The sequence below is a fragment of the Kineosporia succinea genome, assembly GCF_030811555.1.
Lineage (GTDB): Bacteria > Actinomycetota > Actinomycetes > Actinomycetales > Kineosporiaceae > Kineosporia > Kineosporia succinea.
In genome coordinates this window covers 3,212,781-3,674,153 of the sequence record NZ_JAUSQZ010000001.1, presented here as the reverse complement: position 1 = coordinate 3,674,153, position 461,373 = coordinate 3,212,781, and the positions used below count along the sequence as shown (strand labels likewise).

General features: G+C 70.3%; 409 protein-coding genes, 8 tRNA genes, 2 pseudogenes and 2 riboswitches (2 of these 421 running past the window's edge). Of the genes and pseudogenes, 137 read left to right on the top strand and 282 right to left on the bottom strand.

All coding sequences use genetic code 11. From position 1 onward, the window contains the following. The 5 genes from J2S57_RS16140 to J2S57_RS16120 all read left to right on the top strand — a co-directional run. Positions 1-786: the 3' portion of an alpha/beta fold hydrolase gene (locus J2S57_RS16140; RefSeq protein WP_307243543.1), read on the top strand. Its footprint begins 90 nt before the window's first position; 786 of the gene's 876 nt are visible here — the last part of the coding sequence; its start codon lies off the left edge, out of view; it ends in the stop codon at positions 784-786. A 252-nt stretch (positions 787-1,038) separates the two neighbouring features. After that, a complete protein-coding gene (locus J2S57_RS16135) occupies positions 1,039-3,459 on the top strand; it encodes a phosphoketolase family protein (RefSeq protein ID WP_307243541.1) in 2,421 nt (806 codons plus the stop codon). Positions 3,460-3,464: 5 nt separating this feature from the next. Continuing rightward, entirely contained in the window at positions 3,465-4,556 is a 1,092-nt protein-coding gene (locus tag J2S57_RS16130; protein ID WP_307243539.1) for an acetate/propionate family kinase, read from the top strand. A 184-nt stretch (positions 4,557-4,740) separates the two neighbouring features. After that, positions 4,741-6,765 carry a hypothetical protein gene (locus J2S57_RS16125; RefSeq protein ID WP_307243537.1) on the top strand — a complete coding sequence of 675 codons (2,025 nt, stop codon included), beginning with the start codon at positions 4,741-4,743 and terminating at the stop codon, positions 6,763-6,765. A gap of 116 nt (positions 6,766-6,881) precedes the next feature. Further along, complete coding sequence (locus J2S57_RS16120) at positions 6,882-7,646, top strand: cold-shock protein (RefSeq protein WP_307243535.1); 765 nt, start codon at positions 6,882-6,884, stop codon at positions 7,644-7,646. Between the two features lie 2 nt (positions 7,647-7,648). Here the strand turns inward: J2S57_RS16120 and J2S57_RS16115 are convergent, their stop codons facing one another. Beyond that, complete coding sequence (locus tag J2S57_RS16115; RefSeq protein WP_307243532.1) at positions 7,649-9,754, bottom strand: acyltransferase family protein; 2,106 nt, start codon at positions 9,752-9,754, stop codon at positions 7,649-7,651. A 94-nt stretch (positions 9,755-9,848) separates the two neighbouring features. Further along, entirely contained in the window at positions 9,849-10,439 is a 591-nt protein-coding gene (locus J2S57_RS16110; protein WP_307243530.1) for a hypothetical protein, read from the bottom strand. Positions 10,440-11,228: 789 nt separating this feature from the next. Between J2S57_RS16110 and J2S57_RS16105 the strand changes: the two genes are divergently transcribed. Next, on the top strand, positions 11,229-12,224 hold the full coding sequence (locus J2S57_RS16105; RefSeq protein ID WP_370882660.1) for a polyprenyl synthetase family protein: 996 nt from the start codon (positions 11,229-11,231) through the stop codon (positions 12,222-12,224). An 89-nt stretch (positions 12,225-12,313) separates the two neighbouring features. Here the strand turns inward: J2S57_RS16105 and J2S57_RS16100 are convergent, their stop codons facing one another. Further along, entirely contained in the window at positions 12,314-13,000 is a 687-nt protein-coding gene (locus J2S57_RS16100) for a GNAT family N-acetyltransferase (RefSeq protein ID WP_307243527.1), read from the bottom strand. An 84-nt stretch (positions 13,001-13,084) separates the two neighbouring features. Between J2S57_RS16100 and J2S57_RS16095 the strand changes: the two genes are divergently transcribed. The 3 genes from J2S57_RS16095 to J2S57_RS16085 all read left to right on the top strand — a co-directional run bounded on the left by J2S57_RS16095 (position 13,085) and on the right by J2S57_RS16085 (position 15,777). Continuing rightward, positions 13,085-13,669: an RNA polymerase sigma factor gene (locus J2S57_RS16095; protein WP_307243525.1), complete on the top strand. Its 585-nt coding sequence runs from the start codon at positions 13,085-13,087 to the stop codon at positions 13,667-13,669. A gap of 158 nt (positions 13,670-13,827) precedes the next feature. After that, positions 13,828-14,442 carry a methylated-DNA--[protein]-cysteine S-methyltransferase gene (locus J2S57_RS16090; protein WP_370882659.1) on the top strand — a complete coding sequence of 205 codons (615 nt, stop codon included), beginning with the start codon at positions 13,828-13,830 and terminating at the stop codon, positions 14,440-14,442. Positions 14,443-14,451: 9 nt separating this feature from the next. Next, positions 14,452-15,777, top strand: coding sequence for an NAD(P)/FAD-dependent oxidoreductase (locus tag J2S57_RS16085; RefSeq protein ID WP_307243521.1), 1,326 nt, complete (start codon positions 14,452-14,454; stop codon positions 15,775-15,777). A 317-nt stretch (positions 15,778-16,094) separates the two neighbouring features. Here J2S57_RS16085 and J2S57_RS35345 read toward each other — a convergent pair. After that, positions 16,095-16,295, bottom strand: a pseudogene (locus tag J2S57_RS35345) (pentapeptide repeat-containing protein); the annotation flags it as partial. A 112-nt stretch (positions 16,296-16,407) separates the two neighbouring features. Between J2S57_RS35345 and J2S57_RS16080 the strand changes: the two are divergent. Both J2S57_RS16080 and J2S57_RS16075 read left to right on the top strand, forming a co-directional pair. Then, a complete protein-coding gene (locus J2S57_RS16080) occupies positions 16,408-17,331 on the top strand; it encodes an alpha/beta fold hydrolase (RefSeq protein WP_307243519.1) in 924 nt (307 codons plus the stop codon). Between the two features lie 607 nt (positions 17,332-17,938). After that, a complete protein-coding gene (locus tag J2S57_RS16075; protein ID WP_307243517.1) occupies positions 17,939-18,265 on the top strand; it encodes a WhiB family transcriptional regulator in 327 nt (108 codons plus the stop codon). Positions 18,266-18,974: 709 nt separating this feature from the next. Here J2S57_RS16075 and J2S57_RS16070 read toward each other — a convergent pair. The 3 genes from J2S57_RS16070 to J2S57_RS16060 form a co-directional block, all read right to left on the bottom strand. Beyond that, complete coding sequence (locus J2S57_RS16070; RefSeq protein WP_307243514.1) at positions 18,975-19,832, bottom strand: M15 family metallopeptidase; 858 nt, start codon at positions 19,830-19,832, stop codon at positions 18,975-18,977. A gap of 456 nt (positions 19,833-20,288) precedes the next feature. Beyond that, the gene (locus J2S57_RS16065; protein ID WP_307243511.1) at positions 20,289-21,338 is read right to left on the bottom strand and encodes a hemolysin family protein; all 1,050 of its coding nucleotides are present in this window, start codon (positions 21,336-21,338) and stop codon (positions 20,289-20,291) included. Beyond that, positions 21,335-22,729 (bottom strand): hemolysin family protein, encoded by a 1,395-nt coding sequence (locus J2S57_RS16060; protein ID WP_307243509.1) that lies wholly within the window; start codon positions 22,727-22,729, stop codon positions 21,335-21,337. Before J2S57_RS16060 ends, J2S57_RS16065 begins: the two co-directional genes overlap by 4 nt. Before the next feature lie 339 nt (positions 22,730-23,068). On the opposite strand from J2S57_RS16060, the gene J2S57_RS16055 reads away from it, so the two are divergent. The 3 genes from J2S57_RS16055 to J2S57_RS16045 all read left to right on the top strand — a co-directional run bounded on the left by J2S57_RS16055 (position 23,069) and on the right by J2S57_RS16045 (position 27,860). Next, on the top strand, positions 23,069-26,905 hold the full coding sequence (locus J2S57_RS16055; protein WP_307243507.1) for a multifunctional oxoglutarate decarboxylase/oxoglutarate dehydrogenase thiamine pyrophosphate-binding subunit/dihydrolipoyllysine-residue succinyltransferase subunit: 3,837 nt from the start codon (positions 23,069-23,071) through the stop codon (positions 26,903-26,905). A 137-nt stretch (positions 26,906-27,042) separates the two neighbouring features. After that, positions 27,043-27,228, top strand: coding sequence for a DUF6104 family protein (locus J2S57_RS16050; protein WP_307243505.1), 186 nt, complete (start codon positions 27,043-27,045; stop codon positions 27,226-27,228). After that, positions 27,225-27,860: a GDSL-type esterase/lipase family protein gene (locus tag J2S57_RS16045; RefSeq protein ID WP_307243503.1), complete on the top strand. Its 636-nt coding sequence runs from the start codon at positions 27,225-27,227 to the stop codon at positions 27,858-27,860. The genes J2S57_RS16050 and J2S57_RS16045 overlap by 4 nt, the downstream gene beginning before the upstream one ends. Positions 27,861-27,926: 66 nt before the next feature. Here the strand turns inward: J2S57_RS16045 and J2S57_RS16040 are convergent, their stop codons facing one another. From J2S57_RS16040 to J2S57_RS16030, 3 genes are all read right to left on the bottom strand, one after another. Next, a complete protein-coding gene (locus J2S57_RS16040) occupies positions 27,927-28,895 on the bottom strand; it encodes a zinc-binding dehydrogenase (RefSeq protein ID WP_307243501.1) in 969 nt (322 codons plus the stop codon). Positions 28,896-28,905: 10 nt separating this feature from the next. After that, positions 28,906-29,925, bottom strand: coding sequence for a F0F1 ATP synthase subunit B (locus J2S57_RS16035; protein WP_307243499.1), 1,020 nt, complete (start codon positions 29,923-29,925; stop codon positions 28,906-28,908). A gap of 148 nt (positions 29,926-30,073) precedes the next feature. Continuing rightward, positions 30,074-31,294, bottom strand: coding sequence for an NAD(P)-dependent malic enzyme (locus J2S57_RS16030; protein WP_370882658.1), 1,221 nt, complete (start codon positions 31,292-31,294; stop codon positions 30,074-30,076). A gap of 260 nt (positions 31,295-31,554) precedes the next feature. On the opposite strand from J2S57_RS16030, the gene J2S57_RS16025 reads away from it, so the two are divergent. Together J2S57_RS16025 and sodN are read left to right on the top strand one after the other, a co-directional pair. Beyond that, positions 31,555-31,905, top strand: a complete 351-nt coding sequence (locus J2S57_RS16025; RefSeq protein WP_307243493.1) for a S24 family peptidase — start codon at positions 31,555-31,557, stop codon at positions 31,903-31,905. A 57-nt stretch (positions 31,906-31,962) separates the two neighbouring features. Then, positions 31,963-32,367, top strand: coding sequence for a superoxide dismutase, Ni (gene sodN / locus J2S57_RS16020; RefSeq protein WP_307243490.1), 405 nt, complete (start codon positions 31,963-31,965; stop codon positions 32,365-32,367). A gap of 328 nt (positions 32,368-32,695) precedes the next feature. Here the strand turns inward: sodN and J2S57_RS16015 are convergent, their stop codons facing one another. Further along, the gene (locus J2S57_RS16015; RefSeq protein WP_307243487.1) at positions 32,696-33,784 is read right to left on the bottom strand and encodes a type IV pilus twitching motility protein PilT; all 1,089 of its coding nucleotides are present in this window, start codon (positions 33,782-33,784) and stop codon (positions 32,696-32,698) included. 128 nt (positions 33,785-33,912) lie between these two features. Between J2S57_RS16015 and J2S57_RS35340 the strand changes: the two genes are divergently transcribed. Continuing rightward, entirely contained in the window at positions 33,913-33,987 is a 75-nt protein-coding gene (locus J2S57_RS35340; RefSeq protein ID WP_370449906.1) for a 50S ribosomal protein bL37, read from the top strand. 70 nt (positions 33,988-34,057) lie between these two features. Here J2S57_RS35340 and rsrA read toward each other — a convergent pair whose 3' ends face one another. From rsrA to J2S57_RS15995, 4 genes are all read right to left on the bottom strand, one after another. Next, positions 34,058-34,315: a mycothiol system anti-sigma-R factor gene (gene rsrA / locus J2S57_RS16010; protein WP_307243485.1), complete on the bottom strand. Its 258-nt coding sequence runs from the start codon at positions 34,313-34,315 to the stop codon at positions 34,058-34,060. Further along, the gene (locus J2S57_RS16005) at positions 34,312-35,064 is read right to left on the bottom strand and encodes a sigma-70 family RNA polymerase sigma factor (protein ID WP_370882481.1); all 753 of its coding nucleotides are present in this window, start codon (positions 35,062-35,064) and stop codon (positions 34,312-34,314) included. Before J2S57_RS16005 ends, rsrA begins: the two co-directional genes overlap by 4 nt. 177 nt (positions 35,065-35,241) lie before the next feature. Then, entirely contained in the window at positions 35,242-35,922 is a 681-nt protein-coding gene (locus J2S57_RS16000; RefSeq protein ID WP_307243481.1) for an alpha/beta hydrolase family protein, read from the bottom strand. A 12-nt stretch (positions 35,923-35,934) separates the two neighbouring features. Next, positions 35,935-36,885: an SOS response-associated peptidase gene (locus J2S57_RS15995; RefSeq protein ID WP_307243479.1), complete on the bottom strand. Its 951-nt coding sequence runs from the start codon at positions 36,883-36,885 to the stop codon at positions 35,935-35,937. Positions 36,886-37,005: 120 nt separating this feature from the next. On the opposite strand from J2S57_RS15995, the gene J2S57_RS15990 reads away from it, so the two are divergent. From J2S57_RS15990 to rsgA, 3 genes are all read left to right on the top strand, one after another. Next, positions 37,006-37,701 (top strand): DoxX family protein, encoded by a 696-nt coding sequence (locus J2S57_RS15990; RefSeq protein ID WP_307243476.1) that lies wholly within the window; start codon positions 37,006-37,008, stop codon positions 37,699-37,701. Positions 37,702-37,843: 142 nt separating this feature from the next. Further along, a complete protein-coding gene (gene aroA / locus J2S57_RS15985) occupies positions 37,844-39,172 on the top strand; it encodes a 3-phosphoshikimate 1-carboxyvinyltransferase (RefSeq protein ID WP_370882480.1) in 1,329 nt (442 codons plus the stop codon). After that, complete coding sequence (gene rsgA, locus J2S57_RS15980; protein WP_370882657.1) at positions 39,148-40,203, top strand: ribosome small subunit-dependent GTPase A; 1,056 nt, start codon at positions 39,148-39,150, stop codon at positions 40,201-40,203. The genes aroA and rsgA overlap by 25 nt, the downstream gene beginning before the upstream one ends. Positions 40,204-40,232: 29 nt before the next feature. Here the strand turns inward: rsgA and J2S57_RS15975 are convergent, their stop codons facing one another. Continuing rightward, positions 40,233-40,715: a DUF2231 domain-containing protein gene (locus J2S57_RS15975; RefSeq protein WP_307243468.1), complete on the bottom strand. Its 483-nt coding sequence runs from the start codon at positions 40,713-40,715 to the stop codon at positions 40,233-40,235. Positions 40,716-40,864: 149 nt separating this feature from the next. On the opposite strand from J2S57_RS15975, the gene hisN reads away from it, so the two are divergent. The 3 genes from hisN to J2S57_RS15960 all read left to right on the top strand — a co-directional run bounded on the left by hisN (position 40,865) and on the right by J2S57_RS15960 (position 43,958). Then, on the top strand, positions 40,865-41,662 hold the full coding sequence (gene hisN / locus J2S57_RS15970) for a histidinol-phosphatase (protein WP_370882656.1): 798 nt from the start codon (positions 40,865-40,867) through the stop codon (positions 41,660-41,662). A gap of 815 nt (positions 41,663-42,477) precedes the next feature. Continuing rightward, entirely contained in the window at positions 42,478-43,467 is a 990-nt protein-coding gene (locus J2S57_RS15965; protein ID WP_307243465.1) for a TerC/Alx family metal homeostasis membrane protein, read from the top strand. 29 nt (positions 43,468-43,496) lie between these two features. Further along, positions 43,497-43,958, top strand: coding sequence for an RrF2 family transcriptional regulator (locus J2S57_RS15960; RefSeq protein ID WP_307243463.1), 462 nt, complete (start codon positions 43,497-43,499; stop codon positions 43,956-43,958). Here J2S57_RS15960 and J2S57_RS15955 read toward each other — a convergent pair. Together J2S57_RS15955 and J2S57_RS15950 are read right to left on the bottom strand one after the other, a co-directional pair. Further along, positions 43,955-44,719 carry a TetR family transcriptional regulator gene (locus J2S57_RS15955; RefSeq protein ID WP_307243460.1) on the bottom strand — a complete coding sequence of 255 codons (765 nt, stop codon included), beginning with the start codon at positions 44,717-44,719 and terminating at the stop codon, positions 43,955-43,957. The genes J2S57_RS15960 and J2S57_RS15955 overlap by 4 nt on opposite strands. Positions 44,720-44,881: 162 nt before the next feature. After that, positions 44,882-45,193 carry a hypothetical protein gene (locus tag J2S57_RS15950; RefSeq protein WP_307243457.1) on the bottom strand — a complete coding sequence of 104 codons (312 nt, stop codon included), beginning with the start codon at positions 45,191-45,193 and terminating at the stop codon, positions 44,882-44,884. 243 nt (positions 45,194-45,436) lie between these two features. On the opposite strand from J2S57_RS15950, the gene J2S57_RS15945 reads away from it, so the two are divergent. From J2S57_RS15945 to J2S57_RS15935, 3 genes are all read left to right on the top strand, one after another. Beyond that, complete coding sequence (locus tag J2S57_RS15945; RefSeq protein WP_307243455.1) at positions 45,437-46,570, top strand: methyl-accepting chemotaxis protein; 1,134 nt, start codon at positions 45,437-45,439, stop codon at positions 46,568-46,570. A 72-nt stretch (positions 46,571-46,642) separates the two neighbouring features. Further along, positions 46,643-48,109, top strand: a complete 1,467-nt coding sequence (locus J2S57_RS15940; protein WP_307243453.1) for a 3' terminal RNA ribose 2'-O-methyltransferase Hen1 — start codon at positions 46,643-46,645, stop codon at positions 48,107-48,109. After that, a complete protein-coding gene (locus J2S57_RS15935) occupies positions 48,106-50,670 on the top strand; it encodes a polynucleotide kinase-phosphatase (protein ID WP_307243450.1) in 2,565 nt (854 codons plus the stop codon). Before J2S57_RS15940 ends, J2S57_RS15935 begins: the two co-directional genes overlap by 4 nt. A gap of 628 nt (positions 50,671-51,298) precedes the next feature. Here J2S57_RS15935 and hisG read toward each other — a convergent pair. The 5 genes from hisG to J2S57_RS15910 form a co-directional block, all read right to left on the bottom strand. Next, positions 51,299-52,309: an ATP phosphoribosyltransferase gene (gene hisG / locus J2S57_RS15930; protein WP_307243448.1), complete on the bottom strand. Its 1,011-nt coding sequence runs from the start codon at positions 52,307-52,309 to the stop codon at positions 51,299-51,301. Then, positions 52,306-53,808 carry a histidine--tRNA ligase gene (gene hisS, locus J2S57_RS15925; RefSeq protein WP_307243445.1) on the bottom strand — a complete coding sequence of 501 codons (1,503 nt, stop codon included), beginning with the start codon at positions 53,806-53,808 and terminating at the stop codon, positions 52,306-52,308. Before hisS ends, hisG begins: the two co-directional genes overlap by 4 nt. A 71-nt stretch (positions 53,809-53,879) precedes the next feature. Then, a tRNA-His gene (locus J2S57_RS15920) sits at positions 53,880-53,950 on the bottom strand. An 80-nt stretch (positions 53,951-54,030) separates the two neighbouring features. Further along, positions 54,031-54,753, bottom strand: coding sequence for a M15 family metallopeptidase (locus J2S57_RS15915; protein ID WP_307243443.1), 723 nt, complete (start codon positions 54,751-54,753; stop codon positions 54,031-54,033). A gap of 446 nt (positions 54,754-55,199) precedes the next feature. Then, the gene (locus tag J2S57_RS15910) at positions 55,200-56,225 is read right to left on the bottom strand and encodes an LLM class flavin-dependent oxidoreductase (protein ID WP_307243440.1); all 1,026 of its coding nucleotides are present in this window, start codon (positions 56,223-56,225) and stop codon (positions 55,200-55,202) included. Positions 56,226-56,385: 160 nt separating this feature from the next. Between J2S57_RS15910 and J2S57_RS15905 the strand changes: the two genes are divergently transcribed. Next, positions 56,386-57,186: a hypothetical protein gene (locus J2S57_RS15905; RefSeq protein ID WP_307243438.1), complete on the top strand. Its 801-nt coding sequence runs from the start codon at positions 56,386-56,388 to the stop codon at positions 57,184-57,186. A gap of 107 nt (positions 57,187-57,293) precedes the next feature. On the opposite strand, the gene J2S57_RS15900 is transcribed toward J2S57_RS15905, so the two are convergent. Next, complete coding sequence (locus tag J2S57_RS15900; RefSeq protein WP_307243435.1) at positions 57,294-58,769, bottom strand: MFS transporter; 1,476 nt, start codon at positions 58,767-58,769, stop codon at positions 57,294-57,296. A 118-nt stretch (positions 58,770-58,887) separates the two neighbouring features. Between J2S57_RS15900 and J2S57_RS15895 the strand changes: the two genes are divergently transcribed. Beyond that, positions 58,888-59,601, top strand: a complete 714-nt coding sequence (locus J2S57_RS15895; RefSeq protein WP_307243433.1) for an AIM24 family protein — start codon at positions 58,888-58,890, stop codon at positions 59,599-59,601. Between the two features lie 52 nt (positions 59,602-59,653). Here the strand turns inward: J2S57_RS15895 and J2S57_RS15890 are convergent, their stop codons facing one another. Beyond that, a complete protein-coding gene (locus J2S57_RS15890) occupies positions 59,654-60,295 on the bottom strand; it encodes an alpha/beta hydrolase (protein WP_307243432.1) in 642 nt (213 codons plus the stop codon). Positions 60,296-60,475: 180 nt separating this feature from the next. Here J2S57_RS15890 and J2S57_RS15885 point away from each other — a divergent pair, with 180 nt between their 5' ends. Further along, a complete protein-coding gene (locus J2S57_RS15885; protein ID WP_307243429.1) occupies positions 60,476-61,123 on the top strand; it encodes a hypothetical protein in 648 nt (215 codons plus the stop codon). 4 nt (positions 61,124-61,127) lie between these two features. Here J2S57_RS15885 and J2S57_RS15880 read toward each other — a convergent pair whose 3' ends face one another. Then, complete coding sequence (locus tag J2S57_RS15880) at positions 61,128-62,114, bottom strand: acyl-CoA thioesterase (protein WP_307243426.1); 987 nt, start codon at positions 62,112-62,114, stop codon at positions 61,128-61,130. On the opposite strand from J2S57_RS15880, the gene J2S57_RS15875 reads away from it, so the two are divergent. Further along, positions 62,055-62,750, top strand: a complete 696-nt coding sequence (locus J2S57_RS15875; RefSeq protein ID WP_307243423.1) for a nucleoside/nucleotide kinase family protein — start codon at positions 62,055-62,057, stop codon at positions 62,748-62,750. The two genes, J2S57_RS15880 and J2S57_RS15875, sit on opposite strands and share 60 nt — an antisense overlap. A 73-nt stretch (positions 62,751-62,823) precedes the next feature. Then, a complete protein-coding gene (locus tag J2S57_RS15870) occupies positions 62,824-63,558 on the top strand; it encodes an SDR family oxidoreductase (protein WP_307243420.1) in 735 nt (244 codons plus the stop codon). Here J2S57_RS15870 and J2S57_RS15865 read toward each other — a convergent pair. Then, the gene (locus J2S57_RS15865) at positions 63,539-64,714 is read right to left on the bottom strand and encodes an aminotransferase class I/II-fold pyridoxal phosphate-dependent enzyme (protein WP_307243417.1); all 1,176 of its coding nucleotides are present in this window, start codon (positions 64,712-64,714) and stop codon (positions 63,539-63,541) included. The genes J2S57_RS15870 and J2S57_RS15865 overlap by 20 nt on opposite strands. Positions 64,715-64,774: 60 nt before the next feature. Between J2S57_RS15865 and J2S57_RS15860 the strand changes: the two genes are divergently transcribed. The 4 genes from J2S57_RS15860 to J2S57_RS15845 all read left to right on the top strand — a co-directional run bounded on the left by J2S57_RS15860 (position 64,775) and on the right by J2S57_RS15845 (position 68,226). Continuing rightward, positions 64,775-65,458, top strand: coding sequence for an ABC transporter ATP-binding protein (locus J2S57_RS15860; protein WP_307243415.1), 684 nt, complete (start codon positions 64,775-64,777; stop codon positions 65,456-65,458). Beyond that, complete coding sequence (locus J2S57_RS15855; RefSeq protein WP_307243413.1) at positions 65,455-66,993, top strand: DUF6297 family protein; 1,539 nt, start codon at positions 65,455-65,457, stop codon at positions 66,991-66,993. The genes J2S57_RS15860 and J2S57_RS15855 overlap by 4 nt, the downstream gene beginning before the upstream one ends. Further along, a complete protein-coding gene (locus J2S57_RS15850) occupies positions 66,990-67,664 on the top strand; it encodes an SMI1/KNR4 family protein (RefSeq protein ID WP_307243411.1) in 675 nt (224 codons plus the stop codon). The genes J2S57_RS15855 and J2S57_RS15850 overlap by 4 nt, the downstream gene beginning before the upstream one ends. A 67-nt stretch (positions 67,665-67,731) precedes the next feature. Then, on the top strand, positions 67,732-68,226 hold the full coding sequence (locus J2S57_RS15845; protein ID WP_307243409.1) for a (2Fe-2S) ferredoxin domain-containing protein: 495 nt from the start codon (positions 67,732-67,734) through the stop codon (positions 68,224-68,226). 10 nt (positions 68,227-68,236) lie between these two features. Here J2S57_RS15845 and J2S57_RS15840 read toward each other — a convergent pair whose 3' ends face one another. The 5 genes from J2S57_RS15840 to gabT all read right to left on the bottom strand — a co-directional run bounded on the left by J2S57_RS15840 (position 68,237) and on the right by gabT (position 73,900). Further along, entirely contained in the window at positions 68,237-69,418 is a 1,182-nt protein-coding gene (locus J2S57_RS15840; protein WP_307251056.1) for a serine hydrolase domain-containing protein, read from the bottom strand. A 44-nt stretch (positions 69,419-69,462) separates the two neighbouring features. Then, positions 69,463-70,500: an IS481 family transposase gene (locus tag J2S57_RS15835; protein WP_307241196.1), complete on the bottom strand. Its 1,038-nt coding sequence runs from the start codon at positions 70,498-70,500 to the stop codon at positions 69,463-69,465. Positions 70,501-70,670: 170 nt separating this feature from the next. After that, positions 70,671-71,021, bottom strand: a complete 351-nt coding sequence (locus J2S57_RS15830; RefSeq protein ID WP_307243407.1) for a hypothetical protein — start codon at positions 71,019-71,021, stop codon at positions 70,671-70,673. Positions 71,022-71,160: 139 nt separating this feature from the next. Beyond that, positions 71,161-72,588: an NAD-dependent succinate-semialdehyde dehydrogenase gene (locus J2S57_RS15825; protein ID WP_307243405.1), complete on the bottom strand. Its 1,428-nt coding sequence runs from the start codon at positions 72,586-72,588 to the stop codon at positions 71,161-71,163. 1 nt (position 72,589) lies between these two features. Further along, positions 72,590-73,900: a 4-aminobutyrate--2-oxoglutarate transaminase gene (gabT, locus tag J2S57_RS15820; RefSeq protein ID WP_307243403.1), complete on the bottom strand. Its 1,311-nt coding sequence runs from the start codon at positions 73,898-73,900 to the stop codon at positions 72,590-72,592. Positions 73,901-73,970: 70 nt separating this feature from the next. Between gabT and J2S57_RS15815 the strand changes: the two genes are divergently transcribed. The 10 genes from J2S57_RS15815 to J2S57_RS15770 all read left to right on the top strand — a co-directional run bounded on the left by J2S57_RS15815 (position 73,971) and on the right by J2S57_RS15770 (position 83,452). Continuing rightward, a complete protein-coding gene (locus tag J2S57_RS15815) occupies positions 73,971-74,885 on the top strand; it encodes a LysR family transcriptional regulator (RefSeq protein ID WP_307251053.1) in 915 nt (304 codons plus the stop codon). A 60-nt stretch (positions 74,886-74,945) separates the two neighbouring features. Further along, positions 74,946-76,298 (top strand): flavin monoamine oxidase family protein, encoded by a 1,353-nt coding sequence (locus J2S57_RS15810; protein ID WP_370882655.1) that lies wholly within the window; start codon positions 74,946-74,948, stop codon positions 76,296-76,298. Positions 76,299-76,674: 376 nt separating this feature from the next. After that, on the top strand, positions 76,675-77,601 hold the full coding sequence (locus J2S57_RS15805; protein ID WP_307243399.1) for an ABC transporter permease: 927 nt from the start codon (positions 76,675-76,677) through the stop codon (positions 77,599-77,601). Then, entirely contained in the window at positions 77,601-78,392 is a 792-nt protein-coding gene (locus J2S57_RS15800; protein WP_307243396.1) for an ABC transporter permease, read from the top strand. Before J2S57_RS15805 ends, J2S57_RS15800 begins: the two co-directional genes overlap by 1 nt. Before the next feature lie 43 nt (positions 78,393-78,435). Next, positions 78,436-79,515 (top strand): ABC transporter substrate-binding protein, encoded by a 1,080-nt coding sequence (locus J2S57_RS15795; RefSeq protein WP_307243393.1) that lies wholly within the window; start codon positions 78,436-78,438, stop codon positions 79,513-79,515. Between the two features lie 29 nt (positions 79,516-79,544). Beyond that, positions 79,545-80,663, top strand: a complete 1,119-nt coding sequence (locus tag J2S57_RS15790; RefSeq protein WP_307243391.1) for an ABC transporter ATP-binding protein — start codon at positions 79,545-79,547, stop codon at positions 80,661-80,663. After that, the gene (locus J2S57_RS15785) at positions 80,660-81,478 is read left to right on the top strand and encodes a carbon-nitrogen hydrolase family protein (RefSeq protein WP_307243390.1); all 819 of its coding nucleotides are present in this window, start codon (positions 80,660-80,662) and stop codon (positions 81,476-81,478) included. Before J2S57_RS15790 ends, J2S57_RS15785 begins: the two co-directional genes overlap by 4 nt. A 33-nt stretch (positions 81,479-81,511) precedes the next feature. Continuing rightward, positions 81,512-82,189 (top strand): RraA family protein, encoded by a 678-nt coding sequence (locus tag J2S57_RS15780; RefSeq protein ID WP_307243387.1) that lies wholly within the window; start codon positions 81,512-81,514, stop codon positions 82,187-82,189. Continuing rightward, positions 82,186-82,923: a 3-keto-5-aminohexanoate cleavage protein gene (locus tag J2S57_RS15775; RefSeq protein ID WP_307243385.1), complete on the top strand. Its 738-nt coding sequence runs from the start codon at positions 82,186-82,188 to the stop codon at positions 82,921-82,923. The genes J2S57_RS15780 and J2S57_RS15775 overlap by 4 nt, the downstream gene beginning before the upstream one ends. Before the next feature lie 13 nt (positions 82,924-82,936). Next, a complete protein-coding gene (locus J2S57_RS15770) occupies positions 82,937-83,452 on the top strand; it encodes an Lrp/AsnC family transcriptional regulator (RefSeq protein WP_307243383.1) in 516 nt (171 codons plus the stop codon). 56 nt (positions 83,453-83,508) lie between these two features. Here the strand turns inward: J2S57_RS15770 and J2S57_RS15765 are convergent, their stop codons facing one another. From J2S57_RS15765 to J2S57_RS15745, 5 genes are all read right to left on the bottom strand, one after another. Further along, a complete protein-coding gene (locus tag J2S57_RS15765; protein ID WP_307243381.1) occupies positions 83,509-84,012 on the bottom strand; it encodes an Lrp/AsnC family transcriptional regulator in 504 nt (167 codons plus the stop codon). 10 nt (positions 84,013-84,022) lie between these two features. Next, a complete protein-coding gene (locus tag J2S57_RS15760; protein ID WP_307243379.1) occupies positions 84,023-84,961 on the bottom strand; it encodes a nucleoside hydrolase in 939 nt (312 codons plus the stop codon). A 189-nt stretch (positions 84,962-85,150) separates the two neighbouring features. Then, a tRNA-Met gene (locus J2S57_RS15755) sits at positions 85,151-85,227 on the bottom strand. A gap of 191 nt (positions 85,228-85,418) precedes the next feature. Continuing rightward, a tRNA-Met gene (locus J2S57_RS15750) sits at positions 85,419-85,492 on the bottom strand. A 76-nt stretch (positions 85,493-85,568) separates the two neighbouring features. After that, the gene (locus tag J2S57_RS15745) at positions 85,569-86,747 is read right to left on the bottom strand and encodes a GH12 family glycosyl hydrolase domain-containing protein (RefSeq protein WP_307243378.1); all 1,179 of its coding nucleotides are present in this window, start codon (positions 86,745-86,747) and stop codon (positions 85,569-85,571) included. A gap of 284 nt (positions 86,748-87,031) precedes the next feature. Between J2S57_RS15745 and J2S57_RS15740 the strand changes: the two genes are divergently transcribed. Further along, positions 87,032-87,718 (top strand): GNAT family N-acetyltransferase, encoded by a 687-nt coding sequence (locus tag J2S57_RS15740; protein WP_307243376.1) that lies wholly within the window; start codon positions 87,032-87,034, stop codon positions 87,716-87,718. Positions 87,719-87,756: 38 nt separating this feature from the next. Continuing rightward, complete coding sequence (locus J2S57_RS15735) at positions 87,757-88,089, top strand: rhodanese-like domain-containing protein (protein ID WP_307243373.1); 333 nt, start codon at positions 87,757-87,759, stop codon at positions 88,087-88,089. A gap of 107 nt (positions 88,090-88,196) precedes the next feature. Here J2S57_RS15735 and J2S57_RS15730 read toward each other — a convergent pair. Both J2S57_RS15730 and J2S57_RS15725 read right to left on the bottom strand, forming a co-directional pair. Continuing rightward, positions 88,197-88,270 (bottom strand) — tRNA-Met (locus J2S57_RS15730). 67 nt (positions 88,271-88,337) lie between these two features. Further along, the gene (locus J2S57_RS15725; RefSeq protein WP_307243370.1) at positions 88,338-91,367 is read right to left on the bottom strand and encodes a UPF0182 family membrane protein; all 3,030 of its coding nucleotides are present in this window, start codon (positions 91,365-91,367) and stop codon (positions 88,338-88,340) included. Between the two features lie 111 nt (positions 91,368-91,478). Here J2S57_RS15725 and J2S57_RS15720 point away from each other — a divergent pair, with 111 nt between their 5' ends. After that, a complete protein-coding gene (locus tag J2S57_RS15720; RefSeq protein WP_307243368.1) occupies positions 91,479-92,030 on the top strand; it encodes a PPA1309 family protein in 552 nt (183 codons plus the stop codon). An 83-nt stretch (positions 92,031-92,113) separates the two neighbouring features. On the opposite strand, the gene J2S57_RS15715 is transcribed toward J2S57_RS15720, so the two are convergent. Together J2S57_RS15715 and J2S57_RS15710 are read right to left on the bottom strand one after the other, a co-directional pair. Beyond that, positions 92,114-93,223, bottom strand: a complete 1,110-nt coding sequence (locus tag J2S57_RS15715; protein ID WP_307243366.1) for a YlbL family protein — start codon at positions 93,221-93,223, stop codon at positions 92,114-92,116. Beyond that, positions 93,220-94,662 carry an NAD-dependent epimerase/dehydratase family protein gene (locus J2S57_RS15710; RefSeq protein ID WP_307243364.1) on the bottom strand — a complete coding sequence of 481 codons (1,443 nt, stop codon included), beginning with the start codon at positions 94,660-94,662 and terminating at the stop codon, positions 93,220-93,222. The genes J2S57_RS15715 and J2S57_RS15710 overlap by 4 nt, the downstream gene beginning before the upstream one ends. 462 nt (positions 94,663-95,124) lie before the next feature. Between J2S57_RS15710 and J2S57_RS15705 the strand changes: the two genes are divergently transcribed. Further along, positions 95,125-96,675 carry a zinc-dependent metalloprotease gene (locus tag J2S57_RS15705; RefSeq protein WP_307243360.1) on the top strand — a complete coding sequence of 517 codons (1,551 nt, stop codon included), beginning with the start codon at positions 95,125-95,127 and terminating at the stop codon, positions 96,673-96,675. Further along, positions 96,672-97,232, top strand: coding sequence for an NUDIX hydrolase (locus J2S57_RS15700; protein ID WP_307243357.1), 561 nt, complete (start codon positions 96,672-96,674; stop codon positions 97,230-97,232). Before J2S57_RS15705 ends, J2S57_RS15700 begins: the two co-directional genes overlap by 4 nt. 190 nt (positions 97,233-97,422) lie before the next feature. Here J2S57_RS15700 and J2S57_RS15695 read toward each other — a convergent pair whose 3' ends face one another. Then, entirely contained in the window at positions 97,423-98,109 is a 687-nt protein-coding gene (locus J2S57_RS15695) for a M48 metallopeptidase family protein (protein ID WP_307243354.1), read from the bottom strand. Between the two features lie 567 nt (positions 98,110-98,676). Between J2S57_RS15695 and J2S57_RS15690 the strand changes: the two genes are divergently transcribed. From J2S57_RS15690 to J2S57_RS15680, 3 genes are all read left to right on the top strand, one after another. Then, a complete protein-coding gene (locus J2S57_RS15690; protein ID WP_231482420.1) occupies positions 98,677-98,832 on the top strand; it encodes a DUF5679 domain-containing protein in 156 nt (51 codons plus the stop codon). 241 nt (positions 98,833-99,073) lie between these two features. Further along, positions 99,074-100,180 (top strand): hypothetical protein, encoded by a 1,107-nt coding sequence (locus J2S57_RS15685; RefSeq protein WP_307243352.1) that lies wholly within the window; start codon positions 99,074-99,076, stop codon positions 100,178-100,180. A gap of 49 nt (positions 100,181-100,229) precedes the next feature. Beyond that, positions 100,230-101,579 carry an ABC1 kinase family protein gene (locus J2S57_RS15680; RefSeq protein WP_307243350.1) on the top strand — a complete coding sequence of 450 codons (1,350 nt, stop codon included), beginning with the start codon at positions 100,230-100,232 and terminating at the stop codon, positions 101,577-101,579. A gap of 1,033 nt (positions 101,580-102,612) precedes the next feature. Here J2S57_RS15680 and J2S57_RS15675 read toward each other — a convergent pair. From J2S57_RS15675 to J2S57_RS15645, 7 genes are all read right to left on the bottom strand, one after another. Further along, positions 102,613-104,280 (bottom strand): alkaline phosphatase family protein, encoded by a 1,668-nt coding sequence (locus J2S57_RS15675; RefSeq protein WP_307243347.1) that lies wholly within the window; start codon positions 104,278-104,280, stop codon positions 102,613-102,615. Positions 104,281-104,413: 133 nt separating this feature from the next. Then, positions 104,414-104,578, bottom strand: coding sequence for a hypothetical protein (locus tag J2S57_RS15670; RefSeq protein ID WP_307243345.1), 165 nt, complete (start codon positions 104,576-104,578; stop codon positions 104,414-104,416). Between the two features lie 88 nt (positions 104,579-104,666). Beyond that, a complete protein-coding gene (locus J2S57_RS15665) occupies positions 104,667-105,047 on the bottom strand; it encodes a WhiB family transcriptional regulator (protein ID WP_370882479.1) in 381 nt (126 codons plus the stop codon). A gap of 92 nt (positions 105,048-105,139) precedes the next feature. Beyond that, positions 105,140-105,418 (bottom strand): hypothetical protein, encoded by a 279-nt coding sequence (locus tag J2S57_RS15660; protein ID WP_307243340.1) that lies wholly within the window; start codon positions 105,416-105,418, stop codon positions 105,140-105,142. 230 nt (positions 105,419-105,648) lie between these two features. After that, the gene (locus J2S57_RS15655; protein ID WP_307243337.1) at positions 105,649-106,284 is read right to left on the bottom strand and encodes a hypothetical protein; all 636 of its coding nucleotides are present in this window, start codon (positions 106,282-106,284) and stop codon (positions 105,649-105,651) included. After that, positions 106,284-108,902 (bottom strand): FtsK/SpoIIIE domain-containing protein, encoded by a 2,619-nt coding sequence (locus J2S57_RS15650; protein ID WP_307243334.1) that lies wholly within the window; start codon positions 108,900-108,902, stop codon positions 106,284-106,286. The genes J2S57_RS15655 and J2S57_RS15650 overlap by 1 nt, the downstream gene beginning before the upstream one ends. Before the next feature lie 70 nt (positions 108,903-108,972). Next, on the bottom strand, positions 108,973-111,096 hold the full coding sequence (locus tag J2S57_RS15645; protein WP_307243332.1) for an ATP-dependent DNA helicase UvrD2: 2,124 nt from the start codon (positions 111,094-111,096) through the stop codon (positions 108,973-108,975). Positions 111,097-111,214: 118 nt separating this feature from the next. On the opposite strand from J2S57_RS15645, the gene J2S57_RS15640 reads away from it, so the two are divergent. Together J2S57_RS15640 and J2S57_RS15635 are read left to right on the top strand one after the other, a co-directional pair. Further along, positions 111,215-111,481 (top strand): mycoredoxin, encoded by a 267-nt coding sequence (locus J2S57_RS15640; RefSeq protein WP_307243330.1) that lies wholly within the window; start codon positions 111,215-111,217, stop codon positions 111,479-111,481. 71 nt (positions 111,482-111,552) lie between these two features. Then, a complete protein-coding gene (locus J2S57_RS15635; protein WP_307243328.1) occupies positions 111,553-112,125 on the top strand; it encodes a nucleoside/nucleotide kinase family protein in 573 nt (190 codons plus the stop codon). Between the two features lie 49 nt (positions 112,126-112,174). On the opposite strand, the gene nudC is transcribed toward J2S57_RS15635, so the two are convergent. Further along, positions 112,175-113,089: an NAD(+) diphosphatase gene (nudC, locus tag J2S57_RS15630; protein WP_307243326.1), complete on the bottom strand. Its 915-nt coding sequence runs from the start codon at positions 113,087-113,089 to the stop codon at positions 112,175-112,177. Positions 113,090-113,128: 39 nt separating this feature from the next. Here nudC and J2S57_RS15625 point away from each other — a divergent pair, with 39 nt between their 5' ends. From J2S57_RS15625 to J2S57_RS15605, 5 genes are all read left to right on the top strand, one after another. Further along, positions 113,129-114,040, top strand: coding sequence for a phosphotransferase (locus tag J2S57_RS15625; RefSeq protein ID WP_307243324.1), 912 nt, complete (start codon positions 113,129-113,131; stop codon positions 114,038-114,040). Between the two features lie 4 nt (positions 114,041-114,044). Next, positions 114,045-114,821, top strand: a complete 777-nt coding sequence (locus J2S57_RS15620) for an endonuclease/exonuclease/phosphatase family protein (RefSeq protein ID WP_370882654.1) — start codon at positions 114,045-114,047, stop codon at positions 114,819-114,821. Positions 114,822-114,893: 72 nt separating this feature from the next. Next, the gene (gene galE, locus J2S57_RS15615) at positions 114,894-115,874 is read left to right on the top strand and encodes a UDP-glucose 4-epimerase GalE (protein WP_307243320.1); all 981 of its coding nucleotides are present in this window, start codon (positions 114,894-114,896) and stop codon (positions 115,872-115,874) included. A 124-nt stretch (positions 115,875-115,998) separates the two neighbouring features. Further along, the gene (locus J2S57_RS15610; RefSeq protein ID WP_307243317.1) at positions 115,999-116,442 is read left to right on the top strand and encodes a CoA-binding protein; all 444 of its coding nucleotides are present in this window, start codon (positions 115,999-116,001) and stop codon (positions 116,440-116,442) included. Beyond that, positions 116,439-117,869, top strand: coding sequence for an LCP family protein (locus J2S57_RS15605; protein ID WP_307243315.1), 1,431 nt, complete (start codon positions 116,439-116,441; stop codon positions 117,867-117,869). The genes J2S57_RS15610 and J2S57_RS15605 overlap by 4 nt, the downstream gene beginning before the upstream one ends. Positions 117,870-118,296: 427 nt before the next feature. Here J2S57_RS15605 and purE read toward each other — a convergent pair whose 3' ends face one another. Beyond that, positions 118,297-118,866, bottom strand: a complete 570-nt coding sequence (purE, locus tag J2S57_RS15600) for a 5-(carboxyamino)imidazole ribonucleotide mutase (protein WP_307243312.1) — start codon at positions 118,864-118,866, stop codon at positions 118,297-118,299. 14 nt (positions 118,867-118,880) lie between these two features. After that, positions 118,881-120,044, bottom strand: coding sequence for a 5-(carboxyamino)imidazole ribonucleotide synthase (locus J2S57_RS15595; RefSeq protein WP_370882653.1), 1,164 nt, complete (start codon positions 120,042-120,044; stop codon positions 118,881-118,883). A gap of 191 nt (positions 120,045-120,235) precedes the next feature. Here J2S57_RS15595 and J2S57_RS15590 point away from each other — a divergent pair, with 191 nt between their 5' ends. Next, the gene (locus J2S57_RS15590) at positions 120,236-120,838 is read left to right on the top strand and encodes a GtrA family protein (RefSeq protein ID WP_307243307.1); all 603 of its coding nucleotides are present in this window, start codon (positions 120,236-120,238) and stop codon (positions 120,836-120,838) included. Between the two features lie 198 nt (positions 120,839-121,036). Here the strand turns inward: J2S57_RS15590 and J2S57_RS15585 are convergent, their stop codons facing one another. Genes J2S57_RS15585 through J2S57_RS15575 form a run of 3 tightly spaced genes read right to left on the bottom strand, consistent with a single transcriptional unit; the run spans position 121,037 to position 123,488 of the window. Then, positions 121,037-122,014 (bottom strand): adenylate/guanylate cyclase domain-containing protein, encoded by a 978-nt coding sequence (locus J2S57_RS15585; protein WP_307243305.1) that lies wholly within the window; start codon positions 122,012-122,014, stop codon positions 121,037-121,039. Then, complete coding sequence (locus J2S57_RS15580) at positions 122,015-122,602, bottom strand: PH domain-containing protein (protein WP_307243303.1); 588 nt, start codon at positions 122,600-122,602, stop codon at positions 122,015-122,017. A gap of 7 nt (positions 122,603-122,609) precedes the next feature. Next, the gene (locus tag J2S57_RS15575; protein ID WP_307243301.1) at positions 122,610-123,488 is read right to left on the bottom strand and encodes a biotin--[acetyl-CoA-carboxylase] ligase; all 879 of its coding nucleotides are present in this window, start codon (positions 123,486-123,488) and stop codon (positions 122,610-122,612) included. A 106-nt stretch (positions 123,489-123,594) separates the two neighbouring features. On the opposite strand from J2S57_RS15575, the gene J2S57_RS15570 reads away from it, so the two are divergent. The 5 genes from J2S57_RS15570 (at position 123,595) to J2S57_RS15550 (ending at position 131,023) form a co-directional block, all read left to right on the top strand. Continuing rightward, positions 123,595-125,196: an acyl-CoA carboxylase subunit beta gene (locus tag J2S57_RS15570; protein WP_307243299.1), complete on the top strand. Its 1,602-nt coding sequence runs from the start codon at positions 123,595-123,597 to the stop codon at positions 125,194-125,196. A 12-nt stretch (positions 125,197-125,208) separates the two neighbouring features. Beyond that, positions 125,209-125,490, top strand: coding sequence for an acyl-CoA carboxylase epsilon subunit (locus J2S57_RS15565; RefSeq protein WP_307243297.1), 282 nt, complete (start codon positions 125,209-125,211; stop codon positions 125,488-125,490). A 139-nt stretch (positions 125,491-125,629) separates the two neighbouring features. After that, positions 125,630-126,310 carry a Maf family protein gene (locus J2S57_RS15560; RefSeq protein ID WP_307243295.1) on the top strand — a complete coding sequence of 227 codons (681 nt, stop codon included), beginning with the start codon at positions 125,630-125,632 and terminating at the stop codon, positions 126,308-126,310. 119 nt (positions 126,311-126,429) lie between these two features. Beyond that, on the top strand, positions 126,430-129,111 hold the full coding sequence (locus J2S57_RS15555) for an EAL domain-containing protein (RefSeq protein WP_307243292.1): 2,682 nt from the start codon (positions 126,430-126,432) through the stop codon (positions 129,109-129,111). Between the two features lie 115 nt (positions 129,112-129,226). After that, positions 129,227-131,023 carry an endonuclease/exonuclease/phosphatase family protein gene (locus tag J2S57_RS15550; RefSeq protein ID WP_307243290.1) on the top strand — a complete coding sequence of 599 codons (1,797 nt, stop codon included), beginning with the start codon at positions 129,227-129,229 and terminating at the stop codon, positions 131,021-131,023. 54 nt (positions 131,024-131,077) lie between these two features. On the opposite strand, the gene trxA is transcribed toward J2S57_RS15550, so the two are convergent. Beyond that, positions 131,078-131,452, bottom strand: coding sequence for a thioredoxin (trxA, locus tag J2S57_RS15545; RefSeq protein WP_370882478.1), 375 nt, complete (start codon positions 131,450-131,452; stop codon positions 131,078-131,080). Between the two features lie 146 nt (positions 131,453-131,598). Here trxA and J2S57_RS15540 point away from each other — a divergent pair, with 146 nt between their 5' ends. After that, entirely contained in the window at positions 131,599-133,377 is a 1,779-nt protein-coding gene (locus J2S57_RS15540; RefSeq protein ID WP_307243285.1) for an acetyl/propionyl/methylcrotonyl-CoA carboxylase subunit alpha, read from the top strand. A gap of 82 nt (positions 133,378-133,459) precedes the next feature. Here the strand turns inward: J2S57_RS15540 and J2S57_RS15535 are convergent, their stop codons facing one another. Further along, on the bottom strand, positions 133,460-134,818 hold the full coding sequence (locus tag J2S57_RS15535; protein WP_307243283.1) for an NAD(P)H-quinone dehydrogenase: 1,359 nt from the start codon (positions 134,816-134,818) through the stop codon (positions 133,460-133,462). Positions 134,819-134,931: 113 nt separating this feature from the next. Here J2S57_RS15535 and J2S57_RS15530 point away from each other — a divergent pair, with 113 nt between their 5' ends. The 3 genes from J2S57_RS15530 to J2S57_RS15520 all read left to right on the top strand — a co-directional run bounded on the left by J2S57_RS15530 (position 134,932) and on the right by J2S57_RS15520 (position 138,119). Next, positions 134,932-135,411: a gamma-glutamylcyclotransferase family protein gene (locus J2S57_RS15530; RefSeq protein WP_307243281.1), complete on the top strand. Its 480-nt coding sequence runs from the start codon at positions 134,932-134,934 to the stop codon at positions 135,409-135,411. Positions 135,412-135,416: 5 nt separating this feature from the next. Further along, positions 135,417-136,223, top strand: coding sequence for a purine-nucleoside phosphorylase (locus J2S57_RS15525; RefSeq protein WP_307243278.1), 807 nt, complete (start codon positions 135,417-135,419; stop codon positions 136,221-136,223). A 180-nt stretch (positions 136,224-136,403) separates the two neighbouring features. Continuing rightward, positions 136,404-138,119 (top strand): phospho-sugar mutase, encoded by a 1,716-nt coding sequence (locus tag J2S57_RS15520; RefSeq protein ID WP_307243276.1) that lies wholly within the window; start codon positions 136,404-136,406, stop codon positions 138,117-138,119. Positions 138,120-138,139: 20 nt separating this feature from the next. Here the strand turns inward: J2S57_RS15520 and J2S57_RS15515 are convergent, their stop codons facing one another. The 4 genes from J2S57_RS15515 to J2S57_RS15500 all read right to left on the bottom strand — a co-directional run bounded on the left by J2S57_RS15515 (position 138,140) and on the right by J2S57_RS15500 (position 143,778). Continuing rightward, positions 138,140-140,248 (bottom strand): tetratricopeptide repeat protein, encoded by a 2,109-nt coding sequence (locus tag J2S57_RS15515; RefSeq protein WP_307243273.1) that lies wholly within the window; start codon positions 140,246-140,248, stop codon positions 138,140-138,142. Positions 140,249-140,277: 29 nt separating this feature from the next. Further along, on the bottom strand, positions 140,278-141,381 hold the full coding sequence (locus J2S57_RS15510; protein WP_307243271.1) for an adenosine deaminase: 1,104 nt from the start codon (positions 141,379-141,381) through the stop codon (positions 140,278-140,280). Positions 141,382-141,461: 80 nt separating this feature from the next. After that, positions 141,462-142,568 (bottom strand): non-homologous end-joining DNA ligase, encoded by a 1,107-nt coding sequence (gene ligD, locus J2S57_RS15505; protein ID WP_307243269.1) that lies wholly within the window; start codon positions 142,566-142,568, stop codon positions 141,462-141,464. Positions 142,569-142,677: 109 nt separating this feature from the next. After that, positions 142,678-143,778 carry an ATP-dependent DNA ligase gene (locus tag J2S57_RS15500; RefSeq protein ID WP_307243266.1) on the bottom strand — a complete coding sequence of 367 codons (1,101 nt, stop codon included), beginning with the start codon at positions 143,776-143,778 and terminating at the stop codon, positions 142,678-142,680. A gap of 112 nt (positions 143,779-143,890) precedes the next feature. On the opposite strand from J2S57_RS15500, the gene J2S57_RS15495 reads away from it, so the two are divergent. Continuing rightward, positions 143,891-144,667, top strand: coding sequence for a beta-phosphoglucomutase family hydrolase (locus J2S57_RS15495; protein ID WP_307243264.1), 777 nt, complete (start codon positions 143,891-143,893; stop codon positions 144,665-144,667). Continuing rightward, positions 144,664-147,033 (top strand): glycoside hydrolase family 65 protein, encoded by a 2,370-nt coding sequence (locus tag J2S57_RS15490; protein ID WP_307243262.1) that lies wholly within the window; start codon positions 144,664-144,666, stop codon positions 147,031-147,033. Before J2S57_RS15495 ends, J2S57_RS15490 begins: the two co-directional genes overlap by 4 nt. A gap of 82 nt (positions 147,034-147,115) precedes the next feature. Here the strand turns inward: J2S57_RS15490 and J2S57_RS15485 are convergent, their stop codons facing one another. The 10 genes from J2S57_RS15485 to J2S57_RS15440 all read right to left on the bottom strand — a co-directional run bounded on the left by J2S57_RS15485 (position 147,116) and on the right by J2S57_RS15440 (position 158,915). Further along, the gene (locus J2S57_RS15485; protein ID WP_307243260.1) at positions 147,116-148,405 is read right to left on the bottom strand and encodes a thymidine phosphorylase; all 1,290 of its coding nucleotides are present in this window, start codon (positions 148,403-148,405) and stop codon (positions 147,116-147,118) included. Between the two features lie 374 nt (positions 148,406-148,779). Continuing rightward, positions 148,780-149,226 (bottom strand): cytidine deaminase, encoded by a 447-nt coding sequence (locus J2S57_RS15480; RefSeq protein WP_370882652.1) that lies wholly within the window; start codon positions 149,224-149,226, stop codon positions 148,780-148,782. A gap of 74 nt (positions 149,227-149,300) precedes the next feature. Next, on the bottom strand, positions 149,301-150,548 hold the full coding sequence (locus J2S57_RS15475; protein ID WP_307243255.1) for an ABC transporter permease: 1,248 nt from the start codon (positions 150,546-150,548) through the stop codon (positions 149,301-149,303). Next, positions 150,545-151,672, bottom strand: a complete 1,128-nt coding sequence (locus J2S57_RS15470; RefSeq protein WP_307243253.1) for an ABC transporter permease — start codon at positions 151,670-151,672, stop codon at positions 150,545-150,547. Before J2S57_RS15470 ends, J2S57_RS15475 begins: the two co-directional genes overlap by 4 nt. Beyond that, entirely contained in the window at positions 151,669-153,234 is a 1,566-nt protein-coding gene (locus J2S57_RS15465; protein ID WP_307243251.1) for an ABC transporter ATP-binding protein, read from the bottom strand. Before J2S57_RS15465 ends, J2S57_RS15470 begins: the two co-directional genes overlap by 4 nt. A 124-nt stretch (positions 153,235-153,358) precedes the next feature. Then, positions 153,359-154,411 carry a BMP family lipoprotein gene (locus J2S57_RS15460; RefSeq protein ID WP_307243248.1) on the bottom strand — a complete coding sequence of 351 codons (1,053 nt, stop codon included), beginning with the start codon at positions 154,409-154,411 and terminating at the stop codon, positions 153,359-153,361. Between the two features lie 284 nt (positions 154,412-154,695). Beyond that, on the bottom strand, positions 154,696-155,874 hold the full coding sequence (locus J2S57_RS15455) for an amidohydrolase (RefSeq protein ID WP_307243246.1): 1,179 nt from the start codon (positions 155,872-155,874) through the stop codon (positions 154,696-154,698). Positions 155,875-155,938: 64 nt separating this feature from the next. Next, positions 155,939-157,015, bottom strand: a complete 1,077-nt coding sequence (locus tag J2S57_RS15450) for a type III polyketide synthase (RefSeq protein ID WP_307243243.1) — start codon at positions 157,013-157,015, stop codon at positions 155,939-155,941. After that, positions 157,012-157,734 carry a methyltransferase domain-containing protein gene (locus tag J2S57_RS15445; RefSeq protein WP_307243241.1) on the bottom strand — a complete coding sequence of 241 codons (723 nt, stop codon included), beginning with the start codon at positions 157,732-157,734 and terminating at the stop codon, positions 157,012-157,014. The genes J2S57_RS15450 and J2S57_RS15445 overlap by 4 nt, the downstream gene beginning before the upstream one ends. Positions 157,735-157,787: 53 nt before the next feature. After that, complete coding sequence (locus tag J2S57_RS15440; protein WP_307243237.1) at positions 157,788-158,915, bottom strand: mannose-1-phosphate guanylyltransferase; 1,128 nt, start codon at positions 158,913-158,915, stop codon at positions 157,788-157,790. Positions 158,916-159,124: 209 nt separating this feature from the next. Between J2S57_RS15440 and J2S57_RS15435 the strand changes: the two genes are divergently transcribed. Further along, complete coding sequence (locus J2S57_RS15435) at positions 159,125-160,354, top strand: glycosyltransferase family 4 protein (RefSeq protein ID WP_307243235.1); 1,230 nt, start codon at positions 159,125-159,127, stop codon at positions 160,352-160,354. A gap of 73 nt (positions 160,355-160,427) precedes the next feature. Continuing rightward, complete coding sequence (locus tag J2S57_RS15430; protein WP_307243233.1) at positions 160,428-161,711, top strand: D-alanyl-D-alanine carboxypeptidase family protein; 1,284 nt, start codon at positions 160,428-160,430, stop codon at positions 161,709-161,711. A gap of 71 nt (positions 161,712-161,782) precedes the next feature. Here the strand turns inward: J2S57_RS15430 and J2S57_RS15425 are convergent, their stop codons facing one another. From J2S57_RS15425 to trpS, 3 genes are all read right to left on the bottom strand, one after another. Further along, the gene (locus J2S57_RS15425) at positions 161,783-162,979 is read right to left on the bottom strand and encodes a YihY/virulence factor BrkB family protein (RefSeq protein WP_307243231.1); all 1,197 of its coding nucleotides are present in this window, start codon (positions 162,977-162,979) and stop codon (positions 161,783-161,785) included. Positions 162,980-163,035: 56 nt separating this feature from the next. Next, the gene (locus J2S57_RS15420) at positions 163,036-163,653 is read right to left on the bottom strand and encodes a 2'-5' RNA ligase family protein (protein WP_307243229.1); all 618 of its coding nucleotides are present in this window, start codon (positions 163,651-163,653) and stop codon (positions 163,036-163,038) included. Positions 163,654-163,714: 61 nt separating this feature from the next. Further along, entirely contained in the window at positions 163,715-164,734 is a 1,020-nt protein-coding gene (gene trpS, locus J2S57_RS15415) for a tryptophan--tRNA ligase (protein WP_307243227.1), read from the bottom strand. A 263-nt stretch (positions 164,735-164,997) separates the two neighbouring features. Between trpS and J2S57_RS15410 the strand changes: the two genes are divergently transcribed. Together J2S57_RS15410 and manA are read left to right on the top strand one after the other, a co-directional pair. Beyond that, complete coding sequence (locus J2S57_RS15410) at positions 164,998-165,786, top strand: alpha/beta fold hydrolase (protein WP_307243225.1); 789 nt, start codon at positions 164,998-165,000, stop codon at positions 165,784-165,786. A gap of 604 nt (positions 165,787-166,390) precedes the next feature. Next, a complete protein-coding gene (gene manA, locus J2S57_RS15405; protein WP_307243223.1) occupies positions 166,391-167,635 on the top strand; it encodes a mannose-6-phosphate isomerase, class I in 1,245 nt (414 codons plus the stop codon). A 97-nt stretch (positions 167,636-167,732) separates the two neighbouring features. Here the strand turns inward: manA and J2S57_RS15400 are convergent, their stop codons facing one another. From J2S57_RS15400 to J2S57_RS15390, 3 genes are all read right to left on the bottom strand, one after another. Continuing rightward, entirely contained in the window at positions 167,733-168,656 is a 924-nt protein-coding gene (locus tag J2S57_RS15400) for a hypothetical protein (protein WP_307243220.1), read from the bottom strand. A gap of 91 nt (positions 168,657-168,747) precedes the next feature. Further along, positions 168,748-169,602, bottom strand: coding sequence for a DUF72 domain-containing protein (locus J2S57_RS15395; RefSeq protein WP_307243217.1), 855 nt, complete (start codon positions 169,600-169,602; stop codon positions 168,748-168,750). Positions 169,603-169,651: 49 nt separating this feature from the next. After that, positions 169,652-169,804 (bottom strand): hypothetical protein, encoded by a 153-nt coding sequence (locus J2S57_RS15390; RefSeq protein ID WP_307243216.1) that lies wholly within the window; start codon positions 169,802-169,804, stop codon positions 169,652-169,654. 53 nt (positions 169,805-169,857) lie between these two features. Here J2S57_RS15390 and J2S57_RS15385 point away from each other — a divergent pair, with 53 nt between their 5' ends. Beyond that, positions 169,858-171,531 carry a recombinase family protein gene (locus J2S57_RS15385; RefSeq protein WP_307243214.1) on the top strand — a complete coding sequence of 558 codons (1,674 nt, stop codon included), beginning with the start codon at positions 169,858-169,860 and terminating at the stop codon, positions 171,529-171,531. 406 nt (positions 171,532-171,937) lie between these two features. Further along, positions 171,938-173,362, top strand: coding sequence for an SNIPE associated domain-containing protein (locus J2S57_RS15380; RefSeq protein WP_307243212.1), 1,425 nt, complete (start codon positions 171,938-171,940; stop codon positions 173,360-173,362). A 173-nt stretch (positions 173,363-173,535) separates the two neighbouring features. Here J2S57_RS15380 and J2S57_RS15375 read toward each other — a convergent pair whose 3' ends face one another. From J2S57_RS15375 to J2S57_RS35530, 4 genes are all read right to left on the bottom strand, one after another. Continuing rightward, entirely contained in the window at positions 173,536-174,993 is a 1,458-nt protein-coding gene (locus J2S57_RS15375) for a replication initiator (protein ID WP_307243209.1), read from the bottom strand. 309 nt (positions 174,994-175,302) lie between these two features. Continuing rightward, positions 175,303-175,500, bottom strand: coding sequence for a hypothetical protein (locus J2S57_RS15370; protein WP_307243207.1), 198 nt, complete (start codon positions 175,498-175,500; stop codon positions 175,303-175,305). Beyond that, positions 175,500-177,017 carry an FtsK/SpoIIIE domain-containing protein gene (locus tag J2S57_RS15365; RefSeq protein WP_307243204.1) on the bottom strand — a complete coding sequence of 506 codons (1,518 nt, stop codon included), beginning with the start codon at positions 177,015-177,017 and terminating at the stop codon, positions 175,500-175,502. The genes J2S57_RS15370 and J2S57_RS15365 overlap by 1 nt, the downstream gene beginning before the upstream one ends. Then, positions 177,014-177,391: an SCO3933 family regulatory protein gene (locus tag J2S57_RS35530; RefSeq protein WP_442358340.1), complete on the bottom strand. Its 378-nt coding sequence runs from the start codon at positions 177,389-177,391 to the stop codon at positions 177,014-177,016. Before J2S57_RS35530 ends, J2S57_RS15365 begins: the two co-directional genes overlap by 4 nt. Positions 177,392-177,620: 229 nt before the next feature. Between J2S57_RS35530 and J2S57_RS15360 the strand changes: the two genes are divergently transcribed. Next, positions 177,621-178,466, top strand: a complete 846-nt coding sequence (locus J2S57_RS15360; RefSeq protein WP_307243202.1) for a GntR family transcriptional regulator — start codon at positions 177,621-177,623, stop codon at positions 178,464-178,466. 47 nt (positions 178,467-178,513) lie between these two features. Here the strand turns inward: J2S57_RS15360 and J2S57_RS15355 are convergent, their stop codons facing one another. Further along, complete coding sequence (locus J2S57_RS15355) at positions 178,514-178,963, bottom strand: hypothetical protein (protein WP_307243200.1); 450 nt, start codon at positions 178,961-178,963, stop codon at positions 178,514-178,516. Positions 178,964-179,213: 250 nt separating this feature from the next. Between J2S57_RS15355 and J2S57_RS15350 the strand changes: the two genes are divergently transcribed. Next, a complete protein-coding gene (locus J2S57_RS15350; RefSeq protein ID WP_307243198.1) occupies positions 179,214-179,465 on the top strand; it encodes a hypothetical protein in 252 nt (83 codons plus the stop codon). 291 nt (positions 179,466-179,756) lie between these two features. Here the strand turns inward: J2S57_RS15350 and J2S57_RS15345 are convergent, their stop codons facing one another. From J2S57_RS15345 to J2S57_RS15335, 3 genes are all read right to left on the bottom strand, one after another. Next, the gene (locus J2S57_RS15345) at positions 179,757-180,161 is read right to left on the bottom strand and encodes a hypothetical protein (protein ID WP_307243196.1); all 405 of its coding nucleotides are present in this window, start codon (positions 180,159-180,161) and stop codon (positions 179,757-179,759) included. A gap of 194 nt (positions 180,162-180,355) precedes the next feature. After that, entirely contained in the window at positions 180,356-180,685 is a 330-nt protein-coding gene (locus J2S57_RS15340; protein WP_307243194.1) for a hypothetical protein, read from the bottom strand. A gap of 4 nt (positions 180,686-180,689) precedes the next feature. Continuing rightward, positions 180,690-181,490: a hypothetical protein gene (locus J2S57_RS15335; protein WP_307243192.1), complete on the bottom strand. Its 801-nt coding sequence runs from the start codon at positions 181,488-181,490 to the stop codon at positions 180,690-180,692. A gap of 153 nt (positions 181,491-181,643) precedes the next feature. Between J2S57_RS15335 and J2S57_RS15330 the strand changes: the two genes are divergently transcribed. Continuing rightward, positions 181,644-183,041 carry a helix-turn-helix domain-containing protein gene (locus J2S57_RS15330; RefSeq protein ID WP_487247774.1) on the top strand — a complete coding sequence of 466 codons (1,398 nt, stop codon included), beginning with the start codon at positions 181,644-181,646 and terminating at the stop codon, positions 183,039-183,041. Positions 183,042-183,590: 549 nt separating this feature from the next. Beyond that, positions 183,591-184,835 (top strand): MFS transporter, encoded by a 1,245-nt coding sequence (locus J2S57_RS15325; RefSeq protein WP_307243188.1) that lies wholly within the window; start codon positions 183,591-183,593, stop codon positions 184,833-184,835. Positions 184,836-184,844: 9 nt separating this feature from the next. Here J2S57_RS15325 and J2S57_RS15320 read toward each other — a convergent pair whose 3' ends face one another. Further along, entirely contained in the window at positions 184,845-185,285 is a 441-nt protein-coding gene (locus J2S57_RS15320) for a hypothetical protein (protein WP_307243186.1), read from the bottom strand. A 49-nt stretch (positions 185,286-185,334) separates the two neighbouring features. Continuing rightward, on the bottom strand, positions 185,335-186,012 hold the full coding sequence (locus J2S57_RS15315) for a phytanoyl-CoA dioxygenase family protein (protein ID WP_307243184.1): 678 nt from the start codon (positions 186,010-186,012) through the stop codon (positions 185,335-185,337). A 166-nt stretch (positions 186,013-186,178) separates the two neighbouring features. On the opposite strand from J2S57_RS15315, the gene J2S57_RS15310 reads away from it, so the two are divergent. Continuing rightward, positions 186,179-187,516: an NsdA family TPR-like regulatory protein gene (locus J2S57_RS15310; RefSeq protein WP_307243181.1), complete on the top strand. Its 1,338-nt coding sequence runs from the start codon at positions 186,179-186,181 to the stop codon at positions 187,514-187,516. A gap of 4 nt (positions 187,517-187,520) precedes the next feature. On the opposite strand, the gene J2S57_RS15305 is transcribed toward J2S57_RS15310, so the two are convergent. After that, positions 187,521-188,189: an HAD family hydrolase gene (locus tag J2S57_RS15305; RefSeq protein WP_307243179.1), complete on the bottom strand. Its 669-nt coding sequence runs from the start codon at positions 188,187-188,189 to the stop codon at positions 187,521-187,523. A 262-nt stretch (positions 188,190-188,451) separates the two neighbouring features. Here J2S57_RS15305 and J2S57_RS15300 point away from each other — a divergent pair, with 262 nt between their 5' ends. Beyond that, positions 188,452-190,518: a hypothetical protein gene (locus tag J2S57_RS15300; protein ID WP_307243177.1), complete on the top strand. Its 2,067-nt coding sequence runs from the start codon at positions 188,452-188,454 to the stop codon at positions 190,516-190,518. A 79-nt stretch (positions 190,519-190,597) separates the two neighbouring features. Here the strand turns inward: J2S57_RS15300 and J2S57_RS15295 are convergent, their stop codons facing one another. The 3 genes from J2S57_RS15295 to J2S57_RS15285 all read right to left on the bottom strand — a co-directional run bounded on the left by J2S57_RS15295 (position 190,598) and on the right by J2S57_RS15285 (position 193,479). After that, on the bottom strand, positions 190,598-191,884 hold the full coding sequence (locus J2S57_RS15295) for a hypothetical protein (protein WP_307243175.1): 1,287 nt from the start codon (positions 191,882-191,884) through the stop codon (positions 190,598-190,600). Positions 191,885-191,956: 72 nt separating this feature from the next. After that, on the bottom strand, positions 191,957-192,769 hold the full coding sequence (locus tag J2S57_RS15290) for an exodeoxyribonuclease III (protein WP_307243173.1): 813 nt from the start codon (positions 192,767-192,769) through the stop codon (positions 191,957-191,959). Then, on the bottom strand, positions 192,763-193,479 hold the full coding sequence (locus tag J2S57_RS15285; protein ID WP_307243171.1) for an exodeoxyribonuclease III: 717 nt from the start codon (positions 193,477-193,479) through the stop codon (positions 192,763-192,765). The genes J2S57_RS15290 and J2S57_RS15285 overlap by 7 nt, the downstream gene beginning before the upstream one ends. Before the next feature lie 39 nt (positions 193,480-193,518). On the opposite strand from J2S57_RS15285, the gene J2S57_RS15280 reads away from it, so the two are divergent. Further along, positions 193,519-194,181: an alpha/beta fold hydrolase gene (locus J2S57_RS15280; protein ID WP_307243169.1), complete on the top strand. Its 663-nt coding sequence runs from the start codon at positions 193,519-193,521 to the stop codon at positions 194,179-194,181. A gap of 41 nt (positions 194,182-194,222) precedes the next feature. Next, positions 194,223-195,425: a M20 metallopeptidase family protein gene (locus tag J2S57_RS15275; RefSeq protein ID WP_307243167.1), complete on the top strand. Its 1,203-nt coding sequence runs from the start codon at positions 194,223-194,225 to the stop codon at positions 195,423-195,425. A 53-nt stretch (positions 195,426-195,478) separates the two neighbouring features. Here the strand turns inward: J2S57_RS15275 and J2S57_RS15270 are convergent, their stop codons facing one another. The 4 genes from J2S57_RS15270 to J2S57_RS15255 all read right to left on the bottom strand — a co-directional run bounded on the left by J2S57_RS15270 (position 195,479) and on the right by J2S57_RS15255 (position 199,710). After that, positions 195,479-196,357, bottom strand: a complete 879-nt coding sequence (locus J2S57_RS15270; protein ID WP_307243165.1) for a bifunctional methylenetetrahydrofolate dehydrogenase/methenyltetrahydrofolate cyclohydrolase — start codon at positions 196,355-196,357, stop codon at positions 195,479-195,481. Then, positions 196,354-197,652 carry a serine hydroxymethyltransferase gene (glyA, locus tag J2S57_RS15265; RefSeq protein WP_307243163.1) on the bottom strand — a complete coding sequence of 433 codons (1,299 nt, stop codon included), beginning with the start codon at positions 197,650-197,652 and terminating at the stop codon, positions 196,354-196,356. The genes J2S57_RS15270 and glyA overlap by 4 nt, the downstream gene beginning before the upstream one ends. Positions 197,653-197,700: 48 nt before the next feature. After that, positions 197,701-197,789: riboswitch (ZMP/ZTP riboswitch) on the bottom strand. Positions 197,790-197,809: 20 nt separating this feature from the next. Further along, positions 197,810-199,132, bottom strand: a complete 1,323-nt coding sequence (locus J2S57_RS15260; RefSeq protein ID WP_307243161.1) for a DUF2207 family protein — start codon at positions 199,130-199,132, stop codon at positions 197,810-197,812. Between the two features lie 14 nt (positions 199,133-199,146). After that, on the bottom strand, positions 199,147-199,710 hold the full coding sequence (locus J2S57_RS15255; protein ID WP_307243159.1) for a LemA family protein: 564 nt from the start codon (positions 199,708-199,710) through the stop codon (positions 199,147-199,149). Between the two features lie 116 nt (positions 199,711-199,826). Between J2S57_RS15255 and J2S57_RS15250 the strand changes: the two genes are divergently transcribed. After that, positions 199,827-200,201, top strand: a complete 375-nt coding sequence (locus tag J2S57_RS15250; protein WP_307243157.1) for a hypothetical protein — start codon at positions 199,827-199,829, stop codon at positions 200,199-200,201. Positions 200,202-200,312: 111 nt separating this feature from the next. Here the strand turns inward: J2S57_RS15250 and J2S57_RS15245 are convergent, their stop codons facing one another. Further along, the gene (locus J2S57_RS15245) at positions 200,313-202,358 is read right to left on the bottom strand and encodes a glycoside hydrolase family 26 protein (RefSeq protein ID WP_307243153.1); all 2,046 of its coding nucleotides are present in this window, start codon (positions 202,356-202,358) and stop codon (positions 200,313-200,315) included. A 545-nt stretch (positions 202,359-202,903) separates the two neighbouring features. On the opposite strand from J2S57_RS15245, the gene purU reads away from it, so the two are divergent. The 3 genes from purU (at position 202,904) to J2S57_RS15230 (ending at position 205,574) form a co-directional block, all read left to right on the top strand. Then, positions 202,904-203,848 carry a formyltetrahydrofolate deformylase gene (gene purU / locus J2S57_RS15240; RefSeq protein ID WP_307243150.1) on the top strand — a complete coding sequence of 315 codons (945 nt, stop codon included), beginning with the start codon at positions 202,904-202,906 and terminating at the stop codon, positions 203,846-203,848. 473 nt (positions 203,849-204,321) lie between these two features. Continuing rightward, on the top strand, positions 204,322-204,741 hold the full coding sequence (locus tag J2S57_RS15235) for a DUF6318 family protein (protein WP_307243148.1): 420 nt from the start codon (positions 204,322-204,324) through the stop codon (positions 204,739-204,741). Continuing rightward, positions 204,741-205,574 (top strand): hypothetical protein, encoded by an 834-nt coding sequence (locus J2S57_RS15230; protein WP_307243146.1) that lies wholly within the window; start codon positions 204,741-204,743, stop codon positions 205,572-205,574. The genes J2S57_RS15235 and J2S57_RS15230 overlap by 1 nt, the downstream gene beginning before the upstream one ends. Positions 205,575-205,910: 336 nt before the next feature. On the opposite strand, the gene J2S57_RS15225 is transcribed toward J2S57_RS15230, so the two are convergent. The 13 genes from J2S57_RS15225 to purN form a co-directional block, all read right to left on the bottom strand. Further along, positions 205,911-206,414: an FHA domain-containing protein gene (locus tag J2S57_RS15225; RefSeq protein WP_307243144.1), complete on the bottom strand. Its 504-nt coding sequence runs from the start codon at positions 206,412-206,414 to the stop codon at positions 205,911-205,913. A gap of 800 nt (positions 206,415-207,214) precedes the next feature. After that, positions 207,215-208,498: a vWA domain-containing protein gene (locus tag J2S57_RS15220; RefSeq protein WP_307243142.1), complete on the bottom strand. Its 1,284-nt coding sequence runs from the start codon at positions 208,496-208,498 to the stop codon at positions 207,215-207,217. Between the two features lie 64 nt (positions 208,499-208,562). Next, the gene (locus tag J2S57_RS15215) at positions 208,563-209,780 is read right to left on the bottom strand and encodes a protein phosphatase 2C domain-containing protein (protein WP_307243141.1); all 1,218 of its coding nucleotides are present in this window, start codon (positions 209,778-209,780) and stop codon (positions 208,563-208,565) included. 32 nt (positions 209,781-209,812) lie between these two features. Beyond that, positions 209,813-212,056, bottom strand: coding sequence for a serine/threonine-protein kinase (locus tag J2S57_RS15210; RefSeq protein ID WP_307243139.1), 2,244 nt, complete (start codon positions 212,054-212,056; stop codon positions 209,813-209,815). A 1-nt stretch (position 212,057) separates the two neighbouring features. Continuing rightward, positions 212,058-213,176: a hypothetical protein gene (locus J2S57_RS15205; protein ID WP_307243136.1), complete on the bottom strand. Its 1,119-nt coding sequence runs from the start codon at positions 213,174-213,176 to the stop codon at positions 212,058-212,060. A 58-nt stretch (positions 213,177-213,234) separates the two neighbouring features. Continuing rightward, positions 213,235-214,233 carry a glutamate ABC transporter substrate-binding protein gene (locus J2S57_RS15200; RefSeq protein ID WP_307243132.1) on the bottom strand — a complete coding sequence of 333 codons (999 nt, stop codon included), beginning with the start codon at positions 214,231-214,233 and terminating at the stop codon, positions 213,235-213,237. 11 nt (positions 214,234-214,244) lie between these two features. Then, entirely contained in the window at positions 214,245-215,531 is a 1,287-nt protein-coding gene (locus J2S57_RS15195) for a GlnX family signal transduction membrane protein (protein WP_307243130.1), read from the bottom strand. Then, positions 215,528-217,069, bottom strand: a complete 1,542-nt coding sequence (locus J2S57_RS15190; protein WP_307243128.1) for an AAA family ATPase — start codon at positions 217,067-217,069, stop codon at positions 215,528-215,530. Before J2S57_RS15190 ends, J2S57_RS15195 begins: the two co-directional genes overlap by 4 nt. Then, the gene (locus J2S57_RS15185) at positions 217,066-217,722 is read right to left on the bottom strand and encodes a hypothetical protein (RefSeq protein ID WP_307243127.1); all 657 of its coding nucleotides are present in this window, start codon (positions 217,720-217,722) and stop codon (positions 217,066-217,068) included. Before J2S57_RS15185 ends, J2S57_RS15190 begins: the two co-directional genes overlap by 4 nt. An 83-nt stretch (positions 217,723-217,805) precedes the next feature. Further along, a complete protein-coding gene (locus J2S57_RS15180) occupies positions 217,806-219,074 on the bottom strand; it encodes a toxic anion resistance protein (protein WP_307243124.1) in 1,269 nt (422 codons plus the stop codon). Between the two features lie 168 nt (positions 219,075-219,242). Then, positions 219,243-219,515 carry a DUF3017 domain-containing protein gene (locus J2S57_RS15175; protein WP_307243122.1) on the bottom strand — a complete coding sequence of 91 codons (273 nt, stop codon included), beginning with the start codon at positions 219,513-219,515 and terminating at the stop codon, positions 219,243-219,245. Between the two features lie 41 nt (positions 219,516-219,556). Beyond that, positions 219,557-221,161, bottom strand: a complete 1,605-nt coding sequence (gene purH, locus J2S57_RS15170) for a bifunctional phosphoribosylaminoimidazolecarboxamide formyltransferase/IMP cyclohydrolase (protein ID WP_307243120.1) — start codon at positions 221,159-221,161, stop codon at positions 219,557-219,559. Between the two features lie 54 nt (positions 221,162-221,215). Beyond that, positions 221,216-221,302, bottom strand: a riboswitch (ZMP/ZTP riboswitch). Positions 221,303-221,437: 135 nt separating this feature from the next. Beyond that, positions 221,438-222,085: a phosphoribosylglycinamide formyltransferase gene (gene purN / locus J2S57_RS15165; RefSeq protein WP_307243118.1), complete on the bottom strand. Its 648-nt coding sequence runs from the start codon at positions 222,083-222,085 to the stop codon at positions 221,438-221,440. 162 nt (positions 222,086-222,247) lie between these two features. Here purN and J2S57_RS15160 point away from each other — a divergent pair, with 162 nt between their 5' ends. After that, on the top strand, positions 222,248-223,279 hold the full coding sequence (locus J2S57_RS15160; protein WP_307243116.1) for a hypothetical protein: 1,032 nt from the start codon (positions 222,248-222,250) through the stop codon (positions 223,277-223,279). Between the two features lie 48 nt (positions 223,280-223,327). On the opposite strand, the gene J2S57_RS15155 is transcribed toward J2S57_RS15160, so the two are convergent. From J2S57_RS15155 to sucC, 3 genes are all read right to left on the bottom strand, one after another. Continuing rightward, the gene (locus J2S57_RS15155; RefSeq protein ID WP_307243114.1) at positions 223,328-225,388 is read right to left on the bottom strand and encodes a cell division protein PerM; all 2,061 of its coding nucleotides are present in this window, start codon (positions 225,386-225,388) and stop codon (positions 223,328-223,330) included. A gap of 200 nt (positions 225,389-225,588) precedes the next feature. Then, positions 225,589-226,476, bottom strand: coding sequence for a succinate--CoA ligase subunit alpha (sucD, locus tag J2S57_RS15150; protein WP_307243112.1), 888 nt, complete (start codon positions 226,474-226,476; stop codon positions 225,589-225,591). A gap of 2 nt (positions 226,477-226,478) precedes the next feature. Next, on the bottom strand, positions 226,479-227,660 hold the full coding sequence (sucC, locus tag J2S57_RS15145; RefSeq protein ID WP_307243110.1) for an ADP-forming succinate--CoA ligase subunit beta: 1,182 nt from the start codon (positions 227,658-227,660) through the stop codon (positions 226,479-226,481). A 283-nt stretch (positions 227,661-227,943) separates the two neighbouring features. On the opposite strand from sucC, the gene J2S57_RS15140 reads away from it, so the two are divergent. Next, positions 227,944-229,143, top strand: a complete 1,200-nt coding sequence (locus J2S57_RS15140; protein WP_307243108.1) for a glycoside hydrolase family 3 N-terminal domain-containing protein — start codon at positions 227,944-227,946, stop codon at positions 229,141-229,143. A 208-nt stretch (positions 229,144-229,351) separates the two neighbouring features. On the opposite strand, the gene J2S57_RS15135 is transcribed toward J2S57_RS15140, so the two are convergent. The 4 genes from J2S57_RS15135 to J2S57_RS15120 are packed head-to-tail and all read right to left on the bottom strand — an operon-like array spanning position 229,352 to position 235,205. Next, positions 229,352-229,864, bottom strand: a complete 513-nt coding sequence (locus J2S57_RS15135; RefSeq protein ID WP_307243105.1) for a transglutaminase-like domain-containing protein — start codon at positions 229,862-229,864, stop codon at positions 229,352-229,354. A gap of 50 nt (positions 229,865-229,914) precedes the next feature. Next, positions 229,915-232,704 (bottom strand): DNA helicase PcrA, encoded by a 2,790-nt coding sequence (gene pcrA / locus J2S57_RS15130; protein ID WP_307243103.1) that lies wholly within the window; start codon positions 232,702-232,704, stop codon positions 229,915-229,917. A 54-nt stretch (positions 232,705-232,758) separates the two neighbouring features. Beyond that, positions 232,759-233,478 (bottom strand): LuxR C-terminal-related transcriptional regulator, encoded by a 720-nt coding sequence (locus tag J2S57_RS15125; protein ID WP_307243101.1) that lies wholly within the window; start codon positions 233,476-233,478, stop codon positions 232,759-232,761. Beyond that, positions 233,475-235,205 (bottom strand): PspC domain-containing protein, encoded by a 1,731-nt coding sequence (locus J2S57_RS15120; RefSeq protein WP_307243099.1) that lies wholly within the window; start codon positions 235,203-235,205, stop codon positions 233,475-233,477. The genes J2S57_RS15125 and J2S57_RS15120 overlap by 4 nt, the downstream gene beginning before the upstream one ends. 208 nt (positions 235,206-235,413) lie before the next feature. Here J2S57_RS15120 and J2S57_RS15115 point away from each other — a divergent pair, with 208 nt between their 5' ends. Continuing rightward, complete coding sequence (locus J2S57_RS15115; RefSeq protein WP_307243096.1) at positions 235,414-237,015, top strand: PspC domain-containing protein; 1,602 nt, start codon at positions 235,414-235,416, stop codon at positions 237,013-237,015. After that, a complete protein-coding gene (locus tag J2S57_RS15110) occupies positions 237,015-237,491 on the top strand; it encodes a hypothetical protein (RefSeq protein WP_307243093.1) in 477 nt (158 codons plus the stop codon). The genes J2S57_RS15115 and J2S57_RS15110 overlap by 1 nt, the downstream gene beginning before the upstream one ends. Before the next feature lie 49 nt (positions 237,492-237,540). Here J2S57_RS15110 and J2S57_RS15105 read toward each other — a convergent pair whose 3' ends face one another. From J2S57_RS15105 to J2S57_RS15095, 3 genes are all read right to left on the bottom strand, one after another. Then, positions 237,541-238,650 (bottom strand): glycerophosphodiester phosphodiesterase, encoded by a 1,110-nt coding sequence (locus J2S57_RS15105; RefSeq protein WP_307243090.1) that lies wholly within the window; start codon positions 238,648-238,650, stop codon positions 237,541-237,543. Positions 238,651-238,815: 165 nt separating this feature from the next. Further along, on the bottom strand, positions 238,816-240,924 hold the full coding sequence (locus tag J2S57_RS15100; protein ID WP_307243086.1) for an Eco57I restriction-modification methylase domain-containing protein: 2,109 nt from the start codon (positions 240,922-240,924) through the stop codon (positions 238,816-238,818). A gap of 36 nt (positions 240,925-240,960) precedes the next feature. Then, entirely contained in the window at positions 240,961-242,217 is a 1,257-nt protein-coding gene (locus J2S57_RS15095) for an NUDIX domain-containing protein (RefSeq protein WP_307243084.1), read from the bottom strand. A gap of 128 nt (positions 242,218-242,345) precedes the next feature. Here J2S57_RS15095 and J2S57_RS15090 point away from each other — a divergent pair, with 128 nt between their 5' ends. The 3 genes from J2S57_RS15090 (at position 242,346) to J2S57_RS15080 (ending at position 244,581) form a co-directional block, all read left to right on the top strand. Then, on the top strand, positions 242,346-242,864 hold the full coding sequence (locus J2S57_RS15090) for an NUDIX domain-containing protein (protein ID WP_307243082.1): 519 nt from the start codon (positions 242,346-242,348) through the stop codon (positions 242,862-242,864). After that, entirely contained in the window at positions 242,857-243,633 is a 777-nt protein-coding gene (locus J2S57_RS15085; protein WP_307243080.1) for a nucleotidyltransferase family protein, read from the top strand. The genes J2S57_RS15090 and J2S57_RS15085 overlap by 8 nt, the downstream gene beginning before the upstream one ends. 84 nt (positions 243,634-243,717) lie before the next feature. Continuing rightward, positions 243,718-244,581: an NAD-dependent epimerase/dehydratase family protein gene (locus J2S57_RS15080; RefSeq protein ID WP_307243078.1), complete on the top strand. Its 864-nt coding sequence runs from the start codon at positions 243,718-243,720 to the stop codon at positions 244,579-244,581. A gap of 66 nt (positions 244,582-244,647) precedes the next feature. On the opposite strand, the gene guaA is transcribed toward J2S57_RS15080, so the two are convergent. The 3 genes from guaA to J2S57_RS15065 form a co-directional block, all read right to left on the bottom strand. Further along, positions 244,648-246,243 (bottom strand): glutamine-hydrolyzing GMP synthase, encoded by a 1,596-nt coding sequence (gene guaA, locus J2S57_RS15075; RefSeq protein WP_370882651.1) that lies wholly within the window; start codon positions 246,241-246,243, stop codon positions 244,648-244,650. Positions 246,244-246,324: 81 nt separating this feature from the next. Next, positions 246,325-246,729 carry a DUF3817 domain-containing protein gene (locus J2S57_RS15070; protein ID WP_307243074.1) on the bottom strand — a complete coding sequence of 135 codons (405 nt, stop codon included), beginning with the start codon at positions 246,727-246,729 and terminating at the stop codon, positions 246,325-246,327. Between the two features lie 13 nt (positions 246,730-246,742). Then, positions 246,743-247,567 (bottom strand): SURF1 family protein, encoded by an 825-nt coding sequence (locus J2S57_RS15065; RefSeq protein ID WP_307243072.1) that lies wholly within the window; start codon positions 247,565-247,567, stop codon positions 246,743-246,745. Positions 247,568-247,797: 230 nt separating this feature from the next. Here J2S57_RS15065 and J2S57_RS15060 point away from each other — a divergent pair, with 230 nt between their 5' ends. Then, positions 247,798-249,567, top strand: coding sequence for an ABC transporter transmembrane domain-containing protein (locus tag J2S57_RS15060; RefSeq protein WP_307243069.1), 1,770 nt, complete (start codon positions 247,798-247,800; stop codon positions 249,565-249,567). Further along, entirely contained in the window at positions 249,564-251,504 is a 1,941-nt protein-coding gene (locus J2S57_RS15055; protein WP_307243067.1) for an ABC transporter ATP-binding protein, read from the top strand. The genes J2S57_RS15060 and J2S57_RS15055 overlap by 4 nt, the downstream gene beginning before the upstream one ends. 43 nt (positions 251,505-251,547) lie before the next feature. Here the strand turns inward: J2S57_RS15055 and J2S57_RS15050 are convergent, their stop codons facing one another. The 16 genes from J2S57_RS15050 to J2S57_RS35525 form a co-directional block, all read right to left on the bottom strand. Next, on the bottom strand, positions 251,548-251,919 hold the full coding sequence (locus J2S57_RS15050; protein WP_307251050.1) for an ArsR/SmtB family transcription factor: 372 nt from the start codon (positions 251,917-251,919) through the stop codon (positions 251,548-251,550). Between the two features lie 22 nt (positions 251,920-251,941). Further along, positions 251,942-252,586 carry an SRPBCC domain-containing protein gene (locus J2S57_RS15045; RefSeq protein ID WP_307243063.1) on the bottom strand — a complete coding sequence of 215 codons (645 nt, stop codon included), beginning with the start codon at positions 252,584-252,586 and terminating at the stop codon, positions 251,942-251,944. A 360-nt stretch (positions 252,587-252,946) separates the two neighbouring features. Then, positions 252,947-253,372, bottom strand: a complete 426-nt coding sequence (locus J2S57_RS15040; protein ID WP_307243061.1) for a hypothetical protein — start codon at positions 253,370-253,372, stop codon at positions 252,947-252,949. A 117-nt stretch (positions 253,373-253,489) separates the two neighbouring features. Next, entirely contained in the window at positions 253,490-254,827 is a 1,338-nt protein-coding gene (locus tag J2S57_RS15035) for a DUF2786 domain-containing protein (RefSeq protein ID WP_307243059.1), read from the bottom strand. A 150-nt stretch (positions 254,828-254,977) separates the two neighbouring features. Next, positions 254,978-255,799: a DUF1295 domain-containing protein gene (locus J2S57_RS15030; RefSeq protein WP_307243057.1), complete on the bottom strand. Its 822-nt coding sequence runs from the start codon at positions 255,797-255,799 to the stop codon at positions 254,978-254,980. Between the two features lie 2 nt (positions 255,800-255,801). Beyond that, positions 255,802-257,079 carry a class I SAM-dependent methyltransferase gene (locus J2S57_RS15025; RefSeq protein WP_307243055.1) on the bottom strand — a complete coding sequence of 426 codons (1,278 nt, stop codon included), beginning with the start codon at positions 257,077-257,079 and terminating at the stop codon, positions 255,802-255,804. Continuing rightward, a complete protein-coding gene (locus tag J2S57_RS15020) occupies positions 257,076-258,464 on the bottom strand; it encodes a class I SAM-dependent methyltransferase (RefSeq protein WP_370882650.1) in 1,389 nt (462 codons plus the stop codon). The genes J2S57_RS15025 and J2S57_RS15020 overlap by 4 nt, the downstream gene beginning before the upstream one ends. 29 nt (positions 258,465-258,493) lie before the next feature. Further along, positions 258,494-259,228: a DUF1365 domain-containing protein gene (locus J2S57_RS15015; protein ID WP_307251049.1), complete on the bottom strand. Its 735-nt coding sequence runs from the start codon at positions 259,226-259,228 to the stop codon at positions 258,494-258,496. A gap of 20 nt (positions 259,229-259,248) precedes the next feature. After that, positions 259,249-260,526: an NAD(P)/FAD-dependent oxidoreductase gene (locus J2S57_RS15010; RefSeq protein WP_307243051.1), complete on the bottom strand. Its 1,278-nt coding sequence runs from the start codon at positions 260,524-260,526 to the stop codon at positions 259,249-259,251. A gap of 155 nt (positions 260,527-260,681) precedes the next feature. Further along, complete coding sequence (locus tag J2S57_RS15005) at positions 260,682-261,263, bottom strand: alpha/beta hydrolase (RefSeq protein ID WP_307243048.1); 582 nt, start codon at positions 261,261-261,263, stop codon at positions 260,682-260,684. Between the two features lie 510 nt (positions 261,264-261,773). Then, positions 261,774-262,895 (bottom strand): GuaB3 family IMP dehydrogenase-related protein, encoded by a 1,122-nt coding sequence (locus tag J2S57_RS15000; protein WP_307243047.1) that lies wholly within the window; start codon positions 262,893-262,895, stop codon positions 261,774-261,776. Between the two features lie 66 nt (positions 262,896-262,961). After that, positions 262,962-264,434 carry an IMP dehydrogenase gene (gene guaB / locus J2S57_RS14995; RefSeq protein ID WP_307251047.1) on the bottom strand — a complete coding sequence of 491 codons (1,473 nt, stop codon included), beginning with the start codon at positions 264,432-264,434 and terminating at the stop codon, positions 262,962-262,964. A gap of 420 nt (positions 264,435-264,854) precedes the next feature. Beyond that, positions 264,855-265,925: a hypothetical protein gene (locus J2S57_RS14990; RefSeq protein ID WP_307243045.1), complete on the bottom strand. Its 1,071-nt coding sequence runs from the start codon at positions 265,923-265,925 to the stop codon at positions 264,855-264,857. After that, on the bottom strand, positions 265,922-266,563 hold the full coding sequence (gene shbA, locus J2S57_RS14985; protein ID WP_370882477.1) for an RNA polymerase sigma factor ShbA: 642 nt from the start codon (positions 266,561-266,563) through the stop codon (positions 265,922-265,924). Before shbA ends, J2S57_RS14990 begins: the two co-directional genes overlap by 4 nt. 4 nt (positions 266,564-266,567) lie before the next feature. Further along, positions 266,568-267,182: a response regulator transcription factor gene (locus J2S57_RS14980; RefSeq protein ID WP_052530831.1), complete on the bottom strand. Its 615-nt coding sequence runs from the start codon at positions 267,180-267,182 to the stop codon at positions 266,568-266,570. Positions 267,183-267,465: 283 nt separating this feature from the next. Further along, the gene (locus tag J2S57_RS35525) at positions 267,466-268,782 is read right to left on the bottom strand and encodes a MerR family transcriptional regulator (RefSeq protein ID WP_307243043.1); all 1,317 of its coding nucleotides are present in this window, start codon (positions 268,780-268,782) and stop codon (positions 267,466-267,468) included. A gap of 363 nt (positions 268,783-269,145) precedes the next feature. On the opposite strand from J2S57_RS35525, the gene J2S57_RS14970 reads away from it, so the two are divergent. Next, on the top strand, positions 269,146-269,445 hold the full coding sequence (locus J2S57_RS14970) for a WhiB family transcriptional regulator (RefSeq protein WP_307243041.1): 300 nt from the start codon (positions 269,146-269,148) through the stop codon (positions 269,443-269,445). A 51-nt stretch (positions 269,446-269,496) separates the two neighbouring features. Here J2S57_RS14970 and groL read toward each other — a convergent pair whose 3' ends face one another. After that, complete coding sequence (gene groL / locus J2S57_RS14965; RefSeq protein WP_307243039.1) at positions 269,497-271,116, bottom strand: chaperonin GroEL; 1,620 nt, start codon at positions 271,114-271,116, stop codon at positions 269,497-269,499. A gap of 122 nt (positions 271,117-271,238) precedes the next feature. Further along, positions 271,239-271,538: a co-chaperone GroES gene (gene groES / locus J2S57_RS14960; RefSeq protein ID WP_231482716.1), complete on the bottom strand. Its 300-nt coding sequence runs from the start codon at positions 271,536-271,538 to the stop codon at positions 271,239-271,241. A 244-nt stretch (positions 271,539-271,782) separates the two neighbouring features. On the opposite strand from groES, the gene J2S57_RS14955 reads away from it, so the two are divergent. Beyond that, a complete protein-coding gene (locus tag J2S57_RS14955; protein WP_307243037.1) occupies positions 271,783-272,979 on the top strand; it encodes a THUMP-like domain-containing protein in 1,197 nt (398 codons plus the stop codon). A 76-nt stretch (positions 272,980-273,055) separates the two neighbouring features. Here the strand turns inward: J2S57_RS14955 and tsaD are convergent, their stop codons facing one another. From tsaD to glmS, 8 genes are all read right to left on the bottom strand, one after another. Beyond that, positions 273,056-274,102 carry a tRNA (adenosine(37)-N6)-threonylcarbamoyltransferase complex transferase subunit TsaD gene (gene tsaD, locus J2S57_RS14950; RefSeq protein WP_307243035.1) on the bottom strand — a complete coding sequence of 349 codons (1,047 nt, stop codon included), beginning with the start codon at positions 274,100-274,102 and terminating at the stop codon, positions 273,056-273,058. Further along, on the bottom strand, positions 274,099-274,563 hold the full coding sequence (gene rimI, locus J2S57_RS14945) for a ribosomal protein S18-alanine N-acetyltransferase (RefSeq protein ID WP_307243033.1): 465 nt from the start codon (positions 274,561-274,563) through the stop codon (positions 274,099-274,101). The genes tsaD and rimI overlap by 4 nt, the downstream gene beginning before the upstream one ends. Continuing rightward, positions 274,563-275,240 (bottom strand): tRNA (adenosine(37)-N6)-threonylcarbamoyltransferase complex dimerization subunit type 1 TsaB, encoded by a 678-nt coding sequence (gene tsaB, locus J2S57_RS14940; RefSeq protein ID WP_307243031.1) that lies wholly within the window; start codon positions 275,238-275,240, stop codon positions 274,563-274,565. The genes rimI and tsaB overlap by 1 nt, the downstream gene beginning before the upstream one ends. Before the next feature lie 15 nt (positions 275,241-275,255). Further along, positions 275,256-275,804: a tRNA (adenosine(37)-N6)-threonylcarbamoyltransferase complex ATPase subunit type 1 TsaE gene (gene tsaE / locus J2S57_RS14935; protein WP_307243029.1), complete on the bottom strand. Its 549-nt coding sequence runs from the start codon at positions 275,802-275,804 to the stop codon at positions 275,256-275,258. After that, a complete protein-coding gene (locus J2S57_RS14930) occupies positions 275,801-277,495 on the bottom strand; it encodes an alpha/beta fold hydrolase (protein WP_307243026.1) in 1,695 nt (564 codons plus the stop codon). Before J2S57_RS14930 ends, tsaE begins: the two co-directional genes overlap by 4 nt. Before the next feature lie 11 nt (positions 277,496-277,506). Beyond that, positions 277,507-278,718 (bottom strand): alanine racemase, encoded by a 1,212-nt coding sequence (gene alr / locus J2S57_RS14925; RefSeq protein WP_307243024.1) that lies wholly within the window; start codon positions 278,716-278,718, stop codon positions 277,507-277,509. Between the two features lie 258 nt (positions 278,719-278,976). Further along, positions 278,977-280,461 (bottom strand): NAD(P)H-hydrate epimerase, encoded by a 1,485-nt coding sequence (locus J2S57_RS14920; protein ID WP_307243022.1) that lies wholly within the window; start codon positions 280,459-280,461, stop codon positions 278,977-278,979. Between the two features lie 151 nt (positions 280,462-280,612). Further along, the gene (gene glmS / locus J2S57_RS14915; protein WP_307243020.1) at positions 280,613-282,475 is read right to left on the bottom strand and encodes a glutamine--fructose-6-phosphate transaminase (isomerizing); all 1,863 of its coding nucleotides are present in this window, start codon (positions 282,473-282,475) and stop codon (positions 280,613-280,615) included. A 155-nt stretch (positions 282,476-282,630) separates the two neighbouring features. On the opposite strand from glmS, the gene coaA reads away from it, so the two are divergent. The 3 genes from coaA to J2S57_RS14900 all read left to right on the top strand — a co-directional run bounded on the left by coaA (position 282,631) and on the right by J2S57_RS14900 (position 285,871). Continuing rightward, positions 282,631-283,596 (top strand): type I pantothenate kinase, encoded by a 966-nt coding sequence (coaA, locus tag J2S57_RS14910; RefSeq protein ID WP_370882476.1) that lies wholly within the window; start codon positions 282,631-282,633, stop codon positions 283,594-283,596. Between the two features lie 113 nt (positions 283,597-283,709). Further along, positions 283,710-284,372, top strand: a complete 663-nt coding sequence (locus J2S57_RS14905; RefSeq protein WP_307243016.1) for a SigE family RNA polymerase sigma factor — start codon at positions 283,710-283,712, stop codon at positions 284,370-284,372. Then, on the top strand, positions 284,372-285,871 hold the full coding sequence (locus J2S57_RS14900; RefSeq protein ID WP_307243013.1) for a hypothetical protein: 1,500 nt from the start codon (positions 284,372-284,374) through the stop codon (positions 285,869-285,871). The genes J2S57_RS14905 and J2S57_RS14900 overlap by 1 nt, the downstream gene beginning before the upstream one ends. A 95-nt stretch (positions 285,872-285,966) precedes the next feature. Here the strand turns inward: J2S57_RS14900 and glmM are convergent, their stop codons facing one another. The 3 genes from glmM to rplM form a co-directional block, all read right to left on the bottom strand. Continuing rightward, the gene (glmM, locus tag J2S57_RS14895; protein ID WP_307243011.1) at positions 285,967-287,313 is read right to left on the bottom strand and encodes a phosphoglucosamine mutase; all 1,347 of its coding nucleotides are present in this window, start codon (positions 287,311-287,313) and stop codon (positions 285,967-285,969) included. Positions 287,314-287,636: 323 nt separating this feature from the next. Beyond that, a complete protein-coding gene (rpsI, locus tag J2S57_RS14890) occupies positions 287,637-288,143 on the bottom strand; it encodes a 30S ribosomal protein S9 (protein ID WP_370882475.1) in 507 nt (168 codons plus the stop codon). 37 nt (positions 288,144-288,180) lie between these two features. Then, positions 288,181-288,624, bottom strand: coding sequence for a 50S ribosomal protein L13 (gene rplM, locus J2S57_RS14885; RefSeq protein WP_307243009.1), 444 nt, complete (start codon positions 288,622-288,624; stop codon positions 288,181-288,183). 296 nt (positions 288,625-288,920) lie between these two features. On the opposite strand from rplM, the gene sthA reads away from it, so the two are divergent. After that, positions 288,921-290,336 (top strand): Si-specific NAD(P)(+) transhydrogenase, encoded by a 1,416-nt coding sequence (gene sthA, locus J2S57_RS14880; protein ID WP_307243007.1) that lies wholly within the window; start codon positions 288,921-288,923, stop codon positions 290,334-290,336. Positions 290,337-290,400: 64 nt separating this feature from the next. On the opposite strand, the gene J2S57_RS14875 is transcribed toward sthA, so the two are convergent. The 52 genes and pseudogenes from J2S57_RS14875 to J2S57_RS14620 all read right to left on the bottom strand — a co-directional run bounded on the left by J2S57_RS14875 (position 290,401) and on the right by J2S57_RS14620 (position 334,127). Next, on the bottom strand, positions 290,401-291,345 hold the full coding sequence (locus tag J2S57_RS14875; RefSeq protein WP_307243005.1) for a lipid kinase: 945 nt from the start codon (positions 291,343-291,345) through the stop codon (positions 290,401-290,403). 63 nt (positions 291,346-291,408) lie between these two features. Continuing rightward, a complete protein-coding gene (locus tag J2S57_RS14870; RefSeq protein WP_307243003.1) occupies positions 291,409-293,100 on the bottom strand; it encodes an ABC-F family ATP-binding cassette domain-containing protein in 1,692 nt (563 codons plus the stop codon). A gap of 48 nt (positions 293,101-293,148) precedes the next feature. Further along, complete coding sequence (locus J2S57_RS14865; protein WP_307243001.1) at positions 293,149-293,634, bottom strand: DUF5709 domain-containing protein; 486 nt, start codon at positions 293,632-293,634, stop codon at positions 293,149-293,151. A 129-nt stretch (positions 293,635-293,763) separates the two neighbouring features. Then, positions 293,764-295,653 carry an ExeM/NucH family extracellular endonuclease gene (locus tag J2S57_RS14860; RefSeq protein WP_307242998.1) on the bottom strand — a complete coding sequence of 630 codons (1,890 nt, stop codon included), beginning with the start codon at positions 295,651-295,653 and terminating at the stop codon, positions 293,764-293,766. A 172-nt stretch (positions 295,654-295,825) separates the two neighbouring features. Next, positions 295,826-296,677 (bottom strand): tRNA pseudouridine(38-40) synthase TruA, encoded by an 852-nt coding sequence (gene truA / locus J2S57_RS14855; protein WP_307242995.1) that lies wholly within the window; start codon positions 296,675-296,677, stop codon positions 295,826-295,828. Between the two features lie 230 nt (positions 296,678-296,907). Continuing rightward, positions 296,908-297,510 (bottom strand): 50S ribosomal protein L17, encoded by a 603-nt coding sequence (gene rplQ, locus J2S57_RS14850; RefSeq protein ID WP_307242993.1) that lies wholly within the window; start codon positions 297,508-297,510, stop codon positions 296,908-296,910. 66 nt (positions 297,511-297,576) lie between these two features. Then, a complete protein-coding gene (locus tag J2S57_RS14845; protein ID WP_307242991.1) occupies positions 297,577-298,593 on the bottom strand; it encodes a DNA-directed RNA polymerase subunit alpha in 1,017 nt (338 codons plus the stop codon). Positions 298,594-298,712: 119 nt separating this feature from the next. Continuing rightward, positions 298,713-299,120 carry a 30S ribosomal protein S11 gene (rpsK, locus tag J2S57_RS14840; RefSeq protein WP_307242990.1) on the bottom strand — a complete coding sequence of 136 codons (408 nt, stop codon included), beginning with the start codon at positions 299,118-299,120 and terminating at the stop codon, positions 298,713-298,715. Positions 299,121-299,186: 66 nt separating this feature from the next. Beyond that, positions 299,187-299,567, bottom strand: coding sequence for a 30S ribosomal protein S13 (gene rpsM, locus J2S57_RS14835; protein ID WP_307242988.1), 381 nt, complete (start codon positions 299,565-299,567; stop codon positions 299,187-299,189). A 194-nt stretch (positions 299,568-299,761) separates the two neighbouring features. Beyond that, on the bottom strand, positions 299,762-299,875 hold the full coding sequence (gene rpmJ / locus J2S57_RS14830; RefSeq protein ID WP_307242986.1) for a 50S ribosomal protein L36: 114 nt from the start codon (positions 299,873-299,875) through the stop codon (positions 299,762-299,764). Between the two features lie 49 nt (positions 299,876-299,924). Then, the gene (gene infA, locus J2S57_RS14825; protein WP_166605559.1) at positions 299,925-300,146 is read right to left on the bottom strand and encodes a translation initiation factor IF-1; all 222 of its coding nucleotides are present in this window, start codon (positions 300,144-300,146) and stop codon (positions 299,925-299,927) included. A 217-nt stretch (positions 300,147-300,363) separates the two neighbouring features. Beyond that, the gene (gene map, locus J2S57_RS14820; protein WP_307242983.1) at positions 300,364-301,206 is read right to left on the bottom strand and encodes a type I methionyl aminopeptidase; all 843 of its coding nucleotides are present in this window, start codon (positions 301,204-301,206) and stop codon (positions 300,364-300,366) included. Positions 301,207-301,224: 18 nt separating this feature from the next. Beyond that, positions 301,225-301,797 carry an adenylate kinase gene (locus J2S57_RS14815; RefSeq protein WP_307242980.1) on the bottom strand — a complete coding sequence of 191 codons (573 nt, stop codon included), beginning with the start codon at positions 301,795-301,797 and terminating at the stop codon, positions 301,225-301,227. 13 nt (positions 301,798-301,810) lie between these two features. Then, positions 301,811-303,121 carry a preprotein translocase subunit SecY gene (gene secY / locus J2S57_RS14810; protein WP_307242978.1) on the bottom strand — a complete coding sequence of 437 codons (1,311 nt, stop codon included), beginning with the start codon at positions 303,119-303,121 and terminating at the stop codon, positions 301,811-301,813. A gap of 193 nt (positions 303,122-303,314) precedes the next feature. Then, the gene (gene rplO, locus J2S57_RS14805) at positions 303,315-303,776 is read right to left on the bottom strand and encodes a 50S ribosomal protein L15 (protein ID WP_370882474.1); all 462 of its coding nucleotides are present in this window, start codon (positions 303,774-303,776) and stop codon (positions 303,315-303,317) included. A 1-nt stretch (position 303,777) separates the two neighbouring features. Next, positions 303,778-303,960: a 50S ribosomal protein L30 gene (gene rpmD / locus J2S57_RS14800; protein WP_307242975.1), complete on the bottom strand. Its 183-nt coding sequence runs from the start codon at positions 303,958-303,960 to the stop codon at positions 303,778-303,780. Next, entirely contained in the window at positions 303,960-304,619 is a 660-nt protein-coding gene (gene rpsE, locus J2S57_RS14795; RefSeq protein WP_307242973.1) for a 30S ribosomal protein S5, read from the bottom strand. Before rpsE ends, rpmD begins: the two co-directional genes overlap by 1 nt. A 47-nt stretch (positions 304,620-304,666) precedes the next feature. Then, positions 304,667-305,056, bottom strand: a complete 390-nt coding sequence (gene rplR / locus J2S57_RS14790) for a 50S ribosomal protein L18 (protein ID WP_307242971.1) — start codon at positions 305,054-305,056, stop codon at positions 304,667-304,669. After that, entirely contained in the window at positions 305,056-305,598 is a 543-nt protein-coding gene (gene rplF, locus J2S57_RS14785) for a 50S ribosomal protein L6 (RefSeq protein ID WP_307242969.1), read from the bottom strand. The genes rplR and rplF overlap by 1 nt, the downstream gene beginning before the upstream one ends. Before the next feature lie 18 nt (positions 305,599-305,616). Continuing rightward, on the bottom strand, positions 305,617-306,015 hold the full coding sequence (gene rpsH, locus J2S57_RS14780) for a 30S ribosomal protein S8 (protein ID WP_307242967.1): 399 nt from the start codon (positions 306,013-306,015) through the stop codon (positions 305,617-305,619). Then, on the bottom strand, positions 306,009-306,275 hold the full coding sequence (locus J2S57_RS14775; protein WP_307242965.1) for a hypothetical protein: 267 nt from the start codon (positions 306,273-306,275) through the stop codon (positions 306,009-306,011). The genes rpsH and J2S57_RS14775 overlap by 7 nt, the downstream gene beginning before the upstream one ends. A 7-nt stretch (positions 306,276-306,282) precedes the next feature. After that, the gene (locus tag J2S57_RS14770; protein ID WP_231443866.1) at positions 306,283-306,468 is read right to left on the bottom strand and encodes a type Z 30S ribosomal protein S14; all 186 of its coding nucleotides are present in this window, start codon (positions 306,466-306,468) and stop codon (positions 306,283-306,285) included. 1 nt (position 306,469) lies between these two features. Then, positions 306,470-307,042: a 50S ribosomal protein L5 gene (rplE, locus tag J2S57_RS14765; protein ID WP_307242961.1), complete on the bottom strand. Its 573-nt coding sequence runs from the start codon at positions 307,040-307,042 to the stop codon at positions 306,470-306,472. Next, on the bottom strand, positions 307,042-307,407 hold the full coding sequence (rplX, locus tag J2S57_RS14760) for a 50S ribosomal protein L24 (RefSeq protein WP_307242959.1): 366 nt from the start codon (positions 307,405-307,407) through the stop codon (positions 307,042-307,044). The genes rplE and rplX overlap by 1 nt, the downstream gene beginning before the upstream one ends. Position 307,408: 1 nt before the next feature. Beyond that, a complete protein-coding gene (rplN, locus tag J2S57_RS14755; RefSeq protein WP_214154112.1) occupies positions 307,409-307,777 on the bottom strand; it encodes a 50S ribosomal protein L14 in 369 nt (122 codons plus the stop codon). Further along, entirely contained in the window at positions 307,774-308,055 is a 282-nt protein-coding gene (rpsQ, locus tag J2S57_RS14750; protein ID WP_307242957.1) for a 30S ribosomal protein S17, read from the bottom strand. Before rpsQ ends, rplN begins: the two co-directional genes overlap by 4 nt. A gap of 22 nt (positions 308,056-308,077) precedes the next feature. Next, positions 308,078-308,290 (bottom strand): annotated as a pseudogene (gene rpmC, locus J2S57_RS14745) (50S ribosomal protein L29); the annotation flags it as partial. After that, a complete protein-coding gene (gene rplP / locus J2S57_RS14740; protein WP_231443879.1) occupies positions 308,290-308,709 on the bottom strand; it encodes a 50S ribosomal protein L16 in 420 nt (139 codons plus the stop codon). The pseudogene rpmC and the gene rplP, both read right to left, overlap by 1 nt. 5 nt (positions 308,710-308,714) lie before the next feature. Then, positions 308,715-309,554 carry a 30S ribosomal protein S3 gene (rpsC, locus tag J2S57_RS14735; RefSeq protein WP_307242951.1) on the bottom strand — a complete coding sequence of 280 codons (840 nt, stop codon included), beginning with the start codon at positions 309,552-309,554 and terminating at the stop codon, positions 308,715-308,717. Then, complete coding sequence (rplV, locus tag J2S57_RS14730) at positions 309,554-309,949, bottom strand: 50S ribosomal protein L22 (protein WP_307242948.1); 396 nt, start codon at positions 309,947-309,949, stop codon at positions 309,554-309,556. The genes rpsC and rplV overlap by 1 nt, the downstream gene beginning before the upstream one ends. A 47-nt stretch (positions 309,950-309,996) precedes the next feature. Next, a complete protein-coding gene (gene rpsS / locus J2S57_RS14725) occupies positions 309,997-310,278 on the bottom strand; it encodes a 30S ribosomal protein S19 (protein ID WP_307242945.1) in 282 nt (93 codons plus the stop codon). Positions 310,279-310,294: 16 nt separating this feature from the next. Further along, positions 310,295-311,131 (bottom strand): 50S ribosomal protein L2, encoded by an 837-nt coding sequence (gene rplB / locus J2S57_RS14720; protein ID WP_307242943.1) that lies wholly within the window; start codon positions 311,129-311,131, stop codon positions 310,295-310,297. An 89-nt stretch (positions 311,132-311,220) separates the two neighbouring features. Continuing rightward, the gene (gene rplW / locus J2S57_RS14715) at positions 311,221-311,523 is read right to left on the bottom strand and encodes a 50S ribosomal protein L23 (protein ID WP_307251040.1); all 303 of its coding nucleotides are present in this window, start codon (positions 311,521-311,523) and stop codon (positions 311,221-311,223) included. A 5-nt stretch (positions 311,524-311,528) separates the two neighbouring features. Then, the gene (rplD, locus tag J2S57_RS14710) at positions 311,529-312,209 is read right to left on the bottom strand and encodes a 50S ribosomal protein L4 (protein WP_307242941.1); all 681 of its coding nucleotides are present in this window, start codon (positions 312,207-312,209) and stop codon (positions 311,529-311,531) included. A 4-nt stretch (positions 312,210-312,213) separates the two neighbouring features. Further along, a complete protein-coding gene (gene rplC, locus J2S57_RS14705) occupies positions 312,214-312,885 on the bottom strand; it encodes a 50S ribosomal protein L3 (RefSeq protein WP_307242939.1) in 672 nt (223 codons plus the stop codon). A 14-nt stretch (positions 312,886-312,899) separates the two neighbouring features. Continuing rightward, positions 312,900-313,208 (bottom strand): 30S ribosomal protein S10, encoded by a 309-nt coding sequence (gene rpsJ, locus J2S57_RS14700; RefSeq protein ID WP_052530780.1) that lies wholly within the window; start codon positions 313,206-313,208, stop codon positions 312,900-312,902. A gap of 590 nt (positions 313,209-313,798) precedes the next feature. Then, positions 313,799-314,995, bottom strand: coding sequence for an elongation factor Tu (gene tuf / locus J2S57_RS14695; protein WP_307242935.1), 1,197 nt, complete (start codon positions 314,993-314,995; stop codon positions 313,799-313,801). A 63-nt stretch (positions 314,996-315,058) separates the two neighbouring features. Further along, on the bottom strand, positions 315,059-317,161 hold the full coding sequence (fusA, locus tag J2S57_RS14690; protein ID WP_307251038.1) for an elongation factor G: 2,103 nt from the start codon (positions 317,159-317,161) through the stop codon (positions 315,059-315,061). Between the two features lie 136 nt (positions 317,162-317,297). Next, a complete protein-coding gene (gene rpsG, locus J2S57_RS14685) occupies positions 317,298-317,768 on the bottom strand; it encodes a 30S ribosomal protein S7 (RefSeq protein WP_307242933.1) in 471 nt (156 codons plus the stop codon). Further along, complete coding sequence (gene rpsL / locus J2S57_RS14680) at positions 317,768-318,142, bottom strand: 30S ribosomal protein S12 (RefSeq protein ID WP_052530777.1); 375 nt, start codon at positions 318,140-318,142, stop codon at positions 317,768-317,770. Before rpsL ends, rpsG begins: the two co-directional genes overlap by 1 nt. 458 nt (positions 318,143-318,600) lie before the next feature. Next, positions 318,601-322,476: a DNA-directed RNA polymerase subunit beta' gene (locus tag J2S57_RS14675; protein WP_307242930.1), complete on the bottom strand. Its 3,876-nt coding sequence runs from the start codon at positions 322,474-322,476 to the stop codon at positions 318,601-318,603. A 128-nt stretch (positions 322,477-322,604) separates the two neighbouring features. Then, the gene (gene rpoB, locus J2S57_RS14670) at positions 322,605-326,081 is read right to left on the bottom strand and encodes a DNA-directed RNA polymerase subunit beta (protein WP_370882473.1); all 3,477 of its coding nucleotides are present in this window, start codon (positions 326,079-326,081) and stop codon (positions 322,605-322,607) included. A gap of 573 nt (positions 326,082-326,654) precedes the next feature. Further along, the gene (rplL, locus tag J2S57_RS14665; protein WP_307242925.1) at positions 326,655-327,038 is read right to left on the bottom strand and encodes a 50S ribosomal protein L7/L12; all 384 of its coding nucleotides are present in this window, start codon (positions 327,036-327,038) and stop codon (positions 326,655-326,657) included. Positions 327,039-327,153: 115 nt separating this feature from the next. Further along, positions 327,154-327,720, bottom strand: coding sequence for a 50S ribosomal protein L10 (rplJ, locus tag J2S57_RS14660; protein ID WP_307242923.1), 567 nt, complete (start codon positions 327,718-327,720; stop codon positions 327,154-327,156). Positions 327,721-327,955: 235 nt separating this feature from the next. Next, a complete protein-coding gene (locus J2S57_RS14655) occupies positions 327,956-328,378 on the bottom strand; it encodes a response regulator (RefSeq protein WP_370882472.1) in 423 nt (140 codons plus the stop codon). Continuing rightward, positions 328,375-330,105 (bottom strand): CHASE3 domain-containing sensor histidine kinase, encoded by a 1,731-nt coding sequence (locus J2S57_RS14650; protein ID WP_307242921.1) that lies wholly within the window; start codon positions 330,103-330,105, stop codon positions 328,375-328,377. Before J2S57_RS14650 ends, J2S57_RS14655 begins: the two co-directional genes overlap by 4 nt. After that, positions 330,102-331,298 (bottom strand): PP2C family protein-serine/threonine phosphatase, encoded by a 1,197-nt coding sequence (locus J2S57_RS14645; RefSeq protein WP_307242919.1) that lies wholly within the window; start codon positions 331,296-331,298, stop codon positions 330,102-330,104. The genes J2S57_RS14650 and J2S57_RS14645 overlap by 4 nt, the downstream gene beginning before the upstream one ends. A gap of 241 nt (positions 331,299-331,539) precedes the next feature. Next, on the bottom strand, positions 331,540-332,247 hold the full coding sequence (rplA, locus tag J2S57_RS14640) for a 50S ribosomal protein L1 (protein WP_370882471.1): 708 nt from the start codon (positions 332,245-332,247) through the stop codon (positions 331,540-331,542). A gap of 83 nt (positions 332,248-332,330) precedes the next feature. After that, positions 332,331-332,762: a 50S ribosomal protein L11 gene (gene rplK, locus J2S57_RS14635; RefSeq protein ID WP_307242917.1), complete on the bottom strand. Its 432-nt coding sequence runs from the start codon at positions 332,760-332,762 to the stop codon at positions 332,331-332,333. A gap of 34 nt (positions 332,763-332,796) precedes the next feature. After that, a complete protein-coding gene (gene nusG / locus J2S57_RS14630; protein ID WP_307242915.1) occupies positions 332,797-333,570 on the bottom strand; it encodes a transcription termination/antitermination protein NusG in 774 nt (257 codons plus the stop codon). Positions 333,571-333,670: 100 nt separating this feature from the next. Beyond that, complete coding sequence (gene secE, locus J2S57_RS14625) at positions 333,671-333,892, bottom strand: preprotein translocase subunit SecE (RefSeq protein WP_307242912.1); 222 nt, start codon at positions 333,890-333,892, stop codon at positions 333,671-333,673. A 162-nt stretch (positions 333,893-334,054) separates the two neighbouring features. Continuing rightward, positions 334,055-334,127 (bottom strand) — tRNA-Trp (locus J2S57_RS14620). Positions 334,128-334,337: 210 nt separating this feature from the next. Here J2S57_RS14620 and J2S57_RS14615 point away from each other — a divergent pair. From J2S57_RS14615 to J2S57_RS14600, 4 genes are all read left to right on the top strand, one after another. After that, positions 334,338-335,171 (top strand): ABC transporter ATP-binding protein, encoded by an 834-nt coding sequence (locus J2S57_RS14615; RefSeq protein ID WP_307242910.1) that lies wholly within the window; start codon positions 334,338-334,340, stop codon positions 335,169-335,171. Further along, complete coding sequence (locus tag J2S57_RS14610) at positions 335,164-335,970, top strand: ABC transporter permease (protein ID WP_307242908.1); 807 nt, start codon at positions 335,164-335,166, stop codon at positions 335,968-335,970. The genes J2S57_RS14615 and J2S57_RS14610 overlap by 8 nt, the downstream gene beginning before the upstream one ends. After that, a complete protein-coding gene (locus tag J2S57_RS14605) occupies positions 335,904-337,172 on the top strand; it encodes a sensor histidine kinase (RefSeq protein WP_307242906.1) in 1,269 nt (422 codons plus the stop codon). The genes J2S57_RS14610 and J2S57_RS14605 overlap by 67 nt, the downstream gene beginning before the upstream one ends. Before the next feature lie 114 nt (positions 337,173-337,286). Continuing rightward, a complete protein-coding gene (locus J2S57_RS14600; protein WP_307242904.1) occupies positions 337,287-337,922 on the top strand; it encodes a response regulator in 636 nt (211 codons plus the stop codon). On the opposite strand, the gene J2S57_RS14595 is transcribed toward J2S57_RS14600, so the two are convergent. From J2S57_RS14595 to J2S57_RS14585, 3 genes are all read right to left on the bottom strand, one after another. Then, positions 337,915-339,189 carry a hypothetical protein gene (locus tag J2S57_RS14595; protein WP_307242901.1) on the bottom strand — a complete coding sequence of 425 codons (1,275 nt, stop codon included), beginning with the start codon at positions 339,187-339,189 and terminating at the stop codon, positions 337,915-337,917. The two genes, J2S57_RS14600 and J2S57_RS14595, sit on opposite strands and share 8 nt — an antisense overlap. A 179-nt stretch (positions 339,190-339,368) precedes the next feature. Beyond that, complete coding sequence (locus J2S57_RS14590) at positions 339,369-340,904, bottom strand: hypothetical protein (RefSeq protein WP_307242899.1); 1,536 nt, start codon at positions 340,902-340,904, stop codon at positions 339,369-339,371. Between the two features lie 61 nt (positions 340,905-340,965). After that, positions 340,966-342,165: a helix-turn-helix domain-containing protein gene (locus tag J2S57_RS14585; RefSeq protein WP_307242897.1), complete on the bottom strand. Its 1,200-nt coding sequence runs from the start codon at positions 342,163-342,165 to the stop codon at positions 340,966-340,968. Positions 342,166-342,735: 570 nt separating this feature from the next. Between J2S57_RS14585 and J2S57_RS14580 the strand changes: the two genes are divergently transcribed. Continuing rightward, entirely contained in the window at positions 342,736-343,017 is a 282-nt protein-coding gene (locus J2S57_RS14580; RefSeq protein ID WP_307242895.1) for a hypothetical protein, read from the top strand. Positions 343,018-343,238: 221 nt separating this feature from the next. Here the strand turns inward: J2S57_RS14580 and J2S57_RS14575 are convergent, their stop codons facing one another. From J2S57_RS14575 to J2S57_RS14535, 9 genes are all read right to left on the bottom strand, one after another. Continuing rightward, complete coding sequence (locus tag J2S57_RS14575) at positions 343,239-344,264, bottom strand: adenosine deaminase (RefSeq protein ID WP_307242893.1); 1,026 nt, start codon at positions 344,262-344,264, stop codon at positions 343,239-343,241. Positions 344,265-344,349: 85 nt separating this feature from the next. Beyond that, a complete protein-coding gene (locus tag J2S57_RS14570) occupies positions 344,350-345,390 on the bottom strand; it encodes a UDP-N-acetylmuramate dehydrogenase (protein ID WP_307242891.1) in 1,041 nt (346 codons plus the stop codon). A gap of 30 nt (positions 345,391-345,420) precedes the next feature. After that, positions 345,421-346,632 carry an MFS transporter gene (locus J2S57_RS14565; protein ID WP_307242888.1) on the bottom strand — a complete coding sequence of 404 codons (1,212 nt, stop codon included), beginning with the start codon at positions 346,630-346,632 and terminating at the stop codon, positions 345,421-345,423. A gap of 2 nt (positions 346,633-346,634) precedes the next feature. Next, on the bottom strand, positions 346,635-347,054 hold the full coding sequence (locus J2S57_RS14560) for a MaoC/PaaZ C-terminal domain-containing protein (protein WP_307242886.1): 420 nt from the start codon (positions 347,052-347,054) through the stop codon (positions 346,635-346,637). After that, the gene (locus J2S57_RS14555; RefSeq protein ID WP_307242884.1) at positions 347,051-347,503 is read right to left on the bottom strand and encodes a MaoC family dehydratase N-terminal domain-containing protein; all 453 of its coding nucleotides are present in this window, start codon (positions 347,501-347,503) and stop codon (positions 347,051-347,053) included. Before J2S57_RS14555 ends, J2S57_RS14560 begins: the two co-directional genes overlap by 4 nt. Positions 347,504-347,614: 111 nt before the next feature. Continuing rightward, the gene (gene rpmG, locus J2S57_RS14550) at positions 347,615-347,785 is read right to left on the bottom strand and encodes a 50S ribosomal protein L33 (RefSeq protein WP_285616343.1); all 171 of its coding nucleotides are present in this window, start codon (positions 347,783-347,785) and stop codon (positions 347,615-347,617) included. Positions 347,786-347,854: 69 nt separating this feature from the next. After that, positions 347,855-347,927, bottom strand: a tRNA-Met gene (locus J2S57_RS14545). 33 nt (positions 347,928-347,960) lie between these two features. Further along, positions 347,961-348,033, bottom strand: a tRNA-Thr gene (locus J2S57_RS14540). A gap of 198 nt (positions 348,034-348,231) precedes the next feature. Next, the gene (locus J2S57_RS14535; RefSeq protein ID WP_307242879.1) at positions 348,232-348,726 is read right to left on the bottom strand and encodes a YajQ family cyclic di-GMP-binding protein; all 495 of its coding nucleotides are present in this window, start codon (positions 348,724-348,726) and stop codon (positions 348,232-348,234) included. 162 nt (positions 348,727-348,888) lie between these two features. Between J2S57_RS14535 and J2S57_RS14530 the strand changes: the two genes are divergently transcribed. After that, a tRNA-Tyr gene (locus J2S57_RS14530) sits at positions 348,889-348,970 on the top strand. A gap of 202 nt (positions 348,971-349,172) precedes the next feature. Further along, positions 349,173-349,727 (top strand): NUDIX domain-containing protein, encoded by a 555-nt coding sequence (locus tag J2S57_RS14525; RefSeq protein ID WP_307242876.1) that lies wholly within the window; start codon positions 349,173-349,175, stop codon positions 349,725-349,727. A 37-nt stretch (positions 349,728-349,764) separates the two neighbouring features. On the opposite strand, the gene J2S57_RS14520 is transcribed toward J2S57_RS14525, so the two are convergent. Further along, positions 349,765-350,634, bottom strand: a complete 870-nt coding sequence (locus J2S57_RS14520; protein WP_307242874.1) for a dioxygenase family protein — start codon at positions 350,632-350,634, stop codon at positions 349,765-349,767. A 234-nt stretch (positions 350,635-350,868) separates the two neighbouring features. Here J2S57_RS14520 and J2S57_RS14515 point away from each other — a divergent pair, with 234 nt between their 5' ends. After that, positions 350,869-352,197: a glycosyl hydrolase gene (locus J2S57_RS14515; RefSeq protein ID WP_307242872.1), complete on the top strand. Its 1,329-nt coding sequence runs from the start codon at positions 350,869-350,871 to the stop codon at positions 352,195-352,197. A 137-nt stretch (positions 352,198-352,334) separates the two neighbouring features. Next, positions 352,335-352,751 (top strand): hypothetical protein, encoded by a 417-nt coding sequence (locus J2S57_RS14510; RefSeq protein ID WP_307242870.1) that lies wholly within the window; start codon positions 352,335-352,337, stop codon positions 352,749-352,751. Positions 352,752-352,862: 111 nt separating this feature from the next. Here J2S57_RS14510 and htpX read toward each other — a convergent pair whose 3' ends face one another. From htpX to J2S57_RS14470, 8 genes are all read right to left on the bottom strand, one after another. Beyond that, the gene (gene htpX / locus J2S57_RS14505; protein ID WP_307242868.1) at positions 352,863-353,720 is read right to left on the bottom strand and encodes a zinc metalloprotease HtpX; all 858 of its coding nucleotides are present in this window, start codon (positions 353,718-353,720) and stop codon (positions 352,863-352,865) included. Between the two features lie 88 nt (positions 353,721-353,808). Continuing rightward, positions 353,809-355,368, bottom strand: coding sequence for an NADH-quinone oxidoreductase subunit N (locus tag J2S57_RS14500; protein WP_307242866.1), 1,560 nt, complete (start codon positions 355,366-355,368; stop codon positions 353,809-353,811). Continuing rightward, complete coding sequence (locus tag J2S57_RS14495; RefSeq protein ID WP_307242864.1) at positions 355,368-356,897, bottom strand: complex I subunit 4 family protein; 1,530 nt, start codon at positions 356,895-356,897, stop codon at positions 355,368-355,370. Before J2S57_RS14495 ends, J2S57_RS14500 begins: the two co-directional genes overlap by 1 nt. Beyond that, complete coding sequence (locus J2S57_RS14490; RefSeq protein ID WP_307242862.1) at positions 356,894-358,810, bottom strand: NADH-quinone oxidoreductase subunit 5 family protein; 1,917 nt, start codon at positions 358,808-358,810, stop codon at positions 356,894-356,896. The genes J2S57_RS14495 and J2S57_RS14490 overlap by 4 nt, the downstream gene beginning before the upstream one ends. Continuing rightward, entirely contained in the window at positions 358,807-359,196 is a 390-nt protein-coding gene (gene nuoK, locus J2S57_RS14485) for an NADH-quinone oxidoreductase subunit NuoK (RefSeq protein WP_307242859.1), read from the bottom strand. The genes J2S57_RS14490 and nuoK (J2S57_RS14485) overlap by 4 nt, the downstream gene beginning before the upstream one ends. Continuing rightward, complete coding sequence (locus tag J2S57_RS14480; protein WP_307242857.1) at positions 359,193-359,723, bottom strand: NADH-quinone oxidoreductase subunit J family protein; 531 nt, start codon at positions 359,721-359,723, stop codon at positions 359,193-359,195. Before J2S57_RS14480 ends, nuoK (J2S57_RS14485) begins: the two co-directional genes overlap by 4 nt. Continuing rightward, positions 359,720-361,447: a 4Fe-4S binding protein gene (locus J2S57_RS14475; RefSeq protein WP_307242856.1), complete on the bottom strand. Its 1,728-nt coding sequence runs from the start codon at positions 361,445-361,447 to the stop codon at positions 359,720-359,722. The genes J2S57_RS14480 and J2S57_RS14475 overlap by 4 nt, the downstream gene beginning before the upstream one ends. Before the next feature lie 460 nt (positions 361,448-361,907). Further along, positions 361,908-362,534 carry a TetR/AcrR family transcriptional regulator gene (locus J2S57_RS14470; protein WP_307242854.1) on the bottom strand — a complete coding sequence of 209 codons (627 nt, stop codon included), beginning with the start codon at positions 362,532-362,534 and terminating at the stop codon, positions 361,908-361,910. 600 nt (positions 362,535-363,134) lie between these two features. Here J2S57_RS14470 and J2S57_RS14465 point away from each other — a divergent pair. Both J2S57_RS14465 and J2S57_RS14460 read left to right on the top strand, forming a co-directional pair. Further along, a complete protein-coding gene (locus tag J2S57_RS14465) occupies positions 363,135-363,602 on the top strand; it encodes a VOC family protein (protein ID WP_307242852.1) in 468 nt (155 codons plus the stop codon). Then, positions 363,599-364,087, top strand: a complete 489-nt coding sequence (locus tag J2S57_RS14460; protein WP_307242850.1) for a GNAT family N-acetyltransferase — start codon at positions 363,599-363,601, stop codon at positions 364,085-364,087. The genes J2S57_RS14465 and J2S57_RS14460 overlap by 4 nt, the downstream gene beginning before the upstream one ends. A gap of 8 nt (positions 364,088-364,095) precedes the next feature. Here the strand turns inward: J2S57_RS14460 and nuoH (J2S57_RS14455) are convergent, their stop codons facing one another. The 5 genes from nuoH (J2S57_RS14455) to J2S57_RS14435 all read right to left on the bottom strand — a co-directional run bounded on the left by nuoH (J2S57_RS14455) (position 364,096) and on the right by J2S57_RS14435 (position 367,595). Next, positions 364,096-365,058: an NADH-quinone oxidoreductase subunit NuoH gene (nuoH, locus tag J2S57_RS14455; protein ID WP_307242848.1), complete on the bottom strand. Its 963-nt coding sequence runs from the start codon at positions 365,056-365,058 to the stop codon at positions 364,096-364,098. Then, entirely contained in the window at positions 365,055-366,104 is a 1,050-nt protein-coding gene (locus J2S57_RS14450; RefSeq protein ID WP_307242846.1) for an NADH-quinone oxidoreductase subunit C, read from the bottom strand. Before J2S57_RS14450 ends, nuoH (J2S57_RS14455) begins: the two co-directional genes overlap by 4 nt. 106 nt (positions 366,105-366,210) lie before the next feature. Continuing rightward, positions 366,211-366,849, bottom strand: coding sequence for an NADH-quinone oxidoreductase subunit B (locus tag J2S57_RS14445; RefSeq protein ID WP_370882649.1), 639 nt, complete (start codon positions 366,847-366,849; stop codon positions 366,211-366,213). A gap of 50 nt (positions 366,850-366,899) precedes the next feature. Then, entirely contained in the window at positions 366,900-367,253 is a 354-nt protein-coding gene (locus J2S57_RS14440) for an NADH-quinone oxidoreductase subunit A (protein ID WP_307242843.1), read from the bottom strand. Positions 367,254-367,286: 33 nt separating this feature from the next. After that, entirely contained in the window at positions 367,287-367,595 is a 309-nt protein-coding gene (locus J2S57_RS14435; RefSeq protein ID WP_307242841.1) for a GNAT family N-acetyltransferase, read from the bottom strand. Positions 367,596-367,754: 159 nt separating this feature from the next. Between J2S57_RS14435 and J2S57_RS14430 the strand changes: the two genes are divergently transcribed. From J2S57_RS14430 to J2S57_RS14420, 3 genes are read left to right on the top strand one after another with little or no spacing between them, the layout of a single operon-like run. Then, positions 367,755-368,621, top strand: a complete 867-nt coding sequence (locus tag J2S57_RS14430; RefSeq protein WP_307242839.1) for an ABC transporter substrate-binding protein — start codon at positions 367,755-367,757, stop codon at positions 368,619-368,621. Next, positions 368,618-369,481 carry an amino acid ABC transporter permease gene (locus tag J2S57_RS14425; protein WP_307242837.1) on the top strand — a complete coding sequence of 288 codons (864 nt, stop codon included), beginning with the start codon at positions 368,618-368,620 and terminating at the stop codon, positions 369,479-369,481. Before J2S57_RS14430 ends, J2S57_RS14425 begins: the two co-directional genes overlap by 4 nt. Continuing rightward, positions 369,478-370,224 carry an amino acid ABC transporter ATP-binding protein gene (locus tag J2S57_RS14420; protein ID WP_307242835.1) on the top strand — a complete coding sequence of 249 codons (747 nt, stop codon included), beginning with the start codon at positions 369,478-369,480 and terminating at the stop codon, positions 370,222-370,224. The genes J2S57_RS14425 and J2S57_RS14420 overlap by 4 nt, the downstream gene beginning before the upstream one ends. A gap of 104 nt (positions 370,225-370,328) precedes the next feature. Here J2S57_RS14420 and J2S57_RS14415 read toward each other — a convergent pair whose 3' ends face one another. Then, the gene (locus J2S57_RS14415) at positions 370,329-371,258 is read right to left on the bottom strand and encodes a LysR family transcriptional regulator (RefSeq protein WP_307242833.1); all 930 of its coding nucleotides are present in this window, start codon (positions 371,256-371,258) and stop codon (positions 370,329-370,331) included. Between the two features lie 250 nt (positions 371,259-371,508). Between J2S57_RS14415 and J2S57_RS14410 the strand changes: the two genes are divergently transcribed. From J2S57_RS14410 to rarD, 3 genes are all read left to right on the top strand, one after another. Further along, positions 371,509-373,389 carry a 2-oxoacid:acceptor oxidoreductase subunit alpha gene (locus tag J2S57_RS14410; RefSeq protein ID WP_307242831.1) on the top strand — a complete coding sequence of 627 codons (1,881 nt, stop codon included), beginning with the start codon at positions 371,509-371,511 and terminating at the stop codon, positions 373,387-373,389. Position 373,390: 1 nt separating this feature from the next. Beyond that, a complete protein-coding gene (locus J2S57_RS14405; protein WP_307242828.1) occupies positions 373,391-374,482 on the top strand; it encodes a 2-oxoacid:ferredoxin oxidoreductase subunit beta in 1,092 nt (363 codons plus the stop codon). 320 nt (positions 374,483-374,802) lie between these two features. Further along, the gene (rarD, locus tag J2S57_RS14400; protein WP_307242825.1) at positions 374,803-375,720 is read left to right on the top strand and encodes an EamA family transporter RarD; all 918 of its coding nucleotides are present in this window, start codon (positions 374,803-374,805) and stop codon (positions 375,718-375,720) included. A 96-nt stretch (positions 375,721-375,816) separates the two neighbouring features. Here rarD and J2S57_RS14395 read toward each other — a convergent pair whose 3' ends face one another. From J2S57_RS14395 to J2S57_RS14310, 18 genes are all read right to left on the bottom strand, one after another. Continuing rightward, positions 375,817-378,096 carry an FdhF/YdeP family oxidoreductase gene (locus tag J2S57_RS14395; RefSeq protein WP_307242823.1) on the bottom strand — a complete coding sequence of 760 codons (2,280 nt, stop codon included), beginning with the start codon at positions 378,094-378,096 and terminating at the stop codon, positions 375,817-375,819. A gap of 160 nt (positions 378,097-378,256) precedes the next feature. Next, complete coding sequence (locus J2S57_RS14390) at positions 378,257-378,883, bottom strand: Uma2 family endonuclease (protein WP_307242821.1); 627 nt, start codon at positions 378,881-378,883, stop codon at positions 378,257-378,259. A gap of 108 nt (positions 378,884-378,991) precedes the next feature. Beyond that, a complete protein-coding gene (locus J2S57_RS14385) occupies positions 378,992-379,993 on the bottom strand; it encodes a polyprenyl synthetase family protein (protein WP_307242820.1) in 1,002 nt (333 codons plus the stop codon). Positions 379,994-379,998: 5 nt separating this feature from the next. Beyond that, complete coding sequence (nuoN, locus tag J2S57_RS14380; RefSeq protein WP_307242818.1) at positions 379,999-381,579, bottom strand: NADH-quinone oxidoreductase subunit NuoN; 1,581 nt, start codon at positions 381,577-381,579, stop codon at positions 379,999-380,001. Then, a complete protein-coding gene (locus J2S57_RS14375; protein WP_307242816.1) occupies positions 381,576-383,105 on the bottom strand; it encodes an NADH-quinone oxidoreductase subunit M in 1,530 nt (509 codons plus the stop codon). Before J2S57_RS14375 ends, nuoN begins: the two co-directional genes overlap by 4 nt. Before the next feature lie 18 nt (positions 383,106-383,123). Beyond that, complete coding sequence (nuoL, locus tag J2S57_RS14370) at positions 383,124-385,058, bottom strand: NADH-quinone oxidoreductase subunit L (RefSeq protein ID WP_307242814.1); 1,935 nt, start codon at positions 385,056-385,058, stop codon at positions 383,124-383,126. A 9-nt stretch (positions 385,059-385,067) separates the two neighbouring features. After that, positions 385,068-385,358, bottom strand: a complete 291-nt coding sequence (nuoK, locus tag J2S57_RS14365) for an NADH-quinone oxidoreductase subunit NuoK (protein ID WP_370882648.1) — start codon at positions 385,356-385,358, stop codon at positions 385,068-385,070. Between the two features lie 5 nt (positions 385,359-385,363). After that, entirely contained in the window at positions 385,364-386,317 is a 954-nt protein-coding gene (locus J2S57_RS14360; protein WP_307242810.1) for an NADH-quinone oxidoreductase subunit J, read from the bottom strand. Next, the gene (nuoI, locus tag J2S57_RS14355; protein WP_370882647.1) at positions 386,314-386,850 is read right to left on the bottom strand and encodes an NADH-quinone oxidoreductase subunit NuoI; all 537 of its coding nucleotides are present in this window, start codon (positions 386,848-386,850) and stop codon (positions 386,314-386,316) included. Before nuoI ends, J2S57_RS14360 begins: the two co-directional genes overlap by 4 nt. Before the next feature lie 79 nt (positions 386,851-386,929). Then, positions 386,930-388,252, bottom strand: a complete 1,323-nt coding sequence (gene nuoH, locus J2S57_RS14350) for an NADH-quinone oxidoreductase subunit NuoH (protein WP_307242806.1) — start codon at positions 388,250-388,252, stop codon at positions 386,930-386,932. A gap of 1 nt (position 388,253) precedes the next feature. Beyond that, positions 388,254-390,890 carry an NADH-quinone oxidoreductase subunit G gene (locus J2S57_RS14345; protein ID WP_307242803.1) on the bottom strand — a complete coding sequence of 879 codons (2,637 nt, stop codon included), beginning with the start codon at positions 390,888-390,890 and terminating at the stop codon, positions 388,254-388,256. Then, on the bottom strand, positions 390,890-392,212 hold the full coding sequence (gene nuoF, locus J2S57_RS14340; protein ID WP_307242801.1) for an NADH-quinone oxidoreductase subunit NuoF: 1,323 nt from the start codon (positions 392,210-392,212) through the stop codon (positions 390,890-390,892). Before nuoF ends, J2S57_RS14345 begins: the two co-directional genes overlap by 1 nt. A gap of 6 nt (positions 392,213-392,218) precedes the next feature. After that, positions 392,219-393,124 carry an NADH-quinone oxidoreductase subunit NuoE gene (gene nuoE / locus J2S57_RS14335; protein WP_307242799.1) on the bottom strand — a complete coding sequence of 302 codons (906 nt, stop codon included), beginning with the start codon at positions 393,122-393,124 and terminating at the stop codon, positions 392,219-392,221. Beyond that, complete coding sequence (locus J2S57_RS14330) at positions 393,124-394,458, bottom strand: NADH-quinone oxidoreductase subunit D (RefSeq protein WP_307242797.1); 1,335 nt, start codon at positions 394,456-394,458, stop codon at positions 393,124-393,126. The genes nuoE and J2S57_RS14330 overlap by 1 nt, the downstream gene beginning before the upstream one ends. Then, the gene (locus J2S57_RS14325) at positions 394,458-395,168 is read right to left on the bottom strand and encodes an NADH-quinone oxidoreductase subunit C (RefSeq protein WP_307242795.1); all 711 of its coding nucleotides are present in this window, start codon (positions 395,166-395,168) and stop codon (positions 394,458-394,460) included. The genes J2S57_RS14330 and J2S57_RS14325 overlap by 1 nt, the downstream gene beginning before the upstream one ends. After that, positions 395,165-395,719 carry a NuoB/complex I 20 kDa subunit family protein gene (locus J2S57_RS14320; RefSeq protein ID WP_307242793.1) on the bottom strand — a complete coding sequence of 185 codons (555 nt, stop codon included), beginning with the start codon at positions 395,717-395,719 and terminating at the stop codon, positions 395,165-395,167. Before J2S57_RS14320 ends, J2S57_RS14325 begins: the two co-directional genes overlap by 4 nt. Before the next feature lie 78 nt (positions 395,720-395,797). Continuing rightward, positions 395,798-396,157, bottom strand: a complete 360-nt coding sequence (locus J2S57_RS14315; RefSeq protein WP_307242791.1) for an NADH-quinone oxidoreductase subunit A — start codon at positions 396,155-396,157, stop codon at positions 395,798-395,800. Positions 396,158-398,024: 1,867 nt separating this feature from the next. Beyond that, positions 398,025-398,714 carry a demethylmenaquinone methyltransferase gene (locus tag J2S57_RS14310; RefSeq protein WP_307242789.1) on the bottom strand — a complete coding sequence of 230 codons (690 nt, stop codon included), beginning with the start codon at positions 398,712-398,714 and terminating at the stop codon, positions 398,025-398,027. Positions 398,715-398,929: 215 nt separating this feature from the next. On the opposite strand from J2S57_RS14310, the gene J2S57_RS14305 reads away from it, so the two are divergent. Continuing rightward, positions 398,930-400,186, top strand: coding sequence for an isochorismate synthase (locus J2S57_RS14305; RefSeq protein ID WP_307242786.1), 1,257 nt, complete (start codon positions 398,930-398,932; stop codon positions 400,184-400,186). On the opposite strand, the gene menD is transcribed toward J2S57_RS14305, so the two are convergent. Then, positions 400,176-401,861, bottom strand: a complete 1,686-nt coding sequence (gene menD / locus J2S57_RS14300) for a 2-succinyl-5-enolpyruvyl-6-hydroxy-3-cyclohexene-1-carboxylic-acid synthase (RefSeq protein WP_307242784.1) — start codon at positions 401,859-401,861, stop codon at positions 400,176-400,178. The two genes, J2S57_RS14305 and menD, sit on opposite strands and share 11 nt — an antisense overlap. 81 nt (positions 401,862-401,942) lie before the next feature. Next, positions 401,943-405,944, bottom strand: coding sequence for a GAP1-M domain-containing protein (locus tag J2S57_RS14295; RefSeq protein ID WP_307242781.1), 4,002 nt, complete (start codon positions 405,942-405,944; stop codon positions 401,943-401,945). Between the two features lie 98 nt (positions 405,945-406,042). On the opposite strand from J2S57_RS14295, the gene J2S57_RS14290 reads away from it, so the two are divergent. Next, positions 406,043-406,993, top strand: coding sequence for a 1,4-dihydroxy-2-naphthoyl-CoA synthase (locus J2S57_RS14290; RefSeq protein ID WP_307242779.1), 951 nt, complete (start codon positions 406,043-406,045; stop codon positions 406,991-406,993). Positions 406,994-407,152: 159 nt separating this feature from the next. After that, positions 407,153-407,542: a PLD nuclease N-terminal domain-containing protein gene (locus J2S57_RS14285; protein WP_307242777.1), complete on the top strand. Its 390-nt coding sequence runs from the start codon at positions 407,153-407,155 to the stop codon at positions 407,540-407,542. 42 nt (positions 407,543-407,584) lie between these two features. Here the strand turns inward: J2S57_RS14285 and J2S57_RS14280 are convergent, their stop codons facing one another. After that, positions 407,585-408,463: an LLM class F420-dependent oxidoreductase gene (locus J2S57_RS14280; RefSeq protein WP_307242774.1), complete on the bottom strand. Its 879-nt coding sequence runs from the start codon at positions 408,461-408,463 to the stop codon at positions 407,585-407,587. A gap of 116 nt (positions 408,464-408,579) precedes the next feature. Here J2S57_RS14280 and J2S57_RS14275 point away from each other — a divergent pair, with 116 nt between their 5' ends. Continuing rightward, positions 408,580-414,654, top strand: a complete 6,075-nt coding sequence (locus J2S57_RS14275) for an EAL domain-containing protein (RefSeq protein WP_307242772.1) — start codon at positions 408,580-408,582, stop codon at positions 414,652-414,654. A gap of 49 nt (positions 414,655-414,703) precedes the next feature. Here the strand turns inward: J2S57_RS14275 and J2S57_RS14270 are convergent, their stop codons facing one another. Then, positions 414,704-416,029: a hypothetical protein gene (locus tag J2S57_RS14270; RefSeq protein WP_307242769.1), complete on the bottom strand. Its 1,326-nt coding sequence runs from the start codon at positions 416,027-416,029 to the stop codon at positions 414,704-414,706. 270 nt (positions 416,030-416,299) lie between these two features. Here J2S57_RS14270 and menE point away from each other — a divergent pair, with 270 nt between their 5' ends. Further along, positions 416,300-417,286, top strand: coding sequence for an o-succinylbenzoate--CoA ligase (gene menE, locus J2S57_RS14265; protein ID WP_307242767.1), 987 nt, complete (start codon positions 416,300-416,302; stop codon positions 417,284-417,286). 3 nt (positions 417,287-417,289) lie between these two features. Next, positions 417,290-418,171 carry a 1,4-dihydroxy-2-naphthoate polyprenyltransferase gene (locus J2S57_RS14260; protein WP_307242765.1) on the top strand — a complete coding sequence of 294 codons (882 nt, stop codon included), beginning with the start codon at positions 417,290-417,292 and terminating at the stop codon, positions 418,169-418,171. Here J2S57_RS14260 and J2S57_RS14255 read toward each other — a convergent pair. Next, entirely contained in the window at positions 418,168-418,464 is a 297-nt protein-coding gene (locus tag J2S57_RS14255; RefSeq protein WP_307242762.1) for a DUF4229 domain-containing protein, read from the bottom strand. The two genes, J2S57_RS14260 and J2S57_RS14255, sit on opposite strands and share 4 nt — an antisense overlap. Before the next feature lie 139 nt (positions 418,465-418,603). On the opposite strand from J2S57_RS14255, the gene J2S57_RS14250 reads away from it, so the two are divergent. Continuing rightward, positions 418,604-421,210 carry an EAL domain-containing protein gene (locus J2S57_RS14250; protein ID WP_307242759.1) on the top strand — a complete coding sequence of 869 codons (2,607 nt, stop codon included), beginning with the start codon at positions 418,604-418,606 and terminating at the stop codon, positions 421,208-421,210. A gap of 6 nt (positions 421,211-421,216) precedes the next feature. On the opposite strand, the gene J2S57_RS14245 is transcribed toward J2S57_RS14250, so the two are convergent. The 14 genes from J2S57_RS14245 to J2S57_RS14180 all read right to left on the bottom strand — a co-directional run bounded on the left by J2S57_RS14245 (position 421,217) and on the right by J2S57_RS14180 (position 434,432). Further along, entirely contained in the window at positions 421,217-421,507 is a 291-nt protein-coding gene (locus tag J2S57_RS14245) for a PLDc N-terminal domain-containing protein (protein WP_307242756.1), read from the bottom strand. Between the two features lie 113 nt (positions 421,508-421,620). After that, positions 421,621-422,622 carry a c-type cytochrome biogenesis protein CcsB gene (ccsB, locus tag J2S57_RS14240; RefSeq protein ID WP_307242755.1) on the bottom strand — a complete coding sequence of 334 codons (1,002 nt, stop codon included), beginning with the start codon at positions 422,620-422,622 and terminating at the stop codon, positions 421,621-421,623. Position 422,623: 1 nt separating this feature from the next. Beyond that, complete coding sequence (gene resB, locus J2S57_RS14235; RefSeq protein ID WP_307242753.1) at positions 422,624-424,411, bottom strand: cytochrome c biogenesis protein ResB; 1,788 nt, start codon at positions 424,409-424,411, stop codon at positions 422,624-422,626. 2 nt (positions 424,412-424,413) lie between these two features. Further along, positions 424,414-425,148, bottom strand: a complete 735-nt coding sequence (locus J2S57_RS14230) for a cytochrome c biogenesis CcdA family protein (protein ID WP_307242750.1) — start codon at positions 425,146-425,148, stop codon at positions 424,414-424,416. Next, positions 425,145-425,711, bottom strand: coding sequence for a TlpA family protein disulfide reductase (locus J2S57_RS14225; protein ID WP_307242748.1), 567 nt, complete (start codon positions 425,709-425,711; stop codon positions 425,145-425,147). Before J2S57_RS14225 ends, J2S57_RS14230 begins: the two co-directional genes overlap by 4 nt. Before the next feature lie 5 nt (positions 425,712-425,716). Then, positions 425,717-426,373 carry a histidine phosphatase family protein gene (locus tag J2S57_RS14220; protein ID WP_370882646.1) on the bottom strand — a complete coding sequence of 219 codons (657 nt, stop codon included), beginning with the start codon at positions 426,371-426,373 and terminating at the stop codon, positions 425,717-425,719. A gap of 110 nt (positions 426,374-426,483) precedes the next feature. Continuing rightward, positions 426,484-427,821 (bottom strand): glutamate-1-semialdehyde 2,1-aminomutase, encoded by a 1,338-nt coding sequence (gene hemL, locus J2S57_RS14215; protein WP_307242744.1) that lies wholly within the window; start codon positions 427,819-427,821, stop codon positions 426,484-426,486. A 59-nt stretch (positions 427,822-427,880) separates the two neighbouring features. Beyond that, the gene (locus tag J2S57_RS14210) at positions 427,881-428,081 is read right to left on the bottom strand and encodes a hypothetical protein (RefSeq protein WP_307242742.1); all 201 of its coding nucleotides are present in this window, start codon (positions 428,079-428,081) and stop codon (positions 427,881-427,883) included. 134 nt (positions 428,082-428,215) lie between these two features. Further along, entirely contained in the window at positions 428,216-429,196 is a 981-nt protein-coding gene (gene hemB / locus J2S57_RS14205; protein ID WP_307242740.1) for a porphobilinogen synthase, read from the bottom strand. Then, positions 429,193-430,809, bottom strand: a complete 1,617-nt coding sequence (locus J2S57_RS14200) for a bifunctional uroporphyrinogen-III C-methyltransferase/uroporphyrinogen-III synthase (protein ID WP_307242737.1) — start codon at positions 430,807-430,809, stop codon at positions 429,193-429,195. Before J2S57_RS14200 ends, hemB begins: the two co-directional genes overlap by 4 nt. After that, entirely contained in the window at positions 430,806-431,807 is a 1,002-nt protein-coding gene (gene hemC / locus J2S57_RS14195; protein ID WP_370882645.1) for a hydroxymethylbilane synthase, read from the bottom strand. The genes J2S57_RS14200 and hemC overlap by 4 nt, the downstream gene beginning before the upstream one ends. 56 nt (positions 431,808-431,863) lie before the next feature. Then, a complete protein-coding gene (locus J2S57_RS14190; RefSeq protein WP_307242732.1) occupies positions 431,864-433,228 on the bottom strand; it encodes a glutamyl-tRNA reductase in 1,365 nt (454 codons plus the stop codon). Continuing rightward, complete coding sequence (locus J2S57_RS14185; RefSeq protein WP_370882470.1) at positions 433,225-434,013, bottom strand: redox-sensing transcriptional repressor Rex; 789 nt, start codon at positions 434,011-434,013, stop codon at positions 433,225-433,227. Before J2S57_RS14185 ends, J2S57_RS14190 begins: the two co-directional genes overlap by 4 nt. A gap of 131 nt (positions 434,014-434,144) precedes the next feature. After that, the gene (locus tag J2S57_RS14180) at positions 434,145-434,432 is read right to left on the bottom strand and encodes a glutaredoxin family protein (protein ID WP_307242729.1); all 288 of its coding nucleotides are present in this window, start codon (positions 434,430-434,432) and stop codon (positions 434,145-434,147) included. Between the two features lie 127 nt (positions 434,433-434,559). Between J2S57_RS14180 and J2S57_RS14175 the strand changes: the two genes are divergently transcribed. Then, the gene (locus tag J2S57_RS14175) at positions 434,560-435,468 is read left to right on the top strand and encodes an HAD family hydrolase (protein ID WP_307242727.1); all 909 of its coding nucleotides are present in this window, start codon (positions 434,560-434,562) and stop codon (positions 435,466-435,468) included. Here the strand turns inward: J2S57_RS14175 and J2S57_RS14170 are convergent. The 7 genes from J2S57_RS14170 to J2S57_RS14140 all read right to left on the bottom strand — a co-directional run bounded on the left by J2S57_RS14170 (position 435,444) and on the right by J2S57_RS14140 (position 442,618). Continuing rightward, positions 435,444-436,601 carry a lysophospholipid acyltransferase family protein gene (locus J2S57_RS14170; protein ID WP_307242724.1) on the bottom strand — a complete coding sequence of 386 codons (1,158 nt, stop codon included), beginning with the start codon at positions 436,599-436,601 and terminating at the stop codon, positions 435,444-435,446. The genes J2S57_RS14175 and J2S57_RS14170 overlap by 25 nt on opposite strands. Positions 436,602-436,651: 50 nt before the next feature. Beyond that, positions 436,652-437,719: an NAD-dependent epimerase/dehydratase family protein gene (locus J2S57_RS14165; RefSeq protein ID WP_307242721.1), complete on the bottom strand. Its 1,068-nt coding sequence runs from the start codon at positions 437,717-437,719 to the stop codon at positions 436,652-436,654. Positions 437,720-438,266: 547 nt separating this feature from the next. Further along, positions 438,267-438,365, bottom strand: a complete 99-nt coding sequence (locus J2S57_RS14160) for a 30S ribosomal protein bS22 (RefSeq protein WP_003792170.1) — start codon at positions 438,363-438,365, stop codon at positions 438,267-438,269. Positions 438,366-438,543: 178 nt separating this feature from the next. After that, positions 438,544-438,768, bottom strand: coding sequence for a helix-turn-helix domain-containing protein (locus J2S57_RS14155; RefSeq protein ID WP_307242719.1), 225 nt, complete (start codon positions 438,766-438,768; stop codon positions 438,544-438,546). Between the two features lie 349 nt (positions 438,769-439,117). Continuing rightward, on the bottom strand, positions 439,118-440,233 hold the full coding sequence (locus J2S57_RS14150) for an acetoin utilization protein AcuC (protein WP_370882644.1): 1,116 nt from the start codon (positions 440,231-440,233) through the stop codon (positions 439,118-439,120). Between the two features lie 111 nt (positions 440,234-440,344). After that, positions 440,345-441,184 carry a pyrroline-5-carboxylate reductase gene (proC, locus tag J2S57_RS14145; protein ID WP_307242715.1) on the bottom strand — a complete coding sequence of 280 codons (840 nt, stop codon included), beginning with the start codon at positions 441,182-441,184 and terminating at the stop codon, positions 440,345-440,347. A 195-nt stretch (positions 441,185-441,379) separates the two neighbouring features. Further along, positions 441,380-442,618: a PucR family transcriptional regulator gene (locus tag J2S57_RS14140; protein ID WP_307242713.1), complete on the bottom strand. Its 1,239-nt coding sequence runs from the start codon at positions 442,616-442,618 to the stop codon at positions 441,380-441,382. A 77-nt stretch (positions 442,619-442,695) separates the two neighbouring features. On the opposite strand from J2S57_RS14140, the gene J2S57_RS14135 reads away from it, so the two are divergent. Further along, positions 442,696-443,616 (top strand): proline dehydrogenase family protein, encoded by a 921-nt coding sequence (locus J2S57_RS14135; protein ID WP_307242711.1) that lies wholly within the window; start codon positions 442,696-442,698, stop codon positions 443,614-443,616. 29 nt (positions 443,617-443,645) lie between these two features. After that, positions 443,646-445,274 carry an L-glutamate gamma-semialdehyde dehydrogenase gene (gene pruA / locus J2S57_RS14130; protein ID WP_307242708.1) on the top strand — a complete coding sequence of 543 codons (1,629 nt, stop codon included), beginning with the start codon at positions 443,646-443,648 and terminating at the stop codon, positions 445,272-445,274. A gap of 72 nt (positions 445,275-445,346) precedes the next feature. On the opposite strand, the gene J2S57_RS14125 is transcribed toward pruA, so the two are convergent. Both J2S57_RS14125 and J2S57_RS14120 read right to left on the bottom strand, forming a co-directional pair. Beyond that, positions 445,347-446,204: a sugar phosphate isomerase/epimerase family protein gene (locus J2S57_RS14125; RefSeq protein WP_307242706.1), complete on the bottom strand. Its 858-nt coding sequence runs from the start codon at positions 446,202-446,204 to the stop codon at positions 445,347-445,349. 130 nt (positions 446,205-446,334) lie between these two features. Continuing rightward, entirely contained in the window at positions 446,335-447,261 is a 927-nt protein-coding gene (locus tag J2S57_RS14120; RefSeq protein WP_307242705.1) for a Ppx/GppA family phosphatase, read from the bottom strand. A gap of 91 nt (positions 447,262-447,352) precedes the next feature. On the opposite strand from J2S57_RS14120, the gene J2S57_RS14115 reads away from it, so the two are divergent. Further along, a complete protein-coding gene (locus J2S57_RS14115; protein WP_307242702.1) occupies positions 447,353-448,258 on the top strand; it encodes a DUF3109 family protein in 906 nt (301 codons plus the stop codon). Between the two features lies 1 nt (position 448,259). Beyond that, the gene (locus tag J2S57_RS14110) at positions 448,260-448,982 is read left to right on the top strand and encodes a class I SAM-dependent methyltransferase (RefSeq protein ID WP_307242700.1); all 723 of its coding nucleotides are present in this window, start codon (positions 448,260-448,262) and stop codon (positions 448,980-448,982) included. 1,051 nt (positions 448,983-450,033) lie between these two features. On the opposite strand, the gene radA is transcribed toward J2S57_RS14110, so the two are convergent. Continuing rightward, positions 450,034-451,503: a DNA repair protein RadA gene (radA, locus tag J2S57_RS14105; RefSeq protein ID WP_307242585.1), complete on the bottom strand. Its 1,470-nt coding sequence runs from the start codon at positions 451,501-451,503 to the stop codon at positions 450,034-450,036. A 99-nt stretch (positions 451,504-451,602) separates the two neighbouring features. On the opposite strand from radA, the gene disA reads away from it, so the two are divergent. The 3 genes from disA (at position 451,603) to J2S57_RS14090 (ending at position 454,883) form a co-directional block, all read left to right on the top strand. Further along, positions 451,603-452,685: a DNA integrity scanning diadenylate cyclase DisA gene (gene disA, locus J2S57_RS14100; RefSeq protein ID WP_307242582.1), complete on the top strand. Its 1,083-nt coding sequence runs from the start codon at positions 451,603-451,605 to the stop codon at positions 452,683-452,685. A 106-nt stretch (positions 452,686-452,791) separates the two neighbouring features. Next, positions 452,792-453,871, top strand: coding sequence for an iron-sulfur binding domain-containing protein (locus tag J2S57_RS14095; RefSeq protein WP_307242580.1), 1,080 nt, complete (start codon positions 452,792-452,794; stop codon positions 453,869-453,871). A 73-nt stretch (positions 453,872-453,944) separates the two neighbouring features. Continuing rightward, positions 453,945-454,883, top strand: coding sequence for an ATP-binding cassette domain-containing protein (locus tag J2S57_RS14090; protein ID WP_307242577.1), 939 nt, complete (start codon positions 453,945-453,947; stop codon positions 454,881-454,883). A gap of 6 nt (positions 454,884-454,889) precedes the next feature. On the opposite strand, the gene J2S57_RS14085 is transcribed toward J2S57_RS14090, so the two are convergent. From J2S57_RS14085 to lysS, 5 genes are all read right to left on the bottom strand, one after another. After that, a complete protein-coding gene (locus tag J2S57_RS14085; protein WP_307242575.1) occupies positions 454,890-455,393 on the bottom strand; it encodes an amino-acid N-acetyltransferase in 504 nt (167 codons plus the stop codon). A 182-nt stretch (positions 455,394-455,575) separates the two neighbouring features. Then, complete coding sequence (locus tag J2S57_RS14080) at positions 455,576-458,107, bottom strand: ATP-dependent Clp protease ATP-binding subunit (RefSeq protein ID WP_307242573.1); 2,532 nt, start codon at positions 458,105-458,107, stop codon at positions 455,576-455,578. A gap of 1,059 nt (positions 458,108-459,166) precedes the next feature. After that, a complete protein-coding gene (locus J2S57_RS14075; RefSeq protein WP_307242571.1) occupies positions 459,167-459,508 on the bottom strand; it encodes a histone-like nucleoid-structuring protein Lsr2 in 342 nt (113 codons plus the stop codon). A gap of 240 nt (positions 459,509-459,748) precedes the next feature. Further along, complete coding sequence (locus J2S57_RS14070; RefSeq protein WP_307242569.1) at positions 459,749-459,955, bottom strand: hypothetical protein; 207 nt, start codon at positions 459,953-459,955, stop codon at positions 459,749-459,751. A 44-nt stretch (positions 459,956-459,999) separates the two neighbouring features. Then, positions 460,000-461,373 carry the 3' portion of a lysine--tRNA ligase gene (gene lysS / locus J2S57_RS14065; protein ID WP_307242567.1) on the bottom strand. Its footprint extends 150 nt past the window's final position, so only the last 1,374 of its 1,524 coding nucleotides appear in the window; its start codon lies beyond the right edge, outside the window; its stop codon occupies positions 460,000-460,002.

The following is a 461,373-nucleotide window of genomic DNA, read 5'->3' as shown; positions in this document are numbered from 1 at the left end:
ACCGTCGCGGTCTTCGAGTCCGGCCTGGGCGGCACCCGCAGCTACTGGGCCGCCACCCAGCAACTCCTGGCGGGCGAACTCACCACCGTCGCCTACGACCGCGCCGGCCTGGGCCGCAGCTCCCCCACTCAGCACTACTCGCTCCCGCATCGCGCCGCCGATCTCACCGCCCTCCTCGACCACGTGCTGCGTCCGGGCCAGAAGGCGATCCTCGTCGGGCACAGCTGGGGCGGCCCGATCATCCGCGTCGCCGCGGCCGCGCGGCCCGCACGCATCGCCGGCCTGATCCTGGTCGACCCCACCGACGAGGCCTGCGACCTCTACTTCAGCAAGGCCGCCCGGCGCCTCGAACGGCTCGGCCTGCTGCTCAGCGTGCCGATGGCGATCACCGGCCTGAACCGTCTCGGCGCCCGGACGTTCCTCAGCCGGTTCCCCGACGAGGCCGCCGCGGACATGCGCGCCGAGGCCTTCACGGTCGCCGCCGCCCGCGCCTACCGAGGTGAGCTGCGCACCCTGAGCCGCGACCTCGCGTCCCTCAAGCAGACCCGGCCAGACCCCGAAGGCTTCGTCACCACCATCATCTCCGCCGCCCAGCCCTCACCCGGCATCAACGAGAGCCGAGTCGCCGCGCTGCAGGCCGCCCACCGGGTCCGCGCCGAGGCGACCGGCGCGCGACATGTGCTCGCCCACCGGTCGGGCCACCTCGTCCCTCTGCTCGAACCTCAGGTCATCGTCGACGAGATCCGGCGCACGGCCGAAACCCAGCCGACTCACGGCACTTTCTGAAAGGACCAGAGTCCCGGGCCGGCCGCCCGCAAGTGCGCAGTTGTCATCGAACGCCTGACCAGAACACCGGATGTCCGGACACGAAAATCCCCGGAAACCGCTGTTTCACGAGGGCAGACCCGCACAGGACCCTCGGCGCCGGAGATGAGGACCGTCGGAGACCCGCAGCCGGACGTAAGTCCTGTTGGCACCACCGTGAAGTCACGGGAGGATCGAACCGGATCAAACGATTCGAGAGGAGCGGTCCAGGCGATGACCGAAGCCATGACCGACACAAGGCTCACGAACGAGAACCCCCTCACTCCCGAGGAACTCGCGGGCCTCGACGCCTACTGGCGCGCGGCGAACTACTTGTCCGTCGGCCAGATCTACCTGCTCGACAATCCCTTGCTGCACGAGCCTCTGGTGGCCGGGCACATCAAGCCACGACTGCTGGGCCACTGGGGCACCACGCCGGGCCTGAACCTGATCTACGCGCACATGAACCGGCTCATCAAGCAGCGCGATCTCAACGCCATCTACATCACCGGCCCCGGTCACGGCGGTCCCGGCCTGGTGGCGAACGCGTACCTCGAGGGCACCTACAGCGAGGTCTACTCGCACATCACGCCCGACGAGACCGGTCTGCGTAAGCTGTTCCGCCAGTTCAGCTTCCCCGGCGGAGTCCCGAGCCACGTGGCTCCCGAGACGCCCGGTTCGATCCACGAGGGCGGCGAGCTCGGCTACGCCCTGGTGCACGGCTACGGCGCGATCTTCGACAACCCCGACCTGATCGCCCTCACGGTGGTCGGCGACGGTGAGGCCGAGACCGGCCCGCTGGCGGCGAGCTGGCACTCCAACAAGTTCGTCGACCCACGGCGTGACGGTGCGGTGCTGCCCGTGCTGCACCTGAACGGCTACAAGATCGCCAACCCCACGCTGCTGGCCCGCATCCCCGAGAAGCAGCTGGTCGCGCTGATGGAGGGCTACGGCCACAAGCCGTACCTGGTCACCGGCGACGACCCGGAGCAGGTGCACCAGGCCTTCGCCGCCGCGCTGGAGTCGGCACTCGACGACATCGAGACCATCCAGAGGCAGGCCCGCACCGGGAACCCGCAGAGCGAACCGGCCTGGCCGATGATCGTCCTGCGCACCCCCAAGGGCTGGACCGGGCCGAAAACGGTTGACGGCCATCAGGTCGAGGGCTCGTGGCGTTCGCACCAGGTGCCGCTGTCGGGCACCCGCAACGACGATGCCCACCGCGCCCAGCTCGAGGAGTGGCTGCGCAGCTACCGCCCGGAGGAGCTGTTCGCCCCCGACGGTTCCCTCAAGCCCGAGCTCGCCGCCCTGGCCCCCGAGGGCGACCGGCGTATGAGCGCCAACCCGCACACCAACGGTGGCCTTCTCACCAAGGCCCTGCGGCTGCCCGACTTCCGCGACTACGCCGTCGACGTGAAGGAACCGGGGGTCACCTCCAGCGAGGCCACCCGCCAGATGGGCATCTGGCTGCGCGACGTGATGCAGGCGAACCCGACCAACTTCCGGCTGATGGGCCCGGACGAGGTCGCCTCCAACCGGCTCTCCCCGGTCTTCGAGATCACCGACCGGGCCTGGGACACCGGCACCGTGGAGGGTGACGACCACCTCGCCCCGAGCGGCCAGGTGATGGAGGTCCTGTCCGAGCACCTCTGCCAGGGCTGGCTCGAGGGCTACAACCTGACCGGCCGGCACGGCCTGTTCACCTGCTACGAAGCCTTCATCCACATCATCGACGCGATGTTCAACCAGCACGCGAAGTGGCTGAAGACGACGTCGGAGATTCCCTGGCGCCGGCCCATCCCGTCGCTGAACTACCTGCTGACGAGCCACGTGTGGCGTCAGGACCACAACGGGTTCTCGCACCAGGACCCGGGTTTCATCGACCACGTGGTGAACAAGAAGGCCGAGGTCGTCCGGGTCTACCTGCCGCCGGACGCGAACACCCTGCTGTCGGTCACCGACCACGCGCTGCGCAGCACCAACTACGTGAACGTCATCGTCGCGGGCAAGCAGCCGGCCCTGAACTACCTGACGATGGACGAGGCGATCGCGCACTGCACCCGGGGCCTGGGCATCTGGCCGTGGGCGTCGAACTGCGACGGCGAGCCGGACGTGGTGCTGGCCTGCGCCGGTGACATCCCGACCCTGGAGACGCTGGCCGCGGTCGACCTGCTGCGCCAGCACCTGCCGGAGCTGAAGGTCCGCGTGATCAACGTGGTCGACCTGATGCGCCTGCAGTCCGAGTCCGAGCACCCGCACGGGCTTTCCGACAGCGAGTTCGACGCGCTGTTCACCGCCGACAAGCCGGTCGTGTTCGCCTACCACGGCTACCCGACCCTCATCCACCGCCTCACCTACCGGCGGCGCAACCACAGCAACATCCACGTCCGCGGGTACAAGGAGGAGGGCACCACCACGACACCGTTCGACATGGTGATGCTCAACGACCTCGACCGCTACCGGCTGGCCATGGACGTCATCGACCGGGTGCCCTCTCTCGGCAGCAGCAAGGCCGTGCTGAGGCAGAAGCTCGACGACGCCCGGATCACGGCCCGCGCGTACACGCGGGAACACGGCGAGGACGCCCCCGAGATCGCCAACTGGTCCTGGCCCTACAGTGACACCGACGCAAGCGGTAGCAGCGAGCAGGAGTAATAACGATGCACGTACTGGTGGTCAACGCGGGCTCGTCGAGCCTCAAGGTGCGGCTTCTCGGCGACGCCGACGAGGTCATCGGCACCGTCGACCTACCGGCGGACACCTCGGGATTCGACATCGCCGAGCTGTCGCGGGCCCTCAAGGAATGGCCGGCGCCCCAGGCCGTTGGCCACCGGTTCGTGCACGGCGGAACGCTGTTCAGCGGGCCCGCCCTGATCGACGACGGGGTGATGGAGCAACTGCGCACCCTCACCCCGCTCGCTCCTCTGCACCAGCCGAAGTCGCTCGCGGGTCTCGAGGCGGTGCGTCAGCTGCTGCCCGACGTGCCGCACGTGGCCAGCTTCGACACGGCCTTCCACAGCACCCTCGACGCCGGGGCGTACACCTACGCGATCCCGGTCGAGTGGCGGGAGAAGTACAGCATCCGCCGCTACGGGTTCCACGGCCTCTCGCACGCCTACGCCTCGGCCCGGGCCGCCGCCCTGGCCGGTCGCCCGGTGTCCGAGATGCGCACGATCGTCTGCCACCTGGGCGCCGGGGCCTCGCTCTGCGCGGTCCGGCACGGCGAGAGTGCCGACACCACGATGGGTTTCACGCCGCTCGAGGGTCTGGTCATGGCCACCCGCTCGGGCACGGTCGACCCGAACATCGTGCTCTGGCTGCAGCAGCAGGCGGGTCTGTCGGCCGAGGATGTCGCCCAGGGCCTGGAGCGTGAGGGCGGCCTGACCGCCCTGGCCGGCAGCAATGACATGCGTGACGTCGAGGCCGGGTACGAGAAGGGCGAAGAGCGTGCCGTTCTCGCGCTCGACACCTACGTGCACCGGCTGATCAGCAGCATCGGCTCGATGATCGCGTCGGCCGGTGGCATCGACGCCCTGGTCTTCACCGGTGGGGTCGGCGAGCACTCGGCACTCATCCGCGGCAAGGTGGCCACCGCCTTCGGCTGGGCCGGTGTGCTCGTCGACGGCGCACTCAACCACCAGGCCCACAGCGACCTGGAAATCAGCGCCGAGAAGGCGCCGGTGCGCACCTTCGTGGTGACGGCCCGCGAAGACCTGCAGATCTCCGGAGAGGTCCGCGGCCTGCTGGCCTGAGCCCCCTCGTGATCATGCGGAACCTCCGCCGGGAGGTTTCGCATGATCACGTTCTGTTTGTGCACCCAATTCTCTTCAGTCACAGGAGTTAGGGCGTGTCGCACTCTCGATGGTCACGCAGCGTCGAGAGAATGGGGCCTCCTGATTGCTGGGAGTAGTTGAAGAGCCTGAGGGGGCCACCGCCGTGATCGACGTGGACGTGCTGTCGACCGCGGCAGACCTGCAGGAGTTCGACGCCGCGACGCTGGCCGCCTACTGCCACACCGACGAGTCCCGCGTGATGGTCGTGCTCGACCAGCACGGCGACCTCTTCGCGAAGCGCAACCCTCGTCACCAGGCCGCTCCCAGTTCACCGCGTTACCGCGTGCTTCATCCCGACGCTCTGGCCCGCCGGATCTCCTCGTTCGCCAGCGCCTCCGCCTTCGCCCCCTCGCCCTGGTTCGGTGGCCCCTCGGCTCCCCTCCCGCACGGGGTCACCTCCCCCATGGCGGACGCGCCGGTCACCGGCCCCTCCGGGCCCACCTTCCACACGGCGAACCTTCAGCCGGACCTCCCTCCCGCGTCGTCCGGTTTCTCCAGGGACGACTACTTCACGGCCCCGTCCTTCCCCGACCCGACGCTCGACGACGTGCCCTTCGCCGGCCGGCCCTCCGCCGGTCAGCCCCCGGCGGTGGCCGATCTGCGCGACCACCCGGCTCCCCCGCGCGCCACCGACTCCCGTGACGTGCCCCCCTGGAACCCGCCGACGGTGGACACCCACACCACCGACCTCCGCGGCTTCGACACCCCACCCACGAGTTCCGGCAACGGCCCCACGGTGCGTCCGTGGACCCCGGCCACCGCCGACCTGCGCGACCTCGACGCCCGTGGCCACGAACTCCACCGCGCCGCCTCGTCGCCGAACACCCACGACGCGTCCGCCGCGGCCGCTGACCTCCGCGCCCCCGACCCCCAGGGTCTTGCCCCGGGTACGTATACGACGAGCGCGCGCGACGTCCGGCCCCAGAACCGGGCGAGCGCTGCGGATCCACGCGGGTCGGCCGAGGACGCCCCCCGTTCTCACGCCCCGCAGGGGCGAGGGGGGCCGGGAGGTGACCGCGACGTCCGCCGTTCGGCCGCGACCACCGACGCGCCGCGGGACGCCGACGCCAGCCGCACCCGCCCCCGGCCACCGCGCCCGACGCCCCGGCCGCGCCGCCCCGAGCGCGGCGACCAGACCGCATCCCGTTTCGCCGCAGGCGGTTTCACCAGTGGCGGGTACACCAGCGGGGGCTACACGACGTCCGGTGCGAGCACCCCGCGCACCGTCCTGGGCGGAAACTCCCCGGCCGGAAACACCGCGCCCACCAGCGTGTCCCCGCGCGCACCCCACCAGCCGCGCAATCCCACCGCGCGCAACCAGACTCCTCGTGACCAGGCCGCCCGCAACGCCGGTCCCCGCAACCCTGCCCCCTGGAACCGGCCCGCGCCCCACCTGGAACAGCACCCGCCCCGCGACGACAGGGGCGCCACACACCCCTTCCCGGCCGCCCCGAACCCGGCCCGCCCGGACGCCGCGCATTCAGACATCGCACGACCGGACACCGCGCGACCACGACCGCCCCACGCAACCCGGCCACCGCGTCCTGCGGCATCCCCCGAGACGCAACCGGCGCGTCCGCCGTCGCCGGCCCCGCGCAGCCCGAGACAACCGCCGCGCGCGCCGCTCCCGCAACTGGGCGCCCCCAGCGTCCGCAGCAGCAACAGCCTCGGCGGCAGTCCGGGCAACAACTCGGGCAGCAACGTGGGCGACGAGACCCCCGACCGGCTCGAGGTCATCCACACCCGGGCCCCCGAACCACCCACCGATCCCCGCATCACCAACGCCGAGAACAGCCTGCTCGCCTGTGCCCGGGAGACCGATCCGGAGGCGCGGCACGCCCTGGCGTCGGCCGCGATGGGCGCCCTCAGTGAGTGCGTGCCCAATCTGCCGCGGGACGGGGCCCTGCACACCGCGGAACTTCCGCCCCGTCTGAGATTCGCTCTCACTCTGGCGACACTCACATTGATCGAGAGCACCGGGCAGCCCATCGCCCGGAAACTCCTGATCTCCGCCTACGACGACGCGGCGGCCGTGGCACAGGAGTTTCTCCCGGCCCGGCAGTCCGACCTGATAGCCCGTTTCCGGGCCCTGGCCTCGGGCCGTTCGGCGGATTATCCGACCGCCTGAACGGAACCGAAACTCACCTGACATCGTTATACCTGGTGATACTCGCGAGTCATTTCCCGCCTCCCGACGGCAAGTTCTCGCAACCCGCCTGACCAGGCATTCTGATATCTGGAAGAGTGTCCGGCAGAAGGAATCCGCGAGGACGGACCCGCTATTATCGGCCACCTCGCGCACCTGACGACGAGAAGGATGCGACTGCTGTGGCGACAGGAAAGATACTGCGGTTCGACGAAATTCGTGGATACGGCTTCATTGCCCCGGACGCCGGTGGTGAAGACGTCTTTCTTCACGCGAACGCACTGCTTGCAGAAAAGCATCAGTACCACCCGGGAGTTCCGGTGGAGTTCGACGTGATCGAGGGCGAGCGCGGCCTCAAGGCCACGGCCGTGAGGGTGATCAAGGGCCGTCCGGTGGTACCGCCGGTGAGCACCGCGCCCGCGAAACCGGCCGGTCCCGTGCCCTCGCCGGCCGTGCAGGCCCCCTCCACCCACGGGCCCACCGCGCAGCCGCATCCCACGCCGAGCCCGGCCGCCCAGCCGCACACCAGCGTGGCCAACGGCTCCGTGGCCACAGCCGCCCCGCCGGTGCCCACACCCGCCTCGGTGCCCTCTCCGGCCACCCTGGCCGCCGCGTCCCAAGGAGCGGCCGTGCCCACCCCGGGCTCCGCCACGATCGCTCCGCAGCGCACGGCGGCGAGCGCCGCTCCGGTGGCCAACGGGGCCGTCCGGCCGGCCGCCCGCGAGGTACTCACGGCCGACACGCTGAACGCCGAACTGGCCGAGGTGTGCCTGGAATCGGTGCCGAGCATGACCGGCGAGCAGATCACCCAGCTGCGCCGCGCGGTGGTCACGCTGGCCCGGCGGCACGGCTGGGTGGAGTAGCCCTACTTGAGCTGCCTGAGCCGTAGCTTCTCGCCCAGGATGGGCCCGAGGAACTTCGCGTAGACCTGTGTCACGTGGCTGTCGTCCTGGTACACGAGCATGTTGCCGACCACCGTCGGGCAGCCCTTCGGGGCGCAGAACCACGGCATCGGGTCCACCACGGTGCCACCGATGTCCTCGATCATCTCCTCGATCAGCTTGCGCCGGTCGGGGGCCGTGGTGGCCTGGCGCTCGCTGGCGGCGCAGTCGGAGATCTCGGTGGGCTTGGTCGACAGGCACTCCGGCACGTTCACCTTGGGCCAGGCGCTGTCCTCGAGGTAGACGACCTGGGCGCCGGTGGCCTGCATGGCCTCGGCGTTGCGGCGCCAGCCCTCCACCCAGCGGTCGTCCTGCGAGCCCTCACCGTTCAGGGCCTCGCCGCCGTCCGCGTTCGCCGACATCACCACCACGGCGGGCTTCATCGCCTGCACCCGCTTGAGGATGTCGCGGCGCCACTGGATGCACTCGGTGTAGTCGCGCTTGGTCAGCTCCAGGTAGATCCGCACGTCGGCGGCGGTGCAGGCGCTCTTGGTGAAGCTGGCGAAGCGCCACTTCTTCTGCTTGGCGACCTGGTTGAGCGCGGGCCACCACTGGGCCGCGTGCGAGTCCCCGAACAGCACCACGGTGCGCTTGCCCCGGGGATCGCCGAAGTTCTCGCAGCTCTTCGGCACGTCCTTGATCTCGAGCTCCTGGTGGCAGCCGTCGTAGTAGACCGGCGGCAGGTCCCGGGCCGCACCCTTGAGGCTCGGCGTCAGGTTCTTCGGCAGGTCGTCGACCTTCAGCGACGCGCTGAGCTTCTGCTCGAGCTGCTTCTCGCGGGCGCTGGTGCTGCCGGTCAGCTCGACCCGCCCGGCGTTCACCGTGCCCTCCGGGGTGCGGTCGGGCAGCACCGGCACCAGCAGGGACACCACCGCGGCCACCACCATGAGTCCCAGCCCGGTGAGCGCGTTCACGCCCCACCCGGGACGCTCGCGGCCGAGCTCGTGCAGGGGGCGCTCGACCATCGCGTAGCTGATCACGGCCATCAGGTAGGCGCAGCCGGCGGCGGCCAGTTTCTTGCCGGTGCCGAAGTCCTCGTCCAGCGCGTAGGGGGCGATGAGCAGCACCGGCCAGTGCCAGAGGTACCAGGAGTACGAGCGGGCGCCGATCGCGCGCATCACGCCGTGGCTGAGCAGGCGCCCGCTGACGGCCCGGCCCGCGGCGATCACCAGGAACGCGCCGAGCACCGGCAGACCCGCGTGGTACCCCGGGAACGGGGTGCGGTCGTCGAAGTTCATCGCGGCGACGACGATCAGGCCGAGGCCGATCAGCCGTACCAGCGAGGCCAGGGCGTCGGGCAGCCGCGGCGTGTAGGGCAGGGCGAGCGCCAGCAGGGCTCCCGCGCCGAGTTCCCAGGCCCGGGTCGGGGCCCCGAAGTAGGCCCAGTTCGCGAGCTCGTCGGTGGACAGCACCGACCAGGCGAACGACCCGGCGGTGACCAGCGCGATCACCGCGACGAAGGCGGCCCGGCGCTTCAGCAGCACCGCGGTGAGCACCAGCAGCAGCGGGATCACCAGGTAGAACTGTTCCTCCACGCCGAGCGACCAGAAGTGCTGCAGCGGTGAGGGCAGGTCCCCCTCGCCGCGGTACTCGGTGCCGGTCGCGGCGAGCCGGTAGTTCAGCACGTAGCCGGTCGCGGCCAGCCCGTCGGTGGCGATGTCCTTCAGCCGGACCGAGGGCAGCCACCACCAGGCGGCCAGCAAGGTGGCGACGATCGTCAGCGTGGCCGCGGGCAGCAGCCGCATGCCGCGGCGGGCGTAGAACCGGCCGATGTGCAGCCGTCCCGTCGTCTCCACCTCGCGGGCCAGGTGCCCGGTGATGAGGAAGCCGGAGATGACGAAGAAGACGTCCACGCCCACGTAACCGCCGCTGAACGCGCTGACGCCGCAGTGGTAGAGCACCACCAGGATGATCGCGACCGCACGCAGACCCTCGATGTCCGGCCGGAACTCCGGTTTCGCGGGGTGGGGTTGCGGGTCGATCTTCTCGGGTGAGAGCGTGGTTCCGAGAACAGTCGATGCGTGAGGCACCCACCGGTTATCGACAGACCTGCCCCCGGCCTGAGCCTCAGCCGAGGGTGGTTCTCTGATCCGTCCGGGTGATCCGGGTCCTCAACTGTTCAAGTTAGGGAGCCACGGCCAGAGTGCGTTTGCTGACCTCGATGTGGGCCCGCTGCACCGCCAGCGTGCGGGAACCCTCGGCCCGGTCGACGCCGACCCGGGCCGCGAACGACGCGCTGTGCTCGACGATCCGGCCGCTGAACGTGACCGAGTCACCGGCCCGTACCCGGTAGGGCGACTCCGGCGGCGGGCCGACGAGCTGCACCCAGAGACGCTCGCCCGGGCTGCCGATCCAGAACCCCTCGTCGGCGTCCACCGACAGCACCGGCACGGCCTGGGCCGTGACCTCGTCCCCCTCGTAGGCCGACAGCACCATGGTGTCGCCGGACACCGGGAGCAGCTGGGCCCGGCCGGCGAACAGCGTGCCCTCGCCCTGCCGCGGGAAGCGGGCCGGGAGTTCCCGGTCGTCGTCCGACCCGTCCGACCCGTCCGGCCCCTCGGCCGTGCCGGCGTAGGGAATCCCGGGGTTGGTCGTCTCGCTCTCGACCGACCCCGTGATGTCGCCGGCCCCGCCGAATCCGCGCGCGGCGAGGAGCAGAACGGCCGCACCGCCGAACAGGATGATGAACAGCCAGCCCCGACTGATGGAGTTCACATCGGCATCGAATCATGTCGGGAGGTCGGGTGCACAGACGACGTGCACCGGCAGTCCCCGGCGTTCTGCGACCAGGCCTCACTCCGGCTGCCTGTCCGATCGATTTCCCCTCGTCCCCCGGCGCATCGTCTTTTCTGTTTCGGCGGCTCAGTACTCTGCTCGCTACCGCTGGCCGGCGCCTGTACTCGCTACCGCTAGCCGGTGCCCGTGGCCGTTACCTCTAGCCGGTGCCTGTACCCGGTACCGCTGGCCAGCGCCCGCAACCGCTGCCTCTAGCCAATGCTCGTAACCACTACCTCTAGCCGGCGCCCGCAACCGCTACCTCTAGCCAGCGCCCGCGATCGCTACCTCTGGCCAGCGCCCCGCAACCGCTACCTCTGGCCGGCGCCCGCAACCGTTGCCTCTAGCCAGTGCCCGTAACCGCTACCTCTGGCCGACGCCCCGTAACCGCTACCACTGGCCGGAGCACGTGCTCGCTACCACTGGCCGGGCCGGATCACGGAAGCCCGTGCTTTCGATTATCGATAATCGAAAGCACCACACTTTCCTTTCCGGCCATCTATCTGCGGAACCGTCCCCCGCCGACGGGCGCGAACGCCCGATCTGGGGAAGACTGGAACGGGTTCGGGGTGGAACTGCTGACGGTCCGTGGTCGTTGGGGGCATGACGGCCGCCGGGGGTCGCCGGTTCGGCGGCAGACCGACCGGGCACGACGAAAAGCGCTGTTCCCAGCGGGAACCCGACGGTTTCCGCGTCCTGGACCGTTCGGAGGCTGCGGGTATGACGACGATGGCGATGTCTGGACCACCTGTTCTCACCCGCGCCCGTTCCCTGGTCGAGCCGGCGCTGCGCCACACCGTGCGGCAGCTCGACCCGGTCAACCGGTCCATCGCCGAATACCACCTGGGCTGGACCGAGTCGGACGGCACGCCCCGAGAGAGTTCCGGGGGCAAGGCGGTTCGCCCGGCCCTGGCGCTGCTGGCGGCCGAGGCCTGCGGGGCGCCCGCCGAGCAGGCGGTGCCGGCCGGGGTCGCGGTCGAGCTGGTGCACAACTTCTCGCTCATCCACGACGACGTGATGGACGGCGACACCGAACGCCGCCATCGGCCCACGGTGTGGGCGGTGTGGGGCGTGCCGTCAGCGATCCTGACCGGAGACGCCCTGCTCAACCTCGCGCAGGATCAGCTGGCGTTGCACCCGCAGGCCGTGCGCGCGCTCGGGTCCGCGGTGCGTGAGCTGGTGCGGGGGCAGACCGAAGACCTCGCCTTCGAGCGGCGCTCGTGGGTCGAGCTCGACGAGTGCAAGGCGATGGCCGCCGGCAAGACCGGTGCGCTCCTGGCGGCAAGTGGGCGCCTGGGGGCACTTCTGGCGGGTGGTTCGGTGCCGATGGTCGACGCGCTGGGCACCTACGGCGCGCACGTCGGCATGGCTTTCCAATGGGTGGACGACGTGCTCGGCATCTGGGGCGACCCGGCGGTCACAGGCAAACCGGTGCTGTCCGACCTGCGGGCCCGCAAGAAATCCCTGCCCGTCACCTCGGTGCTGAGCGGTGGTGGAGCCGCGGCGCAGGAGGTCGGCCGCTGGCTCGCCGGTGACGACCCGGAGCCCGACCTGCTGCGCATCGCCGGCATCCTCGAAGACGCCGGTGCCCGCGACCGGGCGCTGGCCGAGGCCGCGCACGAGGTCGACCTGGCCAACCGGGCGCTCGAGGGCCACGACCTGTCGGTGACCGCTCTCGACGAGCTGGCGGAACTCACGCGATTCCTGACCCATCGGGAAGCCTGAACATCACATCTGGGTGAAACCACCCACAGGCCCCGAACAGGTCCTCTACGTTGGCGAGCGTGTTCACGTCCCGCCGATCCGCCGCCACCTCACTGACCGTGCTCACCGCCGTCGTCCTGATCACCGGCTGCCGTCCGGCTCCGGCCGAAGACGGCACTGCGCCGAAGATTTCCGGGTCGTCCGTTCCCGGCTCCGACGTGACCATGGCGCCGATCGTGACCGCGCCGCCCCGCGCGTCCACCATCGTTGGCCCCTGAGCTCTTTGGCCTGCTCTCGGACGAAACCGCTTCGGCCGGAGCCCGGTACAGCCTGATCGGCAGATACTGCCCCTCGGGAGTGGCCCAGTCGGCGACGTCCGTGCCGGTCAGCCGCCAGCCCAGGCGCTCGTAGAGGGCGGGCGCGGGGCCGCCGTCGTCCACCACGTCGAGCACCAGGTGCTCGCCTCGATCACGAGCCCAGCGCACGGCCTCTCCGAGCAGGCGTTCGCCCAGGCCCAGGCCGCGTCCACGGGCGGCGGGGGTGGTGAAGAGGCGGGAGACGCTGGTGTCGTGCGCGCCCTTCACCACACAGAGGTGCCCGAGAATGGTGGACGTGGCGGTCACGTCGGTCTCGACCGCCACCCACGCGGCGGTCGTCCCGGGCGGGTCGAGCCAGGCCGCGGGATCGTCCGGCCAGATCATCGGGTACCGGTCCTGTTCGTGTACCCCTCTCAGCGCCCCGGCCACGAACGGCAGGTCGGCGGGGGTGCGGGGGCGTACGGTGACGGGTTCGCGCATGCGGCTTCCTCGGTGCGGATTCGGGGTCGGAAAAATTGTCGGGGTGGGACCTCACATCCGGGGAGTGGGGGGCGTTTACCCATTGTGAAGCGAGAACCTTTCGAGCGTGTGGTCGAGCGCCACGGTCCCACCGTTCTGCGGGTGTGCCGTGCGGTCGTCGGCCCGGTCGCCGCCGACGATGCCTGGTCAGAAACGTTCCTGGCGGCAATGCGGGCCTATCCGGCCCTCGCGCCCGACAGTGATGTCGAGGCCTGGCTGGTCACCATCGCCCACCGCAAGGCGATCGACCAGATCCGGCTCATGTCCCGCAATCCCACGCCGGTGCCCGAGCTGCCCGACGGCAGCGACCCTCCCGACGGCGCTCCCGATCGAGACGACGTCGAGCTCGGGCACACCATCGCGCACGGGCACGCGGCCGGGTTCAGCGGCGCCGACGAGGTCGGGCTGGGGCCGAACGCCGATCACATGCTCGACCCGTGGCCGGCGGTGCTGGCCCTGCCGTTGCGGCAGCGTCAGGCGGTGGCCTACCACCACGTGGCCGGGCTGCCTTACACCGAGGTCGCCGCGATCCTCGGCTGCTCGGTGGTGGCGGCCCGGCGCGCGGCGTCCGACGGCATCACCACTCTGCGCCGCATCTTCCAGCCGATCCCCACCCAGGAGCTGTCGTGAGCGCGATCCCCGCCCAGAAACCCTGGAACCCCAGCATCCTCAATCTTTTTCCCGACCTCGCCGAGCTCTCGGCCCAGGAGGAGGCAGCCGCCATGGCCCCCGACACCGACGACCAGTTCCCCGGCCAGCAGGCCGAGCTGAGCGCCGTCGAGCAGGCGCTGATCGAGCTGCTCGACGGCGACGGCACCGACCACCACACCGGGCTGCGGGCACGACTGGCCCGCGAGGCCGGTGAGAGCGGCCTGCTCGACGTCGCCTACCGCACCATCGACACCCGGTTGGGGCCGCTGCTGCTGGCGGCCACGTCGCTGGGGCTGGTCCGGGTGGCGTTCGCGGTCGAGGGGCACGAAGAGGTGCTCACCGATCTGGCCGCCCGCATCAGCCCGCGCCTGATGCACGCCCCGGCCCGGCTCGACGGAGCCGCCCAGCAGATCGACGAGTACCTGCACGGCGACCGTCAGCGGTTCGACCTCGGGCTCGACTTCCGGCTGGCCAGCGGCGCTTTCCGACACAATGTGCTGGCCCACCTGCAGACCATCGCCTACGGCAGCACGGCCAGCTACGCCGCCGTGGCGCTGGCGGCGGGCAGCCCGAAGGCGGTGCGGGCGGTCGGCACGGCCTGCGCCCGCAACCCGCTGCCGGTGGTGGTGCCGTGTCATCGGGTCGTCCGCAGCGACGGTTCGTCCGGGCAGTACGTCGGTGGTCCCACGGCGAAGCAGACCCTGCTCCGCCTGGAGTCCTCCGGCGTGGCGGCCCAGGCAACGTCGACCTAGGGTCGGTGCATGGTGACGGATGCTGCCTTCAGAGATCGTCAGCGCGCCAGAATCATCGTCGTCGGGGCGGGCTTCGCGGGGTTCGAGGCCGCCCGAGGTCTGAGTCGCACCGCCGGTGACGCTGCCGAGATCGTGCTGATCAACCCGACCAACTACTTCCTCTACCTGCCGCTGCTGCCCGACGTGGCGGCCGGCACGCTCGATCCTCGCCGCATCGCCGTGTCGCTGGCCCAGACGCTGCCGAAGGTGAGGCTGGTGCTCGGCTCGGTCGAGGGCATCGACCTGCCGGGCCGGGCCGTGACCTATCTCGACGCCGAGGGCAACAGCGGCACCCTGGGCTACGACCGGCTGGTGCTGGCGGCAGGCAGTGTGAACAAGCTGCTGCCAGTCCCCGGAATCGACGAGTTCGCCCACGGTTTCCGGGGTATCCCCGAGGCGGTGTACCTGCGAGACCACATCACGTGCCAGGTGGCACTGGCCGACACCACCGACGACCAGGCCGAGCGCGATCAGCGCTGCACCTTTGTGGTGGTCGGGGCCGGATACACGGGCACCGAGGTGGCGGCCCAGGGTCCCCTCATCACCGATGCCCTGCTGAGGCACCGGCCGAGGCTGGCCGGGCAGAAGGCGCGGTGGCTGCTGCTCGACACGGCCAAGAGGGTACTTCCCACTCTGGATGAACGTCTTTCGCGCTCCTCCGACCGGGTGCTGCGGCGACGAGGGGTTGAGGTGATGATGGGCGTCTCGGTGAAAGAGGCCACGCGCGAGGGCGTTCTGCTCACCGACGGCGAGTTCGTGCGAACCCGCAGCCTGATCTGGTGCGTGGGTGTGCACCCCGACCCTCTGGTGTCCGGCCTCGATCTGCCGTTGCAGCAGGGCCGTCTGGTGGTCGACGAGTTCCTCGGCGTGCCAGACCATCCCGAGCTCTTCGCCTGCGGTGACATAGCGGCCGTGCCCGACCTCACCCGCCCGGGCGAGGTCACCGCGATGACTGCCCAGCACGCCACCCGGCAGGGCAAGCGGGCGGCCGCGAATGTCGCGGCGTCGTTCGGGGTCGGCGAGCGCCGGGCGTACAAGCATCACGACCTGGGCTTCGTCGTAGATCTGGGCGGGGCACAGGCGGCGGCAAACCCGTTGCGGGTGCCGCTGTCCGGGCTGCCGGCCAAGGCCGTGACCCGCGGCTACCACCTGCTCGCGATGCCGGGCAACCGGGTGCGCACGGCCGCCGACTGGGCCCTGAACACGGTGCTGCCCCGGGAGTCGGCCGAGCTGGACCTGGTCCGAGGCGCCGCGGTCCCCCTCGATTCCCCCGCCCCCGAACTCCCCCACCGCTGAACGCTGTCGACGCGGCTGTCTGATCCCACCGAACGGCCGTCTACGGGCGCGAGACTGCCACACGCCGCCGGTCGTCGCTCGGCCGCGCGACGACCGGCCAGGCCGCGCGGCCGCCCGCTGGGCTGCGCCTCGGCCGCGGTGACGGCCGGCGGAGGACAGACGGCGCGCGCCCAGAGGCCCACAGCGAGACCGGCGCCCGCCTCGCATGGCCAGGCCCAACGCAGAGCGGGCCACTTCTCCTCAGCCGGGAGGCCGCGCAGCTGAGGCGCGCCGCGCAGCTGAGGCGCGCCGCGCAGCTGAGGCGCGCCGCGCAGCTGGGCACCGCGCAGCTGGGCACCGCGCAGCTGGGCACCGCGCAGCTGGGCACCGCGCAGCTGGGCACCGCGCAGCTGGGCACCGCGCAGCTGGGCACCGCGCAGCGAGGCACCCAGTAGTTGGCGCGCGCCACAGCGGGCCGCCCAGTAGTTGTAGTTGGGGCGACGCGCAGCGGGAGCGACGCGCAGCGGGAGCGGCCACACCAAGGGGCCCGGCGTGTAGCTATCGGCACCCACCACACGTAGTCGCGCGGCCGTGCGGCGCCGGGTAGCCCGCTACCGGGTGCCCCGGGCGCAGGTCAGTACCGTCAGTCCCGTGGATTCCGTGAACAGCCCGGTCGACGGCACGCGCATCGTCTACCGCACCTTCCCCTGCGTCTCGGGCGACGAGGGAGCGCCCACCGTGCTGATGTCCCACGGCACAGCGCTCTCGCAGGCGATCTGGCGCGGCTTCGGATACGTGCGCGCGCTCACGACGACACATCGGGTGATCACCGTCGACCTCCGTGGCCACGGGCGCAGCGACGGCCCTCACCACGAAACCGCCTACGGCATGGACGCATTCGTCGCCGACATCATCGCCGTCCTCGACGAGGTGATCGGGAGCACGGCCACCACCGGCCGAGCCCCCGGCGACAACCGCATCTCGGGGCCCGGCCAGGCCCCGAACGCCGGCCCCACCGCGAGCGCCCAGCCCATCGCCGGCCCCGGGGCAGAGGGCCCTGCCACCGTCGACTACGTCGGGTACTCGCTCGGCGGGCGCATCGGTTTCTCCCTGGCCGCGACCCACCCGGAACGCCTGAATCGGTTCGTCTCCATCGCTGGGGCGCCAGGCACGGACAAGGGGGCGTTCGACCGCGTCTTCTTCCCCGGCTGCATCACCGCCCTGAGAGAAGGAGGCATGGACGGCTTCCTCACCGGCTGGCAACACCACACCGGCACCCAGCTCGACGCCGCCACCCGCCACGCCTTCGCCGCCAACGACGCCCAGGCCCTGGCCGCCTACATGTCTCGCTCCGAAGACGACCCGGGTGTGGACGACGACACCCTCGAACGCTTCACCGTGCCCACCCAGATGATCGTCGGCGCACTCGACCGGGAACGGGTCAGCGCTGCTCAGCACGTGCGGGAAGTCCTGCCCTCGGCCCAGCTCCTCGTGGTGGACGGCGCCACCCACGGATCGATCCTTCGCGAACCGGCAACCCTCCAGGCCGTCACCGCGTTCCTCGCTCCCGCCTGACCAAGCAGCCCGGTCAACCGCGTCAGGCCATCCCGCCCGGACCGACAGAGCAGGACTGGCAGAGCAGGACTGGCAGGCCAGGACTGGCAGGCCAGGACCACCGAGCCGCCCCCCGGGCAGAACCGGACAACCGATTCACGGTCACGAACCCCCCACAAGACCGCGAACCGCTTCAGATCATCCTGCCCGAATCGCTTCAGCCCTCGCCCGAAGCGGCTTGTGAAGCGTTGCACGAGCGCGACACGCCGCTGAATCGCTTCGCCGCGAAGCGCTTCGTGCACCGATTCGCGCGAAGCGATGCACCCGCATCACCCCCGTGAACAACCTTGTCCACTCGGTGAACAACCCCTGTCCGGTCCTGGTCACTTCCTGATCGTTTCTGACATAAGAGCAGGTCAGAGGCATGAACAGGCCGCCGCCAGACTCCTCCGAACAACCTCGGGCACCCACCCCTGCCACGAATCGGGCCATCCCGCATCCCTGAACCTTGAAGTACTCGTGAACAAGTTTCGGAGCGAAGGGCTTGAACAATGGCTGACTCGGTTAGTAAGGTTCTAAGCACCCGATCAGCCGAGGGGCTGGTCAACGCAACACCGCGGAGGATCCCATGGCCGAGCTTTCCCGACTCCCCGTTCCCGTCGCCGACGTCTGGGAGTGGCAGTACCAGGGTTCATGCCGCGAGGCCGACCCCCAGCTCTTCTTCCACCCCGAGGGCGAGCGCGGTCCGGCCCGGCACAAGCGAGACGCCGCAGCGGTTGCCGTGTGCGCCGGCTGCCCGGTGATGCAGCAGTGCCGTGAGCACGGCCTGTCGGTCCGCGAGCCGTACGGCGTGTGGGGCGGCCTCACCGAGGAAGACCGCGAGGCCATTTACGTGGCCGAGCGCAAGGAGCGTCGCGAGGCTCGCAAGGCCACGCAGCTCCGCGAAGCCAGCTGACCTTCAGCTCGCTCAGATCCTCCGCAACGCAAGGCATTACGGCAACACCAGCACCACGCGAACCAGAGCACTACCAGCGCCGGTACGTGACAGCCGAGTCGAGCCTCTAGTTACAGGGCCGCACCAGGGTCGCGTGAACGGACACCGCACCACCTGAAAAATTGCATCATCACCGAGGCCGGCGTCCTGAAGGCGGCGTAGGCCACGGCAAGAAACCAGTGGGAACTCGATGAGGGCCGATCAGCCCGAACCGAAGTCCCCCGCAACGGGAGCCGAGCACGGAAGTCCGTGCGGCGCACGGGAGTCGTGCGGCCCCGAGAACTAACAAGAATACGCAGGACGAGCCTCCCGGACCGGCGCTCAGCCGTCGGCTCCGGTAGACCATCAGCAGGCAACGAGGGTGAGCCCGCCCCTGAAGCGGGACCCTCCCCTCGAGACAAGCCCCTGACGAGACTCCAGAGAGCACCCTGCCAAGAGCCCGAGCCAACGGGCCCACAAAAATTCAAGAGCTACCCGCGGTCGTGATTCGGCCGCCCCGGGGACGGTCATCCGCAGCGAATCGGCAGCCCGCACCGTGGCACTCTCCGCACGGTACGGGAGGAGAACTGCCGGGACGCGCGAGTCGGGCCGCCGCCGGAGTCGCCGAAACACGGCCGCGGGTTCACCACCCAGGACGACCAGGAAAAGCGAAAAATCCAGAGCGACGAGCTCACTCGCCGGCGGTGTACTCCCAGTGCCACGGCTCGTACTGACCGTTGCCGGGCTTGGCCCACTCCGGGTTCTCCCAGCCGTAGTCCGACGCGTTGTCGACCAGCCACTGGAACCGCGAACCGCTACCGGTCTCGACACCGTCGCACAGGTCGACCGCCAGACCCCAGCCGTGCTCGCTGGTGCCGGGCACTGCAGCCAGCGTGGGCTTGCGCGCCCGCACCGAGTACTGCGCGCTGAGCGAGCGGTACGAGTCGGTCATGCAGATGTCGTCGCCGAACGTCTGCTTGTAGGCGATGTTCAGCTTCGCGAGGGCGACGGCCGCGTCGGCACGCAGGCGGTGACCGGAGTCCCACAGCGTGCAGAGCGAGCTGTCGGGGATCTGGCCGTTGGCCGCGCCGGTGACCGCCACACCGCTGCAACCCGGGAGCACCGAGCGCTCACCGGACCGCGAGGCGCGGTCGACGACGATCGTCTTGGGAGCAGCGAGCAGATCCGGCGTGGAGCTCTCGACGGTCTCGGTGGTGACGACCTTGAGGGTCTTCACCCCGATGCCGGCGGCGTCGGCCGCAGCCGGGAAGTTCACCGCGCTGACGCTGGCGACCGTGCTGCTGATCTGGTTGACCTTCGCCTGGGGCATCGGGTCGGCCATCGCGCCGCTGATCGGGGCGGCGATGGTGGCGATGCCCAGGGCGCCGGCGATACCGACCTGGGGGGCACTCAGCGATGAGCCGGGCCTGCGGATGGGACGACGGGCAGAGCTGGAACCTGAGCGACGCTGCGTTCCGCCGGACCGGTTGCTCCGGTTCGGGCGGGGTCGCAGCTGCGGGGCAGCTGTGTCGGCGCGATGCGACGGCACCGGTGATCCTCCTGGAGGGCTGAAGGGAGGTGGAGGGGGTTCCTACCTACCGCACTCTGGGTGATGAGTCACGGAACTATAAAGGCCCCGGGGTGGGGTAAATCAAGTCGAGACGCGCTGCGGGACCTAACCCGTTCGGACGACGTCCAATATCCCGCACTTGGCGCATGAGTTCCTCAACCCAGTGTTATTACTTCCGTGACACCGAGCACGGATCCAACACGGGTCATGACACTCCGTTAAAACCTTGAGGTGACACAGAACTCAGTGGCACGTATCGCTGGCATTTGCAGTCAGGGCCTCGAGTGAGGCTACTGAAACCTGCAGGGTGGGGCGGCGCCCACTCTGACATCGCTCTGTGCAATCAGAGCGTTACTTCTGGCAAAGGTGAAGAGGCTCACGCCCCTGAACAACCTGAACAAGGGAGTGAGCCTCGCAGAAGCGGTCGTGAAGCGATCAGGCTCGCGCGGGAGCCCTCCGAGTGGCGTCCCGGACCTCGCCGACCAGCTCCTCCAGAACGTCTTCCAGGAAGAGCACACCGAGCGTGCGGCCGTCGTGGTCGACGACCCGGGCCAGGTGGCTGCCGGCTCGCTGCATCGTCGCCAGGGCCTCCTCCACCTCGTCCTGCGTGCTGACCGACACCAGCGACCGCACCCGCTTCTCCGGGATCGGCTGGGCGTGGCGCTCGTCGTCGGCGTAGAGCAGGTCTTTCAGGTGCAGGTACCCGAGCACCTCGATCTCCGGCGCGCCGGACGACCGCACCACCGGGAAGCGGCTGAACCCGGTGCGGGTCACCAGCCGTTCCACCTCGGCCGGGGTGCTCCCGGCCGGCACCGTGACCAGCCGGCCCACCGGGATCATCAGGTCGCCGGCACTGAGCTCGCTGAACTCCAGCGCACCGGTGAGCAGCCCGTGGTCGTCGAGCAGGCCCTCGCGGGTCGACTCGGAGACGATCGAGGCCACCTCGTCGGCGGTGAAGGTGGAGGCGACCTCGTCCTTCGGCTCGACCCGGAGAAGCCGCACGGCGTGGTTGGCGAACCAGTTGAGCAGCCGGATCACCGGGGACGTGGCCCGGGCGACCGCCATCAGCGGGGGCGCCAGGAGCAGCACGGCCCGGTCGGGGCCGGCCAGCGCCAGGTTCTTCGGCACCATCTCGCCCAGCACCACGTGCAGGTAACTGACGACCGCCAGGGCGATCGCGAAGGCCAGCGGGTGGATGAGGCCCTCGGGCAGGTGGGCCGCCTCGGCCGGCGCCTCGATCAGGTGGGCGATCGCCGGCTCGGCCACCAGCCCCAGGCCCAGCGAGGCGATCGTGATGCCGAGCTGGCAGCAGGCCAGCATCAGCGAGACCTGTTCCATGGCGCGCATGGCGGTCTTGGCGGCCCGGCTGCCGGCGTCGGCCAGCGGCTCGATCTGCGAGCGCCGGGCCGAGATCACCGCGAACTCGGCCCCGACGAAGAACGAGTTGAGCGCCAGCAGGAGAAGCGCGACGAGAAGACTGGTCACGACTGCCCCCGGGCCCCGGAGATCGAGAACACCGGGTCGGGCCCGGCCTCGGTGATGTCCTTGATGGTGCGTACCTCGGTTCCACGGACCGGCGTGGCGCCCTCGAGCACCAGACGCACCCGGTCGACGCGACGTCCGTCCATTCGTTCCACCCGCACCCGGGCCCCCTCGAGGACCACCTCGTCACCGACGGCCGGGATCCGCCCGAGCCCGGCCATCACGAATCCGCCGAGCGTCTCGTAGGCGTGCCCGTCGGGCACGTCGACGCCGGTGCGCTCGCGCACCTCGTCGGGCCGCATCAGCCCCGGCACCAGCCAGGCCCCGTCACGGCGGCGCACGATGCCCGGACGACTGCGGTCGTGCTCGTCGGACACGTCGCCGACCAGCTCCTCGACCACGTCCTCCAGGGTGACGACACCCGCGGTGCCGCCGTACTCGTCCACCACCACGGCCAGCTGCAGGCCCAGGGCCCGCAGCTCGACCAGCAGCGGGTCGAGCCGCATGGTCTCCGGCACCCGCAGGGCCTCGGACATGATCGCCGCGACCGGCACCTCGTCCCGGCGCTCCATCGGTACGGCCACCGCACTCTTCAGGTGCACCACGCCGACGACGTCGTCGAGATCGCCCTCGACGACCGGGAAACGGGAGTGACCGGTGCGCCGGGCCAGCGTGATGACCGCGGAGGCGGTGTCGTCGCGCTGCAGCACGAGCATGCGCACGCGGGGCGTCATCACGTCGGCCGCGGAGCGACCGGCGAAGCCCAGCGAGCGGGTCAGCAGGGTGGCCGTCTGCTGGTCGAGCGTGCCGGCCGCGGCCGAGTGCCGCACCAGCGCCGCCAGTTCCTCCGGCGAACGGCCCGCGGACAGCTCTTCCTGTGGCTCCACCCCGACCGCGCGCAGCAGCCGGTTGGCCGAGCCGTTGAGCACGGTGATCAGGGGCTTCATCACGGTGGAGAAGGCCCGCTGGGGGCCGGCGACCACCCGCGCGGTGGGCAGCGGCACCGAGATGGCCAGGTTCTTGGGGATCAGCTCGCCGACCACCATCGAGAACCCGGTGGCCACGATCAGCGCGACCGCCACGCTCACGGAGCCGACGGCCGCGCCGGTCAGGCCGACCGCCTCCGCCGGGCCCTCGAGCAGCGACGCCAGCGACGGGCGCACCAGGTAGCCGACCACCAGCGTGGTGATCGTGATGCCGACCTGTGCCCCGGAGAGCTGTGTCGAGAGGGTACGGATGGCCGCGAGGACTCCGGGGGCGCGCTTGTCACCGGATTCGATCGCCCGCTCGACGGTGGACCGGTCGAGCGCGACGAGAGAGAACTCGGCCGCGACGAAGATCGCCGTTCCCAGCGTGAGGAGCACGCCGAGGCCGAGGAGTATCCATTCGGTCATGAGACGGGCCCACCGGGGCCGGTCGCGAGAACCGAGGCAGATCCGGCCGGGGACTGCGCCGGGAGCGGACCGTTACGGGCGGACCCGGAGGACGGCCGGCCGGAGCCAGGGGTGGATGCCGCGCGACGCGCGCGCGGCCGGGACTGGGGTAAGCCGGCCTGAGGCCGGCACCTTCGTGAAGGCATGGTCGAACCATCTTACGGCAGGTCAGGTGCGGCAGGTGGCGCAGACCACCCCCTGGCGACGGCGAGTGGAAGTGCTAATACCTCGCGGCCCCACTCGATCGGGTTAGGGTTGACGTACCCTTCAGCCCCGCACTGAAAGAAGGCGATTCTCGCCGTGTCCTCCGAGCCTGTGGTGACCGAGTTCGGACCGAACGAGTGGCTGGTCGACGAGCTTTACCAGCAGTACCTGGCAGACAAGTCCTCCGTGGATCCCGCCTGGTGGGAATTCTTCGCGGACTACCAGCCGTCCGAGACCCCGCACCTGCGGACCAGCTCGCGGCCGTCTGACGAGTCGCACTCCGATCCCTCGGACACCATCCCCGCGGCCGGCGCGAACGGGTCGGCCGACGGCCGTCCGGTCGCGACCTCCGCGCTGCAGCCACCGAAGCCTGCAGCCCAGCCCGCCGACCCGAAGCCGGCCTCGCCGGCCGTGGGCAGCGCGGGTCCGGGCCAGGCCGCGCCGGCGCAGCAACCCGCCTCCGTGGCCAAGTCCCCCACCAAGGAGCCCGCCAAGCCGGCCACGCTCCCGGCCGCCCGCACCCCTCGCGAACCGGCCAGCACCTCACCGGCCCCCGCGAGCCAGGACGCGCCCCAGGTCACCCGGCTGAAGGGCCCCGCCGCCCGGGTCGTGACCAACATGGAGGCCAGCCTGGAGGTGCCCACCGCCACCAGCGTGCGGGCCGTCCCGGCGAAGCTCCTCATCGACAACCGCATCGTCATCAACAACCACCTGGCCCGCTCGCGCGGCGGCAAGGTGTCGTTCACCCACCTGATCGGCTTCGCGCTGGTCGAGGCGCTCGAACTGATGCCGTCGATGAACGCCTCCTACACCGAGGAGGAGGGCAAGCCGGCCATCGTGCAGCCGGCGCACATCAACCTGGGCATCGCGATCGACATGCCCAAGCCCGACGGCAGCCGTCAGCTGCTGGTGCCGAACATCCGGCACTGCGACGGCATGGACTTCGCCGAGTTCTGGGCCGCCTACGAGGACGTCGTGCGCCGCGCGCGCGGCGGCAAGCTCGGGGCCGACGACTTCGCGGGCACCACGCTGAGCCTGACCAACCCCGGCACCATCGGCACCGTGCACTCCGTGCCGCGGCTGATGAAGGGGCAGGGCACCATCATCGGCGTCGGGGCGATGGACTACCCGGCCGAGTACCAGGGCGCCTCGGAAGAGACCATCGCCCGGCTCGCGGTCAGCAAGATGATGACGCTGACGTCGACCTACGACCACCGCATCATCCAGGGCGCCGGGTCCGGCGAGTTCCTGCGCATCGTGCACAGCAAGCTGCTCGGCGAAGACGGCTTCTACGACCGTATTTTCCGGTCGCTGCGCCTGCCCTACGAGCCGGTGCGCTGGGTGCGGGACATCTCGGTCTCGCACGACGACGACATCAACAAGACCGCCCGCGTGCAGGAGCTCATCCACTCCTACCGCGTGCGTGGTCACCTGATGGCCGACACCGACCCGCTGGAGTACAAGCAGCGCCGTCACCCCGACCTCGACATCACCACGCACGGCCTCACCCTGTGGGACCTCGAACGTGAGGTGCCGACCGGCGGTTTCGGCGGCAAGCCGATGGCCAAGCTGCGCCACATCCTCGGCGTGCTGCGCGACACCTACTGCCGCACGGTCGGTATCGAGTACATGCACATCCAGGACCCGGAGCAGCGGCGCTGGCTGCAGGCCCGGCTGGAGCGGCCGTACGCCAAGCCCGGTCGCGAGGAGCAGCTGCGCATCCTGGGCCGCCTCAACGCGGCCGAGGCGTTCGAGACCTTCCTGCAGACGAAGTTCGTCGGCCAGAAGCGGTTCAGCCTCGAGGGTGGCGAGTCGGTCATCGCCCTGCTCGACGAGCTGCTCACCTTCTCCGCGCGGGCCCAGCTCGACGAGGTCTGCATCGGCATGCCGCACCGCGGCCGGCTGAACGTGCTGGCCAACATCGCGGGCAAGAGCTACGGCCAGATCTTCCGTGAGTTCGAGGGCCAGCAGGACCCACGCAGTGTGCAGGGTTCCGGCGACGTGAAGTACCACCTCGGCACCGAGGGCACCTACACGGCCGACACCGGCGAGAAGACGAAGGTCTACCTCGCCGCGAACCCCTCCCACCTGGAGGCGGTCAACCCGGTGCTGGAGGGTGTGGCCCGGGCCAAGCAGGACCGGCTCAACCGGCAGGGCGAGATCTTCTCGGTGCTGCCGGTGCTGCTGCACGGCGACGCGGCCTTCGCCGGCCAGGGCGTGGTCACCGAGACGCTGAACCTGTCGCAGCTGCGGGGCTACCGCACCGGCGGCACGGTGCACGTGGTCATCAACAACCAGGTCGGCTTCACCACCGCCCCGTCGTCGTCGCGTTCGTCGGTCTACTGCACCGACGCCGCCCGCATGATCCAGGCGCCGATCTTCCACGTGAACGGTGACGACCCGGAGGCCTGCGTCCGGGTGGCGCAGCTGGCCTTCGAGTTCCGGATGGCGTTCGACAAGGACGTCGTCATCGACATGGTCTGCTACCGCCGCCGCGGCCACAACGAGGGCGACGACCCCTCGATGACCCAGCCGCTGATGTACAACCTGATCGAGGCCAAGCGGAGTGTGCGCAAGCTCTACACCGAGGGCCTGATCGGGCGCGGCGACATCACCGTCGAAGAGGCCGAGCAGGCGCTGCGCGACTACCAGCAGCAGCTGGAGCGCGTCTTCGCCGAGACCCGCGACACGGTGAACCACCCGCCCACGGTGAACCGCGACGTCACGGCCGGCCTCGACCTGCCCCAGGCGCAGCAGCTCGACAACGCCGCCACCAACGGCCACGCGAGCGCGGTGCCGGCCGAGGTGCTCAAGCGCATCGGTGACGCGTACGTCTCACCGCCGCAGGGCTTCTCGGTGCACCCGAAGCTGCAGACACTCCTCGAGCGCCGCGCGGCGATGGCGTCCGAGGGCGGCGTCGACTGGGCGTTCGGCGAGATGCTGGCACTCGGCTCGATCCTGATGGACGGCACGAACGTGCGGTTCACCGGTCAGGACACCCGGCGCGGCACGTTCACCCAGCGGCACGCCGTGCTGACCGACAAGATCACGGCCGAGGAGTGGACCCCGCTGCTCAACCTGAGCAGCGACCAGGGCAAGTTCTGGATCTACGACTCGCTGCTGTCCGAGTTCGCGGCGATGGGCTTCGAGTACGGCTACTCGGTCGAGCGGCCCGACGCCCTGGTGCTCTGGGAGGCGCAGTTCGGTGACTTCGCCAACGGCGCCCAGACCATCGTCGACGAGTTCATCTCCTCGTCCGAGCAGAAGTGGGGCCAGCGGTCGTCGGTGACGCTGCTGCTCCCCCACGGCTACGAGGGTCAGGGGCCCGACCACTCCAGTGCCCGCATCGAGCGCTACCTGCAGCTGTGCGCCGAGAACAACATGTTCGTCGCCCAGCCGTCGACCCCGGCGAGCTACTTCCACCTGCTGCGCCGCCAGGCCTACGCCAAGCCGCGCAAGCCGCTGGTGGTGTTCACGCCGAAGTCGATGCTCCGGCTGAAGGCCGCGGTGTCGCCGATCGAGGAGTTCACCAGCGGTGAGTTCCGCCCGGTGATCCCCGACACCACCAAGCTCGGCCAGGTCGACCGGGTGCTGCTGTGCAGCGGGAAGATCTACCACGACCTGGTGGCGGAGCGCACCAAGCGCGGCGACACCAACACGGCGATCGTGCGGATGGAGCAGCTCTACCCGCTCGACGCCGAGGGCGTGCGCGCGGCGATCGACCCGTACCGCGACGCCCAGCTGGTGTGGGTGCAGGACGAGCCGGCCAACCAGGGTCCCTGGCCGCACATCGCCCTGAGCCTCCCGCAGGACCTGGGTGGGCGTCCGTTGCTGCGCATCTCCCGTCCGGCTGCGGCCTCCCCGGCCACCGGCTCGGCGAAGAAGCACCAGGCGGAGCAGGCGGCCCTGATCGCGCAGGCGTTCAACCGCTGACAGCACGAGAACGGCCCCTCGACCCCGAGCCCGGGGTTGAGGGGCCGTTCTCGTGTCACCACCGTTTCCATGACATCGCAGTGCCCAACCGCCCCACCTACGAGATCTTGCGGATGAAGTCGGACAGAATACGACCCATGTACTTCACCGACCGAGGGATCGAGGAGCTCGAGCAACGCCGGGGCGACGAAGAGGTGACGTTCGCCTGGCTGGCGGAGCAGCTCAGGCATTTCGTCGATCTGAACCCGGATTTCGAGACCCCGGTCGAACGCCTCGCGACCTGGCTGGCCCGGCTCGACGACGATGACGACGAGGTCCAGTGAGCCGGTTACGGCACAGCTCCGGGGCCCCCGCGGGGGTTCCGGAGGTCCGGATCTGCGTGGTCGGTGACGCGCTGGTCTCCGGGGTCGGCGACCCCAAGGCCCTGGGCTGGGTGGGGCGGGTCGCGGCCCGCACCCCGCAGGACGAGATGTCGCTGTCCGTCTACACTCTCGGCGTCCCGGGCGAGAACACCGCCGACCTGGGCGCCCGCTGGTGGCAGGAGACCGCACGCCGGTTCGGTGACCACCAGGGGGAACACCGCGTCGTCATCGGGCTGGGCCGGGCGGATGTGGAGGCCGGGCTGAGCATCCCGCGCTCGCGGCTGAACCTGGCCAACATGCTCGACGACGCGCACGCCCGCCGGCTGCCCGCCTTCGTGGTCGGGCCGCCGCCCTCGGCCGACAACGAGCTGAACTCCCGGATCGAGGAGCTGTCGGCCACTTTCAGCGACGTCTGCCGTCGCCGGGGCGTTTCCTACGTCGACTGCTTCGACCCGCTGTACGCGCACGAGGACTGGCTGACCGACCTGGCCGCGGGCGACGGTGAGCATCCCCGTCAGGCCGGTTACGGCCTGATCGCCTGGCTGGTTCTGCACAACGGCTGGTACGAGTGGCTCAACGTGCAGCGGCCCTAGAACACCGAGAACGGGGGACGCGTCGGTCGCCTCGAGTACGTGAGGTCACCGACGCGTCCCTCATTTTCAAGAACTGAAGACGACCTTGCCCACCACGTCTCCCCCGAGCAGCTTCTCGAACCCCTCCCGGGCACGCTCGAGGGGCAGCACCGTGTCGATCTTCGGGCGCACCCCGCTGCTGCGCAGGAACTGCGCCAGCCGGCCGAGCTCCTCGCGGGTGCCCATGGTCGAGCCCAGCACCCGTAGCTGCAGGAAGAAGATGCGGTTGAGCTCGGCGTTCTTCGGCGCCGCGCCACTGGTGGCCCCGCAGATCACGATCGCCCCACCGGGTTTCAGTGACTTGACCGAGTGACTCCAGGTGGCCGCGCCCACAGTCTCCATCACCGCGTCCACCCGCTCCGGAAGCCGGGCCCCGCTCTCGAAGGCCTGGTCGGCCCCCAGCTCGACCGCTCGCGAGCGCTTGGCCTCGTCGCGGCTCGTGACCCACACCCGCACCCCGGCGGCCCGGCCCAGGGCGATCAGCGCGGTGGCGACGCCACCGCCCGCGCCCTGCACCAGGATCGTCTGGCCGGGCACCACCTGCCCCTGCGTGAACAGCATGCGATAGGCGGTGAGCCAGGCCGTGGGCAGGCAGGCGGCCTCCTCCCAGCTCAGCCCGGCGGGCTTGGGCACCAGGTTGCCCTTCGGCACGACCACCTCGTCGGCCAGCGTGCCCTGGTGCACCTCGGAGAGCAGACTGCGGCGCGGGTCGAGGGTCTCGTCGCCGCGCCATCCCGGTGAACTGATCACCGAGTGCACGATGACCTCGTTGCCCTCGTCGTCGAGCCCGGCGCCGTCACACCCCAGGATCATCGGCAGGCGCTCGTCCGGAAGACCGACGCCGCGAAGGCTCCACAGGTCGTGATGGTTCAGGCTCGCCGCCTTCAGCCGCACCCGCGCCCAGCCCTGGGGAACCTCGGGGGCGGGACGCTCCCCCACCTCCAGGGCCTGGAGGGGGTTGTCGGCATCGGTGCGCGTGACGAAGGCAGCCAGCATGCGAACGACGCTAGTGCGACCCGTTCGCCCCCGCCCGTGAGGATCCTGTGACCACGCTCACACCCGAGACGTGGGCGCCACGCAGATCGATCGAGCCGGTGCCCAGGGGGTCGCGCGGGTCGATGTTGAGGTCGGCGTCGGGATCCCGCAGGTGGGCGAACGAGTCGTCGCGCACGTCGATGACCTCGTGCACCTCGTGCAGGTCGGGCGGCAGCGCCTCGTCGTAGATCTCGCCCTCGACGGCCTCGGACTCGGCCTTGTTCAGCAGGTCGTCGCGGTTGTTCATGGCGGCCTCGACCGCGGCCGACAGCGAGCCGGCCGAGGCGTCGGCGACCAGCAGCTGGCTCAGCACATCGCGGATCTGGGCCAGCCGGCTGACGGCCTCGCCGTGGGTGCCGGTGAGCGCGTCGAGACGCTGGGCGGCCAGCCCGTTCACGGCGCCGGAGCGGCGCTGCGCGTCGTCGATCAGGTGCTCCGCGTGCCGCACCGAGTCGAGCCGGAGCTGGTCGGCCTCGGTCCGCGCCGAGGTGATGGTGATCTCGGCCTCGGCGCGCGCCCGGTTCAGCTCGTGCTCGGCGGTCTGCCGGGCGTCGGCCAGCTCGCGGCTCGCCGTGTCGCGGGCGATGTTCAGCTCCTGCACGGCGGTGCCGCGGGCCTGCTCCACCTCGCGTTCGGCCTCGGCGCGGGCCTGGGTGACGATGCGCTCGGCCTCGGCCTGGGTGTCCTGCCGGAGCCGGATGATCTCGTCACTTGCCCGCGACCGCTCCTGCTCGGCCTCTTCGTTGGCCAGCCGCAGGATCTGGGCCATCCGGTCGCTGAGCTCGGCGTGCACCGGCTGCGGCTTGGGGACGCTGTTGAGTTCCTCGACCTGGGCCCGGAGCCTCTCGGCCTCGGCGACCGCGGCCTCCGCCCCCGCGCGGGCCCGCTGGCCGTCGGCGCGCGCGACCGCGAGCTGACGCTCGAGCGTGGTGAGCAACTCGTGCGTGCGGGCCATGTACTCCATGACCTGCTGGCGGTTGAACCCCCGCACAGCAGTGTCGAAGGAGTCTTCCCGAGGTGCTCCGGATACGACCGGTCGATTCTCGTCCATGAGCCTTCGCAGGGTGTGAGCCGACGTGTGATGCGAACTCTTCCTCGCCCGGGCAACCTTATGCAACCGCTTGCCCCGCAATTGCCGCTCAAGCCCGACTTGAACCCACCCGGGCAACCCCCTCGTCACGCGCTGTGCGCGCCACGGCCTCGGCCACCGCACCCGCGACCCGCTCGTCGAACACGCTCGGCACCACCTCGGTGGCGGTCGGCTCGTCGACGCAGCCGGCGATGGCGGCCGCGGCGGCGAGCTTCATGCCCTCGGTGATCGCCGTGGCCCGCACGTCGAGGGCGCCGCGGAAGATGCCCGGGAAGGCGAGGACGTTGTTGATCTGGTTGGGGAAGTCGCTGCGCCCCGTGCCGACCACGGCCGCGTACCGGTGGGCCAGGTCGGGATGCACCTCGGGGGTGGGGTTGGCCAGGGCGAAGACGATCGCGCCGGGTGCCATCGAGGCCACCACGGCCTCCGGCACCTGCCCGCCGCTGACCCCGATGTAGACGTCCGCACCGGCCATCGCCACCTCGAGGCCCCCGGCCAGGCGGCGCGGGTTGGTGCGCGCGGCCAGTTCTTCCTTGTAGCCCGGCTGCCGCTCACGGCCGGGCACCAGGACACCGCGGCTGTCGCAGACCACGACGTCTTCGACGCCCGCCCCCTGCAGGATGGCGGCGATGGCCACTCCGGCGGCGCCCGCACCGGCCACGACGGTTTTCAGGTCCGCGAGCGCACGGCCGGTGACGCGAGCCGCGTTGGTGAGCGCGGCGAGCACCACCACCGCGGTGCCGTGCTGGTCGTCGTGGAACACCGGCAGGTCGAGCCGCTCCCGCAGACGGCGCTCGATCTCGAAGCAGCGCGGCGCCGAGATGTCTTCCAGGTTGATGCCGCCGAAGGTGGGCGCAAGCCGCGCCACGGTGTCGACGATCTCGTCCGGGTCGGTGGTGTCGAGGCAGATCGGCACCGCGTTCACGCCGCCGAAGTGCTTGAACAGCATGGCTTTGCCCTCCATCACCGGCATCGCACCGCCCGGGCCGATGTCGCCCAGGCCGAGCACGGCAGTGCCGTCGGAGACCACGGCCACGGTGTTGCCCCGCCCGGTGTAGACGTCGAGCAGCTCGGGCCGCTCGGCGATCGCCAGGCACACCTCGGCCACCCCGGGCGTGTAGGCCAGCGACAGCTCCGCCCGTGAGCTCAGCGGGGTGCGCAGGGTGGTCTCGATCTTGCCGCCCTCGTGCAGGGCGAACACCGGGGTGGTGAGGTCGACGGTGGTCCCCCGAGCCCTCCGGGCCGGGGAGGTGCCCTCAGTGGTGGTCACCACCCCGACTTCGCTCACCAGGGTGGGGACGGCTTCGGGCGTGGTTGCTTCGGTGGTCACGCGATACCTCCGGACGGGCCGCGACGGGCCGGGCGGGAACGACGAGAACACCGCCGAGGTAGGGCGATGGGAGTGGGAGCGCTGTGGGCTGTGGTGACGGCCGGCACGACTGAACGGGGGGTGACCCGTGGCCGCCATAGTGCCACACCTGTCCGGACAGGCAAGGGTGATTTTGGCGTGCCCGTGCGAGACCATCAGGTATGAGTTCGTCTCGGGCGTTCCGGCCACTGCTGCCGATCGGTCAGGTGATCGTGCGCGGGCGGTCGATGGAACCCACCCTGCGCGACGGCGACCGCATTCTGGTGCACTGGGGCGGACGGGCCGAGGCCGGGCGGGTGGCGGTGGTCCGGCTACCGGGCGACCGGCCGCTGTCGGTGAAAAGGCTGACGTTCCGCGACCCGGGCGGATGGTGGGTCGAACGGGACAACCCGGCCGAGGGCGTCGACTCGTGGCTGGTGGGCGCCGTGCCCGAGGCGGACGTGCTGGCCATGGCCCTGTTCCGGATCTGGCCCGACCCGGGCCGGATCACCCACCCGCGACGCGCACAGTGAGATCACGCGGAGTAGGTTACGAGTCCTCAGCCTCTAGCCTCGCGAACAGGAGTACCCATGCGGTTCCTCAACGCCTTCACCGCGGTCGAGGTCAGCGCTCACTGCGACCTTCCGTGCGGCGTCTACGACCCGGCCCAGGCCAAGATCGAGGCCCAGTCGGTCAAGGCCTGCATCGAGAAGTACAACGCCTCCGACGACGCCGTGTTCAAGGACCGTGCGATCTCGATCAAGGAGGAGCGCAGCGACCTGGTGAAGCACCACCTCTGGGTGCTGTGGACCGATTACTTCAAGCCCCCTCACTTCGAGAAGTACCCGCAGCTGCACGTCCTCTTCAACGAGGCCACGAAGCTCGCGGGGGCCGGCGGCACGAAGGGCAGCACCGACGTGGCCGTGGCCGACCAGCTGCTGGCCAAGATCGAGGAGATCAGCACGATCTTCTGGGAGACCAAGGCCGCGGCCTGACCCACCCCTCACGAACAGCGCCCGGTTCGACCGTTTCGGTCGGCCGGGCGCTGTCGTCTGCCTGAACGGGACATGAACGCTGGGCACAGTGACCCACGCCACAGCGTTTCTGAGTCGCGCTTCGAATGTAACAACTTGATAATGGACCAATCGGGCGTTGCGAGGGCAGTCTCAACGCCCCAGCTCCCTGGTCACGACGACGAGACCGGGTGAGCCCGTAGGAGGTGGAGGGCGGAACGGGACCCCGCCGTCCACCTCCTACGGACCCCTCAAACCGCTTGAGCCGCACCGGCAAGCGTTGCCGCGGACGCCGTCCCCACTTCCGGGATCAGGCCACCAGCCCGAGCCGGCGCAGCTCGACCGTGAGGTCGTGCGGGTTGCTGGCCACGGCCATCCCGTCGTGCAGGCTCACCACGCCGTCGCGGATCAGCTCCACCAGGTGCATGTCGAACGACTGCATCCCGTAGAAGCCACCCTCCTTGATCAGGTCGGTGATGGTGCTGGTCTTGTCCGGGTCGGAGATCGCGTCGGCGATCCGCCCGGTGTTCACGCAGACCTCCATCGCCAGGGCCCGGCCGGAGCCGTCGGCGCGCGGCACCAGACGCTGGCAGATGATGCCCTTCAGCGCGCCCGCGAGCGACAGACGCACCTGCTTCTGCTCGTGCGGCGGGAAGAAGTCGATGATGCGGGTGATGGTCTCCTTGGCGTCCTGCGTGTGCAGCGTGGACATCACGAAGTGACCGGTCTCGGCCGCGGACAGCGCCGAGTGCACCGTCTCCTGGTCGCGCATCTCACCGATGAGGATGACGTCGGGGTCCTGGCGCATCGCCGCCCGGAGGGCCACCGCGAAGTTCTGGGTGTCGACGCGCACCTCACGCTGGTTGACCATCGCCAGCTTGTCCTCGTGGAGGATCTCGATCGGGTCCTCCACGGTGACCAGGTGCACCTCCCGCTCGGAGTTGATCTTGTCGACCATGCCGGCGAGCGTGGTGGTCTTGCCCGAGCCGGTCGGTCCGGTGACGAGCACCAGGCCGCGCGGCTCGAGGGCCAGGCGGCCGATCACGTCGGGTACACCGAGCTTCTCGAGCGGGATCGCCCCCACGTTGACCCGGCGGAACACCAGCCCGGCCGAGCCCCGCTGACGGAACGCGTTGACCCGGTACCGGCCCACCCCGCTGATCGAGTAGGCGAAGTCGGCCTCGTTGGTGCGCTCGAACTCGGCCCGCAGGTCGTCGCGCAGCACCTCCGCGACCATGGCCTCGGTGTCGGCCGGGGTCAGATTGGGCACGTCGAGACGGCGCAGCTTGCCGTCGATGCGGATGCGCGGCGGGGATCCGACCTTGCAGTGCAGGTCAGAGCCGAAAAGCTCACTCAGCGCCCGGAGGAAGGGCACGACGGACACGGGGGGACGGCTCACGTGCGGAGAATCGGCCGCCGTGAGCAAATCTTGAGAAAACCGGTCGCCCGAGCTGGTCGCGAGCCCTTCGTCCGGAGCATCGGCCCGGACGTGAAAAGATGACGGGTAGTCGAGTGAAGGAGAATGCCATGAGCAAGCGCGGTCGCAAGCGCCGCTCGCGCAAGGGCAGCGCGGCCAACCACGGTCGCCGTCCCAACGCCTGAGCCTGAGCGCCAGAAGCAGCAAGAGGCGTTGCCCCACCGGGGCAACGCCTCTTGTCGTGTCAGGGCCGGTTCAGCCGTTGAGCTCGATCCGGGCCTCGGTGATCTTGATCATGATGCGGTCGCGCAGGTCGGCCGGGGCCGTCTCCTGGCAACAGCGGCGCACCAGGGCCTTGAGCGCGACGTCGAGGTCGTACTGCTGCAGGCAGGGTGAGCACTCCTCGAGATGCACCCGGATCTGGGCGATCTCGGCCTCACCCATCTCGCCGTCCAGGTACTCGTAGACCTGGTCGAGCACCTTGGAACAGTCCGGCTCGTTGCAGGCACTCATGCGGCACCATCCTGGGATCGCGCGGCGACGATGCCACGCTCGGCAGCGTATTCCTCGAGCAGGTCGCGGAGCTGGCGCCGGCCGCGGTGCAGCCGGGACATCACGGTGCCGATCGGGGTGCCCATGATCTCGGCGATCTCCCGGTAGGCGAAACCCTCGACGTCGGCGAGGTAGACCGCGATGCGGAACTCCTCGGGGATGCGCTGCAGCGCCTCCTTGACGTCGGAGTCGGGCAGCCGGTCGAGAGCCTCGGCCTCGGCGGAACGCAGACCGGCGGAGGTGTGAGACTCCGCCCGGGCGATCTGCCAGTCCTCGATCTCGTCGGTCTGGGCCTGCTGGGGTTCGCGCTGCTTCTTGCGGTACGTGTTGATGTACGCATTGGTCAGGATCCGGTACAGCCAGGCCTTGAGGTTCGTGCCGGGCTGGTACTGGTGGAAGGACGCGAACGCCTTCGTGAAGGTCTCCTGGACGAGGTCCTCGGCATCCGCCGGGTTGCGCGTCATCCGGAGGGCCGCCGAGTACAGCTGGTCCAGGTACTGCAGGGCATCCCGTTCGAAGCGGGCAGACCGCTCCTCGGGGTTCTCAGTCGCCGGTGCGCGACCCGCTTGGGCATCCATCACCGACGAGCCTAGCTGCACCGGAGCGGCTTTTCCCGCCCAGGTTCTCCCGGTGGACTGACCGGACGACCGTTCTGCCCCCGTGGGCCGTTCCTCCACCGTCGTCACGAGTAGCAACGGCACACTCCTCACTCTTCGCGGACACCCCGACGAGCCACCGTTTCGGGAGGTCATGGGGGGATTGACGTAGCGGTCACGGACGGTCACACGTCACCCGTTCGGGCGTGCCCGACACTCCCGGGCCCGGGGGCCGGTGACCGCTTGCGCAGTCATCACAACGCACGATGCGGGGAGGTCATTCCAGCCCGTTCAGACGTGCTTCGCCCATCCGGGGAGCCGGGCCGCCACGGCCTCCGCGACCGGGGCGTACTTCTTCAGAGAGTGATCACCCTCGACCCCCACCACCTCGACGCCGGGCAGGCCGAGCGCCTCGATGTCGGGGCCGGAGCCGAACGGGTCCTTCGCCCCCTGCACCACGAGCACCCCGATCCCGGCCTCCGCGGGCAGGGCGATCTCATCGGCCCGGGATTTCTCCGGACGGCCCGGCGGATGGAGCGGGAAGGCCAGGCAGCACACGGCGGTGGCGCCGAGCTCGGCCGCGGTACGGCACGCCACCCGCGCCCCCGCACTGCGCCCGCCCAGCACCAGCGGCACCGGGCGGCGCCTGAAGTCCGGCCTCCGGTTCAGCGCGGCGAGCACCGCCCGCCAGCCGATGTCGAGCTTGGGCGGGGCCGCGGCCACCTTCTTGCCGGCGACCCGCCAGGGCTGCTCGACCAGCACGGCCAGCCAGCCCGCGGCCACGGCGGCCTTCCGCACGGCCACCAGGTCGGCCGCCCCGATACCCCCGCCGGCGCCGTGCCCGAGCACGATCCGGCCGACCGGGGCCTGGGCCGGTTTCCACAGATGAGCCCGGGCCGGGCCGAGTTCGGTCTCGATCCCGACCACCTCCGAAGGTGCGCCGGGATCGTCGGTGCTCACGTCGTCCACCATGAAAGCCCCTGCTCAGAAGAGAGGATCGGCGACCGGGCCACCCAGCAGCTCACCGGTGGCCGGGTCGACCACGCCGATCAGACTGTCGGCGGGCGCCGGCTCGAGCAGCTCCGGGCCGTCGTTGCGCACCGAGTTCACCCGGCTGGTGACCGGCAGGGCGTCGAACCGCCCTCCGGGCAGGTCGAGGGTCAGCGCACGGACGCTCGGCGCGTCTTTGACGGCCGGGTCCAGCCAGTCGGCCCAGCGGTCTTTCGGGAGGACCAGCGGCATGCGGTCGTGGATGGTGTCGAGCCCGGGTTCGGCGGCCGTGGTGATGATCGAGAAGGTGACCAGCCAGGCCTGCGGGTCGTCGGCGTGCAGCTCGGCGTCGCGCCAGAACTCGTAGACCCCGCCGAAGGCCAGAGGCTCACCGTCGGCGAGGTTCATGAAGAACGGCTGCTTGCGGGGCTTGCCCTTCGCGTCCTTCTCGGTCGGGCTGACCTGCCACTCGTACCAGCCGTCGGCCGGCACCAGGCAGCGGCGCGAGAGGGCGGCCCGCTTGAACGCGGACTTCTCCAGGAAGGTCTCGACCCGGGCGTTGATCATACGGGCGCCGCCGGAGGCGTCCTTGCTCCAGCTCGGCACCAGACCCCAGCGCAGTTCACGCAGCTGCCGCACCGGGCGGGCACCGTCGTCGTCCGCGACGATCTGCTCCGGACGGCCGTCGCCGAGGGCGGCGGTGACCAGGTCGTCGACGGACCGGGCGTCGTCGTCCTCGTCGTCCGCCGGGTTCTCGGACATCGGGACCTGCTCGTCGGGGTCGCGGTGCGGCACCGCCATCCGCTCGATCACGACGGGCACGGTGTCGGTGGGGGCGACGTTGTACTTGGCCTGGGTCCGGGTGCCGTCGAGGTGGTCCTCCTCGACCTCGAACTCGACGACGAGTTCCTCGTGACCCCGGCTGGATGCGTAGCGTCCGCACATGTGGATCACAGTAGGTGTGATCTGTTCGATCTGCTGAACGGCCTGTGAGACGGTGCTGATTTAGGCGCTTTTCCGGCCTGTCCGTTCGCGTCGGCCCTCATTGAGGAGTAGCAAAGAACCATGACCCTCGTACGCCGTGTCGCCCGTCCCCTTCTCGCCGCCCCTCTGATCCAGTCCGGGGTCGAGGCGGCACGTCACCCCGGTGCCCACGCCGAGGCCGCCCGCCCGGTGCTGAAGCAGGTGTCGGGGCCGCTGCGCCTCCCGAACGACCCGGTGATGGTGGTGCGCTCCGCCGGCGCCGTGACGGCTGTGGCGGGTTCGCTGCTGGCCGCCGGCCGGCTGCCCCGCCTGTCCGCGCTGGCGATCGTGGTCACCGCCCCCGTGGTGCAGCCGGTCGAGCCGTTCTGGAAGGAGAAGGACCCGGCGCTGCGCCGCGAGAAGCAGGCCACCTTCGTGAAGACGCTGGGGCTGATCGGCGGCGCGCTGCTGGCCACGGTCGACACCGAGGGCAAGCCGAGCGTGGCCTACCGCGGTCGTAAGGCCCGCAAGGCGGCGGGGCTGGCGGTGCGCGAGGTCCGCGCCGACGCGCACGACACCGTCGCCGAGGTGAAGGTCAGCGGCCGCAAGGCCACCAAGAAGGCGCGCAAGCAGGCGCAGGAGTTCGCCCGTGAGGCCGAGAAGGCGGCGCGGCAGGCCGCGAAGGAAGCCGGCCGGACCAGCCGCCGGGCCCGCAAGAAGGCCGAGAAGATCGCGGCCAAGCAGTCGGCGAAGGCCCATCGGGCCGCGCAGAAGGCCGGGCACGCCCTGCCGATCTGAGGCCGCCCGGAACCGGCCGCTCCCGCGCGGTCACCGCGCGGGAGAAACGGGGCTGCCCCTCGCGTGTCCCGCCAGATACGCTCGTCGCCGGTAAGCCGTTTCGGCGGCAGTGGGCGACGACGGAAGTAGCGCGATTCAGGCGATGAGTACCCCGGTGAGCGACGAGGCAGCACCCTGGCCGGCCCCGACGGTGGAGGGCCCGGTCTCCGCGACGGTGTCCCTGCCCGGTTCCAAGTCCCTCACCAACCGGTATCTGGTGCTGGCCTCGCTCGCCGACGAGCCGTCCCGCCTGCGGGCACCGCTGCGCTCGCGTGACACCCTGCTGATGGCCTCGGCGATCGGCAGCCTCGGCACCGGGCTGGAAGACGCGGTCGCCACCGGCGCGTTCGGCGCCGACTGGCTGATCACCCCGGGCGAGCTGCGCGGTCCGGCCTCGATCGACGTCGGCCTGGCCGGCACCGTGATGCGCTTCGTGCCGCCGGTCGCCGCGCTGGCGAACGGCGACATCTTCTTCGACGGCGACCCGCACGCCCGGGTGCGCCCGATGGGCCCGATCATCGAGGCCCTGCGCGGTCTGGGCGTCGCCGTCGACGACGGGGGCGACGGCCGTCTGCCGTTCACGGTCCGGGGCACCGGCTCGGTGCGCGGTGGCACGCTCGAGATCGACGCGTCCGCCTCCTCGCAGTTCGTCTCGGCCCTGCTGCTGGCGGGCGCCCGGTTCGAGGAGGGCCTGACGCTGCGCCACGTGGGCGGCCGGGTGCCGAGCGAGCCGCACGTCACGATGACCGTCGAGGCCCTGCGCGACGTCGGCGTGGTCGTCGACGACTCCGAGCCCGACGTGTGGCGGGTCGAACCCGGCCGGGTCGGCGGGCTCGACGTGATGGTCGAGCCCGACCTGTCCAACGCCGCGCCGTTCCTGGCCGCGGCCCTGGTCGCCGGTGGGTCGGTGACCGTGCCGGGCTGGCCGCAGTACACCACCCAGGCGGGCGACCACCTGCGTGACCTGTTCGACGAGATGGGCGCCGACGTCTCCCTCGACCGCGACGGCCTGACCGTGAGCGGCACCGGCGAGATCTACGGCCTGGACGCCGACCTCAGTGCCGCCGGTGAGCTCACCCCGACCGTCGCGGCGATTGCCGCGCTCGCCGAAACCCCTTCGCACCTGCGGGGAATCGCGCACCTGCGGGGTCACGAGACCGACCGGCTCAAGGCGCTGGCGACCGAGCTGAACCGGCTCGGCGGCAACGTCACCGAGACCGACGACGGCCTGATCATCAAGCCGGCGAAACTGCGCGGCGGGGTGTTCCGGAGCTACGCCGACCACCGCATGGCCACGGCGGGCGCCGTGATCGGCCTGAAGGTGCCGGGCGTGGGCGTGGAGAACATCGGCACCACCGCCAAGACCCTTCCGGAGTTCACCCAGTTGTGGGAACGGATGCTGACGGGATCGGACGGCACCTCGCAGCGGTGAGTCCCCGGCGAAGAGGGCAGGACGAGGAGTCGCAGATCCGGTTCCGGCCCAACCCCAAGGGCTCACGGCCGCGGACGAAGGAACGGCCCGTGCACGCGGACGCGGTGACGGCTCAGGTCGTCACCGTCGACCGCGGCCGGTTCGGCTGTCTGCTGGGCGGTTTCGAGGCGACCGGTGACGACCTGGTGGTCACCGCGATGAAGGCGCGCGAGCTGGGCCGTACCGCCGTGGTGGTGGGCGACCGGGTCGGGCTGGTCGGCGACGTCTCCGGTGCCCCCGGCTCGCTGTCGCGGATCGTGAAGGTCGAGCCGCGCAGCTCACTGCTGCGGCGCAGTGCCGACGACACCGACGTGGTCGAGCGGGTGATCGTGGCGAACGCCGACCAGCTGGCCATCGTCACCGCGCTGGCCGATCCGGTGCCGCGCCCGCGCATGGTCGACCGCTGCCTGGTCGCCGCCTACGACGCGGGGCTCGACCCGCTGCTGGTGCTGACCAAGGCCGACCTGGCCGACCCGGCGGAGTTCACGGCGCAGTACGCGGCGCTCGAGGTGCCCTGGCTGGTGTCGCGACGCTCGTCCCCCGAGGCCTTCGAGGGGCTCGAGGAGATCCGGGAGAAGCTGGCCGGGCGGGTCACGGTGCTGGTGGGGCACTCCGGCGTGGGCAAGTCGACGCTGGTGAACGCCCTGACCGGGGCCGAGCGGGCGACCGGGCGGGTCAACGACGTGACCGGCCGGGGCCGCCACACCTCCACCTCGGCGATCGCACTGCGCCTGCCCGGCGGCGGCTGGGTCGTGGACACGCCCGGGGTGCGGTCGTTCGGCCTGGGCCACGTCGATCCCGACCGGCTGGTGCACGCCTTCCCCGAGCTCGAGGCCGGCACCGACGAGTGCCCGCGGGGATGCACGCACGACGAGCCGGAGTGCGGTCTGGACGCGTGGGTGGCGGACGGGCACGCGGGGACGTCGGGGGCGGCCCGGCTGGAGTCGTTCCGGCGGTTGCTGCGGGCGAAGGCCGGGCAGCCGGACCACTGAGGGTGAGCTGACCGGCCGGCCTCGGACGGCTACTGGTTCGTCGAGGCGATCGTGTCCTTCCAGACCGCCTCGGCGCCGCTGTCCCCCACCCGGTAGGTCCAGGCGACGGCCGCGACCCCGACCGCCAGGGTCAGCACCAGCGAGGTGGCGAGCTTCGGCGCCGAGGTGGACGGCGCGTCGGAGCGGGTGCGCAGCAGGAGCCAGGCGATGAGCGACACCACGAACTGCGCGATCGCGAAGTAGATGAGAAGTGACGCGATGTCGCCGTGATCCTTGGCCACCGGCTCGAAATCCGGATTGCTGAGACGGGCCTGGAGTTTCTCACCCGACTCCATGGCGGCGTAGGTGGCCGCGGCGGCGAGCAGGTTTCCCAGCACCGCCCAGGGAAGTTCGCGCCGCCAGCGGGGACGGGCGACGAAGGCCACCGTGACCACCGACATCAGCGGCAGCAGCACGACGACGGCGTGGACGACGAGCGCGTGGACCGGCATACCGTTGAAGAGATCGAACATGAGATAAAGCTTAAACCCTCAAACAATTCTCTGCGATCACTCAAGAACTGCCCAATGGTCTTAGTACCCACAGGAATTCCTCAGTAAATCCATAGATGAATTCCCATCAACCCCCTCCACCCCGGCGTGACCTGGGCGTGACCGAAGCGCTGTACCGTCCAGCTGTGGGCTACGAAGACGATCTCCGCCTTGCACACGTGCTCGCGGACCAGGTGGACTCGGTGACGTACGCCCGTTTCCTGGCGGCGGACCTCCAGGTCGAGACCAAACCCGACCTGACCCCGGTGAGCGACGCCGACCGGGCGGCCGAGGAACTGATCCGGGGCCAGCTCAAGCGCACCCGGCCCCGCGACTCGGTGCTGGGCGAGGAGTTCGGTGTCACCGGGCACGGCAGCCGTCAGTGGATCATCGACCCGATCGACGGCACCAAGAACTTCGTGCGCGGGGTGCCGGTCTGGGCCACCCTGATCGCGCTGGTCGACAACGGCAACCCGGTGGTCGGGCTGGTCTCGGCCCCCGCGCTGCAGCGCCGCTGGTGGGCGAGCCGGGGCACCGGCGCCTGGACCGGGCGGAGCCTGACCAAGGCCCGGCGCATCCAGGTCTCGGGCGTCGCCCGGCTCGAAGACGCCTCGCTCAGCTACGCCTCGCTCGGCGGCTGGGACGAGCGCGGCCTGGGCGAGAACTTCCGCGAGCTGATGAGCACCGTGTGGCGCACCCGGGCCTACGGCGACTTCTGGTCGTACATGCTGCTCGCCGAGGGTGCCGTCGACCTGGCCTGCGAACCCGAGCTGGCGTTGTACGACATGGCCGCGCTGGTTCCGATCGTGGTCGAGGCCGGCGGCACGTTCACCTCGCTCGAGGGCAAGGACGGCCCGTTCGGCGGCAACGCCGTGGCCACCAACGGCCTTCTCCACGCCGACACCCTCGAGCTGCTGAACAAAGACTGAAGCCGGGGCGCGAGAAGCGTCGCGTAGAGGTCGAACCAGCCGTACCCGCCCGCCGCGCCGGAGGGCGGGTTGCCCTGGCTGATCACGCCCAGCACCGGGTCGTAGGGCGCCCACGACCAGGTGTGCAGCGCGGTGCCGAGCAGCTCCAGGTAGGTCACCACCACGAACGCGCCCACGTAGAGCAGCCGGGCCCGGCCCCAGATCATGAACCCGAGCAGGCACAGGAACCAGAACGCGCCGAGCACGTCGGGCCGCTCGGCGAGGAACAGGCCGTGCAGCGCCCAGGCCCCGCCGGCCACCACCGTGCCCACCGACCAGAGGCGAGCGTGCCGCCGGACCAGGCCGGAACGTCCCAGGGCCAGGGCCGCCAGATACACCAGGCCGTGCCCCGGCGGAACGAACATCGGCACCGTGCCGATGCGGTAGGTGTAGGCCTCGAGCAGCGGCGAGAACGTGTACTCGACGATCGACGCGAACAGCACCACCAGCATCGTCTGCCAGCGCACCAGCACGCTCTCGCGCCGCAGGAGGTGGGCGAGCATCGCCCAGGTGGCGATCCCGAGCACCAGCTGACGGGCCAGCTCGTGACCACCCACCCAGGCCACCGGCGCCGCGTCCACCAGCAGGAACATCCCGATCCAGAGGGCCACGACGGCGACGAGCACCAGTTCGGGATCGACGCGGCGACGGATCAGCAGGAGCATGCCTCCAGATAAGCAGACGCACCCGCGGCGCATCGCGCGCGGTTGCCGGCCCGAACGGTGCGAAAGTGGCCGGATGAGGCCCTCTTCCCTCACGGGGCCGGGAGGCGTGACATGCACGTCAGCATCCTGTGGTGGGCCGGCACTCTCGGCCTGATCGCTCTTCTCCTGACGGTGGACCTGATCCTCAGCGGGCACAGTCACCGGCAGACGGCGCGCAGCAGCGCCCGCTGGGTGGCTTTCTACGTGGTGGCGGCCCTGCTCTTCGCGGTGGCGGTCGGGGCCGGGTTCGGGTCCGGGCCGGCCGGGCAGTTCCTGGCCGGCTGGCTCACCGAGTACAGCCTCAGCATCGACAACCTGTTCGTGTTCCTCGTGCTGATGAACCGTTTCGGCGTCCCGCAGCAGCTGCAGCTGCGGGTGCTGACCTTCGGCGTGGTCATCGCCCTGGTGCTGCGCGGCGTCCTGATCGCGGTCGGCGCGGTGGCGATCGCCCGCTTCTCCTGGGTCTTCTACCTGTTCGGCGCGCTGCTCATCCACACCGCCTGGACGATGATCCGGCCCTCGCCCGCGCCGGCGGAGGACGACGAGGAGGTGCCCGCCACCGCGAGCGCCCTGAGCCGGCTGATCCCGAGCACCCGGGTCTGGCACGGAACCCGCCTGTTCGTGCGCGAGAACGGTCACCGGCGGGCCACTCCCCTGCTGCTGACGATGCTGACGATCGGCGTCACCGACGTGCTGTTCGCCCTCGACTCGATCCCGGCGATCTTCGGGCTCACCACCGAGGCGTTCCTGGTGGTCAGTGCCAACGCGTTCGCGCTGATCGGGCTGCGCCAGCTGTTCTTCGTGGTGCGGGGCCTGCTCGACCGGCTGGAGCACCTGAACAAGGGGCTCTCGCTGGTGCTGGCCTTCATCGGGGTGAAGCTGATTCTCGAGGCGATGCACGAGACCGGGTTCGGCTGGGCCCCGGAGATCCCGACCTGGGTGAGCCTGGCCGTGGTGGTGGGGCTGATCGGGGGAACGGCGGCGGTGAGCCTGGTGCTGGAACGGCGCCGTGCCCGCACCCACGGTCACGACGGCGAGCGGGAACCCGCTGACGTGCACTAGGTCCTGGCGACACCCGGCACAATGGGCGGGTGCGCATCTCCGCGAAGACCGACTACGCAGTCCGGGCGGCCCTCGAGCTCGCCGCCGCCCCGGAGGGCGCGTGGATCAAGACCGAGACGGTGGCCGAACGGCAGAGCATCCCGCTGCCCTTCCTGCTGAACATCCTGGCCGAGCTGCGCACGGCCGGTCTGGTGCAGAGCCGTCGTGGGGCCGAGGGCGGCTACCGGCTGGCCCAGCCCGCCGCGGAGATCAAGATCGCCGACGTGATCCGGGTGATCGACGGGCCGCTGGCCAACATCGCCGGGGAGCGCCCGGAGGACGTGGCCTACTCGGGAGCGGCCGTGGCGCTGCGAGATGTCTGGGTGGCACTGCGTGCCAAGATGCGCGTCGTGCTCGAGACGGCGACGCTCGCCGACGTCAGCAACGGCACGCTGCCCGAGGTGGTCAGCTCGCTGCTCACCGACGACGACGTGTGGCGTGCGCGTATCTAGCTGCTCAGCGAGCGGGAGATCCGCGCGACCACGTCGTCGAGCGGCTGGCCGGCGCGGAACACCGCCACCACCACGTCGTCGTTCGGGCCCTTCACCGGCGGAGCGACGGGTGAGGTGACGGGCGGGGTGCCGGGCACCGTGGGGGCGGCGCCGAACGTCTGCATCACCCACCCGGACGCCGTGTCGAGATCTCCGATCGGGTCGTAACCGCCTCCGGCGCGCAGCCATTCGCGCAGCACGGCATTGTGCGCGGCGACCACCGCGGCCGCCACGACATCGGCGCGCAGCACGGCCTGGGCCTCGGGCAGCGTTCCCGCCAGCCGCCCGCGCACGTAGCGGCTGAAGGTGCGCTCGTAGCGCTGCACGCTGGCCAGCTCGCGGTCGCGCAGGGCCGGCACGCTGCGCGAGAGCCGGTAGCGCTGCACCGAGACCTTCGGGTCGTCGAGGTAGCTCAGCAGCACGAGTTTCACCGCGCCGCAGATGGCCTCGATCGGGTCGAGGGCGGTCTGGGCGATGAGGTGCTGGTTCACCATGGCGAGCAGGGAGTCGTGATCGGGGAAGATCACGTCGTCCTTGGAACGGAAGTAGCGGAAGAACGTGCGCCGGGCGATGCCCGCTCTCTCGGCGATCGCGTCGACCGTGGTGCCGTCGTAGCCCCGGGCCTCGAACAATTCGAAAGCCGCGGCTGCGATACGCCGCCCGGTGTCGGGGTGGCTTCCCGGGGCGGACTGCTCTCCGGGGACGAGCGGGACCCGTGACATGCCCGTGACCATACCCGGCGAAGCGGGGCAGGCGGCTGTCCGGGCAGTGGGACGGCTCACGCCGCAGCCCCTGTCGCCCCCGCGACCCGACCACAGAACCAAGGCGGCTTGAGGACGTTCGGGCACCGGAACGTCCTCAAGCCGCCTTGGTTCTCGCGAAAGTCAGGCGGTGCGCCGCAGCGCGGGGTCGAGCCGGCGGCGGGACGCCTCCGGCAGGGAGGCCTCGACGCAGGCCGGGCAGGCCTCGTGCGGGGCGGCCGAGAACGGGCGGTCCCAGAAGACGGTCCAGCCGGACGTCCACTCGCCGCACAGGGTCTTGCGTGAACCGGCCTGCCAGGCGTGCTGAGCGCCGTAGGGGACCCAGGCGAAGGGAGGTTTCCCGGATGACGACCGCACTTTGTGCGTCGCCGTGACGTAGAGCTGCGCCTCGGCATGCTTCGCGCCGCCGAGGGTGGGGGTCAAGGTGCTGGTCATGGCCCGACTCCTCTCGTCCTGGGTGCCCCAATGCACTCAGTGCCATCATTAAGGCACTCGATGCAGGGAAGATGCAAGAGCCCCACGCCGACCTGATCGTCCTGCCTCGGAGCTGTCGCCGAACGGCCCGGGCCAAAGGTCCCGACCTCAAGGACGCGGGCCGCAGTTCTTCAAGATCTGGCCGTCCCTGGCGACAACCTCCCTAGCAACGAGGCGATCAACTCAAGCATCGGGGGAACTGCCATGAGTCTGTTGATGACGCGAGCCAGGAAGGCGCCGCAACAGGCGTCGCTCCTCACCGCCCTGCAGGACCAGACCCACCCGCTGCGCGCCGCACTCGACAGCGTGCACGTGAACTGCTTCATCGCCGACATGAACCTGACCCTGGTCTGGGCCAACCGGCTGGCCTTCGCGACGCTCGGCGAGCTCGCCCCGAAGATCCACGCCTCGTTCGGGGTGAGCCTGCACGACCTGATGGGCGGCTCGATCCACCGGTTCCACAAGGACCCCTCGCGAATCGAGCGCATCCTGGCTGAACCGGGTGCTCTGCCCCGGGTCGCGGTCTTCTCCTTCGGCGGGGTCACCCTGCGCACGATGATCAACGCCATCACGGACACCGACGGTCAACGCCTCGGCTACATCGTGGCCTGGGACAACGTGACCGATCGCAACGCGCGGGCGAACGCCACCTTCGCCGCGAACGAGGAGGTGACGTCGCGACTCGACCATGTCTCACGCACGCTGGCCGAGACCGCGGGTGACACCTCGCAGCAGGCGACCAACGCGGCCGGCGCCACCGAACAGATGAACGCGGCCGTCCGCGAGATCGCCCGGGCCTCCTCGGAGGCGACCCAGCAGGTGCAGCGAACCGTGGACGCCACCGCACAGAACCTGCAGCAGCTGCGCGAGCTGCAGAGCATGAGCAACGAGATCGGCGGGATCCTGCGCATCATCGAGGCGGTGGCCGGGCAGACCAAGATGCTGGCCCTGAACGCCACGATCGAGGCGGCCCGGGCCGGCGAGGCGGGCAAGGGCTTCGCGGTCGTGGCCGACGAGGTGAAGCAGCTGGCCGAGACCACCACGGCGAGCATCAGCGACATCGAGAACAAGATCAAGGACATCCAGACGGCCGCGGACGGCAGTGCCGAGGCCACGGCCGGAATCGACGGGCTGGTCGACCGGATCCGCGAGTCCCAGGAGACGATCGCCGCCGCCATCGAGGAGCAGTCCGCCACCACCGAGAGTATCGCTCAGACCATCTCGGTCATCGCCGAGCGTGCCCGGCACACCTCCAGTCAGGCGATGGAGGTCCAGCAGGCTGTCACTTCGGTTCAGGAACAGGCTCAGGTGCTCCGAGACATCATCGACAACTCCTGATCTCGATAATCGGCTCCGACCCACGCCGAAATTGCGTGGGCCGGAGCCGCCCCGATTGACAGACTGGCTCTCGTGTTCCTGACGATCACCTCGACCAGCGAGCGGACCGAGGCTCCGGCCACCGACCTGGGCTACCTGCTGCACAAGCATCCCGACCGGGCGCAGAAGTTCGGGCTGCCCGTCGGCACGGCGCACGTGTTCTACCCGCGCGCCGACGCGACCACCTGCACGGCTGCCCTGTTGCTGGAGGTCGACCCGATCGCGCTGGTGCGGGGCCGTGGCTCCCGGCCGGCCGAGGGTTTCTCGCTGGCGCAGTACGTGAACGACCGGCCCTACGCCGCCTCGTCGATGCTCGCCGTGGCGCTGGGCAAGGTGTTCAAGACGGCGATCAGTGGTCGCTGCGACGTGCGGCCCGACCTGCCCGGGGCGCCGCTCGACCTGTCGCTGCACGTACCGGCACTGCCCTGCCGGGGTGGCACCGACGTGGCGCGCCGACTCTTCGAGCCCCTGGGCTGGTCGGTCTCGGTGACGCCGGTGCCGCTGGACCCGGAGTTCGGCTGGGGCGACTCGCCCTACGTCGACCTGCGTCTGAGTGGCCGCAAGCTGGTGTCCGACGCACTGAGTCAGCTCTACGTGATGCTGCCCGTGCTCGACGACGCCAAGCACTACTGGGTCACCGCCGACGAGGTCGACAAACTGGTGCGGGCCGGGGAGGGCTGGCTCACCGAGCACCCCGAGCGCGCGCTGATCACCGAGCGGTACCTGCGTCACCAGCGGCGCCTGGTCGACGACGCGTCCGAGCGGTTCGCCGGTCTCGAGGACGAGGTGTCGCCCGATCTGGTGGCCGAGGAGAACGAGCTTGAGGACGCGTCGGTCGGGTCGGTCTCTCCCGACGGGTCCGTGGTCGCGCCGGTTCTCGCGGGGCCGGAGGCTCCGCTGTGGGTGCAGCGGGTGAACGCCCTGGTCGAGTCGCTCGAGGCGGCGGGTGCGCAGAGCGTGGCCGACCTCGGCTGCGGGGAGGGCAAGCTGCTCCGGGCGCTGCTCGAGAACCCGCGCTATCAGAGACTTCTGGGCGTGGACGTGTCGCACCGGGCGCTGCAGACCGCGGTGCGCCGGTTGCGGCTGGAACAGCAGTCCGACCGGGTGCGTGAGCGCATCACGCTGCGGCAGTCGTCGCTGGTCTACGCCGACGCCTCGCTGAGCGGTTACGACGCGGCGGTGCTGTCCGAGGTGATCGAGCACGTCGACCCCTCGCGGCTGCCGGTGCTGGCGGCGAACGTCTTCGGCACCGCACGGCCGGGGGTGGTGCTGGTGACCACGCCGAACGTGGAGCACAACGCGCACTTCGGGTTGGAGCACGGCGAGACCCGGCACACCGACCACCGTTTCGAGTGGGACCGGGAGCAGTTCCAGGCCTGGGCCGCCGATGTGGCGGTGCGCTACGGGTACTCCGTGCGGTTCAAGGGCGTCGGCACCGAGCATCCGGAGGCCGGCCCCCCGACGCAACTGGCCGTCTTCACCCTGGAGGTGTCCCGATGAGCGAGCACCAGCTGACCGTTCCCGCCACCTGCCTGGTGGTGCTCGTGGGCGTCTCCGGATCGGGCAAGTCCACCTTCGCGCGGGCCAAGTTCGGCCCCTACGAGGTGATCTCGAGCGACTTCTGCCGAGGCCTGGTCTCGAACGACGAGAACTCGCAGGACGCCACGGCCGCCGCGTTCGACGTGCTGAACTACATCGTGGGCAAGCGCCTGGAGGCCGGGCTGCTCACCGTGGTGGACGCCACCAACGTGCAGAAGGACGCGCGGGCGAGCCTGCTGCGGGTGGCCCGCGACCACGACGTGCTCCCCGTGGCGATCGTGCTGGACACGCCGAAAGAGGTGTGTCTCGAGCGCAACGCGTCCCGCACCGACCGGGACTTCGGGGCGCGGGTGATCCACCGGCAGTCCGAGTCGCTGCACCGTTCGCTGAGGGGCCTCAAGCGTGAGGGCTTCCGCCGGGTGCACGTGCTCGACTCGCCGGAGAAGGCGGCCGAGGCCGTGATCGTGCGCGAGCCGCTTCTGAACGACCTGCGCGCGCGCACCGGCCCGTTCGACGTGATCGGCGACGTGCACGGCTGCCGTGCCGAGCTCGAGACCTTGCTCGGCAAGCTGGGTTACGGCCTGATCCTCGACCCGGCGGGCAACCCGGTCGACGCGGTGCCGCCGGCCGGGCGCACGGCCGTGTTCGTGGGTGACCTGGTCGACCGGGGCCCCGACTCCCCCGGTGTGTTGCGCCTGGTGATGGGCATGATCGACTCCGGCCACGCGCTGTGCGTCAGCGGCAACCACGAGCACAAGCTGGTGCGGGCCCTGGCCGGGCGCGACGTGAAGCTCACGCACGGGCTGGAGCGCACGATGGCCCAGCTGGCGTCGGAGACGCCGGAGTTCCGCACCACCGTGGCCGCGTTCTGCGAGGGCCTGATCTCGCACTACGTGCTCGACGGCGGCAACCTGGTCGTGGCCCACGCCGGGCTGAAAGAGGCCTACCACGGCCGGGCCTCGGGACGGGTGCGGAGTTTCGCGCTGTACGGCGACACCACCGGCGAGACCGACAGCTACGGCCTGCCGGTGCGCTACCAGTGGGCCAAGGACTACCGGGGCCGCGCGACGGTGCTCTACGGGCACACGCCGACCGTGACCACCGAGTGGATCAACAACACCCTCTGCCTCGACACCGGCGCGGTGTTCGGCGGGAGCCTGACGGCACTGCGGTACCCGGAGCGTGAGATCGTCAGCGTGCCGGCCGAGCAGGTCTGGTACGAGCCGGCCAAGCCGTTCGTGCCGTCCGACCCGGCGAAGGAACCCGAGACCGCGCGCGAGCCGGATGTTCTCACGCTCGCCGACGTCTCGGGCAAGCGCTCGGTGCAGACCCGTCACCACGGCCGGGTCACGGTCTCGGCCGAGAACGCGGCCGGGGCCCTCGAGGTGATGAGCCGCTGGGCCGTCGACCCGCGGTGGCTGCTGTACCTGCCGCCCACGATGGCCCCGACACCCACCAGCACCCGGCCCGGGCTGCTGGAGCACCCGGCCGAGGCGTTCGCCGCGTACGCGAAAGACGGCGTGCCCGAGGTGATCTGCGAAGAGAAGCACATGGGCTCGCGGGCCGTCGTGCTGGTCTGCCGCGACGCGTCGGTGGCCGGTTCGCGCTTCGGGTTCCCCGACGGGCAGACGGGAATCGTGCACACCCGCACCGGCCGTCCCTTCTTCTCGTCGGTCAGCGACTCGGAAGCCCTTCTCGACCGGGTGCGTTCGGCCCTGGAGAGCACCGGCATCTGGAACGAGCTCGACACCGGCTGGGTGCTGCTCGACGCCGAGATCCTGCCCTGGTCGCTGAAGGCCGACGCCCTGATCCGGGAGCAGTACGCGGCGGTGGGAGCAGCCTCCCGCGCAGCCCTGCCGCCGGCCGTCGAGGCCCTGAACGCCGCCGCGCAGCGGGTGCCGGCCCTGCTCGAGCTGCGCAACCGCACCTGGGCCCGGCGCGACGCCGCGGATGCGTTCGGGCAGGCCTACCGCCGTTACGTCTGGCCCTCCGAAGGACTGGACGGCGTGCGGGTGGCTCCCTTCCAGCTGCTCGCGGCCGAGGGCACGACCTTCCACGACCGTGACCACCACTGGCACCTGGCCCTGGCCGACCGCCTGGTGGAGGCCGACCCGCTGTTCCTCACCACCCGCCGGATGGTGCTCGACCCGGCCGCGGCCGGCGCCGTCGACCTGGCGGTGACCTGGTGGGAGGAGCTCGTCGGGGAGGGGGGCGAGGGCATGGTGGTGAAGCCCCTGGCCAACCTGACCCGTACCAAGCGAGGCCTGGTGCAGCCCGGCCTGAAGGTGCGTGGCCCCGAGTACCTGCGCATCATCTACGGCCCGGACTACCTGCTCGAGGAGAACCTGGCCCGGCTGAAGTCCCGTGCGGTGGGCCGTAAACGGGCTGCCGCCCTGAGGGAGTACGCGCTGGGTCTGGAGGGCCTGGAGCGGGTGGCCGCCGGCGAGCCCCTCTGGCGGGTGCACGAGGCCGTGTTCTCGGTGCTGGCGCTGGAGTCGGAGCCGATCGACCCGAGACTGTGAGCGGACCCGGCTGATTCCGGGCGCTCGGTTCGGGATCTCTGGTTCCGGGCTCCTGGTTCCGGGCTCCTGCTTCCGGCGCCCCGGGTTCCGGCTCCTGGTCTTGGTCTTGGTCTTGGTCCCGAGAGGGTGAGGGTCTTTGCTATCAAGACCGCCGTACGATCCGTAAGGTCCTGAGCCTGAGAGCCTTACGGATCGTACGAGCAATTTGAGAATGAAAACCCGCACCCTGGAGCCTCGTGGCCCATGGGGCGCTTGGGGTATTGGAGACTTGGGCTCCCGGGCCTTGCCGAGCACTGACGGCTCGGGCCCCGGAGATCGGCATGCGCCCCGGGCACCCAGCTACTCACGTACTCGGACTCCGGGCCCAGCCACCCGCCTACCCGCATCCCGAGTGCCCGGCCACCCGCATCCCGAGCACCCAGCCACCCGCATCCCGAGCACCCGCGTCCCCGCGCACCCAGCCACCCGCGTCCCCGAGCGCCCAGCCACCCGCGTCCCCGCGCCCCGGGCACCCAGCCACCCGCGTCCCCGCGCCCCGGGCACCCAGCCACCCGCGTCCCCGCGCCCCGGGCACCCAGCCACCCGCGCCCCGGGTGCCCAGACTCCGAGGCACTCCACCGCCTCGGAGTTACGCCATACCGGTCGGGGCCAGCGGCGCGAGCGGCAGGCTGGCGCTGGCGTTGCGGGCCTCGGCCGCGGCCTTCGACGTCGCGTCGGCCTCGTGGCTGTAGTAGATCGACATCGGCGAGACCCAGGCGTCCGTGGCCCCGGCCGCGATCACGGCGGGCAGGGCGTAGGGCACGGAGCCCCTCGGCAACGTGACGGTGGCGGTGAATCCCTGCCCGGCAACGGCTTCGGACGCCGAGACCACTCTGGCGTCGGGTCCGAGGATCGTCTCCAGGGGCAGGGGCTTCTCGGCCACCACGCGCAGCTCGACCACGTCGTTGGCACGCAGGGCACCGCGAATCAGGTGCGAGAGGGCGTCGAGCTTGGAGCGCTTCCACTCGTCGTCACGGTAGATGCGGCGGCTGACGAAGAACTGGTTGGTCGAGCTGAAGACCTCGGCCACCTCACGAAGGTGGTTGGCGCGCAGCGAGTTACCAGTCTCGACGCCCTCGATGATGGCGTCGGCGAAGTACTCCGCCTTGGCCTCGGTGGCACCCCACGAGAACTCGACGTGCGCATCCACACCCTGCCGGGCCAGCCACATCCGCGAGATGCGGGTGAGCTCGGTGGAGATGACGAACGGGTCGCCGGCCAGACGCCGGCGGTCACACTCGGCGCGCAGGTCTTCGACGGTCTTGATCGGCGAGGCGGCCGGCACCGCGAGCACCCAGCGGATCGGGCGCGAGGTCTGCCGGGAGAACGGCAGTTCGGCCTTCACCGCGATGTCCTGCAGCACGTCCTGCTCGACGATCCAGTCCCGGCCGGACAGCCCGGCGTCGAGCCGACCCGACTTCACGTAGATCGGGATCTCCTGCGGCTTGAGCAGCACCGGCACGATCTCCGGGTCGTTCGAGCTCAGCCACAGGGTGCGCGAGCCACCGGTGAACTGCAGGCCGACCCGCTCGAAGATGCCCAGCGTGCTCTGCTGCAGGCTGCCCTTCGGGATGCCCAGCGTGATCTGCTTGCGGCTCATCGGTTCTCCTCCGAAACGGTGCCCAGGATCTCCCGCACGGTGGCGAGCAGCTCGGCCCGGGGGACGGTCATCTGCCCGGCCGCCTTGGCCGCGCGGTACTCGCTGTTGTCGGCGATCGCGGCCCGCGACTCGGCGCCGGCGATCAGGTTCTTGACGGTCACCGTGCCGTCTTTCACCTCGTTGCCACCGATCATCACGGCGGCCTTGAAGCCCTGGTTGTTGGCGTAGGCCAGCTGCTTGCCGACCTTGCCCACCGACTCACCGACGTACAGCTCGGTGGCCACGCCGGCCTCCCGCAGCAGCGCCGACACCCGGGTCGCCTCGACCGGATCGACCTTGGGCATGACCAGCACCACCACGTCGGCCGTGGTCTTCGCCGTGCTGTAGGCGATGCCCAGGTTCGCCAGGCCGGTGACCAGCCGGTCGATGCCGATCGAGACACCGACGGCGGCGACCGGGTCGTCGCTGAAGCGGCTGACCAGACCGTCGTAACGGCCGCCGCCCCCGATCGAGCCGACCCCGGCCCCGACCAGCGTGGCCTCGTAGACCGTGCCGGTGTAGTAGGCCAGCCCCCGGGCCAGGCTCGGGTCGAGCTTGACCCCGGCCTCGCTGACCCCGAGCGCCTTGAGGTGGCCGAGGAACTCGCGGACCTCGGCGACGGCGGCCTGGGCCTGCTCGTCGTCGGGCAGCAGGGCGGCCAGCCGGTCGAGGGTCTCGGTGCGCGTGGCGCCCTGCACCCCGACGAACGCCAGCAGCCGGTCGATCAGGTCCTCGGCCAGCCCGACGCCGCGGATGCGGTCGCCGGAGACGTCGAAGCGGCCCTCCCCCAGCTCGGCGCGCAGCGCCTCGGGGGTGATCTTGTCGGCCTTGTCGAGCACCCGCAGCACGTGCCGGGCGACCTCGAACTCGCCGATGCCGACTCCGGCCAGGAAGGCGTCCACCAGCTTGCGGTTGTTCACCCGGACGACGTAACCGTCTCCGCGACCCAGGTCGAGCGCGTCGAACGCCGAGGTGAGCAGGGCCACGATCTCGGCGTCGGCGGCCACCGTGGAGCTGCCCGCGATGTCGGCGTCGAACTGGGTGAACTGGCGGAACCGGCCCTGCTCGGGCTGCGGGTCGTCGGCACGGAAGACCGGGCCGCAGTGATAGCGCCGGAAGGGGAGCTTGATCTGCTGCGGGGCGTACTGCGCGATGATCCGCGCGAACGGCACGGTGAGATCGAAGCGCATCCCGACCTCGACCGGGCCGGCCTCTTCTTCGCCCTCTGCCGCAACCGGTTTGACGTTCTCGCGGACGATGAAGATCTGCTTGTCGGCCTCCTCGCCACCGCTGCCGAGCAGCGTGGGCAGGGACTCCAGAACGGGGGTGTCGAGCGGGACGAACCCGAAGCTCTCGTAGACCTTGGTGATGCGGGCCACGACTTCGTTGCGGAGGAGCATCTCCTCGGGCAGCAGGTCGCGGAATCCACGCAGGTTCTGCGGGCGAACCAGGCCGGTCATGTGCTGGTCTTCTTCCTCGTGCGCTGGGGAGGACGCCCGGCGCGCAAGGAGATCGCAAAGCGATCTACTTGTACCGGGAGGGGGTATCGAACCCCCGCCTCCTGATCCACAATCAGGTGCTCTACCACTGAGCTATCCCGGCTCGCCAGATACATTAGCAGAGCTTGAGCCGGGGTCATAAACGGGAACCCGTAGGCGCTTTCGCGGGCCACCGCGACAGGCCTACAGAGCCAGGTCGGCGCTCGGGTCGACCTTCTGGGCGTCCGCGAACGCCAGCTGGTCGTAGAGGGCGCCGGGCTGCCGGTAGTAGCGCGCCCATTCCTTGTCACCGTAGGAGAAGTGCCACCACTCGCCGTCGAAGGGCGCGAAGTCGGCCGCCATCATCGCCCGGCGCAGCAGCTGTCGGGACTCCCAGGCCTCCCGGGACACGAAGGGCGAGAAGGTGAAGGAGTCGCGGTTGGCCTCCATCACCGGAGTGCCCATGTCCACCGGCTGCTCGTCGCGCAGCAGCGTCACGGCCACCGCCCCACCCGTCGGGTAACCCGCCACCGACGGCACGGCGACGTTGCGGTGAGCCGCCTCGACCAGCTCGTCGCCCGCCGGATACTGCGCGCGCAGAGCGTCTTTCGCCTCCTCGAAGAGGCGCGTCTGCACCTCCAGCGCCCGGAAGCCGTAGACCACCTGCAGCGTGAGCGAACGGTCGAGCGCCTTGAGGGCCTGCCCGGCGCGGTAGAGCATGTCGACCACCGGACGGCGCACGTAGACGACTCCGCCCGTGAGCTCGCTCATCTCGGGGTCGAGGTGCTCGACCCGCAGCACGCCCTGTTGCGGAACCGGTTCGAAGAGAACGACTTCGTCCACCTCGATCACCGGAACGTCGGCGTAGTCGGCGTACTTCAGCATCTTCTCTTCGAGGAGCTGGTAAACGTCTTCCCGGGTACCCACGAGAGAACCTTTCGAAAGGGCTTCTGCGATCGGACGATGGCCGGATCCGTTGCCCCGCGGGCACTTTGCCGGCAGGGGCGATAACGGAACGGCGACCCGGCCCAGGTCGGTGCCGGGCGGGTCAGGGGGAGCCGATCGGTGCGGAGCTCACCCGTTCAGGTCTGTGAGGACCTGGATTCAGCGGGAGCCAGCACCCACCGGCGGCATATGGACGCCGTGACGGGCATGACCATGATGCGCATGAACCAGGTGGGTGGGCACGGCGACGGCAGCCGACACGACGGTCAGCGCGCTAGCCGAGAAGATGCCCATGATGGGCGGCAAGTTAGCAAGGTGGGCGGGGCGGTTGCAAATGGGGGACGCGCCGGTCGCCTCCGGTCGGGGACCTCCCCGAGGCGAGGTGGTCGCCTCAGGCGACCGACGCGTCCCCCGTTGGACGGTTGCCCCTAACGCCCCAGCTCGGCCTGCACCAGCGGCGCGACCTGCGTGCCCAGCAGCTCGATGGAGCGCAGCACCTGCTCGTGCGGCAGCGTGCCCACGCTGATGTGCAGCATGAAGCGGTCGAGACCGAGCTGACGGTGCACGTCGACGATCTTCTCGGCCACCTGTTCGGGCGAGCCGAGCACCAGCGAGCCGCCCCGGCCGTGCAGGTTGTTGAACTGGTTGCGGGTCATGGCACCCCAGCCCCGCTCACGGCCGAGAACGGTCATGGCCTGGGCGTACGAGGGGTAGTACTCCTCCACGGCCTGCTCGGCCGTCGGCGCGACGTACCCGTGCAGGTGAGCGGCGAGCGGGACCTCGGCCGGCTCGTGGCCCGACTCCTTCAGCGCGTGCCGGTAGAGCTTCGCCAGCGGCTGGAACTGCGCGGGCTGACCACCGATGATCGCGAGCGCGACCGGCAGCCCGTCCTGTGCCGCGCGCACGATCGACTGCGGGGTGCCGCCGACGGCGATCCAGACCGGCAGAGGACGTTCCGGGCGCGGGAACACGCCCTGCTCGTGCAGCGCCGGGCGGAACCGGCCCTGCCAGGTGACCTTCTCCTCACGGGTGAGCTCGAGGAGCAGGTCGAGCTTCTCGGCGAAGAGGTCGTCGTAGTCCTCGAGGTCGTAGCCGAACAGCGGGAACGACTCGATGAACGAGCCGCGACCGGCCATCAGCTCGGCGCGGCCCTGCGAGAGGAGGTCGAGGGTGGTGAACTCCTGCCACACCCGCACCGGGTCGGCGCTGCTCAGAACCGTGACGGCGCTGGTCAGGCGGATCTTTTGGGTGCGGCCGGCCGCGGCGGCGAGGACGATCGCGGGGGCGCTGGCGGCGAAGTCGGCGCGGTGGTGCTCGCCGATGCCGTAGACGTCGAGGCCGACCTGCTCGGCGAGCTCGATCTCCTCGAGCACCTGGCGCAGCCGGACGCCGTGCGGGGTCGGCACACCGTTCACCGGGTAGCTGTCCGCGAAGGTGGTGACGCCGAGTTCCATCTGTGAATTCCTCGCCTGATTGAAAGCGCAACTTTGCTTGGCCCCGAGGGTACCGGGGTCGTGCTCAGGGACGCCTGGTTTGGGTGAGGCTCGCCTGCTCAGGGACGAGAGGGGCAAGTTTGTCGGTGGCTACCAATAGTCTCTGACGTGTGATCGAACGATGAGCAAAGCAGACGCCCTGAGGGCCATGCGCGAGGCCCGGTTCGCGAGGTACGAGGCGCAGAAGAAGGCCGAGGCGAAGGCTTCCAAGGCGCCGGCGCGGCCGGCGGCGGCGAAGTCGGCTGCCGGTGCGGCGGTCGAGGCCGGGGCTGATGCGGCTGGGGCCGGGGTGGCTGAGGCTGGGGTGGCCAAGCCGGCCAAGAAGGCGGCGGCGAAGAAGGCGGCCGGGCGAGGTCGGGGCAAGAAGGCTGCGGAGGCGGTTGCGGCCGAGGCCCCGGTCACCGAGGTTGCCGACGCCGGGGCTGCCGGGGTTGCCGGCGCCGGAGCTGGTGGGGTTGCCGGCGCCGGAGCTGCCGGGGCGGCCGAGGTCGCTGGAGGTTCGGCGGCCGACGCTGGTGCGCCCGCTGCTGCCTCTTCCGACTCTTCCGACGGGCCTGCGGATGTCGCGGTGTCCACCCCGGCGGTCGGGGGCTCCGCGAATGAGGGCTCCGCGAATGGGGCCTCCGAGGTCGAGGGCTCCGCGGTCGAGGGCTCGGCGGTCGAAGAGGCCGTTGTGGTCGAGAAGGCCGAGAACGCCGAGACCACCGGAAAGGCCGGGGCCGCTGAGTCTGTCGCCGCGGCTGGCCCAGAAGAGCCGAAGGTCGCCGAGGTGGTCCAGCTGCGTCCGGTGGTCACCGAGGCCGAGGCTGTCGACGACACCGAGGAAGACCCCGCGGAAGAGGCGTGCGGTCACCGCAGCATGAACGGGCGCATCTGCACCCGGCCGAAGGGGCATCCCCAGAAGAGCCACCGCTACAACTGAGCAGAACGGCAGACGCGGCCCGAGGAGTGACTCGAGAACCGCATCCGCCGTCCGGCGGTCGAGGGTGAGAGTGCCCGGGTGATGCACCCGGGCCGCCACTCGTCAGGTCACTGGTTGCTCGCGGCCTTCGCGGAGAGCGGGGCGGCGATGTCCTCGAGGTTGCGGTTCTCGGCGTCCACCCCGATGAACCACTCCAGCACCCCGGCCGCGAACATCAGCCCGGCGCCCAGGTAGTAGCCGCCGGCCACGGCCCCGAAGCGCTCGGTCTCGACGAGCTTGCCGAACAGCAGCGGCCCGATGATGCCGCCCAGCCCGGTGCCCACCGCGTAGAAGAACGCGATGGCCATGGCCCGGGTCTCCATCGGGAAGATCTCGCTCACCGTCAGGTAGGCCGCACTCGCCCCGGCCGAGGCGAAGAAGAACACCACGCTCCAGGCGATGGTCAGCGTGGTCGCGCCGAACACCTCGTTCTGGAACAGCACACCGGTCAACACCAGGAAGAACGAGCTCAGCACGTAGCTCAGGGTGATCATGACCCGGCGGCCGACGGTGTCGAACAGCGGGCCGAGCAGGATCGGGCCGAGGAAGTTCCCCAGCGCCAGCGGGATGATGTAGAGCCCCGCCGTGCCCGAGCCGATGTCGAAGAACGTGGTCAGCACCAGGCCCTGGGTGAAGAACACGGCGTTGTAGAGAAACGCCTGGCCGACGAAAAGGCCCAGCCCGAGCGCGGATCGCTGCGGGTAGTCCCGGAGCATCGTGCGGATGATCTCGAAAACCCGGACCGGGCCGCGCTCGTGGATGTCGATCGCGCGGGAGTCGGGCACCGGCTCCAGGTGAAGCTTGTCCTGGTGCTCGACGATGTGCTCGATCTCGCCGACGACCTTCTCAGCTTCCTCGTGCTCGCCGTGAATCGTCATCCAGCGCGGGCTCTCGGGCACGTTCCGCCGCACCAGAAGGATCACCAGGCCGAGCACCGCACCGAGACCGAACGCCAGCCGCCAGCCCACGTCGGCCGGGAAGATGTCGGTGTCGAGCAGCACCAGGGTGAGCGCCGCGCCGACGGCCGCACCCAGCCAGTACGAGCCGTTGACCATCAGGTCGATCCGGCCGCGCAGCCGGGCGGGCATCAGCTCGTCGATCGCCGAGTTGATGGCCGCGTACTCACCGCCGATACCCGCACCGGTGAAGAACCGGCAGGCGAAGAAGAACCAGACGTTCATCGAGAACGCGGTGAGCACCGTGGCCACCAGGTACAGGCCGAGGGTGACCATGAACAGCTTTCGCCGTCCGTACTTCTCGGTGAGCTGCCCGAAGAACAGCGCCCCCAGGCAGGCACCGGCCACGTAGATCGCGGCGGCCTGGCCGATCTGCCCGGCGCTGAGCTCGAGCCCGCTGCCGGCCTCGGTCAGCCGGTCGCCGAGCGCACCGACGATGGTGACCTCGAGGCCGTCGAGGATCCAGACCGTGCCCAGGCCGATGAGGACGGTGATGTGCCAGCTCGACCAGGGCAACCGGTCGAGGCGGGCGGGAAGATTACTGCGCAGGACACGTCCGTTCCCCTGCTCGTGCGGCGTCGTCGTCACGAGATGACCTTGAACCCGCCCGAGACGGTTCGCACGTCGAACCGATCGGCGGGCGCGCCCAAAGTTCCCGGGCGTTGATCACATGCCCACAGCGCGTCCGCCGCCCTACGCTGGCCGTATGCAGAGCAGTCTGTTCCACGAGTCGAATCTCGAGATCAACGGTCAGAACCGGTTCGCGCTCCAGAACTCGCAGATGCTGCGGGTCGCGCTCGGGCCTGACGTGCTCTCGGCCAAGGGGGCGATGGTCGCCTACCAGGGCCAGATCACCTTCAACCACGAGGGCTCCGGCAGCGTCGGCAAGTTCCTCAAGAAGGTCCTCACCAACGAAGACCTCCCGCTCATGCGCGTCAGCGGCCAGGGCGAGGTGTTCTTCGCCAACGAGGCCGGGTACATCCACCTGGTCGAGCTCACCGGTGACGCCCTCAGCGTCAACGGCCAGAACCTGATCGCCTTCGACGCGGCCCTGGAGTGGGACATCAAGCGCGTGCAGGGCGCGGGCATGATGGCCGGGGGCCTGTTCAACACCGTCATCTCCGGGCAGGGCACGGCCGCGATCGTCTCGGTCGGCCAGCCGGTGGTGCTCGACTGCTCGCAGCAGCCCACCTTCGTCGACGTTCAGGCCGCGGTCGCCTGGTCGGCGAACCTGGTGCCGAACATCGTCTCCAGCATGAACATGCGCTCGATGCTGCGCGGCGGCACCGGCGAGGCGTTCCAGTACGCCTTCCACGGGCCGGGTTTCGTGATCGTGCAGCCGAGCGAGTGGAGCGCCGCGGCGCAGCAGGCCCAGTCCGCCGGGGGCGGGGGCGGCGGTCTCGGGGGCCTGTTCAGCTGACCGATGAGGGACGCGTCGGGGCACCTTCTCCGGAGAAGGTGGCCCCGACCGCTCATCCCTCGGCCGAAAGGCGCTCCGTCAGCCACTTCCGCAGCTCCTCCAGCACCGGCACCGAGATGCCGTGCCCACCCGGGGCCCGCAGCGCCCGGACCACCGCCCCCGAGCCGTCCGTCAGGTACGACCAGGTGCGGTCGAGCAACTCACGCGGGATCACCGCGTCCTCCAGGCCCTGCCCGACGAAAACCGGCAGTCCGGCGAGATGATCGGCCTCGACCGGCACGCCCGCGTCGAAGGGCAGCGTGCCGTAGAGGATCGCCGCACCGGCGAAACGCCCCGGCCGGTCGAGGATCAGGCCACCGGCGAAGGCCGCGCCCCCGGAGAACCCGACCAGGAACACCGGCCGCTCCCCCGCGTACGCCTCGAGCCAGGTCGTGAACCAGTCCATGGTCTCCCGCAGCGACTCCGGGCGCGGACGGCCGATGCCCCGGTTCGCGAACCAGGCGAAGCCCCCGCCCTCGGCGATCGGCGCCCGCACCGCCACGTACTCCGCACCCTGCGGCAGATGCCCGGCGAGTCCGATGATGTCGGCCTCGTTCGAGCCGCGCCCGTGCAGCAGCACCACCAGCGGACCGGCCTGCGGCGTCCCCTCGGCCCGGACGACGACGGGTTCCGGGAAAGCTGAGTTGTTGAACATTCAAATATGATACTCCGGCGCAGGGACAGCAGAACGCGCATCCGGAATCCGCCCACAACACCCGCTCAGGCGAATACGCCGTACGGGTGAACGGGCCTCAGACCATGACCCCATGCCCTCGGCGGCCGCTCCTGGGACATTCTCAATCTTCCGGACGCGCCGGAGCCGAGGGGGCAGAGCATGAGCACCGCACGACCCGCCGACGACCACCTCCCGCGCCTGCGGGTCCGGGCCGTCACCCGCACCGATCCCGGCGGCCTGAGCCTGTTCTTCCACCGCGTCCAGGTGACCTGGGACCTCTCGGTGCTCGGCAGCGCCCGCACCGAGAACCGGAGCCTGCACCAGCTGTCCGACGCCCGGCCGCCCCGCATCTGGCGCCTGTCGATGGCGTCCCCGCTGGACATCGTCATCGGCCCGCACGGTGGTGAGGCCGGGGCCACGCTGCTGACCCTGTCGTGGTTCCGCTACCTGGTGACCCGGCCCGAGCAGGCCCGGCGGGTGCTGCAGCACTTCCGCGACCACGGCGTCCCGGCCAAGACTCACCCGGAGCACGCCGAGAACACCGGCCCCGCAAAGAAACTCGTGCTCACCCGGACCGAACAGCAGCTGCTGCAGGACGTCGACGTGCGGGCCTTCGACGACCAGCTCGCCCAGGTCACGTTCACCAGCGCCGACAGCACCCGCTGGCCCCTGCCCGACGGCGAGCCCTGGCTCGACCACCTGGAACGCGGCGGCACGGTGGCGGACGCCGGGGTGGCCCCACCCGGGCTCGACGCCTTCCTGTCCGATCCGCCGCCCCACCCGCCGCTCGACGAGAATCGCTTCTGAAGAGCTACTCCCGTACCACCCGGCGCGGTCTTCCCGATCGTGCGGGATCTTTCCGGAACAGCGACTCCTGGGTCAGGCCGGCCACCAGCCGCCCGTCGCGCGCGAAGATCCGGCCGGAGTACATGCCCCGGCCCGCGGCGATCGACTGGCCGGTGAGATCCATGAGCACCCAGTCGTTCAGGTCGACGGGCCGGTGGAACCAGACGGCGTGGTCGAGGCTCGTGAGCAGGGTGTCCGGACCGGGCGCCGTGAGAGTGGAGAGTCCGGTGAGGATGTCGGACAGGTAGGTGAGCACGCAGGCGTGCAGGTGCGGTTCGTCGTGCGGGAGGAGCAACTGGGGACGGGCCCACACCCGCGACGGCCGCGCGTCCTCGAGCCGCCCCGCCCCCGCGACCGGAGGCTCCCACCAGGGCTCGCGACTGACCTGGCTGGTGGCCTCGAAGAAGTCCACGCCGATCGTGCCCGACCGCAGCCGCGGCGTGTCCGGACCGGGCAGCGGCTCGGCGGGCATGGCCCCGGCCTGCAGATCGGGGCCGTCCTCGGGAACGTGAAAGGAGGCCGCCAGGTTGAAGATGACCTTCCCACCCTGCCGCGCGACCACGCGCCGGGCCGAGTAGGAGCGACCGTCACGGTCGCGGTGCACCTCGAACACCACGGGACGCTCCGGGTCACCGGGGCGCAGGAAGTAGCCGTGCATCGAGTGCACCACCCGGTCCGGCTCGACCGTGTGCCCGGCGGCCCGCAGGGTCTGGGCCGCCACCTGCCCTCCGAACAGCCCGAACGGGTCGGGGTTCAGCGTGCTCGTGCGGTAGAGATCGGTGTCGATCTCCTCGAGGGTGAGCAGATCGAGCAGCGACGGACCCGGGCTGCTCTCGGCGACGCCGGTGATGACGACCTCCTGACGACGAAAAACGGCGTAGGTTGCCCCGGCATGGAGCCCCCGAAGATCACTTCGCCCCGGCCGCTCGTGATCGGCCGGATCGCCGATCATCTCACCGTCCAGCGACCCGGTCACCCGTTACGGGTCGGCATCGACGGAATCACCGCATCCGGCAAGACCACGTTCGCGGCCGAGCTGGTGCGGGCCGTGCGAGATCGGGGCCGGCCCGTCGTCGAGGTCTCGTTCGACGACTACCACCATCCCCGCGAGCGCCGGCACCGTCAGGGCCGGGAGTCGGCCGACGGCTACTACGAAGACGCGTACGACACCGAGGCGGTTCGGCGGGAGGTGCTCGACCGGCTGGTGACGGAAGGGGTCTACCGGCCGCGGCTGCGTGACCTCGCGACCGACCGGCCGGTGCCCGAGGAGCTCGTGAGGGTGGCGCCTCAGACCGTGGTGATCGCGGCGGGGAGCTTTCTGCAGCGGCCGGAGCTGGCCTCCGGGTGGGATGTGATCGTCTATCTGGATGCGTCTTTCGAGGCCGCCCGGGCGCGCGGAGTGGCCCGTGACACCGAGCTGCTCGGCGGGCCGGAGCGGGCCGCACGGCTGTTCGACGAGCGCTACCACGCGGCCTGCCGCCGGTACCTGGCCGAGGTGGACCCGCGGGCCCACGCCGACGTGGTGGTGGGTCACGACGATCCGACGCATCCCCGCCTGCTGCGAATCGCTGATACGCCCTTTGAGTAGCAGCGCTTGCACATACTGATTACCGGCGATACGGTCATGCCGTAGCAATGAATCGTCGGTCATTGGAGGAGCCATGAGCCAGCAGCGGGTAGCAGTCGTCACCGGGGCCTCCCGGGGCATCGGCCGGCAGATCGCCCTCACCCTCGCGTCGCGGGGTTCGGCCGTGGTGGTCGGTTACGCGGGGCGTGAGGACGCGGCGGCCCAGGTCGTGCGCGAGGTCACCGAGGCGGGTGGCCGGGCGGTGGCGGTGCAGGCCGACATCGCCGACGAGAAGGCGGTCGCGGCGCTGTTCGACGCCGCGGAGGCCGAGTTCGGCGGGGTGGACGTGGTGGTGAACTCGGCCGGGCGGATGGTGCTGGGCCCGATCGCCGAGTTCGACCTCGACGACCTGGACTCCATGCACCGCACCAACATTCGCGGCACGTTCGTGGTGCTGCGCGAGGCCGTGCGCCGGGTGCGTGACGGCGGGGCGGTGGTCACGCTGTCGACGTCGATCCTCGGGCTGCAGTTCCCGGCCTACGCGGCCTACGCGGCGAGCAAGGGCGCGGTCGAGGCGATGACCCTGATCGCGGCCCGCGAGGTGCGGGGCCGGGACATCACCGTGAACACCGTGGCGCCCGGCCCGACCGCGACCGAGCTCTTCCTCGAGGGCAAGGACGAGGCGACCGTCGAGCGCCTGGCCAAGACCCCGCCCCTGGAGCGCCTGGGCACGCCGCAGGACATCGCCGGGGCCGTGGCGTTCCTGGCCGGTCCGGACGGGCGCTGGGTCAACGGTCAGGTGCTGCGGGTCAACGGCGGGATCGTGTGAACTCGGCCAGCCGGGAAAGGCCCTCCCGCAGCTCGGTGACCGACGCCGCGTACGACAGACGCACGTAGCGCTCGGCCCCGATCCGGCCGAAATCCCTTCCGGGGGTGAGGGCCACGTGCTTCTCGGCCAGCACCTGCTCACAGAACTCCCAGGCGCTCAGGCCGGTGCCACTCACGTCGAAGTACACGTAGAACGCGCCGTCGGGCGGCACCGGCACGGGCAGCCCGGCGGCCTCCAGCCCGTCCAGCACCACCGCACGGCGCCGCTCGAACTCCTGCCGCCGGCTCTCGGCCACCTCCAGCGACGCGGGCGTGAAGCACTCCAGGGCGGCGTACTGGGCCGGGGTCGACGGGCAGATGTAGTAGTTCTGGGCCAGCCGCTCCATCACCGGCACGAACTCCTCCGGCACCACGCACCAGCCCAGCCGCCAGCCGGTCATGCCGAAGAACTTCGAGAAGCTGTTGACCACGAACGCGTCCGGGTCGATCGACAGCACGCTCGCCGGGGCCCGGCCGGCCGCGTCGCGGGGGCCGAGGTTCAGGTAGATCTCGTCGACGATGCGCCAGGCGTCACGGGCGGCGGCGAACTCGCAGATGGCCTTCAGCTCGCCGGCCTCGACCGAGGTGCCGGTCGGGTTGGAGGGCGTGGCGATCATGATGCCGCGGGTGCCCTCGGACCAGTTCGTCTCCACGGCGGCCCGGTCGAGCTGGAACCGCGTGCCGGCCGTCGTGGGCACGAGAACCACGTCGGCGCCGAAGCTCTCGGCGAACTGACGGTTGCACGGGTACGAGGGATCGCTGATCAGCACCCGGTCGCCCGCGTCGACCAGCGCCGCGCTCAGCAGCAACAGCGCGGCCGAGGCCCCGGCCGTCACCACGATGCGCCGCGGGTCCACCTCGACGTCGTGCTCCTGGCGGTAGAAACCGGCGATCGCCTCACGCAGTTCGAGCAGGCCGGTGGCCCCGGTGTAGGGCAGCGGACGACCGTCGGCCACCTTGCCCAGCGCGGCCAGCACCGCCGGCGGCGCCCCGAAGTCCGGCTCCCCGAGGTTCAGCTTGACCACGTGATGCCCCCGCGCCTCGAGCTCCGCGGCCTGCTTGCCGAACTCCATGGCGTAGAAGGGCTGAACGGCCTGTGCGCGCTGGGATGGTCTCACCGCCTCAGGATAGAGATCTAGGCTGGCCCGGGCCGGAGATCGTCAATGAGGGAGGCCCGGATGCCCGGGACGCTGCTGAGTCTGAAAGACCTGGAAGTCGGGTACGGGCTGCCGGTCTGCCCACCGATCACGCTGGACCTGGCGCCGGGTGACGTGGTGGCCGTCGTCGGGTCGAACGGCTCGGGCAAGTCCACGCTGCTGCGCACGGTGGTCGGGCTGCTGCAGCCGCTGGGCGGGCGGATGGAGATGCTCGGCGCCGACCTGGACGAGCGCAGCCGGGCCTTCCGCGAGGCGGTGGCCTCCGAGCTCGGCGACGAGGCGTTCTTCCCCAGCCTGACCGTGCGCGAGCACCTGCTGCTCACCTGCTACGGCCACGGCGTCGACGACCCCGACGGTGTGACCGACTACCAGCTCGACGTTTTCGGGCTCACCGAGCGGTCCGACGCCCTGCCCGGCGCGCTCAGCTCGGGTCAGCGCCGGCGTCTGCTGCTGGCGGCCACCTTCGCCCGGCCGCGCTCGCTGATGATCCTCGACGAGCCCGAGCAGCGTCTCGACGCCGCGATCCGCGACGACCTGGCGGGCTGGCTGGTGGAGGAACGCTCCGAGGGCGGCGGTGTGCTGATGGCCACGCACGACCCCCAGCTCGTCACCACGGCGGCCACGCAGGTGGTGGTCATCTCCGACACCGAGGTGCGCGTGGTCGAGCCGGAGCGTGGCGCCGAGATCATCCGGCACGAGCTGTGAGCCCAGCCCTGCCCTCGGGCCGCGAGGTGCGGCGCGCGACCCGGGACGCCAGCAACTTCCGGTCCGGGGCCGGAGTCACCGATCTGCTCGGCGACATCTACGTCGGGCTGTTCGCCGTCGTGATGGCGTCCACCCTGATCTTCTCGCTGACCTCCCGCCTCGCGCCCGACGAGGGGCCGTTGCGCCAGAGTGCGCACGGTGGGCCGGGACTGGACGTCGGCTGGATCGCGGTGCTGCCCGCGATCGCCGCCGTCGCCGCCTTCGTCGGCCTGGTCACCCGGCTCGGGCCGCTGTCGCTGTCGGGCGCCGAGAGCGTCTGGTGGCTGGCACTGCCCGTCGACCGGCGCTCGCTGCTGGGCCCCTCGGCCTACCGGTGGCCCGCGATCGGGCTGGTGGTGGGGGCGGTCTGCGGTGCCGCGATCGGCTTCGCGATGCCGGCCGGAGCGGTCACGACGATCGGCACCGCAGCCCTTTTCGCGGCACTCACGGTGACGCTCGTGATCACGGCCGGATTGCTGCAGAGCCGGCCGGGGGCGCACCGGGCCCTGCGGATCGGGGCCGACTCGGTGGCCGCGGCGGTCCCCCTGGTGGGCATCACCCTGGCCGTGCTGCGCACCGCACCGCCGACCCCGAACCGGCTCAGCATCCCGGTCGCGGTGCTGCTCGCCATCGCCGCGGTGGTGCTCGCCCGTCGTTGGGACCGTCGCCTGGACCAGGTGCGCGGTGTGAGCCTGCGGCACAGCGGTGCGGTGACCGACGAGGCCCTGTTCGCGGTGCTCTCGCTCGACACCCGCGCGCTCGGGCGGGCTCTCGCGGTTCGCACCGAACCACCCCGGCGAGCCCGTTCGTCCTCCCTGACCTGGCTCCGACGCGTCCCCGAGCCCGTGCGGCCGGCCGCCGCCCTGGCGACCACCGACGCCCTGCTGTTCGCCCGCACCCCGCGGCAGATCGCCCAGGTGCTGGTGGCGCTGGGACTGCCCGTGCTCGGCCTGCTGGTGCCCGACCCGGGGCCGGCCAGCACGATCGTCCTGCTGCTGCTCGGGGCCTACGTGGCCTCGCTGGCCACGGCCGAGGGACCGCGCCGGGCGCAGATGAACCCCGCTCTCGACGCCGCGCTGCCGATCGGGCAGCGCTGGGTGCGGCTCACCCGGATGGTGCTGCCGATCGTGGTGATGGAGTTCTGGTTCCTCGCCGTGACCGCGCTGCTGGGCTGGCGTTTCGGGGATCCGGGCTGGTGGCTGCTGCTCGGGGCGCTGACCGCGCCGGCCTGGGCCGCGGCGGCCGTGCGCGGTGCCTACCGGCCGGAGCCGACGTTCGGTGGGCCGCTGGTGGCCTCGCCGATGGGGGCGCTGCCACCGGGGCTGGCGTCGTCGGCGATGAAGGGGCCCGACCTGGCGGTCATCGGTAGCGTGTCGATCGTGGTGGCGCTGATCCTGGGGGCCACGCATCCGCTCCTGGTCGGGTTGCAGGTGGTACTCAGCCTGATCGCCGTGCTCGTCGCTCTGTACCAGCCCGCCCCGAAGGAGTCCGTGTGAGCAACATCCTCCCTCCCCGCGCCGAGCTGCAGGACGCCTGGGCGGCCCTGCTCGACGCCCTCGCCCGCAACGGTTACGCGGTGGACGAACTGGTGCGGCCGGGCGCGCCGGTCACCGAGATCGAGGCGGCCGAGGCCTTGGTCGGACGGGCTCTGCCGGCCGATCTGGCCGGGCTGCACCAGCTCGCCGACGGCCAGGCCGACTGGTACGACCTGACCCACGGCGCGCACGCGGAAACCGTTCGTGAGCGGGGGCGCTGGGTGTGTGCGCTGTTCGGTGACGGGTGGAGCTTCGACCCGGTGGCCAAGGTCGCCGACGGGTGGACGGGGTGGAAAGAGGTGCGCGACGGCTACACCGCCGCGGAACTCGCCGAGAACTTCGACCGTGCGGTCGAGGTTCGGGAGTCCGACCCGGTGAAGGGCCTCTACACCTCGCCCGACTGGATCGGTTTCGCCACCGACGGCGGGGGCAACCAGCTCGCCGTCGATCTCGTGCCGGAACCGGGCGGAGTCGCAGGTCAGGTGATCGTGATCGGGTCGGACGAAGACCTGCGGCGGGTGGTGGCGCCGGGGATCGTCGAGTTGCTGCGGTTGTGCGTGGAGCGGCTGGACGCGTCGCACCCGGCGGCGTCGATGACCGACGGGGTGCGGCTGTACGACCTGGGTGCCTGAGGACGCGCCGGGCTGGTTTCGGTTCTCTAGTTGAGAATGGTTTTCATTCGGCTTACAGTTCTGAGGCATGAGCAGGCGACGAAAGCCTCGACGGCCCGGCGATCATCTGACCACCGGGCCGCTACCGCACCGGGAGCACCTGAGGGGTGACGAGGACCCCAGCGAAGATGCCCGCACGTACGGCGGTGACGTCGCCGGCCCGGTGATCGCGGCCTGCACCGGCGAGCGGTGTGCGGCCCTGTGCCGTCTGAACGGCGGCGAGCCCCTCAGCCCGGCACTGCGCGAGGCCACGCGACGTACGACCGGCGCGATCCTCATCTCCACCGGCTGTCTCGGCCGTTGCGAGCTCGGGGCGGTGGTGCTGGTGGCGTGGCGGTTCCGCTCCCCCGCGCCGATCGCCCTGGCCGGGATGCACGATCCGGCCCGCCTCGAGGCCCTGACCGAGTGGCTTCCCGGACACGGACCGCGCCGGGCCCTGTTCGAGCGGCGCCTGCCCGCCGGCGCCCTGGCCGACGCGGCCGCGGAAGCAGCTCAGCCGCAACTGCTTCCGCCCCTGCCCTGAGGGCCCTCCTCTACTCCCAGACGGCCGTGGCCGCCGACCAGAACGCCTGCATCACCGGGTTGGGCACGGGTGAGGTCATCGCGCGCTGGGTGAGCAGGATCCCGGCGCCGCGCCGCGCCGGGTCGCAGGCCCAGGCCGTGCCGAGCCCTCCGCTCCAGCCGTACGAGCCCACGGACTCGCCGTCACCCGCGACCGTGCGCACCGCCATCCCGAATCCCCAGCCGTGGGTGTCGAAGAAGCCGGGAACCCAGAAGGTACGAGCCTTCTGGGCCGGGGTGAGCTGGTCGCGGGTCATCTCGGCGAACAGCTCCCCGGACAGCAGCCGCCTCCCCTCGAACACCCCTCCACCGAGCATGAGACGACTGAAGGCCAGGCAGTCGTCGAGCGTGGAGACCAGCCCGCCCGCCCCGGACTCGAACGGCGGCGGCGCCGTGAACTGACCCCCCCGGGCCAGGTCGAACACCTGCCAGGTCTCGTCGAAGGTGTAACTGACGGCCAGCCGGTCGACGGACTCGGGCGGCACCCAGAAACCGGTGTCGCGCATACCGATCGGCTCGAACAGGTACGCGCGCATCACCTCCCCGAGCGACGCCCCCGCCGCCCGGGACACCAGCACGCCCAGCACGTCACTGGCCGTGTTGTACATCCACTCCGCGCCGGGCTGGTGCAGCAGGGGCAAGGTGCCGAGCCGGGCCAGGAACTCGTCGGCCGGAACGGTCTTCGCCGGCCGCGGCGGGCCCGGCGCCCCGATCGCCGCCTCGATCTCGGCCTGCACCGGATACTGCCCCGGGGCCGCCATCACCACTCCGAGCCCGGCCGTGAAGGCCAGCAGATCGCGCACGGTGACGGCTCTTTCGGCCGCGACGGTGTCACCCACCGGGCCGTCGAGCCGCCGCAGCACCCGAGGCCGCGCCAGCTCGGGCAGCAGACGGCCGACCGGTTCGTCGAGCCCGAAGACCCCGGCGTCGACCAGCCGCAACGCCACGAGGGCCAGCATCGGCTTGGTCATGGAGGCGATGCGGAAGATCGTGTCGCGCCGCATCACCTCCTCGCCCTCTCGGCCGAGATGCCCCGCGCAGAAGACGTCTACCTCGTCGCCACGCACCACCCCCGCCACCAGCCCGGGCGTCTCACCCGCAGCGACCTGCGCGGCCATGTCTGCATGCAGCTTCTCGACGACCCCGGAAGACATCGGCACGATCATTCACCTCTCGGCCCGGCGACAGCGTTCACCCCCTAGGTGTTGCAGCTCATGACGTTGGTGACGCCGGCTCGTAGCCGCGCGGCTGGGGGCTGGTTCCCGGCAGCGGTGTGGTCTCGATGGTAGTTGTAGTGGGTGATCCAGGTCGCGATGGCTTGTGCGCGTTGGGTTTCTGAGGTCCAGACCCGGGCGTAGAGGAGTTCTTCGGCGAGGATCCGCTGGTAGCGCTCGACCTTGCCGTTGTGCTGCGGGGTGAATGGGCGGGTGCGCTGGTGAACGCTCACGCCCAGGTTGCTCAGGGCGCGTAGGAACGCTGCGGATCGGTAGGCCGATCCGTTGTCGGTGACGACCCGGGTGATCCGTTTGATGCCGTGGGCTGCGAAGTAGGCGCGGGCTCGGGTCATGAAAGCAATCGCGGTGACGGCTTTCTCGTCGGGCAGGTGCTCGGTGTAGGCCAGCCGGGAGAACCCGTCCACGGCCGAGTGCAGGAACACGTAGCCGGTCCTGACCGCGGCGTTGGCGGACTTGGCGTGTGTGCGTGCGGCGGCCCGGCGGTTGGCGCGGTGCTGGGCCGAGGTCCGGCCGTGAACGCGCCAGCCACCACCGTCGGGGATGCGGCCGACCTTCTTCACATCGACGTGGATCATGTGGCCTGGATAGCGCGCGATGATCTTCTGCGCGGGCTTGCGGTTGGAGGAGCCAGTCGGGTCGAGGTCACGACGGCGGCTGATGCCCAGACGGGCCAGCCACCGCCCGACCGTGCTCACGCTGATCGCCACGCCCTGGCCGTTCAGCTCCGCGGCGATCGTTCGGGCCGACCACTTTTTCTCCCGCCGGAGCTCCTCGATCTGCTCGACGACCTGCGGCGATGTCCTAGCTGGAGAGGCTTTCGGAGCGCTCGAGGCGTCCTGTAACCCGGCCTCCCCGAGCTGCCGGTAACGGCTCACCCACTTCGAGAGGCATTGCCGGCTAATGCCAGCCTCGGCGGCGACGTGGGCGATAGGGCGGTGCAGGCAGCGTTCGATCAGACGCAGGCGTCCGGCCGGGGTCAGCGGGGCATTACGGTGGTGCACGGCGGGTCTCCTGGGCTTGCAGCGGACGTGTCTTGTGGTGATTCACATCCTCTGCCAGGAGACCCGTTCCCCGTTCCCCGTTCAGCGGCCTACGGCCCTGCCGTCACTAACCTCATGCACCACAACACCTAGGACGCACCCACCGTCCCGAACTCATCGCGGCCCTCGGGTCAGGCCGACCGAGGCCGGCTCTCTTTCCAGGCCAGGAACCGCGCGATCACCGCCCGGTACCCACCCCCGAACGCGAACTCGTCGAGCAACCGCGCCGCCGCGTCACCCCGCACCACATCGGCCGCCGGTATCCAGGCCGAGTACAACCGCACCCCACGCCGCGCCGCCCATGTGATGAGCACCGACTCACCCGCCCAGGCCTGCACCGCCGCCGGCACCACAGCCAGCACCTCTTCGTCGTCACCCCGCAGCAGGGCCAGCACCGGAACCGCCTCCGGCGGCGCGTGCACCCGGCCGGAGGAACCGCTCGGACGACTCTGACGAACAGCTCGGGACTGCAACGGCTCCATAGCACCACCCCCGCGTCGCGCGCGCCGGACACGCCGATTCTATCGAACATTTGTTCGAACAACCAGAGAGGCGATGGCGTTCGGTTGTCAGCCGGGGCAAGGCCAGACACCGCCGCGCCCGGCGGGGTGTCGGCAGGAGCTACCAGGCGACGCTGAAGTACTGCGTCTCGGTGTACTCCTCGAGGCCCACCCGGGCTCCTTCGCGGCCGATACCGCTCTGCTTGACGCCGCCGAACGGCGCCGACGGGTCGGAGACCAGGCCGCGGTTCACACCGATCATGCCGGCCTCGACGCGCTCGGCCAGTTTCAGGCCGGCTCCCAGGTCGCCGGCGAAAAGATAGGCGGCGAGGCCGTACTCGGTGGAGTTCACCTGGTCGAGCATGTCCTCGGTGTCGGTCCAGGTGACGATCGGCGCGACCGGGGCGAACGATTCCTCGCGCACCACCTCCGACTCCGAGGTGACGCCGGTCAGCACGATCGGGGTGAAGAAGTGGCCGGGCGCGGTGGCCGGCTGCGACTGGAAGGCGATGCGGGCGCCGGTCACCAGGGCACCTTCCACGACACGCTGCACATTCGCCAGGGCCTTGGCCGAGATGAGGGGACCGATGTCCGAACCCTCCGACGCCGGGCCGACCTTCAGGGCCTCGACCCGGGCGCCCAGCTTGGCGGTGAACTCCGCGGCGACGTCGGCGTGCACGTAGAACCGGTTCGCGGCGGTGCAGGCCTGGCCGCCGTTGCGGAACTTGGCGATCATCGCGCCGTCCACCGCCGCGTCCACGTCCGCATCGGCCGTGACGATGAAGGGCGCGTTGCCGCCGAGCTCCATCGACGTGTTCATGACCCGGTTCGCGGCCTGGCGCAGCAGCTGGCGCCCGACGTCGGTGGAGCCGGTGAACGAGATCTTGCGGACGCGGGGGTCGTCGGTCCAGGCGGCCACGATGGCGGGCGCGTCCTCACCCGGCACCACGTTCACCACGCCGTCGGGCACCCCGGCCTCGGCCATCAGCCGGGCCACGGCCAGAGCGGTCAGCGGGGTCTCGGCCGCCGGCTTGAGGACGACGGTGCAGCCCGCCGCCAGAGCGGGGGCGATCTTTCGGGTCGCCATGGCGGCCGGGAAGTTCCAGGGAGTGACCAGGGCCGCGACGCCGACCGGGTGGTGGGTCACGATCGTGCGCGTGCCCCCGGCCGGCGACGAGCCGAAGTCACCGTGCGGACGCACGGCCTCCTCGGCGAACCACCGGAAGAACTCGGCCGCGTAGACCACCTCGCCCCGCGCGTCCGTCAGTGACTTGCCGTTCTCCAGCGCGATCAGCTGGGCGAGTTCCTCGGCATCGCGCAGCATCAGCTCACGCGTCTTCATCAGCAGGTCGGCCCGGGCCCGCGGCGCGGTGGCGGCCCAGCCCCGGAACGCCGCGTGGGCCGCGTCGACGGCGGCGATCGCGTCGTCCACCCCCGCGTCGGAGACCTGCGCGACCACCTCGAGGGTGGCCGGGTTCACCACGTCGAAGAGCCCCCGGCTACCCGCCTGCCACCGGCCGCCGATGAGAACGCTCTCCTCGTAACCCATGTCAGTTCTCCTTCAGGGCGGCGGCGATAATGTCCAGGCCTTCGGACAGCAGCTCGTCCGAGATGCTCAGCGGCGGCAGGAAACGGATGACGTTGCCCCAGGTTCCGCAGGTCAGCGTGATCACACCGCGGCTGTGGGCATACCCCGCAACGGCTTTGGCCAGCGCGGCGTCGGGCTCGCCGGTGGCCGGGTCCACGAACTCGGCCGCCAGCATGGCGCCACGGCCGCGGATGTCGCCGATGCGCGCGTCGTCCAGTGCGCGGAGCCAGCCCAGCACCAGGGTCTCGATCTCGCGGGCACGCTCGAGAAGCCCGTCCTCCTCGATGGTCTCGATCACGGCCAGGGCCGCGGCGCAGGCGAGCGGGTTACCCCCGTAGGTGCCGCCGAGACCGCCGGTGTGCACCGCGTCCATGATCTCCGCGCGACCGGTGACCGCCGCGAGCGGAAGCCCACCCGCGATGCCCTTCGCCGACACGACCAGGTCGGGCACGACGTCCTCGTGCTCGACCGCGAACATGGTTCCGGTGCGCCCGAAACCGGACTGCACCTCGTCCGCCACGAAGACCACACCGTTCTTGGAGCACCAGTCGGCCAGAGCGGCCAGGAAACCGGGCGCGGGCACGATGAAACCGCCCTCACCCTGGATCGGCTCGATCACCAGCGCGGCGAGATTGCCCGCCCCGACCTGGGTCTCGATCTGCGAGACGGCCCGCGCCGCCGCCGCCGCACCCGAGAGCCCGTCCCGCGAGGGATACGACATCGGCGCCCGGTAGACCTCGCCCGCGAACGGCCCGAACCCGTGCTTGTACGGCGCGACCTTGGCGGTCATCGCCATCGTCAGGTTCGTGCGGCCGTGGTAGGCGTGATCGAAGACCACCACCGCGTCCTTGCCGGTGTACGAGCGCGCGATCTTGACCGCGTTCTCCACCGCCTCGGACCCGGAGTTGAAGAGTGCGGAACGCTTTTCGAAGTCGCCGGGGGTCAGCCGGGCCAGCGCCTCGGCGACCGCCACGTACGACTCGTACGGCGTGATCATGAAGCAGGTGTGCGTGAACTCGGCGACCTGCGCCCGCACCGCCTCGACCACCCGCGGCGCACTGCTGCCGACCGTGGTGACGGCGATGCCCGATCCGAGGTCGATGAACCGGTTGCCGTCGACGTCCTCGACGATGCCACCGGCCGCGCGGGCAGCGAACACCGGCATGGTCGTGCCGACGCCGGGACTGACGAAGGCCTGCTTGCGCCGCATCAGGGCGGCCGACTTCGGGCCGGGCAGCTCGGTGGCCAGGTGGCGGGTCTGTTCGAGGGACATGCGAGCAGCGTGCGGCCTGACGTTCATGTTGTCCAAGACCTGTTCAGCACTATCTTCATGTCCCGTGAGCATGAACCTGAGGTTGCTGCGGTACTTCACCGAGACGGTCGACGCGGGCTCGGCCACGAAGGCCGCCACGCAGCTCCACGTCACCCAGCCCGTGCTCTCCCGGCAGCTGCGCCAGCTGGAGCAGGACCTCGGCCTGGCCCTGTTCGAGCGTCAGGGCCACCGGCTGCGGCTGACCCAGGCCGGTGAACAGTTCCTCCCCCTCGCCCGCAACCTGCTGCGCCAGGCCGACGAGGTGCGCCGGGCCGCCTCGTCCATCGCCTCCGGGCACCTCGACCAGTTGCACCTCGCCGTACCCACCACCACGCTGAACGACGTGCTCGCGCCGTTCCTGGCCACTCTGCATCCACACGACCCGGTGCCGATCGTGCGGCAGCTCGACCCGCGCGGTGCCGACGCCGCCCTGCACTCGGGCGCCGATCTCGCCATCGTGCCGCGTCCTCCCGCACGTCACCTGGCCTCCCGCCCCCTGGCCGTGCTCCCGATCTGGGCCCAGGTCCGCCCTGACGATCAAAGGGCACCAGGGGGGACGATCGGGCTGGCGGATCTGGTCGAGCGGCCTCTGTTGCTGCTCACCGAGGACTTCCGGCCCCGGCAGCTGCTCGACGAGGCCGTGCACGCGGCCGGACTCAGCTACCGGGAGACGATCGACTGCACGAACGCCCGGGTGGCCCAGGCCCTCGCCGCAGCCGGCCGAGGTGTGGCCGTGGTGTCCGACGACCCGCGCTTCGATCTCGTCCCCCTGGCGCTTCCCGGCCTGCGCCTGCACCTCTACGCCGCCTGGGACCCCCGTCACCACGCCGCCACCACCCTGGCGGAGCTGGCCGACCGGCTCGCGGGCTTCTGCGTGGAGCGGTACGGCCCCGGCGTGATCCCGCAGCCTACGGAAACCGTGGTGACCACGACGTCCGCCCATTGATTTCGTCGCCGTTAACCGCACTTGACGCGGAATCAGGCGTCATCGACACTCAACGCGACGATATACGCACTCCAAGGAGATCTCATGCCCACAACTGACGTCGTGGTCGTAGGAGCCGGCGTCACCGGCCTCACCGCGGCCACCCGCCTTCGCCGGGCCGGCCAGAACGTGGTGGTGCTGGAGGCCCGCGACCGCATCGGCGGGCGGCTGTGGACCGACGAGGTCGACGGCGTGCGCCTCGAACTCGGTGGGCAGTGGGTCTCCCCCGACCAGACCGCCCTGCTCGAGACCCTCGACGAACTCGGCCTGGAAACCTTCGCCCGCTACCGCGAGGGCGAGAGCGTCTACGTGGGCCGCGACGGCGTGCGCCGCACCTTCGCCGGCGCGAGCTTCCCGGTCTCCGCGCACACCGAGTCCGAGGTCGACCGGCTGACCGGGATTCTCGACAAGCTGACCGCCCAGATGGACCCCCTGCACCCGTGGGACATGCCGGGCGCCGCCGAGCTCGACCGGATCTCGTTCTCGAGCTGGCTCGAGCAGCAGAGCGACGACCCCGAGGCCCGCGACAACATCGCCCTCTACATCGGCCCGGCCATGCTGACCAAGCCGGCGCACTCGTTCTCGGCCCTGTCCGCGGTTCTGATGGCCGCCAGCGCAGGCAGTTTCACCCACCTGGTCGACGCCGACTTCATCCTCGACCGCCGGGTCAAGGGCGGCCTGCAGCAGGTCCCGCTGCGCCTGGCCGAGGAGCTGGGCGACGCGGTAATCACCGGAACCCCGGTGACGTCGATCGAGTACACCACCGAAGGCGTTCTGGTGAACGGCACCTGGCAGGCCCGGCGGGTCATCGTCGCCGTACCGCCCACCCTGGTCTCGCGGATCCAGTTCACGCCCAACCTGCCGCCGGTGCACATGCAGGCCCGCCAGCACACCTCGTTCGGCATCGTGATCAAACTGCACATCACGTACCCGACGCCGTTCTGGCGTGAAGACGGTCTTTCCGGAACCGCTTTCAGCCCGTATCAAGTGGTTCACGAGGCCTACGACAACACCAACCACGACGACACCCGGGGCACACTCGTCGGTTTCGCCTCGGACGAGAACGCCGACGCCCTTCTCGCCCTGTCGCCGGACGAGCGAAAGGCCCGCGTCCTGGACGTTCTCGCCACCTACTACGGCGAGAAGGCTCTGCACCCGTCGGCCTACTACGAGAGCCGCTGGATGGCCGAGGAGTGGACCGCGGGCGCCTACGCCGTCAGCTTCGACATCGGCGGCCTGACCCGTTACGGCGCCACCCTGCGTCAGCCGGTGGGACCGATCTCGTTCGGCACCTCGGACGTGGCCGGCCTCGGCTTCCAGCACGTCGACGGCGCGATCCGGATCGGCCGGATGCTCGCAGAGGCGCTGCTGTAGCCCGCTCCCACAGCGGAAAACGTCACCGAGGCCCGGGTTCTTCACGAACCCGGGCCTCTTCGTGTGTCCGGCGCATGACGAACACCCCCGGTGATCATGCCATTTCGCTCCTTTGGGGACGAAGTGGTCACCCCGGTGCGTCGCGAGCGTGATCGGGGCCTCATCCGCCAGGCTGTCCCCCGAATCCAGCGAGGCCCGTTTCCGCAGGTCACACGCGAAAACAGGCTGACGTGACGAGACCGCACTGCGAAACGCATCAATGAGAAACGCTTCTACGACGCGTTCCGACGTCCTGGTCCATGTCGCGACGGCCGGCATTCACGCACGATTAGGCATCTCGTAACGCCGGAGCCACACGGGAAGGACGGATCCACCGATGAGCATGGCTACCGCATCCACGCCGGCAACTGCCCCGGCATCAGCGCCCGGTGCAGTCGCCGGGAAGGGACCCAGGTCCCGGGAGAGCCTGTTCGGCTATCTCCTGCTGCTGCCCGCCGTCGCCGTGATCGTGCTGCTGGTGATCGTGCCCGTGGCCCTGATCGCCCGGGAGAGCTTCGCCCTGAGCGACCCGCTGCTCGGTGGCAACGTCGGCGGCTTCACCTGGGACAACTACACCAAGCTGCTCGACCCGGTCTACGCCAAGACGATGACCTACAGCCTGGCGATGGCCGCCCTGAACGCGGTGGTCTGCCTGGTCGTCGGCTACGCGGTCGCGTTCTACATCGCCACCCGGCCCGCCTCGCGCCAGCCGGTCCTGCTCATGCTGGTGATCATCCCGTTCCTCACCGACTTCCTGGTGCGCACCTTCGCCTGGATCACCCTGCTGGGACGCGGCGGCCCCTACGTGAAGATCGCGAATCTCCTCGGTATCGACGCCTCTTCGCTGGTGCCGTCGCAGTTCGCGGTGATCATGTCGCTGCTGTACGCGTTCCTGCCGGTGGCGGTGTTCCCGATCTACGCCTCGATGCGGGCCATCGACCCGTCGCTGCGCGAGGCCGCCGCCGACCTCGGGGCCGGCTGGTGGCAGACCCACCGCCGCGTCTACATCCCGCTCTCGGCCAGCGGTATCGGCTCGTCGGTGATGCTGACGTTCGTGCCCACGCTCGGCGTGTTCGTGATCCCGGTGCTGCTGGGCGGCGGAAAAGACCCGCTGGTGGGCAATCTCATCGTCACGCTGTTCACCGAGTTCCGCAACGAGCCGCTCGGCGCCGCGATGTCGATGGTGGTGCTCGTGCTGATGCTGCTCTCGGTCGCGGTGGTGGCCGGAGCGCTCCGCCTGCTCACGAACCGGAAGGCCGCCTGATGGACACCGCGATGGACCGCGTGGTCAGCTGGTTCGCCCGGCTGGTCTTCGTCTTCCTCTACATCCCGATCGTGGCGCTGGTCGTCTACAGCTTCAACGCCTCCGAGGTCAGCTACCGCTTCACCGGCCTCACCACTCACTGGTACGGCGAGTTGTTCCACGACGAGCGGCTTCTCGAGACCCTGCGCACCAGTGCCGTGGTCGGGCTGCTGGCCGGCCTGGCCGCCACCGCGATCGGCTTCCTCACCTCGTTCGCCCTGGTGCGGTTCCGGGTCAAGGGCCGCGCGTTCTTCCTGGGCGCCATCCTGATCCCGCTGATCGTGCCCGAGATCGTGCTCGGTGTCTCCCTTCTCAGCGTCTTCAGCAGTGCCGGCATCCCCAACGGCCTGCTCACCCTCGTGCTCGGGCACATCGTCATCACCCTGCCCCTGGCCACCCTGGTGCAGATGGGTGCGATGGCCGCGCTCGACCCGAGTCTGTCCGAGGCCGCGACCGACCTCGGCGCCACCGGCTGGATCACCTTCCGCCGGGTGCTCTTCCCGCTGCTGCGACCCAGCGTGCTGGCCGCGTTCCTGCTCAGCTTCACCACCTCGTTCTCGAACATCGTGATCTCGACGTTCACCTCCGGCGTCGGCACCACCACGCTCCCCCTGCGGATCTACTCCACCCTCAAGACCGGCCTCACCCCGGAGATGAATGCTCTCGGCACGCTTCTCGTGCTGTTCACCCTCCTGGTGATCCTCGTGGTCGGGGTCCAGCAGATGCGCCGGATCCTGGCCAGCACCAACTAGCTCCCGCCGTACCTCACTGCCCTGAGCGAAAGGTCCCCCTCTCATGAAGACCAAGGCATTCCTCACCACCGGCGTCGCCGTCACCTCCGTGCTCGCCCTCGCCGCCTGCGGTGGCGGCAGCTCGTCGGGCTCGGTGGCCGCGAGCGACTCCAACCCCGACGAGCTGGCCATCTACGCCTGGGCCGGTGAGATCCCGGACTCGGTGATCGACGGGTTCGAGAAGGAGACCGGGATCAAGGTCACCGTCGACACCTTCGACAGCAACGAGACGATGATCTCCAAGCTGGCGGCGGGCAACTCGGGCTACGACGTGGTCGAGCCCAGCCAGTACGCGGTGCAGCTGATGGTGCAGCGCAACCTGCTCGAGAAGATCGACAAGACCAAGCTCGAGGGCTTCGACAACCTGGCCACCAAGTTCCAGAACCCGAGCTTCGACCCGGACAACCAGTACAGCCTGCCCTGGGCCTGGGGCACCACCGGCATCCTCTACAACGAGGACTGCACCGGCGCCGAGGTGACCGGCTGGAAGGACCTGTGGGACAGCAAGTACAAGGGCAAGATGTACATGCTCGACAACATGCTGTCGGCGTACATCGCGGGCCTGCAGGTGCAGGGTCTGTCGGCGACCACCACGTCGCAGGCCGACATCGAGAAGGCCACCGACAAGATGCTCGAGCAGAAGCCCCTGCTCGCCGGTTACAACAGCGACAACTACGCCGACCTGGTGGGTTCCGGTGACGCCTGCATCGCCGAGGCCTACAGCGGCACCACCGCCGCGAAGGCCGTCGAGGCCAACGACAAGGTGCACTACATCATCCCGGAGGAGGGCGGCACCCTCTGGACCGACTCCTTCTCGATCGCGGCCGGCACCGACAACGCCTCCGGCGCCTACAAGTGGCTGAACTACACGCTGCGCCCCGAGGTCGCCGCCCTGGTCACCGACGACGCGTCGCTCGCCAGCACCAACCAGGCCGCCATGGCCAAGGTGAAAGACCAGTCACTGGTGGAGAACCCGGCCGTGTACGCGCCCGAGGAAGATCTCGCCAAGTCCGAGTTCATCGTCGACCCGGGTGAGGCCCTGCAGTACTTCCAGGACGGCTGGACCCGCGTCACCGCGTCCTGAAACACCTCTCACGACGGGAAGAGCAAACGATGACCCAGACGCCTGCAGTCCGGCTCCGCGGGATCACCAAGTCCTTCGGCAGCAACCTGGTGGTCGAGCCCCTCGACCTGGAGATCGGCCGTAACGAGTTCTTCAGCATCCTCGGCCCCTCCGGCTGCGGCAAGACCACGCTGATGCGGATGATCACCGGATTCGAGACCCCGAGCGGGGGTTCGGTGGAGCTGGACGGCAAGACCGTCGACCGGGTGCCCACCCGACTGCGGGATCTGAACATGCTCTTCCAGAGTTACGCGCTCTTCCCGCACCTGTCCGTGTACGAGAACGTCGCCTTCGAGCTCCGGGTGCGCAAGACCGGAAAGGCGGAACTCGACCGGCGGGTGCGGGAGGCGCTGGCCCTGGTGCGGCTGGAGGACTTCGCCGGGCGCAAGCCCACGGAGCTCTCCGGCGGCCAGCGGCAGCGGGTGGCCCTGGCTCGCGCCGTGGTCGGCCGGCCCGCCGTGGTGCTGCTCGACGAGCCCCTCGGCGCTCTCGACCAGAAGCTGCGCAAGGAGATGCAGTTCGAGCTCAAGCGCCTCCAGCGGGAGGTGGGCATCACGTTCATCTACGTGACCCACGACCAGGAGGAGGCGCTGACCATGAGCGACCGGATCGCGGTGATGAGCAAGGGCCGCGTGCTGCAGGTCGCCTCCCCCACCGAGATCTACGACGCGCCCAACTCCCGTTTCGTGGCCGGTTTCATCGGCAGCTGCAACCTGATCGAGGCCGTCGTCTCCACCGAGAACGGTGGACGCGTGGTCACGGTGCCCGGGTTGGGTCCCGTCCCGGCCCGGCCGGCCGACGAGGTGACGACCGGCTCCCCCGTGGTCGTCGCGGTGCGCCCGGAGCGGATGTCGCTGTCCGACCGGCCCTCCGAGGGGGCCTTCGCCGGCTCGGTCGCCGAACGCGTCTTCCTCGGCGACGAATGGACCTATCACGTCCGGGTCGGCGCCGGAACCGAGCTCACCGTCAGGGTTCCCAGCGGCACGATGTCCGCCGCCCTGGCCACGGTGCCCGACGGCGGCCAGGTCTGGGTCAGCTGGCCCGCCGACGCCGGCCGGGTCCTGCCCGCCGACGACACCACTCCCTCCCTGATCGGATCCCCGGCATGAGCAACCCCTCCCTTTCCGCAGCCGTCCTGCAGATGTCCGTCACCACCGAGGGGGCCGTCAACCGGGCGGTGATCACATCGCTGGTCGAGCAGGCGGCCGCGGCCGGGGCCCGGCTCGCGGTGCTGCCGGAGGAGGCGATGCTCGCCGCCGGCCTGATCACCGACGAACCGGTGGCCGACGTGGTGGCCCGGGAGTGGCCGCTGTTCGTCACCCTGCTGTCCGACCTGGCGATCCGGCACGACATCTGGCTCATCGCGGGCGGCTACGAGCCCTCCGGCCAGGACCGTCCCTACAACACGCTGGCCGTGCTGAACCCGCGCGGCGAGGTGGTGACGACCTACCGCAAGGTGCACCTGTACGACGCGTTCAGCTACCAGGAGTCGAAGTACGTGGTGCCCGGCCCCGACCTGCCGCCCGTGGTGATGGTCGAGGGTGTCGCGATCGGCCTGATCAACTGTTACGACATCCGTTTCCCGGAGCTGGCGCGCGACCTGGTCGACCGCGGGGCCGACGTGCTCAGCGTGTCGGCGGCCTGGGTCTCGGGCCCGGCCAAGGAAGACCACTGGACCACCCTGGTGCGCGCCCGGGCGATCGAGAACACCTGCTGGGTACTGGCTTCCGGCACCAGCTCACCGGACTGCATCGGTAACAGCCTGGCCGTGGACCCGCTCGGCGTGGTGCGGGCCGGGCTCGGGCCGGTGAAGACCGGGATCGGGCTGGTGCGGATCTCGCTCGACCGCACCGCGGAGGTGCGCGAGGCCCTGCCCGCCCTGGCCAACCGCCGCCTCGCGGTGCGGGTCGAGATCCCGGCCTGACGAACGTCCCCCATCTGCGAAGGAAAGCACCGCATGACTCTCACCATCGGCACCCCACCGCCGCCCCTCGCGTCCTCACTCGTGCAGAAGCTGGAGCGGGTCTCGTTCCCGACCATCGGGCACTACCTGGAGCAGGGCTTCGTGGAGCCCGCGATCCAGCGCCAGTGCGGCACGAAAAAGGTCGTCGGGCGGGCGATCACGGTGCGCCTGACGGCCCAGGACTCGACCGTTCTGCACCATGCGGCGGGTTACTGCGAGCCGGGCGACGTGTTCGTGATCGACATGGGCGGCGACACCCGGCACGCCCCGGTCGGTGAGGTGCTGGGTGAGATCCTGCACGCCCGAGGTGCTTCCGGCGTGATCATCGACGGCGTGATGACCGACATCGACGAGGTCGAGCCGCTCGGGCTCCCGGTGTACTCGCGCGGCCGCAGTGTTCTCACCACCAAGCTGCTGCACCTCGACGCCGGCGGTCTGCACGTGCCGGTCAGCATCGGCGGCGTGACGGTCAACCCCGGTGACGTGGTGCTGGGCGACCGCAACGGCGTCTTCATCGCCGCCCCGGCCGTTCTCGAGGGCATCGTCGACACCGCGCTGGCCGATGACGCCGAGGAGCCCGAGCTCGTGCAGCAGGTCCGGGACGGCGCCCGGCTGGGTGACCTGACCGGCGCCACCGCCGCGATCAACCAGATTCTGGAGGCCCGTCGATGAGTGTTCTGATCAAGGCCGCGATCAACGGCGGCCGTTCGTACGCCGAGAACCCCTCGGTGCCGATCACCCCGTCGGAGATCGCCAAGGCCGCGTTCGAGGCGGTTCGGGCGGGAGCCGACGTGGTGCACGCGCACGCCCGGACGGCCGACGGCGGGCAGACCATCCGTCCGGACGACATCGCGGCCATGGTGCGCGCGGTGAAGGCGGTGGACCCGACGATCGTGCTGGGGACCACGACCGGCCTGTGGACGTGCTCCGGCCATGCCGAGCGCATGCGCCTGCTGGACGGGTGGCACGCCGACGCCCGGCCCGACTTCGCCAGTGTGGCCTTCTGCGAGGAGGGGGCGGCCGAGGCGGCCGAACTGGTGCTGGCCAAGGGCATGGTGCTGGAGTCGGCGGTGTGGGACTACGGCGACGTGCCGGCCCTGCTCGCCTCGCCCACCCTGCACCAGAACGTCCGCATCCTGATCGAGCCCGAGGTCGAGGACGTGGACAAGGCGGTGCGGATGGCCCGCGAGATCGCCGCCCAGGTGCGGGAGGCGGGCGTCACCGCCCCGATCCTCTACCACGGCTACGAGGTCACGGCCTGGCCTCTGGTGCGGGCCGCGTTCGAGGACGGCTGCGAGACCCGGGTGGGTTACGAGGACATGCTGCGGCTCGAGGACGGCACCCCGGCACCCGACAACACCTCGATGGTGGAACTGGCCCGTTCCATCGAGAAAAGCATGGCCTGACAGGATGTGACGCATGGCGGTCGACGAGATCGACCGGCGCCTGGTCGAACTGCTCGGCGAGGACGGCCGGCGCACCTTCACCGAGATGGCCTCGGTGATCGGGGTGTCCGAGGCGACGGTGCGCGCCCGGGTGCAGCGGCTCACCGCCGACGGCACCCTGCGCATCGTCGCCCTCTGCAACCCGCTCACCCTGGGCCACCAGTCGGTGCGACTCCATCTCACCGTGCGCGGGCTCACCCCGCGCGCGGTGGCCCGCAGCCTGCTCGGGCTGCCCTCGATCGGCCACGTGGAGCTGATCGCGGGCTCGCACGACATCTACATCGAGGGCACCGCCCGGGATCTCGGCCAGCTGGCCGACCTGCTCGACGAACTGCGCCGCACCCCCGGGGTGGCCACGATCGATCAGTACGTGCTCACCCGGCTCTACAAGGACTACTCCTGGTCGGGTCTGCGGAACCCGGCCGGGGACAAGTCGACGGGTTCGGGGCTGGCCCCCGAGCCACCGCCGGCGCGAGGAGGTACCCGGTGACGGCGTGGGCCCACCGGGTGGCCCCGCAGTAGGTGGTCGTTCGAGGGCCGGCCCCTTCAGGCACCTGAGGTCGGGTGGGGTCGGGTGGGGCGGCTGACGGGGTCGCGGAAACCGGCCCACAGGTAGGTGTCTTTCATGATCTCGAGCGTGGTGGCCGTCTCGATGGTCTCGATCCCGGGGACACGCCGGACCTTTTCGGACAGGAACGCCGAAAGTTCCTGATGGCTCTCGAAACGCACGTCGACGATCAGGTCGAAGCTCCCGATGCACGAGCCCACGTACTTCACCTCGGGCATCTCCGAGAGGGCGGTCGCCACGCTGGCGAGCGTGGCGCCCCGCACCCGGATCGACAGGTGTGCCTCGAGATAGCCCATCTTGGGCGCATTGGGCATGCCGACCACCTGCACGATGCCGAGACTCAGCAGGCGCTTGTAGCGGGTGCGCACGCTGCCCTCGGAAAGCCCGACGTAGCGCCCGATCTCACCGAACGAACGGCGGCCGTCGATGCGCAGCTGATCGATGATCTTGCGGTCGATCACGTCGACGGCCTCGATGTCCATGACGGTGATGCTACGACGCGATCCCGAGAAGCCGCTCGAGGAGCCAGGGACCGACCGGGTCGTCGATGCCGGTGACGACGTCGAGCGCCGGGTGCTCCTCGCTCGGCTCCACCGCGGCCGTGCGACCGCGGGTGGCGCCGGTGCCGGTGTCGACGGCGATGCCGGTCGAACGCACGGTGGAGGCGGTGACGTCACCCGCCGCCAGCATCGTGGCCATCGGGTCGTGCAGCGCCGAGACCCGGTTGCCGTAGCGCTTCTCGTGGAAACCCAGGTAGCAGTCGAGCATCCCGGCCAGCGACCGGTGGAAGGTGGTTCCCCGCGCGGCGAGGGCGTCCTGGGCGGTGACGTCGAGGACGTGCGTCATGGTGACGTCGAGCGGCACCAGGGTGAGCGGCCAGCCGGCGGTCAGCGCGATGTGCGCGGCCTCGGCGTCGTTGCCGATGTTGGCCTCGGCGTGCGGGGTGATGTTGCCGGGACACCAGACCGCGCCACCCATGACGGTGACGTGCCCGACCAGCTGAGGCAGCTCCGGCTCGAGTTCGAGCGCCAGCGCCAGGTTGGTGAGCGGGCCGACGGCCACCAGGTGCAGGGTGCCCTGGTGCGCGCGGGCCGAGCGAACGATGTGCTCCGCACCGGAGAACGACTCCGGGCCCCGGGCCGCGGCGGGCAGGTCGACGTCGCCGATGCCGTTGCGGCCGTGCACCTCGGGCGCCCCACCGGCGTAGGTCCCGGCCAGCGGGTCGTGGGCGCCGACGGACACCGGGACGTCGCCGCGGCCCCCCAGGGCCAGCAGGTCGAGCGTGTTGCGGGCGGCCCGGGCGGCGTCGATGTTGCCGCTGACCGTGCTGATGCCGACCAGGTCGAGGCTCGGGTTCGAGATCAGGTGACCGAGCGCCAGGGAGTCGTCGATCCCGGTGTCGCAGTCGAAGTGGATCGGCAGGCTGGACACAGGTGACTCCCCGAGGATCTGGTGAAACGAACGGCCGGTCACCCTATCCCAGCCGGATCGGCGTGGTCCGGATCCCGCCAGTCATCGACCGGTTTCCGCAACCACCCATCGCTTCGGGGCGAGCGGCCGATCTTGGGACAAACCAATGAAGGCCTGGCCGCTGATTTCTCAGGGGCCAGGCCTCAATCTTGGTAGCGGGGACAGGATTTGAACCTGCGACCTCTGGGTTATGAGCCCAGCGAGCTACCGAACTGCTCCACCCCGCGTCGTTGGTTCAACTGTAGGCCAGTCGCCCCCGAAAGGCGAATCGGTACGGCGGATCCACTGGACGCCGCCCGGCCCCGGGCGGGGAACCGGGCAGGGAACCGGGCGGGGAACCGGGCAGGGAACCGGGCGGGGAACCGGGCGCAAAACGCAGCATTCCGGCTCTCGAGGAGAGCCGGAATGCTGGCACATGTAGCGGGGACAGGATTTGAACCTGCGACCTCTGGGTTATGAGCCCAGCGAGCTACCGAGCTGCTCCACCCCGCGTCGGTAGCCCAACCATATGCCACGGCATCGGCAGAACACCAATCGAGGAGCGGAACTCACCCGGCGGCCCCTCGGATCAGGCGGCGCTGCAGGTCAGCGTCGGCGTGGCCGTGGCCCCGTCGACCTGCATGCCGAACTGCGTGGTGCCGTTCGCGTTCACCGAGCCGTTGTAGCCCAGGCTGGTCGCGGCCACCTTCGTGCCGGTCTGGACGGAGCTGGCGTTCCAGCTCGAGGTGACCTTCTGGCCGGCCGGCCAGGTCCAGTCGACCTTCCAGTTCTTCGTGGCGCTGCCGCCGGTGTTCTTCACCGTGACCTCACCGATGAAGCCGGAGCCCCACGACTGCGAGACCCGGTACGTCGCGGTGCACTTGGCCGTGCCGGTCCCCGTACCCGTACTCGGTTCGGTCGTGGTGGGAACCGCCGTCGTGGGGGCGGCCGTCGGCGTCACCGGCGCGAGGGTGGGCGCCGCGCTCGTCTCGACCGGGGTGGAACCGGAACCACCCTCGGTCACCGCGAAACCGGAGATTCCGAGGCCCTTTCCACCGCTCCACGGCTCGAACCCGGCCTGGATGCTGGTGAGGTACCAGGAATCCTTGGCGTAGCCGCGCTGCACGGCGTCGTCGTAGAAGTCCGTCACCTTGAAGTCGACCGACGCGGCGGCCGAGGTGCGCACGTACGAGATGACGTTCCAGCCGCTGTTGCCGTACCAGACGTCCCAGGTGCCGCCGGCGGTGGTGACCGTGCCGACCTTGGAACCGACCGGCGAGGCGCCGCCGTTGTGGTTGGCCCAGACCATCAGCTCGGCGCCGGTGTTCTGACCGTCCTTGCGCGCGGTCGGGTCGAACCAGATGTCGTACGAGGCGTTCCAGACGCCACCGGACACGTACTTCAGCGACGACTTCGAGCCCAGCCCGTCGAACGCGGTGGTGTCGGCCCGGATCGGCTCGAAGCCGTTGGTGCAGTTGTTGTAGTGGCAGCCCCACACCAGCGACGGGTAGGCGGTCGGGGCGCCACCGGAGTTGACGCCGTCCTGCTGGGTGATGGTGAACCCGTCGTCGGTGACGTCGATGCACTGCCTGGCGCTGGTGCCCCAGACGTTGTTCTGCACGATGTATTCGCCACCCTGGACCTTGGTGGACGCGTACTGGTCGCAGAGCGTGGTGTTGACGGCCGAGGCGGGGGCGGACAGGGCGATGCCACCCCCGACGACGGCCGCCACCAGGGCACTGGCGGCAAGTGCGATGCGAGCCTTCATGAAGACGGTTTCTCTTTCCGGTGTCAGGGCACGCGGCGTCGAAAGCCACGATCGGACGGTTACGCCTGTCCAGTTGCCGCTCCGTGGCCAGAAGTTGCCCGCGGGATTGGATTTAGGGTCGATTTAGCGAACTGGCTTGGTGGACGCGGGTTTCCGCGTTGTTCCTGCGGCCATCGGGGTGCGTGAGGACGTGGTGGTGACCTGAGCGAGAAAGGTGCAGATCAGGCGTCCGGTTCGGGTTTGCGATAGACCAGCATCTCCACGACGGATACGGAGATCAGCACGTGAACGAGTCGGTCCTCGACGACCCGGTGGGCGAGTCCCTGCGCGGGGCGCACTCCCACCTCGCACGGCGTCACGGCACGGCCCTGCGCTACCCCGACGACGTCTCGACCTTCGTGGCGGTTCCGGTGAACCCGCGCCCGCAGGACTGGGACGACCTGGCCGGACTGCTCGGCGGCGGCGGTTTCGCCGACCTCTTCAGCGCGGAGGCCACTCCCCCGGACGGCTGGCCGCCGGAGTTCGACCTCGACGGCTTCCAGATGATCGGCACCGCCGCCCACTACGCCACGTACCCCGACGTGCTCACCCTGGGCCCGGCCGACGTTCCGGACATGCTCGCCCTGGTCGAGCAGAACCAGCCCGGGCCGTTCTGGGCGCGCACCATCGCGATGGGGACCTACGTCGGCATCCGCGACACCGAGGGGCGGCTGGTCGCGATGGCGGGCGAGCGCCTGCACCCGCCGGGCTGGATCGAGATCAGCGCGGTGTGCACGGCCCCCGAGGCACGGGGGAAGGGCTGTGCGACCCGGCTCGTCAGCGAGACCGCCGCCCGCATCGTGAGCCGGGGCGAGCGTCCGCTGATCCACGTCGCCGCCGCCAACCGCACCGCGCAGGCGATCTACTCGAAACTCGGGTTCGAGACCCGCCGCGAGGTGACGTTCCGCGGGTTCAAGGTGCCCACGGACTGAGTGCGGCCTGCTCGTGAGTTTCAGTTAGGCTGATACCCATGAGCCTGCGTCACTATCTGCGCCGCCCGCCGACCGTGACCGCGGCCGAGGCCATCCGCCTCGTCGCCGAGGAGAACGCGCTCGTGGTCGACGTGCGCCGCGACTTCGAGTGGCGTCGGGTGCACATCCCCGGTGCGGTGCACATGCCGCTCGAGCAGTTGCCCACCCGCTGCCTCGAGCTGCCCGAGGACCGGCTGCTCATCGCGTTCTGCACCGGTGGCCTGCGCTCGGCCGGGGCCGCGAACCTGCTCATGGAGAACGGCTTCGAAGCCGTGAACATGAGCCGGGGGCTGATCGACTGGCGCTCGGCCGGCGGGCCACTGAGCAACTGACCCCTGGACGGGTGGTGAGACCGCGCGTCCGCCATCAGGTTTGGCGTCAAACGACGAAATCCCCCACCAATGGTGAGGGATTTCGTATCGCGGCGATCCGCTTTTTGTAGCGGGGACAGGATTTGAACCTGCGACCTCTGGGTTATGAGCCCAGCGAGCTACCGAGCTGCTCCACCCCGCGGCGATGGCTCAACTGTATGCCGTCCTTGGCCCGGACGGCAAATCGTCATCGCCGCGAGGTGGCGCGGTCACTCTCCTGACGTGTTGCTGGGTGAGGCTGCCGGGCTCGGCGACGCCGCCGGGCTGGCGGACGGGCTGGCGGACGGGCTGGCCGACGGGGTCGCACCGGCGGCGGTCTGGGCCGCCTCCAGAGCGGCCTCGGCCGCGGTCGCCCGCTGGATGGCCTCCTCGAGGTCCTTCTGCGCCTCGCCGTACGCCGTCCAGTCGTTGTTCTGCTGGGCCGTGCGGCCGGCCGTGAACGCCTTCTGCAGGTCGTCCAGGGCGTTCTGCAGACGCTGCTGGGCCGTGGTCACCCCGGAGTCACCCGAGTCACCCCCGGTGCCGCTGTCGCCGTCACCGTCGCCGCTGTCGTCGCCGGTGCTGGCCTCACCGAAGATCTGGTCGAGCGCACCGTCCAGGTCGTCGGCGAAACCGATCTTGTCGCCGAACGAGACCAGCACCTTCTGCAGCAGCGGATACGACGTGCTGCCGCTGCCCCGCACATAGACCGGCTGCACGTAGAGCAGGCCGTTGGCCAGCGGCAGGGTGAGCAGGTTGCCTCGCTGCACCGAACTGTCGTTACCGCGTTGCAGCTGGTTGAGCAGGTACGAGACGTCCGGATCGGAGTTGAACGAGTTCTGCACCTGGCCGGGACCGGAGATCACCGTGTCCTTGGGCAGCTGCAGCAGTCTCATCTGGCCGTAGTCGTCGCGCGGCTTGCCCTTCTCCTTGCCCGCGTCGGCGTCCACCGCCAGGAAGCCGGTGAGCACGCTGCGGCTGCGGCCGGCCGGGATGAAGGTGGACGTCAGCGAGAAGTTCGTGGTGTCCGTGCCCGGCATCTGCAGGGTCAGGTAGTAGGGCGGCTGCAGGGCGTTCGCCTGGGTCTTGGTCGGGTCGTCGGGAACCGTCCAGAAGTCCTGCTGCGAGTAGAACGCGTTCGCGTCGGTCACGTGGTACTGCTGCAGCAGCTCACGCTGGACCTTGAACAGGTCTTCGGGGTAGCGCAGGTGCGACATCAGGTCGGCGCTGATGCTGCTCATCGGCTCGACCGTGTTCGGGAAGACCTTCGTCCAGGCCTTCAGGATCGGGTCGTCGTTGTCCCAGGTGTAGAGCTTCACCGAGCCGTCGTAGGCGTCGACCGTGGCCTTCACCGAGTTCCGGATGTAGTTGACCCGGGTGTTGTCGAGGGCCGCGACGGCCGTGGTGGTCGCCGTGATCGAGTCGGACGTCGCGTCTTCGAGGGTCTGGGTGCGCGAGTACGGGTACTGCGAGGTGGTGGTGTAGGCGTCGATGATCCAGGTGATCCGGCCGTCGACCACCGCCGGGTACGGGTCGCCGTCGAGCGTGAGGAACGGCGCGACCTTCTCGACCCGCTCGCGCGGGGTGCGGTCGTAGAGGATCTGGGACTCGGAGTTGACCTGCTTGGAGAGCAGGATGTTCTGGTCCTGGAACTTGATCGAGTAGAGCAGCTGGCGCAGCGTCGAGCCGACCTTGACGCCGCCCTCACCGGTGTAGGTGTAGTTCTGCTGGCCGCTCGCCGCCGTGTCGTCGGGGATGTCCAGCTCCTGCGGCGCGGCCCCCTCGGGAGCGCCCACGATCGAGTAGTTGGGCGAGTTCTCACCGAAGTAGATGCGCGGCTCGTACTCACCCAGCTTGCCGGTGGTCGGGATGCTCGACTCCAGGAACACCGGGCGGCCGTCGGCGGTGCGCTCGTTGCCGTAGGCCGCGACCATGCCGTAGCCGTGGGTGTAGACGATGTGGTCGTTGACCCAGTTGCGCTGCGCCTCGGGCGCGGCGTCGATGTTCAGCTCACGGGTGGCGACCACGGCGTCGCGGGTCTCGCCGTCGATCTCGTACTTGTCGACGTCGAGGGTGTCCGCGAACGAGTAGTACTGCTTGATCTGCTGCAGCTGCGAGAACGTGGGGCCGACCAGCGACGGGTCTTGCAGGCGGATGCCCGGGATGCTCGCCGCGCTCTTGCGCAGGTCGGCCTCGTCGGCCTCGGACTGCGCGTCGTAGGTCTCGGTCTTGATGTTGTCGAGACCGTAGGCGGCGCGCGTGGCCTTGATGTTCTTGTCGATGTAGGCCCGCTCGAGCTCCTGGGCGCTCGGCTGCACCTGGAAGCGCTGCACGGCGGCCGGGTAGATGCCGCCGATGACGATCGCGGAGACCACCAGCAGGGCGGTGCCGTAGAGCGGGATCAGGCGCCAGCGCTCGACGAACGCGGCCACGATGAACAGCAGCGCGATGATCACGGCGATACCGGCCAGCACGCCGCGCGAGGTCAGGCCCGCGTTCGCGTCGGTGTAGGTGAGACCGGTGATGAGCCGCGAGTCCTTGACCGAGAGCGCGTAACGACCCAGCCAGTAGTCGAGACCGCGCAGCACCAGGAACGAGCCGGCCAGCACGAAGAGGTGGATGCGGGCGGCCGAGGTGAGGCGCTGCCCGCCGCCCTGCACCCGCAGACCGCCGTAGAGATAGTGCGTCACGAGTGCGGCGATCGCCGACAGGAACACCGCCGCGGTCAGGAAGCTGACCAGGAACTGCAGCCAGGGCAGCGTGAACACGAAGAACCCGATGTCCAGGTTGAACTGCGGGTCCTTCTCTCCGAACGGGGTGCGGTGCAGCCACAGCTGCACGGTCTGCCACTGCTGGCTGGCCGCCGACCCGGCGAACAGGCCGAGCACCACCGGCACGGCGACACCGACCAGGCGGCGCAGCGGTTCGATGCTCTCGCGGTAGCGGTCGAGACCGACCTGCTCGGTGGACACCGGCGCGTAGATCGGCCGGCTGCGGTAGCCGACGATCAGCGAGACCGCCACCACCGCGCCCATCAGCAGGGCACCGAGCAGGAACAGGATGATCTTGGTGACCAGTTCGGTGCGGTAGACCTGCGTGAAGCCGACCGACTGGTACCAGAGAACCTCCGTCCACATCTGCGATGCGATCAGCCCCAGCACGATGAGCACCCCGAGGGTGATCAGCGTTGGTGCCAGGGCTCCGCGCCGGCGCTTGTTCAGGACCGGCCGTGGGCCTCGGGGGTCGCGCTCGTACGTCACGCATGGAGAACTTACCCACGATCGCCCTGGTTCCCTACCCGACGTAGCTGATCCTGTGCTGTGAATAGCCTCGGTGGGGCGATTGATCACTTCGGTGGGAGACTTCGGGCCGTGACTGATGAACTCCTCGAACCCCGCTCACTGTCCGTCCGCCGTGTGATCGTGGAGCTCGAGCGGCACGTGGCGACGGCCGGCTGGGACGCCCCGGTGCGGGTGTTCGCCCTGGTCAAGACCGCGGGGGCGCTGGAGCGCGACCCCTCGCTGGCGAACCGCCTGCCGACCGAGGTGATCACCGCGGCCCAGGAGGACCCCGACCACCTGACCGCTGTCGAGCAGGAGGGCCTGCCCCAGGCGTCCACTCTCGAAGAACTTCTGCACCAGATCGCCTGGCCGGAATCGGTGGACGGTTCCGCCGTGGTGGTGGAGCGCACCGTGCTGCCGCCCGAGGTGGAGAACCAGATCCCCGACGACGCCGAGATCGCGGCCGCCTGGATCGACAGCCACCCCGACCGGCGGGACGTGCGCATCGGGGCCGCGGTGCTGCGCACGGGTGAGTACTGCTGCGCCGTGCGGGCCCGCGACCACGACTCCGAGGACAGCGTGGCGGTCGGGCCCGACCTCGCCCCCGGACTGGTCGAGGCGGTGGGCGCGACCCTGGAGTGACCCGCCGGAGGTGAGCCCCGGCGCGTCCACCCCCAGGTTTCCCGTTCTGCCCCGCGGCTCACCGGCCTACTGCGGGGCAGACCTCAGGACGTGCAGGCGGGGAGCCCGGCCGTGTCGCCGGAGGCGATCTTCTCGACGTCGGTGCGGGCCTGGTCGAGGGTGCCGACCCTGACCACCTGCAGCCCGTCGGGCACGTGCCCGACGACCTCGTTGCAGTTGTCGGCCGGGGCCAGGAAGTAGTCGGCCCCGGCGTTGCGGGCCCCCACCAGCTTCTGCCGGATGCCACCGATCGGGCCGACCGTGCCGTCGGCGTCGATCGTGCCGGTGCCGGCGATGTCCTTGCCGCCGGTCAGGTCGCCCTCGGTGAGCGTGTCGATGATGCCGAGCGCGAACATCATCCCGGCGCTGGGGCCGCCGATGTCCTCGATCTGGATCTTCACGTCGAACGGGAAGTTGAAGTCCGGCGTGATGTAGATGCCCAGCACCGTGTCGCCGTCCTCCGCCTGGGTGGTCTGCGTGGTCACGGTCCGCGTCCGGCCGTCGCGCCGGATCCGGACCTGCACGTCGTCACCGGCCCTCGTCTTCGCCAGCGTGGTGCGCAGCTCGGCCAGGTCGCCCACCTCGGAACCGCCGACGCCCAGGATCACGTCGTCTTCCTTCAGCACCTTCGAGGCCGGCGACGAGGGGTCGGAGCCGGCCACGGTCAGCGTGGTGGGCACATCGATGTCGAGCGTGGACAGGGCCGCGGCAGTGGCGTTCTCCTGCGACGAGGTCATCTCGGCGGCGTTCTCGGCGTCCGACTGCTCCTGGGTCTCCCCCGGCGTGAACACCGATTCCTCGGGCAGGACCGCGCTGCTGCCGCGCACCCAGGCCGCGAACACCTGGGCCAGCGAGACGCTGCGGTCGGGGCCACCGATCACCGAGACCGTGGTCAGGTCGAGCGTGCCCGAGGTCTTGTAGGTCTGGTGGCCGGAGATCGAGATCAGCGGCTTGCCGTCGACCTCGCCCAGGGTGTTCAGCACCGGGCCCGGGCTGAGGATCGCGTACTTCACCGGCAGCAGCACGACCACCGCCGAGAGGATCACCGCGAACAGGCAGGCGACGAGCATGACCGCGGTGCGCGGGTCGATCAGGCCCGAGCGCCGGTCCGGCCGGTCTGGTTCGCGGAACGGGGTCTGGTCCTGGTCGGTCACGGGTCCAGAGTAGAGCGGCGGCGTTTGGACTGACGCGACCTGGCCTGCCGCACGATCGCCGCGGTGCCCAGCAACGCCACGGCCGCACCGGCGGCCCCCAGCGCGGCGTCGCGGCCACCCACCCGGCGACCGCTCGGGGCGGCCCGCCGGCGGCGCTGGTCGTCGAGCAGGCCCTGGAGACAGGACTCGTTGTCGTGCAACGGTTCCCAGCCCGCCTCGGTCAGTCTCCGCGAGCCGATGACCCAGGGGTGGACGACGTAGGCGAGTTCGCTCGCCGGGGTGTTCAGGGCACCCACCCGGTGCAGGCGCTCGGCGGTGCTGAACGCCAGTCCCGCGGGCACCTCCAGACGCCGCATGCCGCTGATCGTCTCGACCTGTGATTCGTCCATGGATCCGGCCGCGCCGACGGTGAGCGGGCCGTCGATCTCCCGGGTCAGCACGGTCCAGATCGCCCCGGCCAGGTCGTCGACGTGGCAGAACTGCCACTGGGTGCCGGTGCCGCGCAGCACCAGCAGACGCGGCGCCTCGAAGTGCCGGGTGACCGCGGTGTCGACGCCCGGGCCGACCAGCGCGGCGGGACGCAGCAGGGTGAACGCCAGGCCCGGGTGCACCCGGGGGATGCGCTCGAGCACCCGCTCGACCTCGAGCAGGTCGCCGACCTGGCCCTCGTCGGAGTCGGCCCGGCAGTCGGCGTCGTCGGGCAGCGGCACCGGGTTGTCGGGGCGGGCGCCGAGCACCATGGCGCTGGTGACGGCGACGAACCGGCGCGCGCCCACGGCGGCCGCGGCCATGCTCACGGCCTGGGCGGCGCGGACCGCGCGCAGCCGGCGGTCGGACGGGCTGCCGGTGCCGGTCGCCTCGGCCAGGTCGTCGGCGGTGGCCAGGTGGATCACGACGTCGGCCTGGTCGAGGGCGGTGACCACGTCGGGCGAGGAGATGTCGGCGGCACGCCACTCGACGCCGGTGTCGGTGCCGGGGACGATGCCGAGATCGGGGACGCTGTCGGTGCGGGCCGGTCTGGGTTCCCGTTTGGTCAGGCCGGAGGGGAGGTACGAGCGGCGGCGGGGTTTCTCCTCGGTGCTCTCCGCCGGTTTCTCGCCGGGTGCGGTGGGGAGCACGGCCAAGTCCGCACCTGTGACGACGGTGGTCTCGGGTGCGGTGTCCCCGGGTTCTTTCGGATCAGCCTTCGGGCCGGGCTCGGGATCGAGCTTCGGGTCAGGCTGGGGGTCGGGTTTCGGGTCGGGCTTGGGGTCGGGCTTGGGGTCGGGCTTGGTGGGGACGGGCATCACCAGGCGCTCGATGCGCTCGGCCGAGTCGATCGCGATCACCCGGGTCGGGGCGGGTCCTTTTCCGGCGGTGGCGGTTTCACTCATCCGGCTCAGCAGCGAGCGCACCAGCGCCCGTCCGGCGGGACCGGCGGCGCCGGTGACGGCGATCACTCCTGGCCCCTGCTGACCACCGGTTCCGAGCAGGAATCGAGGGCGGCGTGTCGGGGTCACGGGGGAATCCCATCATCACGAGGCGATTCCCGGCACCCCGGGGCAGCGTGGGCCACAGCGGGCGTGCCCTTTCAGGCAGTACGGACGGGGCCGGGTTTGGGTCCGGGCTTTTCGCCGTGGGCTGATCCGGGCTCGATCGGGGTGGTCCCGTCGTTGGACCGGGCAACTGATTTCGCCGCACCGCGAACGACCCGGCAGGATCGACAGTGGAGCGACACATCCGGGTGACAGTGTGGTCGGCTGGGTCGGTGTGGCGGTTCGGTGCGACCCTGGAGTCCGGAGCGCGAGCGTCCGGACTCCGGTTGGCGGCTCGACCGGTTCGACGGTTCGGCTCACGAACGGCCCATACGCACAGCAGCACGCACGGCGGCACGCCGGTCGACGGCGAGGGAGACGCAGAACATGAGCGAGGGAAACCGGGACGGCCGGGACGCTGAGTCCGACGGCCCCCGCGACGACGAGAACCAGACTCCCGACACGCCTGCGGAGGGCCCCCGCGGGGGCACCGGCCCGCGCATCGGCTTCGGCTCCGACCTGCCCACCGGCGGGGCGGGCTCGGCCCCCAAGAAAGACGAGTCCCCCGAAGACCCGCTGGCCGGGCTGTTCTCCGCCTTCACCGGCGGCGGTGCCGGGGGCCAGCTGCCGCCCGACCTGCTCGGCAGCCTCCCCCCGGGCATGCTCAACATCCCCGGGATGCCGCAGGACCCGGCGGCGCTGCAGGCCATGCTCAGCCAGGTGCAGCAGCTCATGACCACCGGGGGTGACGGCCCGGTGAACTGGGAGCTCGCCACCAACGTGGCCCGTCAGGCCGCGGCCGAGGGTGGCGACCCGAGCGTGGGAGAGGCCCAGCAGCGCAAGGTCGCCGAGGCCCTGCGCACCGCCGACCTCTGGCTCGACCGGGTCTGCGACCTGCCCGCGGCGACCGCCCGCACCGAGGCCTGGAGCCGCGCCGAGTGGATCGAGAACACCCTCGGCGTCTGGAAGGTCGTGGTCGAGCCGGTCGCCGACAGCGTGGGTGACGCGATGGCCAAGGCCCTCGCCGAGCAGGCTCCCGAGGAGATGCGCGGTCTGCTCGGCAACGCCCTGCCGATGATGCGCAAGATGGGTGGCACGTTCTTCGGCGCGCAGCTCGGCCAGGCCCTGGGGGCCCTGTCGCGTGAGGTGATCGGCGGCGGTGACGTCGGTCTGCCGCTCCTGCCGGCCGGCAAGGTGGCGATGATCCCGGCCAACCTCTCCGCCTTCGGCGAGGGGCTGGGGCTGGAGGAAGACGAGGTCCGTCTCTACCTGGCGCTGCGTGAGGCCGCCTACGCCCGGCTCGTCGCCGACGTGCCGTGGCTGCGGGCGCACCTGCTGTCGCTGGTCGAGGAGTACGCGCGGGGCATCGTCATCGACACCGAGCGCATCGAGTCGGCGATCCGCGAGATCGACCCGTCCGACCCGGAGGCCATGCAGGCCGCATTGTCGTCCGACATCTTCGAGCCCGAGCGCACCCCGGCTCAGCAGGCCGCGCTCGACCGGCTCGAGATGGCGCTCGCCCTGGTCGAGGGCTGGGTCGACACCGTGGTCGACGAGGCCGCACGGCACTCGCTGCCGCACGCCTCGGCGCTGCAGGAGACCATCCGCCGGCGCCGTGCCGCGGGTGGCCCGGCCGAGCACACGTTCGCCTCGCTCGTCGGTCTCGAGCTGCGGCCCCGCCGTCTGCGGGAGGCCGCCGCGGTGTGGTCGGCACTCACCTCGGCCCGCGGCGCCGCCGGGCGGGACGCGCTCTGGCAGCACCCCGACATCGCGCCCGGGGAGGCCGCTTTCGCCGATCCGATGGGCTTCGCCCAGGTGGAGAAGGCGGGCGACGACATGGACGCCGAGCTGGCCAAACTGCTCGACGGCGGCCTGGGCGACGCACCCTCCGAAGACGGCTCGTCCGAGGAGAAGAAGAAGGACGACGACGACCAGTGACGAGCGGTTCTGCCCTTCTCGACGACGTCGGCGTCGCCCTGCGCGACGCCGAGCCGGCCGGCCCGGCCGAGCGGTTCGAGCAGACGGCCTGGCTGGCGCTGCTCGCGAGCACGGGTGAGGGCCTGCTGCGCCGTGAGCAGGCCCCGGCCCACCTGACCGCCTCGGCGGCGGTGCTCAGTCCCGACGGTTCGCAGACCTGCCTGGTCTTCCACCACAAGATGCAGCTGTGGGTGCAGCCGGGCGGGCACTTCGACGCCGGTGACACCTCGGGCGCCCAGGCCGCGGCCCGCGAGGTCGTGGAGGAGACGGGGTTGTCCGGGCGGGTGCTGGGGGCGCCGGTGCTGTTGTCCCGGCACCCCGCACCCTGCGCGCCCGGGATCGTCGACTACCACCTCGACCTGCAGTACCTGATGATCACGGACGTCGTGGACCCCACTCCCAGCGACGAGTCACCTCAGGTGCGGTGGTGGCCGGTGGGTGAGCTGCCGGGTGACCTCGCGTCGGGGGTGCCGGAGCTGGTGCGGCGCGCGGGCCAGGTGCTGAAGGCCCAGCGCTAGGAGGTCGCGGGACGCCGGCGGTTGCGACCTCGGCGTCTCGTCGGCCTTGGGTGGCCACGGGTTCAGGTGGGGCCGCCGGTTCAGGTGGGAGCGACCTCGGATGGCCGCGGGTTCGGGTGGCCGCCGGTTCAGGGTGGCCGCCGGTTCAGGGTGGCCGCCGGTTCGGGTGCCTGACTTCGGACGCCTGACTTCAGGTGGTCGCGGCCAGGCTGCGTCCGGAGCCTTCGCCCGGTGCCTCGTCCGGATCGGTCGGGGTGCCGGCCTCGCCGTGCTCCTCCTCGGTGTCCCCGTGCTCGGCACGGTCGGCCGGGGTCTCTCCGTCGGGGACCGAACCCGGCGGGTCGTCGTCCACCGGCAGGTCGCGGGCCGCCGAGAATCCCTCGAGAAAACCCCGGGCGCGCTCGGTGCGCGGGTAGGTGTCGAGCAGCGACCAGAAGTCCGGCCCGTGGCCGGGCTGGATCAGGTGGGCCAGCTCGTGCAGCAGTACGTAGTCGAGCACCCAGGCGGGCATGCCCAGCAGCCGGGTGCTCAGCCGGATCGAGCGGTCGGCCGGGGTGCACGACCCCCAGCGGGTGTTCTGGTTCTGCACCCAGGTCACGCTCGCGGGAGTGGCCAGACCCCGCAGGTGCCGCTCGTTCAGCGTCTGGGCGCGCGTGAGCAGTTCCTCGTCACCGGGCCGACGCCGACGCTCCTGGGCGGAGAGCCGGTCGAGCATGCGCTGCACCCACTCCTGCTCCTGGCTGCGGGTGAAACGCGCCGGGATCAGCACCACGGTGCGGCCGGCCTCGCGGTACGCCGTCACCGTGCTCCGGCGCCGTCCGCTCCGACGTACCTCGACCCGCGGATCGTCCGCCGGTTCCGGCGTGCTATTGGCCACCTCCGCACCGTACCCGCCGAATGCCCTGAGAATCAGTGATCAAACGCGGTGTGATCGCAGAACCGCAACTAGCTTGCGCGTCGACGAACGGTCATCCAGGCGCTGATCTCGGGACAAAAGGGAATCATCCACAGCCTCACCCGCGATCTCCACAGGTTTCTCCACAGGTCGGTGCACCGTGGGGACAGATCCGATTCAGTTCAGGGGTGCACCCCCGATTGACGGCACGCCCGACCTCTCATAGCGTGATCCATAAGGGCTCCGGGTAACGATCTTCGCGCGCTGGGGAAGGCGCACGGTGATCGACCCGGGGCCCCTTTTCATGTGGCGGTTCTAACTCCGAGTACCCGGACAGGCCGTTACAAAACCGACATCTTGCCAGGCTCAGGCCCCCTCCCGGCGCGCCGATTAGCCTTCTAAGCAGGCACAACCCATGTGCTGAGCTAATGTGACCTTCCGACCGGGCCGGGGAGTCGCTGCGGAAGGCGTCACGCCCAGTCAGGGCACCGCCTCGTTACGAGCGGTCGATGCGTCCAGACCAACTCACAACCCGTAACAGGAGCGAACATGTCGGACACCTACAGCGGCGAGTTCTACTGCGTGAAGTGCAAGGAGAAGCGCCAGGCCGAGGGCAAGGTCGTGGAGACCAACGGCCGGCGCATGGCGAAGGGCGTCTGCCCGGTGTGCGGGACGAACCTGAACCGCATCCTCGGCAAGGCCTGACCAGCACCTTCGGGCAGTCGGGGCGCTCTTGCGAGCAGACCTCGACGATCGGGCCAGCCGGCGGCGACCGCCGCCAGCAGGCCCAGGGTGCAGCGGTGGCGGACGCCAGGACACGGTGACGAGTCCTGGCCGCCACCCCCATCCGTCCACAGTTATCCACAGTTCCGGACCTCCCTGTGGACGGTCCCCCGCACGATCCCGATCTCCCTGGCACGCTTTCAGCGGGCCGAAGGGGGAATTCGTGCGTATACGTCTCAAGCCGGGGCTCCGGCGAGCCTGGCGGGATCCCGCCACGCTGCAGCTGGGGCTCTCCCGGCGCCGCGGAACCGTGATCACCGGGCTCACTCCGCAGGACCGGCCTCTGGTCGAGGCCCTGCGACACGGCATCGACAGCATCGGCACCCCCGAACGCCTCGGCCCACCGGCTTCCGGCCGGACCGGCCGTCCGGCGCTCGGTCACAACGACGGAGCGGCTCCCCCGGCCCGTGACTCCGCCCTGCTCCGGCTTCTCGACGAGGCCGGAGTGCTGGCCCCGACCGGTTTCCCACCTCCGGGCCGCCCCGGTCAGGCGACCGCCCGTCTGTCCCCCGACGCGTCCGTCTGGTCGGTGGTGCATCCCGGGTGCGGTGACGGCTGGCCGCTGCTCGCCGTCCGGGCTCGGTGCCTGGTCGTGGTGCGCGGCGCCGGCCGCATCGGCACCTCCCTCGCCGCGACGCTCGCCGCCGCCGGTGTCGGCACCGTGCTGGTGCAGGACGCCGGGCGCGTCGGGCCCGAAGACCTGGCCCCGGCGGGCGCCGGGCTGCCCGACCTCGGCCGCCCGCGGCAGGCCGTCGGTCAGGACGTGGTGCGGCGCTCCGGCGGTCATCCCGCCCCGCGTCCCCCCGGGCGCGGGCCCGATCTGGTCGTGCTCGTCGAGCACGGCGCGGCCGACGCGGCCCGGGCCGACCCGCTGATGAGCACCGACGTGCCGCACCTGGCCGTGGTGGTGGGTGAAGACGGCGTGGTCGTCGGCCCCCTGGTGCGCCCGGGTTCGTCCCCCTGCCTGCGCTGCCTCGACCTGCACCGCCGCGACCGTGACCCGGCCTGGCCCGGCGTGCTGAGCCAGGTGCTCCAGCAGGTGCGCGACCACGGCCCGATGCCCGAGGAGAGCGCGGTCGCCGGGCTCACCGCCGGGCTGGCCACGCTGCAGGTGCTCGCCCATCTCGACGGCCACGGCGTGCCCGCCGCCGTGGGTGCCACGCTCGAGGTGGAGCTGCCCGACGGGCTGATCGCCCGGCGTCCCTGGCCCGTGCACCCGGCCTGCGGATGCCCCGGGCCACGCGGAACATCCCGGGTCGCAGGGCACTAGTGGGACAGTCGGGCAGGCGTTCAGCGGTGTGAGAAGGGAGAATGTGACGGTGACAGATCTGCCGCGTCGCGCGGTCACCCGGACGGCGAAGCTGGCGTCCCTGCCCCTGACCGTTGCCGGGCGCACCGCCCTGGGCGTCGGCAAGCGTCTCGGCGGCAAGCCGGCCGAGCTGGTCGCGGCCGAGATGCAGGCCCGCACGGCCGAGCAGCTCTTCCGCGTGCTGGGAGAGCTCAAGGGCGGGGCGATGAAGTTCGGCCAGGCCCTGAGCGTCTTCGAGGCCGCGCTGCCCGAGGAGGTGGCCGCTCCCTACCGCGCCACCCTGACCAAGCTGCAGGACTCCGCTCCCCCGCTGCCCGCGGCCACCGTGCACAAGGTGCTGGCCGAACAGCTCGGCCCGCGCTGGCGCACCAGCAAGTTCAAGAGCTTCGACGACCAGCCCGCCGCCGCGGCGAGCATCGGCCAGGTGCACAAGGCGGTCTGGCGCGACGGCCGGCCCTGCGCGGTGAAGATCCAGTACCCGGGCGCCGGCGCGGCCCTGATCTCCGACCTCAACCAGGTGACCCGGGTGGGCCGGGTCGCCGCCGGGTGGATCCCCGGGCTGGACGTCAAACCCATCCTCGACGAGCTCAAGGCCCGCATGGTCGAGGAGCTCGACTACTCGCTCGAGGCCAAGACCCAGGCGCGCTTCGCCAAGGCGTTCCGCGGCGACCCGGTGTTCGCGATCCCGGAGGTGCTGGCCAGCAGCGAGCACGTCATCGTCAGCGAGTGGCTCGAAGGTGTGCCGCTGTCGAAGCTCATCGCCTCCGGCACCCGCGAAGAACGCGACCTCGGCGCCCGGCGCTACATGGAGTTCCTGCTGGCGGGCCCGGCCCGTGCCGGTCTGCTGCACGCCGACCCGCACCCGGGCAACTACCGGCTGCTCGACGACGGCCGCTTCGGCGTGCTCGACTTCGGCGCGGTCAAACGCCTGCCCCAGGGCATGCCCCCGGAGATGGGGCACCTGCTCACGCTGGCCCTCGCGGGTGAGGCGGACGCGGTGGTCGACGGTCTGCGCGAGCTCGGCTTCATCAAGTCGAGCATCACGATCGACGGCGAGGCCCTGCTCACCTACCTGGCCCCGTTCATCGAGCCGATCCGTCACCCCAGCTGGCGCTTCGAGCGCTCGTGGATGCGCTCGCTCTTCACCTACGTCAACGACGTGCGGCGGCCCGACTGGACGATGGGCCTCAAACTCAACCTGCCGCCCGAGTACCTCCTGATCCACCGGGTCTGGCTGGGTGGCATCGCGGTGCTGTGCCAGATCGACGGTGACGTGCCCGTGCCCGAGGTGCTGCAGGAGTGGCTGCCCGGGTTCGACGTCGGTGCCTACGAGCTCGAGCCCGACGACGTGGCTCCCTGACCCACCACCAGGCCGGGCCCCGCCCGACCTCCGGACCCCCCACCCCCGGCGAACGGCCGGATTCCGTTCCTCATTACGGCGTACGGGTGCGCACGGGCACTGCAGTGATGAGCACCACATCGCCACCTCGCAACCGGCCGTCGTGGGCCTGCGTCGAACCACCGCTCCTATCGGGTCCGGACGCGCCCGGCACCCGGCGCGAACGCGCAGCCCGACGGGTCGGTTGACCCTGTGTGAGCCGTCCGGAAGGCTCGACCGGCACGCCGCGCGGGCGCGCCGACAGCAACCACACAGCCTGCGACCAGCACCGGAGGTCCCCGGGCAGGGATCACACAGGGTTGCCGCCCGAAAAGTCGCGAACGCGTCCGGGCATTCATCGGGCATCCGGAGAATGAGACGCAAATCCCGGATCCCGAGATGAATTGGCTGCCCGAGCACAGCCCCGCGATACATCCAGATGTCGTGCAGATATCGGCCGGAACGGTGAACCGTCATCCGCGCGTTACTCGAAATGCGTACCCTGAAGCCCATGAATGGCTCACTGCGTTCAGAGTCCCGCGTCGCCGAACCCCACCCAGCCGGACTGGCTGCGATTCCCTCGCAGGCCGGCGCCCACACCCACTGCCGGTCCTGCCTCGCACCGGCCCCACAAGATCTCTACCGGGTCGTCGGGGCCTGGTCGGTGATCAACGGAGTCGCCCTCTGGGACTGCGAAAACTGCGCCCGGGAGCGAATTCTCGAGATCGAAGCCGGCCAGGACGTGCGCGGCGTAGGGCACTGACCGGCCCTACCCCTCACCGATAGGCCACATGCACCCCCGCACCGTCGGGTCAGGCAGGCCGCTCCCGCACCGATGACGGGACCGGCGACCGCACGGTCCGCAGCCATCCGGCCGCGGACCTGCTAATCCCTACCTGTCGGCCGGAGAATGCATCCGATGATTGATTGCTCCAGTACATTTTCTGATCACCCGCACGCTATTCACCAGTGATTACCCGGTTGAACAGCGCCGCGCATTCATTGAACGCCGGGCTCAGTCCACGTCGAGGTAGACGAAGCCGGGTCCCTCGTCGCGGTAGGTGACGCCCAGTCGCCCACAGGCATCGGCCAGGGTCTCGCTCCACGATCCGGTGACCGCCTCGTCCGTGCGCTCGAAGCCGTGGTCGGCCGTGAGCAGGAACGTGACCTGGTCGCGCACCCCCAGGGTGTCGAGGTGGGCGAGGAACACGCCCAGACGCCGGTCGGCGTCGCGAAGGCTGTCCCGGGCGATCTTCGAACGCGGGCCCCCCGCGTGGTGCCCGGCATCGGTGACGACCGTCGACCACCAGGTGAGGTCGGGGGCCGAGTCGGCTGACGCCCAGGCCTGCCGCATCTGGTCGAGGCCGGAGTCGTCGACCTGCGTGGCCCAGCCGAAGTAACGGTCGGACAGGTGGGCCGGCTCGCCGAGGTAGGGGCTGTCCGCGGCCGACGGCAGGTAGTCGGTGATCGCGACCCGGCCCGCCCCGGATCCGGAACCCGCGCCGGCCACATCCCCCGAAGCAGACGCCGTCCCAGCCTCCGGGCCCGACGCCAGGTCCGGCCCCGCACCACTCAGCGCCCGGACCAGCTGCATCGTCGAGACCGTCGCTCCTCGGTCCACCGCCTCGTTCACGCACAGACTGCGCGACGACGGCCGGGCCTGGGCCAGACGCTCGAACACCGTCATCACCCCGGGTCGCAGCCACTCCGCACTGCGGTGCCAGGTGCTCTCGTCGTTCGCGTTGATCCGCTCGCGCCGGGCCCGGTCGTAGAAGACGTTGCCCAGAATCCCGTGACGTCCCGGCCCCACCCCGGTCAGCGCGGTGGTGTGGTTGCACAAGGTGACGCTGGGAAACTCGGCCACCGCTCCCCCGGTCAGGGCCGTGCCGTCGGCCAGGAGCGAGGCGACGGCCGGCAGCTCACCCGCCGCCGCCAGGGCGAGAAGGTCGGAGCAGTGGGCTCCGTCCCAGAGCAGGCCGATCACGAACCGGTGAGGGGCGTCGTCCACCATGTCGGTTCTCGCCACCCCCTCGACACCCGACGCCGCCCCCTCGCCCCCTGGCGCAACCACCTCGAACCCTGGCGCAACCACCTCGGTCCTCGGCCCCACCCCCTCGACACCCGACGTCGCCACCGAAACCCCGGCCGACGCGTCCTCAAGCGGTGGCACCCCAACCACCGAAACCCCCGCGAGGTGCAACAGAGTCGGCGCCACGTCGATCAGCCGCGCATACCCCTCGACCGCACCCCGCGCCGGAACCCCGGCCCCGGACAGCAGGAACGGCGCCCGCGACTGGATCACGTCGAGCGAGCCGTGTTCCCCGACGTGCCCGCCCTCGTTCCCGAAGAAGTGTGAGGGGGTGTGCATGACAACGAGATCCGGGCTGCGATCGGCGTCGGCGAAGAACGACAGCAGCCGCCGGGCCGGTTCCGGGTACGAGTTACCGGCATTGGACGGTGACGGGTCGGCCTGCTCGAGCGGATAGGGCAGGAACGCGAGCGGATCGGTGACGCCCACCGGATCCACACCTTCGAGCACCTCGTGCCGTTCGCCCGGATGCAGCCGGACCACTCCCCGGGATCCGTGCACGACGACCGTGCCGTCGTCGGGGTACGCGACCAGGTCGACGATGTCTTCGAGCCGGACCAGCTCCCGGGCGACGAGAGCACGAGCATCTGTCATAGACGGGAGAGTAGGCGCAGGACAAAGCGAAACGGGGCTGACCACCCCCTCCGATGGTCAGCCCCGTTCCGACAGCAAGACGTCAGTCAGAGTTGTGACGTTGCGTCCCAGATACGTTTCCGGACAGAAATTCTCAGCGACGGACGGCGGCCACCGCCGTCACCTTCGTCCACAGTGCCCGCTTCGTGCGGCGGCGGGCACGCAGCACAACGGCGGCGTAGCGCTCGTCGGCAGCGACGCGACGCGCCTCGGCGTGTTCTAGTTTGATCAGCTCGTAGTTGTACAGGCTGGCGTGCATGGCAGTTCCCCCTAGGAACGAAACTCATTACGTCATTGCAGGTTTCGCGAGCCAGGACGCCGGCCGGAGGGCCGGGTGGCCGCCGTTGTCAGGCGGCCACCACGACCTTCCGCGGCCGGCCCCGGGGCCGCTTGCGCGGGACGACCACGCCGGCGACGAAGAGCTCGCCACCCCAGACACCCCACGGCTCGTGCCGCTCCAGGGCGCCGGCAAGGCATTCGGCCCGCACCGGGCAGTCGTTGCACAGAGCCTTCGCGTGCTCCACATCCGTCGGAGACTCTGCGAACCAGAGCTCCGCGTCGAACACCCGGCATGGCATCTCGGTGGTGACCTGGTCGATCTCTTCCACCAAGGCGTCGAGCAAGGCGGTGAGCTGCACGGGTTTCATCCCCCTCGGGTTGTTCCCCCGGCGCCGGCCGGGAGCTGTTTCATCTTTCGAATTGGGAACAGGAGCTGACTGTCTTCTCATCGGTGAACCGGAAAACCCTTGTCAGACAACGAAAAAGCCGCGGACCCCCGAGGGGGTCCGCGGCTTCAAGCGAGGCCGGAAGAGGCGTTTGCCTATCCGGAGCCATCGCTGGCCTGAGACCCGTAACGGGGCTTGGAGAAATCGGAGATCGGGCGCACGGCGGACGGCTGACCCGTCAGGCCAGCCCCGGCGGCGGCAAAGCCACTACCGCCCCAGAAGGAATCCTGGTTCGGCGAGATGACCTGCAAGCGCACTTCACCCGTCAGAACGAGTTCGGTGGCACCGAGGCAATACCCGCGCGCGCTCAGAGCGGCGAAGCCCGAGGAGATCGGGGTGGCCGCGCTACGCATGCTGATCGTTTGCGTGTTCACGTGTCGCCACCTCCTGCTCTCTACTCGGGCGGGCCTTCTTCAGGCCTGCCGCAGCGCGATTGTCGTCACTTCAGGACAACGAGATCGAGAGTAGACGCCTCTGTGCCGCAGGGACAACGTATTTAACGGCGAATACTGCGTGGCACCCACCCGAACGGGCTAGTAATCCAGGTGTTCTCGTTGCGGCACAGCGTCTTTGGAATTTCCAAAAAAGTTTTGGGGGTGCCGGTTCAGGACCTGTTCACGGCAATCAGGATCAGGAAGAGCACGGGCAACGCGCCGAAGCACAGCAGCAGTCCCAGACGGGTGGGCACCGGCGACGCGGCGACCTCCGGGTCCCGTGACCGGTTGCCCAGTTTCAGCGCGACCGACGCCACCACGAACCCGATGAGCGGCACCACCACGCCGTAACGGATGAAGTCGGGGTTGTTGCCGGTCGTGGCGAAACCGATGAACTGCACCAGCATGATGACCAGGGCCGTCACCCCGAACACCACGAACCCACGGGTGCCCCCACCCAGACCGGGCAGCAGGTTGGGCCGGATCGCCCGGTTGTGCGCGGCCGCGCCCTCGACCTCGGCGGCGTCGAGCAGCTGGGCCACCCGGGCCAGGTCGGTCTGTGGCTCCACCGGCCCCTCCGGCACCGGCCCGGGCCCGACCGGCGGGCGCAGTTTCGCCTTCGAGGCGAACGCGGTCATGTGGTAGCGCTGGTTCTCGAGCCGGGCCAGGAGTTCGTCGGCGTGCTCGGACATCTCGGCCACGCCCTCGCGGATCCCGGCCGTGCGCGCGTTCTCCTCGGCCCGCACCGCATCCAGCCGCCGGGCGTACTCCGCGTACTCGGCCCAGCCCTCGGCAGTCGACGGCATCAGGCGAACTCCTCGCTGTAGCGCCCCGGAGAGACGAACGGGACGATCAGTTCCTCGCGGTCCTCGTGCCGGTCGATCAGCAGTGCCCGGTTGTGCCGCGGCTGCCAGTGCAGGTTCGCCCGGCCGATCAGCGAGCCGACCTCGTTGCCCTTCACGTTGAGCGCGACCACGCCGGCCACGTCGTCCTTGCCGCCGAGACCGAGGTCATCGACCAGACGCCGCACACCCCGCCACCAGCCGAAGAAGTGCACCCCCGCCGCCGGGCCCTCACGCAGCAGCTTGCGGAAGTCGTCGATGCCGGCCCGGCCGCGTTCCTTCTGCTTGAGGGTGGAGGTGGCCGCGTCGGCGCCGTAGACGAAGACATAGGTGGGGTTCATCAGCTTGGGCGGCTCGTCGACCAGACGCCGCAGCAGCTGGGGATAGTCGGGCAGCCGCAGCATCCCGGCCTGGTGCCCGCCCCGCAGCAGCCGGCTCTCGAGCTGGTCCACCTCTTCGTCGACGGCCCCGACCAGGCTCACCAGGTGGAAGGTGGCCTCACCGGGAGCGTGCTGCCCGGCCAGGCTGATCGCGGCCGAGGCCAGCACGTCGGCGCCGACCGGTGAGGTGCCGAGCACCGCCAGGTGACGACCGGGCGAGGAGTCGAGCGGGAACGCGGCCGAGGACAGGCCCACATCGACCTGGCGCCCGACCAGCGCCACCTTGCGGCGGCGGCCGACGACGCGGCGGGACGGCGGGGGCGCCTCGTCGACGGAGTACTCGGCGTACCCGATGAACACCGCGGGCGGCGGAGAGCCGGGCATCCGCATCTCCCACATCCGGTGGCGCAGCGAGTGCAGGCTGGGCGCGTCGGCGTCGGGAAACCGGGCTCGGCGGTTGGCGCTGGCCACACCGGCCGCGTCGTTGAGCACGATCTGGCCGACCGGCAGAGCGGCCGCCGCGTCGTTCATGGTGTCGAGGATGCCGCCGCCCCCGGACAGCGCGACCCGCATGCCGAACTGCCCGAAGACCGACTTGCCCTTGGTGAAGAGCGACTCGATGCCGGCGATCGACTGGCTGGCCATGATCAGGTGCACGCCGTACGACCGGCCCTTGCGGGCGATCTCCTCGAGCAGGGCCACCGAACGCTTGGCGGTGTCGTCGGTGCCCTTGAGCAGCACGTGGAACTCGTCGATCACGGTCAGGACGCGGGGCAGCGCGACGTCGGGGCGGGAGGTGCGCAACTGGGCCAGGTTGGTGACGCCGGCCTTCTTCATCGCGGCGGCCCGGCGGCTCATCTCGCGCACCAGCTCGGTGAGCACGGCCAGGCCGTACTCCCGGTCGGACTCGACGCCGACGGTGCGGGCGTGCGGCACCCAGGTCGGGTCGATCTCGGTCGGGATGAACTCCGAGAACGACACGCCCTCCTTGAAATCCAGCAGGTAGAGCGCGAGTTCGTCGGGTGAGTAGCGGGCAGCCAGGCCGTAGAGAATGTCGAGCAGGAAGACCGTCTTGCCCGAGCCGGTGCGCCCGGCGACCAGCCAGTGCGGCGTCTGGTCGTCGAGCGAGACCAGGGCGTCGCCCCGGCCGACCCGCCCGATCAGGGTGGTCAGGCCGTCGACCGACGACTGCGTCCAGAGCTTCTCGGGCACCAGGTCGTCGAACACCAGCTTGCCGTCGGACTCGGCCTTGGCGGCGACCCGGCGGCACAGCTCGTCGATCAGCCCGGGCGGCGGCGCCGGGTCGAGCGAGACGGCGGCGTTGAGCGCACGGCCCTCGCCCCCGAAGCTCTCCAGCGGCGGGTCGCCCACCCGGAAGTGCCCGCGGGAGGACGGGTCGCTGGTCACCAGGGTGGTGCGCTCGAGCGGCGGGGCCTGGTCCCACGACGACCGGGACCGGCTCCCCCAGCCGGCCAGCAGCAGGTGCACCCGCGCGGCCGGGCCGGCGTGGGCCAGGGCCGCGAGCCGGGCGAGGTCGCCCCGGCCGCAGTTCGGCGGCAGCGCCGCGGTGACCAGCACCAGCACGTCGGGCGACGGGTTCAGCCCGGCCTGCACCTGCTTGACCTGCTCCTCGGCCTCGGTGAGCAGCTCGCGGAACTCCTCCAGCCCACTCACCGGCTCGTTCATCACCCCGGCCGGGACCAGGGCGTGGAACGGGGCCAGCGGGGCGCCGAGGGCACCGCCGTCGACGGCGAGGAGACGCAGCTGACCGGCCGGGAAAGAGGCCACCAGCCGGGTGATCACGCTGCGCAGGAGCCCGGCCACGGCCGGGTCGCGGGCGTCGGTGTCGAGCGCGATGTGGCCGACGCCGGTGAACGGCACCACCACCGGGAAGCCGACGCCGGGCAGGGGCTGTGCGTCGCCGATCCGGATCATCGCCGGATCACCGGCCCGGGCCGTGTGCTCGAGGGGAAAGCGCTGCTCGCCGATGACCGGCCAGGGTGCGCCCAGCCACTGCGGGGCCGCGGCCGCCGCCGCACGTTCCAGCCGCGCCGCCAGGGCGGTCTGCTGCTGAGCCGACTCGGCGCTGTGCGTCGAGTCGGCCTCGAGCCGGTCGAGCCGCTCCCGCACCGCGTCGAGCAGCCCCTGGGCCTCGAGGTGCGTCTTCACGGCGCGTTCGAACAGCGTCTTCGCGCTGATCACCGAGGGATCCTCCGAAACCTGGCCATACCGAGCTCATGGGTCACGAACCACGATAGGCCGTAAACACCCCCTAGGGGGTTTCCCAGGACTTCCCGGCCAGCACCGCGAACACGTCGTCGCCCCATCGCTGCAGCTTGGAGGCCCCGACCCCGGGCAGCGAGGAGAGCTCACCGGGATCGCGCGGTTTCGCCTCGGCGATCGCCATCAGCGTGGCGTCGGTGAAGATCACGAAGGCCGGCAGGCGGCAGGCCTCGGCCGCGGCGGTGCGCCAGTCGCGCAGCCGCTGCAGCGTCTCCTCGTCGTAGCCGGCCGGGCAGACCGAGCAGCGGCCCACCTTGCGCTCGACCGCGGTGGTGAGGGCGCGCTCGCAGATCTTGCACAGGGCGGGTGGACGTTTCGGTACCGGACGCGCCTCGCGCACCTTGGGTGCACGGGGGCTTCCGGAGGACGTCGGGGTTCCCTCGCCCGTCAGCAGCCCGTCGAGGAACCGGGACGGGTTGCGGCTCGCGCGGCCGCCCGGGTTGCGCGAGCGCGACCAGGACAGGTGCAGGAACTCCCGGGCCCGGGTGATGCCGACGTAGAAGAGCCGGCGTTCCTCCTCGACCGCGTCCCAGTTCTCGGCGAACGAGATCGGCATCAGGCCCTCGGACAGGCCGATCAGGAACACCGCGTCCCACTCCAGGCCCTTGGCCGCGTGGAGCGAGGCCAGCGTGACGCCCTCGACGGCCGGGGCGTGCTGGGCCGAGGAGCGCTCGTCGAGCTCGGCGACCAGGTCGGACAGGGTGGCCTCGGGGCGGTTGGCGGCCAGGTCGTCGGCCAGCGCGGCGAGCGCCTGCAGCGACTCCCAGCGTTCGCGCACCCCACCGGCCTGGACCCCGGTCGGGGCCACGGGCGTCCATCCGCAGTGGGACAGCACGTCGCGGGTGGCCTCGCTCAGGGTGCCGCCGTCGACGCCGCCGCGGGCGGAACCGCGGATCAGCATGACCGCCTCGCGCACCTCCTTGCGCTGCCAGAACCGCTCGCCGCCGCGCAGCACGTAGGGCAGGCCGGCGTCGGCCAGTGCCTGCTCCATCTGCTCGGACTGCGAGTTGGTGCGGAAGAGCACGGCGATCTCGCGGGCCCGGGTGCCGTCGTCGAGCAGTCCGGAGACCTGCTTGGCCACGGCGGCGGCCTCGGCCGCGTCGTCGTCGTGCACGGTGAGCCGGGGGGCCGGGCCGGACTCGCGCTGCGAGCGCAGGTCGAGCGGGGCCGGGCCGGAGGTCTTGACCCGGCGGGCCAGGAGGCGGTTGGCGAGCGAGACGATCTGCGGGGTGGAGCGGTAGTCACGCACGAGCCGGACGACGGTGGCGTCGGGGTAGGTGTGCGGGAAGGTCATCAGGTGCTCGGGCGAGGCGCCGGTGAAGGAGTAGATGGTCTGGCTCGGGTCGCCGACCACGCAGATCTCCTTGCGGGTGCCCAGCCACTGGCTGAGCAGGCGCTGCTGCAGGGCGGAGACGTCCTGGTACTCGTCGACGACGAAGTGCCGGTACTGGCCGCGCACCTCCTCGGCCACCTTGGGGTGAGCCTCGATGATCCCGGCCATGAGGAGCAGGACGTCCTCGAAATCGATCTGGCCGCGGTCGGTCTTGGTCTCCTCGTAGACCTGGATCAGGCGGGAGACGGTCTCGACCGGGAAGCCGCCGGGCTCGCCGCGGCCGGCGGCGCGGGCGGCGGTGACGTAGCTCTCGGGGGTGAGCAGCGAGACCTTCGACCACTCGATCTCGGCGGCCAGGTCGCGCACGGCGGTGCGGTCGACGGTGATGCGCAGGCGGGCCGCGGCGTCGGCGACCATGCGGGCCTTGTGCTCGAGCAGCTCGGGCGGCCGGCCGCCGATGACGCGGGGGAAGAAGTAGCCGAGCTGGCGCAGGGCGGCGGCGTGGAAGGTGCGGGCCTGGACCCCGCCGACGCCGAGCTCGCGCAGCCGGGTGCGCATCTCACCGGCGGCGCGGGCGGTGAACGTGACCGCGAGAACCTGCTGGGGCTTGTAGACACCGGAGTGCACGCCGTAGGCGATGCGGTGGGTGATGGCGCGGGTCTTGCCGGTGCCGGCGCCGGCCAGGACGCAGACCGGGCCGCGCACGGCCAGGGCCACCTCGCGCTGCTCGGGGTCCAGCCCTTCGAGCATGCCGTCGGCACCGTGGGCTGGGGAGGTCATCAGGGGATTCTCTCAGCCCCGGGGAGCGGCCGGGAACGCGGCTGGGAACACGGTCGGGAACACAGCCCCGGGCCACGCTGTTGAACGCTCGACGAGTTAGGTCCGACCCGAGGAAGGCATGTCGATGGACGCCCCGGCTCCCGGCACGATCACGATGTTCAGCACCACCTGGTGCGGCTACTGCCAGCGGCTCAAGAGCCAGCTGAAGCGTGAAGGCATCGAGTACACCGAGGTGAACATCGAGGAGGTGCCCGACGCGGCCGACTACGTGATGTCGGTGAACGGTGGCAACCAGACGGTTCCGACGGTGGTCTTCCCCGACGGTTCCGCGGCGACCAACCCGTCGCTCGCCGAGGTGAAGTCCCGCCTCGTGCCGACCGCCTGACCGTCCTGACGCTTCAGGAACTGGCCGACCGGATCGCCCGGCTGCTCGTCGAGCGGCTGGGCGATTCCGGTGTGGACGAGCGTCCCCGGCTCCGGCTCGCGGTCGACGGGCCGGTGCAGGCCGACACCGCCCGGCTGGCGGACGTGGTGGCCGGCTCGCTGAGCGACCTCGCCGTGCCGGTCGCGCGGGTCAGTACCCGCGACTTCCTGCGCGGGCGCTCGGTGCGGCTGGAGTACGGACACGACGACCCGGACTCGGTCTACGACCTGTACTACGACTTCCCGGCGCTGCGGCGGGAGGTGCTCGACGCGCTGGCACCCGACGGGCGCCACACCTGGCTGCCGCGCCTGCGCGACCCGGAGACCGACCGCTCGGTGCGGGTCTCCCCGGAACCGGCGCCACCGGGCACGGTCGCGGTCGTCGACGGGCGTTTCCTGGCCCGTGACGACGTGCGCGACGGCTTCGACCTGATCGTGCACCTCGACGTCTCCGAGGGGGCGTTGGGACGCCGGTTGCCCGCCGACGAGGCGAAACGCACCTCGGGTGCGTGGGCGCGGTACCTGACCGAGGACGCGCCGGCCGAGTACGCCGATCTGGTGGTGCGTTTCGACCACCCCGACCGACCCGCGCTCAAGCCGGGCTGACGCGCCGGGGGCGACCGGCGCGTCCGCCATACTGCTCTTCGGGTTCGCCCTACCAGGCCGACGGATCGTCGGGAATCGGCGCACCGAACCAGTCTTCGATGAGACGGCGGGCGATCGAGACCGCGGGCGGCAGCACCACGCGGCCGGCCTTGATGTCGGCCTGCAGCTCCTCGCGACTCCACCAGCGGGCCTCGGCGAGCTCCAGCTCGTCCACCCGGATCCGGCTCGACAGCGCCTCGCCGCGGAACCCGAGCATGAGGGACGAGGGGAACGGCCAGGGCTGACTGCCCCGGTAGGCGACGTCCCCGACGAGGACGCCGGACTCCTCGGCGACCTCCCGGCGCACCGCGTCTTCCAGCGACTCGCCCGGCTCGACGAAGCCCGCGAGCGTGGAGTAGCGGTTCTCCGGCCAGGTGGCCCCGCGCCCCAGCAGCACCCGGTCGTCGGGACCGACGACGGTCATGATGACGGCGGGGTCGGTGCGCGGGTAGTGCTCTCGTCTGCAGTTCGGGCACAGGCGCACCCAGCCGCCCTGCACCACCTCGGTGCCCGTGCCGCAGTTGGCACAGTGGGTGTGGAAGGTGTGCCAGGCGATCAGTGCGACGGCCGTGGTGAAGATGCCCGCGCCGCTGTCGTCGAGCAGCGCGCCGGTGTCGCGCAGCGTCGCCCAGCTCGCCCCCTCGGGCAGCGGCGGGCGCTCGGTGACACTCAGCGCGAGGTAGCCGCGGCCCTGCTCGTCCTCCCCCAGGAAGAACTGATGCTCACCGGTTTTCACCCCGGCGAGCTCCTCGACCGACCACAGGTGCACCGTCGGTGCAGTGGTCACCGCGGTCTCGCCCTCGTGGAACAACGCGACCCGGGCGGTGGGGTCGGCGAGGAGGGTCGCGATCAGCCGGGGATCGGACCGCCGGTGGGCCGCCCGGTCGAGCGTGGACCGGGACAGGGCGAGACGCTCCAGGTGCATAGCCGCACCCTAATCCGGTTCTGCGGTTACGGTGGATCGGTGCCCTCCCGATCTGCCCTGGCCCTGGCCGCGATGGCCTCCGCCGCCATCAGCGGCCTGGAGCCGATGCGCACCCAGACGCTCGACGCGACGGCCGACGACGTCGACACCGCCCTGATCGAAGACAACCTGAGCCGGCACTGGGTGGTGCGCGCCCCGCGTAACGACGTGGCCGGTATGCGACTCGACGCCGAGTCCCAGCTCGTGGCCCAGCTGCGCTCGTGGCTGCCGTTCGGCATGCCCGAGGCCGAAGGGGTCGCCCCGCTGCGCAACGGCGGGCGCGCGATCGTGCACCGGCAGCTGCCCGGGCGGCCCGTCCGCCCGCTCGAGCTGCTGCACCGGCCGGCGCTCGCGGCGTCCTACGGCGAGGCCATCGCGGCGATCCACGACCTGCCCCCGCGGCTGGTGGAAGAGGCCGGGCTGCCGGTGTACACGGCCGAGGAGTACCGGTTCCGGCGGCTGGCCGAGCTCGACCGGGTGGCGGCGACCGGGCTCACCCCGGTGCGGCTGCTGACCCGCTGGGAGCACGCGGTCGAAGAGGTCGGGGCGTGGCGCTTCATCCCCTGCGTGGTGCACGGCGACCTGGCCGGCGACAACGTGCTGGCCGACGGCGAGAAGGTGACCGGGGTGATGGAGTGGTCGGAGACCCGGGTCGCCGATCCCGCCGACGACCTGGCCTGGGTCTCGATCGGCGCGACCGAGCCGGCGATGCGCCCGGTGCTCGAGGCCTACACGGCGGCGCGGTCCGAGCCGGTCGACGTCGACCTGGCCCGCCGGGCGCGGCTGTCCGGCGAGTTCGCGATCGCCCGGTGGCTGCTGCACGGCGTGCACACCGACGACGCGGCGATCGTGGACGACGCCGTGCAGATGCTCGCCGACCTGGAGGCAGGGGTCGGTGACCAGCCCTGGTGAGGTTCTGCGGGTCGCATCGCTGAACGTGTTCTCGGGGCGCACCGCCTCCGGCACCTTCGCTTCTTCCTCGTCCCTGTCGTCCGCGGCGGCGGCGCTCGACGTGGATGTGCTCGGGTGCCAGGAGGTGGATCGGGGGCAGCCGCGTTCTTCCGGGGTGGACCAGACCGCTCTGCTGGCGGCCGGGCTCGGGGCTTCGTGGTCCCGCTTCGAACCCACGGTGTCGGGGACGCCCGGGGAGACGTGGGTGCCCTTCCCGGCTTCGGGTGCCGACGGGCCGGCGTACGGGATCTGCCTGGTCTCCCGGGTTCCCGTGGTTTCGTGGCACACGCTGCGGCTGGACCCCTCGCCCGGCCGCTTCCCGATGCCCGTGCCCGGGCGGCCGCCGCGGATGATCTGGCTGAAGGACGAGCCCCGGGTGGCGCTCGCGGCGGTCCTGGCCACCGGGGTCACGGTGGTGTGCACCCACCTGTCGTTCGTGCCGGGTGTGAATCTGCGCCAGCTGCGCCGGATCCGGACCTGGCTGTCGTCCCTGGAGGTGCCCCGGCCGGTGGTGGTGCTGGGCGACCTGAACCTCCCCGCGCTGCCGGTGCGCCGGGCGACCGGCTGGACCCCACTGGTGAGCACGCCGACCTTCCCGGGCTGGCGGCCGGGGGTGCAGCTCGACCACGTGCTCGGGGTGGGGCTGGCGCCGGGCACGAGCGCCCGGGGCGAGGGAGTCGCAGACCTGCCGGTGGGCGATCACCGTGCCGTTCGGGTAGTTCTCGACCTGCCGGGCCGGTGATTTCCGGCATTTGCCCACAGCGGCCGTGGTCCTGACAGCCGCCGTTCAGACCCGGTGGGTAGGGTTGCCGATATGACATGGCTTGTGACCGGCGGCGCCGGCTACATCGGTGCACACATCGCTCGCTGCCTCAAGGAGTCGGGCCGGTCGGTTGCCGTCCTGGACGACCTCTCGACCGGCGTGCGGAATTTCGTCGATCCGGGCACGCGCTTCCACGAGGGTTCCATCCTCGACGCCGACGTGCTCAGGACCGCTCTGACCGAGACGGACGGCACGCCCATCACGGGCGTGATCCACTGCGCGGGCTTCAAGTACGCGGGCGAGTCGGTGAAGCGGCCGCTGCACACGTACACGCAGAACGTGCAGGGCACCCAGCACCTGCTCGAGGTGATGGCCGAGGCCGGGGTGAAGAACATCGTGTTCTCCTCCAGCGCGGGCGTCTACGGCACCCCGGACACCGAACTGGTCACCGAGACCACCGCCACGACACCCGAATCACCGTACGGTGAGAGCAAACTCATCGGCGAGTGGCTGCTGCGCAACGTCGGCCGGGTCTCCGACCTGACCCACACATCGCTGCGGTACTTCAACGTGGTCGGCTCCGGCCACCCCGACATCTACGACGTCAGCCCCCACAACCTGTTCCCGGTGGTGCTGAAAACCCTCACCGAGGGCGGAATCCCGCAGGTCCGTGGCACCGACTACGCCACCCCCGACGGTTCCTGCGTGCGCGACTACGTGCACGTGCAGGACATCGCGCTGGCCCACGTCGCGGCCGCCGCCCGGATGGAGGCCGGGCAGTCCATCGAGCGGGTCTACAACCTGGGCAGCGGCAGCGGCGCCTCGGTTCTCGAGATCATGACCGCGGTCGCCAAGGTCACCGGAATCGCCTTCGAGCCGCGGGTTGTCGACCGGCGCCCGGGCGACCCGGCGCGGATCGTGGCCGACGGTCAGCTGGCCCGGCGTGACCTGGAGTGGGACACCCGGCACACGCTCGAGGACATGGTCGCCTCGGCGTGGTCGGCGTGGCAGGCCGCGTCCTCGACCCGCTAGGTCGTCACCGGAACCCGGGGTGCAGCCCTGCACCCCGGGTTCCGTTGCGTAGCGGGGATTTCACACACCGTCGGCTTATCGCTCGATGCGGCATTTTGTCGGTGTCTCAGGGCAGACTGGGGGCATGCAGACCGGTCCGCCCCAGGCACACCGCAACGATCCCGGTGTGATGCAGCGATTGCTCACCACGCCCGCGCGCTGGGCGGTGGTCGGGCTGTCCGACAACCGCGCGCGGCCCGCGTACGGCGTCGCGCGCTACGTGCAGAACCTCGGCATGCGCATCGTTCCGGTGCACCCCAAGGCCGACACCGTGCACGGCGCCCGGGGCTACGCCTCGCTGGCCGAGGCCGTGGCCGCCGAGGGCCCGGTCGAGGTGGTCGACTGCTTCGTGCGCAGTGAGCTGGTGGGCGAGGTCGTCGACGAGGCGATCGCGGTCGGTGCGAAGGCCGTCTGGCTGCAGCTGGGCGTGGTCGACGAGGCCGCGGCGGCCCGGGCGGCCGCGGCGGGGCTGGCGGTCGTGATGGACACCTGTCCGGCGATCGAGGCACCGAGGCTGGGAGTGGCATGAGCGACGACAAGTACTGGTCACCCGACGAGGCGGCCGGCCGGCCGAAGCGGCGATCGGGCGGGCCGGGCGGTGGGCCGGGCCGTGGTCAGGGGCAGGGTCGCGGTCAGGGGCAGGGCCGTGGTCAGGGCGGCGGTCAAGGGCGTGGTCAGGGCCGTGACGCCTACGGTCCGGACGACGAGGTCGGCGACGTCTACCAGCAGCACGGTGGTGCCGATCCGAGCGCGCAGTACGGGCAGTACGTCGACGAGCACGACTCCTACGGGCGCGGTGGTTCCGGCCGCGACGACCAGTACGGGGCCTACGGCGCCGGTGACCGCGGGCCGTCCGGCCGGGGTCCCGCGGGGCAGGGTCCGGGCGGCCGGGGTCCGGGTGGGCGCGGGCCAAGTGGGCGCGGGCCGGGCGGTCCGGGCGGGCGTCCCTCGGCGGTGGGCACCGGCCGGCGGCTGCCGCGGCCGGGTGCCAAGCTCGTCGTGCTGGTCCTGGTCGGTCTGCTGATCGCCTACCCGATCATCCTCGGCTTCACCGCCTGGACGAGCCTCAACCGGGTCGACGCGGTGGGCCCGGCGCACGAGGGCTCGGAGCTCGAAGACACCCCCGGCCGCACCTACCTGGTGGTCGGCAGCGATGCCCGTGACGACCTGAGCGACGAGGAGAAGAAAGACCTCGGCACCGGCTCGGTCGCCGGTCAGCGCACCGACACGATCATGCTGCTGCACGTTCCCGGCGGTGACGGTCCCACGGTGCTGATCAGTGTGCCGCGTGACTCGTACGTGCCGATCCCGGGCCACGGCAGCAACAAGATCAACGCCGCGTACGCGTTCGGCGGCGCCACGCTGCTGATCCAGACCCTCGAGAACGTCGGCGGCGTGAAGATCGACGACTACGTCGAGACCGGCCTGGGCGGCTTCGCCAACATCGTCAATGCGATCGGCGGGGTCGAGCTGTGCCCCAAGCGCAACATGAAAGACAGCAAGGCCCACATCAACCTCAAAAAGGGCTGCCAGGACATGGACGGCAAGACCGCCCTCGGCTATGCCCGCGCCCGTTACAGCGACCCCAAGGGTGACCTGGGCCGGGTGGAGCGCCAGCGCGAGACCCTCGCCGCCATCGCCAAGAAGACCCTGTCCCCCGGCACGCTGATCCAGCCCTGGCGCTCGATCCCCGCGGCCAAGGCCGGCGGCGGGGCGCTCACGGTCGACGAGTCCACCGGCCCGATCGCGCTGACCAAGTTCGTGCTGGCGATGCGCGCGGTCTCGGGCAGCGAGGGCATCTCGATGACCGTGCCGATCGGCAACACCGACTACCGGGTCAACGGCATGTCGGCGGTGAAGTGGGACACCGAGAAGGCCCTGCAGATGTTCGACGCACTGAAGAAGGACAACACGGCGGCCCTGCAGAGCCTGGCCGACGAGCAGAAAGACAAGTGACGTGACCGGTCTGGGTTCCTCGGACCCAGACCGGTGACCGAGAGCCGCGGTCAGGTGACCGGGGAGCCCGCGGACAGGTGACCGAGAACCGCGGACAGGTGACCGAGACCCCACGGTCGGCGGATGTCCTGGCGGGCGGTCCGCCGGTGAACGCGAAAGAGGCCCGGGCGGTGAATTTCACCGCCCGGGCCTCTTTCACGTTCTGGGGTCCTGAACACCTGCGGCCGGACGAGCGGTCCAAGCCCAGCAGTCACGGACGATCCGTAACGTGCACCGGGCCAGAGCTGATGACTCGTCCGTCTCACTCGAGGACGAGACACGACGCTGCATGTGCCGACGGCGACAGTGCCCAGCCGCCGAGGCCCCGAAGACCTCCGAAGACCCCCGGAAGACGTCCGAGGACCTACGAAGACCTCCGAGGACCAACTCAGCGGGCGGTGAAACCCGTCGAGGGGCGGGTCGTCGGCGCCGGCTCGACCGTGCCGGTGTTCGCGCGGGCGCGGAGCTTCTCGCCCTTGGCGTGCGCGGCGTCGCGCAGGGAGGCCGAGAAGTCGACCAGCGCCGTGCGCAGGCCGGCCGCGAACTCGTCCGAGCCCGCCGCCAGGATGCGCACCGCGAGCAGTCCGGCGTTGCGGGCCCCGGCGATCGAGACCGTCGCGACCGGGATCCCGGCCGGCATCTGCACGATGGACATCAGCGAGTCCATGCCATCGAGGTACTTCAGCGGGACGGGGACCCCGACGACCGGGAGCGGGGTCACGCTCGCCAGCATGCCGGGCAGGTGGGCCGCACCACCGGCACCGGCGATGATCACCCGCAGCCCACGCTCGTGCGCCGACGAGCCGTAGCTGATCATCTCCTGCGGCATCCGGTGGGCCGAGACCACGTCGGCCTCGTAGGGCACGCCGAACTCCTCGAGGGCGAGGGCGGCGGCCTCCATCGTCGGCCAGTCCGAGTCGGAGCCCATCACGAGGCCGACCAGCGGCTGAACGGTCATGTCGAAATCCTCGATCACTCGTCGATGTCGCCGCGGATGAACGCCGCCGCGTGGCGGGCGCGTTCCAGGCAGTCGTCCAGGTCGTCGCCGCAGACGGTGACGTGCCCGACCTTGCGGCCCGGGCGCACGTCCTTGGCGTACATGTGCACCTTCACACCCGGGTCGCGGGCCATGACGTGCAGGTAGCTGCGGTAGAGGTTCTCGTACTCGCCGCCGAGTACGTTGACCATCACGGTCCACGGCGAGCGCGCCCGCACGTCACCCAGCGGGAGGTCGAGCACCGCCCGCAGATGCTGCTCGAACTGGCTGGTGACGGCCCCGTCGATGGTCCAGTGCCCGCTGTTGTGCGGACGCATGGCCAGCTCGTTGACCAGGATCCGGCCGTCGGCGGTCTCGAACATCTCGACCGCCAGCACTCCGACCACGCCCAGCTCACCCGCCACCCGAAGGCCCACCGACGTCGCCAGCGCCGCCTGGTCGGCCGAGAGGCCCGGCGCCGGGGCGATGACCTCGTGGCAGATGCCGTCTTTCTGGGTGCTCTCCACGACCGGCCAGGCGGCGGCCTGACCGGAGGGGCTGCGGGCGATCAGGGCCGCGAGCTCTCGGGTGAAGGCGACCTTCTCCTCGGCCAACAGCCCGTCCGGCCCGGCTTTCTCCAGCCACTCACGCGCCGTCAAGGCCTTGGAGCCCGACAGCTCGTCGATCAGCAGCACACCCTTGCCGTCGTAGCCCCCACGCGGCGTCTTCAGTACCAGCCCACCCGGAAGCGAGCCGGCGAAGGCAGAGAGCTCGTCGTACGTGCGCACCTGCGCCCAGCGCGGACAGGGCAGACCGAGCTCGGTGAGCTTGGCCCGCATGGCCAGCTTGTCCTGCGCGAAGCCGAGCGCGGCCGGGCCGGGACGCACCGGCACGCCGTCGGCGACGAGCTTCTCCAGGATCGGGCCGGGCACGTGCTCGTGCTCGAACGTGATCACGTCGACCCCGGCCGCGAACTCGCTCACGGTGGCCAGGTCGCGGTGGTCGCCCACGGGGGCCTCGTGGATCGCGAGCGCCGCGCTGCCGGTCTCGGCCTCGGCGAGCACCCGCAGGCGCACGCCCATCTCGATCGCCGGCGGCTGCATCATCCGGGCCAGCTGGCCGCCGCCGATCACGCCGACGGTGGGAAAACCGCCAGGAATCGGGTCGGCCGCGGTGAGCGGGGTGAGACGGACCGTGCCGAACGGGCCGGCGGCACCGTTCTCGTCCGGGGTGCTGGTTTCAGTACGGGGTGTGGAGGCCACGGCGGTCAGAGTAACGATGCAGCGGTCGTTCGTGTGCTTCGGCCTCCTCGGCTTCGCGATCAGGGGGTTGACATGGCACTGTTTGGGAAATGGCTGCCGATTCACTTGTGTCCCGACTGACCAAGTCGGTCGACCACCTGTACCGCGAGGTGGTGAAGTTCGGTGCCGTCGGCGGTATCGCGTTCGTGGTCGACACCGGTGTCTTCAACCTGCTGCTGCACAGCTCGGCCAGTGAGGCCCTGGGCCTGGCGCACAAGCCGCTGACCGCCAAGACCATCTCGGTGCTGGTCGCCACGATCGTCGCCTGGCTGGGCAACCGGTACTGGACCTTCCGCCACCGCCGGCGTGCCTCCCGGCGCCGCGAGTTCGTGCTCTTCCTGGTGATGAACGGGGCGGGTCTGGCGATCGCGCTGGCCTGCCTGGGCTTCTCCCGCTACATCCTGGGCCTCGAGTCGCCGCTGGCCGACAACATCTCCGGCAACGTGATCGGCCTGGTCCTGGGCACGCTGTTCCGGTTCTGGGCCTACCGCACGTTCGTCTTCACCGACGACCACGTGCACACCCCCGAAGACCCGACACCTCCGGGCACGCCCGAGGCGATCGCCGAGGACCTGGCCGAGGAGCACGCCCGGGAACGGCACCCCGAGCAGGTCGATCTGGCCGCCCGCCGGGAGCACCCGACCCCGAGGTAGGTGCCGGCCGACGAGGGACGCGCGGACGGGCGATTCCCGAACGGTCGCCCTGGGTTTCGGGTCGGTTCTGACCCCAACACCCTGCGCACCCAGAGTGCACCCGATGCCCGAGGTGCCCACAAGCCGCCGTGGTCAGCAGCCGACCACACCGGGACGGACCTTTCCAGCGGGTGGTGACCACCCGCGTCCGTTTCGGGATCAGTCGACCGTGATCAGTTCGTCGCTGATCCCCATCGGCGCCACCAGCAACGGCTGAACCTGCCCGAACCCGCGCACCAGCCGCGGACGCTGGGCGACCAGCTCGATGCCCGGATGATCTTCCAGAGCCTTGGCGGTGCCCGGATCGGTGACGACCGTTCCGGGTTCCGCAAGTGACGTGAGACGGCTCGCGAGGTTCACGGTGGTGCCGTAGACGTCGCCCAGACTGCGCAGCACCGGGCCGTGCACCATGCCGACCCGGACGTCGGGCACCACGTCGTCGTCGGCCATCCGCGCCGAGATCGACAGCGCGATCAGAGCGCCGGTGCGCGCCTCCGGTGCGATGAACAGGACCTCGTCGCCCACCGTCTTGATCACGCGTCCACCGCCCGCGGTGACCACGTCGGACGCGAGCCCCTCGAAGCGCTGGACGAGACGGGAGAGTTCACGGCGCGGGAGGCGACGCGAGAGACGCGTGTACGAGACGAGGTCCGCGAAACACACCGTCACGGCGTCCGCGGGCCGGCCCGACGAGGCGTCGAAACGCCCGATCGCGGCCACCAGCGAACGCCGGAACGAGTAGAGCAGCAGTTCTTCGAGTTCGGGGGTGAGCTGCTCGATCAGCTTCACCGGGTCTTCCGGGACACCGCTGGGACTGCGTTCGGCGAGGAACTCGAGCATCGCCTCGATCTGCCAGGCGACCAGACGATCGGTGGTCTGGCCCAGGGCGCGGGCGCAGGCGATCGCGGTCTCCTCGTCGATCAGGTCGTGCCGCACCAGCCCCACGAACCGCTCGAGGGCCTGACGGTCGGTGTCGTTGAACGCCACCTCCTCGTCGTCGACCCCGGGAAAACCCAGTGCCCGCCACAGCTTGCGCGCCGACAGCAACGAGACGCCGACGCGCTTGGCCACCTCTCGTCTGCGCAGCGTCCAGGGGCCGCCCAGCAGTTCCGAGGTGAACTTGTCCCGATAGGTCATTTAGTGGCGTCCATGGTCTTCCGGTGTGTCGGCCGTGGCCGGGCCGCGGTACTCGTCGCCGAAGGCCTCGTCGAGGTCGCGGGCGATCGAGTCGTCGAGGGGGCGCCCGTCGTAACCGCGTGCGTCGTCGGCGAGTTCGTGCAGCGTGCGCTGCACCAGCTCGACCTTCGGGATGTCGGTGAGGATCAGCTGACCGGACTCGCTGGCGGTCTCGACCATGAGACTGCCGCAGCCGAACATCCGGTCGATCAGCCCGTGCTCGAACGAGACGTCGTTGAGCCGGGTCAGGGGCATGTCGTGACCGGAGCGGTTGAGCACACCACGACGCAGGATCAGCCGCTTGGTGGTGATCACGTAGATCTCGTTCCACCACACCATGAACGGCCAGAACACCCATTTGAGGGCGATGAGCAGGCCCACGCCAGCGGCGATGATCGTGACGATCGGCTGCCCCAGCAGGAACGTCGCGCCGATCAGGGCGAGCAGGAGGATGAACAGCAGGATCGGCCAGGCCATGACCTTGATGTGGCGGCGGAGCACGAGAACGAGCTGTTCGTCCTCGGCCAGCAGACGCGTCGGGAAACCCATGCCCAGATCATGCCGTTTCCGGGTTGCGGATGTGCACCACGTCTGCTGCTGAGAGAGGTGAACAGGCACCGTCCGGTGTCAGAAGCAGGAGACGGCCGTGGTCGTCCACCCCGTCGGCCGTGCCGGTGCGGCTGACGCCCCCGGGCAGCTCGGCGCGAACGTCACGACCGATGGTGGAGCAGCGTTCACGGTAGGTGGCAGCCGTTCCGGCGGGGCCGTTCTCCTCGAACTCCTCCAGACGCCGGGCCAGTGCCCTGAGCACCGCGCGCAACACGGTGTCGCGGTCGGTGGTGGCCGAACCTTCGAGAACGAGGGACGTCGCGGTCGGCACGGGGAGCTCTTCCCGCGTTTGGGTCACGTTGAGTCCGATCCCGATGACGACCGCATCGCCGGTCGCTTCGGCGAGGATGCCCGCGACCTTGAGGTGGTCGCCCGCGTAGCCGTTCTTCCGGGCTTTCGGCGTCGCGGGCAGGAGGACGTCGTTGGGCCACTTGAGCGTGGCGGGGAGGCCGCAGACGCGGATCAGGGCGTCGGTGACGACGACACCGGTGAGGAGGCTGAGCCAGCCCCAGTGGTCCTTGGAGACCTGGGGGCGGACCAGCACGGAAACGGCCAGGCCGCTGCGAGGAGGGCTCACCCACTCGCGGCCCAGCCGGCCCCGGCCCGCGCTCTGGCTGTCGGCGACCAGGACGGCTCCGTGCGGCTCTCCCTGCCGGGCCCGTTCGAGCAGGTCGGCATTGGTGGATCCGGTCTGCGCGACGACGTCGAGCGTGCGCCAGTGCTTCTCGGGCCCGGTGAGCGCGGCCCGGAGCGTGGACTGCCGCAGGGGCGGCCGGTCGAGGTCGGCCCACGGGGTGCCCTGCGCTAAATCCTCACCTGGCTGCATGCCCGCCAGGATAGGCCGGGTGTGATCTGCGTCCCGATCCGGGCCGGGGTGGTGGTCGGGGGTGACGGCTAGAGTCGGTCTCCTCTCAGTCGGCGAGGAGTGAGTGATGGCAGACGCGGTTCCTGAACCTGTTGGGCCTGATGTTCACACCACGGCCGGCAAGCTGGCCGACTTCCACCGCCGGGTCGACGAGGCGGTGCACGCCGGGTCGGCGCGGGCCGTGGAGAAGCAGCACGCGAAGGGCAAGCAGACCGCACGCGAGCGACTTCTCGCTCTGCTCGACGAAGGCTCGTTCGTGGAGCTCGACGAGCTGGCCCGGCACCGGTCCACGGCGTTCGGGGTCGAGCGCAACCGGCCCTACGGCGACGGGGTGATCACCGGCCACGGCACGATCGACGGCCGCCAGGTCTGCGTGTTCAGCCAGGACGTAACGGTTTTCGGCGGTTCGCTGGGTGAGGTCTACGGCGAGAAGATCGTCAAGGTGCAGCAGATGGCCGTGCGCACCGGCGTGCCGCTGATCGGCATCAACGAGGGCGGGGGCGCGCGCATCCAGGAGGGTGTGGTGTCGCTCGGGCTCTACGGCGAGATCTTCGCGAACCACGTGCGCGCGTCCGGCGTGATCCCGCAGATCTCGCTGATCATGGGGGCGGCCGCGGGCGGTCACGTGTACGGGCCGGCGCTCACCGACTTCGTGGTCATGGTCGACCAGACGTCGCACATGTTCATCACCGGGCCCGACGTGATCCGCACGGTCACGGGTGAAGAAGTCACGTTCGAGGAGCTCGGCGGGGCACGCACCCACAACACGCTCTCGGGCAACGCGCACTACCTGGGCACCGACGAGCCCGACGCCCTGGAGTACGTGCGGGCGCTGGTGTCGTACCTGCCCGACAACAACCTGTCCGACCCTCCCGTGCTCGGTTCCGCCCAGGACTCGTTCGAGGTCGACGACGAGCTGGACGCGTTCGTCCCGGACTCGCCGAACCAGCCCTACGACATGCACACGGTGATCACGCACCTGCTCGACGACGGCGAGTTCCTCGAGGTGCACGCCCTGTTCGCGCCGAACATCGTGGTCGGGTTCGGCCGGGTCGAGGGCGCTCCGGTCGGCGTGGTGGCGAACCAGCCGATGCAGTTCGCGGGCTGCCTCGACATCAACGCCTCGGAGAAGGCCGCCCGCTTCGTGCGCACCTGCGACGCGTTCAACATCCCCGTGCTCACGCTGGTCGACGTGCCCGGCTTCCTGCCCGGCACCGACCAGGAGTGGAACGGCATCATCCGGCGCGGGGCCAAGCTGATCTACGCCTACGCCGAGGCCACGGTGCCGCTGGTCACGGTGATCACGCGCAAGGCCTACGGCGGGGCGTACGACGTGATGGGCTCCAAGCACCTGGGCGCCGACATCAACCTGGCCTGGCCCACGGCGCAGATCGCGGTGATGGGGGCACAGGGAGCGGTGAACATCCTGTACCGCAACGAGATCAAGCGGGTGATGAGCGAGGGCGGTGACGTCGAGGAGGCCCGGCAGTCGTTCGTCACCGACTACGAGGACACGCTGGCCAACCCCTACGTCGCGGCCGAGCGAGGGTACGTCGACGCGGTGATCCAGCCCGGGCGCACACGGGAACACGTCGTGCGCTCATTGCGGGCACTGCGCACCAAACGAGAGCCGACGCTGCCCAAGAAGCACGGTAATATCCCGTTGTGACGGGGGTTTTCGATGGCTGAGCGGGGCGACGTGACCGGGACGAGCGACGTGACGGCGCCGGTTCTGCGGCTCGTGCGGGGTGACGCGACGGCAGAAGAGGTCGCGGCTCTGGTGGCCGCACTCGGGGCGGTGCGGGACGCCGGGGTGGCTTCGGCGGGTGACGCTGCGGGGGCTCCTGCTCTCACGGCTCACGGGCGGACGCCCCGGTCGGGTTGGCGCGATCGTTCGGCCCTGGTGCGCCGGCCCTTGTCACCCGGGCCGGGTGCCTGGCGGGCCTCCGGGTTCGCCCGGTAGTCGGCGCCACTCGCCCGTTTCACCCGCCCCGGTCGTGGTGAACCTTTCCGGTGCGACCTCACCTCCACAGGCGCCTCCTCGCCGGGCCGAGCGCGCCGGGTGGGGTGGGGGCCGGGGGCACCTGCTTCACTTGTCCGCCGTGAGCACTCATATCCCCCTGACCCTCGCCTCTGCCTCCCCCGCCCGGCTGGCCACGCTGCGGGCGGCCGGGATCGAGCCGTCGGTGCGGGTGTCGACGGTCGACGAGCCGGCGGTGCTCGAGCGCACCGGGGTCACCGATCCGGAAGACGTCTCGCTGCTGCTGGCCCGGGCCAAGGCCGAAGACGTGGCCGCCGCCCAGCAGCGGGAGTGGTACGACTCCGACGAGGACGACGACAGCGTCCCCGCCCCCAGCCTGGTGCTCGGCTGCGACTCGGTTCTCGACCTGGACGGGGTCGCCCTGGGCAAGCCGGCCGACGCGGCGGACGCGACGCGGCGCTGGAAGGAGATGCGCGGTCGCAGCGGCAAGCTGTGCACCGGGCACTGGCTCGTCGACCTGCGCGACGAGGACGAGGGCGGCACCGGTGGAACGCTGGGCGCGGTCTCGGTGACCACCGTGCACTTCGCCAAGCTCACCGACGCCGAGATCGAGGCCTACGTGGCCACCGGCGAACCGCTCGCGGTGGCGGGGGCCTTCACGGTGGACGGAATCGGCGGCGCGTTCGTCAGCGGCATCGAGGGCGACTACCACGGTGTGGTCGGGGTGTCGCTGCCGCTGCTGCGCGACCTGACGAAGGAACTGGGCGTGTCCTGGCCGTCGCTCTGGACGCCTCGCTCCTGACCCGCACCCACGAGCCACGCTGAGATCACTCAGCGTGGCTAATATTCGCATGTGACACCGCTTGATGGCATCCGACCGTTTCGGTTGCCGGTGTCGTCCACAGGGCCAACACTGGTGGCATGGGCGTGTCCAGGCAGAGCGACAGGCGTGCCGTCGTCGCGCCCGCCCGTCGCGACCAGCCCCATTCTGACGCCGAAACTGCTGGTCGCGACGCAGTTATCGACATCGTGGCGATGATCCCGACCGCACCGGAGCGACTGGGTGCGCAGAGCGCGACCAAGCCGCCGAACCTGCCCGCCACGCCCGGCCCACCGCGAAAGCCGGCTGACACCGATGTCACTGAGCGCGACGATGTGCCCGATGGGGAGACATTTCTGGCCGGTCCGGTGACGAACGCGACCAGCACCGACCTTCCTCAGCCGGTGCGCCGTGCCCCCTCCGCAGCCCCCCGCCCCACGGCCGGGCCGTCCGAGCCCCCGGCCGCGACGTCCCGTCCCTGGGGCCTGCTCATCTCGCTCGCCCAGGTCGCCGTGATCATCGCGGTGATCGCCGGGGTCATGCCCCTCACCCCGCCCGACGCCCGCACCTCGCTGGCTGTCGCGGGTCCGTTCGTGCTGCTCTGCACCGCCCTGTCCCTGCTGCGCAGCGCCCGCGGCGAAGTGGTCTCGCCGATCGTGTCCCAGGCCTGGTGGGTGCTCGGCGCCGCCTACGCCGCGATGGCGGTGGCCGTGGCCTGGTGGGCCTCGACCGGCACCGAGCACCCGGGCCCGGTCCTGGCCGCCGTCACGCTCGGCCGCATCGGGCAGGTGACGGGCGTGCTCATGCTGCTGCGCGCCCGCTCACCACGCTGGGCCAGCGGCGACGGTCTCGACGCCGTCGTGGTCGTCGCCGGCGCCACCGCGTTCGGCGTGGTCGCGCTCGAGCTGGTGCTGACCTACCGCACCGGCGACGCACTGGGCGGCAGCGTGTTCTCCTGGCTGCCGCTGCTCGTCGACGTGGTGATCTTCGTGCTCGCGGTCACGACGATGGCCGCGACGAGCCGTCCCCTGCGCTCGCAGCTGCACTGGCTGGCGGTGGGCCTGATCGCCGTCACGGTCGCCGACCTGCTGAGCTTCCGGGTGAGCGGCGGCCCGGCGCTGGTCACGGCCCTCACCCCGCACTCGTCGGCGCCGGTCGGGGCCGGGCTGCTGGCCCTGCTCGGGCACGCCACCGTGGGCTGGGGCGCCGCCGCCGGGCCGGGCGGGGCCCGCTCGACCCGGGTGGTCCGCGTCTGCCACCTGGCCCGGCTGCTGCCCGGCCCCCGGGGTGACGGCCCGGCCATGCTCGTCGTGACCGGCTGCGCCGTGCTCGTGGCGGTGTCGCTGGTGGTGCCCGGAGCCCCGCGGATCGGGGCCGGGATCGCCCTGGTCTGCCTGGTGGCGGCCGTCTTCCGCACCCGCGAGGTGCTGCGGGCCGACCGGGCGCAGGGCCTGGCCACCGGAAGCTGGCACACCGACGCACTGACCGGTCTGGCCGACCGCCGGGCCCTCGCCGAGGCGCTGGCCGGCCCGATCACCGGCGGCACGGCGCCCGGCCGGGCGGGCACCGGGCTGCTGCTCGTCGACCTGGACAACTTCAAGGACGTCAACGAGGCCCTCGGGCACCAGACCGGCGACCGCCTGCTCACCGCCGTCGGCGCCCGGCTGCGCGGCACACTGCGGCCCGGGCAGATGCTCGCCCGGCTGGGCAGCGACGAGTTCGCCGTGCTGCTGCCGGGCGCCGGGCCGCACGAGGCCCAGCTGATCGCGACCCGGCTGCAGGAGGCGCTGCTGCGGCCCTTCGACGTCGGCGGGTCACGGCTGCACGTGGCGGCCAGCATCGGGATCGCGAGCACGGCCGGCCCGGGCGCCGCGGTCGGCACCGACGCCCAGGCCGATCTGCTGCGCCGCGCCGACGTGGCCCTGCACCAGGCCCAGCGCACCCGCACCGGGCAGGCCCTCTACGACCCGGCCGGCGACGACGGCAGCGAGCGCCTGCGCCGCACCGGCGAGCTGCGTCAGGCCCTGGCCCGCGGCGACATCGAGGTGCACGTCCAGCCCCAGGTCGATCTGCGCACCGGCCGGATCATCGGCGCCGAGGCCCTGGCCCGCTGGCGTCACCCGCACGACGGGGTGCTGCTGCCCGCCGCCTTCCTGCCGCTGGCCGAGCACACCGGTCTGGCCAAGCCGATGACCGCCCTGGTGCTCGAGCGGGCGCTCGCGGCCTGCGCGTCGTGGTGGCGCGAGGGCTACCGGATCCCGGTGAGCGTGAACCTGAGCCCCGACGACCTGCGGGACGAGGAGCTGCCCGGCCGGGTCTGGGCGGCGCTGCACCGGCAGTCGCTGCCGGCCGAGGCGCTACGGGTGGAGATCACCGAGCAGTCGCTGATGACCGATCCGGAAACCGCGTCCGAGCTGCTGCGGCGCTGGCGGGCGGACGGGCTCTCGGTGTCGATCGACGACTTCGGCACCGGGTACTCGTCGCTGTCGTACCTGCGGCAGCTGGAGGTCGACGAGGTGAAGATCGACCAGGCCTTCGTGGCGGACATGGCCCGGAAGAACACCGTGACGATCGTGTCGCACACCATCCGGATGGCCCACGATCTGAAGGCCCGGGTGGTGGCCGAGGGCATCGAAGACGTCTCGACCGCCCGGCAGCTCGCCGAGCTCGGCTGCGACTTCGGTCAGGGCCTGCTCTACGGGGGTGCGATGCCGGCGCCGGAGTTCCTCGTCCGGTTACGCGCAGTACCCGCACTGTCGGCGGAGCACCCGCGGCTTCCATGATCCCCAGGGGCGTGGGATAAGTTGGTTCGCCATGGACGGCCGCTCCTCAGATCGCGGGTCAAGCCGCGGGCAGGACAGCGGCAACGCCCCCCATCCCCCCAAGACGCGTCGCGAGTTGCGTGCGGAGCGTGAAGCCGCCGAACGCGCCCTCACCGGCGAGCAGCCGCAGCATCCGCAGGGCTCACCCGGCACCGGTGAACACCCTCAGTACTCGTCGCACACCGGCCCCCAGCCCCACTACGGCACCGGCGAGCAGCCGGTCCGCCCGGCCACCGGGCCGCAGCCGACCCATCACACCGGTCCCCAGCCACACCGCACCGGCCCCCAGCCGACCGGCCGGCAGCAAGGCGGCCAACCGGGCGACCAGCAGAGCAACCGGCCCGGCAACTGGTTCGACCAGCCCGGCAGCGTCGGCCGCCGCCGAGGGCGTCCCAACGTGTCCGACCGGCTGGGCAACAACCCCGCGGGCCGCGGAACCCCGTCCGCCCCGGGTTCTCCCACCGGTCCCGGCGACCCGGGCACCCCCGTGACCCCGAACTCCCCCGGCCACCGCCCGCCTGGCGCCGTCGGCACCGGGGCCCCGGACCGTCCCAAGGCACCGGCCCCCTGGGACGACCCCGAACCGGACGGCAACGCCGGCCGCCGCCCCGAGCGGGGCCCGCTGGAAGAACGCTTCCCGGCCCGCCCCACCGGCAGCCTGCCCGTGGACCGAACCGACCGGAACGACCGAACCGACCGGAACGACCGCGCAGACCGGAACGACCGCGCAGACCGCACCGCCCGGGCCACCCCGGAACGGGATGCCGAGGCACTGCTCGGTGCCCCGGGGCGTCCCTCATCGGCCGGGCCCCCCACGAGATCGGCCGCCGCACCCGCGTCAGGACGCGCCCCCCGCTTCCCCGCCGACGAGCTCGACGACGAGCACGAGGACGACCACGACGAACCCGACCGCCCCACCAATCCCCGTCGGCGCCGCCACGTCGGCCTCTGGCTGACCGCGATCGCCCTGCTCCTGGGGCTGTGGACCGCCACGATGTTCGTCGACTCGGCCTCCCCGTTCGTCACCGTGCCCGCCGGCCTGGTGCCCCTCGTCACCATCTGCGCCCTGCCGGTGATCGCGATCGGCGTGGGCGGCAAGCACTTCGTCTCCACCGGGATCGCGGCCGTCGCCGCCCTGCTGCCCTGGGCGATGGTGGCGGGCTACGCCTCGTCGCGTGACGTCCCCGCCGGGACCACGGCCACCGTGCGCGTCATGACCGTCGACGGTGCCCACGGGCAGGCCGACGCGGAGGACGTGGTGGCAGCGGTCAACTCGTACGCCGCCGACGTGGTGGTCGTCACCGGCCTGAGCACGGCCCTGGCGCACGACCTGAGCACGGCCGGTCTGGGCCGGGTCGCACCCCCGCTGTGGGCAGACGTCACCGGCAGCCAGACCGACGGGGTCGGGGTGTGGAGCCGCCTGCAGATCACCGACCTGAAGGCGGTCGACGGCTTCGCCAAGCCCGCCGTGAGCGGTGTGCTGGAGGTGAAGGACGCGAAGGTCGGCCTGACCGTCGCCCAGATGGCCGGGGGTGCGCTGCTGCCCGGCCGGGACTGGCGCTCGGACCTGACCAAGCTCTCGCAGCAGAAGGTGGAGGGCGCCGAGACCGGGTCGTTCCTGGTCGGCAACCTCAACCTGTCGCCGTGGCAGCCGGCCTACCGGATGTTCGAGAAGGCGGGCTGGGAAGACGCCGCGGACGTGGCGGGCAAGGGGCTGCGCCCGACCTGGCCGTCGTGGTCGCCGCTGCCGGTCACCCCGGCCGACCATCTGCTGGTGGACACCAGGATCGGTGTGAGCGCGGCCGCGACGGTGAACATCGGGGGCAGCTCGCACCGGGCGCTCGTAGCGTCCCTGGAGATACCGGCCGGCTGAGCCCGGGAGGCGCCGACGGGCTGGATCAGCCCGCCGGCCGTCGTTCCGGGGAGGTCAGTTGCGACCGGCTTCCTTCAGCTGGGCCTCGTACTGGGTGCGCACCTCGTCCATGTCGAGCGCGCGGACCTGCTCGAGGATGTTGGTGAGCGCCGCCTCCGGCAGGGCGCCGGGCTGGCCGAACACCGGGATGCCGTCGCGGTAGACCACCAGCGTCGGGATCGAGGTCACGCCGTACTGCGCGGCGAGTTCCTGCTGGTCCTCGGTGTCGACCTTGGCGAACGTGGCGTCGCCGTTGCTGTCCGAGGCCTTCTCGAAGATCGGGCCGAACTGCCGGCACGGCCCGCACCAGGAGGCCCAGAAGTCGATCAGGACGATCCCGTCCTTGACCGTCTCGTCGTGGTTCTGCTGGGTCATCGTCAAAGTAGCCACGCCTGGTCAACCGACGTGGCCTCCGCACGATTCCCTCTGGCCCCCGACGGTGGACGAGCGGTAGACCTGACGTGTCGGGCGCCACACTCTGCCGTCCCCGGCGGGCAGGACGCGGGGATACTGTCCCCGACGAGGAGAGGAGCGAGATGACGACGCCGTCTTCGATGCCCGGCCCCGGCCGGACCATCAGCAAGGTCCTCATCGCCAATCGGGGCGAGATCGCCGTGCGGATCGCCCGGGCCTGCCGGGACGCCGGCATCGCCTCGGTGGCGGTCTACGCCGCCCCCGATCGCGACGCGGTGCACGTCACCGTGGCCGACGAGGCGTACTCCCTGGAGGGCACCACCGCCGCCGAGTCGTACCTGGTGGTCGACAAGCTGCTCGACGTCGCCGCCCGCAGCGGTGCCGACGCGGTGCACCCGGGCTACGGCTTCCTGGCCGAGAACGCCGACTTCGCCACCGCCGTGCTGGCCGCCGGGCTGACCTGGATCGGTCCCCCGCCCTCGGCGATCGACGCCCTCGGCGACAAGGTCAAGGCCCGGCACATCGCCCAGCGGGCGGGTGCCCCCCTGGTGCCCGGCACGTCCGAACCGGTCCAGGGTGCGGACGAGGTGGTCGCCTTCGCGCGCGAGCACGGGCTCCCGGTGGCGATCAAGGCCGCCTTCGGCGGAGGTGGTCGCGGCCTGAAGGTCGCCCGCACGCTGGAGGAGATCCCCGAGCTCTTCGAGTCGGCCACCCGCGAGGCCGTGGCCGCCTTCGGCCGCGGCGAGTGCTTCGTCGAACGTTTCCTCGATCACCCCCGGCACGTCGAGACCCAGTGCCTGGCCGACTCCTTCGGTCACGTCGTGGTCGTCTCCACCCGGGACTGCTCGCTGCAGCGGCGCAACCAGAAGCTGGTCGAGGAGGCGCCCGCCCCGTTCCTGACGCCGGAGCAGAACGCCGAGCTGTACCGCGCGTCCAAGGCCATCCTGTCCGAGGCCGGTTACGTCGGCGCGGGCACCTGCGAGTTCCTGGTCGGGCCGGACGGCACCATCTCGTTCCTCGAGGTGAACACCCGCCTGCAGGTGGAACATCCGGTGTCCGAAGAGGTCACGGGCCTCGACCTGGTGCGTGAGCAGCTGCGCGTCGCCGCCGGCGAGCCCCTGGGGTACGACGACCCGCCGGTGCGGGGGCACTCGATCGAGTTCCGCATCAACGGTGAGGACGCGGGGCGCGGGTTCCTGCCCCAACCCGGCACGGTCACGGCGTTCGTGGCCCCGTCCGGCCCGGGCGTGCGCCTGGACTCCGGCGTGGTGGCGGGCTCGGTGATCGGCGGCGGCTTCGACTCGATGCTGGCCAAGCTGATCGTCACCGGCGCCACGCGGCAGCAGGCCCTGGAGCGCTCACGCCGGGCGCTGGCCGAGTTCGTCGTCGAGGGGCTGCCCACGGTGCTGCCCTTCCACCGCGCCGTGGTGGCCGACAGCGCTTTCACGTCAGAGCCTTTCAGCGTGCACACCCGCTGGATCGAGACCGGGTTCGACAACACGATCGCGCCCTGGACCGGTTCATCAGCCTCGCCGGACGACGAGACGCCCCGCGAGCGCATCGTGGTCGAGGTGGGCGGCAAGCGCCTCGAGGTCGTGCTGCCGGCCGGCCTGGGCTCAGCGTCGGGTACGGCGCCGAAAAAGGCTCCGCGCCGGGCGAAGACGCGCACGGCCACCGCCGTCAGCGGCGACGCCCTGACCTCGCCGATGCAGGGCACGATCGTCAAGGTCGCGGTGGCCGACGGCGCCCGGGTCGAGGCCGGTGACCTGGTGGTGGTGCTCGAGGCGATGAAGATGGAGCAGCCCCTCACCGCACACAAGGCCGGCACGGTGACGGCCCTGGCCGCCGAGATCGGGCAGACAGTGACGTCGGGAGCGCTGATCTGCGAGCTGAAAGACTGAGACCGCCGGTCAGCCGGCGATTTCGACCCGGCGAAAGTTCGCGAGCCGGTTTCGGACACTGCGCCGAGCCCGGCCGGCCGGATCACCCGACGTGCAGCTGCCGCGCCGCCTCGGCCACCGACCCGGAGATCGACGGGTAGACCGTGAACACCGCGGCGACCTCGTCGACCGTGAGCCGGGCCGAGACCGCCAGCGTGATCGGGTGGATCAGCTCGGACGCGCGCGGCGCGACCACCGTGCCGCCCAGCACCCGGCCCGACGGCGAGGCGAACAGCTTCACGAAACCGTCGTGGATGCCCTGCATCTTGGCCCGCGGGTTGGTGGCCAGCGGCAGCTTCACCGAGACCGCCTCCAGGCCCTCGTCGACCTGGGTCTGGGTGACGCCGACGGTCGCGATCTCGGGTGAGGTGAACACGTTCGAGGAGACCAGGCGCAGTTCCAGGGGCGAGACCGCGTCGCCGAGCGCGTGCCACATCGCCTTGCGCCCCTGCATGGCGGCGACCGAGGCGAGCGGGAAGACACCGGTGCAGTCGCCGGCCGCGTAGACCCCGCGCGCGGTGGTGCGGGAGACCCGGTCGACCTCGATGTGCCCCGAGGCGCTCACCGAGATCCCGGCCTCCTCCAGCCCCAGACCCGCGGTGCTGGGAACCGCGCCGACCGCCATCAGGCAGTGGGAACCCTCGACGGTACGGCCGTCGGACAGCGTGACCACGACCCCCGCGTCCGTACGCTTGACGCTCTGCGCGCGCGAACGCGACAGCACCTCCATGCCACCGCGCCGGAAGACGTGCTCGAGCACCTCGGCGGCGTCGGCGTCTTCTCCCGGCAGCACCCGGTCGCGGCTGGACACGAGCGCGACCTGCGCCCCGAGCGCGTGGTAGGCACTGGCGAACTCGGCGCCGGTGACGCCGGAACCGACCACGATCAGCTTCTCGGGCAGGTCTTCGAGGTCGTACAGCTGGGTCCAGTTGAGCACGCGCTCGCCGTCGGGACGGGCGTCGGGCAGCTCACGGGGGCTGGCCCCGGTGGAGACGAGCAACGTGTCGGCCTCGATCACGCTGTCGCCCACACGCACCCGGGCCGGGCCCTCGAGCACGCCCCGGCCCTGCACGATGCGCACCCCCTCGGCCTCGAGGCGGCGCTGGATGTCGCGGGACTGCGCGACGGCCAGCCCCTTGACCCGGCGGTTGACCGCGCCCAGGTCGGCCCGCACCCGGCCCAGACCGCGGATGCCGAGCTGACGGGCACCCCCGACCGTGGACAGCACCTCGGCCGTGGCGATGAGCGTCTTGCTGGGCACGACGTCGGTGAGGACGGCGGCGCCGCCCAGGCCGTTCTCGTCGACGACGGTGACGTCGGCGCCGAGCTGGGCCGCGACCAGCGCGGCCTCGTAGCCGCCGGGCCCGCCGCCGACGATGACAATCCTGGTCTTAGCGCTCACGGTGCTCATTGTCCCGCACTCCCGTCCAGGCAGCGCGATGGCACGAAGAAGTCACCCGGCGCGCACACCGGGCGTTTGCACGAGGGGAGCCGGGAATCCCTAATCTGTCCCCCATGGATCTCTACGCCGCCTACGGCGCGAACCTCGACCCCGAGCGGATGGCGCTGCGGGCGCCGCACTCGCCGTTGCGCGGGTTCGGCTGGGTCACCGGCTGGCGGCTCACCTTCGCGCAGGTGCCGAACGCGGTCGACGGCGCCCTGGCGACCCTGGTGGAAGACCCCACGGCCCAGGTCTACGTGAGCGTCTACGACGTGACGCCGGGCGACGAGCAGGCCCTGGACGAGTGGGAGGGCCTCGCCACCGGCCAGTCCCGCAAGATCCACGTGCGCGTGCAGACCCTCGACGGTGACGTGGTGGCGTGGGTGCACGTGCTCGACGCCTACGAGGGTGGCCTTCCCGCCGCGCACTACCTGGGCATGCTCGCCAACGCCGCCGAGGCGGGCGGAGCACCCAGCGACTACCTCCATGAGCTGCGCTCCCGGCCCTGCGAGTCGAGCGACACCCCTGAGCACCTCCCCCCGAACGAGCGGTGAATCACATGTCAGACCTGACCCCCAAGGAACTCGCGACGCAGGCCGCCCAGCGGCTCGCCGAGCTCACCGGCATCGAGAAGCACGACGTGGCCCTGACTCTGGGCTCGGGCTGGGCTCCTGCCGCTGACCTGCTGGGTGAGACCGTCGCCGAGATCCCGGCCACCGAGGTGCCCGGCTTCTCGCTGTCCGGGGTGCCCGGTCACGTGGGTCAGCTGCGGTCGGTGCGCATCGAGGGCACCGACAAGCACGCCCTGGTCCTGGGCAGCCGCACGCACTACTACGAGGGCAAGGGCGTGCGCGCCGTGGCCCACGGGGTGCGCACCGCGGCCGCCGCCGGCTGCTCGACGATCGTGCTGACCAACGGCTGCGGTGGGCTCAACCCGGACTGGAAGCCCGGCACCCCGGTGCTGATCAGCGACCACCTGAACCTGACCGGCGCGACACCGCTCGAGGGCGCGACCTTCGTCGACCTCACCGACCTGTACTCGAAGCGGCTGCGCGCGATCTGCCGGGAGGTTCAGCCCGACCTGCCCGAGGGTGTGTACGCGCAGTTCCACGGCCCGCAGTACGAGACCCCGGCCGAGGTGCGCATGGCCGGGCGGCTCGGCGCCGACCTGGTCGGCATGTCCACGGCGCTCGAGGCGATCGCCGCCCGCGAGGCCGGGCTCGAGATCCTCGGCATCTCGCTGGTGACGAACCTGGCCGCGGGCATCAGCGAGACGCCGCTGAGCCACGAGGAGGTGCTCGCCGAGGGCAAGGCCGCGGCGCAGCGCGTCGGGGCGATGCTGGCGCAGGTCGTGCGCAAGCTCTGACGTCCCGGGTCGGCCTCGCGCTCCTGGTGGGCGCGGGGCCGGTTTCGGCTTGAGGACGTTGTGGTCGCCCGGGTCCTCGAACGCACGTCCGCGGGGGTACGGGGCAGAAAGATCAGCCGTTCCGGTCACAACAACCGTCCGGTACGCATCCACCGGATGGCGACCGGGTAAGTTTCCGGTGTGGACGAAACCGAGCTCGCCGGTCTGGTCGACCGAGCGACCCATTGGCGGGACGCGGACCCCGATCCCCGTACCCGGCGCGAGGTGGACCGGCTGATCGAGCTGGTGACCTCCGGCGACTCCATCGTCGACGAGGTTGCGCGCGACGATCTCGCCCAGCGCTTCTCCGGCTCCCTCCAGTTCGGCACCGCGGGACTGCGCGGCGCCCTGGGCGCGGGGCCGAACCGGATGAACCGGGCTGTCGTCATCCGCGCCGCCGCCGGCATCGCCGGCCATCTGCACGCCGCGATCGGGGCCGACGGGGCCGCACCACCCCGGGTGGTGGTCGGTTACGACGCGCGGCACGACTCCGACGTGTTCGCCCGCGACACCTGCGCGGTGCTCACGGCCGCCGGGTGCGTGGCCCAACTGCTGCCCGCCCCGCTGCCGACACCGGTGCTGGCCTTCGCCCTGCGCCGATTCGACGCGGACGCCGGGATCATGGTCACCGCGAGCCACAACCCGCCGCAGGACAACGGTTACAAGGTCTACCTCGGCGGCCGGGCCGACTCCTCCCCCGGCAGCGGCGCGCAGATCGTCCCCCCGATGGACGACCACATCGCCCACCAGATCGCCGCCGCCCCGCCGGCCATCGACGTCCCGATGGCCACCGACGGCTGGGAGCACATCGGCCCCGAGATCGTCGACGAGTACCTGGCCTCGCTCGTGCGGGTGGTCACCCCGGGTGCGGCCCGCGACATCGACATCGTGCTGACGCCGATGCACGGCGTCGGCGGCGGGACCGCGGTGAAGGCCTTCGCGGCCGCCGGTTTTCCCGCGCCGCACCTGGTGCGGGAGCAGGCCGAGCCCGACCCCGACTTTCCCACCGTCAGCTTCCCCAACCCGGAGGAGCCCGGCGCGCTCGACCTGGCGCTGGCCGCGGCCCGCAAGCGCGGGGCCGACCTGGTCATCGCCAACGACCCGGACGCCGACCGGTGCGCGGTGGCCGTGCCCGGCGCCTCGGGATGGCAGATGCTGCGGGGCGACGAGGTGGGGGCGCTGCTCGGCGAGTACCTGCTCTCCCGTTCCTCCGGAGACGCGAAAACCGTGGCCTGCTCGATCGTCTCGTCCCAGCTGCTGGCCCGGGTGGCGGCGGCGCACGGGGCCCGGCACGTCGAGACCCTCACCGGTTTCAAGTGGCTGGCCCGGGTGCCCGAGCTGACCTACGCCTACGAGGAGGCCCTCGGCTACTGCGTGGCCCCGGGCTCGGTGCGCGACAAGGACGGCATCAGCGCCGCCCTGCTCGTGGCCGAGTACGCCGCCGAGCTGAAGGCCCAGGGCCGCACCCTGCTCGACGCGCTCGACGACCTGGCCCGGCGGCACGGACTGCACGCCACCGACCAGTTCTCGGTGCGGGTCGACGACCTGAGCCAGATCTCGGACATGCTCGACCGCATCTCGCAGCACCCGCCGGTGACCATCGCGGGCAGTGCGCTGAAGTCGGCCGAGGACCTCTCCGAGGGGGTCGACGGCCTGCCCGGCACGCCCGGCCTGCGCTATCGCACCACCGACGGCGACCGGGTGATCATCCGCCCGAGCGGCACCGAGCCGAAGCTGAAATGCTATCTGGAAGTGGTGGTCCCGGCCGATCAGGGCAGTGTGGACGCGGCCCGGCAGGTGGCCGCGGAGCGGCTGGCCCGGATCACGGCCGACATCTCGCAGGCGCTGGGGATCTAGCACCCGCCGTCCCACCTCGTCTAGGGACGGCGGAAACCCGCATCACGGAACGAATACTGGGTGACACCCGGCTGCTCCCCCTCACGGGGCGAGCGGTCGGTGCGCATCAGCTGCGTGGGCTCGCTCGGCGCGATCTGCGCGGCGGCGGCCGCCAGGTCGATCGTCGGGCCGAAACCGGCCTTGTCGGCGACACTCTCGACGTAGGGGTCGTCGGGCGCGATCGACCGGGCGCGATCGATCAGGGCCTCGGCCTCGGCCGGGCGCAGCTGCAGCAGACGGATGCTCGCCAGTGAGGCCAGCGCCCGCACCGCCTCGGGGAACCGGGTGAGGTACTCCTCGAGGTCGCCCTCGGCCGCGCTCGGGTCGTCGAGGGTCAGGTTGACCTCGGCCCGCAGATAGCCGATGTGGTCGGCCTCGGAGTCGATCTCGACCCGGCGCAGCGCGGTGTCCAGCCCGGTCTGGTCGTGACCGGTGCCGGCCTGGCTGAGCGCCACGGCCAGGTCACGCACGATCGTCTGGTCTTCCGGGTGCACCTGCATGGCCCGGCGCAGCAGCGGCACGGCCAGGTCGTAGCGCTCCCGCAGGTGCAGCAGACGGCCGAAACGGGCCGGGGCGCCGTCGATGTCGGGGTAGTGCTCGATGAACTGCAGCGCGCTCTCGACGGCCTGGTCGGTGTTGTCGGCGTCGAGGTCGATGATGATGAGGGCCTCGACGGCGAGGTCGTCGTCGGGGTGCATCTCCAGGTAGGTGGCCAGGTCGAGCCGGGCGTCCTCGGGGTCGCCGAGCACCTGCTGGCACTTGCCGCGGACGTACCACATGCGGTTGTCGGCGGGGTTGAGCTCGAGCGAGCGGGTGGCGTGCGGCAGGGCCTCGGACTCACGGTCGAGCATCCACAGCGCGCGGGCCAGACGGCCGTGCTGCGCACCGTCTTCCGGGTCGGCGGCGAGCGCCTGACGCAGGTAGGGCACACACTCGTCGTAGCGGTGCCGGGTGAACAGCCACTGCCCCATCAGCCCGGCGATCCCGGCCCGCTCCTGCGCGGGCATGGTGACGGCGGCCAGGCTGCAGTCGCGCCAGGCCTGGTCGAAGGCCTCGTCGTCGTGCTCCTTGAGCAGCAGCAGGATGTGCGCGCGCTGCAGCAGGGCCTGCGGGTGGGCCATCACCGCGGCCGCGTCGGGCTTGGGACCGAGTGTCTCGTCGAGCAGCTCGAGTGCCTCGGCCAGCGCCTCACGGCTGCCGGTGCCGTGGTGCACCCGGTAGATCGCGTCGGCCAGCTGCACCCCGGTGTCACCGCGGGGCGCGCCCAGGGCCCGGGCCTTGCGCAGCAGCTCGGCGCCACGCGCGTAACGGCCCTCGGACAGCACCTGCTCGATCTCGTGCTCGAGCCGGCGCAGCTCGCGCATCGACTCCAGGTTGGTGCGGCCGCTCAGGTAGTCGGGGCTGAGAGTGTGCACGTTGGTGGCCACGGCCTGCTTGAACCGGGGCCAGGAGAACAGCTCCACGCCCTCCGGACCGGGCTCGAGCACCTGCGGGGTCAGCACCAGCGAGGGCGGCACCTCTCCCTTGGCCTCGCGCACGCCCTGGCCCTCGACCACCCCGATGCGGGTGCGGCCGGTCTCCAGCACGGGAGCCTTGAGCCCGCCGCCGACCAGCATCGGAAAGGCCTCGGAGACGAGCAGCTTGGCCCTGACGTCACCGTCGAGCCGGGCACCGCCGGAGGGACCGGCCCCCGCGAACACCTCGCTGACCCGCAGCTCGCCGTGCACCACCAGCTCGAGGCCGCTGATCGCGACGTTGCGGGCCTTCAGGTCGCCCAGGACGTAGAGGCTCATGCCGCTGTTCGACCGGGGGTGCTGCACGGCCTGGTGCACCAGCAGGTTGCCCGCGATGATCAGGCCGTGCACGTCCGGCTCGGGGCGCGTGAAGGCGGCCGAGACCGCCTCGGCCCCGGCGTGCGGGTCGAGGTCGAGCTCGTCCATCTCGACGTCGCCGACCAGGAGCAGCAGCGACAGCGCCGGGTTGGAGGCCAGCAGCCGGGCCATCATGGTCCGGCGCAGGTCGTAGCGGCCCACCGCGTCCGCGGCGAGGACGCGCCGGGATCCCGGGAAGCGGGCCGGCCGGTACGCCACCGCTCAGTCCTCCTGCCTGCTCAGGCTGCTCAGCCTGCGCCCAGCCGGGCGTACCCGGGTTTCACGACGTCGTCGATCAGCGCGAGCCTCTCGTCGAACGGGATAAATGCACTCTTGAGAGCATTTATGGTGACCCATCGTAGGTCTTCCAGGGTCCATCCCGCCTGCTCGACGAGCAGCGACATCTCGCGCGTCATCGTGGTGCCGGACATCAGCCGGTTGTCGGTGTTCAGGGTGACCCGGAACCGCAGGTCTTTCAGCAGGCCGATCGGGTGCTCGGCGATGCTCGAGGCGGCACCGGTCTGCACGTTGCTGGTCGGGCAGAGCTCGAGCGGGATGCGCTTATCGCGCACCCAGCCGGCGGTGCGGCCGAGCTTGGCGGCCGGGCGGCCGTAGGAGTCGACGCCACCGACGACCTCGATGTCGTCCATGATGCGCACGCCGTGACCGAGCCGGTCGGCACCGCAGACCTGCACGGCCTCCCAGATGCTGGGCAGGCCGAAGGCCTCACCGGCGTGGATGGTCACGTGCATGTTGGCTTCGTGCAGGTAGTCGAAGGCGTCGAGGTGACGCGAGGGCGGGAACCCGGCCTCGGCCCCGGCGATGTCGAAACCGACCACGCCGTTCTCGCGGTGCCGTTCGGCCAGTTCGGCGATCTCGCGGCTGCGGGCGGCGTGGCGCATCGCGGTGACCAGCTGACCGGTGCGGATCGGCGTCCCTGCGGACGCCGCCTCCTTCTCCCCCTCGGCCAGGCCCTCGCCGACCGCGGTGACCACCTCGTCGAGGGTCAGGCCGCCCTCGAGGTGCTGCTCGGGGGCGTAACGGATCTCGGCGTAGACCACGCCGTCGGCGGCCAGGTCGAGAGCGGCCTCGCGGGCCACGCGCACCAGGTCGTCACGCCGCTGCATCACCGCGACGGTGTGCACGAACGTCTCGAGGTAGCGCTCCAGGGACCCCGAGTCGGCGCTGCGGCGGAACCATTCACGCAGCTCGGCCTCGTCGGTCGCGGGCAGCTCGTGGCCGATCTCGGCCGCGATCGCGATGATCGTCCCCGGTCTGAGGCCGCCGTCCAAATGATCGTGCAGCAGGACCTTCGGAGCCCGGGCAATGGTGTCGGCATCTGGACGGGTCACGGGCGGGAGCTTACTGCCCGGCACCCGTCGGGCGGACGTTCGTCAGCCAGTTGCCGCTGGATCGTAATTGCCCATTCGGCTCACGAGCCCTCCGGCTCTTTCGGCCGGTCTCCGTCCCACCGCTTGGGGTCGGCGTACCAGTCGCGGTCGGCGATGCCCTCGGTGTCGCTTCTCGAGACGGAAGGACGCGCCCGCTTGGGTTCGCCGGGCATCTTCGGGTAGTCGGGCGGGAACGGCAGCTCCCCCAGCCCGTTGTCGAGGTCTTTCTGCCAGAGCGCGAGCGCCGGGGCGATGTCACCGGCATCGCCGTGCATGGACTCCCAGGGGTCGCCGCGGTCGGCCAGGAGCTGCGGAACCGTGCGCACGGTCAGGGTTCTCGGGTCGATGCTTCCCAGCTCGTCCCAGGTCAGCGGGGTGGAGACGGGGGCGTGCGGCAGAGGACGCGGGCTGTAGGCGCCGGCCATGGTGCGGTCGCGGGTGCACTGGTTGAAATCGACGAAGACCCGTTCGCCCCGCTCCTCCTTCCACCAGTCCATCGTCACCAGATCCGGGTCGCGACGCTGCAGTTCACGCCCGATGCCGATGGCCGCGTGACGCACGTCGAGGAACTCGTGGTCGGGCCGGATCGGGACGAACACGTGGACGCCCCGGTTGCCCGAGCTCTTCGCGTAGCCGGTGAGGCCCAGCTCGGCCAGCAGGTCGTTCAGCTGCCGGGCCGCCGTCACCGCGTCCTGGTAGTCGCGGCCGGGCTGCGGGTCGAGGTCGAGGCGCAGTTCATCGGGGTTGTCGGGGTTCTCGCTGCGCACCGGCCAGGGGTGGAAGGTCAGCGTGTTCATCTGCACGGCCCAGACCGCGGTGGCGATCTCGTCGACCACGAGCTGCGGGTGACTGCGCCCGCTGGGGTAGGTGACCGTGACCGAGCGGGCGTAGGCGGGCACGCCGCGGGGCGGGTTCTTGGAGTAGAACCGTTCGCCGCCCAGGCCTTCCGGGAACCGCTCGAGCGAGACCGGGCGGTCGCCCAGGGCCCGCACCAGCGCCGGGCCCACCGCGACGACGTACTCGGCCAGGTCTTTCTTGGTCAGCCCCTCGTCCGGGTAGAGCACCCGCTCCGGACTGGACAGGCGCACCGACCGGGTGCCCTCCGGCCCCTCGACCTCGATCTGCACCGCCGCGCTCTTGCCGGCCATCGCGCCCTCTCCTCGTCCTCGACAACTCACCAGGGTCGCCGGGGCGACCACCGCGTCCCCCATGGCCCGAAACCCGCGCCGCCACTCAAGACCGCCGCCCCGCCCGGAACTAATCGCCCACGATCTTCGGCGCCTTCGAACCCACCGGCGACAGCACGTCCTCCAGCCGGAAGTTCACCGGCCGCTCCAGCTGGTCGTAGCCACAGCTGGCCGGCTCCCGGTCGGGACGCCAGCGCCGGAACTGGGCCGTGTGCCGGAAGCGGTCGCCCTCCATCTGGTCGTAGGCCACCTCCACCACCAGCGAGGGCCGCAACGGCACGAACGACAGGTCTTTCGTGGCGTTCCAGCGCGACACGTTGCCGGGCATCCGCTGGTGCTCGTGCGCCTGGGCCTCGGCCCACTGGCCCCACGGATGCTCGCCCAGCTCCTCGACGGCCATCCGGTAGGGCTCCAGCTCCTCCACCAGCTCGGCCCGCCGGACCATCGGGAACGACGCCGCGACGCCCACGTGCTGCAGCGACCCGTCCTCGCGGTGGAGCCCGAGCAGCAGCGAGCCCACGATCGGCCCGCTCTTGTGCCAGCGGAACCCGGCCACCACGCAGTCGGCCGTGCGGGCGTGCTTCACCTTGAACATCGTTCGCTTGTCGGGCAGGTACGGGCCGTCCAGCGGTTTGGCGACCACCCCGTCCAGCCCGGCGCCCTCGAACATGCCGAACCACTCCCGGCCGGTCTCCAGGTCGGTCGTGGCCGGGGTGCAGTACACCGGGGCCTTCGCGGCCGAGAGGGCCTGCACCAGCCGCGCCCGGCGTTCCGAGAACGGTTGCTCCATGAGGTTCTCGTCACCCAGCGCAAGCAGGTCGAAGGCGATGAACGAGGCCGGGGTCTGCTCGGCCAGCAGCTTGATCCGGCTGGCGGCGGGATGGATGCGCTGCTGCAGCACCTCGAACTGCAGACGGTCACCGACGATGGTGACGATCTCGCCGTCCACCACGCAGCGTTCCGGCAGGTTCTGCCGCAGCGCCTCGACGAGCTCCGGGAAATATCGCGTCATCGGCTTCTCGTTGCGGCTGCCGAGCTCGATCTCGTCGCCGTCCTTGAAGACGATCGTGCGAAATCCGTCCCACTTCGGCTCGACGTGACCGACGTCGGGAATCTCCGGCACCGACTTCGCCAGCATCGGTTTGACCGGCGGCATCACGGGCAGATCCATGCCGCCCATCGTGTCACCGACAGCCCGCGACGACAGGAAAGACAGGCAATGTCACCGCACGCGCGGCCGATCGCGTCTGCGATCGGGCGCCCGCTGTGGTCTGCTTGGGCGCATGTCCGATCCGCAGATCGCGCGGCCGCGAGACGTCGGCCTCCCCGAACCCGTACTGGCTTGTCTCTTCGACCTGGACGGCGTCATCACCGACACCGCGTCGGTGCATGCCTCCGCCTGGAAGGAGATGTTCGACTCCTACCTCCAGGAGCGGGCCGAACGCCTCGGTGAGGAGTTCGTGCCCTTCGGCATCGCCACCGACTACGTGAAGTACGTCGACGGCAAGCGCCGGCAGGACGGCACGCGCAGCTTCCTGGCCTCCCGCAACATCACGCTGCCCGAGGGCGAGTCCGACGACTCGCCCGAGACCGAGTCGATCAACGGGCTCGGCACCCGCAAGAACAACCTGGTCCACGCCAAGATCGCCTCCGAGGGCGTCACCGTCTACGAGGGTTCCGTGCGCTACCTGGAGGCCGCGCAGGCCGCCGGGCTGCGCATCGCCGTGGTCTCCAGTTCCGCCAACACCGCCGAGATCCTCAAGGTGACCGGCCTGGAGAAGTTCGTCGAGGCCCGGGTCGACGCGCAGCACGCGATCGCCAACGGCCTGCACGGCAAGCCCTCCCCCGAGACCTTCGTCGAGGGCGCCCGTCTGCTGGGCGTCGAGACCCGTCAGGCCGTTGTCTTCGAAGACGCCATCGCCGGTGTCGAGGCGGGTCGCGACGGTGACTTCGGCCTCGTCGTCGGGGTCGACCGGGTCGGCCACGCAGCGGCGTTGTCCCAGCATGGTGCTGATGTGGTGGTTACCGATCTCGCTCAGCTGATAGATAACGCCGCATGAATCGCCGAGCCGCCTTCACCGTCGAACCCTGGTGCATCCGGGAGACCGAGCTCCATCTGGACGACCTGGGATCCACCGAGTCCGTCTTCGCCCTCTCGAACGGGCACATCGGCATCCGCGGCAACCTGGACGAGGGGGAACCGCACGGCCTGCCGGGCACCTACCTGAACTCGGTCTACGAAAGAAGGCCGCTGCCGCACGCCGAGGCCGGTTACGGCTACCCGGAGTCCGGTCAGACGGTCATCAACGTGACCAACGGCAAGCTGATCCGGCTCCTCGTCGACGACGAGCCGTTCGACCTGCGCTACGGCCACCTCGACAAGCACGAGCGGGTGCTCGACATGCGCGCGGGCACCCTGACCCGCGAGGTCGAGTGGCGTTCGCCGGCCGACCAGGCGGTGAAGGTCACGAGCACCCGGCTGGTCTCGTTCACCCACCGCTCGGTGATGGCCATCGCCTACGAGGTCGAGCCGCTGCACGAGACCGCCCGCGTGGTGCTGCAGTCCGAGCTGGTGGCGAACGAGCAGATGCCCGAGAGCGGTTCGGTCGACCCGCGGGTGGCCGCAGCCATGCACAATCCGCTCCAGGCGCTCGAGCACGACTGCAACGGCAACCGCATCACGCTGGTGCACGAGACCCGGCACAGCGGCCGCCGGGTGGCCGCCGCGGCCGAGCACGTCATCGAGGTGCCCGAGGGCGTCAAGGTGTCCACCAACTGGGGCGTGCGCCCCGACTGGGGCCGCCTCACCGTCACCGCCACCCTCAAGCCGGGCCAGAAGCTGCGGCTGATCAAGTTCGTCAGCTACGGCTGGAGCTCGCAGCGTTCGCTCCCGGCCCTGCGTGACCAGGTGGCGGCCGGCCTGACCGGGGCCATCCACACCGGCTGGGACGACCTGCGGGCCGAGCAGCGGCAGTACCTGGACGAGTTCTGGGCGCGCGCCGACGTCGAGGTCGACGGTGACGAAGAGCTGCAGCAGGCCGTGCGTTTCGCGTTGTTCCACATCATCCAGGCGGGTGCCCGGGCGGAGCAGCGGCCGGTCTCGGCGAAGGGCCTGACCGGCCCGGGCTACGACGGCCACTGCTTCTGGGACACCGAGACCTTCGTGCTGCCGGTGCTCATCCACACCGCCCCGCGCGCGGCGGCCGACGCCCTGCGCTGGCGGCACAGCACCCTGCAGAAGGCGAAAGACCGCGCGGCCACGCTCGGCCTGAAGGGTGCCTCGTTCCCGTGGCGCACGATCAACGGTGACGAGTGCTCCGGCTACTGGCCGGCCGGCACGGCGGCGTTCCACATCAACGCCGACATCGCCGACGCCGTGATCCGCTACCACGGGGCCACGGAAGACGACGAGTTCGACCGGGAGATCGGCCTGCCCCTGCTGGTCGAGACCGCCCGGCTGTGGCAGTCGTTCGGCCAGTTCGACCGCGACGGCTGGTTCCGCATCGACGGGGTCACCGGGCCGGACGAGTACAGCGCGATCACCGACAACAACGTCTACACCAACCTCATGGCCCAGCGGAACCTCCGGGCCGCCGCCACCGCCGCCTCGAGCTACACCGAAGAGGCTGCGGCACTTGAGGTCACGGCGGAGGAGATCAGCATCTGGCGGCAGTGTGCCGACGCGATGTTCATCCCCTTCAACGAGGCGCTGGGCGTGCACGAGCAGGCCGAGAACTTCACCAAGCACGCGGTGATGGACTTCGAGTCGCTCACCGAGGAGGACTACCCCCTCCTGCTGACCATGCCGTACGTGCAGCTGTACCGGAAGCAGGTCGTCAAGCAGGCCGACCTGGTGCTGGCCATGCAGCTGCGCGGCGACGCCTTCACCCCGGAGCAGAAGGCGGCGAACTTCGCCTACTACGAGAAGCTCACGGTGCGGGACTCGTCGCTGTCGGCCTGCACGCAGTCGGTGATGGCGGCCGAGGTCGGGCACCTCGGCCTGGCGTACGACTACACCATCGAGAACGCCCTCACCGACCTGCACGACCTGCACAGCAACACGACGAACGGGCTGCACATCGCCGCACTGGCGGGCACCTGGATGTCACTGGTCGCCGGGTTCGGCGGAATGCGCGACACGTCGGGCACTCTCGCCTTCGCGCCGCGTCTGCCCGACGGGCTCGACCGGCTCGCCTTCACGATCACCCACAAGGGCCTGCGCCTGCGGGTGGAGACGGACGGCAAGCAGGCGACCTATCTGCTCACCGACCACGAGCGCAACCCGGAGGACGAGATGGACATCCTCCACCACGGCGACCTGGTCACGCTCAAGCTGGGCGATCCGGTCACCCTGGCGGTGCCGCCCAGCCCGACCCGCCCGAAGCCGTCCCAGCCGTTCGGCCGGGAGCCGATGCAGCGCGGGTAGTTTCCGGCGATCAATGTGGGACGCTCACCAGCCCTCTTCAGGGCTGGTGAGCGTCCCACATTTGGTTGGCTTCTCAGGCTTCTCAGGCCGTGATGCGATCGATGATCAGCGGACGAGGCTCCGGCCGGCTGCCCACGGGGGCGATCACGTAACCACCCTCGAGCGCCTCGACCGCCTGCTCGAACCGCTCGGGAGTGTCGGTGTGCAGCGTGAAAAGCGGTTGCCCGGCGCTGACTTCGGCACCCGGCTTGGCGTGCATCTCGACACCGGCCCCGGCCTGCACCGGGTCTTCCTTGCGCGAGCGACCGGCCCCCAGACGCCAGGCGCTCACCCCCACCGCCATCGCGTCGAGGCTCACCAGCACCCCGTCGGCGGGCGCGAGCACCTGGTGCGTGTGCTGCGCGACCGGCAGCGGGGCATCCGGGTCACCGCCCTGCGCGGCGATCATCTTCTTCCACGAGTCCATCGCCCGGCCGTCCTTCAGGGCGGCCTCGGGATCGGCGGAAATACCTGCGGTCTCGAGCATCTCGCGAGCCAGGGCGATCGTCAGCTCGACCACGTCGGGGGGTCCGCCGCCGGCCAGCACCTCCAGCGACTCGCGGACCTCGAGCGCGTTGCCGGCGGTCAGCCCGAGGGGCGTGGACATGTCGGTCAGCAGCGCCACGGTGTTCACCCCGGCGTCCGTACCGAGCCGCACCATGGTCTGCGCCAGAACCCGGGCCTGCTCCTCGCTCTTCATGAACGCGCCCGAGCCGACCTTCACGTCGAGCACCAGCGCCCCGGTGCCCTCGGCGATCTTCTTGCTCATGATCGACGACGCGATCAGCGGCACCGCCTCGACCGTGCCGGTGACGTCGCGCAGGGCGTACATCTTGCGGTCGGCCGGGGCCAGGCCCTCACCGGCGGCGCAGATGACGCCGCCGACGTCCTCGAGCTGGCGGGCCATCTCGGCGTTGCTGAGCCGCGCGCGCCAGCCGGGGATCGACTCCAGCTTGTCGAGCGTGCCCCCGGTGTGGCCGAGACCGCGGCCGGACAGCTGGGGCACGGCCGCCCCGAGCGCGGCGACCAGCGGGGTCAGGGGCAGGGTGATCTTGTCGCCCACGCCGCCGGTGGAGTGCTTGTCGGTGGTCGGGCGGGACAGGCCGCCGAAGTCCAGGCGCTCGCCGGACGCGATCATCGCGGCGGTCCAGCGAGAGATCTCCTCCGGCTGCATGCCGTTGAGCAGGATGGCCATGAGCAGCGCGGACATCTGCTCGTCGGCCACGACGCCGCGGGTGTACGCGTCGACCACCCAGTCGATCTGCGCGTCACTCAGGCGGTTGCGGTCTCGCTTGGCCGCGATGACGTCGACGGCGGCGAAGGGTTCGGTCATGTCGCGAGGTTAACGAAGGGACGCGTGGGGTGGCGGTGGGAGGGCCGCTCACTTCTTCTGCCGGGCGCGTACGGACCTGTGCCCGGCGCCCTGTGCCCTGCGCCCTGCGCCCGGCGCCCTGTGCCCTGCGCCCTGTGCCCTGCGCCCGGCGCCCGGCGCCCTGCGCCCGGCGCCCTGCGCCCGGCGCCCGGCGCCCGGCGCCCGGCCAGAGCCCACCCACCCGGGGCACGCGCCACGCCCGCCCATGGTTGTCACGGGTGCAGGGCGGGAGCCGGCAGAACCCCAGATGCCCGGCCGCCAAAACACCGGAGCCGCTCCGGATGTCCCCGGAGCGGCTCCCGATCTTCCGCACACGTGTGCGATCAGGTGTGCGATCAGGTGTGCGTCGGCCCCGTCGCCCGCGACAGGTCGGCCGGCCCGAAGGCGTCGGGCAGCACCTGGGTCATCGGGACGATGCCGTGGCTGGTCTCGACCAGCAGCTCGGGCCCACCGAATTCGTACAGCAGCTGACGACAGCGCCCGCACGGCATCAGGTTCTCACCGTCCGGCCCGACGCAGGTGAAGGCGATCAGGCGCCCTCCCCCGGTCGCGTTCAGCGACGAGACCAGCCCGCACTCGGCGCACAGACCCACGCCGTACGAGGCGTTCTCGACGTTGCAGCCGGTCACGATGCGGCCGTCGTCGACCAGGGCCGCCGCGCCCACCGGGAAGCCGGAGTAGGGCGCGTAGGCCTTCTGCATGATGAACCGCGCCTGCGAGCGCAGCGCCACCCAGTCGATCTGGTGCGGGTCGGCATCGCCCGCGACCCGGCCCGGGTACAGGTCCGGGTCGGCCTCGGCGGCCGCCCGCTGACCGGCGGCCCCCTCCTCGCCGGTGCCCACGTCGTCCCTCATCGTCATTTGCCCTCCGGCCGGTAGACCAGCCCGTCGGCCTTGGGCATCCGCAGATGCTGGGCGGCCAGGGCCAGGACGAGCAGCGTGGTCACGTACGGGGTCATCGTGGTGATCGGGCCGGGCAGCTCGTCGGTGGCGAGGTACCAGACCAGCGACAGCACGGCGAACACCAGCCCGACGCCGGCGGTGACCCAGCGGCGGCGGTAGAGGTTGAGCGCGGTGACGACGAGCAGCAGCGCGAAGACCACCAGCAGCAGCGCGTGCACGGCGGTGGCGTTGCGCAGCTGCATGGCGTCGGTGTAGCCGAACAGGCCCGCACCCGCGACCAGGCCACCCGGACGCCAGTTACCGAAGATCATCGCGGCGAGACCGATGTACCCACGGCCACCGGTCTGGCCCTCGCGGTACAGGCTCGAGGCCACGATCGCCAGGAACGCACCGGCCAGGCCGGCGAGCCCACCGGAGACGACGACGGCCACGTACTTGTAGAGCCGCACCTTCACGCCGAGCGACTCGGCGGCGTGCGGGTCTTCTCCGACCGAGCGCAGGCGCAGGCCGAAAGGGGTCTGCCAGAGGATCACGTAGGTGGCGATCACCAGCAGGATCGAGATGATCGTCAGGATCGAGACGTTGGTGAGCAGGCCGCGCAGGATCCCGGCGAGGTCGGAGAGCAGGAACCAGTGGTGGCTCTCGAGCGGCTCCAGCACCGACGTGAGCCCGGGCACCGACGGCTTGGGCAGACCGGAGATCTGCGGCGACTGGGTCTCGCCGCCACCGGGGGTGTCGGCGAGGAGCTCGCCGGCCAGGTACTGGGTGGCGCCGAGGCCGAGGATGTTGATCGCGACACCGGACACCACGTGGTCGACGCCGAACGTGACGGTGGCGACGGCGTGCACCAGGCCACCGATGGCGCCGAAGGCCACGGCCATCAGCACACCGGCCCAGGGGCCGTGCTGCCAGCCGATCCAGCCGGCGCCGAACGTACCGAGGATCATCATGCCCTCGAGGCCGATGTTGACCACGCCCGCGCGCTCCGACCACAGACCGCCCAGACCGGCCAGGCCGATCGGCACGGCCAGCATCAGCGCGGCGCTGACGGTGCCGTTGGAGGTCAGGTCGGTGGCTCCGGTGATCACCCGGATCAGGCTGAGCACCACCAGGCCGACGACGACGTAGAGGGTGATGCGGACGGGCCTGCTGAGGCCCGCCTTGGCCTCCGGGGCGGTGGTCTCTTCCAGCGTGGCGGTCATGCCTGCGCTCCCTGCGGCTCGTTCTCCGGGCGGGCCTCGCTGAGCCGGCGGCCGACCTCACGCTGCTGCGCCACGAGGCGGTAGCGGCGCACCAGCTCGTAGGCGATGACGACGGACAGCACGATCACTCCCTGCGTGATCATGACGATCTCCTTGGGCACACCCTCGAGGTCGAGGATCTGCGAGGAGTTGTCGAGGAAGCCCCACAGCAGCGAGCCGATCGCCACGCCGAGCGCGGTGTTGCGGCCGAGCAGGGCGATCGCGATGCCGGTGAAGCCCAGGCCGGTCGGGAAGTCCAGCGAGTAGGTGTAACTGGAGCCGAGCAGCTGCGGCATGCCGACCAGGCCGGCGATACCGCCCGAGATCGCCATGCTGATCAGCACCATGCGCTTGACGTTGACGCCGCTGGCGACCGCGGCCTCCTCGTTGCGGCCGGTGGCGCGCAGGTCGAAACCGAAGCGGCTGCGCTCGATCACGAACCAGTAGAGGAAACCGACGATCGCGGCCAGCACGATCAGGCCGTAGATCTTCAGCTGCGAGTCCGGCACCAGCGGCAGGCCGCCGACCCGGCCGCTGGGCGCGATCTCCTTGGTGCCGATGTTGTTCGAGCCCTCGGCCTGCACCGCCAGCTTGTCGGTGGTGAGCAGGTAGGCGATCAGCGCGGTGGTGATCGAGTTCAGCATGATCGTGGAGATCACCTCGCTGATCCCGCGGTAGACCTTGAGCAGACCGGCGACGGCGGCCCAGAGCCCGCCGACCAGCATGGCCACGACCAGGATCAGGCCGACGTGCAGCACGGCGGGCAGCTCGACCGCCCCGCCGACCGCGGCCGCGAGCAGCGCCGCGAGCCGGTACTGGCCGTCGACGCCGATGTTGAACAGGTTCATCCGGAACCCGAACGAGACCGCGAGCGCCGCGAAGTAGTAGGTCACGGCCGAGTTGATGATCAGCGCGGTGGTGCGCGGCTCCTGCGCGTACTCGATCATCTTCTGGAACGTGCTGAACGGGTCGTTGCCCGAGATGCTCAGCACGACTGAGGTGATGATCAGCGACAGCACGATCGCCAGCAGCGGGGCGGCCAGTGACAGGCCGACGCGGCGCACGGTGTCCATGTTCAGCTTCATGCTGCCTCACCGGCCCCGGTCATCGCGGAGCCGAGTTGCTCGGGGGTGACGGTCGACGGGTCGACCTGGGCGACCAGCTCGCCGCGCAGGATCACGGTCAGGCTGTCGGAGAGACCGATCAGCTCGTCCATGTCGGCGCTGATCAGCAGCACGGCCAGGCCCTCGGCGCGGGCGGTGCGCAGCAGGTCCCAGATGGCCGACTGGGCGCCGACGTCGACGCCCCGGGTGGGGTGCGCGGCGATCAGCAGCTTGGGCTCGCCGCTCATCTCGCGGCCGACGATCAGCTTCTGCTGGTTGCCGCCGGACAGGGCGGAGGCGGCGACGTCGATGGACGGGGTGCGCACGTCGTACTCGCGCACGATCCGCTCGGTGTCGGCGCGGGCCCCGGCCCGGTCGATCAGCGGGCCCTTGACGTTCGGGCGGCGGGTCTGGTGCCCGAGGACGCGGTTCTCCCAGAGCGGGGCCTCGAGGATCAGGCCGTGCCGGTGCCGGTCCTCCGGGATGTACCCGAGTCCGGCCTCGCGGCGGCGCTTCGTGGTCCAGGCGGTGATGTCGTCGCCGACGAGCTTGATCGTGCCGTTCTCGACGGTGCGCATGCCCATGATCGACTCGACCAGCTCGGCCTGCCCGTTGCCCTCGACCCCGGCCAGGCCCAGCACCTCACCGGCGTGGATGGTCAGGGTGATGTCGCGCAGCAGGTGCCGGCCGTCTTCGACCAGGTTGACGCCGGACAGTTCCAGCACCGGCCGGTCGGTGACCGTGGAGTCGCTGGTCTGCGGCGAGGGGAGCTCGCTGCCGACCATCAACTCGGCGAGCTGGCGGGAGCTGACCGTCTTGGGGTCGGCGGTGGCGACGGTGGTACCGCGGCGCATGACGGTGATGTCGTCGGCGACGGTGCGGACCTCGTCGAGCTTGTGCGAGATGAAGATGATCGACAGGCCCTGGGCCTTCAGCACGCCCAGGGCGTCGAAGAGGGCGTCGACCTCCTGCGGCACCAGCACGGCGGTGGGCTCGTCGAGCACCAGGATGCGCGCGCCGCGGTAGAGGACCTTGATGATCTCGACCCGCTGCCGGTCGCCCACACCGAGGCGCTCGACCAGCGCGTCGGGGTCGACCTCGAGGCCGTACTGCTTGCCGATCTCGCGGATCTTCGTGCGGGCCGAGGCGCGGTTCAGGCCGAAGCCGCCCCAGCGCTTGGGCTCGGCGCCGAGCACGACGTTCTCGAGAACGGTCAGGTTGTCGGCGAGCATGAAGTGCTGGTGCACCATGCCCACGCCGCGGGCGATCGCGTCGGAGGGGCTGTGCAGCACGACCGTCTCGCCGTTCAGCGTGATCGTGCCCTCGTCCGGCTTGTGCATGCCGTAGAGGGTCTTCATCAGCGTGGACTTGCCGGCGCCGTTCTCCCCGACCACGGCGTGCACCGTGCCGGGCCGGACCCGCAGGTTCACGTCATGGTTGGCGACTACGCCAGGGAACCGTTTGGTGATGCCTGAGAGCTCGACCGCGGGGACCACGCCACCCGCGCTCGGCCCGCCGGCCACCGCGTCTTCCGACTCGGGCATCAACGGGACACCTTTCCCACTGCTGGACTTCCGTTTCCGGAGGGGACAACCGGACCGCCGTCCCACCCGGAGACTTCCAGGTGGGACGGCGGCCAGGGTAGTGCTCAGATCTGCGGATCTGCGATCACGGGGTGGCGGAGACCTTGATCTCGCCGTCGATGATCTGCTTCTTCAGCTCGTCGGCCTTCGCCTCGTACGGCTCGACGGCCGAGTTCGAGGTGGAGTAGCCGACACCCTCGTCGGAGAGGTCGAACTCCTGGACGCCGGTGAGGACCTTGCCGTCCACGGCCGACTTCACGAAGTCGTAGACCGAGGTGTCGACGCGCTTGAGCATCGAGGTCAGGATGATGTCCTTCACCGACGCGTCGGCGGTCAGGTACTGGTCGGAGTCGACACCGATCGCCCAGTGGTCGGCGCCGGCGGCCTTGATCGCCTTGAACACGCCGGAGCCGGAACCGCCCGCAGCCGCGTAGATCACGTCGGCGTCGGCGTCGATCATGCCCTGCGCGGTGGTCTCGGCCTTGTCCGGGGCACCGAAGCCGCTGAAGTCCGGCGGCTGGCTCAGGTACTTGACCTGGACCTTGATGTCCTTGTTGACGGCCTTGGCGCCCTGGGTGAAGCCGGCCTCGAACTTCTGCAGCAGCGGGGTGTTCACGCCACCCACGTAGCCGACGTTGCCGGTCTTGGAGGCCTCGGCGGCGATGGCGCCGACCAGGTACGAGCCCTGCTCCTCGGCGAAGACCAGCGAGGTGACGTTGGCCGTCTTCTCGAGGGTCGAGTCGTCGATGATGGCGAACTGGGTGTCCGCGAACTCCGGGGCCACCTTGCCGAGGGCCGTCGCGTAGGCGTAGCCGACCGCGATGACCGGGTTGTAGCCGCCCTGGGCGAGCAGCCGCAGCCGCTCCTCACGCTGGGCGTCGGTCTCGCCGTTGCTGGCCTCGAGCTCCTTGGTCTCGAACCCGAACTCGGTCTTGGCCTTGTCCAGGCCGGCTGCGGCGGAGTCGTTGAAGGACTGGTCGCCGCGGCCACCGACGTCGTAGGCCAGGCCCACCTTGATGTCGGACGTGGCGGAGCCGGTGCTGTCACCGCTCGAGCCCTCGGAGCTTCCGCCGCCACAGGCAGCGAGGGCGAAGGTCGCAGCAGCAGCGACCGTCACCATCTTGGTCACCCGGCGCACAGGTGCCTCCTCTTGAGTTACAGCTTCGGTCGAACCGGGGGTATCCGGGACATGACTCCCAGGACAACTTCCCCGGTCCCGGCCCTGTCCGGGCCGGTATCAGGGGCGACCTTAGCTCCAAAAAACGCGGCGATCAGACCGAGCACCGTTCGGTGGCCGAACCGTGACCCTGGAAATCTGTTCGTCATTCGCCCCACCGGCCGAAGAACCGGTCGTCACGACCGGCATAACGGCTCACACCCGGTCAAAGGAGCCTCAACCAGGACGTCACGCACCGTGCCCGATCAGACCGAGTACAGATCGCGCAGCGCCGTGGAGGCCAGGAAGGTCGCGGCGATCGAGACCGCCCGCTCGTCAACGTCGAAGTCGGGCCGGTGCAGGTCGTAGGTCGGCCCGCCGGGCGTGCGGGTGCCGAGCCGGACCATCGCCCCCGGAACCTTCTCGAGGATCCAGGCGAAGTCCTCACCACCGAGACTCTGCGGCGTGAGTTGCAGCGCCCCGTCACCGAACTCGGCCTTGATCGCGGCCTCGGCCACCGCCACGGCGGCCGCGTCGTTGACGGTGGGCGGCACCCCGCGCTGGTAGTTGACCTCGGCTCGCACCCCGTAGGGCTGCACGACGGAGTGGATGGTCTCGGTGATGACCGAGCCCGCGACCGCCCACACCGCGCTGTCGAGGCAGCGGAACGTGCCGGCCACCTCACCCGCGCTCGGGATCGCGTTCATCGCGACCCCGGCGTTGATGCGGCCCCAGACCATCGACGCCCCGGCGCGCGGGTCGAGCCGGCGCGAGAGCGCCCCCGGCACGGCGGTGACCACCTCGGCCAGGGCGAAGATCACGTCTTCGGTGAGGTGCGGACGCGAGGTGTGCCCACCGTGCCCGGTGAGCGTGACGCTCACGTGGTCGGCCGCGGCGGTGATCGGCCCGACGCGGGAACCGATCTGGCCCACGTCGGTGTGCGGGTCGCAGTGCAGGCCGTAGGCACGGTCGACCCCGTCGAGCAGGCCCTCGCCGAGCACCTTCAGCGCGCCGCCGGGCATCTTCTCCTCGGCCGGCTGGAAGATCACCCGCACCCGGCCCGGCAGAGGACTGCGCTCGTGCCGGTCGGCCAGCGCCAGCGCGGCGCCGAGCAGACCGGTGGTGTGCACGTCGTGACCGCAGGCGTGCGCCGCGCCCTCGTGGGTGGATGCCCAGGGGCGGTCGCAGCTGTCGATCATCGGCAGCGCGTCGAGGTCGGCGCGCAGCGCGACCGTGCGCTGGCCGCCGCCGATGTCGCACCACAGGCCGGTGCCGTTGGAGAGCCGGTGCGGCTCGAGCCCGGCCTTGGCCAGCCGGTCGAACACCAGCCCGGTGGTGCGGAACTCCTGAAAACCGAGTTCCGGATGCGCGTGGATGTCGCGGCGCACGTCGATCAGCTCGTCGGCGTACACGGCTACCAGAGAAGCAACGTCGTTAATGTTCACGATCCCGCGAGCATAGACCCGGGCGGTGTGATTCCAGGCACCCGAACGGAGCACCGGCGGGTATTTAACAAGCCGTTCTCAAGAGAGCGCTGCACAGCGTCAGTCCCGGCCCGAAAGCCATGGCCACCAGCGGTTCCCCCGCCCTCGGGACACGCCCCCGGCGAATCGACTCCAGCACCATCAGCACCGTGGGTGAGGAGCAGTTCCCGTACGTGTCGAGAATTTCCCGGGACTCCGCGACCTGATCGGGACGCAAATGCAACCGCTCCTCCACCACGTCCACGATGCGCCGCCCGCCCGGGTGCACCGCCCAGCCGGCCACCTCGTCCATCCCGTAGCCGAACTTCGTGACCAGCCCGCCGATCGCGTCCCCCACCTGCCCGGCGAGCACGTCGGGCACCTTGGGCGACAGGCCCATCCGGAAGCCGTGGGCGGTGACGTCCCAGGTCATGAGCTCCTCGGTGCCGGGGATCGTGACCGCGGTGGTGTGCAGCAGCTCCAGGCCGGACGGCGCGTCCGGCTCGATCACCACGGCGGCCGCCGCGTCGGCGAACAGCGCGTGCGACACCACCGTCTGCAGATCGGAGGGGTCGTCGGAGTTCTGCAGGTGCAAGGACGGCAGCTCGACGCACAACAGCAGCGCCGGCTTCTCCTGCGCCCGCACGAAGTCGGCTGCGGCCTGAAGGCCGGGAATCGCCGCGTAGCAACCCATGTGGCCCACGATCAGGCGCCGCACGTCGGCCGCCATGCCGAGCTCGTCGGCGAGCATGATGTCCAGCCCGGGGGTGGCGTAGCCGGTGCACGAGACCACCACGAAGAGCCCGATGGCGGACGCGTCGATGCCCGCCTCCTCGAGGGCGCGGGTAGCCGCTTCGCGGCCCAGGGGGCGGGCCTCGGTGACGTACCGGCGCATCCGGTCGCCGGTGCTCCAGCCGCTGACGTCGACGAGGCGGGGGTCGACCGCGGCGTGCCGGGTGCTGATGCCGGCCCGCAGGAAGATCTGCCGGGCGACCCGGTCGCCGTTCAGCCGCGGGGCGAAGACCTGCTCCCAGATCTCCTCCTGGGCAATCGGTTCCGGCGCGGCCCGGCCCTGGCCGGTGATCACGGCGCGGGTCCCGGGGCGGATCCCGGGGCGGGTCACGAGGCGTCCTTGGTGGCGATGGCCTGGTAGACCCCGGCCACGGAGTTCACCGGCAGCATCGTCACGTCGTCGCGGCGCCGGGTCACCCAGGCCAGGTACTGCCCGACGGCCGGGCGCAGGCCGGTGGGCCGGTGCAGACGCACGCCGTGCTCGGCCAGCAGGGCGTGCAGCCGCTCCGGCGCGACCAGCAGCGCGGGGTCGTGCACACCCGGAGGTGGACCGCCCGGCACCCGTTCGGCCAGGTGCACCAGGAAGATCCGGCAGAACAGGGTGTCGTTGAGGGTGTCGACCACCAGCGTGCCGCCGGGCGCCAGCACCCGCGTGATCTCGGCGACCGCGGACGCCAGGTCGGGCAGGTGCTCGAGCACCTCACCGGCCACCACGCACTCGAACGAGGCGTCGGCGAACGGCAGCCGCACCGCGTCGGCCGCCACCGCGCGCACCCCGTGAGCCCGGGCCTGACGCAGGGCGGGCAGCGAGAGGTCCACGCCGGTGTGGGACCAGCCCGCCAGCCGCCCGGTGAGGTGGGGCTGCAGCAGCCCGGCCCCACAGGCCACGTCGAGCAGCGGCGACCCCGGCGCGGGCGGATCGGGGATCAGCCCGGCGCGCGCGCGGGCCAGCCAGTGCAGCGCCGCGAACCGGCCGTGCGGGGGCCACCACTCCTCGGTGAGGTCGTCGTACTGGGCCGGGTCGTTGCGGGGCCTGCGTGGGCGTGGCATGCGACTCCCCTGGAAGATCGGATCCTCCAGGGGATTACCTCATGCCCGGCAATTCACCGCAGGTCGTGACGGCCGAGCTGGGTCAGGGTCTCGACGACCTTCTTCACGTCCTGCGCCCACTCCCGGGTGGTCACGAGCACGGCCGAGGGGGTGTCGATGACCACCACGTCTTTCAGGCCGAGCACCGCCACGAGCCGCTCACCGGCCGGCACCGCGATGCCGGAGGAGTCGACGTCGAGCACCTGGGCGGCGTCGCCCACCACCTTGAGCGCGGCATCACCCGGCAGCAGCGCGGCCAGCGAGGCCCAGTCACCGATGTCGTCCCAGCCCAGCGCGGCGGGCACCACGGCGACCCGGCCGGCCTCGGCGGCGGGCTCGGCGATGGCGTAGTCGATCGCGACCTTCTCGAGCTGGGGCCAGAACTCGTCGATCACGGCCTCGCGCTCGTCGGTGTCCCAGGCCTTGGCGATGCGCATGACCCCCGCGTACAGCTCCGGCCGGTTGCGCTCGAGCTCGCCCAGCAGCACGTCGGCGCGGGCCACGAACATGCCCGCGTTCCAGCGGTAACCACCCTCGGCCAGGTAGCGCGTGGCGGTGTCGGCGTCGGGCTTCTCCACGAACCGCTCGACCCGGTACGCCGAGGGTGCGTCGCGCAGGCCGAGTGCCTCACCGACCCGGATGTACCCGAAGGCGGTGGACGCGTGGTCGGGCTCGATGCCCAGGGTCACGATCTCGCCGAGCCGGGCGGCGGACACCGCCTCGGCCACCGCCCTCTCGAAACCGGGGGCGTTACGGATCACGTGGTCGGCCGCGAACGACCCGATCACGGCCTCCGGGTCACGCTGCATGATCACGGCGGCCGCGAGGCAGATGGCGGCCGCGGAGTCGCGCGGGGTGGGCTCGGTGAGCAGGTTCGCCGCGACCAGGTCGGGCAGCTGCTCGGTGACGGCCTCGGCGTGCGCGGTACCGGTGACCACGGTGACCCCGCCCGGGCCGGCGAGCGGAACCAGCCGGTCCCAGGTCTGCTGCAGCAGCGTACGGCCCGACCCGGTGAGGTCGAGCAGGAACTTCGGCCGGGCCTGGCGGGACAGCGGCCATAGGCGGGTGCCGGCGCCCCCGGCGGGCACGATGGCCCAGAAGCCGGGCAGGGCGACGGAGGACTCAGGCGCGTGGTCGGTCACCTGCCCAACGGTAGAGGTCTGGGCAACCTCTCTGTGACCAACTCAGGGGAATCGTCACCGATGGGCCCGACTTCACCTACGAGCTGTCACCGATGACTGCAATGGGTGGTCCGCCCCTGGTCGGACCGGAAACACCTGGCCGGTAGCTGTTCACCTCGGTCACCATCGTCGCTTCCCTTTCGCTCACCCCACCGGCCGAAGCTTCACCCATGCAGCGAGAGTCTGTGGTGGGGGCCGGTAGCGAGCTGGCCCTCGTGCGTCAGGACCCGGCCGGGACCGTGTCCCCCATCCTCCCCGCGAGCGCCCCCCGATCGGGGAAGCTGCGGGTCGCCATCGTCGCCGAATCGTTCCTGCCCACCGGCAACGGCGTCACGAACAGCGTCTGCCGGGTGCTCGACCACCTGGCGAGTCAGGGCCACGAGGCCGTCGTCATCTGCCCCGGCCCGGCTCCCGCGAGCTTCGCCGGGTTCCCGGTGGTCGGTGTGCCCTCGTTCAGCTACCGGCAGTTCCCGGTCGGCATGCCCAGTTCCAAGGTGCTGCGCACGCTCTCGGGCTTCCGGCCGGACATCGTGCACCTCGCCTCCCCCTTCGTCCTGGGCGCCGTCGGTGTGACCGCGGCCGGGCAGCTCGGGGTGCCCACGGTGGCCGTGTTCCAGACCGACGTACCGGCCTTCGCGGCGCGGCACCACCTGGGCGTGCTGGCCAGCACCGCCTGGCGCTGGGTACGCCGCATCCACTCGCAGGCCGACCTCACGCTGGCGCCCTCGAGCGCGGCGATGCGGGAGCTGCGGGCGCACGCGGTGCCGCGCCTGGCCCTGTGGCAGCGCGGTGTGGACAGCGACCGGTTCCATCCCGACCGCCGCGCCACCCCGGCCGTGCGGGAGCTGACGGCGGAGCTGGCCCCGAACGGTGAGGTGCTCGTCGGCTACGTCGGCCGCCTCGCCACCGAGAAGCGGGTGCAGCGCCTGGCCGCGCTCGGGGGGCTGCCGAACGTGCGCCTGGTGATCGTCGGCGACGGCCCGCACCGCCGGACGCTCGAACGCACCCTGCGCAACGCCACCTTCCTGGGCTGGCGCGACGGCGACGACCTGGCCGACGCCTTCGCCGCCCTCGACCTGTTCGTGCACACCGGCACCTCCGAGACCTTCGGGCAGACCCTGCAGGAGGCCATGGCGAGCGGTGTGCCGGTGATCGCCCCGGCCGCCGGTGGCCCGCTCGACCTGGTCACCCCGGGCACGAACGGCCTGCTCTACGCCCCCGAGGACGACGACGACCTGCGCCGCTGCGTGCAGAGCCTGGCCGACGACCCGGAACAGCGCCGCTGGATGGGTGCCGCCGGTCGCGTCGGGGTGCAGCGCAACACCTGGGACCTGCTCGGTGAGGAACTCGTCGCGCACTACCGCGGCGTGCTCTCGACCCGCGCGGTCGTCGCTTCGTGACGGCGGGGCGGGCGGCCCTCGTCGTGCGTTCCTGACCGGACGTCCAGACCCGGAAGGTACGCTCGGAAGCACGATGTCCACTTCCCACCGCCCGCTCCGGCTCCCCGTCGTCGCCGTGCTCGCCACCGCTCTCACGTTGATCGCCGCTCCCGCGCAGGCCAAGGAGAAGAAAGACGACTTCGTCCTGCCGAAGGCGGTCTCCTGGGTCGGCGGCGAGAGCCTGATCAGCACCAAGACGCTCACCGACCTGCCGTCCGGGGTCGCCGCGCCGCCGAAGGTCAACGCCGCCTCGTGGCTGGTGGCCGACCTCGACAGCCGCGAGATCCTGGCCGCGAAGAACGTGCACGTGCCGCTGCGCCCGGCCTCCACGCTGAAGCTGTTCACCTCGCTGACCATCGCGCCGCAGCTCGACGCCGAGCAGGTCTACACCGGCACCCACTCCGACGAGGCGATCGACGGCACCCGCGTCGGCATCGTCGAGGGCTCGCGCTACACGGTCGACGACCTGCTGCACGGCCTGATCATGGCCAGTGGCAACGACACCGCGAACGCCCTCGGCAACCTGGCCGGCGGGCAGGCGAGCGCGGTCGCGCAGATGCAGCGCAAGGCCACCGAGCTCGGCGCGTTCGACACGGTCGTGCGCAACACCAGCGGGCTCGACGCCAAGGGCCAGGTGAGCAGCGCCTACGACCTGGCCCTGGTGGGTGCCTCGGCGCTGCAGGACGAGCAACTGGCCAAGATCATGGTCACCCAGTCGTACGCGTTCCCCAACAAGGGCACGTCACTCACCAAGCGCAAGCACTACCAGATCCAGAACCACAACCGCCTGCTCGGCTACATCCCGGGCATCATGGGCGTCAAGAACGGTTACACCAGCAAGGCTCTCGGCACGAACGTGTCGGCCGCCTCGTACCAGGGCCACCACTACATCGCGGTGGTCATGCGGGTGAAGGGCTCGATCTACACGCCCAGCGGCGACCTGCTGAAGTGGGCCTTCAAGAACGGCCAGAAGGCGAACGCGGTGGGGCACCTCGTCGAGCCGGGCGAGGTCACGGCGATGACCGGCCCGGACATCGCACCGGTGTCGGCGGCCGGTGAGCCGCCGGTCAGCACGTCGCCGAGCGCCACCGCGGGCCCGGTGACCGACGGGTCGGGCAGCTCCGCCCTGAACGCCGCCCTGCCCGCCACGCCCCTGAGCAGCACCACGCAAGACATGATCCGCTTCTGGCCGCTCGCCCTCACCGGCGTGCTGCTGCTGGGCGCCGCGCTGTTCGGCCTGCGCCCGGTGCTGGCGGCGAACCGGCGGGCCCGCAACCGTAAGGCCCGCGGGCAAGAGCGGTCCCGTCACCGCTACTGAGCCCACAACCACGATGGTGGACGTTGTGGCACCCGGGTGCCGCAACGTCCACCATCGTGGTCGGCCGGGTTTCAGTCGTCGTCGTGATCGCGCCGGAAGACGCTGCCGACCGACTTCGCCGCCCCCACCGCAGTGCGTGCGGCCAGGAAGCCGGCGGCCCCCAGCACCGCCCCCGCGGCGACCGAGACCCGGTCGGCCGCACGGGGACTGACCACCGGCGAGTACTGCGCGGGCGGCATCGGGGTGGCGGTGCGCACGCCCGCGGCGGCGGGGTTGGCGGACGCGGCGGGCCCGGTCACGGTGGCCGTCCCGGCTTTCTCGCGGGTCACGGTGAGTGTGGACGCGGGGGTGGCGGCGGTGTCGGCCAGGTGACCCCGGTCGACGGCCATCGTGGCGCCCCAGGCCGCGGCCAGCAGCGTGAGCCGGCAGACCAGGTTGAGCCAGACCAGCAGGATCAGCGCGATGCCGGCGGTGGCCAGGAACTTGTTGTTCGAGGCGCTGTTCAGCAGCACGCCGGACAGCAGCTTGAGCACGCCCAGGCCGATACCGCCGAACAGCGCGGCGTCCCACAGGTCGTGGTTGGGCAGCCGCACGCCGGACAGCAGCCGGAACAGCAGCATGAAGATCAGGGTGTCGACGCCGAGCACCAGCAGGGTGCCCGCGATGCCGAGGGCGATGCGGCCGAACGTGGAGCCCTCGTCGATGCCGATCCAGCCCAGCAGCACACCGGTGGAGGCGCTGACGAAGATGCCGGCGACGGCGGAGACCAGCATCATCAGGCCGAGGCTGACCAGCACGCCCAGGTCGCGGGCCTTGGTGGCGACGAAATTGCCCTCGAGGGTGAGCTGCCCGAACATCGCGCGCACACCCTCGCGCATCGCGTCGAGCCAGCCCAGGCCGGTGAACAGGAAGCCGACCAGACCCACGATGCCGGCGATCGTGAGCTCGCTGGAGCCGGTCAGGGTGTCGATCGAGACGATGCCGCCGGTGCGCCCGATCGGGCTGATCACGGTGGTGCCGACGCCGTCGTTGACCGCGTCGATCACCCGGCTCTGCATGTCTTCGTCGTCGCCGACGACCAGGCCGAACACGGTGAACCCGACGGCCAGGGCCGGGAAGATCGAGAAGAACGCCGCGTAGGCCATGCCCCCGGCCAGCACCCCACCGCGTGCCTTGCCGTAGCGCTGCCAGGCCCGCCACGGCACCGAGCGCTGGGCCCGAGCCAGCAGGCCGGCCGGTGTCTTCCCCGTTGTGGTCGTGTCGCTCACGCGCTCAGTGTCCAGCAAACCGGGCCCGGTGCGCGCGCCGGGGCCGAAACGGACCTCTAGCCCGGTTCCCCCTGAAGGCCGAACCGGCGGCGCAACTGCCACACCCCGTCTTTGCCGTGCTCGTAGAAGTTCAGCCCGGTGACGTCGAAACTCGACCGGTAGCCGGCCAGCTCGGCCTCGGCCCGGTCCATGGCGGCGTCGTCGAGGTGGTGGGCCACCGTGACGTGCGGGTGGTAGTCGAACTCGAGCGGGCGCTTCAGCGGGCCGGTGCGGATCAGGCGCTGCAGGTCGGCGCAGTGCTCGGCGCCGTCTTCGAGGGTCACGAAGACCACCGGCGAGATCGGCCGGAACGACCCGGTACCGGCCAGCGTCATCCGGAACGGAGGGGTGACCGACGTGACCGCGCGCAGATGGTCTTGAATCGCCCGGTCGTCGTCGGCCGGCACCTGGGTGGGCGGCAGCAGCGTGACGTGCGGCGGGATCTCCGCGGCCAGCGGGTCGCCGAAGTCGGCGCGGCACTGCCGCAGGAAATCGGCGTGCGGCTGCGGGATGTCGAGCACCACGCCGATCGTGACCACGTCTTCGGACAGCGGCCGGATGACCGCCATGCTCATGGTCGGCGGAGCGGCCCGGCGTTGCCTGCCACCGGCCGGCTCCGGGATCCCCGTCACCACCTCGTCACCACCTCACCACTGCTCCGTCACCGATTTGGTCACCGCGTTGGTCACCGCTCGGTCACCGCTTGGGAGGCAGGAACCCGACCCGGTCGTAGACCTCGGCGAGCACCCGTGCGGTCGTCTCCTGAGCCTTGGCGGCGCCGTCGGCGAGGATGTCGTCGAGCGTGTCCGGATCGGCGATCAGGGCGTTGGCCTTCTCGGCGATCGGACCGGCGAACTCCTCGTACGCGGCCGCGACCTCCTTCTTCAGGTCGCCGTAGCCCGCGCCCACGAACTTCGCCTCCAGCGCCTCGACCGGCTCGTGGCCCAGCACCGAGAGGATGGTGAGCAGGTTCGCGACACCGGGCTTGTTCTCCGGGTCGAAGACGATGTCGCGGCCGGTGTCGGTGACGGCCGAGCGGATCTTCTTGGCCGAGACCTTCGGGTCGTCGAGCAGCCACAGGCAGCCGGGACCGCCGATGCTGCCGCTCATCTTCTTCTCGGGGTGCTGCAGGTCGAGGATCTTGGCGGTGGCCTTGACGATGTGGGCCTCAGGCACCCGGAAGGTCTTGCCGAATCGCTTGTTGAAGCGCTGGGCCAGGTCGCGGGTGAGCTCGAGGTGCTGACGCTGGTCTTCGCCGACCGGCACCAGGGCGGGCCGGTAGAGCAGGATGTCGGCCGCCTGCAGGATCGGGTAGGTGAAGAGCCCGACGGTCGCGCCCTCGGTGCCCTCCTTGCTCGACTTGTCCTTGAACTGGGTCATCCGGCCGGCCTCGCCGAACCCGGTCAGGCACTCCAGCACCCAGGACAGGCGTGGGTGCTCCGGCACGTGGCTCTGCGCGAACAGCACGGACTTCGACGGGTCGATACCCGCGGCCAGGTACTGCGCGATGTAGCGGTGCGAGCGCGCGCGCAGGGCCTTCGGGTCGTGCCCCATCGTGATCGTGTGCAGGTCGGCGATGAAGAAGTAGGCGTCGAACTGCTCCTGCAGCTCGACCCAGTTGACCAGCGCGCCGATGTAGTTGCCCAGGTGCAGGGAGTCGGACGTCGGCTGCATGCCGGACAGCAGCCGGGGGCGCGCGGGACCAGGTTCAGGCATGGCCCTCATTCTGGCACCTTCTCCCGGGAGGCCGGTCGCGGGTGCGTCCCGCTGTCCATGGGCGCGCCCGGTCGCGTCCGTCCCCGGCACCCGGGGTCCCGCGCGAACTCTTCCCTCCCCGGTGCGCCGCTCCACGCGTCCCTCATCGGCGTTCGTGAAAGGGCACCTGGGGACGCGTGTCCTCACCGGGCGGGCGGGTCTCGGATCATCTACGGTCGTCGAGTCACATTCGGCGACTTCTGCACGAAGGACGAGGGGGCGGCATGCCGGTCGAACAGGGCGAGGTCCAGACGGTTCAGCTGCTCGACGGACCGGCCCTCGCGGTGGCCCGGATCGAGGCCCCGCTGCGTCCGTTCCTGCTGGTGCACGGTGAGTCGTCGGACTCCTCGGTGTGGGGGCAGGTGGCCGGGCGGCTGGTCGAGGCCGGGCACGAGATCGCCGCCGTCGACCTGCGCGGGCACGGCCGTTCCGAGTCCCCGGGCTCCGGCTACGACACCGACACCTGCGCCGACGACCTGTCCACCCTGCTCGACCAACTGGGCTACACGGGTTCCCGTACCCCGATCGTCGCCGGGCACGGCTGGGGCGCGAACGTGGCCCTGTCGCTGGCCGCCCGCCGCGACGGCATCACCGGGCTCTGCCTGATCGACGGCGGCTGGACCCGCCCGGCCTGGCGCTACCCCACGTTCGAGCGCTTCTGGACCAGCGCCCACCCGGACACCGAACTCGGCCTTCCGGGCCACGACCCGATCGTCGCCCGCCGCCGCTCGATCGCGCACTCGGTCTTCCTGGGCGAGCCCCGGGCCCTGTTCCCGTTGGTCGGCGTACCCACGGTGCTGTGCCCGGTGGTGCCGCCCGACGGCGTGGCCGACCCGGACGGCGGGGGCACCGCCACCCGCACCGGCATCGCCGAGGCGCTCGGCGGGCTGCCCCGGGCGCGGGTCAGCTGGTACTACGGCAAGGGCTCGCGCCTGCTCACCAGCGAGCCCGGGCGGATCGCCGACGACCTGCTGATGCTGGCGGCCGACTCCGAGCCGGCCGTACTGGGCTGACCGTCGCCCGCGACGTCACGTCTTCTCCGCCGCTCGGGCTCTGAGGCGCTGCTCCGGCCATCGTGAGCTACTCGCGTCTCGTGAACCACCCGCGCCCCTTGGACCCCACCGCGTCCCCTGAACCCACCGCGTCCCCTGACCCCACCGCGTCCCCTGAACCCACCACGTCCCCTGAACCCACCACGTCCCCTGAACCCACCACGTCCCCTGAACCCACCACGTCCCCTGAACCCACCACGTCCCCTGAACCCACCACGTCCCCTGAACCCACCACGTCCCCTGAACCCACCACGTCCCCTGAACCCACCGCGTCCCCTGAACCCACCGCGTCCCCTGAACCCACCGCGTCCGCGTCGGCCACTCGGGTCTTTGCGACCTGCTCGGATCCTCATGGGCTGGAGCACAACACACCCCCCTATACCCACGAGGTATAGCGGGTGTCCGGTGCTCGTGCCGATGAGCGCGAGGGGCCCGTCACCCCGCTCCGACCGCCCGGAAGCTCTCCGTGATCACCCCGTCGCAACCGGGTGACGTTCGCCGGGACCTGGGGCCAGTACACCTTTCTCGGCCGGAACCGGGCATGCGGGCAGGTAGGCTGCGCCTCATGACGGCCTGGACCGCTTCGGCTAACGAGCACACCCTCACCGCGGTTCCGGCGGTGACCGCGATGCGCAATGCGATCCGTGACTACGACTGGGGTTCCCCGTCGGCACTCGCGCTGCTGCAGAGCCGCACGCCCAGCGGTGGCCCGGAGGCCGAGCTGTGGATGGGCACCCACCCGTCCGCGCCCTCCGTGCTGGTCCTGCCCGACGGCCAGGAACTCTCGCTGCCCGAGGCGATCGAGCGCTTCGGCGAGCAGGTGCTCGGCCGCGAGGTGCTGGAGCGCTTCGGCGCCCGCCTGCCCTACCTGTTCAAGATCCTGGCCATCGCCCGGCCGCTGTCGGTGCAGGTGCACCCCACCTCCGAGCGCGCCCGGGCGAAGTACACGCCGGGTCCCGCGTCGCCCTACGTCGACCCGTTCCACAAGCCCGAGATGCTCTACGCGCTCGAGCCGATCGAGGCCCTCTTCGGTTTCCGCCCGCCGGCCCAGGTCGCGATGCTGCTCAGCCGGCTGCGCGCCCCGCGGCTCGAGCGCCTGATCGAGGTGCTGCAGGCCCCCGGTGGTGACGAGTCCCGGCTCCACGCCGGTCTGGAACTGCTGATCACCTGGCCGGTGGAGGACCGGGCCGCGCTCGTCGCCGAGATCGCCGCCGGCAGTAGCCGTCTGGCCGCCGAGGGCAGCCCCGACTACCCCGAGGTGTTCGGCTGGCTCGACCGCCTGATCGGCCTGCACCCGGCCGACCCGATGGTGCTCGCGCCGCTGCTGCTCGACCTGGTGCGCCTGGCCCCCGGTCAGACCGTGTTCGTCGCCGCCGGAGTGCCCCACGCGTACCTCAGCGGTCTCGGCGTGGAGATCATGGCCGGCTCCGACAACGTCCTGCGCTGCGGTCTGACCAGCAAGGAGATCAACGTCCCGGAGCTGCTCGACGTGATCGACAGCCGGCCGCTGGCCTCCGGAGACGCGAACCTCGGTCAGCTCAGCGACGAGCAGGTCGTCTGGCGTCCGCCGGTCACCGACTTCCAGCTCAGCCGCGTCACGGTCGCCGAGGGCGCGCCGGTGGTGGCCGACGCGAGCGTGAGCGGCCCGCAGATCGTGCTCGGCACCAAGGGCTCGGTCACGGTCACGTCCGACGGTGTCTCGGTCACCGTCGAGCCCGGGCAGTCGGCCTTCGTCACCGCGTCGGCCGGCCCCATCACGCTCACCGGCGAGGGAGAGGTGTTCCGGGCCGCTCCCGGCCTGGCGCACTGATGCTGTCACTGAGCTGGCGCGAGGTCCTCGTCCTGATCCTCGTGGTCGGGGTCCTCGCCTCCGTGACCTACCTGCGCGGAAGGTACGGCCGCAGGCGTTAGACGCTCTCCTCGAAGCTGAGCTGCATCGGCTCGCTGAACGCGCCGATCCGCACCGACACCGGGATCGAGGCCCGGTCGAGGTAGCGAACGCCGCTGCGCGCGCAGAACAGCACGCGCCACACGGGGGCCTCCTTGACCGATCCGGTGGCCGGGGGCTTGCCCACCTCGACGTGCTCGAGCAGCTCGAGGTGCCAGTTCACGTAGTAGCGCGAGCTCTCGCCCACGTAGACCGGGCTGGCCGAGCACCGGCAGCGCAGGTCCCGGTCGTTGCGGCGGCGGCGCCAGCTGTCCATCCGGCGGGTCCACGACTCGCCCAGCGACCGCTTCTGGAACCGCACCGTGTCGAGCTCGGCCACCGCGCCCTCGTGCCCGTGCCCCTTGAGCAGCTCGACCGCGCGCTGACGGGGGTCGTCGCCGACACCGCTCCAGGCCGCGGCCTCGAGCAGGGTGTGGGCGCCGTGCACGTCGCCGCCGGCCGCGCGGGCCGCGGCGATCACCGCCAGCACGGCGATGTCGGTGCGGTCGGACGCCTTCGAGGCCGCCTCGGCGGCGGCGTCCAGATCGTGCGGGGCCGAGGCCGCCGCGAACACGGCCCAGTCGTCCACGGCCGGTTCGCCGAGCTTCTCGAGCCCGAGGCGGGCCGTGCCCAGCCCCTCGGCGCGGCCGGAGACCATGGTCACGCAGCCGCGCATCAGCTCGATCTCGCCCGGGCGGGCCTTGGACGCCATCATCCGACGGCCGAGGAATTTCGCCCCCGCGCGCGGGTCACCCGCGAGCAGGGCGATACGCATGCCCAGCTCGGCGTCGTCCAGGTCGTCGGGGTTGAGCAGATTCTGGGCCTCGCGGTAGAGACCCAGGCCGACGAGGCGCGTGGCGGCCTCGTGGCGGGCCTGCTGGGGCAGGCTGGGTCTCGATCTCACGCCAGATTGATCGGTCGATGGCCGCGGCTCATGAGCGTCACGTGAGCGGAGTGACGCTATTCGCTCTTTCGGGTGACGCCCGTTGTGGTGGTCAGAACAACGTGCCCGGCTCCTGAGGCTCCTCCGGCCGGGGCAGCGGTTCCAGATCGGGGACGCGGGTGCGCACCTCGTCGTGGAAACGCCGGGCCAGCGCGGGGGCATCGACATTGTCGGGGGTGTGCAGGAAGAACGTCGGGGTCCGGCCCTCCCGCACCCACCCGGCCACCACGTCCACCCAGTGCTGCCAGCCCGCCTCGGTCTCGGCGTTCGAGTCACGCCCCAGGTACCGGACGACCGGCTGTTCGGTCAGAGCCCGATCCCGCCTGGGCAGACGCGGTTTACGCTCCCAGGCTTCCCGCTCCGCGTCACTGGTCGGCGGTTTCGCGAAGAACGCGGTGGTGTCGAAAGGCACCCACTCGGTTCCCGTTGCCCCACAGATCTTCTCGAGCTGCCGCGCCTCGGGACCGTCGGTGAAGAACAGGGGGTGCCGTACCTCCACGGCGTAGCGGTGCTCGTCGGGAAGCCTGGCCAGCACCCCCTCGAGCGCGGGCAGGTCGACGGGCGCGAACGACCCCGGCAGCTGGATCCAGAGCGCCCGCACCCGAGACCCGAGCGGCTCGATGACGTGCAGAAACTGACTCAGGTCGGCGTCGATGCCCTGGAAGCGTCGCTCGTGCGTGATCACCTTGGGCAACTTGACCACGAACCGGAAGTCCTCACCGGTCTGCCCGGCCCACGACTGCACGGTCTCGCGGGTGGGCGTGGCGTAGAACGTGGTGTTGCCCTCGACGGCGTTGCACCAGCCGGCATAGAAACGCAGCCGCTCGTGCGCGTTCTTCGGGGCCACCCGGCCGGTCCAGGCCTTGTGCGTCCACATCGCACATCCCACGTACAGACGCTTCGACATCGGCTCATTCTAGGCTCGCGCCCGCGAGCGCCGGACGTCGTCTCCGCGATCAGCCCAGGTCGAAGTCCACGACCACCGGCGAGTGGTCACTCCAGCGCTCGGCGTAGGTCGGTGCCAGATCGACCTCAGCCGTCGTGGCGAGCGCCGCCAGGCCCGGCGAGGCGATGGCGTAGTCGATGCGCCACCCGGCGCCGGTGTCCAAGAGCCGTCGTTAATCTACCCAATGTATTAAAATCAGACATTGGGGGTGGTCGTATGGCTCGCATACCGCGTAAGGCTCTGATCTACGTCCGGCAGTCGACGTACAAGGAAGAGTCGATCTCACCGGAAGTCCAGATCGAGCAGTGTCTTTCGCACTGTCGCCGCGAGGGGTACGAGGTCGTCGGCGAGCCGGTGATGGACCTCGACCTCTCCGGGCGGACGTTCACCAAGCGGAAGATCCAGCCTCTGATCGACCGGGTTCGCGACGGCGAGGCGAACACCGTTGTGGTTTGGCGCTGGTCGCGGTGGGGCCGCAACCTGGTCGAGTCGCTGCGGTGCATCGCCGAGCTGAAACAGGCCGGAGGACGGCTCGAATCATCCACTGAGCCCATCGACGCCAGCACTCCTGCCGGCCGCTTCAGCGTGACCCAGATGCTCGCTATCGCCGAGTTCCAGTCCGACCAGATTGGCGAATCCTGGCGCGACGCCCGACGGGCGATGATCGCCAAGGGACTGCCCCCGCACGGTGGCCCTCGATTGGGATACCTCTACGACAAGCCTGCCAAGCGCTACACGATCGATCCGGTCACCGGGCCGATCTTCCGTGAGTGCTACGAGATGTACCGCGACGGAAAGTCGATGCACGCGCTCGTCCTTCATCTGCGAGACCGAGATGTGCGGAGCCTGTTGGGCAACCCCATGTCCGAGAGCGCTCTACGGAACTATTTGAACAGCGGCTTTGCTGCCGGCCTGATCGTGTTGAACAAGCCGGAGAGCTTCTTCTCCGAGGAGCGGATGGACGAGCTCGGCATCACCACGGACGAGCGGCCCGCGTTCCTGCCAGGCAGTTGGGATCCGATCATCTCTGAGGACCTGTGGCTCTCCTACCGGGAGCGGCGCCGAGTCCAGGCGCTGAAGCCGAAGCGCTCACGGAATCCACGGCAGCATCTCAGTGGGCATCTGCGGTGCGCCGGGTGCGGGAAACGGATGATTTACCGGCTCGAGCGATCGAGGTGGGTCTGCTGCTCCCAACTCACGAAGGATGGTGCCTCGTGCCCGGTGCATGTCAGCGTGAGCAATAGCGAGGCCACCGAGTTCGTCAAGGAATGGTTGAGGTCCCTGGCTGGCGAATACGGCGAATCCTTCGATGCGCTTGTGTCCGAACGGATGAAGAGTCAGGACGCCAGCGCCAATCGCGATGTCGTCGAGGGTCAACTCCTGACCGAGGAGCGCCGTAGAGAGAACCTCGTTCGCGCTGTATCCACCGGCGCATTCGAGGCCGCTGACGTCTCTGACGAGATGCGGCTGATCAAAAGGGAAATGGAGCGCCTAAGGCTTGTTCTCGCGGACCTGAAGTGCCAAGACGACCAGGTCCAGGTTCCCACGGAGAGCTTCGAGCGCCTGCTACAGAGCTGGGACGAGACAGACCCCTCCACGATGAGCGTGCTACTGGAGCAAGTTCTGCAAGGCGTCTACGTCTACCCGTTCCGCAGCCACCCACGCATGATCGCTCGGTCCGTTTGGGAAGGCGAGCGAAGCGTCCCACGCGCCGAACCACCCGACCTGGACTTCAGCCAAGGCCGGACATGCATGAAGTGCCAGGAGTGGAAACCCCGCGATGCCTTCACGGTCTACGGTCCGCATCGGAAGATGAAGGCGCGATGCAAGGTCTGCACGGCCGCCTACCTCCGTGAGTGGCAGCAACAGAAACATGTGAACGTGGGATAGGACTTTCACCCGAGGCAAGATTCGGGAGGTCGGCCCTACTTGCTTTAATCCACATCCCCGGGCGGAGGCAGGTCGAGAGGATAGTTCTTCGACTCAAGGAGCCGTATTGACTCTCCGTTTCAACCCTCCACCGAATTGGCCACCGCCGCCGCCCGGATGGACGCCGCCCAGAGATTGGCTACCAGACCCGGCCTGGGGACCTGACCCATCGGGCTGGTCCTACTGGATCGATGACGATCTACCATCCGCGTCGCGTAGAGCCAGGCATACTCGCCCTGATCAGCAGGCAACCGCGGGCCCTGTCTATCCAGGAGCCGGAGCCGTTGAGCAAGAGCTGCCCGTTCCCGTGCAAGCAGCCCCCGTCTCGGGATTCCCCACGAGCGAACCACACCGAGTCAGACGTTCCGTGCCTCCGCAGCAGCCCATTCCGTTCCTTGGTGCCCGGCAACGTGCGCGCGAACTACAGACCGCGCTGGCCGACCTACAGGAACAGGACGCGCAGCTCCGTTCCCTGAATACCCAATTGCAGGATCGGGTTTCCGACCTTGAGGAGAATCTGGAGAACACACATCGTCAAGCCGAACTGCTCCGAGAGCATCTGATCCGTCTCGGAGCCATGGACATCATCGACCTGGAAGAGCGCCGCCGGACTCTGAGATCAGAGATTGCACAGCGTTTCGCCGAAGCCCAGAGCGAGATTCAGTATCAGCTCGACCTGAGCAAAAAGGATCTTCAGACGGCCACGGAGAGCCTCGCAGCGTCTCGGGAACAACTCGCGTCTCTCCAGGAGCGGATCGTCGAGACTGAGGAGCTGACCCTCCTTCAAGAGGTCGGTGTCTACAAGTACCGCCATCCGTTGGACGACGCCGTCTCCTACCGGAGCGAACTCTCGCGCCTGCGAGACCGGGTGAAGGCGATGACGTTGAAGGACGGCGGTGCCGTGTCCGGAGCCGTCGGCTGGATCCTCAACGACTCGGAGGCTCAGGGACGCAAGATGATCGGCGAGGCCTCCAAACTGATGCTCCGGGCCTACAACGCCGAGGCCGACAACCTGGTCCGAAGTCTCAAGCCCTACAAGCTCGATTCTTCCGTGGAGCGCCTCACGAAGGTGATGGCCACCATCGAGCGTCTGGGCAAGACGATGCAGATCCGGATCTCGGCCCAATATCACCAGTTACGAGTCAAGGAGCTGGAACTCACTGCTGCCTACATCGAGAAGGTCGCCGAGGAAAAGGAACGTGACAAGGAAGAGAAAGCGCGACTGCGTGAGGAGCGCAAGGTCCAGGAGGAGATCGAGCGTGAGCGTGCGCGGCTGATCAAGGAACAGCAGCACTATCAAAATGCCCTGTCCCGGCTGGAGCAGAACGGTGACACCGCCGCCGTGCAGAAGCTGCGAGACCAGTTGACGGAGATCGGCACAGCCATCGAGAGCGTCGACTACCGCGCCGCGAACATTCGGGCCGGATACGTTTACGTGATCAGCAATATCGGTGCCTTCGGTCCGAAGGTCGTGAAGATCGGCATGACCCGGCGACTCGACCCCATGGACCGTGTACGTGAACTCGGCGACGCATCCGTGCCGTTCAGATTCGATGTGCACGCAGTGTTTTTCGCGGACGACGCCGTCGGTATCGAAGGATCCCTGCACTCCTTCTTCGCGGATCGGCGAGTGAATCAGGTCAACCTACGGAGAGAGTTCTTCTACGCCACACCAACGGAGGTACGCGACAGGCTCTTGCAGTTAACTGGCAACCTGCTGACCTTCGAGGAGACGCCGGAGGCCATCGAGTTCAGGCAGAGCGAGTCAACGCGGCAGCACGTCACAGTCTGACGGAGCTCCTCAGAGTTCGGGCGGTCGAGATCGCAAGCGACCGACCCGGGCCAGCCGGGCCACTTCGCCGGCCGCGATCAACGCGAAGCTTCTCAAGGCTGTTTCGCGCTCGATCGGCTTCCCAGCGAAGGGCAAAGACTCGGGGTTCTCGGAGTGGAGACGATGACGGTCGCTCACGGGTTGCGCTCACCGCGGGCCGCTTCACGACTGTGCCTCATGTCCCGGGCCACATCACCCGCAAGCAGAGCCTGCCCCTCGTTGTATCCGTGGCCGACGAGTTGCCAGGACGATCGCACGACAACGTCGGGAGCCCATCGCTTGTCGGGATCGGCGGAAGCCTGCCGCCGATAGACCCCGCGCGCTGAACGAAGCTCCCCGAGAGTGGTGGAGTATCGGCGCGACTTCGACGACACGTGGCCCCGGTAGCCGAGTTCCTTGCCCCACTTGCGGAGCCTCAGGTGATCCAGCTTGGGCAGCTCCGCCAGTGCCCAAGCGGTGTGCACCATCGTCGTGGCATGTCGTCCGCGAGGAGTCTGGGTCCAGCTCTCCGGATTCCAGCCAGTCTCCTCGCTCCCCTTGGAAGCGTATTTAGCCACGTAGGCAGCGATTTTGGCGATGCTCTCCCCGCGTTCGAGGTGTTCGCCGATATCGCGCACATCCACCTGAGGACCCCAACGAAGCGACCACGATCCAGCCGGGCCGGCGTCCTGGGTGATCCGCACCGCGCCGGCGGCGGACTGAACAGCTTCTTTAAGCGCCGGCGCGGTCGCCCAGGTCGGTGCGGGCAGCAACTCCGAGAGACTTTCGGTTCGTCCGTCGAGGCGGATCACGGCATGGAGATGGACCAGACCACGCCGCTGAAATTCGACCACCTTCACGTAGGAGAGCCGCAGGGACTCGCGCACCAGGGCAACGGCGACGCCGGAGTGGCGGGCGAGATGCCGGGGCAGGTAGATGCAGAACCGTTCCCAGAGGCGTCCGACGTTGGCTTGCCAGATGACCGCAGCCTCATAGTCGTAACAGTCGGCGCACAATGGGGTTCCCACGTGAGGGTCGCCGTCAGCGTGTCGGGCGAAACATGAAGTTGGGTGGCCGTGCTCGCATTCCGGACCACGCCGGGGATGGCAGACCCCACGGCCGTCTCGATGACCCCCGCGCCGAGCCCGCTGACGGCCGGCAAGGCGAGAACTGTGGACTGCGCCGAAGGAAGGCGCGGTGAGCGTGACGAAGACCCGTGGATGGGAGCCGACCGATTCGGGGACGCCCTTACCGCCAGCCAACCCCGCTTTGACGAGCTGGAAGAGATCGCCCTGGTAGATCCGAGCACAGGAGGGACAGACAGCGGCCCGCCGGTTGCGGCAGCGGACCAGGATCACGCCGTCAGGGGCATCACGGCTGCTGAACTCCTGGTCAACGCGCCCGGTGGTCTTGTCGACGATGCGCGTGGAGCCGCGCATGTGGAGCGGATGAGCGCAGCCTCCGATTCGTCGCACCTGGTCCAGCCAGGCACGATGATCGGGGCGATTGACTTGCTCGATCAGTTCGGCCAGTTCAGGGGTCAGGCCCAGCCCGAGCGTGAGTTGCCGTCCCTGATTCTTTGTTATTCCGCCGTCGCCAGTATGTTTCGCCATCCGACCACCTATCCGTCATACGTTCTGCCTCTGTCTGCCGCCGGGGCACCCGGCCCGTCCGGAGCACGTTTCCTGCTGCGGACGAGCCGGTCCCGAATGATTGAGTCGTCACGACGTCCTCCCGAAAGTTGTTGTTATTAAGCAAAATAGGCTCAGACCAGGCCGGTACCCCTGCACCGTCGGCACCGCCGCTGCCTGCTTGACTCGCCCTTGCACGAGCGATCCCAGCTGGGAATCGAGGTCTCTCCGATCCCCCTACAGGCTCGGCAATCGATGTCTGCGAAGCCGGAACGGCCCGGCTGGGGGGGCTCATTGGATGCTCCAGGTGCCGATCCAGTCGAAGATGGTTTGAACGGCGTCCGACACGGTCGGCGCGACAGCGGAACTCGCCAGGAAGAAGCCGACCAGCGCGGCAGCCAGGACTTGGAAGCCGCGCAGCTCCCCCGCTCGCCAGACCGCCCACAAGACCGCACCGAAGACCAGGAACCCGAGGGTGGGAAGGTCCACTACCAGCCACCCCCGAGCCGAACCCGCTGCACGCCGCCTTCAACCTCGGGCAGATCCAGGCGCAGACTCGCGTACTGAGCCGCCAGAGCCGCCGCTTCGGTGATGTCGAGGGGATCACTGCGGACCAGGTGCCAAGCGCCCGAGTCATCCCCGGCCACCGCGACCCCGGCCAGGTCGGCGGGGATCTTCTGCGCCTCGATCACCGATTCGGCCGGCAGACCCGCCAGCGTCATCCCCGCCGTCTCGGCATCGGCCACCCGGTGGCAGACACGGCCAGCGAGCTGCGCACGCAGGAGCGTCGCTCCCGGGCCGAGATCCGAACCGAACCGCTGCCCGGAAACCCATAGGTGGATGCCGAGTGCCGCGCCGAGTTGGCCCAGGCGGATCAGGCCCTGGATGCAGCGGACCGCTTCCTCCTTGCCGGGCTTGTCGGCCGCGAGCATGAGTTCGGCAACCTCATCGACGACCACGACGATCGGCCAGGGCCGCACTGAGGCCGGCAACTCCCAGATCGACCGGGCCCCGTAATCACGACAGGTCATCGACCGCAGTTCCAGGACCCCGAGCAGCCCTTCAATCGCCGCCACCGCTTCGGTCCGGTTGACCGCCAACGCGGACAGCCGCGGACCGAACGGGGACAGCTCCATCCCGTTCTTGGCATCGATACCAACCAGACCGACCGGCCTACGGGACAATTCAGCGATGAACCGGACCGTGAGCGTCGACTTGCCCGAGCGAGTCGCCCCGCACACCAGGTAGTGCGGACGGCGCATCAGATCTAGCAGCCAGGGCATGCTGTCTTCCCGAATGCCCACGTTCACCGACAGATCCCCCGGCGTCGCCTCGAGCATCGTCGGCATCACCAGATCCGTCGAGTACTCGGCGCGTTCCTGCCCGTCCTCTGTGCTGTTCGGCAGCTCAGCCATCGGGTGAGGTTCTGCGAACTCCCGGCGAGGCTTGGGAAGGCGCAACGGATCGAAGCCAAGCCCGACAAGCGTCACGAAGCCAGGCCGGACCGCCTCGACCCGGACTCGGTGGACCCGCCAGGCATGCGCCAGCCCTTCGGCCGCCCGCTCAAACTGGGCCGGAGTCTGTCCTGGCGCCAACCGGACCCGAAGCTCCAGCCCGTTCTCGCGTATCCGCAGACCGATCCGACGCGGAGCAACGACTTTCAGCGGCGATCCCTTGACGACGAGACCACCGGCCGGCCCGTTGACCAGCCCGAACCGCCCCGAGCGAGCCGCCGGAACCGACAACCCCAGCTCCTCACACGCCGCCGCCCAGGTCCGCAGCATCCAGAACACCGCTGTGGGCGCCCCGAACACCGGCCACCAGGACCACGGACGAGCCGCCCGCAACCGGATCGAGAAACGCCACACGACCACGAGGATGACCAGCAGGACGAGCCAAGCGACCGGCGCCGCCGCCCCGAAGACCGACGACATGACATGCGAGACCCGGCCGAAGGCCCAGATGACCGCCAGCACACCAACGGCTTTCAGCAGAAGCGATCTCATCGGGCCTCACCCCTACCCGCAGCAGCCGGGGCACTCGCGGCAGGCCGGCCACCCGTCGGAGCCTGAAGCGGAGCCAGACCGCCAGCCCGCCAGGCCACCCCGGAACGACCATCCCGATCCCACGGTGTCGCCTGCAGGTCGAGCACCCGAACCGGGGCCCCAAGCGTCAGCCCCTGCGGTTCCCCGACGACCGTCACCTGAATCACCGAGGAGTTGCGGCCCTGGATCGCGCAGACCCCGACCGAGTACATCGTCTGCCCAGTCTCCCGATCCTTCCGCAGCTCCCCCGTGTCCGAATTGGCCACCCTCGGTTCGGGGAGCATCACGCACAACCACGCCTCGAACGCCGAGACGTCCACCGGAATCGTCCTCATCAAGACCACCTGCCTCCCGCGAGACACTCATCAACTCGTTATGATGAGTGCGGTGATCAGTAGACGCCGTGGACGGGCCAGGAGTCAACTACTTATGATGACGAGTAGATGAGCCGAGCATCGCCGGACACCACCCGACGCAGCCGGACAAGCCATCGATGGCGGGGCTGAGACACCAAGGCCGATCAGGCGCGACGCCTTAGATCGCAGCAGGGAAGGGGCACAGCCGATGGGCAAGCCGCCCACGCACGACGACGCCACTGATGTCTCGATGCCCAAAATCCAGGCAGCTCCACATGGTGCGCCGGACCGCACCAGCCGCGCACTACGCGCCAGGCTTCCCCGCTACGAGCAGATCGCCCTTACCCTCAGAGAGCGCATTGAGAACGGCGACCTTCCTCCCGGCGAACCGATCCCGAGTGAGACCGCGATGATCGCCGAGTTCGGCGTATCGCGGATCACCGTTCGCCACGCTATCGCGGCTCTCCGCGCGGCCGGCCTCGTCACCACCGAACACGGTCGAGCGTCCCGAGTGCGCGAAATCCGTTCAATCGCAGCCGGAAGCAGCCTCGAACTCGATCCCACCATCAATCGGAGCGAAGGGGACGACGGGCCGCGCTTTCGAACCTGGGACGCCGAAGGTTGGGCCGACGTCGAGACACCTTCCCGCTACCGAACGGACGCCGGCACCTACGCCGGGGCGCTCGCCATCCCTGCCACGGAGCCGGTTTTCGTACTCGAACGTCAACTCCTACATGCCAGTGGAGCGCAGGTCATGCATCGCACCTGGCTTCCATTTGTCATCGTTGATGACCTTCGCCTGGACGACGACCCGTTCCGACTCCCGAGCGAGCTCTATCAGGCGTTCGCCGATGCGGGCCATGAGCTCACCTGGATCGACCGCACCCGTGCCGAGATGCCCCGCCCCGACGATGTCGCCACACTCGACATTCCCGAAGGAACCCCCCTCATCATCCATGTCCGACTCACTCGCGACCGGGATGGACGGGCCTTACTGATCGAAGAGACCCGAATCCCCGCCGACCGAATCACGCTGATCAACCACCCCGGTTAGGCCCAGCAGCGATCTGCTTCGCGGGCCGGAGAACCGCACCCCTTCTACTACTTGCTCTGTCGGTACCACCATCGCCAACGCTCTTCGCTCAACGGCGTGAGGCTTAGATCTGCCCGCATCGCCGAGATCGCAGCCTGCCGCGCCGCAGGCACTTCGTGAAGGGTGGCCTGCACCGACACAGCCATGACCTGAGGATCGACGTCAGAGGGCAGCGAGCGAAGTACCGCCTGTCCGTAGGCAGCCAGAGCCGATTGCACTTCCTGTGACCCAGCCAGTTCGGCCACAGCCGCTGCCTCCCAGAATTCGCGGACCAGTTCGGGTGATCGCAGACTCTGCTTGCCGTGCGGTTCAAAAGCGGTCGCCTGAATAGCAAAGTCAGCGTTGAGGACACGCCCGTAGATGGCCCTCTTCTCGTCCAGTGCCGTTTCGCGACGCTCCTCTCGACGCACTTCGCGTTCACGCTTGCTCTGGTGACGCGCGGCGCCGAGCGTGCCCAAGACCCCGATCAAGCCACCTACTGCAGTGCTTGCAACGCTGCTGGCAGGTGCGAGCCATTCCCAAGACATTCAGTCACCCTGCCGGATCCGACGCAGTTGCGCGGGCATTCCGTGATCGCCCGAATCGCTGATTCTCGGACGCCTGGTCTGCCCACGGCACCCACTTGGCCGACAGTTCGGGACACCGATTCCGCGAATGAGATTCGCCAAACAGCGAGTGACGGGTTGCCCCGATCGCTACCGTCCATCTATGGGTTGGATCAAAGACGCCAAGGCGAACAGTCTCCTCATCGAGGCGCAACGCGCCATCGACGAGGGCAGAACCGTCTTCACACCGATGTTGAACACGCCGATGACGCATCACACGATGTCCGGGTCGATTCCCGGGTGGGCGGAGATGATCGAGGCCGTCGAGAGCTGCGGCTGGTTCCTCCAGCAATGGACTGTCGGCTCTGACAGCAAGGGCCGACCGCAGGCGTACCCATTGTTTCGGCGACGTTGAAGTAGCCGCAGCATCCCGATCGAAGAGGCACGCAGCGGCCGATATCCGCGACCCGGTACATCGGCGGATCCAGTCTCGACTCTGCGCTTTGCTTGTGTTCGTCAAATCGAGATGGGCCTCGCATGCACGGGGCGAACGTAAAACTGTAGAAAGTTGCCCTTACTTCATCAAGCCGGACCGCTGGCGCGGTCCGGGGCCGTCCGCGCCGCGCGTGCGGCGCGGACGCCGGTCACGTCGCGACGGCCAGACCGCGGATAGTGCAGCAATAACACCAACTGCCGGATGCTCGCGTCATGCCGCATACCGATCCGCCGGCGGAGGCGTCGAGCGCAAGATCTGCTCCAGACGTGCCGCCGTGCCCAGCGACACAGCCCCCAGCTTCACAACGGCCGCCCCACTCGAATCGACCGATGCCGCCAGCCCGGGGAGCTCCTCCTTCATGCCGAGCCCGTCCAAAGCGTCCTTCAGCCGCTCAACGGCCCGCCGCGCCTGCCGATAGGTGCCCATCAGCGCCTGGACGTCCCCGGGCGCGACAGATTGCCACGGCACCATCAGCTCGTCGCCATCGTCGAGCGAGCGATTACGGACCAGCTCATCCGCCAACGCGAACCAAGCAGCTTCCGCGAACTTCCGGTGAGCCTGGTCTTGCCGCTCAAAACTGTCCTCAGGGGAGCCATTTTCCGACTCTGGAACCAATCTCTTCTCCCGATCACCGCGCCATGCTGCTCACGGCATCCGGGCATGCACCCAAACGCAGACACGCCCCGAAGGGGCCCAAATGCGCATTAGGTGCTTACGCCCCGATACCATCTGACACCGGGACGTGACAGCGTTCCCAGCCTGGTCGCCCTTGCCCTCCCCAGGAATGAGGGCGACCAGGCCCCTTCAGATCAGTTGGAGGCATCGCCTCCCGTGCTGCGAGCACTGGTCAGCTCCTGGTCCGCGGCTTCGCGCCGAGCAACGCGGACCAGGATGATCGTGGGCGCGGACACGGACTCCATGGCCGCGACGACGCCCGGCACCTCCGCGATCACCAGCAGAGCCCGGCCGTTCGCCCAGTCACCGGCGGGCCCATGCAGGTAGACGGTCAGCGTCTCGGGATTCGCCCGGTGCTCGCCGACATGGACCAGCGACAGGCCCCGTAGGCGGAGAGCCGTACGCAGCGTCTCCCGGTTGAGAACGAAGTCAGCCTGCACGGGAGTTCTCTCGAAGAGCTTCATGCCGTCAGACCAGCCCGGCGAGTTGCTGAACGGTCTCGCGGCTGAACAGCCGGGCCGTGGACCCGTCGACCAGCAGATGCAGGCGCCCGCGCTGCGTACGCGACAGCGTGACGTCGTCCTGAGCGAAGGCCCGCAGCGGCCGGCGCAGCCAGTTCCGCAGGTGGTCCCGATCGAGGACTGCCAACAGCCGGGAACCCTGCCAGATGAACACGTGATCGAGGCGGACCACCAGCGAGAGGGCGCCCACGGCGACATCACGCAGATCGGAGAGCACCACGTCCATCCGCCCCGTCCAGACGCTACGAGCAACAGGAGGGACGCGCCGGACCAGTCGCGGACGCGGCTGTCGCCTTGTTGGTGTGGCAGGTACCCGAGCAGGAGACTGGACATCCGTGTTCGGTGGGCATCCCCCCGTGGGACGCTCTCCGTCGGAGGGTACGGACTCCGCTACATCCACCCGGGCACCTGCCCGTTCGATTTGGCGACGTGTCGCCTGCTGCGTCCACGCGGTGCGTCCCAGATGAAAGACGTTGGGGACGATCACCACTCGCAGCTCCAGCCGGTGCACCACGTCGAGCAAGGCCGACAGTGCCGCGCTGGGTTGGGTCGGGTCGCTCTCCTCGAAAATCTCGCTGAGCGTGTAGCTCTCCTGCGCAGCGAAGGCCGCAATCAGATGCCGGCCCCGGATGACGTCTGCCGATTCCGGCCCCTCCAGCGCTCGTTGGTACCCGACCACCGTGGGCTTGACCGCCATCGTCTTTCCCCCATGTTCAAGCCCGATCGAGTTGCCACGGGCAAATGCCAAGACCGATCCGATGACGATCAGTCAACCTGGGGAGCCGGTAAGCGGATAGCAGCCAGAACGCGTCCATGTGTAACCACCCCGAGAGATATAGGAGCGAGGCAGCTACGGTTTCCCTAGCGCGAGGAAGTGTCAGGCGAGGCTCACCGGCATCGCATGAATCCAGGCGACGGAGGATCAGCAATGGCATCCGGGCAACGACCACCCAATCGTCAGCTTGCCTGGGCCCGCCTACGTCGTGGCTGGTCACACGAGGAATTGCGGTGCCAGATCGTCCGGGCGATGACGGCCGAGAACGAGACCGACACGGGACTCTCGCGCAACACGGTCCGCCGCTGGGAAAGCGGCGAACGAGCCCCCGAACCGCGATACCGCAAGTACCTGGTCATCGTGTTCGGGATGCCGGCGGACGAGCTCGGACTGCTCGATCCGGAAGAACTTGCAATGCGTCCCGCCACGAACGACGACGGGATAGAAGTGCTGTGGAGGCTGGTCTCTATGTTCAGCGGTAAAGGCGAGATGGACCGCGAAACCTTCATGAAAGGGCTGCTCGCATTCGGAGCCGCCCCACTCCTGCCGTCCCTGCTGACCGAGAACACGGACGTTCCGGCGCGGATGGCCCAACAGCTCAACGCCTCTGGTGGCCTTTCGTCGGCCGTGGTCGACGACTTCGAGGCAATCACCCTCAGCCAGCGTCATCTGTACTGGTCAACGGCGCCCCTGCCGCTCTACACCTCGGTCAAGGCCCACGTCTCCCTCGGGCAGGAGCTGCTCAGTGCAGGCGGGTCACAGGCCGAGACTCGGCGATTGGCAACAGCTCTGAGCGAGTCCGCCATGCTGGCCGGCCGCATCGCCTTCTTCGACCTCAAGCGCGTGCAGCCGGCCGAATCGGATCTCACGCTGGCGCTTCAGGCCACCGAGGAGGCCGGCGACCACGCCCTTGCCGCCGCTGTCCTCGCCCACGTCAGCTTTCTGGCTGCGCACAACGGGGACGCATCCGCCGCCAGAGCTGCACTGTCTGCGGCAACGGCCCACTCTCGTCACCGAACGGGCCCGCTCACCCGAGCTTGGCTCAGCTGCGTCGAGGCCGAAGTCATGGCGAGCGTCAACGACTCCGACACCAGCATGCGCGCGCTCAACCGCGCCGAGGGTCTACTCCCCGACGAGGGCGACGAACCCGATTGGCTGGACTTCTTCGATGCGTCCCGGTTCGCAGGATTCGCCGGCCACGCTCACCACGTCCTCGGAAACCACGAGCAGGCCCGCACCCACCTCGAAACGTCCTTGGAGCAGCTCGATCCCGACGCGGCGAAGCAGAAGGCCGTGATCTACGCAGATCTCGCCGCAACCCACATCGACACCGACGCCGAAGCTGCGTTCACCTACGCGGGCAAGGCTCTCGACCAGCTCAGCGAATCTTGGTACGCCACCGGCTATGACCGGGTTCAGGAGGTGCGGCACCAGCTCACCGGACAGCAGCAGCACCGGCAGGTGCGCGAGCTCGAAGACCGGATGCGGAGCATGGTCGCCGTGAACGGTCAGCGCTCAGTCTGAAGGACGCGCGTCCGTACGGCCCGCGCGAACCTCCCTGCCACATCGGTGAGGCGACGCGCGGGCCGATCACCTTTGTCTCTCGGCTCACCTTTCGGTACCACGCCCTGACTCACAATCAACTCCGCACTCCCAGCCCGGTCAAGGTCTGTGCTACGCACAGCTGCCGAGAGACCAGGTGGACGGGGCGAAGTTGATTGCGAGCCTCCCAGGGCGCGGTACCTGGTGCCCGCAGCGGGACCGGCAAGAACGGCCGGGACCGCCGCGAGACCACCAACGGGAGGACAAGGCCGATGAACCGACGCCGCACCCCGCACTTCTGGTTTCCCATCCTGTTGCTTCGTGACGCGCTCGGTCGGTTCACCAGCGTGCGACGCCCCTTTTCACCGTCCAAACCTCGCCGCCCGCAGAGGAAAACGACTCTGCTGGTGTTCGTCCAGCTCGAGCTCACCCTGGCGTAGACGACCGGACCGGTTTCCCTGCGGGTAGCCCTTCTTCTCCCCTAGTCTCGGCGGGTCGTTCGATCGGTTCGCGAATCGGCCAGGGGGATCGTTGCGGTATCTGGAACTGTTGCGCCGGGATCGAACCGTTCTGCTGCTCTGGCTCGCTCAGATGCTGTCCGTCGGCGGTGACCGCATCTACGCAATGGCCGTGATGTGGGTGGCCTGGGAACGCGGCGGAGCCGCCGCGATGGGATGGGTGGCCGTCGCCGAGTCCGTCCCCTACATCCTGGTCGGCATCTTCGGCCGGCGACTGATCGACCGCTGCGCGCACCTGCGTGCAATGGCCCTGATCGACGTGACCCGCGCCGCCCTGGTCGCTGCCCTCCCGCTGGCCTGGGCTTTCGGCGGAATCACCGGGCTCATCGTGGTTGCCGGCCTCCTGGGCTTCGGAGGCGCGTTCTTCGATCCCAACCTGGGAAGCATGACGCCCGACCTGGTGAAACCCGAAGACGTCCCCACCGTGGTCGCGCTGATGGACCTCACCGGCCGCATTGCCCGAGTGGCCGGCCCCGGGACCGCAGGGGCCCTACTGACTCTCGTGTCCGCGTCCATACTTTTCTGGATCGACGCGACCACATTCATCCTCTCTGCCCTTGCTCTGCTCCTACTCCCCCGAGCTCTGGCCGGAACCGGCCGAACAGTGGCCCACCAAGCCCGCGATGTGGCCAAGACCCAGAACACCCTCCGAGCTCGGCAGATCCTGAGAGAACACCCACGTGCCCGCGTCATGCTCGGCATGCACACCGTTGGGATTGTCGCTGGGGCAGCCGGATTCGCTCTTCCTGCACTACTGACCACACGTATGGACGCGGGTCCCGGCGCCTACGGGACGGTCATGGCCGCTATGGGTGCCGGTGCACTTGGTTGTCACCTGGTGCTGGGAAACATCCGTCTCCCCCAATCCGTGGCCGTGGCGTACTGCCTGACCTGGGCCGCGCAGGGTCTCCTCATGGCCGCTACGGGTTTCGCACCGAGTCTGCCCGTTCTCATGGCGATTTCGGTCCTCGCCGGTGGCCTCATCCCAATCTCGTCGGTCCTGATGGGGACGTACATGGCCAGCCATCCCACGCGCGTCCGCCGACGACTGATCACCGTCGACCAGACCCTGATCCGTTCCGGGGGCACGGCTTCGATGCTCATCGTCCCCGCACTGGCAGCAGCCAACCCGACGGTGGCGTACGTCGCGGCCAGCGCCGTGACGGTGGCAGCCGCGGTGACCGGGTGCGTGTGGATCGCCCGGTCACCGCAGCCTCAGGCCGAACCCTCTACCAGCCAGGCCGTTCCGGTCGCTTGACCAGACGTGTCAGGCGTCCAGGAGGGTCCAGTGCTGCACGGTGATGTTCTCCAGCGGCACGCCGAGCTGCTTGTAGATCTCGGTGTGCATGCGCCCGAACCAGGCGTCGCGGCGCTCGGCGAAGAAGGCCGGGTCGTACCAGGCCACACCGAGCCGGACCGAGCCACCGCCGGCCGGGTTGCCGAGCTCGGCCTCCCAGAACGTCGACTGCCAGTCCCAGAGCATGAGCTCCTCCGGCCGCGACCTCAGCCGCTCGTCGGACTCACGCAGCGCCGAGATGACCCGGGCCGCCGTCGAGGCGTCCGGGCAGTAGTACGTGCAGTCCGAACGCGCGATCGGCGACTTCTCACCCCGCCGCTCCGCGTCCGCGTCCTCACCGATCAGGACCCGCACGAGCGTCCCGAAGTTCTCCCGCACGTCGAGGGCGTCACGCCCGTCGATGATCGTCATTGCTCCTCCTCAAGGATGGAGACCGTTGGGATTCGGTGGTTCTGGTGGATCACCGATCGGACCGGCGCCTGGTCGGATCGGAACTCGGGTAGTCGCGCCGCAGGATTCCACCCGGCGCGACGTAGCGGACGTTCAACCCGATACGAGGAAACGTCGCAGTGTTGGATGGCGAACCATGAAACAGACGAACGTCGAAAACGACCGCCTGACCGGCGGTCAGAGGCAGCGCCACCGCGCGCGACTCGTCCACATCGGGGATGGCGACTGCATGGCCGCGCGCCGGATCCGGCTCCACTTCCGGGGCATGGGGCACATAACCACGAAGATGCGAACCAGGGACGACGTGGAGACCCCCAGCCTCAACCGGCGCGTCCGTCAGTGCGAGCCACGCGCACACCGAACGAGCCGGATCGAGCACCAGGTGCTCATCGATCCCGTCCTGATGCCACGGCACCCGAAACAGCCGGCCCGGCCACTTCACCATGCCGAAGCTGTGCTCGATGGTGACCCGATCCCCGATGCGCTCCCGGACCGCAGCCGTGACCCGATCCGCATTCGCAGCCCGTACCGCCCACCGCTCGGTCAGGTGCGGTGCCCTGATGATGTCCAGCCCGCCGTGCCCGTCGAGCACCTGCTGAGCCAGGTCACGCGCTGTTTCCGGATCGGCCCACGTGATCACCCGGTATCCGGCCGCAGCCTCGCTGACCTGCACCGATTCGTTCGTCATGATCCAGCTCCCGTCGTGTCCGGTACTACGAGTGTTCGTCGCCGGAGCGCTGACGAGAAGATGGTGCGCGGTTGAAAGCCGTTGAATGATGCGCAGTCCCGATTGCGCCACGTTGCACACGCGGACCACGCTGGCCCCCTAACCGGGGGAACGGGGGAAGGTGCATATGACGGCACGACGACGTCCGATCAGCAACCACCAGTGGCAGACCGCGATCCAGGACACCAACCGCACGCTGGCCGAGATCGCCGCCGAGATTCACCGTGTCAGCGTCGAGGCCGGCGGACGGGTGCTGTACCCGGACAAGAGCACGCTCGCACACTGGAGAACCGGAACCACCCCGCGAGCCGAAGCCGTCCCGGTCATCGTCGAGGCGATGAGCCGTCTCCTGCACCGCCCCAACCTCACCGCGGCTGACCTCGGATGGCCCTCACCGGAGCACGAGAGCCCGGACGATCCCTGGCAAGGGGACGCGGTAGTCAGGTTGAGCCGCTTGGGAAGGCTAGACATGGACCGACGATCGTTCCTAAACGCAACCAGCCTCTACGCTTTCGCCGCCCTCACCATCCCACCCCGCCCCTGGGAAATCCCCAAGCGCTCGGCCTCGTCGGTCAACGCTGGCCCAGCCGAAATCGAACGCATACGCGAGATGACGGCCCAGTTCGCCCGAGCTGACGACCTTTTCGGCGGAGACCACGCCTTACCGCCGACAGCGGCATACCTCACGAGCGCCGTATTGCCGCTCTTGCACGGCTCGACCGGCCGCCACCGCCCCGAACTGTTCACGGTGGCCGCCCAGCTCACGTACCTGGCCGGCTGGATGTCCTCAGACGCCGGCCGCGCCGGCCAAGCCCAGCGCTACTACATCAGCTCAGCCCGCCTCGCCGACGAAGCCAACGACGGCCCAGCCCGAGCAACGGCCCTCCGAGCTCTGGCGCTTCAAGCCGTCGAACTGGGCCACCACCAACGGGCTGTGGAACTCGCCGAAGCCGCATGCTCAGCTCTCCCCCGAGGTGCCAACCCACGGCTCCGGGCATGGACGAGCGGCATGCTCGCCGAAGCCCACGCCGCCTCCGGAGACCGCTGGTCGGCGCAAGCCTGCCTCCGCAGCGCCGAGACAGACGTTGAACGCGCCAGCTCCACAGCAGGCTGGACCGGCGGATACGGGGTGCCAGCCCTGGAGCACCAGACCGGCTCGATCCTGACCTACCTCGGACACCCCGACCAGGCCGTCCCCCACCTACAGGCAGCGCTCAACGACCGCTCCCCCGAACAGCGCCGTTCCCGAGTCCTCATCTCCGCCCGACTTGCTACAGCCCAGCTGATCAGCGGTTCGCCCGATGCCGCAGCGCGAACCGTGATCAGCATCGAGCACGACGTCCCGCTCGTGACGTCTCAGCGAACCATGCGACAACTCGCCGACGTACGAGACGGCCTACCCGCAGGCTCCGCAGACCACGCCATCGATCGGGCGCGGACGCTCATCACGAGCAGCAGGCCGTAACCGATCAGAACTCGAAAGCCTTGTTGTGGGCAGCGACCAGATCAGGCAACTCAGCCAAGCTGTCGAGTTGGAACAGGCATCGCTCCAGCTCCGGCCGATCGGCCCAGATGTGAGCCCACGGGCCACGCTTGATCACGGCGCCCTCGAGACCAACATCCAGGGCCGGCAGGAGATCGTTGTCCAGGCGGTCGCCCACGTACAAGATCTCGCCTGCTGGGCAGCCAGCCTCCTGAACCAGCCGTTCAAAGAACGCGATAGAAGGCTTTTCAGCGTTCCAACTGTCCGAGGTGCCCAGTACGTCAATCGGCAGCTTCAACGCTCGAAGGATCGTCTCCGCCCGAGCCGTCTGGTTTCCAGCCACACCAACGGTCAGGCCGAGTTGCTGCAGCGAGGCCAAGCATGTGCGCGCGTCTGGGTACAGGTTCTGCTCGGAGAACGACTCAGGCAGACCTGCATCGACTCGTCTCTGACGCTCTTCAGCCAAGTCGAAGCCTGGACGGAAGTACTGAAATACTTCTCGATAGTCCGAACCTCGGGCAATAATGGCTCCAAAAACAGCTGAGAATGTATGCCTTGGGATGCCGAGCCAGTCAGCCCAGGTCCCATACTCAAGCGTCTCGTCAACCAGCGTCTCGCCAACATCAAAAAACACAGCTTGAATCGACGAGGACACGACCCACACCTCCACCATAAAACCGGACTGATCACCAATAATGCTATCTAGCACGATAGTTTACGCCCCGCCACCAAATGGGCGAACCCACCAACGTGCCACACCGAATTAGCCTATTCCCATCTATGGGAACATGCGATCGACCCAAGCCACCGGATCCGGACTATTTCGGGTACCGCCACGCCGAACGGCAGGTCAGCTACGCTGCGCCGACTATCCGGCCATAGGATATCCCGACTGAAACTGCATCAAGGGGGAGCCCATGGGGGAGCAAGCAGCTACTTTGTTCAATGATTTCTTAGAAATCATTGGCACACAGACTGGGCTGAATGGACTCGGATCTCCGCAGTTTGAAGTTCCTCAAGCATTGCCGAACGAATTCTTTGTTCCGCCTGTGTTGTTACCAAATGTCGAAGAAAGCGACCCTTCGATCATTCTGGTCTCAGCAAGGGGAGCGGCAGGTAAGAGCACCGTCGCTCGTCAGCTAGCTTTGCGCCTTCGATCTCCCCTGTGGAAATTGGAGATGGATAAGGCAGTCAGTGGCACTTCTCTTGAGCATGCACTGATGCAGTTTTTAGGAACTCACCAAATCAAACCTGTCCTAAGGTCGGCATCACAACCAATTGTTGTCATCGATTCTCTCGATGAAGCACGCGTGCGGGTTTCAGGCACCTCCTGGCAGGAGTTCGTTTCGTCGATCGAGGAGTTCACAGCAGATGGCATTCAATGCATTCTATTTGGCCGCGAAAGGACTTTAGAAGATCTTTGGGTCAATCTAACCGATGCTGGTGTTACGGTTTCGTGGTGGGAGATCTCGCATTTCGCCCCTGATCGCTGCAGAGAATACGTCGATGAGGTAGTGAGGCACCGCGACCCAGAAACGGATCGAACGAGCGAAAAGTATACGCGAGCCCGTGATGCATTGATTGACGCGCTGCGCCGGGCAGCAACTGGCTCGCACTCAGAAGCGTTCGTGGGTTACCCACCCGTACTGGACGCCGTATCGGCAATGTTAATTAAAAAGCCCAACTATTTAGCCATTCGCCAAAGTTTCGAAACAATCAATCAGACTTCTCCCGACCGCATAGCACTCTTGAAAAAGATCATGGAAGGGCTGCTAGAGCGTGAGCAGACCAAAGTGGCGCCCGTCGCAAGCGAACTAGGCCTTCCCCCCGCATCCTCTTACCTGCCCCCCGAGCAAATACAGTGGCTGTGCCACTCCCTTGAAAAATCACCCTATCCAGACATGAGCCATATTGATGACGAGAAGATTCGAAATGAGTATAGCGAGAGAGTCTCCAGCTTTGCCGAGGAGCACGCATTCCGATCTGAGGGGCAGTGGGCAAGTCCCGTTTTTGAGGCTTATGTAGCCGCCACAGAATTCAATGGAAACTTGTTTACCTCAAGCAGGCTCCTAGATATTGGACAAGCTTCCGGCCTTCTCTTCGACTTCGTGGACGCCAAAGATGAATTGATCATCGAGGAGGCCCAATTTGCTGCCCTGCATGCCTCACTAATTGCGTCAGAGTGGACCAAGTCTTCGATAGATGTGGCTATCAGTACTCCCCCCGAAGAGGAGTACTTTGAAGGTTATGTCGCTATCAAGCGTGGGGACAGCGGCGATAGGAGAGTTGATTTCAAACTGATCCCAGAAACTCCCGATACTCTACGCTTGATGGGACCACTTACTCATTTGACCATTGATTCGCGTGGCCGTGTTGAACTTACCAGTCGTGGGGCGAGCCTCCCATTGGGGCCGGATCTTTTCATCAGGGGGCGCGATATCAGAGCCGAAGGAACTAATGTTGAGATAACTCGTAAGCATAGAAGCGCTGGCAGCGATGATTCTGGGGAACCAAATGTTGTGATGGAGGCAAGCCAAGAGCTTATCTTGCCGACCGAATGCACTCAGCTTCCCCCGTACGGCGAATTGGAACTACGCGTACCGAAGTCGCTGACATTGCACTATCCGTGGGTGAGTCACCGAGTTGACCTTGACGAAGATGAAGGACAAGACCAAAAAGTCGTGCGCTTAATTAACAAGCTTATGAACCTTACTCGAAATCACGGGCACCGGGGCGAGCGAGGAGTCTTCATTATGAAGTTCGCCGGACGCCAACCCTTCAACACCACAGACTTCCATCGCGCCCTAACTGTACTCACGAACGAAGGGGTCGTGCGTATTGATGAGGACATCGTATTCCTGAGGGCCGAATGGGAAAAATACCGCTACAGCGGGAAGCGAATCCCGGGGCAGCAGCAACTCGAAGACGTGCAATATGCTTGGGCACCGATCATCAAGGCCATCCAAGAGGAACTAAATCGCTAAGGGCGATTGTTCATGTGAATATTTTCTTCAATATTGGAAGGGCACACCTACCTTACTCCGCGGACATTCAAATTCTCTATCAAAAAGGAGGCTCTTCATCTTTCTTGAATCTCTCAGGATCTTCTAGGATTTGCTTCAAGGTCTCATGAAACGGCAGGGAACTCTTGTCGTGGAACCGAACTTGCCTTTGAGCTGCGGTAAGAGCCTCTTCGCTGGCATGCGTCAGTGCGGCCGACATCAAGGACCGGGCCAATTGCTGCTGCTCCTCCGTATCGAGGCGATTCAACTCTGCAATTCTTAACCAGCTCAGGAGCTCCGCGGCGGTCTTCCGGTCCGCCTCCACCCGATCTCCGTCACTCCCCCAACTGGGGGATGTCAAAGCCGTCCGCAGTCTGCTCGAAGTAAACTCCAAGAGCATAGGTTGCCATGGGTCAACTTTCAGGACCCGCAAATCCACCACGTTAGCCCAACCCACAAGAGCATCCCTGATTTCCTGGTTTCCTGTCCTGGGGTCCCTCGCAACTTCAGCCAAACCGGACCAGGGGGGTCGAGAACGCTCCTGAGGATTCGCTTCTCGGATGACACGCTGTACAAGTTTTGGTTGTAAATTGTTCGGAATCAGATGCCAATGGTCGACCGTCGTAACTGCACAAGCAAAGTCCAGCCACTGCGACCCATCAAGAATCTCCCGCAACTTCCATCGCGATTCCGTGAAGTCCGGACGCCACCTTTCAAGAAGATCAGCAATTATTGTTCGTCGACGCTGCCGAAGTAGTTCGGCATCAGCATTAGTGGACGAAATTTCGCATGTCGCAAGAGAAATAAGAAAAGCAGAGTGGGCTTCGGGAGCGATTTCATCGGCATTCTCATCTACCCATGCCTTGGCAGGAGCAACGCCAGAGTAAATCACCTCAGGGTCGGTAGCTATTCTCTCCGCCAGTTGCTTTGCAAGTTTGGCGGTGGTCTTAGCTTGCCTTGCCAGGACGGTGCGCGTTGCATATTCGATAGCAAACTCCACCTCAAAAGCACGCGGGCTAATGCTATTCGGGTGAGCATATTGATGCCGGTGCTTCATGATGGTGCGAAGCGTCTCGGCTTCGACTTCCGAGAGATACCCATATTGTTGCCCCATCCGAATGAGGTCAGCATCTCTTGGGTCATTTCGATAAGCTTCGAGTTCCTTCGCCAAACCACCATGGCCGTGACTCATCGAGGATAAGCGCGCCGTCAACGCCTCCGCGCAAGCTACCCAGGCGATGATATAGGCCGCGCGGCGAGCACCCGTTTCATGGCACCTAATACCTTCAGCCATGAGTGACCACTCGGCCTCTTCAAGAGCTGATCGCCGCAACTCATCAGGATTCACGTTTCCCCCGGAAAGAATTGGCGCCTATTCTGCGTGAGATGCTACACCCACGTCCGCGGGCTCAAGGCAAGGTCACCAAGTCATATTGAAATCAGCAACCACCGGCGAGTGATCACTCCAGCGATCCTCATATGTCGCTGCGCGGTCGACGTCAGCTGTGGCGGTGACCGCAGCTAAGGAAGGTTCACAGATCACATAATCGATTCTCCAACCAGCACCTGTATCCCATGCACGGCCTCTCCATGAAAACCATGTATAAGGCCCAGGCCCCTCACCAGCCATCTTACGATGAACGTCAACAAACCCGTCTTCATCGAACAACGAATCCATCCAAGCACGCTCCCGCGGCAAAAACCCGGACTTCTTCAGGTTGCCCTTCCAGTTCTTCAGGTCCACCTCACGGTGGCAGATGTTGAAGTCCCCGCACACCAGCAAGTGCCGGCCATCAGCGGCGAGCTTGTTCATCCGCTCCCGGATCTCATCCATGAACCGGTACTTCTCATCCTGCTTAGGCGTCTCAGCCTCACCCGTGTGGATGTAGACCGACACCACCGTCAGTAGCGAGGGCTCCCCCTCAGCAGAAGGCGTCAGGGCGAAGTCAGCCTCCACCCAGCGGCCGGCACCCACGAAGGTGCCCAAGCCCGAGCGCACCGCCACCGGCTCAGTCCGGGAGAGGACAGCCACGCCGGCCCGTCCCTTCGCCGACGAGGCCTCTTCATGCACCCCGTACCAACCCTCACCCATGACCTTCATGAGCGTCGCGTCATCCGCGCGGATCTCCTGGAGACAGAGGATGTCCGGAGCACGCTCCGCGAGCCAGGCAGGCATACCCCGCCGCTCAGCCGCCCGGATACCGTTCACGTTGGCAGTAGCAACCCTCAGCACGACGCGAGAATACCCTTCGTAACGTTCTGACCTGCACTAATACATGTGGCAGATTGAGGACTTGCGCTATCCCATGCCTTGCCCCGCCACGAGAACCACGTGTACGGCCCCGGCCCCTCCCCCGCCAGCGAACGGTGCACGTCGACGAAGCCGTCTTCGTCGAACAGCGAGTCCATCCAGGCGCGTTCGGCCGGCAGGAAGCCGGACTTCTTCAGGTTGCCCTTCCAGTTCTTCAGGTCGGCCTCCCGGTGGCAGATGTTGAAGTCGCCGCACACCACCAGGTGACGCCCGTCGGCCGCGAGTTTGCCCATCCGCTCCCGGATCTCGGCCAGGAAGGCGTACTTCTCGTCCTGCTTCGGGGTCTCGGACTCGCCGGTGTGCACGTAGACCGAGACCACCGTCAGCAGGCCACCGGCCACCTGGAAGTCGGCCTCCACCCAGCGGCCCGCTCCCAGGAACGAGCCCAGGCCGGAGCGGACCTCCACCGGCTCCGTGCGCGAAAGCACCGCCACCCCGGCGCGGCCCTTCGCCGACGAGGCCTCCTCGTGCACCCCGTACCAACCCTCACCCATGATCTTCATGAGCGTCGCGTCATCCGCCCGGATCTCCTGGAGGCAGAGGACGTCCGGCTGACGCTGCGCCAGCCAGGCGGGCATCCCCCGCCGCTCAGCAGCCCGGATACCGTTGACGTTGGCGGTCGCGATCCTCATGCCGCCCATCCTCTCCCATCATCCGAGGTGACCCGGCCAATGACGGCAGTAGCTCTCCCGGGGTCGTTCTGCTCCCCCGCCGTGTTCGACCGTCTCGGCGAGCACATCGAACTCGCGACCTACTCGTGGCTCACCGAACCCGGTCCCTGGGACATCCCGTCGATGGCCGCCGCCCTCGCCGGGCACCTGACCGGACCGACCGTGGTCATCGGCCATTCCACCGGCGGGGCCATCGCCCTCCAGCTCGCCATCCACCACCCGCAGACCGTCAGCCACCTGGTGCTCGTCGACACCGGCGCCCACATGCGCGACCACGGCGACGTCGAAGCCATCCTGGGCCAACTGCGTCAGGAGATGCCCCGGCAGCTGCTCGAAGCCGTCCTCGACCGGTCGTTCCACGCACCCCTCGAGCCCCACCTCCGAGAAGCATGGCTCGCCTGGGCCGCGGCGACCGACCCGAAGGCCGCCCACGACGCCCTCATGAGCCAGCACGAGCTCGACTTCCGGCCGCACCTGCACCGCATCGCCGCCAAGACCCTGGTGGTGCACGGCGAGTACGACCAGGCCCGGCCCATCAGGCACGCCCAGGAACTGGCCGACGGCATCCCAAGCACCCGGCTGCTCCTGCTACCCACCGGTCACACGCCGGTGCACGAGGCTCCGGAGCAAGTCGCGACCGCGATCCGGGGGCTGCTTGACTGAAACCCCTGTCATATCAGCGCGCCAAAGGGTAGACACGAGTCATGACCCTTCTGGACGACGCGGCCGGGATCAGTGACGATCTCGCCGACCTGCGGCATCGGCTGCACCGGCGACCCGAGATCGGGCTCAAGCTGCAACGCACCCAGCAGGCGGTGCTCGAGGCCCTCGACGGCCTCGACCTCGAGATCACGGCGGGCCAGGAGATCGGCTCGGTCACCGCGGTGCTCAGAGGCGGCCAGACCTCCGAGCAGGCCCCGGTGGTACTCCTGCGCGCGGACATGGACGCCCTTCCCGTGCACGAGGAGGTGGACGTCCCGTTCCGCTCCACCGTCGACGGGGCGATGCACGCCTGCGGGCACGACCTGCACACCTCGATGCTCGTCGGCGCCGCCCGGCTGCTCAGCGCCCGGCGCGACCAGATCGCCGGTGACGTCGTGCTGATGTTCCAGCCCGGCGAGGAGGGGTACCAGGGCGCCGCGAAGATGATCGACGGCGGTGTCCTGGGAGCCGCCGGCCGCGCCGCCGACCAGGCCTTCGCCCTGCACGTGCTGCCCAACCAGGTGTCCCGGGGCACGATCGCCTCCCGCCCGGGAGCCGTGATGGCCGCCAGTGACGGGCTTTTCGTCACCGCCCGGGGAGCCGGCGGCCACGCCGCCTCGCCGCACCTGGCGCACGACCCGGTGCCGGCCATCTGCGAGATGGTGATGGCCCTGCAGACCGCCATCACCCGCCGCATCGATGCTTTCGAGGCCGCGGTGCTCACGGTCGGCCGCCTCAAGGCGGGTACGAAACACACCGTGATTCCCGAGACCGCCGGTTTCGAGGCGTCCGTACGCACTTTCGACCGGGGTGTGCGGCGCAAGGTGCGCGAGATCGCCCACCAGGTCTGCCAGGGAATCGCGGACGCGCACGGCGTCGAGGTGGTCATCGAGTACGTCGAGGAGTGCCCGGTCACCCTGAACGACTCCGGCGCCACCGCTTTCGCGTTCGAGACGGCGTCCGAGCTGTTCGGTGACTCCCGCACGTTCACGTTGCCGCGTCCCCTGACCGGCACCGAGGACTTCTCCCGCGTGCTCGAAAGAGTGCCCGGAGCCATGGTTCTCATCGGGGCCTGCCCGGACGGGCACGATCTGGACACGGCGCCGAGCAACCACTCACCGCACGCCGTGTTCGACGACTCGGTGCTCGCCGACGGCGCCGCGCTCTACTCGCAGTTGGCTCTTCGCTCACTCAAGCAGAACTGAAACCCGATGAGGGACGCGGGTGTGCACCCGCGTCCCTCATCGTCAGTGACGCACTACCGACGTTCGGCGGCCTCGACCACGTTGGCCAGCAGCATCGCCCGGGTCATCGGCCCGACCCCACCGGGGTTGGGCGCGACCCAGGAGGCGACCTCACACACGTCGAGCGCGACATCGCCCGCCAGCTTGGTCTTTCCGGTGACCGGGTCGGTGACCCCGCGACTGACGCCGACATCCAGCACGATCGCACCCGGCTTGACCATGTCGGCCGTGATCATGTTGGCGACCCCGGCCGCCGCGACGACCACGTCGGCCCGGCGCACGTGCTCGGCGATGTCACGGGTGCCGGTGTGCACCAGCGTGACCGTGGCGTTGAGCTCGCGCCGGGTGAGCAGCAGACCCAGCGGACGACCGACGGTGACGCCGCGGCCGACCACACAGACCTCCTTGCCCTTGAGGTCGATGTCGTTGCGCAGCAACAGGTCGACGATGCCGTGCGGGGTGCACGGAATCGGCGAGGTCATCGGCGCATTCACGTTGAGCACCAGCTTGCCGAGGTTGGTCGGGTGCAGACCGTCCGCATCCTTCGACGGGTCGATCAGCTCCAGAACCCGATCGGAGTCAAGGCCTTTCGGCAGCGGCAGCTGAACGATGTAACCGGTGCAGGCCGGGTCGTCGTTCAGCCGCCGCACCGCGGCCTCCACGTCTTCCTGCGTCGCGTCGGCGGGCAGATCCTCGCGGATGCTGTTGATGCCGACCTCGAGGCAGTCCGCGTGCTTCATCGCCACGTACTTGGCGCTGCCCGGGTCTTCACCGACGAGAACCGTGCCCAGGCCGGGAACGATGCCCTTCTCGCGCAGGGCGGTGACCCGTTCACGAAGCTCGACCCGGATCGCCGCCGCGGCGGCCTTGCCGTCGAGAAGCTGCGCGGTCACCAGGTCTCCAGGCCCTCGTACAGCGGGAAGTCGCCGGCCAGCTTCTCGACCCGCTTGCGCAGCGACTCGATGTCGGCGCTGGGCTGCAGGGCCTGCGCGATCACGTCGGCGACCTCGGTGAACTGCTCGTCACCGAAGCCCCGGGTGGCCAGCGCGGGCGTGCCGATGCGCAGACCGGAGGTGACCATCGGCGGACGCGGGTCGAACGGAACCGCGTTGCGGTTCACGGTGACACCGATCTCGTGCAGACGGTCTTCGGCCTGCTGACCGTCGAGCTGCGACTCGCGCAGGTCGACGAGCACCAGGTGGACGTCGGTGCCCCCGGTGAGCACGGAGACGCCGGCCTTCACGGCGTCGGCCGAGGTGAGACGCTCGGCCAGGATCTTGGCGCCGCGCAGCGTGCGCTCCTGACGGTCCTTGAACGCGTCGGAGTGGGCGACCTTGAACGCGGCCGCCTTACCGGCGATCACGTGCATGAGCGGGCCACCCTGCTGGCCCGGGAAGACCGCGGACTGGAACTTCTTCGCGTTCTCCTCGTCGCCCGCGAGGATGATGCCACCGCGCGGACCGGCCAGCGTCTTGTGCGTGGTGCTGGTGGTGACATGGGCGTGGGGCACCGGGTTCGGGTGCAGACCGGCGGCGACCAGGCCGGCGAAGTGCGCCATGTCGACCATCAGGTAGGCGCCGACCTCGTCGGCGATGCTGCGGAAGGCCGCGAAGTCGAGCTGACGCGGGTACGCCGACCAGCCGGCGATGATCAGCTTCGGCTTGTGCTCGAGGGCCTTCTGGCGCACGACGTCCATGTCGATCAGGAACGTCTCGGGGTCGACGCCGTAGGCGGCCACGTTGTAGAGACGGCCGCTGTAGTTGATCTTCATGCCGTGCGTGAGGTGGCCACCGTGGGCCAGTTCGAGGCCGAGGATGGTGTCACCCGGACGGATCAGGGCGTGCATGGCGGCGGCGTTGGCCTGCGCGCCGGAGTGCGGCTGGACGTTGGCGTACGCGGCGCCGAACAGGCTCTTCACGCGGCTGAGGGCGAGTTCCTCGGCGACGTCGACGAACTCGCAACCACCGTAGTACCGCTTGCCCGGGTAACCCTCGGCGTACTTGTTGGTCAGCACCGAGCCCTGCGCCTCGAGCACGGAGCGGGGCGCGAAGTTCTCGCTGGCGATCATCTCGAGCGTGTTGCGCTGGCGGCCCAGCTCGTTGCGGAGAACGGCGGCGAGCTCGGGGTCGGCGTCGGCCAGGGACTCGTTGGTGATCGCGCGACTGGTGGAGGCGGCGTCAGACGTCATGCTTGTACTCCAGGCGGTGTCATCGTCGGGTGGTCAGGGTCGAGCCTTGCCTCGAGCCCAGGCGAACGACCCGATGACGACGACACTCCACCGCTTCCCGGTGGTGACCCACCCGAACGCCAGTTGCGGCCCGCCCATACTAACAATGCCCGGGATCTCAGACGGCCGGAGCGATCGACATCACTCTCCGGGTCCACGGGAGCACCTCCAGGTGCACCACGTCACCCACTCTGACCTGGTCGACCATCGTGTTCGGGAGAGCCCAGGCCCGGGTCTCGCCGGTGAGCCCGTCATCGACGGCCAGGTGATGGTGCGGCACCTTCTGATCCTCCTCGCGCACCTGCCAGGCCTCGATCCAGAGCACCTGGCCGGTGATCTCCCGGGACGCCTCCTTCTCCCGCTGCGCGCGCACGACCAGATAGAGCGAACGGACGACGAGGAGACCGGCGACCACGGCGGCACCTACCAGCGCGGGCACGTTGACGTAGTCGGCCCGGCTCAGCACCAGACCGGAGACACCGGCCATGACGGCGACAGGGATCAGCAGACCGAGCGCCCCCCTGGTCACCTCCTGCGGGGTCTTGCAGTAGTGCAGGCCCAGGCGCGGGTAGGTGATGCGGACCTGGCGCCAGTGGCCGGTGTACGCCGACCAGACCCGGGTGCGGTCGCCCATGCCCAGGTCGAGCACGGTCGAGCTGACCCGGGTGGCGCCGAGGGCCGCGCCGTAGGCCAGGTAGCGGTCCCAGACCGTGACGGCGGCGGGCGGGAGCTCGGCGAAGGCCTCGTCGCCACGCAGGAACTCGCGCACCGCGAGCCAGCGCCGGGCCACGACCCGGCCGGCGGCGGTGTCGCGCTCCCCCAGCGGACGGGCGGCGACCAGGTACAGGACGCCCAACGTGAGCAGCGCTCCCCAGCGGCCGTAGCCGGTACCCCACAGCGCGGCGTAGACCGCACCTGCCGGCAGCACCGAGCCGGCGATGAGCACCACCAGGAGCCGCTGCGAGAACCGGCGCCGGCTCAGGCCTCTCGCCCGGGCCTCGGCCACCACGGCGTCACCGAAGGACCTGCGCCAGGCGGTGGCCGCGGCCCGGTCGCGGAAGGTCAGGGCACTGACCGGGGCCCCGCCCTCGTACGCGACGCTCGTGACCAGGTCGAGAACCTGCTGCTCGTAAGGGGTCAGGGGCTGGTCGCCGGTCGTTGCCGCCAGGTGCACCGTGGTCTGCTTCGGGTCGTTCGCGGGCTGACGGAACTCCAGCCGGCGGCGGGCGGCGAGGTCGAGCAGGGTGGACTCGGCCGCGTCCTCGGTGATGCGCCAGTCGTTGGCGAGCAGGCTCACCACGGCGGGCGGCTCGGAGCCGGGCAGCTCCTGGGTGGCTGCTTCCGGTTCCACCGAGGAGGGCCGGGTCGACCGGAGCATGTACGCGTAGGCGGCGGCCCAGAGGCCCAGGGAGATCGCGACGAACGCGATTTTCGTCAACATGGTCCGTCAGTCCCTCAGAACTGCACGGAGACGTTGCCGCGTTCTTCGACCCGGACCTCGAAGTACTCGGCCGGCCGGAAGCCGCCCACCCCGGCCACGATGTTGGTCGGCACCGTCTCGATGCTCGTGTTGAAGGTCTGCACGGCGTTGTTGAGGAACTGGCGGGCGTAGGCGATCTTGTCCTCGGTGGTGGCCAGCTCGGCCTGCAGAGCCCCGAAGTTCTGGCTGGCCTTCAGGTCGGGATACGCCTCGGCCACCGCCAGGAGCCGCGAAAGCACCTGTGTGAGTTCATTTTCAGCCGCGGCTCGCTGCTGCACCGGGGCGCCGTCGGCGGCCACGGCGCTCTGCCGGGCCCGCACCACGGCGTCGAGGGTGCCGCTCTCGTGCGCGGCGTAGCCCTTCACCGTCTCGACCAGGTTGGGGATCAGGTCGTGACGGCGCTTGAGCTGCACGTCGATCTGCGCGGAGGCCGCTTCCACCTGGTTCCGCCGCCGGACCAGCCGGTTGTACGCGCTCACGGCCCAGACCAGGACGAGAACGACCATCACCACGACGACCAGCGTCAGCACAAGCACCATGCGGCAAAAGTAGCGATTCGGACAGCCTGGTTGCCAGCAGCTTTGGTGCGATCCGGATTCCCGGCCCGGATCCTTCCAAAGCCTGATGACGGGCACGAAGCCATATCCTTCGTCGTATGGAAGAGCTCCGCTTCGGCATCACCCTCGACGACCGGCCGGCCCGCGTACAGGAAATGGGCGGGCGGTCGTTCACGGTCATCGGGGCGGCGAATCACTACCAGGAGATCGGGGTGGACGCCGAGGGTCGCCTCTTCCTGCTCGATCCCACCCCGAGCACGCCGAGCCTTCTCAACAGCGGGATGGACGGGTTCCGCGGCTTTCTGGCGGCCTTCGACACCTTTTACGCGGGCGAGGGGCAAGATCCCGAGGTGCCCCGCCGTAAGCGGCTCCGGCTGCTGAAGAAACAGCTCACCGCGGTGGACGCGGAGGCCCTGGCCAAGGATCTGTACTGGTGCGTGACCGTGGAACAGATCGAAGACGGGATCCTCTGAGAGGCCCACCCGGCCGCCGGGTCTCCCGACGCGTCCATCGTTGTGGCTCTTGGCCCGTGAACGAAAGAACGCCCCCGGAAACGTATTCCGAGGGCGTTCATCTCGCTGGGACTACTTGGTGAAGAGCTCCTGGTACTTCGCGCCCGCGTTCGGGTTCTGACCACTGCCATAGATCGAGCCGGCGTAGTACGGGGCGTCTTCGTTGAAGTACGACTCGTAAGCCAGCTGACTGCCGAGGCTTTGGAACCAGGCGTTCATCTTGGCGATGTAGTAGGGGTTGTCGCCGCCGTTACTGCCCTCGCTGGCGGTACCCGGGTACACGCCCCACTCCGGCACGCTGATCTTCTTGCCGTGGCTCTTGGCGAAGTTGGCCCAGTACTTCAGGCCCTGCTTGCCGTTGAGGTGCTCGTTCCAGCTGGCCTGGTCGACGGCGCCCGGGTACATGTCGTACGAGTCGACGCCCACGATGTCGACGTACTCGTCGCCCGGGTAGGCCTTGGTCGCGTCGGCCAGGCCGGAACCCACGCCCCGGTTGACGTTCCAGTCCCAGGTCAGGGCCGGGGCGACCGACTCGGCGGCCCCGACAACCTGCTGCCAGCAGCCCTTGAAGGCCTCGGCGTCACCGGCGGCCCAGGCGTACCAGTTGCCGTTGAACTCCCAGCCGAGGCGGATGACGGTGGTGTCGTCCAGACCGGCGGCCTTGATGTTCTTGGCGATCTGCTTCCACTTGTCGTTGTAGGCACCCGTGGCGCACTCGGAGAGCGTGCTGCCGTCTTCGGGGAAGGGCGGGAAACCGAACGACTTGGTGTACGAGGTGCCCTTCCAGGCCGCGTACAGCCAGTCCGGGTTCACCAGCTCGTCCCAGTTGGAGCGGGCCGGCCAGTCGACGACCACGTCGAGCCCGGTGCCGCGCCACTGGGCGAAGGCCGCCTGGTTGCTGGCGTTGCTGCCCGGCATGTAGACGCCCGAGGCCCAGCCCAGGCCGGAGGCCTTGTCACTCAGGTTGGCCAGGCCGACCTGAGTGGTGCCGCCGGGCTTGGAGCTGGTCGGTGCGTCGTCGGTGGTGGTCGTGGTCCTGCTGGCGCTGGGCGACTTCGACTTGTCGGCGCTGGTCGTCTTGGAGGCGGCCTTCTTGGTCTTCGTGGCCGTGGCCTTGCCCAGACGTTCCTGGTTCTTCTTCAGCTCTTCCGACGTCGGCGACGTGGACCGGTCGGCCGTGATCGTCGGCATCGTGTTGCCCTCGCTGGTCAGAGCCGCTTCCTGGGTGGGCTCGGACTGGGCGCGGTCGAGGAAGTAGCCACCGGGGACGGCCACGGTCAGTGCGATCGCGACGGCGCCCAGCCAGGCACGCTTGTTGCTGGCGGCGCGGCCGATCGGGCCCCGGCTGGAACGACGGCCGGTCTGCGGGCGCTTGCCACGCAGCGAGCGGCGGGTGGAGATCTCACCGGTGGGCGTGGGGTCGTCGACGGTGATGTCGGCGATGATGATGCTGCCGGTGTCGGCCGAGCTGACCGTGCCGAGGTCGAGTGCCCCGGTCTCCATGGCCTTTCGCTCCGAGCGCGACCGGGCGACCTTGATCGAGCCGGTGTCGGTCTCTTCCAGACGGGGAATGGCCACGGTGGCCGCTTCCGGGTCGGTCTCCCGGCCGATCAGGCCGAAGGTGAGCTGGCGCTGCAGGGCGCGGCGACGGCGGCGCTTCTCCATGCGCTCGCGGCGGGCGCGCAGGTCGGCGCGACTCAGGCGCTCTTCCGGCGGGGCGGCGGCGACGCGGATGCTCTTGCGGCCGGTACTGCTGGTCTCGCGGGGACGGGTCTCGCGAGGGCCGGTCTCGCGGGGGCTCGTCTCGCGGGGTCGGGTCGGGGTCGGGTCGCTCGGGTCGCCCAGGTCGTCGGCGAAGAAGGACGAACCCTCGACGGAACCGACCGTGACCGGGGCGCCGACCTGCGCATGGACCTGTGCGTTGAGCGTCGCGTTGACGGCGGCGCGCCGCTTGCGGCGGCCTGCGGCGGGGTCGAGATCGTGCGTTGCGCGCTTTGCGCGGCTGCGGCGGCTGTCGAGCACTTCACCGCGGTCGGCGGAGGCCGGCTGGGCCTCACGCTCCGCAGTGGCCTGCGCTCTTCGCTCGCCTTCGCCCGGAGCTCTGCGTCTGCTCGTCACGATGGTTCTCTGCTCCCATGGTCGCCGGCGTTCGGTACGGCTGCTGGCCGCCTTCGGCCGGTTGATACGGACGCATCCCGGCCATTCACCGCAACCGAGATCGAATCGTGATGCTAGGGGACCCCGTTCCCAACCGTCTAATGTGGGCCAGACCATACCAGCGCTGGTCAGAGGCCATTCAAGACAAACTTGGGATTCTCAGTCCGGTCTCAGGTGAAGCCCGGACAGCCGCTGCGCAATCCGCTCTGATCGGACGCCACGCAGGTCATGACGGGGTGTTGATCCGCGTCAATGATCTTGTGAGCTGCAGGTCTGACAGTGAGCTATGAAGCGGCTACGTATTACTGCCATGTACGGCCGTGCGCATCTTTGCCGCTTCCATAACATTCACTTAGCGTGCCGAGCTCTGGCGGGACCGAGCACCCTCGACGCTGTGCTATGAGTTCCGCACTCTTGGTCGACCGCCGGGTGTTCAAGGATGTCGCTCAACCGTTACCGGGGCGCCGCGCTTGACCGTTCGGTGCCCGTCCCCGCACTCTGCGCAGGTGACCGAGGCCTCTTCTCCCGTTCTTCCCGCGACCACACCCGCACCTGCCCCCCTCGGCGCGGGCGGTTCCGCCCCCGCCGACCGCCGGCAGTACGTGCTGACGCTGGCCTGTGAGGACAGGCCGGGCATCGTCTACGCCGTCGCGAGCTTCCTGATCCAGCACGGCTGCAACATCCTGCAGAGTGAGCAGTACGACGACCACGACGGCGACGAGGCCGGCACCTTCTTCATGCGGGTGCAGTTCAGCGCGCTCGACCCGGTCGAGACCCTCGAGCGTCTGCGGGCCGGTTTCCTGTCCGTCGCCGACTCCTTCCACATGCAGTGGCGCCTGGTCGACGCGAGCACCCGCTGCCGCACCCTGATCCTGGTGTCGAAGTTCGGCCACTGCCTGAACGACCTGCTGTTCCGGCACCGCATCGGGGCGCTGGGCATCGACATCCCCGCCGTCGTGAGCAACCACGTCGAGTTCCAGGACCTGGTCGAGAGCCACGGCATCCCGTTCATCCACATCCCGGTCACGAAGGACACCAAGCCCGAGGCCGAGAAGCAGCTCCTGGAGATCGTCGATCGCGAGAAGATCGACCTCGTGGTGCTGGCCCGCTACATGCAGGTGCTCTCGCCGTCGCTGTGCGACGCCCTCAGTGGCCGGGCGATCAACATCCACCACTCGTTCCTGCCGAGCTTCAAGGGGGCCCGCCCCTACGGCCAGGCCCACGCGCGCGGCGTGAAGATCATCGGCGCCACTGCCCACTATGTGACGTCGGACCTGGACGAGGGCCCGATCATCGAGCAGGACGTGCACCGGGTCACGCACGCCACAAGCGCCGAGCAGATGGCCGCGGTCGGGCGGGACGTGGAGTGCCAGGTGCTGGCGCGGGCCGTCACCTGGCACGCGGAGAACCGGGTGATGATCAACGGGACGAAGACGGTCGTCTTCAGCTGATCCCGAGCTTCCCGGCCCTCTCCTTCGTCTGTGGAGAGTGGCCGGGATTGCTGTTTTCCGGCCCGATGACGGACGCGTTCCGCACCAGAGCACCGGGGCAGGGGGTCTTGTTTCTGGATTGGTCAGACGATCCATGATCTCTGGCCCCCTCAAACGTTACGCATCGTCCAAGCCTTGCAAGACACATCCCCACCTCCCCCACCGGCACGGTCACTCCGGCACGGGGACGTCGGCAGGAGCCCGTGGTTATCCACAGGCCTGGATCGTGGGCGGACTTTCGGGTGACGGGTCGTTACTCTTTTTCCATGGTCGGGGGAGGATTTCGGATGAGAGCGCGGCTTGTTATTGGTGTGCTGGCTGGGATTTGGGCTCTGACTGGCTGCACCGGGGGCAGTGGCGAACCGAGTCCCCCACCCAGCTCAGAGGTTTCAGCCTCGAGCACGCCCAGTCCCACGGCGACGATCGAGGCACCAGTGGCGCCGGAGGCGGAGCAGACGGCCGCGGGAGCCGAGAAGTTCGTGCGGTACTTCTGGGACGTCTACAACTACGGCTACACGTCGGGTAACTCCGCACCTCTGAACGGAATCAGTGGCGAGGAGTGCGTCTTCTGCACCAGCGCGACCCGCGAGATCGACCAGGCGAACGCGCAAGGCCTTCGCCAGACCGGCGGGCGGATCACCCCTCAGGTGATCCAGGCCGCACCCGGGCCGGTCGGCTCCTCGGTCGTCGTCATCAGCGTGGTGAACCAGGAAGCCAGCCAGGTTCTCGACGAGAACGCTTCCGTCGTGGCCACTTCAAAGGCACTCAAGGCCATCAATGCCGACTCGCGCATCGAATGGACCGGGAAGTCCTGGCGGATGGCCGCGGTCACCATCTCCTCGAAGGGCGACTGATGCCTGCTGCTGCCACCGTGGCCGCCGTCCTGCTCCTGATCTCGTCGAGCTCCAATCCCCCGGTCGACGGGCCTGGTCTCGACACCGCCCTGGCCGACGACTACGCCGAGGTCTTCGGTCATCAGCCCGGCCGGAATCCCGTTTCCGGTGAGCCGGTTGCCCGGCCGGTCTCGACCGGACCTCGCTTCGTGCGCACCTACGTCCCGGCCTGCGAGGGCAACTCCCCCACCCGAACGGAATCAGTCAACTGCCTGGCCGCCGCCACCCTCTGCGCCGCCACCGCAGAGCCCGACGACATCGGGTACTGGGTGTTCTCGGCGCCGGTCGGCTCGGCCGAGTGGGCCAGCACCGGTGAATACCTCTGTCTCGGCGGGGTGGATCCCGACGAACCGCCGCCTGTCGTGCCGGTTCTCACGGGAGAGGACTTCCGACGGTTGCCGTTGCCGGCGTCGCCGATCGTGATGCAGCCACCCAACGGGCGCACTCTGGTCAACATTCCGACCAACCTCTACGCCGACGCCGACACCGTGACACTCCCGACCACGATCCTCGGGCAGCCGGTGCGGGTGCGGGCCACACCTCTGGAGTTTCGCTGGCGGTACGGCGACGGGAACTCGCTCACCACTGAAGACGCGGGGGCGCCCTATCCGGAGCTGCGCACGGCACATGTGTATCGCACGTCGGGGCGCCAGAAGGTTCGACTGGCAACGGTTTACAGCGGGGAGTACGCCGTGGGTGGCGGGCCCTGGCTGCCCGTCGACGGGACGGCGACCGTGGACAGCCCTGTCAGCACGCTCGAGGTGCTCACGGCGGAGAACCGGCTGGTCTCGTAGAGCCCCGCTGTTTTCGCGAGGCCCGGCGCGTTCGCGAGTCGGGCGGTCTCGTGGCAGCTCGGCGGTCTCGTGGCAGCTCAGCGGTCTCGTACGGACGGGCGACCTCGTACCGCTCGGCGGTCTCGCACGACTGGGCGGGCCTTGTACTGCTGGGCGGCTCTCGCACGACCGGGCAGGTCTCGCACGACCGGGCAGGTCTCGCACGACCGGGCAGGTCTCGCACGACCGGGCAGGTCTCGCACGACCGGGCAGGTCTCGCACGACCGGGCAGGGCCTGTTCTTCGTAGGGCAGTCGTTGATTGCGTGACGTCCTTGGACGTCACGCAATCAACGGGGCTACTGCTCTTCGGGCGTCGCCTTGCGAACTACGAGACGCGTCCAGGCACCGACATACACACGGTCGCCCTCACGGAACTCGACGCGCTGGCCGGCCGGGATCGGCGCGGTGGGCAACGGGGCCCCGGCCGAGGAGACGTACGTGCCGTTGGACGACTGGAGGTCTTCGGCGAACCAGCGCTGTCCGTCGGTGGTCAGCTGGGCATGGCGCCGCGAGACGCCGTGGTCGGTGCCGCAGTCCACCTGGGGGTGGATGTTGCGGCTCGTCGAGCGGCGTCCGACCAGGATGCTCTGGTCCCACAGCGGAACCACCGCGGGCATGCCCGGCGACGGGCAGGGCTCGTCGCTCTCCTGCGTGGCGTACCAGTCCGGGTCGATCCAGACCTCGGCCACCCAGGTCAGCACCTTCGGTGACGAGAACTGGGACGGGGAGATGGGGTTCGGGTTGGTCACCTCGTCGGGCACGTCGGGGGACGAGAGTGCGGACGGGGCGGGAGAGGACACGGCGGAAGGGGCCGGACCCGCAGCCGGCGCGGAGGTCGGGACCGGAGGGGGCACGGACGCGGAACCCGGCCCGGCAGGAGAACCCAACACCGGCGCAGAACTCGGCCCGGCAGAGGAACCGGCCCCGGCAGGAGCACCGGACACCGCCGCAGAACCCGACCCGGCAGAGGAACCGGCCCCGGCAGGAGCACCGGACACCGCCGCAGAACCCGCCACGCCAGACGAACCAGGCACCGCCGCAGAACCCGACCCGGCAGAGGAACCGGCCCCGGCAGGAGCACCGGACACCGCCGCGGAACCCGGCCCGGCCGTCTGCCCCGGGGCAGACGGCGAACCCGGTGCCGCCGCAGAACCCTGGGCCACCCCAGAACCCGGTGCCGTCCCAGAACCCGGTGCCGCCGCAGAACCCTGGGCCGACGAAGAACCCGGCGCAGCGGGGGCGGCGGGCGGAAGCGGCGCCGCCGGGGAGGGCGGGGCCACCGGCATCGCGGGCGCGGGGATTCCGAGCGCGGGAGTGCCGGCCGCGGCCTCCACCGGGTCGGGCATCACGCCGGTGGTGAAGTCGTAACCGCAGACCTCGCAGAACAGGTCGGCCTCGGGTACCACCGAGTTGCAGTTCGGGCACTCCTTGTCCGCGCCACCGATGCCACCGACGCCACCCGAGGGCGGGAGCAGGTCGAGCGGGTTCGACCGGGGCAGCGGCGGAGGCGACGACGGGGCGGGCGCCGGGTTCATCGGCGCCCCACAGACGTCGCAGTAGTCGGTGGATTCCGAGACGTGCCCGTCGGGACAGCGTGCACTCATCGCTTGTTGACCCTTGTCGTCTTCGTCGAGGCGGTGTCGAGCGCCATCTCGTCCAGCTTGTCCACCGACCGCTTCAACCGCACGGTGCCGGTCGCCGGATCGTCGATGTCGACGACCTTGCGCAGCTTGCTCGTTGCCTCATCGTTACCGGTCTCGGCCGCGAGGGCGACCGCACGCCCCAGCTTCGTGGTGGCCGTGGCCTCGTCACCGGCCGCCTTGGCGGCCAGACCCTCCTGGATCACCACGGCGAGCTCGGCCTGACCCGTGTAGTGCGCGACCGCCGGGTCGATGCGGGTGGTGAGCGCGTCGTCCCCCGACCACTTGGCCTTCACCAGCCCCTGCGACACGATCTGGTCGCGCACCGACAACTGCACCCGCGCGGCGAGACGTTCCTGCCCGACCGGCTGCGGCGACACCCGCACCGCCACGTGGTAGTCACGGGACTCGTCACCCCAGGCCCCGGTGGGGAAAGCCGAGGTCAGCGGGTTGATCTCGATCTTGCGACCGGTCAGGTCCTCGACGTTCGGCGAGACCTGCCGCACCCACAGCAGCTGCGAACCCTGCGGCGCCCAGACCCTCAGCTGGGCCTCCGCGACACCACGGCCCATCGCCTTCTGCATGAGCGCCTCGAAGTCCGCGGCCATCGACGCCGGGTCGGCGATCAGGTCGACCGTGCCGAGCAAGGCGGTGGAGACCCGGCGCAGCTCGGCCACGTCCCAGTCGGCCCCCACACCGCGGCAGTCGCACTGGAACCGCCCGGTGACCGACTCGATCGCCGCCTGGAACTGGTGCGGCTGCTCGCTCTGGTTCTGCCCGTCGGTGAGCAGGATCGCGTGGCGCTGCGTGGCCTGGGGCACCGTGTCGAACAGCTGCGCCGCCAGCTTCAGCCACGAGCCCATCGCGGTGCCGCCGTCGGCCTCGAGCCGGGAGATGGCCTCCTTGGCGGCAGCCCGCGCCCCCGGCTCCATCTGCACCATCGACACCCGCGCGTTCGGGTAGGGGAACGCCCGCGTCGCGATGTGCGTGCCGGAGATGATCGCGAACCAGGTGCCGTCGAGAATCTGGTCGACCGCGACCGCGGCGGCCTGACGGGCGGCGACGATCTTCGCGTCGAGCATCGACCCGGAGGTGTCGACGATGACGATCTCGGCCGCGTCACCCCCTCCGCCGCGCCCGGCCTCGCCGGCTCCGCTGCACGTCACCGAGACGATGGCGTGCACGTCGGTGGCACCCTCGGAGATGAACTCGTTCTGGAACACCTCGGCGCTGAAGGACGGCATCTCGCTCTCCGATCGTTCGTCGGGCCACCGTGAGGTGTGGCCCGGAGTGGTTCAGGGGTGCGGGTCAGGCTTCTGGCTCCGCCGGATGGACGCGCGGGGGCACGTCCGGCGTTGCGTGGACGGGGGTAGTGGTTTCGTCAGGCAACGCACTGGCCGCCCGCGGCGGGATCGGAGCGATCCGCGCAACGGCGACCGTGATGTTGTCCATGCCGCCCTGCCGGTTCGCCCACTCGACCAAACGCCCGGCGAGCTGTTCCGGTTCGCCGTGCACCTCGTCCGCAATCCCCCTCACCAGGGCCGCCAGGTCGGAAGCGGGTGAGCAGTAGTTCCAGAGCCCGTCGGAACACACCAGGAGCCAGCCCGGGCGATCGGGGACGCGGGAGTCGCGGGTGGGGATGAAGTCGGGGCTGTCCGGCCCGAGCCAGCGGGTGATCGCGTGCGCCCGCGGCCCGTTCTCGGCCTCCTCGCGCGGCACCCCGGCGAGGATCTGCTCGGTCGCCCACGAGTCGTCCCGCGACATCTGTTCCGGCTCACCGGAATCCGGGATCCAGTAGATCCGGCTGTCACCGACCCAGCCGACCACGATGACCCCGGAGTCGACGACCGCCGCGGCGAACGTGCACGACGGCGGGCTGTCCTGACGCTCCCCGACCCGGCCGCTGGGGTGGCGCCCGGCCTCGATCGCGGCCTTGTTGGCCTCTTCCCCGGCCAGCGCCAGCCGCTCGTTCCAGGCCGAGATCCGGCCGGCCACCGACGGCACGTCAGGACGCGGCCGCTCCAGCACCTCGAGGGCGGCGCGCGCCGCCCCGAGGCTGGCGATGTCCGAGTCGAACGACGACGAGACGCCGTCGCACACCACGAGAACCGCCCGCGAACCGGGTTCGGGACGGGCGGCGAGCGCCATCCCGTCTTCGTTGCGATGGTGGCGCAGGCCCCGGTCGGAGACGGCGGCGACCCAGGCCGCCGGGCGCTCCTGCCAGTGGTCGCGCAGCTTCACCGCGGGCGAACCGCAGTTCGTGCAGTAGCCGTCCAGGAACGAGGTGCCGCCGCAGGTGCGGCAGTTCGGGCTCAGGGCCTCCAGGTCGACCGGCGTCGCGGGCGAGGCCGGGTGCGCGATGCCGCCCGGCCGCTTCGACGTGTCGGCGGCGACCGGGGTGATGCCGTCGGGCAGGTCCTGACCGCAGCCCTCGCAGAACAGGTCACCGGGCTCGGCGTCCTCCCCGCAGTTGGGGCAGATCACGCTCTGCCCCGGCGGCGCGGCGGGCGGCGGGTTCTCGTTCACATCAACCTCTTGGGCAGTTCGGTCGGGCATGGTCACCGCCAGGTCCAGCGGCGCACCTGATTGGCCTGGTCGACGAGCCGGACCCGCTCGTCGCGTTTCTCGGTGAGAGAGGCCAGCTCCCGGTAGGCCTCCTCCAGACCGTCCTGGAGTTTCGGGGCCTCGGCGGGCACCCCTCCCACCAGGACATCGGGCCGGGGCCCACTGACCTGGACGTCGCTCAGTGCGGCGTCCAGCACACTCACCCGCAGCTGGGCGCGGTCGCGGGGGTCGAGCCGCACCGAGGCCACGCTCTCCAGCGCGGCCGCCAGCGCGTCCAGCCCGGCGTCGGAGGCCGCCAGCAGCGCGGCCTTCTGCCGGCGGGCGCTGACGAAGCTGCGGCTCGTGCTCGGCACCATGTCCAGCGCCGCGATCGCCGCCTCGAGCTCGCCCACGCCGTCGGTGTGCCGCTGGGAACGGATCCGGGCCAGGCCGAACGCGGCCGGGGCGGTGAAGTTCGCGTCGGTGCGCAGGCAGGTCAGGTACAGGCCCTCGGCGATGTCCGGCTGGTTGCCCTCCTCGCAGGCCACGGCGAGCGCGAGCTTGGGCGCGAGCTCACCGGGGGCCTGGCCGTAGACCGCGTTGAAGGCGGCCTGGGCGTTCGTGGCGTCGCCCCGGGCCAGCGCGGCGAGTCCGGCCAGCCAGATGGAGCGCCACTCCCACGGGTCGTCGTTGAGGATCTCGCCGACGATGCGGTCGCAGGTCTCGAGCTGGCCGGCCTCGACCGCGGTGTAGGCGGTGGCGAGACGTACCTCGATGGACGGGTTCTGGGCGCTGAGCAGCAGGTCGAGCTTCTCGCGGGGCTCGGTGACGCTGATCGAGGCGAGCCAGGCGGCCTGCGGATCGGTCTCGTCGACGCGCAGTTTCGGCAGGTTGTCCCACTGCAGCCGGTCGCCCTCGACCACCGGCGGCTCGAACAGCAGCGACGCGGTGGAGTGTGAGGCGGGCCGGTCGCCGCGGCGGTCGGCGGCCACCACCTCGCGCAGTACGCCGAGCAGCTGGGTGCGCAGTTCGTCGGCGGTGGCGAAGCGGTCGCCCGGGTTGGGGGCGCAGGTCTTGGCCAGGAGGCGGTAGAGCGAGTCGTACTGCTGGAAGAGCGGGGTGTCGTTGACGCTCGGGAGCGTGGTGGCGAAGGTCGAGGTGTTGCCCCGGAACTCCATCGCGAGCGACACCAGGCTGCGGCCGAGCGTGTAGATGTCGCTGGCCACCGACGGGCCGACGTCGGGCACCTCGGGGGCCTGGTAGCCGACGGTGCCGTAGATGGCCGAGTCGAGGTCGTCGATGCGGCGGACGCCACCGAGGTCGATCAGCTTGATCGAGTCGCCGGCCTGCACGATGTTGTCGGGCTTGAAGTCGCAGTAGAGCAGCCCGGTGTCGTGCAGGTACTGGAAGGCGGGCAGGACCTCGAGGATGTACGCGATCGCCTGGTCGACCGGGAACGGCTTGAACATCCCGCCGGCGCCGGAGATCCGGTCTTTCAGAATGTCTTTCAGCGACTTGCCGGGGACGTACTCCATCACGATGTACCCGGCGTCGTCGTGCGTGACGAAGTTGTAGATCTCGACGATCAGCGGGTGCTCGACCTGGGCCAGGAACCGCTGCTCGGCGATCGCGGCGGCGAGGGCGTCGGGGTCGCCGGAGTTGAGCAGGCCCTTGAGCACCACCCAGCGGTCGGAGACGTTCTTGTCCTTCGCCAGGTAGATCCAGCCCAGGCCGCCGTGCGCGATCGCGCCGACCACCTCGTACTGGTGCGCGACCAGATCGCCCTTCTTGAGCTTGGGCGTGAACGAGAACGCGGCCCGGCAGTTCGGGCAGAAGCCCTCGGGGCGGCCGGGCCGGCCCTGGCGGGAGCGACCGACCGGGTTGCCGCAGTTCGGGCAGTGCCGCCGGTTCTCGGGGACCTGGGGGTCTTCCTTCACCGCGGCCAGCGGGTCGGGCACCGGGGCCGGCGGCACCGTGGTGATGCCCGCGCCGAGCCGGGCCGCGCGGGTGCGCGCCGAGGTGGAGCCCAGCCGGCGGGTGCCGTTGGTGCTGCCGGTCGCGCGGGCCGAGCCGAGCGGGGCGCTGGCCAGCCGGTTGGACGACGAGGAGGTGCGGGTGGAGAGGGCCGCCCCGGCGTCGGGATCGGAGAGGGCCGCGGGTGCGCCCACTCCGGCCGGGGTGCCGCAGACGTTGCAGTACCCGTCTTCGATGGTGCCCGTGCAGCCGGGCTGGGTGCAGGAGAGCGGGGTCGATGGCATGTCAGATTCCTCCCCCGGGGACCGGGACGATCAGCCGCTGGTAGTTCTCGACGTGGTTGCGGGCGTCCTGGATGTGGCAGGGCCGGGCCGCCAGGGCGGTCTCGGCCTGCTGCTTGACGAGTGCGACGAGCGGATCGGCCGCCCGGCCGTTGGCCTGGGCCTTGGCCGCGAAGGCCCGCAGCAGCCCGAGCAGGACGCCCGGTTCGCCGAGGGCCGACGTGTAGGTGTCGCGCACCTGCTTCATCGCAGTGGCGACCAGGTCGAGGCGGGCGCGGAACGGGTCCAGCGCCTCGCGGGTCTGGGGCACCTTGCCGAGCCGGGAGACGTCGGGCACGGCGAGTTTCGGGGCGGGGACGACGGCGGCACGGGTGCGGTCGACGAGCCGGTCGAGCTCGTCGGCCTCGGCCTCGAGCTCCCGGCGGCGGGCGAGCGCGGCCCGGTAGTCGCGGCCCAGGTCGCGGTGCGCGGCGGCGGCCACGATCAGGTCGCGCTCGGCCCGGGCGGCGGCGGTCTCGATCACCGCGAACGGCCCGCTGACGTCGGAGCCGCGGCGGGCCTTGGCGGCCAGTTCGTCGAGGCGGCGCGTCAGCGCGTCGATGTCGGGCAGCGACGGTGGACGCGTGCGGCTGGTGGCCAGCTGCTCGGCGCACCGTTCGAGGGTGGCCCGGGTGGCCTGGATGCGCGCGGCCACGTCGGCGGCCATCGGGTCGAACGAGAGCCGGGCGCGCAGCGTGGCGGTGAGGGCGTCGGACAGCCGGCCGGCCTCGACCACGGAGAGGCCGATCGAGCCGGTGAACCCGTTGCCGCCGGTGCCCCAGATCACCCGGGACATCTGCTCGCGCTGCTGCGGGCCGACCCGTCCGGAGTCCCACATCTGGAACAGCTCGGTGTACCGGTCGCTGACCGACTGCCACATCGTCATCGCGAGCGTGAGGTCGGCCGTGTAGCTGTCGGCCTCGTCGGAGCGCAGGGCCGCGGCGTCGATCTGGTCGAGCTCGCGCTTGCGGGTGGCGCGCCAGGAGTCGAGCGCCCCCAGGTAGGTGCGCAGCTCGTCCACCCCGATCGCCTGCCCGAGACCACCGGGGGCGGCCGGGGCCGTGGCGTGTTCGACGTGTGTCATCGTCGGCAATTCGACCATGACGCCCCCCGCCCCGGGTGGACCAGGGGTGAACGGAGCATCAGCTCCGCTCCTGCTCGAGCTCGTCGGCGGTGCGCCCGTAGACCGCGCGGGGCACGTCCGGGCGGGTTCCGCCGTCGCTGCCCATCCACTTCGAGTAGAGCCGGTCGAAGGTGCCGTCGCCGCGCATCTTCTCCAGCACCACGTTCACGAACTGGGTGAAGTCGGCGGCGTCGGGGGCGGTGCCGAGGCCGTACGGGACGATCGTGAGGGCGTCGCCGGCCATCACCTTCGCGTAGGGGTCCTGCTGCGCGAACCCCGCCAGCACGGTGTCGTCGCTGGTGATCGCGGCGACCTCGCCCTCCTGGAACTTCACCAGGCACTCGCCCACGGCGTCCACCTCGACCACGTCGTCCACCTTGCCCCTGATCGTGTCGAGGCTGGTGGAACCCTTGGTGGTGCAGACCTTCTCGTTCTTCAGGTCCTCCACCTTCGTGGCCTCGGAGTCGCTGCGCACCAGCAGCTTCTGACCGGCCCGGTAGTACTCGCTGGAGAAGTTGATGTGCGACTTCACGTTGAACCAGCGGTCGCAGGTGATCGTCATGGTGTGCGCGACCAGGTCGACCTCGTGCGCCTGCAGCTTGGGCAGCCGCTGGGCGAAGTTGATGACCTTGTACTCGACGTCGCGGTTCGGGTCGAGCCCGAGCTCCTGGGCGACCCGCTTGGCCACGTCGATGTCGAAACCGCCGAGCTTGCTGGTCATCGGGTCGCGCGAGCCCCACAGCGTGACGTCGCCGGCGACGCCCACGACGAGCTTGCCCTTCTTCTTGATCGCGGCCATGGTCGAGCCGTCGGGCCACGAGCTCGCGGCCGTGGTCATGCCCTTCGGGTCGATGGACGCGACGACGGGGAGCCCGTCCTGCTCGCAGTTGTCGATGGTGTTGTCGGCGGCCTGCGCGGCCTCGGGCCGGACAACGGTTTCGCTGACCGCCTGCGGTGCGCCGCACCCGGCCAGCACCGCTGCGACGCCCACCATCACGGCCAGGCGAGATCGCTTCATGACGTTCCCCCTCACCGGTATTCGTCGATCCGGAACGAGACGCCCCAGTAGGCACCTCCGGCACACAGCAGGCCGATGATCAGCAGCACGATCGCGGTCGGCACCAGGGCGTCACCGGCGCCCGCGAGATCCTGCGTGGTCTTGGCCTCGGCGCTCTCCAGCTGCTTCTGGGTCACCTCGTCGTACTTCGTGAAGTGGGCGTTGGCCGAGTCGTCGGCGGCGGACGTGGCCTGCCGCACCGCACTGCGCCAGGCCCCGTCCACGTCGAGCGCGTTGATCTTCTCGTGCTGCTCGGCGTAGGCGTCGAGCTCCTGCGCGCCCTCACCGGTGGCCAGGTCGCGCGCGGCGTCGAACTTCGGTGTCCACAGCGGGTCTTCGTCGGTCGCCGAACCCTGCTCGATCAGGGTGAGGCTCTCCTGGGCCTTGGCCTGGAAGGCGTTCACCCGCGAGGTGCTCAGGTCGAGGGCGGGGCGCAGCGAATCGGTGCGCACGTCGTTGGCCTGGCTCTGCGCGGTGGTCATCGCGACCGCGGCCCCGGCCAGCGCGATCACGAGCACCAGGGTGGACGCGGCGGCCGGCAGGTTGACGTAGCGGTGCGAGTGCCGGGTGACCGCCACCTGCGCCGCGACCAGGCCGCCGATGCCCACCACGACCGCGAGCACGAGGATCCAGCGGTAGGTCGCGGCGTCGGCGAAGGCGTCGTCGACCGCCCGCTGGTCGGCCGCGGCACGCTCTTCGAGCGGCTTGATCACGTCGGCCTCGAGCAGGTCGCTGGCCGTGGTCAGGTAGCTCGCGCCGACCGACAGACCCTGCCGGTTGTTCGCGCGGGCCGAGGCCACGAAGCCGGAGTACCGGTTCAGCGCGGCGTTGACCTCGCCCAGGGCCTCGGCGTCGGCCTGGCTGTGCCGGGCGGCGAGCGCCAGGTCCTTCGACGCGGCCTCCATCGAGGACAGGTAGTTCTCGCGCTGGGCCTGTGACTCCAGGCCACCCTGCAGGAACGAGTTGGTGGAGTCGGCGTCGGCCTGGGCCAGGTTCGTCTGCACGCCCTGCAGGCGCAGCAGGTGGGTGGCCGAGGACGACGCCCGGCTCAGCGCGTCGGACCGGGCCTTCAGGGCCACGGCCCCGACCACGGCCCCGAACAGCACGGCCAGCACGGCGCCGATCGCGATCAGGCGCAGGCGGCCCGGGCTGCCGGAGAACGTCTGCCGCACGGTGGTTCCCAGGCCCACGGCCGGACGGCCGGGCGGGTCCGGGACGGTGCGCCCGTAGCCGGGCACCGGCATGGTGGTGAGGCTCATGGGGCGATCTCCGTTCCGGGGTCGGCGGGGCTGTCGTCTGTGCGGACGCCGAAGGGGTCCACTTCGTTGCTCGCCCGGCTCTCACCCTCGAGGTCGTCGGGCCGTAGCTCGCGCAGTTGCTCGAGGGTGGGCGCCTCGACGTCACGCAGCCGCCAGGCCTGGTGCCCGATCGCGGCCTCGAGCATGTTGCGCGCCCAGCGCCCGTTGCCGAAACCGACCGGGCGGCGCTCGGACGGCAGCAGCTCGCGGAACCGGGCCCGGGTCTCGTCGCCGATCTCGTAGTCGGCGTTGCCCGCGTGCAGTGTGAAGATCTGCTCGAGCTCGGCGTCGGTGTAGTCGTCGAACTCGATCACGGTGCGGAAGCGGCTGGACAGACCGGGGTTGCTCGCGATGAAACCGGCCATTGGGCCGGGGTATCCGGCCACGATGACGACCAGGTCGTCGCGGTGGTCTTCCATCTCCTTGACCAGGGTGTCGATGGCCTCGGTGCCGTAGTCGTCACCGGCCAGCGAGTACGCCTCGTCGATGAACAGCACGCCGCCGAGCGCGCTCTTGACCACCTCGGCGGTCTTCGCCGCGGTCTGCCCGAGGTAACCGGCGACCAGTTCGCTGCGGTCGACCTCGACCAGGTGCCCCTGCGAGAGCAGCCCGAGCGCCCGGTAGATGCCCGCGACCAGTCGCGCCACGGTGGTCTTGCCGGTGCCCGGGTTGCCGTTGAACACCAGGTGCCGGGTGATCGTGACGCTGCGCAGACCGGCCTCGGCGCGCAGCTTCTCGACGCGCAGGAGCTGGGCCTGACGGTGGATCTCGTTCTTCACCGTGGTCAGGCCGATCAGCGCGTCGAGTTCCTCGAGCAGCTCGGCGAGGGTCTTGGGCGGGACCTCGGGTTCGGCCGGTTCCCCGGGGGCCGCGGGCGGGTCGCCCGCGGTGGCCTGGGCCGGTGGCTGCGGTTGGGCCTGAAGCGGCGGTTGGGCCTGCAGCGGCGGTTGGGCCAGCCCCGGCGGTTGGGCCTGCAGCGGGTCGGTGCCCCCCGTGAAGCGCCAGCCCCCGGGGAGGTCCTGCACCGAAAGGGGCGCTCCGGCCTGCGGTGTCAGAGGCATCGGCAACGGGGGGACGCGGTGGTGGCCCGGGTGCGCACCGGAACCCGGCGCGGGGGGCGGGGTGTCGGTCACCGCGAGCTGCGCGGCCGATGCCGCGGCGGCGTTGGCCACGACCCGCATCGTCGGCTCCCCCAGCGAGCAGGCGGCCGAGGCCACCTCGGTGAGGGCCCGGGCGTAGGCGGCGGCGTGCGGGGTGCCGGCCAGGTGCGTCAGGAGTGCGGTGGGCGCGTTGCGCCAGCGCCGCGCGCTACTGGCGGCGTCGAAGAAGTCCTGGACCGTGCGCCCCAGCAGTTGCGCCCACTCCTGCGGGGCACCGGGGGCGGACTCGGCGATGGCGGCCGCGAAGGCGGCGCCCTCGGCCCGGGCCTGCTCACGGTCCAGCCCGGCCCCGGCGCCGGTGGCGCCCAGGGCCTCGAGGGTCTGCGTCAGTTCGGTCATGAGGCCCCCGGGGGTTGCAGACGGCGCGGCGGGGTGAGCCCCGGGTCGGTCGGCTCGTCGTCGGGTTCGGTGTCGATGGTGGACGCGGTGGCACCCGTCGCGGACGTCGGCTGCGGCGGCGCGGTGATCTGGCCGCCCAGGTCGAGACCGCTTCCCGCGCCGAACTTCTCCGCCAGGAACTGACCGTGCGCGACCAGGGCGGCCGCATCGGCCCGGACCACCGCGTCCAGAATCTGGTCCATCTTCCAGCCCAGGAGATCGAGCTGGTCGCAGAGCAGGAGCAGGGCGGTCTTGCCGTTCGCGATCGGCCGGGTGTCGGCCCACGAGCGGGGCAGACGCAGGTAGCCCCCGACTGCCTCGGGCAGATAGCTCGTGGCAGTGGCGACCACCGTGTGCGCCTGGTAGCTGCCGGCCCCGAGCTGGTCGAGCCGGGGCACCGTGTCCCGCACGATGGCCGCCACCCGGGAGACCCGGGACAGCACCATCGTGGGCACCCGCGTCGCGATCTCCCGCTCGAACTCGTCGAGTTCGGCCAGCAGCTCGGCGCTGGTCTTCACCTTCGGCAGCTCGAGCCGGGGCGGTTCCGGTTCGGGATCCTTCCCGAACATCCGGCCCAGCCAGTCACCGAAGGCCACGGTGGCCCCGTTTCGCACGCATGGTCAGGTCTACAGCTCTTCCGTTGTCACGTCAGGGTTCTCAGCGGTTTCGGATGGTTCTCAGCGGTTTCGGGCGGGGCTCAGCGGTTGATGCCGAGATCGAGCGCGCCGCCCCGCTCGGCCTGGGCCGTGCGCTGGTCGTTGGCGTGCACCCGGTCGAGATAGCCGCGCGCCTTGGTGGTCTCGGTCTCGAGCGTGCCGATCGTGGACGCCATCGTGTCCAGCGCCTGAACCTTGAACGTGTCGATCGCGTCCATGGTTGCGTAGATGTTGGCGAAGGCCCGCTGCAGCTCGGGCAGACCGACCGCGGCCGAGGCGGCGCCGGCCTGGATGCGGGCCGAGTTGTCTTTCAGCATCTCCGAGGTGCTCTCGATCATCCGCGAGGTGGTGCTGTTCAGCGCGGTGATCTGGTCGAGCACGAGCTGCTGGTTCGACAGCGCCTGGGCCACGATCACGGCCGTGCGCAGCGCCGACACCGTGGTGGTGGTGGCCCGGTCGACGCCCTTGATCAGCTCGAGGTTGTTCTTGATGATGATGTCCATCGCGAGGTAGCCCTGGATCGACACCGCCAGCTGGGTCAGCAGGTCCTGGTGCTTCTGGCGCACGTAGAACAGCACGTCCTCGCGCAGGGCCTTGGCGCGCTGCGGGTCACCGGCCTCGAGCTGGGAGATCTGCGCCGACAGCCGCGCGTCGAGCCGCTCGGCCACGTAGATGTACTGGTTCAGCCGCGCCATGGTGGTCCACAGCTGCTGCTTCTCCTGGTTCAGCGAGGCGTTGTCGCGGCGCAGCTCGTCCTGGCCGTTGTAGAGCGCCTGGATGATCGCGTTCAGTTGCTCCTGCGCGCTCTGGTACCGCTGGAAGTAGTCGCGCACCTTGTTGCCGAACGGAATCATCCCGAGGATCTTGCGGGAGCCCTGGGCGCCCTTCGGGTCGAGGTCCTCGACCGTGCGGCGCAGCTCGATCAGCGTGGAGCCGACCTTCGAGCCCTGCGCGAGACCGCCCTCGTTGAGCGCCTTCACCGGAACCTGCAGCAGCCGGTTGGAGCTGTCGGCGGCCTCGCGGATGTCGGTGTCGCCCATGGTGCGCACGTCGTTGGTGCGGCTGGCGAACTCCGGGGACTTGGGGTCGGCCGTCATCAGGGAGCCGATGTAGTCGTCGACCTTGGCGTCGAGACCGGGCAGGGCCGCCGGGTCGACGGCCGGGGCCATCTCGGGAGCCTGGGTCTGCGCGATCACCGGCGGCGGCTCGGGCGCGGCGAGCGTGAGCGAGGGAGCGGCCAGGGGCGGGGGCTCCAGTGGGCTCGGGCGGCTCGCGGCAGCCTGGGCACCGGGGGTCGTAGGCTCGCTCATCGAATCCCTTTCGCGTCAGTTCCCCCCGACGCCGGCGCGGGCGTTCAGGGCATTTCCCTCGGCCCGGATCCGGGCCTGCCCCTGAAGAACGCTGTACCCCGGATCGGCGTTGCATCGGGGCGTGCGCCCAGATTGCGCCAGCCTATGCGCAGACCCCCCGGGTCGCGATCACCCTCCGGGGACTTTCCACGCCAACAGCGCAACTGCGATACCGAGGACGAACATGGTCAGGACGTCCTGCTGCCGGGACCGGACCAGAAGGCCCAGGCAGAGGTAGTCGGGCAGCACCGCGCGGGCGGTGCCCCCGACCACCGCGGCCAGGGCGAGTGCCGCCCCACCCGCCTTGAACGTGAACAGCAAGGTCAGTGGCAGGGACGCCGCCACCAGCAGCAGCACCACCAGGAACGCGATCCGGCGTACCGGTAGCGACGGCCCTTCCACCTGAACTCAGCTCCCCGTTCTTTCGTTCGACGTCGGACGGATCAGTGCGCGAAGTGCCGGGTGCCGGTCAGGTACATCGTCACGCCGGCCGCCTGCGCCGCCGCGATCACCTCTTCGTCACGGATGGACCCGCCCGGCTGCACCACCGCGCGCACCCCGGCCTCGAGCAGCACCTGCAGGCCGTCGGCGAACGGGAAGAACGCGTCGGACGCGGCGACCGCGCCCTTGGCCCGGTCGGCCCCGGCCCGCTCGACCGCGAGGCGGCACGAGTCGACCCGGTTGACCTGGCCCATGCCGATGCCGACGCTGGCGCCGCCGTCGGCGAGCAGGATGGCGTTGGACTTGACCGCGCGGATGGCCTTCCAGGCGAACTCCAGGTCGGCGAGCGTGGCCGCGTCGGCCGGCTCCCCCGACACCAGGCGCCACTTCGAGGGCTCGTCGCCCGCGGTGGCCGTCTCGTCGCCGGCCCCGGCGTCGATGCGGTCGACCTGCTGGATCAGCAGACCGCCGCTGATCGGCCGGGTCTCGACGGCCTGGACCGGCGCGGCCGGCACCTTCAGCAGGCGGATGTTCTTCTTGCGGGTGAGCACCTCGAGCGCGGCCGGCTCGAAGCCGGGAGCGGCCACCACCTCGGTGAAGATCTCGGAGAGCCGCTCGGCCATCGCCACACTCACCGTGGAGTTGGTGGCCACCACGCCGCCGTAGGCCGAGACCGGGTCACAGTTGTGGGCCTTCAGGTGCGCGCCCGCCACCCCGTCGGCACCGGTCTCGACGGCGATGCCGCACGGGTTGTTGTGCTTGATGATCGCGACGGTCGGCGCCTGGCCGTGGTCGTGCGCGGCCCGCCACGCGGCGTCGGTGTCGACGTAGTTGTTGTACGACATCTCCTTGCCGTGCAACTGCTCGGCGTGGGCCAGGCCGGGCTGCGCCGACGTGTAGAGAGCGGCCTGCTGGTGCGGGTTCTCGCCGTACCGCAGCACGGCCTCGCGCTGGTAGGTGGCACCGGCCCAGACCGGGAACGCCGAGCCGTCTTCGGAGGGCGCCAGCACGCTGCCCATCCAGGAGGCGACCGCGACGTCGTACTCGGCGGTGTGCCGGAACGCGTCGGCGGCCAGCTGCTGACGCTGGGCCAGGGTGAACCCGCCCGCGGCGACGGCCGCCAGGAGGTCGGCGTAGCGCGCCGGGTCGACCACGACGGCCACCGACGGGTGGTTCTTCGCGGCGCCGCGCACCATGCTCGGGCCGCCGATGTCGATCTGCTCGACGCACTCGTCGGGCGTGGCGCCGGAGGCGACCGTGGCCGTGAACGGGTACAGGTTGCTGACCAGCAGGTCGAACGGCTCGACGCCGAGTTCACCGAGCTGCTGCACGTGCGAGTCGAGGCGGCGGTCGGCCAGCAGACCGGCGTGCACCTTCGGGTGCAGCGTCTTGACCCGGCCGTCGAGGCACTCGGGGAAGCCGGTGAGGTCTTCGACCTTGGTGACCGGGACGCCGGCCGCCGCGATGCGGGAGGCCGTGGAACCGGTGGAGACCAGGGCGACCCCGGCCTCGTGCAGGCCGCGGGCGAGGTCTTCGAGACCGGTCTTGTCGTAGACCGAGACCAGGGCCCGGCGGATCGGGAGGCGGCTGGTGGATTCGGACGTCATGCGTTCACTCCAAGCGGTGTTCTGCCGTCAGGGGTTTGCGCAGCAGTCGCTGCAGCTCAGGGCCCAGGCGAACGACCCGGAGGACGACACTCCACCGCTCCCCGGTGGTTGCCCACCCGAACGCCAGTCGCGGCGGAAGCATCCTAGCAACGCCTGGCGCAGGCCCGATCCGGCCTCGCACCCGGTCCCCGAACCCTCGAGCCGCCCTCGGGTCCCCGGCCGGTGCCCGACCGGCGCCCGACCGGTGCCCGACCCCAGATCGACCCCAGCCCGACCTCAGCCCAGCCGCACCCGGCGACCCTCGACCGACCAGCCGCCGACCGCCATCCGTTCCACCACGTCCACCAGCAGGGCCCGTTCGACCACCTTGATGCGCTCGTGCAGCGACTCCTCGGTGTCGTCGTCGAGCACCTCGACCGCCTGCTGGGCGACGATCGGGCCGGTGTCGGTGCCCGCGTCGACCAGGATCACCGAGCAGCCGGTGACCTTGACCCCGTGGGCCAGCGCGTCGCGCACGCCGTGGGCGCCCGGGAACGAGGGCAGCAGGGCCGGGTGGGTGTTGATCACCCGGCCGTCGTACGCCGCCAGCAGCGGTTCGCCGATGATGCGCATGAAGCCGGCCAGCACGATCAGGTCGGGCTTGAAAGTGTCCACGGCGCGCAGGAGGCCCTGGTTCCAGGCGGCGCGGTCGGGGAAGTCCTTCAGCTCGACCACCGCGGTGGGCACGCCGGCGGCCCGGGCGCGCTCCAGACCCAGCGCGTCGGCGCGGTCGGAGAGCACGGAACTGATGGTGTAGCCCTGCGCGTTGTCCAGGAGTGCCTGCAGCAAGGTTCCGCTGCCGGACACGACGACGGTGACCCGCGGCTGCGCCGTGGCGCTGCTCTCGGGTCCGGTTGCGGTGGGCACCTGCGGTTCCTCGGTCACGAACGGAGACGATAGCCAGACCCGGGCCACCCCCGGGCGCCGACCTCTCCGGGCACGTTCCGGCGCCGGTCCCGCCGCGTCCCCGCGGCACTGGATCTTTTGAGAACATCTGTACGATTTCGACCGCCGCCGGGTGGTCGCCCGAGCGAACGACGAGGAGCCGTGCCGAGCACCCCGAACCCCGGGCCGAGCAACGACTGGCCCGATGCACCGGAGAACACCCCGGTGCCGCACGACGACCGCGCGGCCGGAGTGACCGAGCCGATCGCCGCCGTGCCCGGCCCGGTTCCCGATGCCGCGGCGGATTCCCGGTCCGCCGCCGAAGACCCCACCGACGAGTGCTCCCGCCACCGCCCCCCGCTCCCGCCCGGCCAGATCCCGGCGGCCTGGCTGCCGAGCATGCCCGCGGCCGGTCCCGAAGAGCCCGATGGTGGACGCGCCGGTCACCCCACCCCCCACCTCACCTCCACGTCACCGGAGTCGGGCGAAACCCCCAGCTCCCCGCGGACTCCGGCGGCGTCCGGCCCTTCCGGCCCTTCCGACCCTTCCGGCGCGGAGTGGGGATCCCCGCCGCCGCACGACGGATCCGGCGGCCCAGGTCCCGGCGGTTTCGGTCCCGGCGGCCCGAGTTACGGGGGTCCTGGGCAGCCGGGCCCACTTCCCTCCGGACAGCCGGGGCAGGGCGCCTGGTTCCAGAGTCCGTCCCCCTCCGGGCCGCCGGCCGGTGGGCCCGGGGGCAACCCGGGCTGGAACGTGCCGGCGCGGAGGCGCAAGACCGCCGACGAGCTGAAGGCGCTCGCTCTCAAGACCCGTGACCGGTCGCGCCTGTTCGTGCTCATGGTGATCGGGATGCTGATCGTGGTGCAGCTGGCCCTGCCGTTCCGGCTGGCCGGGATCGCTCTGGGGCTGGCCGCCGCCTACGTCGGGATGCGGGCCCTGGTCGGCCTGGCCGAGATACGCCGGGCCGGGATGGGCTCGCGCGGCATCATTCTCACGTTGTTCGGACTCGGCATGACGGGCTATCTGCTCATCGTGCTGATGTCCCACGCCGTCTACTACCCGGTGTGGTCCGAGCTCGAGAGCTGCAAGGCGCGCGCCAACACGGACGTCGCCCAGCAGGCCTGCCAGGACCGCAGCCGCGAACAGTTCGACAGCATCCTCGACAACCTCCAGGACCGCAGCCGTAACCCGTAGCCACCGCCACCCGCCGCCGCACTCCGGCGGCGGGTCGCAGGTCTCCTCCTACGCCGGGTCGGACGGTTTCGGCTTCTTCGGGGTGTCCCCCGACGACGGCTCGTCCAGCCACGCCAGCGGGTCGTTCGCCAGCGAGGCCGGCGACTCCGGACGGCCCGCCACCCCACCTGGCCTCCGCCGTGCGAGCGCCCGCTTCCGCTGGGCGGCGCCTCCGGCTCCGGCACCAGGCGTCCGCGGACCCGATGTGCGAGAACTCGACCCGGGCGTCACCGCGCCCGCATCCCGCGCCCCCGGGCCCGACGTCCCTGAACCCGGCGTTCCCGGCCCGGACGTTCCTGAACCCGTCCCGCGCAGTCCCGCCCCGGGTGTCCGCACACCCGACCCCGGCGTCCGCACACCCGACCCCGGCGTCCGCAGACCCGACCCCGGCGTCCTCGCCTCGTCCCTCCTCGCGAACCCGGGGGCCGGCGTACGCGCCGACCCCAGCGACCCCGAGACACGCGTCGGCCCACCCAACCCCGACGAGCCGGACGAGCCCGGCTCACCCGCCGAACCCGAGCCCCCCGTAGAACCGGCAGAACCCGGGCTGCCCGCCGAACCCGCGGCTGCCCCCAACCCCGAAAGGCCACCGAGACCCGAGACGCCTCCCGAACCTGAGACGCGTCCCGAACCTGAGACGCCTCCTGAGCCCGAGACGCCCGCGGCACCCGCGGCACCCGCGGCACCCGCAACACCCGCCGCACCCGCCGCACCCGCCGCACCGGATGTATCCTCGTCGCCGTCCACCGCCCCCCGCCGGTCACGGCTCAGCGCCCGCACCCCCACCCCGGCCGCCACCGTCAGCACGATCGCCGCCCCGCACTCCAGCGACATCCACAGCACGAAGACCAGCAGGTCCGGGCCCATCGTGCCGAGGCGTCCCGGGCCCGCCGCACCGCCGGAGAGCCAGCCCAGCATCGCCCAGAACGCCGTCATCAGGCCGGTGGCCACCACGGCCCGCGCCGCCGGCAGGCGCACGTGGTGCGGCACGCGGTCGATCAGCTGACGCGTCGGCGAGGCGTCGAGGTGAATGAATGTGCGGCCCAGAGGAATCCGGAGCACCAGAATTCCCGTCACCACGCCACCGACGGCCGGGATCGCGACCAGCAGCCACAGCAGCTCCGAACCCGGCGCCCCGGGAAGCGCACCCAGCACCGGAATCGCGGGCAGCGCACCGAGATCGAGCCGGCCGGGTGCGACCGTGGTGTCCGAGCCGACCGAGAAGCCCGCGCCGGTGGCGTAGGACGTGGCCCAGATCATCAGGTTCGGCACCACCAGCAGCTGACCCAGCGTCAGCACGACGCCGCCGACCACCCCGGCGCCGAGAGCGCCGTGCAGGGTCGTGACCCGGTCCCAGCCCAGGGCCACGGCGACCACGAGCAGCACCAGACCGGCGAGCAGCTGCACCCCGACACCGATCAGCACCGGGCGCAGACAACGGCGGATCACCTTGGGGGCCCGGGTGCGGTCGACCAGCAGCGTCAGCCCGGGCCGCACTCCCCCGGCCACCCAGGCCGCCATCCCGGCCGCCCCGGCGAGACAGACGATCGTCATCGCGCCCGCGAACGCCTGGCCCAGAAGCGGTCTCACGGCCGGGCTGGTGGACAGCGCGGCGACGGCGGTGACGATCCCGGCGTAGCTGAACGCGAACACCGCCATGGCCTTCAGCGGCGGGGCCGCCGGACGGGCGCGGCCGATGCCCTCACGGATGGCCTCGGCGTTCGGGTCGAGCCCCCGGGCCAGCCGCACGCCGCCGAACCAGCAGCTGATCACCGGCACGAGCAGCAGTCCGATCGGGACCAGACTCACACTGCCCTCGGACAGCAGGATGCCCACGTGATGGCCGAGCAGCCAGGCCCCGGTGCCGAACGCCACGACGTCGGTCCACGGGGCCTTGCTGTAGGAGGCCGTGGCCCAGGCCAGCACCACCGGCACCATGACCACGGCGAGCGAGGCGGCCGCGGCCTGTGCGGCGACGACCGCCGAGTACAGCAGGACGTGGGGCCGCGGGACAGGGGGGTGCCCGACGGTGCTCGGGGGAAGGCCGGTCCGGTCCCGTACGGTGCTCATTCCAGCCATGCTGATGCAGGAATCGCCCGTGACGTGGGAATTCGCCGGGGGTGTCGCCGGATCCGGCACGAGTCACAGTTACCCCGGCAAACCCGACCCAAAGGTGCCCCGGAGGCGCAAGGGGCACCGACGCGTCCACCATCGACCAAAACGGCTGCGGCCACAGGCGAACCCGTGGCCGCGACCGCTGGTGCGGAAAATCAGAGCTGGCTGACGATCTCGCGCATCAGCTGGGCGGTCTCGCTCGGCGTCTTGCCGACCTTGACCCCGGCGGCCTCGAGGGCCTCCTTCTTCGCCTGCGCGGTGCCGGACGAACCCGACACGATGGCGCCCGCGTGACCCATGGTCTTGCCCTCGGGGGCGGTGAAGCCCGCGACGTAGCCGACGACCGGCTTGGTCACGTGCTCCTTGATGTAGGCCGCCGCCCTCTCCTCGGCGTCGCCACCGATCTCGCCGATCATGACGATCGCCTTGGTGTCGGGGTCGGCCTCGAACGCGGCGAGCGCGTCGATGTGCGTGGTGCCGATGACGGGGTCGCCACCGATGCCGACGCCGGACGAGAAGCCGATGTCCCGCAGCTCGTACATCATCTGGTAGGTCAGCGTGCCGCTCTTGCTGACCAGGCCGATCGGGCCCGGGCCGGTGATGCTGGCCGGGATGATGCCGACGTTCGACTTGCCGGGGCTGATCAGGCCCGGGCAGTTCGGCCCGATGAGCCGCGTGGTGCCGGAGTTCACGGCGTGCTGGTAGAAGTCCGCGGTGTCGTGCACCGGGACGCCCTCGGTGATGACGACGGCCAGCGGGATGCCCGCGTCGATCGCCTCGTCGGCGGCGGCCTTGGTGAAGGCGGCCGGCACGAAGATGACGCTGACGTCGGCGCCGGTCTCCTTGATCGCCTCGGCGACCGTGCCGAACACGGGAACCGAGACGCCGCCCTCGAACTCGACCGTGGTGCCGGCCTTGCGCGGGTTCACGCCACCGACGACCTGCGTGCCGGACTTCAGCATCAGCTGGGCGTGCTTCTTGCCCTCGGAGCCGGTCAGGCCCTGGACGATGACCTTGCTGTTCTCATCGATGAAGATCGCCATCGTCAGGCTCCCTTGGCTGCGAGCTCGGCCGCGCGGGAGGCGGCGCCGTCCATCGTGTCCACCTGCTCGAGGCCGGTGAGCCCCGCGTCGGTGAGGATCTGCCGGCCCAGTTCGGCGTTGTTGCCGTCGAGCCGGACCACGAGCGGACGGGTGACGGCCTCGCCGCGGGACTCCAGCAGGGCGAACGCCTGAACGATGCCGTTCGCCACCGCGTCGCAGGCGGTGATGCCGCCGAAGACGTTGACGAACACGGACTTCACCTGCGGGTCGGAGAGGATGATCTCCAGGCCGTTGGCCATCACCTCGGCGCTCGCGCCACCGCCGATGTCGAGGAAGTTGGCGGGCTTGGAGCCACCGAACTCCTCACCGGCGTAGGCGACGACGTCGAGGGTGCTCATCACGAGACCCGCACCGTTGCCGATGATGCCGACGTTGCCGTCGAGCTTCACGTAGTTGAGGTTCTTCTCCTTGGCCTTCGCCTCGAGCGGGTCGGCCGCGGCCGAGTCGGCCAGCGCCTCGTGCTCGGTGTGGCGGAAGCCGGCGTTCTCGTCGAGCGAGACCTTGCCGTCGAGCGCGATGATCCGGCCGTCGCCGCTCTTGATCAGCGGGTTGACCTCGACGAGGGTGGCGTCTTCGCTCTTGAAGACGGTCCAGAGCTTCTGGATGACCTCGATGATCTGCGGCTTCACCTCGTCGGCGAAGTTCGCGGCGTCGACGATCTCCTGGGCCTTGGCCGCGTCGATGCCGGTGATGGCGTCGACGGGGATGCGGGCGAGGGCCTCGGGGCGCTCCACCGCGAGCTCCTCGATCTCCATGCCGCCCTCACGGGAGGCCATGGCGAGGTAGGTGCGGTTGGCGCGGTCGAGCAGGACGGAGAAGTAGTACTCCTCGGCGATGTCCGCGCCCTGGGTCACCATGACCCGGCGCACGGGCAGGTCCTTGATCGTCAGCGCGAGGATGTCCTTCGCGCGCTCGGCCGCCTCTTCCGGGGACTTGGCCAGCTTGACGCCACCGGCCTTGCCCCGGCCACCGGCCTTGACCTGCGCCTTGACGACGACGACGGAACCTTCGAGCTTCTTCGCAGCCTCGGCGGCCTGCTCGGGCGTGTCGGCCACGACGGCGTCCAGCACCGGTACGCCGTGGGCCGCGAACAGATCGCGTGCCTGGTATTCGTACAGATCCACGGGTGGTCCTCAACGACGGGGACGGATGTACGACCGAGCCTAGTCCGGACAGGTTCGCGGTCCGGACCATGTCGCCGTGGAGCGCGTCACGTCCGGGCGGGTTTCCCGGACGAGCGGACGACCGGACGAGCGGACGACCGGGCGGCCGGGCACGTGGACGGCGCAGGCGCGGGCCCGGCGGACATGACAGGCTGCTCGGGTGATTGCGGCACATCGGTACCGGTCCTCTCAGCACCCCCTCAATCAGCACGGCCACTGGCTTCGCGCCGCCACCGGGTTGCTGGTGACGGGATTCGCGCTGACGGCCTGCTCGTCGGGCTCGTCCCCGGAGACGGCCGCCGCCTCCCCGACCGCCGACAGCCGGGATCTGCCCGGTACGACCGACACGACGTCGCCGACCCCCGACGCCACGACCACCACCGCCGATCCGGCGGCCATGTGCGTGCAGTCCGCGCTGGACTCGCTCAGCCCCGCCGAGAAGGCCGGGCAGCTGGTGATGGCCGGTACCGCGCTGACCTCGGCCGATGACGTGGTTTCGGTGATGACGAAGAGCCACCTGGGCTCGGTGTTCCTGCACGGGCGCAGTGGCCGTTCCGCATCCGCGCTGAAGAGGGAGATCGGCCGCCTGCCGTCGATCGAGGCGGGTGAGGCGACGATCGAGCCGCTGGTGTCGATCGACCAGGAGGGCGGCGCGGTGCAGTCGCTGCGCGGGGGCACCTGGGGCCGACTGCCCGATGCGCGCACCCAGGGCGAGTGGTCGGCCTCGCGGCTGTCGCAGGAGACCGAAACCTGGGCGAAAAAGCTTGCCGCGGCCGGGATCACCATGGATCTGGCCCCGGTCGCCGACACCGTTCCGGAGGGCTTCGAGCGGCGTAACCCGCCGATCGGGGTGTTCGGCCGGGAGTTCGGCACCGACGCGAAGACGGTCTCCGAGGCCATCACCACCGTCACCACCGCGCTCGAGGGCAACGGGGTCATCGCCACCGTCAAGCATTTCCCGGGGCTGGGGCGGGTCACACGCAATACCGACACCTCGAGCGGCGCCGTGGACTCGAAGACCACCGCGACCGATGCCTACCTGAGCCCGTTCCAGGCCGGCATCGACGCCGGGGCGGGGGCGGTGATGGTGTCGTCGGCCACCTACACCCGTATCGACCCGGACAACCGCGCGGTGTTCTCGTCGAAGGTGATCACCGATCTGCTGCGCGGATCGATGGGCTACGACGGGGTCGTGATGACCGACGACGTGGGTGCGGCCAAGGCCGTCAGTGACGTCTCGGCCGGTCAGCGGGCGGTGCGGTTCGTGCAGGCCGGGGGTGATCTGGTGCTCACCGTCCCGGCTGACCAGGCGCGGGCGATGATGGTGGCGCTGTCGCGGAAGGCCGCCTCCGACGAGGACTTCCAGGGTCAGGTCGACGCGTCGGTCGAGCGGGTGCTGCGGCTCAAGCAGAAGGCGGGTCTGCTCACCTGCGGCGAGGGCTGAGTTCGGTTCAACGGTGGACGCGGCGGTCACCCGCCGCGCCACCGGTCACCTCGGCGCGCACCGCGAAGGGCGGACGCGTGGCGCACCCGCCGCTCCGGCCTCCAGCTCTCGGTGGCGCCCTCACCCGGGAGTGGGCGCAGGATGTAAAGGAAGGCGTCGAGACCCGGCCCGGCGTGCCGGATCGTGCTGCTTTCGACGATCGACAGCTTCAGAGGGCCGCGGGCAGGTGGCCGTTCGCCAGCACCAGGGCGTCGGTGGCCCCGGACAGCGCCGACACCACGGCCGCGGCCGGTTCGGCGTGCACCCCGGGGTAGTCGATCTCGCCCGGGGCGCCGACCGCGAAGGCCAGACGCTCTGCCCCCAGACTGAACCGCGCATCGACCCCGGGCTTGTTGCCACGCGGATCCTGCCGGTGCCAGCCGTCTTTCAGGTACACCGAGATCAGGCCGTGCAGCACGAACGCGTCACCGTCGTCGGTGAGTCGCTGGTAGCAGAAACCGGCCGGCACCCCCTGCGCCCGCAGCAGCGCCACCAGCAGGTGGGACTTGGCGTAACAGAACCCCACGCCCTCGGCCAGCACCTCGGAGGCGGTCAGCGTGATGCGCGGATCCCGCGCGTCGATGCTGTGCCGGATCTCGTCGCGCACCCACTCGAACGCGGCCCGGGCGAAAGACTCGTCGTCGGGGTGCTTCTCGCGCAGATCGGCCGCCAGCTGCCGCACGCGCGGATACTGGTGGTCGACAACCGCTGACGCCGCGAGGTATTCGGCCGTCACAGCTTGGTCACCGGCGCGTACCGCAGCAGCAGACGCTTGACGCCCTCACCGAAATCGATGTGTGCGACGGTCTTGTCGCCCTCACCGACCACCTCGATCACCCGGCCCAGGCCGAACGCGTCGTGGGTGACGCGGTCGCCCGGCGACAGGTTCACGACCTTGCGGTTGCCCGGCGAGCCACCGCCCGGGCGCTGGGCCAGGCGGGCCACGGCCGGGGTGGTGGACGCCCGCATCGACGTGGACTCGCTGCGGCGCCAGGTGATGAGCTCGGCCGGGATCTCGTTGAGGAACCGGCTGGGCGGGTTGTAGCTCGGCTGCCCCCAGGCACTGCGGATCGCGGCGCGGGTGATGTAGAGGCGCTGCTCGGCCCGGGTCAGGCCGACGTAGGCCAGACGCCGTTCCTCGGCCAGCTCCTTCGGCTCCTGCAGCGAGCGCATGTGCGGGAAGGCGCCGTCTTCGAGGCCGGTGAGGAAGACGACCGGGAACTCGAGGCCCTTGGCGGTGTGGAGGGTCATCAGGGTGACCACCCCGACGTCTTCCTTGGGCTCATCGCCCTCGGTCTCCTCGTCGTCGGGGATCTCGTCGGCGTCGGCCACCAGCGACACCTGCTCGAGGAAGTCCTGCAGCGAGCCCTCGGGCGTGGTGCGGGCGTACTCCTGGGTGACGGCCACCAGTTCGGCCAGGTTCTCGACGCGGGTCTCGTCCTGCGGGTCCTGGCTGTTCTGCAGCTCGTCGAGGTAGCCGGTCTGCTCGAGCACGGCCTCCAGCACGGTGCCCGGGTCGGTGCCACCCTCGACCAGGGTGCGCAGCTGGTCGAGCAGGCCGGCGAACTTCTGCACCGCGGTGAGCGAGCGGGTCGCGATGCCGGGGGCCTCGCCGGCGCGGAGCAGCGCGTCGCCGAAGGCGATGTTCTCGCGCTCGGCGAGCGCCGCGATCGCGCCCTCGGCCCGGTCGCCGATGCCGCGCTTGGGCACGTTGATGATGCGCCGCAGGTTGACCGTGTCGGTCGGGTTCACCAGCACGCGCAGGTAGGCCAGCGCGTCTTTGATCTCGCGGCGCTCGTAGAACCGGGTGCCGCCGACCACCTTGTAGGGAACACCGGCCCGCACCAGCACTTCTTCGAGCGCCCGGGACTGGGCGTTGGTGCGGTAGAAGATCGCGACGTCACCGGGCCGGACCCCGTCGCTCCGGCCGAGCTTCTCGATCTCCTCGGTGACGAACGCGGCCTCGTCGTGCTCGTCGTCGGCGACGTAACCGGTGATGGCCGCGCCCGGCGCCCCGGCCGTCCACAGGCGTTTGGGCTTGCGGTCGGGGTTGTTCTCGATCACCGCGTTGGCCGCGGACAGGATGGTCTGCGTGGAGCGGTAGTTCTGCTCCAGCATGATCGTGCGGGCCTGCGGGTAGTCGAGCTCGAATTCGATGATGTTGCGGATCGAGGCGCCGCGGAAGGCGTAGATCGACTGGTCGGCGTCACCCACCACGGTGAGCTCGGCCATCGGGATGATCGGCTTGCCGGCGTCGGCCGGGCGCTTGGACTGCGTGGCCGCCTCGCCGCCGACGAGCTCGCGGATCAGGATGTACTGCGCGTGGTTGGTGTCCTGGTACTCGTCGACCATGATGTGCCGGAAGCGCCGCCGGTACTGCTCGGCCACCTCGGGGAACGCCTGCAGGATGTTGACCGTGGTCATGATCAGGTCGTCGAAGTCGAGCGCGTTGGCCTGGCGCAGCCGCCGCTGGTAGCCGGTGTAGACCTCGGCCAGGTTGCGCTCGGCGGGGCTGCCCTCGCCGACCCTGGAGGCGTTGGTCTCTTCGTCGATCAGCTCGTTCTTCAGGTTCGAGATCTGCGCGGCCAGGCCCCGCGGCGGGTACTTCTTGGGATCGAGGTCGAGCTCGCGGGCGACCAGGCCGATGAGGCGCTGGGAGTCGGCCGAGTCGTAGATCGAGAAGTTCGAGCGCAGGCCCACGTTCGGGGCCTCGCGGCGCAGGATGCGCACGCACGAGGAGTGGAACGTGGACACCCAGATCGAGCTCGCCCGCGGCCCGACCATGGTGGCGACGCGCTCACGCATCTCGGCGGCGGCCTTGTTGGTGAAGGTGATCGCCAGGATCTGCCCGGGGCGCACACCGCGCGCCGCCAGCAGGTAGCCGATGCGGTGGGTGAGCACCCGGGTCTTGCCGGAACCGGCGCCGGCCATGATGAGCAGCGGCGAGTCGCGGTGCAGCACGGCCGCCTGCTGCTGCTCGTTGAGCCCCTCGACCAGCTTCTCGGGATCGAGGTTGGGGGCGACGGCCCGCAGGTCACGCCGGGGTGCCTCTTCGGCGGGGGCCTCGTCGCCCTTGACCAGCTGGGGCAGCGGGTAGCGCCGGGCCGACCGCTCGGCGGCCAGCTGCCGCGCCTTCTCCTTCTTGGAGAGCTCCGGCTCCTTCTTGGAGGGCTCCGGCTCCTTCTGGGAGGGCTCCGGCACGGAGGACGAGGCGCCGGCGGGCCCGGGTGAGACGGACGCGGGCACGGCGGCCTCGGGGGACGAGGACTCGGCGGGCCCCGACGAGGAGGACACCGCCCCGTGGGCGAGCCCCGGGGTGGCGAGCTCGGGCCAGACGACCGCGGATCCCGACGACTCCGGCGTGGGCTCCGCGGCCACCGAGCCCGGCGGCAGCAGGCTCTCGGGCGCGGGGGCCGCCTCCGGAGTGGCCTGCGCGGGCGCCTTCTTGGCAGCCTTGCGCGGGCCCTTCGCGCCGGCCGGCGGCTCCGGGGGGAAGTCGGGGAGATCGAATAGCGTGCTCATCGGAAATCAGCCTACGTGCCCCCACCGACAGCCTCGACCAGCCGAGCCCGGCAGTTACAGCAACCGCCGGTCGGCCGCCCACCGGGTCAGCTCGTGCCGGCTCGACAGCTGCAGCTTGCGCAGCACCGCCGACACGTGGGTCTCCACCGTCTTGACCGAGATGAAGAGCTCCTTCGCGACCTCCTTGTAGGCGTACCCCCGGGCGATCAGGCGCATCACCTCACGCTCGCGGGCGCTGAGCCGGTCGAGCTCGGTGTCCACCTGGGCCACCTCCCCGGCGCCGGTGCCGAACGCGTCCAGCACGAAACCGGCCAGCCGGGGCGAGAACACGGCGTCGCCCGACGCCACGGTGAGCACCGCCGCGATCAGCTCGGTGCCGGAGATCGACTTGGTCACGTAGCCCCGGGCACCCGCCCGGATCACCGCGATCACGTCTTCCGCGGCGTCCGACACGCTCAGCGCCAGGAAGCGGGTGCCCGGCGCGTCGGGCGAGGTGGCCGTCAGCGAGGCCGAGCGGGACAGCACCTCCCGGCCTCCCGGCCGGATCGTGCCGCCGGGCAGGTGCACGTCGAGCAGCACCACGTCGGGGCGGGTCCGCTCGACCACGGCGACGGCCTCCTCCACGTCCCCGGCCTCACCGACGATGTCGAGCTTGCCCGCCGAGACCGCGGGGGCGAGCTCGGCCCGGACCCCGCTGCGGAACACCCGGTGGTCGTCCACGATCACCACCCGGACCGGCAGCTTCACGGTGGGTGCGGCGACGTCCTGACTCACTGTTCCTCCTCAGACGAACCGCGGTCGGGCAGCAACAGCCGGACCTCGGTCCCTTCACCTGCTTCGCTGCGGACGCGGGCCGACCCACCGTGCCGTTCCATCCGGCCGATGATCGATTCCCGCACTCCCAGCCGGTCTTCCGGCACGGCGGCCAGGTCGAAGCCCGGCCCCCGGTCACGCACGAACGCCTCGATCCCGTCGGGCATGCACTCCACGTACACCCGCACCGACTCCCCGCCCGCGTGACGCGCCGCGTTGGCGACTGCCTCGCGCAGCGCCGACAGCAGCGAGACGGCTCGCTCGTCGACCGGCCGGTCTCCCACCGTGACCACCTCGATCACGGCTCCGTGCACGTCTTCCGCCTCGGCCGCGAGTGCCGCCACCCGGGCCGAGATCATCGTCGGGTCGTTGTCGCCACCACCGTAGAGCCAGCCGCGCAGGTCCCGTTCCTGGGCGCGGGCCAGCCGGGCCACCTCGGCGCTGTCGGAACTGCGCCGCTGGATCAGGGCCAGCGTCTGCAGCACCGAGTCGTGCAGGTGGGCGGCGATGTCGGCGCGCTCGGACTCGCGCACCCGGCCGGTGCGCTCGGCGTCGAGCGTGCGCCAGAACCGCACGCCCCAGGGCGCGAACACCACGGCCACCCCGAACAGCACGGCGAACGTGGCCAGCAGGGTCTGCCCGAGCACCATCGGATCGGCGTTCTGCACCACCATCAGCACGATGCCGAGCACCACGAGCACCACGCCGAGCATCAACCGCAGCGTGGTGGCGCGGGTGGTGAAACCGGTCGACGAGAACCAGCGCGAGCGGTCGGCCTCGTCGAACTGGGCGTACGCGATCACCGCGCCGGAGGCCACGATCAGCAGCGGCAGGGTGAAGCCGGAGGCCACCTCGAGACCGCTCCAGTTCGCCACCAGCACACCGCACGCCGCGAGCAGGCAGATGCCGGCGAACAGGTCGGCGCGCAGGCGGGTGTGGCGGCTCGAGCGTTCCTGGCGTTCCACGTCTTCGACGGCGGCCGCCACCGCGGCGGCGCGGGCGGCCCGGGCCGTCTCCTGCACGCTGCGGGGCTGCTGGTCGGGGTCGATGGTGGACGTGGTGGTCGCGGAGTCGCTCACCTCACCGGCCGGGGTGGTCACGGTGGCGGGGGACCCGTCGGGCACCGGCTCGAAGGTGTTGGCCAGAGGCGCGTTCTCGGGGTGCGAGGGCGCATGCGCCGACGCGGGCCCGAGGTCCGCCGGGGCGGTCTGCCCGTTCGGTTCACCGGACGCACCGACCGGTGCGGTGGACGCGGTGGGTGCCGGCGCGTCCGTCATCCCTACGGCCGGTGCGCCGGGAGCGTTCGCCGGGAACGGGCGTCCCCCGATCTGGGTGCCCAGAATCGGGCCGCCCGAGTAGGGAGCCCGCGCCGCCGCCTGCTGCGCCGCCTCGGCGGCCGCGGCGGACGAGGAGTCGGGCACCAGGGCCCAGAGCCAGGCGTAGAGCACCGCGCCCGGGCCACCCATGATCGCGGCCACGACGAAACCGAACCGCACCGCGTTGACCGGCAGCCCGAGGTGAACCGCGACCCCGGCGGCGACCCCGGCCAGCATCCGCTTCTCCTGCGGGCGCACCAGCGGCGGGCGGCGCAACGGGGACGGACCGGACGGACCCGGCGGGCCCGGCGGGAACGGGCCCCCCGGACCACGCACCGGATCGGGACCGACCAGTGGCGTGGATGTGCTCACCGAGCCATCGTCACACGGGTGCACGCCGATTCCCTCAGGGATCGACCCGCGACCCTTCCCCCACCGGATCAGGGTGGTCTCGGGGGCACCCCCGATCCCTTTCCGGCGCTCCGGGCAGCAGCATCGTGGGTAGACCAGACCAGCGGCCCTCGTCCGGACACACGTCGGACGGGCAGGCCGGAGAGACCGTGAACGAGGGGGCCATCAGATGTCCGGAACCCAGGAACCCGGCGGCAACGCCTGGGGCACGCCCGACTCGGGCGTCCCCGGGCCGGCGCCGATGACCGGAGGCCAGCCGCCGGCAGGACAACCGAACGCCGGGCAGCCGAACCCGGGCCGGCCGAACCCGGGACCGGGCGCCGGCGGCGGAACCGACGGCGGCCCGGGCGACCCCGGTGCTCCCGACGGCCGGACCGGCTGGGGCCCGGCGCCGGAACCCGGCTCACCGCACCGCCGTCCGGGTGACGACGCGTTCGCCCGGCTGCGTGAGTTCGGGGCCTACCGTTCGTCCGAGGGCCGCTGGGTGGCCGGCGTGGCGAGCGGTCTGGCGCGGCGCTTCGACATCGACCAGACACTGATCCGCGGTGCCTTCGTGGCGCTCTCGATCGTCGGCGGCCTGGGCGTGGCCCTCTACGGCATCTGCTGGCTGCTGCTGCCGCAGGAGGAAGACGGCCGGATCCACCTGCAGGAGGCGATCCGCGGCCGGTTCAGCGCGGGCTTCTTCGCGGCGGTGGTGCTGTCGTTCGCGGCGATCGGCGGGGGCGGTCCGTGGTCGCACAACGGGGCCGGCTTCTGGGGCTTCCCGGGCACGATCATCCTGGCGGTACTGATCGTCGGCGGGCTGTGGTGGATGGCCAGGAACCTTCCGCAGCCGAACGGCCGGGGCGGCGCGCAGCCGCTGAACCAGCCCGGCGCGCAGCCCGATCCGAATGCTGCGGGCAGCAGCGGCCTTCCGTACTGGACCACCCCCGAGGGCAGCCGGGAGCTGGGCGAGAAGGCCGCCCGCTGGGGCCGCGAGACCGGTGACGCGATCTCGGCCTGGGGCAAGGACTTCGGCAACCGGCAGCGCACCGCGCACGAGGAGGCCGCCTGGCAGCACCACGAGGCGCAGCGTCTGGTGCGGGCCCGTACGGCCCCCTCGCGCCGCGTCCGCCAGGTCACCCTGGGCCTGGCCCTGATCGTCGCCACCGTGGTGCTGATGACGGAGGCGTTCGGCGACCTGCCGGGCTGGGCCGGGCTCACCGCCCTGGGCGCCGCGATCACCGTGATCGCCGGCGGGGTCGTCGCCAACGGGCTGATGGGCCGCCGCAGTCCGGGTCTGGCCGGGCTGGGCATCCTGCTCACCCTGTTCCTCTCGGTCGGCGCCGTGGCGCAGCACGCCGGGGTGGAGACCAGCAGGCACATGGCCGTCATCGGATCCACCTCGTGGACGCCGAAGAGCGCCGGCGACGCGGCCTCCCAGTACAACCTGGCCATCGGTGAGGCCCGGCTGAACATCACCCCGGCCGCGCTCGAGGGCGCGACCCCCACCGACCCGCTCGAGATCCAGGTCAACGTGGGGGTCGGGCACCTGGTGCTGAACCTGCCGGCCTGGGCCGGCTACGAGGTGGACGCGCGGCTCGGGGCCGGCGAGATGGTGGAACCCGGCGGGGCCGCCTACGAGGTCAAGGGCGACTCGGGCAACCGCAGCCGCACCTTCACCGGCGGTGAGGGCGATCCGGTGCTGAAGATCGTGGCGCAGCAGGGCGTGGGCCAGCTCGAGATGAACCGGGTGTCGCAGTCCGGTGCCGAAGTGGAAGGAGCGAACTGATGTCGGACCAGACCTTTGACGACGACGAGACCACCCGCCGGGTGACCGGCACCCCGGTGGCCCACACCGAGCCCCTGCCGGCCGGGGACCCGCAGCCGACCACCGCCCTGGAGGCCCCCGGAAACCCGCCGGTGCCGGAGAGCCCGGCGTTCCGCCCGGAGAACGAGTCCCTCTCCCCCGAGCCGGGTTTCGTCGGCTACATCACCAAGAAGCAGGGCCCCGAGGTCCCCCCGGCCCCGGAACCCCCGCACCACGCCCCACCCGCGCCCCAGGTGCCGCCCGCACCGGTGGGCCACCCCGGCGTCCGCACGCACACCGTGATCGTCGGCCTGATCCTGCTGGCCATCGGCATCACGGCGATCACCAGCCAGTTCAGCGGAGTCGCGATCAACCCGGCGGCCGTGGCGTTCGCGGTGATGCTGGCGGCCGGCGTGACCCTGCTGGGCGCCGCCCTGAAGCGCACCACCCGGAAGTGAGCACGCGAAACCTCCCCTGTCACGGGGAGGTTTCGCACGTTCAGGACCGTCAGGCCGCCGCGCGCTCGCTCCGCGCGAAGACGCCGATGTCGGGCTGGTCGGTGAACACCCCGTCGACCCCGGCCTCGAGGTACGCGATCTGCTCGTCGATCGCCCGGCCGTAGTCGTTCTCGTTGGTGCCGACCCGATAGTCCTTCGGCAGGAACGTGTTCTCGGCCCGAAACGTGTACGGATGCACGAGAAGCCCGGCCTTGTGGGCATTCCCGACGAGCGCGGTGGGCTCCCCCAGCGCGTTCGAGGCGGTCCGCGGGATCACCAGGTTCTTGTCCGGCCCCAGACCCTGTGCGTAGCGCGCGATCCCGGCCAGTCCCGAGGGCGTGATCAGGTCGGCGTAGGTGCGCGGATCACCGGCCGCCACCAGGTCGTACGGCGCGCCGGTGGCACTGAGCAACTGCACCGCCGGCGCCCGCAGCCCGAGCTTTCGCAACTGCTGCAGGTTCGCGGTCTCGAACGACTGCACGAAGATCGGCGCGTCGGCGTGGTTCAGGCCGTACTTGCGCACCAGGCCCAGCAGCGGCTTCTCCAGCGCCAGGCCGAGTTTGCGGAAGTACGTGGGGTGCTTGGTCTCGGGGTAGATCCCGATGCGACGGCCCAGCTTCCGGCTCAGCTCGGCCCGCAGCTGGAACACCTCGTCGAGCGTCGGCACCCGAAGACGCCTGTGGTACAGCGTGTTCTCCTGACGCACGGCGGGCAGACGCTCGGCGGCGTACAGGGTCTTGAGCTCGCGCACCGTGAAATCCTCGGCCCACCAGCCGGTCACGTCGACACCGTCGAGCTTCTTGGTCTTCCGGCGGGCCGCGAACTCGGGCCGGTCGGCGACGTCGGTGGTGCCGCCGATCTCCGGTTCGTGCCGGCAGACCAGCACCCCGTCCCTGGTGGTGACGACGTCGGGCTCGATGAAGTCGGCACCCATCCGGGCGGCCAGCTCGTACGAGGCCAGGGTGTGCTCGGGCCGGTAGCCGCTGGCTCCGCGGTGCCCGATGACCAGCGTCGCCCCCTTCCGGGAACTGACCGAAACCGACTGCGCGAAAGCCGGTTCGGCCGTGGCGACGGCGAGCGGGGTGACTGCCAGGCCGGTGATGACCGTACGACGGTCCATCTGTCCTCCATGGCGCCCGTGGCGACCTTCGCCGGATCGGCGCCCCCGACACGGCAGCAAAGCGGCACAGACCGACACGAACCCGCACGGGACATGACGAGGCGGCGTCGCCCCGGTGAACTACCTCTCCGTTCAGTCGCCCGGAGCCTCAGCACTATGCGTCGTTCACACAGGTTTCAGACGGTCGTAGGCCTCGAGGATGCGGGTCGAGGTAGCGAAGTCCCCGTGACGGGTCTCGTCCTGACGTCGCAGAGCGGTGAAAGTCCCGATCAGATGGGTGAGTTCAACCCGGTCGAAACCGAGCAGCACGGCGTGCGCGGCGTCCAGCTCGGCCCGGGCCAGCGCGATCTGCTCACGGTCGGGCTCGGCGGTGGGCAGCTCGATGCCCAGCTCGGCGGCCAGGCCCTCCAGGTCGGGCGACCAGACCACGGCGCGGGCGAAACGCGTGAGCACCCAGTCCGCGATGGTGCCGTCGTGCCACGGTGAGGGCTGGTCGTAGGCCTCCGGCGGCGGCACCGGAACCTGTTCCAGCTTGAAGAAGTTCACGTTGGCCCCGGCGTGCTTCTGGCGCAGCAGGTAGTCGACCGGCAGCGTCGACATCGCGGCCAGCAGCAGGGGCAGGCGCTCGGCCGAGATCAGCGGCAGCGAGTTGCCGACGGCCACCACCGGCAGCGGCGTGGGCAGCAGCGTGCGGGGCGCGACGGTGGTCGAGACGTTGCGGTAGCCCGCCAGCCAGCCCCGGGCGCACAGGTCGCCGTAGCGCTCCTGCACCACCTCGAGCGGCACCCAGTAGCGCGGGGCGGTCGCCGTGCCGCCGTTCGGGTCGAGCATGGCGCAGTGCTTGGCCTCCCACAGCGGCACCAGGCCCTCGCCCGGGGCGGTGCGGAAGTGCCGGGCGTCGCGGGTCATGTGCAGCGGGGTGACCAGGCGCAGTTTCCACGGGTCGTCGAGGGGGGACGCGGTGGCCGGGTCCCGCCTCAGCAGAACCGGTGTGCGCCGGTGGGCTTCGGTGACGATGGACGCGTCGGTCGCCGACGCGAACAGCGGGGCGGTCGCGGTGTTGGGGTTCAGGACCCGCAGGAGATGCGCGGGCAGGTTCCAGGCCCGTTCGCCCGGGGGCTGCTCGGGGCCGGCCAGGCCGACGGCGACCTCGGTCGTGGCGCCCTCCCCGGCCTCGCCGGCCGGGCCTCCGCGCAGTTCGACCACGGCCACCCCGACGCGTCCGCTGACCCCGGCGAAGATCGGGCCGCGCGGCTCGATCAGGTGCAGACGCCCGAGGGCCCCGGCGGTGCACAGGGCTTCGAGCAGACGGGCGGCCGAGCGGTCGGAGGCGATGCCCGCGGGCACGAGCAGCGCGGCCCGGCCGTGCGGGGCGAGCAGCCGCCAGCAGGTCTCGACGAAGGGCAGGTAGGCGTTGAGCTCACCGGCCCCGGTCAGCGGGTGACGGCCCGCGTCGCGCAGCGCCCGGGCGGTGCCCGCGCGGCGGTCGCGCAGGCCGGTGGGGATGGCACCGCCCCAGTCGCGGGCGTGCACCTTCAGCCGTTCCCAGGGCGGGTTGGCCACGACCACGTCGAAACCGCCGCGCCAGCCGGTGACCGGTTCCGGCACCGCACCTTCCACGTCGAGCACCGAGGGGAAGGCCTCGTGCCAGGTCAGCCCGGCGCCGGCGGCCTCCTGGCGGGGCGTGGCCCCGGACAGGCCGTCGCCGGCCAGGACCTGCCGCTCCAGCTCGGCCGGTTCGGTCGGGCGCCCGGCCAGGCTCAGGTCGGCGGCGAGCGCGGACCGGCAGAGGCTGACCGCGATCGGGTCGGCGTCGACGCCGTGCAGGGCGCCGATCGCGTCGTCGGGCGCGACGCCGAGCGAGAGCAGGCGGGACAGGGCGGCACGCAGCAGATTGCCCGCGCCGCAGGCCGGGTCGACGATCTTCGGGAGCTCACCGGGCAGCGCCGGGATCGCCCGGCGGGCCAGGGAGTCCGCGTACACCGAGGGGGTGCTGAACGCCCCGCGGTGACGGCGCTCGGCATTGCCCACGGGCTGCAGGATCAGTGCGCCGCCGACCTCGGCCGGGACGTAGAGCAGCAACGCGTCGTAGCCGGTGGCCAGCGCCCCGACGGAGACCAGATCGCCCGCCGCCCAGGTGTTCTCGACAGCGCGGAGCACGGCCGCGTCCCGCCATCGCTGGGGGTCTTCGGGGGCCTCGATCTCGGCGGCCGCGGCCAGCACGAGACCGGCCGGGCCGGCGAGCTCGGGGGCCACCCGCACGCGGCGGCTCACCGGACGGCTCGCCGGGTTCCGGCACCACTCAGGTGGTCAGGCACCGGACTCTTCCGCTCCGGGTCTGACCGTCTCGTCGAGAACACCGGCGCCGTCACCGGCACCGTCACGGTGTGCCCGCCACGCCGCCAGGGCCTCGTGCGCCGTCGGCACCGCGCCGATCGTGTCCAGGTCGGCGATCCGGATCCAGGCGGCCTCGTCGGTCGAGCCGTCGACCTCGACCACGTGCGGTTCCTCGTCGAGCGGCACCGACCCGGCGTAGATCAGGCGCAGGGCGTGGAAGTCCTCGAGCCGGCCGTGCGGGGCGCGGCCGACGAAGTGCCGGCTCGAGATGTCCACCAGCGGACCGGCCGTGTAGGCCAGCCCGGCCTCCTCGTGGATCTCGCGGCGCAGGGCCGGCCGAGGGTGCTCGCCGTGGTCGATGCCGCCGCCGGGCAGGGTCCAGGTGTTCGCGCTGCCCGCCAGCCGGCTCAGCAGCATGCGCGGCCCGTCCGGGGCGTCCTCGTCGACCAGCACCGCGTAGGCGGCCGGGCGCTGCACGAAGACCGGCACCTCCTGGGCCGGGTCCGGTTCCGCCGAGCCCGATTCCCCCGGGTCCGGAGCAGCGACCGCCGGTTCGAGCAGCAGCGCCGCGTCCATCGGAGGATCCAGCAGATCGACGTCTCCCCGGGAGACCGCGGCGACCGGGGCGTCTTCCAGCAGTGCCTCGGAGAGAAAGGCCGCCAGGGGCAGGGACCGCAGCTCACCGGGCGCCATGAACCGCCCCACGAACTGCGCGACGGGACGGTCGGGATCCGGCGGCACCACGACGGCCACCGGGGCCTGGGGGTCTTCGAGCGCCGAAGGTGGGGGCGTGACCACCGGGTCCTCCCCGGGAAGGCGGTCGAGCTCGAGCCGGCTCGCCGGCCCGGCGTCCTCGTCCGGCACCACCGCCACCCGGCCCGGCCCCCCGATGCCGGCGGGCCGACCATGAAGCGTCACGTCGAACAGCAGCCGCAGCGTGTGGACGCTGACACCCTCGCCCGGCAGCTCGACCACGTCGGCAGAGGCATCCCGGGGGGTGATCGAGGCAGCGCGGAGGCCGGTCTGCTCGAGCAGCCCGGCCCGCACCCGGTCGCGCGGGTGCTCGCCGTGGCGCACCACGCCACCGGGGAGCGACCAGCGCCCCGCGGGGTCACGGCCACCCGGGACACGGAGCAGCAGCACACCGCCGGAACCGTCGCTGACCACGCCGTAGGCCGCGGTTCGCTGCACCGGGCGGAGAGAGGGAGGAGTCGATTCGGCTGCGGGCACCTGACGACGCTACCGCCCACCGGCCCGATCCGGCGGACAGATGTCCCGGACCTCACCCCCGGTGGGTTCATGATCACGATCGCCCCTCCCGAATCACCCGGATCGGGCATCTGCCCTATCCTGCGGGCATGTCAGGCCGTCAGGTTGTGCGCCGTCCCTATGCGATGGCCCTGAGTCTCTACCGTCGTCTTCCCCGGTTCCTGCGCCTGTGGATCATCCGCCGGGTCGCCCCCGGTCACACGGTCGGGGCCCTGGCCCTGATCGAGCACGACGGCTCCTTACTCATGCTCAAGCAGCGGCACCGCCGGGGCTGGACCTTTCCCGGGGGCCTGCTGAACCGCGGCGAGAACGCGTCCTCCGCCGTCGTCCGCGAGGTCGAGGAGGAGACCGGGCTGCGGGTCGAGGTCGGCCTGCCGTTCTCCACCGTGGTCGAGCCCGGCTCACGCCGTGTCGACATCCTGTTCTGGGTCAGCGTCGCCGAGCCCTTCCCGGTCGAGGCGTCGGGCGAGGCCCTGGAGTCGGGCTGGATCCCGATGGACGACCTGATGGACCCCACCACCACCGACGAGCCCACCCGCACCGCCGTGGCCGAGCTCGTCCGCTTCCGCAGGACCGCCCCGCACGAGGGGCGCAAGCTCGGTGCCTGATCTCGCCGGGATCGTCCTGGCCGCCGGTGAGGGGACGCGTCTGCGTCCCCTCACCGAGCTGCGACCGAAACCGCTCTGCCCGGTCGGTGAGCTCCCGCTGATCGACCACGCGTTCAACCGCCTCGCCGACCTCACCGACGCGCACGCGGCCAACCTGTTCCACCACGCCGAGATGCTCGGGCGGTACATCGGCGACCGGGCCCACACCGTGGTCGAGGCCCCCGAATCGCTGGGCACGGCAGGCGGTGTGGCCAACCTGAAGCCCTGGATCGACGGGCGCGACGTGGTGGTCACCAACGCCGACCAGTACCTGCCCGGCGGGCTCAAGGGCTTCGCCGAGGGCTGGGACGGCGAGCGCTGCCGGCTGCTGTGCGTGCCCAACGGCAAGCGGGACTTCACCACGGACGACGGCGTGGAGGTGGGCTACATCGGGGCCTGCCTGCTGCCGTGGAGCCTGGTGAAGAACCTGACCACCGACATCACCGGGCTCTACGAGGTGCTCTGGCGTGACGAGCTCGCCGCCGGCCGGCTCGACCTGTTCGTGCTGCCCGGCGACACCGTGGCGATCGACTGCGGCACCCCGGCCGACTACCTGGCGGCGAACCTGCACGCGTCGGGCGGCGCCAGCGTGATCGGGGCCGGGGCGACCGTGCTGGGCGAGGTCACGCAGAGCGTGGTCTGGCCGGGGGCGTACGTGGGACCGGACGAGAAGCTGTTCCGGCAGATCCGGGTGGGCTCCCGCGAACAGGTCGTGACGGTTGCCGCCTGAGCGTGCCCATCGTCACTCGTCGGTGTCATCCGGACACGCGATCGGGGGATGCCAACCGGGCGGCGCCCGGCTACTGTCGCCACGGTGACCACCCTCGCGGCCTCCTCGCAGTCTCCGGTGCTGATCACCGGGGCCGCGGGCACCATCGGCCGGATGGTGCGCCCGCGCCTGGCGTCCATGGGCTGGGAGCTGCACTCGCTCGACCGGGAGCCCGACGGCGACCCCGACATCAGCGCGATCGACGTGCTCGACCCGGCCGCCCTCGACGCGGCGACGGTGGGGTGCGGTGCGGTGATCCACCTGGCCGGCATCCCGCACGAGGCGCCCCTTCCGCAGATTCTCGAAGCCAACGTCCAGGGCACCCAGGCGGTGCTGGATGCGGCTCTGCGCCGCGGCATTCGCCGCGTGGTGCTCGCCAGCAGCTGCCACGCGGTGGGCTTCTGGGAGCGTACGGCGGGCGGCAGTGACCTGGGCGTCGACGTCCGGCCCCGGCCCGACACCTTCTACGGCGTGGCCAAGGTCGCGCTCGAGGCGCTCGGCCAGCTGTACTCCGACCGGTTCGGTCTGGAGGTGGTCTCGCTGCGCATCGGGGCCTGCAAGGACAAGCCGGCCAACCGCCGCGAGCTGTCGACCTGGCTGAGCCCGGGTGACGCGGCCCGGCTGATGGACGCGAGTCTGCGCGGCAAGGTGCGCGGGCACGTGATCGCCTACGGCATCTCGGCGAACACGCGGGCCTGGTGGGATCTCGGGTCGGCGCGCGCCCTGGGGTACATGCCGCAGGACGACGCCGAGGCCTACGCCGAGGAGATCCCGCCGGAGACCAGCCGCCGCTCCCGCACCGGTGAGCAGCCGCCGCCGGCCCCCGAGCGGGTGGGCGGGCCGTTCACATCGATGCCGCTGGGTGGCCTGGCGCGGTCGTTCTCGCCGACGCCGGGTGTGGATTTCTAGTATGTGAATGAGGGACGCGCCGGGAGACTCAGGTCTCCCGGCGCGTCTCTCATTCTGCTTCGGGCTCTACTCCCACTCGATGGTGCCCGGGGGCTTGCTCGTGACGTCGAGCACGACCCGGTTCACCTCGGCCACCTCGTTGGTGATGCGCGTGGAGATCTTGGCCAGCAGCTCGTAGGGCACGCGGGTCCAGTCGGCGGTCATCGCGTCCTCGCTGGAGACCGGGCGCAGCACGATCGGGTGACCGTAGGTGCGGCCGTCGCCCTGCACACCGACCGAGCGCACGTCGGCCAGGAGAACCACCGGGCACTGCCAGATCTCGCGGTCGAGGCCGGCCGCGCTGAGCTCGGCGCGCACGATCGCGTCGGCCTGGCGCAGGGTCTCGAGCCGGTCTTTCGTGACCTCGCCGACGATGCGGATCGCCAGGCCGGGCCCCGGGAAGGGCTGGCGCTGAACGATCTCGTCGGGCAGGCCGAGCTGCGAGCCGACGGCGCGGACCTCGTCCTTGAACAGGGTGCGCAGCGGCTCGACGAGCTCGAACTGCAGGTCGTCGGGCAGACCGCCGACGTTGTGGTGGCTCTTGATGTTGGCCGTGCCGGTGCCGCCGCCCGACTCCACCACGTCCGGGTAGAGCGTGCCCTGCACCAGGAACTTGACGTCGCCGCCGTCGCTCTCGTGCGCCTCTTCGACGACCTCGCGGGCCGCGTCCTCGAAGACCCGGATGAACTCCCGGCCGATGATCTTGCGCTTGGTCTCCGGGTCGCTGACCCCGGCCAGGGCGGTGAGGAAACGCGTCGAGGCGTCGACGACCTTGAGCTTCACGCCCGTGGTGGCCACGTACTCCTGCTCGACCTGCTCGGCCTCGCCCTGACGGAGCAGGCCGTGGTCGACGAAGACACACGTGAGCTGGTCGCCCACGGCGCGCTGCACGAGGGCGGCGGCGACCGCGGAGTCGACCCCGCCGGAGAGCGCGCAGATCACCTTGGCGTCGCCGATCTGCGCCTTGATGCGCGCGACCTGCTCGTCGATGACGTTGCCGGTGGTCCAGTCGCCGGGCAGCTTGGCGCCGTTGTGCAGGAAGTTGGTGAGCACCTTCTGGCCGAAGGTGGAGTGCTTGACCTCGGGGTGCCACTGCACCCCGTAGAAGCTCTTCTCGGTGTTCTCGAAGGCCGCGACCGGGGCACCGGCCGACTCGGCGAGCACCGTGAAGCCGGGGGGCGCCTTGTGCACCGCGTCGCCGTGGCTCATCCACACCGACTGGTCGGCGGGGGTGCCGTGCAGCAGCGTGGACTCGTCGGCGGCAGTGACCTTGGTGCCGCCGTACTCCCGCAGGCCGGTGTGGGCCACCTCGCCGCCGAGCGCCAGGGCCATCGCCTGGAAGCCGTAGCAGATGCCCAGCACGGGCACGCCGGCCTCGAACAGGGCGGGGTCGATCTGGGGCGCGCCCTCTTCGTAGACGCTGCTCGGGCCGCCGGACAGCACGATGGCGGCCGGCTGCTTGGCGAGCATGTCTTCCACGGGCATGGACGACGGCACGATCTCGGAGTACACGCTGGCCTCCCGCACACGGCGGGCGATCAGCTGGGCGTACTGCGCGCCGAAGTCGACGACCAGCACGGGGCGCTGGTCGGTCGCGGGCTCGGAGGTCTGAGCCCGGGTCACGTCGGTCACCGGGTCTTCGGGAAGCGCGGTGGGCTCGGCAGGGGGTTGACTCACCCGCAACAGGGTAGTGCGGGTTTTGGCCTACGCCTTCACGGCACCTTTGTCCACGACGGCACCGATCATCGGCTGCACGCGGCCGGTCACCCAGCGCTCGGCCACGAAGGACATCACCGGAATGGTCCCGGCGAGCACGACCAGGATGGTGCCGCCCAGGGGCAGGCGGGTGCGCATCCACAAGTCGACGGCCACGATCACGTAGATCAGGTAGAGCCAGCCGTGCACCATCGGGATCAGGTGGCCGGAGCCCGGGACGACCGCGCTCATGCCCTCGTTCGAGAACCACGACAGATCGGTGTCACGCATCTGGAAGCCCTGCATGACGATGTGCAGCGTCAGGAGCAGGAGGAACACACCGGTGGCGTAGGCCAGCACCCGGTACCTCAGCAGGGCGTTCTTCAGGGACTGTCCGCGGTTGGGGCCGGCCATCGTTCTCTTCCTCTTATGAATGGGGGACGCCGGTGGGCACCTTGGTGCCCGGGTCGTCCTCTGCTTCGTCGTCGTTCTCGTCGTCGTTCTCGTCGTCGTCTTTGCTCAGGAGCCCGCGGTGATCGTCGCGGACGAGGCGGTACCAGAAGAGCAGCGCGATCACCGCGAAGGCCCACCACTGGATCGCGTAGGACAGGTTGCCCCAGTCGAGATTGCCGTCGGAGGTGGGCGGGGGCACCGTCAACGGGGCGTTCGCGTCGGCCGGGGTCTGGGTGTCGAGCACCACGAACCCGGTGATCATCGGCTGCGGCCAGAGGGCGGCGAGCTGGGCCACGGCGACGCGGTCGATCTGGCCCTCGGGCAGGCCGGACGTCTCGCCGGGCCGGCGCACGACCGGGGGCTCACCGGGCTGGAGCAGACCGGTGATCTCGACGGTGCGGGTGCTGTCGGGTGCGGTGGCCTCGGCGGCCGTGGCGACCCAGCCCCGCACCACCGGCACCGTGCCGTCGTCGGTGAGCAGAGGCGTCAGCACCCAGAAACCGGTCTTGCCGTCGAGCTCGCGGTCGGGCACGAGCAGCTGGTCGTCGCTGCCCCAGGTGCCGGAGGCGGTGACCTTGGTGTTCACGGCGTCGCGCTGGAAGGTCTCGCTGGCCTGGAGCACGCTGTTCAGCGGCACGGTCTTCTCGGACTTCTGCGCCTGCTCGGCCTGTTCGGCCGACTCGCCGTGCTCGCGGGCACGCTCGAGCTGCCACTCGCCGAGCTTGGCCATCAGCGTGGCGGCGAGCAGCATGACCACCAGGAGCGCCAGCCATCGCGGCTTCAGCGCGGTACGCAGCACATGGCAACGGTAACGCGCCGGGTGCACCGGACCGGAAACTGGGGTGTGTCCTGGCCCGTCACAGGCGCGGCGCCGTCACAGGCCCGGCGCTGTCTCAGGCCCGGCGTCGCCTTCGTAGGGGGCCGGCGCCGCCTTCGTAGCGGCCGGCGCCGCCTTCGTGGCGAACCCCGCCCGGCGTCGCCGGAAACTCGGGTGCGCCCTCACGCTTCTCCTCCGTAGCGTGAGGAGCCGTGATCACGCTGCCGGATCCGGTGCCACCCCGTCCGTCCGTCGACTCGCCTGTCGCCTACATCCGCTCGATGGCCGCGCTGCAGCGCCGCACCCTGGCCGGGGCCGCGTTGTTCGGGGTGCTGTGGATGGGCGCCCAGGCGGTGATCCCGGTGGTGGTCGGCAACACGATCGACGCCGGGCTGGTGCTCGGACGCACCGGCGACCTGGTGCGGGGCTGTGTGCTGCTGGCCGTCCTGGCCCTGGCCACGGCCTTCCTGGGCACCGTGCGACACCGGTTCGCGGTGTCGAACTGGCTGCTCGGAGGCCTGCGCAGTCAGCACCGGATCGGGCATCACGTGGCCGATCACGGTCTGGCCGTCTCCGGGCGGGTGACCACGGGCGAGGTGGTGCAGTCGGTCAGCACCGACGCCCCGCGCTTCGCCGACCTGATGGACATCGCCGCGCGCGGCGCCGGCACCGTGGTCACGTTCCTCGCGATGGCCGTCTACCTGCTGCGCATCGACCTGGTCATCGGGCTGTTCGTGGTGATCGGCATGCCGTTGCTGGCAGCCGCGTCGCTCGGGGTGATCCGGCCACTGCAGAAACGACAGGCCCTGCACCGCGAACGGGAGGGCGAGCTCACCACGCTGGGGGCGGACACCGTGGCCGGGCTGCGGGTGCTGCGGGGCATCGGGGGTGAGGAGCAGTTCACCGGCCGCTACACCGAGCGCAGTCAGGAGGTGCGGCGGGCGGGCGTGCGGGTGGCCGGGCCGCAGGCGGTGCTGCAGGCCGCGCAGGTGCTGTTGCCGGGAGCCTTCCTGACCGGGCTGACCTGGCTGGCCGGGCACGGGGTGGTGGACGGGCGGCTCAGTGTGGGCGACCTGGTCACGGTGTACGCGGTGACGGCGTTCCTGAAGATGCCGCTGGAGACCGCGACGCAGGTGCTGTCGCGGTGGGTGAGAGCGAAGGTGGCGGTCTCACGGATGGTGGCGGTGCTGAGCGCTTCCGAGGCTCCTTCTGCGGTGGGGGTTCTGCCGGATTCCGGTTCCCTGCTCCACGATCCGGAGTCGGGGCTGACGATCACGCCGGGGTTGATGACGGCGCTGGTGAGCGCTGAACCGTGCGTGGCCCTGGCGGACCGGTTCGGCGGTTTCGCCCCCGGCGCCCTCCTGGGAGATCGTGCGGTGGAGGACCTTCCGGCCGACCAGGTGCGGGCGCGGATCCTGCTGAGCGAGGCCGAGCCGCGGTTGTTCACCGGCACGCTGCGCTCGCAGATCGACCCGTTCGCACGGCATTCCGACGAGGAGGTGCTCGAGGCGCTGCACACGGCGGACGCGCTCGACGTGCTGTCGGGGCTGCCCGAGGGATTGTCGAGCATGATCGCCGAGCGGGGGCGCGATCTTTCGGGTGGCCAGCGGCAGCGGCTGGCGCTGGCCCGGGCGGTGCTGCTGGCCGGGCAGCCCTCGGTGGAGGTGCTCGTGCTGGTCGAGCCGACGTCGGCGGTGGACGCGCACACCGAGGCCCGCATCGCGGAGCGGTTGCGGGCGTCCCGGGTCGGGTGCACGACGGTTCTCGTGTCGTCGAGTCCGTTGGTGCTCGATCGTTGCGATCGGGTCGAGTTCCTTGATGGTGGACGCGTGGTCGCGTCGGGCACACATCGTTCACTTCTGGCTTCTGACGCGGGTTATCGGGACGTGGTGGTGCGGACGGCGTCGCCGGACGCTTCGCCGCCTTCCGTGCCCTACACGCCTTCCGCGCCCTCCGCACCCTCTGACGAGGTGGTCTCATGAGTGAGCGGCTGCCGATCGCGCCGCGAGAACGGGTGCGACAGGAGACGACCCGGTTGCTGCGTCGTCATCGCGGCGCATTCGGCGTGACGGTGGTGGCGCACGCGGCCGCGACCGTGGCCGGGCTGGCCGGGCCGGCGCTGCTCGGTGGACTGGTGCAGGACGTGACCGACGGTTCGGTGACCGCGTCCGCCGTCGATCACGCGGTCGTCCTGCTGGCGGTGTCGGTGCTGGTGCAGGCGGGGCTGGCCTGGTTCGCACACCGCAGTTCGCTGGTGCTGGGCGAGAAGGTGTTCGCCGAGATGCGCGAGGACTTCCTGCGCCAGGTCACCCGGCTGCCGCTGTCGGTGGTGGAGCGGGCGGGCAGCGGGGACCTGATCTCGCGCACCACGAACGACGTCGAGGCCATCAGTTACAGCGTGCGGTACGCGGTGCCCAACGTGGTGGTCGGCGTGATCTCGCTGGCGGTCACCCTGGCGGCGATCCTGGTGACGTCGCCGCTGGTCGGGCTGGGTGCGCTGACCGGGGCGCTGTTCATCCTGCCCACCACGCGCTGGTACCTGAAGCGGGCGCGGGACGGGTACCTGGCCGAGATGGCGGGGTACGCGCGACTGGACGGCACCGTGAGCGAGACGCTCGACGGGGCACGGACCGTCGCGGCGCTCGGCCTGGCCGGGCGGCGGAAGGAGCAGGTCGATGACGACCTGCGCGAGATCTACCGGGCCGAGCGGTTCACTCTGCGCCTGAGGACGATCTGGTCGCCGCTGGTCGAGACCGGTTACATCGTGCCGATCTCGGTGGTGCTGGCCTGGGGTGGGTGGCTGGTGTCCGAGGGCCGGGCGTCGGTGGGCGAGGTGACTGCGGTGGCGTTGTACGTGTCGCAACTGATGGGGCCGCTCGACCTGGTGCTGGAGTGGATGGACGAGCTCCAGATCGGCAGTGCGGCGCTGGCCCGGATCATCGGGATCGGCTCGGTGCCGGACGATCGTGAGGTCTCGGCCTCGGTCGAGACTCTGCCCGGTGGGCCCCGTTCCATCGTGGCCGAGGACGTGCGGTACTCGTACCGGGCCGGGCTTCCGGACGTGCTGCACGGGGTTTCGCTGGTTCTTCGGCCCGGCGAGCGTCTGGCGGTGGTCGGGCCGAGCGGGGCGGGGAAGTCGACGCTGGGGAGGCTGCTGGCGGGGATTCATCCGCCGGGAGCGGGGAGGGTGACGGTTTCAGCCGCTGCCAGTTCGGCTGGTTCGGCTTCGGCTGGTTCAGCTTCGGCTGGTTCAGCTTCGGCTGGTTCAGCTTCGGCTGGTTCAGCTTCGGCTGTCGGTTCGACTGGTGCTGTCGGCCCGGCTGGCACCGCCGGTTCAGCTGGCACCGCCGGTTCAGCTGGCACCGCCGGTTCCGTCGGTTCTTCTCCCTCGATGGCTTCGGTCGGGCTGGTCGATCTGCCGCTGCCCGAGCTCCGTCAACAGGTGGCACTGGTGACGCAGGAACAACACGTCTTCGTCGGGACGCTCGCCGACAACCTGCGCCTGGCCCACCCTTCCGCCTCCGACGCCGACCTGGAACGGGCGCTGAAGGCAGTGGACTGGGCCCTGACGCTCCCCCTGTCGACCGTGATCGGTTCGGGTGGGCACGCTCTCACCCCGAGCCAGGCCCAGCAGGTCGCTCTGGCCCGGCTCGTGCTGTCAGACCCGCACACGCTGGTACTGGACGAGGCCACGTCACTGCTCGATCCCCGCGCAGCCCGTCATCTGGAGCGCTCCCTTTCCGCGGTACTTTCTGGACGTACCGTGGTGGCCGTCGCCCACCGCCTGCACACCGCCCACGACGCCGACCGGGTGGCCGTGGTCGAGGGCGGACGGATCACCGAACTAGGAACCCACGACGAATTACTGCAACACAACGGTTCCTACGCGGCCCTGTGGCGGAGCTGGCAGGACTCCTGACCATGACAACGACGAAGCCGTGCCTCCACCCGACGGCTCCGCCCTATACCACGTCCCTCATCGGACTGCGCCCACCACCTTTTCGCCGCTCTTCCCGCTGCCCGCGCGCGATCTCGGTGGCGAGCGCATCGAGTGGCTGGGCCAGTGCGTCGAGGGGACTGCGGAGCCGATCGAGCCAGTCCCGGGCACCCGTGACACCGGCGTCATCGATCGAGTACATCCGACGCTGCCCCTCCGCCCGCACCTGCACCAGCCCGGCGTCGCGCAGGATCTTGAGGTGGTGAGAGACCGCCGGCTGGGAAATCCGGCCACGCATCGCCTCGACCAGCACCCCGGCGGGTTGCTCCCCGGCCGACAGCAGGTGCAGCAGCTGACGCCGGACCGGGTCACCCAGCGCTTCGAACACACCTTCCATGGTGGACACGCAGCTCATCGTGTCAGGACCCGGATTCATCCCCGGGAGCGGTGGCGTACATAGCGAGGACGGTCGCGGCAGAAGCCCGTGCCCGTTCCGGATCGTCGCCTGCCGCGATGGCAGCCACCGCCCAGCCCTCGGCGCAGACAGTCATGAACTGCCGCCCCTCCGGAGTGGTTCCCCACAACGCCCCCTCGGCGGGGTCGAGCGGGTTGTCGCTCTCCAGGAAGAGGCCCAGCCCGTAGAGCGCACCGTCCCAGCCGAGACCGGTTGCTCCTGGACCGAACTGCTCCCACAGCTCTTCGGGAACCACTGCCTCGTGCTCCAGCTCGAGCAGGCTGCCCACCTCGTGTTCAGACAGCCGCACCGTCAGCCAGGAGACCATCCCCCCGAACTCCCAGGTCACAGCGAAAGACTCAGGGGCATCGCACTTCTCGACCGTTCCGCCGGCATTACCCTCGAGCTGGTACCGACCGCCGAGCGTCAGATCACCGCTGACCGGCAGGAACCAGCGAGGGATGCGCTCCGCATTGGTCAGCACGTCCCACAGATCGGCGCGATCCGTGGCGTAGGCGCGCCGGGCAATCTGGATCTTCGTCGGAACTCCCTCCCGGGCCCCCGACCGGATCTCCCGGAACACCAGACCTGCAGCGGCTACGACGTCCATGCAAGGCTCCTCAGAAGTATCAACGGCTATTTATATAAGCGAATCTACAGCCCGCCTCCAGGCCGGACAAGCGCCCTGCTCTCTTGGCCGAACGCCACCGTCTCCTGCCAGATCCACCGAAACCGGCCGGTTAGGATCGGTTCTGCGATTGGCCCTGCCGTCCAGACGCAGCACGGCCGACTCGTCACGATGACTGCCACCGCTTCCCCGACGTGCCCGTCATCGATGCCCGGACCGTTCTCCAGCACAGAGAAGAACGCCATCGCGTGCCCCCGCCACCGCACGATCACAAACCTCATCGCTCGCCACGTTGCTCACCACCGGCTCCGGCCCGGCCCCGCGGCTCAGCCGTTCAGTCGTTCAGTCGTTCAGTCGGTGCAGCTCAGCCGCGTCCCAGCTCACCGTGGCCGCGCCTGCGTCTGACAGCGAGACTCCCCCGTCCTCCCAGGTGATCGTCACCTGCGAGCCCGGGTCGAACGGATCGTTGGACCGGTACATCCGCCCCGGGGCGTCGCGCTGCCAGGCCAACACGACGTCGTGGCCCGGCACCGCCAGAAGGTCGGGCGAGTGGAGCCGCTGCACGCAGAAGCCGTCGTCGCACGACTCCTGCACGACCCGCTCGAACACATTGATCTCGCCCACGCTGAGGTTCTCGTTGAAGAATCGAACACCGAAAAGGCCCACGACCGTGGCACTCACGACCCCGAGCACCAAGGGCCAGCGGCGGCGCCTGTGAGCCGGGCTCGACGGGCCGGCCGGCTGCGGTGAAGCGGTGAAGGTCTCCATGCCCGAAAACGTATTCGCCTGAACCGTCCCGGGGCGTCACTCGGCCGTCTGATCCTGACCAGCACCCCGATGCGACGTTCGGATGACCCGACCCCTGGTCGGCACAGCTCGATCCGCTCACGGCCTCACCGCCGTCGATGTCCCCAGCGACGCCTGGTCGGCTGCACCGCGCCCGCTGGCCCAGCCCATCCGATCGCCCACCTTGATCCGCCGCCCCCGCGTCACGCTCGGGAACAGCTCCGCGAAACGCTCTTCCACGTCCTGCTGACGACTCGCCAGCACCGGCAGCAACCGATCGTCCCCCAACTCCACCCGCGCCGCCTCAGTCTGCTCCTGCGTGACCTCCGCCAGCCTCTCCCCGATCCGGAACGCATACGCCGCCAGGAACGACTGCCGGAACGACTTCGTCCGCGACCTCCCCCCGGCCTCCTCGATCCGCCCCGCCCGCGTCATCGCCGTCGTCGCCTGCACCAGCAACGACGTGAACAACGCCTCCACCGCGTCCACATCCGCGGCGAACCCGATCACCGTGCAGAAACCGATGTTCTTCGTCCACACCGAACGACACCGGTTCGCCACCGCAACCGCATTCAGCAGAACCGTTTTCGACTGCTCGTACGGCGGATCGATCCAGATCCTCCGCGTCGCCGGCCGCTCACCACGACCCCCACCACCCTGCCCCGCCTGCACCATCGCCATATCGATGCTGTGCCGGGCCATCCGCTCCTGAGCCCCCGCCGTGAACGCCTCGGCCTCCGCCTCCGACGTGGTGGCCTCCGCCTTCGCCAGCAACGCCCGGATCCGGCTGAGCACCCGCTCGTCGACGTGCTTCGGCGCCACCGGCGTGCTGCCCGTCTCCCCGGGGACAGGCCGGTAGTCCCCCGGCGGCGGCCCGATCCGTTCCAGTCCGGGCAGGACCAGCAGGAAGGCGACCAGTTCCAGCAACTCGGGCGCGAACGTCACCCAGCCGTCGCGGTTCAGGTGCGCCTGAGCCGCGGTACTCCCGGACGGCCACCACGCCGCAGCCTCGAACTCCGCGGTCTGCTCGTGCCACCGCGGATCGACCGTCACCGCCGCATATCCGGCCAGGTGCTCGGTGACCACCTCGGCCGCCAGGGCGCCGCGGGCCAGGCCGAGACGGCGCCCGGCGTACCGGACCACATCGGCAGGCTCCCACCCACGCGTCCACACCTGCTCGACCGCAGCCGGCAGACGCCGCGCCAGATCCCGGGCGACGAAGGCGCGCCAGCCGTTCAGGTCGGGCTTCTCGACCAGCGCGGCGGAGATCGCCTCGACCGCGTCGCGATTGCCCGAGCCGACGGCAGCCATCGCTGTCTGCAGCAGCACCTCGAGCATCTGCTCCTGCGAGAGGTCGGCGCCGGCGAAACCGGCCAGCGCCCGGTACATCGCGCGGTCGTCGGTGGCGCCGTCGCGGCGGCGGTCTCTGCTACCCATGCCGCCACCCTAGGTCGCCCCACCGGCCCTCGGCCCCGAGCCCGAGCCCCTGTGGACAACCAGCCTTTCCCACACGGCACCGTCGCCAGGAAAAATTCTTCGGCTCCGGACTCAACCGAACGGCCCGCCGGGCGTGTTCATCAGGCAGACCTACCGCGCCCGCCGCGGCGGCCACGGAATGAACCCGCTCGTCCGTTCCACGTACTCCGCGTATCCCGGACGGCTCTTGGCCAGCTGCCGCTCCATCAGCGGCTTGCCGGTCTTCGCCGCCAGGAACCAGGTCATCAGCAGAGGAGAGAGCACAGTGATCCACGACCATCCGGCGTCCGCCGCGATCAGGAACAGGCCCCACCACACACAGGCATCACCGAAGTAGTTGGGATGTCTCGTGTATCGCCAGAGCCCACGGTCCATCACCCTGCCCTTGTTGGAGGGATCCGCCTTGAACACCGCCAGCTGCCGATCCCCCAGGGTCTCGAAGAAGAAGCCCAGCGCCCACAGCCCTACGCCCACGAACAGCGCAGGCCCGGGCGAACCGTCGTCCACCATGGCGAACATCAGGGGCAGCGCGATGAACCAGGCCACCACCGCCTGCAGCAGAAAGACCTTGCGCAGCGCCACCAGCCGGGGATTTCCAGAGGCCCGCGACAGCATCTCGACGTACCGGGGGTCGTCCGCCGTCTCGCCCCTCTGGCGCCGGCCGATGTGCCAGGCCAGCCGGCCTCCCCAGATCAGGGAGAGCACCACGATCAGGCCACGGCGCCAGACGTCCCCGGGAGAGTCCCCGTCATCCGCCCCGTTCCACGAGACCAGCCACGAAACCATGGCGATCAGAGCGAAGCTCAGCCCCCAGGTCACGTCCACCACGCTGAAGCGTCCCACCCGCAACGCATAGAAAAAGGTGCCCACCTGCAGCAGCAGAGCCGCGACGAGGCCGGAACCCAGTACCGGCCAGAGCTCACCGAAAGACACCGTCAGAACTCCCGCACGGCCGGCATCGCGATCGTGCCGTCGGGTGTCCTGCGAACCGAGAGGATCTGGTCGACCCCCATGCGCCCCTCCTCGAACGCCAGACCACCACCCACGAGATAAAGCCGCCAGACCCGGGCCATCTCCTCGCCGACCATCTTCACCACCTGGTCGTACCGCTCCTCGAACTGCTCGTACCAGGCCTGGGCGGTCCAGACGTAGTGCTCCCGAAGACCGTGCACGTCACGCACCTCGAGACCGGCCTGCTCCAGCATGGCCACCGTCTCGCCGACCGGGCGCATGTGCATGTCAGGCGCGATATAGGCCTCGATGAACGCTCCTCCACCCGGCCGATGGGCACCGCGCGACATCTGCTGCACCAGCACCCGCCCACCGGGCCTGACCATGCGATGCAACGTGGCCGCGTACACCGGGTAGTTCGCCTGCCCGACGTGCTCGCCCATCTCCAACGACGCCACGGCGTCGAAGAGCTCGTCACCGAGCTCGCGGTAGTCCAGCAGTTTCACCGTCACCCGATCGGAAAGGCCCTGACGATGGACCCGTTCCCGCACGAACTCGGCCTGCTGCGCCGACAGGGTGATGCCGGTGACCTGAGCTCCGTACACACGGGCCGCGTGCAGGCTGAGCGATCCCCAGCCGCACCCGACGTCGAGCAGACTCTGGCCCGGCTCGATTCCGAGCTTGCGGCAGACCAGGTCGAGCTTGGCCTCCTGGGCCCGCTCCAGACTCTGCCCGGGCTCCGTGAAATACGCGCAGGAGTAGGCCATGTGCGGGTCGAGCACGAGCTGGTAGAACTCGTTGGAGAGGTCGTAGTGATGCGCGATCGCGTCACGGTCACGCCGCCGGGTGTGCAGCCGTCCCCGCAGTCGGGCCTGGGTGTCCGGCGGTGGCAGGGGTGTTCCCAGCGCCTGCCGCACCAGCCCCAGCGGCACCCGCGGGGCCAGCTGCGAGAGGGCGGGCGAGGAGTCCCGGTCCCGAAAGGCCTTCCACACCCGGCGGAATCCGTCGGCCAGGTCTCCCTCGACGTCGATCTCGCCGGTCACGTAGGCCTGCGCCAGGCCGAGCTCACCCGGATGCCAGAGCAGGCGGCGAAGGGCACGGGGCGAGCGCACGACCAGGGCGGGTGTGTCGGCCGGCCCGACCTCGGTGCCGTCCCAGAACCGGATCCGGATCGGCAGCTCGGTCCCGAGCACGGCCTGCGCGACCGGGGTCACCTGGGCGGCGAGGCCGCCCGTCGACGGTCCGTCGTGGAGCAGGGTCACGAGGTCTCCACCTCACCTTCCGGAGCAGAATGATGGACGCCGCGGTCACGCACGGTGGGTCGCCTCAGCACGAACTGGTGCACGTCCAGGTAGCGGGACCGGAATCCGGCCTCGGAGTAGGCCAGGTAGAACGTCCACATCCGGTGGAAGATCTCATCGAACCCCAGGGCCTCCAGCTCTCCGGAGGCCGCCGTGAAGCGTTCGCGCCACAGCCGCAGGGTCTCGGCGTAGGCCGGTCCGAACGACAGATCGCTCGTCACCCGCAAGGACGTGCCCGCCACCGCGTGCCGGAACGCCTCCACCGAGGGGATGAGGCCGCCGGGGAACACGTACTTCTGGATCCAGGTCCAGGTACGGCGCGAAACGATCAGCCGGTCGTGCGGCATCGTGATCGCCTGGATGCCCGCACTACCGCCGGGAGCCAGGCAGCGGTCGATCGTGGCGAAGTACGTCGGCCAGTAGGCCTCGCCCACCGCCTCGATCATCTCCACGCTCACGATGGCGTCGTAGACACCCTGCACGGCGCGGTAGTCACACAGTTCGATCGTCACCTGGTCCTCGAAGCCGGCGTCCGCCACCCGCTTCCGAGCCAGGCAGAGCTGCTCCTCCGACAGCGTGATCGAGTGCACCACAGCACCCCTCTGCGCAGCCCGCAGCGCGAGATGGCCCCACCCCGTGCCGATCTCGAGCACGCGACTGCCGGCACCGACCCGGCACTCGTCGAGAAGCCGGTCGATCTTGCGCAGCTGGGCGGGCTCCAGATCGCTCCAGGTGTTGCCCACCTCCTCGTCGAAGAGGGCCGAGGAGTAGGTGAGAGTGGGATCCAGAAAGGTGGAGAACAGGTCGTTCGACAGGTCGTAGTGCCGCGCGATGTTGGAGCGCGAGCCGTCGGGGGTGTTCTCGTCGGAGCGAGGCTGTCTCAGCGTCGCGAATCGGCGCAGCCGCTGCAGGGCGGGCGGTACCAGCCGGGCCAACCTGGTCGCGAAGACCGTGAGCAGCTCGACCAGGGGGTCCTCACCACGACCGGGCACGGGCTGCACCGGCGGCAGTGCCTCCCAGTCCCCCGCCTGGAACGATTCCCCGAAGCCGATCAGGCCGTAGCGGCCGACCCGGGCGAAGAAGTCATCCGGGCGCACGATGCGCATGACCGGGTCACTGAGCCCGCCACCGCCGAGCACCTGGGCCCCCATCTCGACCCGGACCGGCAGCCGTGACACGGCCTGACGGAACAGGATCCGGGTCACCGCCGCGTGCGCTCCGCCGAACGGGACCCTCACCACGTCGGGCCAGCGAGCCGCGGCCTCCGACGGCGCACCCCGGGTCACGACCGGCTGACTGGACCCTTTCGTCTTCACCGAAGGCCCCACCCCCGCCGAAGCCACCATTCTTCCCGGGATTCTCGAGTCGGCGACGCTCATTCAACTGCCTCCTGACGCACATGGGCCGGACGGGGAACGATGTGGAGACCGCGAACCAGCAGCTTGATGCCCTGGAACCGGATACGGGCCGCCACCACGAGCGGGGCGAGCGGGAACCGCAGTGCGAACCGGGCGATCTGGCCCTTCGTCGCCGCGTACCGGCGGCCCTGCACCCCAGTCACGAACGGCGCCTGGCCAGGTCGGTGCAGAGTGACGGTGAGGTCGAGCCGCTCGCCGGGAACCGGGAGACTCATCGTGTAGTGAGCGCCGGTCACCGTCTCGAACGGCGATACGTAGAAGTCCTTCTCGACCTGCGCGCGACCACGCTCGTCGGTGCGCAGCAGGTAGCAGTGCCGTCCACCGTAGGTGTTGTGCACCTCCGCGACGACACACACCAGCGTTCCCGCCGGATCGAAACACCAGTACACCGAGAGCGGGTTGAACACGTACCCGAACACGCGGGCCGCGGCGAGCATACGGATCCGCCCGCCCTGCAGGTCGATGCCCTGGGTGGCGAGATAGGCGTCGACGTTCGCCCGGATGTCCGGCCCGGTACCGAGATGATCCCGGGCCCGGAACCGCGCGAGCAGAGGCACCCGAGGCACATGGTCCAGATCGACGAGCCAGAGGTACCCGCGATAGCGGAACACGTTACGCAGAGGGGTGGTACGGGCATGCGAGACAGAACAACGGTAGATGGCCGGAGCCGACAGGCTGACGACGCCGTTCACCCGGGGCGCCCGCCTGCGCCTCACCACGACGCCCCCAGCGACTGCGCGGCGTGCAGGCCCGACCGGGCACCGTCTTCGTGGAAGCCCCAGCCGTGATACGCGCCCGCGAAGGCCACGGTGCCGTCGTTCAGCTCGGGCAGAAGCTTCTGCGCCGCCACCGACTCGGGCGTGTACTGCGGATGTTCATAGTCCATGCGGTCTATCACCGAATCGGCCGGCACTTCAGGGGCATTGAGCGAGACCAGGTAGCGCTCGGGCACCCCGAGGCGCATCAGGCGGGTCATGTCGTAAGTGACCTGCACCGCGTCGGCCCCGCCCGAGCATCCGGGCATCCGGTAGTTCCACGAGGCGGCGGCTCGCGGCGCCGTCGGCATGACCGACGAATCAGTGTGCAGCATGGCCGGATTCACGCTGTACCGAAACGCCCCGAGCACCGATCTCTCCATCGTGGTGGGAGCCGGGAGCAGGCGCAGGGCCTGATCCGGATGGGTCGCGATCACCACGGCGTCGTAAGCGGCCGTAGCGCCGGCCGCGTCCGCGATCTCCACGCCTCCGGCAACGCGGGCCACCGACCGCACGGGCACCCCGACCCGCACCGCCTCCAGCTCCTTCACGGCCAGCTCCACATAACGCGCCGAGCCGCCCACCACCGTGCGCCATTTCGGCGAGCCGCTGACACTGAGCATGCCGTGGTTGTCGAGGAACGCGAACAGGTACCGGGCGGGATACTGCAGCGCGGTGTCGGCGGCGCACGACCAGACCGCGGCGATCAGGGGCACCACGAAGTGGGCCCGGAAGTAGTCGGAGTAGTTCCCCCGGCGGAGGAACTCGGCCATCGTGACGTCGTCCGCAAGCGGCTGTGCCGACGGAGAAGACTCAGCGGACGCCGGGCCGGCGCCAGCCAGCACCGCCCGCGCCTGGCGGTGAAACCTGAGGATTTCCAGCAGCATTCGATCGAAGCGCCAGTTGAGAACCGTCGACGCCCGCGGCAGCAGGCCGGCGAGGCCCTGACCTCCGGAGTACTCCAGGCCGCATCCGTCGCAGCGCACGGACATGCTCATGTCCGTCTCCTGCGTGCGCACTCCGAGTTCGGCGAAGAGCCTCAGCAGCGTCGGATAGGTGCGTTCGTTGTGCACGATGAACCCGGTGTCGATCGAGAGCTCACGTCCGTCCGGAGCGAGCACCGTGTGCGTGTCCGCATGGCCGCCCAGCCTGGATGCGGCCTCGTACAGGGTCACGTCCGCCGAACGCCGCAGCACATAGGCGGCCGTCAGACCGGCAACCCCGCTGCCGACCACCGCAACCCGCCGCCGACCCCCAACCCCGCCCGCGACCTCACGCACAGACCGGCCCACAGACCGGCCCACAGCCTGGCCCGCAACCCCGCCCGAGACCCCGCCCGCAACCCCGCCCACAGACCGGTCCTCAGACTGGCCCTCAGCCCGCCCCGCACTCACGACCGCACCTCACTCAACCCGAGCGCCGAGAGCACCCCTTCGGCTGCGAGCGCGTCCCACCGCCGCACCGACCGCACCATGGCGTGCCCGGCTCCCGGGATCTCGTGATGCTCCACCGACCGCGCCACCGACCGCAGACGCCGGGCGTAACGGCGGGTCAGCGCCGGATCGGTCACCCGGTCCGCAGTGCCGTGCACGAGCGTGACCGCACGATCCGTGAGCTGGGTGACCGGCTCGTCCTCAGGCACCCAGGGCGCCAGCCCCACCGCGCCCCGAACCTGCGGGGCACCTGCGGCGCGCAGTGCGGTCCGCGCCCCCATCGAGTGCCCGACCAGCACGACAGGGCGACCGACACGTCCCTCGATCTGCTCGATGGCCCACTGCGCGTCGGCCAGGGGCGACGCTGCGGCACCGTTCCATCCCCGCACCGCGAAACGGAGGTTCCAGACCTGCACACCGTGCCCACTCACCCGCTGGTGCAAAGCCTCGGCGAGCCAGCTCACCCGCAGCACGGCCGGCTGGTACCAGGCGGTCGGCTCCTGCCCGGTGACCCGTCCGCCGTGCATCACCAGCGCCACGGCCCGCACCTGATCGGCCGGCCTACTCGAACCTCGAACACCCAGATGACGTCCCACACCCATGCTTCGGTGCCGGGTCAGGGGCCGGATGGCTCGTTCGCGCGAAAATTCCTGCGCAGATTCCCCAGCACTCCCCAACACACCCCGCAGCGCACATCCCAGTGCACATCCCCGCGCACATCCCGGCGGGCAGTCCGGCCGACGCCCCAACAACGACAGGTCAGGCCACCGGCCCAACCAGAGGCCCGGGAAGGAACCCGCCGAGCCCCTCGCCCCGAGTTCACACCTGGATCCCCGCCCCGAAGCGCCCCGCGAGGACTCCGACGAAACGCCTGGCTCCACGGGCACGTCCTTCCTGACGTGACCGGGTTCTGATCACCGTCCGGAAAACAGCTTGCCCGACGACCACGCCCACGGCACCTCCGGAGAGTGATGAATCAAACACCGAGGGTCCGCAAAACGCCCGAAGCCCGGCTGATGACTCAGCCAGGCCCCGGAACGCGGAAAAGATCAGCTGGGCTGGTACGGCGAGACGACGACCTCGACCCGCTGGAACTCCTTGAGGTCGGAGTAACCGGTGGTGGCCATCGACCGGCGCAGCGCCCCGATCAGGTTGGTCGTACCGTCGGCGACCCGGCCCGGGCCGTAGAGGATCTCCTCGAGCGTGCCGACCGTGCCGACCTGCGCCCGGGTGCCCCGCGGCACCGACGGGTGGTGGGCCTCGGGACCCCAGTGGTAGCCCCGGCCCGGCGCGTCGGAGGCGCGGGCGAGCGCGGCACCGAGCATGACCGCGTCGGCCCCGCAGGCGATGGCCTTCACGATCTCACCGGAGCGGCCCATGCCACCGTCGGCGATGACGTGCACGTAGCGGCCACCGGACTCGTCCATGTAGTCACGACGGGCAGCGGCGACGTCGGCCACCGCGGTCGCCATCGGCGCGTGGATGCCCAGCGTGTCACGCGTGGTGTGCGTGGCACCGCCACCGAAACCGACCAGCACACCGGCCGCGCCCGTGCGCATCAGGTGCAGCGCAGCGGTGTAGGTGGCGCAGCCACCGACGATGACGGGCACGTCGAGCTCGTAGATGAAGCGCTTGAGGTTCAGCGGCTCGGCGCGGCCGGAGACGTGCTCGGCCGACACCGTGGTGCCGCGGATGACGAACAGGTCGACCCCGGCGTCCACCACGGTCTTCCAGAACTCCTGGGTGCGCTGAGGCGTGAGCGCCGCGGCGACGGTGACCCCGGCGTCCCGGATCTCCTTGATGCGCGCCACGATCAGCTCAGGCTTGATCTCCTCGGCGTAGAGCTCCTGCATGCGCCGTGTGGCGACGGCAGGCTCCAGACCGGCGATCTCGGCCAGCATCGGCGTCGGATCTTCGTAGCGGGTCCACAGGCCCTCGAGGTCGAGCACCCCCAGACCACCCAGATTGCCCATGGCCACAGCGGTGGCCGGGGACATCACGGAGTCCATGGGAGCCGCGACGATCGGCAGGTCGAACCGGTAGGCGTCGATCTGCCAGTGCGTCGACACCTCTTCGGGGTCGCGCGTCCGCCGGCTGGGGACGATCGCGACATCGTCGAACGTGTAGGCGCGCCGGCCCCGCTTGCCCCGGCCGATCTCGATCTCAGTCACAAACGCCAGGTTACCGATTGGGGACGCCCATCAGCGCAACGGCCCCAACCGGCCACCCGTAAAAAATCAGCGCCGGCTGTAGTTCGGGGCCTCGACGGTCATCTGGATGTCGTGCGGGTGGCTCTCCTTGAGACCCGCCGAGGTGATCCGGACGAACCGGCCCTTCTCCTTGAGCTCGGGCACCGTGGCCGCGCCGGTGTAGAACATCGACTGTCGCAGGCCACCGATGAGCTGGTACGCGACGGCACCGAGCGGGCCCCGGTAGGGCACCTGGCCCTCGATGCCCTCGGGCACGAACTTGTCGTCGGTGACGTCGCCCTGGAAGTAGCGGTCCTTGGAATAGGACTTGGCCTTGCCGCGCGACTGCGCGGCACCGAGCGAGCCCATGCCGCGGTAGCTCTTGAACTGCTTGCCGTTGATGAAGACCAGGTCGCCCGGGCTCTCCTCACAACCGGCCAGCAGCGAGCCGAGCATCACCGTGTCGGCCCCGGCCACCAGGGCCTTGGCGATGTCACCGGAGTACTGCAGGCCACCGTCGCCGATCACCGGCACACCGGCCGCACGAGCGGCGCGGGCGGCCTCCATGATCGCGGTCACCTGGGGCACCCCGACGCCGGCCACGACGCGGGTGGTGCAGATGGAACCCGGCCCGACACCGACCTTCACCCCGTCGGCCCCGGCGTCGATCAGGGCCTGCGCCCCGGCCCGGGTGGCCACGTTGCCACCGATGATGTCGACGTGCGCGGCAGCGCTGTCTTTCTTCAGGCGGGCGATCATGTCGGCCACACCGTGCGAGTGACCGTGCGCCGTGTCGACCACGACCACGTCGACACCGGCCTCGATCAGCGCCATTCCGCGCTTCCAGGCGTCATCGAAGAAGCCGATCGCCGCGCCGACCCGCAGACGACCCGCGTCGTCCTTGGTGGCGAGCGGGAACTGCTCCCTCTTGGTGTAGTCCTTCACCGTGATCAGACCGGCCAGACGACCGGCCTCGTCGACCAGCGGGAGCTTCTCGATCTTGTTCTTCGAGAGCAGGGCCATCGCGTCGTCGGGGCTGATGCCGACCGGGCCGGTGATCAGCGGCTGGCGGGTCATCACGTCGCCCACGCGGCGGCTGGAGTCGGACTCGAACCGCATGTCGCGGTTGGTGATGATGCCGACGAGCTTGCCGGCCTCGTCGACCACCGGCAGGCCGGAGACCCGGAAGTGGCCGCACAGCGCGTCGACCTCGGCGAGCGTCGCGTCTTGCGTGGTGGTCACCGGGTTGGTGACCATGCCCGCCTCCGACCGCTTGACCAGGTCGACCTGAGAGGCCTGGTCTTCGATCGAGAGGTTGCGGTGCAGGATGCCGAGGCCACCGTGGCGGGCCATGGCGATGGCCATGCGCGCCTCGGTGACGGTGTCCATCGCCGCCGACAGCAGCGGGATGGCCACCTCGACCCGGCGGCTCACCTTCGAGCGGGTGTCGGCCGAGCTGGGGATGACGTCACTCTCGCCCGGCAGGAGCAGGACGTCGTCGTAGGTGAGTCCGAGCGGCATCGCCGGGATCTCGTCGTTGGGGTTCACACTCACCAGAAAACCTTCCGCGTCGCGGCTCTTCGGCGGGGCGGGCCGGTCTTCGGGGTCATCACCGAGGCGAGGAGGTGCCCGGTGGTCCTCTGGCCAGTCCGGTGGAGCCCACCGGACGCAGTCAGAGGGTCACCGGATGCCCCGCAGCGGGGTGAGGGCCCCGGAGGCCTGCCCTGTACGGGCGACCAACGACGGTTTCGTGAGTCGTCATTCCCGTGAACACATGCTAGTCACGATCGGAGGGTGCTCTTGACACACGCCCGGTGGAGACTCATCCGCCGATACGACATCGTGAAGCCAACACGACACCGCGCGGCCGACACGACACCGCGAGGGGCCACACCCACCGCGAGGCCACACCCACCGGCACGACCCCGACGGGCAGGGCTCCTATTCCCCCGAAGCGACGTCGTCCGGTGAGGCGGCCGAGGGCACCGACGTCGGGGCCTGGGTGGCCGGGTCGGTCGGGGCCGAGGTCTGCGACGTGGGCGAGTCGTTGGCCGTGCTGCTGGGCGCGGACGACGTGGTGGGCCCGGTGCTGGTCGTCGGGGCCGTGGTGGTGGTGCTGGACGGCGGTGTGGACGCGGTGGTGCCACCGCCTCCCGAGGTCGGTGAGGCCGTGACGTCGGTGGCCGGGACGGCCGTCGGCGTACCGGTGGCCCCCGGGACGGTGGTGACCGCGTCGCCGGGCGTGGTGGCCGTGCCGACCGGGACGACGCCCGGTTCGGTGGGGTCGCCGGGCACGAGCACGGCCGCGACCGCGTCGGCCGTCACCATCAGGTCGGACTTCTTGTCGTCGGGAAGGTCGGCCAGGATCGCCTGGGCCTTCTGGTAGTGCTCACGCGCGGCGTCGGGATCGGTCGCGGCCAGACTGGCGGCGAGCTCGAGCTCCTTCTGCGCGTCTTTCCGGTCGTAGCCGGAGGAGTCGATGCCGGGCAGTTTGGCCATCACCCGGCCGACCCCGTCGAGCGGGGCCATCGGGTCGCCGGCCACGGCGGCGCTCACGCCACCACCCAGCACCACCATGACGGCGATCGACGCGGCGGCCACCGGGGCCGAGACCTTGCTCGCGGCCACCTGCCAGCGCCGCCGCCGGCTGCTGCGGGCAGCGGTGATCGGCACCGCAGCGACCGGGACGTCCGGGGCCGCGTCGGTGAGGTCGATGGTTTCCGGGGCAGCCCCGGCCGACACGTCAGCGGTCACCGAGGGCCCGTCGATGTACAGCGGGCGCCCCGCCAGCACCTCGACCAGCCGGGCCATCGCGTTGTCCGCGCCGGCCTCGGCATCGATCTCGGTGAGCAGCGTGTTCAGCGCCATCGCCGTCGGGTCGAGCAGGTCCTGCTCGGACGCGTCGCGCGCCGCCAGCCGGTCGAGCAGCGCGTCGGTGGCGGTCAGCTCGGAAAGGTCGGCGGTCGGCGGTTCCTGACCGGTGTCGTCCTGGGGCGGGGTGGGGGTGCTCATGCCGTCTCCGTCGCGGGAACGTCGATCATGCTCCGCAGGCGCTGCATGGCCCGGTGCTGGGCAACCCTGACCGCCCCCGCGGTCATACCGAGGGCGCGGCCGGTCTCGTCCGCCGACATCCCGACCGCCACGCGAAGAACGAGCAGTTCGCGCAACTGGTCGGGCAGCCGGTTCAGGAGTTCCCGCACCTGCTGCGCGTCACCGGCCCGTTCGGCCAGCTCCTCCGGCCCGGCGGCGGTCTCCGGGGTCTCCGGGACCTCCGCCACCGGAACGGCAGCTCGGTAGAAGGCCCGCTGTGCATCAGCCACCTTGTTGGCCGCGATGCGGTAGACGAACGCCTCGAACGGACGTCCCTCGTCCCGGTAGCGACTCAGCGCCGAAAGCACAGCGATGCAAACCTCCTGCGCAACATCGTCCGCCGTGTGCTCCCCGCCGGGCATGCGGGAGAGCCTGGCGCGGCAGTAACGCCGAACCATCTGGTGGACGAGTTTGAGCAATCGTTCAGTGGCCACGTCGTCACCCTGGACGGCGCGGGACGACAGCTCCTGGAAGTTATCTGCGTCGTCCGGTTGAGACATCGCGGCATGAGGCTTCGGCGTTACACCTACGGCATTCTCCTTGCCGCCCCGGACGGCCATTACTTCACCGTATCAGGCCCCAGCGGAACCCCACTGCCACCGCCTGGGCCCGGTCTGCGGCCCCCATCTTGCGGAAAAGCCTACGGGCGTGGGTCTTCACCGTGTCCTCGGAGAGGTACAGCTCTTTGCCGATCTCGGCGTTGCTGCGACCACGGCTCATTCCGGTGAGCACCTGCATCTCACGCTCGGTGAGGGGCGGGGCCGACACGTTCGCGTCGTTGCTACGGGGGGCCGGGACCGTTCGCCGGGCCAGGCCGTCGCTCAGGGCGTAGACCACCGTTGCCGCCACCTCCTCCCGGGACGCGTCCTTGACCAGATAGCCGCGGGCACCCCCGGCCACCGACCGAGCCACGCCGTCGGCGTCCTCAGCCATGGTCACCATAACCACGATCGCCTCCGGATGGCGGGAGAGCAGACGTCGCGCCGCCTCCACACCACCGATTCCCGGCATCCGCACGTCCATCAGCACCAGTGAAGGCCGCTCGACGGGCCATCGGGCCAGTGCCTCTTCACCCGAGGAGGCGTCCACGACGCGGGTGATGCCGGGAACTGAGGAGAGTGCCCTGTGCAAGGTCTCCCTGACCAGCGCAGAGTCATCGCACACCAGTACCGTCGCCACAGATCCACCTCACGAAACTTGGCATCCCCCATCCGTGGGAGATGTCCCTGGTCCAAGGTTTCGACACCGGGGGGCCGGACTTGAGTCCGGAGGTGGATCATTGGCCGCCGCCGGTGCGTCCCGGGGGCGGTTCCCGGCGTGTCCGGCCGCGTTGGGGCGGTGTCCGGCTGATGGAGGACGCGTCGGCACCCGTTGGATCTCTCGGCCCACCCGGGGCGCGGGAAGAGGCGGCGACGGCTGAGGATCAGCTGTCAGAGGGGGACTGCGGCGGTGCCGGCCGGGCTCAGTTGTGGAGCCCGCGCAGCACCTCGTCGATCGCCTCGATCAGCGAACCGGCGGTGCGGGCGGAGGCCGGGATGGTGTCGGGCCGCCAGCCCGGGCCGGCCAGGATCACAGTGGGCGCGGGACGCTGACGGCGCAGTACCTGCGAGTCGGCGGCGTCGGCCCCGGGCATCCGGGCGAACAGCACGATCACCGAGGGACCGGTGCGGCGCACCGACGAGGCCAGGGCGTGCGGCGGCAGCCCGGTGCCGAGCATCCGGGTCGGCACCTCGTGCTCGGCCAGCGCGGCGGCCAGCGCGTGCAGCGGCATCGAGTGGTAGTCGGAGTCGGCGCAGGCCAGCAGCACCATCGGGGAGTTGCGGGTGATACGGACGTTGACCGCGACATTGCGCAGCACCCCGAGGATCACCTCGGAGAAGGCGTGCTCGACGTCGATGCCCTCGCCGGAGACCCGGACACGCTCACCCAGGGCCCGCAGCACCGGCATGATCATCGTGTCCCAGGTGGGCACGACGCCCTGCCGGCGGATGCTCTCGTTCAGCAGCCGGTGCGTCTCGAACGAGTCGAGCGACATCGCGGCCCGGGCCAGGCCACGGCTCGCCGCGGTGCCGTCGGGCAGGGCCACGACCCGGCCCCCACCGGAGGTGCTGCTGCGCGAGGTCTCGACCGACCGGAGCATGCCCGGCCAGTCGTCGGCCAGCTGCTCGGTGCGCTGCGGGTCGCCCGCCTCGGCCTCGAAACCGTCGACGCCCAGGCCGGTCAGGTCGAGCTCGTCGTCGGGGTGCTCCTCGACCGTCCGGGGAGCCCGGCCGCGAGCCGACCACGCCGACGAGTCGGGCAGGCTGTAGTCGGCGGACAGCTCGACCTCGTCGAGGCCGCCGTCGGGCGTCGTCTCGTCGAGGAAGGAGCCCGGCGGGTACCGGTCTTCTCCCTGCGGGTAGTCGCGGGGCTGGCGCCGGGCCGGGTTCTCGGTCACGCCGCCCAGGCCCGGGGCGAGCGTCGAGGCGTCGAAGCCCTCGGCGGGGGTGAACTCGTTGTCGGGCTGGACCGGACGGCCCTCGGGGGTGAGCGCGGTGGCGAGCGCGATCTTCGCGGCGTCGCTCGGGGCCACACCCTCCAGGGTGAGCCGGCGCATGACCATGAGCCGGGCCACGTCGGCCGGCGAGTAGCGGCGGTGGGCGCCGGCGGTGTGCGCCGACGGACCGAGGCCGTATCTGCGGTCCCAGGTGCGCAGCGTGGGCGGCGCGACACCGAGGCGCCGGGCCACGGCTGCCACGGTGAGGGTCGGCGAGGGGGGCGTAGAGATCGCCTCCGTCACCTCGTTCCGACCTTTGACGGGCTCTTCAGCTCCGGCCCCGGCCTGCCGAGACGTTTCTGACACTTCACCCGCCCCCTGGCACTAGAGAAACAGACACTAACCCACAACGCCTCCTCGTGCCGCCTGAGCCGAACAAGCGGTGAACCGATGCACCACGAACAGCCGCCGAAGCGTTGATCTTTACGTCGTCAACCGCTTCAAAGGTAGTTCACCGAGGCGTCAAGCGCGCCCCGAGGCGGACCGATGCACTCGTTGTCAGGACTGGCGAACCCCTCGAACACCCGGCACCACCACGACAACACCCGACACCTCAAGGCCTCGAGCACGGGGTCAGGCTCTTCGAATCGGAATGGTGTGTCCATGATGGCTGAGATCTCTCGTCTTCCCGGGCCCGTTGCCGACCTGTGGGAGTGGCAGCTGGAAGGCGCCTGCCGCACAGCTGACCCGCGGGTCTTCTTCCACCCCGAGGGTGAGCGCGGCCCGGCCCGCCGCCAGCGCGACGTGGCGGCGAAATCCGTCTGCGCCCGCTGCCCGGTACTGGACCAGTGCCGCGAGCACGCCCTGCAGGTGCGGGAACCGTACGGGGTCTGGGGCGGCATGACCGAGGACGAGCGCGAGAGCACCTACTGCGGCGAACGCGACTCCTCGCTCGCCGCGAGCTGAGACGAAGAAGCCCGGCCCCCTGGGGGACCGGGCTTCTCTCAGATCACCTGATCAGTGGCCGTGACCGTGGCCGTGACCGGCCGCGGGCTCCTCGACCGGCTCCGGCTTGTCCACGACCAGCGTGTCGGTGGTGAGCACCATCGACGCGATGGACGCGGCGTTGCGCAGGGCCGAGCGGGTGACCTTGACCGGGTCGATGATGCCCTTGGCGAGCAGGTCGCCGTACTCCTGGGCAGCCGCGTCGAAACCGGTGCCGACGCCGCCCTGACGGACCTTGTCGACCACGACGTAGCCCTCGAGACCGGCGTTCTCGGCGATCCAGCGCAGCGGCTCGGAGGCGGCGCGGCGGATGATGGCGACACCCGTCGCCTCGTCACCCGTCAGGCCCAGGTTGTCGTCCAGCACCGAGACGGCGTGGATGAGGGCCGAGCCACCGCCGGAGACGATGCCCTCCTCGATGGCCGCGCGGGTCGCCGAGACGGCGTCCTCGATGCGGTGCTTCTTCTCCTTGAGCTCGACCTCGGTGTGGGCCCCGACGCGGATGACGCAGACGCCACCGCCGAGCTTGGCCAGGCGCTCCTGGAGCTTCTCGCGGTCCCAGTCCGAGTCGGTGCGCTCGATCTCGGCGCGGATCTGCTGGATCCGGCCCTCGACCTCGCTGCGCTCGCCGGCGCCCTCGATGATCGTGGTGTCGTCCTTGGTGATGACGACGCGACGGGCGTGGCCGAGCTCCTCGAGACCGATCTGGTCGAGCTTCAGGCCGATCTCCGGGCTGATCACCTGACCGCCGGTGAGCACGGCGATGTCCTGCAGGGTGGCCTTGCGGCGGTCACCGAAGCCGGGGGCCTTCACGGCGGCGGCGGTGAACGTGCCCTTGATCTTGTTCACGACCAGGGTCGACAGCGCCTCGCCGTCGACGTCCTCGGCCAGGATCAGCAGCGGCTTGCCGGCCTGCAGCACCTTCTCGAGCAGCGGGAGCAGCTCGGAGATGGAGGAGATCTTGTTCTGGTGGATCAGGATGTAGGCGTCCTCGAGGACGGCCTCCATGCGCTCCGTGTCGGTGACGAAGTACGGCGACAGGTAGCCCTTGTCGAACTGCATGCCCTCGGTGAAGTCGAGCTCCATCGCGGTCGAGGAGGACTCCTCGACGGTGATGACGCCGTCCTTGCCGACCTTGTCGAACGCGTCGGCGATGAGGGCGCCGACGCCCGCGTCCTGGGCGGAGATGGTCGCGACGTGCGCGATCTCTTCCTTGCCCTCGATCTCGCGGGCGGTGTCGAGCAGCTTGGTGCTGACGGCCTCGACGGCCGCGTCGATGCCGCGCTTCAGGCTCGACGGGGCGGCGCCGGCGGCCACGTTGCGCAGGCCTTCCTTCACCATCGCCTGGGCCAGGACGGTCGCGGTGGTGGTGCCGTCACCCGCGACGTCGTTGGTCTTGGTGGCGACCTCCTTGGCGAGCTGAGCGCCCAGGTTCTCGTAGGGGTCGTCCAGCTCCACCTCCTTGGCGATGGTCACACCGTCGTTGGTGATGGTGGGGGCGCCCCACTTCTTGTCGATGACGACGTTGCGGCCACGCGGGCCGAGCGTCACCTTGACGGCGTTGGCGAGAGCGTCGACGCCGCGCTCGAGGGAGCGACGCGCGGAGTCGTCGAACGACAGGGTCTTTGCCATTGCGTGAGTCCCTTGGGTGAAGGTGTGCTTTGGGTTCTAGAACTGCACACGCCCCGGCCGCCACGAAGGCAGACCGGGGCGGGAGCAACGATCAACGGGTCTGCGGTGAGCAGCCCGTCAGATCACTTCTCGATGATCGCGAGCACGTCACGGGCCGAGAGGATGAGGAACTCCTCGCCCGAGTACTTGACCTCGGTGCCGCCGTACTTGCTGTAGAGCACGGTGTCGCCGACCTTGACGTCGAGCGGGATCCGCTTGGCGCCTTCGTCGTCGAACCGGCCGGGACCGACCGCCAGGACCTCGCCCTCCTGGGGCTTCTCCTTGGCGGTGTCCGGGATGACGAGACCAGAAGCCGTCGTCTGCTCCGCGTCCAGCGGCTTGACGACGATGCGGTCCTCGAGCGGCTTGATGGAGACCGACACTGGCGGACCTCCCCTTCTCCGAACGGCGATGAAAATACAAGGACTGTGGTCCAGCGGGGACATCGACCGTCGTCGCGGGTGCCGATCGCGGCCCTGCTGAGAGTGGTGGTGCTGGCAATCTCACGAGGAGAGTGCCAGGTTCGAATCTAGAGCGCTCGTTAGCACTCGGTCAACCCGAGTGCCAAAGGTGTCGCACCTTCAGCCGGTCGGCGGAAGGAGTCTCGCACCGTGGGAGAATTCCCCGGTGGACCTGACCGGAATCGCGACGCTGCTGACCCAGGACGGATGGGCTCTGCTGGAGTCCCTCCCCCAGTACGACGAGGCCACCGCGATGTCTCTGGGCGAGCAGCTGCGGCGCGACGGGCACCCGAACGACATGGTGGCCGCCGCCCTCACCCAGTCCCGGCTGCGCTCCGCCGCCCGCGCCAAGTTCGGCCCGTTCGCCGAGGGCATGCTGTTCACGCCGACCGGCCTCGAGCAGGCCACCCGGCTGCCCGTGGCCGCCCGCCACGCCCAGCGTTTCGCCGCCGCCGACGTGAAGCGCGTGGGCGACCTGGGCTGCGGCATCGGGGCCGACTCGATGGCGCTCGCCACGCTCGACCGGGAGGTCGTGGCGGTGGAGAAAGACGAGGTCACGGCGGCCCTGGCCACGGTCAACCTGCGGCACTGGCCGGAGGCCGTGGTGCGCCACGAAGACGCCATGACCACCCGCATCGACGACCTCGACGGCGCCTTCCTCGACCCCGCGCGTCGCGAGGCCTCGGGCAAGCGGCTGCTCGACCCGCGCACCGGCAACCCGCCGCTGTCGTTCGTCCGCGAACTCGCCGGCCGTCTGCCGGCGGTCGGCATGAAAACCGCACCGGGCGTCCCCCATCACATGGTTCCCGACGACACCGAGGCGCAGTGGGTCTCGGTGGACGGCGACGTGGTCGAGTGCGGCCTGTGGTTCGGCACGGTGCGCCGCGAGGGCGTGCGCCGCAGCGCGCTGGTGCTCGACTCGGCCGGGGGCGGCGCCGAGCTCAACGACAGCTCGATGGCCGACACGGTGCCCGCCGAGGTCGGCAAGGTGGGCCAGTTCCTCTACGAGCCCGACGGCGCCGTGATCCGCGCCGGGCTGGTCGCGGCCGTGGCCAACCAGCTCGGCGGGCGGCTCATCGACCCGACCATCGCCTACGTCACCGCCGACCGCATCGAGCACAACCCGCTGGCCAAGGTCTACGCCGTCGACGACGTGTTCGGTTTCCAGCTGAAGACGCTGCGCACCTACCTGCGTGACCGGGGCGTCGGGCGCATCACGATCAAGAAGCGCGGCACCGCGGTCGAGCCCGAGCAGCTGCGCCGTCAGCTGCGGCTGGCCGGCCCGAACGAGGCCACGATCGTGCTCACCCGGGTCGCCGGGCGTCAGTCGGTCATCGTGGTGCGGCCCTACAAGCAGAACTGAAGATCAACGGGGGACGCGCCGGTGGCCCGGGTGCCCCGGGCCGCCGACCAGGTCGTCCCCCGTGTCGGGTGAAGTGTCACGCCTGCACCAGCGTCACCGGCATCGAGCTGTCGGCCGGCAGCGTCAGGTCGGACGGCACCTTGCCCGTCTGCACCATGCGAGCGCCCAGCGCGGCCACCATGGCGCCGTTGTCGGTGCAGAGCTTGGGCCGGGGCACGCGCAGCGTGATGCCCGCCTTGTCGCACCGCTCCTGGGCCATCACCCGCAGCCGCGAGTTGGCCGCCACTCCCCCGCCGATCAGCAGGTGCTCCACGCCGTTCTCCTGGCACGCGAGCACCGCCTTGCGGGTCAGCACGTCGGCCACGGCCTCCTGGAACGAGGCCGAGACGTCGTTCACCGGCACCGGTTCGCCGGCCGCCTCCCGGGCCTCGACCCAGCGCGCCACGGCGGTCTTCAGGCCGGAGAACGAGAAGTCGAAGCGATGCTCGCGCATGTCGTGCGCGGCACTCAGGCCCCGCGGGAACCGGATCGAGGCCGGATCCCCCTCGCGGGCGGCCTTGTCGATCAGCGGACCGCCCGGGAAGCCCAGGCCGAGCAGCCGGGCGACCTTGTCGAAGGCCTCACCGGCGGCGTCGTCGATGGTGCGGCCCAGGGGCTGCACGTCGTAGCTGACGTCGGGCACGTAGAGCAGTGACGAGTGGCCGCCCGACACCAGCATCGCCACGGCCGGCTCGGGCAGCGGGCCGTGCTCGATGATGTCGACGGCCACGTGCGCGGCCAGGTGGTTCACGCCGTACAGCGGCTTGCCCAGCGCGAGCGCCAGGGCCTTGGCCGCGGCCACGCCCACCATCAGCGCACCGGAAAGACCGGGGCCCGAGGTGACGGCGATCGCGTCGAGGTCGTTCAGGGTGACGCCGGCGTCGGCGCAGGCGCGGCGCAGGGTCGGCACCATCGCCTCGAGATGCGCCCGGCTGGCGACCTCGGGCACCACCCCGCCGAACCGGGCGTGCGACTCGACCGAGGAGGCCACCGCGTCGGCCAGCAGCGTGCCGCCGCGCACGATGCCGACGCCGGTCTCGTCGCAGGAGGTCTCCAGGCCGAGGACGAGGGGTTCGTCGGTCACGGGGTCGCACCTTCTTCACTGTGGTCGATGGGGCGCCTGCGCATGATCCAGGCGTCGATGTCCCCGGGTTGGTAGTAGCGGTGCCGCACGGCGATCCGCTCGAACCCGCTGCGCTCGTAAAGCCGGACGGCGGAGGCGTTGTCGGCCCTCACCTCGAGCAGCAGGGTGGTGGCGCCGCGCTCGCGGGCCGTCTCGGTCAGGGCCCCGAGCAGGGCCCGGCCGAGGCCCTGCCCCTGGGCCGCGGGGGCCACCGCGATCGTCTGCACGTCGGCCTCCGCACCCGGCGCGAACAGCCCGGCGTAGCCCAGGATCTCGCCCTCCGACTCGGCCACCACGTACCAGCGGGTCTCGGGGTGGGCCAGCTCGGACCAGAACATCTCGGCGGTCCACGCGGTGTCGCCGAAGAGCTCGCGCTCCAGCGGCATCAGGGCCTCGACGTCCCACCAGCGCAGGGGACGCATCACTTCAGCACGCGTTTACGGGCGATGTTGGCCTCGGCGTCGGGGCGGCGCAGGTACAGCGGCTCGGGCGGCAGCACGAAACGCGCTCCCAGGCGGGCGAGCCCGGCGAGCGCCCCGGCGGACGGGTCGAGCGGGCTGCCGAACGGCTCCCCCAGGGCGTCGGGGTACAGCACCGCGCCACGCCCCGCGACCGGCAGGCCGCCCAGCTCGAGATCCGCGGGAAGGCTGACCTCGGGCAACCCCGACCGCACGGGCACCCGCACCCCGTCGATCTCGGTGACCTCGTAGCGGGCCCAGTAGACCTCGCGGCGCCGGGCGTCCATGGCGGCGACGAACGGGCCGTCCTGCCCCGCCTGCACCGCCTGGAGGGCGACCGCGTCGAGACTGCAGACACCGTGCACGGGCAGGTCGAGCGCGTAGCCCAGCACCACCGCGGTGACCAGGCCGACCCGCAGCCCGGTGAACGGGCCGGGCCCGACGCCGGCGACGACCCCGGTCAGGTCGGCGCGGGTGGCGCCGGCGTCACCGAGCACGGCCTCGATCAGCGGGGTGAGCTGCTCGGCGTGTTTCCCGGTCTGCTCACCGGCACGCTCGGCCACCACCCGGACGCCGTCGTGCAGGGCGACCGAGACCGTGGCGGACGCCGTGTCCAGGGCCAGGGTGAGCTCGTCGGTCATCGTTCTCTCGAATCTCTACAGGGACGGGAGGTCGACACCGGCCCAGCGGGGGCCGAAGCCACGAAGTCTCACGGTGCGGGGCTCGTCGCCGATGCTCTCCGGGTCGTCCGGCCCGTTGGCGCCGCGCGGGCGCTCGAGGCGGACCTCCAGCCGGTCGGCGGCCAGGCCCTCGACCAGGCCCTCGCCCCACTCGACCACGGTGACCGACTCGGACAGGTCGGCGTCCAGGTCGAGATCGTCGACCTCGGACAGGGTCTCGAGCCGGTAGGCGTCGACGTGCACCAGCGGCGGGCCGGCCTGCGTCGGCGGATGGACCCGGGCAATCACGAAGGTCGGGCTGGTGATGTCGCCCCGCACCCGCAACCGGGCGCCGATGCCCTGGGTCAGCGTGGTCTTGCCCGCTCCCAGGTCACCGGTCAGCACCAGCAGGTCGCCGGGGCGCAGTCGCGCGGCGATCAGCTCGCCGAGCTCGCGCATGTCGGCTGCTGCCGGTACGACGGATGTGACGGTCACGGCCGGTTCGTCGACGGTTCCGGCCGGGTCGGCACGGTGCGCCCCACTCACCTGTGACCTCCTCCTCGTTCGCCGGGCGCGCGGTGGTGTCCGTCGCGCCGATCACGTACGGGAGTCACGGTACGGCGTCCCCAGCCCCGCCGACGACTCGGCCGCCGGTCACGGGCCGTCGCGGCCGCGTCGGAGAGCAGTTCCAGCAGGTAGGTGTTGACCAGCTCCGGGTACTCCAGCGGCAGCAGGTGGCCCGCGTCACGCACCACCACGTACTCCACGTCGCTCAGTCCGGCCACGATCTCGTCGCTGTGGGCGCGCGGGATCAGCATGTCGTCCTCCCCGGCCATCACCAGCAGCTCGTGGCCGTCGAGCACCGCGAGCGCGGCCCGTTTGTCGTGCGCGCCGAGTCCGGGCAGGAAGTCGGAGATGACCTCCATGCGGGTGCGCGCGATCAGGCCGGACGAGAACCGGGCCAGTTCGGACGGCACCGGTGACGCGAACGAGTACCGGCGCACCAGGATGCTTTCCAGGTCGCTGCCGAGCCGGCGGCCGTGCGCGACCAGCCCGGGCTGCCGGGCCAGCAGGCGCGCCGCGGTCGGGGCCACCGTCATCAGGGCGCGGCCCAGGCCGGACAGGCCGAGGTCGAGCGCGCCGAGACCGCCTGCGCTGGTGCAGAACAGGCCGACGCCGACCACCCGTTCCGCGAAGAGACCGGGCCGCTGCTCGGCCAGGGCCATCACGGTCATGCCGCCCATCGAGTGCCCGAGCAGCACCAGCGGGCCGTCGGGGGCGACCTCGTCGATGACCGCGGCCAGGTCGTGACCGATCTGGTCGATCGTCGAGGAGCCCGGCCGGCCGGTGCCCGAGCGGCCGTGCCCGCGCTGGTCCCAGAGCACCAGGCGGCAGTGCCCGCGCAGGGCCAGTCGCTGGTAGTGCCAGGCGTCGAGGCTCAGCGAGTACCCGTGCGTGAGGACGACGGTGAGAGGCGGCTTCCGGCCTCCGGTGCGCGGGGTGGGCACATCGCCGTCGGTGAGCCGGTTCACCGCGGGGTCGTCGGCCCAGGCCGGGTCGTACTCGTCGACCTCGACGTGCAGGGGCACGTCGCCGCTCATCACCAGGCGTGGATCCCCGCGCAGCGCGCCGAGTTCCGGGCCGCCGCGGCCGTCGGTGGTAGCAGGCCCGGTGTGCCGGGCGAGCCGGGTGCGCGCGGTGGCCCGGCTCCAGATCGAAGGGGTGGACGCGTCGGGGTCACCGACCGCCTCCGGCTCCGGGCCGACGCGGGCGCCTTCACCGGACCCGTTCCCGTTCTGCCCTCCCCGCCGGTCCGGGCCACTCGGCCCGGCCAACCCGGGCAGCCCGGGAAGCCCCCGGGAGGACGCCATCCGCTCGGCGGCCAGGCCGATCACCGCGCCGACCCCGGTCGCGGCCAGGCCCACCCCGAAGGCGAGCGCCGTTCGTTCCGGCCGCCACCCTCTGTCGGTGGTGTCGTTGCCCAGCGGGTCGACGATCTTGGGGCCGCGCCCGGGCCGGCGCCGGTCCGGGCCCGCCCGACCGGCCTCGCCCGGGGAGCCGGCCCTGCCCTTGAAGTCCGCCTCGCCCGGGGAGCCGGCCCTGCCCTTGAAGCCCGCCTTGCCCCTGGAGCCGCGCCCCGTCGAACCGGCCCGCGCCGAGGCGCCGGCCGCGCCACCCGCGCCGGCCGCCCGGCCCGGCCTCGGCTTCCCTGCCGCTGACTTCTCTGATCCCGCCATCGAACTGCTTCTTACCGGCCCGCCGACCCGATGTACAGACGCGGCACCCGGGCACTCAGCCGGGTGACGATCTCGTAGCTGATCGTGCCCGCCGCCAGCGCCCAGTCCTGGGCCGTCGGCTCACCCGGGGCACCGCCGAACAGCACCGCGACGTCACCCTCGCGCACCCGGCCGACGCCCTCCCCGGCCAGGTCGACCACCACCTGGTCCATGCAGACGCGCCCGGCGATGTGGAACGTGTGCCCGGCCAGTTGCACCGGCCCGGCACTGCTGGCGTGCCGCGGGATGCCGTCGCCGTAGCCCAGCGGCACGATCGCGACCTCGGTGTCGGTGCTCGTGACGTAGGTGTGCCCGTACGAGACTCCCTGCCCGGCGGGCACCGCCTTCACGTTGGAGACCCGGCCGAGCAGGGTCATGGCCGGACGCAGCCCGGTCTCGCCGGTGGCGCCGGGCGCCGGGTCGAGCCCGTAGACCGCCAGGCCCGGGCGCACCAGGTCGAAGTGCGCGTCGGGGTTGGTGAGGGTGGCGGCCGAGTTGGCGATGTGCCGGACCTCGAACCGGGCCCCGGCCTGCTCGGCCACCTCGAGCGCGGCCCGGAAGGCGGCCAGCTGCAACTCGTTGACCGGGTTGGCGGGTGCGTCCGACTCGACGAAGTGGGAGAACGCGCCGACCACCGAGACCAGGCCGTCCGCCTGCAGTTTCAGGGCGTCTTCGACCAGCTGGGGCCAGTCGGCGAGGGTGCAGCCGTTGCGGTTGAGACCGGTGTCGACCTTGAGCTGCACCCGGGCGGCCCGGCCCTGATCGCGGGCGGCCGCGGCGATCTCGGCCAGGGCCCAGGGGGCGCTGACGCCGATGTCGACGTGATGCTCGATCGCGGCGGCGAACTGGTCGCCGGGCACCGTCAGCCACGACAGCACGGGCACGGTGATGCCCGCCGCCCGCAGCTGCAGCGCCTCGGAGATCTGGGCGGTGCCGAGCCACGAGGCGCCACCGGCGAGCGCGGCGCGGGCCGAGGGCAGCAGGCCGTGCCCGTAGGCGTCGGCCTTGACCACGGCCATGACCGCGGCGGTGGGGGCGAGACCCCGCAGCACGCGGACGTTGGCCGCGATCGCGTCGAGGTCGACCACCGCCGCGGAGGGCAGGCCGGGAGGAAGACTCACAGCACCGCTGCTGATTTCAGCCTGGCTGATGCCGGACGGTCCGGCGGCTTCGGGCACGCTCATAACCGCTGATTGTCGCAGGCAGGGCGGATGCCCGCCGCCCCTGGCTTTTCACCCTCGTTGTGATCAGCCTGACGCGACCACCGGGAGAGGCGGGCCCGATCAGCGGCCGGACCCGACCGTGGGCAGGGGCCCGGGCACCACCCGGAGACGTATCACCCGGCGGGAGAAGCCTCGGGAGGCGGCCGTGAGCGTGCGCGCCCGAGCCGCCACGCCACGCGTCCCCCAAGGTTTGCGGTGTTCTCCAGTGCCGCAGCAACTTCAGTGCCGCAGCAACTTCGCCACCGTCGCCGGCACCTGAGAGGCCACGTCCAGACTCACGATCGGCCCTCCCCCCGACGCCGCGGCTGCCGCCTTCCCGTGCACGAACGCCGCCACGCTCCCCGCGTCGAACGGGCTCAGCCCACTCGCCAGCAACGCCCCCGCGATCCCGGCCAGCACGTCCCCGGCCCCCGCCGTCGCCAGCCACGACGGCGCCTCGGCCTGACTGCGCGCGTGCCCGTCCGGCCGCACCACCAACGTCGTGGCGCCCTTGAGCAGCACCGTCGCGCCCGTCAGCCGGGCCGCCTCGTGCGCGAACCGGTACGGCTCCGCCTCGACCTCCTCGCGCTGCGCCGGAGACCCCAGATCGCTCAGCAGCCGCGCCAGCTCACCCGCGTGCGGTGTCAGCAGCAGCCGGTCGGAACGGTCGGGCACGACCCCGGAGGAGTCGGTGTGCCCCCGCAGCTCCCCCGGGAACAGCCCCAGCGCCCCGGCGTCGAGCAGGCACGGGTGATCGCTCTCCAGCGCGTCGTGAATGGCCTCGGGCTGCTGGTCGGCGGCGTCCGGCACCACGCCCGACCCGAGCAGCCAGGCCTGCACCCGTCCGGGCCCCGCGACCACCTCCGGCCAGGCCGAGCGAACAGCCGCGGTGGCGTCCTGCGGCCCGACGTAACGCACCATCCCGACCCCCGTGCGCAGCGCCCCGGCCACCGCCAGCACGGCCGCTCCCGGGTACCCGGCCGAGCCGGCGACCACGCCCAGCACGCCCCGGCGGTACTTGTCCGCACTCGGCGGCGGCACCGGCCAGAGCCGGGCCACGTCGGCCTCGGCCAGCCGCGCGACCAGCGGCTCGGCGGGCAGGTGCGGCCCCAGCCCGATGTCGACGACCTCCAGGTCACCGGTCGCGGCACTGGCCGGAGGCAGCAGCAGGCAGGCCTTGGCCGCGCCGAAAGTGACCGTCAGATCGGCGAACACGTGCGGCGAGAGCACCCCGCCGGTGTCCGGGTCGACGCCGCTGGGCAGGTCCACGGCGATCACGGCGGCGTGGTCGGGGATCCGGTCGACCAGCCCGGCCGCCGGTTCGCGCAGCCCCGGGCGTCCGCCGAGACCGAGCAGACCGTCGACCACCAGGTCGGCGGCCTCCATCGCGGTCCACGCCTCGACCGCCGTGTCCGGCCCGACCTGCACGCAGCGGCCACCGGCGGAGGCGAGCGCGGCGGCCCCGCCCGCGTGAACCGTCGAGGACGTCAGGAGCGCCGTGACGGCCACCCCCCGGCGCACCAGGCGGACCCCGGCGAACAGGGCGTCGCCACCGTTGTCACCGGGCCCCACGAGAAGAACCGCCCGCCGGCCGGACACGTGACCGGTGCGTTCCCGCAGCACCCGGGCGCAGCTCACGGCGAGTCCCGCGGCTGCCAGCTGCATCAGGGCGCCCTCGGGCACCCCGGCCATCACCTGCTGCTCGGCCTTGCGCAGATCTTCCACGCGATAGGCCGTCGGACCGCGCCCCGCCTTTGGGTTCATTCACTCATCTAAGCAACAAGAGCCGGATGAGCATCCCTACCCGTGCGTCGAGCGGCCGAACGGGCACCGCACGTGACGTACACGCACAGTGCAACCGTCCGACCAGCGGCGACTACTCGACGGTGACGGACTTGGCCAGGTTGCGCGGCTGATCCACGTCCAGCCCCTTGGCCGTCGCGAGCTCACAGGCGAACACCTGCAGCGGCACGACAGTGACCAGGGGGGCCAGAAGGGTCGGCGTCTGCGGGACGTAAATCACCTCACTGGCGTACGGCACCACGTCGGTGTCACCCTCCTCGGCGATCACGATGGTGCGCGCGCCCCGGGCGTTGATCTCCTGGATGTTGGAGACCACCTTGGCGTGCAGCGAGTCGCGGCCGCGCGGCGAGGGAACGATCACGAACACCGCCTGGCCGGGCTCGATCAGCGCGATCGGCCCGTGCTTCAGCTCACCGGCGGCGAAGCCCTCGGCGTGGATGTAGGCGAGCTCCTTGAGCTTGAGCGCGCCCTCCATCGCCACCGGGAAACCGACGTGCCGGCCGAGGAACAGCACCGAGCGGGTGTCGGCCATCCAGCGGGCCATCGTGCGCACCTGCTCCAGGCCGTCGAGCACCTTCTGGATCTTGTCGGGCATGGCCTGCAGCTGGCCGACGATCTCGCGGATCTCGTCGTCGAACTTGTTGCCGCGCAGCCGGGCCAGATACAGACCGAGCAGGTAGCAGGCGGTGATCTGGGCCAGGAACGCCTTGGTCGAGGCGACCGCGATCTCCGGGCCGGCGTGCGTGTAGAGCGCGGCGTCGGACTCGCGGGGAATCGTCGAGCCGTGGGTGTTGCAGATGGCGACGACCTTGGCCCCCTGCTCCCGGGCGTGACGCAGCGCCATGATCGTGTCCATCGTCTCGCCGGACTGCGAGATCGCCACGACCAGCGTGCGCGCGTTCACCACCGGGTCGCGGTAACGGAACTCGCTGGAGAGCTCCACCTCGACCGGGATGCGGCACCAGTGCTCGATCGCGTACTTAGCCACCATGCCCGCGTACGAGGAGGTTCCGGCGGCCAGCACCACGATCTTGTCGACCGAGCGCAGCACCGCCTCGTCGATGCGCAGCTCGTCGAGCGTCAGGTTGCCCTCGACGTCGTACCGGCCCAGGAGGGTGTCGGCCACCGCCTGGGGCTGGTCCATGATCTCCTTCGCCATGAACGAGGAGTAGCCGCCCTTCTCCGCCGCGGCCGCGTCCCAGTCGACGTGGTAGTTCTTGCCCGTCACCGGGTTGCCCTCGAAGTCGACGATGTCGACGGTGGTGGGCGTGATCGTCGCGATCTGGTCCTGGCCGAGCTCGATCGCCTCACGGGTGTGCCCGATGAACGCGGCGACGTCGGAGCCCAGGTAGTTCGCGCCCTCGCCGACCCCGACCACCAGCGGGGAGTTACGGCGGGCGCCGACCACGGTGCCGGGGACGTCGGCGTGCACGGCGAGCAGCGTGAAGGCGCCCTCGAGCCGGTTCACCACGAGACGCATCGCCTCGGTGAGGTCACCCGTGCGGGAGAAGGCCGCGTGCAGCAGGTGCGCGGCGACCTCGGTGTCGGTCTGGCTGAGGAACTCGGCGCCGTCGGCGACGAGCTCCTTCTTCAGCACCGCGAAGTTCTCGATGATCCCGTTGTGGATCACGGCGACCCGGCCGTCACCGGCCAGGTGCGGGTGCGCGTTCTCGTCGGTCGGCCCACCGTGAGTGGCCCACCGGGTGTGGCCGATACCCGTGGCCGAGGCCGGCGGCGGCGAGGCCTGCAGGGCCTCCTCCAGCCGGGCCAGCTTGCCCGAGCGCTTGGCCGTCCACAGTTGACCGTCGACCTGCAGGGCGACCCCGGCGGAGTCGTACCCCCGGTACTCGAGCCGCCGCAGACCTTCCAGAACGACGTCCAGTGCCCCGCTGTTCGAGGAAGCAGGATCCGTCGCGTAGCCCACGATTCCGCACATGGTGGCTGAGCCTAACCGGCCGAGGGGCCCTCCTCGTGCGGAACGCTGATCGTTCCCCCGTTCACCCGCGCCCCGTCACGACACCGTCGCAATCGGTAAAGGTGTGACGTACAGGTAGACGCCCGACGGCCGACCGGTGGCGTCCGGCGGGCACAATGACCTGCGTGCAGAGCTGCCCCGACACCACCCGTTCCACGCCCTACGTGGAACTCGACCGCGATGCCTGGGGTGCCCTGCGGGCGAACACCCCGATGACGCTCACGGCCGAGGACGTCGACCGGCTGCGGGGTCTGGGCGACCGCCTCGACCTGCGGGAGGTCGAGGAGATCTACCTACCGATGAGCCGCCTGCTCAACCTCTACGTGGCCGGCGCCGCGCAGCTGCACCAGGCCACGTCGACCTTCCTGCAGGAGAGCCCGGCCCGCACCCCGTTCGTCATCGGCATCGCCGGGTCGGTCGCCGTGGGCAAGTCCACCACCGCCCGCATCCTGCGCGAGCTGCTGACCCGCTGGCCGGGCACGCCGAGTGTGGAACTGGTCACCACCGACGGGTTCCTCAAGCCGAACGCGGAGCTCGACCGGCTCGGGCTGATGACCCGCAAGGGCTTCCCCGAGTCCTACGACCAGCGCCGTCTGCTGCGGTTCGTGGCCGACGTGAAGTCGGGCAAGCCCGAGGTGAAGGCGCCGGTCTACTCGCACCTGACCTACGACATCGTGCCCGACGAGGAGGTCGTGGTGCGCCGCCCCGACGTGCTCATCGTGGAAGGGCTGAACGTGCTGCAGCCGGCCCGGGTGCGGGCCGACGGCCGGCAGGGCATGGCGGTCAGCGACTACTTCGACTTCTCGATCTACGTGGACGCCCACACCGACCAGGTGCGCCGCTGGTACGTGAACCGGTTCCTGCGCCTGCGGGAGACCGCGTTCACCCGGCCGGAGTCGTACTTCCACCGGTACGCGGCGCTCACCGACGACGAGGCCGTGGCCACGGCCGAGCGGATCTGGCTCGACATCAACGAGAAGAACCTGATCGAGAACGTGCTGCCGACCCGGGGCCGGGCCACCCTGGTGCTGACGAAGGGCGCCGATCACGCGGCGCGGCGTATCCGTCTGCGTAAGTTGTGAATACCGGCTTGAGGACGTTCGGGTCACCTCGCGGGGTCGGGTCGCCGACCCGAGCAACCTGAGTGGGCCCGGCGCGCGTGTAGTTCCCCGAGAGCAACAGTGGAGGGGGATTCATGGACGACGAGACAGCCTTCCGGCAGTTCGTCAGCGCTCGCTGGCCGGCCCTGGTCCAGAGCGCCTACCTGATCACCGTGGACCGCGGCGTCGCCGAGGACTGCGTGCAGGAGGCCCTGACCCGGGTGCACCGCCGCTGGCACCGGCTGGGCGACGACAACCCGGAACCGTACGTGCGCAAGGCCGTGGTCAACGCGGCCCTGTCGTGGCGCCGCAAGCGCCGTATCCGTGAGGTGCCGCTGGACTCGGCGCCCGCACCCGCGGTCGAGCTCGACGCGGCCGATCCGGTGGACGCACAGCTCGTCGCCGCGCTGCGCTCGCTGCCGCCGCAGATGCGCGCCGCGGTGGTGCTGCGGTACCTGGAAGACCGGTCCGAGGCCGAGACCGCGCACCTCATGGGTGTCTCGACCGGGGCGGTGAAGAGCGCGGCCAGTCGTGGGGTGGCGAAACTGCGTGCGGCGCTGGCCGGTCCGGTCCCGGCCGAGGTGACTCCGGCCGGGGTCTCCGCCGGGCCGCGTGAGGTGCTCGACAGCAGTACCGATCTCGGCACCGGACCGGGCCCTGGCGCCCGCCCGGAACTCGACGCCCGCCCAAAGCTCGAAGCCCGCCCGAAACTCGAAGCCCACCCGAAACTCGACGCCCGCGCGAAGGGAGCCAAGTGATGAACCCGACCGATCAGCGGCCCGAGCCGGGCCTGCCCCCCGAGCTGGCCGACCGCCTGCGTCACCTGTCCGAGGCCCAGACCCGCGACAGCCGTCCCTTCCCCCGCCTCGACACCTCCGTGCGCCGCGACCGGCTGACCCGTTTCGGCGGCGCAGCCCTGGCCGGAGCCGCGGCCGCCGCCGTGGTGGCCGTCTCGGTTCTGGGCGGCAACGCGATGAACCGGGCCGACCAGAGCGTCCCGAGCAGGCCCACCCCCACCGTGAGCCCCACCCCGACCGTCGAGCCGAGCACCCTCGCGCAGGCCGGGTACCCGGCCTCGACCGCCGGCTCTCTGGCCGACGACGGGGCCTGGCTGACCGGCCTGCGGGAGAAGCTGGCGGCCGACCGCGAGAAGGTCGACGCCGCCGACGTGCACGTCGTGGCCGCCGGTGACATCGAAGACCGGGCCCGTTTCGCGGTGCTGCTCTACTCCCGTGACAAGAAGGGAAAGACCTTCTGGGGCCGCGACATCTGGCTGGGCCCGGTGGGGGCGCCGGTCTCGGGCATGGAGCCGGTGAGCACCAGCGGTCTGCCCCTCGAGCCGAACCAGGTGCCGCACGACCCGATGAGCCTGTTCTCCGCCCCGGGTGAGTCGCGGGACAGCCGGAAGGCCGTCGTGGTCGTCTCCGCCCCCGGCGCCGACACCCCGCGCATCGCCAGGGCCCGCACCTTCGGCGTCGAGGGCACCCACCCGAAGATCACCACCACCCGCCGCGACGTGCCGGCCGTCGGTGGAGGCACCTGGGCGGGTTCGGTCGACGAGGACGAGTTCCGGATGTTCGACGCCGAGGTCACGGTCGGGGGTGTCCTGACCGGAGGCTCCGCGATGAGCCGGTCCCCGGGATTCGACCTCGCGGCGGTGGCCGTTCCCGGCACCGATCCGGGTGAGCTCGACTACCTGGGCGGCAGTCTGGGCGGCAACCGCCCGACCGGCGCGCAGGTGCCGATCTGGGCCGCGGTCGTCCCGTCCGGGGCCCAGAGCAAGGCCGCCGCAACCCTGCTGCGCTCTCCCGGCGGCATCTACGTCGCCGGCTTCAGCGAGCACCAGCCGGCGGAGATCGATCCCGTCGAGGACGACGAAACCCCTTACGACGTGACCCGTCAGGGTTACATGGTGACCTCGGCCGCCGGTGACGACGACGCGATGGCCAGCGTGTGGATCGACAACGGAACCACCCACCGCTACCTGGTGATCGCCCCGGCCGGAGCCACCCGGGTCCGGGTGGGCGAGAAGACCGCCGCGGTGAAGAACCGGCTGGCCGTGATCGACGTGACCGTGCCCAACTCCGAGAGCGACTACGACGACGAGGGCAACTACACCAGGCCGGAGGCCCCGGTGGCCGCCCTCGCGGCCGACGGCACCGTGATCCAGCAGCAGGTGCCGGCCGCCGGTGAGGAGACCACGTTCACGTCCGAGGCCGGTAGCACCAAGGACGACGGCCGGTCGGTCATTCCGTAAGACGTCCGGGGCACCGCGCGCAGGAGGGGACGCGGTGCCCCGGAAACACCGAAAGGGCGGTTCCCCGTGGGGAACCGCCCTTTTCGTATGTGCTCTCAGACCTCGAGCGCGAGCCGGGACCGCACCACCGAGGCCAGCCCCTCGGCCTCGGACCGGGCCTGCCCGGCCTCCTTGGCCTCGACCATGACGCGCACCAGGGCCTCGGTGCCGGACGGGCGCAGCAGCACGCGGCCGGTGTCGCCCAGCCGGGCCTCGGCCTCGGCCACGGCGGCCTGCAGCTCGGCGTCTTCGTGGCAGCGGTTCTTGTCCACGCCCTTCACGTTCACCAGCACCTGCGGCAGGCGCTCCATCACCGCGGCCAGCTCGGCGAGGGGCTTACCGGTCTGGGCCATGCGGGCCAGGATGTGCAGGCCGGTGAGCACGCCGTCGCCGGTGGTGCTGTGGTCGAGCATCACCACGTGCCCGGACTGCTCGCCGCCGAGCGAATAACCGCTCGCGCGCATCTCTTCCAGCACGTACCGGTCGCCCACCGCGGTCTGCACCACGCGGACGCCCTCGCGCTCCATCGCCAGGCGCAGCCCCAGGTTGCTCATCACGGTGGTGACGAGCGTCTTGTGGGCCAGCACCCCACGGTCGGCGAACGCCAAGGCCAGCACGGCCATGATCTGGTCGCCGTCGACGTCGTGACCGAGGTGGTCGATCGCCAGGCAGCGGTCGGCGTCACCGTCGTGCGCGATGCCGACGTCAGCGCCGTGCTCGAGCACGGCCGCGCGCAGGTGCTCGAGGTGGGTGGAGCCGTAGTCGTCGTTGATGTTGAGCCCGTCGGGCTCGGCCCCGATCACGACGACCTCGGCGCCGGCCTCGCGGAAGGCGCGCGGGGAGACCTCACTGGCCGCGCCGTGGGCGCAGTCGAGCACGACCTTGAGCCCGTCGAGCCGGCACGGGAGCGTCTCGACCAGGTGCTTGACGTAGCTGTCGCCGGCCTTGGCCAGGCGGCGGGTGCGACCCACCGCGGCGCCCGTGGGGCGGGCCCAGGGCTCTTTCATGCGGCGCTCGATCTGGTCTTCCACCTCGTCGGGCAGCTTGTAGCCACCGGCGGCGAAGAACTTGATGCCGTTGTCGGGCATCGGGTTGTGCGACGCCGACAGCACCACCCCGAGGTCGGCCCGGGAGTCGTCGACCAGGAACGCGACGGCCGGGGTCGGCACCACGCCCGCGTCTTCCACGTCGACCCCCGCGCTGGCCAGACCGGCCATCACGGCGGCGGACAGGAACTCGCCCGAGGCTCTCGGGTCACGCCCGACCACTGCTCTGGGCCTGCGCCCCTGAACCACTTCACCGAGAACGTGCGCCGCCGCGACCGAGAGGTCGAGGGCGAGCTCGGCGGTCAGGTCGCGATTGGCCAGCCCCCGGACGCCGTCCGTGCCGAATAGTCGCGCCAACGAGTTCCTCCTAGCGGGAATGTCAAAAGCCTACGCGCACCATGCCCCCGGGGCAGTGGTACGCCAAATCACGCAGGTCCGGGCGCTGCACCGCCCGGGCCGTTCACGTTCACCCGCCCGGGTCACCGGGCCGTCCCCCCGCCGGGAACCCGCCGCCGGAACCAGCCGCCGGGAACGGGCACCGGAGCGCCCCGCCCCGAGACGCACGATGCCGGGACACACGATCCCCGGGACACGCGGACGGCCGAAACGCACGACGGCCCCGGAGCCAGAGAACCCCGGGGCCGTGCGTGCTGCAACTGATGTCTGCCGAAGCAGAAAGATCAGCGCTTGCTGTACTGAGGAGCCTTACGCGCCTTCTTGAGACCAGCCTTCTTGCGCTCCTTGGCCCGCGGGTCACGAGTCATGAAGCCGGCCTTCTTCATGGCCGGGCGGTTGGCCTCTTCGTCGATCTCGTTCAGCGACCGGGCGACGCCGAGACGCAGGGCGCCGGCCTGGCCGGACGAGCCGCCGCCGTGGAGGCGGGCGATGACGTCGAAGCGGCCCTCGGTCTCGGTGACCCGGAAGGGCTCGTTGACCAGCTGCTGGTGCACCTTGTTCGGGAAGTAGTCCTCGATGGTGCGGCCGTTGATCTTCCAGAGGCCGGTGCCGGGCACGAGGCGGACGCGCGCCACGGCCTCCTTGCGACGGCCGGTGGCCGAGCCGGGGGCGGTGATGCTCGAGCCGCCACCCTTGACCGCCGGCGTGGAGCTGGTGTAGCTGCTCGGCGCGTCTTCTTCGAATTCGTCGTCGACGGCGTCGACAGCCACGTCGGTGGTGGACTCGGTCACGGTTCTCCTTGGTGCGCTTGTCTGGGGGATCGCAGAACTACTGCGCGATCTGGGTGATCTCGAAGGGGACGGGCTGCTGCGCGGCGTGGGGGTGCTCCGGGCCGGCGTAGACCTTGAGCTTGCCGAGCACCTCGCGGCCGAGGGAGTTCTTCGGCAGCATGCCGCGGACGGCCTTCTCGACGGCGCGCTGGGGGTTCTTGTCCAGCAGCTCGGTGTAGGTGACCGAGCGGAGACCGCCCGGGTAACCCGAGTGGCGGTAGGCCTTCTTCTGCTCGCGCTTGTTGCCGGTCAGGGCGACCTTGTCGGCATTGATGATGATGACGAAGTCGCCGGTGTCGACGTGAGGAGCGAAGGTCGGCTTGTGCTTGCCCCGCAGGAGTACAGCTGCCTGCGTAGCGAGCCGGCCGAGCACGACGTCGGACGCGTCAATGACGTGCCAGCGGCGCTCGATGTCACCGGGCTTGGGGGTAAACGTACGCACGGTCGCAGCCTCGTTCTGATCAGAGCATTCGGGTCGACATTTTCATGTGCCACGGACAGCACGCCGATCCAGGTTTCCGGATGGTCGCTGCTCCGCACCCGACGTGCCACGCACCAACTAGGCTCGACATGACGGACGGGTCACACAACGAGAAAACACATTACCGGGCGGCTTCCGGAGGGTCAAAACGCGGAGTCGCGCCGCGCGGCGCCCACGAGGGCCCGGCCGTGCTTCAACCATCACGTGACAGCCGCCGATGAACCACCCGCCGGCACATGAACACGGGGAGAAACATCATGGCGGAGCAGCAGTACGACTACGACCTGCTGGTCATCGGCTCCGGGCCGGGAGGGCAGAAGGCCGCGATCGCCGCGGCCAAGCTGGGCCGACGCGCGGCCGTGGTGGAACGCGGCGACATGGTCGGCGGGGTGTGCATCAACACCGGCACGATCCCGTCGAAGACGCTGCGCGAGGCCGTGCTGTATCTCACGGGCACCTACCAGCGCGACATGTACGGCCAGAACTACCGGGTGAAGCAGGACATCACCCTGGAAGACCTGCTGGCCCGCACCCAGCACGTGATCGGGCGCGAGATCGAGGTCATCCGCAGTCAGCTCAACCGCAACGCGGTCGACCTGCTGCACGGCACCGGCCGCTTCACCGACGCGCACACCGTGCTGGTCGAGGGCGGCCCGGCCGGGGCCCGGTCGGTCACCGCGGAGTTCGTCGTGATCGCCACCGGCACCACGCCGGCCCGGCCCGCCACGGTCGAGTTCGACGGCAAGAAGGTCATCGACTCCGACGGGATCCTGCACCTCGACGTGCTGCCGCGCTCGATGGTGGTGGTCGGCGCCGGGGTGATCGGCATCGAGTACGCGTCGATGTTCGCGGCCGTCGGCTGCAAGGTCACCGTAGTCGAGCAGAACGACCGCATGCTCGGTTTCTGCGACGACGAGATCGTGGAGTCGCTGAAGTTCCACCTGCGCGACCTGTCGGTGACGTTCCGGTTCGGCGAGAAGGTGGCCTCGGTCGAGCACAACGCCAGGGGCACCGTGACGCACCTGGTCTCGGGCAAGAAGATCCCGGCCGACGCGGTGATGTACTCGGCCGGGCGGCAGGGGGCCACCGAGGCGCTGGACCTGCCCGCGGCCGGGCTGGAGGCCGACAACCGGGGCCGCATCACGGTCGACGACCACTACCGCACGAGCGTCGAGCACATCTACGCGGTGGGCGACGTGATCGGTTTCCCGGCGCTGGCCGCGACCTCGATGGAACAGGGCCGGCTGGCGGCCTACCACGCCTTCTCGGAGCCGGTGAACAGCCTGATCAGCATGCAGCCCATCGGCATCTACACGATCCCGGAGATCAGCTACTGCGGCTGGACCGAGGACGACCTGACCTCGTCGTCGGTGCCCTACGAGGTCGGCATCTCGCGCTACCGCGAGCTGGCCCGGGGCCAGATCGCCGGTGACTCCTACGGCATGCTCAAGCTGCTGGTCAGCACCGGCACCCGAAAGCTGCTGGGGGTGCACGTGTTCGGGTCGCAGGCGACCGAGCTGGTGCACCTCGGCCAGGCGATCATGACCTGCGAGGGCACGGTGGACCACCTGGTCGACACGGTGTTCAACTACCCCACGCTGTCCGAGGCCTACAAGGTGGCCGCCCTCGACGCCGTCAACAAGATCCGGGCGGTCGAGCGGTTCTTCGCCTGAGCCCACGACGGTGGACGTGGTGGTCGACCCGACCACCACGTGCACCGTTGCAGCGGTTGGCTTCTCAGTGCCGTGCGCGCTCCCGCGCACCGATGTCGGCGACCCCGACCGACGCGTCTTCGGGCACGATCACCCGCAGCCCGCCCTCGATCACCCCGAACGTCTCGGGCGTGTGCGCCGACAGCTCGCCGTCGACGTTGATCGCCTGCCCGGGAGCCGTGCTGACCCGGACGTTGCGCGTGGTGACGTGGTAGACGTGGTCGCTCTCGGTGAAGACCCCGCTGACGAAATGCCGCGCCACCTGCCAGCGCTGACGCGGCGTGCCCCGCGGGATCGCGTAGACGTCGAGCAGGTGGTCGTCGATGCCGGCGCCCGGCGCGACCACCGCTCCCCCGCCGTAGAACCGGCCGTTGGCCACGGCCAGCTGCAGCAGGTCGTCGAGCTCGACGTCGGGATGGTCGCCGTCGGGGAACTCGAGGGTGGCCGAGAAGGTCCGGAACCGGCGGTAGGCCTTCACCGCCGCGATCGGGTAGGCCAGCGCCCCGAGCCGCTTCTTGAGTTTCGGGTTGAGCTGCTCGGTGACGCCCACGGCCAGGCCGATCGAGCTGACGTTGAGAAAACGGTCGTCGCCGACCACGCCCAGGTCGACGTCGACCACCTTGCCCCGGGCCACGTTCTGGCAGGCCCCGTCCATGTCGGTGGGCAGGCCGAGGGTGCGCGCCAGGTCGTTGGCGGTGCCGGTGGGCAGCAGCCCGAGCACCACCCCGGTGTTGCACAGCTGCGGCGCCACCGAACTCACGGTGCCGTCGCCCCCGCCCAGCACGATGGTGCGCGCACCGGCCCGGATGGTGTCACCCACCAGACGCGGCAGGGTGCTCGGGTCTTCGACGGCATGGGCGGCCATCAGCTCCACGCCGAGCTCGCCGAGCCGGTCGCGGGCGGCGGAGAAGTTCTCCTGCCCACGACGCGACGCCGAGTTGACGATGAGGACGGCCGGGGACTCGATCACGGTGATCAAACTACGGGCGTCAGCTGAACGTTCCGTGAGAGCACGCTGAGGACAGCGGCAACTTCAGCGAGCGCGCTGCACCCGGGTCTCGTCCCAGACGGGTTCGTCCGACTCGTACACCCGGCCGTCCGAGCCGAACACCAGGAACCGGTCGAACTCCCGGGCGAACCAGCGGTCGTGGGTCACCGCCACCACCGTGCCCTCGAAGGCCCCCAGGCCCTTCTCCAGCGCTTCGGCCGAGTGCAGGTCCAGGTTGTCGGTGGGCTCGTCGAGCAGCAGCAGCGTGGCGCCTGAGAGCTCCAGGAGCAGGATCTGGAACCGGGCCTGCTGCCCGCCGGACAGCGACTCGAAGCGCTGCTCGGCCTGGGTGTTGAGCTCGTACCGGTCGAGCACCTTGCTGGCCGCGTCGCGGGGCAGGCCGGACCGGTGCCCGTCACCGCGGTGCAGGATGTCGAGCAGCGTCCGGCCGAGCAGCTCCGGGTGCTGGTGGGTCTGCGCGAACCAGCCCGGCCGCACCCGCGCCCCCAGCCTGACCTGGCCCGAGTGCTCCACCGCGCCCGGGCTGGCCAGCGGCCCGTCTTCGACCGGCTGGTGCTCCACGTCCGGGTCACTGCCCCCGGCCGCCAGCAGCCGCAGGAAGTGCGACTTGCCGGAACCGTTCGAGCCCAGCACCGCCACCCGGTCGCCGAACCACAGCTCGGTGCTGAACGGTTTCATCAGCCCGGTCAGCTCGAGGTCCTCGGCCACCACGGCGCGCTTGCCGGTGCGCCCACCGGTGAGCCGCATGGTCACGTTCTGCTCGTTGGCGACGAGCTCGGGCGGGCCCGCCTCCTCGAACTTGGCCAGGCGGGTCTGGGCCGCGTGGTACTGCGCGGCCATCGAGTCCATGAACGTGGACTTGGTCTTCAGCATCAGCACGAGCGCCTTGAGCTTGGCGTGCTCCTCGTCCCAGCGCCGCCGCAGCTCCTCGAGGCGGGAGTTGCGGTCGGTGCGGGCCTGGCCGTAGGTGCCGAACCCGCCGCCGTGGATCCAGGCGTTGGCGCCGGCCGCGTGCGGCTCCAGCGTGACGATGCGGGTGGCCGCGTGCGAGAGCAGCTCCCGGTCGTGGCTGACCAGCAGAACCGTCTTCCGGGTCTGGGCCAGCTGCTGCTCGAGCCAGCGCTTGCCGGGCACGTCGAGGTAGTTGTCGGGCTCGTCGAGCAGCAGCACGTCGTCGGTGCCGCGCAGCAGGGTCTCGAGCACCAGCCGCTTCTGCTCACCGCCGGAGAGGGTGTTCGCGTTGCGGAACTGGGCCTTCTCGAACGGCATCCCGAGCGCCGCGACCGTGCACACGTCCCAGGCCGTCTCGGCCTCGTAGCCACCGGCGTCGGCCCAGTCGGAAAGGGCCTGCGCGTAAGCCATCTGGGTGGGCTCGTCGTCGTGCTCCATCATCGCCAGCTCGGACTTCTCCAGAGCCCGGCCGGCCTTGCGCACCGGCGCGGGGGCGACCGAGACGAGCAGGTCGCGCACCGTCGTGTCGTCACGGACGCTGCCGATGAACTGGCGCATCACGCCGAGCGAGCCGGTCACCACGGCCGCCCCGGACTGCGCGGCCGCGTCACCGGCCAGGATGCGCAGCAGGGTGGTCTTGCCCGTGCCGTTCGGGCCGATCAGGGCCGCGACCGCCCCCTCGGGCACCTTGAAGGTGACCTCGTCGAGCAGCGGGCGCCCGTCGGGGAGCGTGAAGGAGACCTGGTTGACGTCGATACCGGACACCCGGCCAGTGTGCCCGGTACCGGCGCCCCCATGCTCCTGATTAAAGAATCAGTCGATCACGTGGACCGCTGCCTCTTCGGCGCTCGCGGCCCCCTGGTCGATGCCGACGTCCGACCCGATCAGGTCTTTCTCCTCGTCGGAGCCGAGACCCTCGTCCGGGTCGACCAGCCGGCCGGCGCGCTCGCCACCGACCTCGGCGTACGAGAGGTCCTCGTCCTCGACCCGGTTGTTGTCCACCGAGTCGACGTTCTCGTCGGTGGGCGACGCCTCGAGGTCGGAGGCCAAGTTGGGGTCGGGCTCCTCCTGTGCGAGACGCTGGTCGAGACTCTCGCCCTCCAGCTCCTCCTGCTCGGTGGTGCCGAACCGGGTCATCCCCCGCGGCTTCTCGGGCGGCGAGTAGCCGGCGTCGAACACCGTGCCGTCGACGTCGTCGTCACCGAACGCCTGGTCGAGGTCGTACGTGTCGTCCGCCCCGTCGTCACCGGGCTGGTAGACCTCGTCCGAGTCGCCGGGCTCAAAGGTCGAATTGCTCATGCAGGCGAGATTGGCACTGTCCGCGTTCGCCCGCCATTCGTGAGCGTCCGGGTTTTCATGCAACCCCGCACAATGGTGGACGTCCCGGTCACCTCGACCGGAACGTCCACCATCAGGGTCGTGGTGGCCCTACTTGCGCAGGTCCAGCCCGATCAGCACCGGGTCGTGGTCGGAGGTGCGGAAGCGGTCGGGCGCGTACAGCGAGGTGATCTGGCCGGCCGACTTGAAATTGGTGTTGTAGTCGAGCACCGAGGGCTCGTCGGCGTTGATGTGCACGTCCTGCACGTCCTTGACCTGGCTCTTCAGCGAGGAGCTGGCCAGGGCCTGGTCGAGGTAGCCGGACTGGCCGTCGAAGACGTACGAGTACGCCTGCTCACTGCCGATCTCCTTGTCGATCATGTCGACGTAGCCGCTCCGGGCCAGGGCCTGGATCGGGTCTTCCTTGGCGTAGCTGTTCAGGTCACCGATGACCAGCACGTCCCTGTCGCCGGCGGTCTTGACCACGGTCGAGTCGATCCACGTGGCCAGCTCGGTGGCCTGCTCCGTGCGGTGGGCGTTCCAGCAGCTCTGGCCGTCGTTCTGGTCGGCGTCGGCCCCGGTCGCGCCGTCGCAGCCCTTCGACTTGAAGTGGTTCACGACCACGCTGACCCTGGCGTTCTTCCTGTCCTTGAAGGTCACCGAGAGCGGGTGCCGCTCGAACAGGTCGTCGTCGGCCACCAGCGTCCTCACCGGCGTGACCTTCGCCGGCCGGTAGAGCATGCCGACCTTGATCGCGTCGTCACCGGCCACGTTCGTGACGCCGGTGGCCTGATCCGCGTCGATGTACGCGTAGGTGCCCGGCTTCGTAGCCGCGTTCAGCGCGTCGGTGAGGGCCGCGATCGCGCTGTCCGCGCCGTAGCCGTCGTTCTCGATCTCCATCAGCCCGACCACGTCGGCGTCGAGGCTCTTCAGCGCCGCGACCTCCTTGGCGGTCTGGCGCTCGAACTCGGTCGCGTTCTCGGCGCCGCGGCAGTCGGCGGCCGCGCCACCCACACCGTAGGTGCAGCCCGTGAAGGTGTTGAAGTAGTTCAGCACGTTGCTGCTGGCCACGGTGACGTCGCCCTTGACCCTGCTGGACTTCGGACGCGCGTTGGCCGCCTTGAAGTTCGCCTGCCCGTTCAGCGCACCGACCGGGCGCAGGCGCCAGGCGTTGGGGCTCGCGGCGTTACCCGCCCAGGTGTATGTGAGCACACCGGTCGCGTTCTTCACGGTGTCGCCGGTGCGCAGGGTGTTGCTCGCGCTGAGCGGCTTGCCGTCGCGGCCGAAGACGATCGGGTCGGCGTTCTGGTTGTTCAGGGCGTCGTCGATGATCAGCTGGTTCAGGTCGTTCTCGGCCTGCAGCTTCGCGCGGCGCGGGTCGGCGGCGGCGTAGACGTTGGTCGGCTGCGTCAGCCGGCCCCTGGACGAGACCGTGACCTGGCCGAAGCGGCCCAGCAGGTAGTGCTCGGTCACGGTCAGGTTCTGCGGCAGGCGGACGAGCATGCCCTCGTAGCGCTCGAGGCTGTTCCCGCTCGTGAGGGGCAGCTTCACGGTGGTCGGCCTGACCGACCTGCCGGTGCCGCACAGCTCGACGGCGGTGGAGGTGACCTGGGTCTGCCCCTGGTACTCCGCGGCGTTGCCGGTGACCTGGACCTCGTCGCCGACCTTCACCTGGTTCTGGCCGGGGGCGTAGACGAAGATGCCGTCGGACGTGGCCCTGTCCCTGTCGCCCGCGTCCTGCACGAAGAAACCCTGCAGCGTGGGCGAGGAGCCCTCGTTGTCGCTGACCACGACACCGCGCACGGTGACCGTGCCGGTGATCGCCGCGGTGTCGCCGCTGCCCTGGACCTTGCCGATGGCGGTGGTGGTGCCGGTACAGGCTGCTTCTGCCGTCCGGGCCGCCTGAGCCGTTGAAGGGGCCACCAGGCCCAGGCCGGTGAGTGTCGTCGCCGCGGTGAGAACCACGGCCCCCGTCGCGTAGGTACGCCTCGTCGTCGTCACGGTCAGGCAGCCTAGGCGCGATCGGTTTGATTGGTGTGAACGGAACATGACGTAGGGGCAAGCGGTCGGGCCTTCACCTCGGCCTCCGGGCAGGGCCCACCCACCCGGGCACGCTCGAGTCCCGCCGGAGGTTGTCACCGATGCCGGTACGAGGCCGCCCCGCCGCAGCGTGCTACGGCAGCGTCCGCACCGCGCGTGACTCCCGCGCCCGCCCGGCCAGCTCGGAGTCCGCCGGGTACCCGACCTCCTCCAGCACCAGCCCGTGCGGCGCCACCACGGCCACGTGCGGATCCCGACGGCGCCCCGTCAGCACCTCGGCCGGCCACTCCACGGACTTGCGCCCCTCCCCCACCGGCAGCACCGCCCCGACCAGCGCACGCACCATCGAGTGGCAGAACGCGTCCGCCAGCACGGTGGCCTCCAGCAGCCCTTCCGGAGTGCGCCGCCACTCGTACCGCAGCAGCGTCCGGATCGTCGTCGCCCCCTCGCGGTGCTTGCAGAACGCCGCGAAGTCCTTCAGCCCGACCAGCCGCCCCGCGGCCTCGGACATGGCCGAGGCATCGAGAGGGCGCCGATGACTCAGCACGTCCCGGCGCCGTAGGGGCGGCGCCCCGGCCGGGTGATCGCTGACGCGGTAGGAGTACCGGCGATGCACCGCCGAGAACCTCGCGTCGAACCCTTCGGGCGCAACCGAAACCCCGTGCACGCGAACGTCACCGGGCAGCACACCGGCCAGCCGCGTCACCAGCGCCAGAGCCGGGGCGCGGTCACTCCGACCGGGAATCTGCTCCCAGGCACCGACCGGCACATCCGCGTGCGCGACCTGACCGCGCGCGTGCACCCCCGCGTCCGTACGTCCCGCCACCGTCAGCTTCACCGGTCGCCCCAGCCGCAGGATCGTGCTCAGGCCGGTGGCGATCGTCTCCTCCACCGTGCGGCGGCCTGGCTGGGCGGCCCAGCCGCTGAAATCCGTTCCGTCGTAGCCCAGATCGAGCCGGATCCGGACCAGCGGCTCCGAAACCACGTCGCCCCTCGTGGTATTCGCGGGCACAGAGGCCTCAGAGGGCTCAGAGGGCGAAATGAGGGACGCGTCGGGGCCTTCCGGCCCCACCCCGCCTCCCGGCGCCTCCGGTGACCCCGGCCCCTCAGGCTCCGCAACGTCCGTAAGCAATGGTTCTTCTCCGCGGTCGAGGCTGCTGAACGAGACGAGCCCGCCACCCCCGAACGGGGATGACGGGCTCGGCTGCGTGAGAACTACTTCTTCTTGCCTTCGACCGCGTCCTCGGCAGCCTCTTCGGCGACCTCGGCGGCAGCCTTGGCGTCAGCGGTGCCCTCGGCCTCCGCAGCGGCCTCGGCCTCGGCGGCGGCGTCAACCGCGGCCTCGGCGTCGCCGGCGGCCTTGGCGTCCTCGGCCTTGGCGGCGGCAGCCTCGGCGGCCGACGTGTTGCCGCGGGCCGCACGAGCGGTGGCGGCCTCGGCCTCACGCGCGGCGGCGGTCACGGGCTCGAGAACGAGCTCGATGACGACCATCGCGGCGTTGTCGCCCTTGCGGTTACCGATCTTGGTGATACGGGTGTAGCCGCCCTTGCGCTCGGCCACCACCGGAGCGATCTCGGTGAAGAGCGTGTGGACGACGCCCTTGTCCGTGATCGTCTGCAGCACCCGGCGGCGAGCCGACAGGTCACCGCGCTTCGCGAACGTGATCATGCGCTCAGCCAGCGGCTGCATGCGCTTCGCACGCGTCTGCGTGGTGGTGATGGACTTGTGCGTGAACAGCTGGGTCGCGAGGTTGGCCAGCAGCAGCCGCTCGTGCGCGGGACCACCCCCGAGCCGGGGACCCTTGGTGGGCGTGGGCATGTCGGTGAACTCCTAGAGATGCGCACCCGGCGCGGGGTTCGCATCCCGCGCCGGGCTAGGGGGTTGTCAGAGCTGCTCGTCCTCGGCGAACGACATGTCGTCGTCCGCTCCGAAGCTGTCGACGACGAGCGAGGGGTCGAATCCGGGCGGGCTGTCCTTCAGCGCGAGGCTCATGCCGTGGAGCTTGGCCTTGACCTCGTCGATGGACTTGGCGCCGAAGTTCCGGATGTCGAGCAGGTCGGCCTCGCTGCGCCCGACGAGCTCACCCACGGTGTGGATGCCCTCGCGCTTGAGGCAGTTGTACGACCGGACCGTGAGGTCGAGCTCCTCGATCGGCAGCGCCAGGTCGGCGGCCAGGGCGGCGTCCGACGGGGACGGGCCCATGTCGATGCCCTCGGCCTCGAGGTTGAGCTCGCGGGCCAGGCCGAACAGCTCGACCAGCGTCTTGCCGGCGCTCGCCATGGCGTCGCGCGGCTGCATCGACGGCTTGGTCTCGACGTCGACGATCAGCCGGTCGAAGTCGGTGCGCTGCTCGACACGCGTCGCCTCGACCTTGTACGTGACCTTCAGCACCGGGGAGTAGATGGAGTCGATCGGGATCCGGCCGATCTCCTGCTCACCGGTCTTGTTCTGGTTGGCCGACACGTAGCCACGACCGCGCTCGACGGTCAGCTCGAGCTCGAGCTTGCCCTTCGCGTTCAGGGTGGCGATGTGAAGGTCGGGGTTGTGCACCTCGACGCCGGCCGGCGGGGCGATGTCCGCGGCGGTGACCGTGCCCGGACCCTGCTTGCGCAGGTACATCACGATCGGCTCGTCGTGCTCCGAGGAGACGACGAGACGCTTGATGTTGAGGATGAGCTCGGTGACGTCTTCCTTGACACCGGGCACGGTGGTGAACTCGTGCAGCACGCCGTCGATACGGATGCTGGTGACCGACGCGCCCGGGATGCTCGAGAGCAGGGTGCGACGGAGCGAGTTACCGAGGGTGTAGCCGAAACCCGGCTCCAGCGGCTCGATGACGAACCGGGAGCGGTGCTCGGAGACAGCCTCCTCGGCGAGGATGGGGCGCTGTGCGATAAGCACTGTTCGTTTTCCCTTTCGCTACAGGCGACCGCTATATGACGCCTGCTGGGGGTGACCCACCGATTCCATGTCAACCGGCGGGTGGGCCTCCCGGGTCACCCCGGGAGGCCCGAAAAGCATTAGACGCGGCGGCGCTTCGGCGGGCGGCAGCCGTTGTGCGGGGTCGGCGTGACGTCCTGGATCGAGCCGACCTCGAGGCCGGTGGCCTGGAGGGAGCGGATCGCGGTCTCGCGGCCCGAGCCCGGGCCCTTCACGAAGACGTCGACCTTGCGCATGCCGTGCTCCTGGGCGCGACGCGCGGCGGCCTCGGCGGCCATCTGCGCGGCGAACGGCGTGGACTTACGCGAGCCCTTGAAGCCGACCTGGCCGGAGGACGCCCACGCGATCACGTTGCCGACCGGGTCGGTGATCGACACGATCGTGTTGTTGAACGTGCTCTTGATGTGAGCGTGGCCGTGGGCGACGTTCTTCTTTTCCTTGCGACGCGGCTTACGCGACGCAGAGGCCTGGCGTGACTTGGGAGGCATCTAAAAGCTACTTCCTGGGAGGTCGTCGGTCCGTACTCCGGACCCTTGGTCAGAGGGTGGAGCGGACTACTTCTTGCCGGCCTTCTTCTTACCGGCAACGGTGCGCTTCGGGCCCTTGCGGGTACGAGCGTTGGTCTTGGTGCGCTGACCGCGGACCGGCAGGCCGCGACGGTGACGCAGGCCCTCGTAGCAGCCGATCTCGACCTTGCGGCGGATGTCGGCGGCAACCTCGCGGCGCAGGTCACCCTCGAGCTTGAAGTTGCCCTCGAGGAAGTCGCGCAGGCTGACGAGGTCTTCTTCGCTGAGCTCGCGCACACGGAGGTCGGCGCTCAGGCCGGTGGCCGCGAGCGTCTCCTTGGCGCGGGTCTTGCCGACGCCGAAGATGTAGGTGAGGGCGACCTCGAGACGCTTTTCGCGCGGGAGGTCGACTCCGACGAGACGTGCCATTGCAGGAGTTCTCTTCTCTGCTCGTACCGGGTGTGGAGCAGCGGCATTCCCCCTGATGGAGCTGAGGGGTCCCCGGCCCGGTGGTCCGGGGGTGTCGCCCCACGAGGTCGGGCGTGTCGCCCGGTGCCTCAGAGACGTGCGCTGCTGTTTTTCTCAGATGCTGTGCAGTGGTGCCGTGCTTCTGCGGGGCTGGTTCAGCCCTGACGCTGCTTGTGGCGCACGTTGTCGCAGATGATCATGACCCGGCCGTTACGGCGGATCACTCGGCACTTGTCACAGATCTTCTTGACGCTCGGCTTGACCTTCATCGTGGCTTCCGACGGGGGCTGATGGTGCAGGGCTTGTGGAACGGAGGTGTCACTTGTAGCGGTAGACGATGCGCCCACGGGAGAGGTCATACGGGCTGAGTTCGACCACGACCCGGTCTTCCGGAAGGATCCGGATGTAGTGCTGGCGCATCTTGCCGGAGATGTGCGCGAGTACCTTGTGCCCGTTGGAAAGCTCCACGCGGAACATGGCGTTCGGCAGCGCCTCCACCACGGTGCCTTCGATTTCGATGACGCCGTCTTTCTTCGGCATGTCCTCCGCTTTTCCTGTTGATCGTTTTTCGCGGCGCCCGGCCGCTGACCGTCTTCGCAGACGGACACGATCAGGCGTTTTCACCAGACGGCTCAGACTGACGTCCAGAGGCTGTCTCGTGTCGTCACCGGCGGTTACCTGGGTGACGAATCAGTTCAGCACATGAGCCGACGCAGAAGTCTACGTGATACCACGCCGGACGACGAAATCGAGCCGCTTACAGGGCTCGTTGTGACACCTTCGCACCAAGTTCGGCCAGCTTCGCGACGCCACCGTCGCGGGCGGTCAGCACCCAGAGGCCGTCGTCGAGCAGAGCCACCGAGTGTTCCCAGTGCGCGGCGTTGCCACCGTCGATCGTAGCGACGGTCCAGTCGTCGGCCAGGACCTTGGTCTCCGGGTCGCCGGCGGTGAGCATCGGCTCGATCGCCAGGCAGATGCCGGGCTTCAGCTTCGGGCCCCGGTCGCGCGTGCGGTAGTTCAGCACGTGCGGTTCCTGGTGCATCTCGGTGCCGATGCCGTGGCCGCCGTAGTCCTCGACCAGACCGAACCGGTCACCGACGAAGTCCTCGACGGCGATGCCGACCGCGTTCAGGCGCTCCCCCGCGGCGATCGCCGCGATGCCGCGCCACATCGACTCCTCGGTGGTGTCGATCAGGTCCTGATCGGCCTTGGTCTGCTCGTCGCTCTTCTCCGAGGGGCCCGGCACCACGGCGGTGAACGCCGAGTCGCCGTGCCAGCCCTCGAGGATCGCGCCGCAGTCGACGCTGATCACGTCACCCGCGCGGAGCACCCTGGCGCCGGGGATGCCGTGCACGACCTCGTCGTTCACCGACACGCAGAGCGTGGCCGGGTAGGGCGGGCGGCCGTAGTTCAGGAACGACGGGGTGGCACCCCGCCCGGTGATCAGCTCGTTCGCGATCCGGTCCAGGTCGCCCGTGGTCAGCCCGGGGGCCAGCGCGTTGCGCACGGCGTCCAGGGCGTCGGCGACGATCAGCCCGGCGGCCCGCATGAGCAGGACCTGTTCGGGAGTCTTGTACTGGATCCGGTCGCGACCGAGCATCTGTGCTGTCTTTCTGTCTCAGGCGGCGAAGTCGGCACACGCGGCGAGGAGCCGACTCGTGACGTCGCCGATGTCCCCCATGCCGTCGACCCGCTGCAGGAGATTGCGGTCCGAGTAGAGGTGCACCAGTGGGGCGGTCTGCTCGGTGTAGACCTCGAGCCGGTGCCGGATGACGTCTTCGGTGTCGTCCGGGCGACCCTCGATCTCGGCCCGCTTGAGCAGACGCTCGACGACCTCGTCCATGTCGACCGTCAGCTCGAGTACCGCGTCCAGCGTGTTGCCGGCCGTGGCGAGCATCGAGTCGAGCTCGTCGACCTGGGCCGCCGTGCGCGGGTAACCGTCGAGCAGGAACCCGACCGCCGCGTCCTCTTCCAGGAGGCGGTTGCGCACCATCTCGTTGGTGACCTCGTCCGGCACGTACTTGCCGGACTTCATGATCTCCTCGACCTGCAGACCCAGCGGCGTCTTGTCGGCGACGTTCTGCCGGAAGATGTCACCGGTCGAGATCGCGGGGATACCGAAGTGGGCTGCGACCTTCTTGGCCTGTGTGCCCTTGCCGGCGCCGGGAGGACCGAGGATCACAAGCCTCATCAACGCACCGCTCTCATCGCAGGAACCCTTCGTAGTGACGCTGCTGCAACTGGGACTCGATCTGCTTGACCGTCTCCAGGCCGACCCCGACGACGATCAGAATGCTCGTACCGCCGAAGGGGAAGTTCTGATTGGCGTTGACCAGGATCAGCGCGATCAGCGGGATCAATGCCACCATGCCCAGGTACAGAGCACCAGCGAGAGTAATGCGACTCAGAACATATTCCAGGTAGTCGGCGGTCGGTCGCCCGGCGCGGATGCCCGGGATGAAACCGCCGTACTTCTTCATGTTCTCGGCGACCTCGTCGGGGTTGAAGGTGATCGCCACGTAGAAGTACGTGAAGAACACGATCAGTGCGAAGTAGGCCGCGATGTAGATCGGGTGGTCGCCCTTCACCAGGTGATTGTTGATCCACGTCACCCAGCCGGCCGTACTGTCCTGGCCCTGGAACTGCGCGATCAGGGCGGGCAGGTAGAGCAGCGACGAGGCGAAGATGACCGGGATGACACCGGCCATGTTGACCTTGATCGGGATGTACGTGGTGGTGCCGCCGTAGGCGCGGCGACCCACCTGGCGCTTGGCGTACTGCACCGGGATCCGGCGCTGGCTCTGCTCGACGAAGATGACGGCGGCCATGATCAGCAGGCCGATACCGATCACCGTGAAGAAGGTGTTGAAGCCACGCTCGGACTTGATCGCCCACAGGGCCGACGGGAACGACGCCGCGATCGAGGTGAAGATCAGCAGCGACATGCCGTTGCCGATCCCCTTCTCGGTGACGAGCTCACCCAGCCACATGATGAAGCCGGTGCCGGCCGTCATGGTCAGGACCATGACGCCGAGGGTGAAGATGTCGTCGTTCGGGATCAGGATCTCGCTGCAGTTCGTGAACAGGCCGCCGGGCTGCCGCGAGATCGCGACGAACGTGGTGGACTGCAGAACCGCGAGGCCGATGGTGAGATACCGCGTGTACTGGGTCAGCTTGGCGGTGCCGGACTGACCCTCTTCCTTCAGTGCCTCGAACCGCGGGATGACCACGGTGAGCAGCTGAACGATGATCGATGCCGTGATGTACGGCATGATCCCGAGCGCGAAGATCGAGAGTTGCAGCAGCGCACCACCACTGAAGAGGTTGACCAGCTCGTAAAGGCCGGTACCGCTGCTGCTGCTGGCGAGATTGACGCACCGTCGAACGGCCGCGTAGTCGACGCCGGGGGTCGGGACGTACGAGCCCAGGCGGAACAGCGCCATGATCGCTACGGTGAAGAAGATCTTGCGCCGCAGATCGGGGGTGCGAAACGCCCGGAAGAACGCGGTGAGCACGCAAAACCTCCTGCGCGCTGCCCGGACAAGGGGCAGCTCGTCGTTACTGGCCTGTGGAGCGCCTGCGAATCTACTCGGACATACCTGTCTGAGGACTGTTCGCAAGACGCCGGTCGGGTGACCTTAACACCCCGGCGACTCGCCCATCAGGGAGTCGCCGGGGTGTCAGGAATCGTGCCTGGTGAGCTTGGTCTTACAGCTCGGTGGCGCTGCCGCCGGCCGCGGCCAGCTTCTCCTTGGCGCTGGCGGAGAACTTGTTCGCGCTCACGTTGAGCGCGACCGAGATCTCGCCGTCGCCGAGGACCTTGACCAGGTGCCCCTCACGGACAGCGCCCTTGGCGACCAGGTCCTCGACGGTGATGCTGCCACCGTCGGGGAACAGGCTGCCGAGCTTGTCCAGGTTGACGACCTGGTACTCGGTCCGGAACGGGTTCTTGAACCCACGGAGCTTGGGCAGCCGCATGTGCAGCGGCATCTGCCCACCCTCGAACCGGGCCGGGACCTGGTAGCGAGCCTTCGTACCCTTGGTACCGCGGCCCGCCGTCTTACCCTTGCTGCCCTCACCACGACCCACGCGGGTCTTGGCGGTCTTCGCACCCGGCGCCGGGCGCAGGTGGTGAACCTTCAGGGCGTGCTCGCGCTGACCTTCTGCCATTTCAGTCCACCTCCTCGACGGTGACGAGATGCCGCACCGTGTTGACCATCCCGCGAATCTCGGGACGGTCCTCCTTGACCACGACGTCGCCGATCCGCTTGAGGCCGAGCGAACGCAGCGAGTCGCGCTGGTTCTGCTTGCCACCGATCTTCGACTTGATCTGAGTGACCTTGATCTGGGCCATCAGGCACCCACCCCCGCCGCGCGAGCACGCAGCATGGCGACGGGAGCGACGTCCTCGAGGGGCAGGCCACGACGGGCCGCAACCTCTTCGGGACGCTCGAGACCACGCAGCGCGGCAACGGTCGCGTGAACGACGTTGATCGCGTTGTCCGAGCCGAGCGACTTGCTCAGCACGTCGTGGATACCCGCGCACTCGAGCACGGCGCGCACCGGGCCACCGGCGATAACTCCGGTACCGGGGGACGCCGGCATGAGCAGCACGACACCGGCGGCCTCTTCACCCTGGATCCGGTGAGGGATCGTGCCCTGGATGCGGGGAACCTTGAAGAAGGCCTTCTTCGCCTCTTCAACGCCCTTCGCGATCGCCGCGGGCACTTCCTTGGCCTTGCCGTAGCCGACGCCGACCGTGCCGTCGCCGTCACCGACGACGACCAGGGCGGTGAAGCTGAAGCGACGACCACCCTTCACGACCTTGGCGACGCGGTTGATCGCCACGACGCGCTCGACGAACTGGTTCTTGTCCTGGCCGCCGTCACGACCGCCACGGTTGTCGCGGTCACGGCCGCCCCGGCGACCGCCGCCGCCGCTGTTCTCGCCGCCGCTGTTCGGCCCGCCGGAGTTGTTGTTACCCCCGGGCCCGCGACGCTGAGGTCCAGCCATCAGACGTTCCTTCTCTCTGTCTTCGAAATGGTCAGCGTGCGCATCGGCTAGAGAACCAGCCCAGCCTCACGGGCGCCGTCCGCAATGGCGGCGACACGTCCGGCGTAGCGGTTTCCGCCGCGGTCGAAGACCACAGCAGAGACGCCGGCGGCCTTCGCGCGCTCCGCGACCAGTTCGCCGACCTTCTTGGCCTTGGCGGTCTTGTCGCCGTCCAGGCCACGCAGGTCGGCCTCCATGGTGGAGGCGGAAGCCAGGGTCTTGCCGACCGTGTCGTCCACGATCTGCACGAAAACGTGCCGCGAGGAACGGTTCACGACCAGGCGCGGGCGCTCGGTCGAGCCCCGCAGCTGCTTGCGCACACGCAGGTGGCGGCGGGTACGGGAGGCCGACTTGCTCTTGGCCGCGCCCCCACCGCTGCGCTTCAAACCGATCGCCATTACTTCTTGCCCGCCTTTCCGACCTTGCGCTTGATCACTTCGTCGGCGTAGCGGACGCCCTTGCCCTTGTAGGGGTCGGGCTTACGAAGGCCACGCAGGTTGGCGGCGACCTCGCCGACGGCCTGCTTGTCGATGCCCGTCACCGAGAACTTGGTGGGGCCCTCGACCGCGAAGCTGATGCCGGCGGGCGGCTCGATGACGATCGGGTGGCTGTACCCCAGGGCGAACTCCAGGTTGGAGCCCTTCGCCATGACGCGGTAACCGGTGCCGACGATCTCGAGCTTCTTGGTGTAGCCCTCCGTCACGCCGATCACCATGTTGGCGATCAGGGTGCGGGTGAGGCCGTGCAGGGCGCGCGACGAACGCTCGTCGTCCGGGCGCGCGACCTTGACCGTGCCGTCGTCCTCGCGGGCGACGGTGATCGGGGCGGCGACAGTGAGGTTCAGGGTGCCCTTGGGCCCCTTGACCGTCACGTCAGCACCGTCGAGGTTCACGTCGACGCCGGCGGGAACGGTGATCGGCAGTCGTCCAATTCGGGACATGCTCTCTCTCCCTTCCCGTTACCAGACGTAGGCGAGGACTTCCCCACCCACGCCCTTCTGCTTGGCCTGCTTGTCGGTCATGAGACCGGAGGACGTCGAGAGAATCGCCACGCCGAGGCCACCAAGGACCCGGGGCAGGTTCGTCGACTTCGCGTAGACGCGGAGACCGGGCTTGCTGATCCGGCGAAGGCCGGCGATCGAGCGCTCCCGGTTCGGGCCGAACTTCAGCTTGACGGTCAGCGTCTTGCCGACCTCGGCGTCCGCGACCTCCCAGCTGGAGATGTAGCCCTCGCTCTGCAGCAGCTCAGCAACCTTCTGCTTGAGCTTGCTGTAGGGCATCTGAGTCTGGTCGTGGTACGCGGAGTTCGCGTTCCGTACGCGGGTCAGCATGTCCGCGATCGGATCGGTCATCACCATTGGGCTTGTCCGCCCTTTCCCACCGCGGTTTCGGCAACCTTCTCTGAGGAGGCGTCGACCTGCGGCGTAGTTGCTTCTTCGAGAATCTCGGGTTCGAGGAACTCGGGGAGGTACTCGGGTACGTCGTGTCGCAGCGTCAGCAGACCGGTCGGAAGGCTGGAGCGCAGCGACACCATGCGATTGTTGCGCACCGTCCGGCGGCGGCCGGACCGGGCCGCCACCGTGGTGGCGCCCGGTACTGGGATCGTCAGCTGGGACACGGCCGGCTTACCAGCTGCTCTTGGTGACGCCGGGGAGCTCGCCCCGGTGAGCCATCTCGCGCAGGCAGATCCGGCACAGGCCGAACTTGCGGTAGACCGAGTGCGGACGGCCGCAGCGCTGGCAGCGCGTGTAGGCACGCACCGCGAACTTCTGCTTGCCCGCCGCCTTGTTGATGAGAGCGGTCTTAGCCACGTCAGTTCTCCTTGAACGGGAAACCGAGGAGCTTCAGGAACGCGCGCCCCTCTTCGTCGTTGGTCGCCGTGGTGACGACCGTGATGTCCATGCCCCGCACGCGGTCGATCCGGTCCTGGTCGATCTCGTGGAACATCGACTGCTCGTTCAGGCCGAACGTGTAGTTGCCACGCCCGTCGAACTGCTTGCCGGACAGGCCGCGGAAGTCACGGATACGCGGAAGGGCGATGCTCACCAGCCGGTCGAGGAACTCCCAGCTCCGGTCGCCGCGCAGCGTGACGTGCGCGCCGATCGGCATGCCCTCACGCAGCTTGAACTGCGCGATGGACTTGCGAGCCTTCGTGACCTGCGGCTTCTGGCCCGTGATGGCGGCCAGGTCGCGGATCGCGCCGTCGATGAGCTTGGAGTCGCGAGCGGCCTCGCCCACACCCATGTTCACGACGACCTTGACCAGACGCGGGGTCTGCATCACGTTCGCGTAGCCGAACTGCTCGCGCAGAGCGGGAGCGATCTCGGCGTCGTACCGGGCGCGGAGCCGCGGCTGCACCTTGGTGCCCTCTTCGGTCACAGTCATCACAGGTCCTTACCGGAACGCTTCGCGAAGCGAACCCGAACGGTCTTCGTCTTGCCGTCACGCTCGACGGTCTCGACGCGGGTACCGACCCGGGTGGCCTTCTTGGTCTCCGGGTCGACCAGCATCACGTTGCTGATGTGGACCGGCGCCTCCTGGGTGATGATCCCGCCGGTCTTGGAACCCCGGCCGGACTGACCCTCCTTGGTGTGGCGCTTGACCCGGTTGATGCCCTCGACCAGGACCCGCTGGGTCTCCGGGTAGACAGCAATCACCTTGCCGGTCTTGTTCCGGTCGCCACCGTTCTTCTGGGCGCGACCGGTGATCAGCTGGACGGTGTCGCCCTTTTTGATCTTCAACTTCGCCATCTCAGAGCACCTCCGGAGCCAGCGAGATGATCTTCATGAACTTCTTGTCACGCAGCTCACGGCCGACCGGGCCGAAGATGCGGGTGCCGCGCGGGTCGCCGTCGTTGCGGAGGATCACCGCGGCGTTCTCGTCGAAGCGGATGTACGAGCCGTCCGGCCGGCGGCGCTCCTTGACGGTGCGCACGATGACCGCCTTGACGACGTCACCCTTCTTCACGTTGCCGCCAGGGATCGCGTCCTTGACGGTGGCGACGATGACGTCACCGATGCCGGCGTAGCGACGGCCGGAGCCACCGAGAACACGGATGCAGAGGATTTCCTTCGCACCGGTGTTGTCGGCGACGCGCAGCCGCGACTCCTGCTGAATCACTTGGCCTTCTCCAGAATCTCGACCAGGCGCCAGCGCTTGGTCGCCGACAGCGGACGGGTCTCCGAGATCGAGACCAGGTCGCCGACGCCGGCGGTGTTGGCCTCGTCGTGCACCTTCACCTTGGTGGTGCGCCGGATGACCTTGCCGTAGAGCGGGTGCTTGACCCGGTCCTCGACCTCGACCACCACGGTCTTGTCCATCTTGTCGCTGACGACATATCCGCGGCGTGCCTTGCGGTCGCCACGCACCTGCACGTCAGCCTGGGTGCTGTCACTCATCTCAGGCCTCCGGGGTGCCGGTGATGCCGAGCTCGCGCTCGCGCATCACCGTGTAGATGCGGGCGATGTCGCGCTTGACGGCGCGGAGTCGCATGTTGTTCTCGAGCTGGCCGGTGGCCGACTGGAAACGAAGGTTGAAGAGTTCTTCCTTCGCCTTCTTCAGCTCTTCGGCCAGACGCTCGGCCTCGAAGCCGCGCAGGTTAGCCGGGTTCAGGTCCTTGGAACCGACGGCCATCAGCTTTCACCGCCTTCGCGCCGGACGATCCGGCACTTCATCGGCAGCTTGTGGATCGCCCGGGTGAGGGCTTCCTTCGCCACCTTCTCCGTCGGGAACGAGAGTTCGAACATCACGCGACCGGGCTTGACGTTCGCCACCCACCACTCCGGGGAACCCTTACCGGAACCCATGCGGGTCTCGGCCGGCTTCTTCGTCAGCGGGCGGTCCGGGTAGATGTTGATCCAGACCTTGCCGCCACGGCGGATGTGACGCGTGATGGCGATACGAGCGGACTCGATCTGCCGGTTGGTCACGTACGCAGGCTCGAGAGCCTGGATGCCCCACTCACCGAAGGTGACGGCGTTGCCGCCCTTCGACATGCCGGAACGGCTCGGGTGGTGCTGCTTGCGGTACTTGACCCGACGAGGGATCAGCATGGAACTCAGGCCTCCGATCCGGTGCCGGCAGCGGCCGGCGCGTCAGCGGCCGGAGCCGTGGACGCCTCGGCAGCGGGGGCGCTGTCGGCGGACTGCTGCTGCGGACGACGACGCTGCGGGCGAGCCGCGCGGCCACCGGGGCCACCCGGACCGTCGCGACGCGGGCCCCGCGCCGGGGCGGCAGCCTGCTCACGAGCGAGCTCGCGGCTGGTGATGTCGCCCTTGTAGATCCAGACCTTCACGCCGATACGGCCGAAGGTGGTGCGGGCCTCGTACAGGCCGTAGTCGATGTTCGCGCGCAGCGTGTGCAGCGGCACACGACCCTCGCGGTAGAACTCCGACCGGCTCATCTCGGCGCCGCCGAGACGACCCGAGCACTGCACCCGGATGCCCTTCGCGCCGGCGCGGAGCGAGGACTGCATGCCCTTGCGCATCGCGCGGCGGAACGAGACCCGGCTGGCCAGCTGCTCGGCGATGCCCTGGGCCACCAGCTGAGCGTCGACCTCGGGGTTCTTCACCTCGAGGATGTTCAGCTGAACCTGCTTGCCCGTGAGCTTCTCGAGCTCGCCACGGATCCGGTCGGCCTCGGCGCCGCGGCGGCCGATGACGATGCCCGGACGAGCCGTGTGGATGTCGACGCGAACCCGGTCACGGGTGCGCTCGATCTCGACGCGGCTGATGCCGGCCCGCTCCATGCCCTTGGACATGAGCTTGCGGATCGCGACGTCTTCCTTCACGTAGTCGCGGTAACGCTGCCCGCCCTTGGTGCTGTCGGCGAACCACCGGCTCTTGTGCTCAGTGGTGATGCCCAGGCGGAACCCGTGCGGGTTGACCTTCTGTCCCACTAGCGGGTCCCTCCCTTAGCGGCGGCGGGCTGAGCGCCGTCCTTCTTCTCGGCCGGGCCGACCACGACGGTGATGTGGCTGGTCCGCTTGCGGATCCGGTACGCCCGACCCTGCGCCCGCGGCCGGAACCGCTTGAGCGTCGGGCCCTCGTCCACGTACGCCTCCTGGATGACCAGGGTGCGCTCGTCGAACGCCTCGGACGCGGCGGCGGCCTTCACCCGGGCGTTCGCGATCGCGCTCTGCACGACCTTGAGCACCGGCTCGCTGGCGGCCTGCGGAGCGAACTCCAGCGTGGCGATCGCCTGCGGTGCCTGCTTCCCGCGGATGAGGTCGACGACGCGGCGGGCCTTCATGGGCGTGACGCGGACGTACCGCGCCTTCGCCTTGGCTTCCATCGCTACTTCCTACCTTCTGTCGCTTCTGACTGCTCGGGCGGGCGCGATCAGCGCCGACGGCCCTTGCGGTCGTCCTTCTCGTGTCCGCGGAACGTGCGGGTGGGGGCGAACTCGCCCAGCTTGTGACCGATCATCGACTCGGTGACGAACACCGGGACGTGCTTGCGGCCGTCGTGCACGGCGATCGTGTGACCGAGCATGTCGGGCACGATCATCGAGCGCCGGGACCAGGTCCGGATGACGTTCTTGGTCCCCTTCTCGTTCTGACCATCCACCTTCTTCTGGAGGTGGTCGTCGACGAAGGGACCCTTCTTCAGACTGCGAGGCATTCTCGAAAGGCTCCTATCAGCGCTTCTTGCCGGTACGGCGGCGGCGGACGATCATCTTGTCGCTGTCCTTGTTGGGGCGACGCGTGCGTCCCTCGGCCTGGCCCCAGGGGCTCACCGGGTGGCGACCACCGGAGGTCTTACCCTCACCACCACCGTGCGGGTGGTCGATCGGGTTCATGGCCACACCACGCACGGTCGGGCGCTTGCCCTTCCAGCGCATACGGCCGGCCTTGCCCCAGTTGATGTTCGACTGCTCCGCGTTGCCGACCTCGCCGACGGTGGCGCGGCAGCGCACGTCGACGTTCCGGATCTCACCGGAAGGCATACGCAGCTGGGCGAAGCGGCCTTCACGGGCGACCAGCTGCACCGAGGCGCCGGCCGAGCGGGCGATCTTCGCGCCGCCACCGGGGCGGAGCTCGATCGCGTGCACGACGGTACCCACCGGGATGTTGCGCAGCTCGAGGCTGTTACCCGGCTTGATGTCGGCCGTCGGGCCGTTCTCGATGCGGTCGCCCTGCTTGAGCTTGGTCGGGGCGACGATGTAGCGCTTCTCGCCGTCCGCGTAGTGCAGGAGAGCGATGCGCGCGGTGCGGTTGGGGTCGTACTCGATGTGAGCGACCGTGGCCGGGATGCCGTCCTTGTCGTGACGGCGGAAGTCGATCACCCGGTAGGCGCGCTTGTGACCGCCGCCCTTGTGCCGGGTGGTGATCCGGCCGGTGTTGTTCCGGCCCCCGCTCTTCGTCAGCGGGCGCACCAGGGACTTCTCCGGCTCCGACCGGGTGATCTCCACGAAGTCGGCGACGGACGAACCACGGCGGCCCGGCGTCGTCGGCTTGTACTTGCGGATTCCCATGTGAGTCAGTCCTCTTGCTGTTTCTCGGATGTCGGTCTTCGGACGCCCTCGATCCGGCCCTCTCGGCCCGGATGGGAACGTTCAGGGCGTCAGGAGACCGGCCCGCCGAAGATGTCGATGGTGCCTTCGCTCAGCGTGATGATCGCGCGCTTGGTGTCCTTGCGCTTGCCCAGGCCGTTCCGCGTACGACGGGTCTTGCCCTGTCGGTTGGCGGTGTTGACCGACGAGACCTTGACCCCGAACACCGTCTCGACGGCGATGCGGATCTCGGTCTTGTTGGCGGCCGGGTCGACCAGGAAGGTGTACTTGCCCTCGTCGAGGAGCGTGTAGCTCTTCTCCGAGACGACCGGCGCCAGCAGGATGTCGCGCGGGTCCTTGTGGACGCCTCCGATGGTGCTCACTTGGCAGCCTCCTTGGCGGTGACCTTGGTGACGACCGGGCTCTCGAGGAACGAGTCCAGCGCGGCCTTGGTGAACACCACCGCGTCGGCGACGAGCACGTCGTAGGCGTTCAGCTGGTCGAAGGGCAGCACGTGCACGCCGTCCAGGTTGGACAGGCTGCGCTTGCCGACCTCGTCGGTGCGGGTGACGACGACGAGCAGGTTCTCCCGCTCGGTCAGGCCCTTCAGCGCCTTCGAGGCGGACTTGGTCGACGGAGCGTCGCCCTTGACCAGCTCGGAGAGCACGTGGATGCGCCCGTGACGGGTGCGGTCCGAGAGGGATCCCCGCAGCGCGGCGGCGATCATCTTCTTCGGGGTGCGCTGGGCGTAGTCCCGCGGCGTCGGGCCGTGGACAACGCCACCGCCGGCGAACTGCGGGGCGCGGGTCGAACCCTGACGGGCGCGGCCGGTGCCCTTCTGGCGGTAAGGCTTCTTACCGCCACCGCGAACCTCGCCGCGGGTCTTCGTGTCGTGCGTGCCCTGGCGGGCCGCGGCCAGCTGGGCCACGACGACCTGGTGGATCAGCGGCACGTTGGTCTGGACGTCGAAGATCTCGGCGGGGAGGTCGACGGAGCCGACCTTCTCACCCGCGCCGTCGATGACGTCCAGGCTCAGCTTGGTGGTGGTTTCGGTGGCCATCGTTTCAGCCCTTCTTCGCCGCGGTGCGGACCAGGACGATGCCGCCGCGCGGCCCCGGAACGGCACCCTTGATCAGGAGCAGACCGCGCTCGGCGTCGACGGCGTACACGCTGAGGTTCTGCGTGGTCTGACGTTCGCCACCCATGCGACCGGCCATCCGCGTGCCCTTGAAGACACGACCCGGAGTGGCGCAGCCGCCGATGGAACCCGGGGAACGGTGCTTGCGCTGCGTACCGTGCGAGGCGCCGAGGCCCTTGAACCCGTGACGCTTCATGCCACCGGCCCAGCCCTTGCCCTTGGTGGTGCCCGAGACGTCGACCGTCTGGCCGGCCTCGAACGTGTCCACCGTGAGCTCCTGGCCCAGGCTGTACTCGGTCGCGTCCGCCGTGCGCAGCTCGATCACGTGACGGCGCGGCGTGACGCCGGCCTTCTCGAAGTGACCGGCCAGCGGCTTGGTGACCTTGCGGGGGTCGATCGCGCCGTACGCGATCTGAACGCCCGGGTAGCCGTCACCTTCCGCGTTACGCACCTGCGTGACGACGCACGGACCCACCTGGATGACGGTGACCGGGACGAGACGGTTGTTCGCGTCCCAGACCTGGGTCATCCCGAGCTTTTCACCGAGCAAGCCCTTGACGGCTCGCACCGTCGGCTTGCTGATCGTCTTGAGAGTCATCAGATGAGGTCCTTCTAGAGCTTGATCTCGATGTCCACGCCGGCGGGCAGGTCAAGCCGCATCAGCGAGTCCACCGTCTTCGGCGTCGGGTTGATGATGTCGATCAACCGCTTGTGCGTGCGCATCTCGAAGTGCTCGCGGCTGTCCTTGTACTTGTGCGGCGAACGGATGACGCAGAACACGTTCTTCTCCGTCGGCAGTGGCACCGGCCCCGCGACCGTCGCACCCGTCCGAACGACCGTGTCGACGATCTTGCGCGCCGAGCTGTCGATGACCTCGTGGTCGTAGGCCTTCAGCCGGATGCGGATCTTCTGTCCCGCCATGGCGTCTCTGCGCTCTCTTTCGCTTGGTCGACAGGCGTTGGGGCCCGATTACTGCCTTCGGCACTGTCTGTGGTCCACCCGGGCCGCTTCCGCGTCCCGGGCCTCGCATTCAACGAGGAATGCTGTGCAACTTCTGGCCTTACTGGTGTTTCACGTCTTCATCCGACGCTGACACCCCTACTTCGGTCGGGCTGGCGAACACCGACCCCCGAGGTCGGGCGTGTCGCGTTCGTGGCCCAGAATCGTCCGACGTCTTCGACGAGGACCAGGGGCTGGGCCGATGTTGCAGTCGTGACTGCCCGGTGCCGGTCAATCCGGGCCCCGTGAAGGGCGCAGCGGACTCGACGGTGCGCGAGCAACCTGTCCAGTGTGCCAGACCCTGCCCGCCGTTGACCAATCGTGGTCGCGGCGGTGAACGATCCGGAGTGCGCCCGGACCCGTGTTCCCCTGCCACTCCCCCGCTTTCGCGAAATGCGAGTTCGGGTGGATGGAGTTGGCAGGAGACGCCCGGCACTACGGCACAGACGGCGTTACGGGTCCGGACGCACAACGGCGGCGACAGCCTGAGGGCTGCCGCCGCCGCGGTGGTGTTACTTGAGGATCTTGGTGACGCGGCCCGAGCCGACGGTACGACCACCCTCGCGGATAGCGAAGAGCAGGCCGTCCTCCATGGCGATGGGCTGGATCAGCGAGACGCTCATCTCGGTGTTGTCACCGGGCATGACCATCTCGGTGCCCTCGGGGAGCTTCACGACGCCCGTGACGTCCGTCGTCCGGAAGTAGAACTGCGGACGGTAGGAGTCGTAGAACGGCGTGTGCCGGCCGCCCTCATCCTTGGACAGGATGTAGACGTTGGCCTCGAACTCCGTGTGGGGAGTGATCGAGCCCGGCTTCACGACGACCTGGCCGCGCTCGACGTCCTCGCGCTTGATGCCACGAAGAAGCAGACCGCAGTTCTCACCGGCCATGGCCTCGTCGAGCGTCTTGCGGAACATCTCGATCGCGGTGACCGTGGTGGTGGTGCTCTTTTCCTTGATACCGACGATCTCGACGGTCTCGTTGGTCTTGAGCACACCGCGCTCCACCTTGCCGGTGACGACGGTGCCACGACCGGTGATCGTGAAGACGTCCTCGATCGGCATCAGGAACGGCTTCTCGGTGTCGCGCACGGGCTCCGGGATCGACTCGTCGACCGCGGCCATGAGCTCGAGAAGCTTGCCCTGCCACTCGGCGTCGCCCTCGAGCGCCTTCAGCGCGGAGACCCGCACGATCGGCAGGTCGTCGCCGGGGAACTCGTAGGCGGACAGAAGCTCACGGACCTCGAGCTCGACGAGCTCCATGATCTCTTCGTCGTCCACCATGTCGGACTTGTTCAGAGCCACGACGATGTACGGCACGCCGACCTGACGCGCGAGCAGCACGTGCTCACGGGTCTGGGGCATCGGGCCGTCGGTCGCCGCCACCACGAGGATGGCACCGTCCATCTGGGCCGCACCCGTGATCATGTTCTTGATGTAGTCGGCGTGACCCGGGCAGTCGACGTGGGCGTAGTGACGCGCCTCGGTCTGGTACTCGATGTGCGCGATCGAGATCGTGATACCGCGCTGGCGCTCTTCCGGCGCCTTGTCGATCTGGTCGAACGCCTGCGTGTCCGGGTTGAGCTCCGGCCACTTCGTGTGCAGCGTCTTACTGATCGCAGCCGTCAGCGTCGTCTTACCGTGGTCAATGTGACCAATGGTACCGATGTTGACGTGCGGCTTAGTCCGCTCGAACTTCGCCTTCGCCACGGGGTCCTCCTGTCGGACGGGTTGTTATCTGTTCTTGGTTCGACGGGAATGCTGGTGGCGCGATTACTCGCCGCGAACCTTCTTGATGATCTCTTCCGCAACGTTCTTGGGAACCTCTGCGTAAGAGTCGAACTGCATGGTGTAGACGGCGCGCCCCTGCGTCTTGCTGCGCAGGTCACCGACGTAACCGAACATCTCCGACAGCGGAACCGCGGCCTTGACGACCTTGGCACCGCTGACGTCCTCCATGGCCTGGATCTGGCCACGGCGGGAGTTCAGGTCGCCGATCACATCGCCCATGTACTCCAGGGGCGTGCGGACCTCGACGGCCATCATCGGCTCGAGGAGCACGGGGCTGGCCTTGCGGGCAGCCTCCTTCAGCACCATCGAGCCGGCGACCTTGAACGCCATCTCGGACGAGTCGACGTCGTGCGCCGCACCGTCCAGGAGGATGGCCTTGATGCCCACGAGCGGGTAGCCCGCCAGGATGCCGAACTGCATGGCGTCCTGGATACCGGCGTCGACGCTCGGGATGTACTCGCGCGGCACGCGACCACCGGTGACCTTGTTCTCGAACTCGTAGAACACGCCTTCCGACGTGTCCAGCGGCTCGATGGTCACCTGCACCTTGGCGTACTGACCCGATCCACCCGTCTGCTTCTTGTGGGTGTAGTCGAGCTTGACGACCGCCTTGCGGATGGTCTCGCGGTAGGCGACCTGCGGCTTACCGACGTTCGCCTCGACCTTGAACTCGCGGCGCATGCGGTCCACCAGGATGTCCAGGTGGAGCTCGCCCATGCCGGCGATGATCGTCTGACCCGTCTCCTCGTCCTGGCGGACCTGGAACGTCGGGTCCTCCTCGGCGAGCTTCTGGATCGCGGTGCCCAGCTTCTCCTGGTCACCCTTGGTCTTCGGCTCGATCGCGACCGAGATGACCGGCTCCGGGAACGTCATCGACTCGAGGACGATGGGGTTCGCCGGGTCGGACAGGGTCTCGCCCGTGGTCGTGTCCTTGAGGCCGATGACCGCGTAGATGTGGCCGGCAGCAGCCTCTTCGACCGGGTTCTCCTTGTTGGAGTGCATCTGGAAGATCTTCCCGATGCGCTCCTTCTTGCCCTTGGTGGAGTTCACCAGCTGAGCGCCGCTGGCCACCTTGCCGGAGTAGACCCGGATGTAGGTGAGCTTCCCGAAGAACGGGTGCGAGGCGATCTTGAAGGCAAGCGCGGAGAACGGCGCCTCGTTGTTGGCCGCACGCGTGATGACGGCCTCTTCGTCGTTGGGCGCGTGGCCCTCGACGTCGGGGACGTCCAGCGGGGTCGGCAGGTAGTCGATCACGGCGTCGAGCATGGGCTGGACGCCCTTGTTCTTGAACGCCGAGCCGCACAGGATCGGGTTGACCTGGCTCGAGATCGTCAGCTTGCGGATCGCGCCCTTGATCTCCTCGGGCGTGAGCTCCTCACCGCTGAAGAACTTCTCGAGCAGCGCCTCGTCCGACTCGGCGACGGTCTCGAGGAGCTTCTGACGCCACTCCTCGGCCTTCTCCTGGAGGTCGGCCGGGATCTCCTCGATCTCGTACGCCTCGCCCTTGCCGGTGTCGCCCCGCCACGTGAGTGCACGCATGTAGATCAGGTCGATGACGCCGGTGAAGTCCGACTCAGCACCGATCGGGAGCTGGACGACCAGAGGCTTGGCACCCAGACGGTCGATGATCGTCTGAACCGTGAAGTAGAAGTCCGCGCCCAGCTTGTCCATCTTGTTGACGAAGCAGATACGCGGGACGTCGTACTTGTCAGCCTGCCGCCAGACCGTCTCGGACTGCGGCTCGACACCCTCCTTGCCGTCGAACACGGCAACCGCGCCGTCGAGGACGCGCAGGTTGCGCTCGACCTCGACGGTGAAGTCGACGTGCCCGGGGGTGTCGATCAGGTTGATCTGGTTGCCTTCCCAGAAGCAGGTGGTGGCGGCGGAGGTGATGGTGATACCCCGCTCCTGCTCCTGCTCCATCCAGTCCATCGTGGCCGCGCCGTCGTGGACCTCACCGATCTTGTAGTTGATCCCGGTGTAGAACAGGATCCGCTCAGTGGTGGTGGTCTTGCCGGCGTCGATGTGAGCCATGATGCCGATGTTGCGAACCTTGTTCAGGTCCGTCAGCACGTCTTGTGCCACGCCGATCGCCTCTCTCATGAGGTTTGTGTTCCGCCGGGGAATTTCCCGCAGTGCCGTACTGCCGGGGCTTTCCCGGCGCCACTGTGGCCGCCGGGTCGCGGCGGCCGCAGTGGTGGGTAGATGACTACCTGCTGAATTACCAGCGGTAGTGAGCGAACGCGCGGTTGGACTCCGCCATCTTGTGGGTGTCCTCGCGACGCTTGACCGCTGCACCGAGACCGTTGCTGGCGTCGAGAATCTCGTTCATCAGGCGGTCGGTCATGGTCTTCTCACGACGGGCGCGCGAGTAGCCCACGAGCCAGCGCAGGGCCAGCGTGGTGGAACGGCCGGCCTTGACCTCGACCGGAACCTGGTAGGTCGCGCCACCGACGCGGCGGCTGCGGACCTCGAGGGTCGGCTTCACGTTGTCGAGCGCGCGCTTGAGCGTGATGACCGGGTCGTTACCGGTCTTGTCACGGCAGCCTTCGAGCGCTTCGTAGACGATCTTCTCAGCGGTCGACTTCTTGCCGTCGAGCAGGATCTTGTTCACGAGCTGGGTGACCAGCGGGGAACCGTAAACCGGGTCGACGACGAGAGGCCGCTTGGGGGCCGGGCCCTTGCGGGGCATTAGCTCTTCTCCTTCTTCGCGCCGTAACGGCTGCGAGCCTGCTTACGGTTCTTCACGCCCTGGGTGTCGAGCGAACCGCGGATGATCTTGTAACGGACACCGGGAAGGTCCTTCACACGACCACCACGCACGAGCACGATCGAGTGCTCCTGCAGGTTGTGACCGACACCCGGGATGTACGCCGTGACCTCGATCTGGGAGGTCAGCTTGACGCGCGCGACCTTACGCAGAGCGGAGTTCGGCTTCTTCGGCGTGGTCGTGTACACACGCGTGCACACGCCGCGGCGCTGAGGGCTGCCCTTGAGAGCAGGGGTCTTGGTCTTGCTGACCTTGTCCTGCCGGCCCTTTCGGACCAGCTGCTGGATCGTGGGCACCGATTCTCCGAACTCTCTGCTCGCTTGTGCTACCTGACTTACGGGGTGGTGCTGGTGTTGCCGTGTCCGGATCGTCGCTCACAGCCTTGCGGCCGTACCCCGCGCTCGGGCGTGTCGCGGTCTTCGCGATTTCGCCCGGCGACGTCCCGCGGGGTGGGGAGCTTCGCTCGCGTATCGCACGCTGACAGCTTCCGGACCGTCAGGAGGGCACGCGCGGCAGCCCAAGAGAACTCGGGCACGAACTGTGAGGCTACCCGGTGGCCCGCGCGAGCGTCAAAACGGCCCGCACACGGGTCAGGGGCTTCTCCCCTGCCTCATCACTTCGATGACGGACGAATCCGGCCGGACGCCGGACCCGTCCCACACTCATGCATCCAAACGGCCCCGCGTGCCGGTTTTGTTCCTCTGCAGGAACCGGTACGCGGAGCCGCTCGGTACACATCATGAGTTCAGATACCTCAGCGGTCGTACCGGCCGAGGTCGAACTCCTCCAGCGGGACCGCCTGACCGGTGCCGACACCGAAGTGGCCGTAGTCGACCTCTTCGTAGCCCGGCATCGCGTACATGGCGGCCTTCGCCTCCTCGGTGGGCTCGACCCGCACGTTGCGGTAGCGGGGCAGGCCCGTACCGGCGGGGATGAGCTTACCGAGGATGACGTTCTCCTTGAGGCCCAGCAGCGGGTCGCTGCGGCCCTCCATGGCGGCGTTCGTGAGGACGCGGGTGGTCTCCTGGAAGGAGGCCGCCGACAGCCACGAGTCGGTCGCCAGAGACGCCTTGGTGATACCCATCAGGTCGGGACGGGCCGAGGCCGGCTGGCCGTTCTCGGCGACGACCCGGCGGTTCTCGGTCTCGAACCGGGACCGCTCGACCAGCTCACCGGGCAGCAGCTCGGCGTCGCCGGACTCGATGATCGTGACCCGCTTCAGCATCTGGCGGACGATCACCTCGATGTGCTTGTCGTGGATACCCACGCCCTGGCTGCGGTACACGTTCTGCACCTCGTCGACCAGGTGCACCTGGACCGCACGCGGCCCGAGGATGCGCAGCACCTGCTTCGGGTCGATGGCACCCATGATCAGCTTCTGGCCGACCTCGACCTGCTGACCGTCTTCGATCAGGAGGCGGGACCGCTTCGAGACCGGGTACGCCACCTCTTCGGAGCCGTCGTCCGGCACGACCACGAGCTTGCGCGAGCGGTCGGTGTCGTCGATGCGGACCTTGCCGGCGGCCTCGGAGATCGGGGCCACACCCTTCGGGGTACGGGCCTCGAAGAGCTCCTGCACACGCGGCAGACCGTGGGTGATGTCCTCACCCGCGACACCACCGGTGTGGAAGGTACGCATGGTCAGCTGGGTACCGGGCTCACCGATCGACTGGGCCGCGATGATGCCGACGGCCTCACCGATGTCCACGAGGTGACCGGCGGCCAGCGAACGGCCGTAGCAGCGGGCGCAGGTGCCGACCTTGGACTCGCAGGTGAGCACGGAGCGCACCTTGACCTCGGAGACACCCTTGCCGAGCAGCAGCTCGATGCTCGGGTCACCCAGGTCGGTGTTGGCGGCCAGGACGGTCTCGCCGTCGACCACCACGTCCTGGGCGAGAGACCGCGCGTAGACGCTGTTCTCGACCGAGTCGTGAGCCCGGATGGTGCCGTCCGCGTCGGTCGTCGCGATCGGCATCATCAGACCGCGCTCGGTGCCGCAGTCCTCCTCGCGGATGATCACGTCCTGCGAGACGTCCACCAGACGACGGGTCAGGTAACCCGAGTCGGCGGTACGCAGGGCGGTGTCGGCCAGACCCTTACGGGCACCGTGGGTCGAGATGAAGAACTCGACCACGGACAGACCCTCGCGGAAGTTCGCCTTGATCGGCCGAGGGATGATCTCACCCTTGGGGTTGGCCACCAGGCCACGCATACCGGCGATCTGCCGCATCTGCATCCAGTTACCACGGGCGCCCGACGACACCATCTTGAAGATGGAGTTCGTGCGGGGGAGGTTGTCCTCCATCGCCTTGGCGACCTTGTTGGTGGCCTGGGTCCAGATCTCGATGAGCTCCTGACGGCGCTCGTCGTCGGTGATCAGACCGCGCAGGTACTGCGACTGCACCTTGGCGGCGCGTCCCTCGTGCTCGTCGAGGATCCCGGCCTTGGCGGACGGGGTCACCACGTCGGAGATCGAGACCGTGACACCCGAGCGGGTGGCCCAGTGGAAACCGGCCGCCTTCAGGGCGTCCAGCGTCGCGGCGACGGCGACCTTCGGGTACCGCTCGGCGAGGTCGTTGACGATCGCCGAGAGCTCCTTCTTCCCGACCACCGAGTCGACGAACGCGTAGTCCGGCGGCAGGGTCTGGTTGAAGAGCGCACGGCCCAGGCTGGTCTCGAGGATGACCGGGTCGCCCGCGGTCCACTCCTCGGGAGCCACCCAGTCACGCGGCGGCACGATGTCGTCGAAGCGCAGCTTGATCTTCGCCTGCAGGTGCAGGTGCCCGCCGTCGAACGCCATCTGGGCCTCGGACACCGAGCTGAACGAACGGCCCTCGCCGACCGGGCTCTCGTCGTTGTCGAGAGTCAGGTGGTAGAGGCCGATGATCATGTCCTGGGTGGGCATGGTCACCGGGCGGCCGTCCGCCGGCTTCAGGATGTTGTTGCTCGACAGCATGAGGATGCGGGCCTCGGCCTGCGCCTCGGCGGACAGCGGCAGGTGAACCGCCATCTGGTCGCCGTCGAAGTCAGCGTTGAAGGCCGAGCAGACCAGCGGGTGGATCTGGATGGCCTTGCCCTCGACCAGCTGCGGCTCGAACGCCTGGATACCCAGACGGTGCAGGGTGGGCGCGCGGTTCAGCAGCACGGGGTGCTCGGAGATGACCTCTTCGAGGACGTCCCACACCACCGGGCGGGCCCGCTCGACCATGCGCTTGGCCGACTTGATGTTCTGCGCGTGGTTCAGGTCCACCAGGCGCTTCATCACGAACGGCTTGAAGAGCTCCAGGGCCATCTGCTTGGGCAGACCGCACTGGTGCAGCTTCAGCTGCGGGCCGACGACGATGACCGAACGGCCGGAGTAGTCGACGCGCTTGCCGAGCAGGTTCTGGCGGAAACGACCCTGCTTGCCCTTGAGCATGTCGGACAGCGACTTCAGCGGACGGTTGCCCGGGCCGGTGACCGGCCGGCCGCGGCGGCCGTTGTCGAACAGCGCGTCGACGGCCTCCTGCAGCATCCGCTTCTCGTTGTTGACGATGATCTCCGGGGCGCCCAGGTCGAGAAGACGCTTGAGGCGGTTGTTCCGGTTGATCACACGCCGGTACAGGTCGTTCAGGTCGGAGGTGGCGAAGCGGCCACCGTCGAGCTGAACCATCGGCCGCAGGTCCGGCGGGATCACCGGGACGCAGTCGAGCACCATGCCCAGGGGCGAGTTGTTCGTGGTGAGGAACGCGGAGACGACCTTGAGACGCTTGAGGGCGCGGGTCTTGCGCTGGCCCTTACCGGTCGCGATGGTCTCGCGCAGGTTGTCGGCCTCGGCGTTCAGGTCGAAGGACTCCAGCCGCTTCTGGATCGCGGCGGCGCCCATCCCACCCTCGAAGTACATGCCGAAACGGTCACGCATCTCGCGGTAGAGGATCTCGTCACCCTCGAGGTCCTGGACCTTCAGGTTCTTGAAGCGGTCCCAGACCTGCTGGATGCGGTCGATCTCGGCGTCGGCGCGCTTGCGCAGCTGCGACATCTCGCGCTCGGCCGACTCCTTGACCTTGCGGCGCACGTCGCCCTTGGCGCCCTCGGCCTCGAGCTCGGCCAGGTCGCTCTCGAGACGCTTGGCGCGGGCCTCGACGTCGGAGTCGCGGCGGTTCTCGATCTCCTTCTTCTCCACCTCGATGTTGGCTTCCATCGAGGGGAGGTCGCGGTGACGGTTCTCGTCGTCGACCCAGGTGATCATGTAGGCAGCGAAGTAGATGACCTTCTCGAGGTCCTTCGGCGCCAGGTCGAGCAGGTAGCCCAGACGGCTCGGCACACCCTTGAAGTACCAGATGTGGGTCACCGGGGCGGCGAGCTCGATGTGGCCCATGCGCTCACGACGCACCTTGGCGCGCGTGACCTCGACACCACAGCGCTCGCAGATGATGCCCTTGAAGCGCACGCGCTTGTACTTGCCGCAGTAGCACTCCCAGTCCCGGGTGGGGCCGAAGATCTTCTCGCAGAAGAGCCCGTCCTTCTCCGGCTTCAGGGTGCGGTAGTTGATGGTCTCCGGCTTCTTCACCTCGCCGTGCGACCACTGCCGGATGTCCTCGGCGGTGGCCAGGCCGATACGCAGTTCGTCGAAGAAGTTCACGTCCAGCAAGACGCTGCCTGCTTTCTCCTGATGGTGCTTAATTCACTGACCGTGCTTTGGTGAACCCGTCGTGGGTTCTCAGCTCGTCGGGAGCCCGGCGCGCGCCCCTTGTGAGGCGCGCGCCGGCTCGTCCGTTATCAGACCTCTTCGACGCTGCTCGGCTCGCGCCGGGACAGGTCGATGCCCAGCTCCTCGGCGGCGCGGAACACGTCTTCGTCCGAGTCACGCATCTCGATCGAGGTGCCGTCGCTGGAGAGCACCTCGACGTTGAGGCAGAGCGACTGCATCTCCTTGATCAGGACCTTGAAGGACTCGGGGATGCCCGGCTCGGGGATGTTCTCGCCCTTGACGATGGCCTCGTAGACCTTGACGCGACCCACCACGTCGTCGGACTTGATCGTGAGCAGTTCCTGCAGGGCGTAGGAGGCGCCGTAGGCCTCGAGGGCCCACACCTCCATCTCACCGAAGCGCTGGCCACCGAACTGCGCCTTACCACCCAGCGGCTGCTGCGTGATCATCGAGTACGGGCCGGTGGAGCGAGCGTGGATCTTGTCGTCCACCAGGTGGTGCAGCTTCAGGATGTACATGTAGCCGACCGAGACGGGCATCGGCAGCTTCTCGCCGGTGCGGCCGTCGAAGATGGTCGCCTTGCCGGAGCCGTCGATCAGGCGCACGCCGTCACGGGTCTTGCGGGTGGAGTCGAGGAGACCGATGATCTCCTCCTCCCGCACACCGTCGAAGACCGGCGAGGCGACCCGGGTGTTGGGCTCCGCCTGACGGCGGTCGGGGGTGATGAGCTTGGCCCAGTCGGGCTCGCCCTCGATCTCCCAGCCGCGCGAGGCGACCCAGCCCAGGTGGGTCTCGAGCACCTGGCCGACGTTCATCCGGCTCGGCACACCCAGCGGGTTGAGCACGATGTCGACCGGCGTGCCGTCTTCGAGGAACGGCATGTCCTCGACCGGCAGGATCTTCGAGATGACGCCCTTGTTGCCGTGACGGCCGGCGAGCTTGTCACCATCGGTGATCTTGCGCTTCTGCGCCACGTACACGCGCACCAGCTGGTTGACGCCGGGGGGCAGCTCGTCGCCGTCCTCGCGGTCGAAGACCTTGACGCCGATGACCGTGCCGGTCTCGCCGTGGGGGACCTTCAGCGAGGTGTCACGGACCTCGCGCGCCTTCTCACCGAAGATCGCGCGGAGCAGACGCTCTTCCGGGGTCAGCTCGGTCTCGCCCTTGGGCGTGACCTTGCCGACCAGGATGTCGCCCGGGACGACCTCGGCACCGATGCGGATGATGCCGCGCTCGTCGAGGTCGGCGAGGACCTCCTCGGCGACGTTCGGGATGTCGCGGGTGATCTCCTCCGGGCCCAGCTTGGTGTCACGGGCGTCGACCTCGTGCTCCTCGATGTGGATCGAGGAGAGGACGTCGTCCTGCACCAGACGCTGGGAGAGGATGATCGCGTCCTCGTAGTTGTGGCCCTCCCACGACATGAACGCGACGAGCAGGTTCTTGCCGAGCGCCATCTCGCCCATGTCCGTCGCCGGGCCGTCGGCGATGACCGAGCCGACCTCCAGGCGGTCGCCCTCGTCGACCAGCACGCGCTGGTTGTAGGACGTGCCCTGGTTGGAGCGGCGGAACTTGGCGATCTTGTAGGTGGTGTAGCTGCCGTCGTCGTTCATCGTGGTGACGGCCTCGGCCGACAGCTCGGTGACGACACCCGCGGTGTGGGCCACGACCACGTCACCGGCGTCGACAGCGGCACGGAACTCCATGCCGGTACCGACGAGGGGCGCCTCGGACTTCACCAGCGGGACGGCCTGACGCTGCATGTTCGAGCCCATCAGGGCGCGGTTGGCGTCGTCGTGCTCGAGGAACGGGATCAGCGCGGTGGCGACCGACACCATCTGGCGCGCCGAGACGTCCATGTAGTCGATCTCGCCGGCGGGGACCAGCTCGGCCTCGCCGTCCTTCGACCGGGCCAGGACGTTCTCCTCGGCGAAGTGGCCGTCCTCGGTGAGAGGGGCGTTCGCCTGGGCGACGATGACGTGGTCTTCCTCGTCGGCCGTCAGGTAGTCGATCTCGTCGAGGACGACGCCGCCGCGAGCCTTGCGGTAGGGCGTCTCGACGAAGCCGAACGGGTTGATGCGCGCGTAGGTGGCGAGCGAGCCGATCAGGCCGATGTTCGGGCCTTCCGGGGTCTCGATCGGGCACATCCGGCCGTAGTGCGAGGTGTGGACGTCACGGACCTCGAAGCCGGCGCGCTCACGGGACAGACCACCCGGACCCAGCGCCGACAGGCGGCGCTTGTGGGTCAGACCCGCGAGCGGGTTGTTCTGGTCCATGAACTGCGACAGCTGGGACGTTCCGAAGAACTCCTTGATCGACGCCACCACGGGGCGGATGTTGATCAGGGTCTGCGGGGTGATCGCCTCGACGTCCTGGGTGGTCATGCGCTCGCGCACGACACGCTCCATCCGGGACAGGCCGGTACGGACCTGGTTCTGGATGAGCTCACCGACCGTGCGCAGACGACGGTTACCGAAGTGGTCGATGTCGTCGACCTCGACCACCAGGTCGATCGGGTCACCGTTCTTGGTGCCCGGCATGGTGCTGCCACCGGCGTGCAGGGTCACCAGGAAGCGGATGGCGGCGATGATGTCGTCGACCGTCAGCACGCTGTCGGTCAGCGGCAGGCTCTCGCCCAGCTTCTTGTTGATCTTGTACCGGCCGACCTTGGCCAGGTCGTAGCGCTTCGGGTTGAAGTACAGGTTCTCCAGAAGCGTCTGCGCGGCCTCGCGCGTCGGCGGCTCGCCCGGGCGCAGCTTGCGGTAGATGTCGAGCAGCGCCTCGTCGGTGCTGGCGGTGTGGTCTTTCTCCAGCGTCTGGCGGATCGAGTCGACCTCGCCGAACTCCTCGAGGATCTGCGCCTCGGACCAGCCCAGCGCCTTGAGCAGCACGGTGACGGACTGCTTGCGCTTACGGTCGATGCGGACACCGACCATGTCGCGCTTGTCGATCTCGAACTCCAGCCACGCACCGCGCGACGGGATCACCTTGGCGGTGTAGATGTCCTTGTCGGACGTCTTGTCGATCGAGCGCTCGAAGTACACGCCCGGCGAACGCACCAGCTGGGAGACGACCACACGCTCGGTGCCGTTGATCACGAACGTGCCGCGCTCGGTCATGAGCGGGAAATCGCCCATGAACACGGTCTGGCTCTTGATCTCACCGGTGGTGGTGTTCATGAACTCGGCCGTCACGAAGAGCGGGGCCGAGTACGTCATGTCCCGCTCCTTGCACTCGTCGATCGAGTACTTGGGCGGTTCGAAGCGGTGGTCACGGAACGACAGGCTCATCGATCCGGAGAAGTCCTCGATCGGGGAGATCTCCTCGAAGATCTCCTCAAGACCAGAGGTGGTCGGGACGGCCTGGTTGCCTCCGTCGATGGCGGCCTGAACACGGCCCTGCCACTTGTCGTTGCCGAGGAGCCAGTCAAAGGCTTCGGTCTGCAATGCCAGGAGGTTCGGAACCTCAAGCGGTTCATGGATCTTGGCGAAAGAGATACGGCCGGACGGGGTAGTCGAGCCACTGAACGCGGTGCGCGAGGCAGCCAAGAGGGGTCCTTCCACGGGCCTGCGGGCGTAACGTGCGCGCGCTCTAGCCCCGCGAATGGACGCTTGGAGGGCAGAGGTCAGCGCAAAGGCTCACCCTACCGGAAAATAGCCAGGACTGTCTACCCGGCAATTTCAGCCGGTGCTGGCACCCTCGGCACGACGCCGGCGGAGCCTGTGGCAGGGGTGGGTACGACCGTCCCACCTGCATCTTCACGCTCTCCGGCGGTGCTTGCAGAAAGAGCATGACAAGCCCTCAGATCAGCGTCAACCCCACGCGCCGCGACATTCCGGCGACCGGTGCGCGGACTTTGCGTCGACTTCCGGTCACGTTCACCGCTCGCCACCCGTGGGGCGGGGCATCAACCAGAATAACGAGCCTGCTACCTGGCCGTTCGGCCGACCGGGTGAGGGGCCCCCGAGAATGAGGGACGCGTCGGCCGGGTGAGCCGGTCCGCTCACCGATTCGGGGCAGTGCGGTGTGAATCACCCCAAAACAGCGGTTCCCCGCACTGCCCACGGATGGACGGTACGGGGAACCGATGAGTCAGAACTGCCCGGCGGACCGGGCGGTCATCACTTGAGGGTGACGGTGGCGCCGGCGCCCTCGAGGGCCGCCTTGGCCTTCTCGGCCGTCTCCTTGTTGACCTTCTCGAGCAGAGCCTTCGGGGCGCTGTCGACGAGGTCCTTGGCTTCCTTCAGGCCCAGGCTCGTGAGGCCACGGACCTCCTTGATGACCTGGATCTTCTTGTCACCGGCAGACTCGAGGACGACGTCGAACTCGTCCTTCTCGGCCTCGGCCTCGGCCGGGGCGGCGCCGCCACCCGCAGCGGCCACGGCGACCGGGGCGGCCGCGGTGACGTCGAAGGTCTCCTCGAAGGCCTTCACGAACTCGGAGAGCTCGATCAGGGTCAGTTCCTTGAAGGCGTCGAGCAGTTCGTCGGTGCTGAGCTTCGCCATGGTGGCTATCCCTTTCGGTACTGCGTTGCGAGTCATGCTGCGCAACGAGGTCTGGAGAAGTGGATCTGCTTCGCAGGATCCAGATGGTTCTGAGGGTGCGGGACTGACCTGAAGGTCAGGCCTCCACGGTCTCGGCCGCGGGCTCGCTCTCGGCCGCGGCCGGAGCACCGGCGGCCTGCTTCTCGCGCAGGGCCTCGACGGTGCGGACCGTCTTGGAGAGCGGGGCCTGGAAGAGGACGGCGGCCTTGGTGAGGGACGCCTTCATCGCGCCGGCCATCTTGGCCAGCAGGACCTCGCGGGACTCCAGGTCGGCGAGCTTGCGCACCTCGTCGGCGGTGAGCGGGTTGCCGTCGAGGAAACCGCCCTTGACGACGAGCGCCGGGTTCGCCTTCGAGAAGTCACGCAGGCTCTTGGCCACCTCGACCGCGTCACCGGTGACGAACGCGACCGCGCTCGGACCGGCCAGCTCACCGTCGAACGCGGTGATCCCGGCGTTCTGCGCGGCCAGCTTCGTCAGCGTGTTCTTGGTGACCGTGTAGGTCGCGTGCTCCGCAATGCTCTTACGCAGCTGCGTGAGCTGGGAGACGGTCAGTCCTCGGTACTCGGTCAGGACCGCGGCGTTGGAACCGCGGAACTTCTCGGTGAGTTCTGCGATCGTCGCAGCCTTGTCTGCCCGTGCCATGGGACTCCTTCACTTCTGTTGCCGGTGCGCTCACGGCCCGCAGAAATGCGAAACGCCCCGGCGCAGGCGCACGGGGCGTTGAAGAACCTTGCCGAGGCAGGAATTTCAAAGCTCTACCGGTCACCTACGCTGGCCGCCCACACATTGCGGGACCTTCAGCCGATCCTGAGTGAGGACGGCAACCGGCGATCTTTGGCTCTGTCAAGAGTACGGGTTCCGGGCCCAGAAACCAAAATCAGTGGTGCGGGAGCCTCACGATGCTCACGAAGAAGTCGTCGATCTGCCGCACCACGGCGACGAAGCTCTCGAAGTCCACGGGCTTGGTCACGTAGGCGTTGGCGTGGCCGTCGTAGCTGCGCAGCACGTCTTCCTCGGCCTCCGACGTGGTCAGCACGACCACCGGGATGTGCCGCAGCTGCGGGTCTGCCTTGACCGCCGACAGCACCTCCTGGCCGTGCATCTTCGGCAGGTTCAGGTCGAGCAGGATCAGGTCGGGCGGCAGCGCGTCGGCGTACGGGCCGCGCCGGTACAGGAAGTCCAGCGCCTGGGCCCCGTCGCCGACCACGTCCAGCCGGCTGGTCACCCCGGTGTCCTCCAGGGCCTCCCGGGTCATCACCACGTCGCCCGGGTCGTCCTCGACCAGCAGCACCGCGATCAACGGCCCACCGCCCCGACCGTGTCCCCCGGCCCCAGAGCCTTGGCCGGCCTGGCCGACTCCGCCGGCCCCACCGCGTCCGCCGCCTTCTGCTCCGTGGTCAGGGGCAGGGTCCAGCGGATGATCGTTCCCGGCCCGTCGCCCTCCCCCGCCGTGCCCCCGGACCCGACCGGCGCGTCCGTCGTCGCCGAGGAATCGGGCCGCACCGCGCCCGGGTTGGCGGGCGACTCGTCGACCCAGATCCGGCCGCCGTGGTACTCGACGATCTTCTTGCACATGGCCAGGCCGATGCCGGTGCCGCCGTAGACCTCCTTGGCGTGCAGCCGCTGGAAGATCAGGAAGACCCGCTCGGCGTACTCCGGCTCGATGCCGATGCCGTTGTCGGAGCAGGCGAACTCCCAGAAGTCGCCCTGGCGCACGGCGGTGATACGCACCCGCGGCACCGCCCCGGCCCGGAACTTGATCGCGTTGCCGATCAGGTTCTGCAGCAGCTGGGTGAGCAGCGGAGCCTCGCCGTGCACCACCGGCAGGTCGTCGGCCTCGATCTGCGCGCCGGACTCCTCGCGCGCGGCCTCGAGGTTCAGCATCGCGTTGCCGAGGCAGTCGGACAGGGCCACGTCGGAGGCGGGCGTGCTGATCCGGCCCACCCGGGAGAACTCCAGCAGGTCGTTGATCAGCTGCTGCATGCGCTTGGCACCGTCGACCGCGAAGTGGATGTACTGGTCGGCGCGGTCGTCGAGCTGACCGCCGTAACGCCGCTGCAGCATCTGGCAGAAGCTGGCCACCTTGCGCAGCGGCTCCTGCAGGTCGTGCGAGGCCACGTAGGCGAACTGCTCGAGCTCGCGGTTGGAGCGCTGCAGCTCCTGGGTCTGCTCCTCGAGGATCGCCCGGGCCCGCACGGTCTGGCGCCGGGCCTCGTCGGCCTGGTCGATCTCCTCGACCAGCTTCTGCCGCATCGACTCCACGTCGTTACCGAGCTGGACGAACTCGGGCGGGCCCAGGCCGATCACGGCGTGGTCGTACTCACCGTTGGCCACGATGCGCGCCTCACCGGCCAGGTGCGCGACCGGGTTGCTCACCCAGCGCCGCATCAGGATCCACAGCACCACGCCGGCGACCAGGCAGATGATCGCGCTCAGCACGCCGATGGCGAAGCCCAGGTTGGTGACGCGGGCCAGGTGGTCGGCCGCCGCCTCGCGCTCGGGACGCAGCGTGTTGATGGCCTCGTTGTACTGCGTGCGGAAGTTGTCGAACAGCTCCCGGCCCTCGTCGAAGTCCTTGCCGCTGAGGTCGTCGCCGTTCTGGATGCTGCGGATCGTGGGCGCGGCCCAGTCCGAGTACCAGACCTCGGCCGCCGCCTCCGCCTCCTGCATCGCCGGGATCGCCGCGGTGTCGGGCAGCACCCGGCCCAGGGTGTCGGAGATCGGGTTGTCCCAGGGCTGGTCCGAGTCGTTGAGCGGGGTCAGCGCCGACGGGTCGTGGGTGAGGGCGTAACCCCGGATCGCGGTCTCCGAGTCGAGCATCGCGATGAAGTAGTTCTGCGAGGCGCGCAGGCCCTCGTAGTAGTCGCGCACCACCTCACGCTGCACCTGCCGGGTCTCCAGCAGGGTCAGCACGGCGGCCGTGACCACCCCGGTCAGCAGCGCCACGACGACCACCAGGGCGGCGGCGATCCGGCCGTGCACACCCCAGACCCGCGGCTCACGCATGCGGTTCCACCACGTGGTCACTTGAACTCCCTCGGCCACTGCACCGCGATCACCGCGACGTCGTCGGGCAGCTCTCCCCCGTGCGCGTCTTGCACCCGGTCCAGCAGGTCGTCCACCACCTCGGCGCCGTCGTCGCCGACCGTGCGGCTGGCCTGGGCCAGCTCGAGCAGGCCGGGCACACCCAGCTCGTGGTGCAGGCCACGGCCGCGCGAACCCTCGACCAGGCCGTCGGTGTAGAAGAGCAGGCGCCAGCGGGCCGGCAGCGTGATCTTGCGACCGCGCCAGGCCCCGGGCGGGAGCAGGCCGATCGCCATGCTCGCGGGGTCGCCGGGCAGCTGGGTCGGCACCGGGTCGAGCAGCATCGGCGGCAGGTGCGCGGCCAGCCACAGGTGCGCGGTGAGCCGGTCGGCGTCGATCACGCAGAGCGTGGCCTGCACGAAGATCTCCTCCGAGCGGCGCTCCCGGATCAGCAGCTCCTCGAGCACGGGCAGCAGCCGGCCCGGGTCGACGCCGGCCATCACCAGAGCGCGCCAGGCGACGCGCAGGCTGACCCCGAGGGCCGCCTCCTCGGGACCGTGCCCGGCCACGCCGCCGATCAGGATGAACACCCGGCCGTCGGGGGCCTCGACCACGTCGTAGAAGTCGGCGCCGAGCAGGTCACCGGCCTGCGGGCGGTAGCGGGCGGTGACGCCGAGGGCAGGGTCGCGGGTCTGGGTCAGCGGCAGCAGGCCACGCTCGAGACGGGCGTACTCCTGGGTGCGCACCTCGCTGGCGTAGAGCTGGCGGGACTGCTCCTCGGCCCGGCGCCGCTCCATCGCATAGCGGATCGCCCGGCTCAGCAGCTCACCGTCGACCTGGCCCTTGACCAGGTAGTCCTGGGCACCGGCGGCGACCGCGGCGGCGCCGGAGCGCTCGTCGTCGAGACCGGTGAAACAGATGACCGCGACGTCGGAGGCCTCGTCGAGCAGGCTGTGCACGACATCCAGCCCCTGCCCGTCGGGCAGTCCGAGGTCGAGCAGGACACAGCCGAACTTGTTGCGGCGCAACAGATCTCGAGCCTGCTTGAGGCTCCGGGCCCGCACGATCTCGAAACCGCTGCCGGCCAGGTCGAGCAGGTCCTCGACGATCAGGGCGTCCCCGTCGTCGTCCTCGACGAGCAGCAACCTGCTCTCCGAGCGGGCCGCGGGCTCCTCCAGACGTTCCGTTTCGTACACCGGGCCCTCCGCCCCACACGTTCCGCGCACAGCAGACAGCGCTGGAGCCCGGCTGCTGGACCCTCGCCCTCCGGGAGCACTCCCGTCAGGCGTCGCGCCCGTTAACCCTACCTTGCGGATCAGTAGAAAAAGACCGTCACCGGGCGCCTCGTGGCGATCATGAGAACGGCCCTATTCGCAGTGTGCGAACAGGGCCGTTCTTCGGTTCAGAACCTCACCGGGAGGTGCCGGGGAATCAGGCTCAGGCCTGCTCCTCCAGCGCCCGCACCGCGTTCGGGTCGACCGGGATGCCCGGGCCCATCGTGGTGGTGATGGTCGCCTTCTTCAGGTAGCGACCCTTCGCGGCGGACGGCTTGAGGCGCATGACCTCTTCGATCGCGGCCGCGTAGTTCTGCACCAGCTGAGACTCGGTGAACGAGGTCTTGCCGATGATGAAGTGCAGGTTCGAGTGCTTGTCGGTGCGGAACTCGATCTTTCCGCCCTTGATCTCCTCGACGGCCTTGGCGACGTCCATGGTCACCGTGCCGGTCTTCGGGTTCGGCATCAGGCCACGGGGACCGAGGACCTTACCCAGACGCCCGACCTTGCCCATCAGGTCGGGCGTGGCGACGACGGCGTCGAAGTCGAGGAAGCCACCCTGGATCTTCGTGATGAGCTCGTCGGAGCCGACGATGTCGGCACCCGCGGCCTCGGCCTGCGCGGCACGGTCACCGGTGGCGAAGACCAGCACCCGGGCGGTCTTGCCGGTGCCGTTCGGCAGGTTCACGGTGCCGCGCACCATCTGGTCGGCCTTACGCGGGTCGACACCGAGACGGAACGCGACCTCGACGGTGGCGTCGTACTTCGTGCTCGACGTCTCCTTGGCCAGCTTGATCGCGTCGAGCGGGGAGTACAGCTCGTCGCTGTCGATCTTCTCCGCCGCTGCGCGGTAGGACTTGCTGCGCTTCATGATTCTCCTCCAGGAGAAGTGTGGTCGACGGACCGCGCCCGGCCCTGCCACGTGGTGCTGTGAAAAAAGTACGGGTGAGAGGCTCAGCCCTCGACGGTGATCCCCATCGAGCGGGCGGTGCCGGCGATGATCCGGGACGCCATGTCCAGGTCGCTCGCGTTGAGGTCTTCGAGCTTGGTCGTGGCGATCTCACGGACCTGGGCGGCGGTGAGGTTGCCGACCTTGGTCTTGTGCGGCTCGCCCGAGCCCTTGGCCACACCGGCGGCCTTCTTGATCAGCTCGGCGGCCGGCGGGGTCTTCGTGATGAAGGTGAAGGAACGGTCTTCGTAGACCGTGATCTCCACCGGAACCACGCTGCCGCGCTGGCCTTCGGTCTTGGCGTTGTAGGCCTTGCAGAACTCCATGATGTTGACGCCGTGCTGACCGAGCGCAGGCCCGATCGGCGGGGCGGGAGTTGCCTGGCCGGCATTGATCTGCAGCTTGATCAGAGCTGAGACCTTCTTCTTGGGGGGCATGACCTTGTTCCTTTTTCCGGGTGTTTAGGTGCGATCAGATCTTGGAGACGTCGGCGAACGAAAGTTCCACCGGGGTCTCCCGACCGAAGATCGAGACCAGCACCTTGAGCTTCTGGGCGTCGGCGTTGATCTCGGAGATGGTGGCCGGCAGGGTCTCGAACGGCCCTTCCATCACGGTGACGGTCTCGCCGACCTCGAAGTCGACGACCTTCACCTCGGACTTGCCGGGGCTCGAGGACTTGCTCGTGGATTCCGCCGGCGCCAGGGCCGGGGCGAGCATCGAGAAGACCTCGTCGAGGCTCAGCGGAACCGGCTGGTGCGTGTGGCCGACGAAACCGGTGACGCCCGGGGTGTGCCGGACGGCGCCCCAGGACTCGTCGGTGAGGTCCATGCGGACCAGGACGTAACCAGGGATCCGGACCCGGCGGACCTGCTTGCGCTGGCCGTTCTTGATCTCGGTCACGTCTTCCATCGGCACCTCGACCTGGAAGATGTAATCCTCCATGTTGAGGCTCGTGGTGCGGTTCTCGAGGTTGGCCTTGACCCGGTTCTCGTAACCCGCGTAGGAGTGGATCACGTACCAGTCACCGGGAGCGCGGCGCAGACCCGCCTTGAACTCCTCGACCGGGTCGCCGGGCTCCTCGTCGTCCGCACCGGCGGTGGGAACGGACTCGGGCTGCGCGTCGTCCGTCTCGTCCTGCTCGAGGGCGCCGGCCACCTCGTCGGTGGCGGCGTCGTCGGAACCGTCCTGCGCCGTGGTGGCGAGGTCGGTGTCCTCCTCGGTGAACTGCTCGGTGTTCTCGGACACGCTTGTCCTGCTTCCCTTCGTACGTTCCGGCCCGCTCACGGAGTGGTCGGGCCGGCTCTCAACGCTCTCGATCGTGCACCGGAGCCGCCGCGCAGGCGACTCAGCTACCGCCGCCGAACGCCCAGAGCACGAACTTGCCGAAGCCGAAGTCCAGCGCCGACACGTAAAGCATCACGGCGAGGACGAAGATCAGCACCACGGACGTGTAGGTGATGAGCTCGTTCCGGGTGGGACGGACCACCTTCCGCAGCTCGGCCACGACCTGCCGCAGGAAGAGCAACGGCCCGCCCCTGCGCTTCTTCGTCGATGACGTGCTGCTCACGGTCCTCACCTGGTTGTCTGGGGCCTGTCGTCAGGCCCGGGCCTTCCCAGGCCCGCGCCACGGCGTGGATCGGGTCGGTCCAGTGATCGTGGCCCGCACCGAACATGTCGGTACGGGCCCTGTCAGTTCCGCGACACGTCCTGTTGCCGCGAGCACATCCCGCAGGGCAGGAGGGACTCGAACCCCCAACCGCCGGTTTTGGAGACCGGTGCGCTACCAATTGCGCCACTGCCCTACGAGTGGAAATCACTGCCAGGCACACACCATCGGCGTGCGAGATCCTGGCGGTGCGTGACCACCCGGGCGAGAGTCTACGCATCCAAGGGCGCCCGGGTCGAACTGGCACCTCAGAGCGGGTGTCGCCGCCCTGGTGTCCACCGGATGGTGGACGCCTGTCAGCCCCTTGGTCGTCCCGGTACGGCAGTGCGGTGAACAGGATGGACACATGTCCACCGATCCCCCGCACATCCGGGTTCGCTCTCTCGTCAAAGAGTACGGCGCTGTGCGTGCCGTCGACGACCTGGACCTCGACGTCCCCGCCGGCGAGGTCTTCGCCCTGCTCGGCCCGAACGGTGCCGGCAAGACCACCACCACCGAGATCCTCGAGGGCTTCCGCGAGCGCGACGGCGGTGAGGTCTCGGTGCTCGGGGAGGACCCGGGCCGGGCCGGGCGGGCCTGGCGCGCCCGGATCGGCATCGTGCTGCAGAGCAGCGACGACTACGCCGAGCTGACCGTCGGCGAGCTGGTCGGGCACTTCGCCCGGTACTACCCGCGGCCGCGCGACGTGGACGAGGTGATCGACGCGGTGGGCCTGGAGCCGAAGCGGAACAGCCGGGTGCGGAGCCTGTCCGGGGGCCAGCGGCGGCGTCTGGACGTGGCGCTGGGCATCATCGGGACGCCGGAGCTGCTGTTCCTCGACGAACCCACCACCGGTTTCGACCCGCAGGCCCGGCGCTCGTTCTGGGAGCTGGTGCGGCGGCTGCGTGACGAGGGCACCACGATCCTGCTGACCACGCACTACCTGGACGAGGCGGAGCAGCTGGCCGACCGGGTCGGGGTGATCGCGGGCGGGCGGCTGGTGGCGGTGGACACCCCGGCGCGGCTGGGCGGGCGTCACGAGCAGCGGGCACGGGTGGTGTGGCGGGACGGTGAGGAGCTCACCCCGGCGCCGACCGCCCTGGTGGCCGCGCTCTCGGAACGGTATGCGGGCGAGGTGCCGGACCTGCAGGTGCTGCGCCCGACCCTGGAAGACGTCTACCTCGGGATGATTCATGAATAGGACTCTGCCGAGCGCGTTCTCGCTCGGGCTGGCGCGCACCGGGATCGAGCTGAAGGAGTTCTTCCGGCTGCGCGAGACGGTGGTGTTCACGTTCGCCTTCCCGGTGATCCTGCTGTTCGTGTTCGGTTCGGTGTTCGACGACGAGCTGGCCCCGGGGGTGTCGTTCACCCAGTACTTCGCGGCCGGGATGATCGCCTCGGGAATCGTGCTGTCGAGCTTCCAGACCCTGGCCATCGGGATCGCCGTGGAGCGCGACGACGGCACGCTGAAGCGGTTGCGGGGCACGCCGATGCCACCCCTGGCCTACTTCCTCGGCAAGGTCGGGCTGGTGCTCGTCACCGGCCTGGTGCAGGCAGCGGTGCTGCTGGTGGTCGGGGCCCTGCTGTTCGGGCTCGAGCTGCCCACCGACCCGATGCGGTGGCTGCGTTTCGCCTGGGTCTTCGGGCTCGGGGCGGCGGCCGGCACGGTTCTCGGCATCGCCTACTCCTCACTGGCCCGCTCGTCGAAGAGCGCGGCCGCGGTGGTGAGCCCGGTGGTGATCGTGCTGCAGTTCATCTCCGGGGTGTTCTTCGTCTTCACCGAACTGCCGGGCTGGATGCAGACTCTGGGCTCGGTCTTCCCACTGCGCTGGCTGGCCCAGGGCATGCGCTCGGTGTTCCTGCCGGAGGAGTTCGCGGCGGCCGAGGTCTCCGGCTCCTGGCAGCTCGGGCTCACGGCGCTGATACTGACCGCATGGCTGGTGATCGGGACGCTCCTGGCGTTGCGGACGTTCCGCTGGCAGCGGCCCGGGAGCCGGTGACGGGCGGGCCGCACGTCTGGGACCGGTTCGCGCGGGCCTGGGGCGCCGCCTTCTGGATCTTCATGGCGGTGGCGGCGATCCGGCTGGCGACCGCCTCGGACATGACCGGTCCGGCCCGCACCCTCGCGCTGGCCTGCATCGGGGTGATCGCCCTGGCCCTGCTCGCGCTGCGGCCCGACTCGCACGTGCCGGGCAGCGGCCGGGCGGAGACCGCCTACCTGGTGATCGCCGTGGCGGCGACCGGGGTGGCGTGCGCCGCCGACCCGTCGCTGGCGCTGCTCTTCTGCATCGTGTTCCCACAGATCTGGCTGTTCGCCCCGCGCAACCAGAGCGCGCTGGTGCTGACCGTCTCGCTCGGGGTCGCGGGCACGCTGGGCCTGATGACCGGCGGGGGCTGGGACGCCGAGAACGCCGGGCACACGCTGCCGATCATGGTTCTGAGCACCGGGTTCTCGGCCCTGATGGGGTTGTGGACGCAGGGCATCATCGACCAGTCGGCCGAGCGCTCGCAGCTCATCGCCCAGCTCGAGCAGACCCGTGCGGAGCTGGGCCGGGCCCATCACGCGCAGGGGGTGCAGGCCGAACGCGAGCGCCTGGCCCGGGAGGTCCACGACACGCTGGCCCAGGGCTGGACCAGCATCGTGATGCTCGCCCAGGTGGCCCGGGCGTCGCTGGAATCGCCCGGTGGGACGGACGTCTCGCGGCTCGACGAGCGGCTCACCACGATCGAGGACGTGGCCCGCGACAACCTCGGCGAGGCCCGGGCCCTGGTCGCGGCGTTCGCCCCGGTCGCGCTCGACGGCACCACCCTGGCCGATGCGGTGCGCCGCCTGGTGGGGCGGTTCGGGGCCGAGACCGGGATCGCCGCCGAGGCCGAGGTGAGTGGTGACCTGTCCGGCCTGACGCGTGATCTCGAGGTGGTGCTGCTACGGGCCGTGCAGGAGGGGCTGGCCAACGTGCGGCGGCACTCGGGCGCCGGTTCGGTGACGGTGCGGCTCGGCAGCACCCCGCAGGACGCGTGGGTCGAGGTTCGCGACGACGGTCAGGGTTTCGAGATGGAGGACGCGTCGGCCCCGGCGGGGTACGGCCTCACCGGGATGCGCGACCGGGCCCGCGCCGGCGGAGGCCGGCTCGACGTGGTCACCGCGCCCGGGCAGGGGACGAGCATCCGGGTGCGGGTACCGAGGCCGGCCCGTGCCTGATCACCGGCGTCCGGTGACCACCGGCTCACCCGACCCGGGAGGCCCGGGCGACCGGGGCGTCCTCAATTCGGCCGTGACGACATGCTTCTCGCTCTGACGGAGGGACTGAGACCCGTGATCCGGATCCTGGTCGCGGACGACCACCCGATCGTGCGCGCCGGCCTGGCCGGGCTGCTCGACGTCGAGCCCGACATGGAGGTCGTGGGCGAGGCCGGGGACGGTCACGAGGCCGTCGCGCGAGCCACGACCCTGCGGCCCGACGTGGTGCTGATGGACCTGCGCATGCCCGGCCTCGACGGCGTCGGGGCCACCCGGGCGATCACCGCGGGTCTGCAGGGCACCCGGGTGCTGGTGCTGACCACGTACGACACCGACGACGACATCGTGCACGCGGTGGAGGCCGGGGCCACCGGCTACCTGCTGAAGGACGTGCCCCGCCCGGTGCTCGTCGACGCCGTGCGGGCGGCGGCCCGGGGCGAGACCGTGCTGGCCCCGCCCGTCGCCGCGAGACTGGTGTCGCGTCTGCGTGCCCCGGCCCCCGCCAACCCGCTCACCCCGCGTGAGGTCGAGGTGCTGCGGGCAGTGGCGAAGGGGATGACGAACGCCGAGATCGGGCGGGCCCTGTTCATCGGCGAGGCCACGGTGAAGACCCACCTGCTGCGGGTTTTCGCGAAGCTCGGGGTGGACGACCGGACCCGCGCGGTGACGATCGCGATGGAGAAGGGGCTGCTGCCCACCCGCCTCAGCTGACGCCCACCCGCTGGAACTCGTCGATGCCGAGCTGACCGAACGCCTCCTTGAAGGTGGTGTGCCGGTGCAGCTGGGCCAGCTCGTAGCGCCAGGTGCCGAGGTCTTCGAGCCACAGCCGCACGAACCCGGCGAGCTCGTGCGCCCCGATCCGGTGCAGCTGCTCCTGCCCCGCCCGCACCGCGCGCAGCTGCACCGCGGCCTCCGGGTCGGAGCCGGCCCGGGCCTGCAACCGCCCGGCGACCTCGGCCACCATCGCCCGCCGCCCGGCCAGCACCTGCTTCCAGTAGGCCGGCTGCCGGGCCGGCTCGACCAGCCCGTCGCGGTCGGCCGCCGGCCCCTGCCCGACCAGGCCGAGCAGGACGTCTTCGGGGGAACGGTGCAGCAGGGCGAAGAGCCCTTCCCCGAGCACGTCGCCGAACTCCTCGCGCGCCGCCCGCGCCGGGTCGAACGGGTTGTAGGCGATCTGGTCGACGTTGCCCGGCATGGCCATGCGCCGGTCGCGCACGGCCTCCCAGCAGAACAGCCAGTCTTCGTTGTAGACGCCCGGGAAGTACGGCAGGGCCCGGGTCAGATCCACGAGCAGGCATCCCCCGGCCAGGAAGGTGCCCTGCTCGAGGCCGACCACGCGCCGGGCGTGACAGACCACCGAGTTGTCGGGGAACTCCTGGGCCGGCCAGCTCGCCATCGACGCCCCGCCGGGCCCCAGCACCGCCGTGGCCCGCAGGATGTCCGCGGCCGGAGGGGGCTGGATGTCGTCGTCGAGAAACAGCAGACGGCGCCAGCCCAGCTGCCGGGCCAGGAGCAGCGCGACGTTGCGCTTGGTCGAGACGTCGAGGTACGGACGCGTGCGGCTGCGCACCTCCGCGGTTCTCAGCCGGGTGAGCAGGGCCGCCCCGGGGACCTCCTCGGCCGATCCCCCCGGCAGTTCCCAGCGGGCCAGCGGGATCAGCCGGTCGGCCGGTGACCCGTGATGTCCTGTCTCGTCTCCGGTCTCACCCTCGGTCTCGTCGAGCGCCAGTTGCCGGGTGTGCAGGCGCCGCACCGCGATCGGAGGTTCGGCGGGCACGGTGAAAGCCACGCCCTGCCAGCGCTCCAGCTCCCGGGCGACCTCACCCACCCGCGCCCGGGCACTGCAGGCCACCACCAGCGGAGCGCCCAGGTCTTCGGCCAGCCGCACCGCGTGGCGCAGCCGGAAACTCGGCCGGCTCGCCGGTACGACCACCGCGTCGATCGAGGGCGGAAAGGCCTCCGGCCAGTCCGCCCGCACCAGATGCGCATGCGATGCCCGATGCGCGACGATCTCTTGCTTCTCCCCGTCCAGCACAGGTTCCCGCCTTTCCCCGTGCAGTGACAGCGCGTGGCGGGTGAAGGCCGCTGCCAGGCCGGGACCGCCCGTCCTCAGCCGCTACCGATGCTGACGGGGAGTGGCGATTCCCGGCAACCCCCTCAGATCGCCGCGCCGGGCCCGACGGCCCGGGGACTCGTGAGTAGGTCGGCGATCCGTGCCTCGGGGGTTTCGTCGTGAGCCTCGTTCTGCAGCCTGACCAGCACCTTCTGCCAGACCTCGCGATCGCGCCACCAGGTCCGGGTGTAGCGGGCGAGCGCGGAGGGGGAGATTTCCCCGTGCGTCTGGAGTGCAGTGTTCATGCACACGACCACGCGGTCGGTCGTGGGTGCGGGCTCGTTCGCCGCCCAGAACACCGGCTTCCCGGCGACCCCGACGACGATGCGCCGCAACAGTGAGCGACGCCCGGCCTTGACCCGCTTCCAGTACCGGCCGCTCATCAGGTTGACGAAGCCCGGGCCGTGGTCTTCCACCAGGTTCATCAGGCCCTCGCCGAGGATCTCCCCGACCTCCTCGGAACGGGCCCGCACCGGGCAGAACGCGTCGTACTCGAGCTGCTGCACCGGACCGCCGGCCGCGAGCGCCCTCTGGTAGTTCGGGGAGCAGGCCAGCAGCATGAGGAACAGCAGCCAGTCTTCGTTGTAGACGTTCTCGGGGAAGAAGGCCATCAGCGTCGAGCAGCGCAGCAGGAGGGCGCCGCTGGAGATGAAGATGTCCTGCGGCAGCCCGGCGAGCGGCCGGGCGTGGCCGACCACCGAGTTGTCGTCGAACCCGACGAGCGGCCAGCCGACGGCCTGGAGCTCGGCGTCGAGCCGCATCACCTTCAGGGCGTGGGCGAGGTTCTCGGCGGAGAGGGTGTCGGGCTTGTCGTGCGGGGAGATGTCGTCGTCCAGGAAGAGCAGGAACTCCCAGCCCATGCGCATCCCGAGCATGATGCCGAGGTTGCGTTTGCGGCCGACGTCGTTGGAGCGGTGCAGGACGCCGATCGGGTCGCCGGACCCGGCCAGACCGGGCGACCACGACGGGTGCACCTCGTCGAGCTCGACGAGAATCAGCCTCTCGCCCAGCATCTCGTGGATCGCCGCGGGGAAGTCGGCCCGGTGTGCCTCCCGGCTGAGCACGACCACCAGGTAGCAGTCGTGGTCGCGGGCGAGTTCGGCGGCGAAGGTCAGACCGGGCTTGCCGGTGCGCAGGTCGCGGCCGGTCGGCACCACGATGCCGCCGCGCCGGCGCACTCCGCCGGGCTGCCGGTCGCCGAGTCTCGGGCCGTAGGCCTCGAGGGCGCTGCCGGGTGGGGGCAGGGGCGGCCGGCCGGCGCCGTCGAGGGCGCGCAGGAGACCGCAGTGGCTGGCCCGGTAGTCGGCGGCGGTGTCCGGGCGGGTCTCCGGGAACGGCTGGGGTTCTGGATACGGCTCCGGATACGGCTTCCGCACCGGCTCGGCGGGCCGGACGGGCTCGGCGGGCCGGACGGGCCCGATGAGCGGTGCGGCCCCGGAGAGCGGTGCCGGCTCAAGGAGCTGGACGGGCCCGGTGAGCTCTACGGGTTCGGTGGACTGGGCTGGTACCGGCGCGACCGGGGTGACGACGGTGTGCGCGCGCGGCTGAGTGGGCGTCCGCGGTGCGGACGCAGCAGGCATGGAGGTCATGACCCGGTTTTCGGCTATGGCGACCGGCGGGCGCCGGCGCGGGGCAGAAAGATCAGGAAGTGCGGATGCGGGCAGACGCGCGGCCCAGGTCGGGCGTCATCGTGGTTCCGGCGATCACCGGCACCTTGAGCAGCATCCAGAAGTCCTCGGGGTCGAGGGTGTTCTCCAGCCACAGTTCGTTGCGCTGCCGGAACCGGGCGTCGGTGAAGGCGCGCACGGCGCCGTAGGTGCCGCGGCTGAACATGCCGCCGAACCGGGTCGCGGTGGCACCGGGGTTGAACGGGTTGCGCGACCGCTGGATGATCGCGACGTCGGACATCAGCTGTGGAACACCGCGGAGATAGGCCCGTTTGCGCGAGTCGTCGTGGCCGGGCACCCAGTCCGGCCGGAACCCCTCGTGGTCGGCGATCTTCGACGGGTCGGACGTGGGCACGCCGTCTCCGTCGAGCAGCACCCGCACCTCACCGTCGAACTCGATCCCGTCTTCGTCCCAGGTCATCCGGATCGGGATGTCGAGCCGGTCGCGCAGCACCTCGAGCACGTTGACCGAGCCGGCCGGGACCGCCTCGATGTTCTCGTCCACCCCACCGAGCAGGATGAGGTGGCCGGTGAACTGGTCGGCGGAACTGACGCGGTCGTACGTCATCCACTGGACGTCTGCGGTCGGGTTCTCCGCCCGCACGTGGCCGACCAGCTCGATCAGGGCATCGATGTCGGCGTTGCCGAGGTTGCGCACGAAGTTGGGGTGGTGCTGGTTGGTCGTGTACTGCACCGCGGGAAGCAGTTGGGCGGCGTGGGCGGCCTCGTCGGTGTAACCGAGCTGACGGGCACTCAGCGGGGTGCAGAGGATGGTGATGGGCTGCCCGTCGGGGTAGTAGAGAAAACGCCCCCCGAGGGCACCGGTCTCGCGGTCGAAGTCGTCGGCGTTGGGCTCGTCGAGCACCTCGTTGCGCAGCAGCCGCAGGTCTTCGAAAAGCCTTTCCCGCTGGTACTCCTCGTCGGGAGACAGGTCGGACTCCGCCACCAGGCGGGCCGGGTCGCTCTCGATCGAACGCTGGGTGCAGAAGAACCGCGCGTATCCGCCCAGCCGCTCCTCGGGCGGAATGGCCGCGCCGCTCTCCCAGGAACTGATCAGGGCACCGCTCAGCCGCAGCGCGCCGGACAACTGGCGCTGGGTGACGGGCTGGCCGAAGTGGTGCTGCCGCAGAGCTCTCAACCGGTTGCCCAGTCGGGTGTTCGCTACCTCAGCCAATTCCCACACACCCCCGCTTCACTGAAGTCCGCTGGAACTACAGCCCACGCCGACTCATCAAGTTAACCACTGAAGGCCTTCAGCCGGGGAGAGCTTGAGCAGAATTGAAACCGCGCGTGTCCTGCACTCTTCATGCCCGTACCGGCAACCGCACCGGCGGGGGAAGAATAGCGGTCGACAGGTGACGGAAACCAATTTCATTGACACTAATTGATGTCATTGTTTGCTCGAAACTGACAACGTTGCAGGGGATCACCGGTCACCGGCCGTTGCGATCAGTGGTGATCAGTGGTCACGACAGCGGGATCAGCCGAACCCGGGTCGGCAGGGCTGAATGGCACTGAAATTTCATTTATTGAGCCGAATAAGTACCTGAAACGGGTTGCCCTGAGGCTTCAGTGTGGTCACACTGAGATCAAGTGCTTTTCAGCTGAACACCAGTCACCCCGCCGCCCTCTTCAGCGACGAGGACTGACGGACCCGCAGGTCCTTCAACGCCTCTGGACCCCGCGGAATCAGCGGTCGCCCCGCGACCCGCAACTGCTCGGTCGCACCAGGGAGGGGAACCCAGTGACCGGCTCAATCGCAGGCAACGGAGCAACTTTCAACACCTTGGTCGCCTCGGGGGGCAGCGACGGAGGGCAGGGTGGCGTACTGCTCGTCATCGTCCTGGTCTGCGCGGTCGTGCTGGCCGTGGTCAACGTGGTCAGCCGGTTCCAGCAGCCGTTCGTGGTGATCCTGCAGAACCCGTTCAAGTTCCTGATGAAGACGATCATGTTCGGTGTGACGATGACGGTGCTGGCCGTGGCCGTCGTCTCGTTCATCATCGCCACCGCCGGCGTGCCGAGCTGAACCGCTCCGGCACCCGCACCGCACCAGAACGCACCAGAGGCGAAAACGCCTGACCCTACACACTTCCGGATCGGACAGAGCCTGTCCCCCGTCAGGCCCACCGAGTCCGGAGCCGCGCTCCGAGAGGCGCGGCGTCTGGTCAGTGTCCCCGCTTGAGGGAGCGGGGCACTGATCGGGCTCATCCAGGGCGTGGCTCCGGGTTCGCCGCCGGAGCCACGCCCTCACCCGTTCGCCGGGGCCCAGGCCTCCACGTCGGCCAGCAGCTTCTTCTTCACGTCGTCGGGGGCCCGCGACGCCTCGATCGACGAGGCCGCGAGATGCTGCAGACCGGCATCGTCCATGCCGTGCACCTCGCGAGCCGCCTCGTACTGCGCGGCCAGGCGCGGGCCGAACAACAGCGGGTCGTCCGCGCCGAGCGCGAGCCGCGCCCCCGCGTCCACCAGCGTGCGCAGCGGCACCTCCCCCAGCGTCGGGTACACCCCGAGGGCCACGTTCGAGGCCGGGCACACCTCGAGCGCGACGCCGGCGTCGATCACCCGGGCCAGCACCTCGGGATCCTCGGCCGAGCGCACCCCGTGGCCCAGCCGGTCGGGGTGCAGGGTGTCGAGCGTGACCGCCACGTGGTCGGGGCCGCGCAGCTCGCCGCTGTGGGGCAGGCTGGCCAGACCGGCGTTGCGCGCGATCCGGAACGCACCGGCGAACTCCTCGGTGTCGCCGCGCCGCTCGTCGTTGCTCAGGCCGAAGCCGACCACCGTGCCCGGGCCCTCACCGGCGTAGCGGGCGGCCAGCCGGGCCAGGATCCGCGCGTCGAGCGGATGCCGCATGCGGCTGGCCGCCACCACGATCGCGACCTGGCAGCCGGTGGTCTCCGTGGCCTCCCGGGCCGCGTCGAGCACTATCTCCAGGGCCGGCGTGATCCCGCCCACGTGCGGGGCGTACGAGGTGGGGTCGACCTGCATCTCCAGCCAGCGCGAGCCCTCGGCGGCGTCGTCTTCCGCGGCCTCGATCACCAGGCGCCGCATGTCGTCGGCGTCGCGCACGCAGGCGCGGGCCGCGTCGTACAGACGCTGGAAGCGGAACCAGCCCCGCTCATCGGGGGTCAGGCGCAGGAGGTGGTGCTCACGCAGGGTCTCGGGCAGCCGGATCCGGTGCTTGGCCGCCATCTCCTCCAGCGTCGCCGGCCGCATCGAGCCGGTGAAGTGCAGGTGCAGATGGGCCTTGGGAAGAGTGGTGACCGGGCGCTCCATGAACAGAGTTTGCCAGGTTCCCGGGGGTGCCCGGGCCAGGTCCCGCCGGACGGGCCCTCACCCGGCCCGTCCGCCGGAGCCGGTGTTACAGCTCACACCCGATCAGTTCGGGCTCCGGCACCAGCCGCACGCCGAACTCCTTCTCCACCCCGTCACGCACCTGACGGGCCACGTCGAGCACGTCGGCCGCACTCGCCGCACCCCGGTTGGTCAGGGCCAGCGTGTGCTTCGTGGACAGGCTCGCCGGGCCGGGCAGGCCGAACCCCTTGGCGAATCCGGCGTGGTCGATCAGCCAGGCGGCGGACGTCTTCACCAGGCCGTCGGGCGCGGGGTAGCGCGGCGCCGCCGGGGGCAGTGCGGCGGCCTGCTCGGCCGGCAGCACCGGGTTGGTGAAGAATGACCCGGCACTCCAGGTGTCGTGGTCGGTGCCGTCGAGCACCATCCCCTTGCCGGCCCTCAGATCGAGGACGTTGTCCCTCACGTTCGCGAGGGGGACCCGGTCGCCGATCTCGACGCCGAGCCTGCGGGCGAGCTCGGCGTACTTCACCGGCTCGCTCAGGTCGGCCACCACGAACTGGAACGACACCTGCAGCACCAGATAACGGGGGCCACCGGCGAACCGCTCACGCTTGAAGAGCGAGTCGCGGTAACCGAACCGGCAGTCGGCCGCGGCCAGCGTGCGGATCTTCTTCTCCCGGCGGTCGTAGGTGCGCACGCTGGCGACCGTGCCGGAGACCTCCTGGCCGTAGGCGCCCACGTTCTGCACCGGCGTCGCACCGGTCGAGCCCGGGATGCCGGACAGCGCCTCGACCCCGATCCAGCCCTCGGACACCGCCCGGGCGACCACACCGTCCCACGGTTCCCCGGCCTCGACCGTGATCTCCGCCCCACCGCAGTAGTCCACGTTGTGCACCGTGATGCCGCGGCTCGCCACCTGCACCACCGTGCCCTCGAACCCGGCGTCGCCGATCACCAGGTTGGAGCCACCGCCGACCAGCAGCACCGGCTCGCCCGCCGCGTCGGCCTCGCTCACCGCCCGCACCAGCTCGTCGGCGGAGGTGGCGACCACGAGCCGCCGGGCCGGACCCCCCACCCGCAGGGTCGTCAGGTCAGCCAGCCGCGTCATCCGTTCCTCCACAACACTCACGAAACCCGTTCACCGAGAGGATCTCACCGCACCGGCCGTGATCAGTGCCAGCAGCACGGCCAGGCTCACCCCGGCGAGCGACAGGGCCACCCCGACCTGCTGCCCCACCGCACCGAGCACGGGCGGCCCGGCGATGAAGGCGGTGTACCCGATCGTCGACACTACGCCGACGCGCGCGGCCGAGTTCACCGGATCGGCCGCCGCCGCGGTCATGCCCATCGGGAAGCCCAGCGCCGCACCGACCCCCCACAGCAGCGCGCCGACGACGGCCATCGGGTACGCACCGGGGCCGGGCACCAGGGTGCCGGAGATCACCAGCCCGCTGCCCAGAAGCACCAGCACCGCGCTGATCCGCAGGGCCCGGGCGTTCTCGACCCGCTCGAGCAGCGCCGGGCCGGCCATCCGGGTCACGGTCATGCCGATCACGAAGACCGCGAAGACGCCCGCCCCGAGGGCGTGCGGGGCGCCGTACCCGTCGACCACGGCCAGGGCCAGCCAGTCGTTCGCCGCGCCCTCGGCCAGCGCCATGCTGAACACCAGCGCCCCGATCAGCAGGGTCTTCGGCTCGGCCCAGGCCGCGAGCACCGAGCGCACCCGGCTGCGGGCCTGCGCCCCGTCCTCCGTCTCACCGGGCAGGGCCACGAACCGGCGCTGCGCGAGCGTGCCCCCGATCAGCACCACCAGCGCGACGAGCGGAAGATGCACCCTCGGGCTGACATCCAGCGCGGCGGCCAGGGCCCCGGAACCGGCGCCGCCGACCGTGCCCAGGCTGTAGGCGGCGTGGAAACGGGGCATGACCACCCGGCCGATGCGGCGTTCCACCTCGGCGCCCTCGACGTTCATGGCCACGTCCCAGGCGCCCATGCCGGCCCCGGTCAGGAACAGCCCGGCCGCGAGCAGCCAGACGTCGGGGGCCAGGCCGACCGCGACCACCCCCGCCGAGCCGATGAGCACTCCGGTCAGCACCGTGCGGGCGGGGCCGAGTGCGGAGATCACCGCCCCGGCGCTGGGGAGCATCACCAGCGAACCGGCCGAAAGAGCCAGCAGAACCAGGCCGATCCGGCCCACGCTCAGGTCGAGCTGGTCACGGACGGCGGGCAGACGCGCCGACCAGGAGGAGAAGACGAGACCGTTGAGCGCGAAGACGATCGCGACCGAGTGCTTCGCCGAGCTGATCCGGGCCGGGCTGTGGAGCGGGGCGGGCCGGACCAGCCCGCTCACGGTCAGGGCAGCCGGACGACGGCGATCGCTTTGCCCAGGACCTTCTGGCCCCCGGCGAGGGCGGTCAGGGTGACGGTGACGGTGCTCGCGGCCTCGTCGGTCTTGGTGACCTTGCCGCTGAAGGTGACCGTGGCCCCGGAGTCGTCGTCGGGGACCGGCACCAGGTTGGTGAACCGCACCCCGTACTCGACGACCGCACCGGCGCCACCGGCCCAGTCGCTGACGTACCGGCCGCCGAGCGCCATCGTGTACATGCCGTGGGCGATCACCCCGGGCAGGCCGACCGAGGTGGCCACCCGGTCGTTCCAGTGGATGACGTTGAAGTCACCGCTGGCACCGGCGTAACGGATCAGATCGGCCCGGGTGACCGTGATGTCGGCCGGGGGCAGTTCGTCGCCGGCCGCGACCTCGCCGAACTTCACTTCTCGTCCTCCGCCCGGATCAGCACCATGGAGACTGCCGTGGTGACGGGTTCGCCCGCCGCGTCGGTGATCTCGACGCGGGTGACGACCCGCCCGTTGCCCGCCATGACCCGGGCGTCGTCGACGTGGGCGACCGAGGTGAGGCGGTCTCCGGCGACGATCGGGCGGTGGTGGGTGAAGCGCTGCTCGCCGTGCACCAGGCGCGAGTAGTCGATGCCGGCGTCGGGATCGGCCATCACCAGACCCTCGCAGCGCTGGGCGACGACGATGGCGAAGGTGGGCGGGGCGATGACGTCGGCGTACCCCTGGGCGCGGGCCGCCTCCGGGTCGGTGTGCACCGGATCGGCCGACCGGACGGCCTCGGCGAACTCACGGATCTTCTCGCGGCCGACCTCGTACACCGGCGCACCGGTGTAGGTCTTGCCGACGATCTCCGGGTTGACGCCCATCGGCCCCTCCTTGGTCAGACGGGTTCACCCGGTCGGGCGAACGTAGCGATGCGGATGTGCAAACACGACGAAGGGCCGCCCCGTGAACGGGACGGCCTTCCGACGGAACGACTAGCGGGTCTCGCGGTGAGCGGTGTGGTTGCCGCAGCGCGGGCAGAACTTCTTCAGTTCCATCCGGTCCGGGTCGTTACGCCGGTTCTTCTTGGTGATGTAGTTGCGCTCCTTGCATTCGACGCACGCCATGGTGATCTTGGGACGGACGTCGGCGGCTTTGCTGGCCACGGCTGTGCCTCTTTCGAATGGAGTCGCTGTCGATGCGGATCGAACACGCAGTGCGGATAACAATCAGAGTAGCGAGGACGGGACTTGAACCCGTGACACAACGATTATGAGTCGTTTGCTCTACCAACTGAGCTACCCCGCCATGCGCGGTCTCGCTCTGAACAAGACCAACCAGAGCCCCGATAGGGAATCGAACCCTAGACCTTCTCCTTACCATGGAGACGCTCTGCCGACTGAGCTATCGGGGCCTGCCATCCAGGCGGCTTACTGCTTCCCTGGCGGCCCGGTAAACATTACCCGATCCTCGCCCCGGACAGAAATCCGCAGTTCAGAGGCCGAATGACCGCTCAAACTGAGGACGCCGCCGGAAGGCTCCAGCGGCGTCCTCACGTCCACGTCCCGGCCGGACCAGGACGGGCAGGCCGAAACGGTCGGGCGGAACCAGGTCAGCGGTAGTTCACGAACTGCAGGGCCACGTCGATGTCGGCCCCCTTGAGCAGCGCGATGACCTCCTGCAGGTCGTCACGGTTCTTGCTGGAGACGCGCATCTCCTCGCCGGTGATCTGGGTCTTGACGCCCTTGGGACCCTCGTCCCGGATGATCTTGCCGATCTTCTTGGCGATCTCCTGGGAGAGACCCTCCTTGATGTCGGACTCCATCCGGTACTCCTTGCCGGAGACCTTCGGCTCGGAGGAGTCGAGCACCTTCAGCGAGACGCCGCGCTTGATCAGCTTGGACTGGAAGACGTCGAGGACCGCCTTCACCCGGTCTTCGCTGTTGGCCTTGATGACGACCTTCTCGTCACCGCTCCACTCGATCGAGGCGCCGGTGCCCTTGAAGTCGTAGCGCTGGGCGATCTCCTTCTCCGCCTGGTTGAGGGCGTTGTCGACCTCCTGCCGGTCGACCTTGCTGACGACGTCGAACGACGAATCGCTGGCCAAGAGAAGCTCCTTGTCTGCTTGCGGACTGCTGGCTGACGGACGGGGTCCGGAGGGCTGTCACCCGGTCGCGGACGGACCGCGGGGATACGGATGCGCGAAGCACCCCCGATCCTTGCTATCCTCGCATCCGCCGGACGAGCTCAAGGGCTCGCACGGTGGCACGGCCGGTTGCCCGAGTGGCCAAAGGGATCTGACTGTAAATCAGACGGCTCAGCCTACGCAGGTTCGAACCCTGCACCGGCCACGTGCGAGAGAAAGCCCCCGACTCCGGTCGGGGGCTTTCCTGTTTTGACGCACCGCCGGCCGCGGGTGACGCCCCTGCGGCCCGGGCGCACGAGTGTCACCCGACGACCGGAGATCAGCGGGGTGAACTGCGCCACCTCGGCGCCGGTCACGCCGCCCCGCGGCTTGCCGACCTGGTCGGCGCGGGTGTTCGATCGAATCTCGTGACCTCCCGTGACCCCGCGACCGGCCTGCCCACCCTCGACGACGACCTGTTCACCGAGGGCGAGCCGGAGGCCGAGTTCAATCCCGGGATCGCCTCCCGCCTGCCGCGCAAGAACGTCGCCGCCGCCGCCCTGATCCGCGACGAGCAGGGCCGCGTACTGCTGCTCGAGGCGACCTACAAGCCCACCTGGGTGATGCCCGGCGGCGTGGTCGAGGCCGACGAGGACCCCCGCCTGGGCTGCGGCCGGGAGCTGGAGGAGGAGCTGGGCCTGCGGCGCGAGCCGGGCCGGCTGCTGGTCGTCGACTGGGTGCCGCGGCACGGGGTGTGGGGCGACCAGCTGCAGTTCGTCTTCGACGGCGGCGTTCTCGACGAGGACGGGGTGGCGGGCCTGGTGCTGCAGGAGAGTGAGCTGCGCGCAGCCCGTTTCGTGGCCCCCGACGAGTTCGGCCGGGTCGCGCTCACGCCGTCGCTGACCCGCCGGCTGGAGCGGTCGGTGGAGGCCCAGGAGAAGGGCACGACCGAGTACACGACCTACGGGCGCCTGGGTCGCTGATCGAGCGCGCCCCAGACGCCCACGGGGGCGGCGGTTTTCAGGCCACCTGGAACGAGCGCTTCGACAGGCCCCACATCCAGCCCTCGATGGTCGTCGTCACCGGCGCCTCGGGGTCGGTCGCGGCACCGAGGGTGATGAACGCCGGCACGAAGTGCTCGACCGTGGGGTGCGAGTAGGGCAGGCCGGGCGCGCGGTTGAGGTAGTTCATCAGGGTGTCGACGTCGCCGCGGGCCAGGGTCTCCTGCGCCCAGCTGTCGAAGTCGGACGACCAGCCCGGCACCTTGCCCATCATCGCGTCGCGGGTCAGGAACGGCAGACCGTGCGTCATGAAGCCGGAGCCGATGATCAGCACGCCCTGCTCGCGCAGCGGGCGCAGGCGGCGGCCCAGGTCCATCAGCTTGGCCGGGTCGTGCGTGGGGATGCTGAGCTGCAGCACCGGCACGTCACCGAGCGGGTACATGGTCTTCAGCGGCACCCAGGCACCGTGATCGAGGCCGCGGCTGTTGTGCTGGTGCACCGTCTCCACGTCGGGCATCACCGACGAGACCAGGCGGGCCAGCTCGGCGGCGTCGGGGGTGGCGTACTCCATCTCGAAGTAGCGCTGTGCGAAGCCGCCGAAGTCGTAGACCAGCGGGGTGTTCGCGAACGGGCTGGTGATGCTCAGCGGCGCCGACTCCCAGTGCGCGCTGATGATCAGGATGCTCTTCGGCTTGGGCATCTTCTGCGCCCAGGCCAGCAGCTGGTCCATCCACTCACCGTCGTCGAACAGCGGCGGGGCACCGTGCGAGAGGTAGAGGGCCGGCAGCGCGCCGTCCTGCGGGGTCCAGTCCCGCTGGGCCCGGCTGGTGGCCAGGGCCCCGGGGAGGAACGCGTCGAACGCGGCACCGGGTGCGAAGGGATCCGTCATGTACTTGACGATAAAAGTATTTAGTTGAACGGTCAAGCAATTGACTACGGGAGTACCCCTTCGCGACCCGATCGGCATGCACCCGATCGAACGAATCCGCACCTCCGTAACCGCCCCATTTCTCAGCGGATTCACGGCCGGGAGCGGGCATTCTCGTGACGCTGAGACACCCGCCGTCCCCCACGATGGTGTCCTCCCGACTGGTGTCCTCCCCCGAGCGAAAGGCCTGACCCCATGCGTGCCACGCCCTCTGACGACGCCCGGCGTCCCGGGCCCTCCCCGAGCGGCCGGCACGCCGCGCCCGGCCCCGACGACGACGCGACCACCACACCGGGTGACGCGACCGCGAACCCGACCGGCGCGTCCTCAAGCACCGCACCCAACAGCACCGCGCCCAACAGCACCGCACCCGACAGCACCGGTGGCGCCCTGCCGCCCGGCACCGGCATGCGGCAGCCACCGGCCGAGAAGGACAAGGGCCCGGACAGGAAGCTGCTCGCCGCCGGCGCCGCCGTGATCGCGCTCGCGCTGATCGCCGTGATCGCCTTCACGTTCACCCGTGGCGACGACGACACGAGCACCAGCGCCCCCACCCCGACCGCGTCCACCGGAAGCGGAACCGGCACCACCACCGGCACGCGGTACGGCGTCTACGGCAAGACCTCGGCCGACGGCGTGGCGCAGTACGAGCAGTGGCTGGGGGCCGACGTCAGCTACGTGATCGACTTCTCGGCCCGCGACACCTGGGAGAACATCGCCAACCCGCAGTACCTGCTGGACGAGTGGAACGGCTCGGGCTACCGCCTGGTCTACGCGGTGGCGATGCTCCCGACCGGCGACGAGTCCGCCACCATCGCCGCCGGCGCCCAGGGCCAGTACAACCAGTACTTCCGCACGCTGGCCGAGAACCTGGTGGCCAACGGCGAGCAGAACACGATCCTGCGCATCGGCTGGGAGTTCAACCTGGCCGAGTCGCGCTGGTCGTCGGACGACCCGGAGAGCTGGAAGTCGTTCTACCGCAACATCGTCGAGACCATGCGGGCGGTGGACGGGGCGCAGTTCGAGTTCGACTGGAACGTCAACAACGGCCCGAACCCCTACGACGCGGCCGACTACTACCCCGGTGACGACGTGGTCGACTACGTGGGCGTCGACGCCTACGACACCTCGAGCAAGGCCTACCCCTACCCGGACAACTGCGACAGCGCCTGCTTCGTGAAGCACCAGAAGCAGGCCTGGGACGAGACGATCTACGGCGGCGACCGGGGGCTGCAGTTCTGGTCGGCGTTCGCGAAGGAGCACGGCAAGCCGCTGACGCTGCCGGAGTGGGGTTGCTGGGGCAAGCCCGACGGCACCGGCGGCAGCGACGACCCGGACTACATCCAGCGGATGTACGACTTCATCACCGACACGGGCAACAACGTGGCGTACGCGGCCTACTTCGAGTACGACTACAGCTCGGGCGACGGCGGCCAGCACAGCCTGCAGCAGTCGTTCCCGAACAGCGCGGCGAAGTTCAAGGAGCTCTTCACGACGGTCTATCAGCAGTCCGCGGCGTCGTAGTGCCCCTGGTTGCACATACCAGTGCCCCGTCCGGGCTAAGATCCTTCCGGACCTTTGTGAAGCAGTCGTAAAGATCCATTTCCTGGCGGGACCTGCGTGTTCGTCCCGCCCTGCGATGGATGGGGAAGTACGACTGCATGACGACCACAGGCCGTCCGGCGCGGCCCGATGCCGCGAAACCGGAGAGTCTCCAGAGCTCCACCCCGCTGCGCGAGCTGCTCAACACGATGATCGGGTTGCTGCTCGGGGAGATCACCGAGGGCGCCGAGTCCGAGCAGCTCAGGCGCTACGTGGATCCGCTCACCATGTGCCTGGCGCTGGACCGTGACCTCAACGACCAGGCCGGGACGGCCCGCGACGCCGTGTCGCGGGTGCAGTCCCAGCAGATGAGCGACCTCGCCACCGGCGTGATCATGGCGCGTCTGGGCTGCGACGGGGTCACCGCCCGCAAGCTGCTGTCCGAGTGGCTGGCCGAGAAGAGCCTCGAGGCCGAGTCTCTGTCACCCGCCGATGTGCAGGCGCTGCTCGAAGAACCTGATTGGGGACGTCGCTGAGCCCCGGTGCCTCACCGCACCTCCGGCTCGGGTGAGAGTCCCGGAACGACACAGCCCCCGGAGCCGAGCGACGGCTCCGGGGGCTGATCTCGTGTCGTGGAAGGGCAGGGCCTAGCGGCGGTAGCCGGCCATCGCCTCGAGGCGGGCGATGCGGTCGGCCATCGGCGGGTGGGTCGCGAACAGCTTGGCCACACCGCCACCGCGGAACGGGTTGGCGATCATCATGTGGCTGGCGTTGACCAGTTCCCGCTCGGGCGGGAGCGGCAGCTGCCGGGTGCCCATCTCGAGCTTGCGCAGGGCCGAGGCCAGCGCGAGCGGGTCACCGGTGAGCTTGGCGCCGTCTTCGTCGGCGTCGTACTCGCGGGTGCGGCTGATCGCCATCTGGATCACGCCGGCCGCGAGCGGGCCGAGCAGCGAGAACGCGATCATCGCGACGAAGTTCGGGCGCTCCTCGTCGTTGCTGCCGCCGAAGAAGAACGCGAAGTTCGCGATGAAGGTGATGGCGCTGGCCAGGGCCCCCGCGATCGAGGCGGTGAGGATGTCGCGGTTGTAGACGTGCATCAGCTCATGGCCGAGCACGCCGCGCAGCTCACGCTCGTCGAGAATCTGCAGAATGCCCTCGGTGCAGCAGACCGCGGCGTTGCGGGGATTGCGGCCCGTGGCGAAGGCGTTGGGCGCCATGGTCGGGGAGATGTACAGCGCCGGCATCGGCTGACGGGCCTCGTTGGCCAGCTCACGCACGATGCGGTACATCACGGGCTGCTCGGCCTCGCTGACCGGCCTCGCCCGCATGGACCTGATCGCCATCTTGCCGGAGTTCCAGTACTGGTACCCGCTGATGGCCAGTGAGATGCCGAAAGCAATGATCAACCCGACGCGCCCGGCGAAGATCCCGCCGATCACCATCAAGAAGGCCGACATGCCACCCAGCAGAACGGCGGTCTTCAGCCCGTTGAAATGACTGTGCATCTCGATGCTCCCTGACTCCTCACGATCGATGCCACTGGGCACCGTCAGGAAACTCAACGGTGCCCGGCCTGATCACGTTCCCGGGCCCCTATTGGAGAACACCCGGGAGTAACCCGGCAATCGTCCCAGCTCCCACGGACAGACCGACACAACCTGCCGCGGCGCCCCCCAACACGATCCCCTCGGCCGGGCGAAGCCGCCACCGGGGCGGAGCCTGCTCAGGTGTTCCCACGAGCAGGGCGGTCCAGCGGAGGTAGTAGGCCAGGGCCAGTGCCACGTTGAGGGCGGCGACCACGGCGACCCACCCCGGCCCCTCGTCCACCACCGGGCGCAGGACCACGACCTTCGCGATCAGGCCCATCACCCCCGGCGGCAGCCCGGCCAGGCAGAACAGGGCGAAGGCGAGCACCGCGCTCGCCACCGGCTCGGTGCGGCCCAGACCCCGGTAGGCCTCGAGGGTGTGCTCCTCACCGGCGCGGTGGTGCCGGGCGACCAGCACCACCACCGAGAACACGGCCAGGCCGGCCACCACGTAGGCCAGCAGGTAGCCGAGCGAGGCCGAGACCGCCTCACTGACGCTGTCGCGCGAGGGCCCGACCGCGGCGAGCGGCAGCACCACCCAGCCGGCCTGGGCCACGGTCGACCAGGCGAGCAGGCGCACGGCCACTGTCTGCCGCAGGGCCACCAGGTTGCCGACGGTCATCGTCACCGCGGCCAGCACGCCGACCAGCGGGGCCCAGGCCGCGTGCAGCGCGGGCAGGCCGAGGGCCAGCAGCACCACCGCGGCGGTCAGGCCGGCCGTCTTCGACACGGTGGACAGGAACGCGGCGATCGGCAGCGGGGCGCCGGCGTAGGTGTCGGGGGTCCACAGGTGGAAGGGGACCAGCGAGATCTTGAAGCCGATGCCCGCGAGCGCCAGCCCGGTGCCGGCCACCGCGACGAGCAGCACGGGCCGGTCGGGGCCGGTGGCGAGCACGTCCGCGATGCGCTCCAGGTAGAGCGAGCCGGTGGCCAGGAAGAGCAGGGCCACGCCGAACAGGAGCAGGCCGAGCGAGGCGACGGCGGTGAGGAGCATGGTGACGGCGGCCTGGGCTCCCTGGGCGTCGCGGCGCAGGGCGATCAGGCCGATGGTGGGCAGGGTCGCGGTCTCCAGGGCGACGGTGAGGGTGGCCAGGTCGCGGGCCCCGGCCAGCGCGGTGGCGCCGGCCACGGTGGCGAGGAGCAGGGTGTGGTGGGCGGTGCGGTCTTTCGCGCCCGGGCCGTTCAGGGTGAGCAGCAGGCAGCCGAGGGCGGCGGCGAGCACGATCGCCTGCACGGTGAGGGTGAGGTCGGAGACGACGTACGAGCAGCCGAAGCCGAGTTCGGCGGCGTTCAGGGGGGTGGGCGGCGGTGAGGAGCCGACGAGGAAGCCGGCGGAGCAGGCCGTGCTCCGGTCGTCGCCCAGGGCCAGGAAGGCGACGCCTCCGGCGGCGGTGAGCAGGCCGGCGACGGCGACGACGTCGAGCAGCGGCCGAACCGGTCGGACGACGTCGATGAGGAGCACGAGCAGCAGGGCGACGACGGGGGCGACGACCGGCAGCAGGGCGACCGGGTCGATCGAGGGGACGCCGGTGAGACGTCCGGAGACCTCGGTCAGGTGGGAAAGCATCAGGGCACCACTCCCCCGCCGGGCAGGAGCAGGCGCACGACGCCCGCCGTGGTGGACAGGAGCGGGCCGGGCACCAGGCCGAGGACGACGGTGAGCACGACCAGGGGCATGACGGTGGTGGTCTCGTGGGTGGTGGCGTCCGGGATGTGCTGCCCGTCGAAGCGGCCGTCGTCGGGGGTGCCCTGCCAGAGCACCCTGAGCACCCGCAGCCAGTAGGCCGCCGCGATCACGGTGCCGACGGCGGCGATCACGGCGTACGGGCGGCCGAGGGTCGTGGACTGCCAGGCCCCGGCGATCGCGAGCAGCTCCCCCCAGAACACGGCCAGACCGGGCAGGCCCAGGCCGGCGACGGCGCCCAGGGTGAGGAACCAGCCCAGGCGGGGCAGCCGGTCGCGCAGGCCGGGTCCGAGCTCGGTCAGGTCGGCGCTGTGGTGGCGGTCCTTCAGCGCGCCGACGACGAGGAACAGCAGGGCGCTGACCACGCCGTGCGCGATGTTGGCGTAGAGCGCGCCCTGCAGCCCGGTCGGGGTCATCGAGGCGACGCCGAGCAGTACGAAGCCCATGTGCGCGACCGACGACTGGGCCACGAGCCGCTTCAGGTCGCGCTCGGTCAGGCAGACCAGGCCGGCCCAGACGATGCCGGCGACCGCGAAACCGCCCAGCCAGGGCGCGATGTTCTGCACCCCGGCGGGCAGTACCGGCACCGCCACGCGCACCAGGCCGTAGGTGCCGAGCTTGAGCAGGATCCCGGCGAGCAGCACCGATCCGGCGGTCGGGGCGATGGTGTGGGCCGGGGGCAACCAGGTGTGCAGCGGCCACATCGGGGTCTTCACGGCCAGGCCGAGCACGATCAGCACGGCGGCCACGGTCTGCTCGGTGGACGTCAGGCCGGTGCCGCCGCGGGCGATCAGCTCGGTCAGGTCGGAGGTGCCCGCGCGGGCGATCACCAGGATGATCCCGAGCAGCATCAGGGCCGAGCCGGTGGCGGTGTAGAGCACGAAGCGGGCCGCCGCGTCGTCACGGGCCCGCACCCCGCCGGGCCGGCCGGGGCGCTCGGGCTGCGAGGTGTCGCCCCAGACCCGGATCACGAACCACATCGGGATCAGCACGGTCTCGAACGCGATGAAGAAGAGCAGCAGGTCGAGGGCGGTGAAGGTGGCGATCGCGCCGCCGGTCACCGCGAGCACGCAGGCGAGGAGGTTCCGGTCGGGCCGGTTGCGGACGAGGTGCCCGCAGACCAGCACCGAGAGCAGCCCGGTGAGCAGCACGAGAGGTGCGCTCACCCCGTCCATACCCAGGTGTGCCTCGAGACCGAGGGCGGGCACCCACGCGATGCGGACCTCGAGCTGGGTGCGCCCGAACCCGTCGAGCCCGGTCTGCACGGTGGCGAGGACGCCGAGCACCAGCGTGGCCAGCCCGACCAGGGTGCCCAGGCGGGCGGCGACCACCCCGTCGAGCCGGGGCAGGCCCAGCAGCAGCACCGAGCCGACCAGGGGCGTCAGCACGAGGGCGGGCAGGAGCCAGGTCATATGAGCACCATCCCGGCCACCGCGACCACGACCGCGCCGACGAAGACCCAGGCCGCGTAACCGGTGGCGAGACCGGTCTGGGCCCGGCGCAGCACCACCCCGGCGACCGCCGTGACCGGGTGCACGCCGCGCACGTAGGCGTCCACCACGTCCTGCTCGAGACGCTGCACCGCGCGGGCCAGACGCAGGGTGGGCCGGACCACGAGCACGTCGGCCACGACGTCGAAGCCGAAGGCGTTCTGCATGACCACCCGGGTACCGGACGGCAGGGCGTGCGTGATGTCGGGCGTCCCCAGGCGAGGAGCCGAGACCGCCCAGCCGATCCCCGAAAGCGCCAGCAGCGCACCGGTGATCGCGGTACCGGGCTGGATCTCCACGCCGCGCAGCAGATCCGGGGGCCACAGCAGCACCAGACCGAGGAGCCCGGTGGGAACGGCCAGCACGTACAGCGGCAGCATCATCGCGAACGGGACCGGCGCCTTCCCTCCGGGAGCGGGCGTCTCGTGCGGCTCCTCGCTCACCGCGTCCCCCACCACGGGCGGCACCGGGGAACGCCCCATCGCCACGATCGCCCAGGCCCGTCCCGCGTACAGACCGGTCAGCACGACCGTCGCCACCCCCGCGACGAGCACGGTCCACCCCTCCCAGGCCCCGGCGTGAGCGGCCTCGTCGGCCGCGGACAGCACGGCCTCCTTCGACCAGAACCCGCCGAACGGCGGGATCCCGGCCAGCCCCAGCAGGCCGATGCCGAACAGCGCGGCCAGGCTGCGGTGGGTGCGCCAGAGACCGCCCATGTCGGCGAGCGCGGTCGAGCCGGCCACGTGCACGATGCAGCCGGCGGCCAGGAAGAGCAGGGCCTTGAAGGCCCCGTGGGAGAGCAGATGAAGGACGCCCGGGGCGGCGAGCGCCGTCGGGTCGGCCTCGGTGTCGCGGCCGTAGGCGACGCAGACCGCGCCCAGCATGTAGGCGACCTGGCTGATCGTGGAGTAGGCGAGGAGGCGTTTCAGGTCGGTCTGGGCCAGGGCCGCGAGGGCGGCGCCGACCATGCTGATCGAGGCCAGGACGGCTCCGGTCTGCAGCACGCCGGGCACGGTCAGGTAGAGCGGCAGCAGCCGGGCGGCCAGGAAGACCCCGGCGGCGACCATGGTGGCGGCGTGGATCAGCGCGGAGACCGGGGTCGGGCCCTCCATCGCGTCGGGAAGCCAGATGTGCAGCGGGAACTGGGCGGACTTGCCGATCGCGCCGGCCAGCAGCAGCGACCCGGCCGCGACGAGCGTGCCGTGGCCGATCTCGTTCTCGGTGGCCGCCTGGTTGAGGTCGCCGATCGACGTGGTGCCCGCGCCGGCGATCAGCACCACCACGGCCAGCACGACGCCGATGTCGCCGACCCGGGTGACCAGGAAGGCCTTCGTGGCGGCCCGTCTCGCGCTCTCCCGTTCGCTGTGGTGGCCGACCAGCAGGTACGAGGCCAGGCCCATGATCTCCCAGCCGATGAGCAGGAGCACGAGGTCACCGGCGTGGATCACGAGCATCATCGCGGCGGTGAACAGCGAGACGGTGGACGCGTAGGCGGGGTAACGGTTCTCGGGCCGGTCAGGGAGGTAGGCGGTCGAGTAGAGCTGGACGCAGAACGCGACCAGGCCGACGAGCACGGCGACGGCGGCGGAGAGCTCGTCGGAGCGCAGGGTGAGGTCGATGGTGGTGCTGCCGAGCTGGGCGCGGCCGAGGAAGCCGAACGCCGGGACCGGTCCGTCGCCGCCGACCAGCACCAGTTCGGTGATCGCGGCGGCCAGGGCGCCGAGTGATCCGAGCACGGCCCAGTCGGTGGCCCAGCCCCGGTGGTGGCTGACGAGGCCGAAGACCGCGGCGGCGACGGGCAGGACGACGGTGAGGATGGCGGCGGACTCGGTCACGGCGTCTCCCTGTAGTTCGGGGACGCCTCGCCGAGTTCGCGGACCTCGGTCAGCTCGACCGTCTGACGGGCGCGGAAGAGCAGCAGCACGACGGCCAGACCGACGCCGATCTCGGCGGCGGCCACGGTGATCACGAAGATGGTCATGACCTGGCCGGGGATCAGGGGGTCCTGGTAGCTCTGGCTCTGCTCCAGCCCGCTCTGCTCCAGCCCGGCCAGGCCGCCCGCGGGGAGGGCGGAGGCGGCGACGAGCAGCACGTTGGCGGCGTTGAGCAGGAGTTCGGCGCCGATCAGGACGAGGACGGCGTTGCGGCGGGCGAGGATCCCGTAGACGCCGATGCCCGCCAGGACGCAGGCCAGCACGGCGGGGCCGAGCAGGTGGATCATGCCTGCCCGTCCTCCTGGTTGTCGTTGTTCCGGCTTCTCGAGACCGCGATCGCGGCCACCAGTGATGCCAGGAGCAAGACCGAGAGCAGCTCGAACGGCAGCAGCCAGCCCGAGAACACGGCCTCACCGATGGGCCGCGCCGCCCCCTGGTCGCCACGGACCTCGACGGTAGTGCCCCGTAAGGCGTAGATCAGGGTCCCCGCCAGGATGCCGCCGACCGCGATTCCCGCGACCGAGGCCGTGAGCCGCTGCCAGGGTGGTCCGTCGAGGCGGTCGCTGCGTTCGATCGGGGCCCGGGTGAGCATGAGGGCGAAGATCACCAGCACGACGACCGCACCGACGTAGACCAGAAGTTGCACCAGCGCGACCACTTCGGCCCCGAGGACCAGGTAGACGCCGGCCAGGGCCCCGAGGCAGACGACGAGCCAGAGGGCGCAGTGCACGACGCGGGGGCTGGTCACGGCGAGGAGTCCGGACGCGGCGGACAGCACGGCCAGGGCGATGAAGATCACCTCGAGGCCGCTCATCGCGGTTCCCCGTCCGGCTCCGGGTCACCGGGCTCGTCGTCGACGGCGGGGAGAACCTGGGTGTCGTCGGTGACCGGGGGCAGCACGGCGGTTTCGTCGGTGCTTGAGGACGTCTCGGTCGCCTCGGGCGGTGTGGTCGCCTCGGGCTTCGTGGTCGCCTCGGGCGGTGTCGTTGGCTTGGTTGGCTCGGTTGGCTCGGTTGGCTCGGTTGGGGGCAGCGTCGTCTCCGCGGTGTCCCAGAGACGGAGCTGGGCCTCGTCGGTGTCCGTCGGGGTGGCCGTGGCCATGGAAGTGGTCTCGTCCGGTGAGGAGGCGGGCTCAAGGTCTTCGGGAACGGCAGGCAGGACAGCCGTCTCCTCGACCACGCTCATCTCATCCGGAACCGGCGGAATGACCGCGGTGTCGTCGGTGGCCGGGTAGACGTCGGCGGGCTCAGCCGCTGTGCGAGCGGGCGGCGCCTGCCGCGCGGACGTCTCCTTCTTCGCGGGCGTCGTTTTCTTCGCAGGCGTCGCCTTCTGCGCGGGCGTCTTCTTCGCGGGCGGCGCCTTCTGCGCGGGCGTCGCCTTCTGCGCGGGCATCGTCTGATCGGCGGGCGTCCCCTGATCGGCGGGCGCCCCCTTCTTCGCGGACGTCCTCTTCCGAGCACTCCCCGCCGCTCTCGTCCCCGGCGAAGCCTTGGACGCGCTGCCGGCCCCGGGCGCCGCCTTCTTCCGGGCCGGAGGGGCGGCCTTCGGCGTCTCCTGCTCAGCGGACCCGGCCTCGTCCACCCCGGCCGCCGGACTACCCGCCTCCCGCGCCTCGCGGGCGGCCCGCCGATCAGCGGCCAGCCACTCGGTCTTGCGGGCCCGTTCGGCGTCGGCCTCTTCCCGTCGACGCGCCTCAGCCCGCTCAGCTTCAGCCCGCTCAGCCTCAGCCCGCTCAGTCACCTCGGGCTCAGGCACCTCCGGCTCAGTCACCTCGGGCTCAGTCACCTCGGGCTCAGGCACCTCGGCCAGAGCTGCCTCAACCTCGCGGCCCTCAGATTCCGCTGGAGCTGCCTCAGCTTCGAGTGCTTCCGATCGTGCCGCCTCGGCCTCGAGCTTCTCGGCTTCTGCCCGCGCAACCTCCGCCTGTTCAGCCTCGGCCCGCGCTGCTTCCGCCTCCCGCGCCTCTGCCTCGCCCCGCGCTGCCTCTGCCTCCCGCGCCTCCGCCTCGGCGCGCGCTGCCTCTGCCTCCCGCACCTCCGCCTCGCCCCGCGCTGCCTCTGCCTCCCGCACCTCCGCCTCGGCGCGCGCTGCTTCTGCCTCCCGCGCCTCCGCCTCCCGCGCCTCGACCTGGGCCGCCTCGTACGCCGCGATCGCCTTCTCGGCCGCCGTTCGCGCGACGCCGACCTCCTTCGCCTCGACCGCCCCCGGATCGGGCAGGGGCGGGGGCGGCACGCTGGTCATCCAGCTCTCCAGCCGGTCGCTCTCGTGCAGCAGGTCCCGGATGTCGAACTCGGCGTACTCGAACTCCGGACTCCAGAACAGCGCGTCGAACGGACACGCCTCGATACAGATGCCGCAGTACATGCACAGCGAGAAGTCGATGGCGAAGCGGTCGAGGACGTTCTTCTGCCGGGCCCGTCCGCCGGGCTCGGCGGCGGGAACCTCTTCCTTGTGGGACTCGATGTAGATGCACCAGTCCGGGCACTCGCGGGCACACAGCATGCAGCTGGTGCAGTTCTCGGCGAGCAGCGCGATCACACCCCGGCTGCGCGGGGGCAGATCCGGCTTGACGTCGGGATACTCCGCCGTGTGGGTGTGCCGCACCAGCGCCCGGGCGGTCGTGGCCAGCCCGGCGATCAGTCCCCGACCGAGGCTCGGCCCGCGCTCGGAACCGGAACCAGAGCCGGAACCAGCCCCCGGCCCCGACCCGGAACCCGACCCCGAACCCGACCCGACGCGAGAGCCGGCGCCCGGACCCGCGTCCTCAAGCACCGCCGCCCCCGGCTCGAACCCGGCCTCGAGACCCACCCCACGACCGGCCTCGGGACCGTGACCATCGTCGTCACCGATCCCCGGACGCTCGACGCCGGAGCCCTCCGAGCCGCCGGAGCCGTCAGAGCCTCCTGAGCTGCCGGAACCGTCCGCTCCGCTCCGCCGTGGGTTGGTCACCCTCGCATCCTGCCGTGTTCGACGTCACTCGCGCGACGTGCCTCACGGGTCAGCGCTGGGCGGGTGGCAGCTGAACCGGCACCGGCAGACCCAGCTCGCGGGCCGCGTGCTCGTCGGCCCAGACCTTCGCCCGGCCCCTCGACAGGGTGCCCCTCACCTGCGTGGCGACGGCCAGGCCGTCGAGCATCACGCAGATCCGCAGCGCCGCTTCCTCCGCATCGGGGCAGGAGAACTCGCCTGCCTCGACCCCGGCCGTGACCAGCTTCGTCAGTCCCTGCCGCCAGCGCGCGTCGTTGCGGCGCACCACCTCGCGGATCTCGTCGGTGTAGCGCCCCTCGGCCCAGGCGTCGATGTTGCTCGACCAGACCTCCAGGTCGGCCGATTCCGGGGAGATTCTCTGGTAGAGCCGCATCACGTTTCGCAGCCGGTCGGCGTAGTGCCCCGGGCCGGCGATCGCGGCGTCCATCGCGTCGAGGTCACGGTCGGAGGCCAGCGCAAATGCTTCGGAGAGCAGCCGTTCTTTGGAATCGAAATGGTAGAAGACCAGGCCGGCGCTGATTCCGAGCTCGGCGGCGACATCGGCGACCCGGGTCCGCGCAAATCCCTTGCGGGCCACCACCGTCGCAGCGGCCCGGAGAATCTCCTCGCGCCGGATCTCTGCCTGCTGCCGCGCCACGTCACCCACCTCACGTGTGTTCCGACGAATACCCGCGCCGGAACGTACACGCCATCGGCGCGACCATCAATATTCCGATTGCGGAGGATTACGGCCGCTCGGCGAACCAGTTCGCAGGTCTGCGTGGCATACCGGAACTCCTGACTCCCGACGGCCAATAACGATATTAGCCGTCTCCTCATACTCGCATCCGCACATCGGTCGAATCGATGCGCCCGAATCGACCCGGGCCGGCCCGGCCGGAGCCGCTTGAGGACGCGTGGGGACGCGTGGGACACCTGAGGCGAGCACGGCCCGCTCGCCTCCCGCACCACCCGCCCCACGCACGCCCCTCATCGACGGTGCGGACACCGTCCCCTATTGAGGCACTCAATGACAAAACAGGGCGGCCCCGCAGAGGTCTCCTCACCGACACTCGCGTGCCATTAATTGATGCGCAGGAAAAGACCACGGCGCATCATCCGGAACGCACTCGGCCCCCGCTCGCCACCGATGGGCAGCGAAGGTGCAGTGAAAGTGCGACATCGGTACCGCGGCCAGGCCCCGAGCTGCGAATTCTCGATGGAATCAGCCTCCGCCGGCGCGACGATAATTCCATTCATGACCTGGGCATTCCGCCCGTTTCCCGGCGGCCGTCACGGGCAGGAACAGAATGCGCCAACCCGTCCGAGCGGTCGGATCGCGGCCCTTCTGGCAGTATTCCCATTCGTGGAACGCGTGACGGGCATCGGGGGAGTGTTCTTCCGGAGCAAGGACCCGGAGAGACTGGCCGCCTGGTATGAAGAGCACCTCGGCGTGACGCCTGTGCCGTTGACGTACGAAGAAGAGGCCTGGCATTCCCAGTCCGGGCCGACCGTGTTCGCGGCTTTCGCCGAGGACACCGACCACTTCGGGCGCCCCCAGCAGCAATGGATGGTCAATTTCCGGGTCCGTGACCTGGACGCCATGACCGCCCAGCTGCGGCGGGCGGGCATCGACGTCGAGGTGGACGAGGAGATCTATCCGAACGGGCGCTTCGCACGGGTGTACGACCCCGAGGGCAACCCCGTGGAACTATGGGAGCCGTGAGCAACTCCCCCGTAACCGACCTGCTTTTCCGGGACGTCCCGTTCGACGGCCCCGAAGCGACAGTCCTGATCGCCGAGGTCCAGCAGGAGTACGTCGTCCGCTACGGCGGTCCGGACAGCACTCCGGTGGACCCGAACGAGTTCGCTCCGCCGTCGGGCCTGTTCACCATCGCCGAGGCCGGCGGTGAGCTGGCCGGCTGTGTCGGCCTGCGGGCGAACCCGGCCGAGGGCGAGGGGGCCGTGGAGATGAAGCGGCTGTACGTGAGGGCGCCCTTCCGCCGCCAGGGACTGGCCCGCCGGCTGCTGGCCTCCGCCGAACTGCGCGCGATGGCCCTGGGCTACAGCCGGCTGATTCTGGAGACGGGCACGAAGCAGCCCGAGGCGGTGGCGCTCTACCGCAGCGCGGGCTACCAGTCCCACCCGGGCTTCGGCATCTACGCCAACGAGGCCGGCTCGCTCTACTTCGCGAAAGACCTGGGCGTCTAGGACAGGTCTCAAGGCTGCCGCAGCACCACGACCACCGCGGTGAGGGCCAGCTGGGCCAGGGCGATCGGCACGAGCCCGGCCCAGGCCAGACGCTGGAGCTGGTCCTCCCGCAGTCGTGGCCAGGCCACGCGCAGCCAGATCACGACCACCGCGACCGCCCCGGTCTTCAGGAGCGTCCACAGCGGGCCCAGCGTCTCGCTGAACGGACCGTGCCAGCCCCCGAGGAACAGCACCGCCGTCAGCCCCGCCAGCACCACGATGCCCGCGTACTCGCTGAGCAGGAACAACGCGAACCGCAGCCCGGTGTACTCGGTGTAGGGCCCGGCCACCAGCTCGGAGTCGGCGATCGGCATGTCGAACGGCGGACGCTGTACCTCGGCCAGCCCCGCCACCACGAACACCACCAGCGCCGGGGCCTGCCAGACCAGCCACCACCACTGCCACGCCTCGCCGATCCCGGTCAGCGACAGGGTGCCCGCCGCCATCGCCACGCTGGCCGCGGCCAGCACCAGCGGTAACTCGTAGGCGAGCAACTGCGCCGCGGCCCGCATCGACCCGAGCAGGGCGTACTTGTTGGCGCTCGACCAGCCCGCCATCAACGTGCCCAGAACCGCCACCGCGCTCGCGGCCAGCACGAACAGCAGCCCGGCGTCGACGTCGGCGGCCACCCACCCCGGGCTCAGCGGGATCACCGCGAGCGCCACCAGGTACGGAACCAGCGCCACCCCCGGAGCCAGCCGGAACACCCCCGCATCGGCCCGGGCCGGAACCACGTCTTCTTTCTGCAGGAACTTCACACCGTCGGCCACGAGCTGGGCCCAGCCGTGAAATCCCCCGGCGTACATGGGCCCCAGCCGCCCCTGCATGTGCGCCATCACCTTGTGCTCGGTCTGCCCGACCAGCAGCGGCAGGGTCAGGAACGCCACCAGCACGCATCCGGCCCGCAGCACGACCTCGACGGCCAGGCTCATCGGTCACTCTCGGTGGGCGGTGGGGCCGGCGTTCCGGAGGCCGGCGTTCCGGAGGCCGGCGTCGGGCCACCCGTTGCCGCTACCCGATCGGACGCCGGACGACTCTGCGGATCGCGACGGGAGCCTCGGCGGGGACGTTCGGGAACGGCCTCGGGCTGGGTGCCGGGTTCGCGGGGCCCCCACGACGGGTCGGGGACGCCGGGCGGCAGGGTCTTGCGGCGGGCCGGGGCCTTGCCGGAGTCGCCGGGGTCCTTGGCACCGGGCCAGGCCTTCGCCGCCCGCGCCGCCAGCACGAACGACTTGCGCAGCGGCGTGCCCTCGAACCCGTCGGGCAGCAGCAACGGACGCAGCCCGCTCCCGCTCCCGTCGGAGAACCCGCTGAAGTCGAGCCCGAACATCTCGTGGGTCTCACGCTCGTGCCAGGCCACTCCCGGCCAGAGCCCGGTCAGGCTGGGCAGAGTCAGGGCGCGATCGGGCACACGCGTGCGCAGCAGCAACCGGCGCACCTGACGATCGGCCGCACCGAACGAGTCGCTGCCCACCACGTGCAGCACCACGTCGAGACCGGCGGGGTCGCCGTCGGGCTCGTCGACGGCCGAGAGCCAGTCGAGGAAGTCGAGGTCGAGCTCGTCACGGGCACACGCCGCCGCGGCCAGCCAGCCCTCGACGGGTACGTCGACCACCGCGGTGCCCGCACCGTCAACGCTCACGGTGACCAGATGAGAGGGCCGCCCGGAGTCACCCGGCGCCGTCCCGTCTCCCGGCGCGCCGGCTCTCGTGCCGCCCACCTCCGCGCCGCCGACCACCGCGCCGCTCGCCTCCGCGCCGCCGACCACCGCGCCGCCCGCCACCGCGCCGCCCGCCTCCGCGCCGCTGGCCTCCGCGCTGCCGACCTCCGCGTTGCCCACCACCAGGGCTCCGGCACCGCCCGTTGTCGTACCGTCCGTATCTGTCGCACCGTCCGGCGCCGCCCCCACCCCGGCCCGGCGCAGTGCCGTGGTGAACCAGGTCGCCAGCACGTCTCCCTCGGCCAGCCGCGGCGTCACCGGACGCACCCCTCGAAGGCAACCGACGCGCCCAGAATCCGGGGCGCCCACCACCGTTTCGCCCCATACACTCCCCCGCAGGCCACCGCGGTGTCCGCCCGGGGCGTCACCGGATGTCCCCCGCGGAGCCGCCCGGCGAATCGACCACCGAACCGCCCGGCGAACCGCCCGCCGAACGCCCAGGAACCGCCCCCCGCGAGACCAGCCCACGACTCAGCGCCGCCGCCCCACGCCGCCGCGAGCCGTACCGCGCACCGAGGTGCTCGGCGGCGATCTTCTCCTGCAGCTTCACGATGCCCTGCAGCAGAGCCTCGGGCCGGGGAGGGCAGCCGGGCACGTAGACGTCGACCGGGATGATCTGGTCGACCCCCTTGGTGACGCAGTACGAATCCCAGTACGGGCCGCCGGAATTCGAGCAGGCCCCGAACGAGATGGCGTATTTCGGCTCGGGCATCTGCTCCCACAGCCGGCGCACGGCGGGGGCCATCTTGTCGGTCACCGTGCCGGACACGACCATCAGATCGGCCTGGCGCGGCCCGTTGGCGAACGGGATCACGCCGAGCCGGATGAAGTCGTGCCGGGCCATGCTCGCCGCGATGAACTCGATCGCGCAGCAGGCCAGGCCGAAGTTGAACACCCAGAGGGAGTAACGCCGGCCCCAGTTCAGCACCAGCCGCAGCGGGTGCGGGGCCACGGCACTCAACGGGCCCAGCTCTCCCGAAGAGGCAGACCGCAGCACCGGCATCGGCAGGTCGGTCTTGGGCGAGATGCCGCGGGCGCCACCACCGGGCGGGGTCAGATCCATCGCAGCACCCCCCGCCGGATCGCGTGGATCAGGCCGATCGCGATGACACCGACGAACACGCCCATCTCGGCCACCGTGGCCCACCCCAGAGAGGCGACCACGGTGACCCACGGGAACAGGTACACCGCGTCGACGGCGAAGATCAGGTAGAGGAAGGCGTAGAGGTAGTAGCGGATCTGGCTCTGTGCCCAGCCGTGGCCGACCGGATCGACCCCGCTCTCATAGGTGAGCGCCTTCTCGGGCGAGTCGACCCGCGGGCGCAGGGCACGAGCGGCCCCCATCGCCCCCACGAACAGCAGCACCCCGGCCGCGATCACCGAGGCGACAACGAGGTAAGCCTCCATGACCCCCGACTGTATCCACCACCACCGACAAACTCAGGCGGGAAGACCGAACGTCGCCCGCCGGTTCTCCGGCACCAGATCCAGGTACTCCGGGTGCTTCTCCACGAAGGCCTTCACGAACGGGCAGACCGGCAGGATCTTCGAGCCGCGCTCGCGCTCGGTGTCCAGCGCCGACCGGATCAGCTGCGTCGCCAGCCCCTGGCCGCCGTACTCGGGCGCGATCTCGGTGTGCACGAAACTCACCACCGGACCCAGCCCGCGATGCTCGGTGAAGCCCGCCAGGGCGTCGTCCACCCAGATCTCGAAACGGTTCAGATCGCGGTTCTCCCGCACGTCAGCCATCAGGCCATGAGAACACACCGCCCCCGGCAGTGATCATCACGTGAAAGTCCTGGTCACGAATCGGTCACCCCCAGGTCCCGACGCGTTAACCGCCTCCGCGGGGCCAAATGCGCAGCTATACACTCAACCGCCGAATCTCGCTCTGACCTTGGAGTATCGATGTCCCGCCGACTGCCTGCCGCCGGCACCGCAATTCTCGCCCTGCTGGCCGTCGCGGCCTGTGCTCCCGCCGACTCCGACGACACCGGCAGCGCGAGCAGCAGCACACCCGCCAGCTGCGCCCCCGCCGACCTGAAGACGCTCACGGCGAACACCATCACCGTCGGTACCGACAAGCCGGCCTACTCGCCCTGGTTCGTCGACGACGAGCCGAGCAACGGCAAGGGCTTCGAGTCCGCCGTGGCCTACGCCGTGGCGAAGCAGCTCGGGTACACCGACGACCAGGTCAAGTGGGAGACGGTGACCTTCAACGCGGCGGTGCAGCCCGGCCGGAAGACCTTCGACTTCGACATCAACCAGTTCTCGATCACCGACGAGCGCAAGCAGGCCGTCGACTTCTCGAGCGGCTACTACGACGTGGCCCAGGCCGTCGTGGCGCTCAAGGGCAACAAGGCCGCGAGCGCCAAGAGCCTGGCCGACCTGAAAGACGTGAAGCTCGGTGCCCAGGTGGGCACGACCAGCTACAACGCCATCACGTCGGAGATCGACCCGAGCTCGACGCCGTCGGTGTTCGACGACAACGACAAGGCCAAGCTGGCGCTGAACAACGGCCAGATCGACGCCCTGGTGGTCGACCTCCCCACCGCGCTCTACCTGTCGGCCGCCGAGCTCGACGACGGCGTGGTCGTGGGCCAGCTGCCCGCCACCACCGACGCCGCCGAGCAGTTCGGCCTGGTGCTGAGCAAGGGCAGCTCGCTGACCAGCTGCGTCAGCGGCGCCGTGGACGCGCTGCGCGAGGACGGCACGCTGGACAAGCTGAAGACCGAGTGGCTGACCGAGTCGGCCGGGGCCCCTGAGCTCAAGTGACCCCGCAGGAAGACACCTGGTCACCGTCGAGGAAACAGCAGGAACGCGACGCCTACCGCAAACGCCAGAACCTGCGGTCACTGCTGATCGCAGCCGTCAGCACCCTCGTCATCGGTGGCGCGCTGATCGCCGCGGTGACGAGCGCCCCGGGCTGGGAACGCACCCGCACCACGTTCTTCAACTGGGACAAGGCCGTCGAGTCGTTCCCGGCCGTGCTCGAGGGCTTCTGGATCAACGTCCAGGTCTTCGCAGTCAGCGCGGTCGCGGTGCTCGTCGTCGGCATGCTCCTGGCCGTGCTGAAAACCCTCAAGGGGCCGGTGTTCTGGCCATTGCGGGCCCTGGCCACGGTCTACGTCGACGTGTTCCGCGGTCTGCCGCTGATCCTGGTGCTGCTGCTGGTCGGGTTCGGCGTTCCCGCGCTGAACCTGACCGGGGTGCCGACCGACCCGATCGTGCTCGGCTGCGTGGCCCTGGTGCTGACCTACTCGGCCTACGTCACCGAGGTCTTCCGGGCCGGCATCGAGTCGGTGCACCCCAGCCAGCGGGCCGCGGCGCGTTCGCTGGGGCTGAGCGGTCCGCAGAGCCTGCGGTACATCGTTCTGCCCCAGGCGGTCAGACGGGTGATCCCACCGCTGCTCAACGACCTGACCTCGCTGACCAAGGACTCCGGCCTGATCTCGGTGCTGGGTGCGGCCATCGACGCGGTGCGGGCGGCCCAGATCGAGACCGCGACCAGCTTCAACTTCACCCCGTACGTGGTGGCCGGCGCGCTCTTCCTGGTGCTGACCATTCCGCTGACGCGGATCACCGACCGGGTGTCGCGGCGTTACGGGGCCGTTCCCGGGGGAGGGCACCTGTGAGCTCACTACTCAGCATCCAGAACCTGCGCAAGAGCTACGGATCGAGCGTGGTGCTGCGCGACTTCGGCCTGGAGGTCGACGAGCACGACGTGGTGGTGCTGATCGGCGCCTCCGGCTCGGGCAAGTCCACGCTGCTGCGCTGCATCGACCTGCTCGAGACGGTCGACGACGGCGTGATCGAGCTGCAGGGCCAGGACATCACCGATCCCCGGGTGGACGCCGACGCGGTGCGCTCGAAGATCGGCATCGTGTTCCAGCAGTTCAACCTGTTCCCGCACCTGAGCGTGCTGGACAACATCACGCTGGCCCCCCGCAAGGTGCACAAGGTGCCCGCCGAGGTGGCCCGCGAGCGCGCCCTCGCCATGCTCGAGCGGGTCGGCCTCAAGCACCGCGCGGACGCCTATCCCGACCACCTCTCCGGCGGTCAGCAGCAGCGGGTCGCGATCGCCCGGTCGCTGGTGAACGATCCCGTGCTGATGCTGTTCGACGAGGTCACGTCGGCTCTCGACCCCGAACTGGTGGGCGAGGTGCTGGCGATGCTGCGCGACCTGAAGTCCGAGGGCATGACCATGCTGGTGGCCACGCACGAGATGGGTTTCGCCCGCCAGGTCGCCGACCACGTGTGCTTCCTCGATGGTGGACGCGTGCTCGAACGAGGTGCCCCGGAGCAGGTTCTCGGGGAGCCCACCGAGGAACGCACGCGGCAGTTCCTGCGGCGGATCATCGAGGCGGGTCGCCTCTAGCCAGCCGTGGGCCGGCAGTGCGCCGGCAGTGGGCCAATGGTGGACGACGTGGTCGCCGGCCGCTGTCGGCCCGCCTCCGGTGCCGGCTCGGCACCGGGCCCGGCTCAGCGCTGGGCGCGCCCCCGCACCGCGATCGTCAGCAGGTCGGACGCCGGGCCCCGCGGCGAACTGCCCAGGGGCCAGACCGCGAGCAGGCGGCGGTCGAGCGTCAGGCCGGTGACGTTCACCGGGCGCAGCCGGCCCGAGGCCACGTCGTCGGCCACGGCCAGCGTGCTCAGCACCGCCGGGCCGGCTCCGGCCAGCACCGCACCCCGCACGGCGGCGGTGCCGGACAGCTCGAGCAGCGGTTCGATACCGGTCTGACCGGCCGCCTCCAGCGCCACCTCCAGCGCCCGCCGGGTGCCCGACCCGGCCTCCCGGGACACGAGAGGCGTGCGCGCCAGTTCCGCCGCGTCCACCGGCCGCCGCCGTCGTGACCAGGGATGCCCCGCCGGGACCACGAGAACCAGCGCATCGGTGCCGATCTCGCGGTAGGCGAGCTCCTCGGGAGCCGTGGGCCCCTCCACGAAACCGAGCCCGGCGCGTCCGTCGCGCACCCGCTCGGCCACCTCGTCCGAATTGGTGGCGGTGAGCTGCACCGACACCTCCTCGCCGCGGGCCTCGGCCTGGCGCTTGAGCGTGACCAGCCAACGCGGCATCAGGTACTCGGCCACGGTCAGGCTCGCCGCCACCCGCAACCGCGCGTGACGTTCGGCCCGCAGCGCGGCGACGCTGGCCTCCAGCCCGGCCGCGAGCTCGGTCAGCTGCCCGGCCCAGTCGGCGACCAGCGCACCGGCCGTGGTCAGCGTCGAACCCTGACGGCTGCGCCGCAGCACCTGCACCCCGAGCGTGCCCTCGAGCCGGCGGATGCGCTCGCTCGCGGCCTGCTGGCTGATGTGGTGCTCCCGCGCGGCGGCGCCCAGACTGCCGGTGCGGGCCACCGAGAGCAGCAGGTCGAGCGCCGACAGCTCGGGGACACGCGGAGACAGGGGCATGTGATTCACACTAGTCCGGTCACAACATCTACTTGTGACGACACAGGAAGAGAGCCCCTGGTGAGAGGGCTGGGCAGCGAGGACCGTGGATCATTGAGATCTGCGGACCATCGTCATTAGCAGATCGTGAGAACTGAGGGGAACCTCAGTGACGTGCGATCCGCCCCACAGCGAGACACTGGAGACAGGCGCCTCGCGAACGCGGGGTGGCAAGACCTCGGGCACGGCCAGGTGAGACTGAGGAGATTTCATGGACGACACCGCTGTGGTCCCGGCCCGCGCGCGGGTCGAGCAGATCGACAGTGTGGTGATCCGTTTCGCGGGTGACTCCGGCGACGGCATGCAGCTCACCGGTGACCGGTTCACCGCGGAGACCGCGTCGCTGGGCAACGACCTGGCCACGCTGCCCAACTTCCCGGCCGAGATCCGGGCCCCCCAGGGCACCCTGCCCGGCGTCTCCAGTTTCCAGCTGCACTTCGCCGACCACGACGTGCTCACCCCCGGCGACGCGCCCGACGTGCTGGTCGCGATGAACCCGGCCGCTCTCAAGGCGAACCTGGCCGACCTGCCCCGCGGCAAGACGATCATCGTGAACACCGACGAGTTCTCGAAGCGGAACCTGGCCAAGGTCGGCTACTCCGCCAGCCCGGTCGAAGACGGCTCGCTGGAGTCGTGGCAGGTGCACCCGGTGCCGCTGACGTCGCTGACCGTCGAGGCGCTGAAAGACTTCGGGCTCTCGCGCAAGGACTCCGAGCGCTCCAAGAACATGTTCGCGCTGGGTCTGCTCTGCTGGCTCTACAACCGGCCGACCGAGGGCACCGAGCGCTTCCTGGCCACCAAGTTCGGCCGCAAGCCAGAGATCCTGGCCGCCAACCTGGCCGCGTTCAAGGCCGGCTGGGCGTTCGGCGAGACCACCGAGGGCTTCGCGGTCTCCTACGAGATCGCCCCCGCCCCGGCTCCGTCCGGCGTCTACCGCAACATCACCGGCAACAACGCCCTGGCCTACGGTCTGGTCGCGGCCGGGCACCGGGCCGGGCTGCCGATCGTGCTCGGGTCGTACCCGATCACCCCGGCGTCCGACATCCTGCACGCACTGAGCGGCCTGAAGAAGTTCGGCGTCACCACCATCCAGGCCGAAGACGAGATCAGCGCGATCGGCGCCGCTCTCGGGGCCTCGTACGGCGGGGCCATCGGCGTCACCACCACCTCCGGCCCGGGTCTGGCCCTGAAGAGCGAGACCATCGGCCTGGCCGTGTCGCTGGAGCTGCCGCTGGTCATCGTCGACGTGCAGCGCGGCGGCCCGTCCACCGGACTGCCCACCAAGACCGAGCAGTCCGACCTGCTGCAGGCCATGTACGGCCGCAACGGCGAGTCGCCGGTGCCGATCGTGGCCCCACGCTCCCCCGCCGACTGCTTCGACGCCGCGATCGAGGCCGTGCGCATCGCGATCACCTACCGCACACCGGTTCTGCTGCTGTCCGACGGTTACCTGGCCAACGGCTCGGAGCCGTGGCAGCTGCCCTCCGTCGGCGATCTCCCGCAGCTGAGGGTCGAGTTCGCCGCACAGCCGGAGCCCGGATCCCCCGCGTTCCGGCCCTTCGACCGCGACCCGTCCACGCTGGCCCGGCCCTGGGCACCTCCCGGCGTCCCGGGCCTCGAGCATCGCATCGGCGGCATCGAGAAGGCCGACGGCACCGGCGAGATCAGCTACGACCCCGACAACCACGACAAGATGGTGCGGCTGCGCCAGGCCAAGGTCGACGGGATCGAGGTACCTCCGCTGGAGGTGCACGACCCCGGCGGCGACGCCGACGTGCTGGTGATCGGCTGGGGCAGCACCTACGGCCCGATCGCGGCCGGGGCCCGCGACGCCCGCAGGGCCGGCGTCAAGGTCGCCACCACGCACCTGCGCCACCTCAACCCGTTCCCGGCGAACACCGGCGACGTCCTGAAACGCTACCGGCGCGTGCTCATCCCGGAGATGAACCTGGGCCAGCTCGCCCTGCTGCTGCGGGCCCGCTACCTGGTCGACGCCCGGGGTTACAACCAGGTGCGCGGTCTGCCGTTCAGCTCGGCCGAGATCGCCACCGCCATCACGTCCCTCGCCACCGAGATCGAGGAGGTCGACTGACATGCCCGTCGAGATCGGTATGCCCACAGTGCTCTCCGGCCTGGCCGGGGTGCCTCGCCTGGGCCCGGACGACGCCCAGCAGACCCGTAAGGACTTCACCTCCGGCTCCGAGGTGCGCTGGTGCCCGGGCTGCGGTGACTACGCGATCCTCGCCGCCGTGCAGGGTTTCATGCCCGAGCTCGGCATCAAGCGCGAGAACGTGGTCTGTGTCTCGGGCATCGGCTGCTCGTCGCGGTTCCCGTACTACCTCGACACCTACGGCCTGCACTCGATCCACGGCCGCGCCCCGGCGATCGCGACCGGCCTGGTCACGGCCCGGCCCGACCTCAACGTCTGGGTGATCACGGGTGACGGCGACGCGCTCTCGATCGGCGGCAACCACCTGATCCACGCGTTGCGCCGCAACGTGAACCTGACGATCCTGCTGTTCAACAACCGGATCTACGGGCTCACCAAGGGCCAGTACTCCCCCACCTCCGAGCCCGGCAAGATCACCAAGTCGACGCCGGTCGGTTCGGTGGACACGCCCTTCAACCCGGTGTCGCTGGCCCTGGGGGCCGAGGCCACGTTCGTCGCCCGCACGCTCGACTCCGACCGCAAGCACCTCACCTCGGTGCTGAAACAGGCCGTGGAGCACCGGGGTTCGGCCCTGGTGGAGATCTACCAGAACTGCCCCATCTTCAACGACGGTGCGTTCGACGTGCTGAAGGACCGCGACGAGGCCCAGGCCCGGCTGATCCGGCTGGAGCACGGCGAGCCGATCACGTTCGGGGTCGACGGCACCAAGGGCGTGGTGCGGGCGGCCGACGGCACGTTCGAGGTGGCCGACGTCGCCACCGTCGGACTCGAGAACGTGGTGGTGCACGACGCCGAGAACCCCAACCCGGCGACCCAGTTCGCGTTGTCGCGGCTCGACGACCCGACGCTGTCGCACGTGCCGCTCGGGGTGTTCCGCAAGGTCGCCCGGCCGGCCTACGACGACCTGGTGCGGGCGCAGGTCACGGGCGCGGTCGAGGCCGGCAACGGCCCGGCCACCGACGACGACCTGGCCGCGCTGATCGCGGGCCGTGACACCTGGACCGTCGCGGACTGAGAGCGGGCGATCATCGGTGGACGCGTCGGCGGCCCACCGGTGATCGCCCGGCGCGCTCCGATTCGTGTCGCTGGGTGCGGATGACAGGCACCGCCCCCTGTCTCACCACCTTCTCGCCGCGGCGGCAGGCACCCCCGCTATACCCGCGAGGTATAGCGGGGTGTTCTGCGCTCGGGCTCCGAGGTGAGGCCCGCCACGACTCCTGAGCCCACCCGGCGCCCGGACGGGAGTGGCGGATCCAGCCCGCGACCGAGGTGACCGGCGCTCCGGACGGTGCCGCCACGTCCACCATTGGTTGCCCCGAGCCATAGAGTGGTGGGATGAATCCGGAGGCCCGGAGGGGCATCGGTTACGGCCTCGCCTGTTACCTGTTGTGGGGCATCTTTCCGCTCTACTTCCGGCTGCTGCACTCCTCGGGTGCGGTCGAACTGCTGCTCTACCGGATCCTCTTCAGCAGCGTGGTCTGCCTGGTGCTGGTCGCCGCCCTGCGCTCGTGGCGGCAGGTCGGCGCCGTGGTCCGGAACCGCCGCAACGTGTTGTTCCTCGGCACCGCGGCGTTCCTGGTCGCGATCAACTGGGGCGTCTACATCTACGCCGTCAACAGCGACCAGGTCGTCGAGGCCGCCCTCGGCTATTTCCTGAATCCTCTGTTCACCGTGGCCCTGGGCGTTCTGGCCCTGCGCGAGAAGCTGCGCACGGCCCAGTGGGTGGCCGTGGCGATCGGCATCGTCGCCGGCACCGTGCTGAGCATCAGCAACGGGCGGGTGCCGGTGATCGCCCTCGCCCTGGCCGGCAGCTTCGGCACCTACGGCCTGCTGAAGAAGCAGGTCGGCGGAGGAGGCGTGAGCGCGCTGGCCGGGCTGAGCACCGAGAACCTGGTGCTGGCGCCGTTCGCGGCCGCGGGCCTGGTGATCCTGGCCCTGGGCGGCGTGAGCACCGTCGGGCACAACCCGCCCTGGCAGGCGCTGCTGCTCGCGTCCACCGGCATCATCACCGTGGCTCCGCTGCTGCTCTTCGCCGCGGCGGCCAGTCGGGTGCCACTGTCGACGATGGGGCTGCTGCAGTATCTGACGCCGGTGCTGCAGTTCACCTGCGGCGTGGTGATTCTGCACGAGCACATGCCGGCCTCGCGCTGGGCCGGTTTCGGCCTGGTCTGGCTGGCGTTGGTGGTGCTGACCGTCGACAGCCTGCGGTCGGCGCGGCGGCAGCGAGCTTCTCGGCTCGCCGCCGCCGTCTGAACGGCCTCACGTCTGAACGGCCTCAGGCGTCTGAACAGACTCACACGCCTGAACGACCTCAGACACCTGACCGACCTCAGACACCTGACCGGGGTCTCAGGCGTCGACCGGGACCCGCTCGAACCGCACGATGACCGACTTCGAGGTCGGCGTGTTGCTGGTGTCGGCCACGCTGTCGAGTGGCACCAGCACGTTCGTCTCCGGGTAGTACGCCGCGACGCATCCCTTCGCGGTGTCGTACCGCACGATGCGGAAGCCGGGAGCGCGACGCTCCACGCCGTCCTTCCACTCCGAGACGATGTCGACGAACTCGCCGTCCTCGAACCCCAGTTCGGCCAGGTCGTCACCGTTCACGAACACCACGCGACGGCCGTTCTTGATACCGCGGTAGCGGTCGTCGAGGCCGTAGATCGTGGTGTTGTACTGGTCGTGGCTGCGCAGCGACTGCAGCAGCAGACGACCCTCGGGGATGTGCGGGTACTCCAGCGGGCAGGCCGCGAAGTTGGCCCGGCCGGTCTTGGTCGGGAACTGCCGGCTACGCGTGGCGTGCGGCAGCGTGAAGCCGTTCGGGTCGGCCAGTTTCGCCTCGTAGTTCTCGAAACCGGGCACCACACGCGAGATCCGGTCGCGGATCGTGCGGTAGTCGGACCGGAACTCGTCCCACGGCACGTCGACCTTGTCGCCCACCGCGCGCTTGGCCAGCTCGCAGATGATCGCGACCTCGGACAGCAGCAGGTCGGACGCCGGGGTGAGACGACCGTGCGAGGCGTGCACCCGGCTCATCGAGTCTTCGACACTGACCTTCTGACGCCCCGAGCTCTGCACGTCCTTATCGGTACGGCCGAGCGTGGGCAGGATCAGGGCGGTCTCGCCGCAGACCGTGTGCGAGCGGTTCAGTTTGGTCGAGACCTGCACCGTGAGACGGCATTTGCGCAGCGCGGCCTCGGTCAGGTCACTGTCGGGGGTGGCCCGCACGAAGTTGCCGCCGACCGCCATGAACACGTCGATCTTGCCGTCGCGCATGGCCCGCAGGCTGTCGACCACGTCGAACCCGTGCTTGCGGGGCGGGTCGAATCCGAACTCCTGCCGCAGGTTGTCGAGGAACCAGTCGGGCATCTTCTCGAAGATGCCCATGGTGCGGTCGCCCTGGACGTTGCTGTGGCCACGCACCGGGCAGACACCCGCGCCGGGACGGCCCAGGTTGCCCTGGATCATCAGCACGTTCACGATCTCGTGGATCGTCGGCACCGAGTGCTTGTGCTGGGTGATGCCCATGGCCCAGCAGATGATGGTCTTCTTCGAGGCCGCGAAGCGATCGGCGAGCGAACGCACCTGCTGCTCGGTCAGGCCGGTCGCCCCGACCAGCTCGGCGAAGTCGAGACCCTTGACGTGCGCGGCGTATTCGTCGAAACCGTGCGTGTGCTCGGCGATGAACGCGTGGTCGATGATCTCGTCGTTCTGCAGCAGCAGCTGGGCGACGGCCATCAGCAGGGCCTGGTCACCACCGATGCGGATCTGCAGGAAGTCGTCGGTGAGCTGCGTGCCGCTGCCCACGACCCCCTTCGGCGTCTGCGGGTTGTGGAAGTTCATCAGGCCGGCCTCGGGCAGCGGGTTCACCGCGACGATGACCGAGCCGTTGTTCTTGGCGGCCTCGAGCGTGGAGAGCATGCGCGGGTGGTTGGTGCCCGGGTTCTGGCCCATCACCACGATCAGGTCGGCCTGCTCGAGATCGTCGAGCTGCACGCTGCCCTTGCCCACGCCGATGGCCTGGGTGAGCGCGGAGCCGGACGACTCGTGGCACATGTTGGAGCAGTCGGGCAGGTTGTTCGTGCCGTGAGCACGCACCAGGAGCTGGTAGACGAACGCGGCCTCGTTGCTGGTGCGGCCCGAGGTGTAGAAGGTGGCGCGGTCGGGGTCGTCGAGGCCGCGCAGCTCGGTCGCGATCAGGTCGAACGCCGCGTCCCAGCTGATCGGCACGTAGTGGTCCTGCCCGGCGGGCTTGATCACCGGCTCGACCAGCCGCCCCTGCTGCCCCAGCCACCAGTCGGTCTTGGTGTCGAGCTCGCTGACGGGGTGCTTCGCGAAGAACTCCGCGTCGACCACACGCCGGGTCGCCTCCTCGGCGACGGCCTTGGCCCCGTTCTCGCAGAACTCGGCGACGTGGCGGTGGTCTTTCTCCGGCCAGGCGCAGCCCGGGCAGTCGAAGCCGTCTTTCTGGTTCAGCCGCAGCAGCGTGCGAGCGGTGCGCTGGGCGCCCATCTGCTCGTACGAGACCTTGAGCGCGTGATAGACGCCGGGAACGCCCGCCGCGTACTCCTTGTGGTGGCCGACCTCGACATTTCCCTCGTCGATGTCCTCGCGGGGTGCACGACTCATGACCCGGCCCTCACTTTCAGCGACATTGCAGAACCCACGTCATTGACGCTACCCGAGGGGCACTTGTGTCACCAGGTGGGGGCATCGTGATGTCAAGGGCATTGAGGACGCGCCGGTCGGGTCGAGTGGTCGGGTCACCGGGGACTTGGGCCTGGGCGGCTCAGGTGAAGTCGACTTCGGTGAGGTCGATGTCGATGTCGTAAGGAACCGTGAGCTTGAGGCGGTCGCGATAGACGCCGGTGAGACCGTAGGTATTCGTGACCGAGCCCAACTCGTAGACCTGAACGACCGGGCGGCCATCCTCTTCCTCCACCAGCCAGTAGTGCTGGATTCCGGCGGCGGCGTAGAGCTGGGGCTTCCGCTCCCGGTCACGGATCTCGGACCCGGGCGATACGACCTCAACCGCCAGCAGAACCGCGCCCGCCGGAAACCTGGTGTCGGCAATGCCCCCGAGCGCCTCGGCCCGAATGACCGACAGGTCCGGCTCGGGAGCCTGGCGCTCGCCGAGAACGACATTCATTTCGCGACTCACCCTGAGGTGACGTGGAGCGGTCGGCACCAGCGCCTGTTCCAGGAAACGCAGGACAACCATGTGAAACCAGCGATGCGGACTCACGAAAACCAGACCCCCGTCGATCAGTTCGGTGTGCGGGGGCAGGTCAGGCAGCTGGAAGAACTCGTCCACGGTGTATCCCCCGGGCTTGCGCACCCAGTCGGGAACAGGTTCGTTCGTCACCACGTCATTGTCGGCCCGCGAGCAGGCCCGGTGCATGACTTCAGCGCTCATGGTTTGGTCCCCCGATCATCTGCGCATTTGTGAAAATACCAAATCTTCGGGTTTCTGACAAAACAGCGCAGCAACCGCCACCGGGCGGTTGCTGCTGAAGGGAGGAGCTCAGCGGGTGCGGTCGACCACGGCTTCCGCGAACTGCCGCAGCGCGAGCTTCGCCGAGGACTCCGGCAGCGGCTCCAGCGCGCCGATCGCCTCGTGCGCCCAGCGGGCCGACTCGTCGCGGGCCGCGCTCATCACCTTGTGCTCGTTGAGCGCCTCGATGGTCTCGGCCAGGCGGGCGTCGTCGGAGAGGTCGCCGTCGAGCATGTCGACGATGCGCTGTGCCTCGGCGTCGCCCTCGGCCGCGGCCCGGCGGGCCAGCAGCGTGGGCAGGGTGGGCACGCCCTCGCGCAGGTCGGTGCCCTGCACCTTGCCCGACACCCGGCCGGCGCTGGACAGGTCGATCACGTCGTCGGCCAGCTGGAAGGCCACGCCCACGAGCTCGCCGTAGCGGATCATGATGTCGACCGTCTCGGCGTCGCAGCCACCGAACATGGCCCCGAAACGGCCGGCGGTGGCGATCAGCGAACCGGTCTTGTCGCCCAGCACCTGCAGGTAGTGGGCCACCGGGTCTTCTTGCGCGGACGGGCCGACCGTCTCGTGCATCTGCCCCAGGCACAGCCGCTCGAAGGTGGCGGCCTGGATGTCGACGGCCTCCGGCCCGAGCTCGGCCACGATCCGCGAGGCCCGGGCGAAGAGCAGGTCACCGACGAGGATCGCGATCTGGTTGCCCCAGACCAGGTGCGCCGCGGCGGCACCGCGGCGCTGGTCGGCGGAGTCCATCACGTCGTCGTGGTAGAGCGAGGCCAGGTGGGTCAGCTCGACCACGACGCCGGCCTGCACCACCTCGGGACGGTGCCCGTCACCGAGGTGCGCCGCCAGCAACGTGAGCATCGGGCGCACCCGCTTGCCCCCCGCCTCCACGAGATGACGGGAGGCGGTGTCGGCGAGCTGGTCGGCGTGCTTGACCGCCTCTCGCAACCGGGCCTCGATCGTGTCCAAGCCGGCTCGGACGGACTCGGCGAGGGCGGCATCGGCCACCGGCAGATCAAGGGAAGCGGTCACAGCACTCACGGTAAGAACACCGACGAACTATTGGCCAATCCGAGGGCGGCCGAGGGCAGGATGCCGAGGCCGACCGTCGCGACGACACCGACGCCGACGGCGAGGATCGTCAGGGCTCCGGGGCGGGTCACGGTGACAGCATCCCCTACCGAGTCGTTGAAGTACATCAGCACGATGACCCGGATGTAGAAGAACACGGCGATCGCGGATGCCGCAACACCGATCAGCACCAGCCCGACACCCCACGGGGCCCCGTCGGCAGCGGCCGAGAAGACCGCGAACTTACCGGTGAAACCGCTGGTCAGCGGGATACCGGCGAAGGCCAGCAGGAACAGCGTGAAGATGGCGGCGAGCAGCGGGGAACGCTTGCCGAGGCCCTGCCACTGGGAGAGGTGAGTCGCCTCACCGCCGACACCACCCTCCGGCGTGGAGGTGCGCACCAGGGTCACCAGGGCGAAGGCGCCGACCGTGGTGAAGCCGTAGGAGGCGAGGTAGAACAGCACGCTGCCGACGCCGTCCCGGTCCATCGCCATCAGGCCGACCAGGATGAAACCGGCGTGCGCGATCGAGGAGTAGGCCAGCATGCGCTTCACGTCGGCCTGGACGATCGCCACGATCGCCCCGACGAGCATGGTCAGCGCGGCGACCACCCAGATCGCGGGCTGCCAGTCCCAGCGGGCGCCGGGCACGGCGACATAGGCGATGCGCAGCAGCGCGCCGAACGCGGCGACCTTGGTGCAGGCCGCCATGAACCCGGTGACCGGGGTCGGGGCGCCCTGGTACACGTCCGGCGTCCACGACTGGAAGGGCACCGCACCGACCTTGAACAGCAGGCCCACGGCGAGCAGGCCGATGCCCATCAGCAGCAGACCGTCTTTACCGACCACGGCCGAGGCCGCGGTGGTGCCACCGCCGTCGGCGACCGCGTTGGCGATGTCGGACAGCCGGACCGAGCCGGAGAAGCCGTACAGCAGCGCCGAGCCGAACAGGAAGAAGGCCGACGAGAAGGCCCCGAGCAGGAAGTACTTGAGCGAGGCCTCCTGGGACAGGAGACGACGGCGCCGGGCCATGCCGCACAGCAGGTACAGCGGCAACGACAGCACCTCGAGGGCGATGAACATCGTGAGCAGGTCGTTCGAGGCCGGGAAGAGCAGCATGCCGACCATCGAGAACAGGATCAGCGGGTAGATCTCGGTCTGCACCAGGCCGAGCCGGGAGGCGCGGGCCTCGTCGGCCGAACCCGGCACCGCGGAGGCCTGGGCGGTGAACGCGCTGGACTCCGGGGTGGCCTCGTCGGCCATCGTGAGCACGGCCATCAGACCGAGCACCAGGATCGTGCCCTGCAGGAAGAGCGCCGGGCCGTCGATCACGACGGCCCCCCCGGCCGTGTTCAGCGAGGTGGACTGGGTGCCCAGGTAGACCACGAAGATCAGGGACGCGGCGATGGCGACCGTGGCGAGGAAGACCTGGACGATGAACCGCTGAGCCCGCGGCACGAACGCCTCGACCAGCACCGCGACCAGGGCCGCGACGAAGACGATCAGCATCGGCGCGACGGCGACGTAGTCGACCGAAGGAGCCTTCACTTGTTCTCTCCCTCAACTGCGACGGTCGGCGCCGGGTCTTCGACCCCGACCAGCTGCATGGTGGTGTTGACCGCCGGATTGATCACGTCCAGCACGGGTTTCGGGTAGACACCGAGGAACAGGATCACCACGATCAGCGGCGCGATCACCCAGACCTCGCGGCCCGAGGCGTCTTTCCATCCCGCCGCGAACTCCCGCACCGGCCCGGTGAACATGCGCTGGTAGGTCAGCAGGATGTAGAGCGCGGCGAGCACGATGCCCAGCGTGGCCAGCGCGGCCACCCACGGGTAACGGATGAAGGTGCCCGTCAGCACCATGAACTCGCTGACGAAGCTCGACATGCCGGGCAGCGCCAGGCTGGACAGACCGGCGAGCAGGAAACCGGCGGCCAGCACCGGGGTGCTGCGCTGCAGGCCGCCGTAGTCGTCGATCTCGGCCGAGCCGCGGCGGTTGATCAGGAACCCGGCGACCAGGAACAGCGCCGCGGTGGAGAACCCGTGGTTGACCATGTAGAGCGTGGAGCCGCTCTGGCCGGTCGAGGTCATCGCGAAGATGCCCAGCACGATGAAACCGAAGTGCGAGATCGAGGTGTAGGCGATCAGGCGCTTGATGTCGCTCTGGCCGATCGCCAGCAGGGCGCCGTAGAGCACCGAGACCACCGACAGCGCCAGGATCGTCGGGGCGGCCCACTTGCTGGCCTCCGGGAAGAGCGGCAGGCACAACGTCAGCATGCCGAAGGTGCCGATCTTGTCGAGCACACCGACCAGCAGCACCGCCACCCCGGCCGGGGCCTCGGCCGCGGCGTCGGGCAGCCAGGTGTGCACCGGCCAGATCGGCGCCTTGATCGCGAAGGCGATGAAGAGTGAGACGAACATCAGCCGTTCGGCCGTGGAGCTGGAGAAGTCCAGGCCGGTCAGGTTGTCGATGAGGAAGCCGTCGGAACCGCCGGGACCGGCGTGGTAGAGCCCGATCACGCCGACCAGCATGATCAGACCGCCGGTGAGCGAGTAGCTGAGGAACTTGACCGCGGCGTAACGGCGGCGCTGCTCGTTGCCCCCGAACGAGCCGATCAGGAAGTAGACCGGCAGCAGGATGGCCTCGAAGAAGACGTAGAACAGGAAGAGGTCACGCGCCGCGAAGACGCCGACCATCATCGTCTCGAGCACCAGCACCAGGCCGAAGAACAGCCGGGCCTGCTCGTCGTCGATCTCGTTCCAGGCGGCCAGCACGCACAGCGGCACCAGCACGGTGGACAGCGCCACCATCACCAGGCCGATGCCGTTCACGCCGAGCGCGTAGCTGACGCCGAAGTCGGGGATCCAGGAATGGGTCTCGGCCAGCTGGATCTCACCGGCCCGGGCGGTCTCGAACTGCAGGGCGGCCAGCACGGTCAGCACGAACGCCGCCAGCGAGACGCCGAGCGCGAGGTGCTTCACCCGCGGCGCGAACGCCTTGGGCAGCACCGCGATCACGGCCGAGCCCACCAGGGGGACGGCTCCGATCACCGTCAGCCAGGGGAAGTCCATGGGGTCCTCAATCAGGATTCAGAGGCGGACGGCGAGCACGCCGCCGAGGAGGATGACGACACCGGCGAGCATCGACGCGGCGTAGGAGCGGACCAGGCCGGTCTGGACCCGGCGCAGCCGGCCCCCGAGACCGCCGACGAGTGCGGCCGTACCGCGCACGGCACCGTCCACCCCCCGGTTGTCGAAGAACACCAGCGCGCGGGTCAGGTACTGGCCCGGGCGCATGAACAGGCCCTCGTTGACGTCGTCCTGGAACAGGTCACGGCGGGCGGCGCGGGTGAGAAGGCTTCCGCGGGGCGCCACTACGGCCACCGACGACTGCCAGTACATGCGCCAGGCCAGGGCCACACCAGCGAGCACCAGCAGCAGCGTCAGACCGGTCAGCACCGGCACCGACAGCACCGGCTCCTCCTCACCGTGAGCACCCACGACCGGCTCCAGCCAGTGCACCAGACCGTCGGAGATACCCAGCACCAGACCGAGACCGGCCGACCCGACCGCCAGGATCATCATCGGCACCGTCATCAGCAGCGGCGACTCGTGCGGGTGGGCGTCGTCGTTCCAGCGCTTCTCCTTGCCCTGGAAGGTCATGAAGAAGAGGCGGGACATGTAGAACGCGGTGACGCCGGCGCCGAGCAGAGCGGCGAGCCCGAAAACCCAGGGCCGCCAGCCCTCACCGATGAACGCGGCCTCGATGATCTTGTCCTTGCTCCAGTACCCGGAGAAGGGCGGAATGCCGAGGATCGCCAGCCAACCCAGCCCGAACGTCACCCAGGTGACCTTCATGACTCCGGAAAGGCGTCCGAACGTGCGCATGTTCACCGAGTCGTTCATCCCGTGCATCACCGAGCCCGCACCGAGGAACATGCCGGCCTTGAAGAACCCGTGGGTGAGCAGGTGGAAGATCGCGAACGCGGCGCCGACCGGGCCCAGGCCCGCCGCCAGCATCATGTAGCCGATCTGCGACATGGTGGACGCGGCCAGGGCCTTCTTGATGTCGTCCTTGGCACAACCCACGATCGCGCCGTAGACCAGCGTGATCGCACCGACGATGACCACCACCAGCTGGGCGTCGGGCGCCCCGATGTAGACCGGGCCCGAGCGCACCACCAGGTAGACGCCGGCGGTGACCATCGTGGCCGCGTGGATGAGCGCGGAAACCGGTGTGGGGCCGGCCATCGCGTCGCCCAGCCAGCTCTGCAGCGGGAACTGCGCCGACTTGCCGCAGGCCCCGACGAGCAGCAGCAGGCCGATGACCGTCAGCTTCGCCTCCGAAGCATTGCCTGCCTCGGCGAAGACCCCGCTGAACGTCACCGTGCCGAACGCCGCGAACATCGCCATGATCGCCAGCGAAAGTCCCACGTCACCCACGCGGTTGACGATGAACGCCTTCTTCGCGGCAGTGGCGTAGGCCGGGTTGTGGTTCCAGAAACCGATCAGCAGGTAGGACGCAAGACCCACGCCCTCCCAGCCGACGAAGAGAAGGAGGTACGAGTCCGCCAGCACCAGGAGGAGCATCGAGGCGACGAACAGGTTGAGGTAGGCGAAGAACCGGCGCCGGTCGGGGTCGTGCTCCATGTAGGCCACGGAGTAGACGTGGATCAGCGAGCCGACGAACGTCACCAGCAGCACGAAGGCCAGCGAGAGCGGATCGACCAGCAGCCCGGCGTCGAGCTTGAACGAGCCCGACTCGATCCAGGTGAAGAGGTGCACGCCGACCGCGCGCTCCTCACCGTCTTTCCCGAGCAGGTCGAAGAAGAGCAGCGCGCCCCAGACGAAGGCGGCCCAGCTCATCAGCGTGCCGAGCCAGTGCCCCCACTTGTCGGTCTTGCGGCCACCGAGCAGGAGCACCGCGGCACCCAGAGCGGGGAGGGCGACGAGCAGCCAGGCACCGGACTGAACGGTGCCCTCGGCGGCGTGGGACGCCAGGCCAGCACCAGTTTCGCCAAGCATGAACGCCTCTCAGTACTTCAGCAGGTTGGCGTCGTCGACCGACGCGGACCTGCGGGTGCGGAAGATGGTGAAGATGATCGCCAGCCCGACGACCACCTCAGCGGCTGCCACGAGCATCACGAACAGCGCGATCACCTGGCCCTCGATGTTCCCGTTGATGCGGGCGAAGGTGACGAACGCCAGGTTCGCGGCGTTGAGCATGAGCTCGACGCCCATGAACACCACGATCGCGTTGCGCCGCACGAGCACGGTCACGGCGCCGATCGAGAACAGCAGCACCGAGAGATAGAGCCAGTGCACCTGATTCACGGCCGGCTCCCTTCGTCGGTCTTCTCAACGGTCTTCTCGGTGCTTGAGGACGCGTCGGTCACCTCGGGAGCGCCGGTGTCGGCACTGTTCACTCCCGGGTTTCCCCGGCCCTTCAGGGGGTGCCCCTGCGCGTCGTTCTGGTTCTGCGCGTTCGGGCTGATCTCCGCCTCGATGATCGCGACGTCCTCGGAAACCGTGAGCACGGAACGGTTCTGGCCCCGGGCGGTGAGCACCCGGGAGACCGAGAGCTCGGACGGGCTGCCGTCGGGCAGCAGGGCCGGGATGTCGACCGCGTTGTGCCGCGCGAACACACCGGGCGGAGGCAGTGGGGCCTTGATCGGCCCGTCCTTGATGCGGGCGTAGGCCAGCTCGCGCTGCGTCAGCTTCGGGGTGAGCCGCTCGCGGTGGGCCAGCACCATCGCGCCGAGCACCGCCGTGATCAGCAGGGCGCTGGTGGCCTCGAAGGCCCAGACGTACTTGCCGAAGATCAGCTCGGCCATCGTCGTCATGTTGCCGGTGGTGTCGACGTCGGCCAGACCACGCGCACCGCCGTAGCTGACGTCGGCGATCACCGAGATCATCAGCCCCGCCAGACCGACCCCGAAGACCAGGGCCAGCCAGCGCTGCCCCTTGATGGTCTCGACCAGCGAGTCCGAGGAGTCGACGCCGACCAGCATCATCATGAAGAGGAAGAGCATCATCACGGCGCCGGCGTAGACGAAGATCTGCACCACGCCGAGGAACGGGGCCTGCAGGGCCAGGTAGACGATGCCGAGGCAGACCATCACCAGCGCCATGCACAGCGCGGCGTGAACTGCCTTGCGCGCGAACAGGAGTCCGAGGGCGGCGGGCACCGAGACGATCGCGATGACCCAGAACAGCACGTTCTCGCCGCCGCTGCCGTAGTCGGCGGCCCCCTGGGTGGCGGCGGTCAGCAGGGCCGGGTTCACCGGGCCACCTCCTCGGGGGACGCCTGCTCGTCGTCGCCGACCCGCGCGTCCACCCATTCCTGCTGCTCGGGCACCGCCTGGGTGACCTTGCCCTGGTAGTAGTCCTGTTCGGTGGTGCCGGGCACCATCGGGTGCGGCGCCGCGATCATCCCGCCCAGCACCGGGCCCAGCAGGTCCTGCTTCTCGAAGATCAGGCCGGCCCGGGTCGTGCCCTTGAGCTGCTCGTACTCGTTGGTCATGGTGAGCGCCCGGGTGGGGCAGGCCTCGATGCACAGGCCGCAGAGAATGCAGCGCAGGTAGTTGATCTGGTAGACGCGGCCGTAGCGCTCACCGGGTGAGAAGCGTTCCTCCTCGGTGTTGTCCGCGCCCTCGACGAAGATCGCGTCGGCCGGGCAGGCCCAGGCGCACAGCTCGCACCCGATGCACTTCTCCAGCCCGTCGGGGTGCCGGTTCAGCTGGTGACGGCCGTGGAACCGGGGCGCGGTCGGGACCTTCTGCTCCGGGTACTCCTCGGTGACGACCTTCGTGAACATCGTCGCGAAGGTGACACCGAATCCGGCGATCGGGGCGAAGGCGGAGAGCCAGCCCCCACCACTCTCGTTCTCCTCGCGGTCAGCCACCGCGGACCTCCTCCAGAGCGGGTGTTTCCGGGTTGCTCGCGGGTGAGCCGTTGGTGCGGACGAGTTTCTGGCCGGGCATGGCCGGCACCGGGAAACCGCCCGCGAAGGGGTCGACCGGGATCTCCGGGTCGACGGGTTCCTCCTCGACCGGCTTCGGCCGCAGCATCTCGATCGCGAACCAGATCAGGGCGAGCACGACCACCGCGCCGACCAGGATCATCACCCGGTCGCGACGGTCGATGTCGCCGAACTGGTCCATCGCACGCACCACGGCCACGGCCATCGTCCACAGCAGCGCGGTCGGGATGAGGATCTTCCAGCCGAAGCGCATGAACTGGTCGTAGCGCAGACGCGGCAGCGTGCCGCGCAGCCAGATGAAGACGAACAGGAAGACGCAGGTCTTGCCGAGGAACCAGAGCACGGGCCAGTAGCCGGAATTCGCCCCGTCCCAGAGCGACAGCGGCCACGGCGCCCGCCACCCGCCGAGGAACAGCGTGGTCGCCAGCATCGAGACGGTGACCATGTTGACGTACTCGGCCAGGAAGAACAGCGCGAACTTCAGCGAGCTGTACTCGGTGTGGAAACCACCGACCAGCTCCCCCTCGGCCTCGGGGAGGTCGAAGGGCGCGCGGTTGGTCTCACCGACCATCGCGATCACGTAGATGATGAACGAGGGCAGCAGCGGCAGCGCCCACCAGATGTCCCTCTGCGCGTCGACGATCGCCGACGTGGACATCGAGCCGGAGTAGAGGAACACGCTGACCAGCGAGAGCCCCATCGCGATCTCGTAGGAGATCACCTGGGCCGACGAGCGCAGACCACCCAGCAGCGGGTAGGTCGAGCCCGACGACCAGCCGGCCAGCACGATGCCGTAGACCCCGATCCCGGCCACCGCCAGGATGAAGAGCACCGCCACGTTCAGGTCGGTGAGCTGCAGCGGGGTGCGGATGTCGGTGAACGGGATCTTCACCGTCGGCCCGAACGGGATCACCGCGAACGAGGTGAAGCAGGCGATGGCCGAGATGGCCGGCGCGATGATGAAGACGATCTTGTCGGCCGCGGCCGGGATGATGTCTTCCTTCAGGGCCAGTTTCACGCCGTCGGCCAGCGACTGCAGCAGACCGAACGGGCCGTTGCGGTTGGGGCCCGGACGCGACTGCATCCGGCCCACGACGCGGCGCTCGGCCCAGATCATCAGCAGCGTGGCCACCACCGCGATGACGAACAGCAGCACCGCCTTGAGTGCGATGACCCAGCCGTTGTCCTGCGAGAAGTCGGCCGTCGGGTTCTCGGCCAGCAGCACCAGGGATTTCACGTCAGGCTCCCATCAGCTGGTCGCTCGCGAGCCGCACCGAGACCGGAGAACCGTTGCCGGCCGCCAGTCTCGAGCGCACCGGGCTGCCCGGCGAGTTGCTCGGCAGCCAGACGACACCGTCGGGCATCGGGGTGACGGCCAGCGGCAGGGTGATCTCGCCCCGGTCGGTGGACACCGTCAGCTGCCCCGGAACCCCGGGTGTGACACCGAGTTCCGTGGCCGTGGCCGGTGAGACCCGGGCGACCGCCCGGTGCGCGGTGCCGGCCAGGTAGGGCTCGCCGTCCTGCAGGCGGCCCCGGTCGAGCAGCATCGACCAGGTGGAGAGCAGGGTGGTGCCGGCCGGGGCCACGGTGTGCGCCTCCGGCTTCGCGGCCCGGGCACCCTCCCAGGTGCCCAGCTGGGCCAGCTCGGCGGTGCCCGCCTGCTCGCCCTTCAGGCCGAGCCGGTAACCGGCCTCGGAGGCCAGCGCGTCGAGCACCTCGCCGTCGCTGAGCGCGTCCGAGGTGAGGGCCTGCGGGAACTCCCGGTACCGGCCCTCCCAGTTCACGAACGTTCCGCCCTTCTCGGCGGGCGGCGCCACCGGCAGCACGACGTCGGCGTAGGCCGTCACCGCGCTGGCCCGGACCTCGAGACTGACCACGAAGGACGCGTTCTCGAGGGCCGCGCGGGCGGCCGCCGGGTCGGGCAGGTCGTCGGGGTCGACACCACCGACCAGGAGACCCGACAGGGCTCCCCCGGCCGCGTCGTCCACCATTCGGGTCGCGTCCCGCCCGGGGGTCGCCGGCAGGCTGTCGACGTCCCAGGCCGCGGCGATGTCGACCCGGGCGGCCGGGTCGGAGACCGGACGGCCACCGGGCAGCAGGCCCGGCAGCAGGCCGGCCTCGACCGCACCGCGCTCCCCGGAACGCCGCGGCACCCAGGCCAGCCGCGCGCCGGAGCTCGCGGCCAGGGCCAGGGCCGCCTGGTAGGCGCCGGGCGACTCGGTCAGGCGGGGGCCGAGCAGGATGACCGAGCCCGGCTCGGCGACCGCGGCCGCGGCCTCCGGGCTGCCGAGCGCGGCGGCCTCCTGACCGGGCAGCGTCTGGATCAGCGTGCCGGACAGCTTGATCAGGCCCCGGCTCGCCCAGGGGGCGATCGAGGTGACCTTCTTGCCCTTGCGCAGCACCGACTTCCGCAGGCGCAGGAACAGGCTCGCGGCCTCCTCCTCGGCCTCCAGACCGGCCAGCAGCACGGCGGGCGCGCCCTCGACCGCGGCGAAGGTGACGCCCAGGCCGGAACCGGCCACGGCGTGCCCGAGGAACGCCTCCTCCTCGGCCGAGTGCGACCGGGCCCGGAAGTCGATGTCGTTGGTGCGCAGCACGATCCGGGCGAACTTGGCGTAGGCGTAGGCGTCGCCGACGGTCAGGCGACCGCCCGGCAGCACGCCGACACCGTTGGCCTCGCGGGCCTTCAGGAGTCCGGCGGCGGCCACCTCGATGGCGTACGGCCAGCTCACCGGTTCCAGCTCACCGGATTCGGGGTCGCGCACCAGCGGGTGGGTGAGACGGTCGGCGCCGGTGCTCCAGTTGAACGCCCAGCGGCCCTTGTCGCAGTTCCACTCCTCGTTCACCTCCGGGTCTTCCGCGGCCAGGCGCCGGGTGACCTTGCCGCGGCGGTGGTCGACGCGCAGCGCGCAGCCCCCGGCGCAGTGCTCGCACACGCCCTTGGTGGAGACCAGGTCGAACGGGCGGGCCCGGAACCGGTAGGCGGCGCCCGTGAGCGCGCCGACCGGGCAGATCTGGATCGTGTTGCCGGAGAAGTAGCTGGCGAACGGCTGACCCGACTCGTCGAGCAGGGCCTCCCCCTGGGTGGTGCGGGCGCTGTCGATGCTGTCGGCCGCGTAGGTGCCGGTGCGGTGGTCGTGCCCGGTGCCGCGGGACTCGTCGGTCGCGGTGCCCTGCGTCTGCGACTGCACGGTCGGCTCGAGTTCCTCCGACGTGCGCACCACCGGGTCGGGCAGGTCGACGTGGAAGTTCAGGACGCCCGGCGAGAACGTGCCGATCTGCTGGTGCGCGCCGCGCATCTGCAGGTCGATGAACGGGTCGCCGGCGATCTCCTTGGAGAACCGGGTGCAGCGCTGGCAGAGGATGCAGCGCTCGCGGTCGAGCAGGACCTGCGTGGAGATCCGGATCGGCTTCGGGAAGGTGCGCTTGACCTCGGTGAAACGGCTCTCCGGCTGCCCGTTCGCGAGGGCCTGGTTCTGCAGCGGGCACTCGCCGCCCTTGTCGCAGACCGGGCAGTCGAGCGGGTGGTTGATGAGCAGCAGCTCCATCACCCCGCGCTGCGCCTTCTCCGAGACCGCCGAGGTGAGCTGGGTCTTGACCACCATGCCGGGGGTGGCCGTCATGGTGCAGGACGCCTGCGGCTTGGGCATCGGCCGCACATTGCCCTCCCGGTCGGGCATGGCGACCTCGACCAGGCACTGCCGGCAGGCGCCGGCCGGGGCCAGCAGGGGATGGTCGCAGAACCGCGGGATCGCGATCCCCAGTTCCTCGGCCGCGCGGATCAGCAGGGTGCCCTTGGGCACGCTGACCTCGATGCCGTCGATGGTCAGCGTGACCAGATCGACCGCGGGCTTGGAGGGTTCGGTCACGGTCATCAGGCGTTCACTCCCGCGAAGAGCGTGGACTTCACCGGGTCGAAGGGGCAGCCACCCTCGTCCAGGTGGCGCAGGTACTCGTCCTTGAAATGCTTGATGGACGAGCTGATCGGGCTGGTCGCGCCGTCACCGAGGGCGCAGAACGAGCGGCCCAGGATGTTGTCGCAGATGTCCAGCAGACGGTCGAGGTCTTCCGGCTTGCCCGAGCCGGCCTCCAGCTGCCGCAGCACCTGGACGAGCCAGTAGGTGCCCTCGCGGCAGGGGGTGCACTTGCCGCAGGACTCGTGGGCGTAGAACTCGGTCCAGCGCAGCACGGCGCGCACCACGCAGACCGTCTCGTCGAAGATCTGCAGGGCCCGGGTGCCGAGCATCGAGCCGGCCGCACCGGTGGACTCGAAATCCAGCGGGATGTCGAGATGCTCGGCCGTGAACATCGGCGTGGACGAACCACCCGGCGTCCAGAACTTCAGCTCGTGGCCCTCGCGCATACCGCCGGCCATGTCGATCAGCTCGCGCAGCGTGATGCCGAGCGGGGCCTCGTACTGGCCGGGGCGCTTCACGTGGCCGGAGAGCGAGAAGAAGCCGAACCCGGCGCTCTTCGCGGTGCCCATGCCGGTGAACCACGACGAGCCGTTGTCGATGATGCTGGGCACGCTGGCGATCGACTCGACGTTGTTCACCACGGTGGGCCGGGCGTACAGACCGGCGACCGCGGGGAACGGGGGCTTGAGCCGGGGCTGACCACGCCGTCCTTCGAGGGAGTCGAGCAGCGCCGTCTCCTCACCGCAGATGTAGGCACCGGCACCGGCGTGCACCACGATGTCGATGTTCTGGCCCGAGCCGAGCACGTTCTCGCCGAGATAGCCCGCGGCGCGCGCCTCTTCGACGGCCTGCAGCAGACGGCGGTAGACGTGCACGACCTCGCCGCGCAGGTAGATGAACGCCCGCTCGGCCCGGATCGCGTGGCAGGTGATGATCGCGCCCTCGATCAGGTACTGGGGCGTGGCCATCATCAGCGGGATGTCCTTGCAGGTACCGGGTTCCGACTCGTCGGCGTTGACGACCAGGTAGCGCGGGTTACCGTCGGGCTTGGGCAGGAAGCTCCACTTCAGCCCGGTCGGGAAGCCGGCGCCGCCCCGGCCGCGCAGGCCGGAGTCCTTCACCGTGGTCACGACGTCTTCGGGGGTCATGGCGAGGGCCTTGCGCAGGGCCTGGTAGCCGCCGTTGCGCTCGTAGCTCTCGAGGGTCCAGGACTCGGCCTCGCTCCAGTGCTTTGACAGCACCGGGGTGAGAGTGACCGGCTCGCGCACAGTTTCCGTCATCGGACCTCAGCCCTTCTTCTCGGTACCGGTACCGGGGTCGCTCTCGCCCTGGGTGGCCTCGCCCGGGGGCTTGCCCGCCTCGGTACCCGCCCGGTTCTTCGTCGCCGGGTCGACCGCCGGGGCGTCCGAGCCGCTGGTCTTGGCGCCGCGTTCCTTCACGTCGGCGGCCGCGGAAGCGGTCGCCGACGGGGTGGTGACGCTCTGGGTGGAGTCGGTGTCGCTCTTCGGGGACCCGGCCGAAGGACCACCGGTGCCCGCGGGACCAGGTGCCTCCCAGCCCTTCTCGGCTGCCAGTACGGTTCCCCGCAGGGAAGCCTCACCGGCACCGACACCCTCACCGGCGCGTCCGTCGTTGAAACCCGCGAGCACGTGCGAGACCTCTTTGAAGGTGGGCACCTGGTTCGGGCCCCGCGTGGGCCTCACGACCTCACCCGAGCGCAGCCGGTCGCAGACACCCCGGGCGGACGACGGGGTCTGGTTGTCGAAGAACTCCCAGTTCACCATCACCACGGGGGCGAAGTCGCAGGCCGCGTTGCACTCGATGCGCTCGAGCGTGATCTTGCCGTCCTCGGTGGTCTCGTCGTGACCGACGCCGAGGTGGTCTTCCAGCGACTCGAAGATCGCGTCGCCGCCCATCACCGCGCACAGCGTGTTGGTGCAGACGCCGACCGTGTACTCACCGTTGGGGTGACGCTTGTACTGGGTGTAGAAGGTGGCCACCGCGGAGACCTCGGCCGTGCTCAGCCCGAGAAGCTGTGCGCACAGCGCGATTCCGTCGGGGCTGACGAACCCTTCCTCGCTCTGCATCAGGTGCAGCATCGGAAGCAGCGCGCTGCGCTCCTGGGGATAGCGGGCGATGATCTCGCGGGACTGCTCGGAGAGCCGTTCGACGGCTTCGGCGGAGAGTGCCATCAGCGGTCGACACCACCCATCACCGGATCGATGGAAGCCACGGCCACGATCACGTCGGCCACCTGCCCGCCCTCACTCATCGCCGCTGTCGCCTGCAGGTTGTGGAACGAGGGATCCCGGAAATGCGCCCGGTAGGGCCGGGTTCCGCCGTCGGACACGAGGTGCACCGCGAGCTCACCGCGGGGAGCCTCGACTGCCTGGTAGACCTGGCCGACCGGAACCCGGAAGCCCTCGGTGACCAGCTTGAAGTGGTGGATCAGGGCCTCCATCGAGGTGCCCATGATCTCCTTGATGTGGTCGAGGCTGTTGCCCATCCCGTCGCCGCCGATGGCCAGCTGGGCCGGCCAGGCGATCTTCTTGTCGCCGATCATCACCGGGCCCGGGCCGAGTTCGGCGAGCCGGTCGAGGCACTGCTCGACGATCTTCAGCGACTCCTTCATCTCGTTGATCCGGATCCGCATCCGCCCGTAGGCGTCGGAGGAGTCCCAGGTCTGGACGTCGAAGTCGTAGGTCTCGTAACCGCAGTAGGGCTCGGACTTGCGCAGGTCGTGGGGGAATCCGGTGGAACGCAGCACCGGGCCGGTGAGGCCCAGGGCCATGCAGCCGGTCAGGTCGAGGTGGCCCACGTCCTGCAGGCGCATCTTGACCAGGGGGTTCTCGTTCGACAGCTTCTCGATGTCGGCGATGCCCCGGCGCAGCAGCGGGATGTCCTCGCGGATGCGGTCGATCGCGCCGGGCGGCAGGTCCTGGGCCAGGCCGCCGGGGCGGATGAAGGCGTGGTTCATGCGCAGGCCGGTGATGAGCTCGAGCAGGTGCAGCACCACCTCGCGCTCCCGGAAGCCGACCGTCATCACGGTCAGGGCGCCGATCTCCATGCCGCCGGTGCCGAGGGCGACCAGGTGCGAGCTGACCCGGTTGAGCTCCATCAGCAGCACGCGGATGACGCTGGCCCGCTCGGGGATGTCGTCGGTGATGCCGAGCAGTTTCTCGACGCCCAGGCAGTACGCGGCCTCGGAGTACAGCGGGGCCAGGTAGTCCATGCGGGTGCAGAAGGTGACCCCCTGCGTCCAGCTGCGGAACTCCATGTTCTTCTCGATACCGGTGTGCAGGTAACCGATTCCGGCTCGCGCCTCGGTCACCGTCTCGCCGTCGAGCTCGAGGATGAGGCGGAGCACGCCGTGGGTGGACGGGTGCTGCGGGCCCATGTTGACGACGATGCGTTCCTCGCCGAGGGTCACCGCCTCCTCGGCGATGTCGGCCCAGTCTCCGCCGGAGGCGTTGAAGACCTTGCCCTCTTCGGGGTTGATCTCCGCGTCGATGGTGGATTCGGCCATCAGTTGTACGACCTCCTCGTGTCCGGCGGCGGCACGGTGGCGCCCTTGTACTCCACCGGGATGCCGCCGAGCGGATAGTCCTTGCGCTGGGGGTGACCGGGCCAGTCGTCGGGCATCTGGATCCGGGTCAGCGACGGGTGACCGTCGAAGATCAGGCCGAAGAAGTCCCAGGTCTCCCGCTCGTGCCAGTTGGCACTGGGGTAGACCTCGACGATCGAGGGGACGTGCGGGTCGGCGTCGGGGGCGGCGACCTCGAGACGGACCCGGCGGGTGTGGGTGATCGAGGTCAGGTGGTACACCGCCCGCAGCTCGCGGCCCTTGTCGTCGGGGTAGTGCACGCCGCTGACGCCGGAGAACAGCTCGAACCGCAGATCCGGTTCGTCCCGAAGGCTTTTCACGACCTGAAGGATGTGCTCACGGCGGACGTGGAAGGTGATCTCGTTGCGGTCGACGACCACGGTCTCGATGGCGGTGGCCGGGTCGGTGCCGGCGGTGCTCAGAGCCTGGGCCAGGGTGTCGGCCACGTCGTCGAACCACCCGCCGTAGGGACGGGGCGTGGGTGGAGGCAGGGCCACGCTGCGCACGAGGCCGCCGAAACCCGAGGTGTCGCCGGTGTCGCGGTTGCCGAACATGCCGTGGCGGGTGGTGATGACGTCGGCCGCCGGGGTGTTGACGGACAGCTCGCCGGGCTCTTCGATGCCGTCGGTCACCGGAGCAGACCCTTCATCTGGGAGGTGGGAATAGCCTTCAGCGCAGCCTCTTCGGCCGCGCGGGCCGCCTTCTCCCGGTTGACGCCCAGCGGCATGCTCTGGATCTGCTTGTGCAGCTCGAGAATCGCGTTGATCAGCATCTCGGGACGGGGCGGGCAGCCGGGCAGGTAGATGTCGACCGGAACGATGTGGTCGACGCCCTGGACGATCGCGTAGTTGTTGAACATGCCGCCCGACGACGCGCAGACGCCCATCGACAGAACCCATTTCGGCTCGGTCATCTGGTCGTAGACCTGGCGCACGACCGGGGCCATCTTCTGGCTCACCCGGCCGGCCACGATCATCAGGTCGGCCTGGCGCGGCGAGGCCCGGAAGACCTCCATGCCGAAGCGGCCGAGGTCGTAGCGCGGGCCGCCGCTGGTCATCATCTCGATGGCGCAGCAGGCCAGGCCGAACGAGGCCGCCCAGGGCGACGCCTTGCGCATGTAGCCGGCCAGCATCTCGACCGAGGTCAGCATGAAACCGCTGGGAAGCTTCTCTTCGATACCCATCTGATTCCCTCTATCCCGCCGCAGTCTTCGGGGCGCTCAGGCTCAGTGCCACTCGCAGGCTCAGTCCCACTCGCAGGCTCAGTCCCACTCCAGGCCGCCGCGGCGCCAGACGTAGGCGTAGGCGATGAAGACGGTGATCACGAACAGCACCATCTCGACCAGCGCGAACACGCCCAGGGAGTCGAAGGCCACGGCGAACGGCAGGAGAAAGACGCTCTCGATGTCGAAGACGATGAACAGCATCGCCACCAGGTAGTACTTGACCGGGAAGCGGCCACCCCCGGCGGCGTGCGGCGTCGGCTCGATGCCGCACTCGTAGGCCTCGAGCTTGGCCCGGTTGTAGCGCTTGGGCCCGGACAGCGAGGTGGCGATCAGCGAGAAGCCGGCGAATCCCGCGGCAATGGCCATGAGCGCCAGGATCGGAACGTAAGGGTTCACGGCAGCGGCCCTCCCGCACTTGTCGCCATTGACGAGCCCGGATCAGCCCGGGTCGCGCTCATCCTAGGGGCCTGCACATTCGCGGACGGAGCAGGGTCAACCGCCCCGTCGCGATTACAGGCGACCGGCCCGGAAGACCGGCCGAACGCGCTTGTGAAGTGATTCACGTGGCACAGCATACGACCAGAAGAGAAGGCGGCAGAGTGCCGGGGTACCGCTTTGGCCCGTTGTTCAGATGACTCCTGACCTGGGGTTTTACGAACGATCACAGTGACGTAATTCATTCCTGAATACGGTTGCCCCGCAGTGGTTTTCCAAGCCGCATGACACTGTCCCCGATTTAGGTGACAGAATCAGGTGCTAATTCGAAGGACTCGCGGCAGCCGCTCCGAGGACCTATGCCCTTGTTTTCGACACAGGGTGTCACTTCAACTCGCGCACCTACCCCAGCCACATCTTTTGTTTCGTCACGCTGTGCCAATATCAATCAGTCGTTTTGCTTGAGGTTTCACCGACAAGCCTGATGTGCGGATTTGAACTGCCCCACTTCGACCGTTCACCGATAACTCAGAAAACTGATGCCCCAAGGGCTTGCTATTTCCAATAGTCCCGGGATCCCCCCGGACCAAAGTCCCGATTCGGAACCCCAACCCCAAACCTGCTTGCGGACGCGTCGCCCCACCCCTGAGGCCACCTCCAGTCGGTCACGCCCCACCGGTCATCCAAACCAACCCCCCAACGACCTGCCGCAACGCCAAGGGTCGGCACGACAACCAGCCCGGCACGACAACCAGCCCGGCACGACAACCAGCCCGGCACGACAACCAGCCCGGCACGACAACCAGCCCGGCACGACAACCAGCCCGGCACGACAACCAGCCCGGCACGACAACCAGCCCGGCACGGCAACCAGCCCGGCACGGCAACCAGCCCGGCACGGCAACCAGCCCGGCACGGCAACCAGCCCGGCACGGCAACCAGCCCGGCACGGCAACCAGCCCGGCACGGCAACCAGGTCGGTGCGGCAACCAGGTCGGTGCGGCAACCAGGTCGGTGCGGCAACCAGCACGACAACCAGCCCGGCACGACAACCAGGTCGGTGCGGCAACCAGGTCGGTGCGGCAACCAGGTCGGTACGGCAACCAGGTCGGTACGGCAACCAGGTCGGTACGGCAACCAGGTCGGTACGGCAACCAGGTCGGTACGGCAACCAGGTCGGTACGGCAACCAGGTCGGTACGGCAACCAGGTCGGTACGGCAACCAGGTCGGTACGGCAACCAGGTCGGTACGGCAACCAGGTCGGTACGGCAACCAGGTCGGTGCGGCAACGTGTGCTGCTTTCGATTATCGATAGTCGATAATCGAAAGCAGCACACTCGCCGATCCGGGCCAGACCTGACTACGCGCACCAGCCACCGACCAAACCGCCTGCCCTGCAGGTGGGCATGCCATGCAGGTGGGACTCGGCGACTGCTTTGCGCGACGGCTGATGTGACGCGGCCCGGGACGTTCCGGAGCCACGCCGCTCAGCCGGAGCTTGGCCCTGCTGGCAACGCAGAAAGGCCAACGCTGGACGGTCGACGCAGGGCAGTCGACGCAGGGCAGTCGACGCAGGGCAGTCGACGCAGGGCAGTCGACGCAGGATGGCCAGCTCGAGGCGGCGACGCTAGGCGGTCGACACAGAGGGGGCCAGCTCAGAGCGCGAACTCGCCGGGGGTGTCCGGGGCGCCTGAGCCGACCCGGGTGGGTGGTGAGGGGTGGGGGGTTGGTGCCGACGCGTCCTCAAGCAGCGGGGTTGGGGCTGGACGCGACGGTGCCCCCGGCCGTGGGACCGGGGGCACCGAAAAGCAGGAACGGTTCTGCGGCTCAGCGATAGGCGCGGTGCAGGGCCACGATGCCGCCGGACAGGTTGCGGTGCGAGACGTCGCTCCAGCCTGCGGCGTAGAGCTTCGCGGCGAGGCCCCGCTGGTCGGGCCAGGCCCGGATGCTCTCGGCCAGGTAGACGTAGGCCTCGGGGTTGGAGCTCACGGCCTTGGCGACCTCGGGCAGAGCCCGCATCAGGTACTCGGTGTAGACCACGCGCCAGGGCGACCACACCGGGTGCGAGAACTCGCAGACCACGAGCTTGCCGCCCGGCTTGGTGACGCGGCGCATCTCGGCGAGCGCCCCGTCGACGTCGACCACGTTGCGCAGGCCGAACGAGATGGTGACGGCGTCGAACGAGGCGTCGGCGAAGGGCAGGCGGGTGGCGTCGCCGGCGACGAAGGGGAGGTCGGTGCGGCGGTTCTTGCCCACGCGGAGCATGCCCAGGCTGAAGTCGCAGGGCACGGTGTGCACCCCGGCGTCGGCGAACGGCTCGCTCGAGGTACCGGTGCCGGCGGCCAGGTCGAGCACCGTCTGCCCGGGCCGCAGATCGAGGGCCTCGGCGACCAGGCGCCGCCAGCGCACGTCCTGGCGCATGGCCAGCACGGTGTTGGTCAGGTCGTAGCGAGCGGCGACACCGTCGAACATGCTCGCCACCTCATGTGGCGTCTTCTCCAGACCAGCGCGGGACATGCCTCTGATGCTCCCACGCGCCACCGACAATCGCCCCACCGTGTCCTGACGTGTGCGTCAGGCAACCGTTCGGGCGCAGGGTGCGCGAGTTCACAATGCACCGCAGTCCCGCAGGCCACGGGCTTGATCACGGGTCACCCGGGGCGTCCGGGCATGATCCAAGGGTGGCCCCGGCGGGATCCGACGCCCGAACCGCTCCTAATCTTGACGTCATCATGACCACTGCCCCCGCCCTGGCACCCCTGGTCGCCCGCACCGTGGCGATCTCCGATCCCGGCCCCCTGCTCGCCCTGCTGCCGCCCGGCCCGTCACTGGCCTGGGTGCGTCACGGTGAGGGCCTGGTCGGATGGGGCGAGGTCCTGCGGGTGACCGGCCACGGCGAGTCCCGCTTCGACACCGCCGCCCGTACCTGGGCCGAGGTGGCCAAACGCGCGGTGATCCGCGACGAGGTCCGCCTGCCCGGCACCGGCCCGGTCGCCTTCGGCTCGTTCGCCTTCTCGCCCAGCTCCCCCGACGGCGGCGCGCTGATCGTGCCCGAGGTCGTCGTGGGTCATCGCGGCGGCACCTGGTGGCTGACCACGATCAGCGCCGACGGCGCCCTGCCCACACCGGTCACGCTCACGCAGCACGAGCGGATCATGCAGTCCCCCGAGGGCACCGTGTTCACCTCGGCCCGCGAGCCCCGGGAATGGATGGACGCCGTCACCGAGGCGATCTCCCGGATCAAGGGCGGCGAGGTGGAGAAAGTGGTGCTGGCCCGTGACGTGGTCGCCCGCACCGCCGAACCCGTCGACCCCCGCGACCTGATCAGCCGCCTCGCGAACGGCTACCAGAACTGCTGGACCTACAGCGTCGACGGCCTGGTCGGCGCCACCCCGGAGATGCTGGTCAAGCTGGAACGCGGCCTCGTCACCTCGCGGGTGCTGGCGGGCACGATCCGGCGCACCCAGAACGACGAGCAGGACCTGGCCCTGGCCGCGTCCCTGGCCCGCTCGAGCAAGGACCTCGAGGAGCACGAGTACGCCGTGCGCTCGGTCGCCGAGGCCCTGGCCCCGCACTGCACCACGACGAACGTGCCCGACTCCCCGTTCGTGCTGCACCTGCCCAACGTCATGCACCTGGCCACCGACGTCACCGCGGTGCTGGCCGACGGCACCACGTCCCTCGACCTGGCCGCGGCACTGCACCCGTCGGCCGCGGTCTGCGGCACCCCCACCCCGGCCGCCGCGAAGCTGATCGAAGCGGTCGAGGGCATGGAACGCGGACGCTACGCCGGTCCGGTCGGCTGGGTCGACGCCGCCGGCGACGGCGAGTGGGGCATCGCCCTGCGCTGCGCCCAGCTCGACGCCGAAGACCCGCACCGCTTCCGGCTCTTCGCCGGCTGCGGCATCGTCGCGGGCTCCGACCCGGCCTCCGAGCTGGCCGAGTCCGAGGCCAAGCTGCTGCCGGTCAAGGGCGCCCTCAGCCGATAGCGGCCCTCAGCGCGTCGTTGAGCTCACGGTGCCGCGTGCGGTCGATCCGCACGTGCACCACCGAGATGCCGATGATGGACGCGTCGAGCACCTCCCGCAGCTGGGTCACCTCGTCGACGGGCTGGTAGGCGACCGAGTAGGCCGCGCACAGCGCCTCGACGTCGATCTGCTGGGGAGTGCCGAACACCCGCTCGTAGTGCCGGTTCTGCTTCGCACCGGCCCCCGCCCGGGCACCGTGCTCGAGCGTGGAGAAGATGCCTCCGCCGTTGTCGTCGACCAGCACGATCTGCACGTCCGGGCAGGGCTCGTCCGGCCCGAACAGCAGGCCGTTGGCGTCGTGCAGCAGGGTCAGGTCACCGATCAGCAGCCGGGCCGGGCGCTTCGTGGCGAGCGCGACCCCGAGGGCGGTGGAGACCGTGCCGTCGATACCGGCCAGGCCCCGGTTGGCCACGATCCGGGCCCCGTTCGGGATGCGCCCGACCAGGTCGAGGTCGCGGATCGGGTTGCTGGAGCCGGAGATCAGCAGGTGCCCCGGCCGGGTGGCCTCGGCCGTGGCCCGCGCGACCAGCTGCCCGGTGAGCCGCCCGGCGCCGTCGAGCACCGCGTTCACGGCCTTCTCGGCGGCGTCTCCCGCGGAAACCCACTCGCTGAGCCAGATCTCGTCGGCCTGGTGATCCTCGGCCACGGCCACGGCGGGCAGTACGACGGACGCCTGACGTCCGGCGTCGCTCCAGTCCGGCCGCGGTGACACGACGAGCACCTGTACCGCGCCGGACGAGAGCAGCCGGGTGACCGGCCGCGACAGCGTGGGCCGCCCGAACACCACGACCCGCTCGATGCGTCCGCCCAGTTCGGTGCCCAGCACCAGGCGGTAGGGCGCGACGGTGGCGTGCTCACGGACGCCGGACGAGGGTTCGGCGAGCAACGGCCAGCGCGCGCTCGCGGCCAGCGCGGCGGCCTCGGGCCCGGCGCCGTCACCGGCGAGAACGACCGTGCGCAGGCCACTGTCGAGGATGTACGGGGCGGGCGGCACCGGTGGGGCGACGCGGGTGAGGCCGGTCTCCCGCTCGTCCGGCCCCGGCACCAGAGGCTCGGGCCACGACCCCGGCTCGCCCTCGTCGGGCGTCAGCGGCTCGAGGAAACCGACGTTGAGCTGGACCGGCCCGGGCTGGTGCCCGATGCGGCCGAGAGCGGCGGCGAAGGCTCGCGAAGCGACGTTGCGCCAGCCCGCGACCTGCCCGGCGCGGTGCCCGGTGGGAGCGGGGACCTCGCCGAACCAGCGCACGGCGGAGCCGAAGATCTTGGCCTGGTCGGTGGTCTGGCTCGCCCCGGTGCCCCGCAGCTCGTGCGGACGGTCGGCGGACAGCACGATCAGCGGCACTCCCGCGTGCGCCGCCTCCAGCACGGCCGGATGCAGGTTGGCCACGGCGGTGCCCGACGTGGTGACGACGGCCGCCGGGGCGTTCTCGTCGCCGCGGGACAGTCCCAGGGCCAGGAATCCGGCCGTGCGCTCGTCGATGCGGACGTGCAGCTCGATCGTGCCGGCGTCGGCGGCCTCGGCCAGCGCGTAGGCCAGCGGGGCCGAGCGGCTGCCCGGGCAGAGCACGACGTGCCGCACGCCGAGACGCGCGAGCGAGTCGACGAGGACGGTGGCCAGGGCGGTCGACGGGTTCACCGGGCAATCACGCGTCCATGCTCCCAGGTGTGCCCCCGGCGCCTGTCCCCCGACCCCCTTCGCGCGGTCGGGTGGCGCGAGTCAGGGTCGGCGGCGCACCGTTCTCAGCCACTCCAGCCACGGCGGGCGATTCACCGCGCGTTCGGCTCCGCGGGGCCGGCGCAGGTGGGCGTCGGGGCGCAGGTCCACCTCCGAGGACGGGCTGAGGGCGTCGGACGCCTCGGCGTCGGGGGTTCCGGTTCCCGTTCCGGTTCCGGTCAGGTCGATGGTGGACGCGTCGGGGTCGCCCGGGCGGGCGGCTCTCGCGTGGGCGTCGGTGGGGTTGACGGAGGACGCGTCGGGGTCGCTCGGGTGAGGGGCGCCCGCGTGCGCATCAGTGGGGTTGATGAGGGACGCGTCGGGGTGCGTGGGGTGGACGGCGTCCGTCGGGTGGGCCGCGTCCGCCGGGTGGGCCGAGTCCGTCGGCTGCGTGGACCGGCCCGGACGCCAGGTGCCGTCGCCCGGGGTCGTGCCGTGGGGTGGGGTGAGGCCGCGGGGTGCGGTGGGGCGGGTCCGGGCGTCCGGGGAGGTGCCGGGGGGCGGGGTGTCGGGGTGGTTGGGGTAGGCGGGGGGCGGTTCGGGGTGGCGGTCGGGGCGGACGATCGGGATGCGTCCGCTGATCGCGGAGCGCAGACGGGAACGGCGCCGGGGGCCGGGATCGTCGCGGATCACCTTGCCCCGGATCACCTCCGGAGCGGGCTCGTCGAGGGGCAGGGGCTCGACGGACAGCGTGGCCCCGGGCAGCGCCTGCTCCCAGAACCGGCGCAGGGCAGTGCGGTCGACTCCGCCGGTGGCGGCCCGGATCTCGGCCTCGACCAGGGCGATCAGGTCACCGGCGAGGCGGGTGCCGGCCGGTCCGGAGGCCGGGGCTGCGAAAGCTTCCGGTGCGGTGGCGTTCTCGATCTCCACCAGACGACGCAGCGCCGGGCCGACCGGCAGCTCGGACAGACGCGGCACGTCGGCCCCGACGGCGGGCAGCGCCGCCGCCCGCGACCCCGGTCCTGAGGTCGGGGCCGATCCTGCGGACGCGTCACCGGGCCGCAGCATCGCCCGGGTGGAGGCGATCACGACCTCGCCGGCCAGCCGGTGGCGGTTCTGCCGGAGGATGCCCGCGACCAGCGGAAGGGCCTGCTCCATCCCCAGCGGCACCGCCTCGCGCCAGGCGTTGCCGACCGGGACCACGGCCAGCCGCGAGCGCAGCACGGTGTCGCGCTGGGCGGGCTCGGCGGCGATCGCGACGGCGAAGGCGGCCACCGTGACCCGCGGGGCGATCAGGCGGCGCTCGGCCGGGGCGAGGCCGGGCCAGGCGCGGTCGGCGAACATGAGCATCTCGGCGGCGCGGCGGTGCAGTCCGTCGTCCTGCTCGTGCCAGCCCGGACCGGCGATCGCCAGCAGGTTCAGCAGCTGGGCCTGGGCGTCGGTGACCCCGGCGCGGCGCGGGCGCTCGCGGCCGTCGGGGTCGCGGCCGGGCAGGAAGTCGACGCGCTTGAGCAGGGCGGCGGCCAGACGGGCGCTGTCGGCATCGTCGAGCCAGTCGGCCAGGTGCCGCAGCGCGACCGGGACCAGGTGCGGCGCCAGCGTGGGCGGGGCCGGCTCGGCGATCTGCAGCAGCAGCCCGGCGCTCCACGCCTCGCCCGCCGCCAGCCGCGAGAAGATGCGCGCGACCAGGGGTTCCGGGTCGGCCAGGGGGTTCGCGTCGAGGTCGAGACGCAGCAGATGACGCACCGCGGGCCCGCGCAGCCGGGGGTCACCCACGATCCGCCCGGTGGCCGAGGCCACCGCGACCTCGAGCGCGACCCGGTCGGGTCCCCGTCCGACGTCGGCCGCCGCGAGTTCCTCGGGACGCATCCGGGCAAGGCGGTCGGCGTCCACCGCCGGGGCGAGCAGGGCCAGCACGGCCGCGGGCAGCCGCTCCCCCGGCGGACGTCCGGCGTGCAACCACCCTCCCGGCTCGTGCCCGGCCCGGGCCAGGTGCGGCACGATCCACCGGGCCAGGGCCGCCGGGTCGAGTGCGCCGGCCTGCGCCGCGATCCACGCGCCCACGCTGTCGTCGGCCGAACCCCGCGGGTTCCCCTCGCCGACCGCTCCCGAGCCGATGCCCGGCACCTTCGGGTCCGCGGAACCACCGGACCCGAAGGTGCCCTGGGGGTCCAGGGAACGCGGAAGAGGCCGGGCGGCCGAAGGGCGTTCGGAGCCGAGAGTGGTGCCGGGTGACCGGGTTTCCCCGGAACCTTCCCCGGGGCTGTTGGACGCCTCAAGGGCCGAGGAGGCGCCGAAGAACCCCTGAGCAGCACCGCCCACCGGAGCGGCACCGGCACCCGGCGCGGCACCGGCACCCGGCGCGGCACCGCCACCCGGCGCGGCACCGGCACCCGGCGCGGCATCGACATCTGACCGAGAGCCGGCACCTGAAACAGAGCCGGACCCCGAAGCGACGTCGGCCCCCGGAACGAACCCGGGCTCGCCCCCGTCCAGCCGCAACACGACCTCGTCACCCGAGGAGCCCGAGCCGACCGGGCCGACCGGGCCGGAAGGTGAGGGGGCCTCCCGGGTGACCGGCGCGTCTTCAAGCACCTCACCCTCCCCGGCCCCACCCCGCACCGCAGCTCCCGAGCCCGACGCCAGCAACCGCGCCGCGCGGTCGGCGAGCAACTCCAGCCCGGACAGGTCCGGCCCCGGCACCAGACGGGCCGTGCGGTGAGCGAAATCGACCGCCCGCAGCAGCAACACGCCGTGCCGGACCGCGGCCTCACCACCCCCGGCCGGACGGGCCAGCCGGTCGGTCAGCTTGGCCAGGGGCGAGCGCAGCCGGGCCGCCAGCCCCGGGTCGAAACGGATGCTCCCGGGCAGGGGCGGGGGCTCGTGCAGCAGCCAGTCGTCGTCTTCGAACGACAGGTACAGGTAGCTCTCGAACGCCGCCTGCACCAGCGCGGGCCGCGGCGGGTCGGACTCCAGGGCGTTGACCAGACGGGTCCAGGCCTGGGCCGCGTTGTCGACCGTGGCCGCGACCAGCGACGCCAGCGCGGCGGCCAGATCGTCGGAAAGCTGCAGGCCGGGCGGGGTGTCCCGGAGGATGATGCGGGTCGCCGTGGGCAGCGCCAGCGGCAGGCCCGGCGTCAGCGCGACCGCCCCGGCCAGGAACCAGGCCGCGCCCTGGGCGTCGTCACCGGTGCCGGGCCACCAGTCGCCGCGCAGGCCACCGGCGGGCGGGGTGGTCAGGCTGAGGTCGTCGAGACGGCGCAGACATCGCTCGAGCGCCCCCGTCTCCTCGCAGACCGCGTCGAGCCCCAGCCGCGACCAGTCGGTGACCGGCACCAGCTGGCCCAGGTGGGTGCGGCGGTGGGCCCGGCCGCCGGTGGCCACGACCAGCGGGTCCATACGCGGGTCGACGATCACGACCGGGAGTTCGCGACCCCGCGGCAGGTTCGAGTCGAGGTCGGGCTCCAGCACCACGCTGACGACCGGCGTGCGCCAGCCCTCGGGGTCGTCTTCCTGCAGCGCCGCCGAGATCAGGTCGCCCCCGCCGCCGGCCTCGGCCGAGGCCCGGGCCAGCACGTCGGTGAGCCGCTCGTAGGTGGAGAACGACAGCCGCAGGCTCACCGGCGGCGGCGCCAGGAAACTGATCAGGGCGATCCAGCGCACCCCGGTGATCTGGTCGGGAGCCGCCAGCACGACCGGCTTGCCGCCCGCGACCGCGGCGGCCACCGCGTCCATCAGTGAACCCAGCGCCCCCAGCCGGAAGTGCGGATCGGCGACGAAGTCGACCGCCCGGGCCCGGTCGATCGCCCGGTCGGGCAGCGTGAACGACGAGGGGTCGGCGGGCTCGTCGTCGTCGAGCGAGACCAGCGAGCCGAACAGCTGGGCGTAGCGCACGACCGGGGCGTGCGGCGGGCGCGACCACTGACGCGCGGCCCACAGCTCGACCGGCCGCACGAACCCGGGCGAGGCGGAGCGCCGCACCACGTCGGGGTCGACGAGGACATGGCTGTGCGAGCGGTCCTGGTAGTACCAGACCGCGTCCTGCCCACGGAGGGTGAACCTCATCCGTGGCTCGCGGACCACCTCGTCACCACCCCCGCCCTGGGGCTCGTCGCGCGGGGGCAGGACCGGTGCGCGACGCCGGCCCGCCTATTCTTCGGTGGGTGACGAGCTCTCACGATGCCGACCCGACCGTTTCCGCGATCTTCGATCCGACGTCGTGGGAGTCCGTTCCCGAATACGACTTTACCGACATCACCTATCACAGATGTACCCGTCCGGGTCCGGCCGGCCGCACGGTGCGCATCGCCTTCGACCGTCCGGAAGTACGCAACGCCTTCCGTCCGCACACCGTGGACGAGCTCTACCAGGCCCTTGACCACGCGCGGCGCACCCCGGACGTGGGCACGGTGCTGCTCACCGGCAACGGCCCGAGCGCGAAGGACGGCGGCTGGGCGTTCTGCTCCGGCGGCGACCAGCGCATCCGGGGCCGTAGCGGCTACCAGTACGCCGAGGGCGACACCGCCGACACGGTCGACTCCGCCCGGGTGAAGGTCGAGGGTGGCCGGCTGCACATCCTCGAGGTGCAGCGCCTGATCCGCACCATGCCCAAGGTCGTCATCGCGGTGGTGAACGGCTGGGCGGCCGGTGGCGGGCACAGCCTGCACGTGGTCTGCGACCTGACGATCGCCAGCCGCGAGCACGCCCGGTTCAAGCAGACCGACGCCGACGTGGGCTCGTTCGACGCCGGTTACGGCTCGGCCTACCTGGCCAAGATGGTGGGCCAGAAGAACGCCCGGGAGATCTTCTTCCTGGGCCGGGCCTACGACGCCGAGGCGATGCAGCGCATGGGCGCCGTGAACGAGGTGGCCGACCACGCCGATCTGGAGAACGCCGCCCTGCGGATGGCCGCCGAGATCAACGCCAAGAGCCCGACGGCCCAGCGCATGCTCAAGTTCGCCTTCAACCTGACGGACGACGGGCTGATGGGCCAGCAGGTGTTCGCCGGCGAGGCGACCCGCCTGGCCTACATGACCGACGAGGCGGTGGAGGGACGCGACGCGTTCCTGCAGAAGCGCGACCCGGACTGGAGCCCGTACCCCTACTACTACTGATGGATTTCCGGGCTTACTCTCAGCCCGACGACGGTCACAAGACGCGCGGAACGTGGCAGGCTTGGGGGACGGGTTTTCTCCCGGCCGAACCGCCGGCCGAGGGATGCCAGGCGCCCTGGTGCGCCGGTATCGGGAACACCGACAGAAGGGGGAGCGCACGTGCTGCTGACCGCCCTGCCCGCGCTGCTCTACATCGGCCTCATCGTCTACTCCGTCTTCGACGTGATGCAGACGCCGCCCGACGAGCTCCACCGCCTGACCCGCGGTCAGTGGGTCGCCGTGGTTCTCGTGGTGCCGCTCTTCGGTGCGGTGTTCTGGCTGCTGACCAGTGGCCCGCGCCGCGGCCGCCACGAGCACGCCCCCGGGCACCCCTCCGGCACCGGCTGGGCCGCCGAGGGCATGACGCAGTACCCCGTCGGTCCCGACGACGACCCCGACTTCATCGCCGGGCTGGCCCGCGCGCAGCGCAAGCGCACACTGACCCGCCCCGACGACGATTCCGAGGCGAAGGCGAAGCCGCCGAAGAAGAACGACGAGACCGAGAACTGAGGACGCGGGTGGGCACCCCGGTGGGGAGCCCACCCGCGCGTCTCAGAAGAGTTCGCGGGCGATGACCCGCAGGTCGTCGAGCGCGTGCCGGCCCGGCGCCGGCACGGGCTGCACGCAGACCTGGTCGGCCCCGGCCTCGCGGTGCGCCCGCACCCGCATCAGCGCGTCCGGGCCCCAGCCGAAGAGACCGTCGATCAGCCGGTCGCTACCGCCGTTCTCCACGTCCGCCTCGGTGAATCCCAGCCGCAGCCACGAGTTCACGTAGTTCGGCAGGCCGAGGTAGGGCTTCAGCACGCCGCGCGCCAGGCCCCGGGCCTCGTCCGGGTCGCTGCTCAGCACCACCTTCTGCTCGGGCACCAGCAGCCGGTCGGGCCCCAGCGCCGCGCGGGCCGTGCGGGTGTGCTCGGGCGTGGTCAGGTAGGGCAGCGCCCCGGCCGAACGGTCGCGAGCCAGCTCCAGGGCCTTCGGGCCGAGCGCGGCCAGGGCCCGGTTGCGCGCCGGCACCCCGCCCTCGTCGAGAACGTCCAGGTAGGCCCGCAGTTTCGCGAGCGGCTTGTCGTACTGCCCCTGGTTGAACTCGGTCTGCGGATGGTGGCCGACGCCCAGGCCGAGCACGAACCGGTCGCCGAACCGGTCGGCCACCTTCCGGTACGAGGCCGCCACCGCCTCGGCCGGATCGCGCCAGATGTTGGCGATCGAGGTGCCGACGACCAGCCCGGGAGTGCCGGCCAGCATCCGCTCGACCGGGGCCAGGTCGGCTCCCCAGGAACCGCCGAGCCAGAGTGCCCCGAAACCGAGCTGCTCGATCTGCGCGGTGAGCTCTCCCTCGCGGCCCTCGTAGGCTCCGACCGCCTGCGGGCCGAGGCCGAGCCAGACGGCGTAGGGCGACTTCAGGTCCGGTGTTCGATCTGTATCAAACATGTTGCTGAGCCTACCGACGTTCCCGGACCGGCGCGTCCCCCGTTGGGCCCCATGGCTTGAGTCGCCGCGCGTCACCACCGATGGGGAGTGGTAACGGGGATTGCGAGGCACCATTCATGACGAACACGGAACCGGGGAGCGGCAGGGACACCCGGGCCGACGGGGCTGTTCCGGGGCAACGGCCGCCGGAGCCCGCGGCCGGGCTGGCACCGGGCGAGATCCTGATCCACGACGACCGCTTCGGCCGGGTCACCCGGATCGGGACGGGTGACGACGCGCTGATCCGCCGGGAGATGCGCGGGGTCAACGCCGCCCTGCGGGCGCGTCACTCGGCGGCCGTGATGGACCGCCTGCGCGGCATCCCGGGGGTGCCGCAGCTGGTCGGCCCGGCGACCGGCACGGTCTACCACGTGCGCGCGTTCCGCGGTGAGTCGCTGCGCGGCCTGATGCGCAGCCCGAAGTGGCACCTCGATGTCCCGGCCCTGGTGGACGTGGTGGTCGACCTGGCCGCGCTGCTCACCGAGATCCACGGGCGGGGTGTGGTGCACAGTGACCTCAGCCCCGAGGTGATCCTGCTCAGCGTTCCCCAGAACCGGCCCTTCATCGTCAATTTCGACCGGGCGACCCTGTTCTCGGGCGAACAGCCCGGCTACTCGCACAGCAACTCGCTCATCCAGCGCCTGGTCTACCTGGCCCCGGAGCAGACCGGCCGCACCGCCCAGCCGGTCGACCAGCGCGCCGACCTCTACACGCTCGGCGTCGTGATCCACGAGCTGTGCACCGGTGAGCCCCCGTTCGGCCGCGGCGAGGCCGACGCGCTGGGCCTGATGCGCGACCAGCTGGCCCGCCTGCCCACCCCCGTCGCCGTCCTGAACCCGGCTCTGCCGCGTCCGTTCTCGGACATCGTGGCCAAGCTGCTGGAGAAGGAGCCGGGCCGGCGCTACCAGAGCGCGGCCGGGCTGCTGCACGACCTGCGACGACTGCGGCAGGAGATGGTGAAGGCCGGCGGCGGGCACGGCGGACGGCAGCTGGCCCCGATCCGGCCGTTCGCGCTCGGCGACCGCGACTTCCCGCACCAGCTCACCGGGCCGGCGCGGCTCTTCGCCCGGGACCCCGAGATCTCCCGGCTGCGGGCGGCGTTCACCGGGATCTGCTCCGGCGGCACCGCCGGGATCCTCGTCACCGGGCGGGCCGGGGTGGGCAAGACGTCGCTCATCGACCAGCTGCGCCCGACCGTGGCCTCGGCCGGCGGCTGGTTCATCTCCGGCACCTTCGACGCCTCCGAGTCCGACCTGCGCTCGAACGCGGTGGTCGAGGCCCTGGGGCAGCTGGGCCGGCTGCTGCTGGCCGAGCCCGAGAGCGCCCTGATCGAGCAGCGTCAGCGGATGCGCAGCATGCTCGGCGGCAACGCGTCGCTGCTGGCCGGGCTGGTGCCCGACCTGGCGCCGGTGCTGGGAGTGCCCGGCGACCCACCGTTCGGCGACCCGCTGGAGATCCAGAGCCGGGCCCGGCAGAGCGCCCTCGACCTGTTGCGCGCCACGGCCTCCCGCAGCCGGCCGGTGGTGATGGTGCTGGACTCGCTGCAGTGGGCGGCGCCCTTCCCGCTCGGCCTGATCGACGCCGTGCTGACCGGCGGCGAGATCGACGGCCTGCTGATCGTGGGCGCGCTGCGCGACGACGACCCGGGGCCCACGATCGGCTCGATGGTCGCGCGCTGGAGCCAGCTCGGGCTCTGGCCGCCCGCCGTGCGCCTGGAGAACCTGGGCCGCGACGACCTGACCGAGATGCTCGGCGAGATGCTCCGGCTCGAGCGCCGCGAGGCCGCCCGGCTGGCTGACGTGGTCGGTGCCCGCACCCGGGGCAACCCCTACGAGACCATCGAGTTGCTCAACGCCCTGCGCACCGAGGGGTCGCTGCTCCTGGGCGAGTCGGGCTGGACCTGGGACTCGACGGCCGTGCGGGGCCGGCTGGTGGGCGGGGAGAACGGCGACCTGCTGGCCGCCCGGCTGCGCACACTGCCCGACCCGACCGTGGCCGTGCTCGAGGTGCTGGCCGGGCTGGGGCGGCGCAGCGAACTGGGTGTGCTGGCCACCGCGGCCGGGATGAGCGTGGAGGACCTCGACGAACGGCTCGAGCCGGCGCTGGCCGAGGGCCTGATCATGACCACGACCGGTGAGGCCGAGGGCGACGCGACCGTGCGCTTCCGGCACGAGCGCAGCCGCCGGCTGGTGCGCGAGCAGCTCGGCGAGGATGCCACCCGGCTGCTGAGCCTGACCATCGCCCACCGCCTCGCGTCCGATCCCCGGCACCTGACCACCGCCGCCGCGCAGTACGTGGCGGCCCTGCCCGAGCTGACCGACCCGGCCGAGCGGCGGCGCGCGGCGCACCTGCTGGAACGGGCCGGGACGGCCGTGCGGGTGACGAATCCGAGCTCGGCGGAACGGTTCTACGCGGCCGGGGAAGAGCTGCTGACCGACTCGCAGACCGACGACGAGCTGCTGCTGAGGCTGGCCCTGGAACGGCACGCCACGGTGTACGGGCTGGGCGAACTCGACGCGATGGACCGCCTGTTCGCCTCGGCCCGGCAGCGCTGCGACGACCCGCTGCGCCTGAACGACGCGGTGTGCCTGCAGATCGCCGCCCTGACCAACCGCGGGCGGGTGCACGAGGCGATCACGCTGGGACGCGAGCAGCTCGGCCGGCTCGGTCTGCCGGTCCCTCCCCCGGACGAGCTGGTGGGCATCATCAGCGCCGGGCTGCCGGAGTTCACGGCCTGGGCCGACTCCGCGGAACTCCTTCGGGACGAGAGCACCGACCCGGTGGTGCGGGCCCGCGCCGACGTGCTGCGCCGCCTGAACCACACCGCCTACTTCGCCGACCACGACCTGCTCGGCTGGCTGATCCTGACCGCCCAGAAGATGTGGCAGGAGCACGGCCCGCTGCGGGCCCTGGTCGAGGCGCTCTCGCACGCGGCCCTGCTGACGATCGGCCGGGCCGGTGACTTCCGCACCGGATACCGCGTGGTGACCAGGGTTCTCGCGGTCAGCGCCGAACGCGGTTACGAGCCGGAGACCTCGTACGCCCGGTTCCTGTGCGGGGCCACCGCCCGGCCCTGGTTCGAGCCGCTCCAGGCCGCGATCGCCGACCTCCAGCAGGCCGAGTCCGGGCTGCTGCGCGGCGGGGAGCCACAGTCGGCCGCCTTCAGCTACAGCACGCTGTGCTCGAGCATGCTCGACTTCGGGCTGAGCCTGGGCGGCCTGCTCTCGGTCGTCGACCAGGGGCTCGCGCTGGCCGCCCGGATGAGCAACGACCAGGCCCGGCAGCTGATCCTGAGCCACCGGTCGCTGGTCGAGGCGCTGCGCGGGGCCCCGTTCCCCGACCTCACGCTGAGCGTGCCCGCCGCCCAGGTCAACCACCACCTGCTGGGCGCGCTGCACGCCGCCCTGCTCGGCTCCCCGGAGTCACTGCGGGCCGAACTGGGCCGGGTGATGCCGATGTTCGCGTTCCTGGAGAGCACCTACGCGGCCTCGCAGGCGCACCTGCTGAACGCCCTGTCGCTCTCGCACGGCGGTGACCCCGAGAGTCTCCGGGCCAGCCGCGAGTGGCTCGCCCGGCGGGCGCACGACCTGCCCTCCGGCTTCGGCCACCTGGTCACCTGGCTGGACGCCGAGACCGCCTGGGCCGCAGGCGATCTGACCGCCGCGATGAAGCACTTCGACGACGCGATCCTGACCACGCCGCCGAACCGCGGCTGGCACCGGGCGCTGGTGCTCGAGCGGGCCGGGATGTTCCGCGAGGCGCAGGGGCACACGTACGGCTCGCGGGCGATGCTCACCCTGGCCCGCGACGCGTACCGGGCCTGGGGCGCCGACGCCAAGGTGGAACAGCTGCGCCGGCGTTACCCGGACCTGCGCACGGCCCTGCCCGAACGGCCGCCGCTGAGTGTGGACGAGGTGGTCACCTCGGACGAGACCGGTGACGCCGTGGACCTTCTCGGGGTGCTCTCGGCCTCGCAGGCGATCGGCCGGGAGACCGCCTTCGAGGCGCTGCACGCCCGGGTCGTGGAGGTGCTGACCGCCATGACCGGCGCCACCGACGTGACGATCCTGCTCACCGACGGCGAGTGGCCCACCTCCGGGTTCCCGGTCTCGGCGGTGCGGTACGCCGAGCGCACCGGGGAGCCGCTGCTGGTGGCCGACGCCACCCGCGACGACCGGTTCAGCGCCGACCCGCACCTGGCCGGGCTGCCCCGCTGCGCGCTGATGGTGGTGCCGATCAGCTCGGGCGGGGAGCCCCGGCTGGTGCTGGTGCTCGAGAACCACCTGCACGGCAACGCCTTCTCACCGGCCCGGCTGGACGCGGTGCGGCTGATCGCCGGGCAGCTGGCGGTGTCGTTCGACAACGCCCGGGCCCGGCGGCACAGCGAACTGCAGGCGCGGCAACGGGAATCACTGCTGCAGGCCGTGCGGCAGCGGGAGCGCCTGCTGGAGACACTGCTGGCGATCCAGCGGGACATCGCGCACCGGGTGCCGCTGCAGATGGTCATGGACGCCGTCACCGAGGGCGCCTCGGGCATGCTCGAGGGTGCGTTCGTGGCACTGGTGCTGCTCGACCCGGACCACGACGGACGCCCGAACATCCCCTCGGTGAGCGGTCACCGGGCCGGGGTGGAGACCGACGAGTGGGTGCTGCGGACGGCGACGGACGCGATCGAGGCGGACGAGCTGGTCACCTCCGCCGGTGAGGTGACGCTGATGGCCGCCCCGGTGCACGTCAGCGGGCGCATCATCGGCAGCCTGGTGACGAGCACGGCGTCGCGGCCGGGGTCTGCGGACTGGCGGCAGGACCTGCTGGGCGCGTTCGCCGAGCAGGTCAGCCTGGCCCTGAACGACGCCACCACCCTGGAGGCGATCCGCGAGGCCTCGTACGACTCCCTGACCGGCCTGGCCAACCGCACGCTGTTCCTCGACCGGCTGAAGGAGGCACTGGCCCGGGAGGACGCCGGCGAGGTGAGCGTGCTGTTCATCGACCTGGACCGGTTCAAGGCGGTGAACGACACGCTCGGGCACGGCGCCGGGGACGACCTCCTGGCCGAGGTGGCCCGGCGGCTGCGCGACTGCATCCGGGAGAGCGACACCGTGGCCCGCCTCGGCGGCGACGAGTTCGCGGTGCTGATGGAGCGGACGCGGGGGTCGGGTCCGGCGCTGCGGGCGGCGGAGCGGATCACGGCGGCCCTGTCGAGGCCGATCCGGCTCGCCGGGCGCGACCTGTTCGTGTCGGCCAGCGTCGGGGTGGCCCACGGCGACGCCGACCGGCACGGCACCGGCGAGCTGCTGCGCCAGGCCGACCTGGCGATGTACCAGGCGAAGAAGAACGGCAGCCGGCGCGCGGTGGTGTTCGAGCCGCGGATGCAGGCGGACGCGCGGGACCGCCTGGAGCTGCAGGGCGACCTGCGCAAGGCCTTGGCGGAGAGCCAGTTCGAGCTGGTCTACCAGCCGCTGATGGACCTGTCCCGGCGGGTCCCGCTGGGCGTGGAGACGCTGATCCGGTGGCGGCACCCCGAGCGCGGGATGATCTCGCCGGCCGCGTTCGTGCCGATCGCCGAGGAGACCGGGGTGATCGTCGAGATGGGGCGCTGGGTGCTGGCCCGCAGCTGTCGCCAGGTGGCCGCCTGGCGCCGTCACGCGCAGCCCGACCTCGGGCTCAACATCAACGTCTCGGCCCGGCAGCTGACCGACGGGCGGCTGGCCGAGGACGTGATCGCCACGCTCGCCGAGACCGGTCTGCCGGCGTCGGCGCTGACCCTCGAGCTCACCGAGACTGTGCTGATGGAGGATCCGGAGGGCATCACCGCGCAGCTGTCGGAGCTGCGGCGGCTCGGGGTGCAGGTCGGCATCGACGACTTCGGCACCGGCTACTCGTCGCTGTCGTACCTGCGGCGCTTCCCGGTGGACAAGCTGAAGATCGACAAGTCGTTCATCGACAACATCGAGACGGTGGAGGAGGACCTGGCGATCGTGCGTACCGTGGTCGACCTGGCCCGGATCCTGTCGCTGGAGACCACCGCCGAGGGCATCGAGAGCGAGGCCCAGGCCGACCTGCTGCGCGACGTGGGATGCGAGACGGGGCAGGGCTACTGGTTCGCCCGGCCGCTGCCGCCGGAGGAGATCCCGGCCTTCCTGACGCGTTAGACCGGCCCTGCGACGCGTCGCAGGGCCGGTCTAACGCGTCGGGCAGGTGTCAGAAGGGCACGATGTCGCGGTGCAGCACCCGGTGGCGCAGCGCGGCGCGGAACAGGTCGGCGGCGCCGGCCCGGGCCCGCAGCTGCCGGTCGAGCAGGGCGCCGGACTCCTCGACGAGTTCCATCCAGCGCAGCTCACGCAGCACCGCGAAGAACAGGGCGCTGGTGTCGCTCTCGCTCGGCGTGCGGCGGCCGGCCACCCGCCAGCCGGACTCGGTGATCACGGCCTGCACCAGGGTGCGCACGTCTTCTTCACCGACCACGTCGCCCGGCGCCAGCACGGCCAGCACGACCTCCCAGGCCACGGCCAGGGCGGAGTGCTCGGGACCGACCAGCCCGGCGGACACGGCCTGCCAGAGGGTGCGGCCGTCGGCCAGGGCGGCCCGGCCGCTCGGGGTCAGGGTGAGACGGGACGCGCGGCGGCGGCACAGGCCCAGGCGCTGCGCGGTCTCGCGCAGCACCAGCACCGGGTAGGCGTCGACCTCGCGGTTGGCCGGGCCGATCAGCTCGTCGCGCCAGCCCAGCTCGTCGAGCGCGCGGGAGACCGTGCGCGGCGGCAGGTAGCCGGCGGCGGTGAGGGCCAGGCCGTCACCGATCTCGGTCAGCAGCCAGTCGAGGGGTCGCAGCAGGGCGCGGGCCGGGGCGGCCATGCCCGGGTCGACGTTCTCGCGCAGGCTGGTCTCGAGCGGGGCCAGCAGACCGCCGCGCGTGGTGGAACGGGGGCCGCGGATCCAGTCGTCGAGACGCTCGTCGAGGATCTGGTCGTAGAGGGCCTCTCCGGACAGGTCCAGGCGCGGCGACAGCAGCACGTTCAGGGTGATCTCGGCCTGCGAGTCCCGCCAGCCGCGGGTGCCGGGCTGCAGATCGCCCACCGCCACGGCCATCTCGAGCCGGTCGGCGACGGCCTCGCGGGCCTGCGACTCGGCCGTGCCCATGATCGCGCCCCAGGTCAGGAGCTCGGTGTCGGGCGGCTCGATGCCCGAGCGCTGCATCGCCCGGCGCACCACGGTGCGGCCCCGGTCGGGCGCCTGGTCACCGGTGAAGAGGATCTGGCGAGTGGTGTCGCTGCGGGCGATGCCCGCGTAGCGCTGCATGCTGAGACCGTCGAGCAGCGCGGCCAGGGCGGTGGCGACCCGCCAGCGACCCGCCGCGTCGGACATCCACGATCGGTTCAGCTCGTCCCAGCAGAACTGCTGGAGCCGCCACTGCGTCACCGACTCGGGCCCCTCACCCCCGGTCAGCGAGTCCCAAGCCGCCCGAGCGTCCTCGGCCACCTCGGGTTCGGCGCGGCCGATTGCAGCCAGCGCCTGTTCCACGGAATGCACGAGCAGCAGCCTGCCACTTACTGACCGTCTGGGGAACCTGCCGCGCTGGCCGATCCGGTCACCGCTTACCCTGCCGAGGTGACCTCCGGGACCTCTCCACGCATCCTCGAAACCCGGCTGACCTGCGCTGACGACCGAATATTGGGGGTCCTGACGCACCTGCGGGCGGCTCTTTCGGGCAGTGGTCCCGCCCTTGCGCTCAGCGACGAAGTTCCCCAAAGTCACTCAGGATCGACCCTCGGTGGCGTTCTGGATGCCGTCGGGCCCGCCGTGCCCCTCCTCGGGGCGGACGACGACCCCACCGACCCCACCGCCGTCTCGGTGCGCACGTCCGGTTCCACCGGCGACCCCAAGCGGGTTCTGCTGTCCGCCTCGGCCCTGCTCGCGTCCGCCGCCGCCACCCACGACCGGCTCGGCGGAGCCGGCCGCTGGCTGCTCGCCCTGCCCGCCCAGCACATCGCCGGGATGCAGGTGCTGGTGCGCTCGCTGGTCGCCGGCACCACGCCCGTCGTGATGGACCTCAACGACGGGTTCACCGCCCGGGGATTCACCGAGGCCACCCGTCGGCTGCGGGGCCGGCGGCTCTACACCTCCCTGGTGCCGACCCAGATCACCCGCATCCTCGACGATCCCGAGGCCACCGAGGCGCTGCGCCGGTACGACGCGGTGCTGGTGGGCGGTTCGGCCGTGAACCCGGCACTGCTGGAGAGGTCCGGCGCGCGTCTCGTCACCACCTACGGCATGAGCGAGACCGCGGGCGGGTGCGTGTACGACGGGGTGCCGCTCGACGGCGTGACCGTGGAGCTGGAACGAGGCCGGATCGTCATCGGGGGCCCCACCGTGGCCCGCGGCTACCTGGGAGCGCCCTTCACCGACCGCCGCGTGATCACCAACGACCACGGCTACTGGGAGAACGACCGGCTCGTCGTCACCGGCCGGCTCGACTCGATGATCATCAGCGGCGGCGTCAACATCGCCCCCGGCCCGGTGGAGGACGTCCTGCACCGGATGCCCGGTGTGGCCGAGGTGGTCGTCGTAGGCGTGCCGGACCCGGAGTGGGGGCAGCGGGTGGCCGCGGCGCTCGTGCTCACGCCGGGCGCGTCAGCCCCTACCCTGGCCGAGGTCCGGGCGCGGGTCACCGACGAACTGTCCGCCCGGTCGGCACCTCGGCAACTGGTGGTGCTGGAGCACCTACCTCTGCGCGGCCCGGGTAAACCGGACCGTGCGGCGATCACGAAGATCCTGGAAGGAACCTGATCCATGGCCACCGCAACCCAATGGGTCGAGGGCGCTCGCCTGAAGACCCTCCCGCTCTCGGTGGCCCCGGTGCTGATCGGCACCGGCGCGGCGATCGGCCAGGACCTCGGCTGGGGCCCGCTCGAGCTGATCATGGCCGCGCTCGCCCTGATCGTGTCGCTGGCCCTGCAGATCGGCGTGAACTACGCCAACGACTACTCCGACGGCATCCGCGGCACCGACGACGACCGGGTCGGCCCGTTCCGGCTCACCGGCTCCCGCGCGGCCACGCCCTCGCAGGTCAAGCTGGCCGCGTTCGCCTGTTTCGGCGTCGCGGGCGTGGCCGGGCTGGTGCTCGTGCTGCTGGCCGGGCAGTACTGGCTGCTCGCGGTCGGCGTGCTCTGCGTGCTCGCGGCCTGGTACTACACCGGAGGCCGGAAGCCCTACGGCTACTCCGGCTTCGGCGAGGTCGCGGTGTTCGTCTTCTTCGGCCTGGTGGCGGTGCTCGGCACGATGTACACCCAGGTCGGCACGATCTCCGGCTCCGGCTTCGGCGCGGCCGTCGGGATGGGCTCGCTGGCCTGCGCGGTGCTGGTGGCCAACAACCTGCGCGACATCCCGACCGACTCGGTGACCGGCAAGCACACGCTGGCGGTGAAGCTCGGCGACAGCAGCACGCGGGTGTTCTACGTGTTCCTGATCGCCACGCCGTTCGTGCTCACGCTGGTGATCGGGCCGTGGCACCCGTGGACGATGATCTCGCTGATCGCGCTGCCCCTGGCCCGCGGCCCGGTGATGTGCGTGACCGCCGGCAACCAGGGGCTCGGCCTGATCCCCGCGCTCAGGGACACCGGCCGGCTCGGGCTGGTGTGGGCGCTGCTGATGGGCGTGGGGCTGGCCTTCTAGCCGGGCCCGGTCTCACCTGAGCGGGACGCCTCGTCCGCCTCGTCCTCGATCTCGTCGTCGGAGCGGTCGAGGCCTTCACGCCGACGGTCGAGCCGGTTCGCCGTGCGCTCGGTGATGGCCTCGGTGAGCTGGGCCCGCGGCCCCTGCAGCAGCAGGTACGACAGGGCCAGGGAGATCACGGCGGCCAGCACGACCGTGGTGATGCTCCGGCCCGCGACGAGCCCCAGCAGGATCAGGACGACCACGAAGATCGCCACCCGCATCGCGGTGTACTTGATCAGAGCCAGATGCACCGTTCCAGGGTAGCCCGGCCTGTGCACCCGCCCTGAACCTGCTCCCGGACTTCAAGATCTCCCCGCCCGCTGCCGAAGCACAGCCCAACAGCGTTCGCCCGTCCGGGTGACCCGCGCAGGCGGCCAGCAGGGAGACACCATGACGCTTCTCGGAGCCAACACCGGCGGCGAGCCCGCGGGCGACGACCTCGCGGCGCGCCCCGGCGGTGGGTTCGGCGGCTCCGCGGTGTCCCGGCGGTCGCGGAGCTGGAGACGGCGCGGTGCCCGGGTGCGGGCCCGGCTGCGGCGGGCGGGTCGCGGCGCTCGCGGACCCGTGACCCACCACGACGGCGACAAGCTGCTGACGCCTCCGCTGGCCGTGCCCAACCCGCTGCGCGACGGCGAGTCCCGGTCCGGCGAGTGCGGTTTCGACACCCTGACGTTCGGGGTGACCCGGCCCGGCACCGTCCGCGGCGGCCTCCCCCGGCCGCGTCCCGCCTCCGGTCGGCAGAAACCCGGCACACCTGAGGACGTTTCGGCGGCACGGCTCCTGGGTCACCTTCCCGAGGACGGGACTCCCGAGGAGAACCGGGACGACACCGCCGAGTGGGACCAGCCCGTGGCGATGGCGATCGACCTGTCCGACGGCCCCAAGCTGATCCACCACCCGGTGCTGCCGCCGCCGGACCCCACGTCCGGGCAGCTCGGGCAGGCCGGGCAGGCCGGCCCGCAGACCCCGCGCACCGGGCTGCGTCTCATCACCCGGACCACCCTGGCCGGACCGGACCAGGCCGGGGCCAACGTCGACCTGAGCCCGGCCCGCCCGGCCGCGACGCGCCCCGTCACCGAACCCCGCCGCGTCCCCGAAGCCCTGCTCACGTTCGTCCTCTCGCTCATCGCCGGGGCCACCGCCTGGGCCGTCGCCGCACCGCCCGCGGTCTGGCTGGCCCTCGCCGCCGTGCCCGCCGCCGGCCTGCTGGCGCTGCTGCTGCCCGGTTTCACCACCGCCCGGGTGCTGCGCGCCGCCGCCCTGCTCGGCACCGCCGCCGCCCTGCCCGTGCTCGACTCCGCGATGACCCCGGTCTCGCTGGTGATCGCCCTCGGCACGGTGGCCTCGTACCCGCTGATGGTCGGCCCGGTGGCCGGCTGGCTCGTCACCGGCCTGGCCGTGCTCTCGCTGGCCGGGGCCCTGACCGGACGCACCCTGTCCGACGGGCCCGGCCGGGTGCTGCACCTGCTGGCCGACCCGGGCAACCACCCGGCCGTCGGCATCCAGATCGCGCTCGGCTCCGGCGTTCTGGTGGCCGCCCTGGTCGGCCTGACCTCCACGACCACCCGCCGACGCCTGACGGGAGCGGCCTCCGCCGCCCAGGCCGGCGAGCGCCGGGCCCGCGCCGAGACCGCCGCGCTGGCCGCGTCCTCGTCGATCGACCCGACGACCGGGCTGCCCAACCGCGACGGCCTGCTGCGGGCCCTGGCCCTGACCCTGTCCACCGCCGACCCGCTCACCCACGGCAGCACCCCGCCGCCGGTCGGGCTGGTGCTGGCCGAGCTCGACCGCTTCGACGACCTGGCCGACAGCCTGGGCGCGACCGTCGCCGACGACCTGGCCACCCAGGTGGGCCTGCGCATCGCCGAGGGTTTCGACGGCTACCTGGTGGCCCGGGTGGCGCGCCGGCAGTTCGCCGTGGTCGTCACCGACGACGTCCTCCCGCCGAACGCCGACACCTGCGCCGACGTGGCCCGGGTGATCTCCCGGCTGATGGACGAGCCGGTGCTGGCCGGGGCCCGTGAGCTCAGCCTGTCCTGCTCGCTCGGGGGCGCGGTCTCCGGGCCGGGCCTGATCACCGCCGAGGACCTGCTGCAGGCCGCCGACGAGGCCGTGCGCGCGGCCCGGCGCGGGGGCCGCGGCCGGTGGGCGATGTTCGACCGGGCCGAGCGGGCGCGCAGCCTGATGCGGGCCGGCCTGGAGCAGGAGCTGCGGCACGCGGTGCGGATGGGCCTGATCGAGGTCGACTTCCAGCCGTTGCTGGCCCTGGGCACCGGGGTGGACGACGACGACCGGATCGCCGGGGCGCAGGCCCTGCCGCGCTGGCGGCGCCAGGACGGGGTGGTGGTCTCCCCGGAGACCTTCGTGCCGCTGGCCGACGAACTCGGCCTGGGCGTGACGCTCGGCCTGCAGACGATCAACCGGGCCCTGGCCGCGCTGGTGATCTGGCGGCACGAGGGCGTGGACGTCGAGCAGGTCTGGGTCAGCCTGTCTCCGGCCCAGCTCGAGGACGCGGACTTCGCCCACGAGGTGGCGGCCCAGCTGGCCATCCGCGGCCTGTCCGCCGCGTCGCTGGTGCTGCAGGTCGGCGCCGGGCAGCTGGTGGAGTCGGAGCAGGCCCTGGTGACGCTCGGGATGCTGCGCTCGCTCGGGATCTCGGTGGCGCTGGCCGACTTCGGCACCAGCGGCACCTCACTGACGATGCTGCGCCGGCTGCCGATCAGCGCGGTGAAGCTCGACGGCCGGCTGGCCACCGAGCTCGACGGCACCGGCGAGGGTGACGACGTGGCCCGGGCCGCGGCCCAGCTGTGCCACTCGCTCGGCCTGCAGGTGATCTGCGCGTCGGTCTCGACCTCCGGCCAGCTGGAGGGAGCCCGGCGGATCGGCGCGGACGCCGTGCAGGGTCACGCGATCGCCCGCCCGATGTCGGCGCAGGACGTGACCAACCTGCTCACCCTGCGCATGCCCCGCGAGCTGCGGCTGCGGACGGAGAAGTAGAACCCCTCACTTGTCCTTGTCGTCGGGACGCGGCTTGCGCACGTCGAGGTTGCGCAGGAAGTCGGGGTCGTCGTCGGGACCGGTCGAGCGCAGACGGCGCGGCGGCTGGTTGCCCGGCGACGACTGACGCCCGAACAGGATCCAGATCATCCCGCCCAGCAGCGGCAGGGCCACGATGAGCAGCAGCCACAGCGGCTTGGGCAGGGTGCGGATGTCGTCGTCACTGCTCTGCAGACAGTCGATGGCGGCGTAGACGGTGACACCGATTGCCGCGAGCACGAACAGAACTCTGGCCATTGACCAATGGTAGGTGGTCCTCCCGGGCCCCGCTCTCCTGGTGGTGACCGGGGCAAAAGCGAATGAGGGACGACGTGGTCACCACGTCGTCCCTCATCGGCTTTGCGGAGCTCCTAGCCCACGTCGGCGTACGAGTGCAGGCCGGAGAAGAAGATGTTCACGCCGAACCAGTTGAACATCAGGCAGAAGAACGCGACACAGGCCAGGTAGGCGGCCCGGCGCCCGTCCCAGCCGCGGGTGGCGCGGGCGTGCAGGTACGCGGCGTAGGCGACCCAGATGACGAAGCTCCAGATCTCCTTCGGGTCCCAGTTCCAGTAGCGGCCCCAGGCCTTCTCGGCCCAGATCGCCCCGGCCATCAGGGTGAAGGTCCACAGCGGGAACGCCACCGCGTAGAGCCGGTACGACGTGCGGTCGAGCACGCCGGAGGTGGGCAGCTTCTCCATGAAGGCGCCCCGCGCCGGGGGCCTGCCCGCGGCGGCCAGCGACTCCCGGCGGTCCTGCACGAGTTGCAGGACCGTGAGCGAGAAGCCGAGCACGAACAGCGCCGAGGCCACGAAGGCGACCGACACGTGAATGATCAGCCAGGTGCTCTGCAGGGCAGGCACCAGCTGGGCGGCGTCGGTGTAGAAGACCGCCACGGCCAGGCCGAGGGTGAGCAGCACCGGGCCGATCACGAAGGTACCCAGGAAGCGCAGGTCGACCTGCCAGAGCGCGAGCAGGTAGACCGCGGTCACCACGACCGAGCCACTGATCGAGAACTCGTACATGTTGCCCCACGGCACGCGCTCGACCGAGAGGCCGCGCAGCACGACGCCCGCCAGGTGCAGGGCCAGGGCCACCCACGAGACCATGACCGCGATGGCCACGGTCTGACGCCGCTCGGTCGGCTTGTCACCGGCCGCCAGCGAGGTGCGGGGCAGCTCGGTGCCCCCGGCCCCCGGACCGCTCACCACCACGCCGGCGCCGACCAGTTCCTCGTTGCTCCGGGCCGCGTTCATCACCCGGCCTCGTCCTGACAGGTCGATCGCGAAGGCGATCAGCGCGACCGCGTAGGCCGCCATCGCCGAATAGATCAGGTTGTTGCTCAGTTGCGCCAGGTTCTCGTTGACGCCCACGTCAGACTCCTTCGCCCGGCGCCGTGTCGCTGCTCGCCGGCCTCTCGCTCGTGTTGTCGCCCGCGGTACCGGGCCTCTCGGTGCTGGTCTGGGGGCCGGCTTCAGGGCTGCCGGCGGTCTCGTCGTTCTCGGCGGTCCCGGTGTCGTCCAGGACACCGGTCTCAGCCCTCGGGGGATCGACCCGGTCGGGTACCGCGGCCGTCAGCAGGCTACGCACCTCGTCCGCGAGTTGCGTGTCCTCGGTGCGCGACAGGCCGCCGATGCCCACCGTGGTGAGCCCCGCGTCCGACGTCGTGACCCGGAACCACACCCGCCGGCGACGCACGAACAGGGAGGCGGTCACGCCGAACAGCGCCATCAGGGCGAAGACGAGCACGTACATCTTCGTCGGGTCGTAGCGCACGTCGAGCGCGACGTACCGGGTGACGCCGTCGAGCGTCACCGTGCCGTTGCCTCCGGGCAGGGTGAGCGTGTCGCCGACGCCGATGGTCTGGGTGAACTGCTTGCCGTCGGCGTCCTTGACCTGTTCCAGCTTGCTCTGGTCGAGCACGTAGACCGACTGGCCCACCCCGTCGTCCAGGCCGAGGTCACCGGTGTACGCGTAGACCTGCATGCGGGGGTTGTTGTCGTCGGGGAAGACCGAGATCTCGGCTCCGGTGACCGGGTCGGTGCTCGCCGTCGGCAGGAAGATCGCGAACAGGCCGAGCTGCTCGGGCTTGGCGCCGGCCATCTTCACCACGCCGGTGGAGGTGTAGTTCGAGTCGGTGGACAGGAACGGCACCGCCCCCGACCAGACCTCGTTGCCCTCACCGTCGTGCACGGTGATCTCCGGGGCGTAGCCGTTGCCCACCAGGAACACCCGGGAGCCGTTCACGTCGAGCGGGTCGTTCACCCGGATGCTGCGCTCCTCGGCCTTCGCGCCCGGCTCGGGAACCACGTCGACCTTGGCCTCGAAGTCACGGGCCGCGCCGAACTGGTTGCCGTCGGCCTGGTCGTCGAAGTCGGCCGTGAAGCTCTTCAGCGTGAACGAGTAGGGCGTGAGGTCGTCGGACCCGACCGACCGGCCCCCCTCGAAGGTGTCGTACTGCGGCAGCGTGTTCGACCACTTCTCGCCGACCACGACCACGCTCTGGCCCGAGTAGCTGATGAACGAGCCGATCGCCATCGCCGCGAGCAGGCCGACGAGTGAGAGGTGGAAGAGGAGGTTGCCGGTCTCGCTGAGCATGCCGCGGTCGGCCGACAGGGTCTGCCCGTCGTGCGCGTGCACCCGGTAGCGCTTGCGGCGCAGGGCCTTGCGGGCCTGCGCGAGCACCTCGTCGGCCCCGGCGGTGGTGTGCGTGGTGGCGTGGACCGGCATCCGCTCCAGGCGGCGCGGGGCCTTGGGCGGTTTCGCCCGCAGCGCCTTGAACTGCTGCCGGGTGCGCGGGACCACACAGCCGATCAGCGAGATGAACAGCAGCAGGTAGATCGCGCTGAACCAGGGCGAGCCGTAGACGTCGAACCCGTCGAGCCGGCGCACCCAGGGCGTCAGATCGGGGTGGTCTTCCACGAACGCGCTGACCTTGGACGGGTCGATGCGGGTCTGCGGGATGAGCGAACCCGGCACCGCGGCCAGGGCCAGCAGCATGAGCAGGATCAGGGCGGTGCGCATGCTGGTGAGCTGACGCCACATCCAGCGCAGCCAGCCGATGAACCCGAGCCGGGGCTGGGCCACGGGCTGCTTCTCGGAGAGCCGGGGCATCTTGCCCTTCTGGCCCGGCCTCAGCTCGATCTCGTCGTCGACACTCATGGTCAGACCGCCAACTGGAAGCCGGTGATGAAGCCCTGGCTGCCGGCGATCAGGTGCCCCCACAGACCGGACACGAGCATCACGCCGATCAGCACCAGCATGGCCCCGCCGAAGCGGTTGATGGCCACCCGGTGCCGGCGCAGCACACCGAAGGCCGTGGTGGCCCGGCGGTAGGCCAGCGCGGCGAGCAGGAACGGCAGGCCCAGGCCGATGCAGTAGGCGAAAGCCAGCAGCCCGCCTCGCTTCGCGTCGCCGAAACCGCTCGACATGGACACGATCGCGGTGAGCGTGGGGCCGATGCACGGGGTCCAGCCGAGGCCGAACACCACGCCCAGCAGCGGGGCGCCGATCAGGCCGGCGGTGGGCCGGAAACTGAGCCGCCTCTCCGTGGCCAGGCCGGGCAGGAACCCGGCGAAGACCAGGCCGAGCACGATCGTGACGCCGCCCAGCACCCGGGTGATCACGTCGTTGTACTCCAGCAGCGAGCGCCCGACCGCTCCCGCCACCCAGCCCATGGTCACGAAGACCGCGGTGAAGCCGGCGATGAACAGGAGCACGCCGAGCACCATCCGGCTGCGGCGCTGCTGTTCCAGGTCCTCCCCGGTGAGGCCGGTGACGTAGCCCAGGTAGCCGGGCACCAGCGGCAGCACGCAGGGGGAGGCGAAGGAGACCAGTCCCGCGAGGATCGCGATCGGGACGGCCAGCAGCAGAGGCCCGTTCAGCACCGTGCCGGTCATGCGGCGCTGTCCCCCTCGATGTCCTCGACCATGTCCATCAGCGTCACCTTGGTGACGATGCCGACGTAGCGGCCGGCGATCCGGCCCTGCGAGTCGAGGATCAGGGTGACGGGGATCGACTGCGAGGTCACGGCCCCGTTGAGGTTCAGCAGCAGATCACCCTCGTCGTAGAGACTCGGGTAGGTGATGCCGAACTCCTTCTCGTGGTTCTTGGCGCCGGTCTTCGTGTCCCGGAACGCCATCCCGACGAAGTTCGTGGTGTCTTTCAGCTCGTTGTAGGCCTCTTCGAGCGCCGGGGCCTCGGTGCGGCACGGACCGCACCACGAGCCCCAGACGTTCATGACGAGCGGTTTGCCGCGCAGCGTGGCGATGTTCAGCTGCTCACCGTCGACCGTGGTGCCCGACATCTCGATCGGTGACTTGCGGTCGGAGGCCGGGATGACCTGGACGGCGCCGCCGTCCACGGCCTCACCGCCCGACGAGGACGAGCCGGAGCAACCGGTCAGCGCCAGTAGAGCAGTGGCGCCGACCGCGAGGATCCAGCGCCGTCCGGGTGATGACATGACCGTCAGGCTCCCGCAATTTTCTGTGCACCGGGCAGCAGGTCCCGGGAGGGCTCGGTGTAGGCCACCGAGACGACCTTGTCGTCGTGGTAGGTGATCGAGGTGACCGAGGCCAGCGAGCACTCACGCTTGCGCGGATCGTGCCACAGGCGGCGGTTCTCGACCTTGAGCCGGGCCATCCAGACCGGCAGCTGGTGACTCACCAGCACCGCCTCGTGGCCCACGGCCTTGTCGCGGGCGTCGGCGGCGCCGGCCAGCATGCGCGCGGCGACCTGCTCGTAGGGCTCGCCCCAGCTCGGCCGGAACGGGTTGCGCAGGTGCCACCAGTGCTGCGGGTGCCGCAGCGAGCCGTCGCCCACGCCGAAGGTCAGGCCCTGGAAGACGCTGGTGCCCTCGGTGATCCGCGGGTCGGTGCCGACCTCGAGGTCGTGCGCGGCGGCGACCGGCAGGGCGGTCTGCTGGGCGCGCTCCATCGGCGAGGCGACGACCAGCACCACGTCGCGGGTGGAGAAGAACCCGGCGGCCCGCTCGGCCATCCGCTGCCCCAGGTCGGACAGGTGGAACCCGGGCAGGCGGCCGTAGAAGATGCCCTGCGGGTTGTAGACCTCACCGTGGCGCAGCAGGTGCACGGTGGTGCGGTGGTTCGCCTCGTCACCGGCCACCGGGGCCGCGCTCACCGGCGGCAGGTGGTGGGGCGCGGGCGGGACGTCGGGGTGGATCAGCTCGTCGTTGGTGAGCGGCGCGGCGCTCTCACCGCTGGGCGGGTTCTCGGTCACCGGGTCATACTCCCAGCCTCGGCGGCGGCCTTCGCGGCCTTCGGAAGAGCCGCCACGACCTGGTCCAGAACGGCGTCGTCGTGGGCGGCGGACAGGAACCAGGCCTCGAAGGCGCTCGGCGGCAGGTAGACGCCCTGGCTCAGCATCGAGTGGAAGAACGCGGCGAAGGCGGGCAGGTCCTGCTGCCTGGCCTCGTCGTAGGTGCTCACCGAGTCCAGCGAGGTGAAGAACACGCTGAACATCGAGCCGGCGAACTGGATGGCGTGCGGCACGCCCTCGGCGTTCAGCGCCTCGTGGGCGGCGCCGGCGAGCTTCGCCGAGGCGGCCTTCAGGTGCGCGTACACGTCGTCGGTGCAGTTCTTCAGCGTGGCCAGACCGGCCGCGGTGGCCACCGGGTTACCCGACAGCGTGCCCGCCTGGTAGACCGGGCCGGACGGGGCCAGGTGGGCCATCACGTCGGCGCGCCCGCCGAACGCCGCGGCCGGGAAGCCACCGCCCATGACCTTGCCGAAGGTGAGCAGGTCGGGGGCGCTGATGTCGGAATGCCCGTTCCAGCCCGCCTTCGACACCCGGAAACCGGTCATCACCTCGTCGGAGACGAGCAGCGCACCGTGGAGGCGGGTGAGGTCGCGCAGGGCGGTCTCGAACTCGCGGGTCGGCGGGACGACGCCCATGTTGCCGGCGGCGGCCTCGGTGATGACGGCGGCGATCTCGTGGCCGTCGGCCTCGAAGATCCTGGTGAGGGCGTCGACGTCGTTGTACGGGAGGACGATCGTGTCGGCGGCCGCCGCACCCGTCACTCCCGGGGTGTCGGGTAGGGCGAACGTGGCCAGCCCGGAGCCGGCCGCGGCCAGCAGGCTGTCGACGTGGCCGTGGTAGCAGCCGGCGAACTTGACGATCTTGCTGCGGCCGGTGAAGCCGCGGGCCAGGCGGATCGCGCTCATCGTGGCCTCGGTGCCGCTGGAGACCAGGCGCACCTGCTCGACCGGCGCGACCCGGGACACGATCTCCTCGGCGAGGGCGACCTCGCCCTCGGTCGGCGTGCCGAAGGAGAACCCGTTCGCAGCAGCGGAACGCACCGCGTCCACCACCGCCGGATGCTGGTGCCCCAGGATCATCGGGCCCCAGGAGCAGACCAGGTCGACGTAGCGCCGACCGTCTGCGTCGAAGAGATACGGCCCCTCGCCCCGGACCATGAAGCGCGGTGTGCCCCCGACGGCGCGGAAGGCGCGCACCGGGGAGTTGACACCACCGGGCGTCACGGCGGAGGCGCGATCGAAGAGCGCCTGCGAGGCGGGAGCGTCGGCCGGGTAGACCCCACTGACGTCTGTCACATGATGCAGTGTCCCAGCTCCGGCCCACGGTCCCGCACCTGGGGGGTCCGTCGGCCCGGCTACAGATACATGTCCACGCGCCCTGCGCCGATCGCCTGCACGGCCGCCATCTGCGCGGCCTGCGCCGCCGCCTGGGCGGCCTCGGCGGCCCGGAACGCCAGCATCCGGCCGTCGGCGCGCTGCTGGATGGCTGCCATGGCCACCAGGACGTCGGTCCCGCCGTTGCCGACGAAGCCGTAGTTGTTGCTCACCGATCCCACGCCCATCGCGTCCTCCTCGGTCTTGGGCCCCTGACAGGCCGGGTGACGGCCTGCGTGCGCCCCGTCGACCGTTCACGGACGCACTGAAGGGGCCGTCGGGGTGGTCCGACGACCCCTTCGAAGGGCGAGAACCGTTACGAACGCAGGGTTTGCGCCACTTCGGAGGCCCAGTAGGTGAGGATGATCGACGCCCCGGCCCGGCGGATGCTCAGGAGCGACTCGAGAATCGCCCGGTCCCGGTCGATCCACCCGTTGGCGGCGGCGCCCTCGATCATCGCGTACTCACCCGAGATCTGGTACGCCGCGATCGGGACGTCGAACCGGTCGGCCGCCCGGGCCACCACGTCGAGATAGCTCATCGCCGGCTTGACCATCACGATGTCGGCGCCCTCGGCGATGTCGAGCTCGATCTCGCGCAGGCCGTCCCGGCCGTTCGCCGGGTCCTGCTGGTAGGTGCGGCGGTCACCCTCGAGCGACGAGTCCACGGCCTCGCGGAACGGGCCGTAGAACGCGGACGCGTACTTCGCACCGTACGCCAGGATCGACACACTCTCCGCGAAACCGCTGGAGTCCAGCGCCTTCCGGATCACGGCGACCTGACCGTCCATCATTCCGCTCGGGCCCACCATGTGGGCGCCGGCCTGCGCCAGCGCCACCCCCATGTCGGCGTAGCGCTGCAGCGTGGCGTCGTTGTCGACGGAGCCGTCGGGACGCAGCACGCCGCAGTGGCCGTGGTCGGTGAACTCGTCGAGGCAGAGGTCGGCCATCACGACTAGGTCGTCACCGACCTCGGCGCGCACGTCGGCGACGGCGACGTTGAGGATGCCGTCCGGATCCGTGGCGCCCGAGCCCTCGGCGTCCTTCGCGGCCGGGATGCCGAACAGCATGATCCCGCCCAGCCCGAGCCCGGCGGCTTCCGACGCCGCCTTCCGCAGGGACTCGCGCGAGTGCTGGTACACCCCCGGCATCGAGCTGATCGGATGCGGTTCGGCCAGGCCCTCTTTCACGAACACCGGCAGCACCAGGTCGGACGGGTGCAGCCGGGTCTCCCCCACCAGGCGGCGCACCGCGGGGTTCACCCGCAGGCGACGCGGGCGGTGCGCCGGGAAGCTCACTTCGCGTTCCTCCTCGTGGAACCCTTGCGCTGACTCGGGCGCAGCACCGGCTCGCCCGCCTCGTCGGCACTCAGCCGCAGACCCGCACCGTACTCCGCGAGCGCGGCGACCAGGGCGTCGGCGCTCGGCTCGGCCGCCAGGACGTCGACGCGCAGGCCGTGCTCCTCGGCGGTTTTCGCGGTCTGCGGGCCGATGCAGGCGACCACGGTGGTGGCGTGCGGCTTGCCGGCGATGCCGACCAGGTTGCGCACCGTGGAGGACGACGTGAAGACGACCGCGTCGAAGTGGCCGCTCTTGATCGCCTCACGGGTCTCGGCGGGCGGCGGCGCGGCCCGCACGGTGCGGTAGGCGGTGACGTCGTCCACCTCCCAGCCGTTCTGCTCGAGCCCGGCGACCAGGGTGTCGGTGGCGATGTCGGCGCGCGGCAGGAAGACCCGGTTGATCGGGTCGAGCACCTCGTCGTAGGGCGGCCAGCACTCGAGAAGGCCGATCGCGGACTGGTTCTCGGCCGGCGTCAGGTCGGGCTCGATGCCCCAGTCGCGCAGCGCGGTAGCGGTGACGCCACCCACCGCGGCGACCTTGAGACCGGCGAACGCCCGGGCGTCCAGGCCGAACTCCTCGAACTTCTCCCGCACCGCGCGCACCGCGTTGACGCTGGTGAAGCCGATCCACTCGTAGCGGCCGGTGACGAGACCCTTGACCGCCTTCTCCATCTGGTGCGGGGTGCGCGGCGGCTCGACCGAGATGGTCGGCACCACCTGGGCGGTCGCGCCGTGGTCGGCCAGCTCCTTCACGATCCCGCCGGCCTGCTGCTTGGTGCGCGGCACGAGCACGCGCCAGCCGAACAGCGGCTTGGTCTCGAACCAGGAGGCCTTGTCGCGCAGCGCCGCGGCCTCACCGATCACGGCGGTCATCGGCTTGTCCATCTTGGCCGCGGCGAGCAGCGGCGGCAGCTCCCCGAGGGCGCAGGCGATGGACCGCTGGCGGGTGGTGGTGCCGTGCGTGGTGACGACCACCGGGGTGGTGGCCTTGCGCCCGGCCTCGAGCAGACCGTCCACCGCGCCCGAGATGTCTTCCTCCGCACCGAGAACCACCAGCGTGGTGCCCGCCGAGGCGTGCAGCTTCCAGTCGACGACCTCGCCGTGCGGGTACAGCACGTGCACGCTGCTGACGCCGGCCGGGGTGAGGGGCACACCGGCGTAGGCGGGAACGGCGGACGCGGCGGACACGCCGGGCACGACCTCGAAGGGCAGCGACTGCTTGCGGCAGGCCTGGATCTCCTCGGCCAGACCGGTGAAGGTGGCCGGGTCGCCGTCCATCAGGCGCACCACCCGGGCGCCCGTCCTCGCCGCCTGGACCACGACCTTGGCCCGGGCCGCGCGGGTCATGGGCTGGCCGTCCTCCCCGAACCCGGCGTCCACGATCTCGACGCCGGGCCGGCAGTACCGGCCGATGATCGCCTCGCGCGGGATCTGGTCGACCACGACGACGTCCGCGTCGCCGAGCCGTTCGACGGCGCGAAGGGTGAGCAGACCGTCGTCGCCGGGGCCCGCCCCGACGAAGGCCACATAACCGCCGGGGCCCGCCTTCTTGCTGGTGATGGTCGAGGTCACGAGTCACCTTCTCTTGCCACGACCTCGTCGGCCGCCGGCAGGGGGTCTGGTACAGGGATCAGGAGGGCGGCGCCGTCGTCGAGCATCTGCCCGGCGAGCGCACGGCCCAGGGTGGTGGCGTCCGGCTCGTCCGGCCGGGGATCGCCCAGCGGAGCCGTGGCGCTGCGGCGGATGCTCGTCACGCCGTCGATGGACCCGGCGAACGCGGTCAGCGTCAGCGTCTCGTCCTCGTACGTGGCCAGGGCGCCCACGGGGGCGGCGCACCCGGCCTCCAGCCGCGCCAGCAGGGCGCGCTCGGCGAGCACGCAGGCGCGGGTGATCCGGTCGTCGACCAGCCGCAGGGCGGCCAGCAGCGCGACCGACGACGGGCTGCACTCCACGGCGAGTGCGCCCTGCCCCGGAGCGGGAAGCATCTGCTCCGAGGTGAACACGTGGGTGGCCTCGGCGTGCCGGCCGATGCGGCGCAGGCCGGCCAGGGCCAGCACCACCGCGTCGACCTCGCCGGAGGTGACCTTGCCGATCCGGGTGTCGACGTTGCCGCGGATCCCGACGACCTCGATGTCCCGCCGCAGCGCCCGCATCTGGGCGGCGCGGCGCGGCGAACCGGTGCCGATCACCGAACCCGGCGGCAGCTCGTCGAAACCCAGGTCGTCCCGCCCGATCAGCACGTCGGCAGGGCACTCGCGGGGCGGGACACAGGCCAGCGTCAGCCCCTCGGGCCCGGCGTTGGGCAGGTCTTTCAGCGAGTGGACGGCGAAGTCGCAGTCACCGCGCAGCACGGCGTCGCGCAGCGCGGAGACGAACACGCCGGTGCCGCCGAGACTGGTCAGGGGTGTCCCCGCGGCCGCGCTGAGGTCTCCGGGAGTGACCACCTCGACCAGCTCGACCCGGAACTCGCGCCCGGGCGCCACCAGCCCCAGGGCCGTCACCAGCCGGTCGGCGAACCATTGCGACTGGGTGCGCGCGAGCTTGCTGCGGCGGGTGCCCAGCCTCAGCACGGTGGGAAGGTCGTCGAGCTCGGGAAGGAAGGTCCCGAACAGGTTGTCGAGGGTGGTCACGATGCTCCTCCGGTGTGGCCGAGCAGGGCGGAGAGATCGGTCATCGAGTCCTGCTCGAGAGTCACGGCGAGCTCCACCCCCGGTAGCTCACCGGCCTTGGTCTCCGGCGCCGGGCCGAGATTGAACAACAGCCGCAGGGCCTCGGCGTAGGTGTCTCCACCGGGCGCCGCGGCCAGTTCCTTCACCCGCACCGTGGGCTGGTGCAGAAGCTTCTCGACGACCCGGTGCACGGTCTGCTCCAGCTCGGCGAAGACGTCGGGGTCGAGCCCGTCGAGCCGGCCGGACAGCCGCCCCAGCTCGGACTCCATCACCGAGCGGGCCATCGCCCGCAGCGCCACGACGGTCGGGGCGACCTCCTTGGCGCGCTGGTCGGCGAGGTAGGTGGCCACCTCGTCCTCGACCATGGCGCGGGCCTCGGCGAGATCCTCGGCCAGGCCCTCGGCGGTCAGGATCTGCCCGAGGTGCTCCAGGTCGAAAACCCGTGCGATCTCGGCAATCCCGGGCTCGACGTCGCGGGGCAGGGCCAGGTCGATGTAGACCTGCGGACGCCCGCCGCGGGCGGTGAGGGCCAGCTCGGCGGCCTCGCGGCGCACCAGGTAGCCGGTGGCGCCGGCGCAGGCGATCACCAGGTCGGCGTCGGCCAGGGCGCTCTGCAGGTGCTCGAGCGGGACGGGCGTGCCGTCGACCGACTCGGCCAGGCGCTGGGCCCGGGCCAGGGTGCGGCTGCACACCGCGATCGAGCCGACCCGGGCCCGGTGCGCGGAGGCGACCGACAGGCCGCTCATCGCCCCGGCGCCGAGCACCAGCACGTTCAGGTCGGACAGCGGGCCCAGTTCGTCGGCGGCGCGGCGCAGCCCGGCGTCGACCAGGCTCGGCGCGGCCTTGTCGAGCAACGTCTCGGAGTGCACGCGCTTGCCCACGCGCAGGGCGTTCTGCACCAGGTGGCCGATGGTGCGCCCGGCGCTGCCGGTGGCCTGGGCGCTGCGCAGGGCGACCCGTACCTGGCCGAGGATCTGCTGCTCACCCACCGCCATCGAGTCCAGACCGCAGGTGACCTGGAAAAGGTGTGCCACAGCGGCGTTCTCGTAGTGCACGTAGAGGTGCTCGGTGAGCTCGTCGAGCGGGACCCCGGTGGCGGCGGCCAGCCCGGCGCCGATCTCCCCGATGCCGCCGTGGAACTTGCTGACCTCGGCGTAGACCTCGAGCCGGTTGCAGGTGACCAGCGCGATCGCCTCGGCGACGTGGTCGCCCCGGCACAGGCCGGCCACCAGTTCGCCGGCACCGTCGGCGGTGAGGGTGGTGCGTTCCAGCAACCCGATCGGAGCGGTGCGGTGCGACAGCCCGACGATCATGATGCTCATCCGGCTGCCTCGGCTCTCGACTTCGTCAGGGTTGCGGGGGGAACGGGGCGGGCAGCGTTGAGCGCCGCGTTCAGGTCTTGCGGTTCGGTGGGCATCTCGCCGGCCAGGCGGTTCGCGGCGCGGCGCTGCTCGTGGAAGGCGAGGATCTGGAGCTCGGTGGCCAGGTCGACGCGGCGCACCATCACCCCGTCGGGCACGGTGAGCACGCAGGGCGCAAAGTTCAGCACCCCGGTCACCCCGGCGGTGACGAGACGGTCACAGATCTCCTGGGCGGCCGGACCGGGCGTGGCGACCACACCGATCTGGATGCCGAGGGAGGACACGGTCTCGTCGAGGGAATCCAGGGAGGAGACGGTGAGACCGGCCACAGTTTCACCGATCACGCGGGGATCGGCGTCGACCAGAGCGGCGACCGTGAATCCCCGGGAGGTGAATCCGCCGTAGTTGGCGAGAGCGTGACCGAGATTACCGATTCCGACGATCACGACCTTCCAGTCCTGCGTCAGACCCAGTTCACGTGAAATTTGGTAAATCAGGTACTGGACCTCGTACCCGACGCCCCGGGTTCCGTAGGAACCGAGGTGGGAAAGGTCTTTGCGCAGCTTTGCCGAACCGACACCGGCGGCCGAGGCGAGTTCCTCGGAGGACACCGTCGCCACACCTCGCTCGGCGAGTGCGGTGAGGGCCTGGAGGTAGAACGGAAGCCGGGAGACCGTTGCCTCGGGTATTCCGTCGCGGGTGGTCCGGTCTCTACGGACGAGCCGCGCGGGGCGTGGTCGGGTCACAGTCGGCCGGCTCCTTCGATGGCTTTGGTACCCCTGATGAGGGACGACTGGCGCCTTGTGACATGCGCAGTCATGCCGGTGTGTCGTTACCCAGCCTAAGCGCTTGTGAACGGATGCACAAAGTCGTGAACTCATCGAGCACGACGGGAGAAGAGGCCCCTACGCCGGGTGAGGGCACTTCGCAGCCGGTCTTCGTCGACCCGCCAGAAGTCGTGCTGCGCACCGTCGACCAGGACCACCGGGATCTGCTCCCAGTACTTCTCGGCAAGTTCCGGATCGTCCAGAATGGATAGTTCATTCCATCCTGTCCCGGTTTCGTCCGAGACCTTTTTCACTACCACCCGGGCGTCGTCACACAAATGGCACCCGGGTTTGCCGATCAGGGTGATTCGCGGCGCATCGCCGGTAACGTCTGGCACGCCGTCCACATTACGTGCCCGGACAACCGCGTAACCGGCTCGTGACCTCGCGCAATTCACGTCTGTTCACGCCTGCGTGGCGTTGCCGGGCCTGTACCCGGGCCGGTGCACGCGTAGACTCCCCGCCATGTCGGACGCCGAGATCCGGATGGTGGAGAGCCACTTCACGCCGGCTCGCCCGGGCGACCCGACCGCGGCCGCCTTCTTCGACGTGGACAACACCATCGTCCGCGGGGCATCGATCTTCCATCTGGCCAAGGGTCTCTATCACCGCGGTTTCCTCACCCCCCGGGACATCGTGCGGTTCGCCCTGCAGCAGGCCCGGTTCCTGGCGCTGGGTGAGCATCCGCACGCGCTGGCCGAGGTGCAGACCCGCGCGCTGGCCTTCATCGCCGGGCGGTCGGTGGCCGAGATGCGCACGATCGGTGAAGAGGTCTTCGAGGACATTCTCACCAACAAGATCTGGCCGGGAACCCTCGCGCTGGCCCGTATGCACGAAGACGCAGGGCAGCGGGTCTGGCTGGTCACGGCCACCCCGATCGAGATCGCCGAGGTGATCGCCCAGCGTCTGGCCCTGACCGGCGCGCTCGGCACCGTGCCCGAGCACGTCGACGGCCGTTACACCGGCCAGCTCGTCGGGGCACCGATGCACGGTGAGGCCAAGGCCGACGCGGTGGCCGCCCTGGCCCGGCGCGAGGGCCTGGCCCTGCGGCGCTGCGCGGCCTACAGCGACTCCTCGAACGACATCCCGCTGCTCTCGCTGGTCGGCCACCCGGTCGCGATCAACCCCGACTCCCGGCTGCGGGCCCACGCCCGGGCCAACGGCTGGCAGGTGCACGACTACCGCACCACCCGCCGGGTCGCGAAGATCGGGCTGCCCGCCGCCGGGGCCGGGGTGCTGGCCGGGTTCGCGGCCGGGGCCCTGGCGGCCAACCGCCGGCAGGAGACGCCGCCGGTGTCGGGCTGGAAGAAGCCGGTTTCCGAGGTCACCGGCCGGCAGCCGGCGCCCGCTCAGAAGAAGACCGACCGCCGCTGAACCAGCAGTGAGTACAGGGTCTGCTGGATGGTCTGCCGCACCCGGTCGGTGAGGTCGAACACCTGGATCGGGTCCTCGGCCGCGGCTGCGCCCAGGTCGTGCGTCGGCACCGGCGCGCCGAACTCGATCAGCCACTTGCTCGGCAGCGGCACCGCGCCGAGCGGGCCGAGCAGCGGGAAGAACGGCGTCACGGGCAGATACGGCAGGCCCAGCAGCCGGGCCAGAGCGGGCACCTGGGCGATGATCGGGTAGATCTCCTCGGCGCCGACGATCGAGCACGGCACGATCGGCACCCCGGTGCGCAGGGCCGCCGACACGAACCCGCCGCGTCCGAACCGCTGCAGCTTGTAGCGCTCCGAGAAGGGTTTGCCGATGCCCTTGTAGCCCTCCGGCCAGACCCCCACCAGCTCACCCGACGAGAGCAGGCGCTCGGCGTCGGGATTCGCGGCCAGCGTGGCTCCGGCCCGGCGCGCCAGCGTGGAGAGCACCGGCGTCTGGAACACCAGGTCTCCGCCGAGGATGCGCAGGAAACGCTCGGTCTCCTCCCGCACCGCGACCCCGGTCATCAGCGCGTCCATCGGGACCGCCCCGGAGTGGTTGGCCACGATCAGGGCGCCCCCGTCGGCCGGGATGTTCTCGGCGCCGCGCACCTCCACCCGGAACCAGTGCTTGTACAGCGGGCGCAGCAGGTTGAGCGGCAGCGCGTCGGCGAACTGCGGGTCGAAGCCGAACTCGTCCATCTCGTACTCGCCGGCCAGGCGGGTGCGCAGGAACTCGATCAGGTCGAGCAGCCGGTCGGGGCTGTCGGGGGCCTCCGCGGGCGCTCCGGGCTCCGCGGCACCGACCGTTCCGGCGGTCGCCGGGTCGGGTTCGTCGCCCGGCTCGGTGATCGCGGTGAGCACGGCCTGCCCGATCTGCCCGGCGATCGAGAACACCATCGAGGCCGCGCTCGCGCTCGGCACCACGCCCGGGCGGGCGATCTCGGCGTCGGGCACGGCCGGCGGTGGTTCGGTGGGCTCGGCGAGCATCGGGCTCAGCCCGCGGCGGTTGCGTTCGGCGGCGGCGCGTTCGGCCCCGCCGCGCACCTGGCGGGCGGCGAGGTCGTCGGGGCCGGCTTTCGCGGGGGCCGTCACCTGGGGCGCGCCGGTTCTACGGACGCGCGGACTCACGTCCCGTTCCCCGCTCACGAACGTCCCACCCGGGGACCGCTGCGGTCCGGGGCGGCTGGGCGCCCGCCGGGGCGGATCCACTGCACCACCTGGCGCTCGACCGCGTTCACCACCTCGGGCGAGAGCGGGCCGCGCAGGCCGCGGGTGCGGACGAAGTCCTTGAACGCGGCCCGGGTGCTGTAGACGGGCTCGAGGCCGAGCCGTTCGCGCATGCGCGTGGTGTCGAGGCAGCGGCCGTAGCGCAGGTATCGCAACTGGTCGGCGCTGAAGTCGGCCAGACCGCCGCGGTGGTGGAGGGTGCCCATGAGCCCGGCCAGGCGCGGCGGGACGCCCACCGTCGGACGGCCCGCGAACCGCGCCGCCTGCCCCAGGCTGATCACGCCGTCACCGGCCACGTTGATCACTCCCTCGGCCTCGCCCAGCGTGGCCAGGCGGATCGCCGCGAGCGCGTCGTCCTCGTGCAGGAACTGCAGCCGGGGGTCGAACCCGAGCACCCCCGGGATCACCGGCAGCGAGAAGTAGTCGGTCAGCGGGGTGCGGATGCCCGGGCCGAGGATGTTCGCGAGCCGCAGCGTCACCACCGAGACCTCGGGGCGACGGCGGCTGAAACCGCGCACGTACTCCTCGACCTCGGCCGAGTCCTTGCCCCAGCCGCTGCGCGGGAGGTGCTTGCCCACGGTCGTCTCGGTGAACATCGCCGGGTCGCGCGGGCTGCTGCCGTAGACGGCGGACGTCGACTTCACCACCAGCCGCCGCAGCCGCGGCGCCCGCTGGCAGGCGGCCAGCAGCTGCATCGAGCCGATGACGTTGATCTCCTTCTGGGCCGTGCGGCCCCCGGCCGAGACCGGCGTGGCGATCACACTCATGTGCACGACCGTGTCGACGCCGGTCTGCTCGATGATCCGGCCGACCATCGAGTTCCGGATGTCCGCCCGCACGAACTCGGCCCGGCCGATGTCGTGAGGGGGCGCGATCACGTCGACGCCGATCACCCGGTCCACCCCGGGCTGCTCGGCCAGAAGACGGGCGAATCGGCCTCCGAGATAACGAGACACCCCGGCCACCAGCACCGACCTGCCCATCAGACCTCCCGCCCCGTACTCGGTGAACCCGCCGTTGACGAACCCGTGCCCGGTGAACCGTCCTGATGCCTCGGGCCTCACCGGCGCTGATGACCGGCGCCCGCCGAGCCGCGACCACGATCAGGAGAGCCGCGCCTCCCCCGGCCGCCGGTCCATCATCGGCCGCCGCCGGGCGCCCCGCCTCGCGACGCGCAGGCCTCACCGGTTCCAGACGCGAAACACGCATGATCACCGGCCGGATCTGCCCGGTTCTCCCCCGGCGCGCGTCAGGGTCCGCCCCGGCCCGGCCGCTCCTGGCCGGATCCGCCCGGCTCTCCCCCGCCCGGCCCGGGCAGCTGTTCCCGGCCGGATCCTCTCGGCCGCGAACCTTCCCGGCCGACCGCGGCGTCCCTCCCCGAGACGACCACCGCAGGTGTCCACCGCTCCCCGGCGGTGACCGACGCGTCCGCAAGCCGGTTTCGACGTTCTGGAATCGCCCCCAAAGCACGCGCGGCGGCCAGTCGAAACTGGCCGCCGGTGTGCGGTACTACGTCCGGTTCAGATGGTGCTACTTCTTGTTGCGACGCTGGTGACGCGTCTTGCGCAGCAGCTTGCGGTGCTTCTTCTTGGCCATCCGCTTGCGGCGCTTCTTGATGACGGAGCCCACGGGTCCTCGCAGTTCGTAGATCGGGTCGCCCGCGACGCCTTCGCGGGATCAAGGTTGCTCGCGGCGCGGGAAGAGAAGACCCACACCAAGCCGTACCTGGTCCCAGGGTAGCGCCTCGGACACGGTGCCCCCGGTCTCGCCCTCCGACAGGCGGGCTCCGGTGGACCTCAGCCGATGATCAGGCCGTCTCGCCGGCACCACTCATGTAGGAATGCCGAAGGTACTCCTGGACCGCGCGCTCCGGCACCCGGTAGGAGCGCCCCACCCGCATCGCGGCGAGCTCACCCGCATGCACGAGTCGGTAGACGGTCATCTTCGACACCCTCATGATCCCGGCCACCTCGGCCACGGTGAGGAAACGGACTTCGAAATCTCCCCTGGGCAGGGCACGCACGGCGGTCATCTCAGGTCTCCCCTCGTAGGGCTGACGGAGTGCGAATCTCGGGCCGTTCTTGTCCCTCTCGTACCGGATGTCGATTTCGCTCCGGATACGATCGGCAACGCCCCGTAACCAACCATAGGTGTAAGTGAGCCTGAAGTGTGAATCGAGTTGCCGACTGGCCCGAATTACCGGGTCGCCAACTCCCCCGAACTGCCCGTTTTTGGCCCTCAACCAACCAGTACGGGCCTGGTGTGCATCGAAGTCCGACCTCGAAGCCCTTTCGGGGGACAAAAACTTACTCATGGGTGACAGCCCGGAGCCGCCCCGCGATCATGAGAATTCTTGCCCGTGACGACCCTCGGAAGAGGGTTCAGTCGAAGTACGGGTCGAGCCCGTGGAGAGGGAAGATCGCCTTACGGGTGGCGAGCACCACGCGATCGATGGCGTCGGCCGGGTCGTACCCGGTGGCCCACGACCGGTAGTCGGTGTTCGCGCCGTCCGTCATCCGTTGCGGGGCCGGACGGCCGCACCGGGCCGAGACGTACTCCCGCCAGGCGGCGGGCACGTCGGTGCCCGGTGGCACCGGCCGGTGCGCCGCGATGCCGATCAGGTGTGACCAGGCCCGGGGAACCACGTCCACCACCTCGTACCCGCCCCCGCCGAAGGCCACCCAGCGGCCGTGCGCGAAGCGGTGGGCGAAGTCGTGCAGGGCCTCGTAGGAGGCGCGCTGGGCGTCCACCGAGAGGGCGAGGTGGGCCAGCGGGTCGAGCACGTGCGAATCGCAGCCCTGCTGGGTCACCAGGACGTCGGGCTCGAAGGCCTGCAGCAGCGGGGGCACCACGGCGTGGAAGGCGCGCAGCCAGCCGGCGTCGGAGGTGCCCGGCGGCAGGGCCACGTTCACCGCCTCGCCCTCGGCCGCGGGCCCGCCGATCTCCTCCGGGAAGCCGGTGCCGGGAAAGAGCACCCGCCCGTTCTCGTGCAGCGAGATCGTGAGCACGCGGGGGTCGTCCCAGAACATCTTCTCGACGCCGTCACCGTGGTGGACGTCGACGTCGACGTAGGCCACCCGCTTCGCGCCCGCCTCGAGCAGCGCGTGGATGGCCACACCGACGTCGTTGTAGACGCAGAAACCGCTGGCGGCGGCGGGCATCGCGTGGTGCATGCCGCCGACGAAGTTCACCCCGTGCTCGGCCTGCCCCGACCAGACCGCGAGCGCGACCTCCCGGCTGGCCGCGCAGATCCGGGCGCTGGCCTCGTGCATGCCGGGGAAGGTGGGCACGTCGCTCGAGCCCAGGCCGTACTTCAGGTCGCCGAGCGTGGGACGGGTCGAGGCCCGGCGCACCGCCTCGACGTAGTCGGCCGCGTGCACGGTGAGCAGCAGCTCGTCGGACGCCGGCTCGGCGCTGACCACGTGCACGCCGGCGGCGTCGAGCAGGCCCAGGGCGTCGGCCAGCCGGGCGGTGAGCTCCAGCCGGATCGGGGCCATCGGATGCTCGACGCCGAAGTCGTACGCCGTGAATGCCTCGTCCCAGACCAGCCGCAATGCCTCCACGACCTTTACCGTAATCGTTGGTAGGGGCTCGTGGCAGGTTCGGCCTCAGTTCTTGGAGAGCTGCTCCGACCGCTGGCAGGCCGCCTCGATCGCCGAGACGAAGGCGCCGCGCACCCGCTGGTCGTCGAGCAGCCGCAGGGCCGCCGCGGTGGTGCCGCCCGGGCTGGTGACCTGCTCACGCAGGATGCTCGGGTGGGTCCCGGTCTGGCGCAGCATGGTGGCGGCGCCGAACAGGGTCTGCACCACGAGTTCGGTGGACGTGGTGCGAGGCAGCCCGAGCAGTACGCCCGCCTCGATCATCGCCTCGGCCACGTAGAAGACGTAGGCCGGGCCGGAGCCGCTGACCGCGGTGACGGCGTCCTGGTAGGCCTCGGGCACCTGCAGCACCTTGCCGGTGGCGGAGAGCAGTTCCTGGGCGCGTTCGGTGTGCTCGGGCCGGCAGTGCTCGCTCGGGCTGAGCACCGACATGCCCTGGTCGACCAGCGACGGGGTGTTCGGCATCACCCGGATCACCGGGGTGCCCTCGGGCAGGTCGGACTCCAGCGCGGCGATGGTCTGGCCCGCCGCCAGCGAGACGACCAGCGTGCCCGGGCGCAGGGCCGGGCTGATCTCCTTCAGCAGACCGGACACGTCACGGGGCTTGACCGCGATCAGCACGGTGTCGCCCCAGGCCGCGGCGGAGACGTTGTCGAGCACCTCGATCCCGTGCTGCCGCCTCAGTTCGGCTGCCCGTTCGGGGCGCCGGGCCGAGACCACCACGTCGGCCGGGCCCCGGCCCGCACGCAGCAGACCGGCCAGGATCGTGCCGCCCATGTTGCCCGCGCCGAGGATCGCGACGCGGCCGGACGCCTGCTCGGAGACCTGTTCAGAGACCTGCTCAACCATGCGGCCATCATGCCCGGGCCGGGCCGGGCGAGCGGTCCGGGGCACTCCTGGAATCGGCGGTCCACTCGACCTCACATGTCGCGCGGGCGGCTCGTCTTCCCGGGTGGGTGGGTCCGGGCCGGCGCCGGGGCTTCGGTGCCTGACGACGCGTCGGCCCCCTTCCCGGGGCACCTCTCCCCCCGGCCGGGTCTTCGTTCAGTCCCCGCTCCGGGCCAGCACCTCCCCCAGTGCCAGTCCGAGGTGCAGGCCGAGGCGGGCCTCGCCCTCGTCCAGGTCCACGCCGGTCAGCTGCTCGACGCGCTCCAGCCGGTAGTACAGGGTCTGGCGGTGCACCGAGAGCGCGGCCGCCGTACGCGCCGCGTTGCCGCCGGAGTCCAGCCAGACCAGCACCGTGCGGATCAGGTCGGCGTCGGCCTTCTCGCGCAGCAGAGCCGCCGGGGTACCGGCGACCAGGGCCTCCACCGCGGCCGGCCCCGAAGCCAGCACCCGGTAGAACCCCAGCCGGCTCCAGCTCAGCACCGGACCGAGCTGCGGCCGGGCCAGAGCCGTCACCGCGGCGGCCGCGGCCTGGCGGGCGGCGATCGCGGGCCCCACCGGAACGCCGGCCCCCGCCGAGCCACCCACACCACCTGGGCCCCCGGCGAACCCCGGGCCACCAGCGCCACCAGCGCCACCCGAACCGCCGGTGCCGCCCGAGCCACCCGGGAAGCCGCACGGCTCGCTCACCCCGGCGACCGCCCCGGCCGGGAGCTGCCGCGTCACCCGCCGCGTCACCAGGTCGGCGTCCGCCCCCACCGGCACGGACAGCACCGAGCGCCTGCGCACCTCGCCCGGCCGACGGAAGTCGGCCACCACGAACGGTTCTCCCGGGTTCACCTCACCGAGCTCGACCAGACGACGCCAGGCGCCCACCACCCGGCCCGGCACCTCGCCCGCGGACCCACCGGCGCCGTCCGACGCGTCCTCGAGCAGGAAGGCGTCGACCAGGGACGCCCGCTCGTCGGCCACCCCCGCGCGCCGCGCGAGCAGCACCCCGGCCCGGTCCGCGAGCGGCGTGACCCGGGCCAGCGCATCGCCGGCCACCCCGGTGGGCGGCTCCACCACCCAGAGGTACCCGTGCGTCCGCCCGCCCGAACGCACCGGGATGCAGACCCGCGCGGCGATCTGGCGCGACTCGTCGGCCGGGATCCGCACCGGGCCGGTGGCCGAGGCGATGCCGTGCTCCAGAAAGTAGGTGCGCACCTGCGACGTCGCGGTCTTGCGCAGGATCGTCGCGGCCCGCACCTGGTCGACGCCCTCCGGGCTCTGCGAACCGTAGGCCACCAGGGCGAATCCGAGGTCCTCGAGCACGGCCGGGGCCTGCAGCAGGTCGGACACGTCGTCGACGAGCTCCTGCAGCGCGCGCGGGTCGGACTCGGCCGCAGCGGCGGTCATCCCAGTACGACAATCGTCGAAACGGCTCGTGACATCTGCACATGGTGGCATTCCGGTCCCGCTCCTAGCCTGGCCGTATGCCGAAACTCCTGCTGGCGGCCGCCCAGACCCGGCCGGTTCGGGCCTCTGTGAGCGCTCTGCCGATCAGTCGCAAGATGGTGCGCCGGTTCATCGCCGGGCCGGACGCCGAGTCCGCCCTGCAGGTCACGAAGTCGCTGCGGGAGCAGGACCTGTCCGTGACGCTCGACGTACTCGGCGAGGACGTCACCGACCGGGCCCAGGCCGCGGCCACCGCCGCCGCCTACCGCTCGCTGCTGGTCTCGCTCAAGGAGCACGGCCTCGCGGACCGGGCCGAGGTGTCGGTGAAGCTGTCGGCCCTGGGTCAGGCGCTGGGGCCCGACGGCTACCAGATCGCCATGGAGAACGCGTTCTCGGTGGCCGCGGCGGCGTCCGAGGCCGGCACCACGATGACCCTCGACATGGAGGACCACACCACGATCGACTCCACGCTGGGCATCCTGGCCGAGCTGCGCGCGCAGTACCCCTGGGTGGGGGCCGTGCTGCAGGCCGCGCTCTACCGCACCGAGGGCGACTGCCGCGACCTGGCCACCGCCGGGTCCCGCATCCGCCTGGTGAAAGGCGCCTACGCGGAACCGGCTTCGGTGGCCCACCCGGCCAAGGCCGACGTCGACGCGGCCTACCGCCGGTGCATGGAGATCCTGTTCAGCGGCGAGGGTCACCCGATGATCGCCACGCACGACCTGGCCCTGGTGGCCGAGGCCTGCGCGACCGCGAACCGGCTCGGGCGGACCAGAGACAGCTGGGAGCTGCAGATGCTGTACGGCATCCGCACCGACGAGCAGCTCAGTCTCGCGAAGGCCGGTGTGGACGTGCGGGTCTACCTGCCGTTCGGCACCGACTGGTACGGCTACTACATCCGTCGCCTGGCCGAGCGACCGGCGAACATGCTCTTCCTGCTGCGCCACCTCAACGGCTGATTCTCCCTAGAACAGAAAGGCTTACACCAATGGACGCGATCACTCAGGTTCCGGCTCCGGTCAACGAGCCGCCGCGGCCGTACTCGGCCGGCAGTGCCGACCGCGCCGCCCTGGAACCCGCCCTCAAGGAGATCTGGGGGAACCGGGCGGAACTGCACAACTGGATCGACGGCCGGCCGGTTCTGGGGGGCGGGGCCGTCGTCGAGGTCGTCGCGCCGTTCGAGAAGTCGCACGTGCTGGGCACTTTCCGTGAGGCCACGGCCGAGGACACCGCCGCCGCGATCGCCGCGGCCAAGAAGGCGGCGCCGGGCTGGGCCGCGCTGAGCATCGACGACCGGGCCGCCGTGCTGCTCAAGGCCGCCGACCTGCTCACCGGCAGCTGGCGTGCGGTCACCAACGCGGCCACCATGCTCGGCCAGGCCAAGACCATCTACCAGGCCGAGATCGACGCGGTCTGCGAACTGGCCGACTTCTGGCGCTTCAACGCGCATTTCGCCCGGCAGATCTACGCCGAGCAGCCCGCCGCCAACTCGCCCGGCATCTGGAACCGGCTCGACCACCGGCCGCTCGAGGGTTTCGTCTACGCGATCACGCCGTTCAACTTCACCTCGATCGCGGCCAACCTGGCCACCGCCCCGGCCCTGATGGGCAACACCGTGGTCTGGAAGCCCAGCCCCACGCAGGCGCTCTCGGCCGAGTACACGATGAAGCTGCTGACCGCCGCGGGCCTGCCGCCGGGCGTCATCAACCTGGTGCACGGCGCCGGGCCCGAGGTGTCCTCGGTCGCGCTGAAAGACCCCGACCTGGCCGGCATCCACTTCACCGGTTCCACGGCGACGTTCCAGCACCTGTGGGCCGAGGTCGGCGCGAACATCACCGGCTACCGGTCGTACCCGCGCATCGTCGGTGAGACCGGCGGCAAGGACTTCGTGCTGGCCCACCCCAGCGCCGACCTCGACGTGCTGCGCACCGCCCTGGTGCGAGGCGCTTTCGAGTACTCCGGGCAGAAGTGCTCGGCGGCGTCGCGGGCGTACGTGCCGGCGAGTGTCTGGGCCGGGTTGAAGGACGATCTGGCCGAGACCGTCCGTAGCCTGCCGGTCGGCGCCCCGACCGACTTCGCCAACTTCACCTCCTCGGTGATCGACGAGCGGGCGTTCGCCAAGCACACGGCCGCCCTGAAGCGCGCGGCCGAGGCCGAGGGCATCGAGGTCCTGGTCGGCGGCACCACCGACGACAGCGTCGGCTACTTCGTCGACCCGACCGTGCTGATCGTCGACGACCCCACCGACGAGGCGCTCACCACCGAGTACTTCGGCCCGATCCTGGCCGTGCACGTGTTCGACGACGCCGACTTCGACCAGATCGTGGCCGGGATCGCCGACGACTCGAAGTACGCGCTGACCGGGGCGATCATCGCCCAGGACCGGGCCGCGGTGGCCGCGGTGTCGGAGAGACTGCGGTTCGCCGCGGGCAACTTCTACGTCAACGACAAGCCGACCGGCGCCGTCGTGGGGCAGCAGCCCTTCGGTGGGGCGCGGGCGTCGGGCACGAATGACAAGGCCGGGGCGCCGCAGAACCTGCAGCGCTGGACCTCGACCCGGTCGATCAAGGAGACGTTCGAGCCGGCCGTCGACTGGCGCTACCCGCACATGGGGTGAAAGACCACCGTCAGGGCCCCGGAACCCCTCGTCCGGGGCCCTGACGGTCAGCGGGTCTCGACGCGCTCCGGATCAGCCGGTCGGCGTCAGGTTCGCCGAGTTCAGGTGCTCCCGCGCGAAGTTCAGGCACTCGGTGAGCTCGGACTCGCGCTCGCCGCGGGTGCGGCACTTGCGGGTGTTGACCTCGACCGCCACCACGCCCGTCCAGCTCTTCTCGGAGAGCAGGTCGAGCACCTCGCCGCAGGGCTGGGTGCCGCGGCCGGGCAGCAGGTGCTCGTCCTTGGCCGAACCGGCGCCGTCGGCCAGGTGGATGTGGGTGAGACGGTCACCGAGCGCCCGGGCCATCGCCAGCGAGTCGCCGCCGGCGGTCGCGGCGTGGGAGAAGTCCAGCGTCACATAGCGGTACGGCTGCTCCAGCGGGTCCCAGCCCGGGGAGTAGGCCATGACCTCGCGGCTGCGCGCGCGCCAGGGGTACATGTTCTCGACCGTGAGCGGCACGTCGAAATGGTCGTTCAGGCGGGCCACCCCGTCCACGAAGGCCGCGCCGTACTCCTTCTGCCAGCGGAACGGCGGGTGCGCCACCACGGCACTGGCACCCACGTCTTCCGCCATCTGCAGCGAGCGCTCGAGCTTCGCCCACGGCTCCTTGCCCCAGACGCGCTGCGTCACCAGCAGTGTCGGTGCGTGGATCGACAGCACGGGGACGCCGTAGTGCTGGGAGAGACGCTTGAGAGCGCCCGTGTCCTGGCTGACCGGATCGGTCCACACCATGACCTCGACGCCGTCGTAGCCCAGACGTGCGGCGATCTCGAACGCGTCGGCGCAGGACTCCGGATAGACGGAGCTCGTGGAGAGCGCCACCTTGGCTGACGGGGGCCGGGTCGGCCGGGTCTCCCGGCCGTCCGGCTGACCACTGTTCGATCGGCCCATGCCGTTCAGCGTAGTCACTCCCGCTGTGGACGCTTGTGCACACCCTCCCGGCAGGCACCGGGAGTCACCCCTCCGGCTGAATTCGCGCTGCCTCCGGGCGGCCCTCCCGGGCCGCCCTCTCTGGCGGCCGTCAGAACCCGGGGCCGGCCGCGCTCATCATGTCGTCGAGCCGGCGCAGGATGACGCCCTCGCGCAGGGCCCACGGGCTGATCTGCATGCTCTCGGCGCCGAGCAGCTCCATCGCGGCCTCGGCCACCAGGGCACCGGCGAGGATCTGACGGGCCCGGCCGACCGAGACACCCGGCAACTCGGCCCGTTCCGCCTCGGGCATCGCGGCCAGACGGGGCACCCACTCGGTCAGGTCGGCGCGCCGCAGCGTGCCCGGGTCGGTGGGGGTGCAGATGCGGGCCAGGGTGCGGAAGGTCTTGCTCGACCCGACCACCCGGTCGGGCTGGCCGCTGCGCACCACGTCCCGCACCACGCGTCCTACCTCGGCGCGCACGTACTTACGCACGGCGCGGACCTCGTCGGGCGCCGGCGGATCGCTCACCAGCCGGTCTCGCGTGAGCCGCCCCGCACCCAGGGGGAGGGAGATCGCGACGTCGGGCAGTTCGTCCATACCCGAGGCGATCTCGAGGGAACCGCCACCGATGTCGAGCACCAGCAGGCGGCCCGCCGACCAGCCGAACCAGCGGCGCACGGCCAGGAAGGTCAGCCGGGCCTCGTCTCCACCGCCCAGCACGTGCAGCTCGACCCCGGTCTCGCTGCGCACCCGGGCCAGCAGTTCCTCGCCGTTCGGGGCATCACGGACGGCCGAGGTGGCGAAGCCGATGACCTCCTCCACCCCGAGGTCCTCGCCCACGGTGAGGCTGGAACGCACGAAACGCAGCAGCGACTCCTCGGCCGCCGGCGAGACCCGTCCGTCTTTCTCCAGGTGCTCGGCCAGCCGGAGCTCGATCTTGTGGGAGGAGGCGGGCAAGGGGCGGGCGCCGGGATGGGCGTCGACCACCAGCAGATGCACCGTATTGGAACCCACGTCGAGAACACCGAGCCGCATTCCGTGAAAGTACCTCACCACAGCGCCACCACCGGCGCCGAATCAGCCCCTTGGACGTGGGAAGAGGCGGCGAGGGCTTACATTGTCGGCCATGCCCCATCCTCCCGCGCCGGAGATCGGACTCGACCCGGCCCGGCTCTGGCTCGAGTTCCCCGACCCCGAGCCCGCCGACGTCATCGAAGACCCCGAGAACATCGACGAGGACGACGATCTTGAGGACGTCGTGGTCGGGTTCGACGACTCGGACTCCGACTCCGACGACTCGGACGACTCCGATGACGACGAGCTCGAGGACGACCAGCCCGCCCAGGTCTTCCGTTGCGACCTGACCTGGCTGACCTCGAACTGGACGTGTGTCTACGGCAGCGGCTGCGCCGGTATCTACGCGGACCGCCCGGACGACGGGTGCTGCACCCTGGGTGCGCACTTCGCCGACGAGGAGGACGAGGAGCGGGTCACCGAGGCGGTCAAGGGGCTCGACCCGACGATCTGGCAGTTCCACGACGAGGGTCTGCGCGACGGCTGGACCGAGGTCGACCCGGACGGCCAGCGCAAGACCCGGGTGCTCGACGGCGCCTGCATCTTCTTGAACCGCCCGGGTTTCGGCGCCGGTGACGGTTGTTCGCTGCACAAGCTGGCCTGGGCCCAGGGGCGCGAGCCGCTGGAGCTGAAACCGGACGTGTGCTGGCAGCTTCCGATCCGCCGCTCGTACCGCACGATCGAGCGTCCCGACGGCACCAGCTATCTCGAGGTGACGATCAGCGAGTACGACCGCCGGGGCTGGGGCGCCGGTGGCCACGACCTGGACTGGTACTGCACCGGCAACCCGCAGGCCCACATCGGAGCGAAGCCGGTCTACCGCAGCCTGAAGCCGGAGCTGGTCGAGCTGATGGGCCAGGCCGCCTACGACGTGCTGGCGCAGCACTGCGACCAGGTCACCGGGGCCCGCAAGCTGATCCCGCTCACCGTCCACCCGGCCACCACCCGCGCGCGCTGACGTGTCCGGCGTCATCCCGAGCCCGAACATCTGGCGGTACCCGGCCGTCTACGAGGTCGAGAACCGCAGCGTCGACCCGGACGGGGTGCTCGAGCAGGCGATGCGCGCCGTGCGTCCCTGGGACGGCGCCGCCGTGCTCGACATCGGTTGCGGCAGTGGCTATCACCTGCCCCGGTTCGCCCGGGACGCGGCCTCGGTGACCGGCGTCGAGCCCCACCCGCCCCTGGTGCAGCTGGCCCGGCGCCGCGTCGCCGCTCTCGACGACCCGGACCTGGCCTCCCGCATCGAGGTCCGGGCGGGCACCGCGCAGGCGCTGCCCGTGCCCAGCAACTCGATCGACGTGGTGCACGCTCGCTGGGCCTACTTCTTCGGCCCCGGCTGCGAACCCGGCCTGGCCGAGATCCGCCGGGTGCTGAAGCGGGGCGGCGTCGCGTTCGTCATCGACAACGACGCGACCCGCTCGACCTTCGGCCGCTGGTTCCAGGAGTGGCTGCCGAAGTACGACCCGAAGGCCGTCGAGGCCTTCTGGCGCAAGCAGGGCTGGACCCGCGTCCCCCTCGACATCCGCTGGGACATGCCGACCCGCGCGGACTTCGAGGCCGTGGTCCGGATCGAGTTCAGTGCCGAGCACGCCGCGAAGATCCTGGCCTCGCACCCCGGCTCGTCGGTCGACTACGCCGTGAACCTGTTCTGGTTCGAGGCCCCCCGGGGCCTCTGGCGCTGAGGCTCCCGCCGCCGAGTCCCCAATGGTGGACGCGGTGGTCCACCCAGCCACCCCCTCACCCAACGCGGTGGTACCCGGTGAGGCAACAGGTAATTCGCCGCGCCGCCAGCGCAGGACCGCCGGGTCACTGAGCCGCCGGGGCGCTTGGTCGGTGAGTCGCCGGTTTGCAGGGGCGCTGAGTCGCCGGGGCGCAGGGATGTCGGGTCACCGGGTCACCGGGGGTGCCAGGTCACCGGGTCACCGGAGGTGCCAGGTCACCAGGTCACCGGAGGTGCCGGGTCACCGGGAGTGCCGGGTCACCGGGAGTGCCGGGTCACCGGGAGTGCCGGGTCACCGGGAGTGCCGGGTCACCGGGAGTGCCGGGGCGCTGAGGCGTCGGGTCGCAGGGTCGCTGGGCGCCAAAGGCACCGAGCTGCCGGAGCACGGAACGCGGGAGTGCTGGCCACCAGGGTCGCCGAGCCGCGGGGTTCCGGGGTCGGGGTTCCGGCTGCCTGGGTCGCTGGGTCGCCGGGTGCGCGGTCGCCGGGTCGCGCAGTCGCCCGTTACGCGTGACCGCTGACAACCTCACCATAGGTAGAGGGGACATGTGTTTGCGATGGCCCGGACGATCCGTAAAATGCGGGCGGCCATAGGTTGTGGATCGTTCAGCCCTTTTTCGAAAGAGGTCCCCTCCCCTCCCCCTGCTGGTGCCGCGACTGGGCGACTGGGCACGACGTGGTTCTCGGTGCACGACGCGGTTTCCAGGCGATCGTGCACGAGACGGTCCCCGGTGCGCGAAACATTGCCCGGTGCAGGACGCGGTCTCCGGTGCGCGAGGCGGTTCCTAGTGCGCGCGGCGGTTACCGGGGCGCGGGGCGGTTCCTAGTGCGCGGGGCGGTTACCGGTGCGGAGCCCGCCCCTCCCGGGCTCCGCACCGCGCTTCATCGGCTCGGCGGCGTCACGCGGACCGGGGCAGCGTCCGGGGCGCCACATCCATGAGGACATCAGCCATCGCGATGCGCCACCCCCGTGGGTTGTCCTTGGGTGACGGTGTCAGGGCGGGTGGGGGCGGTCAGCGGCGGCCGCGGCCTTCTTCTCGGGGGCGATCGGGGTGACCGCCGCCCGGGTTGCTGCCCTGGTTGCCCACCAGGGGGAAGGTGGCGCGACTGAGGGCGGTGATCAGGTCGGGCACCTCGTAGACGATCATGCCGTCGGGGGCGGGGACGGCCTCTTTGGTGCCTGTGGGCACGAATGCCGTGGTGAAGCCCAGTCTTCCGGCCTCGGCCAGGCGCCGGCCCACCCCGGCGACCGGGCGCACCTCGCCGGCCAGGCCGACCTCGCCGATCGCGATCGTGCCCGCCGCCAGCGGCCGGTCGATCGCCGCCCCGGCCACCGCGAGCGCCACTGCCAGGTCGCAGGCCGGCTCGGCCAGGCGCACGCCGCCGACGGTGGAGACGTAGACGTCGTTGTTGGACAGGCGGGCGCCCGCACGGCGCTCGAGCACCGCCAGGATCATCGAGACCCGGCTGTTGTCGAGCCCGGACGTGGCCCGGCGCGGGTTGTTCGCGGCGGTCGGGGCGACCAGCGCCTGCACCTCGCTGACCAGCGGGCGCCGGCCCTCGAGCGTGACCGAGACGCAGGTGCCCGGCACCGGGTTCTCGTGCTGCGACAGGAAAAGGCCGCTGGGGTCGGTGAGCCCGACGATGCCGACCTCGGACAGGTCGAAGCAACCGACCTCGTCGGTGGGGCCGTAACGGTTCTTCACCGCGCGCACCAGACGCAGGCGGGAGTGGCGGTCGCCCTCGAACTGGCAGACCACGTCGACCAGGTGCTCGAGCACCCGGGGCCCGGCGATCGAGCCGTCTTTGGTGACGTGCCCGACCAGCAGCGTGGCCATGCCCCGCTCCTTGGCCACGCGGATCAGGGAGGCGGCCACCTCGCGCACCTGCGAGACACTGCCGGCGCTGCTGTCGATCGCGTCGCTCGCGATGGTCTGCACCGAGTCGACCACCAGCAGGTCGGGCTTCACGTCTTCAACGTGGCCCAGGACCGTGCTCAGGTCGGTCTCGGCGGCCAGCAGCAGCCGCGGACGCAGCGCCCCGATGCGCTCGGCCCGCACCCGCACCTGGCTGGCCGACTCCTCACCGGTGACGTAGAGCACGGTGCGCGAGTTCTGAGCGGCGCGACTGGCCACGTCGAGCAGCAGCGTGGACTTGCCGACGCCGGGCTCACCGGCCAGCAGCACCACGGCCCCGCTGACGATGCCGCCGCCGAGCACCCGGTCGAGCTCTTCGACGCCAGTGGACCAGGTCTTCGCGTTCTCGGTGGTGACCTCACCGATCGGCTGGGCCTTCTGGGCCGCCGCCCGCGCCTTGGTGACCGGGGCGGCCGCGGCCGGAACCGCATCCATCACGGTGCCCCAGGCCTGGCACTCGCCGCAGCGGCCCACCCACTTCACGGTGCTCCAGCCGCACTCCGCGCAGCGGTAGCCGGGGTTGTCACGCCCGGACCGCTTGGCCCGCCCTGCCGATGATGTACTCACACCCCCGAACCTACGCGCCACCACCGACAATCTTGCTCCCTCGGCCCGGGCCAGGGGCTTTGTGCCCGAGCCGGTTCGGCGGGCGGATAGACTCATCGTGTGGTTGCGGAGCGCACTCCCGAAGAGCTGTTGCGGTACACCCTTGCCGCCGTGGCTCCCGGCACGATGCTGCGCGACGGCCTGGAGCGGATTCTGCGGGGCCGGACCGGCGCGCTGATCGTGCTCGGCCACGACGCCCTGGTCGAGACGATCTGCACCGGCGGCTTCAATCTCGACGTCGAGTTCTCCGCCACCCGCCTGCGCGAGCTGGCCAAGATGGACGGCGCGATCGTCACCGATCAAGACGCGTCCCACATCCTGCGGGCCGCGGTGCAGCTGGTGCCCGACCCCACCATCCAGACCGACGAGTCCGGCACCCGCCACCGCACCGCCGAGCGGGTCGCGAAGCAGACCGGCTACCCGGTGGTCTCGGTCAGCCAGTCCATGCGCATCATCGCGCTCTACGTGGCCGGCCGCCGCTACGTGCTCGAGGGCTCCGACGCGATCCTCGGCAAGGCCAACCAGGCCCTGGCCACGCTCGAGCGCTACAAGGCCCGGCTCGACGAGGTCACCAGCACCCTCTCCGCGCTCGAGATCGAAGACCTGGTCACCGTCCGCGACGTCTCGATCGTGATCCAGCGCCTCGAGATGGTGCGCCGCATCTCCGACGAGATCCAGCACTACGTGGTCGAACTCGGCACCGACGGCCGTCTGCTCTCGCTCCAGCTCGACGAGCTGATCGGCGGTGTCGGCCCCGACCGTGACCTGGTTATCCGCGACTACCTCGACGCCACCCGCCGCGAGCGCTCGATGCCCGAGGTGGTGGCCGCCCTGGCCGACATCCCCTCCGGCGACCTGGTCGATCTCGGGCTGGTGGCCCGGGTTCTCGGGTTCGTGCAGGGTGGCGACGCGCTGGACGCCTCGGTCAGTCCCAAGGGCTACCGGCTGCTCACCAAGGTGCCGCGCCTGCCCGGCGCGATCGTCGAGCGCCTCGTCGACCACTTCGGCGACCTGCAGAAACTTCTTGCCGCCAATCTCGACGACCTGATGCTCGTCGAGGGCGTCGGCGACCAGCGCGCTCGCGCGGTGCGCGAGGGCCTCTCGCGCCTGGCCGAGTCCAGCATCCTGGAGCGGTACATCTGACCTGCCCTTCGGGCCCGAGGGGCAAAGGCCAGGGGTCAGGGGCGGAGCAGGCTTGAAGACGCACGGCGCACCGTCGCGGTGAACGTCCAGATTCGAGACGGAGACGATGAGCCCCACCACCGGCGCGAAGCACCCGGCCCCCAGCAGCCGGCCGCGAAAGCCGGCCACCCGCGAGGCGAACCGCCGCGCCGACGGTGCCGCCACGTCCACAAGCCCCCAGAACCAAGGCGACCCCACCCTCGCAGTCCCCTCGAGCGCCCCACGCCAAGGTGACCCAATCCCCGCAGGCCCCACCGCGTCCAAAAGCACCCTGCACCGCAAGATCCTGGCCTGGTACGACGCGAACCAGCGAGACCTGCCGTGGCGTGAACCCGACTGCCCGCCCTGGCACATCCTGATCAGCGAGATCATGTTGCAGCAGACCCCGGTGAACCGTGTGCTGCCGGTGTGGCGGGAGTGGGTCGAGCGCTGGCCGACGCCGAAACACCTGGCCGCCGAAGGGCCCGGCGAGGCCATCCGCGCCTGGGGCCGGCTCGGCTACCCCCGGCGAGCGCTCCGGCTGCACGCAGCGGCCCAGGCCATCGTCGAACGCCACGGCGGCGAGGTGCCCACCGACCACACCGAACTGCTGGCTCTGCCCGGCATCGGCTCGTACACCGCCGCGGCCGTGGCCAGCTTCGCCTTCGGCCAGCGGCACGCCGTGCTCGACACCAACGTGCGCCGGGTGTTCGCTCGCACCGTCACCGGCATCGAGTACCCGCCCACTGCCGTCACCGCGGCCGAAACCCGTCTGGCCACCGAACTGCTGCCGTCGCACGACGCGAGGGCCGCGCGCTGGGCCGTCGCCGTGATGGAACTCGGCGCCCTCGTCTGCACCGCCCGCTCCCCCAAGTGCGGTGACTGCCCGGTGTCCGACCAGTGTGCCTGGCTCCGGGCCGGTTCCCCGGCGCACTCCGGCCCCGCCCGCAAGGGCCAGGCCTGGGCCGGCACCGACCGGCAGATCCGCGGCGCCCTGCTGGCCGCCCTGCGTAAGAGCCGCGAGCCGCTGTCACACCCGCAGCTGGTGATCGAGGTACCCGACAGTGCCCTGCGCGAACCCACCCAGCGCGGCCGCTGCCTGTCCGGCCTGATCGAAGACGGACTGGTCGAACCACTGCCCGGTCAGCGATACCAGCTCCCCGAATAGCGTCCGAGGGAATACCCGTGGCGTACGTTACGGGTGCCGACTGAATGCCTTAAATCTTCGCTAATCTCAACCCGTGGCGCAGAGCGACGGGGGCGCGATCGTTTTCGACGGGGTCGATTTCACGCCCCGCCGGGGGATGTTCCGACGAGGCAGACCACTCTTCGAGGGTCTGCACTTCAGCGTTGGCCGAGGTGAGGCGGTCGGCTTCCTGCTGCCGCCGGGCCACGGCAAGACCAGCCTGGTGCGGCTGGCCACCGGCCACTCCACCCCGTCGTTCGGCTCGGTCTCGGTGCTCGGGCACACCCCGTCCCGCGACCAGCGGGAACTCGGCGGGCAGGTCGGGGTCATCGTCAACGAGCACTCGCAGCTCTGGCTCGACGAGCTGCTCGGCGGCTCACTGACGATGCTGTGCCAGTACCACGACGTTCCCGCCGACCGCGCGACTGAACTCTCCGAGCGGCTCGAGCTCAACCACGTCCTCCATACCCCCGTGAGCGACCTGACCGCCGCCCAGCGCCGGCGGGCCGAACTCATCGCCGTGCTGCTGCCCGACCCGCCGGTGCTGATCCTCGACGAGCCGATGCGCGGCATGGACGCCGCCAGCAAGGAGCGCCTGCGCTCGGTGCTGCGTCAGGAGAACCGGATGAACGGGCGCACCCTGCTGCTGGCCACGAGCGATCTGGCTGATGTCGAGTCGCTCTGCCCCCGGCTGCTCGTCGGGGTGGGTGGACGCATCGGATTCGACGGCGGGGTCGGTGAACTCAACGATCTGCTGGGCACCGAGCGGGTGCTCGTGGTGGACCTGCTGACCCCGATCGGCCCGCTCGACGACCTGCCGGGGGCTGAGCTGATCGCGGTCGAGGCGGGTGGTCTGCGGCAGCGTCTGGGCATCACGCCCGGTCAGGCGCGAACCGCCAGAGTGCTTGCGGACGTGGTGGCCCGGGCGCCGGTGCGTGGGCTCACGCTGATGGAACCGGATGTGTCAGAACTGGTTCGGCGGCTGACGGTCTAGAAGCACTCAGAGTTCGAGGAGCATGCGGCTGTTGCCCAGGGTGTTGGGCTTCACCCGGGCCAGGTCGAGGAACTCGGCCACGCCCTCGTCGCGCGACTGCAGCATCTCGGCATACACCTCGGGGGCCACGGGAGTGCCCTCGATCTCGCGAAAACCGTGGCGCTCGAAGAACTTCACCTCGAAGGTGAGGCAGAACAAGCGACTGACGCCGAGTTCCGTGGCCTGCTCGACAAGGGTGTCGAGCAGGGTGTGCCCCACGCCGGTGCCGCGCCAGGCCGCCGCCACCGCGAGCGTGCGCACCTCGGCCAGGTCTTCCCAGAGCACGTGCACCGCACCGCATCCGATGACCTGGTCGGCGGAGTCGGCCGCGACCCGGAACTCCTGCACGTCTTCGTAGTACGTGACCCGTTCCTTGTGCAGCAGGATGCGCTGGTCGGCGTAGCCCGCGACGAGGCCGGCGATCGTGGGGACGTCGGTGGTGCGGGCACGCCGGACGCGGAAGTCAGCCACGGATCGATGCTCTCACGAGGACCGGATCTTCGTGACAGCAAACCGACCTTCGTGCCGGGTTTGGCGCCGGGGAGTCGGCCTTCGGGACATCAGCCTCCGGGACACCAGCCTCCGGCTGGCAAACGGCCGAAGGCCGGAACCCGATGGGGGTTCCGGCCTTCGCCGTGGAGCGTGATCTTGGATCAGGAACCAGTCGCCTCGCCGGTGGTGGCCGGCGGAGCACCCTTCTCACCGGCCGGGGCCAGCTCCGGGATGGACCCGCCCTTGGAGGCTCCGCGGAAGCTGAAGGTGGCCGTCGCCGGCTCCCCCTCAGCGTCGATCAGAACGATCTGACCCGCCTTGAGCTCCTGGTACAGGATCTTCTCGGACAGCGTGTCTTCGATCTCGCGCTGGATCGCACGGCGCAGCGGCCGGGCACCCAGCACGGGGTCGTAACCCTTGTGGGCGAGAGCGATCTTCGCGGCCGGGGTGAGCTCGATGCCCATGTCCCGGTCCTTCAGACGCTCGTCGACCTTCGCGATCATCAGGTCGACGATCTCGATGATCTCGTCCTGCGACAGCTGCGGGAAGACGATGGTGTCGTCGACACGGTTGAGGAACTCCGGACGGAAGTGCTGCTTGAGCTCCTCCGCGACCTTCGCCTTCATCCGCTCGTAGCTCGTCTTCGTGTCGCTGCCCGACTGGAAGCCCAGCTGCACACCCTTGGCGATGTCCCGGGTACCCAGGTTCGTCGTCATGATGATGACAGTGTTCTTGAAGTCGACCATGCGGCCCTGGGAGTCGGTCAGGCGACCGTCTTCCAGAATCTGCAGGAGCGAGTTGAAGATGTCCGGGTGAGCCTTCTCGACCTCGTCGAACAGCACCACGGAGAACGGCTTGCGGCGCACCTTCTCGGTGAGCTGCCCACCCTCTTCGTAGCCGACGTAGCCGGGAGGCGAACCGAACAGCCGCGAGACCGTGTGCTTCTCCGAGAACTCGGACATGTCGAGCTGGATCAGCGAGTCCTCGTCACCGAACAGGAACTCGGCGAGCGCCTTGGCGAGCTCGGTCTTACCGACACCGGTCGGACCGGCGAAGATGAACGAACCACCCGGACGCTTCGGGTCTTTCAGACCCGCGCGGGTACGGCGGATCGCCTGCGACATCGCCCGCACCGCGTCGACCTGGCCGATGATCCGCTTGTGCAGCTCATCTTCCATGCGGAGCAGACGCGAGGACTCCTCCTCGGTCAGCTTGAAGACCGGGATGCCGGTCGCCGTGGCCAGGACCTCGGCGATCAGTTCCTCGTCGACCTCGGCGACCACGTCCATGTCGCCGGCCTTCCACTGCTTCTCGCGCTCGGCCTTGGCCGCCAGCAGCTTCTTCTCGCCGTCGCGCAGCGACGCCGCCTTCTCGAAGTCCTGCGCGTCGATCGCGGACTCCTTGTCGCGGCGGGTCTGCGCGATCTTCTCGTCGAACTCGCGCAGGTCCGGCGGAGCCGTCATCCGGCGGATGCGCAGTCGGGCACCGGCCTCGTCGATCAGGTCGATCGCCTTGTCGGGCAGGAACCGGTCGTTGACGTACCGGTCGGCCAGCGTCGCCGCCGCGACCAGGGCCGCGTCGGTGATGGAGACCCGGTGGTGCGCCTCGTAACGGTCGCGCAGGCCCTTCAGGATCTCGATGGCGTGCGCCAGCGAGGGCTCCTGCACCTGCACCGGCTGGAACCGGCGCTCGAGGGCGGCGTCCTTCTCGATGTGCTTGCGGTACTCGTCGAGCGTGGTGGCACCGATGGTCTGGAGCTCACCGCGGGCCAGCATCGGCTTGAGGATGCTCGCGGCGTCGATCGCGCCCTCGGCGGCACCCGCACCCACGAGGGTGTGGATCTCGTCGATGAACAGGATGATGTCGCCGCGGGTGCGGATCTCCTTGAGCACCTTCTTGAGGCGCTCCTCGAAGTCACCGCGGTACCGCGAGCCGGCGACCAGGGCGCCGAGGTCAAGCGTGTAGAGCTGCTTGTCCTTCAGCGTCTCGGGGACCTCGCCCTTGATGATGGCCTGGGACAGGCCCTCCACCACGGCGGTCTTACCGACACCGGGTTCACCGATCAGAACCGGGTTGTTCTTGGTGCGGCGCGACAGCACCTGCATGACCCGCTCGATTTCCTTCTCCCGGCCGATGACCGGGTCGAGCTTGCCCTCGCGGGCGGCCTGCGTGAGGTTGCGGCCGAACTGGTCGAGCACCAGCGAGCCGGACGGCGTGCCCTCGGCCGGACCGCCGGCCGCGGCCGGCTCCTTGCCCTGGTAGCCGGACAGCAGCTGGATGACCTGCTGGCGAACGCGGTTGAGGTCGGCGCCGAGCTTCACCAGGACCTGCGCGGCGACGCCCTCACCCTCGCGGATGAGGCCCAGCAGGATGTGCTCGGTGCCGATGTAGTTGTGGCCCAGCTGCAGGGCTTCCCGCAGCGAAAGCTCCAGCACCTTCTTGGCGCGGGGCGTGAACGGGATGTGGCCGGAGGGGGCCTGCTGTCCTTGACCGATGATCTCCTGCACCTGCTCGCGGACAGCGTCGAGCGAGATGCCGAGGGACTCCAGCGCCTTGGCTGCGACTCCCTCGCCCTCATGAATCAGCCCCAGCAGGATGTGCTCGGTACCGATGTAGTTGTGGTTGAGCATCCTGGCCTCCTCCTGGGCCAGGACAACAACACGGCGGGCGCGGTCGGTGAACCTCTCGAACATCTGCGCTCCTCGTGCGGTCAGTGGGGGTGAGACGGGGTCTCGCTGACCTTATCGATGCTATCTGGGGCTACGGAAAGAAACACCCTGCGATCTGAGAGTGAGACTGTTCCGACACCCGTGCATCGGCCAACGGAGCTGGAACCTTACGTGTTCCAGGGCTCGGGCACAGCCCTTCGATGTTCGCTGTTGGCGGACAGAACCAACGCTTTTCACGGCCTCGGCGGCTCTCCGGGCGATTCGGGACCAAGGTCCCGGGCCCGTGCGGCGCCGTCGGCGGTGCCCTCCGGTGCTGTCACCAGGGTGCCACCCCACGCCCTCGGTGGTTACGGCGGGTCACCCTTTCGGGTGGTCGCCCTCTCCTGCTCGAGGACGTCGTGGTCGCCCGGGTGCCCGGATGCCGGAAAGGCGCGGGTGGCACGAGGAATTCGCCTGACGAATTCGGGCGAACCGCGGTTTTGTGCACCGGGCACCCGCGTCCGCTAAGAGGCCACCTGCACATCCGGCATTGCCGCGAAGAGGAAACCGGCGCCGAGTTCCGCAGATCACAAACACCCGGTCGAGCCGTCAACGATGTCCTTCGCCCGAGCTCTTCGTCCTCGCCTTCATCGGCGCTGGTTCGCATCTTCGGGCGGTCCGGCGGAACCGCGGCACAAACCCGGCCGGGCCGGCGGCACATCCCCTGCGGACAACACCGGAGAACACGGGGAGAACGAGCCACGGACACCCTCACGCCACCGGGAATCCACCCCGCCGTCAACAACTACGCACGACAGTGGTACAGAACCCGGACGCCGACGGCCGGTATTTTCGGCGCCTCATTCACGCCGACCTGGCGATTCGGGATTGTGCCGAATTCCGCGGCCGCCCCCGCACCCATTTTTTCGGCTATCCGGTCGCCGGGCCGGAAAACAATGGGGCGGCGACAAAACCGCGACGGGCGCCGAACCGGTGATGGTTCGGCGCCCGTCGCGGACTTCACCGTGAAAACGGCGGTGGCGCGGCCGTGCTTCACCCCGGCGGCCGGATCGCCCGGTCACCGGTGCACCTGTGTGCGTGGTGTCAGTGAGCGCCCTCGTAGGCGGCCATGACCTCGGCCGAGACCCGGCCGCGGTCGCTCACCTGGTAGCCGTTGTCACGAGCCCACGACCGCACGTCGCCCAGGTCCGCCTTGGCGGCGGCCCGGCCCCGGGTCGCGCCTCCACGACCCCGGCCACCGCCGGAGCGGCCGCTGATGCGGCGCGCGTGCCCCACCCACGGTGCGATCGCTTCCCGCAATGCCTCCGCATTGGCTGCGGAGAGGTCAATTTCATAGTTGACCCCGTCGAGCGAGAACGAGACCGACTCCTCGGCCTCGCCGCCGTCCAGGTCGTCAACAAGAATGACCTGCACCTTCTGCGCCATCAATTACTCCTAGAAAACGCCACCGGAGTCCACCCCGGGCAGGCGAACCCATTCATCGGAATCATGGAGTCGACATTCCAGCATGTCAAGCCAACACCACTGGGTGCCCTCAATAACGAGAGCATTCGCGGTGTGTCCACGAGCGGCGTCATTCAAACCTTTCACCGGCATCGGCGTGCACCGCGTCACCCGTTCGGCCGAACGAGTGACGCTAAACAACGCCTGAAGGTGATCGCGTTGCTACACCGAATCCGCCGGCTTCACAGATTGCGAGGTATGCGTTTGCGCAGTCTGCCCGTTCCCGGATTTCTCCGCCGCGTCCAGCCTGCGGTCCTCCGCGGCCTGGGCCAGACGCTCGCGCCGGTCGGCCTGAAAGATGGCCCGGATGGCGATGACGAAGAGGGCGAGAACACCGATCGAGGGAAAGATCGCGGCCACGTACTCCATAGCGACTCCTGTCGTGCTGCTGTCCTGGGACTGTTCCGGCCTGCTTATTCGGGCTTGACCAAGGGGAAGAGAATCGTCTCCCGGATGCCCAGACCGGTGATTGCCATGAGCAACCGGTCGAGGCCCATTCCCAGACCGCCGGTGGGCGGCATGCCGTGTTCCATGGCGCGCAGGAAGTCCTCGTCGAGCTTCATCGCCTCGTCGTCACCGGCGGCCGCGGCCCGGGCCTGGGCCACGAAGCGCTCGCGCTGCACCACCGGGTCGACCAGCTCGGAGTAGCCCGTGCCGAGCTCGAACGAGCGCACGTAGAGGTCCCACTTCTCGGTCACGCCGGGCGTGGTGCGGTGCGCGGCCACCAGCGGGGAGGTGTCTTCGGGGTAGTCCCGCACGAAGGTCGGGGCGTACAGATCCGGCACCACCAGGGCCTCGAAGAGCTCCTCGGCCAGCTTGCCCGGGCCGTAGTAGTCCTGGACGTGCACGTCGTGCTTGCCCGCCAGCTCGACCAGCTCGGCCCACTCGGTCTGGGCGCTGACCTCGCGGCCGGCCGCCTCGGAGAGCGAGCCGAACATGGTGATCTGGCGCCACTCGCCGCCCAGGTCGTACGCGGTGCCGTCGGCCAGCTCGACCGAGGTGCCGCCGGTGACCGCCCGCGCCGCGTTCTGCACGAGCTCACGGGCCAGGTCAGCGATCGAGTTGTAGTCACCGTAGGCCTGGTAGGCCTCGATCATCGCGAATTCCGGGGAGTGCGTGGAGTCTGCGCCCTCGTTGCGGAAATTGCGGTTGATCTCGAAGACCCGGTCGATTCCGCCGACCACCGCGCGCTTGAGGAAGAGCTCCGGCGCGATCCGCAGGAACAGGTCGATGTCGAAGGCGTTCATGTGGGTCTGGAACGGACGGGCCGCCGCACCGCCGTGCTGCACCTGCAGCATCGGGGTCTCGACCTCGGTGAAGTCGCGGGCGTGGAAGGTGTCGCGCAGCGAACGCACCACGCCGGCGCGGGTCTTCACCACCTCGCGGGCGGCCGGGCGCACGATCAGGTCGACGTAGCGCTGGCGGACCCGCGCCTCCTCGGACATGTCCTTGTGCAGCACCGGGAGCGGGCGCAGCGCCTTCGACGCCATCGCCCAGCTGTCGGCCATCACCGAGAGCTCGCCGCGGCGGGAGGAGATGACCTCCCCGTGCACGGAGACGAAGTCCGCCAGGTCGACGTCGGCCTTGAACGAGGCCAGGGCCTCGTCGCCGACACCGTTCTTGGACACCATCACCTGCAGCTGGGTGCCGTCACCGTCTTGCAGCACGGCGAACAGGAGCTTGCCGGCGTCACGGAACCGCACGACGCGCCCCGCCACCGTGACGATGTCGCCGCTGGAGGCACCCGTCTCCAGCTCGGCGTGGGCGGCGCGGACCTCGGCGAGGGT

What these genes read in the sequence shown, in the direction of transcription:
- J2S57_RS15665 (WP_370882479.1), bottom strand. Translation starts at nt 105,047, where the DNA reads ATGAGAAGACAGTCAGCTCCTGTTCCCAATTCGAAAGATGAAACAGCT.
- rplK (WP_307242917.1), bottom strand. Translation starts at nt 332,762, where the DNA reads ATGCCCCCCAAGAAGAAGGTCTCAGCTCTGATCAAGCTGCAGATCAAT.
- J2S57_RS15285 (WP_307243171.1), bottom strand. Translation starts at nt 193,479, where the DNA reads ATGAGGATCGCGACCGCCAACGTCAACGGTATCCGGGCTGCTGAGCGG.
- J2S57_RS15195 (WP_307243130.1), bottom strand. Translation starts at nt 215,531, where the DNA reads ATGAGCCTCACCACCATGCCGGTGCCCGGCTACGGGCGCACCGTCCCG.
- J2S57_RS14140 (WP_307242713.1), bottom strand. Translation starts at nt 442,618, where the DNA reads ATGACCGCCGCTGCGGCCGAGTCCGACCCGCGCGCGCTGCAGGAGCTC.
- J2S57_RS15470 (WP_307243253.1), bottom strand. Translation starts at nt 151,672, where the DNA reads ATGAAGCTGAACATGGACACCGTGCGCCGCGTCGGCCTGTCACTGGCC.
- J2S57_RS15340 (WP_307243194.1), bottom strand. Translation starts at nt 180,685, where the DNA reads ATGAAGCTCTTCGAGAGAACTCCCGTGCAGGCTGACTTCGTTCTCAAC.
- J2S57_RS15250 (WP_307243157.1), top strand. Translation starts at nt 199,827, where the DNA reads ATGGAAGAGCTCCGCTTCGGCATCACCCTCGACGACCGGCCGGCCCGC.
- J2S57_RS14390 (WP_307242821.1), bottom strand. Translation starts at nt 378,883, where the DNA reads ATGAGCGCTGAAGTCATGCACCGGGCCTGCTCGCGGGCCGACAATGAC.
- J2S57_RS15780 (WP_307243387.1), top strand. Translation starts at nt 81,512, where the DNA reads ATGACTCTCACCATCGGCACCCCACCGCCGCCCCTCGCGTCCTCACTC.
- J2S57_RS14610 (WP_307242908.1), top strand. Translation starts at nt 335,164, where the DNA reads ATGAATAGGACTCTGCCGAGCGCGTTCTCGCTCGGGCTGGCGCGCACC.
- J2S57_RS15890 (WP_307243432.1), bottom strand. Translation starts at nt 60,295, where the DNA reads ATGTTCAACAACTCAGCTTTCCCGGAACCCGTCGTCGTCCGGGCCGAG.
- J2S57_RS15360 (WP_307243202.1), top strand. Translation starts at nt 177,621, where the DNA reads ATGGGCAAGCCGCCCACGCACGACGACGCCACTGATGTCTCGATGCCC.
- infA (WP_166605559.1), bottom strand. Translation starts at nt 300,146, where the DNA reads ATGCCGAAGAAAGACGGCGTCATCGAAATCGAAGGCACCGTGGTGGAG.
- J2S57_RS14865 (WP_307243001.1), bottom strand. Translation starts at nt 293,634, where the DNA reads ATGAGCAATTCGACCTTTGAGCCCGGCGACTCGGACGAGGTCTACCAG.
- purH (WP_307243120.1), bottom strand. Translation starts at nt 221,161, where the DNA reads ATGACGTCCGAATCCACCAGCCGCCTCCCGATCCGCCGGGCCCTGGTC.
- J2S57_RS14970 (WP_307243041.1), top strand. Translation starts at nt 269,146, where the DNA reads ATGGCTGAGATCTCTCGTCTTCCCGGGCCCGTTGCCGACCTGTGGGAG.
- J2S57_RS16085 (WP_307243521.1), top strand. Translation starts at nt 14,452, where the DNA reads ATGGTGACGGATGCTGCCTTCAGAGATCGTCAGCGCGCCAGAATCATC.
- J2S57_RS16050 (WP_307243505.1), top strand. Translation starts at nt 27,043, where the DNA reads ATGTACTTCACCGACCGAGGGATCGAGGAGCTCGAGCAACGCCGGGGC.
- J2S57_RS14320 (WP_307242793.1), bottom strand. Translation starts at nt 395,719, where the DNA reads ATGGGTATCGAAGAGAAGCTTCCCAGCGGTTTCATGCTGACCTCGGTC.
- J2S57_RS14080 (WP_307242573.1), bottom strand. Translation starts at nt 458,107, where the DNA reads ATGTTCGAGAGGTTCACCGACCGCGCCCGCCGTGTTGTTGTCCTGGCC.
- J2S57_RS15180 (WP_307243124.1), bottom strand. Translation starts at nt 219,074, where the DNA reads ATGAGCGAGCCTACGACCCCCGGTGCCCAGGCTGCCGCGAGCCGCCCG.
- rplD (WP_307242941.1), bottom strand. Translation starts at nt 312,209, where the DNA reads ATGGCCACCGAAACCACCACCAAGCTGAGCCTGGACGTCATCGACGGC.
- J2S57_RS15210 (WP_307243139.1), bottom strand. Translation starts at nt 212,056, where the DNA reads ATGCCATCGACCCCGCTCTCCTGCACCCAGCCCGGCTGCACGGGCACC.
- J2S57_RS14150 (WP_370882644.1), bottom strand. Translation starts at nt 440,233, where the DNA reads ATGGCCCCGATCCGGCTGGAGCTCACCGCCCGGCTGGCCGACGCCCTG.
- J2S57_RS15320 (WP_307243186.1), bottom strand. Translation starts at nt 185,285, where the DNA reads ATGACGATCATCGACGGGCGTGACGCCCTCGACGTGCGGGAGAACTTC.
- J2S57_RS15105 (WP_307243090.1), bottom strand. Translation starts at nt 238,650, where the DNA reads ATGGACCGTCGTACGGTCATCACCGGCCTGGCAGTCACCCCGCTCGCC.
- J2S57_RS15330 (WP_487247774.1), top strand. Translation starts at nt 181,644, where the DNA reads ATGAATCCAGGCGACGGAGGATCAGCAATGGCATCCGGGCAACGACCA.
- rsrA (WP_307243485.1), bottom strand. Translation starts at nt 34,315, where the DNA reads ATGAGTGCCTGCAACGAGCCGGACTGTTCCAAGGTGCTCGACCAGGTC.
- nuoF (WP_307242801.1), bottom strand. Translation starts at nt 392,212, where the DNA reads ATGACGGAAACTGTGCGCGAGCCGGTCACTCTCACCCCGGTGCTGTCA.
- rpsH (WP_307242967.1), bottom strand. Translation starts at nt 306,015, where the DNA reads ATGGTGATGACCGATCCGATCGCGGACATGCTGACCCGCGTACGGAAC.
- J2S57_RS15525 (WP_307243278.1), top strand. Translation starts at nt 135,417, where the DNA reads ATGTCAGACCTGACCCCCAAGGAACTCGCGACGCAGGCCGCCCAGCGG.
- J2S57_RS15910 (WP_307243440.1), bottom strand. Translation starts at nt 56,225, where the DNA reads ATGGAACTCGGCGTCACCACCTTCGCGGACAGCTACCCGGTGAACGGT.
- J2S57_RS15365 (WP_307243204.1), bottom strand. Translation starts at nt 177,017, where the DNA reads ATGAGATCGCTTCTGCTGAAAGCCGTTGGTGTGCTGGCGGTCATCTGG.
- rplR (WP_307242971.1), bottom strand. Translation starts at nt 305,056, where the DNA reads ATGGCGATCGGTTTGAAGCGCAGCGGTGGGGGCGCGGCCAAGAGCAAG.
- htpX (WP_307242868.1), bottom strand. Translation starts at nt 353,720, where the DNA reads ATGCACAGTCATTTCAACGGGCTGAAGACCGCCGTTCTGCTGGGTGGC.
- J2S57_RS15280 (WP_307243169.1), top strand. Translation starts at nt 193,519, where the DNA reads ATGACGGCAGTAGCTCTCCCGGGGTCGTTCTGCTCCCCCGCCGTGTTC.
- J2S57_RS15840 (WP_307251056.1), bottom strand. Translation starts at nt 69,418, where the DNA reads ATGTCTTCCGGGGTCGTCGAGAAGCTGCATGCAGACATGGCCGCGCAG.
- J2S57_RS14070 (WP_307242569.1), bottom strand. Translation starts at nt 459,955, where the DNA reads ATGGAGTACGTGGCCGCGATCTTTCCCTCGATCGGTGTTCTCGCCCTC.
- J2S57_RS15845 (WP_307243409.1), top strand. Translation starts at nt 67,732, where the DNA reads ATGAGCAGGCGACGAAAGCCTCGACGGCCCGGCGATCATCTGACCACC.
- J2S57_RS15805 (WP_307243399.1), top strand. Translation starts at nt 76,675, where the DNA reads ATGAGCATGGCTACCGCATCCACGCCGGCAACTGCCCCGGCATCAGCG.
- J2S57_RS15995 (WP_307243479.1), bottom strand. Translation starts at nt 36,885, where the DNA reads ATGTGCGGACGCTACGCATCCAGCCGGGGTCACGAGGAACTCGTCGTC.
- J2S57_RS14515 (WP_307242872.1), top strand. Translation starts at nt 350,869, where the DNA reads ATGCGTGCCACGCCCTCTGACGACGCCCGGCGTCCCGGGCCCTCCCCG.
- J2S57_RS15155 (WP_307243114.1), bottom strand. Translation starts at nt 225,388, where the DNA reads ATGAGCACCGTACGGGACCGGACCGGCCTTCCCCCGAGCACCGTCGGG.
- J2S57_RS15975 (WP_307243468.1), bottom strand. Translation starts at nt 40,715, where the DNA reads ATGTTCGATCTCTTCAACGGTATGCCGGTCCACGCGCTCGTCGTCCAC.
- J2S57_RS15110 (WP_307243093.1), top strand. Translation starts at nt 237,015, where the DNA reads ATGTCGGACCAGACCTTTGACGACGACGAGACCACCCGCCGGGTGACC.
- J2S57_RS14575 (WP_307242893.1), bottom strand. Translation starts at nt 344,264, where the DNA reads ATGGAGCGCCCGGTCACCACTCTTCCCAAGGCCCATCTGCACCTGCAC.
- J2S57_RS14465 (WP_307242852.1), top strand. Translation starts at nt 363,135, where the DNA reads ATGACCTGGGCATTCCGCCCGTTTCCCGGCGGCCGTCACGGGCAGGAA.
- J2S57_RS15385 (WP_307243214.1), top strand. Translation starts at nt 169,858, where the DNA reads ATGGCTCGCATACCGCGTAAGGCTCTGATCTACGTCCGGCAGTCGACG.
- J2S57_RS15530 (WP_307243281.1), top strand. Translation starts at nt 134,932, where the DNA reads ATGGATCTCTACGCCGCCTACGGCGCGAACCTCGACCCCGAGCGGATG.
- J2S57_RS15205 (WP_307243136.1), bottom strand. Translation starts at nt 213,176, where the DNA reads ATGACACACGTCGAACACGCCACGGCCCCGGCCGCCCCCGGTGGTCTC.
- hisS (WP_307243445.1), bottom strand. Translation starts at nt 53,808, where the DNA reads ATGACCGGCCTGGTTCGCCCGCAGAACCTGCGTGGATTCCGCGACCTG.
- rpsM (WP_307242988.1), bottom strand. Translation starts at nt 299,567, where the DNA reads ATGGCACGTCTCGTCGGAGTCGACCTCCCGCGCGAAAAGCGTCTCGAG.
- J2S57_RS14175 (WP_307242727.1), top strand. Translation starts at nt 434,560, where the DNA reads ATGTCGGACGCCGAGATCCGGATGGTGGAGAGCCACTTCACGCCGGCT.
- J2S57_RS15765 (WP_307243381.1), bottom strand. Translation starts at nt 84,012, where the DNA reads ATGGACATCGAGGCCGTCGACGTGATCGACCGCAAGATCATCGATCAG.
- J2S57_RS14250 (WP_307242759.1), top strand. Translation starts at nt 418,604, where the DNA reads ATGACGCTTCTCGGAGCCAACACCGGCGGCGAGCCCGCGGGCGACGAC.
- hisG (WP_307243448.1), bottom strand. Translation starts at nt 52,309, where the DNA reads ATGAGCCGCAAGCAGATCACGCTGGGCATCCCGAAGGGCAGCCTGCAG.
- J2S57_RS14815 (WP_307242980.1), bottom strand. Translation starts at nt 301,797, where the DNA reads ATGAGGCTTGTGATCCTCGGTCCTCCCGGCGCCGGCAAGGGCACACAG.
- J2S57_RS14125 (WP_307242706.1), bottom strand. Translation starts at nt 446,204, where the DNA reads ATGGGCCGATCGAACAGTGGTCAGCCGGACGGCCGGGAGACCCGGCCG.
- J2S57_RS15315 (WP_307243184.1), bottom strand. Translation starts at nt 186,012, where the DNA reads ATGACGAACGAATCGGTGCAGGTCAGCGAGGCTGCGGCCGGATACCGG.
- rplO (WP_370882474.1), bottom strand. Translation starts at nt 303,776, where the DNA reads ATGGCAGAAGGTCAGCGCGAGCACGCCCTGAAGGTTCACCACCTGCGC.
- J2S57_RS15645 (WP_307243332.1), bottom strand. Translation starts at nt 111,096, where the DNA reads ATGACCTCCCCAGCCCACGGTGCCGACGGCATGCTCGAAGGGCTGGAC.
- J2S57_RS14905 (WP_307243016.1), top strand. Translation starts at nt 283,710, where the DNA reads ATGGACGACGAGACAGCCTTCCGGCAGTTCGTCAGCGCTCGCTGGCCG.
- J2S57_RS35530 (WP_442358340.1), bottom strand. Translation starts at nt 177,391, where the DNA reads ATGAGGACGATTCCGGTGGACGTCTCGGCGTTCGAGGCGTGGTTGTGC.
- J2S57_RS16025 (WP_307243493.1), top strand. Translation starts at nt 31,555, where the DNA reads ATGAGTTCGTCTCGGGCGTTCCGGCCACTGCTGCCGATCGGTCAGGTG.
- J2S57_RS16100 (WP_307243527.1), bottom strand. Translation starts at nt 13,000, where the DNA reads ATGCGCGAACCCGTCACCGTACGCCCCCGCACCCCCGCCGACCTGCCG.
- rplE (WP_307242961.1), bottom strand. Translation starts at nt 307,042, where the DNA reads ATGACTGTGACCGAAGAGGGCACCAAGGTGCAGCCGCGGCTCCGCGCC.
- rplA (WP_370882471.1), bottom strand. Translation starts at nt 332,247, where the DNA reads ATGAAGCGCAGCAAGTCCTACCGCGCAGCGGCGGAGAAGATCGACAGC.
- J2S57_RS14520 (WP_307242874.1), bottom strand. Translation starts at nt 350,634, where the DNA reads ATGACGGATCCCTTCGCACCCGGTGCCGCGTTCGACGCGTTCCTCCCC.
- J2S57_RS15705 (WP_307243360.1), top strand. Translation starts at nt 95,125, where the DNA reads ATGAGCGAGGGAAACCGGGACGGCCGGGACGCTGAGTCCGACGGCCCC.
- J2S57_RS15255 (WP_307243159.1), bottom strand. Translation starts at nt 199,710, where the DNA reads ATGGTGCTTGTGCTGACGCTGGTCGTCGTGGTGATGGTCGTTCTCGTC.
- J2S57_RS14480 (WP_307242857.1), bottom strand. Translation starts at nt 359,723, where the DNA reads ATGAGCGGCCTCGAGGTGATCTTCATCGCCCTGGCCGTGCTGTCCGCC.
- J2S57_RS15610 (WP_307243317.1), top strand. Translation starts at nt 115,999, where the DNA reads ATGCAGACCGGTCCGCCCCAGGCACACCGCAACGATCCCGGTGTGATG.
- J2S57_RS14500 (WP_307242866.1), bottom strand. Translation starts at nt 355,368, where the DNA reads ATGCTTTCCCACCTGACCGAGGTCTCCGGACGTCTCACCGGCGTCCCC.
- nuoL (WP_307242814.1), bottom strand. Translation starts at nt 385,058, where the DNA reads ATGCTTGGCGAAACTGGTGCTGGCCTGGCGTCCCACGCCGCCGAGGGC.
- J2S57_RS15585 (WP_307243305.1), bottom strand. Translation starts at nt 122,014, where the DNA reads ATGACCTATCGGGACAAGTTCACCTCGGAACTGCTGGGCGGCCCCTGG.
- J2S57_RS15500 (WP_307243266.1), bottom strand. Translation starts at nt 143,778, where the DNA reads ATGGATCTGCCCGTGATGCCGCCGGTCAAACCGATGCTGGCGAAGTCG.
- J2S57_RS15230 (WP_307243146.1), top strand. Translation starts at nt 204,741, where the DNA reads ATGCCTGCTGCTGCCACCGTGGCCGCCGTCCTGCTCCTGATCTCGTCG.
- J2S57_RS15795 (WP_307243393.1), top strand. Translation starts at nt 78,436, where the DNA reads ATGAAGACCAAGGCATTCCTCACCACCGGCGTCGCCGTCACCTCCGTG.
- J2S57_RS14430 (WP_307242839.1), top strand. Translation starts at nt 367,755, where the DNA reads ATGTCCCGCCGACTGCCTGCCGCCGGCACCGCAATTCTCGCCCTGCTG.
- rplL (WP_307242925.1), bottom strand. Translation starts at nt 327,038, where the DNA reads ATGGCGAAGCTCAGCACCGACGAACTGCTCGACGCCTTCAAGGAACTG.
- rplP (WP_231443879.1), bottom strand. Translation starts at nt 308,709, where the DNA reads ATGCTGATCCCTCGTCGGGTCAAGTACCGCAAGCAGCACCACCCGAGC.
- nudC (WP_307243326.1), bottom strand. Translation starts at nt 113,089, where the DNA reads ATGCACCTGGAGCGTCTCGCCCTGTCCCGGTCCACGCTCGACCGGGCG.
- ligD (WP_307243269.1), bottom strand. Translation starts at nt 142,568, where the DNA reads ATGGCCGGCAAGAGCGCGGCGGTGCAGATCGAGGTCGAGGGGCCGGAG.
- nuoI (WP_370882647.1), bottom strand. Translation starts at nt 386,850, where the DNA reads ATGTTCACGAAGGTCGTCACCGAGGAGTACCCGGAGCAGAAGGTCCCG.
- J2S57_RS15375 (WP_307243209.1), bottom strand. Translation starts at nt 174,993, where the DNA reads ATGGCGAAACATACTGGCGACGGCGGAATAACAAAGAATCAGGGACGG.
- J2S57_RS14410 (WP_307242831.1), top strand. Translation starts at nt 371,509, where the DNA reads ATGGACGACACCGCTGTGGTCCCGGCCCGCGCGCGGGTCGAGCAGATC.
- J2S57_RS16075 (WP_307243517.1), top strand. Translation starts at nt 17,939, where the DNA reads ATGGCCGAGCTTTCCCGACTCCCCGTTCCCGTCGCCGACGTCTGGGAG.
- proC (WP_307242715.1), bottom strand. Translation starts at nt 441,184, where the DNA reads ATGGTTGAGCAGGTCTCTGAACAGGTCTCCGAGCAGGCGTCCGGCCGC.
- rimI (WP_307243033.1), bottom strand. Translation starts at nt 274,563, where the DNA reads ATGCGTCCCCTGCGCTGGTGGGACGTCGAGGCCCTGATGCCGCTGGAG.
- J2S57_RS14605 (WP_307242906.1), top strand. Translation starts at nt 335,904, where the DNA reads ATGGCTGGTGATCGGGACGCTCCTGGCGTTGCGGACGTTCCGCTGGCA.
- guaB (WP_307251047.1), bottom strand. Translation starts at nt 264,434, where the DNA reads ATGCCGCTCGGACTCACCTACGACGACGTCCTGCTCCTGCCGGGCGAG.
- map (WP_307242983.1), bottom strand. Translation starts at nt 301,206, where the DNA reads ATGCTCGGTCGCGACCGGATCCAGTACAAGACTCCCGAACAGGTCCTG.
- J2S57_RS14345 (WP_307242803.1), bottom strand. Translation starts at nt 390,890, where the DNA reads ATGACCGTGACCGAACCCTCCAAGCCCGCGGTCGATCTGGTCACGCTG.
- J2S57_RS15690 (WP_231482420.1), top strand. Translation starts at nt 98,677, where the DNA reads ATGTCGGACACCTACAGCGGCGAGTTCTACTGCGTGAAGTGCAAGGAG.
- J2S57_RS15880 (WP_307243426.1), bottom strand. Translation starts at nt 62,114, where the DNA reads ATGATCGGCGATCCGGCCGATCACGAGCGGCCGGGGCGAAGTGATCTT.
- J2S57_RS15495 (WP_307243264.1), top strand. Translation starts at nt 143,891, where the DNA reads ATGTCCGATCCGCAGATCGCGCGGCCGCGAGACGTCGGCCTCCCCGAA.
- J2S57_RS14115 (WP_307242702.1), top strand. Translation starts at nt 447,353, where the DNA reads ATGCCCCATCCTCCCGCGCCGGAGATCGGACTCGACCCGGCCCGGCTC.
- rpsG (WP_307242933.1), bottom strand. Translation starts at nt 317,768, where the DNA reads ATGCCCCGCAAGGGCCCGGCCCCCAAGCGGCCTCTCGTCGTCGACCCG.
- J2S57_RS15540 (WP_307243285.1), top strand. Translation starts at nt 131,599, where the DNA reads ATGACGACGCCGTCTTCGATGCCCGGCCCCGGCCGGACCATCAGCAAG.
- J2S57_RS15655 (WP_307243337.1), bottom strand. Translation starts at nt 106,284, where the DNA reads ATGCCGTCGACTGCCGAGGGCTGGGCCGAGTACGCGGAGTACGCCCGG.
- J2S57_RS16135 (WP_307243541.1), top strand. Translation starts at nt 1,039, where the DNA reads ATGACCGAAGCCATGACCGACACAAGGCTCACGAACGAGAACCCCCTC.
- gabT (WP_307243403.1), bottom strand. Translation starts at nt 73,900, where the DNA reads ATGTCCCTCGAACAGACCCGCCACCTGGCCACCGAGCTGCCCGGCCCG.
- J2S57_RS15090 (WP_307243082.1), top strand. Translation starts at nt 242,346, where the DNA reads ATGTCAGGCCGTCAGGTTGTGCGCCGTCCCTATGCGATGGCCCTGAGT.
- pruA (WP_307242708.1), top strand. Translation starts at nt 443,646, where the DNA reads ATGGACGCGATCACTCAGGTTCCGGCTCCGGTCAACGAGCCGCCGCGG.
- J2S57_RS15220 (WP_307243142.1), bottom strand. Translation starts at nt 208,498, where the DNA reads ATGCCGTCCTTCAGCGCCGAGGTGTTCCAGAACGAGTTCATCTCCGAG.
- J2S57_RS15310 (WP_307243181.1), top strand. Translation starts at nt 186,179, where the DNA reads ATGACGGCACGACGACGTCCGATCAGCAACCACCAGTGGCAGACCGCG.
- J2S57_RS14190 (WP_307242732.1), bottom strand. Translation starts at nt 433,228, where the DNA reads ATGAGCATCATGATCGTCGGGCTGTCGCACCGCACCGCTCCGATCGGG.
- sthA (WP_307243007.1), top strand. Translation starts at nt 288,921, where the DNA reads ATGGCGGAGCAGCAGTACGACTACGACCTGCTGGTCATCGGCTCCGGG.
- J2S57_RS15475 (WP_307243255.1), bottom strand. Translation starts at nt 150,548, where the DNA reads ATGACCGCCACGCTGGAAGAGACCACCGCCCCGGAGGCCAAGGCGGGC.
- J2S57_RS16105 (WP_370882660.1), top strand. Translation starts at nt 11,229, where the DNA reads ATGGCGATGTCTGGACCACCTGTTCTCACCCGCGCCCGTTCCCTGGTC.
- J2S57_RS14225 (WP_307242748.1), bottom strand. Translation starts at nt 425,711, where the DNA reads ATGTCATCACCCGGACGGCGCTGGATCCTCGCGGTCGGCGCCACTGCT.
- alr (WP_307243024.1), bottom strand. Translation starts at nt 278,718, where the DNA reads ATGAGCGTGCCCGAAGCCGCCGGACCGTCCGGCATCAGCCAGGCTGAA.
- J2S57_RS14440 (WP_307242843.1), bottom strand. Translation starts at nt 367,253, where the DNA reads ATGGAGGCTTACCTCGTTGTCGCCTCGGTGATCGCGGCCGGGGTGCTG.
- groL (WP_307243039.1), bottom strand. Translation starts at nt 271,116, where the DNA reads ATGGCAAAGACCCTGTCGTTCGACGACTCCGCGCGTCGCTCCCTCGAG.
- J2S57_RS14375 (WP_307242816.1), bottom strand. Translation starts at nt 383,105, where the DNA reads ATGGACTTCCCCTGGCTGACGGTGATCGGAGCCGTCCCCCTGGTGGGC.
- J2S57_RS15875 (WP_307243423.1), top strand. Translation starts at nt 62,055, where the DNA reads ATGGAGCCCCCGAAGATCACTTCGCCCCGGCCGCTCGTGATCGGCCGG.
- J2S57_RS15045 (WP_307243063.1), bottom strand. Translation starts at nt 252,586, where the DNA reads ATGGACGTCGTAGCCGCTGCAGGTCTGGTGTTCCGGGAGATCCGGTCG.
- J2S57_RS15965 (WP_307243465.1), top strand. Translation starts at nt 42,478, where the DNA reads ATGCACGTCAGCATCCTGTGGTGGGCCGGCACTCTCGGCCTGATCGCT.
- J2S57_RS14135 (WP_307242711.1), top strand. Translation starts at nt 442,696, where the DNA reads ATGCCGAAACTCCTGCTGGCGGCCGCCCAGACCCGGCCGGTTCGGGCC.
- sucD (WP_307243112.1), bottom strand. Translation starts at nt 226,476, where the DNA reads ATGGCGATCTTCATCGATGAGAACAGCAAGGTCATCGTCCAGGGCCTG.
- J2S57_RS15300 (WP_307243177.1), top strand. Translation starts at nt 188,452, where the DNA reads ATGGGGGAGCAAGCAGCTACTTTGTTCAATGATTTCTTAGAAATCATT.
- J2S57_RS16040 (WP_307243501.1), bottom strand. Translation starts at nt 28,895, where the DNA reads ATGCTGGCTGCCTTCGTCACGCGCACCGATGCCGACAACCCCCTCCAG.
- J2S57_RS16060 (WP_307243509.1), bottom strand. Translation starts at nt 22,729, where the DNA reads ATGACCGAATGGATACTCCTCGGCCTCGGCGTGCTCCTCACGCTGGGA.
- J2S57_RS14280 (WP_307242774.1), bottom strand. Translation starts at nt 408,463, where the DNA reads ATGTTTGATACAGATCGAACACCGGACCTGAAGTCGCCCTACGCCGTC.
- J2S57_RS15050 (WP_307251050.1), bottom strand. Translation starts at nt 251,919, where the DNA reads ATGGAAGGTGTGTTCGAAGCGCTGGGTGACCCGGTCCGGCGTCAGCTG.
- J2S57_RS15435 (WP_307243235.1), top strand. Translation starts at nt 159,125, where the DNA reads ATGCAGCGAGAGTCTGTGGTGGGGGCCGGTAGCGAGCTGGCCCTCGTG.
- J2S57_RS15815 (WP_307251053.1), top strand. Translation starts at nt 73,971, where the DNA reads ATGAACCTGAGGTTGCTGCGGTACTTCACCGAGACGGTCGACGCGGGC.
- rplF (WP_307242969.1), bottom strand. Translation starts at nt 305,598, where the DNA reads ATGTCCCGAATTGGACGACTGCCGATCACCGTTCCCGCCGGCGTCGAC.
- J2S57_RS16000 (WP_307243481.1), bottom strand. Translation starts at nt 35,922, where the DNA reads ATGGTGGACGACGTGAGCACCGACGATCCCGGCGCACCTTCGGAGGTG.
- J2S57_RS14095 (WP_307242580.1), top strand. Translation starts at nt 452,792, where the DNA reads ATGAGCCCCACCACCGGCGCGAAGCACCCGGCCCCCAGCAGCCGGCCG.
- pcrA (WP_307243103.1), bottom strand. Translation starts at nt 232,704, where the DNA reads ATGAGCACGCTATTCGATCTCCCCGACTTCCCCCCGGAGCCGCCGGCC.
- rplC (WP_307242939.1), bottom strand. Translation starts at nt 312,885, where the DNA reads ATGACTCTCAAGACGATCAGCAAGCCGACGGTGCGAGCCGTCAAGGGC.
- J2S57_RS14435 (WP_307242841.1), bottom strand. Translation starts at nt 367,595, where the DNA reads ATGGCTGACGTGCGGGAGAACCGCGATCTGAACCGTTTCGAGATCTGG.
- J2S57_RS15800 (WP_307243396.1), top strand. Translation starts at nt 77,601, where the DNA reads ATGGACACCGCGATGGACCGCGTGGTCAGCTGGTTCGCCCGGCTGGTC.
- rplJ (WP_307242923.1), bottom strand. Translation starts at nt 327,720, where the DNA reads ATGGCACGGGCAGACAAGGCTGCGACGATCGCAGAACTCACCGAGAAG.
- J2S57_RS15200 (WP_307243132.1), bottom strand. Translation starts at nt 214,233, where the DNA reads ATGAAGCGATCTCGCCTGGCCGTGATGGTGGGCGTCGCAGCGGTGCTG.
- J2S57_RS15605 (WP_307243315.1), top strand. Translation starts at nt 116,439, where the DNA reads ATGAGCGACGACAAGTACTGGTCACCCGACGAGGCGGCCGGCCGGCCG.
- J2S57_RS15990 (WP_307243476.1), top strand. Translation starts at nt 37,006, where the DNA reads ATGACCCTCGTACGCCGTGTCGCCCGTCCCCTTCTCGCCGCCCCTCTG.
- J2S57_RS14570 (WP_307242891.1), bottom strand. Translation starts at nt 345,390, where the DNA reads ATGACGCGGCTGGCTGACCTGACGACCCTGCGGGTGGGGGGTCCGGCC.
- J2S57_RS14445 (WP_370882649.1), bottom strand. Translation starts at nt 366,849, where the DNA reads ATGCCGGTGCTGCGGTCTGCCTCTTCGGGAGAGCTGGGCCCGTTGAGT.
- rplQ (WP_307242993.1), bottom strand. Translation starts at nt 297,510, where the DNA reads ATGCCCACGCCCACCAAGGGTCCCCGGCTCGGGGGTGGTCCCGCGCAC.
- galE (WP_307243320.1), top strand. Translation starts at nt 114,894, where the DNA reads ATGACATGGCTTGTGACCGGCGGCGCCGGCTACATCGGTGCACACATC.
- J2S57_RS15465 (WP_307243251.1), bottom strand. Translation starts at nt 153,234, where the DNA reads ATGCCCGAGTCGGAAGACGCGGTGGCCGGCGGGCCGAGCGCGGGTGGC.
- J2S57_RS14495 (WP_307242864.1), bottom strand. Translation starts at nt 356,897, where the DNA reads ATGACCTGGCTCCTGCCCGCCCTCGTGCTGACGCCCCTGGTCGGCTCG.
- rplB (WP_307242943.1), bottom strand. Translation starts at nt 311,131, where the DNA reads ATGGGAATCCGCAAGTACAAGCCGACGACGCCGGGCCGCCGTGGTTCG.
- rarD (WP_307242825.1), top strand. Translation starts at nt 374,803, where the DNA reads ATGAATCCGGAGGCCCGGAGGGGCATCGGTTACGGCCTCGCCTGTTAC.
- J2S57_RS14990 (WP_307243045.1), bottom strand. Translation starts at nt 265,925, where the DNA reads ATGAGCACCCCCACCCCGCCCCAGGACGACACCGGTCAGGAACCGCCG.
- J2S57_RS15860 (WP_307243415.1), top strand. Translation starts at nt 64,775, where the DNA reads ATGCCCGGGACGCTGCTGAGTCTGAAAGACCTGGAAGTCGGGTACGGG.
- J2S57_RS15485 (WP_307243260.1), bottom strand. Translation starts at nt 148,405, where the DNA reads ATGACCGAACCCTTCGCCGCCGTCGACGTCATCGCGGCCAAGCGAGAC.
- J2S57_RS15565 (WP_307243297.1), top strand. Translation starts at nt 125,209, where the DNA reads ATGGCTGAGCGGGGCGACGTGACCGGGACGAGCGACGTGACGGCGCCG.
- rpsE (WP_307242973.1), bottom strand. Translation starts at nt 304,619, where the DNA reads ATGGCTGGACCTCAGCGTCGCGGGCCCGGGGGTAACAACAACTCCGGC.
- J2S57_RS15670 (WP_307243345.1), bottom strand. Translation starts at nt 104,578, where the DNA reads ATGCACGCCAGCCTGTACAACTACGAGCTGATCAAACTAGAACACGCC.
- J2S57_RS15825 (WP_307243405.1), bottom strand. Translation starts at nt 72,588, where the DNA reads ATGGGTTACGAGGAGAGCGTTCTCATCGGCGGCCGGTGGCAGGCGGGT.
- J2S57_RS14165 (WP_307242721.1), bottom strand. Translation starts at nt 437,719, where the DNA reads ATGGGCAGGTCGGTGCTGGTGGCCGGGGTGTCTCGTTATCTCGGAGGC.
- J2S57_RS15115 (WP_307243096.1), top strand. Translation starts at nt 235,414, where the DNA reads ATGTCCGGAACCCAGGAACCCGGCGGCAACGCCTGGGGCACGCCCGAC.
- J2S57_RS14310 (WP_307242789.1), bottom strand. Translation starts at nt 398,714, where the DNA reads ATGTCCCGCGCTGGTCTGGAGAAGACGCCACATGAGGTGGCGAGCATG.
- J2S57_RS15350 (WP_307243198.1), top strand. Translation starts at nt 179,214, where the DNA reads ATGGGTTGGATCAAAGACGCCAAGGCGAACAGTCTCCTCATCGAGGCG.
- J2S57_RS14900 (WP_307243013.1), top strand. Translation starts at nt 284,372, where the DNA reads ATGAACCCGACCGATCAGCGGCCCGAGCCGGGCCTGCCCCCCGAGCTG.
- J2S57_RS15445 (WP_307243241.1), bottom strand. Translation starts at nt 157,734, where the DNA reads ATGCCACGCCCACGCAGGCCCCGCAACGACCCGGCCCAGTACGACGAC.
- J2S57_RS16130 (WP_307243539.1), top strand. Translation starts at nt 3,465, where the DNA reads ATGCACGTACTGGTGGTCAACGCGGGCTCGTCGAGCCTCAAGGTGCGG.
- J2S57_RS15885 (WP_307243429.1), top strand. Translation starts at nt 60,476, where the DNA reads ATGAGCACCGCACGACCCGCCGACGACCACCTCCCGCGCCTGCGGGTC.
- J2S57_RS15570 (WP_307243299.1), top strand. Translation starts at nt 123,595, where the DNA reads ATGGCAGACGCGGTTCCTGAACCTGTTGGGCCTGATGTTCACACCACG.
- J2S57_RS14120 (WP_307242705.1), bottom strand. Translation starts at nt 447,261, where the DNA reads ATGCGGCTCGGTGTTCTCGACGTGGGTTCCAATACGGTGCATCTGCTG.
- rplX (WP_307242959.1), bottom strand. Translation starts at nt 307,407, where the DNA reads ATGGCGAAGTTGAAGATCAAAAAGGGCGACACCGTCCAGCTGATCACC.
- nuoE (WP_307242799.1), bottom strand. Translation starts at nt 393,124, where the DNA reads ATGGCACTCTCCGCCGAAGCCGTCGAACGGCTCTCCGAGCAGTCCCGC.
- J2S57_RS15945 (WP_307243455.1), top strand. Translation starts at nt 45,437, where the DNA reads ATGAGTCTGTTGATGACGCGAGCCAGGAAGGCGCCGCAACAGGCGTCG.
- J2S57_RS14415 (WP_307242833.1), bottom strand. Translation starts at nt 371,258, where the DNA reads ATGCCCCTGTCTCCGCGTGTCCCCGAGCTGTCGGCGCTCGACCTGCTG.
- J2S57_RS14615 (WP_307242910.1), top strand. Translation starts at nt 334,338, where the DNA reads ATGTCCACCGATCCCCCGCACATCCGGGTTCGCTCTCTCGTCAAAGAG.
- J2S57_RS15040 (WP_307243061.1), bottom strand. Translation starts at nt 253,372, where the DNA reads ATGGAGACCTTCACCGCTTCACCGCAGCCGGCCGGCCCGTCGAGCCCG.
- J2S57_RS14405 (WP_307242828.1), top strand. Translation starts at nt 373,391, where the DNA reads ATGCCCGTCGAGATCGGTATGCCCACAGTGCTCTCCGGCCTGGCCGGG.
- J2S57_RS14395 (WP_307242823.1), bottom strand. Translation starts at nt 378,096, where the DNA reads ATGAGTCGTGCACCCCGCGAGGACATCGACGAGGGAAATGTCGAGGTC.
- J2S57_RS15410 (WP_307243225.1), top strand. Translation starts at nt 164,998, where the DNA reads ATGCCGGTCGAACAGGGCGAGGTCCAGACGGTTCAGCTGCTCGACGGA.
- sodN (WP_307243490.1), top strand. Translation starts at nt 31,963, where the DNA reads ATGCGGTTCCTCAACGCCTTCACCGCGGTCGAGGTCAGCGCTCACTGC.
- rpsJ (WP_052530780.1), bottom strand. Translation starts at nt 313,208, where the DNA reads ATGGCGGGACAGAAGATCCGCATCCGGCTGAAGGCCTACGACCACGAG.
- J2S57_RS15895 (WP_307243433.1), top strand. Translation starts at nt 58,888, where the DNA reads ATGCAGAGCAGTCTGTTCCACGAGTCGAATCTCGAGATCAACGGTCAG.
- J2S57_RS15260 (WP_307243161.1), bottom strand. Translation starts at nt 199,132, where the DNA reads ATGTTGACGAAAATCGCGTTCGTCGCGATCTCCCTGGGCCTCTGGGCC.
- J2S57_RS15035 (WP_307243059.1), bottom strand. Translation starts at nt 254,827, where the DNA reads ATGGGTAGCAGAGACCGCCGCCGCGACGGCGCCACCGACGACCGCGCG.
- J2S57_RS14330 (WP_307242797.1), bottom strand. Translation starts at nt 394,458, where the DNA reads ATGGCCGAATCCACCATCGACGCGGAGATCAACCCCGAAGAGGGCAAG.
- J2S57_RS15950 (WP_307243457.1), bottom strand. Translation starts at nt 45,193, where the DNA reads ATGACCAGCACCTTGACCCCCACCCTCGGCGGCGCGAAGCATGCCGAG.
- coaA (WP_370882476.1), top strand. Translation starts at nt 282,631, where the DNA reads ATGACCTGCGTGCAGAGCTGCCCCGACACCACCCGTTCCACGCCCTAC.
- J2S57_RS15395 (WP_307243217.1), bottom strand. Translation starts at nt 169,602, where the DNA reads ATGTCGAAGCGTCTGTACGTGGGATGTGCGATGTGGACGCACAAGGCC.
- J2S57_RS15555 (WP_307243292.1), top strand. Translation starts at nt 126,430, where the DNA reads ATGGGCGTGTCCAGGCAGAGCGACAGGCGTGCCGTCGTCGCGCCCGCC.
- J2S57_RS14260 (WP_307242765.1), top strand. Translation starts at nt 417,290, where the DNA reads ATGGCCACCGCAACCCAATGGGTCGAGGGCGCTCGCCTGAAGACCCTC.
- J2S57_RS15790 (WP_307243391.1), top strand. Translation starts at nt 79,545, where the DNA reads ATGACCCAGACGCCTGCAGTCCGGCTCCGCGGGATCACCAAGTCCTTC.
- aroA (WP_370882480.1), top strand. Translation starts at nt 37,844, where the DNA reads ATGAGTACCCCGGTGAGCGACGAGGCAGCACCCTGGCCGGCCCCGACG.
- nuoH (WP_307242848.1), bottom strand. Translation starts at nt 365,058, where the DNA reads ATGAGCCTGGCCGTCGAGGTCGTGCTGCGGGCCGGATGCGTGCTGGTG.
- J2S57_RS15070 (WP_307243074.1), bottom strand. Translation starts at nt 246,729, where the DNA reads ATGGCCGGCCCCAACCGCGGACAGTCCCTGAAGAACGCCCTGCTGAGG.
- J2S57_RS15055 (WP_307243067.1), top strand. Translation starts at nt 249,564, where the DNA reads ATGAGTGAGCGGCTGCCGATCGCGCCGCGAGAACGGGTGCGACAGGAG.
- glmS (WP_307243020.1), bottom strand. Translation starts at nt 282,475, where the DNA reads ATGTGCGGAATCGTGGGCTACGCGACGGATCCTGCTTCCTCGAACAGC.
- J2S57_RS15275 (WP_307243167.1), top strand. Translation starts at nt 194,223, where the DNA reads ATGACCCTTCTGGACGACGCGGCCGGGATCAGTGACGATCTCGCCGAC.
- J2S57_RS14230 (WP_307242750.1), bottom strand. Translation starts at nt 425,148, where the DNA reads ATGACCGGCACGGTGCTGAACGGGCCTCTGCTGCTGGCCGTCCCGATC.
- J2S57_RS14930 (WP_307243026.1), bottom strand. Translation starts at nt 277,495, where the DNA reads ATGGCGGGATCAGAGAAGTCAGCGGCAGGGAAGCCGAGGCCGGGCCGG.
- J2S57_RS15905 (WP_307243438.1), top strand. Translation starts at nt 56,386, where the DNA reads ATGAGCAAAGCAGACGCCCTGAGGGCCATGCGCGAGGCCCGGTTCGCG.
- trpS (WP_307243227.1), bottom strand. Translation starts at nt 164,734, where the DNA reads ATGCCTGAACCTGGTCCCGCGCGCCCCCGGCTGCTGTCCGGCATGCAG.
- J2S57_RS15190 (WP_307243128.1), bottom strand. Translation starts at nt 217,069, where the DNA reads ATGACCGAACTGACGCAGACCCTCGAGGCCCTGGGCGCCACCGGCGCC.
- J2S57_RS15580 (WP_307243303.1), bottom strand. Translation starts at nt 122,602, where the DNA reads ATGGGTTTCCCGACGCGTCTGCTGGCCGAGGACGAACAGCTCGTTCTC.
- J2S57_RS15745 (WP_307243378.1), bottom strand. Translation starts at nt 86,747, where the DNA reads ATGAAGGCTCGCATCGCACTTGCCGCCAGTGCCCTGGTGGCGGCCGTC.
- J2S57_RS15430 (WP_307243233.1), top strand. Translation starts at nt 160,428, where the DNA reads ATGTCCACTTCCCACCGCCCGCTCCGGCTCCCCGTCGTCGCCGTGCTC.
- J2S57_RS15870 (WP_307243420.1), top strand. Translation starts at nt 62,824, where the DNA reads ATGAGCCAGCAGCGGGTAGCAGTCGTCACCGGGGCCTCCCGGGGCATC.
- J2S57_RS15935 (WP_307243450.1), top strand. Translation starts at nt 48,106, where the DNA reads ATGAGCGAGCACCAGCTGACCGTTCCCGCCACCTGCCTGGTGGTGCTC.
- nuoK (WP_307242859.1), bottom strand. Translation starts at nt 359,196, where the DNA reads ATGATCCACCTGCTCGGCCCCGCCGTGCTGGCCTGCGTCCTGGCGGGC.
- J2S57_RS15955 (WP_307243460.1), bottom strand. Translation starts at nt 44,719, where the DNA reads ATGTCACGGGTCCCGCTCGTCCCCGGAGAGCAGTCCGCCCCGGGAAGC.
- rpmD (WP_307242975.1), bottom strand. Translation starts at nt 303,960, where the DNA reads ATGGCCCAGATCAAGGTCACTCAGATCAAGTCGAAGATCGGTGGCAAG.
- J2S57_RS15785 (WP_307243390.1), top strand. Translation starts at nt 80,660, where the DNA reads ATGAGCAACCCCTCCCTTTCCGCAGCCGTCCTGCAGATGTCCGTCACC.
- J2S57_RS14295 (WP_307242781.1), bottom strand. Translation starts at nt 405,944, where the DNA reads ATGAGGTTCACCCTCCGTGGGCAGGACGCGGTCTGGTACTACCAGGAC.
- J2S57_RS14555 (WP_307242884.1), bottom strand. Translation starts at nt 347,503, where the DNA reads ATGGGCGTCAACCCGGAGATCGTCGGCAAGACCTACACCGGTGCGCCG.
- rplV (WP_307242948.1), bottom strand. Translation starts at nt 309,949, where the DNA reads ATGGAAGCCAAGGCGAAGGCGCGGTACGTCCGCGTCACGCCCATGAAG.
- J2S57_RS15770 (WP_307243383.1), top strand. Translation starts at nt 82,937, where the DNA reads ATGGCGGTCGACGAGATCGACCGGCGCCTGGTCGAACTGCTCGGCGAG.
- shbA (WP_370882477.1), bottom strand. Translation starts at nt 266,563, where the DNA reads ATGGCCGTCCGGGGCGGCAAGGAGAATGCCGTAGGTGTAACGCCGAAG.
- J2S57_RS14510 (WP_307242870.1), top strand. Translation starts at nt 352,335, where the DNA reads ATGACGACCACAGGCCGTCCGGCGCGGCCCGATGCCGCGAAACCGGAG.
- J2S57_RS15775 (WP_307243385.1), top strand. Translation starts at nt 82,186, where the DNA reads ATGAGTGTTCTGATCAAGGCCGCGATCAACGGCGGCCGTTCGTACGCC.
- J2S57_RS14275 (WP_307242772.1), top strand. Translation starts at nt 408,580, where the DNA reads ATGACGAACACGGAACCGGGGAGCGGCAGGGACACCCGGGCCGACGGG.
- purE (WP_307243312.1), bottom strand. Translation starts at nt 118,866, where the DNA reads ATGACCGTTCAGCCGCTGGTCGGCCTCGTGATGGGCTCCGACTCGGAC.
- tsaB (WP_307243031.1), bottom strand. Translation starts at nt 275,240, where the DNA reads ATGACCGACGAGCTCACCCTGGCCCTGGACACGGCGTCCGCCACGGTC.
- J2S57_RS14245 (WP_307242756.1), bottom strand. Translation starts at nt 421,507, where the DNA reads ATGGCCAGAGTTCTGTTCGTGCTCGCGGCAATCGGTGTCACCGTCTAC.
- J2S57_RS15640 (WP_307243330.1), top strand. Translation starts at nt 111,215, where the DNA reads ATGTCGATGGACGCCCCGGCTCCCGGCACGATCACGATGTTCAGCACC.
- J2S57_RS14155 (WP_307242719.1), bottom strand. Translation starts at nt 438,768, where the DNA reads ATGACCGCCGTGCGTGCCCTGCCCAGGGGAGATTTCGAAGTCCGTTTC.
- rpsS (WP_307242945.1), bottom strand. Translation starts at nt 310,278, where the DNA reads ATGCCTCGCAGTCTGAAGAAGGGTCCCTTCGTCGACGACCACCTCCAG.
- glyA (WP_307243163.1), bottom strand. Translation starts at nt 197,652, where the DNA reads ATGACGTCTGACGCCGCCTCCACCAGTCGCGCGATCACCAACGAGTCC.
- resB (WP_307242753.1), bottom strand. Translation starts at nt 424,411, where the DNA reads ATGAGTGTCGACGACGAGATCGAGCTGAGGCCGGGCCAGAAGGGCAAG.
- J2S57_RS15020 (WP_370882650.1), bottom strand. Translation starts at nt 258,464, where the DNA reads ATGGTGGCTTCGGCGGGGGTGGGGCCTTCGGTGAAGACGAAAGGGTCC.
- J2S57_RS15830 (WP_307243407.1), bottom strand. Translation starts at nt 71,021, where the DNA reads ATGGAGCCGTTGCAGTCCCGAGCTGTTCGTCAGAGTCGTCCGAGCGGT.
- rpmJ (WP_307242986.1), bottom strand. Translation starts at nt 299,875, where the DNA reads ATGAAGGTCAAGCCGAGCGTCAAGAAGATCTGTGACAAGTGCCGAGTG.
- rpsK (WP_307242990.1), bottom strand. Translation starts at nt 299,120, where the DNA reads ATGCCTCCCAAGTCACGCCAGGCCTCTGCGTCGCGTAAGCCGCGTCGC.
- rpsQ (WP_307242957.1), bottom strand. Translation starts at nt 308,055, where the DNA reads ATGAGTGACAGCACCCAGGCTGACGTGCAGGTGCGTGGCGACCGCAAG.
- manA (WP_307243223.1), top strand. Translation starts at nt 166,391, where the DNA reads ATGACGGCCTGGACCGCTTCGGCTAACGAGCACACCCTCACCGCGGTT.
- J2S57_RS15490 (WP_307243262.1), top strand. Translation starts at nt 144,664, where the DNA reads ATGAATCGCCGAGCCGCCTTCACCGTCGAACCCTGGTGCATCCGGGAG.
- J2S57_RS14305 (WP_307242786.1), top strand. Translation starts at nt 398,930, where the DNA reads ATGACCACTGCCCCCGCCCTGGCACCCCTGGTCGCCCGCACCGTGGCG.
- J2S57_RS15575 (WP_307243301.1), bottom strand. Translation starts at nt 123,488, where the DNA reads ATGCAGCCAGGTGAGGATTTAGCGCAGGGCACCCCGTGGGCCGACCTC.
- J2S57_RS14075 (WP_307242571.1), bottom strand. Translation starts at nt 459,508, where the DNA reads ATGGCGCAGAAGGTGCAGGTCATTCTTGTTGACGACCTGGACGGCGGC.
- J2S57_RS14590 (WP_307242899.1), bottom strand. Translation starts at nt 340,904, where the DNA reads ATGCCTGCTGCGTCCGCACCGCGGACGCCCACTCAGCCGCGCGCGCAC.
- J2S57_RS15675 (WP_307243347.1), bottom strand. Translation starts at nt 104,280, where the DNA reads ATGACAGATGCTCGTGCTCTCGTCGCCCGGGAGCTGGTCCGGCTCGAA.
- J2S57_RS15735 (WP_307243373.1), top strand. Translation starts at nt 87,757, where the DNA reads ATGAGCCTGCGTCACTATCTGCGCCGCCCGCCGACCGTGACCGCGGCC.
- J2S57_RS15590 (WP_307243307.1), top strand. Translation starts at nt 120,236, where the DNA reads ATGGCTGCCGATTCACTTGTGTCCCGACTGACCAAGTCGGTCGACCAC.